This is a genomic window from Bradyrhizobium elkanii USDA 76, from assembly GCF_023278185.1.
GTDB lineage: Bacteria > Pseudomonadota > Alphaproteobacteria > Rhizobiales > Xanthobacteraceae > Bradyrhizobium > Bradyrhizobium elkanii.
Genome location: NZ_CP066356.1, coordinates 1,398,905 through 1,849,209, shown reverse-complemented (window position 1 = coordinate 1,849,209; position 450,305 = coordinate 1,398,905). Strand labels below are relative to the sequence as shown.

At 63.4% G+C, this 450,305-nt stretch carries 450 protein-coding genes, 2 tRNA genes and 10 pseudogenes (2 of these 462 running past the window's edge); 209 read left to right on the top strand and 253 right to left on the bottom strand.

Annotated features, from left to right (window positions below; genetic code table 11):
• Nucleotides 1–41: the start of a hypothetical protein gene (locus JEY66_RS08940; RefSeq protein ID WP_018273514.1), read on the bottom strand. It extends 241 nt beyond the left edge of the window; 41 of the gene's 282 nt are visible here — the first part of the coding sequence; its start codon is at nt 39–41; its stop codon lies off the left edge, out of view.
• Nucleotides 42–357: 316 nt separating this feature from the next.
• On the opposite strand from JEY66_RS08940, the gene JEY66_RS08935 reads away from it, so the two are divergent.
• The gene (locus tag JEY66_RS08935; protein WP_125459416.1) at nt 358–567 is read left to right on the top strand and encodes a hypothetical protein; all 210 of its coding nucleotides are present in this window, start codon (nt 358–360) and stop codon (nt 565–567) included.
• A 966-nt stretch (nt 568–1,533) separates the two neighbouring features.
• Here JEY66_RS08935 and JEY66_RS08930 read toward each other — a convergent pair.
• From JEY66_RS08930 to JEY66_RS08920, 3 genes are all read right to left on the bottom strand, one after another.
• Nucleotides 1,534–1,899, bottom strand: a complete 366-nt coding sequence (locus JEY66_RS08930; protein ID WP_016844178.1) for a nuclear transport factor 2-like protein — start codon at nt 1,897–1,899, stop codon at nt 1,534–1,536.
• A 363-nt stretch (nt 1,900–2,262) separates the two neighbouring features.
• Complete coding sequence (locus JEY66_RS08925) at nt 2,263–2,406, bottom strand: hypothetical protein (RefSeq protein WP_016844177.1); 144 nt, start codon at nt 2,404–2,406, stop codon at nt 2,263–2,265.
• Between the two features lie 598 nt (nt 2,407–3,004).
• A complete protein-coding gene (locus tag JEY66_RS08920) occupies nt 3,005–5,215 on the bottom strand; it encodes an ATP-binding protein (protein WP_016847534.1) in 2,211 nt (736 codons plus the stop codon).
• A 239-nt stretch (nt 5,216–5,454) separates the two neighbouring features.
• On the opposite strand from JEY66_RS08920, the gene JEY66_RS45295 reads away from it, so the two are divergent.
• A complete protein-coding gene (locus tag JEY66_RS45295; protein WP_077231202.1) occupies nt 5,455–6,285 on the top strand; it encodes an FAD-dependent monooxygenase in 831 nt (276 codons plus the stop codon).
• Nucleotides 6,286–6,486: 201 nt separating this feature from the next.
• On the opposite strand, the gene JEY66_RS08910 is transcribed toward JEY66_RS45295, so the two are convergent.
• The gene (locus JEY66_RS08910; RefSeq protein ID WP_075969232.1) at nt 6,487–6,897 is read right to left on the bottom strand and encodes a GFA family protein; all 411 of its coding nucleotides are present in this window, start codon (nt 6,895–6,897) and stop codon (nt 6,487–6,489) included.
• A gap of 308 nt (nt 6,898–7,205) precedes the next feature.
• On the opposite strand from JEY66_RS08910, the gene JEY66_RS08905 reads away from it, so the two are divergent.
• Together JEY66_RS08905 and JEY66_RS08900 are read left to right on the top strand one after the other, a co-directional pair.
• Nucleotides 7,206–7,514: a carboxymuconolactone decarboxylase family protein gene (locus tag JEY66_RS08905; protein WP_075969230.1), complete on the top strand. Its 309-nt coding sequence runs from the start codon at nt 7,206–7,208 to the stop codon at nt 7,512–7,514.
• Entirely contained in the window at nt 7,486–7,719 is a 234-nt protein-coding gene (locus JEY66_RS08900) for a hypothetical protein (RefSeq protein WP_016847537.1), read from the top strand. Before JEY66_RS08905 ends, JEY66_RS08900 begins: the two co-directional genes overlap by 29 nt.
• Nucleotides 7,720–7,774: 55 nt before the next feature.
• Here JEY66_RS08900 and JEY66_RS08895 read toward each other — a convergent pair.
• From JEY66_RS08895 to JEY66_RS08885, 3 genes and pseudogenes are all read right to left on the bottom strand, one after another.
• A pseudogene (locus JEY66_RS08895) lies at nt 7,775–8,204 on the bottom strand (MaoC/PaaZ C-terminal domain-containing protein).
• Nucleotides 8,205–8,219: 15 nt separating this feature from the next.
• Complete coding sequence (locus JEY66_RS08890) at nt 8,220–8,927, bottom strand: L,D-transpeptidase (RefSeq protein WP_018273517.1); 708 nt, start codon at nt 8,925–8,927, stop codon at nt 8,220–8,222.
• Between the two features lie 400 nt (nt 8,928–9,327).
• Nucleotides 9,328–10,227 carry a LysR family transcriptional regulator gene (locus JEY66_RS08885; RefSeq protein ID WP_016847540.1) on the bottom strand — a complete coding sequence of 300 codons (900 nt, stop codon included), beginning with the start codon at nt 10,225–10,227 and terminating at the stop codon, nt 9,328–9,330.
• Between the two features lie 9 nt (nt 10,228–10,236).
• Here JEY66_RS08885 and JEY66_RS08880 point away from each other — a divergent pair, with 9 nt between their 5' ends.
• Genes JEY66_RS08880 through JEY66_RS08865 form a run of 4 tightly spaced genes read left to right on the top strand, consistent with a single transcriptional unit; the run spans nt 10,237 to nt 15,509 of the window.
• Nucleotides 10,237–10,899 (top strand): hypothetical protein, encoded by a 663-nt coding sequence (locus JEY66_RS08880; RefSeq protein ID WP_240536849.1) that lies wholly within the window; start codon nt 10,237–10,239, stop codon nt 10,897–10,899.
• Nucleotides 10,900–10,903: 4 nt separating this feature from the next.
• Nucleotides 10,904–12,082, top strand: a complete 1,179-nt coding sequence (locus JEY66_RS08875) for an efflux RND transporter periplasmic adaptor subunit (protein WP_038378782.1) — start codon at nt 10,904–10,906, stop codon at nt 12,080–12,082.
• On the top strand, nt 12,079–15,198 hold the full coding sequence (locus tag JEY66_RS08870; RefSeq protein WP_016847543.1) for an efflux RND transporter permease subunit: 3,120 nt from the start codon (nt 12,079–12,081) through the stop codon (nt 15,196–15,198). The genes JEY66_RS08875 and JEY66_RS08870 overlap by 4 nt, the downstream gene beginning before the upstream one ends.
• On the top strand, nt 15,195–15,509 hold the full coding sequence (locus JEY66_RS08865) for a hypothetical protein (protein WP_016847544.1): 315 nt from the start codon (nt 15,195–15,197) through the stop codon (nt 15,507–15,509). The genes JEY66_RS08870 and JEY66_RS08865 overlap by 4 nt, the downstream gene beginning before the upstream one ends.
• Nucleotides 15,510–15,740: 231 nt before the next feature.
• Here JEY66_RS08865 and JEY66_RS08860 read toward each other — a convergent pair whose 3' ends face one another.
• Together JEY66_RS08860 and JEY66_RS08855 are read right to left on the bottom strand one after the other, a co-directional pair.
• Nucleotides 15,741–15,953 (bottom strand): helix-turn-helix domain-containing protein, encoded by a 213-nt coding sequence (locus tag JEY66_RS08860; protein ID WP_026193317.1) that lies wholly within the window; start codon nt 15,951–15,953, stop codon nt 15,741–15,743.
• A 570-nt stretch (nt 15,954–16,523) separates the two neighbouring features.
• Entirely contained in the window at nt 16,524–17,906 is a 1,383-nt protein-coding gene (locus JEY66_RS08855; RefSeq protein ID WP_016847546.1) for a serine hydrolase domain-containing protein, read from the bottom strand.
• A gap of 550 nt (nt 17,907–18,456) precedes the next feature.
• Between JEY66_RS08855 and tnpA the strand changes: the two genes are divergently transcribed.
• The 3 genes from tnpA to tnpC all read left to right on the top strand — a co-directional run bounded on the left by tnpA (nt 18,457) and on the right by tnpC (nt 21,299).
• A complete protein-coding gene (gene tnpA, locus JEY66_RS08850; protein ID WP_018273519.1) occupies nt 18,457–19,344 on the top strand; it encodes an IS66 family insertion sequence element accessory protein TnpA in 888 nt (295 codons plus the stop codon).
• Nucleotides 19,341–19,694: an IS66 family insertion sequence element accessory protein TnpB gene (gene tnpB / locus JEY66_RS08845; RefSeq protein WP_026193319.1), complete on the top strand. Its 354-nt coding sequence runs from the start codon at nt 19,341–19,343 to the stop codon at nt 19,692–19,694. The genes tnpA and tnpB overlap by 4 nt, the downstream gene beginning before the upstream one ends.
• Nucleotides 19,695–19,763: 69 nt before the next feature.
• Nucleotides 19,764–21,299: an IS66 family transposase gene (gene tnpC / locus JEY66_RS08840; protein WP_018273521.1), complete on the top strand. Its 1,536-nt coding sequence runs from the start codon at nt 19,764–19,766 to the stop codon at nt 21,297–21,299.
• A gap of 411 nt (nt 21,300–21,710) precedes the next feature.
• Here the strand turns inward: tnpC and JEY66_RS08835 are convergent.
• The 4 genes and pseudogenes from JEY66_RS08835 to JEY66_RS08820 form a co-directional block, all read right to left on the bottom strand.
• Nucleotides 21,711–22,697: pseudogene (locus tag JEY66_RS08835) on the bottom strand (IS110 family transposase).
• Between the two features lie 503 nt (nt 22,698–23,200).
• Entirely contained in the window at nt 23,201–23,512 is a 312-nt protein-coding gene (locus JEY66_RS08830) for a DUF736 domain-containing protein (protein WP_026193320.1), read from the bottom strand.
• A 715-nt stretch (nt 23,513–24,227) separates the two neighbouring features.
• Nucleotides 24,228–26,240, bottom strand: a complete 2,013-nt coding sequence (locus JEY66_RS08825; protein ID WP_051110211.1) for a ParB/RepB/Spo0J family partition protein — start codon at nt 26,238–26,240, stop codon at nt 24,228–24,230.
• A gap of 1,120 nt (nt 26,241–27,360) precedes the next feature.
• Entirely contained in the window at nt 27,361–27,684 is a 324-nt protein-coding gene (locus JEY66_RS08820) for a DUF736 domain-containing protein (RefSeq protein ID WP_018273524.1), read from the bottom strand.
• 899 nt (nt 27,685–28,583) lie between these two features.
• Here JEY66_RS08820 and JEY66_RS08815 point away from each other — a divergent pair.
• A complete protein-coding gene (locus JEY66_RS08815) occupies nt 28,584–30,251 on the top strand; it encodes a recombinase family protein (RefSeq protein ID WP_051110213.1) in 1,668 nt (555 codons plus the stop codon).
• A gap of 98 nt (nt 30,252–30,349) precedes the next feature.
• Nucleotides 30,350–32,197: a site-specific integrase gene (locus tag JEY66_RS08810; protein ID WP_240536847.1), complete on the top strand. Its 1,848-nt coding sequence runs from the start codon at nt 30,350–30,352 to the stop codon at nt 32,195–32,197.
• A 654-nt stretch (nt 32,198–32,851) separates the two neighbouring features.
• Here JEY66_RS08810 and JEY66_RS45080 read toward each other — a convergent pair.
• Genes JEY66_RS45080 through JEY66_RS45070 form a run of 3 tightly spaced genes read right to left on the bottom strand, consistent with a single transcriptional unit; the run spans nt 32,852 to nt 33,639 of the window.
• Nucleotides 32,852–33,055, bottom strand: coding sequence for a hypothetical protein (locus tag JEY66_RS45080; protein WP_253576680.1), 204 nt, complete (start codon nt 33,053–33,055; stop codon nt 32,852–32,854).
• 58 nt (nt 33,056–33,113) lie between these two features.
• Nucleotides 33,114–33,290, bottom strand: coding sequence for a polyphosphate kinase 2 family protein (locus JEY66_RS45075; RefSeq protein WP_253576683.1), 177 nt, complete (start codon nt 33,288–33,290; stop codon nt 33,114–33,116).
• 7 nt (nt 33,291–33,297) lie between these two features.
• Entirely contained in the window at nt 33,298–33,639 is a 342-nt protein-coding gene (locus JEY66_RS45070) for a polyphosphate kinase 2 family protein (RefSeq protein ID WP_245287112.1), read from the bottom strand.
• A gap of 328 nt (nt 33,640–33,967) precedes the next feature.
• On the opposite strand from JEY66_RS45070, the gene JEY66_RS08795 reads away from it, so the two are divergent.
• The 3 genes from JEY66_RS08795 (at nt 33,968) to JEY66_RS08785 (ending at nt 36,802) form a co-directional block, all read left to right on the top strand.
• Complete coding sequence (locus tag JEY66_RS08795; RefSeq protein WP_016844143.1) at nt 33,968–34,831, top strand: transglutaminase family protein; 864 nt, start codon at nt 33,968–33,970, stop codon at nt 34,829–34,831.
• 936 nt (nt 34,832–35,767) lie between these two features.
• A complete protein-coding gene (locus JEY66_RS08790; protein ID WP_016844145.1) occupies nt 35,768–36,142 on the top strand; it encodes a hypothetical protein in 375 nt (124 codons plus the stop codon).
• A 495-nt stretch (nt 36,143–36,637) separates the two neighbouring features.
• Complete coding sequence (locus JEY66_RS08785) at nt 36,638–36,802, top strand: DUF3309 family protein (protein WP_016844147.1); 165 nt, start codon at nt 36,638–36,640, stop codon at nt 36,800–36,802.
• 609 nt (nt 36,803–37,411) lie between these two features.
• Here the strand turns inward: JEY66_RS08785 and groL are convergent.
• The 3 genes from groL to JEY66_RS08770 form a co-directional block, all read right to left on the bottom strand.
• Nucleotides 37,412–39,052: a chaperonin GroEL gene (gene groL, locus JEY66_RS08780; RefSeq protein ID WP_018273526.1), complete on the bottom strand. Its 1,641-nt coding sequence runs from the start codon at nt 39,050–39,052 to the stop codon at nt 37,412–37,414.
• 143 nt (nt 39,053–39,195) lie between these two features.
• Entirely contained in the window at nt 39,196–39,513 is a 318-nt protein-coding gene (locus tag JEY66_RS08775; RefSeq protein ID WP_016844160.1) for a co-chaperone GroES, read from the bottom strand.
• Nucleotides 39,514–39,857: 344 nt separating this feature from the next.
• Nucleotides 39,858–40,127, bottom strand: coding sequence for a hypothetical protein (locus JEY66_RS08770; protein ID WP_016844161.1), 270 nt, complete (start codon nt 40,125–40,127; stop codon nt 39,858–39,860).
• Between the two features lie 187 nt (nt 40,128–40,314).
• On the opposite strand from JEY66_RS08770, the pseudogene JEY66_RS08765 reads away from it, so the two are divergent.
• A pseudogene (locus tag JEY66_RS08765) lies at nt 40,315–40,652 on the top strand (IS701 family transposase); the annotation flags it as partial.
• A gap of 28 nt (nt 40,653–40,680) precedes the next feature.
• Here JEY66_RS08765 and JEY66_RS08760 read toward each other — a convergent pair.
• On the bottom strand, nt 40,681–40,956 hold the full coding sequence (locus tag JEY66_RS08760; protein ID WP_018648614.1) for a hypothetical protein: 276 nt from the start codon (nt 40,954–40,956) through the stop codon (nt 40,681–40,683).
• Nucleotides 40,957–41,165: 209 nt separating this feature from the next.
• Here JEY66_RS08760 and JEY66_RS08755 point away from each other — a divergent pair, with 209 nt between their 5' ends.
• Both JEY66_RS08755 and JEY66_RS08750 read left to right on the top strand, forming a co-directional pair.
• Nucleotides 41,166–41,414 (top strand): hypothetical protein, encoded by a 249-nt coding sequence (locus JEY66_RS08755; RefSeq protein WP_018273528.1) that lies wholly within the window; start codon nt 41,166–41,168, stop codon nt 41,412–41,414.
• 256 nt (nt 41,415–41,670) lie between these two features.
• Nucleotides 41,671–43,035, top strand: a complete 1,365-nt coding sequence (locus JEY66_RS08750; RefSeq protein WP_018273529.1) for an alpha,alpha-trehalose-phosphate synthase (UDP-forming) — start codon at nt 41,671–41,673, stop codon at nt 43,033–43,035.
• A gap of 101 nt (nt 43,036–43,136) precedes the next feature.
• Here JEY66_RS08750 and JEY66_RS08745 read toward each other — a convergent pair whose 3' ends face one another.
• Nucleotides 43,137–43,484 carry a hypothetical protein gene (locus JEY66_RS08745; RefSeq protein ID WP_210291010.1) on the bottom strand — a complete coding sequence of 116 codons (348 nt, stop codon included), beginning with the start codon at nt 43,482–43,484 and terminating at the stop codon, nt 43,137–43,139.
• Between the two features lie 206 nt (nt 43,485–43,690).
• Between JEY66_RS08745 and JEY66_RS08740 the strand changes: the two genes are divergently transcribed.
• The 3 genes and pseudogenes from JEY66_RS08740 to JEY66_RS08730 all read left to right on the top strand — a co-directional run bounded on the left by JEY66_RS08740 (nt 43,691) and on the right by JEY66_RS08730 (nt 45,943).
• Nucleotides 43,691–44,026, top strand: a complete 336-nt coding sequence (locus JEY66_RS08740) for a DUF1003 domain-containing protein (RefSeq protein WP_016844166.1) — start codon at nt 43,691–43,693, stop codon at nt 44,024–44,026.
• Nucleotides 44,027–44,084: 58 nt separating this feature from the next.
• Nucleotides 44,085–44,339 (top strand): annotated as a pseudogene (locus JEY66_RS08735) (transposase); the annotation flags it as partial.
• Between the two features lie 236 nt (nt 44,340–44,575).
• Complete coding sequence (locus tag JEY66_RS08730; RefSeq protein ID WP_018273530.1) at nt 44,576–45,943, top strand: IS110 family RNA-guided transposase; 1,368 nt, start codon at nt 44,576–44,578, stop codon at nt 45,941–45,943.
• Here the strand turns inward: JEY66_RS08730 and JEY66_RS08725 are convergent.
• The 3 genes and pseudogenes from JEY66_RS08725 to JEY66_RS08715 all read right to left on the bottom strand — a co-directional run bounded on the left by JEY66_RS08725 (nt 45,940) and on the right by JEY66_RS08715 (nt 47,525).
• Nucleotides 45,940–46,239, bottom strand: a complete 300-nt coding sequence (locus tag JEY66_RS08725) for a hypothetical protein (RefSeq protein ID WP_016844170.1) — start codon at nt 46,237–46,239, stop codon at nt 45,940–45,942. The genes JEY66_RS08730 and JEY66_RS08725 overlap by 4 nt on opposite strands.
• Before the next feature lie 255 nt (nt 46,240–46,494).
• A pseudogene (locus JEY66_RS08720) lies at nt 46,495–46,897 on the bottom strand (transposase); the annotation flags it as partial.
• A 451-nt stretch (nt 46,898–47,348) separates the two neighbouring features.
• Nucleotides 47,349–47,525, bottom strand: a complete 177-nt coding sequence (locus JEY66_RS08715; protein ID WP_168388417.1) for a hypothetical protein — start codon at nt 47,523–47,525, stop codon at nt 47,349–47,351.
• A 333-nt stretch (nt 47,526–47,858) separates the two neighbouring features.
• Between JEY66_RS08715 and JEY66_RS08710 the strand changes: the two genes are divergently transcribed.
• Entirely contained in the window at nt 47,859–48,050 is a 192-nt protein-coding gene (locus JEY66_RS08710; protein WP_016844172.1) for a CsbD family protein, read from the top strand.
• A 1,146-nt stretch (nt 48,051–49,196) separates the two neighbouring features.
• Here JEY66_RS08710 and istB read toward each other — a convergent pair.
• A complete protein-coding gene (gene istB, locus JEY66_RS08705; protein WP_018273532.1) occupies nt 49,197–50,036 on the bottom strand; it encodes an IS21-like element helper ATPase IstB in 840 nt (279 codons plus the stop codon).
• 38 nt (nt 50,037–50,074) lie between these two features.
• Here istB and JEY66_RS08700 point away from each other — a divergent pair, with 38 nt between their 5' ends.
• From JEY66_RS08700 to JEY66_RS08685, 4 genes are all read left to right on the top strand, one after another.
• Nucleotides 50,075–50,470, top strand: a complete 396-nt coding sequence (locus JEY66_RS08700) for an ATP-dependent DNA ligase (RefSeq protein ID WP_240536845.1) — start codon at nt 50,075–50,077, stop codon at nt 50,468–50,470.
• Nucleotides 50,471–52,278: 1,808 nt separating this feature from the next.
• Complete coding sequence (locus JEY66_RS08695; RefSeq protein ID WP_016845161.1) at nt 52,279–52,791, top strand: hypothetical protein; 513 nt, start codon at nt 52,279–52,281, stop codon at nt 52,789–52,791.
• 102 nt (nt 52,792–52,893) lie between these two features.
• Complete coding sequence (locus JEY66_RS08690) at nt 52,894–53,097, top strand: hypothetical protein (RefSeq protein ID WP_125459137.1); 204 nt, start codon at nt 52,894–52,896, stop codon at nt 53,095–53,097.
• Nucleotides 53,098–53,252: 155 nt separating this feature from the next.
• Nucleotides 53,253–53,567, top strand: a complete 315-nt coding sequence (locus JEY66_RS08685) for a hypothetical protein (RefSeq protein WP_026193321.1) — start codon at nt 53,253–53,255, stop codon at nt 53,565–53,567.
• A 222-nt stretch (nt 53,568–53,789) separates the two neighbouring features.
• On the opposite strand, the gene JEY66_RS08680 is transcribed toward JEY66_RS08685, so the two are convergent.
• On the bottom strand, nt 53,790–54,080 hold the full coding sequence (locus JEY66_RS08680) for a DUF1488 family protein (protein ID WP_240536844.1): 291 nt from the start codon (nt 54,078–54,080) through the stop codon (nt 53,790–53,792).
• A gap of 856 nt (nt 54,081–54,936) precedes the next feature.
• On the opposite strand from JEY66_RS08680, the gene JEY66_RS08675 reads away from it, so the two are divergent.
• Both JEY66_RS08675 and JEY66_RS08670 read left to right on the top strand, forming a co-directional pair.
• Nucleotides 54,937–55,320, top strand: a complete 384-nt coding sequence (locus JEY66_RS08675) for a response regulator (protein ID WP_016845156.1) — start codon at nt 54,937–54,939, stop codon at nt 55,318–55,320.
• A 98-nt stretch (nt 55,321–55,418) separates the two neighbouring features.
• Nucleotides 55,419–56,195, top strand: coding sequence for a sensor histidine kinase (locus JEY66_RS08670; protein ID WP_016845155.1), 777 nt, complete (start codon nt 55,419–55,421; stop codon nt 56,193–56,195).
• A gap of 51 nt (nt 56,196–56,246) precedes the next feature.
• On the opposite strand, the gene JEY66_RS08665 is transcribed toward JEY66_RS08670, so the two are convergent.
• Nucleotides 56,247–56,447 carry a hypothetical protein gene (locus JEY66_RS08665; protein ID WP_014493230.1) on the bottom strand — a complete coding sequence of 67 codons (201 nt, stop codon included), beginning with the start codon at nt 56,445–56,447 and terminating at the stop codon, nt 56,247–56,249.
• Between the two features lie 432 nt (nt 56,448–56,879).
• On the opposite strand from JEY66_RS08665, the gene JEY66_RS08660 reads away from it, so the two are divergent.
• From JEY66_RS08660 to JEY66_RS08630, 7 genes are all read left to right on the top strand, one after another.
• Complete coding sequence (locus tag JEY66_RS08660; protein WP_016845153.1) at nt 56,880–57,956, top strand: fatty acid desaturase; 1,077 nt, start codon at nt 56,880–56,882, stop codon at nt 57,954–57,956.
• Nucleotides 57,957–58,006: 50 nt separating this feature from the next.
• Entirely contained in the window at nt 58,007–58,513 is a 507-nt protein-coding gene (locus tag JEY66_RS08655) for a hypothetical protein (protein ID WP_016845152.1), read from the top strand.
• A gap of 150 nt (nt 58,514–58,663) precedes the next feature.
• Nucleotides 58,664–59,017, top strand: a complete 354-nt coding sequence (locus JEY66_RS08650; protein WP_016845151.1) for a CsbD family protein — start codon at nt 58,664–58,666, stop codon at nt 59,015–59,017.
• A 48-nt stretch (nt 59,018–59,065) separates the two neighbouring features.
• Complete coding sequence (locus JEY66_RS08645) at nt 59,066–59,314, top strand: hypothetical protein (protein WP_018273534.1); 249 nt, start codon at nt 59,066–59,068, stop codon at nt 59,312–59,314.
• A 106-nt stretch (nt 59,315–59,420) separates the two neighbouring features.
• On the top strand, nt 59,421–60,188 hold the full coding sequence (locus JEY66_RS08640) for a DUF1236 domain-containing protein (RefSeq protein ID WP_240536843.1): 768 nt from the start codon (nt 59,421–59,423) through the stop codon (nt 60,186–60,188).
• 227 nt (nt 60,189–60,415) lie between these two features.
• Nucleotides 60,416–61,300: a transglutaminase family protein gene (locus JEY66_RS08635; protein ID WP_016845148.1), complete on the top strand. Its 885-nt coding sequence runs from the start codon at nt 60,416–60,418 to the stop codon at nt 61,298–61,300.
• A 135-nt stretch (nt 61,301–61,435) separates the two neighbouring features.
• Entirely contained in the window at nt 61,436–62,245 is an 810-nt protein-coding gene (locus JEY66_RS08630; RefSeq protein WP_016845147.1) for a transglutaminase-like domain-containing protein, read from the top strand.
• 218 nt (nt 62,246–62,463) lie between these two features.
• Here the strand turns inward: JEY66_RS08630 and JEY66_RS08625 are convergent, their stop codons facing one another.
• A complete protein-coding gene (locus tag JEY66_RS08625; RefSeq protein ID WP_240536842.1) occupies nt 62,464–62,667 on the bottom strand; it encodes a hypothetical protein in 204 nt (67 codons plus the stop codon).
• Nucleotides 62,668–63,081: 414 nt separating this feature from the next.
• Here JEY66_RS08625 and JEY66_RS08620 point away from each other — a divergent pair, with 414 nt between their 5' ends.
• The 6 genes from JEY66_RS08620 to JEY66_RS08595 all read left to right on the top strand — a co-directional run bounded on the left by JEY66_RS08620 (nt 63,082) and on the right by JEY66_RS08595 (nt 66,874).
• Complete coding sequence (locus JEY66_RS08620) at nt 63,082–63,483, top strand: hypothetical protein (RefSeq protein WP_174771008.1); 402 nt, start codon at nt 63,082–63,084, stop codon at nt 63,481–63,483.
• A gap of 27 nt (nt 63,484–63,510) precedes the next feature.
• Nucleotides 63,511–63,882: a hypothetical protein gene (locus JEY66_RS08615; RefSeq protein ID WP_026193324.1), complete on the top strand. Its 372-nt coding sequence runs from the start codon at nt 63,511–63,513 to the stop codon at nt 63,880–63,882.
• A 122-nt stretch (nt 63,883–64,004) separates the two neighbouring features.
• On the top strand, nt 64,005–64,361 hold the full coding sequence (locus tag JEY66_RS08610) for a response regulator (protein WP_016845143.1): 357 nt from the start codon (nt 64,005–64,007) through the stop codon (nt 64,359–64,361).
• Between the two features lie 86 nt (nt 64,362–64,447).
• Nucleotides 64,448–64,846, top strand: a complete 399-nt coding sequence (locus JEY66_RS08605) for a low affinity iron permease family protein (RefSeq protein ID WP_016845142.1) — start codon at nt 64,448–64,450, stop codon at nt 64,844–64,846.
• Nucleotides 64,847–64,960: 114 nt separating this feature from the next.
• Nucleotides 64,961–65,752 carry an alpha/beta fold hydrolase gene (locus JEY66_RS08600; protein WP_016845141.1) on the top strand — a complete coding sequence of 264 codons (792 nt, stop codon included), beginning with the start codon at nt 64,961–64,963 and terminating at the stop codon, nt 65,750–65,752.
• Between the two features lie 30 nt (nt 65,753–65,782).
• Nucleotides 65,783–66,874 carry a PAS domain-containing sensor histidine kinase gene (locus JEY66_RS08595; RefSeq protein ID WP_050999346.1) on the top strand — a complete coding sequence of 364 codons (1,092 nt, stop codon included), beginning with the start codon at nt 65,783–65,785 and terminating at the stop codon, nt 66,872–66,874.
• Nucleotides 66,875–66,942: 68 nt separating this feature from the next.
• Here JEY66_RS08595 and JEY66_RS08590 read toward each other — a convergent pair whose 3' ends face one another.
• Both JEY66_RS08590 and JEY66_RS08585 read right to left on the bottom strand, forming a co-directional pair.
• Nucleotides 66,943–68,121 (bottom strand): AI-2E family transporter, encoded by a 1,179-nt coding sequence (locus tag JEY66_RS08590; protein WP_018273536.1) that lies wholly within the window; start codon nt 68,119–68,121, stop codon nt 66,943–66,945.
• A gap of 93 nt (nt 68,122–68,214) precedes the next feature.
• A complete protein-coding gene (locus JEY66_RS08585) occupies nt 68,215–69,219 on the bottom strand; it encodes an alpha/beta fold hydrolase (protein WP_026193326.1) in 1,005 nt (334 codons plus the stop codon).
• A 172-nt stretch (nt 69,220–69,391) separates the two neighbouring features.
• Between JEY66_RS08585 and JEY66_RS08580 the strand changes: the two genes are divergently transcribed.
• From JEY66_RS08580 to JEY66_RS08560, 5 genes are all read left to right on the top strand, one after another.
• Entirely contained in the window at nt 69,392–69,556 is a 165-nt protein-coding gene (locus JEY66_RS08580) for a hypothetical protein (protein ID WP_168388416.1), read from the top strand.
• Nucleotides 69,557–70,054: 498 nt separating this feature from the next.
• Nucleotides 70,055–70,438: a hypothetical protein gene (locus JEY66_RS08575; protein WP_240536841.1), complete on the top strand. Its 384-nt coding sequence runs from the start codon at nt 70,055–70,057 to the stop codon at nt 70,436–70,438.
• Nucleotides 70,439–70,616: 178 nt separating this feature from the next.
• On the top strand, nt 70,617–71,294 hold the full coding sequence (locus JEY66_RS08570; protein ID WP_016845135.1) for a Crp/Fnr family transcriptional regulator: 678 nt from the start codon (nt 70,617–70,619) through the stop codon (nt 71,292–71,294).
• Between the two features lie 998 nt (nt 71,295–72,292).
• A complete protein-coding gene (locus JEY66_RS08565; RefSeq protein WP_077230989.1) occupies nt 72,293–73,273 on the top strand; it encodes a sensor histidine kinase in 981 nt (326 codons plus the stop codon).
• Between the two features lie 331 nt (nt 73,274–73,604).
• Nucleotides 73,605–73,898 carry a hypothetical protein gene (locus tag JEY66_RS08560; protein ID WP_240536840.1) on the top strand — a complete coding sequence of 98 codons (294 nt, stop codon included), beginning with the start codon at nt 73,605–73,607 and terminating at the stop codon, nt 73,896–73,898.
• Nucleotides 73,899–73,958: 60 nt separating this feature from the next.
• Here the strand turns inward: JEY66_RS08560 and JEY66_RS08555 are convergent, their stop codons facing one another.
• The 5 genes from JEY66_RS08555 to JEY66_RS08535 form a co-directional block, all read right to left on the bottom strand.
• Entirely contained in the window at nt 73,959–75,257 is a 1,299-nt protein-coding gene (locus JEY66_RS08555; RefSeq protein WP_026193328.1) for a glycoside hydrolase family 130 protein, read from the bottom strand.
• A 31-nt stretch (nt 75,258–75,288) separates the two neighbouring features.
• Nucleotides 75,289–77,574 (bottom strand): glycosyltransferase family 4 protein, encoded by a 2,286-nt coding sequence (locus JEY66_RS08550; RefSeq protein WP_016845129.1) that lies wholly within the window; start codon nt 77,572–77,574, stop codon nt 75,289–75,291.
• Nucleotides 77,571–78,509: a class I mannose-6-phosphate isomerase gene (locus JEY66_RS08545; RefSeq protein ID WP_016845128.1), complete on the bottom strand. Its 939-nt coding sequence runs from the start codon at nt 78,507–78,509 to the stop codon at nt 77,571–77,573. The genes JEY66_RS08550 and JEY66_RS08545 overlap by 4 nt, the downstream gene beginning before the upstream one ends.
• Nucleotides 78,510–78,705: 196 nt before the next feature.
• On the bottom strand, nt 78,706–79,140 hold the full coding sequence (locus JEY66_RS08540) for a hypothetical protein (RefSeq protein WP_016845127.1): 435 nt from the start codon (nt 79,138–79,140) through the stop codon (nt 78,706–78,708).
• A 238-nt stretch (nt 79,141–79,378) separates the two neighbouring features.
• On the bottom strand, nt 79,379–79,558 hold the full coding sequence (locus tag JEY66_RS08535) for a hypothetical protein (RefSeq protein ID WP_016845126.1): 180 nt from the start codon (nt 79,556–79,558) through the stop codon (nt 79,379–79,381).
• Nucleotides 79,559–80,376: 818 nt separating this feature from the next.
• Between JEY66_RS08535 and JEY66_RS08530 the strand changes: the two genes are divergently transcribed.
• Nucleotides 80,377–80,604 (top strand): transcriptional regulator, encoded by a 228-nt coding sequence (locus JEY66_RS08530; protein ID WP_157183484.1) that lies wholly within the window; start codon nt 80,377–80,379, stop codon nt 80,602–80,604.
• A 1,167-nt stretch (nt 80,605–81,771) separates the two neighbouring features.
• Here JEY66_RS08530 and JEY66_RS08525 read toward each other — a convergent pair.
• Nucleotides 81,772–82,290: a histidine kinase dimerization/phosphoacceptor domain -containing protein gene (locus tag JEY66_RS08525; RefSeq protein ID WP_240536838.1), complete on the bottom strand. Its 519-nt coding sequence runs from the start codon at nt 82,288–82,290 to the stop codon at nt 81,772–81,774.
• 144 nt (nt 82,291–82,434) lie between these two features.
• Here JEY66_RS08525 and JEY66_RS08520 point away from each other — a divergent pair, with 144 nt between their 5' ends.
• The 6 genes from JEY66_RS08520 to JEY66_RS08495 all read left to right on the top strand — a co-directional run bounded on the left by JEY66_RS08520 (nt 82,435) and on the right by JEY66_RS08495 (nt 85,533).
• On the top strand, nt 82,435–82,800 hold the full coding sequence (locus JEY66_RS08520; protein ID WP_026193329.1) for a response regulator: 366 nt from the start codon (nt 82,435–82,437) through the stop codon (nt 82,798–82,800).
• A 230-nt stretch (nt 82,801–83,030) separates the two neighbouring features.
• Nucleotides 83,031–83,321, top strand: coding sequence for a hypothetical protein (locus JEY66_RS08515; RefSeq protein WP_018273541.1), 291 nt, complete (start codon nt 83,031–83,033; stop codon nt 83,319–83,321).
• 108 nt (nt 83,322–83,429) lie between these two features.
• Nucleotides 83,430–84,065: a sensor histidine kinase gene (locus JEY66_RS08510; RefSeq protein WP_075968377.1), complete on the top strand. Its 636-nt coding sequence runs from the start codon at nt 83,430–83,432 to the stop codon at nt 84,063–84,065.
• Nucleotides 84,049–84,237: an ATP-binding protein gene (locus JEY66_RS08505; protein ID WP_026193330.1), complete on the top strand. Its 189-nt coding sequence runs from the start codon at nt 84,049–84,051 to the stop codon at nt 84,235–84,237. Before JEY66_RS08510 ends, JEY66_RS08505 begins: the two co-directional genes overlap by 17 nt.
• 74 nt (nt 84,238–84,311) lie before the next feature.
• The gene (locus tag JEY66_RS08500) at nt 84,312–84,683 is read left to right on the top strand and encodes a response regulator (RefSeq protein WP_016845117.1); all 372 of its coding nucleotides are present in this window, start codon (nt 84,312–84,314) and stop codon (nt 84,681–84,683) included.
• Nucleotides 84,684–85,335: 652 nt separating this feature from the next.
• Complete coding sequence (locus JEY66_RS08495; protein WP_016845116.1) at nt 85,336–85,533, top strand: hypothetical protein; 198 nt, start codon at nt 85,336–85,338, stop codon at nt 85,531–85,533.
• Nucleotides 85,534–85,746: 213 nt separating this feature from the next.
• Here the strand turns inward: JEY66_RS08495 and JEY66_RS08490 are convergent, their stop codons facing one another.
• Nucleotides 85,747–86,457, bottom strand: a complete 711-nt coding sequence (locus JEY66_RS08490; RefSeq protein WP_240536837.1) for a hypothetical protein — start codon at nt 86,455–86,457, stop codon at nt 85,747–85,749.
• 752 nt (nt 86,458–87,209) lie between these two features.
• Here JEY66_RS08490 and JEY66_RS08485 point away from each other — a divergent pair.
• Nucleotides 87,210–88,454 carry a ParB/RepB/Spo0J family partition protein gene (locus JEY66_RS08485; protein WP_018273542.1) on the top strand — a complete coding sequence of 415 codons (1,245 nt, stop codon included), beginning with the start codon at nt 87,210–87,212 and terminating at the stop codon, nt 88,452–88,454.
• A complete protein-coding gene (locus JEY66_RS08480; protein ID WP_016845114.1) occupies nt 88,451–89,200 on the top strand; it encodes a helix-turn-helix domain-containing protein in 750 nt (249 codons plus the stop codon). Before JEY66_RS08485 ends, JEY66_RS08480 begins: the two co-directional genes overlap by 4 nt.
• Before the next feature lie 170 nt (nt 89,201–89,370).
• On the opposite strand, the gene JEY66_RS08475 is transcribed toward JEY66_RS08480, so the two are convergent.
• The 5 genes from JEY66_RS08475 to JEY66_RS08455 all read right to left on the bottom strand — a co-directional run bounded on the left by JEY66_RS08475 (nt 89,371) and on the right by JEY66_RS08455 (nt 93,303).
• Nucleotides 89,371–91,641, bottom strand: a complete 2,271-nt coding sequence (locus tag JEY66_RS08475; RefSeq protein WP_016845113.1) for an AAA family ATPase — start codon at nt 91,639–91,641, stop codon at nt 89,371–89,373.
• Between the two features lie 2 nt (nt 91,642–91,643).
• The gene (locus JEY66_RS08470) at nt 91,644–91,796 is read right to left on the bottom strand and encodes a hypothetical protein (RefSeq protein ID WP_018273543.1); all 153 of its coding nucleotides are present in this window, start codon (nt 91,794–91,796) and stop codon (nt 91,644–91,646) included.
• Entirely contained in the window at nt 91,793–92,236 is a 444-nt protein-coding gene (locus tag JEY66_RS08465; protein ID WP_051110130.1) for a hypothetical protein, read from the bottom strand. Before JEY66_RS08465 ends, JEY66_RS08470 begins: the two co-directional genes overlap by 4 nt.
• Nucleotides 92,237–92,413: 177 nt before the next feature.
• Complete coding sequence (locus tag JEY66_RS08460) at nt 92,414–92,989, bottom strand: hypothetical protein (protein WP_016845111.1); 576 nt, start codon at nt 92,987–92,989, stop codon at nt 92,414–92,416.
• Nucleotides 92,990–92,991: 2 nt separating this feature from the next.
• On the bottom strand, nt 92,992–93,303 hold the full coding sequence (locus JEY66_RS08455) for a hypothetical protein (RefSeq protein WP_016845110.1): 312 nt from the start codon (nt 93,301–93,303) through the stop codon (nt 92,992–92,994).
• 191 nt (nt 93,304–93,494) lie between these two features.
• Here JEY66_RS08455 and JEY66_RS08450 point away from each other — a divergent pair, with 191 nt between their 5' ends.
• The 3 genes from JEY66_RS08450 (at nt 93,495) to JEY66_RS08440 (ending at nt 97,010) form a co-directional block, all read left to right on the top strand.
• Entirely contained in the window at nt 93,495–93,761 is a 267-nt protein-coding gene (locus JEY66_RS08450; RefSeq protein ID WP_016845109.1) for a helix-turn-helix transcriptional regulator, read from the top strand.
• Between the two features lie 88 nt (nt 93,762–93,849).
• Nucleotides 93,850–95,592 (top strand): SIR2 family protein, encoded by a 1,743-nt coding sequence (locus JEY66_RS08445; RefSeq protein WP_018273545.1) that lies wholly within the window; start codon nt 93,850–93,852, stop codon nt 95,590–95,592.
• A complete protein-coding gene (locus JEY66_RS08440) occupies nt 95,589–97,010 on the top strand; it encodes an argonaute/piwi family protein (protein ID WP_018273546.1) in 1,422 nt (473 codons plus the stop codon). Before JEY66_RS08445 ends, JEY66_RS08440 begins: the two co-directional genes overlap by 4 nt.
• A gap of 81 nt (nt 97,011–97,091) precedes the next feature.
• Here JEY66_RS08440 and JEY66_RS08435 read toward each other — a convergent pair whose 3' ends face one another.
• The 5 genes from JEY66_RS08435 to mnmA all read right to left on the bottom strand — a co-directional run bounded on the left by JEY66_RS08435 (nt 97,092) and on the right by mnmA (nt 101,963).
• Nucleotides 97,092–98,690, bottom strand: a complete 1,599-nt coding sequence (locus JEY66_RS08435) for a trypsin-like peptidase domain-containing protein (RefSeq protein WP_016845106.1) — start codon at nt 98,688–98,690, stop codon at nt 97,092–97,094.
• An 800-nt stretch (nt 98,691–99,490) separates the two neighbouring features.
• Nucleotides 99,491–99,567 (bottom strand) — tRNA-Met (locus JEY66_RS08430).
• Between the two features lie 116 nt (nt 99,568–99,683).
• Complete coding sequence (locus tag JEY66_RS08425) at nt 99,684–100,049, bottom strand: hypothetical protein (RefSeq protein WP_026193332.1); 366 nt, start codon at nt 100,047–100,049, stop codon at nt 99,684–99,686.
• A 53-nt stretch (nt 100,050–100,102) separates the two neighbouring features.
• Entirely contained in the window at nt 100,103–100,741 is a 639-nt protein-coding gene (locus JEY66_RS08420; RefSeq protein WP_016845103.1) for a class I SAM-dependent methyltransferase, read from the bottom strand.
• Between the two features lie 25 nt (nt 100,742–100,766).
• Nucleotides 100,767–101,963, bottom strand: coding sequence for a tRNA 2-thiouridine(34) synthase MnmA (mnmA, locus tag JEY66_RS08415; protein ID WP_018273547.1), 1,197 nt, complete (start codon nt 101,961–101,963; stop codon nt 100,767–100,769).
• Nucleotides 101,964–102,322: 359 nt separating this feature from the next.
• Between mnmA and JEY66_RS08410 the strand changes: the two genes are divergently transcribed.
• From JEY66_RS08410 to JEY66_RS08400, 3 genes are all read left to right on the top strand, one after another.
• Nucleotides 102,323–103,912, top strand: coding sequence for a flagellar hook-length control protein FliK (locus tag JEY66_RS08410; protein ID WP_018273548.1), 1,590 nt, complete (start codon nt 102,323–102,325; stop codon nt 103,910–103,912).
• Between the two features lie 10 nt (nt 103,913–103,922).
• Entirely contained in the window at nt 103,923–104,636 is a 714-nt protein-coding gene (locus JEY66_RS08405) for a flagellar hook assembly protein FlgD (RefSeq protein WP_016844363.1), read from the top strand.
• A gap of 376 nt (nt 104,637–105,012) precedes the next feature.
• The gene (locus JEY66_RS08400) at nt 105,013–105,216 is read left to right on the top strand and encodes a hypothetical protein (RefSeq protein WP_125459363.1); all 204 of its coding nucleotides are present in this window, start codon (nt 105,013–105,015) and stop codon (nt 105,214–105,216) included.
• 103 nt (nt 105,217–105,319) lie between these two features.
• On the opposite strand, the gene JEY66_RS08395 is transcribed toward JEY66_RS08400, so the two are convergent.
• From JEY66_RS08395 to JEY66_RS08385, 3 genes are all read right to left on the bottom strand, one after another.
• A complete protein-coding gene (locus tag JEY66_RS08395; RefSeq protein WP_016844361.1) occupies nt 105,320–105,664 on the bottom strand; it encodes a DUF1236 domain-containing protein in 345 nt (114 codons plus the stop codon).
• A gap of 161 nt (nt 105,665–105,825) precedes the next feature.
• Nucleotides 105,826–105,957 (bottom strand): DUF2934 domain-containing protein, encoded by a 132-nt coding sequence (locus JEY66_RS08390; protein WP_016844360.1) that lies wholly within the window; start codon nt 105,955–105,957, stop codon nt 105,826–105,828.
• Between the two features lies 1 nt (nt 105,958).
• A complete protein-coding gene (locus tag JEY66_RS08385) occupies nt 105,959–106,144 on the bottom strand; it encodes a DUF3606 domain-containing protein (protein ID WP_016844359.1) in 186 nt (61 codons plus the stop codon).
• A gap of 164 nt (nt 106,145–106,308) precedes the next feature.
• Between JEY66_RS08385 and JEY66_RS08380 the strand changes: the two genes are divergently transcribed.
• From JEY66_RS08380 to JEY66_RS08370, 3 genes are all read left to right on the top strand, one after another.
• A complete protein-coding gene (locus JEY66_RS08380) occupies nt 106,309–106,467 on the top strand; it encodes a hypothetical protein (protein ID WP_016844358.1) in 159 nt (52 codons plus the stop codon).
• Nucleotides 106,468–106,689 (top strand): DUF6894 family protein, encoded by a 222-nt coding sequence (locus tag JEY66_RS08375; RefSeq protein WP_018273550.1) that lies wholly within the window; start codon nt 106,468–106,470, stop codon nt 106,687–106,689.
• Nucleotides 106,690–106,885: 196 nt separating this feature from the next.
• A complete protein-coding gene (locus tag JEY66_RS08370; RefSeq protein WP_016844357.1) occupies nt 106,886–107,086 on the top strand; it encodes a hypothetical protein in 201 nt (66 codons plus the stop codon).
• A gap of 155 nt (nt 107,087–107,241) precedes the next feature.
• On the opposite strand, the gene JEY66_RS08365 is transcribed toward JEY66_RS08370, so the two are convergent.
• Nucleotides 107,242–108,219, bottom strand: a complete 978-nt coding sequence (locus JEY66_RS08365) for an AraC family transcriptional regulator (RefSeq protein WP_016844356.1) — start codon at nt 108,217–108,219, stop codon at nt 107,242–107,244.
• Between the two features lie 512 nt (nt 108,220–108,731).
• Between JEY66_RS08365 and JEY66_RS08360 the strand changes: the two genes are divergently transcribed.
• Together JEY66_RS08360 and JEY66_RS08355 are read left to right on the top strand one after the other, a co-directional pair.
• Nucleotides 108,732–108,914 carry a hypothetical protein gene (locus JEY66_RS08360; protein WP_100213813.1) on the top strand — a complete coding sequence of 61 codons (183 nt, stop codon included), beginning with the start codon at nt 108,732–108,734 and terminating at the stop codon, nt 108,912–108,914.
• A gap of 124 nt (nt 108,915–109,038) precedes the next feature.
• Entirely contained in the window at nt 109,039–110,259 is a 1,221-nt protein-coding gene (locus JEY66_RS08355; protein WP_016844355.1) for an OpgC domain-containing protein, read from the top strand.
• 118 nt (nt 110,260–110,377) lie between these two features.
• Here JEY66_RS08355 and JEY66_RS08350 read toward each other — a convergent pair whose 3' ends face one another.
• The 4 genes and pseudogenes from JEY66_RS08350 to mdcA all read right to left on the bottom strand — a co-directional run bounded on the left by JEY66_RS08350 (nt 110,378) and on the right by mdcA (nt 114,119).
• Complete coding sequence (locus tag JEY66_RS08350) at nt 110,378–111,157, bottom strand: alpha/beta fold hydrolase (protein ID WP_016844354.1); 780 nt, start codon at nt 111,155–111,157, stop codon at nt 110,378–110,380.
• A gap of 35 nt (nt 111,158–111,192) precedes the next feature.
• Nucleotides 111,193–111,393 (bottom strand): malonyl-CoA decarboxylase domain-containing protein, encoded by a 201-nt coding sequence (locus tag JEY66_RS45065; protein WP_253576928.1) that lies wholly within the window; start codon nt 111,391–111,393, stop codon nt 111,193–111,195.
• A gap of 161 nt (nt 111,394–111,554) precedes the next feature.
• Nucleotides 111,555–112,319 (bottom strand): annotated as a pseudogene (locus tag JEY66_RS45060) (malonyl-CoA decarboxylase domain-containing protein); the annotation flags it as partial.
• Nucleotides 112,320–112,463: 144 nt separating this feature from the next.
• Nucleotides 112,464–114,119, bottom strand: coding sequence for a malonate decarboxylase subunit alpha (mdcA, locus tag JEY66_RS08340; RefSeq protein WP_016844353.1), 1,656 nt, complete (start codon nt 114,117–114,119; stop codon nt 112,464–112,466).
• Nucleotides 114,120–114,199: 80 nt separating this feature from the next.
• On the opposite strand from mdcA, the gene JEY66_RS08335 reads away from it, so the two are divergent.
• The 7 genes from JEY66_RS08335 to flbD all read left to right on the top strand — a co-directional run bounded on the left by JEY66_RS08335 (nt 114,200) and on the right by flbD (nt 120,832).
• Nucleotides 114,200–115,060 carry a LysR substrate-binding domain-containing protein gene (locus JEY66_RS08335; protein WP_016844352.1) on the top strand — a complete coding sequence of 287 codons (861 nt, stop codon included), beginning with the start codon at nt 114,200–114,202 and terminating at the stop codon, nt 115,058–115,060.
• Between the two features lie 175 nt (nt 115,061–115,235).
• Nucleotides 115,236–115,511 (top strand): CtrA inhibitor SciP, encoded by a 276-nt coding sequence (gene sciP, locus JEY66_RS08330; protein ID WP_002714638.1) that lies wholly within the window; start codon nt 115,236–115,238, stop codon nt 115,509–115,511.
• Between the two features lie 174 nt (nt 115,512–115,685).
• Nucleotides 115,686–117,311, top strand: a complete 1,626-nt coding sequence (gene fliF, locus JEY66_RS08325; RefSeq protein WP_026193334.1) for a flagellar basal-body MS-ring/collar protein FliF — start codon at nt 115,686–115,688, stop codon at nt 117,309–117,311.
• A 1-nt stretch (nt 117,312) separates the two neighbouring features.
• The gene (gene fliG, locus JEY66_RS08320) at nt 117,313–118,398 is read left to right on the top strand and encodes a flagellar motor switch protein FliG (RefSeq protein ID WP_018273552.1); all 1,086 of its coding nucleotides are present in this window, start codon (nt 117,313–117,315) and stop codon (nt 118,396–118,398) included.
• Entirely contained in the window at nt 118,398–119,021 is a 624-nt protein-coding gene (locus tag JEY66_RS08315; RefSeq protein ID WP_018273553.1) for a FliH/SctL family protein, read from the top strand. The genes fliG and JEY66_RS08315 overlap by 1 nt, the downstream gene beginning before the upstream one ends.
• Before the next feature lie 20 nt (nt 119,022–119,041).
• Nucleotides 119,042–119,392, top strand: a complete 351-nt coding sequence (gene fliN, locus JEY66_RS08310) for a flagellar motor switch protein FliN (RefSeq protein WP_016844340.1) — start codon at nt 119,042–119,044, stop codon at nt 119,390–119,392.
• A gap of 54 nt (nt 119,393–119,446) precedes the next feature.
• Complete coding sequence (gene flbD / locus JEY66_RS08305) at nt 119,447–120,832, top strand: sigma-54-dependent transcriptional regulator FlbD (RefSeq protein WP_016844339.1); 1,386 nt, start codon at nt 119,447–119,449, stop codon at nt 120,830–120,832.
• A gap of 39 nt (nt 120,833–120,871) precedes the next feature.
• Here flbD and JEY66_RS08300 read toward each other — a convergent pair whose 3' ends face one another.
• Complete coding sequence (locus tag JEY66_RS08300; RefSeq protein WP_016844338.1) at nt 120,872–121,027, bottom strand: hypothetical protein; 156 nt, start codon at nt 121,025–121,027, stop codon at nt 120,872–120,874.
• Between the two features lie 168 nt (nt 121,028–121,195).
• On the opposite strand from JEY66_RS08300, the gene JEY66_RS08295 reads away from it, so the two are divergent.
• On the top strand, nt 121,196–121,573 hold the full coding sequence (locus JEY66_RS08295; protein WP_016844337.1) for a hypothetical protein: 378 nt from the start codon (nt 121,196–121,198) through the stop codon (nt 121,571–121,573).
• 26 nt (nt 121,574–121,599) lie between these two features.
• Here JEY66_RS08295 and JEY66_RS08290 read toward each other — a convergent pair whose 3' ends face one another.
• From JEY66_RS08290 to JEY66_RS08260, 7 genes are all read right to left on the bottom strand, one after another.
• Nucleotides 121,600–122,190 (bottom strand): flavin reductase family protein, encoded by a 591-nt coding sequence (locus JEY66_RS08290; protein WP_016844336.1) that lies wholly within the window; start codon nt 122,188–122,190, stop codon nt 121,600–121,602.
• Nucleotides 122,191–122,197: 7 nt separating this feature from the next.
• Nucleotides 122,198–123,037 (bottom strand): ATP-binding cassette domain-containing protein, encoded by an 840-nt coding sequence (locus JEY66_RS08285; RefSeq protein ID WP_018273554.1) that lies wholly within the window; start codon nt 123,035–123,037, stop codon nt 122,198–122,200.
• Between the two features lie 8 nt (nt 123,038–123,045).
• Nucleotides 123,046–123,852 (bottom strand): ABC transporter permease subunit, encoded by an 807-nt coding sequence (locus tag JEY66_RS08280; RefSeq protein WP_016844331.1) that lies wholly within the window; start codon nt 123,850–123,852, stop codon nt 123,046–123,048.
• Entirely contained in the window at nt 123,849–125,030 is a 1,182-nt protein-coding gene (ssuD, locus tag JEY66_RS08275; protein WP_016844330.1) for an FMNH2-dependent alkanesulfonate monooxygenase, read from the bottom strand. Before ssuD ends, JEY66_RS08280 begins: the two co-directional genes overlap by 4 nt.
• A complete protein-coding gene (locus tag JEY66_RS08270) occupies nt 125,012–125,965 on the bottom strand; it encodes a sulfonate ABC transporter substrate-binding protein (RefSeq protein WP_018273555.1) in 954 nt (317 codons plus the stop codon). Before JEY66_RS08270 ends, ssuD begins: the two co-directional genes overlap by 19 nt.
• A 40-nt stretch (nt 125,966–126,005) precedes the next feature.
• Nucleotides 126,006–126,956 carry an aliphatic sulfonate ABC transporter substrate-binding protein gene (locus JEY66_RS08265; protein WP_026193336.1) on the bottom strand — a complete coding sequence of 317 codons (951 nt, stop codon included), beginning with the start codon at nt 126,954–126,956 and terminating at the stop codon, nt 126,006–126,008.
• A gap of 217 nt (nt 126,957–127,173) precedes the next feature.
• Nucleotides 127,174–128,379, bottom strand: a complete 1,206-nt coding sequence (locus JEY66_RS08260) for an LLM class flavin-dependent oxidoreductase (RefSeq protein WP_016844327.1) — start codon at nt 128,377–128,379, stop codon at nt 127,174–127,176.
• 218 nt (nt 128,380–128,597) lie between these two features.
• On the opposite strand from JEY66_RS08260, the gene JEY66_RS08255 reads away from it, so the two are divergent.
• The 5 genes from JEY66_RS08255 (at nt 128,598) to JEY66_RS08235 (ending at nt 132,116) form a co-directional block, all read left to right on the top strand.
• Nucleotides 128,598–129,707: an ATP-dependent DNA helicase gene (locus JEY66_RS08255; protein ID WP_016844326.1), complete on the top strand. Its 1,110-nt coding sequence runs from the start codon at nt 128,598–128,600 to the stop codon at nt 129,705–129,707.
• A 379-nt stretch (nt 129,708–130,086) separates the two neighbouring features.
• Nucleotides 130,087–130,803, top strand: a complete 717-nt coding sequence (gene msrA, locus JEY66_RS08250) for a peptide-methionine (S)-S-oxide reductase MsrA (RefSeq protein ID WP_018273556.1) — start codon at nt 130,087–130,089, stop codon at nt 130,801–130,803.
• 21 nt (nt 130,804–130,824) lie between these two features.
• Nucleotides 130,825–131,238: a peptide-methionine (R)-S-oxide reductase MsrB gene (gene msrB, locus JEY66_RS08245; RefSeq protein ID WP_016844324.1), complete on the top strand. Its 414-nt coding sequence runs from the start codon at nt 130,825–130,827 to the stop codon at nt 131,236–131,238.
• 198 nt (nt 131,239–131,436) lie between these two features.
• On the top strand, nt 131,437–131,601 hold the full coding sequence (locus JEY66_RS08240) for a DUF3309 family protein (protein ID WP_016844323.1): 165 nt from the start codon (nt 131,437–131,439) through the stop codon (nt 131,599–131,601).
• Nucleotides 131,602–131,825: 224 nt separating this feature from the next.
• Nucleotides 131,826–132,116: a hypothetical protein gene (locus JEY66_RS08235; protein WP_016844322.1), complete on the top strand. Its 291-nt coding sequence runs from the start codon at nt 131,826–131,828 to the stop codon at nt 132,114–132,116.
• Nucleotides 132,117–132,418: 302 nt separating this feature from the next.
• Here JEY66_RS08235 and JEY66_RS08230 read toward each other — a convergent pair whose 3' ends face one another.
• The 5 genes from JEY66_RS08230 to JEY66_RS08210 form a co-directional block, all read right to left on the bottom strand.
• Entirely contained in the window at nt 132,419–132,979 is a 561-nt protein-coding gene (locus tag JEY66_RS08230) for a DUF4112 domain-containing protein (protein WP_016844321.1), read from the bottom strand.
• Nucleotides 132,980–133,072: 93 nt separating this feature from the next.
• Entirely contained in the window at nt 133,073–133,552 is a 480-nt protein-coding gene (locus tag JEY66_RS08225; RefSeq protein WP_016844320.1) for a Crp/Fnr family transcriptional regulator, read from the bottom strand.
• A 265-nt stretch (nt 133,553–133,817) separates the two neighbouring features.
• A complete protein-coding gene (locus tag JEY66_RS08220) occupies nt 133,818–134,252 on the bottom strand; it encodes a DUF5413 family protein (RefSeq protein WP_016844319.1) in 435 nt (144 codons plus the stop codon).
• 198 nt (nt 134,253–134,450) lie between these two features.
• On the bottom strand, nt 134,451–135,992 hold the full coding sequence (locus JEY66_RS08215) for a hypothetical protein (protein ID WP_018273559.1): 1,542 nt from the start codon (nt 135,990–135,992) through the stop codon (nt 134,451–134,453).
• 35 nt (nt 135,993–136,027) lie between these two features.
• Nucleotides 136,028–137,320: an adenylosuccinate synthase gene (locus JEY66_RS08210; RefSeq protein ID WP_016842678.1), complete on the bottom strand. Its 1,293-nt coding sequence runs from the start codon at nt 137,318–137,320 to the stop codon at nt 136,028–136,030.
• A 347-nt stretch (nt 137,321–137,667) separates the two neighbouring features.
• Between JEY66_RS08210 and ybaK the strand changes: the two genes are divergently transcribed.
• Nucleotides 137,668–138,162, top strand: a complete 495-nt coding sequence (gene ybaK, locus JEY66_RS08205; RefSeq protein ID WP_016842679.1) for a Cys-tRNA(Pro) deacylase — start codon at nt 137,668–137,670, stop codon at nt 138,160–138,162.
• A gap of 9 nt (nt 138,163–138,171) precedes the next feature.
• On the opposite strand, the gene JEY66_RS08200 is transcribed toward ybaK, so the two are convergent.
• The 3 genes from JEY66_RS08200 to JEY66_RS08190 are packed head-to-tail and all read right to left on the bottom strand — an operon-like array spanning nt 138,172 to nt 140,409.
• Nucleotides 138,172–138,390, bottom strand: coding sequence for a hypothetical protein (locus tag JEY66_RS08200; protein ID WP_016842680.1), 219 nt, complete (start codon nt 138,388–138,390; stop codon nt 138,172–138,174).
• Between the two features lie 38 nt (nt 138,391–138,428).
• On the bottom strand, nt 138,429–139,793 hold the full coding sequence (locus JEY66_RS08195; RefSeq protein WP_240536836.1) for a cytochrome P450: 1,365 nt from the start codon (nt 139,791–139,793) through the stop codon (nt 138,429–138,431).
• Nucleotides 139,753–140,409 (bottom strand): acyl-homoserine-lactone synthase, encoded by a 657-nt coding sequence (locus JEY66_RS08190; protein ID WP_050999343.1) that lies wholly within the window; start codon nt 140,407–140,409, stop codon nt 139,753–139,755. The genes JEY66_RS08195 and JEY66_RS08190 overlap by 41 nt, the downstream gene beginning before the upstream one ends.
• A gap of 78 nt (nt 140,410–140,487) precedes the next feature.
• On the opposite strand from JEY66_RS08190, the gene JEY66_RS08185 reads away from it, so the two are divergent.
• From JEY66_RS08185 to JEY66_RS08165, 5 genes are all read left to right on the top strand, one after another.
• On the top strand, nt 140,488–141,261 hold the full coding sequence (locus JEY66_RS08185; RefSeq protein WP_016842683.1) for a helix-turn-helix transcriptional regulator: 774 nt from the start codon (nt 140,488–140,490) through the stop codon (nt 141,259–141,261).
• A 413-nt stretch (nt 141,262–141,674) separates the two neighbouring features.
• Complete coding sequence (locus JEY66_RS08180) at nt 141,675–142,061, top strand: hypothetical protein (protein ID WP_016842684.1); 387 nt, start codon at nt 141,675–141,677, stop codon at nt 142,059–142,061.
• 397 nt (nt 142,062–142,458) lie between these two features.
• Complete coding sequence (locus tag JEY66_RS08175) at nt 142,459–143,388, top strand: DMT family transporter (protein WP_016842685.1); 930 nt, start codon at nt 142,459–142,461, stop codon at nt 143,386–143,388.
• A 433-nt stretch (nt 143,389–143,821) separates the two neighbouring features.
• On the top strand, nt 143,822–144,631 hold the full coding sequence (locus JEY66_RS08170) for an MlaD family protein (protein ID WP_016846244.1): 810 nt from the start codon (nt 143,822–143,824) through the stop codon (nt 144,629–144,631).
• Between the two features lie 208 nt (nt 144,632–144,839).
• Complete coding sequence (locus JEY66_RS08165) at nt 144,840–145,994, top strand: alpha-hydroxy acid oxidase (protein WP_016846245.1); 1,155 nt, start codon at nt 144,840–144,842, stop codon at nt 145,992–145,994.
• A gap of 193 nt (nt 145,995–146,187) precedes the next feature.
• Here JEY66_RS08165 and JEY66_RS08160 read toward each other — a convergent pair whose 3' ends face one another.
• Entirely contained in the window at nt 146,188–146,592 is a 405-nt protein-coding gene (locus tag JEY66_RS08160) for a hypothetical protein (protein ID WP_026193338.1), read from the bottom strand.
• Between the two features lie 74 nt (nt 146,593–146,666).
• Between JEY66_RS08160 and JEY66_RS08155 the strand changes: the two genes are divergently transcribed.
• Nucleotides 146,667–147,287: a TetR/AcrR family transcriptional regulator gene (locus JEY66_RS08155; RefSeq protein WP_018273562.1), complete on the top strand. Its 621-nt coding sequence runs from the start codon at nt 146,667–146,669 to the stop codon at nt 147,285–147,287.
• A 135-nt stretch (nt 147,288–147,422) separates the two neighbouring features.
• Here the strand turns inward: JEY66_RS08155 and JEY66_RS08150 are convergent, their stop codons facing one another.
• The gene (locus JEY66_RS08150; protein WP_016846247.1) at nt 147,423–147,824 is read right to left on the bottom strand and encodes a DUF1330 domain-containing protein; all 402 of its coding nucleotides are present in this window, start codon (nt 147,822–147,824) and stop codon (nt 147,423–147,425) included.
• A gap of 115 nt (nt 147,825–147,939) precedes the next feature.
• On the opposite strand from JEY66_RS08150, the gene JEY66_RS08145 reads away from it, so the two are divergent.
• From JEY66_RS08145 to JEY66_RS08135, 3 genes are all read left to right on the top strand, one after another.
• Nucleotides 147,940–148,785 (top strand): HD domain-containing protein, encoded by an 846-nt coding sequence (locus JEY66_RS08145; protein WP_026193339.1) that lies wholly within the window; start codon nt 147,940–147,942, stop codon nt 148,783–148,785.
• Nucleotides 148,786–148,980: 195 nt separating this feature from the next.
• Nucleotides 148,981–149,805, top strand: a complete 825-nt coding sequence (locus tag JEY66_RS08140) for an IS5 family transposase (RefSeq protein WP_026191947.1) — start codon at nt 148,981–148,983, stop codon at nt 149,803–149,805.
• A gap of 147 nt (nt 149,806–149,952) precedes the next feature.
• Nucleotides 149,953–150,906, top strand: a complete 954-nt coding sequence (locus JEY66_RS08135; RefSeq protein ID WP_018273564.1) for a DMT family transporter — start codon at nt 149,953–149,955, stop codon at nt 150,904–150,906.
• A gap of 121 nt (nt 150,907–151,027) precedes the next feature.
• Here the strand turns inward: JEY66_RS08135 and JEY66_RS08130 are convergent, their stop codons facing one another.
• On the bottom strand, nt 151,028–151,984 hold the full coding sequence (locus JEY66_RS08130; protein WP_018273565.1) for a LysR family transcriptional regulator: 957 nt from the start codon (nt 151,982–151,984) through the stop codon (nt 151,028–151,030).
• 134 nt (nt 151,985–152,118) lie between these two features.
• Between JEY66_RS08130 and JEY66_RS08125 the strand changes: the two genes are divergently transcribed.
• Both JEY66_RS08125 and JEY66_RS08120 read left to right on the top strand, forming a co-directional pair.
• Nucleotides 152,119–152,502: a nuclear transport factor 2 family protein gene (locus JEY66_RS08125; protein ID WP_018273566.1), complete on the top strand. Its 384-nt coding sequence runs from the start codon at nt 152,119–152,121 to the stop codon at nt 152,500–152,502.
• A gap of 259 nt (nt 152,503–152,761) precedes the next feature.
• Nucleotides 152,762–153,739: a Bug family tripartite tricarboxylate transporter substrate binding protein gene (locus tag JEY66_RS08120; protein ID WP_026193342.1), complete on the top strand. Its 978-nt coding sequence runs from the start codon at nt 152,762–152,764 to the stop codon at nt 153,737–153,739.
• 222 nt (nt 153,740–153,961) lie between these two features.
• Here JEY66_RS08120 and JEY66_RS08115 read toward each other — a convergent pair whose 3' ends face one another.
• Nucleotides 153,962–155,647, bottom strand: a complete 1,686-nt coding sequence (locus tag JEY66_RS08115; RefSeq protein WP_018273568.1) for a methyl-accepting chemotaxis protein — start codon at nt 155,645–155,647, stop codon at nt 153,962–153,964.
• A 283-nt stretch (nt 155,648–155,930) separates the two neighbouring features.
• Between JEY66_RS08115 and JEY66_RS08110 the strand changes: the two genes are divergently transcribed.
• From JEY66_RS08110 to JEY66_RS08095, 4 genes are all read left to right on the top strand, one after another.
• The gene (locus JEY66_RS08110) at nt 155,931–156,974 is read left to right on the top strand and encodes a C-terminal binding protein (protein WP_016840582.1); all 1,044 of its coding nucleotides are present in this window, start codon (nt 155,931–155,933) and stop codon (nt 156,972–156,974) included.
• A 153-nt stretch (nt 156,975–157,127) separates the two neighbouring features.
• Nucleotides 157,128–158,474 carry an ABC transporter substrate-binding protein gene (locus JEY66_RS08105; protein ID WP_016840581.1) on the top strand — a complete coding sequence of 449 codons (1,347 nt, stop codon included), beginning with the start codon at nt 157,128–157,130 and terminating at the stop codon, nt 158,472–158,474.
• A 128-nt stretch (nt 158,475–158,602) separates the two neighbouring features.
• A complete protein-coding gene (locus JEY66_RS08100) occupies nt 158,603–159,559 on the top strand; it encodes a carbohydrate ABC transporter permease (protein WP_026193343.1) in 957 nt (318 codons plus the stop codon).
• Between the two features lie 46 nt (nt 159,560–159,605).
• Nucleotides 159,606–160,448, top strand: a complete 843-nt coding sequence (locus JEY66_RS08095) for a carbohydrate ABC transporter permease (protein ID WP_016840579.1) — start codon at nt 159,606–159,608, stop codon at nt 160,446–160,448.
• A 174-nt stretch (nt 160,449–160,622) separates the two neighbouring features.
• Here JEY66_RS08095 and JEY66_RS08090 read toward each other — a convergent pair whose 3' ends face one another.
• From JEY66_RS08090 to JEY66_RS08065, 6 genes are all read right to left on the bottom strand, one after another.
• Nucleotides 160,623–161,444 (bottom strand): energy transducer TonB family protein, encoded by an 822-nt coding sequence (locus JEY66_RS08090; protein WP_018273570.1) that lies wholly within the window; start codon nt 161,442–161,444, stop codon nt 160,623–160,625.
• Nucleotides 161,445–161,447: 3 nt separating this feature from the next.
• Nucleotides 161,448–161,888 (bottom strand): TonB system transport protein ExbD, encoded by a 441-nt coding sequence (exbD, locus tag JEY66_RS08085; protein ID WP_016840574.1) that lies wholly within the window; start codon nt 161,886–161,888, stop codon nt 161,448–161,450.
• Between the two features lie 3 nt (nt 161,889–161,891).
• A complete protein-coding gene (gene exbB, locus JEY66_RS08080; protein ID WP_050994050.1) occupies nt 161,892–162,644 on the bottom strand; it encodes a tonB-system energizer ExbB in 753 nt (250 codons plus the stop codon).
• A gap of 58 nt (nt 162,645–162,702) precedes the next feature.
• Nucleotides 162,703–163,224: a heme utilization cystosolic carrier protein HutX gene (hutX, locus tag JEY66_RS08075; protein WP_016840572.1), complete on the bottom strand. Its 522-nt coding sequence runs from the start codon at nt 163,222–163,224 to the stop codon at nt 162,703–162,705.
• Nucleotides 163,224–163,556 carry a heme-degrading protein HmuQ gene (gene hmuQ, locus JEY66_RS08070; protein ID WP_016840571.1) on the bottom strand — a complete coding sequence of 111 codons (333 nt, stop codon included), beginning with the start codon at nt 163,554–163,556 and terminating at the stop codon, nt 163,224–163,226. Before hmuQ ends, hutX begins: the two co-directional genes overlap by 1 nt.
• A 135-nt stretch (nt 163,557–163,691) precedes the next feature.
• The gene (locus JEY66_RS08065) at nt 163,692–166,037 is read right to left on the bottom strand and encodes a TonB-dependent hemoglobin/transferrin/lactoferrin family receptor (RefSeq protein ID WP_026193346.1); all 2,346 of its coding nucleotides are present in this window, start codon (nt 166,035–166,037) and stop codon (nt 163,692–163,694) included.
• Between the two features lie 252 nt (nt 166,038–166,289).
• Here JEY66_RS08065 and hemP point away from each other — a divergent pair, with 252 nt between their 5' ends.
• The 5 genes from hemP (at nt 166,290) to JEY66_RS08040 (ending at nt 170,931) form a co-directional block, all read left to right on the top strand.
• The gene (hemP, locus tag JEY66_RS08060; protein ID WP_016840569.1) at nt 166,290–166,496 is read left to right on the top strand and encodes a hemin uptake protein HemP; all 207 of its coding nucleotides are present in this window, start codon (nt 166,290–166,292) and stop codon (nt 166,494–166,496) included.
• An 8-nt stretch (nt 166,497–166,504) separates the two neighbouring features.
• Nucleotides 166,505–167,455 carry a heme/hemin ABC transporter substrate-binding protein gene (locus JEY66_RS08055; RefSeq protein ID WP_018273571.1) on the top strand — a complete coding sequence of 317 codons (951 nt, stop codon included), beginning with the start codon at nt 166,505–166,507 and terminating at the stop codon, nt 167,453–167,455.
• Complete coding sequence (locus JEY66_RS08050) at nt 167,452–168,552, top strand: FecCD family ABC transporter permease (protein ID WP_016840932.1); 1,101 nt, start codon at nt 167,452–167,454, stop codon at nt 168,550–168,552. Before JEY66_RS08055 ends, JEY66_RS08050 begins: the two co-directional genes overlap by 4 nt.
• Nucleotides 168,549–169,340: a heme ABC transporter ATP-binding protein gene (locus JEY66_RS08045; RefSeq protein ID WP_018273572.1), complete on the top strand. Its 792-nt coding sequence runs from the start codon at nt 168,549–168,551 to the stop codon at nt 169,338–169,340. The genes JEY66_RS08050 and JEY66_RS08045 overlap by 4 nt, the downstream gene beginning before the upstream one ends.
• A 238-nt stretch (nt 169,341–169,578) precedes the next feature.
• Entirely contained in the window at nt 169,579–170,931 is a 1,353-nt protein-coding gene (locus JEY66_RS08040) for an esterase-like activity of phytase family protein (protein WP_016846664.1), read from the top strand.
• 272 nt (nt 170,932–171,203) lie between these two features.
• On the opposite strand, the gene JEY66_RS08035 is transcribed toward JEY66_RS08040, so the two are convergent.
• From JEY66_RS08035 to JEY66_RS07975, 13 genes and pseudogenes are all read right to left on the bottom strand, one after another.
• Nucleotides 171,204–172,040 carry an enoyl-CoA hydratase-related protein gene (locus JEY66_RS08035; protein WP_016846665.1) on the bottom strand — a complete coding sequence of 279 codons (837 nt, stop codon included), beginning with the start codon at nt 172,038–172,040 and terminating at the stop codon, nt 171,204–171,206.
• Nucleotides 172,041–172,207: 167 nt separating this feature from the next.
• Entirely contained in the window at nt 172,208–173,881 is a 1,674-nt protein-coding gene (locus tag JEY66_RS08030) for a mucoidy inhibitor MuiA family protein (protein WP_026193347.1), read from the bottom strand.
• Between the two features lie 350 nt (nt 173,882–174,231).
• Nucleotides 174,232–175,404, bottom strand: a complete 1,173-nt coding sequence (locus tag JEY66_RS08025; RefSeq protein ID WP_016846668.1) for a thiolase family protein — start codon at nt 175,402–175,404, stop codon at nt 174,232–174,234.
• A gap of 365 nt (nt 175,405–175,769) precedes the next feature.
• A complete protein-coding gene (gene serA, locus JEY66_RS08020) occupies nt 175,770–177,359 on the bottom strand; it encodes a phosphoglycerate dehydrogenase (protein WP_016846669.1) in 1,590 nt (529 codons plus the stop codon).
• A 210-nt stretch (nt 177,360–177,569) separates the two neighbouring features.
• Complete coding sequence (locus JEY66_RS08015) at nt 177,570–178,742, bottom strand: phosphoserine transaminase (protein WP_016846670.1); 1,173 nt, start codon at nt 178,740–178,742, stop codon at nt 177,570–177,572.
• A 78-nt stretch (nt 178,743–178,820) separates the two neighbouring features.
• Complete coding sequence (locus JEY66_RS08010) at nt 178,821–179,033, bottom strand: hypothetical protein (RefSeq protein ID WP_016846671.1); 213 nt, start codon at nt 179,031–179,033, stop codon at nt 178,821–178,823.
• 170 nt (nt 179,034–179,203) lie between these two features.
• On the bottom strand, nt 179,204–179,674 hold the full coding sequence (locus JEY66_RS08005) for a GNAT family N-acetyltransferase (RefSeq protein ID WP_240536835.1): 471 nt from the start codon (nt 179,672–179,674) through the stop codon (nt 179,204–179,206).
• Between the two features lie 21 nt (nt 179,675–179,695).
• Nucleotides 179,696–180,283: pseudogene (locus tag JEY66_RS08000) on the bottom strand (glutathione S-transferase family protein); the annotation flags it as partial.
• An 81-nt stretch (nt 180,284–180,364) separates the two neighbouring features.
• Complete coding sequence (locus JEY66_RS07995; RefSeq protein ID WP_026193348.1) at nt 180,365–181,249, bottom strand: outer membrane protein; 885 nt, start codon at nt 181,247–181,249, stop codon at nt 180,365–180,367.
• A gap of 201 nt (nt 181,250–181,450) precedes the next feature.
• Nucleotides 181,451–182,299, bottom strand: coding sequence for an outer membrane protein (locus JEY66_RS07990; RefSeq protein WP_026193349.1), 849 nt, complete (start codon nt 182,297–182,299; stop codon nt 181,451–181,453).
• Between the two features lie 301 nt (nt 182,300–182,600).
• Complete coding sequence (locus tag JEY66_RS07985) at nt 182,601–183,854, bottom strand: MFS transporter (RefSeq protein WP_018273575.1); 1,254 nt, start codon at nt 183,852–183,854, stop codon at nt 182,601–182,603.
• A gap of 287 nt (nt 183,855–184,141) precedes the next feature.
• Complete coding sequence (gene glmM / locus JEY66_RS07980) at nt 184,142–185,488, bottom strand: phosphoglucosamine mutase (protein WP_016846677.1); 1,347 nt, start codon at nt 185,486–185,488, stop codon at nt 184,142–184,144.
• 216 nt (nt 185,489–185,704) lie between these two features.
• Nucleotides 185,705–185,878, bottom strand: coding sequence for a hypothetical protein (locus tag JEY66_RS07975; protein ID WP_016846678.1), 174 nt, complete (start codon nt 185,876–185,878; stop codon nt 185,705–185,707).
• Between the two features lie 142 nt (nt 185,879–186,020).
• Between JEY66_RS07975 and JEY66_RS07970 the strand changes: the two genes are divergently transcribed.
• Nucleotides 186,021–187,157, top strand: a complete 1,137-nt coding sequence (locus JEY66_RS07970) for an alpha-hydroxy acid oxidase (RefSeq protein WP_016846679.1) — start codon at nt 186,021–186,023, stop codon at nt 187,155–187,157.
• A gap of 167 nt (nt 187,158–187,324) precedes the next feature.
• Here the strand turns inward: JEY66_RS07970 and JEY66_RS07965 are convergent, their stop codons facing one another.
• The 6 genes from JEY66_RS07965 to JEY66_RS07940 form a co-directional block, all read right to left on the bottom strand.
• Entirely contained in the window at nt 187,325–187,933 is a 609-nt protein-coding gene (locus tag JEY66_RS07965; protein WP_016846680.1) for a hypothetical protein, read from the bottom strand.
• A gap of 188 nt (nt 187,934–188,121) precedes the next feature.
• A complete protein-coding gene (locus JEY66_RS07960; protein ID WP_016846681.1) occupies nt 188,122–188,700 on the bottom strand; it encodes a hypothetical protein in 579 nt (192 codons plus the stop codon).
• Nucleotides 188,701–188,814: 114 nt separating this feature from the next.
• Complete coding sequence (locus JEY66_RS07955) at nt 188,815–189,657, bottom strand: shikimate dehydrogenase (protein ID WP_038378765.1); 843 nt, start codon at nt 189,655–189,657, stop codon at nt 188,815–188,817.
• 31 nt (nt 189,658–189,688) lie between these two features.
• Nucleotides 189,689–190,330, bottom strand: coding sequence for a YoaK family protein (locus JEY66_RS07950; protein ID WP_016846684.1), 642 nt, complete (start codon nt 190,328–190,330; stop codon nt 189,689–189,691).
• Nucleotides 190,331–190,529: 199 nt separating this feature from the next.
• Nucleotides 190,530–192,578 carry an elongation factor G gene (locus JEY66_RS07945; protein ID WP_026193350.1) on the bottom strand — a complete coding sequence of 683 codons (2,049 nt, stop codon included), beginning with the start codon at nt 192,576–192,578 and terminating at the stop codon, nt 190,530–190,532.
• A 159-nt stretch (nt 192,579–192,737) separates the two neighbouring features.
• Nucleotides 192,738–193,652, bottom strand: coding sequence for a LysR substrate-binding domain-containing protein (locus JEY66_RS07940; RefSeq protein WP_016846686.1), 915 nt, complete (start codon nt 193,650–193,652; stop codon nt 192,738–192,740).
• A 124-nt stretch (nt 193,653–193,776) separates the two neighbouring features.
• Here JEY66_RS07940 and JEY66_RS07935 point away from each other — a divergent pair, with 124 nt between their 5' ends.
• On the top strand, nt 193,777–194,709 hold the full coding sequence (locus JEY66_RS07935; protein ID WP_016846687.1) for an alpha/beta fold hydrolase: 933 nt from the start codon (nt 193,777–193,779) through the stop codon (nt 194,707–194,709).
• Here JEY66_RS07935 and JEY66_RS07930 read toward each other — a convergent pair.
• The 3 genes from JEY66_RS07930 to JEY66_RS07920 all read right to left on the bottom strand — a co-directional run bounded on the left by JEY66_RS07930 (nt 194,706) and on the right by JEY66_RS07920 (nt 197,414).
• The gene (locus tag JEY66_RS07930) at nt 194,706–195,188 is read right to left on the bottom strand and encodes a DUF992 domain-containing protein (RefSeq protein WP_026193352.1); all 483 of its coding nucleotides are present in this window, start codon (nt 195,186–195,188) and stop codon (nt 194,706–194,708) included. The two genes, JEY66_RS07935 and JEY66_RS07930, sit on opposite strands and share 4 nt — an antisense overlap.
• 259 nt (nt 195,189–195,447) lie before the next feature.
• A complete protein-coding gene (locus tag JEY66_RS07925) occupies nt 195,448–195,969 on the bottom strand; it encodes a DUF992 domain-containing protein (RefSeq protein ID WP_016846689.1) in 522 nt (173 codons plus the stop codon).
• Nucleotides 195,970–196,211: 242 nt separating this feature from the next.
• Nucleotides 196,212–197,414, bottom strand: coding sequence for a pyridoxal phosphate-dependent aminotransferase (locus JEY66_RS07920; protein WP_018273579.1), 1,203 nt, complete (start codon nt 197,412–197,414; stop codon nt 196,212–196,214).
• Nucleotides 197,415–198,039: 625 nt separating this feature from the next.
• Between JEY66_RS07920 and JEY66_RS07915 the strand changes: the two genes are divergently transcribed.
• From JEY66_RS07915 to JEY66_RS07905, 3 genes are all read left to right on the top strand, one after another.
• Complete coding sequence (locus tag JEY66_RS07915; RefSeq protein WP_026193353.1) at nt 198,040–198,693, top strand: glutathione S-transferase family protein; 654 nt, start codon at nt 198,040–198,042, stop codon at nt 198,691–198,693.
• Between the two features lie 179 nt (nt 198,694–198,872).
• Nucleotides 198,873–199,049: a hypothetical protein gene (locus JEY66_RS07910; RefSeq protein WP_016846694.1), complete on the top strand. Its 177-nt coding sequence runs from the start codon at nt 198,873–198,875 to the stop codon at nt 199,047–199,049.
• 60 nt (nt 199,050–199,109) lie between these two features.
• Nucleotides 199,110–199,265, top strand: coding sequence for a hypothetical protein (locus JEY66_RS07905; RefSeq protein WP_016846695.1), 156 nt, complete (start codon nt 199,110–199,112; stop codon nt 199,263–199,265).
• A 17-nt stretch (nt 199,266–199,282) separates the two neighbouring features.
• Here JEY66_RS07905 and JEY66_RS07900 read toward each other — a convergent pair whose 3' ends face one another.
• Nucleotides 199,283–199,636: a DMT family protein gene (locus tag JEY66_RS07900; protein WP_016846696.1), complete on the bottom strand. Its 354-nt coding sequence runs from the start codon at nt 199,634–199,636 to the stop codon at nt 199,283–199,285.
• 212 nt (nt 199,637–199,848) lie between these two features.
• On the opposite strand from JEY66_RS07900, the gene JEY66_RS07895 reads away from it, so the two are divergent.
• The 3 genes from JEY66_RS07895 to JEY66_RS07885 all read left to right on the top strand — a co-directional run bounded on the left by JEY66_RS07895 (nt 199,849) and on the right by JEY66_RS07885 (nt 202,442).
• Nucleotides 199,849–200,664: a PAS domain-containing protein gene (locus JEY66_RS07895; RefSeq protein ID WP_016846697.1), complete on the top strand. Its 816-nt coding sequence runs from the start codon at nt 199,849–199,851 to the stop codon at nt 200,662–200,664.
• Between the two features lie 103 nt (nt 200,665–200,767).
• Complete coding sequence (locus JEY66_RS07890) at nt 200,768–201,229, top strand: GNAT family N-acetyltransferase (RefSeq protein ID WP_026193354.1); 462 nt, start codon at nt 200,768–200,770, stop codon at nt 201,227–201,229.
• Between the two features lie 271 nt (nt 201,230–201,500).
• The gene (locus tag JEY66_RS07885) at nt 201,501–202,442 is read left to right on the top strand and encodes an aldo/keto reductase (RefSeq protein ID WP_018273580.1); all 942 of its coding nucleotides are present in this window, start codon (nt 201,501–201,503) and stop codon (nt 202,440–202,442) included.
• Nucleotides 202,443–202,608: 166 nt separating this feature from the next.
• Here JEY66_RS07885 and JEY66_RS07880 read toward each other — a convergent pair whose 3' ends face one another.
• Nucleotides 202,609–203,838, bottom strand: a complete 1,230-nt coding sequence (locus JEY66_RS07880) for a DUF1501 domain-containing protein (protein ID WP_018273581.1) — start codon at nt 203,836–203,838, stop codon at nt 202,609–202,611.
• A complete protein-coding gene (locus JEY66_RS07875; protein WP_026193355.1) occupies nt 203,835–205,403 on the bottom strand; it encodes a DUF1800 domain-containing protein in 1,569 nt (522 codons plus the stop codon). The genes JEY66_RS07880 and JEY66_RS07875 overlap by 4 nt, the downstream gene beginning before the upstream one ends.
• Before the next feature lie 339 nt (nt 205,404–205,742).
• Here JEY66_RS07875 and JEY66_RS07865 point away from each other — a divergent pair, with 339 nt between their 5' ends.
• On the top strand, nt 205,743–206,417 hold the full coding sequence (locus JEY66_RS07865; RefSeq protein WP_016846703.1) for an HAD family hydrolase: 675 nt from the start codon (nt 205,743–205,745) through the stop codon (nt 206,415–206,417).
• Between the two features lie 155 nt (nt 206,418–206,572).
• On the opposite strand, the gene JEY66_RS07860 is transcribed toward JEY66_RS07865, so the two are convergent.
• Nucleotides 206,573–207,658 carry a SphA family protein gene (locus JEY66_RS07860; RefSeq protein WP_077231148.1) on the bottom strand — a complete coding sequence of 362 codons (1,086 nt, stop codon included), beginning with the start codon at nt 207,656–207,658 and terminating at the stop codon, nt 206,573–206,575.
• Nucleotides 207,659–207,742: 84 nt separating this feature from the next.
• A complete protein-coding gene (locus tag JEY66_RS07855; RefSeq protein ID WP_240536834.1) occupies nt 207,743–209,179 on the bottom strand; it encodes an outer membrane protein in 1,437 nt (478 codons plus the stop codon).
• Between the two features lie 474 nt (nt 209,180–209,653).
• Between JEY66_RS07855 and JEY66_RS07850 the strand changes: the two are divergent.
• Together JEY66_RS07850 and JEY66_RS07845 are read left to right on the top strand one after the other, a co-directional pair.
• Nucleotides 209,654–210,630: pseudogene (locus JEY66_RS07850) on the top strand (formylglycine-generating enzyme family protein).
• 19 nt (nt 210,631–210,649) lie between these two features.
• Nucleotides 210,650–212,290 carry an arylsulfatase gene (locus tag JEY66_RS07845; protein WP_038378763.1) on the top strand — a complete coding sequence of 547 codons (1,641 nt, stop codon included), beginning with the start codon at nt 210,650–210,652 and terminating at the stop codon, nt 212,288–212,290.
• 134 nt (nt 212,291–212,424) lie between these two features.
• Here the strand turns inward: JEY66_RS07845 and JEY66_RS07840 are convergent, their stop codons facing one another.
• Nucleotides 212,425–213,021: a TetR/AcrR family transcriptional regulator gene (locus tag JEY66_RS07840; protein WP_016846707.1), complete on the bottom strand. Its 597-nt coding sequence runs from the start codon at nt 213,019–213,021 to the stop codon at nt 212,425–212,427.
• Between the two features lie 93 nt (nt 213,022–213,114).
• On the opposite strand from JEY66_RS07840, the gene JEY66_RS07835 reads away from it, so the two are divergent.
• Complete coding sequence (locus tag JEY66_RS07835; protein WP_016846708.1) at nt 213,115–213,906, top strand: crotonase/enoyl-CoA hydratase family protein; 792 nt, start codon at nt 213,115–213,117, stop codon at nt 213,904–213,906.
• Nucleotides 213,907–214,014: 108 nt separating this feature from the next.
• Here JEY66_RS07835 and JEY66_RS07830 read toward each other — a convergent pair whose 3' ends face one another.
• Nucleotides 214,015–214,722: a glutathione binding-like protein gene (locus JEY66_RS07830; RefSeq protein WP_016846709.1), complete on the bottom strand. Its 708-nt coding sequence runs from the start codon at nt 214,720–214,722 to the stop codon at nt 214,015–214,017.
• Here JEY66_RS07830 and JEY66_RS07825 point away from each other — a divergent pair.
• From JEY66_RS07825 to JEY66_RS07815, 3 genes are read left to right on the top strand one after another with little or no spacing between them, the layout of a single operon-like run.
• Nucleotides 214,721–214,897 carry a hypothetical protein gene (locus JEY66_RS07825; protein ID WP_016846710.1) on the top strand — a complete coding sequence of 59 codons (177 nt, stop codon included), beginning with the start codon at nt 214,721–214,723 and terminating at the stop codon, nt 214,895–214,897. The genes JEY66_RS07830 and JEY66_RS07825 overlap by 2 nt on opposite strands.
• Nucleotides 214,898–214,945: 48 nt before the next feature.
• Nucleotides 214,946–216,061 carry an MBL fold metallo-hydrolase gene (locus JEY66_RS07820; RefSeq protein WP_018273586.1) on the top strand — a complete coding sequence of 372 codons (1,116 nt, stop codon included), beginning with the start codon at nt 214,946–214,948 and terminating at the stop codon, nt 216,059–216,061.
• Nucleotides 216,058–216,705, top strand: coding sequence for an SCO family protein (locus JEY66_RS07815; RefSeq protein WP_018273587.1), 648 nt, complete (start codon nt 216,058–216,060; stop codon nt 216,703–216,705). Before JEY66_RS07820 ends, JEY66_RS07815 begins: the two co-directional genes overlap by 4 nt.
• 81 nt (nt 216,706–216,786) lie before the next feature.
• Here the strand turns inward: JEY66_RS07815 and JEY66_RS07810 are convergent, their stop codons facing one another.
• A complete protein-coding gene (locus JEY66_RS07810) occupies nt 216,787–217,020 on the bottom strand; it encodes a hypothetical protein (protein ID WP_016840533.1) in 234 nt (77 codons plus the stop codon).
• A gap of 145 nt (nt 217,021–217,165) precedes the next feature.
• Between JEY66_RS07810 and JEY66_RS07805 the strand changes: the two genes are divergently transcribed.
• The 6 genes from JEY66_RS07805 to JEY66_RS07780 all read left to right on the top strand — a co-directional run bounded on the left by JEY66_RS07805 (nt 217,166) and on the right by JEY66_RS07780 (nt 223,327).
• Nucleotides 217,166–218,068, top strand: a complete 903-nt coding sequence (locus JEY66_RS07805) for a LysR substrate-binding domain-containing protein (RefSeq protein WP_018273588.1) — start codon at nt 217,166–217,168, stop codon at nt 218,066–218,068.
• Entirely contained in the window at nt 218,061–219,281 is a 1,221-nt protein-coding gene (locus JEY66_RS07800) for an NAD(P)-binding domain-containing protein (RefSeq protein ID WP_018273589.1), read from the top strand. The genes JEY66_RS07805 and JEY66_RS07800 overlap by 8 nt, the downstream gene beginning before the upstream one ends.
• Before the next feature lie 162 nt (nt 219,282–219,443).
• Entirely contained in the window at nt 219,444–219,680 is a 237-nt protein-coding gene (locus tag JEY66_RS07795; RefSeq protein ID WP_035631522.1) for a hypothetical protein, read from the top strand.
• A complete protein-coding gene (locus JEY66_RS07790; protein WP_018273590.1) occupies nt 219,677–219,883 on the top strand; it encodes a hypothetical protein in 207 nt (68 codons plus the stop codon). The genes JEY66_RS07795 and JEY66_RS07790 overlap by 4 nt, the downstream gene beginning before the upstream one ends.
• A 111-nt stretch (nt 219,884–219,994) precedes the next feature.
• Nucleotides 219,995–222,907, top strand: coding sequence for an excinuclease ABC subunit UvrB (gene uvrB, locus JEY66_RS07785; RefSeq protein WP_018273591.1), 2,913 nt, complete (start codon nt 219,995–219,997; stop codon nt 222,905–222,907).
• 3 nt (nt 222,908–222,910) lie between these two features.
• Nucleotides 222,911–223,327, top strand: coding sequence for a pyridoxamine 5'-phosphate oxidase family protein (locus JEY66_RS07780; protein ID WP_016841382.1), 417 nt, complete (start codon nt 222,911–222,913; stop codon nt 223,325–223,327).
• A gap of 27 nt (nt 223,328–223,354) precedes the next feature.
• Here JEY66_RS07780 and JEY66_RS07775 read toward each other — a convergent pair whose 3' ends face one another.
• Complete coding sequence (locus JEY66_RS07775) at nt 223,355–223,855, bottom strand: GNAT family N-acetyltransferase (RefSeq protein ID WP_016841381.1); 501 nt, start codon at nt 223,853–223,855, stop codon at nt 223,355–223,357.
• Between the two features lie 344 nt (nt 223,856–224,199).
• Between JEY66_RS07775 and JEY66_RS07770 the strand changes: the two genes are divergently transcribed.
• Nucleotides 224,200–225,525, top strand: a complete 1,326-nt coding sequence (locus JEY66_RS07770) for a TAXI family TRAP transporter solute-binding subunit (RefSeq protein WP_026193356.1) — start codon at nt 224,200–224,202, stop codon at nt 225,523–225,525.
• Nucleotides 225,526–225,672: 147 nt separating this feature from the next.
• On the opposite strand, the gene JEY66_RS07765 is transcribed toward JEY66_RS07770, so the two are convergent.
• The 3 genes from JEY66_RS07765 to JEY66_RS07755 form a co-directional block, all read right to left on the bottom strand.
• Nucleotides 225,673–225,864 carry a hypothetical protein gene (locus JEY66_RS07765; RefSeq protein ID WP_172646835.1) on the bottom strand — a complete coding sequence of 64 codons (192 nt, stop codon included), beginning with the start codon at nt 225,862–225,864 and terminating at the stop codon, nt 225,673–225,675.
• Nucleotides 225,865–225,949: 85 nt separating this feature from the next.
• Complete coding sequence (locus JEY66_RS07760) at nt 225,950–226,189, bottom strand: hypothetical protein (protein ID WP_016841378.1); 240 nt, start codon at nt 226,187–226,189, stop codon at nt 225,950–225,952.
• Nucleotides 226,190–226,600: 411 nt separating this feature from the next.
• On the bottom strand, nt 226,601–227,722 hold the full coding sequence (locus JEY66_RS07755) for an alpha/beta fold hydrolase (RefSeq protein ID WP_018273593.1): 1,122 nt from the start codon (nt 227,720–227,722) through the stop codon (nt 226,601–226,603).
• Between the two features lie 306 nt (nt 227,723–228,028).
• Between JEY66_RS07755 and JEY66_RS07750 the strand changes: the two genes are divergently transcribed.
• From JEY66_RS07750 to JEY66_RS07730, 5 genes are all read left to right on the top strand, one after another.
• Nucleotides 228,029–228,499 carry a nuclear transport factor 2 family protein gene (locus tag JEY66_RS07750; RefSeq protein WP_016841375.1) on the top strand — a complete coding sequence of 157 codons (471 nt, stop codon included), beginning with the start codon at nt 228,029–228,031 and terminating at the stop codon, nt 228,497–228,499.
• Nucleotides 228,500–228,559: 60 nt separating this feature from the next.
• Nucleotides 228,560–228,820: a hypothetical protein gene (locus JEY66_RS07745; protein WP_016841374.1), complete on the top strand. Its 261-nt coding sequence runs from the start codon at nt 228,560–228,562 to the stop codon at nt 228,818–228,820.
• A 321-nt stretch (nt 228,821–229,141) separates the two neighbouring features.
• Complete coding sequence (locus tag JEY66_RS07740) at nt 229,142–229,576, top strand: nuclear transport factor 2 family protein (RefSeq protein WP_026193357.1); 435 nt, start codon at nt 229,142–229,144, stop codon at nt 229,574–229,576.
• A gap of 228 nt (nt 229,577–229,804) precedes the next feature.
• A complete protein-coding gene (locus tag JEY66_RS07735; protein ID WP_050994101.1) occupies nt 229,805–230,746 on the top strand; it encodes a hypothetical protein in 942 nt (313 codons plus the stop codon).
• Between the two features lie 155 nt (nt 230,747–230,901).
• Entirely contained in the window at nt 230,902–231,324 is a 423-nt protein-coding gene (locus JEY66_RS07730; protein ID WP_016841371.1) for a hypothetical protein, read from the top strand.
• Between the two features lie 264 nt (nt 231,325–231,588).
• Here JEY66_RS07730 and JEY66_RS07725 read toward each other — a convergent pair whose 3' ends face one another.
• The 3 genes from JEY66_RS07725 to JEY66_RS07715 form a co-directional block, all read right to left on the bottom strand.
• A complete protein-coding gene (locus JEY66_RS07725) occupies nt 231,589–231,732 on the bottom strand; it encodes a hypothetical protein (protein ID WP_016841369.1) in 144 nt (47 codons plus the stop codon).
• A 172-nt stretch (nt 231,733–231,904) separates the two neighbouring features.
• Nucleotides 231,905–232,387: a MaoC family dehydratase gene (locus tag JEY66_RS07720; RefSeq protein ID WP_016841368.1), complete on the bottom strand. Its 483-nt coding sequence runs from the start codon at nt 232,385–232,387 to the stop codon at nt 231,905–231,907.
• Between the two features lie 8 nt (nt 232,388–232,395).
• Entirely contained in the window at nt 232,396–232,854 is a 459-nt protein-coding gene (locus JEY66_RS07715) for a MaoC family dehydratase (protein WP_016841366.1), read from the bottom strand.
• 322 nt (nt 232,855–233,176) lie between these two features.
• On the opposite strand from JEY66_RS07715, the gene JEY66_RS07710 reads away from it, so the two are divergent.
• Together JEY66_RS07710 and JEY66_RS07705 are read left to right on the top strand one after the other, a co-directional pair.
• Complete coding sequence (locus tag JEY66_RS07710) at nt 233,177–233,473, top strand: DUF4282 domain-containing protein (RefSeq protein WP_026193358.1); 297 nt, start codon at nt 233,177–233,179, stop codon at nt 233,471–233,473.
• Nucleotides 233,474–233,622: 149 nt separating this feature from the next.
• Entirely contained in the window at nt 233,623–233,769 is a 147-nt protein-coding gene (locus JEY66_RS07705) for a hypothetical protein (RefSeq protein WP_016841361.1), read from the top strand.
• Nucleotides 233,770–233,941: 172 nt separating this feature from the next.
• On the opposite strand, the gene JEY66_RS07700 is transcribed toward JEY66_RS07705, so the two are convergent.
• Nucleotides 233,942–234,622 (bottom strand): ParA family protein, encoded by a 681-nt coding sequence (locus JEY66_RS07700; protein WP_026193359.1) that lies wholly within the window; start codon nt 234,620–234,622, stop codon nt 233,942–233,944.
• 34 nt (nt 234,623–234,656) lie between these two features.
• Here JEY66_RS07700 and JEY66_RS45055 point away from each other — a divergent pair, with 34 nt between their 5' ends.
• A complete protein-coding gene (locus JEY66_RS45055) occupies nt 234,657–234,791 on the top strand; it encodes a hypothetical protein (RefSeq protein ID WP_256438792.1) in 135 nt (44 codons plus the stop codon).
• A gap of 13 nt (nt 234,792–234,804) precedes the next feature.
• Here the strand turns inward: JEY66_RS45055 and JEY66_RS07695 are convergent, their stop codons facing one another.
• The 11 genes and pseudogenes from JEY66_RS07695 to JEY66_RS07645 form a co-directional block, all read right to left on the bottom strand.
• Entirely contained in the window at nt 234,805–235,131 is a 327-nt protein-coding gene (locus JEY66_RS07695) for a hypothetical protein (RefSeq protein ID WP_018273595.1), read from the bottom strand.
• A 217-nt stretch (nt 235,132–235,348) separates the two neighbouring features.
• The gene (locus JEY66_RS07690; RefSeq protein ID WP_016841356.1) at nt 235,349–235,615 is read right to left on the bottom strand and encodes a hypothetical protein; all 267 of its coding nucleotides are present in this window, start codon (nt 235,613–235,615) and stop codon (nt 235,349–235,351) included.
• Nucleotides 235,616–236,222: 607 nt separating this feature from the next.
• Entirely contained in the window at nt 236,223–236,774 is a 552-nt protein-coding gene (locus JEY66_RS07685; RefSeq protein WP_016841355.1) for a DUF2478 domain-containing protein, read from the bottom strand.
• Nucleotides 236,743–236,853 (bottom strand): annotated as a pseudogene (locus tag JEY66_RS45385) (molybdopterin adenylyltransferase); the annotation flags it as partial. The pseudogene JEY66_RS45385 and the gene JEY66_RS07685, both read right to left, overlap by 32 nt.
• 96 nt (nt 236,854–236,949) lie before the next feature.
• A complete protein-coding gene (locus tag JEY66_RS07675; protein WP_016841354.1) occupies nt 236,950–237,288 on the bottom strand; it encodes a hypothetical protein in 339 nt (112 codons plus the stop codon).
• Between the two features lie 9 nt (nt 237,289–237,297).
• Entirely contained in the window at nt 237,298–238,122 is an 825-nt protein-coding gene (locus tag JEY66_RS07670; protein ID WP_018273596.1) for a peptidylprolyl isomerase, read from the bottom strand.
• A 4-nt stretch (nt 238,123–238,126) separates the two neighbouring features.
• On the bottom strand, nt 238,127–238,852 hold the full coding sequence (gene narI, locus JEY66_RS07665; RefSeq protein ID WP_016841352.1) for a respiratory nitrate reductase subunit gamma: 726 nt from the start codon (nt 238,850–238,852) through the stop codon (nt 238,127–238,129).
• An 11-nt stretch (nt 238,853–238,863) separates the two neighbouring features.
• Complete coding sequence (gene narJ, locus JEY66_RS07660) at nt 238,864–239,574, bottom strand: nitrate reductase molybdenum cofactor assembly chaperone (protein ID WP_016841351.1); 711 nt, start codon at nt 239,572–239,574, stop codon at nt 238,864–238,866.
• The gene (gene narH, locus JEY66_RS07655; protein WP_016841350.1) at nt 239,574–241,094 is read right to left on the bottom strand and encodes a nitrate reductase subunit beta; all 1,521 of its coding nucleotides are present in this window, start codon (nt 241,092–241,094) and stop codon (nt 239,574–239,576) included. The genes narJ and narH overlap by 1 nt, the downstream gene beginning before the upstream one ends.
• The gene (locus tag JEY66_RS07650; RefSeq protein ID WP_018273597.1) at nt 241,091–244,843 is read right to left on the bottom strand and encodes a nitrate reductase subunit alpha; all 3,753 of its coding nucleotides are present in this window, start codon (nt 244,841–244,843) and stop codon (nt 241,091–241,093) included. Before JEY66_RS07650 ends, narH begins: the two co-directional genes overlap by 4 nt.
• An 11-nt stretch (nt 244,844–244,854) precedes the next feature.
• On the bottom strand, nt 244,855–247,599 hold the full coding sequence (locus JEY66_RS07645) for a nitrate/nitrite transporter (RefSeq protein ID WP_016841348.1): 2,745 nt from the start codon (nt 247,597–247,599) through the stop codon (nt 244,855–244,857).
• A 59-nt stretch (nt 247,600–247,658) separates the two neighbouring features.
• Here JEY66_RS07645 and JEY66_RS07635 point away from each other — a divergent pair, with 59 nt between their 5' ends.
• Nucleotides 247,659–247,850, top strand: a complete 192-nt coding sequence (locus JEY66_RS07635; protein WP_018273598.1) for a hypothetical protein — start codon at nt 247,659–247,661, stop codon at nt 247,848–247,850.
• A 34-nt stretch (nt 247,851–247,884) separates the two neighbouring features.
• A complete protein-coding gene (locus JEY66_RS07630) occupies nt 247,885–248,460 on the top strand; it encodes a hemerythrin domain-containing protein (protein WP_038376033.1) in 576 nt (191 codons plus the stop codon).
• Nucleotides 248,461–248,482: 22 nt separating this feature from the next.
• Here the strand turns inward: JEY66_RS07630 and JEY66_RS07625 are convergent, their stop codons facing one another.
• Entirely contained in the window at nt 248,483–249,661 is a 1,179-nt protein-coding gene (locus JEY66_RS07625; RefSeq protein ID WP_018273599.1) for an NnrS family protein, read from the bottom strand.
• A gap of 289 nt (nt 249,662–249,950) precedes the next feature.
• Here JEY66_RS07625 and JEY66_RS07620 point away from each other — a divergent pair, with 289 nt between their 5' ends.
• Nucleotides 249,951–250,196, top strand: a complete 246-nt coding sequence (locus tag JEY66_RS07620; protein ID WP_125459273.1) for a hypothetical protein — start codon at nt 249,951–249,953, stop codon at nt 250,194–250,196.
• A gap of 154 nt (nt 250,197–250,350) precedes the next feature.
• Here JEY66_RS07620 and ccoS (JEY66_RS07615) read toward each other — a convergent pair whose 3' ends face one another.
• The 11 genes from ccoS (JEY66_RS07615) to JEY66_RS07565 all read right to left on the bottom strand — a co-directional run bounded on the left by ccoS (JEY66_RS07615) (nt 250,351) and on the right by JEY66_RS07565 (nt 260,049).
• Nucleotides 250,351–250,518, bottom strand: coding sequence for a cbb3-type cytochrome oxidase assembly protein CcoS (gene ccoS, locus JEY66_RS07615; RefSeq protein ID WP_016845472.1), 168 nt, complete (start codon nt 250,516–250,518; stop codon nt 250,351–250,353).
• Complete coding sequence (locus tag JEY66_RS07610) at nt 250,518–252,704, bottom strand: heavy metal translocating P-type ATPase (RefSeq protein WP_018273601.1); 2,187 nt, start codon at nt 252,702–252,704, stop codon at nt 250,518–250,520. Before JEY66_RS07610 ends, ccoS (JEY66_RS07615) begins: the two co-directional genes overlap by 1 nt.
• Nucleotides 252,705–252,715: 11 nt before the next feature.
• Complete coding sequence (locus tag JEY66_RS07605; RefSeq protein WP_018273602.1) at nt 252,716–253,216, bottom strand: FixH family protein; 501 nt, start codon at nt 253,214–253,216, stop codon at nt 252,716–252,718.
• A 15-nt stretch (nt 253,217–253,231) separates the two neighbouring features.
• Nucleotides 253,232–254,689, bottom strand: coding sequence for a cytochrome c oxidase accessory protein CcoG (ccoG, locus tag JEY66_RS07600; RefSeq protein ID WP_018273603.1), 1,458 nt, complete (start codon nt 254,687–254,689; stop codon nt 253,232–253,234).
• Between the two features lie 96 nt (nt 254,690–254,785).
• Entirely contained in the window at nt 254,786–255,658 is an 873-nt protein-coding gene (gene ccoP, locus JEY66_RS07595) for a cytochrome-c oxidase, cbb3-type subunit III (RefSeq protein WP_018273604.1), read from the bottom strand.
• Between the two features lie 6 nt (nt 255,659–255,664).
• Complete coding sequence (locus JEY66_RS07590) at nt 255,665–255,829, bottom strand: cbb3-type cytochrome c oxidase subunit 3 (RefSeq protein ID WP_018273605.1); 165 nt, start codon at nt 255,827–255,829, stop codon at nt 255,665–255,667.
• Nucleotides 255,830–255,839: 10 nt separating this feature from the next.
• Nucleotides 255,840–256,574, bottom strand: coding sequence for a cytochrome-c oxidase, cbb3-type subunit II (gene ccoO / locus JEY66_RS07585; RefSeq protein WP_018273606.1), 735 nt, complete (start codon nt 256,572–256,574; stop codon nt 255,840–255,842).
• An 8-nt stretch (nt 256,575–256,582) separates the two neighbouring features.
• Nucleotides 256,583–258,235, bottom strand: a complete 1,653-nt coding sequence (gene ccoN, locus JEY66_RS07580) for a cytochrome-c oxidase, cbb3-type subunit I (RefSeq protein ID WP_038378756.1) — start codon at nt 258,233–258,235, stop codon at nt 256,583–256,585.
• Nucleotides 258,232–258,729 carry a hypothetical protein gene (locus JEY66_RS07575; protein WP_125459468.1) on the bottom strand — a complete coding sequence of 166 codons (498 nt, stop codon included), beginning with the start codon at nt 258,727–258,729 and terminating at the stop codon, nt 258,232–258,234. The genes ccoN (JEY66_RS07580) and JEY66_RS07575 overlap by 4 nt, the downstream gene beginning before the upstream one ends.
• A gap of 115 nt (nt 258,730–258,844) precedes the next feature.
• Nucleotides 258,845–259,072 carry a hypothetical protein gene (locus JEY66_RS07570; RefSeq protein ID WP_016844699.1) on the bottom strand — a complete coding sequence of 76 codons (228 nt, stop codon included), beginning with the start codon at nt 259,070–259,072 and terminating at the stop codon, nt 258,845–258,847.
• A 230-nt stretch (nt 259,073–259,302) separates the two neighbouring features.
• Nucleotides 259,303–260,049: a CBS domain-containing protein gene (locus tag JEY66_RS07565; RefSeq protein WP_026193360.1), complete on the bottom strand. Its 747-nt coding sequence runs from the start codon at nt 260,047–260,049 to the stop codon at nt 259,303–259,305.
• 145 nt (nt 260,050–260,194) lie between these two features.
• On the opposite strand from JEY66_RS07565, the gene JEY66_RS07560 reads away from it, so the two are divergent.
• From JEY66_RS07560 to JEY66_RS07535, 5 genes are all read left to right on the top strand, one after another.
• The gene (locus tag JEY66_RS07560) at nt 260,195–260,341 is read left to right on the top strand and encodes a hypothetical protein (protein WP_162136727.1); all 147 of its coding nucleotides are present in this window, start codon (nt 260,195–260,197) and stop codon (nt 260,339–260,341) included.
• A 404-nt stretch (nt 260,342–260,745) separates the two neighbouring features.
• Nucleotides 260,746–261,102 carry a hypothetical protein gene (locus tag JEY66_RS07555; RefSeq protein WP_018273611.1) on the top strand — a complete coding sequence of 119 codons (357 nt, stop codon included), beginning with the start codon at nt 260,746–260,748 and terminating at the stop codon, nt 261,100–261,102.
• 311 nt (nt 261,103–261,413) lie between these two features.
• Nucleotides 261,414–262,844 carry a PAS domain S-box protein gene (locus JEY66_RS07545; protein WP_018273612.1) on the top strand — a complete coding sequence of 477 codons (1,431 nt, stop codon included), beginning with the start codon at nt 261,414–261,416 and terminating at the stop codon, nt 262,842–262,844.
• On the top strand, nt 262,841–263,449 hold the full coding sequence (gene fixJ, locus JEY66_RS07540; protein WP_018273613.1) for a response regulator FixJ: 609 nt from the start codon (nt 262,841–262,843) through the stop codon (nt 263,447–263,449). The genes JEY66_RS07545 and fixJ (JEY66_RS07540) overlap by 4 nt, the downstream gene beginning before the upstream one ends.
• A 101-nt stretch (nt 263,450–263,550) precedes the next feature.
• Complete coding sequence (locus JEY66_RS07535) at nt 263,551–264,516, top strand: helix-turn-helix domain-containing protein (protein ID WP_016839926.1); 966 nt, start codon at nt 263,551–263,553, stop codon at nt 264,514–264,516.
• A 26-nt stretch (nt 264,517–264,542) separates the two neighbouring features.
• Here JEY66_RS07535 and JEY66_RS07530 read toward each other — a convergent pair whose 3' ends face one another.
• The 3 genes from JEY66_RS07530 to JEY66_RS07520 all read right to left on the bottom strand — a co-directional run bounded on the left by JEY66_RS07530 (nt 264,543) and on the right by JEY66_RS07520 (nt 267,073).
• A complete protein-coding gene (locus tag JEY66_RS07530; protein ID WP_240536831.1) occupies nt 264,543–265,838 on the bottom strand; it encodes a methyl-accepting chemotaxis protein in 1,296 nt (431 codons plus the stop codon).
• Nucleotides 265,835–266,536 carry a cache domain-containing protein gene (locus tag JEY66_RS07525; RefSeq protein WP_240536830.1) on the bottom strand — a complete coding sequence of 234 codons (702 nt, stop codon included), beginning with the start codon at nt 266,534–266,536 and terminating at the stop codon, nt 265,835–265,837. The genes JEY66_RS07530 and JEY66_RS07525 overlap by 4 nt, the downstream gene beginning before the upstream one ends.
• 243 nt (nt 266,537–266,779) lie before the next feature.
• Nucleotides 266,780–267,073 (bottom strand): hypothetical protein, encoded by a 294-nt coding sequence (locus JEY66_RS07520; RefSeq protein ID WP_016839927.1) that lies wholly within the window; start codon nt 267,071–267,073, stop codon nt 266,780–266,782.
• Nucleotides 267,074–267,223: 150 nt separating this feature from the next.
• On the opposite strand from JEY66_RS07520, the gene JEY66_RS07515 reads away from it, so the two are divergent.
• Together JEY66_RS07515 and JEY66_RS07510 are read left to right on the top strand one after the other, a co-directional pair.
• Nucleotides 267,224–267,481, top strand: a complete 258-nt coding sequence (locus tag JEY66_RS07515; RefSeq protein WP_016839928.1) for a hypothetical protein — start codon at nt 267,224–267,226, stop codon at nt 267,479–267,481.
• Between the two features lie 156 nt (nt 267,482–267,637).
• A complete protein-coding gene (locus JEY66_RS07510; RefSeq protein ID WP_018273614.1) occupies nt 267,638–267,997 on the top strand; it encodes a hypothetical protein in 360 nt (119 codons plus the stop codon).
• Here JEY66_RS07510 and JEY66_RS07505 read toward each other — a convergent pair.
• Genes JEY66_RS07505 through JEY66_RS07495 form a run of 3 tightly spaced genes read right to left on the bottom strand, consistent with a single transcriptional unit; the run spans nt 267,994 to nt 270,942 of the window.
• Nucleotides 267,994–269,103, bottom strand: coding sequence for an ABC-type transport auxiliary lipoprotein family protein (locus JEY66_RS07505; RefSeq protein ID WP_018273615.1), 1,110 nt, complete (start codon nt 269,101–269,103; stop codon nt 267,994–267,996). The genes JEY66_RS07510 and JEY66_RS07505 overlap by 4 nt on opposite strands.
• 16 nt (nt 269,104–269,119) lie before the next feature.
• Nucleotides 269,120–269,857: an ABC transporter ATP-binding protein gene (locus JEY66_RS07500; RefSeq protein WP_018273616.1), complete on the bottom strand. Its 738-nt coding sequence runs from the start codon at nt 269,855–269,857 to the stop codon at nt 269,120–269,122.
• A gap of 2 nt (nt 269,858–269,859) precedes the next feature.
• Nucleotides 269,860–270,942, bottom strand: coding sequence for an MlaE family ABC transporter permease (locus JEY66_RS07495; RefSeq protein WP_018273617.1), 1,083 nt, complete (start codon nt 270,940–270,942; stop codon nt 269,860–269,862).
• A 211-nt stretch (nt 270,943–271,153) separates the two neighbouring features.
• On the opposite strand from JEY66_RS07495, the gene JEY66_RS07490 reads away from it, so the two are divergent.
• The gene (locus tag JEY66_RS07490; protein ID WP_018268784.1) at nt 271,154–271,564 is read left to right on the top strand and encodes a hypothetical protein; all 411 of its coding nucleotides are present in this window, start codon (nt 271,154–271,156) and stop codon (nt 271,562–271,564) included.
• Here the strand turns inward: JEY66_RS07490 and JEY66_RS07485 are convergent.
• The 3 genes from JEY66_RS07485 to JEY66_RS07475 all read right to left on the bottom strand — a co-directional run bounded on the left by JEY66_RS07485 (nt 271,551) and on the right by JEY66_RS07475 (nt 275,312).
• Nucleotides 271,551–274,304, bottom strand: a complete 2,754-nt coding sequence (locus JEY66_RS07485; RefSeq protein WP_041482606.1) for a bifunctional acetate--CoA ligase family protein/GNAT family N-acetyltransferase — start codon at nt 274,302–274,304, stop codon at nt 271,551–271,553. The two genes, JEY66_RS07490 and JEY66_RS07485, sit on opposite strands and share 14 nt — an antisense overlap.
• Complete coding sequence (locus tag JEY66_RS07480) at nt 274,286–274,762, bottom strand: CBS domain-containing protein (RefSeq protein ID WP_018268786.1); 477 nt, start codon at nt 274,760–274,762, stop codon at nt 274,286–274,288. The genes JEY66_RS07485 and JEY66_RS07480 overlap by 19 nt, the downstream gene beginning before the upstream one ends.
• A gap of 76 nt (nt 274,763–274,838) precedes the next feature.
• The gene (locus JEY66_RS07475; protein WP_026191811.1) at nt 274,839–275,312 is read right to left on the bottom strand and encodes an Hsp20/alpha crystallin family protein; all 474 of its coding nucleotides are present in this window, start codon (nt 275,310–275,312) and stop codon (nt 274,839–274,841) included.
• A 134-nt stretch (nt 275,313–275,446) separates the two neighbouring features.
• Here JEY66_RS07475 and JEY66_RS07470 point away from each other — a divergent pair, with 134 nt between their 5' ends.
• The 3 genes from JEY66_RS07470 (at nt 275,447) to JEY66_RS07460 (ending at nt 278,321) form a co-directional block, all read left to right on the top strand.
• Nucleotides 275,447–276,430, top strand: coding sequence for a zinc-dependent alcohol dehydrogenase family protein (locus tag JEY66_RS07470; RefSeq protein WP_018268788.1), 984 nt, complete (start codon nt 275,447–275,449; stop codon nt 276,428–276,430).
• Nucleotides 276,427–278,007, top strand: a complete 1,581-nt coding sequence (locus JEY66_RS07465; RefSeq protein ID WP_080586132.1) for a bifunctional aminoglycoside phosphotransferase/ATP-binding protein — start codon at nt 276,427–276,429, stop codon at nt 278,005–278,007. The genes JEY66_RS07470 and JEY66_RS07465 overlap by 4 nt, the downstream gene beginning before the upstream one ends.
• Nucleotides 278,008–278,075: 68 nt before the next feature.
• Nucleotides 278,076–278,321 (top strand): hypothetical protein, encoded by a 246-nt coding sequence (locus JEY66_RS07460; RefSeq protein ID WP_018268695.1) that lies wholly within the window; start codon nt 278,076–278,078, stop codon nt 278,319–278,321.
• Between the two features lie 315 nt (nt 278,322–278,636).
• Here the strand turns inward: JEY66_RS07460 and JEY66_RS07455 are convergent.
• The 6 genes and pseudogenes from JEY66_RS07455 to phbB all read right to left on the bottom strand — a co-directional run.
• Nucleotides 278,637–279,403: pseudogene (locus tag JEY66_RS07455) on the bottom strand (P-type ATPase actuator domain-containing protein); the annotation flags it as partial.
• On the bottom strand, nt 279,388–279,744 hold the full coding sequence (locus JEY66_RS07450; RefSeq protein ID WP_018268696.1) for a hypothetical protein: 357 nt from the start codon (nt 279,742–279,744) through the stop codon (nt 279,388–279,390). The pseudogene JEY66_RS07455 and the gene JEY66_RS07450, both read right to left, overlap by 16 nt.
• On the bottom strand, nt 279,713–281,527 hold the full coding sequence (locus JEY66_RS07445) for a PHA/PHB synthase family protein (protein WP_210291288.1): 1,815 nt from the start codon (nt 281,525–281,527) through the stop codon (nt 279,713–279,715). The genes JEY66_RS07450 and JEY66_RS07445 overlap by 32 nt, the downstream gene beginning before the upstream one ends.
• Nucleotides 281,524–281,913 (bottom strand): hypothetical protein, encoded by a 390-nt coding sequence (locus tag JEY66_RS07440; protein WP_018268698.1) that lies wholly within the window; start codon nt 281,911–281,913, stop codon nt 281,524–281,526. The genes JEY66_RS07445 and JEY66_RS07440 overlap by 4 nt, the downstream gene beginning before the upstream one ends.
• Nucleotides 281,910–282,389, bottom strand: a complete 480-nt coding sequence (locus JEY66_RS07435) for a CBS domain-containing protein (protein ID WP_038378749.1) — start codon at nt 282,387–282,389, stop codon at nt 281,910–281,912. Before JEY66_RS07435 ends, JEY66_RS07440 begins: the two co-directional genes overlap by 4 nt.
• Nucleotides 282,390–282,404: 15 nt before the next feature.
• Nucleotides 282,405–283,130: an acetoacetyl-CoA reductase gene (gene phbB, locus JEY66_RS07430; RefSeq protein ID WP_026191788.1), complete on the bottom strand. Its 726-nt coding sequence runs from the start codon at nt 283,128–283,130 to the stop codon at nt 282,405–282,407.
• Nucleotides 283,131–283,292: 162 nt separating this feature from the next.
• On the opposite strand from phbB, the gene JEY66_RS07425 reads away from it, so the two are divergent.
• From JEY66_RS07425 to hemN, 5 genes are all read left to right on the top strand, one after another.
• The gene (locus tag JEY66_RS07425) at nt 283,293–284,129 is read left to right on the top strand and encodes a universal stress protein (protein ID WP_026191789.1); all 837 of its coding nucleotides are present in this window, start codon (nt 283,293–283,295) and stop codon (nt 284,127–284,129) included.
• Nucleotides 284,130–284,176: 47 nt separating this feature from the next.
• Entirely contained in the window at nt 284,177–284,500 is a 324-nt protein-coding gene (locus tag JEY66_RS07420; RefSeq protein WP_018268702.1) for a c-type cytochrome, read from the top strand.
• 62 nt (nt 284,501–284,562) lie between these two features.
• A complete protein-coding gene (locus tag JEY66_RS07415) occupies nt 284,563–285,285 on the top strand; it encodes a CBS domain-containing protein (RefSeq protein WP_018268703.1) in 723 nt (240 codons plus the stop codon).
• A 359-nt stretch (nt 285,286–285,644) separates the two neighbouring features.
• Complete coding sequence (locus tag JEY66_RS07410; RefSeq protein WP_018268704.1) at nt 285,645–286,322, top strand: helix-turn-helix domain-containing protein; 678 nt, start codon at nt 285,645–285,647, stop codon at nt 286,320–286,322.
• A gap of 53 nt (nt 286,323–286,375) precedes the next feature.
• Entirely contained in the window at nt 286,376–287,728 is a 1,353-nt protein-coding gene (gene hemN / locus JEY66_RS07405) for an oxygen-independent coproporphyrinogen III oxidase (protein ID WP_026191790.1), read from the top strand.
• A gap of 29 nt (nt 287,729–287,757) precedes the next feature.
• Here hemN and JEY66_RS07400 read toward each other — a convergent pair whose 3' ends face one another.
• Nucleotides 287,758–288,951 (bottom strand): OpgC domain-containing protein, encoded by a 1,194-nt coding sequence (locus JEY66_RS07400; RefSeq protein ID WP_018268706.1) that lies wholly within the window; start codon nt 288,949–288,951, stop codon nt 287,758–287,760.
• A 175-nt stretch (nt 288,952–289,126) separates the two neighbouring features.
• Here JEY66_RS07400 and JEY66_RS07395 point away from each other — a divergent pair, with 175 nt between their 5' ends.
• A complete protein-coding gene (locus JEY66_RS07395; RefSeq protein ID WP_018268707.1) occupies nt 289,127–289,864 on the top strand; it encodes a CBS domain-containing protein in 738 nt (245 codons plus the stop codon).
• 50 nt (nt 289,865–289,914) lie between these two features.
• Here JEY66_RS07395 and JEY66_RS07390 read toward each other — a convergent pair whose 3' ends face one another.
• Nucleotides 289,915–290,127: a DUF6894 family protein gene (locus tag JEY66_RS07390; protein ID WP_018268708.1), complete on the bottom strand. Its 213-nt coding sequence runs from the start codon at nt 290,125–290,127 to the stop codon at nt 289,915–289,917.
• A 497-nt stretch (nt 290,128–290,624) separates the two neighbouring features.
• On the opposite strand from JEY66_RS07390, the gene mgtA reads away from it, so the two are divergent.
• Nucleotides 290,625–293,228 (top strand): magnesium-translocating P-type ATPase, encoded by a 2,604-nt coding sequence (mgtA, locus tag JEY66_RS07385; protein WP_018268709.1) that lies wholly within the window; start codon nt 290,625–290,627, stop codon nt 293,226–293,228.
• A 40-nt stretch (nt 293,229–293,268) separates the two neighbouring features.
• Nucleotides 293,269–293,571 (top strand): hypothetical protein, encoded by a 303-nt coding sequence (locus tag JEY66_RS07380; protein ID WP_125459367.1) that lies wholly within the window; start codon nt 293,269–293,271, stop codon nt 293,569–293,571.
• A 24-nt stretch (nt 293,572–293,595) separates the two neighbouring features.
• Here JEY66_RS07380 and JEY66_RS07375 read toward each other — a convergent pair whose 3' ends face one another.
• The 4 genes from JEY66_RS07375 to JEY66_RS07360 all read right to left on the bottom strand — a co-directional run bounded on the left by JEY66_RS07375 (nt 293,596) and on the right by JEY66_RS07360 (nt 295,700).
• On the bottom strand, nt 293,596–293,856 hold the full coding sequence (locus tag JEY66_RS07375; RefSeq protein ID WP_016847823.1) for a hypothetical protein: 261 nt from the start codon (nt 293,854–293,856) through the stop codon (nt 293,596–293,598).
• 15 nt (nt 293,857–293,871) lie between these two features.
• Nucleotides 293,872–294,084 (bottom strand): YgaP family membrane protein, encoded by a 213-nt coding sequence (locus tag JEY66_RS07370; protein WP_016847824.1) that lies wholly within the window; start codon nt 294,082–294,084, stop codon nt 293,872–293,874.
• A gap of 245 nt (nt 294,085–294,329) precedes the next feature.
• Complete coding sequence (locus JEY66_RS07365) at nt 294,330–295,151, bottom strand: universal stress protein (RefSeq protein WP_018268712.1); 822 nt, start codon at nt 295,149–295,151, stop codon at nt 294,330–294,332.
• Between the two features lie 177 nt (nt 295,152–295,328).
• Nucleotides 295,329–295,700, bottom strand: a complete 372-nt coding sequence (locus tag JEY66_RS07360) for a carboxymuconolactone decarboxylase family protein (RefSeq protein WP_018268713.1) — start codon at nt 295,698–295,700, stop codon at nt 295,329–295,331.
• Between the two features lie 291 nt (nt 295,701–295,991).
• Between JEY66_RS07360 and JEY66_RS07355 the strand changes: the two genes are divergently transcribed.
• Entirely contained in the window at nt 295,992–296,723 is a 732-nt protein-coding gene (locus JEY66_RS07355) for a CBS domain-containing protein (protein ID WP_016847214.1), read from the top strand.
• Between the two features lie 372 nt (nt 296,724–297,095).
• Complete coding sequence (locus tag JEY66_RS07350) at nt 297,096–297,284, top strand: BON domain-containing protein (protein ID WP_016847216.1); 189 nt, start codon at nt 297,096–297,098, stop codon at nt 297,282–297,284.
• Nucleotides 297,285–297,344: 60 nt separating this feature from the next.
• Here JEY66_RS07350 and JEY66_RS07345 read toward each other — a convergent pair whose 3' ends face one another.
• The 5 genes from JEY66_RS07345 to JEY66_RS07325 all read right to left on the bottom strand — a co-directional run bounded on the left by JEY66_RS07345 (nt 297,345) and on the right by JEY66_RS07325 (nt 301,430).
• The gene (locus tag JEY66_RS07345) at nt 297,345–298,733 is read right to left on the bottom strand and encodes an MBL fold metallo-hydrolase RNA specificity domain-containing protein (protein ID WP_018268714.1); all 1,389 of its coding nucleotides are present in this window, start codon (nt 298,731–298,733) and stop codon (nt 297,345–297,347) included.
• On the bottom strand, nt 298,730–299,737 hold the full coding sequence (locus JEY66_RS07340) for an LOG family protein (RefSeq protein WP_050999339.1): 1,008 nt from the start codon (nt 299,735–299,737) through the stop codon (nt 298,730–298,732). The genes JEY66_RS07345 and JEY66_RS07340 overlap by 4 nt, the downstream gene beginning before the upstream one ends.
• Nucleotides 299,730–300,092, bottom strand: a complete 363-nt coding sequence (locus JEY66_RS07335; RefSeq protein WP_018268716.1) for a hypothetical protein — start codon at nt 300,090–300,092, stop codon at nt 299,730–299,732. The genes JEY66_RS07340 and JEY66_RS07335 overlap by 8 nt, the downstream gene beginning before the upstream one ends.
• Nucleotides 300,093–300,116: 24 nt before the next feature.
• Nucleotides 300,117–300,578, bottom strand: a complete 462-nt coding sequence (locus tag JEY66_RS07330; RefSeq protein ID WP_018268691.1) for a CBS domain-containing protein — start codon at nt 300,576–300,578, stop codon at nt 300,117–300,119.
• A gap of 390 nt (nt 300,579–300,968) precedes the next feature.
• Nucleotides 300,969–301,430 (bottom strand): host attachment protein, encoded by a 462-nt coding sequence (locus tag JEY66_RS07325; protein WP_018268817.1) that lies wholly within the window; start codon nt 301,428–301,430, stop codon nt 300,969–300,971.
• Nucleotides 301,431–301,559: 129 nt separating this feature from the next.
• On the opposite strand from JEY66_RS07325, the gene JEY66_RS07320 reads away from it, so the two are divergent.
• Entirely contained in the window at nt 301,560–302,246 is a 687-nt protein-coding gene (locus JEY66_RS07320; RefSeq protein WP_026191791.1) for a CBS domain-containing protein, read from the top strand.
• A 485-nt stretch (nt 302,247–302,731) separates the two neighbouring features.
• On the opposite strand, the gene JEY66_RS07315 is transcribed toward JEY66_RS07320, so the two are convergent.
• The 3 genes from JEY66_RS07315 to acs form a co-directional block, all read right to left on the bottom strand.
• Nucleotides 302,732–303,181 (bottom strand): c-type cytochrome, encoded by a 450-nt coding sequence (locus JEY66_RS07315; protein ID WP_018268719.1) that lies wholly within the window; start codon nt 303,179–303,181, stop codon nt 302,732–302,734.
• Between the two features lie 239 nt (nt 303,182–303,420).
• Complete coding sequence (locus tag JEY66_RS07310) at nt 303,421–303,984, bottom strand: adenylate kinase (RefSeq protein ID WP_026191792.1); 564 nt, start codon at nt 303,982–303,984, stop codon at nt 303,421–303,423.
• Between the two features lie 12 nt (nt 303,985–303,996).
• Nucleotides 303,997–305,991, bottom strand: a complete 1,995-nt coding sequence (gene acs / locus JEY66_RS07305) for an acetate--CoA ligase (RefSeq protein ID WP_209910372.1) — start codon at nt 305,989–305,991, stop codon at nt 303,997–303,999.
• Nucleotides 305,992–306,401: 410 nt separating this feature from the next.
• Between acs and JEY66_RS07300 the strand changes: the two genes are divergently transcribed.
• Genes JEY66_RS07300 through JEY66_RS07285 form a run of 4 tightly spaced genes read left to right on the top strand, consistent with a single transcriptional unit; the run spans nt 306,402 to nt 310,917 of the window.
• Nucleotides 306,402–306,704: a DUF485 domain-containing protein gene (locus JEY66_RS07300; RefSeq protein ID WP_016846994.1), complete on the top strand. Its 303-nt coding sequence runs from the start codon at nt 306,402–306,404 to the stop codon at nt 306,702–306,704.
• Nucleotides 306,705–306,709: 5 nt separating this feature from the next.
• Nucleotides 306,710–308,392 (top strand): cation acetate symporter, encoded by a 1,683-nt coding sequence (locus tag JEY66_RS07295; protein ID WP_370146005.1) that lies wholly within the window; start codon nt 306,710–306,712, stop codon nt 308,390–308,392.
• Nucleotides 308,393–308,426: 34 nt separating this feature from the next.
• Nucleotides 308,427–310,229: a putative nucleotidyltransferase substrate binding domain-containing protein gene (locus tag JEY66_RS07290; RefSeq protein ID WP_026191793.1), complete on the top strand. Its 1,803-nt coding sequence runs from the start codon at nt 308,427–308,429 to the stop codon at nt 310,227–310,229.
• A gap of 1 nt (nt 310,230) precedes the next feature.
• Nucleotides 310,231–310,917 carry a 3'-5' exonuclease gene (locus JEY66_RS07285; RefSeq protein ID WP_016846991.1) on the top strand — a complete coding sequence of 229 codons (687 nt, stop codon included), beginning with the start codon at nt 310,231–310,233 and terminating at the stop codon, nt 310,915–310,917.
• A gap of 552 nt (nt 310,918–311,469) precedes the next feature.
• Here the strand turns inward: JEY66_RS07285 and JEY66_RS07280 are convergent.
• The 3 genes from JEY66_RS07280 to JEY66_RS07270 form a co-directional block, all read right to left on the bottom strand.
• Nucleotides 311,470–311,546, bottom strand: a tRNA-His gene (locus JEY66_RS07280).
• 190 nt (nt 311,547–311,736) lie between these two features.
• Nucleotides 311,737–312,171 (bottom strand): phasin, encoded by a 435-nt coding sequence (locus JEY66_RS07275; protein ID WP_016846990.1) that lies wholly within the window; start codon nt 312,169–312,171, stop codon nt 311,737–311,739.
• A gap of 272 nt (nt 312,172–312,443) precedes the next feature.
• Nucleotides 312,444–312,842 carry a phasin family protein gene (locus tag JEY66_RS07270; protein WP_016846989.1) on the bottom strand — a complete coding sequence of 133 codons (399 nt, stop codon included), beginning with the start codon at nt 312,840–312,842 and terminating at the stop codon, nt 312,444–312,446.
• Nucleotides 312,843–313,196: 354 nt separating this feature from the next.
• Here JEY66_RS07270 and JEY66_RS07265 point away from each other — a divergent pair, with 354 nt between their 5' ends.
• A complete protein-coding gene (locus JEY66_RS07265) occupies nt 313,197–317,063 on the top strand; it encodes a PAS domain-containing protein (RefSeq protein WP_018268722.1) in 3,867 nt (1,288 codons plus the stop codon).
• Nucleotides 317,064–317,524: 461 nt separating this feature from the next.
• Nucleotides 317,525–318,352 (top strand): metallophosphoesterase family protein, encoded by an 828-nt coding sequence (locus JEY66_RS07260; protein WP_016842322.1) that lies wholly within the window; start codon nt 317,525–317,527, stop codon nt 318,350–318,352.
• Here JEY66_RS07260 and JEY66_RS07255 read toward each other — a convergent pair.
• On the bottom strand, nt 318,291–318,776 hold the full coding sequence (locus tag JEY66_RS07255) for a Crp/Fnr family transcriptional regulator (RefSeq protein WP_016842321.1): 486 nt from the start codon (nt 318,774–318,776) through the stop codon (nt 318,291–318,293). The two genes, JEY66_RS07260 and JEY66_RS07255, sit on opposite strands and share 62 nt — an antisense overlap.
• Before the next feature lie 131 nt (nt 318,777–318,907).
• Nucleotides 318,908–319,702 carry an alpha/beta fold hydrolase gene (locus JEY66_RS07250; RefSeq protein WP_016842320.1) on the bottom strand — a complete coding sequence of 265 codons (795 nt, stop codon included), beginning with the start codon at nt 319,700–319,702 and terminating at the stop codon, nt 318,908–318,910.
• 155 nt (nt 319,703–319,857) lie between these two features.
• On the opposite strand from JEY66_RS07250, the gene JEY66_RS07245 reads away from it, so the two are divergent.
• The 3 genes from JEY66_RS07245 to JEY66_RS07235 all read left to right on the top strand — a co-directional run bounded on the left by JEY66_RS07245 (nt 319,858) and on the right by JEY66_RS07235 (nt 323,585).
• Nucleotides 319,858–320,511 (top strand): GntR family transcriptional regulator, encoded by a 654-nt coding sequence (locus tag JEY66_RS07245; protein WP_075969134.1) that lies wholly within the window; start codon nt 319,858–319,860, stop codon nt 320,509–320,511.
• Nucleotides 320,508–322,037 carry an aldehyde dehydrogenase gene (locus tag JEY66_RS07240; RefSeq protein ID WP_016842317.1) on the top strand — a complete coding sequence of 510 codons (1,530 nt, stop codon included), beginning with the start codon at nt 320,508–320,510 and terminating at the stop codon, nt 322,035–322,037. The genes JEY66_RS07245 and JEY66_RS07240 overlap by 4 nt, the downstream gene beginning before the upstream one ends.
• A gap of 180 nt (nt 322,038–322,217) precedes the next feature.
• Nucleotides 322,218–323,585, top strand: coding sequence for an MFS transporter (locus JEY66_RS07235; protein WP_018268723.1), 1,368 nt, complete (start codon nt 322,218–322,220; stop codon nt 323,583–323,585).
• A 58-nt stretch (nt 323,586–323,643) separates the two neighbouring features.
• Here the strand turns inward: JEY66_RS07235 and JEY66_RS07230 are convergent, their stop codons facing one another.
• The 6 genes from JEY66_RS07230 to JEY66_RS07205 all read right to left on the bottom strand — a co-directional run bounded on the left by JEY66_RS07230 (nt 323,644) and on the right by JEY66_RS07205 (nt 328,666).
• Nucleotides 323,644–324,627 (bottom strand): carbon-nitrogen hydrolase family protein, encoded by a 984-nt coding sequence (locus JEY66_RS07230; RefSeq protein ID WP_018268724.1) that lies wholly within the window; start codon nt 324,625–324,627, stop codon nt 323,644–323,646.
• A gap of 12 nt (nt 324,628–324,639) precedes the next feature.
• Complete coding sequence (locus JEY66_RS07225; protein WP_016842313.1) at nt 324,640–325,167, bottom strand: tautomerase family protein; 528 nt, start codon at nt 325,165–325,167, stop codon at nt 324,640–324,642.
• Between the two features lie 103 nt (nt 325,168–325,270).
• Nucleotides 325,271–326,278: a GlxA family transcriptional regulator gene (locus JEY66_RS07220; RefSeq protein WP_016842312.1), complete on the bottom strand. Its 1,008-nt coding sequence runs from the start codon at nt 326,276–326,278 to the stop codon at nt 325,271–325,273.
• 359 nt (nt 326,279–326,637) lie between these two features.
• Nucleotides 326,638–327,282, bottom strand: coding sequence for a hypothetical protein (locus JEY66_RS07215; protein WP_016842311.1), 645 nt, complete (start codon nt 327,280–327,282; stop codon nt 326,638–326,640).
• Between the two features lies 1 nt (nt 327,283).
• On the bottom strand, nt 327,284–327,934 hold the full coding sequence (locus JEY66_RS07210; protein WP_018268725.1) for a 3-oxoacid CoA-transferase subunit B: 651 nt from the start codon (nt 327,932–327,934) through the stop codon (nt 327,284–327,286).
• A gap of 24 nt (nt 327,935–327,958) precedes the next feature.
• Nucleotides 327,959–328,666: a CoA transferase subunit A gene (locus JEY66_RS07205; RefSeq protein ID WP_016842309.1), complete on the bottom strand. Its 708-nt coding sequence runs from the start codon at nt 328,664–328,666 to the stop codon at nt 327,959–327,961.
• A 244-nt stretch (nt 328,667–328,910) separates the two neighbouring features.
• On the opposite strand from JEY66_RS07205, the gene JEY66_RS07200 reads away from it, so the two are divergent.
• The 4 genes from JEY66_RS07200 to JEY66_RS07185 all read left to right on the top strand — a co-directional run bounded on the left by JEY66_RS07200 (nt 328,911) and on the right by JEY66_RS07185 (nt 334,359).
• Nucleotides 328,911–330,875, top strand: a complete 1,965-nt coding sequence (locus tag JEY66_RS07200) for an AsmA family protein (RefSeq protein WP_026191795.1) — start codon at nt 328,911–328,913, stop codon at nt 330,873–330,875.
• A gap of 160 nt (nt 330,876–331,035) precedes the next feature.
• A complete protein-coding gene (locus JEY66_RS07195; RefSeq protein WP_026191796.1) occupies nt 331,036–332,421 on the top strand; it encodes an ABC transporter substrate-binding protein in 1,386 nt (461 codons plus the stop codon).
• Nucleotides 332,422–332,641: 220 nt separating this feature from the next.
• Nucleotides 332,642–333,511, top strand: coding sequence for a carbohydrate ABC transporter permease (locus JEY66_RS07190; protein ID WP_026191797.1), 870 nt, complete (start codon nt 332,642–332,644; stop codon nt 333,509–333,511).
• Complete coding sequence (locus tag JEY66_RS07185) at nt 333,508–334,359, top strand: carbohydrate ABC transporter permease (RefSeq protein ID WP_016843362.1); 852 nt, start codon at nt 333,508–333,510, stop codon at nt 334,357–334,359. The genes JEY66_RS07190 and JEY66_RS07185 overlap by 4 nt, the downstream gene beginning before the upstream one ends.
• 6 nt (nt 334,360–334,365) lie before the next feature.
• On the opposite strand, the gene JEY66_RS07180 is transcribed toward JEY66_RS07185, so the two are convergent.
• Genes JEY66_RS07180 through JEY66_RS07170 form a run of 3 tightly spaced genes read right to left on the bottom strand, consistent with a single transcriptional unit; the run spans nt 334,366 to nt 337,264 of the window.
• Entirely contained in the window at nt 334,366–335,181 is an 816-nt protein-coding gene (locus JEY66_RS07180) for an ABC transporter permease (protein WP_016843361.1), read from the bottom strand.
• Nucleotides 335,181–336,095: an ABC transporter permease gene (locus JEY66_RS07175; RefSeq protein ID WP_016843360.1), complete on the bottom strand. Its 915-nt coding sequence runs from the start codon at nt 336,093–336,095 to the stop codon at nt 335,181–335,183. Before JEY66_RS07175 ends, JEY66_RS07180 begins: the two co-directional genes overlap by 1 nt.
• Complete coding sequence (locus tag JEY66_RS07170; protein WP_026191798.1) at nt 336,092–337,264, bottom strand: ABC transporter ATP-binding protein; 1,173 nt, start codon at nt 337,262–337,264, stop codon at nt 336,092–336,094. Before JEY66_RS07170 ends, JEY66_RS07175 begins: the two co-directional genes overlap by 4 nt.
• 223 nt (nt 337,265–337,487) lie before the next feature.
• Between JEY66_RS07170 and JEY66_RS07165 the strand changes: the two genes are divergently transcribed.
• From JEY66_RS07165 to JEY66_RS07155, 3 genes are all read left to right on the top strand, one after another.
• A complete protein-coding gene (locus JEY66_RS07165) occupies nt 337,488–338,717 on the top strand; it encodes a tetratricopeptide repeat protein (protein ID WP_016843358.1) in 1,230 nt (409 codons plus the stop codon).
• 1,282 nt (nt 338,718–339,999) lie between these two features.
• Entirely contained in the window at nt 340,000–340,338 is a 339-nt protein-coding gene (locus JEY66_RS07160; protein WP_018268730.1) for a hypothetical protein, read from the top strand.
• Between the two features lie 417 nt (nt 340,339–340,755).
• Nucleotides 340,756–341,172, top strand: a complete 417-nt coding sequence (locus tag JEY66_RS07155; RefSeq protein ID WP_016843356.1) for a PAS domain-containing protein — start codon at nt 340,756–340,758, stop codon at nt 341,170–341,172.
• 635 nt (nt 341,173–341,807) lie between these two features.
• Here JEY66_RS07155 and JEY66_RS07145 read toward each other — a convergent pair.
• On the bottom strand, nt 341,808–342,293 hold the full coding sequence (locus tag JEY66_RS07145) for an Hsp20/alpha crystallin family protein (protein WP_026191799.1): 486 nt from the start codon (nt 342,291–342,293) through the stop codon (nt 341,808–341,810).
• Between the two features lie 88 nt (nt 342,294–342,381).
• Here JEY66_RS07145 and JEY66_RS07140 point away from each other — a divergent pair, with 88 nt between their 5' ends.
• Complete coding sequence (locus tag JEY66_RS07140) at nt 342,382–342,777, top strand: hypothetical protein (protein WP_016843354.1); 396 nt, start codon at nt 342,382–342,384, stop codon at nt 342,775–342,777.
• A gap of 249 nt (nt 342,778–343,026) precedes the next feature.
• Here JEY66_RS07140 and JEY66_RS07135 read toward each other — a convergent pair whose 3' ends face one another.
• The 3 genes from JEY66_RS07135 to JEY66_RS07125 all read right to left on the bottom strand — a co-directional run bounded on the left by JEY66_RS07135 (nt 343,027) and on the right by JEY66_RS07125 (nt 349,415).
• The gene (locus JEY66_RS07135; protein ID WP_018268733.1) at nt 343,027–344,493 is read right to left on the bottom strand and encodes a glycerol-3-phosphate dehydrogenase; all 1,467 of its coding nucleotides are present in this window, start codon (nt 344,491–344,493) and stop codon (nt 343,027–343,029) included.
• A 342-nt stretch (nt 344,494–344,835) separates the two neighbouring features.
• Nucleotides 344,836–346,365 (bottom strand): ABC-F family ATP-binding cassette domain-containing protein, encoded by a 1,530-nt coding sequence (locus tag JEY66_RS07130; protein ID WP_018268734.1) that lies wholly within the window; start codon nt 346,363–346,365, stop codon nt 344,836–344,838.
• 362 nt (nt 346,366–346,727) lie between these two features.
• The gene (locus tag JEY66_RS07125) at nt 346,728–349,415 is read right to left on the bottom strand and encodes a sensor domain-containing protein (protein ID WP_018268735.1); all 2,688 of its coding nucleotides are present in this window, start codon (nt 349,413–349,415) and stop codon (nt 346,728–346,730) included.
• Nucleotides 349,416–349,677: 262 nt separating this feature from the next.
• Between JEY66_RS07125 and JEY66_RS07120 the strand changes: the two genes are divergently transcribed.
• The gene (locus JEY66_RS07120) at nt 349,678–350,793 is read left to right on the top strand and encodes an NAD(P)/FAD-dependent oxidoreductase (protein ID WP_334369657.1); all 1,116 of its coding nucleotides are present in this window, start codon (nt 349,678–349,680) and stop codon (nt 350,791–350,793) included.
• A gap of 94 nt (nt 350,794–350,887) precedes the next feature.
• Here JEY66_RS07120 and JEY66_RS07115 read toward each other — a convergent pair whose 3' ends face one another.
• Nucleotides 350,888–351,073, bottom strand: a complete 186-nt coding sequence (locus JEY66_RS07115) for a YdcH family protein (RefSeq protein WP_016847370.1) — start codon at nt 351,071–351,073, stop codon at nt 350,888–350,890.
• A gap of 240 nt (nt 351,074–351,313) precedes the next feature.
• Between JEY66_RS07115 and JEY66_RS07110 the strand changes: the two genes are divergently transcribed.
• From JEY66_RS07110 to JEY66_RS07100, 3 genes are all read left to right on the top strand, one after another.
• Entirely contained in the window at nt 351,314–351,520 is a 207-nt protein-coding gene (locus JEY66_RS07110; RefSeq protein ID WP_016847372.1) for a YdcH family protein, read from the top strand.
• Between the two features lie 197 nt (nt 351,521–351,717).
• A complete protein-coding gene (locus JEY66_RS07105) occupies nt 351,718–351,927 on the top strand; it encodes a hypothetical protein (RefSeq protein ID WP_018268737.1) in 210 nt (69 codons plus the stop codon).
• A gap of 54 nt (nt 351,928–351,981) precedes the next feature.
• Complete coding sequence (locus tag JEY66_RS07100; protein ID WP_018268738.1) at nt 351,982–352,233, top strand: hypothetical protein; 252 nt, start codon at nt 351,982–351,984, stop codon at nt 352,231–352,233.
• A 14-nt stretch (nt 352,234–352,247) separates the two neighbouring features.
• Here JEY66_RS07100 and JEY66_RS07095 read toward each other — a convergent pair whose 3' ends face one another.
• On the bottom strand, nt 352,248–352,964 hold the full coding sequence (locus JEY66_RS07095; RefSeq protein WP_016847375.1) for a GGDEF domain-containing protein: 717 nt from the start codon (nt 352,962–352,964) through the stop codon (nt 352,248–352,250).
• Between the two features lie 145 nt (nt 352,965–353,109).
• Between JEY66_RS07095 and purE the strand changes: the two genes are divergently transcribed.
• Entirely contained in the window at nt 353,110–353,598 is a 489-nt protein-coding gene (purE, locus tag JEY66_RS07090) for a 5-(carboxyamino)imidazole ribonucleotide mutase (RefSeq protein WP_016847376.1), read from the top strand.
• A complete protein-coding gene (locus JEY66_RS07085) occupies nt 353,595–354,701 on the top strand; it encodes a 5-(carboxyamino)imidazole ribonucleotide synthase (RefSeq protein WP_018268739.1) in 1,107 nt (368 codons plus the stop codon). Before purE ends, JEY66_RS07085 begins: the two co-directional genes overlap by 4 nt.
• A 264-nt stretch (nt 354,702–354,965) precedes the next feature.
• Here JEY66_RS07085 and aqpZ read toward each other — a convergent pair whose 3' ends face one another.
• Nucleotides 354,966–355,688, bottom strand: a complete 723-nt coding sequence (gene aqpZ / locus JEY66_RS07080) for an aquaporin Z (RefSeq protein WP_016840586.1) — start codon at nt 355,686–355,688, stop codon at nt 354,966–354,968.
• Between the two features lie 264 nt (nt 355,689–355,952).
• Here aqpZ and rpsU point away from each other — a divergent pair, with 264 nt between their 5' ends.
• Both rpsU and JEY66_RS07070 read left to right on the top strand, forming a co-directional pair.
• Nucleotides 355,953–356,246 carry a 30S ribosomal protein S21 gene (rpsU, locus tag JEY66_RS07075; protein WP_018268740.1) on the top strand — a complete coding sequence of 98 codons (294 nt, stop codon included), beginning with the start codon at nt 355,953–355,955 and terminating at the stop codon, nt 356,244–356,246.
• Nucleotides 356,247–356,359: 113 nt separating this feature from the next.
• Nucleotides 356,360–357,022 carry a tetratricopeptide repeat protein gene (locus JEY66_RS07070; protein ID WP_016840584.1) on the top strand — a complete coding sequence of 221 codons (663 nt, stop codon included), beginning with the start codon at nt 356,360–356,362 and terminating at the stop codon, nt 357,020–357,022.
• Nucleotides 357,023–357,070: 48 nt separating this feature from the next.
• Here JEY66_RS07070 and JEY66_RS07065 read toward each other — a convergent pair whose 3' ends face one another.
• The 10 genes from JEY66_RS07065 to JEY66_RS07020 form a co-directional block, all read right to left on the bottom strand.
• A complete protein-coding gene (locus JEY66_RS07065) occupies nt 357,071–357,964 on the bottom strand; it encodes a prolipoprotein diacylglyceryl transferase (protein WP_018268741.1) in 894 nt (297 codons plus the stop codon).
• Nucleotides 357,965–358,240: 276 nt separating this feature from the next.
• Nucleotides 358,241–358,525: a cupin domain-containing protein gene (locus tag JEY66_RS07060; RefSeq protein ID WP_026191802.1), complete on the bottom strand. Its 285-nt coding sequence runs from the start codon at nt 358,523–358,525 to the stop codon at nt 358,241–358,243.
• A gap of 36 nt (nt 358,526–358,561) precedes the next feature.
• The gene (locus JEY66_RS07055) at nt 358,562–359,659 is read right to left on the bottom strand and encodes a calcium:cation antiporter (RefSeq protein WP_018268742.1); all 1,098 of its coding nucleotides are present in this window, start codon (nt 359,657–359,659) and stop codon (nt 358,562–358,564) included.
• A gap of 53 nt (nt 359,660–359,712) precedes the next feature.
• Nucleotides 359,713–360,531 (bottom strand): alpha/beta hydrolase, encoded by an 819-nt coding sequence (locus JEY66_RS07050; protein WP_018268743.1) that lies wholly within the window; start codon nt 360,529–360,531, stop codon nt 359,713–359,715.
• Between the two features lie 15 nt (nt 360,532–360,546).
• Complete coding sequence (locus tag JEY66_RS07045; protein ID WP_016841606.1) at nt 360,547–360,717, bottom strand: hypothetical protein; 171 nt, start codon at nt 360,715–360,717, stop codon at nt 360,547–360,549.
• A 10-nt stretch (nt 360,718–360,727) separates the two neighbouring features.
• Nucleotides 360,728–362,125 carry an NAD(P)(+) transhydrogenase (Re/Si-specific) subunit beta gene (locus JEY66_RS07040; RefSeq protein ID WP_018268744.1) on the bottom strand — a complete coding sequence of 466 codons (1,398 nt, stop codon included), beginning with the start codon at nt 362,123–362,125 and terminating at the stop codon, nt 360,728–360,730.
• 43 nt (nt 362,126–362,168) lie between these two features.
• Nucleotides 362,169–362,486: a proton-translocating transhydrogenase family protein gene (locus tag JEY66_RS07035; RefSeq protein WP_016841609.1), complete on the bottom strand. Its 318-nt coding sequence runs from the start codon at nt 362,484–362,486 to the stop codon at nt 362,169–362,171.
• Between the two features lie 11 nt (nt 362,487–362,497).
• Complete coding sequence (locus tag JEY66_RS07030) at nt 362,498–363,622, bottom strand: Re/Si-specific NAD(P)(+) transhydrogenase subunit alpha (RefSeq protein ID WP_018268745.1); 1,125 nt, start codon at nt 363,620–363,622, stop codon at nt 362,498–362,500.
• Nucleotides 363,623–363,766: 144 nt separating this feature from the next.
• Nucleotides 363,767–363,919, bottom strand: a complete 153-nt coding sequence (locus JEY66_RS07025) for an aa3-type cytochrome c oxidase subunit IV (protein ID WP_016841611.1) — start codon at nt 363,917–363,919, stop codon at nt 363,767–363,769.
• 239 nt (nt 363,920–364,158) lie between these two features.
• Complete coding sequence (locus JEY66_RS07020) at nt 364,159–366,075, bottom strand: M3 family oligoendopeptidase (RefSeq protein ID WP_016841612.1); 1,917 nt, start codon at nt 366,073–366,075, stop codon at nt 364,159–364,161.
• Between the two features lie 142 nt (nt 366,076–366,217).
• Between JEY66_RS07020 and JEY66_RS07015 the strand changes: the two genes are divergently transcribed.
• The 3 genes from JEY66_RS07015 to JEY66_RS07005 all read left to right on the top strand — a co-directional run bounded on the left by JEY66_RS07015 (nt 366,218) and on the right by JEY66_RS07005 (nt 372,145).
• A complete protein-coding gene (locus JEY66_RS07015; protein ID WP_016841613.1) occupies nt 366,218–367,708 on the top strand; it encodes a sigma-54-dependent transcriptional regulator in 1,491 nt (496 codons plus the stop codon).
• A 308-nt stretch (nt 367,709–368,016) separates the two neighbouring features.
• Nucleotides 368,017–370,284 carry a L,D-transpeptidase scaffold domain-containing protein gene (locus JEY66_RS07010; RefSeq protein WP_026191803.1) on the top strand — a complete coding sequence of 756 codons (2,268 nt, stop codon included), beginning with the start codon at nt 368,017–368,019 and terminating at the stop codon, nt 370,282–370,284.
• A 265-nt stretch (nt 370,285–370,549) separates the two neighbouring features.
• Complete coding sequence (locus tag JEY66_RS07005; RefSeq protein WP_018268747.1) at nt 370,550–372,145, top strand: peptidoglycan L,D-endopeptidase MepK; 1,596 nt, start codon at nt 370,550–370,552, stop codon at nt 372,143–372,145.
• Between the two features lie 36 nt (nt 372,146–372,181).
• Here the strand turns inward: JEY66_RS07005 and JEY66_RS07000 are convergent, their stop codons facing one another.
• The 3 genes from JEY66_RS07000 to JEY66_RS06990 all read right to left on the bottom strand — a co-directional run bounded on the left by JEY66_RS07000 (nt 372,182) and on the right by JEY66_RS06990 (nt 374,867).
• Nucleotides 372,182–373,945 (bottom strand): adenylate/guanylate cyclase domain-containing protein, encoded by a 1,764-nt coding sequence (locus tag JEY66_RS07000; protein ID WP_016841615.1) that lies wholly within the window; start codon nt 373,943–373,945, stop codon nt 372,182–372,184.
• Between the two features lie 172 nt (nt 373,946–374,117).
• Nucleotides 374,118–374,390 carry a DUF2312 domain-containing protein gene (locus JEY66_RS06995; RefSeq protein WP_016841616.1) on the bottom strand — a complete coding sequence of 91 codons (273 nt, stop codon included), beginning with the start codon at nt 374,388–374,390 and terminating at the stop codon, nt 374,118–374,120.
• A gap of 174 nt (nt 374,391–374,564) precedes the next feature.
• On the bottom strand, nt 374,565–374,867 hold the full coding sequence (locus tag JEY66_RS06990) for a DUF1244 domain-containing protein (RefSeq protein ID WP_026191804.1): 303 nt from the start codon (nt 374,865–374,867) through the stop codon (nt 374,565–374,567).
• A gap of 244 nt (nt 374,868–375,111) precedes the next feature.
• On the opposite strand from JEY66_RS06990, the gene JEY66_RS06985 reads away from it, so the two are divergent.
• Both JEY66_RS06985 and pyk read left to right on the top strand, forming a co-directional pair.
• Nucleotides 375,112–375,672, top strand: a complete 561-nt coding sequence (locus JEY66_RS06985) for a DUF1036 domain-containing protein (RefSeq protein WP_018268748.1) — start codon at nt 375,112–375,114, stop codon at nt 375,670–375,672.
• Nucleotides 375,669–377,105, top strand: coding sequence for a pyruvate kinase (pyk, locus tag JEY66_RS06980; protein WP_026191805.1), 1,437 nt, complete (start codon nt 375,669–375,671; stop codon nt 377,103–377,105). Before JEY66_RS06985 ends, pyk begins: the two co-directional genes overlap by 4 nt.
• Nucleotides 377,106–377,176: 71 nt before the next feature.
• Here pyk and JEY66_RS06975 read toward each other — a convergent pair whose 3' ends face one another.
• Together JEY66_RS06975 and JEY66_RS06970 are read right to left on the bottom strand one after the other, a co-directional pair.
• Complete coding sequence (locus JEY66_RS06975) at nt 377,177–377,605, bottom strand: OsmC family protein (protein WP_016841620.1); 429 nt, start codon at nt 377,603–377,605, stop codon at nt 377,177–377,179.
• Nucleotides 377,606–377,698: 93 nt separating this feature from the next.
• Nucleotides 377,699–378,373: a TetR/AcrR family transcriptional regulator gene (locus JEY66_RS06970; protein WP_026191806.1), complete on the bottom strand. Its 675-nt coding sequence runs from the start codon at nt 378,371–378,373 to the stop codon at nt 377,699–377,701.
• A 392-nt stretch (nt 378,374–378,765) separates the two neighbouring features.
• Here JEY66_RS06970 and JEY66_RS06965 point away from each other — a divergent pair, with 392 nt between their 5' ends.
• Nucleotides 378,766–380,265: a hypothetical protein gene (locus JEY66_RS06965; RefSeq protein ID WP_018268749.1), complete on the top strand. Its 1,500-nt coding sequence runs from the start codon at nt 378,766–378,768 to the stop codon at nt 380,263–380,265.
• Between the two features lie 206 nt (nt 380,266–380,471).
• Here the strand turns inward: JEY66_RS06965 and JEY66_RS06960 are convergent, their stop codons facing one another.
• The 14 genes from JEY66_RS06960 to JEY66_RS06895 all read right to left on the bottom strand — a co-directional run bounded on the left by JEY66_RS06960 (nt 380,472) and on the right by JEY66_RS06895 (nt 396,319).
• Nucleotides 380,472–381,671, bottom strand: coding sequence for an ABC transporter substrate-binding protein (locus tag JEY66_RS06960; RefSeq protein WP_016840832.1), 1,200 nt, complete (start codon nt 381,669–381,671; stop codon nt 380,472–380,474).
• A gap of 120 nt (nt 381,672–381,791) precedes the next feature.
• Nucleotides 381,792–382,205 carry a DUF3052 family protein gene (locus tag JEY66_RS06955; RefSeq protein WP_016840831.1) on the bottom strand — a complete coding sequence of 138 codons (414 nt, stop codon included), beginning with the start codon at nt 382,203–382,205 and terminating at the stop codon, nt 381,792–381,794.
• A 12-nt stretch (nt 382,206–382,217) separates the two neighbouring features.
• Nucleotides 382,218–384,140, bottom strand: coding sequence for an ATP-dependent zinc metalloprotease FtsH (gene ftsH, locus JEY66_RS06950; protein WP_018268750.1), 1,923 nt, complete (start codon nt 384,138–384,140; stop codon nt 382,218–382,220).
• A gap of 259 nt (nt 384,141–384,399) precedes the next feature.
• Nucleotides 384,400–385,434, bottom strand: a complete 1,035-nt coding sequence (gene tilS / locus JEY66_RS06945) for a tRNA lysidine(34) synthetase TilS (protein ID WP_018268751.1) — start codon at nt 385,432–385,434, stop codon at nt 384,400–384,402.
• 52 nt (nt 385,435–385,486) lie between these two features.
• On the bottom strand, nt 385,487–386,509 hold the full coding sequence (gene ybgF / locus JEY66_RS06940) for a tol-pal system protein YbgF (RefSeq protein WP_018268752.1): 1,023 nt from the start codon (nt 386,507–386,509) through the stop codon (nt 385,487–385,489).
• A 250-nt stretch (nt 386,510–386,759) separates the two neighbouring features.
• Nucleotides 386,760–387,242 carry a peptidoglycan-associated lipoprotein Pal gene (gene pal / locus JEY66_RS06935; protein ID WP_016846948.1) on the bottom strand — a complete coding sequence of 161 codons (483 nt, stop codon included), beginning with the start codon at nt 387,240–387,242 and terminating at the stop codon, nt 386,760–386,762.
• A gap of 271 nt (nt 387,243–387,513) precedes the next feature.
• Nucleotides 387,514–388,248: an N-acyl amino acid synthase FeeM domain-containing protein gene (locus tag JEY66_RS06930; protein ID WP_038376456.1), complete on the bottom strand. Its 735-nt coding sequence runs from the start codon at nt 388,246–388,248 to the stop codon at nt 387,514–387,516.
• Nucleotides 388,249–388,423: 175 nt separating this feature from the next.
• On the bottom strand, nt 388,424–390,748 hold the full coding sequence (locus tag JEY66_RS06925) for a putative bifunctional diguanylate cyclase/phosphodiesterase (RefSeq protein WP_026191807.1): 2,325 nt from the start codon (nt 390,746–390,748) through the stop codon (nt 388,424–388,426).
• A gap of 184 nt (nt 390,749–390,932) precedes the next feature.
• Nucleotides 390,933–392,291: a Tol-Pal system beta propeller repeat protein TolB gene (gene tolB, locus JEY66_RS06920; RefSeq protein WP_016846951.1), complete on the bottom strand. Its 1,359-nt coding sequence runs from the start codon at nt 392,289–392,291 to the stop codon at nt 390,933–390,935.
• Between the two features lie 37 nt (nt 392,292–392,328).
• Nucleotides 392,329–393,261 carry a cell envelope integrity TolA family protein gene (locus tag JEY66_RS06915; RefSeq protein WP_016846952.1) on the bottom strand — a complete coding sequence of 311 codons (933 nt, stop codon included), beginning with the start codon at nt 393,259–393,261 and terminating at the stop codon, nt 392,329–392,331.
• A 30-nt stretch (nt 393,262–393,291) separates the two neighbouring features.
• The gene (locus JEY66_RS06910; RefSeq protein WP_016846953.1) at nt 393,292–393,759 is read right to left on the bottom strand and encodes a biopolymer transporter ExbD; all 468 of its coding nucleotides are present in this window, start codon (nt 393,757–393,759) and stop codon (nt 393,292–393,294) included.
• A gap of 34 nt (nt 393,760–393,793) precedes the next feature.
• Nucleotides 393,794–394,507, bottom strand: coding sequence for a protein TolQ (gene tolQ, locus JEY66_RS06905; RefSeq protein ID WP_016846954.1), 714 nt, complete (start codon nt 394,505–394,507; stop codon nt 393,794–393,796).
• A 580-nt stretch (nt 394,508–395,087) separates the two neighbouring features.
• Nucleotides 395,088–395,474 carry a fluoride efflux transporter CrcB gene (gene crcB / locus JEY66_RS06900; RefSeq protein WP_016846955.1) on the bottom strand — a complete coding sequence of 129 codons (387 nt, stop codon included), beginning with the start codon at nt 395,472–395,474 and terminating at the stop codon, nt 395,088–395,090.
• Nucleotides 395,475–395,719: 245 nt separating this feature from the next.
• Nucleotides 395,720–396,319, bottom strand: a complete 600-nt coding sequence (locus tag JEY66_RS06895) for a superoxide dismutase (protein WP_016846956.1) — start codon at nt 396,317–396,319, stop codon at nt 395,720–395,722.
• 139 nt (nt 396,320–396,458) lie between these two features.
• Between JEY66_RS06895 and JEY66_RS06890 the strand changes: the two genes are divergently transcribed.
• The 3 genes from JEY66_RS06890 (at nt 396,459) to JEY66_RS06880 (ending at nt 399,379) form a co-directional block, all read left to right on the top strand.
• Nucleotides 396,459–396,989 (top strand): GNAT family N-acetyltransferase, encoded by a 531-nt coding sequence (locus tag JEY66_RS06890; RefSeq protein WP_016846957.1) that lies wholly within the window; start codon nt 396,459–396,461, stop codon nt 396,987–396,989.
• A 277-nt stretch (nt 396,990–397,266) separates the two neighbouring features.
• Nucleotides 397,267–398,652 carry an MATE family efflux transporter gene (locus JEY66_RS06885; protein ID WP_016846958.1) on the top strand — a complete coding sequence of 462 codons (1,386 nt, stop codon included), beginning with the start codon at nt 397,267–397,269 and terminating at the stop codon, nt 398,650–398,652.
• 283 nt (nt 398,653–398,935) lie between these two features.
• Nucleotides 398,936–399,379 carry a DUF2147 domain-containing protein gene (locus JEY66_RS06880; RefSeq protein ID WP_016846959.1) on the top strand — a complete coding sequence of 148 codons (444 nt, stop codon included), beginning with the start codon at nt 398,936–398,938 and terminating at the stop codon, nt 399,377–399,379.
• Between the two features lie 122 nt (nt 399,380–399,501).
• Here JEY66_RS06880 and JEY66_RS06875 read toward each other — a convergent pair whose 3' ends face one another.
• From JEY66_RS06875 to JEY66_RS06855, 5 genes are all read right to left on the bottom strand, one after another.
• The gene (locus tag JEY66_RS06875) at nt 399,502–400,650 is read right to left on the bottom strand and encodes a DUF3095 domain-containing protein (protein WP_018268754.1); all 1,149 of its coding nucleotides are present in this window, start codon (nt 400,648–400,650) and stop codon (nt 399,502–399,504) included.
• A 215-nt stretch (nt 400,651–400,865) separates the two neighbouring features.
• Nucleotides 400,866–402,071, bottom strand: coding sequence for a zinc metallochaperone GTPase ZigA (zigA, locus tag JEY66_RS06870; protein ID WP_018268755.1), 1,206 nt, complete (start codon nt 402,069–402,071; stop codon nt 400,866–400,868).
• A gap of 295 nt (nt 402,072–402,366) precedes the next feature.
• Nucleotides 402,367–404,229, bottom strand: a complete 1,863-nt coding sequence (gene htpG / locus JEY66_RS06865; RefSeq protein WP_016846962.1) for a molecular chaperone HtpG — start codon at nt 404,227–404,229, stop codon at nt 402,367–402,369.
• Between the two features lie 90 nt (nt 404,230–404,319).
• Nucleotides 404,320–405,126 (bottom strand): MBL fold metallo-hydrolase, encoded by an 807-nt coding sequence (locus JEY66_RS06860; RefSeq protein WP_018268756.1) that lies wholly within the window; start codon nt 405,124–405,126, stop codon nt 404,320–404,322.
• 60 nt (nt 405,127–405,186) lie between these two features.
• Nucleotides 405,187–406,167 carry an AraC family transcriptional regulator gene (locus tag JEY66_RS06855; RefSeq protein WP_026191808.1) on the bottom strand — a complete coding sequence of 327 codons (981 nt, stop codon included), beginning with the start codon at nt 406,165–406,167 and terminating at the stop codon, nt 405,187–405,189.
• 185 nt (nt 406,168–406,352) lie between these two features.
• On the opposite strand from JEY66_RS06855, the gene JEY66_RS06850 reads away from it, so the two are divergent.
• Nucleotides 406,353–406,901 carry a sigma factor-like helix-turn-helix DNA-binding protein gene (locus JEY66_RS06850; protein ID WP_016846965.1) on the top strand — a complete coding sequence of 183 codons (549 nt, stop codon included), beginning with the start codon at nt 406,353–406,355 and terminating at the stop codon, nt 406,899–406,901.
• Here the strand turns inward: JEY66_RS06850 and JEY66_RS06845 are convergent.
• Nucleotides 406,880–407,971, bottom strand: coding sequence for an asparaginase (locus JEY66_RS06845; RefSeq protein WP_016846966.1), 1,092 nt, complete (start codon nt 407,969–407,971; stop codon nt 406,880–406,882). The two genes, JEY66_RS06850 and JEY66_RS06845, sit on opposite strands and share 22 nt — an antisense overlap.
• 239 nt (nt 407,972–408,210) lie before the next feature.
• Here JEY66_RS06845 and JEY66_RS06840 point away from each other — a divergent pair, with 239 nt between their 5' ends.
• The 3 genes from JEY66_RS06840 to JEY66_RS06830 all read left to right on the top strand — a co-directional run bounded on the left by JEY66_RS06840 (nt 408,211) and on the right by JEY66_RS06830 (nt 411,561).
• On the top strand, nt 408,211–409,383 hold the full coding sequence (locus JEY66_RS06840) for an acyl-CoA dehydrogenase family protein (RefSeq protein ID WP_016846967.1): 1,173 nt from the start codon (nt 408,211–408,213) through the stop codon (nt 409,381–409,383).
• An 88-nt stretch (nt 409,384–409,471) separates the two neighbouring features.
• On the top strand, nt 409,472–410,125 hold the full coding sequence (locus tag JEY66_RS06835; RefSeq protein WP_016846968.1) for a TetR/AcrR family transcriptional regulator: 654 nt from the start codon (nt 409,472–409,474) through the stop codon (nt 410,123–410,125).
• 263 nt (nt 410,126–410,388) lie between these two features.
• Nucleotides 410,389–411,561, top strand: a complete 1,173-nt coding sequence (locus JEY66_RS06830) for an OpgC domain-containing protein (RefSeq protein ID WP_018268757.1) — start codon at nt 410,389–410,391, stop codon at nt 411,559–411,561.
• Between the two features lie 61 nt (nt 411,562–411,622).
• Here the strand turns inward: JEY66_RS06830 and JEY66_RS06825 are convergent, their stop codons facing one another.
• The 3 genes from JEY66_RS06825 to JEY66_RS06815 all read right to left on the bottom strand — a co-directional run bounded on the left by JEY66_RS06825 (nt 411,623) and on the right by JEY66_RS06815 (nt 415,516).
• Nucleotides 411,623–412,912, bottom strand: coding sequence for an MFS transporter (locus JEY66_RS06825; protein WP_018268758.1), 1,290 nt, complete (start codon nt 412,910–412,912; stop codon nt 411,623–411,625).
• A gap of 313 nt (nt 412,913–413,225) precedes the next feature.
• Nucleotides 413,226–413,786, bottom strand: coding sequence for a hypothetical protein (locus JEY66_RS06820; RefSeq protein ID WP_016846971.1), 561 nt, complete (start codon nt 413,784–413,786; stop codon nt 413,226–413,228).
• 2 nt (nt 413,787–413,788) lie between these two features.
• Entirely contained in the window at nt 413,789–415,516 is a 1,728-nt protein-coding gene (locus tag JEY66_RS06815) for a TIR domain-containing protein (protein ID WP_245287096.1), read from the bottom strand.
• A 125-nt stretch (nt 415,517–415,641) separates the two neighbouring features.
• Here JEY66_RS06815 and JEY66_RS06810 point away from each other — a divergent pair, with 125 nt between their 5' ends.
• On the top strand, nt 415,642–417,156 hold the full coding sequence (locus JEY66_RS06810) for a helicase HerA domain-containing protein (protein ID WP_018268759.1): 1,515 nt from the start codon (nt 415,642–415,644) through the stop codon (nt 417,154–417,156).
• Complete coding sequence (locus tag JEY66_RS45050; RefSeq protein ID WP_016846974.1) at nt 417,135–417,263, top strand: hypothetical protein; 129 nt, start codon at nt 417,135–417,137, stop codon at nt 417,261–417,263. Before JEY66_RS06810 ends, JEY66_RS45050 begins: the two co-directional genes overlap by 22 nt.
• Before the next feature lie 59 nt (nt 417,264–417,322).
• On the opposite strand, the gene JEY66_RS06805 is transcribed toward JEY66_RS45050, so the two are convergent.
• Nucleotides 417,323–418,183: an Ig-like domain-containing protein gene (locus JEY66_RS06805; protein ID WP_016846975.1), complete on the bottom strand. Its 861-nt coding sequence runs from the start codon at nt 418,181–418,183 to the stop codon at nt 417,323–417,325.
• Between the two features lie 15 nt (nt 418,184–418,198).
• On the opposite strand from JEY66_RS06805, the gene JEY66_RS06800 reads away from it, so the two are divergent.
• Nucleotides 418,199–418,801: a hypothetical protein gene (locus JEY66_RS06800; RefSeq protein ID WP_016846976.1), complete on the top strand. Its 603-nt coding sequence runs from the start codon at nt 418,199–418,201 to the stop codon at nt 418,799–418,801.
• Nucleotides 418,802–419,682: 881 nt separating this feature from the next.
• Here the strand turns inward: JEY66_RS06800 and JEY66_RS06795 are convergent.
• Together JEY66_RS06795 and JEY66_RS06790 are read right to left on the bottom strand one after the other, a co-directional pair.
• Nucleotides 419,683–420,258, bottom strand: a complete 576-nt coding sequence (locus JEY66_RS06795; protein WP_370144067.1) for a cytochrome b — start codon at nt 420,256–420,258, stop codon at nt 419,683–419,685.
• Between the two features lie 46 nt (nt 420,259–420,304).
• Nucleotides 420,305–421,483, bottom strand: coding sequence for an NnrS family protein (locus tag JEY66_RS06790; RefSeq protein WP_018268761.1), 1,179 nt, complete (start codon nt 421,481–421,483; stop codon nt 420,305–420,307).
• Nucleotides 421,484–422,013: 530 nt separating this feature from the next.
• On the opposite strand from JEY66_RS06790, the gene JEY66_RS06785 reads away from it, so the two are divergent.
• Entirely contained in the window at nt 422,014–422,199 is a 186-nt protein-coding gene (locus tag JEY66_RS06785) for a hypothetical protein (RefSeq protein ID WP_016845473.1), read from the top strand.
• On the opposite strand, the gene ccoS (JEY66_RS06780) is transcribed toward JEY66_RS06785, so the two are convergent.
• The 12 genes from ccoS (JEY66_RS06780) to JEY66_RS06725 all read right to left on the bottom strand — a co-directional run bounded on the left by ccoS (JEY66_RS06780) (nt 422,181) and on the right by JEY66_RS06725 (nt 432,042).
• Nucleotides 422,181–422,348 carry a cbb3-type cytochrome oxidase assembly protein CcoS gene (gene ccoS / locus JEY66_RS06780; RefSeq protein WP_026191809.1) on the bottom strand — a complete coding sequence of 56 codons (168 nt, stop codon included), beginning with the start codon at nt 422,346–422,348 and terminating at the stop codon, nt 422,181–422,183. The genes JEY66_RS06785 and ccoS (JEY66_RS06780) overlap by 19 nt on opposite strands.
• A complete protein-coding gene (locus JEY66_RS06775; RefSeq protein WP_018268763.1) occupies nt 422,348–424,534 on the bottom strand; it encodes a heavy metal translocating P-type ATPase in 2,187 nt (728 codons plus the stop codon). The genes ccoS (JEY66_RS06780) and JEY66_RS06775 overlap by 1 nt, the downstream gene beginning before the upstream one ends.
• 11 nt (nt 424,535–424,545) lie before the next feature.
• Nucleotides 424,546–425,046, bottom strand: a complete 501-nt coding sequence (locus tag JEY66_RS06770) for a FixH family protein (protein WP_018268764.1) — start codon at nt 425,044–425,046, stop codon at nt 424,546–424,548.
• A gap of 15 nt (nt 425,047–425,061) precedes the next feature.
• Nucleotides 425,062–426,519: a cytochrome c oxidase accessory protein CcoG gene (gene ccoG, locus JEY66_RS06765; protein WP_018268765.1), complete on the bottom strand. Its 1,458-nt coding sequence runs from the start codon at nt 426,517–426,519 to the stop codon at nt 425,062–425,064.
• 94 nt (nt 426,520–426,613) lie between these two features.
• Nucleotides 426,614–427,486 carry a cytochrome-c oxidase, cbb3-type subunit III gene (gene ccoP / locus JEY66_RS06760; RefSeq protein WP_018268766.1) on the bottom strand — a complete coding sequence of 291 codons (873 nt, stop codon included), beginning with the start codon at nt 427,484–427,486 and terminating at the stop codon, nt 426,614–426,616.
• 6 nt (nt 427,487–427,492) lie between these two features.
• A complete protein-coding gene (locus JEY66_RS06755; RefSeq protein WP_016845468.1) occupies nt 427,493–427,657 on the bottom strand; it encodes a cbb3-type cytochrome c oxidase subunit 3 in 165 nt (54 codons plus the stop codon).
• A gap of 10 nt (nt 427,658–427,667) precedes the next feature.
• A complete protein-coding gene (ccoO, locus tag JEY66_RS06750; RefSeq protein ID WP_018268767.1) occupies nt 427,668–428,402 on the bottom strand; it encodes a cytochrome-c oxidase, cbb3-type subunit II in 735 nt (244 codons plus the stop codon).
• Between the two features lie 8 nt (nt 428,403–428,410).
• On the bottom strand, nt 428,411–430,033 hold the full coding sequence (ccoN, locus tag JEY66_RS06745; RefSeq protein WP_162136674.1) for a cytochrome-c oxidase, cbb3-type subunit I: 1,623 nt from the start codon (nt 430,031–430,033) through the stop codon (nt 428,411–428,413).
• Between the two features lie 26 nt (nt 430,034–430,059).
• A complete protein-coding gene (locus tag JEY66_RS06740) occupies nt 430,060–430,557 on the bottom strand; it encodes a hypothetical protein (protein WP_157183394.1) in 498 nt (165 codons plus the stop codon).
• A 112-nt stretch (nt 430,558–430,669) separates the two neighbouring features.
• On the bottom strand, nt 430,670–430,897 hold the full coding sequence (locus JEY66_RS06735) for a hypothetical protein (RefSeq protein ID WP_018268770.1): 228 nt from the start codon (nt 430,895–430,897) through the stop codon (nt 430,670–430,672).
• Between the two features lie 192 nt (nt 430,898–431,089).
• Nucleotides 431,090–431,299, bottom strand: a complete 210-nt coding sequence (locus tag JEY66_RS06730) for a hypothetical protein (RefSeq protein WP_100213611.1) — start codon at nt 431,297–431,299, stop codon at nt 431,090–431,092.
• Nucleotides 431,296–432,042 (bottom strand): CBS domain-containing protein, encoded by a 747-nt coding sequence (locus tag JEY66_RS06725; protein ID WP_018268771.1) that lies wholly within the window; start codon nt 432,040–432,042, stop codon nt 431,296–431,298. Before JEY66_RS06725 ends, JEY66_RS06730 begins: the two co-directional genes overlap by 4 nt.
• Nucleotides 432,043–432,187: 145 nt before the next feature.
• On the opposite strand from JEY66_RS06725, the gene JEY66_RS06720 reads away from it, so the two are divergent.
• The 4 genes from JEY66_RS06720 to fixJ (JEY66_RS06705) all read left to right on the top strand — a co-directional run bounded on the left by JEY66_RS06720 (nt 432,188) and on the right by fixJ (JEY66_RS06705) (nt 435,453).
• A complete protein-coding gene (locus JEY66_RS06720; protein ID WP_157183395.1) occupies nt 432,188–432,334 on the top strand; it encodes a hypothetical protein in 147 nt (48 codons plus the stop codon).
• 404 nt (nt 432,335–432,738) lie between these two features.
• Complete coding sequence (locus JEY66_RS06715) at nt 432,739–433,095, top strand: hypothetical protein (protein WP_018268774.1); 357 nt, start codon at nt 432,739–432,741, stop codon at nt 433,093–433,095.
• Between the two features lie 322 nt (nt 433,096–433,417).
• On the top strand, nt 433,418–434,848 hold the full coding sequence (locus tag JEY66_RS06710; RefSeq protein ID WP_018268775.1) for a PAS domain S-box protein: 1,431 nt from the start codon (nt 433,418–433,420) through the stop codon (nt 434,846–434,848).
• Entirely contained in the window at nt 434,845–435,453 is a 609-nt protein-coding gene (fixJ, locus tag JEY66_RS06705; RefSeq protein ID WP_026191810.1) for a response regulator FixJ, read from the top strand. Before JEY66_RS06710 ends, fixJ (JEY66_RS06705) begins: the two co-directional genes overlap by 4 nt.
• 2 nt (nt 435,454–435,455) lie before the next feature.
• On the opposite strand, the gene JEY66_RS06700 is transcribed toward fixJ (JEY66_RS06705), so the two are convergent.
• Nucleotides 435,456–435,701: a hypothetical protein gene (locus tag JEY66_RS06700; RefSeq protein ID WP_075969251.1), complete on the bottom strand. Its 246-nt coding sequence runs from the start codon at nt 435,699–435,701 to the stop codon at nt 435,456–435,458.
• Between the two features lie 60 nt (nt 435,702–435,761).
• Between JEY66_RS06700 and JEY66_RS06695 the strand changes: the two genes are divergently transcribed.
• The 3 genes from JEY66_RS06695 (at nt 435,762) to JEY66_RS06685 (ending at nt 440,124) form a co-directional block, all read left to right on the top strand.
• The gene (locus JEY66_RS06695; protein ID WP_018268778.1) at nt 435,762–436,019 is read left to right on the top strand and encodes a hypothetical protein; all 258 of its coding nucleotides are present in this window, start codon (nt 435,762–435,764) and stop codon (nt 436,017–436,019) included.
• Nucleotides 436,020–436,499: 480 nt separating this feature from the next.
• Nucleotides 436,500–438,911 (top strand): phosphoketolase family protein, encoded by a 2,412-nt coding sequence (locus JEY66_RS06690; RefSeq protein WP_041482694.1) that lies wholly within the window; start codon nt 436,500–436,502, stop codon nt 438,909–438,911.
• Nucleotides 438,912–438,939: 28 nt separating this feature from the next.
• The gene (locus JEY66_RS06685; RefSeq protein WP_018268780.1) at nt 438,940–440,124 is read left to right on the top strand and encodes an acetate/propionate family kinase; all 1,185 of its coding nucleotides are present in this window, start codon (nt 438,940–438,942) and stop codon (nt 440,122–440,124) included.
• Here the strand turns inward: JEY66_RS06685 and JEY66_RS06680 are convergent.
• The 3 genes from JEY66_RS06680 to JEY66_RS06670 are packed head-to-tail and all read right to left on the bottom strand — an operon-like array spanning nt 440,121 to nt 443,099.
• Nucleotides 440,121–441,230, bottom strand: coding sequence for an ABC-type transport auxiliary lipoprotein family protein (locus tag JEY66_RS06680; protein WP_018268781.1), 1,110 nt, complete (start codon nt 441,228–441,230; stop codon nt 440,121–440,123). The two genes, JEY66_RS06685 and JEY66_RS06680, sit on opposite strands and share 4 nt — an antisense overlap.
• A gap of 16 nt (nt 441,231–441,246) precedes the next feature.
• The gene (locus JEY66_RS06675; protein ID WP_018268782.1) at nt 441,247–441,984 is read right to left on the bottom strand and encodes an ABC transporter ATP-binding protein; all 738 of its coding nucleotides are present in this window, start codon (nt 441,982–441,984) and stop codon (nt 441,247–441,249) included.
• A gap of 2 nt (nt 441,985–441,986) precedes the next feature.
• Complete coding sequence (locus JEY66_RS06670) at nt 441,987–443,099, bottom strand: MlaE family ABC transporter permease (RefSeq protein ID WP_026193361.1); 1,113 nt, start codon at nt 443,097–443,099, stop codon at nt 441,987–441,989.
• 179 nt (nt 443,100–443,278) lie between these two features.
• On the opposite strand from JEY66_RS06670, the gene JEY66_RS06665 reads away from it, so the two are divergent.
• Entirely contained in the window at nt 443,279–443,689 is a 411-nt protein-coding gene (locus JEY66_RS06665; protein WP_018273619.1) for an adenine nucleotide alpha hydrolase family protein, read from the top strand.
• Here the strand turns inward: JEY66_RS06665 and JEY66_RS06660 are convergent.
• The 3 genes from JEY66_RS06660 to JEY66_RS06650 all read right to left on the bottom strand — a co-directional run bounded on the left by JEY66_RS06660 (nt 443,676) and on the right by JEY66_RS06650 (nt 447,434).
• Nucleotides 443,676–446,432 carry a bifunctional acetate--CoA ligase family protein/GNAT family N-acetyltransferase gene (locus tag JEY66_RS06660; RefSeq protein WP_041482693.1) on the bottom strand — a complete coding sequence of 919 codons (2,757 nt, stop codon included), beginning with the start codon at nt 446,430–446,432 and terminating at the stop codon, nt 443,676–443,678. The two genes, JEY66_RS06665 and JEY66_RS06660, sit on opposite strands and share 14 nt — an antisense overlap.
• Nucleotides 446,414–446,890 carry a CBS domain-containing protein gene (locus JEY66_RS06655; RefSeq protein ID WP_018273621.1) on the bottom strand — a complete coding sequence of 159 codons (477 nt, stop codon included), beginning with the start codon at nt 446,888–446,890 and terminating at the stop codon, nt 446,414–446,416. Before JEY66_RS06655 ends, JEY66_RS06660 begins: the two co-directional genes overlap by 19 nt.
• Nucleotides 446,891–446,960: 70 nt before the next feature.
• Nucleotides 446,961–447,434, bottom strand: coding sequence for an Hsp20/alpha crystallin family protein (locus JEY66_RS06650; protein ID WP_018273622.1), 474 nt, complete (start codon nt 447,432–447,434; stop codon nt 446,961–446,963).
• A 132-nt stretch (nt 447,435–447,566) separates the two neighbouring features.
• On the opposite strand from JEY66_RS06650, the gene JEY66_RS06645 reads away from it, so the two are divergent.
• The 3 genes from JEY66_RS06645 to JEY66_RS06635 form a co-directional block, all read left to right on the top strand.
• Nucleotides 447,567–448,550 (top strand): zinc-dependent alcohol dehydrogenase family protein, encoded by a 984-nt coding sequence (locus tag JEY66_RS06645; protein ID WP_018273623.1) that lies wholly within the window; start codon nt 447,567–447,569, stop codon nt 448,548–448,550.
• Nucleotides 448,550–450,130: a bifunctional aminoglycoside phosphotransferase/ATP-binding protein gene (locus tag JEY66_RS06640; protein ID WP_063607071.1), complete on the top strand. Its 1,581-nt coding sequence runs from the start codon at nt 448,550–448,552 to the stop codon at nt 450,128–450,130. The genes JEY66_RS06645 and JEY66_RS06640 overlap by 1 nt, the downstream gene beginning before the upstream one ends.
• A gap of 68 nt (nt 450,131–450,198) precedes the next feature.
• Nucleotides 450,199–450,305 carry the 5' end (the start) of a hypothetical protein gene (locus tag JEY66_RS06635; protein WP_018273625.1) on the top strand. Its footprint extends 139 nt past the window's final position, so 107 of the gene's 246 nt are visible here — the first part of the coding sequence; it begins with the start codon at nt 450,199–450,201; its stop codon lies beyond the right edge, outside the window.

The following is a 450,305-nucleotide window of genomic DNA, read 5'->3' as shown; positions in this document are numbered from 1 at the left end:
TCAATTCTATTCGCCAATGGTTGGAGCTGTCGATCGAGCAAGGTTATTTGCTCGCAAATCTCCGTAATACCCAGCCTGTCGCGGGCCTCCTCAAAGAATCTGCCTTTTTCGGTCCCGCAGTCATCAACTCGTCAGGATTTTGCACTCCTGGGGCTAGAGCCAACGGCCCGTGTGTATTTTAAGCGGGCGGCGTCGCGCCCTGGTCAGACAAACCACCTAAAGCCGGAGCGGCCGCCATCGAGTTGTGAGAGCGCTGACACCAACGCAGAGCTTGCTGCGCCCGGAAGACCAACCTCGACATTTGGAACATTCCGGGCCTTACCCGCTTGTTCCGAAATCCAGAACGAGATCACCAACGTGACGGACGAACTTGAATATCTAGCGCACCGATTGGTGATTATCGAGCAACCCGGCGGCGGGTTCTTGGTGGAAGCGACGCCGATCGCTGGCGCACAAACGATCAGAACAATGACCTATCAACGTACCCAGGAAGCGATCGCTGCAGCGAAACGGACAATCGACAAGCATCTCGTAGGTAGGGGACCTGCCAATTTGGCTCGCTATTAGTGGCTTTGGCAGCGGAAGTTCCATGCAGCCCCTTGGGGCTGAGTCGGCGGCTCTCCGCCGATTTGAACCCATTTGAACCCAAGACATTAAAACAATAAGTCCTAGCGTCTGCGAGGAGCGCTTTGGACGCGCGGTTTTATAGCCTATTCGGGCTACGTGCATCCGGCATAAATTGCGCTTTCAGCGAGAGACGCCCGGGCTTAAGCTATGTGACAAATGCTGCACTGTCGGGGTGTGCCATGGCCGAAACATTCGTCCGCGTAGGCATGTCCTCTTGGGCCTTTGCCCTTTCGCAATCGTTGCAATTGCTCTGCTCGTGTAAAGCTGACACGGTTTCATTCGCGAGTCGGCCGGAGCGAACCGGCCGAGACAGCGGCCCCAGCGACAGCCTCTTGGCCCCAAAGGTTGCTGCGGCCGTTTGTGACTCTCTAAATTCATAGCAATGAAACACGTTGGCGACCGCCCCTACTCCGAATCCGAAAAAGCCGCGCGCAGGATCATGGAGCACGCGCCTTCGAGCCGATCCAGGATGGCCGGATCTGCATCGAAGAGATCAACTATCCGATGCTCTACCAGGACAAGGCGCCGCCGGCTGAGTATTGGGCTGGCTTGGAGTACCCGAAGGATCGGGGCTGGCTCGGGTATCACGGTCTCGCGGCCCGCGTGCCGGACCTGGACCTCGGGCAGCGCTTGGTGCTGCGGGACGAAACGGGCTGGCAGCTGACCGACGCCGGCCGCGAGATCCTCAGTGTTGCGGAATCGTCGGCCCCCCAGCCGGTCGCGCCGGAGGTCTCAGCTGTATCCGCGCCGCCGCAGCCCGATGCACTGACCGCCCTCCGCCACGCCTGCTCGAAAGCGCGATCCCGGCACAGCGACCGAGCAGACGCGAGGGGCGACGGCGCATCGACAACGGCGGCAGCTGGAGCGGTCGGCTTAGGCAGCCGCGAACGGACAGTCGTCACGGCATCAAACCGTAAACGCCTCATCGTTGGTGACCAGCGGATTGCAGGTCGAGTGCACGATCTTGCCGGCGGTGTTCAAGCGGAGACGCGTCCGGAACAGCCGTCCCCCTGCATCGCGGTACTCGAGGTAGATGCCGCCGTCTTCCGGCACGATCGCCTCGATCTGGAAGGGGCCGGGAGGCTGATCCGCCAACCTCAGCGTCCAATAGGAACGCAATGCCCGCCTGCCCTCGAACCTCCCGCCTTCGCAGCATTCCACGGTGGTGTCTTCGTCGTACAGGCCGAGCAGATCGGACATTCGCCGGTCCCGGCACGCGTCGAGCAAATCGACGACGATGGCCATGGCATCGAAAGTCTCGGGTGCACCCATCACGGCCCTCTTTCTGCAACGCCCCATCGCAGACTAGGCGTTCCGGCCTGAACTGCAGGTGAACCGCGCCGGGTTCCGGAATCGAGTCCTTCTTGCGCCGACCGGGTCCCGCAGCGGCGCCGGAAGAGATCGCAGAGGAGCGCGAAGATGGAGCTGACTGGAGCGCGATTTTCTGAGGAAGCGCATCGGCGAATCCTTGGTCAACCCACCGACGTTCGACCACGAAATCGCGGCGCGGCTCGTGGAGCCCGGTCACGTGGAAACCGAACCGCTTCCATCCGGAGATATCGAGTATCGCATCACCGACGGTGGGCGGGCGCCGGCTACCGCGTGAACACAGATCGGCGAGCCGAGGGGGCCGAGTCAGGGGGCTTCGGTTTTCGGGAGCCGCTCCAATTGCAGACGCAGGGCGGGCGACAATTCCGGCTTTTCCTTGATGCAGCCGCCCGCCGATTCCCGCACAATTGACCCGCTGTGTTGCGGACCGATGTCGACGCCCCCCAGCATCGGAGCAATCTCGTTGCGACCCACCCCCTGAAAGCAACGTCGGCGGACGTCGGCGGTTTCAGCGGCGACCGGGGCAGGTCGAAGGAACGATAATCGTGCTGCCCCATTGAACTGCAGGGACCGTCGCCCGCCGTTGAACTACGGCGCCTGTCGCGGATAGCCAAAGGTCTCACGGCCCGCTATTCAGAACTAGCGCTCGCGAGGATAGCCAAAGGCGGCGGCCTCCTCCAGGCGTAAGAGTCGAACCGTCCTCCGCAGCGCCTGCGATGTTGCCTTCGAGGCCAGCCGCATGGAGTTCCTAAACGATCGACCGATGTGCCCGGTGTGCAAGCACGGGCTCGCGCTGTCGCGTATCTCTTCCGGCGAGCGGGGATTCGAGGACCGTACGTTCGAGTGCTCTACCTGCGGCGGGACGGAAAAGGTTACGATCGAGGTTGACCCCGTGAAGTCAGATGCGGTGGGCTGGCTCGCCCGCGAGCGTCGGCCGCCGCGCTGACTTGACCCGATCGGTGCCGCCACGGCCAATGCTCGATGCCGATGATCATCCTTGTCGTGTCACGGCAGAAAAGCCAACTCGTTCTGCTGCGCGCCCCATCGCTCAGTTTTCGACTTGATCCATCACGTCGCGTACCTTGGCGGCCAGTTCATTGAAGCTGAAGGGCTTGACGATCAATTGCACGCCCTTATCGAGCCGGCCGTGATGAATGATCGAGTTGCGGGCATATCCGGTAGTGAACAGCACCTTCAAGGAGGGGCGGATGGCTCTGGCTTGAGCGGCGACCTGCGCGCCCGTCATACCGCCCGGAAGGACCACGTCTGTAAACAGGAGATCCACTCGGGGTTGCCGGTCTAGGATCCGCAGAGCCGCCGGCCCATCATGGGCCTCCAGCACGCGATAGCCCAGCTCGCGGAGGCTGTCGACAGAGTAGGCTCTGACGTCGGCGTCGTCCTCGACGACGAGAATGGTCTCTTCCTGGGTCGCCTCCGGATTGAGCGTCTCATCAGGTGTGGTGTCATCCGACGAGTCGCCTAACAGGCGAGGCAGGTAAATTTTGACGGTGGTGCCCTGCCCAAGTTCCGAATAAATCTTCACATGACCGCCCGACTGCTTGACGAAGCCATACACTTGGCTCAGCCCAAGTCCCGTGCCTTTGCCGACGGGTTTCGTCGTGAAGAATGGCTCGAACGCTTGCGCCACGGTCTGCCGGTCCATGCCAACGCCGGTGTCGGTGACCGATATGACGACGTACTGGCCCGCCACCACTTCCCTATGTGCCGCGACATAGGCTTCGTCGATGTGGGCGTTACCGGTCTCAAGTGTTAGCCTTCCCCCATTTGGCATGGCATCGCGAGCGTTGACGGCGAGATTGAGGATGGCAGCCTCGAGCTCATTGGGGTCGGCTTCCACGCGCCACAACCCGGCGCCGAGCACGGTCTCCACGGCGATCGTCTCGCCGAGCGTGCGATGGACCATCTCGGAAAGGCCGTTGACCAGAACGTTCACGTCGATCGGCTTGGGATCGAGGGGCTGGCGGCGCGAGAACGCGAGAAGGCGCTGGGTAAGCGAGGCGGCCCGTTGGGCGCCATTCATCGCGTGACGCACGGCGCGCTGCAGATGCGCGGAATCCGAAGGAACATTACGCTGCAACGTGTCGAGATTTCCCATGATCACCTGGAGGAGGTTGTTGAAGTCGTGGGCGACCCCACCCGTCAACTGCCCGACCGCTTCCATCTTTTGGGACTGCCGCAGCGCCTCCTCGTTGCGCTTAAGCTGTTCGGTGCGCTCGATCACCTGCTTTTCCAGCGTGGCATTCAACTCGACGAGCGCCTCCTGGGCGCGCTTGCGTTCTGCGATTTCGCGGTGCGACGCCTGCGAAAGACGGACATTGTCGATTGCCACGGCCGCTTCGGCGGCGAGCCCCGAGAGGCCCCGCTCGGAGCGCTCCGAAAAGACGCCAGGCTTGCCGTGGCCAAAGAACAGGCCTCCGATCACATCCCCCGTCCGCGAAATCACGGGAACGGCGAGATAGCTCCGGACGGGCAGATGGCCTTCGGGCATGCCTCGACGCGGCGCATTCTTGCCATAGCGGGGATCCTTGGTGATATCGTCGGAGCGCACGATGCCCTCGCCGTTGAAGGTCGGCGCGAACACTTCGGTATTTCGCGGCATCGGAAACTTCGAAAATGCCTCCAGCGGCGCTCCCGAAAGCGTGTAGAGCATGTAGCTTTCGCCGGCCTCGTTGGTGAGGTTGTAGAAAAACGCCCCAAACTCGGCACCGCTGAGTTCGACGCCCGCATCCGTTACGATTTGCACCAGGCGCTGGAGATCAGTCTCGAGGGCGAGGGCCGATCCGGCGCGATTGAGCACTTCGAGCGAATGCCGCTCTTCACGGATCATCTCCTCGGCCTCCCGCTGGATCGTGCGGTCGCGCAGGATCTTGACGAAACCGACGATCTTTCCGCCCTCGCGGATCGGGCTCAGTTCGCCCACCGCCCAGAAACGGCTCCCGTCTTTGCGGAGGCGCCAGCCTTCCTGGCCGCCGCCCCTACCGTGCGCGGTCGCATCTTCCATTTCTTTGCGCAACTGCGCCTGGCCAGCGTCCGCGGCAAAGATCCGGTCCAAGGACTTGCCGAGCATTTCGGGTTCGCTCCAGCCAAGGATCCGGCTCGCGCCGGTATTCCAGCTGGTAACGAGTCCGCGTTCATCGGCGCTGATGATGGCCGTATCAGTCGCGCCATTGACGATCTGACGCCACTGGGCCGCGCTGATTTCATCGGGCGCGCTTGCGAGGTCGTCAGCTTCGATCATCGATGCTCCCTGACAAAAGTGCGGATGCCACATCCTGGAAGGAGGCAGGCCGGCGTCAGTAGCTCGACTTTCTTGACGGCCCCCGGCGGCTGAAGAAGTACACTTGGCCAACGCAGGGTCCCAGCGGTGAGTTCCCTTTCGGGCGGGTGCGGTGGGGCACGAAATTTCGTTCAGAACGTCAATACAATGCGGAACAAAGGACCGCATCACGGCCTTCCCTAGCCATCTTTTCGGGTTCCATGACGGAAGGCCGAAGGAATTGTCCGACCTCGGTGATGGACGCCGTCCGCCTGAGCTGGCGCTCGGCTGATGGTCAACCGCCGGGCGTCCGGAGTGCGGATGGCGGACTAGCCGCCAGACATCGCCGTTGGCGCTTTCGTAGAGAACTCTTCCGGTCATGCCGTTCAACCGAGGCCGGCCACCCGGGTTGCTGCACGAGCCTGCTTTGGCAGTTCGCAGGCTACGACGGCGCGCTGGCCGCGGGGGCGACCTTGGTTGTCGTCGCTCCGTTGCCGGGTGGATCCTACCGAGTGGTCGCAACTATGGATAATGCGCCGGAGCACCTGTCGAAGTCAGACGTTCAAGCCGTGATGGACTCGCGGGGACCTGAGGCCAGCAACGCAACAGTGCTTGACGTGCTCTGGAGTTCGCGCTTCCGCTTGCATCATCGTCTCGCAAATTCCTATCGATGCGGCCGGCTAATACTGATGGGCGACGCAGCACATGTTCATAGCCCGGCAGGCGGTCAGGGCATGAACACCAGCCTGGTAGACGCCGTGGTGCTCGGAGAAACTCTGGCGGGCGTCGTCGGGCGCAACAGACCTGAAACAATGCTCGACGTCTATGAGAGCCTGCGCCGCCCGGCGGCAGCGCGGGTGCTTGGCCTTGCAGGCCGGCTGACGGACATGGCCACGACGCACGGTATCTTCAAGCGTGCCGCGCGCAACGTCCTACTGTCCTTCGTGGATCTCGTTCCAATCGTCAAACGACAGATTGAAATGAACCTGTCGGGTCTCAGCCGGGCCAACCTGGCGCATCTTCCGAATTACGAGCACCGCCAAGCCGCTTGAGAGGCATGTTGCGCGCCGCGCACGCGGCCTCAAAGCATCGTGCGATCAAGCACGATCCCTGCTTTTCAGTCCGCAGTCGTTTCTCGCGTTTTGGGTCCTTTCCTGATCTTGGATCGCAGCACACGCAGTGGTGTTGACGACTTCCGCTCCTTATCGGCGAGTGCGCCAAATGACTGGCAATGACGGATCGAAACGCTCCCTTCAGTGGGACGCCTCGCTGAACTTGGTGGTGCTGGAATGGAAAGGATGCCATGGCGCCGCGCGCGAAACCCAGGTTTCGAGAGTTGGGTCGAATTTTGAGGGATCATCGAGGCTACTGACAGCGACGATCAACGATTGCGGTCTAGTAGGCCAGTGAGCGGAAATAGGACTGCCACACTTGTTGCAAAAGCCCCTTCGGATTTCACGGCCGCTTTCAGCGACGGTCTCATAGAAGGCCGGCTCACCCTTGAGATAGCGAAATTTGTCGCTCGCAAACAACATCATCGCCGAAAATGCGGTGCCACTCGATCGCTGGCAGTCCCGGCAGTGGCACATCAACTGAACTATCGGTTCTCCTGAGCATTGGTAACGGATGTTCCCACAGGCGCAGCCGCCGGTCAGCATCTTCATCGCTCCCATTCAATGCAGAGGTGTATACATATCAGCAACTCCAGATGGGTCAAATCGCGGGTCAAGCTCCTTCGTTTTCCCGCCCCGCCGCCTTTCACTGAGGCGACGATTTCCGATGCTTATACCTCCTCGCCCATCGCAAGCATTGCTGCGGTCGCCTATGCGCATGAACGCCGCTGTTGGTTCTGGCGGATTCCGGCACTGGCGCAAGCCATGTGTTTTTGTCTGCCAATAATTGATCAGAAAGCATGCCATGAAAGGATGTCGTCGCTCGTCTCTCGCTTGTCGAACAGCAAAGGAGGCCGTGAATGACACCCCGCATCAATCTTGCCGCCCCAAACGAAGGTATTGAGGCCACGCGCGCCGCCGATAAATGGGCCCAAACAAAGCTCGAGCCGAAACTTATAGGCCTCGTCAAGACGAGAGCCTCGCAAATCAACGGATGCACCTTCTGTCTGCACACGCACAGCGGCGAGGCGTTCAAGCATGGTGAGACCCCTTTCCCGTCTGCCGCTTTCGAGGGAGAGATCAAAGGCCGCATCACGGGCAAAGTACGTAGTGGCGTCGAATACCTCCATTTGCGTGCCGATGGACGCACTGACCTCGACGGCAGTTGAAACTGAAGACGGCCATCGCATCGCAATGCACATTGACGGCGTTGCAACGCCGCGATCGAATGAACCGATGACGGACCTCGTTGCCAATCTGCGTCTCACCACCGCGGCTCCGAACTATGATTGGGTCAACAAGAAGCAGATCTGGGGTCTCGCCACTGTAAACCTGGAGACGGCGAAGATACACGACGAGTCTTTTATGCAGTGACGACCAAAGCTGACCTGCGCGGCTTTCGCATTCGAGGCACTTCTCGCGAACACCATCAGGTCTCCGGTCGGCGGCGAACGATCGTCATGGGCGTGAACTCGTAGACGGCTTGCCCATGCCGATTGTACATCGCCATTACATGACCACGGTGCCTGGGGTTTGGTCTTCGAGGGCGTCAGGTCTTTGACTTCGCCCTTCATGCGTACATCGCCCGGGCGGACCGGAGCCATCCAACGCACCTCATCGCCAAGACCGATGATCGGATGTTGACCGAACGGGCGCGCCTCAACGAGAAGCCGCATCGCAGTTCAGGCTGAATGCCACCCCGATGCTGTAAGACCCTAGAAAATTGTCTCGGCAGCAGTGGCTTCATCCAGATGCATCGGCTGCGGGTCAAACTCCGCCGCAAAGCGTTTGATGTCTGGCGCAGTGATCTGGGCCTCACCGGATGCGAGCGTCCATCTGTTGGCGCTGCGCCGTGCCAAGACGTGTCGGCAAGCCTATGCCGGCAGCACGATCACCTTCGTATTGACGGGCGTTCGCGCATATAGGTCGATCATGTCCTGACTGAGGAGGCCGGTACAGCCGCTCGTAATGCCGTTCCCAATCGTTTCGGGGTCGGTGGTGCTATAAATCGTGTAAAGCGTGTACACCCCATTTTGATAGAGGTAGAGCACGCGGGCACCCAGTGGATTGTCGAGACCTCCCGGCATGCCGCGAGCATATTTGCCCGCCTCCGGCTGGCGCGCGATCATCTCCTTAGGTGGCGTCCAGGTAGGCCATTCGGCTTTGCGCCCGACATAAGCCTCCCCGCTCCACCGGAATCCATCGCGGCCGACATTGGCTCCATAGCGGGTCGCGTTTCCCTCGCCCTCGATGCGGTAAACATAGTACTTGCTGGGATCGACGATAATCGTACCGGGCGCCTCACTACTGTCATAGCGCACTGTCTTGCGAAAATATTTCGGATTGACCTTACCAACATCGACCGCAGGGATCGGGAATTTCTCGTTCGGCACAGGCCCGTAGAGTTTCTCCGCCTCGGCCAAGCTCATGTAGTCGGATGCGCAACCGGCCAGGCCCAGTGCGGCGAGACCAGCAGCGGAGCCGAACAGAAACGCCCGACGGTTGAGAGGCCGCGACCGAAGCCCGGGCAGAGCGCCCTCACCCATCGCACCGGCGTCGGCAATTCCATGGTCCATGATCATGATTTCGGATTTTCCATTGTCCCGTTGCACGGCCGGACCAGACTTTGGCATACGGGATAGGGAGGGAGGAGAAAAAGTTCTTCGTCATTCGAGGTTGAACCTTCTTGACCAACAGATGGCCCTTTGGCTGTCGCCTGGGAGCAGGCAGCTGCGGCCATTTCTATCCATGTCGCGGCCGGCGACTTCGAAGCAAAACGTGGGTTTATGGTGCGCTCGGAAGGCGGTCGCATTTGTTGTGATTTCAATAGCTTGCCGATACGGGCGAAAGAATTAGGCGCATTTCAGGCCCATAAGTGCCTTTCAAGGCGGACGCCAAACCTGCCAAATCGGGCGTGCCTCCCGCCACATGTTCCGCCGCCGCTATCCGCCGGATCGAAAAGACGTCGTCCGCGACAGTGGCTCATAAGGTGGTGGCGGTTTCAATAATTGTGCTACGCAACCATCGGTGGGCGGGCATATCGTCAAAGCGCCGATGCCAGCTCATCACACTGTGCAGAACCGGAGCATCAAAGGGCAGCTCCCTGATCTCGATCGGATAAGCGCGGCGGAACTCCATCGCCAGCTTGCGTCCGAGGATGGCGACGAGGTTCGATTGCACCAGAACCGCCCCTGCGGAGAGATACGGCACGTCGGAGGCGACAAAGCGGGCGCTCTTCCGTGCCTTCAAGAACGTATCCACAAACTCCAAATTCTCCCCGCTCGAGCTGATCCCTAGATGCGGCAGTTCGGCAAGCGACGCCCCCGTCAACCTCTTACGTAGCGCGGGATGGCCGCTCCGGAGCACCGCCACAAAGCGATCCTCGACGAGCTGCTGCGAGGCGAACCGCTCGCCTTCTATGGCCCGCCCCGACAACGCAAGATCGAGCTCGCCGCGGTCCAATCGATCCGTGAGATTCAGGGTCCCGCTGGGCACGATTGACAGTCGCACAGTCGGTGCTTGTGCGCGCACCGCGGCCAGGATCGGACCCACCGCAACCACGGCTGCATAGTTGTTCACCGCAATCGTGAAGCGCCGGTCCGCGGTCGAGGGATCGAAGGTATCACCCTCGACCGCGAGCTGCAGCTCGTTGAGCGCCTTGCGAACGGGAAGCGCGAGCTGCTCGGCTCTGGGGGTCGGGCTCATTCCCGCGGGCGTGCGGACAAAGAGCTTGTCCTTCAACGCATGACGCAGCCGGTTGAGCGCGTGACTGACGGCAGGCTGGCTGATGGCGAGGCTGTCTGCGGCGCGCACAACGCTGCGCTCGCGCAGCACCGCGTCGAACACCAGCAGCAGATTGAGATCGAGGTTGCGGAGTCTCATGGGGCCCCAATGCACAGCGTGAATTGGCGGATTACGTCAATTCATTTGAATAATATTTCTGCCGCGACCAACTTCAAGTCCATGTCAATACGCTCACCACATGGGATCGCCGCGCGAACGGCACGCACCGCCACAAAGGTGATGGTCGCGGTCCTGGCCGGACCGGATGCCCCGCTCGTTGCGACGCCTGCGGAGCTGCCGCGCTGGCGCCGGCTGACGCCGCTCGCCCTGTGGTCCACCGTTACCGTCCGCGATAGCAGTCCCGACGAAATCTTGCGCTGCGTTGCCGCTGAGGTCGCGCGACAAGACGTAGAGGCTCCACAGGTGATCCTGCTTGGAGAAGGCAAGGTCGCCCGCACGGCGCTCGAGTTGGTGCTGCGGGGAACTCTCGACTGTGCCGGCTTGCTCGCGATCGCGGTCCCCTGTGCGCCGCTGCCGTTTCGCATCGTTCCCACCGCTGCCGCCATTCGGCTGGTCGTGCAACGTGAGAATTGCGCGGATGCGCCTGAATTCTTCATCACCACGCTGCAAGCCACCGACATCGACGCGCGGATCATCAGGCTCGATCCGGCCGCGGCAAAAGTGGCGCGAGCCGCGGCGAGCGCTGCCGAGACGTTCGTCCTGGAACTGGTCGCGAATGCCAGCCGCCAAAGCCGTCATCATGGAGTGTGAAGCAATGCCGTCCAGAAAGACTCTTCTCCTCGTCGGCACGGTTCTCCTGATCGGAGCCGGGGGCGGCGCGTATTTCCTGCACAGTCCCGCGCCAAGCCATGCGGCTGAGCCCGCGGCCCCACCGCTCGTTCCAGTGACAGCCGCCCATGTGCACAAGGGCGACGTGCCCATCGTGCTCGAGGGGCTCGGCACCGTGACGCCCATCAACACCGCGACCATCCGCACACAGGTCCAGGGCACGCTCGAGAGCGTGAATTTTGTCGAAGGCAAGGACGTGAAACGCGGCGATGAGCTGGCTAAAATCGATCCCCGCGTCTTCGAAGCGCAGGTCGACCAGGCCGAGGCCGCCCTCGCCCGGGATCAGGCGGGCCTGAAGAACGCGCAGGCCAACTTCGCGCGGACGCAGCCGCTGGCAGCGCGCGGATTCGCCACCCAGCAGCTGCTCGATACGCAGGATTCGCAGGTCGCGCAGGGCAAGGGCACGGTCGAACTCGACAAGGCCGCACTGGAGGCTGCCCAAACGCAGTTGAGCTACACGACGATCACCGCGCCCTTCAACGGGATCACCGGCATCCGTCACATCGATCCCGGCAATATCGTACACCCGACCGATGCGACCGGCCTTGTGATCCTCACGCAAATGCAGCCGATCTCGATCATCTTCACGCTGCCGTCGACCGACATTCCCAACGTGCAGAAAGCGATCGCATCCGGTGAGGCGTCGGTCGACGCCTATGACGCCGCCAACACGCACAAGCTCGACCATGGCAGCCTGATGCTGATCGACAACCAGGTGGATGCATCGACCGGCACAGTGCGGCTGAAGGCGTCTTTTCCCAATGAGAAGAAAAACCTCTGGCCGGGTTCGTTCGTCAACATCCATCTCACCATCGCGATCCGCCATGACGCCGTAACCGTGCCGCTGACGGCTGTTCAGCAGGGGCCAAGCGGCACCTTCGTCTACGTCGTCGATGCGAACCATGTCGTGAACGCGCGCGAAATCAAGGCCGGCCAGTCACGTGAGGACAAAGTGCTGATCGACCAGGGCCTGTCCGGAGACGAGACCGTCGTCACCGCCGGTCAGTACCGGCTGAAGCCCGGGACATCGGTCGAAGTCGTACCCGACAATCGCAAGGACGTGGTCCAGAACGCCACCACCGCAAGCGCAGGTATGCTGCCATGAGCATCTCCCAAGGCTTCATTCGCAAACCCGTCGCCACCGCCTTCCTCGCGATCGGCATCACGCTGATCGGCTTGGTTGCCTTCGTCCGGTTGCCTGTTTCGGCCCTGCCGTCGGTTGACACGCCGACGATCCAGGTCACCGCGCAGTTGCCCGGCGCCGATCCGCAGACCATGGGCTCGTCGGTTGCCACGCCGTTGGAGCGCCAGTTCGGGCAGATCGCGGGCCTGACCGCCATGACCTCGTCGAGCGGCTTCGGCAACACCGCGATCACCCTGCAATTCGCGCTGAACCGCACCACCGACGCGGCCGCGCAGGACGTCCAGGCCGCGATCAATGCGGCCGCCGGGCAATTGCCGAAAACCATGCCGTCGCCGCCGATCTTCCGGAAAGTCAACCCGGCCGACGTCCCCGTGCTCCTGATCGCACTGACCTCGGACACCGAACCGCTCACCAAGGTCGACGACTATGCCGACAGCATCCTGGCGCAAAAACTGTCGCAGGTGCCGGGCGTGTCATTGGTCACGATCGGCGGCATGCAAAAACCCTCGATCCGCGTCCAGGTCAATCCGGCAAAGCTTGCCGCGGCCGGCATCGACCTCGAGCAATTGCGCTCCACGCTCGGCAACATCACCGTCAACCAGCCGAAGGGCGTGCTCTACGGCAACGAACAGGCCTACACGCTTGCGACCAATGACCAGGTGCTCAGCGCGAAGGGCTATGAAGATCTCATCATCGCCTATCGGAACGGCGCGCCGGTGCGGCTGCGTGACATCGGCCATGCCGAAGTCGCGGCAGAGGACGTGACGCTGCACGGCTGGTACAACGACAAGCCGTCGGTGATCCTCGCCATTCAGCGGCAGCCGGGCGCCAACGTGATCAGCACGGTGGACGGCATCAAGAAGCTGCTGCCGCAGCTGGTCGCGGGCCTGCCCTCGGATGTCAAGGTCACGATAGCATCGGACCGGACGCAGACGATCCGCGCCAGTGTTGACGACGTACAGTTCACGCTGCTCTTGACCATCGCACTCGTGGTTGGCGTCATCTTCCTGTTCCTCCGGAATTTCTGGGCCACCATGATTCCCGCGATTTCGGTGCCGATCTCGCTGATCGGCACATTCGGCGTGATGTATCTCTTGAACTACAGTCTCGACAATCTGTCCTTGATGGGTCTTTCGATCGCGGTCGGCTTCGTCGTCGACGATGCCATCGTCATGATCGAGAACATCTCGCGGCATATCGAAGAGGGACTGTCGCCGCTGGAGGCCGCCTTGAAGGGCGCCGGCGAGATTGGATTCACCATCATCTCGATTTCGGTGTCACTGGTTGCGGTGTTCATTCCCCTGCTCTTGATGGGCGGTGTGATCGGACGGATGTTCCAGGAGTTTGCGGTCACCGTGTGCGTTGCGATAGCGGTCTCCGTCATCGTGTCCGTGACGTTGACACCGATGATGTGCGCCTATCTGCTTTCGGATCACGGCGCCGGCACAGGCGTGGTTTCGCGGACGCTGGAGCGTGGATTCGTCGCGATCCAGCGCGGCTACGAAGCCGTCCTGTCCGTTGCGCTGCGGTTCAAGCTCGCGACCCTGACGGTCATGCTTGCGAGCATCGTGGCTACGGGCGCGCTGTTCGCAGGCATACCGAAGGGGTTCTTTCCCCAGCAGGATACCGGCATGATCACCGGCATCACGGAAGCGTCGGCCGACGTCTCACCGACAGAGATGGCGGAGCTGCAGCGAAGCGCGATCGATGTGATCGCAAAGGACCCGTCGGTCGCCAACGCCACGGGTTATATCGGCCCGGGCGGACCTACCGTGACCGAGAATAACGGGCGCCTGTTCGTGCTATTGAAGCCGCGGAACGAGCGCCAGTTCAGTGCCGACGAGGTGATCCGGCAGCTCGATGCCAAGCTCGCCAAGCTCCAGGGGATCGCCGTGTTCATGCAGGCGACGCAGGACATTAATCTTGCCAGCCGCCTGTCCAAGACCCAGTACCAGTTCACGCTCACGGATGTGAACCAGGACGAGCTGAACAGCTGGGCCGGCAAGCTGTTCGAGGCATTAAAGAAGCGGCCGGAACTCGCCGACGTCGCCAGCGACCAGGCCAACGCCGCGCGTCAGCTCAAGCTCAAGATCGACCGCGATGCCGCCTCTCGCCTCGGCATCGATCCAGCGGCGGTGGACAACACTCTGTACGACGCCTTTGGCCAGCGCCATGTCGCCCAGCTCTTCACCACGTTGAACACCTACTACGTGATCCTCGAGGTCGATCCGTCGTTCCAGTCCGGCCCCTATGCGCTGAACCGCATTTACGTCCGCTCGTCGAACGGATCGATGGTACCGCTCAGTCAGTTCACGACCATCGAATATGGCTCGGCGGCGCTGGCGGGGAATCATCAAAACCAGTTTCCGTCGGTCACGCTTAGCTTCAATCTGGCGCCCGGCACGGCTGTGGGAACGGCAGTTGCCGCCGTACAGCAGGAGACGGCCGCGCTGCATATGCCTTCGACCATCGCGACGAGTTTCCAGGGCAACGCTCAGGCTTTCCAGTCTGCGCTCGCCTCGACGCCGGTCCTGATCCTGGCTGCGATCGTCGCGGTCTATCTGATCCTTGGCATGCTCTATGAGAGCACGATCCATCCAATCACGATCCTGTCGACGCTGCCGTCTGCGGGGCTCGGTGCGCTCATGGCGCTCTGGACTTTCGGTTTTGGGCTCGACGTCATCGGGCTGATCGGGATCATTCTCCTGATCGGCCTCGTGCAAAAGAACGGCATCATGCTGATCGATTTCGCGCTCGAGGCCGAACGTCACAGGGGGCTTTCGGCCGAACAGTCCGCGTTGGAGGCCTGCAAGGTCAGATTCCGTCCGATCCTGATGACGACCATGTGCGCGATGCTCGGAGGCGTTCCGCTGATAATCGGCACGGGGACCGGATCGGAATTGAGGCAACCGCTCGGCTTCGCGATCGTCGGCGGCCTGATCGTTTCGCAGCTATTGACGCTGTTCACTACGCCAGTGGTCTACATCTACCTCCAAAACGTCAGCGACTGGTTCGCAGGTCAACGCACGGCGGATCGCTCTCCCCTTCCCGCCACCAAGCCGGAGGTTGCGGGATGAGCGCCAAGACAAGGGATGGCACTCGGAAGGGCGCGCCGTTCGCCCGCACCAGCATCGTTCCGGAGTTCCCGGCCGCGTTTTGGATTTACTGGCTTCTCGCGGCCATGGCTGGCGAGATCGCGGGCCATGCACTCAATCATATCTACCTTCACCGCTCGGGAAGAGTGATCGTCGCGCTGACCGAGATGCACGGCCAAGTGCGCTTCGGACCACCGGTACTTTTCAGCGTGGCAAAGTGTCCCAAATCATCAAAGAGAGCCCAGTTGAGCCCAACTCTGCGGATGGCTTTGCAAACAAATTTGAGCCGATGACCTTCAGGTTATGAGCCTGACGATCCCTGGGCCCCGATATTTGCGCTGCCGAAGAGACGCAGCCGAGGGACCAGCGCCAGCGCAAGAGAGGCTCCCTTCGACAACCCAGCCGTCTCCATTGAGCCCCGACGCGTTCTGAGGCCTATATTGGGCCTGTTGAGAACAAACGCTGCGAGCGTGCCAATCAAGGCCTGAAAGAGGGGCACGGAGCCTCGGTCATCTTTGCCGATTTCAGGATTCCACAAATAGTTTAGTGATGGGCACGGAGAGCGCCCGTGCGATTCTCGCCATGACCAACAAACTGGGATTTCGGCGGCCCCGCTCAATGCCGCCGACGTAAGTTAGATCTATTTGCGCCTCGAATGCGAGCTCCTCTTGCGTCATGCGCCGCGATTGCCGCAGTCGTCGCACATTTCCTCCTACGATGCTGCACCAATCCTGCATTGCAGGATCGGGCACCATGAGGCATATAGTCTCTAGGGAATATAGTCCATATCGCCCCTTTTTTGCGATGTAGACAGCGCGCAACTATCGAGACGTTATGAAGCCTCAAGCGTCCGACCTAGAACCGTTCATTGAAGCCCCCGGTGCGACCTCGCCCCGCGCCGATGTGTACCGGTTTGGGTATCGGTTGGGCGGGGCGGTCGTTTCGGCCGTAGATCTACCGGCAGAGACTGTCGAGAAGCTCTTACTCTCGAAAACTAGGCCGTCGGTGCGCATTACGGCATGCGGCGAGATTGTCCCAGGATGTTCAATTCCGAATGTTCTTGGTGAAGTTGGCCACGTAGCGGAGACCGTCTTTTCGATTGATGATCTCATGAGAGAAACATTGAGTGCGGAAACACTGCGAATGGAAGAGGCAACCCCGGAAGACCTCGCGCTTCTATTCAGCCGGCTCGAACGCGCGATCGCCTTGGTAAGAACTGCCATAGATCGGGCATCTAGTTATTGACCCAACCCGGCCTGCAAGAAGCGTGAGGCCTTAACATCTATCGAGCAACGACAGAACACCGGCTAGACTGCGCGTGAGCTCGGCTGATACCGGTGCTGTACTTCGGACCGGATCGCGTCTTCGGTCACCAGGCGCTTGCCGCCGATGCCGACCTCTTCGACGATGCCGGCCGAGTTACGCATGAGGCGGCAGGCCTCACCGAGATCGCCGAATGCCTGCGCCGACGTAACGATCGCCTCGTCGATACCGGACGGCTTAAGTTCGGTCGCATCCAAGAAAGGAGACAGTTGGCCCGGCGTCGCAACTAACACCTTGTCGTTGCCGGGCACCAGGTCAAATGGCCCCCACAGCGTCCACCACCGGCCGCGCCAGCGGGCAGTTTCAGGTCCCGGGGCGCCGAGATCGTGAATGGCTTTTAGGATGTGGATCACGCTCTCGAACCAAACGTTCGCGAGACCGTCTATGGCGTTTGTGAGGACACTAATCGCTATATCCTGCTCCGGCAGAGCCACCGTGCGCGTCAACGTTCCCTGGAAGCCACCGGCATGGCCGACCCAGCTCCACGGTCCTGGCGGGCCGGAAATCGTGCCTAGGCCGTAGTAGCGCTCAAGTTGCGAATGGGCATCACGCCAATGGCGCCGCGTCATCTCGCGGCGGCTTGCCACCGTCAAAATGCTCGATTGGGCGCCGGGAGAAAGCTGGCCGAGAAACCGCGCGAGGTCGCCGGCGGTTGCCGTGAAGCCCGTCGCCGACGCCATATCGTTCGTCACATTGTCCCCGGGGATGACGAAGCGCCGACCGTAGGGCTGGCGCGTGGAGTGGCCGCGGGCCAATGGACAACAGACGCTCGGATCGAAGTCAGGCGTCGTCTCTGTGAGACCGACTGGGACGACGACCTGATCATAGATCCAGCGGCCATAGGGTTCACCCGTCACCTTCTCGATAACTTTGCCCAGCAACGCGAAACCGTGATTGGAGTATTTGAACGTGACGCCCGGCGCGAGGGGCTGTGGCGCGGAGAGATCGGTGCGAAACTCCGCCTCACTGAGGAAAGGCCGGCGGTCCGAGAACTGACCGCTGTCAGGCCCGTCGCGGGTCAGGCCGGCCGCATGCGAAAGCAGCTGCGAAATGGTGACGTCGGAAACGTCCAGCGTGAGATCTACCAGATACTCACCCAGCCGGTCGTCAAGGCGAATTTTATTGCGCTCGCGCAACAACATAATTCCAGCCGCCGTGAACGTCTTCGAGTGCGAGGCGACGCGGAAGCGATGACGGGGCGTGAGCGGTTCGCGGGTTGCGAGATCGGCCATGCCGCTCGCGTGTTCGAGCAGCACCTGGCCTTTGTGCGCGATCGCCAGCGAGACACCTGGTTGATCGAATAGTTCCCGCTGATAGTCAATCCAGGTGGGGATGTAATCGAGTGCAGAAGAGAGCCAGTCTGACATGGATGCTTGAAACCTATCGGAAGGGAAGTGTTCGGGCCGTTCTGCGACATATTGCAGGCTGGATCGAACGCGCGGTCAAGCGCTCGATTTAAGCTCGCGTCTTATCGTCTGTGTCGTTCGTCCCTCCTCGAGCTCGCGCATCTCCACTCCGAGAAGCCTCGATAGCTGCCATATGGTAGTGGCCGATCGAAGCGGTGCTGAGAACAGTTGGACGTGGATTGGAAACGACCGTCGTGCGGGTGGCTCAGCAGCACGAAGGTCCCTTTCGAGGATTCGCATGCGCTCGTGTCGGCGACATTCCAAGATTCTTCTGCACGACAAATGCAAACGGAGCATGCAGACGAATTTCGCACGGAGATTGAGTCACTTGAATACGCAGTAGCGACACGCGCCGCGCCAATGGCGCTAACTCTTGGATGTGCAGACAACCACTTAGCCGCGCTTAGGCGACAGTGCTTTTATCTTGCACTCTTAATCGGTCGTGTAAGCGTCCGGTGCTCGCACACCTTTCGACCATGCCTTGTCGTTCCATATTGGATTTTCTTGCAGCATGGAGAATCTCGTGGGGCGGAGACAATATGAGAACAGAGCACGCCGAACCTGGTGGTCAGTGCACATCGAGGCGTGGCGTAAGAGTGGCCTCAGCCGACGCAGTTACTGCCGTCAACACAGTCTGGATCAGGGCACTTTTGCGCGCTGGCTGAGCGTCCTCGTCGATGTGGAAGCCCTTAAGGTACAGGCCGAATTGAAGCGTGAGCAGCATCGTTTGCAGCGGCCTCTCAAGCTGTCCAGCGACGCGCGCAGCCGTGCCGTCCAGGCGTTCTGGGCGATGCATGTGGAGGCGATGACGTGGTCCGGAATGAGCGTGCGGGCGTACGCCAAGGCTCATGGACTATCGCGTTTTGCCCTGCAACGTTGGTTCAATCTGATCGAAGCCAACGAGGTGGACATCGACTGGCGAGCGCAGCTTCACCCCAGTGCCCGGGCGCAAATAAGCACTAATGCTAGCAGCGCTGCTAAGGAGTCCGTCGTCGAAAGCGGCTTGACCGAGGCCCCGGGCGTGGGTCCATCGGGCGACGGACGCAGCAACCGACGCCGCTTCAGCGACGAAGAAAAACTCGCGATCGTATGCGAATCCGAGGCTCCAGGTGCCCGCGCCGCCGAGGTCTGCCGGCGCCATGGCATCGTCACCAGCATGCTGTTCCGATGGCGAGTTCAGTTCGGATTTAGCCGACGCGCACGGGCGGAATTGGCTCGGGTCGAGGTTGCAAACGGTGCGTCGGACGGTCCTTCGCTCCTCGTTCTCCATGACTTGTTGCAGCCGCCTGACGGCATGGTCGCGGTCGAATTGGCCGATGGTCGGCGCGTCTACGCGCCCGCTGACGCCGATCCGGACGTCGTCCGTCGACACGTCGCCGAGCGGGAGACGGCTTCATGATGATCGTTCCGGCGGGCGTGAAGGTGCACCTCGCTCTGGGGTACACCGACATGAGAAAGGGCCTCGACGGGCTCGCGACCATCGTCCAGGAAACGCTGAGGAAGGATCCGTTCTCCGGTCATCTGTTTGCCTTCCGAGGCAAGCGGGCGTGCATGCTGAAGATCCTGTTCTGGGACGGCAACGGGCTTTGCCTGTTCACCAAGAAGCTCGATCAAGGCGGCTTTATCTGGCCCAGAATGAGCGATCCGGGCGGCACGGTCACGTTGTCGCCGGCGCAACTGGCGATGCTGATCGAAGGCATCGACTGGCGCGCGCCGGAACGCCGATGGCGACCTGCAATCGCGGGCTGAGAATGCAAAAGCGCCTTGAAGTATAGCGAAGTTGCTTCGTCGAATCAGGATGTCCGAGTAGAATCGGACATGCAGCTTGATCTCAACAATCTGCCGTCGGACCCAGCGCTTCTGCATCGTCTGGTGCGCGACATCGCCTCGCTCATCGAGCATCGAAACAGTGAGATCGAGCGCCTCCGTCTGATCATCAAACAGCTTCAGCGCGCGCAGTACGGGCGTCGCTCCGAGCGTCTCGACACCGACCAGTTCGCGCTCGGACTTGAAGATCTCGACACCGATCTTGCGGTTGCCGAGACCGATCCGGACCCGATCGCACCACTCGCGCCGTCTCCGGATGGACCGCCGAAACGCAAGTCGCTGCCCGATCATCTGCCGCGCGAAGAGGTCGTTCTCGGCGCCGGGAACGAGGCTTGCGCAGGCTGCGGCGGGGCCTTGCATGCCATCGGCGAGAGCGTCAGCGAGATGCTGGACTGGGTGCCGGCTCAGCTGCGTGTCGTGCGTATCCGCCGTCCGAAATTTGCTTGCCGCGCGTGTGGAACCGTCACCCAGGCCCCTGCTCCGGAGCGGCCGATCGCCGGTGGATTGGCCACGCCCGCCCTGCTCGCCCAGGTGCTGGTCAGCAAGTATTGCGACCACACGCCGCTTTATCGCCAGGCACAGATCTTTGCGCGGCACGGCGTCGAACTGGAGCGCTCGACCCTGGCTGGCTGGGTCGGCGGAGCCTGCTGGTGGATTGAGAGTTTGCACGAACGGCTGTGCAAAAACGTGTTCGCCTCCGACCATCTTTTTGCCGACGACACCCCGATCCCGGTGCTGGATCCAGGCCGAGGACGGACCAAAACCGGGCGATTATGGGTCTATGCCCGCGATCAACACGGATGGGGCGGACCGGCGCCGCCGGCAGCAGTTTACTTGTATGCGCCGGATCGAAAGGCCGAGCGTCCGGCCTCGCATCTCGAGCGCTTTAAGGGCGTTCTGCACGTCGATGGCTATGCCGGCTTCGAGCGGCTGACCAGCAATGGCGACATCATTCTTGCCGCCTGCTGGGCCCATACCAGGCGCAAGTTTTACGAAATTGCCGAGGCCGACGGCGCGCCTTTGGCGTTGGAAGCCCTGCGCCGGATCGGCGAAATCTATGCCGTCGAGGCCAGAATCCGCGGTCAATCGCCGGCGCATCGGCTAGCCGCACGGCGCTCATTATCGAGGTCGCACGTCGATAACTTCCGGCTTTGGCTGGAGGCGCAGCTGCCCTTGCTACCCGGCCGCGCCAAGCTTGCTGAGGCGATGCGTTACGCGCTCTCGCGTTGGGATGGCCTGACACGCTTCCTGCATGACGGCCGCGTTGAGCTCGATACGAACCCTGTTGAGCGCGCGATCCGCCCTGTCGCGCTCGGGCGCAAGAACCACCTTTTTGCCGGGAGCGACGGCGGTGGGACGCGCTGGGCTGTGCTCTGTTCGCTGATCGAAACCTGCAAGCTGAACGGCGTCGAACCCTACGAATACCTTCGCGACGTGCTCACGCGAATGGTCGATGGATATCCCGTCAACCGCCTCGACGAGTTGCTGCCGTGGACCTGGAAAGAAGAGAATCCTGTCAAGGGATGAGGTCTGGTGCAAGCTCCGGACGCCTACTCGGTCGTCTGTCGCGCTTCATCTCACCCATTCTGGCTTCCTCTCTCTGCTGTGACAAGACCTTCGCATCGACGCCACGCAGCTTAATTTGAGGCGAGAGTCCGGGTGCGCCGTGCACTCTTGCGCGCTCATCGGCGGCGTAGTTTCGCTGCAGCAAGGCAGCGCGGAAGCCGTCGCGGCGCATCTTTCCATCGGTTGGACGGAGCCACATCACAGGCACTCCCGCGTGGTCCAATCGCACCGTAAGGAGCTTGGCCACAAGCAAGATAACGTGCGTTCCGTCGTCGTGGATCTGCACCAGGTCTCGTCCGCCGTGGCGGAGCTCCATGGTCAAATGTCTGCGTTCAGCGTGTCAACGACCTCCCAAAAATCCACCCGCGGGCGTCATGCGTGAGCCCTCAACAGCTTGCGTTCCTTGGCGGCCGCACGCGCCTGCAGATCGGCCTGCGAGGCGTCAGGATCGCCGCAATAAAACGTGCCGTCGACCCACATCGCATGCATGATCACGGCGAGTTTGCGCGCCACTGCAACGATCGCCTTGCGGTGTGAGGCGTGTTTGGCGAGCGCCAGACCCCAGCTTTTGACCTTGTCTTTCTTCTTGTAGCGGGTCAGCAGCGCGCTCGCCGCCTCGTACAGCGCGCGGCGCACGTCGGCGTCGCCGGCCTTCCTGATGCGGCCCTGCACGTCGATCGAGGTGCCCGACTGCCAGCGCCGCGAGGTCAGGCCAAAAATAGGCGGCGACGTCGCGCGAGCGCCTGAACCGGGAAGGACCGTCAATTGCGGTCATGAAGCTCAGTGCCGCGATCGGACCGACGCCCGGAATCTGCATGAAGCGGCGGCACAGCGCGTGGCCGGCGACCAGCTTCACCGCACGGCTTGCGCAAAACCGCCCCGCCCGACCCGGTTCAGGCGGATGCCGAACGCCTTCAGCGAGTGCCGGACCGCGTTCTCGAGGTCCAAAAACTTGCGCTTCAGATTGCGCCGGTGGGTCAATAGCAGCCGCAGCCGGTAGCAGGCTTCGCTCTTGATATGAGCCTTGCGGAACCAGCCGGTGCGCATGATGTGGGCGATGCCGAGCGCGTCGGTTTTGTCGGTCTTGTTGCGCTGCGCGTTCAGCGCCGCGCGGACGTGCAACGTCTCCAGACAGACCGCCGGCAAGCCCAGTTTGAGCAACTCAGGATGCAGCCAGGGCGACAACGCCCCGGCCTCGTGGCCGAGCCGCCGCAGCCTGGCGAGATACGGTTTGAGCGCCGTTTTGATCGCGTCCGGATCGGTCACGACCGTCGTCTGCAGCGCCACCGCGCCCTTGTCGTCGACCACGCAAATCGCGCTCTCGTCCATCCCGACATCCAGTCCACAGAACCATTCCATCGCACGCCTCCCGCGTAGCTGAGGCGGAGAATTGTGGGGGATATTCGGCGCGCGGACCACGTCAGCAGCCACAAGTTCGGGCGCAGACCGATTACGGGCGGCACTACGCCCTACCCTGCTCCGTCCTCATGCCTGGTTGGCCTGGCTTTGCTCAAATCGCCAAGTCGATTTACGGCGCGCTTGATTCTCAACGCATGAATTTGAGGACTTTCGTTCAAGAAACGAAGGGCAATTCGAGCTCTAGAGGCCACAGCGGACGCGTCATTGCGACTTGTAAAACAGGCGAAATAGCACCTCCGCCAGATCGAAAATCGAAGCAGATGTGCTGCACAATTCCGTTCGCTCAGCCCAAAAAACCGCCCCAAAATCCGTCCGATCGATCGCATTTTGGCCCGCGGCGAAGCCCTCTTCTGAACGTGAGAGTACTGCCCTGCTCTTCCCAAGGTGGGGCGACGCAAAAAACGCCCCGCCTCCGAGGAGGCGGGGCCGATGATCCGTCAGGGTCAGTCGCCGTTGCGGCGCGACCAGATCAGGCTGAAGCCCTCCTCGCCTTCGACCTTGACCAACGAGGCGTAGATCGGAGCCGGGAAGCTTGGATCGTCGAGTTTGACCGAGAGATATTCGCGATCGCTGTCGCGGGCGGTCTTCTTCCAGGCGGCGCCGAACTCGGTGCTACCTGCGAAGATCCGGTAGTCGGGAGCCTTGTCGTTGTCCTTCTCGGATGCGACGAGCTTGGCCTTGATGTTGAGCGTCAGCGTCTTGATCGAGCCGGTGTAGCCGGTGTCGGAAGCGGTGAAAGTGCCGATGGTCGCCATGATGATCTCCGTCTGTTTTGCTCGGGCCGCGTCCATCGCAGCCTCGATGGCGATCCCTGGCCCGGGGAGCGATGGGCCCGCAGCCATAAGGCCCGCAGCGCCAGCGGAGGACGGCGACAAGCCTGCTTTTTTGTGCTTCGCGAGGAATGCCGCCGCTTCGCGGCAGGGGAAAAAAGCAGGCGCAGCCGTTGCGGGAAGGCGATCGAGGCCCTTGCCGTCCCCCGGGCTTGATCAGCCAATCGTGACTGCGATGGACGCGAGCCCATCACCGAACTGACGGAGATGACCATCGCAACCGCCACCTGCGCAGCACCAGAAAACGGTTGGACCGGTCGAGAACAGGCCGATGTCCGCGCATCAATCGCGGTGAAGACGCAGCCGGACCAACACGGGCAACCCAGCCGCATGTTCGCGCAAGGAACCGCCGGCATCGCTAGAATTGGCCGCCCGAATGCACTCTCGACAAGCGCGGTCAAGACGCGATCCGAGCTTCCCGGCTTCGATCTACGTCTCGTTGGTGAAGGTCGAAGGAGGCGCGGTTACGGCCAATCTGGCTGCAGCAATCGGCGCGGATCGGACGGATCGTGCCCCCGAACGGAGCGAGCCTTGCGTGGGAAATCGCCACTTTGCATCTTGGAATCGGCCGCGCACCGTCAGGTGCGCGGCCGCAATTTTGGAGCCCGCCGGGGCCGCCCATGCGGCCCCGGCGAGGGTTTCACTCAGCGGCTTGCGAATGCGGTTCGCGGTCCTGCGCCTCGCTTTGGAGACCCGCTTGCCCCTGCGGCGCGGCCGTCCGCAGCAGCGACGGCAGCCAGTCAGTTGCCGCCAACAGCTGCTCGGCGGCTTGCGCCATGTCGGCCTTCTTCATCGCCGACATGCGCTCGGCAGCCTCCTCACTGAGGCCTTCGCGGACCGCCGCCAGGATGTTCGCCTTGGTGACACGGCCAAGATAACTGCGCACCGTCGGCCGCCAATAGGAGGTCATGTCGAGTGCCACGGCCTCGGCCAGACGGCGGGCCGCCGCCAGCGCCTGCGGCCTCCGGTCAAACGGCAATTTGACCGCATTGACCGTCAGGGAGACGCAATGCGCGAACAGCGCCATGCGGCTGTCGTGGTCGAGCTCGGCCACGAATTCCCACAGTGCGGCGACGTCTTTGGGCATCTGCCGCGCCCAATTGGCATGTCGGTCCGACCAAGCTTTCCCGGCCGGCGTGTCCTCGATCCCGTCCGCATGCGCAGCCAGATCGGTCTTCACCGGCTGGATGCCGGCCACATGCGCGGCCGCGCCGACATAGAAAATCTGGGCGGCGAGTGCATGGGTAATCGCCACAATGGCGACGTCCGGCTGCTCACTCAGATTGAGCCGCAGCCCCAAGGTTCGGTGCGCGGTCAGGTCGCGAACGAGAGCATCGGACAGCTTCTGGTCCCCGTCCTCCTCGTCGCTCGCGCCCTCGTCGTCCTCGCCATCCGGAGCGGCTTCCTCGCCTTCCCGGTCCCCCTCGTCCCCCGCCTCGGCATCGCTTTCCGGGCCGGTTGCGGCCTCGGGCTTCTCGTCCTCCGGGCGGATGAAACCCCGCTCGACCCGCACGGTGCCATCGTGATTGAGGATCACAAACGCGCCGCCGCGCCCGACGTCGTCGGGATCGTAGGCCTGCCGTTTTGCTTCCAGTCGCTCGATCTCGGCCTCCAGTTCGCCGAACCGCGCGTCCACGTCGTCGGGCAGTTCCTCGGCCGTCTGATGCTGCCCGGTCAGCCGGTCGAATTCGGTCTGAACCGCCTGAAGGGCGGCCTGATCCTCGGCCGGAAGCTCAACCGGATGCGCGTAGACGCGGCGCATGCCGTGGGCATGCGGGAAGTCGAGATGGGCTTCCGTCCACCGCCATCCCTCGGCCGCCCGCAAGCTGTCTGCCTCGCGGCCGAGCCTTGCCGTCACCAAGAGATCGAGCAGCGAGACGTCTTCCAGATAACCGCCGCGATCCTCGGTGAAGAGGTCGCGCAGCACCGTGCCGCCCGCCTCCGTGTAGGCCTCGAGCCCAACAAAACGCGCGCGGCGATCCGTGGCGGCGACATGGGTTTCGGTGAGCAGGCGACGGATGGTGCTGGCATCCGGGTCGAAGGGCAGGCGCTCATAGACGGCTTCCTGCCGGGCATGATCGTCCGTGATGGCAAAGGCCATCAGCTGCTCAAGCGTCAGATCGCCCTCGCGATAGAGCTGCACCAATTTGGGCGAAACAGCGCCGAGCCGCAGGCGTTGCCGCACAACATGGGCCGTGACGCCGAAGCGGGCCGCGATCTCCTCCGCGCCAAGCCCGCTCTCGTCCGCGAGCTTCCGGAACGCCTCGAACTGGTCGGCCGGATGCATGCTTTCCCGGGTAACGTTCTCGTCCAGGCTGATTTCGTGGGGGTCGTTCGCGGTATCGACGATGCAGCGGATCGGCTCGCCCTTCTTGATCTCCTTGCGCTGCACCCGCAGCAACTGGGCCAGCCGCCTGCCCTCGCCGATGGTCACGAAATAGAACCCGGTGGCCGTTCCCTCTCCGTCAAACTCGGGCTCGACCACCAGATTTTGCAGGATGCCCTTGGCGGCGATGCTCGCCGCATAAGCCTCGATCGCCGCCTCGCTGTGCGGCGTCCTGCGCGCATTGTTCGGGGACTTCTTGAGCTTGTTGAGCGGAATGAGAACCTCCGTCCCGCTCACGGGAATGATTTCAACTGATTTGGCCAACATGATCATTCTTCCTTTTGCTTCCATGGGTGCATGGCGCACTCCGCGCCTGCGCCCCTGCCCGTCGGCGAGGCCGGGGGTAGCAAGTGCCAGGGCGCCCCGAGCGGAGGGGTATCTCCCGCCCGATGAGGGCCGCTTCGCGAGAAGCGGGTCTGCACAAGCGCGTCCCAATTCGTCCAAGGTCGGCAAATGAGCGAAGCGCGGAAGACCGGGGAGACCGCTCGGGGCGGCGCCGGCATAGCCGGCGCGCTACCCTGGCGCGCGCGCGGGGCGGAGCCCCGTAGCTCTCGACGATGAGAGCGCTGAGCAACCCGGAAGAAGTGAAATCAAGCCAAGAGTGACAAGATCAAAGAGGCAGCCGCCGACTGGGCAGTGATAGCGACGCGGGCATGCAATGCTCGCGGGCACCGAGGCGACTGCAGTCGCGAGACCGGTTAACAAGGCACCCGAACGCGGGACAGTGACAGCGACGCCGGCATGCAATGACGGCGGGGACCGCGGGCGAGTGCCTCCGGCGAGCGACACATTACATAATAGCGATATATTGCGCGCGTGATCCTCATCTGTTTGCGCGAGGGATCGCAGCCGTCACGATGACCTAGTTCGACGAAACTGGACCTCACCGCGCGCTTTTTTCTTCGAGTCATTGATTTGTTGGGAAGCGCTTCTTCTTAACCCGCGCGGGCTGCAAATTTTTCGGCTTCCGCCAACCATCACTGCGAGCGTGCAACATGTAGCGAACAGGACGCGGCCCCCTATTTGGCTCCAAACCTCGAACGACGGCGCGTTACGACCTGATCAGAGCGACTGGCGGATGTGAATCGCCATCGGCAGGACAACCCAAGCTGACTTCCGCCGCGGCCTGGCTGCGGGATTCTTTGCCGCAGCCTCCTTTGCAGGTTGCTTGCGGGCCATCGGCATGAGCATCTCCTTTTGACCGCTTGCAGCCTTGCGCGGGCTCGTGGCCGGCTTGCCACCGATGCTCTGCGCAGCACCCGCGCGCAGAGCGCGTCATCAGGCAGGAACAAGTCATCCGAGCTACCGGCAATGACAGTCGATAGGCGTCTGCCTGGAGCTTAGAGAAAAGGCTCCCGCGCTTCGCGCGGGAGCCCAAAATCCTGGGCTAGTCTCCAGGATTCCAGATCAGGAAGAAGCCGTTGTCATCGCCCAGGCCGACGGCTCGGCCAAGGTTGGCGTAGAGCTTGCGAGACCCAAGTTCAGGTGCTGCGAGTGACAGGCTGACGCAGTCCTTGCCGCTGCTTTCGCCGCGCCGGATCCAGCCGGCTCCGATCTCGACTCCCTGCGCGATGATGCGGAAATCCGGCTGAGCCTCGGTCGACTTGCCGCTGTTGGGGACGATGTCGATGTGGGCGCGGATGGACAAGGTCTTGAGCTCGCCCCTGAAGCCGCCGTTGTCCGTACGGGTGACGAATCCGATTGCAGTCATGGTCTGTCTCCTTCGTTGCCGCTGGGCCGATCCCCTGCGATGGCGAGACCGTCATGGCGGCCGGAGCGCTGCCGAACCTTTGGGGCGAAGCGCAGCGGCGCACCCGAGCTAGTGTCTTTTTTGCAGCGAAGCGGTCGCGAGGAGCCGGCTTGCCGGCGGGGAAAAAAGAAGCGTGCGAGGGTTTCGGACGGCGGGACGGCTGCCATAGGTCGTCAAGCCATAAGCAGGGAATCGTCTCATCGCGAAAGCGAAGCGCAGGCCTTGCAGGAAAGGTAACATCCCCATCCGGGGCGCTCTCGGCAGCGGAGCACCTTCGCCATGGGCGATCCACACCGGCAGACGGGAAGCTCGCCGACGCCGATCTGCACTTCAGACCAAAGACCCAGGACGTGGAAATCGGCGGACTACGCTGAGCACGTCCTGGTGAGGCAAAGACACGTCGAGCAGCAAGCGATGAGGTAACGCGAAGATGATCGGCTTGACCAAACCGTCATCGGCCATACCGAGATGGCGCATGCATCCCCGTCTGGGCGCAAGATACCGCAACCTTGCTTGGCCCGCAGTTGAAAGAGTCAAGGATCGCGCGTCTCATGGTGATCAACAAATACGTAGTCGAACCGGACCTTATGTGGATTCGCTTTGCAACGACGTCCAATCGCATGGCGGACCTCTGAAGACTTCTTCTGCAAGTGTCTAAGGAACACATCGAGAATGGCCGCTGCCACCGACACTTTATCAATAGGCGCGAGCACCGGTGCGCGCACTTCGTTAGGTCGCGCGGCGATCTAGAGGCACGATCGTGCGGGATACCTGTCAGAAATTACCCTTGCAGCCGAGTCCAGCCGAGGCGATCTTGCGGCTTGCACGCGTACTCGCTCGTCTGGCTGCAAGGGAAGATCATGAGAGAGAACAAGCCAATCGAAGAAGCAAAAAGGAGAGCGGCGATCTATGCCCGATTCTCGACAGACCTTCAGAACGAACGATCGATTGAGGATCAGCTTTCGCTCTGTCAGACCTATGCTGGTCGCGATGGATTGAGCGTCATCCGCACCTATGAAGACCGAGCCCGCTCCGGCGGCTCGTTGATGGGGCGCGACGGCTTGCGGCAGCTGCTGGACGATGCAAGAGAGAAGTCCTTTGATGTTGTTGTCGTCGAAGCACTTGATCGTCTCTCCCGCGACATGGAAGATCTCGCGGGCATCCATAAGCGGCTATCTTTTCTCGGTATCGAGATCCGGGCGGTGCACGAAGGCGTGGTCAATACTGTACTGGTCGGTCTTCGCGGCCTGGTCGGACAGCTCTATCGCGAGGATAACGCTCACAAGGTGCGTCGTGGCCAGGCTGGGCGGATCAAGCAAGGCTTGGCTGGAGGTGGCTCGACGTACGGGTACGCGGCGATCGCCGGCAGAAGCGGCGAGCGGGTCGTCGTCGAGGCCGAGGCACAAGTGATCCGGCGCATCTTTCAGGAATACGTCGACGGTCGGACGCCTCGCGAAATCGCGCACGACCTCAACAAGGAGAGAGTATCACCCCCACGTGGGCGCGCGTGGAATGCTTCAACCATCAATGGCAACCTAGAAAGGGGTGCCGGCATTCTGCAGAACGAGCTCTACGTAGGACGCCTCGTCTGGAACAAGGTCAGGATGGTGAAAGATCCCGATTCTGGAAAGCGCCTGTCACGCCCCAATCCGAAAAGTGACTGGCAGATCGCTGAAGTGCCGCATCTTGCAATCATCAGTTCGGAACTGTTCACAGCGGCTCAGAAGCGCAAAGAGGAACGTGGTCGTACCCATCCTAGTCGTCAACGTCGGCCCCGTCGGATGCTATCTGGCCTGATCCGCTGCGGTTCATGTGGCTCCGGCATGGCAACCAATGGACGGGACAAATCGGGGCGCGTCCGCATTCGCTGCTCGGCCGACACGGAGAGCGGAACGTGCCCCGACGCCAAGACCTTCTATTTGGACAGGATCGAGAGTGCAGTTCTCAGTGGCCTGAAGGCCGAGTTGCGCGCGCCGAAAGTCATTTCCGAGTACGTGCGCACATACCTCGAGGAAAGGAAACGTCTCGCATCGGCGTCAGTTGCGAAGAGACAAGGTCTTGAGCAGCAGCTCGGAAAACTGAACAGGGAGATCGACCGACTGGTTGATGCGATCGCAAAGGGACTCGGAGACCCATCCATTCTTGGCCCAAGATCGACGGCCTTGGGTGCCGAACGAAAGCGCATCTCCGAGGAGCTGCAGAATGCACCGCCGGCCGCAAAGGAAGTTGCGCTGCATCCGGCTATTCTGAAGCGGTATGAGGAACAACTCGGCCGTCTTGAGGAAGCGCTAGCGAAGGGTATCAGCGCGGGCGACGGAGAGGCCGCCGAAGCTATCAGGGACCTCGTCGAGACCGTCACCGTTTTCCGCGATCCAGAGCGGCCGGGCGGCGTAACAGTGGAGATCGCAGGCCGGCTAAACGCCCTGCTGGGCGAAAAGGCCTATCCGAACCGCGTCAAAGGAGTGTGGGGAAAGATGGTAGCGGGGGAGGGACGCGCTACCAGGTCTAAAATCGAAGCGAAATCCTGAGCTTTTCCAGCACGTTGGCCGGAATGTGGTAGCGGATTTGATGGTGTTACATCCCACGGGGATGTCTCACCCGGCCCGCCCCCCGGAAAGGCCTGCGCGTGGCTCGTCCTTCCTACCTCGCCCGGCGCGGCGATGGACGCTATTTCCTGCAGATTCGGCTGGGGAAACAGGCCGCTCAGCTCTTTGGGCTCCCCCTCCTTCGTGTCAGCCTCAGGACCGGGAATTTTGATGAGGCTAGGCGGCGGCTGATGGACAATCTCGGATGGGTGCAGGAACTGATCGCGGCTCCCGACCTGGAGGCGTTGGGGACCATCCTCGACGCGCGGCTGCACGCCTATGTCGAGCATGGCGTGCCGGCGAACGAGCGGCTGCTGGCCGAGCGCTGCGCGTTCGAACATGAGGTCAGGCGCTATCTCGGCCGGGCGCAGGACCGCGGCTATGCCTACCCGCAGCGTTTCCCTCGGATGCCGAGCACCTGGGTCGACTTCGTCAACCAGAACAAGGCGGCCGAAAGCGAGATCGCCCGCCTAAACGTTCGGCGTGCCTATGAAAACGGCCGGCATGACGCGGCCGAGGCGGTCAAGGAAGGCTGGACGGCGCCCGCCGCCCCGGCGGTCGCACAACCGTTCGATCCCATCGCGATGATCGATCGCCTCGTGCAGGACGCAGTCGCCCAAAGGCTTCCGTTGCTTCCGGCGCAGAAGGTGGGCTCGATCTCGCCGGTCTCCGAGCCCGCGGTATGTGCCCCCACCGGGGAGGCCGCCGAAGACAATTCCTGCCGGATGTCCGACGTGCTCGCGGAATTTCTCAAACCGCTGGACCGCAAGCGGAAACACACCGCGAAGGGCCGCGGAGAAGCTGAACCCGTCATCCAGTTCGCCATCGATTTCCTGGACAACCCGCGGATGGATGAACTGACCGATGCCAAATGGAAGCAACTCGACGAGGCGCTGCCGGATATCCCCAATCGCGATAACATTCCACGCCGGTTCGCGAAGACGCTTTTCCAGCGCTACAAATATGCGGAAGAGACGAAGTGGTCGCAGCTCGAGCGCGTGACGACCACCACCATCAAGAGCCGGTACTGGGCCGGGCTCTATAAGTTCGTCGACTTCGCCATCGCGGAAAAGCATTACTGCGGACCGCGTCCCAAGTTCGTGTGCATCGATCCCGAAAATTTGGCGCCGCTGCCGCGCGATGCCTTCGACGATGACGAGCTGCTGACGCTGTTGCGCCTGCCGCTCTTCACCGGCTGCAAGAATCGCGTGCACGTCTGGCAGCCCGGCCGGTACTTCGTGCAATCGCACATCTACTGGGGTTTCTTGATCTGCATCCTCACCGGCATGAGGCCCGGCGAGGTCGGCCAGCTCAAATGCGCCGATATCCGAACCGATGGCGAGTTCTACTATTTCGACTTGCGCCCGTTCGATGCTCGCCATGGCCGCGTCGCGGTGAAGGATCTGCGCAATCTGAAGACGAACGCTGCCGGGCGGGTCATTCCGATCCATCCGCTTCTCATCGAGTTGGGGCTGCTGGATCGAATGCAGGATCTGATGGACAAGCAAGAGGAACGGCTCTTCCCGGAATGGGACGCCTATACTCGCAAAGACGGTACGATCCGCTGGTCGCAGCCGCTGAGCAAGGCATGGCAGTACGTGAAGACGAAACTGAAACTCGATCGCGCGGACCTTACCCTCTATTCGACGCGGCACCTCATGGCCGATTGGCTCGACAATGATGCGATCGCACAACGCACGCGCGACCGCATTCTCGGACATGCCAGCGACGTTCGAGGGCGGTATGGCCGCAAAGGCATTCTTGATCCGCAGATCGCGGCGAAGATCGAAGCCCTAGAACCGCAGGTGATCAAGCAGATGAGGGAGATCTTGCTCGCCGCCAAAAACCGAGCCGATGCCGGCGAGCTCACAATGCTGAAGACGTACTGAGTCAGAGTTCGTTGGACTGTTCTGAATGGCGCGCCACTCAGAACAAAACTGCGAACTCGAATGTAATTGAAATTACAGCCATACATTGCTCGACCTGCCGCTTAAGGGTTGAGCCTATCTTCAATAGGACAAGCGCGCCGGCTGGAAGGACATTGGGCCAAGAGAAAGCGAGTGGCCTCAAGTGCCGTCATGCAGCCGAGACCGGCGTGACAGCTTGCCGATAGACGCCGTCCCCCACGTCGCCAGCCGCAAAGAGGCCCGGCTTGAGCGTCGCAAATCGGTGAGGGCTACGCTCGCCTGCGCTGATCGTCGGAGGAACGAGAATACGTTTTACTCCTTCAAACAGGATATTGTGCACTCCAGCGCATTGGCAGCGTACCGCAGCGGCTCTAGGTAAAATGATGATATTGTGACGATCGTCGAGAAGCGGGAGACGAGGCAATGATACGGGATGAGAAGCTCCAAAGGATCATCGAACGCGCTATCCAATCAGCTTTCGTTGATTTTCCGGACGCGGGAAACGGGACGGCGTGGCCGAAAACTTACAAAGAGCCCAACGAATGCAAGACTATCGCAACAGCCGTCCTCGCCGCTCTCGAAAATGCAGGCTACACAATTTCGCTCGATGCAAACTGAGGCATCAAGGTAAGCCACCTAAGCCTCGATCAGGCCGCGCTCATAACAGGCTTTATCGTAAGGAAAAACGACCGCCGGATCGGGCCTGTGGAGACGACGGTGCTTTCCGGGATAGTGCAGCCGCCACAGAACATCGCGAATGATATTAAGTCGCGCATGTTCCTTGTCGCCGGCCCGGACCACGGTCCAGGGCGAGGTGACGGTGTGCGTCCGTTCCAGCATCTTGTCCCGGGCTTCGGAATAGGCCTTCCAAAGCTTCGCGCCTTGGCATCGATGGGGCTCAGCTTCCCTGCTTCAGGGGATCCCTTTGGCGGTCGGCGAGCCGTCGCTTCTGCTCCTGTTTCGAAATATCAAGATAGTACTTGAGCAGGGTAATACCCGAACGCTCAATCATTGCTTCGAAACCCGGCACGGTCTCGAGGAATTCCTCGGTTTCCTTCTTGGTGCAAAAGTTCATGACACGCTCAACTCCAGCATGGTTGTACCAAACTGCGATTGAACAGCACGATCTCTCCTGCCGCGGGCAAGTGCGAAACGCGACGCTGGAAGTACCATGAACACCGCTCCCGATTGCTCGGCGGCCCCAGCGCTACGATGCGGGTATCACGCGGGCTTAGATGTTCGACAATCGACTTGATCGTGCCATCCTTGCCGGCGGCGTCGCGACCTTCGACGATGAGAAGGATTCGCTGGCCGCGCTCAATCACGCTGCGCTGCAGCTTGACGAGCTCGATTTGCAGCCGGACCAGCAGCGCGTGATACCTATGGCGACTCAAATGTTGCGGAAGCGGTGGCCGGTTCTTCATGGTTCGATCCCTCCTAGTCGCCTCACTATCCAGGGTCGTCACGCCGACACGACGCTGTCCATCGTTTGCGGCCCTCCGACCAGCGGCCGCGTCACACTTGTCGGATCCTGTCGCACCGCGAAACTGATGTTGTGCTTGCACTTCGACACCCGTCAACATGACCGTATGAATGAATCGCAACGTTCTTGCTCGGTGCCTCGTCCGCAAATCCGCCCGGGTTTCGGTCGTCTGGATTGACATTTGCATGGGCACGTTCAACTCGGCCATACCCCCCGAGGGGACCACCGGATAAGGGCCTGTCAGACGCTGCCGCGGATTGGAGCTTGCGTTGATTACGCTGAAGGTTCTTCACACGACGACCTATCGATTCAACGAACACGTGCACCTGTTGCCGCACCGCTTGATGCTTCGTCCGCGCGAAAGCCGCGAGCTTCGTTTGATTTCGAGCAACGTCACGGTGACGCCGCATGCGGCCTTGACCTGGGCGCTCGATGTGGTTGGCGATGCAATCGCGACGGCCACGTTTCAGATGACAGCCTCCAACCTGGTGATCGCCAGCGTCGCGGAGCTTCAGCTCGACGCGGTTGCATGGCCGGTGTTCGATATCGCTGTCTCGGCTATGTCTTACCCATTCCGCTATTCTGATGACGATTGGACCGATCTCGGCGCCCTGGCTCTCCCCCAGTTCTCGGACACGGCGGGGGTCCTACGAAGTTGGGCACAAATGTTCGTTCGAGGAAGTCGGACTGATACGCTGTCGCTGCTAAAGGACCTGAGCGTCGGCGTTTCGGAAGCTGTCCGGTACCAGAGCCGTGAGGATGAGGGTACCCAAACGCCGGTAGAAACGTTAAATCGTGGCTGGGGGTCATGCCGCGATTTCGCGGTGCTGTTTACCGAAGCAGGACGCATGCTCGGGTTCGGAGCCAGGATCGTCTCCGGCTATCTTTACAATCCAGAGCAACAGAGCGTCGGATCGAGCAATGCGGGATCAACCCATGCGTGGGCCGAGGTCTTCGTACCGGGCGCCGGCTGGATCACTTTCGACCCGACGAATCGCAGCCTCGGCGGCCTCAATCTGATCCCAGTCGCGGTCGCGCGCGACGTCCGGCAGACGATTCCAGTGTCCGGCAGCTTCGTCGGCAGCATCGGCGCCTTCGCCGGGATGTCCGTAGAAGTTCTTGTCACATCATAGATCGACGCATTGGACCTTCGGCAACCCTTCTGATCAGTCGTTCAGCTTCAAGGCCCTCACGTTTTCTAGAAGGGACTTCAGGCGCCCGCTCATGATGGGCATCGCCTGTTGCGCCTACTCGTCAGTGGGCTTGGGCCAAAGAGTGACATTGCGATCAGTGATCGCCGTCCTAATCTGATGGCAAAATCCCTTTCGTTAAATTTTCTTGAATGAGCAATTTTGACCATAAGCTCGCGCCGCGTTGCGGCACAATACTTCTCACCGCCCTGCTCTAGGCATCCATCGATGATTGAGAGAATGTTTGCGAGGAGCGCAGCTATAGCCAAATGATTCCCGCTAACGGCAACACCCGCTGAAGGATCGCCGCTAGGCAGAATGGAATTGGGCGATTGGCATAACCTGTCGACAGACTTTCAGGGCTGTCGCTGACCCACGTCAATCCACACGAAACAAACAAATCGGCGATAGCTGGAACTCTTGTCGGCTTGCCCTGTTCATTCTTTGTCCGATTCCGGACGCATAAGAATTGGTGGATACTATGAAAAGAATTCTATTAGCGACAGTCTCTGTTCTCGCATTCGCTTCTCCGTCATTCGCGGCGGAGACTGGCAAAACCGTTGGCCAATCGCCCTCCTCGTTCTACCTGGCTCAGGATACTGCGACCATGAAGTGTCAGATCGTCGAGAGCCAGCCTGCTGCCGGCGGCAGCATGAAGGTTGTCGGCGCCGCTCACACGACAAAGGCCTCGGCAGAAGCGGCTTTGAAGGCGGACAAAACTTGCGCCAAGTAATCGGTTAAGTCGCGGCGCGAGTACAAAGGCGGCTCTGCGAGTTCGCTAGAACCACGAATCCTCGGATCCGCCCCCACCAGCGCCTCGAGCGCCCTGGGTCGAGGTTCTTTATCGGCCAGCGGCACGCAATCGACTTGCCGCTTGAGATGCTCCAAATTCGAGAGGATACGACCATGAACCAGCAGACAATGAAATACGCGATTGCGGTCGCACTCTTCGGTGCGGCGACGCTCGCCTCGGTGCTGCCTTCGGGGGCAGCTCCGATCTCGCCGAGCACGACTCTTCTGACACAAGCGGCTTCTTCGTCCGGGGTGACAGAAATCTACTACCGACGCCACTACCGCGGTCGCGGCTACTACGGCGCTCCGGGGGCCGCAATTGGCCTTGGCATCCTGGGTGCCGCGGCTGGAGCCGCCGCTTATGGAGCCTACGGTGGTAGCTATTACGGGCCGGACTACTATGCGCCAGGCTACTACGGCGGCCCGTATCCCTATCGCCGCCAATACTACGCCCCGTATTGAGCGCACGAGCGACGCTGTTTGGGCGTGGCAACCTCTGTCACAGACCATGCCCACTCAACGCGCGCTCGAGCGCACTGGAGCGCGATGGCGCGGCTGCGCCCTTGTGATCCGGTCAACTGCATCGGCCCCTCCTGCGGACTTTTGCAGGAGTCGGCGAATCGGAAGACAGACAAAACTTGCGCCAGGGAGCTAAAGGCGCGAGCGCGGGGCTGGTCTATCGGCTCGACCAGCAATCCCGAAGCGACTCACTCGTCCCGGCAACGCCACGGGCACCGCCGACCACGAGCCAAACAATGCCAAGGCTGCCTCTCTCAAGCTCAAACTGCCTCCTGCTCCGCGTCCGCCGCGCCGGGTGGCATTTCAATCGAGAAGAAGTAGCACAGCACTTGCCCAGTGATGCCGCCGACAGTCGTCGCCGGAAGCTTGAAGATCGCGCACTCAACTCCGACGACCAAGAGACCCAATATCCACAAGGTCCCACCAAAGGGTCGGACAATGTCGATCGGACTTATCCTCATCATCCTCCTCATCATCTTCCTGCTTGGTGGCTTCAGCGGCCGCTTCGGCGGCTACGGCTACGGCTATGGCCACGGTGGGATGGGGGTCATCGGTACCATCCTGGTCATCCTCGTCGTATTGCTAGTTCTGGGTCGGCTCTGACCCTCGCAGGGTCGGCTGTGTCGACCGGGCGCCTCCCAAAATATCCTGTCCCCGGCGTACCGGGTCCCAACGAGCCCCGACCAGCTGAAGCCGACAATGCCCGCCGATGAACGGGTGTTTGTGCCTGCCTCGGTCCTGCTGCAGCGGCTGCACGACGAGGCACCGGCAAGATCGCTTTACCCTGGGCTGGCTGATGGGTCGCCTACACAAGCACTCCTTCGGCCCCTATTATGCTGCTGCTCGCTGTGGTCGCTATTGCACCGGGTGTCTCGATCGTAGCCGGCCTGCTACTCATGATCCCCGCGTCCCAGATGATCGCGGTCTTCGGTCTAATCACGGGGGCGGCCAACCAGGGCGGAGCTATGCACTTCCCAAAATCCAGTAACGGTGGGGTGCGTCCTGACTGGTTTGGTAACAATTCTCACCCGCCACCCGGCTGCAATGCAAAGTGCTGATTTTGAGATATTGCACAAGGCGTCCTCACGGAAATCCGTGAAACGGCGAGAATTCATCACGCTTCTCGGCGGCCGCTTTTTGCTGGTTCCTGCAAAAAAGGCCCAAGCATCTCTGCCGGGCCTTCGTTATTGTTGAGCTCTGAACGAGTAGGACTTAAAAATCCATACCACCCATGCCGCCACCTTGAGGTATGCCGCCACCGCCGGCGTTCTTCTTTGGCAATTCGGCCACCATGGCTTCGGTAGTGATCAGGAGCGCCGCAACAGAAGCCGCATTCTGAATCGCCACACGAACGACCTTGGTCGGGTCGATGATGCCCTTGGTGACCAGGTTGCCGTACTCGCCGGACTGGGAGTCAAAGCCGTAGCCATACTGATCCTTCTCCAGGATCTTGCCGACGATGACGGAGCCGTCCTCGCCAGCGTTGATCGCGATCTGGCGGGCCGGCGCAGACAGCGCCTTGCGCACGATCTCGACGCCGGTCTTCTGGTCATCGTTCTTGGTGCGCAGCCCCTTGAGATGCTCGGAAGCACGCAGCAGGGCGACGCCGCCGCCCGGCAGGATGCCTTCCTCGACGGCCGCGCGGGTCGCATGCATCGCGTCATCAACGCGATCCTTGCGCTCCTTCACCTCGACCTCGGTCGCGCCGCCGACGCGGATCACCGCGACGCCGCCCGCGAGTTTGGCAAGACGCTCCTGCAGCTTTTCACGGTCATAGTCCGAGGAGGTCTCCTCGATCTGCGCCTTGATCTGCGCCACCCGCGCCTCTATGTCGGCCTTCTTACCGGCGCCGCTGACGATGGTGGTGTTCTCCTTGTCGATCATCACCTTCTTGGCGCGACCGAGCATGTTGAGCGTGACGTTCTCGAGCTTGATGCCCAGATCTTCCGAGATCGCCTGGCCGCCGGTCAGGATCGCGATGTCCTGCAGCATGGCCTTGCGGCGATCGCCGAAGCCCGGAGCCTTCACGGCCGCGACCTTCAGACCGCCGCGGAGGCGGTTCACGACCAGGGTCGCGAGCGCTTCGCCCTCGACGTCTTCCGCGATAATCACAAGCGGCTTGCCACTCTGGACGACGGCTTCCAGCAGCGGAAGCAGTTCATTCAACTGAGATAGCTTCTTTTCGTGGATGAGGACGTAGGCGTCTTCCATTTCGGCGCGCATTTTGTCGGCGTTGGTGACGAAGTACGGCGAGATGTAGCCGCGGTCGAATTGCATCCCTTCGACGACCTCGAGTTCGGTCTCGAGCGACTTGGCTTCTTCAACCGTGATGACGCCCTCGTTGCCGACCTTCTTCATGGCGTCGGAGAGGAACTTGCCGATCTCCGCATCGCCGTTGGCCGAGATGGTGCCGACCTGGGCGATCTCCTCGTTCGAGGTGACCTTCTTGGAGTTCTTCACGAGATCGGCGACCACGGCTTCCACCGCGAGGTCGATACCGCGCTTCAGGTCCATCGGGTTCATACCGGCGGCAACCGCCTTCGCGCCTTCACGGACGATCGCAGCCGCGAGCACGGTCGCGGTGGTGGTGCCATCGCCAGCTGCATCTGCCGATTTGGAGGCAACTTCTCGCACCATCTGCGCGCCCATGTTCTCGAACTTGTCCTCAAGCTCGATCTCCTTGGCGACAGTGACGCCGTCTTTGGTGATGCGGGGGGCGCCGAACGACTTGTCGAGCACGACGTTCCGGCCCTTGGGCCCGAGCGTGACCTTAACCGCATTGTTGAGAATTTCAACACCGCGCAACATCCTGTCGCGGGCGTCGACGCCGAACTTAACTTCTTTGGCCGACATAATGATCTCCGTTTTCAACTGGTCAGATCCTAAGGACCGTGCGACTGGACGAGCCCTTAAGTGGCGGGACTTGAATTTGCAGGCCTCGTCCTTCGAGACGCGGGCTGCAGGGACGGCTCAGGATAAGGAAAATTGGCTGGCGTCTATGCGACCTTCTTCTTGGCGGCGGGCAGCTCGGTGAGAACGCCCATAATGTCGCTTTCCTTCATGATCAGTAGTTCCTGACCATCGAGCTTGACCTCGGTGCCTGACCACTTGCCGAACAGGACGCGGTCGCCAACCTTGAGATCGATCGGAATCAGCCTGCCGGATTCATCGCGGCCGCCTGGGCCAACCGCCGTGATCTCGCCCTGCGAAGGTTTTTCCTTGGCAGTGTCCGGAATGATGATGCCACCAGCGGTTTTGTCTTCGGCCTCAATGCGCTTGACCACAACGCGGTCGTGAAGCGGACGGAATTTCATGCTGTCCTCCTGTTTTCTTGTTGTTGTTGCTTTGGACGAAATGGCAGTCGTGGCCAGCGAGTGCTCATCAGCACATAAGCCGCCGCAAGGGGACGTACAAGACCGTCCCGAAACGATATTCTGCTCAGAGCAACACGAAATAGCTGCCAAGACCGCGGCGGCTAAGGATCCGGTGAAGGCCAGCTGTGTGGTGCGAAAGTCGTTGGACGCCGCATCATCAGATTTAAGAAAGCTTCCCATCGCGCAGGGGCATTGCGTTGTTCTCGACGTGCGCCAGAATGCGCCGGACGTCGGTCGCTTCTTGTGCAGCCATTCAGCGGTGCTTGTCGAGATCGAGTGGCGCGTCACTCACGAGGCGCGTCGGCATCAATGCGCTGAGCGTCAGCCAAATCGACCGGGTCGATGGAAATCCTCTCCACCGTTGAAGTGCGCGGCGGCGCCGCCGGCACAGTGATCATAGTGGCAACCCGGCGAAACGCCTCGAACGACAATCCTTCGATCATCTCCTCATCGGTGATGACCTCGTAGGCACCCGGAGGCAGGAGGCGGTCGATGCCCTTGATCCGGAAGGGATGCTTGAAGGTGACCGTTTCGCGTCGGGAGCGCATGGTCATGATCGGCTATCCTTCAGAAACGGCTTTGCATCGGCGCGATAGTGAAGCAATCCGTTTACAGTGCTCTTTGTGCCGAGATTAGCTAACTCTTTACCATGAGATGGCTGCGAAGTCACCAAACACAAGGCAATACACATCGCGGATTTGTTATAGATGCCGGCGGACGAAATGCTTGCTGATGCCAAGTGAAAAAATGCGAGTTGGCGATCGGCAAGCATCGCGACTCGGAGAGAAGAAATGCTATCTCGCAAATCTACCAGCCGAGATAGACTTGCAGCGGTTGGCTACAACCGTCATGGCGCGATGGGACGGTTCTGGCACGGTCTTCATCGTCACGCTCTTATGACGATGGTTGCTTACGCCTTCTTGCAGTACTTCCGCATTGCCAAGACGGGGCGCAAAAATGAAACGACGGCCACCACCTCAGCCCAACCTGCCAGCCGCGCGTCCCGCCATCGTCGCTCTCATTCTTCAGCCATCAGATCCGCGATACGGGTACTGCAGAACACAGGTCAGCGAAGAGCAAGGCGTGAACAAATCTGCCAAAGTCGTGTTAGCGCCCACCCGAAGCACCTTTATGATCATGCAGGAAACGGGCGATCCGCGTCTTCAACACGGTGGCGTCGTGCGATTTGCCCGAGGCCGCGTGCTCGAAGAGCCTGCGCTGGACGTCAGTAGGCAGATCATTCCATTCGCTGACAAGGGCGGCACCCAGACATTCCAGGACTCTGCGCTCCACATCGCGCAAATCGCTGGCTTCATAGGGTAAAGGCCACGCCAACTCCTGCGCTCCGCCTTCCTCGTCCCAACGGTCGAGAGCGGTTGCCATTTCTTCTCCCGACGTTGGCCTTCGACCTTTCTTTTTGACCATTCGATATAGTCGCATATATCGGCATTAAGCGCCATTCGCTCGATCGCGGGGCGATCCGAAGCGCCAATCCTTCCAGTACCGAGAATGCCGCGGCCGGGGAACTCGGTAGTTCGCCCATCGGTTATTGCAACGGTTTGTTCGCGCGGCGTACAGACTCAAGGTTCACCATGGATGTGATCGTTACACCGGCAGAGGGAGGCACGGTTTGGCAGCTGACGGACCTGCTCGGCCGCTCGATGGGGCGCATCACGGCAAGCGCTCCACGTCAGTTCATGATCCACCCGGAGGGCCACGCATCGGAAACTATGGCCGGCATACAGCAAGGGCCGCACGCCTCGCTCGACGCCGCACTGGCTGAGATCGAGAGGCACACCCGGGGCGTCTGCCGTCGAAATCCTGGCGAAGATCAGCTTTAGACAGCGCCCAACAATCCAGATCGTCGGCAGAGTATCCTATATTTACTGCGGGAAGATCTATATGTTTTACAGGTAACGCCCGCCCAGATTGCCTGATGACGGGACCGTCAGTTCCGGTAGAAGGAATTGTGGATTTTCGCGCGAGGACCGATGTGGGCTCCGGCGGATGTCACCGCCGATCATTGCGTTGCCGTGTTCGCCGAGATCTTTTGACGGCTCGGGTCGACGCAACCCTGACAGTGCGGAGGGAACCCGCTTGAGCCGCTTGGTCATCGTCTCCAACCGTGTCGCCTTGCCGGCAGAAGCTGCGCAGCGCAGCGGCGGGCTCGTGACCGGCCTCGTCGACGCTCTGCATCAGGCTGGAGGCTTATGGTTCGGGTGGAGTGGCAAGCTTGGAGAAACAACACCAGAGCCGAACGTTTTTGAGACCGAGAGAGTGACGTACGCTACCGTCGATCTTACCCGCGCGGACCATGACGGCTACTATAGCGGCTTCTCCAACGCGGCACTGTGGCCCTTATTCCACTATCGCCTTGACCTCATGAACTTTACCCGCCGGGACTTGGCCGCCTATCGACGGGTGAACGCCGTGCTCGCCGACGCCCTCGCGCCCCTGCTCAGCCCGAGTGACCTCGTCTGGGTGCATGACTACCATCTGATCCCGATGGCCGAGGAACTTCGCCGCGCCGGCGCCACACAGCGGATCGGGTTTTTCTTGCATACGCCGTTTCCGTCTTTGGGGGTGCTGGCGACCCTTCCTCACTACGGCGACCTGCTGAAATCACTGTGCGCTTACGATCTCGTCGGCTTCCAGACGGTGGAGGATTTGACCGCCTTCCATGACGCCATCCTTCGCCGTGCAGGAGGCACGATTTCGTCCGATGGCCACGTTCACGCTTTCGATCGGGATCTACGCGCCGGCGCCTTCCCGATTGGTATCGATACTGAAGCCATCGCCGAGATGGCCAGTGGCGCTGTGAAATCTCGCACGGCACGCCGGCTGCAGGAGAGCCTGCGCGGGCGCAAGCTCATCATTGGGGTTGACCGGCTCGATTACAGCAAGGGACTCGAGCACCGGTTCAAAGCGTTCGCCGCCTTTCTCGACGGCTATCCCGCGTACCGCAACCACGTCCGCTTCCTGCAGATCGCCACCGCAACGCGCAGCGACGTTCCTGAATACCGTGCGCTGCGACAGAGGCTTGGTGCGCTGGCGGGCGACGTGGCCGGTCGCTACGCGGAACTCGATTGGGCGCCGATCCAGTATTTGAACAGGAGCTTCTCGCAGCGCTCGCTCGCTGGCTTCTTTCGGCTCAGCCGCGTCGCTCTTGTCACTCCGTTGCGCGACGGAATGAACCTGGTTGCCAAGGAGTATGTCGCTGCACAGAACCCCGATGACCCTGGCGTGCTCGTTCTCTCGCCCTTTGCCGGCGCGGCCTACGAACTCGACGCTGCCGTGATCGCCAACCCGTATGACCCCGACGCCGTCGCCGAAGCATTGCAGACAGCGCTGGGGATGCCACTTGGGGAGCGATGCGAGCGTTGGCGGGCCATGATGGTGGTGCTACGCCGCAATAGCATTGCGGCGTGGCGCGAGAGTTTCCTCGGAGCACTCAGCAGCTAACTGTGGATGTCGTTCGGGACGTGGCATCGGTGCAGCAGGTCGCGATAATCTCGTTTGTCAACGAGGCCGCCCCAGTCCGCCGATAAGGTGTTACTTCGAAATCATCTCCGGGGCGGAAATGATCCACGGGTGACGGGACTACCTGCATCCGCTTGATCGTCCCGCCGAACCAGAAAGACCAAAGGCGAATCGCCTGCAGCATTCTCCGTTTTCGCGTCAACGTAGTACACTTCTTCTTCTGGCTTGGCGCGACGCACCCTGATCGGCGACTTCCCATTCCAAAGCGGCCTGTGTCCGATCATCATTCGCTTCAAATCGTCTTGCAGCCAGTGCTCCTTGCCGAGTTCTCTGGCCTGACGAGCAGCTCTGAACGCCAGAATGGGCTGACCGTCGATCTCCAAAACGAAGACGGTCGGCGGCGGCGCCTCGGCTTTCGCTGGTATAGTCATCCGGATCACTCCTTCCTCTGCTGGCCGACGCGGCCTTGCGAACCCGGCGTCGCGGCCAGCGCAGGACGCCTCGTCGCCTTTGTAGCTACTGCCCGCCTGATTCAGATTCACGGATTTTCGGCAACAGAGATCAGGCAACAACCGTCGATGGTAGTACTAGCTTCCTCCCGTGGCCCGTAGACCCTTCTCAACTGTGGATGCAACAAATGACCAATGAGCAAACCCATAAAGTCCACCTCAGTCCAGAAGACCAGGAGCGGCTGCGAGAACTCCGGACTCAAAAGCCAGCCCGCAACTTACCCAAGCTCGCACTGACGCCGGGCGCGATGCTTGCTGACCGGGTCGCTGAAACAGTTGGTTCTTGGTGCTTCATCATCATCCAAAGCGTCCTTCTTGGCATTTGGATCATGCTGAACATGATAGCATTCATCAGACATTGGGACCCTTTTCCCTTCATTTTGCTGAACTTGGTTCTTTCCTTCCAGGCGGCTTACGCAGCGCCCATCATCATGATGAGCCAAAACCGCCAATCTGAGATTTGAGCTGCTGCCGGTTTGATGGACACCGAGATCAGGTGTTTCATGAAGCCGGAGGTGGGCGATGAAGAGACGGAAGTTCAGTCGCGAGTTCAAGGTCGAGGCGGTTAAGCTGGTGCGGGAGCGCGGGGTATCGGTGGCGCAAGCCGGCCGGGACCTGGATGTTCATGAGAATGTTCTGCGCAAGTGGGTGAAGGAGCTTGGCGCCGATCCGGTACAGGCCTTTCCCGGTCATGGGCAGATGAAGCCCGAGCAGCACGAGATCGAGCGGTTGCGCCGTGAGGTCGCCAAGCTGAAGGCCGAGCGGGATATCCTAAAAAACTGTCACGGGCCGTTGCCCGCCTGCGCGCGGTAGAAACAGCCCGTGCTATCCTCGTATCTCGGAGGGTAGCGGCCGTCAGCTTATTGGAGGCACTAGTCCCCGTTAAAAAACGTGGTCCATGGGTGCATGCGAACTTGAGAGTGGTGACGCCGTTCCTGCGGCGATCCCGATTAGGAAGATGACGATTGGCATAGCCCAGACCCTCCTGCCCACAATCGGATGGAGGATTTGCGATGCCCAAGAGGACGACCGGTGACCGCCCGGAATTGAATCCCGTCAATGTTGGCGCAGCCGCCATCGACATTGGATCAAAAATACACATGGCAGCGGTCGACCCGATCTGCACCGACACTCCGGTACGTGCGTTCGGCACATTTACGCAGGACCTGCATGATTTGGCAGACTGGTTCAAAGCCTGCGGCGTGACTAGCGTCGCGATGGAATCCACCGGGGTCTATTGGATCCCAGCCTACGAGATTCTCGAGCAGCGCGGGTTCGAGGTCATTTTGGTCAATGCGCGTTACGCCAAGAACGTGCCTGGGCGCAAGACAGACGTCAGCGATGCCGCATGGCTGCGCCAGCTCCATTCCTATGGTCTGTTGCGCGGGAGCTTCCGCCCTGATGCCGAGATCGCAACCCTGCGGGCTTATCTGCGTCAGCGCGAGCGGCTAGTGGAATACGCAGCCGCTCACATCCAGCACATGCAAAAGGCCCTGATGGAGATGAATCTGCAACTTCATCACGTTGTCTCTGACATCACCGGTGCGACCGGGATGCGGATTATCCGAGCGATTGTCGCGGGCGAACGCAATCCCGACGTGTTGGCGACCTACCGTGATGTACGCTGCCATTCCTCAATTGAGACGATCCGCGCCGCACTGGTGGGCAATGATCGGGATGAACACGTCTTCGCGCTCACCCAGTCGCTGGAACTCTATGACACCTACCAGGCCAAGATGCTCGACTGCGATCGCAAGCTGGAATCCTTGATAACGGCGCTGACGGACAAAGGGGCCAAGCCAGTCGGCAAGCTCCCCAGACCGCGGGTGAAGACCAAGCAGGTCAATACGCCATCGTTCGATGTGAGGGCCGCTCTATACGGCGTCCTCGGCGTCGATCTGACCGAGATCCATGGGCTAGGTCCATCACTTGCATTGAAGCTCATTGGCGAGTGCGGCACCGATTTGAGGGCTTGGCCGACCGCCAAGCACTTCACCTCCTGGCTGTGCCTGGCACCGGGCAACAAAATCTCGGGCGGCAAGGTGCTCTCTTCGCGTACTCGGAGATCATCCAGTCGGGCAGCTGCGCTGTTGCGGCTGGCGGCCACCACCATCGGACGGAGCGATACGGCGCTCGGCGCATTTTATCGTCGGTTGTCCTCTCGTGCGGGTAAAGCGAAGGCCGTGACGGCGACCGCCCGCAAAATTGCGGTCCTGTTCTACAACACCCTCCGGCACGGCATATCCTACAAAGATCCGGGTGCCGACCACTATGAGGAACAATATCGTAGCCGCGTCCTCGCCAATCTGAAGCGGCGCGCCAAATCGCTGGGCTTCGTTTTGCAAGCTGTTCCCTGCGGCCCTGAGGTGGCTGTTTCTTAGGAAGGCCGCAGCTTTCTTCGCGAAGGAAGCGACATGAAGTTCGTCTTCATCGCGAAGCACCGGGCGATCTGGCCGGTGAACTCAAAACGGGATTTGGGAGCAAGGTCAAGGCCGCTGCCATTATAAACGTTCGTGCCCTTCTCTCGTCCATAACGGTACCTACCCTCTGCCGGCCGAGCGAGCTCGAGCCAGGCCTGCGCGACCTGAATCCAACGCTGCCGTTGGAAACCATCGGCGTTGACGGCCTCCTTCATCGCCGCCTCAGCCTGATTTTGAGGATCGATGTCGCCGCCCATGCGGGAGATATCGTACCAGCAGTGCGTAAACGATAGATGGCGATCGCTCCGTAGGAATCCGGGGGACTGTGTTTGGATGGAGGTGACGCCCAGCTCGTGGTCCCTAATCCTTGGGGAGCGCGACACCAGTCATCTCGCCCACACGGGTGATGAGCTGATCCTGGAATCCACGATCGGCTGCCTCGCGCGCCGGCTCCTCCTGCTTGTCATTCGGCCTGCAATATTGGCTCTGACGCAAGTTTGGTGCAGCGCCGACTATTCTGAACGAATTAGTCTGGCTTGAAGCAGATCGATTTTGCCGCGGCCGTACATTTTGACGTCGGACGAGCTTGAGGCGCGTGATCTGACCTTCAGTCTGGCCGTTGGACCATGGTGAAGTGATTGCCGCCCGTACCGCCGCCTCATCCTTCGCGACGCCGCTGGAGAACGAGGCGACGAGACTGGCGCTGGCGCGGGCGCGCTCGATCCATGGGATGAGGCCCGCCTCGGTCTTGCGTCGGATCATCAGGTGGAATTCGGCGATGATCTCGCGTGCCTCGACCAGGGTTGGTACACCAGCTTCGATCGCCGAGACCGTGACGGCCTCCGCTTTCGTGAGCAAGTCTCGGCCGATGGTCATCAGGCGCGCGATGGTTCTCGCCGACGGAATCCTTTCAACTGAGGCGGCCTTACTTGCCCAAGGTTCTCTCAAGAGACGCCAGCCTATCGAGCTGACCGGCTAAACCCCGCAAAGTTCGGGCGATGTTCTTGAGGACGGCGGCGCGATCCTCGGAAGGGCTAGCCTGACGGGACAGTGTAGAATAGTGGTCCGCAGCTTCCTGGCACAGTGCAACGCTGATCATCATTGCCCTTATTCCGGCCATGGCATCCTTGCAGGCATGGCAGATCAAAACTGAGCAAAATTGATCAAGGCACCACAAATGGTTTGGCAACTGCATTCCAGTTCCTCAGATCTGGCCAAATTCAAAACAGGCCACTCCCAGAATCAAATTAGGCCACGGAGATAGGCCAGCCGCCCGGCCCATAGGAACCTTCCAGAAAACGAGAAACAAAGGCCACGCGCGTGAACGAGAGGCTACCGGCTGGTGCCGCCTCTCTGCGCTAGTAGTCTATGTCGGAGCGCGCAGACCGGGTGAATCCAGCCATTTAACCGAGGTCTCGATCCGGCTTGCGATCAGTAAAAGTTCGTTGCGTCGACCGCCATGAGCCATACCCTCAGCCTGCTTGCGCAAGTCAATTGCCTCGTCCTCTAAGCGGTATTGAAATATCGATGATTGCTTGAACATGGGTGCTCCCTGTTCGGTTAGGCGGGAGCGCAACTGGGGTTCTCAGCACAGATAGAAGCCATGCGCCGGACGGTGATGGGTGTTGTTAACACTTGTGGCAGACCAGGTCTGAGCAATTTTGACCATCCGCTTGCGCGGACTCGGCGACCGGCCGGCGCGCCCCATAAGAGTACGAGTCGGTTAGAACGGCCCGCCAGGCGACGAGAATTTAGTGGTGGCTTGCCTTCAATATGCCGAGGCGTCCGACGCCGGCGGCCTTAAGCGGGCCTCCGCAGGAGGAACCACTGCGCAACGCTTTCGTTGTGTGCTCTCCCAACAGCAAAGGACACGATCATGGACCGCGAACATGTGAAGGGCGCTGCCGACAAGGCAAAAGGCGCCATCAAAGAAGGTGCCGGTAAGCTCACTGGCGACAAGGACATGGAAGCCGAAGGCAAGATCGACAAGGCCAAGGGATCTGCCCACAATGCGGCGGGAGATGTGAAGGATGCAGCGCGGGACGCCCCTGACGCCCTCAAGAAATAAGCAGAAGAGAAGACAAAAACTAGCCGCCTCCGGGCGGCCCTCTCTTTTCTGGTGGGGAGACGGCTTCTTGGATCTTTTGATTCCGAAATGGCGCGAGGCTTGGAAAGGCCCGTCCTCGCCCCGAACCTCAATTTTCGTGTGCGCCGGCCGTTCGCTGCTCTTCCTTACTGAGGTTATCAGCCACCAAGCGTGAGGGAGCGTTTGCATCCTGTAGGAACAGCTAGTCAATGCTTGCGTTGGCCGCTACGAGCTCTGCTCAGGAAGATTCGTATGCGGAGAGAGCGTTGGATGGTGATCGGCGCTTGGTCGTCAATTGCTTTGATGGCGAGTATCTGCACGCAGATCCTTTCAAACGCCTCGATTGACCTGCAAGGTGTGCCGATATCCGATCCGTCTCTGCTTATGGTCTCGGAGAACAGCCCGTATATGCGGAATGAGCGCTAGGCCGCTCTAACGCTGCTGGTACGCCCTAAGCGTACGGTGGCACGTTCACTAGCGTACCTATCAGGCGCAGAAGAGCCTGGTGCTCGGGTCCTTTCGGCTCCCTTCGCAAGAAATCGCCGAGTTCAATGTGTGTCAGTCGGCCGCCAGAAGGCGCATTTGGCTGATGAATGATGAAAGCATGGCCATTGGCCGGCTCGCGTCCCAGAAATCAAGCGTCGCCGTTGGTACTACGATATAGCTCACGTCGTTCGTTCATCTGACGCTCCTTGTGGGCTAAAGCTTCAAAATTCATCTGGCCGGTTTCCCCGCTCGCAGATCGAGGCGGCGGAGAAACGCCTGCGTATCAGCTAAGCCCGACTCCTCTGCTTACCTCGCGGGCTTCTCCTGGCGCGAGTCCAACAGTCAGGCCGAGCGCTGCAGCTTGCTCCGGGGCGGTGCCCCCGCGATCGATTAGTTTGGCGGTCCATCCCTCCGGGATGGCATCCAAGACGAGCTGAACGGCCTCTTCTTCCGTACCGGCTGCTAACCAAAACCGGCACTCGCCATCGTCAGTAGTGACCTGCAGAAGATGCGCTTCCATGCATGTGAACAGCCAAAGCCATACTTTGTTGCTATCCCCTACTCGCGCCGCGCGTCCTAGGTATCAAACGCCATCCGGAACTGCCCCCTTTGCGTCATGAAGAACTGCCCCCACCATCTGGGTTATGATCTCGGTTGAAGGTTGTTTCCGCCGGTGACGGGCCGGAGGGAGGCGGAGCCGACCGGAGGGCCGTCACCGGCGGGCGGCGGCTGGATGAGGCCGCTCTTTCGCTTGGCGCGGAGCCGGTAACTATCGCCGCGGATCGTCAGCACGTGGCTGTGATGCAAGAGCCGGTCGAGGATCGCGGTGGCGACCACGGGACCGGCGAACACGGTGCCCCATTCGGCAACACTGCGGTTCGAGGTGATCAGCATGGCGCCAGTTTCATAGCGCCGGCTGACCAGTTGGAAGAAGAGATGTGCCGCGTCGGGTTCCAGCGGCAGATAGCCGAGCTCGTCGACGATCAGCAGCTTTGGCTTCGACAGCGCGAGCAGTTTCTCGTCCAGACGCCGTTCGCCATGTGCCTTGACAAGGCCCGCGACCAGCGTCGTCGCGGTTGTGAACTGCACCGTGTAACCGGCCAGGATCGCCTCTCGCCCGAGCGCGATCGACAGGTGCGTCTTACCGACGCCCGGTGGGCCGAGCAGCAGCACGTTCTCACCGTTGGCGATCCAACGTGACGCGGGCAGGTCGCGGATCTGTTTCGGATCGATCGACGGCTGCGCCTCGAAGTCGAAGCCCGCAAGCTCCTTCACGGCCGGGAAGTGTGCAAGTTTTAGTGCCATCTCGATACGGCGATGATCCTTGCGCGCAATCTCGCGCTCGCACAGCAGGATCAGTGTCTCACGCGCCGACAGGTTCGCGCGCGCCGCCTCGTCGAGCAGGCTGTCGAGCTGATCGCAGATGCCGGAGAGCTGCAGTCGCGCCAGCATGGCATCGAGCGGATCGGTCGTTGCTTCCATTATCTTCTTTGCCGCGCCATCAGAAGCTTCCTCCGACCATGGCTTCGTATTCGGCAAGAGGGCGCAACAACGACGGCGGTGAGGACGGCGCCAGCACCGCCGCCGCGATCTCAGCCCGGCGGACCGCGCCAGGGCCGGACTGGATCCATGAGGTAAAGCACGACGGCCATCGGATGCTGGTCATCCGGGAAAACGAGCGCGTCCGGCTGCTCTCCCGCAACGGCAGCGACTGGACGAAGCGTTATCCCTGGATTGCTGAGGCCGCGCTGAGGAACCGCCAAAAGAGGTTTGTGATCGATGGCGAGGCCGTGATCCTTGGGGTGGACGGCATCAGCGACTTCAACGCGCTGCACAGCGGGCAACACGACCATAAGGTGCAGCCGCGCCTCTTGTCAGTTTATCGACCGACTGCGCGCGAGTGCGTCATGGGATAGACTGTGGCAAAGCCCCGATGCAAGTCGCGCGCAGGCAGGCCCGGAGTCTCGTGCACTGACAACTATTCGGCCTCAACCATGATTGAGTTTCCGAACCATAGTCGTTCACGCGGCCTGCCGTGCGATTTGGGGGACACGACAGCGCTATTGAGGCACCGTTTTCATAAACGAAGATACGCTGACTTCGCCCGGCCTGCGCGCTCCGACATAAATTTCCCGCGAATGGCGAAGGCCGCCTCAGTTGGCATCGGTGATTTTGCCCTTGCCCTCGCGGGGCTTGCATTTCGTGGGGTAGATTTTTTGGCCCGGTTGCACTGGCAGCATCACCGCAGCGAAGCCCCTTCCATTGCATCCCGGACAGGTATGCTCATTGATCTTCGGATCATGTCGAACCTTTCAGGCCGCCGCAGATGGTGGCCTCTTTCAGGGCAAGCCTGCGGCGTCGCCCTTGGCGCGAACCGGACCGGTCGAGCCGGTCTGGCAGAGTCCGTCGAGTGAGCTAAACCGGAAAAGCGCAGCTCGGCGAATTAAGCAGGCTACCTGATCAGATCTGAATGTCGACCGAAGTTATCGGCGGACAAACTGTCAGAGAGGTTCGCGATGAAGGACGCCATCGCTCGCAACTACGATGCGGTCGAAGATGGTGGTGAATTGTTCCTAATTGCAGTCCGCCGCAGCGGCTCTTTTTGCCAGGCGGGACGGTTGGACGCACAGCAAAGCCTATCCGCGCGCTCCGAGGGCAATCTTATTTGCGCCTGGGCTCGTTATTCGAACCTTCGATCCCCATATCCATATCTGTCCTGGTCAACCAACGAGAGGGCTCTGCATGTTCACATCCGAGCAGCATCGCCCAAGGGCAACCGCGCGCGGCGAACTCGTCAAGGGTTCTCAGCTTAGGAAACGCGTAAATTCAAGACCTGAAGGGACGGATTCGTCTTTTTGACGGATGACAAGCGAGGGTTCGCGGAGGCTTGCAACGGCTCCGTTCTCATCCCGGAGCAGGACCATCCCCGCGGCGCAGCCCTCGCGGCTGACGAGGAGTACATTCTGCGTAGGTCGGTGGAGACAGCGGAGCTCCGCGGGCAGATTGCCTGATTTCTGCACAACCACAAGGATGATTCCGGTCGCGGCAAATTGCCTGTGACAGAAGGCACGCCTGCCGATGCGAGATCCAGTGCTCTGGCTGCGCCAGCGTCGTTCTGGCTGTATGTTTTAGCCATCACGGCGGGAGCGTAACACCCTCAGTCACCTAGGAGAGCCCGTGCAGTAGCACCTCGGACAGACCTCGTGACAAGCTGCGGGAAGCGGTGACACCTGCGCGCTTCGCCAACGGCACAATCTGCTTGGCATTTGAAAGCTCACCTCATTGGTAGGTGGCGCTGCCTTAATCCATTCCGCAGGCCAAGAGGCGGTAATACTAATCGCGGGAATGCAGCGAGCCCACAATTGACTTCGCATCGGCCGCTGGGCGCAGCGCGTACGACCTCGCGCTGCGATGCCATCCCTTGTGGGATTGCGGCGACTCAGAGAGTTTCGTCGGAGGCATAACACCGCAGATTTTTCAGACCGCCTCCATTGCCAGTCATTATTGATTAGGCGTTGGACCGGAAACGGAGTAGCGTCTTTGTAGCGGCCAAGCGGATTGCTTGCCCGACAGCTGCCAAAACGGCGACGCACCGAAGTCCTCGCCTCCATCTAAATGGCAGCACATTGCCGTCGGTAGGCAAACACTTTCCAAAATTGCTGTTCCAAACACGGGAGTGCCGACCACGTCGCGCGCGTCAGGCAATCGCAGAAGGAAGCACGACATGAAAATGAGCAATGTAGTTCCTAGTGCCCTGTCTGCGGCAAAGTACACTTATGGCGCGGCGACCATATGGGTCGCTCCTTCTCCCCTCATCAAATCGGCGCATTTCCTTGAAAGGATTGGACTCGCCACGATTGGAGGCTCGTGCGGCATGTACGTGGCCGCAGCGTTGATGCGCCTCGAACACGAACTGTTTGGAAGTGTCTGGTTCATCTTGCTGCTGATGCTCTACGGAGCTTTTAGCTTCTATATCGGCATCGACCTACCTCGCCATCGTGCTCAGGGGCTCCCGGAAGAGCGAAGCCACACCGATGCGGCTGAGATCTTCAGCGCAGCAGGCACATTCATTGCCGCGATCGCAGCGTTTCTATCTGTCAGCATGATTGTCGTTGATCAGGTCGTGTCTCACGGTTCGATCGTTGTGATCGCAGGCTGTTGGGCAATCGGTTCTTCAGTTCAAATTGCTGCCGGTACCATCGCGCGCAACTCCGTGGTCGAAGCTGGTAGGGAGTAACTTCCGATGGCAATTGGACCGACGCCGCTGGCCGATTTTTTTTAGCGCGCGACAGTGAGAGGGCACACCGACAAGACGTAGCAAATAGGGAAAGTCATTAGGATGATGAATCAACGTGTAGTCTATTCTCCAGAAGAGCTTGCCAGCTTCAAAGCAATTTTTGAGGATGCGATAGGGTCATTCTCACCCACTGTGCTCACGACCTCCAACCGTTTGCAGGTTGCGCAGAACATCCTCGCTCGTGCTGCGACCGGTGAGCGCAATCAGAACGAACTGCGGCGTGCGGCATTGGCATCAATTGCTTAGCAAGCCGACGGGTGTGGGTATCAAGCCGCCTTCAACTTGGAGTCCCTGCTCCTCGCCTGCACCTGCGCTAAAAATATTCACATTCGAGTTCCTGGAACCATCCTGTCGCGAGCCCATTGGCTCACTGACACAATCACCTTTGGAGAAATGCTATTATGAAAACCTTCGCAATCACTCTGGTAGCCGCCGCAAGTACGCTTATTGTGACCGCCGCTTCAGCCGCCCCACTTTCCGCCAGTGTATCGATTGCACCGGAGAGCAACATTCAAAACGTTCGCATGGTCTGCAATGAAGATGGTCGCTGCTGGCGCGAACGCGGCGAACGCCATGTTATCATCCGCGACGGGCGCGATGCTTACGGATATGCTCCTCGCGAGCGTTACATCGAGCGGCGCGGCTATGACGACCGTTCCGGCGTCGGCTTCCGCGCTCCCGGCGTGAGCGTCGGAATCGGGACCGACCGCTACTGAGAGACGACGGGATATCTATGAATGGCCGCGGAGTACTCCGCGGCCATTTTCATTGAGGCCATCTTCAAATGGCATAGATCGAACGCTTCACTCGGCGTCTGACGCGCAGTCTCGGTTAAACTTTGCCGCTACCCCTCGTGGCCAGTCGAGAGTATTCAGATGGCCAGGTCGAAGCACATCGGCAGTTTCGCCGATCAGGCGAAGGCCAGAAGCACGATCGGTTCAAAAATTTGCGGGGACCAGGTCGTAAGAGCCTCTGCTGCCGCGGACGTACACCTTGGCAGCGGCGGCGCAGATCAAGTCACGGTTGGAATCGAATGCGCGGAGGAAGCCCGGCTCATCGCAACCGATATCCGGTTGAATTCGCTTCAGCGCATTTTCGTTGATGAAAAACGATGCCTCAATAGCGCTGTCGTGTCCCCAAAATCGTACGGCACGCCGCGTGCGGTCATATGACCGGCTATGGTTCGGAAACTCGATCATGTTGCCGGGGCCGATCAGTTGTCGGAGCACGAGACCTCCGTGCCGGCTGCACGCGATTTGCGTCGCGGCATATTCGATGGCGATAGCCGATCCTGTCTCCGACGCACTCGCGTGCAACCGGTCGATACGCTGACAAGATGTGCTGTAGCCAAAGCTTGGCGCGAAGGGAGGGAGTTTGGAGCGATCCGGTTGCGCCAGCCTCCAAATGGCTATGGTGGAAGCGGATTACAACCCCGCTCGATCCTGTCACAGCAAATAGTTGCGCCTGGCCTCGTTATTCTGCGGATCGGCACTATATCCTAGACATCACCGCCCACCCCTCGGCTGTTATCGGTGACTGAGAGCATTGTGCTCCCGCCGCGACCTAGAGGCGGTTACTATGTCAGATATCTCCAAATTCAGCGTTCGCGAGTGGCTGGTGCCTCCGGTACTGCTGCCGGTCTTTTTTGTGCTGCTGATCGCTGCTGCGATGCTTATTCAGTGGTAGTTTCCCTCGGTGGGCCTGCGCCGTCAGCTCAAGCCAACCGCTCATTCCGGCCAGTCAAGCGAGTCCAATCGTCGTTAGCTTGCAAGCTGAACATCCGGGCGGCAGACGCCCTGGATAGAGCCCGCAAGATGCCGCCGGGAGACGAGCGCGCGGATGCGATGAAAATGGCTAAGATCCTGGAGAACGCCGCTGAAATGCTCGAGCATTTCAGCGGCAGGGTCGGCGTGCCAGCAAAATGACGGTTGAGAGCTATCTTCTTCCCGCGCTCCACCGTTCAGGCCCAATCTCGGATAATTAGTGAAAACAGCACCTGGGCATGGATCGTAGGGGCACCGAGATGCTTGTCTCAGATCAATCGCTTGTTTCAGTCACACCCGTTTTTCCGTGGATGCCCATCCGATGGTGCCCGATCTTTCACGCAGTCCGGCCGTCGTTCTCGTCGTAGAGGACGAGATGATGCTCCGCATGCGCGCGGTCGACATGGTGGAAGACGCCGGTTACACGCCGCTTGAAGCTCTGGATACCGACGAAGCCGTCGCAATCCTGGAATCCAGGTCCGACATCGCGCTCATGTGCACCGACATTCAGCTGCCCGGCAGCATGGACGGACTGGGTCTTGCGCGTACCGTGCACAAGCGTTGGCCGGCGATCAAGATCATCCTGGTGTCGGGGCATTTGAACCCATCGAGCATCGATCTTCCCCCCTGCAGCAGATTTTTTGGCAAATCACTCCAAGCCTGGCAAATCATAGCTGAGCTACGCAGCATGATTGGCCACGCTTGAATCTCGTGGTTTTTGGCGCTGTCTGCCGTCAGACGCTTCAATGCGAACGCTCGGCGGAAATCAAGTGCGGTACCCAGCCCGGGGTGATACAGTTGCAAATGCTCGAAGTTGATCTCCGCACAGACAAGCGCCCGGGCGGCGCAGAATTCCGGCAGGACTTCCTGGCGGCAGAGAATGTCAGCCTGCGGCTACTCCTGGCGCAAGCTGAGATCAATACAAGGAGTCTGCTTGCCAAGGCCGGCATCGACGCCAAAGAGCGCGAGGGATCCGACAAGCTGCAGAAGCTGATCCTCGAAGAGCTGCACCACCGCATCAAGAACACGCTCGCGACCGTCGCCGCAATCGTCTCCCAGAGCCTGCGCAACCTGCAGGGGGTTGAGCACGCGCAGCGCGCCATCGAGGGCCGGCTCTTGGCACTCGGCCGGGCGCACGATCTCCTTCTGCAGGCAAAATGGTCCAGCGCCGATCTTGGCACGGTCGTTCGCAGCGCCATCGAAGCCTTCGACAATCCCGACGAATCGAAATTCTCGATCACGGGACCCGATATCCGGCTGGCGTCCGGTGCCGTCATCGCCGTCGCGATGACGCTCAACGAGCTTTGCACGAATACCACCAAGTTTGGCGCCCTGTCGGTCCCGGAGGGACGCGTCGACATCATCTGGACGGTGGACCAAGCGACACAACGCTTGCACCTCACCTGGACCGAAAAGAATGGCCCGATCGTCCAGCCGCCCGCAAAGCGCAGCTTCGGAACACGGCTGATCGAAACCCTGGGCAAGCAGTTGCGGGGTGACGTGCAACTAACCTATGCGTCGACGGGGTTTTCGTACACGTTCGAAGCGCCGATAGCCGCACTGAGCACCCCGGCCACATAGCTCGTGCGCGACGTATCGCGTGAGTGGACTCCCTTTTCGGGCTTCGGGCCCCTAGGTCTTGAGCGATTTTACTTGTTCATCTGCCGGCAGCCGGCAGACGAGTTCGCAATTGGAGCATTCGAAAGTCCGCAGGTCAGGATTGCCGTGGTCGGATTCGATCCGGGTCAGCGTCATGCGGCCCTGGCACTTCGGACAGCGCGGTCGTGCGATCGGAATAAGCGAGGGCTCGGGGCGCGCGAAGATTTCGGGCATGTGATGCTCCTTCCGGGTCGGGGCCGTTCACCTGTGGTCGTGAAGCGAATCGGACGGCACCAAAATCGCGCACCACCTGACCGGCTGCTGATCAATATTGCTCACATTTTCCGAGAAGTGATTGCAAGATCGGTCAAGGAGTCCGGCCCGCATTCGCCGCATCCCGAAAGCGTACACCCCGTAGCCTCGATCAACCCGCGTCCTTTCTGAAGTGCCGGCTCCCGGACTGAGCAATATTGCTCAGCAAGACATCCGGACGCGGATTAGCATTGGGTTCGATCATCGCATGTCCTGCGGTAGCCCGCGTCGCTTATCGGCGCGGTGCTCGGTGTCATGGGTTACCTCGTGCCGAACCCGGGCTCGTCGTGATCATTCCGGTCGTCGATGATGTCGCGGCCTGGCTTTGGCGGCTCACTCCGAAAGCAGTTAGACATGGTTCAATATCCACCGGAAGCCCGCTCGCTGGCAGCGCTGCTCGCCCGGTATCGCCAACCCGATGACGCGCGCGGCATTTTCGAGCTGGTGATCACGGCAGTACCCTTTTCTGTCATCTGGGCTCTGATGCTCGTCGGCGTTGTCCGCGGCCATGGGATTGGCCTGCTGCTGGCCGTGCCCGCGGCAGGCCTGCTCGTTCGTCTCTTCATGATCCAGCATGACTGCGGCCACGGGTCTTTCTTTCGCAGCCGGCTTGCAAACGATTGGATCGGCCGAGCCATCGGCGTTGTCACTTTAACTCCCTACGATTATTGGCGGCGCAACCATGCGCGGCATCACGCGAGTTCAGGCAATCTCGATCATAGAGGCTCGGGCGACATCGATACATTGACCGTGAGTGAGTTTGCCGCACGGTCTCGATGGCGCCAGATCCTCTATCGCCTGTACCGGCATCCGATCGTCATGTTTGGCGTGGGCCCGACATATCTGTTCATCTTGCGGCATCGATTGCCGATTGGGATGATGCGTAACGGCTGGCAGCCCTGGCTGAGCACAATGGGCACGAACGTCGCCATCGCGGTTCTGGCCGCCGGCATGATCCGACTGGTAGGCCTTGGGCCATTCCTGCTGGTGCATCTGCCGGTCATGATTCTGGCTGCGTCGATCGGCGTCTGGCTGTTCTATGTTCAACACCAGTTCGAGAACACCTCATGGTCACGCGATGAAGACTGGAGCTTTCACGAAGCTGCGCTCTATGGCAGTTCGCACTATCACTTGCCGTGGATCTTGCGCTGGTTCACCGCAAACATCGGCGTCCACCACGTCCATCATCTATGCAGTCGAATTCCCTGCTATCGGCTGCCGGACGTGCTCCGGGATCATCCGGAACTCGCAAATGTGGGCCGAATCACCCTCGTCCAGAGCTTGCGATGTGTGCCGAAGGCCTTGTGGGACGAGAAGGAGCGACGGCTCATTTCGTTCCGAGACGCCAAAATAGGTCTGGTCGCGCGCCATACGCGGACGCAGAGCAATGGTTCCGTTGCGGGTCCTGGAATTCGCCGCTTGAATTCGTGAACTTAACGATGGGTTCGCGCTTGGTTCATTGGAGAGCCCGCTTGAGCCGCATGTTCAAACCCTTTGTGTTTCTGATCGCAGCCATCTACTTCCTGGTGGACGCGGTCTTTTTCACTCTCTTCAAACCTGTCTTTCGCCGGTTGGCGAACTGCTGGGTTTTCGAGCGCGTGCGAGCGTGGATCGAGTCGCTTCGCCCGTATCCGGCTCTGGCACTGTTCCTCGTGCCGGTCATCGTGCTTGAACCGGTCAAGCCTCTTGCGGCCTACCTGACGGCGACCGGGCACATCGGTCGCGGGTTTGCGCTCCTCATCGTCGGCGAGCTTCTCAAACTCCTGCTCATCGAGCGGCTCTTCTGCGTCAACCGCGACAAGCTGATGTCAATTCCTGCTTTCGCCTGGTGCCACGGTAGGCTTTGCCAAGGCCAGGACTGGGTCGCGTCCCTGTCAGCATGGCAACTCGTGCGCGGCTGGAGCTTCAATGCCAAGCTTGCTGTTCAACGACATGTCCTGGAATTCAAGGCTGCGCAGAAGCGAAAGCGGCTTTCCTGGCGATCTTGATCCGTCTCTTCGGGGCGGTCGAGCGGCAGGCATGGACTGCTGGGAGCTCAGATCGCAACCACATTTGCAGGCCGCGCTCTCTGCGCGCAGGAACGTCGCGGGATCCTGCCAGTTAGCTCGCCGAGACTTTCACCCCAAGGAGTATCTGCTATGGAGAGCGATCGCATTGCCGGTTCGGCGAAGGAGTTCGCCGGTAAACTCGAGGGCACCGTCGGCGATATCGCCGGAGATGCAAAGAGCCAGGCAGCGGGCCGTCTCCGCGAGGCGAAAGGCACCGCGCAGAACCTGTACGGCCAAGCCAAGGACGCAGCGCGCGACGTTACGGATGCCGCCGCCGACTACGCCAAGGACGCCTATGAGAACAGCGGCGAGACCTTCCGCGACGGCACACAAGCGATCGCCAGGAAGGTGCAGGATAATCCGCTCGGTTCGATGCTGATCGCCGGCGCGATCGGATTTGTGTTGGCGCAATGGCTGGCGCGCCCGCCGCGGCGCGCGCGATAGCGTTTGGGACGGGTACAGCCGAGCAATTGCTGGATTGGAGATTGAATCATGAGTGACGACATCCCGCTCGCCCCCTTCCCGCACGAAAGCCTGGATCCTGCTTCAGAGCCGAAATCTCCTATCGCGGAAGTCTCCGACGCCGTGAAGGGGACCGCCAATCGGGTTGCGGGCGCGATAGAGGCTGGACGAAAGCCAGGAATGCCGCTGAGCGTCCTGAGCAATATCGCGCGCGAAGCCCCTCTTAGCTCTCTGCTGGTCGCCTTCCTGTTGGGAGTTGCCATCGCCCGCCGCCGATGACGGCTTGCGCAACTCGCGTGATGGCTCAATCGGAGAAAGCGGAACTCTAGGAGGTCGGAGCCGTTGCACCTATGGCCGGCGTCCGTCGGCATAGATTCAATTTGAATTGGAAAATCAGATGAGAAAGTCATTAATGGTTTCTGCGGCCGTTGCGGCCCTATTGGCCACGACCGGGTTTGCGACAGCTCAAGGCGCCAATCAAGGAGCGGCGAAGGACTCTCCGACGGCCGCTTCGCCGAAAGGTGATAATGCGGCGCCGATGAATGCACCGACGGCAAAGGGAGTCGAGAAGGCTACCCCAGGTGCTGGGTCAAAGGAGATGGCGCCCCAACATGCGCAGGGCAAGCCGGATGCGAAAACGACCGGTGACATGAAGGCCGATGGCAAGTCGAAGGCATCGGAGTCAACGACGCCGGCCGCCACGAAGGACGTGAAGAATCCGACCGCCGAAACGACGTCGCCTTCGGGCGGCAAGGCGGCGAGCGAGATGAAAGCCGACAGCAAGACGAAATCGTCTGATTCGGCCGTGACCTCGAAGGACTTGAAGACTCCGACTGCCGAGACCAAGCCCTCGACCTCGGACAACAAGACGACCGGCAACGCCGCAACCGCAGCGACAGCGACGCCTCCCGCCGAGAAGCGCACCCAGATCAGTTCGGCGATGAAGCAAGAGAAGGTCGAGGAAGTTGCAAACGTGAACTTCAACCTCTCGATCGGAACGGCCGTCCCGGCGGGCGTCCGCTACTACCCGATGCCGGCACGTATCGTCGAGATCTATCCGGAATGGCGTGGATACGATTTCATCCTCGTGCACGGAAGGTACATTGTTCTTCGCCCGCGCACCCACGAGATCGTCTACATCATCGAAGGCTAGGCGACCACGCCAGGCGTATGAACAGGCAGTTACGAGGGCGGCTCGAGAGCCGCCCTTGTTGTATGGGTCAACCAGACATGCGAACCTGCCCTGGCATCACTTGCGCCACGCCCTTCCGAAGATCTCGTCAGTTGTCGGCAAATTCAGATACATTTCCCGTCGGAATGCGATCGTCGCCATCAACCGAGCGAATCGTGAGCCCTTAACCCTCGTCGACCGGCGACATCATGGCGATCTTCATCGTCCGGCATAGTACAACGTACCAGTACGAGCGCGAGGTAAGGCTCGGCCGGCATCAGCTAATGGCACGTCCGCGGGACAGCTTCGATCAACGACTGATTGACTTCTCGCTCGATGTGACGCCGAAGCCCTCAGAGGTGAGATGGCTTCATGATGTCTTTGGGAATTGCGTCGCGCACATCGAATTTGACCGCGCGAGCGATTACTTGCGATTCGACTGTGAAATCAAGGTTGACCACACTCCGGAGAACGCCCCGGACTTTAGGATTGAGGACTACGCGAAGGACCATCCATTCACGTATCATGACGAAGAGGCGCCTGACCTGGCACCTTATGTTCAGAGATGGTTCTCCGACCCGGAAGATCATGTTGGCCGGTGGCTGGACACCTTTCTCACGCGGGGGACGAAACGTCCGACGGGCCAGCTCCTGATGACCCTCAATGAAGCAATCTCGGATGGCTTCGCATATGACCGCCGCACGGCGCCAGGAACTCAAATTCCCTCCACCACACTTGAACTGAGGAAAGGCACCTGCAGGGACTTTGCCGTTTTGATGATTGAAGCCGCACGCAGTCTGGGCTTCGCCGCGCGCTTTATCACGGGCTACATCTACGTACCGGATCGCGATGGACCTACCTGGCTGGGTGGGGGAGCCACTCATGCCTGGTGCCAGATTTACGTCCCCGGTTCGGGCTGGGTCGAGTTCGATCCGACCAACGGCATCGTCGGAAACCGGGACTTAATTCGCGTCGCGGTGGCCAGAATCCCGAGCCAGGCCATTCCCCTGTTCGGCACCTATTGGGGAAGTCGCGAGGACGAGCTTGGGATGAATGTGGAGGTCAACGTCAAAACGGCGTCGGCTCTATTGTAGCTGCTGTGATGAAGTGGCTGGAACACAAGTACCACCAGGGCGTTGGGGTTCGCGCCGCGCTGTGTCGCGAGTGTAGGGTGAGCACACACAAGATCGAAGCAGTCGAGCAGCCTTCTCGACTTTGGAGGACGCCGAGTGAAGATCCGGGTCGGCTATGAGATGATCTACGAGTTTCCGCAGCCCACACCCATGATCATGGTCCTGGGCGTTCATTTTACCCGGGCTTCCGACGTTATCGTGCCTGACTATCTGACCACTGATCCTCCGGTGGCGATCAACCCATACCGCGATAGCTTCGGTAACTGGTGCAGCCGTATCGTTGCTCCAGCCGGTCGACTGCGGCTGGCGGCTGATGGCATCATTCGCGACACGGGCTTGCCGGACGCCACCGTGGCCTCGGCTTCCCAACACGCGGTCGAGGACTTGCCGGCAGAGACGATCGTGTATCTTCTCGGCAGTCGCTATTGCGAAACCGACCAGCTATCCGACACCGCGTGGAAACTCTTCGAGAAGCAGCCGCCCGGATGGGCGCGCGTTCAGGCGATCTGCGATTTCGTCCACAATCACATTCAATTCGGCTACGAGCACGCGCGCGCCACCAAGACCTCTCGGGAAGTGTACCACGAGGGCAAGGGCGTTTGTCGCGACTTTGCGCATCTGGCCATTACGTTCTGCCGCTGCATGAACATTCCGGCAAGGTACTGCACCGGCTATTTGGGCGACATCGCCATGCCGCCCCCCTATGCCCCAGGAGACTTCGCCGGATGGTTCGAGGCCTACATTGGCGGACGTTGGTACACGTTCGATCCGCGCAACAACGTGCCACGGATTGGACGCATCCTGATTGCCCAGGGACGTGACGCTGCTGACGTCCCGATTACGCAGACGTTCGGGCCCAACACCCTGGTGAGCTTTAAGGTGTGGACCGACGAGATCACTTCCTAGCAACGCGACTTGCGGATTTCCTGGAACGAATGTCCGCGGCGTTGCTTGGTAACGGGCGACCGGATGCAAGTGCCCCCCACGCATCCGATGAAATGACGGCCCCAGCGCGCCCCCACGCCCTGGGGCCGTTCCTTTAGGAGAGCCCTTCTGGTCTTGCTCTCTGGGCCGGGGCTTCTCGCCCAAATCAGCACTTCACCGCTTCGAAACCGAGATCGCCGTCAGCCAGTCACTTTCGGGGCGCCGTTGGGCTTCTTCGGTATCAGCCATTTCCTCATCTCAGCGGCAAAGCCAAGTTGCTCCGCTTTTCTGATGGCTTCGAATCGCATCGCTCCGGCCGGCAACTGCTTTGCTTGCGCCAGAGCCTCGGATGCCCGGGTAGCCCAATCGTGACGATCCAGATCGTTGCGCGGCAGCGTTGTCATTTCATCGTCCTCACTTTGCACTCCAAAGCCAGCACTGGTCGCCACGTCGCGCGAGGCGTTAGGGGCCCTGGCTTGTGACCCGAGCACGCTCGCCCCCTGCGGAATAAGGGCAGCGGCACTATCGAACTCTCACCGATCGGTGTCCACGGTGATCGCAGCAGTATGGACCCGGCAGCGCTGCCCGCTGGTCAATATTGCTCACGACCGGGAGTTTGGCGGGATCACCGCAGTCCGCTGTCCCGGCAATGCTCTTTGCACGACGCAACTGGACGCCAAACGATGCCAACTATCGTGCAAGTTTATTTGCACCCTGGGCTCGTTGTCCGGACCCTTGATCCCCATATCTAGTTGTGTCTGATCACCCCATCGGGGTTGTTCGGAAAGGGCCGCGACTTTCAACGAAAGGGGCCCGGCATGTTTAGATCTCAGCAATCTCGGGCGAGAGAAGCCAAGCACGGCGAACTGACCAAGCACCCGCCCGATCCGGATGAGAACCGTTCGTACGGTGCAGCCCTTGCGGCCCAAGAAGAACGTGTTTTGCGGTGTCTGGGCGCGGCCATCATCATACGATGGAACGCCCTGCCGACGACGCTGCAACGGCAAATCTTCGACACTGCGGGGTCGGTCGGCAAGTTACTGGCGACATCGGCGCTCCGCAGCCAAATCGCCCGGTTTCTTCACAACCACAAGGATGATGCCGGTCGTGGCAAATTACCGGTGACAGAAGACTCGCCTGCCGATGCAAGATCAAGTGCCCTGGCGCTGTCGCGATGGGACAACGAGGGAGGAGCAGTCCACGACTGCCCGCCGATGTAGATGGACGCTGATAACAGGAGGACTCCCATGTCGCTTACACAGTTTCGGGTCGATGACGGACCACACGTCATGGATGGACTAAGGCTTCTTGCTCAGGATGGAAATGATGGCGTAGAAGCGTTTATTGGGCGGAAGGTGATGGACGTCTGGGCGGACTCCATCGAGCATCGTGGAGGGCGACAAAGCCTGTTTCGCGATCAATACAATGCGCTTGGCAGACTGAACCTTCCCGCACTTCAGCGGATCGTGAGCGCGAAATACCGGAGAGGCGCGGCATTCAACCGACAGCATCCCTTCGTCGAGGTTCTATTCTCCGACATTGCGGACAGCGGCGAGGCGCTGGATCTGAGTGAACTGGTTCGAAAGACGTTGCCACCGGCATTTCACAGGATGGCCTGAGTCTCAGAACTCCGAGAATGCTGCGACGTTGGCAGCGTCGCCGCGGAACCCTATCAAGGCTGGGCCGTTCCAGACTCGCAACGGTTGTCAAGAGTATTGAGGAGCCACCAGTGCGAATACTTATGGTCGAGGACGATCCACTTGTCCGCGAATTGGTGGTCGACGCTCTGCGCGAGGAAGGCTACGAGGTCTTTCACGCCTCCAATGGTGAGCAAGCGCTGGCATTGTGCAAGAGGCAGATCGCGGACGTTCTGGTCACCGACATCAGGCTGCCCGGCGGAGTTGACGGGTGGCAGATCGCCGAACGTTGTCGGGAGCATGATCCCCAGCTGCAGGTGATCTACGCGACCGGCTTCTCGCCCGTCGAGGCCCGTCCGGTGCTTGGCAGTCTCACCTTGCACAAGCCCTACCAACCCGACCGCATCGTCGAAGCGGTCAGACAAATGGGAAAAGAAAGACGGCCTCCTTCCATCAGCTGACGGCGCTCCTTGCGGTCCGTCGATCGCCAATAGCTGACTTGCGGACATCTGCGGTGTGGCTTCCGCTTCGCCAAGGAAATCATTCAATGCGCGCAAATCTGCCCATAGGCTCTACGTCCGCGAATGCTCAACCAAGCGGCAATTGGTTCGCCCGGCTGGCAGTTGCGACCTCGCGCATTTCCGGCCGACCGACGACCTTTCTGCTGGCAGTTGCCGTCGTACTCGTGTGGGCGATCACAGGTCCCTTATTCGGCTTCAGCGATACCTGGCAGCTCGTCATCAACACGGGCACGACAATCGTGACGTTCCTGATGGTCTTTCTGATCCAGTCAACGCAGAACCGCGACACGCTGGCCTTGCAGTTGAAACTCGACGAATTGATCCTGGCGACCAAGGCCGCAAGCAACCGCATTGCGGGCATCGAGGAGGCGTCGGATGAAGAAATCAAGCAAGCGAAAGTCGAGATGCTCGAGCGCGCCGGCTGATCCGGATCGGCTCGCTGGACCGGGCATCTCCACTGCATTCAGGCCTCGCAAACCGGACCGCGGCCCGGCGACGTTAGAGGAACTGCACGATAAAGGGCGATTCAGGGAGTCCTGATGGCAGGCACAATCAAACGAAATAACGTTCGCGTTCGCGGCGCCGGCCACCGGACGATGATCTTCGCACACGGCTTCGGGTGCGACCAGAACATGTGGCGCTTTGTGGCTCCCGCGTTCGAAAAGGATTTCATGACCGTTGTGTTCGACCACGTCGGCGCCGGCGGCTCCGACCTCTCGGCCTACGACAGCGCCAAATATTCGACCCTGTCCGGCTACGCCAAAGACGTGGTCGAAATCGGCACGGAGCTCGGATTGAAGGATTCCGTCTTCGTAGGACATTCCGTCAGCAGCATGATCGGCGTGCTGGCCGCCCGACAAGCCCCCGGGATGTTCGGCAAGCTCGTACTCATCGGCCCGTCACCCCGTTACATCGACGACGATGGATACGTTGGTGGGTTCAGCGCTCAGCAGATCGAGGAATTGCTCAGGTTTCTCGACTCGAACCACATGGGTTGGTCGATGCAGATGGCGCCGATGATCATGGGCAATCCCGACCGACCGGAATTGGGTCAGGAGCTAACCAATAGCTTCTGCAGCACGGATCCCGAAATCGCCAAAGCGTTCGCCCGGGTGACCTTCACCTCCGACAACCGCGAAGACCTCGCGGAGGTCTTCCTTCCGACCCTCGTTCTCCAGTGCAGCGAGGATATTATCGCCCCTCCGGAGGTCGGCGAGTTTGTCGCCCGCAATATTCCCAACAGCCAGATGATCGTCCTGGACGCGACCGGGCATTGCCCAAATCTGAGCGCGCCGGAAGAGGTCATCGCGGCGATGCGACCTTTTGTCTAAGTGCGCGCCTCCGATCCCCAGTTCAAGGACATGATCGACAACGCGCCCTGCGGTTACGTCACCCTGCAGCCGAACGGCCGGATCGAGTACGTCAACCTCACCTTCCTGGAATGGAGCGGACTTACGGCGCCACAGATGATCGGGAAGCGCTTCAGCGATTTCCTGACCATGCCGGGCCGCATCTATTACGAAACCCATATCGCGCCGCTGCTCCGAATGCAGGGATCCTTCGACGAATTCGCCATCGACGTGTTGACCGCCGCCGGTACGCCGCTGCAGATGATCGCCAACGCGAACGAGCGCCGCGATCCGGAAGGAAGGCTGCTGCTCATCCGTCTAGCCCTGATCAAGGCGACGGATCGGCGGCGCTACGAGCACGAGCTTCTGGCCGCCCGAGAATTGGCGATTGGCGCGGAGAAGGCGACGCAAGAACTGCTGCGGCTCGAGCACGAAACCTCCGAGTTGCGCGAACAGTTCATCGCCGTGCTCGGTCACGATCTTCGCAATCCTCTCGCCTCCATTAGCGCCGGCGCGAGAATTCTCGACCGAACCGTCCATAGCGAAAAGGAACACCAGATCATCGCCATGATGCAGACCACGGTCATGCGAATGGCCTCGATGATCGACAACGTCCTCGACTTCGCGCGCGGTCGGCTGGGCGGCGGTATTACCCTGGAACGCGATGCAAGAGCGCCGCTCGAACCTGCCCTTGCCCAGGTGGTCGACGAACTGAGACTGGCCTCACCCGGCCGGGTCATCGAGACCGAATTTGTCATCCACGAGCCGGTGAACTGCGATCGCATCCGCATCGGCCAGCTCCTCTCCAACCTTCTCGGCAACGCGGTGACGCACGGAGCAACCGACAAACCCATCGTCGTTCACGCCGAGACGCGAAAGGGATCGTTTGAACTCTGGGTCGCCAATGCGGGTGAGGCGATTCCGGAAACGGTGATGGAGAAGTTGTTCGAACCGTTCTTCCGCGGCAAAGCTCGTGCGAGCAAGCAGGGGCTTGGATTGGGGCTCTACATCGCCTCTCAGATCGCAAAGGCCCATGGGGGCGCTTTGACCGTTGCATCGAACTCCGCTGGGACCCGCTTCACCTTCTCTATGCCTCTTTCGTAGCCTGCCAGCACTGGCCTTGCCTCGCCGGCGGCACGTCCTCAATCCATCACCGAGACGCGATACTGCGATTATCCTTCGAGGACGTGCCCCAAAGCCTTTAGCGGACGGACGCGATCGCTGACGATCTTCAGGATGGCCAGCATTGGAACGGCCAGGATCGCGCCGGGCACCCCCCACATCCAGAACCAGAACACCAGCGACAGGATGATCAGCACGGGATTCAGGGTGAAGCGTCGCGCAAGCAGCATGGGAGTCAGGGTCTCGCCCTCGGCGAGGTGGATGCAGAAGTAAAGAACCGCCGGCAGCAAGGCCCACCACAAGCTGTCGAAACTCAACATTCCGGCCAGCAGGAAGATAACGGTTCCCAACAACGGCCCCAGAATTGGAACGTAGTTGAGCAGGAAGGCAGCGGCTCCCCACAACAAGGGATCTCCAAGCCCGCAGAGGTACATCGCAGCCGCCGTCGCTATTCCCACCGCACCATTCATGGCCGTGATCGTGAGCAGATAGGCGGATATGTCCGCTTCGATCTGCTGGAAGATGTCCACGGCCTGCCTCTTGTCGGCAAAATTCGGCAGCACCTCGACGATGCGTCGCAGAAAAATGTCGCCTGCGACCAAAAGGAAATAGAGCACCAGAACCGTCGTGAACAGGCCGTCGAGCACGGCTCGCGTTCCGGCAAAGAGCACGCCGGTCAGACCGAGATCGCGGCGAACCGAAACGGTGGGCTCCTTTTTCCCGGGAGAGTCCGCGACGTGCTCCGCCTGCTGGACAACCTTTTGCAGCGCTTCGATCGGGCGCTTCAGGACGACCAGATGAGTTTCCAGGCGCGGTAAGCCGTCCGGCAACTTCTCCGCCCACGACGCGGCGGGTACTGACAAGGCTGCCACAAAGCCGACGAGCGCTCCCACGACCAGCAGGATCGCCAAGAGCGCGCCGACGGTACGGGGTAGGCCGATACGCTCGAGAAGATCCACGGCAGGTTGCAGAATGAGTTGCAACACGAAGGCGAGCACCACGGGCAATATGATCGAGCTTGCCACGTACACGGCCGCCAGGACGGCCAGTGTCAACAGGCTACCGAGAAAGAACGTCTGCGGACTGGACGGCAGCGGCATCTCGACATTGTCGACCGCCTGCGTTGGCAGGGCCTCCGATTCCGACGCGCCGGCGTCCTGCCCTGGCGACGATGGGGACTCCTGCGGCAACATCGAAAGCGAAACCAAGGCGTTTCCTCCATCCTCCACGCAAATCTGTCCTGCCGGAGCCCGGACCCAGCCAGGTAGCCCTGCGCGGTCATGGCGAGCGGTACGCGCCAGCGCATCGCCGCATCCGATGGACTAGTGCAGGGTCTCGGCAGCGGCTTCGTCGATAGCCGCCATTAGATCTCGCGTGGCAGATTGCTGGATCATATGTCCGGCTCCGGCAATGCGGTGCAGCTTGCTCTGCTTGACCTCGTCATGCAGCCTGGCCGATTGCTCATCGATATCGATCAAACGATCATCCTCGCCCGCGAGTATGATCGTCGGCATGTCGAGTTCGCCGTAGGTCTTCGAAGAAGCAAATGCAGCGGGAACCATCAACGTCGATTCCGCGGCACTGGCGCGGAGCTGTGATGGCCGGACGGCCATTTCCTTCGGAAAGCCGGCGAATTTGCCGGGGACAGGTTGCGGGCCAAACACCTTGCGCAACATTGCCGGCCACATCAATCGCCCCAGGATCGGTGAGACGGTGTAGCTGATGATATCGCCAAGCGCGGGTGTGGCGGGTAGAGATGAGGCCACTGCGTCTGCTCGCGCGGTCGGAAAATAGTATCCCGATGCCAGCACCAGTGCTTCGACGAAGGAAGGATGCCTTATCGCCAGCGCAACCGCGACCGACGCCCCCCACGAATGCCCGAGTACGATGGCTCGCTGAACGCCCAGCCCATCAAATGCCTTCCTGAACAGGTCCGCCTGTGCCTCCGGCGTCCAAACCACGTTTCGCGGCCGCAGGCTATGCCCGAATCCCGGTCGGTCGAAGACGATGACCCTGTAATTCTCGGCTGCCAGATCGATCAGGCCGCTCGACTCGAAATCCTGGATCATGCTGCCATTGCCGTGGAAGAGAACCAGCGGCCGGCCATTGCCGCGCTCCACATAGTGCAGCCGAACCCCGTCGACGTCGATGAACCGACCCCGTGGCGGGTTATCACGCTGCGCTTTATCGGCAAGATGCCGGTTCGCGATCGCCGTCGCCGCCACGAGGGTAGCTGCCCCAGCAAAGGCGACGATGGCCGGATATCGCCTGAAGGCGACCAGACAGTCGGACAGGAATGCGGAAGAACGTGTTTGCGAGAAAGCCATGTGCAACACCTCAAGTGGTCTGCACGACGCCTCACGCCAATGAGAAATGTTGCAGGTGATGCTCAACGGGGACGAGCGAGCTTTCGTTCCACGCGGTCAATCGCAGCTTTGGGAACATAGAGACCTCGGTCCCGTTCAACATTGTTACTCTTCCCAAGGAGTGACTGGTCCAATGACTAACAAGAAGAACCCGAATGAGAAGCAGCCTGGCGAGAACCCCGATGGCAAGTACCATTTCAACCCTGGAAATATGGCAGGGAAAACGCCGGGGGATGCGGAGCAGACCGACAAAAATCGCGGCACCCCGCATGATCACAAGGAAGAGCCCGGCGGTTAGAACTTGTCGATGAGGCCGCCAATTGGCGGCCTCGCTTCTCTCGCGGCGGCCGGTGAAGGGCACGGCCGCTGTGATTCTGCTCAGACTCAGACTGATGACCGTTCTAAGCTAACAGAGACATCCATGGACCGGAACGAAAAGCCCGGCCACGAGGGCCGGGCCGATCGGAAGTATGAGTCCAAGTCAGGCAATCAAAGAACAGAGCACGGGTAGACAGCGCTGGCTGTTCAAAAAGGAACAGAATGCGTAGACCGCTGGCACTCGCCGCCCAACTGCGTGGGAATGTAGCTAGGGTCGTACAGGTCTGAGCATCGCAGGGCATCCGATCCAGCCGATTTGTTAAGGCTTCGTCTAGGGTGACGTCGTGCGGCAATGTGTCCATCCAAATTGTCCGAATGGTCTCGCCGCAGGCTGAGTGAGCAATTTGGTACAGCCGTCTATCGATCGACATGCTTGGCTTCCTCGGCTATCTCGATCCTCCAAGTCAAAGGCGACACCATGGACATCTCCCGGGAGACAAAGGCGACCGCGCGCTCCGTTCTGTGGGGTGCTGTGGCTGGGGCGATGGCCCTGGCGATCGTTGGCTTCAGCTGGGGCGGCTGGGTGACCGGTGGGTCCGCAGAGACCCTCGCTGCAAGCCGCGCTGCGACGGCCGTCGTCGCAGCTCTCACACCCATCTGCGTTGAAAAGTTTCGACAGGCTGCTGATGCCTCGGCGAACCTGACCGAAATGAAGAAGACGACCTATGTATCGGACCAGGGCAAGTTCGTTGAAAAGGGAGGTTGGGCCACGATGCCGGGAAGCACCGAGCCAAATTCGGCCGTTGCAAGGGCTTGTGCCGAATCGCTCGGCCGCGAAAAAGCGGTGGAGCAACGCGGATAGCCGGCGAACCTGCGCAGGGCGATCTGCGCAGTTTTTCGGGGTGTCCATACCTGGCCCCCTTGCGGGCCGGAATTCCCTGATGTGATTTCCGTTCCCGATCTCGCGCGCTGCGCCTTCCACGAAGCGGACATTCTGCTAATATTACGGGGCATTACACCTAGGGAATGAGAGCGTCCATTTGGCCAAGCCTGCGAAGGACAAGTTTGATCCCAAGACCTTCCTCGCCAAGGTTGGGGAAGGAAAATCGATCTCGAAGCTTGGCAAGGGTCAGAACGTGTTCGTGCAGGGAGATGTCGCGGACGCGGTTTTCTACATTCAAAAAGGAAAAATCAAGCTCACGGTCGTCTCCGACCAGGGCAAGGAAGCCGTCGTCGGGATGTTGGAGCCGGGACAATTCTTTGGTGAAGGTTGTCTCAACGGCCAGCCATTGCGTATCGCGACGACTACGGCAATGGAAGACAGCATCATCACTAGAATATCGAAACTGGCAATGATTTCAGCGCTCGAAGGCAGGCCCAAGTTCTCCCAATTGTTCATGGCGTATCTGCTCACGCGCAATAGCCGAATCGAAGAAGATCTGATCGACCAACTATTCAACTCCAGCGAAAAACGTCTGGCGCGGCTGTTGCTTCTGCTCGCGAATTTCGGCAAGGAAAGCAGCCCGCAGCCTATTGGGGTCAAGATCAGTCAAGAAACACTTGCCGAAATGATCGGCGCGACCCGATCGCGGGTTAGTTTCTTCATGAATAAATTCCGCAGGCTTGGCTTCATCAGCTACAATGGAAAAATCGAGGTCCATAGCTCGCTCCTGAACGCCGTTCTGATTGAGAAGTCGGAGCTGGGCCGGAAGGACTGACCGGCGCGCGATCGGTCGATTGATCGACTGCAGATGCGTGGCATCGCCATTTGGAGGTCGGGCACGTCGGCCCCCTCGCCGGTCTTTAGCATTCGCCCTCTCGCTGGATCGCTGCGATGCTGATCGCGATCCAGTATGGTTGTCATTTGGTATGATCGCGGCAGCATCGCTGCCGAGCGCGATCGAGATCGAGATCAAGCCGAGGGAAGTCGCTTCAAGGTCGATCAAGCAAGGTGATGCGCTGAATGCATTCAGCATACAGATCACGCATCGAGACGATTCCGCCGAACGAACACGGCGAGGACGGTCGGCCGACGTTTCAATTCGAAGGCACCTCAGACCGGTCTTACCTCGCGTGCCCGGCATCAGGGCGCGTGAGCAGGTGGGGACCAACAAGTGGCGCGTCGAAGAGTGAGCAAAATTGCACAGCGACCGCGAGCTGGATGTGATCGGATGACGCCGGGCGTCGCGGGCCGCCCCCGCGCCGTTCGGGCGGCCCGAGATCTCGACCAGTGCCGAACTCGGGCCGCTCTTGTTTGGCTTGGCGCAGGAGCGCGAGAAGCAGGACGGACCGCTGAAGCGTGATCGATCATGGAAGCGCGCGATCTGTAATGAAATTGGTGGCCGCAGATCCGCGGAACCTGAAAGGTCGATATGACGCTAAAGATCAAAGAGCATACCTGCCCTGGATGCAGCGGAACGGGCTTCGCTCCGACGATGCAGCCGGTGGAACCGGGCCGAAAGATCTACCCAGCGAAATGCCAGTCATGCAAAGGCAAGGGCAGGATCACGGACGCCGACTAAGGCAAGGCTCATTCCTATCCGCTCGCGGCGCGTATGTCGGAGTGCGCAGGCCGGCCGGCGCGGGCCGATCACGGAAATTGATTCCGCCAAGCCTCGTTCTTCCGCTCACATGCGCTGCCTGGCACCACCGCGCCCCTCAGCCGTTATCGGTGTACAAGATGGAAGCAAAGCGGATGTCGTCCGATAAGATATCGATGCCGGTTTGGAATGAAAAGCACTTGCGTGCTGCGACCGACGCCGCCGGCGTGGCCTTGTGGGCCTGGAACGTGGATACGGACGCCATTACGATGGACGAACGCGCCTACGACCTGTGGGACGTTGCGAAGAGCGAAAAACACATCACATTCGAGATCCTGTCCAGGAACATCCATCCTGCCGATCTGGAACGGGTCAGGTCTGCGTTTGCCGCTACTCGCGCAATAGTAGGCGCTTACGAGATTGACTTTCGCATCTTGTTCGACGGCGACATCCGTTGGATCTCCGCGCGCGGGCAAGGCGACGATGCGGACATTGCCGATCGAACCATGTTTGGCATCTTCCTCGATGTTACCCAACGCAAGCAAGCCGAAGAAGCAAACGAGTTGCTGGCCGGTGAGATGAGCCATCGCGTGAAGAACCTTCTGACTATCGCGACCGCGCTTACTCAATTTACATCGCGTTCGGCCGCAACCAAAGAAGACATGGCCCACGAGCTAACAAATCGGCTGATGGCCTTGGGGCGTGCACAGGATCTCATTCGCCCCATACCGGGAAAGAAGAGCGAAGGAGCGCTTCTTGGTGACCTGGTCTCCATCTTGCTCGCGCCTTACGACGAAAGAGAGGCGAGCGTCCGCATTCGCGTTTCGGTGCCCAAGATGAAAGTCGGCGAAATGTCGAGCACAACGCTCGCTCTTGTGCTGCACGAACTGGCAACGAACTCGGCGAAATACGGTTCGCTATCGCTGGCAAGCGGCACCTTGGACGTGTCGTGCAATGCCCATGGCGACGAAGTCGTCGTGACCTGGACCGAGCGGGGCGGCCCGCCTCTTAAGGCTCCCGCAATGCTCAATGGCTTTGGAAGCAAATTGGTGCAGCGGAGCATGGCGGCCCAACTCGGTGGCTCCATCGCATTCGACTGGTCGGAAGAGGGACTGGTCGTTACGCTGATCATGAGCAAAGATCGCCTGGCAAGGTGAGGAACCTTGAGATCTTCGTATAGTAGCGGCCGGCGCAACGCGGAGCCTTGAAGACGGAGATCAGGTCCGCGTTCCAGAGTGGCCGGCCCTTCCGGGAGACTGCATGAGGGGGCCTCGCACAATGCCCATCGGCTCGACGTCTGCGGCCAGCGCCTGCGCCTAACCCGGCAATATGCCCGAAAGGCCTGAGCCCGTGACGCTGCGGACATGCCGCTTCCCTTTGACAACTTCAAGGACGGGCGACTTCATATCGGTGCATCCGAGCAACCTCGTTGGAATCCGCGCGCCCGCTGAAAAGCTCAATTCAAGGTCGACCAAGCAAGAGATGCGCATGAATATGTTCGAGATTACGATCGCACGCATCGAGGTGATTCTGCCGAATGCACGTGGCGAGGACATTCGCCTGACTTTTCAGTTCGAAAGCCGTCAGACCAGTTTTACCTTGCCAATTTTCCTGAAGTCTTGCGAATTCGACGATACCGAGATCGTCAGGGTAGCCCGAAGCCAATTACACGACGTTTTCGCGCAGCTTTGCAGCCAGTGCGAGGATTGGCAGCTGACAGAGGACGAGCGTCGCGAGCTCGCAAGGATAAGCGTGCGGCCTGGCGTCAAGGCGCAGGAGTAGCTCGGGAACAAAAGCAGCTATTGAACTGGATGTATGCTCCTGAGATCAGCTGGCCGCGCCCTAGCATTTCATCGAGTTCATGAGCTCGGAAATCTCGATCGTTGCGAAATTTGAGAATGTGTCGGACACGGCATATGGCAGGATGATCTGGTTATTGTGCCGCATCCCGCCGCACGTATAAACGACGTTAGGGACGTATCCTTCACGCTCGGATGGTTCAGGCCGCAATAGCGGCTCGCGCGAACGCGCCAGCACCTTGGATGGGTCGCGCTTGTCGAGCAGCGCCGCACCGATCGAGTATTTGCGGACCGGGCCGACACCGTGCGTCAGCAGCAGCCAACCCTCATCGAGTTCGATCGGCGACCCGCAATTGCCAATCTGGACGAACTCCCAGGGAAACTGCGGTTTCAAAATGGCTTGACCGCCATCCCACGTGTGGAGGTCGTCTGAATAGATTAGATACAGGTTCTCATTGTCCTGCCTCGCGATCATGGCATACTGGCCGCCGATCTTGCGCGGGAACAGTGCCATGCCCTTGTTCCGAGCCGCAGCCCCTCGCAGGGGCGCCAGTCGAAACGACGTAAAATCACTGGTCTCGATCAGTTCGGAGCGGATGGCTCGACCGCTGTAAGCGGTATAGGTCGCGTAATACGTCTTTCGATCGCCGTCGCTGAATTCGACAAAGCGCGCGTCCTCTATGCCGTTCGATTGGGATTCTGTGACGGGAAAAATGACGCGCTCGGTCAGGTCTTCTTCGGGCTTGAAAACCAGCTCGACACGCTCGCCGTCCGGCCCCGATATGCGATGGCAAATCCTCGGAATCGACGCGAGCCGAGCCGTCGGATCAACAGCCAGACTGCCGTCAGCCGCGATGGTCCCGGTTCGAAACGTCAGTGACGATACATGCCCTTCGCCTATGGCACGGAGACTGAGGATGAAGCGCACACCGCCCTTCGGCGCTCCTGATTGATCGGGGTGCGCCACGATGCTGGGATTGAACAAGGCAGAGGCTTCGAATGAATACTCATTGAGGAAATAGGCGCCGACCAGCTGGCGCTGCGTCTTTGAGAAGACGCCATGCGTCGCGAAAGCATCCTCCATTTCGTCCGCGCGGGCCTCGAACCTCTCCAACAGGTTGCGATGCCGACCCTTGAAATTGTCCAGGACGTCCGCGAGCTGAGCGGCAACCGCTTCCTGATCGAGTGCGAGAACTCGCTCGACGATATGATTTGCGCGCATCTTGTCGGTGGGGTTGAGATCGCGAGGTTCAGTCGCCGGCTTGAATGGCCGCACGATAACTCGCGCGGGATCGGGACGCAGATGAAGCGCCTGCCGGTTCAGGAAGGTAGCTTGTGACACGGTATCCTCAGGTCGCTGGATGAAAGGGAATTCAAGCGCCCACGGCGCGTAAGGCCGTGGGCTTGTTCAGGCTGGTGTTGACGCGCGCGAGCTGACGAATCTCCGCAAGTCCAAGCAAATAGCAGACGACCGACTCGCCTCCACGGTTTTCGTTGGCGCGATCGGGATGCAATCCATCGCGGCAGCTCCCGGTGTGCGGATCGACCAGTGCCACGGACAGATCATTGCTGCCTAGAAACCAGCCGAAGGCGCGCATGGCCATGGTTTTCCACTCGGCATCGCCGTCCGCACGCCACGCCGTCAGGCAGGCAGCGATCGTTGCCGTGGCTTCCACGGGTTGCTGATCGAAGGCGCGGGGATGTTGCCGCTGTTCGCCGAAGCTGCCGGTGCCCACCGGCCGGAAATGACCTGCCACGCTCGTCTGCTGCGTCATCAGCCAGCGCAATGAGCGCAATCCCGCATCGCGGTATTGCGGCGTTTGAGTCGTCATCCCTGTCAGCATCAAGGCTTGCGGCAATCGCGCGTTGTCGTAAGCGAGCCCTTCCTCGAACCACACCCAGTCCGGCGTCTCTACCGACGCCAGACAGGACATCAACCTGTCAGCAAGCGCATGCCGGACTTCCCTCGCGTGGAGATCATCCGGAGCAACAGTGCAATAAGCGTCCAGACCTAGCAGCATGAACGCCCACGCGCGGGGCGAGCTGAAGCTCTCGGCCGTCGACAAAGCCTGGGCGAACAAATCGGTGGCCCACCTGCGCCGCGACGGGCTTGCGTCTCCGCGCGCCGCCTCGCCCAGTGCCCATAGCGTCCGCCCGTGACTGTCTTCCGAGCCTCTGTCCTCGAGCCAGGTTCGGTTGAAGCCCATGAAGTTGCGAAATCGCCTGATGTCGGGATTCCACGCATGCTGCACGAACGCCGCAAAGCGGGTCGTCAGGATTTCCGGCAACGCCTGTTCGCCGGGATTGTTGAGGGCGCAGGCCAAGAGCAACGCCCGGGCATTGTCATCGACGCAATAGCCGTGCGAGCGATCCGGCACCGACTGAACCGCGTGCTGGAACAAGCCGATGTCGTCGCACATCGTCATGAAATGGCCGATCTGCATGTCGGGCGCAGCGGGGCCGCGTGGTTCCGGCGCGCCGGAATCGGGACGCGCAAAGACCTTGAGCCGATGACCCTGCCGCGCGGCCTCGAAGGCGGACATGTAACGCTCGGCCGTGCGTTCCCACGTCATCATCCGGCTCATGGCGTATGCGCGTTGGCCCATCTCTTGCCGGCGCGGGTCGTCGGTGAGCAGTTTGGCAATCTCACCGCCGATCGCCGACGCATCGCCGAATGGTACCAGAACTCCGCATCCGTCAGTAAGCAGCTCGCGTGCGTGCCAGTAGGGCGTCGACACCACCGCCTTCCCGAGCCCAAAACTGTAAGCCAAGGTTCCAGAGGTCATCTGGGCCTCGTTGAGATAGGGCGTGACATAGACGTCGCACATCGAGATGAATTCGAGCAGCGTGGCCTGATCTACGAACCGGTCCAGGAATACCACGTGGTCCTCGACGCCCAGCGCGCGGACCCGCACCATCAGACTTTCACGATAGGCTTCGCCCTGGTCTCGAACCAGATTGGGGTGCGTTGCGCCGAGCACGACATATACCGCATTCGCGCGGTGTTTCAGAATCGAGGGCATTGCGTCGATCATGACTTCGATGCCCTTGTTGGGGGACAGCAGCCCGAACGTCAGAATGACCGACTTGCCGCCAAATCCGAGCCTGACCTTCGCCACATCGGGCCCGGCAAAGGCGACATCGGGAATGCCGTGGGCGATCACCTCGATCTTGTCGTCCGGCACGAGGTAGACGCTGCGCAGTAGCTCGCGAGCCTTGTTGGCCATCACCACCACCTTCGACGACGCATCGACGATGCGCTCCATGACCGCGCGTTGCTTGGCTGACGGGTTGGCCAATACGGTATGAAGCGTCGTTACGACCGGCATGGTCAGGCGCGCCAGCAGCGGGAGGATATGGGCGCCGGCTTCGCCGCCGAAAATGCCGAATTCGTGCTGCAGGCACACGGTATCGAACCGGCCGGCATTCAGGAAATCCGCTGCACGCAGGTAGTCTTCGACATTGTCGTCCTTGATCTGGAAAGCGACCGCCGGCGGATAGTCGTAGGCCTGGCCGCGATCGGTCATCGCCACGATGCAGGTTTCCAGATCAGGGCGTGACGCCGATATCGCTCTCTGCAGGTCCGTCGTGAAGGTTGCGATTCCGCAACGGCGAGGCAGCGAGTTGCCGATAAGGGCGATGCGGCGGAGCGACGTCATGTCTGTGCCTCGATGATCTTGCCCGATTTCCTGGAGCCCGTGCCGGTGGATGCATCGGGAGACTTGGTCGCTCGTCCGGTGCAGTCCTGCAGCAGCGAAACCATGGGATCCGGTCCCGGATAGGCGACCAGGCCGCTCATTCCGTCCGGGCCAATCGCGATGCCGGCGCTGTCGGCCTCAATGAAGATCGCGTCACCGACGGTCGCATTCGTTCGCCCGATGCGCCCCTTCCCCTCGATCACGAGGATCCAGGTTTCCCGATCGGTATCGAGCGCCCACTGCGAATTGGCGTGGAAGTCGACCCGCTCGAGCACGAATTGTGGGCGCGCGACGAGAACTCTTCGTGCGTCGGTGAGACGCCGCGGAGCGGATTGAGCCTGGGATGGCCCGGCATCGGAGGCCGCCACCGCATCGTCTTCGTGCAGCTCGCGGTGCCTGCCAAAGTCGAACAGGCGGAATGTCGTATCGCTGCGTTGCTGAATCTCGGCGAGCACGATACCGGCGCCGATGGCGTGGATTGTGCCGCCGGGGACGCAGATGAAGTCGCCCTTCGCAACAGAGCGCCATTGCACGAGACCGGCGATCGAGCCCTCCCTGATCGCTGCGCGCAACGCCTGCGGCGTGAGGCGCCGCTTCAGTCCCAGCGCAACCTGCGCGCCCGGCGCTGCCGACAGGATGTACCATGCCTCGGCCTTCCCGTTCGGCAAATCGATGGCGTGCGCGAATTCATCGTCGGGATGGACCTGGATCGACAGAGGTTGGCTGGTAAACAGGAGCTTGAACAGCAGGGCGGAGCCTGGTGCAGCTTTATCGACGCGATCAAACCACAATTCCCCGACGGGATCGCCCGAAACGTCGATGCAGCTCCATGGTCGGATGTCTACGACCCCCCATGGTTTGCGCGCAACCTGCACCGAGGCATGTTCGATGGTCATGGATTGTCCTTACCCTTGACGCGCATCTCGAAGCGACTGCTGTTGGTCGGTGCGGTCGGTAAGATCTGGCGTGGCTAAAAAAACGTCGCGCTCGCGACGCGCGCTGTCACCGCGATCCGATCGTGTCCTCCATCAGGTGGCTACTCCGGCATCCGATAACAACCTTTGCGCGTTCATAAAGACGGGCGTGCCTTCATCAATGTTCGTTGCCGTTCGCGTCATTCTTGTGCTTGTGCAGAAATCGGGCGATCTGCCCACGAAGCTCCGCCGTCTCTAGCAACTCGCCGACCGATCCAGCGGTGTCGAAGATCTCCCGCTGCAACGTCGTCGGCAGAGCGTTCCATTGCATGATGACAGCCGCGCCAAGACACCGCAGAACGCGTTCCTCTTCGCTTGCAAGGGCCGCGCCGCGAGATTGGTCCGGGCCTATGACATGAACTGCGTCGTGGTAGTCGTCCGCCAGTCTCTGCTCGTTATCAGCAAGCGAGACGAGGCGGTCCTGCAGTTCCTGAAGTTTGCGGCCTTCATCCAGATCGGTCGAACCCTTGACCCGTTCGCCGTATTTGGCCGCTTCTGCACGATATTGTTTAGACTTGAACATGTCCGGCCTTTCATAGGCGCAGCCATCCATTACGATCAAACTCGATAGTCGACCAGAACAGACACGGCGGCGTTGCCGCAAAATCCGGGCTGCTGTTGCAAAGCGGCAGCGACGCGTCGACAGCGCGCTCCTCGACTAAGGTCGCCGTCTCTTTGTCCAGCTGCCTTTCCGCACAACATTCACGCCGATCAACCCGCAACGTTTTCTTTCTGCCGAGGCGAAAACCATCTGCCCCCGTTTGCTCTGGCGCGGCAGCACAGCCGTTCCCTCAGGCTTCGAGCTTATCGAACTCGTCAGGCAGCAGGATCTGGCCTCGCGGCGTGCAGATCCGCACGTCCATAAAGCCTTCCTGCAAGAGTTCCCGCGCCTTCTTCAAGGCGGCAGCCGCCGTGTCGCGGCTTAGATTGACGCGGCCGGCTCCATTTTGGCCGCCAACCAGGTATTGCATTCGTGTTGCGCTATCCACGAAGGACAACCGCTGCAAATACCAGGCGCACAGGAGACAGCAGGAAGATCACCGGCGACACGATCCAGTCGACTGCCAAACGAGATCGAGACATGCACGCTCCTCTTCCTTTCTTTCGGCGGGAGCGTTCGTTACCCTCAGTCACCGGTGAAAGCCGCAGGATGGGCGGTGATGAGCAACTCTACGCTTACGTCCTGGGAATAGCGAGCGCTAAAACGTCGAGGAACAGCAGCGAGATCGAATTTGCAGGGCTCTCCGCCTCGGAGTGCCGGGCGATGCTTCTTGCACAAGCGACGAGGTCATCGAGTGATGCGAGTCGTTGGCTCGAATTCGAAGTCCGGAGCAGCTTCCACGAACGTCCCGAATGGCGATTGAGGTTCGCTCCACAACCAAGCAACTGTTCTGCGCCTCCCTGATCTATCGAAATAGGGACCCCGCAGCATTGAGGCTGCCTCCGTTGGCGGTCGTCGCCCTCGCCGCACCCGCAGAGTTGAATTGAATCATTTACTCCCCTGAGGCGGCGACGAAACAAAGTCAGACTTCTCAGCCGGCACGTGCTATGAGCAGGGATGAAGAGATTGTTCGTGGCGCTTATCGTTGCAGGGTCGCCACCACAGCCCAGACGCTCGACCCGACGACTGCTGGGACCGAGGCACCAATGGGCGCGACATTGAGATACGCCCGTGAAACCATCGGACGGGTTTGCAGAGCCCTAAGCGGTCGCCTTCCTGCCCTCAACCGAGCGCCTAATGAGGTCAGCTAACCGTTCCAAGACGCATGTCGAGGCCGGAGACCATAAGATGAGTGACGATCGGGAACTTCATCGCGCTGCCAAAGCGAACCGAGAGCGCCTTGCGGTCGCGCATCGCGAGGTGGTCTTGCAAGAAGAGGCAAAAAATGCCGTTGATATTCGCGAAAACATGGCGCGCCTCAAGGAACTGAGATTGGCCAAGGAAGCACGAGAGACTCGAACGCAAATCTCCAAAGCGAACCAGCGCCCGGCGCCTAAGACGGGACGATCCAGATAAAGCTGATCAGTTAGCGGGTCTTCCTGTTCAGGTGCGCCTTTCGCCGCCTTGCGTGAGCAGCCAGCTGCTGGCAGTCGCCCATTCTGTGCGACCCGCGCTTCTGCTTTTCCGCACCCATGACGCGCAGTAGATCGCGCGCGCCACGGTGCCCCCGTGAAAAGCCCGCCAGCGGTTGGTGCCAGGGCTCGAATTAGCTCGCGGACTCCCCTGGGCGCGCGATCGCCAAGAAAGCCTCTTTTGCTTCTGCGCAGCTTTGAATTCAAGGACATATCTTTGAACAGCGTGCTTGGCATTGGAGCTCCAACGACGCATCAGGCTCCGGTCATTAGACCTATGGGGATATGGTCATGTGGACATTCATCGAAACCCTTTATCGCGACTATTGTTTTGCCCGCCTGCAAGAGATGCGGAAGCTCGAATCCTCGCACTGAGGCATGAGCAACGAGAGGAGCTACCCGATCGTGTCGACCCTGTTGTCGGCCTTGGCGATCGGCATCGCGATCTCGGTCATCATGGGGCAACCGCCCCAAGGCCATCCAAAAAAGCCCGTCTGTCGTCTTGTACTGAATCCCTGAGACGCTTCCCTCCGAACGAGAGAGAGAGCAATGCAGCACCAACCAACCAATTTCAGGATCTGGATCGAGTCCTTTACGACGCCCAGCATCGTCGCACCGCCGATCTTCTCGGCTGGCTGAAGCAATTTATCAGGGACCGCCGACAGTCAAGAACGACCAACTGGCGAACCGCAGCTATCGCGGGTGCGCCCGCACCCGGACCCTGAGGCCAGGCTCCAGCCGTTCGTAGGAAGTTTCGCCTTCGAGCTGTTTGCGCCAGCAGCTGAACTATCCGCGACTCCAATCCCTCCGGCGCCGCCCCCTCACTGAGACCCACGCCATTGTCGGACACCGAGAGATCGATACCGCTTGCGCTCGAAAACGCGACCGCGATGTGGCCCGGCCTGTCGCTAGGAAATGCGTATTCAGCGAGTTCGTCACCAGTTCGTTCGTGATCATGCCGATTGCGAGTGCATGGTTGCTGGCGAGGTCGATGTCCTCGCAGACCCCCTGACACGCGATCGGTCCGGAAGGCGCTAAGGACTGAAAGACCTTCTCGACCAAGTCGTTCAGGAAATAGCGCATGTTAGTCCCGCTTCGGCGATAGATGGTCCTAGACCTCCGCCATCACCTGCAGCCGGCGCGCGGTAGCCTCGAGCGCAGCCGCGACCTCCGGACCTCCATGCCGCGCCTCCAGCCTGATCATGCCGCCGAGGATCGTCAGATTGTTCTTGGTCCGGTGAGCCATCTCTTGCAGCAGCAAGGCCTTCGTCTTGTCTGCCATGACGACCCGGCGCAGTTCGGCACGCTGGAATTCGGCGACGGCGGCCGTCCCGGCGGCGGTGATCGCAAAGAGCGCATTCGTCGCGAAATAGTCGATACCCAGGCTGCCGGCATAGCTGACATAGGCGCCGACGGCGACGGCGATGATCGCCGCGAATATTCCGGACCTCCGGTCGAAGATCAGGCCCGAGAGAAACACGCCCGGCAGCAGCAGGTACCCCGGCGAGCCGGTCTGCATCTGCAGCGCCATCTGCAGTATGGCGCAGCCCAGCATGATGCTCGCGGAGATGCCGTACCGGACGGGAGTCGGAAGCCGGTGCTTGAGTACGAGCGGGGAGAGCCTGTTCATGGATTGAAAACTACGTGCCGCGGACAGCTGTTCCTGGCGGGATCCAATTCCACAAGGCCGTGCTCGTCCGCAAGAGCCATTGACGCGGGGAACGACCGAGCGCTGCGCCGTTCGATGCGAGACCCATACGTTTCGTCACCGGCAGTGAGCATACTCCTTGTAGAGGACGACCCTCTGATCCGCGAGTTCGTCGTCGAGGCGCTTCGCGAGGCGGGCTATCACGTGATCCACGCGAGCACCGGCGACGAGGCGCTGGCATGGTGCAACCGCCGCGTCGCGGATGTCCTGGTGACTGACGTCAGGTTGCCCGAGCAAGTCGATGGATGGCAGATCGCGGAACGCTATCGGAAGCAGTCTCCCAATTTGCCGGTCATCTATGCGACTGGCTTCTCACCCGTCCTGCCACGTCCCGTCCCCGGCAGCCGCATTGTTCAGAAACCCTTTCGGCCGGAAGAGATAGTTCGAATAGTAGAGGAGCTCGGCCAGACGAAGGGGACGCCTTCGGCTTAGCTGTCTTACCGGCTGCCGTGCTTTCACCGATTCAGCAGGGGCGATGCGCGCAGATCAAACTTTCCTGCGCAGGAACGAAGGCGTCAGTGCTAAGTTTTCCCAATGCCCCTGCCCAGGGGCGAACCCCGTACTGGCCCCAGCTCACACCCCCTAGCCCCCAGAGCTGGGGCCTTTATCCTCGGTAGATCCTCCGGGGTAGGCAGGCCTGGGCCGGAACGGTTCTGGCGGCGTTGGCGCTGGCCAAGTTCAAGAAATACGACAGCCAGGCCGACGCAAAGCGCAACGTCGTCGCCGCGATCGAGAGCGTCTCAAAGCGGCTCGGCAACACGCCGGCCATCTACCGCAAGTGCTACGTGCACCCGGAAGTCCTGAACGCCTACATGTCCGGGAACCTCGTGAAGATGATTGAAGCCAAGATAGCGCAGAAGTTCAAGCGCCAGTACGCCAAGCTTACCTCCGACGAGATCGTGGTGCTGGCATTTCTCCGCAGGCGTCTCGGTTCTCTGAAGGAAGCCGCCTAGCCTGACGCACCATTTTCTGGACGCCTGTGCCCTCCTCAGTCGTTCCGGGCGCGTCTCAAACGACGGGTGCTCTCGTCGGCAGAAACGGACCCTTCTTTCAAATCCGGGGTGCTGGACGTGGTCCGGTCGCGGCTCGCGATACCGTGCGGGTTCGGTTCGACGCTACGAACGCGAACTAGTGGAGTCGAAGTCGAAGCTTCAGGAGGGTCTGGCCACTCAGCTGGAACCGCACAGCTGCGCGAACAATTCATTGCCGTCCTCGGCCACGATCTTCGAAATCCGCTTGCGGCCATCAGCGCCGGCGCGCGGATCCTGCAGCGGTCGGGAGCGCTGCAGGAACCAAAAGAGCTTCGTATTCTCGACATGATCAACTCGACCGTCACCCGCATGTCCGATCTGATTGACGACATTCTGGATTTCGCGCGCGGACGACTGGGAGGGGGCATCACCTTGCACCGAGACGCCAAGCCGATCGAGCCTGTGCTCGAGCAGGTCGTCGACGAATTACGAACGGCGTCTCCTCAACGCCTGATCCAGACCGACTTCGAGATAAACGAGCCCGTCGACTGCGATCGCGCGCGTATCGGACAGTTGGCCTCCAATTTGATTGGTAATGCCCTTACTCATGGAGCGCCGGACCAGCCGGTGCGGATGGGGGCCAGAACGGAGGGCGGGACATTCAGGCTCTGGGTGGCTAATTGCGGCGAACCCATTCCAGGAAGCCGCCATGCAGAGACTGTTTGAGCCGTTCTTCCGCGGAGAGGTGCGCAACAGCCGAAACGGACTCGGTCTGGGACTGCATATCGCTTCGCAGATTGCGCAAGCGCACGGCGGAAGGATCGACGTGACCTCGACGCCGGAAGAATCCCAGTTCGTGATCTCGATGCCGCTCGTCCGGAACGATCGGGCCAAATGATCGCGCGTTCCCGACGCCCTTTCCTTCGGAACCAATCCTCCCCGCTTTGCTTGGCATGCAAAGGTCATGCTGAAATGTCGAAGGTGAAGCCGGTCATCCTGATCGTCGAAGACGAGTTCCTGCTGCGCATGGATTCCGTCGAGATTTTGGAGGATGCGGGGTTCGACGTCATCCCGGCTGCAAATGCCGACGAAGCCATCGCAATCCTGTCGACCCGGGCCGATATCCACCTTGTCTTCACCGATATCCAGATGCCCGGTTCAATGGACGGGTTGAAGCTTGCCCAGTTCGTGCGGGACCGTTGGCCGCCGATCAAAATAGTTGCGACATCGGGTCATGTCCGGGCCGCGGGCGATGATTTACCAAAGGGCAGCGTTTTTCTGCCTAAACCGTACCGTGGGGCCGAACTCATCGCGACGCTGCGGGACATGACGGGGATCGCCTGAGATCGATCACATTTTTCGCTCCCCTCGCGAAACCAGCGGGCCCATCGAGTTCGACGGCGCTTGAAGATAGGGCCCTGCCGATCAAACCACATCAGGACAGCCTGCGTTCCGGGGACGCACCTTTCGATCCTCGGCCTACCTAGCGAGCAGAGAGAGCCGGATCCTTCACTGCCACAGCGCCCCCTCGGGCGGGACCGAGACCCTGGAGACCATGGCCAAAGCCACGCGCCAGCGCGGTTTCGAGTATTTCGGGTGCGCGGACTGTAAATAAGCGCCGAAACTTTGACCCCCATCGGCTTTCAACGTTGACCCCACGCGTGACGACCATTCCGGTGATGTTTCAAGGAATTGGGCGACGTGGGCCGGGGTCATCCTTCGGCGCCGATCGGGGGTCAAACAACACGCCGAATGACAGGGGGATTCCCGCACTTCCCGACTCGAAGCCAACCGCGATTTGCGCGGGACGTCAGCTCGACGAATAGACGAGCAAAACACTTGCGGGATCGGGCGTTCGAGTCCTTGCCCTCGGTAGTCGCCGGTTCGGAGGAGCGGGAACGTTCAGTGGGCTCACGCCGTCATCGCGACAGCCGCGGCGTCGGAAGCTTGCTGGCGTCGGACTTAGGAACTGCGCGTTCCGCGCTGACTTCGGTCGATGACGCCGGCGACAATGGATGAGCGTCGCCTCAACCGTCACACGGGCGCAGCGTCGGCGGGGCCCAGTGCATTCCGCGATTTCGCCGTTCGCCACGCCCTCAAGGTTCAGCTCCAGATCGTCGATGCCGAACACGCAGGTGATGAAGGCCCAGAAGCTCGCAAGCGTGAAGCCGAGCAGAACGACCACAAGGATTAGCGGCGACACGCGGGTCGGCGTTCACCTGGCGACCCGCGATCGATTGAAGTTTTCTGCGTCCCGTGTCAGGTTGGGATTACCTAGGGGCTACACCGGCAGTCCTCGGTGTGCAGAAAAGCCTGATTTTACGGGGCTTTCTCGAAATTATGGCGGAGAGGGAGGGATTCTCGTCCCCGATACGAATCTATACTGGCCAGCCTCCGCCCGCGGCAGCTACTGGATGTTTCCCAGCGCCCAACCAAGCAGTCGGCCACGAAGACCTCCCCGCTGGCGAACTTCGAGGAACCTGAGAACCTCGGGACAATCATTTGCGATAACCGCCGCTTCCAGCAGACCCTTGGCAGACCCCTCCGAGATGCCCTTCTCATGACGAACGAGGCACTCGAGCACCGACAGGAAGTCGGTGTCGGACTTCGCTAAGCGCAACAAGTCGGGGAGCAGCGCAGGACGCAGCGCATAGATCTCGACGATCTTGTCCAATTCTCCCCGCTCAATCAGCTCGACAATCGACGAGACATTTACCGACGACGTCGAAAGAACCTCGTGGAGCTTAAGCAGCGCCGGACTCGAAACAACCGAGAGGATGATCGAGCGCATATTTCTGCTGTTCGTCTTGTCGTCGACGATCGCCTGTGCCACGGCGTACACGGTACGCTTGGCATCCTCGTCCACGGGCACCTCGACAACATACTGCCCAAATCCTTCCGCCTTTCGCTGCGCTCGGTACTTGCGCTTGGCTTCGGCCGCCTCTGAAACCTTCTTCTTAACGCGAGCGACGCGGGCATATGCTTTTATCGGTTCCAGGCCGAATTCCGCGACCTTCTCGTCAAACTGAGACTCGTTGCAGAAGTCTGCTCCCGAGCCTTCTTCGAGAGTCTCATGGCAGTTTCCAGAGCTCCTTTCACCGCAGGTCTTTGTGGTCATTTGCACGACTAGTCCCGAGACCAGTCTCCCTATGCCTGGCCTGCGAAACGCCAATCGCATCGCGCGCGCAGAATGCCGCGCGTCGAGCGACGTGCCGGAGGCTCGTTTCAATGTTTTCAGGGGTGCGCGAGGCCGTTTGCCGGGATGAAGGCCTGATATCTGGAGAAGCCTTCACCGCCTTCCGTCACTAAGTGACGCCGGATCGGAAACTTCCGGCGAGCCTCTCCATGGCCCGCACGACCGCCCTCGGGAGCGGTGGACACATGTTATATAGGGCGGCCCCTCTAGCACGCCAAACTCTCGAGAGCAGTATAGTTAAGATGAGTTAATGCCGGGGCTCTCCGCGCCGAGTCGGCACGGCCTCTCTAGAGCCCCGAACGGGACACTCATCGCTGCGAACAGCATCGCCTCGCGAAGGCAGCCGCTTCCAAAGCATTCGAGCGGAAGTCGCGAGCTTTCCCACCTCAGCCACAAGGACTAGTCCGAAGACTAGTCCGGCGTTCAACAATCAATTAAGCGGCGCAAGGTGCTAAGTACCGCTTACAAGGCGGCCCTCGCCTCTCCGGCAACGCAGCAACAAAAATAATTTGGGACGGAATTTTTTCGTCGCCACCGATTCTCGCCTGATCTTCTCAGAGAGTGTCCACAAATTTTGCAAGCTTTTGCGCACGCAACGCAATTTGCGCAGGCAACAAAGCAGCTGGCATAATCTACTGCGCAGCGCATCCGAGCTGGGCAGACAGGAGCGAAGAGTGGAACGGCCCAAAATCGGCATTGATGAACTCTTGGAGAGCTCTGAGGATTCCCGCTCGGTCGAGGCATCTCAGCACAAAGCGGCGCCCTGCCGGCCCTACGCCTTTCCTAAACTCAGGCGGTCTCACATCCTCAAAGTCGCGAACAACGATTCGCATTCGCCGAAAGGCCATTCCACCACTCCCGCCTCGGACCTCGCGCAAGATGCCAACGACGCTGGCACATCACTGCACGCGATCGAAGCTCCGAACGCGACGTTGAGGGAAACCCCATCGTTGCCCAATCCCTTCGATGATCCGCTCGTGACTAATGCCGACGTCCGAGTGGATGCTCTTAGGCTCGTGCGTCTGGTCGACATCTCGGTCGGTCATCGGCTCCGTGGCATCATCGACGAATTCATCCCAGTCATGGTTGGCTCCCTGTCCACCAATGACGTCATCCAGCCGGTGGTTGTCCGACCGGATCCCATGAACCCGGGCAAATTCCTGCTCGTTGCTGGCCTACAGAGGCTCAATGCCGCACGTACCAGTGGCGAGGACCAGATTCTTTGCCGCGTCGTCGGACTCACCGATGAGGAAGCAGAACTTTGGGAAATCGAAGAAAACCTCGTTCGAAGCCCGTTCACGCCGGCGCAAGAAGCGCTTGCCATTGATCGCTGTCGGGAGCTCCACGAGCAGTTGCACGGCAAACCGAAGGCCAGAGGAGCGGCCGCAGCCAATCGTGCCATGGGTCGGGCACACGCATCCGCCAGTGTGGCGGATGCGTCGCCCTCCTTTGTCGAGACCACCGCGAGGCGGATCGGCAAGTCTGCGCGGTCCGTTCAGCGGATTGTTCAGCGTGCCTCTCGGAACGGGCGCAACGATCTCGAGCGTGTTGTCGGCACATCGTTGGACCGGGGCAACGAACTTGACACACTGCCCATGTTGCCGCTGGACACGCGCGAGGCCCTCATCAAGGAGGCGGCCGCCGGTCAAGATGTCTCGGCGGTGGACCAATGGGGATCAGGCGACAGTCCCATGTCGTATAGGCAGTCGCGCGGCGGTCTGATCTCGGCCCAGCCCGGCGACCAACCAGTTAAGTGCGATGAAGGCGTCCGGGGACTCGCCGCCCTGCAAGCAGCCTGGCATGAAGCCTCCGTTCCCGCTCGCGAGGCATTTCTTGCCTGGATCGACGAAACCAACGCTGCGGCCACGACCCTGGAATCCCAATCGTTTGAAGCCTTCCAATCCGAGGACGGCAAATGAGCCTTCAGGCGACGATATGGGGATGGAAGCAGCTCAACATCACGTCCACAGAGAAAATCGTTCTCCTCGACCTCTGCGATCGCGCGAACGACGCCAATGTGTGTTGGCCCAAACAAAAAACCATCGCAAATCGGACCCGCCTCACTGAGCGCACGGTCTGCACCGTATTGGCCAAACTTGAAGCGCTTAAACTCATCCACCGTAAATCGAGGAACGTCAATCGCAAGCGTACGTCCGACTGGATCACTCTCCTGATCCGTCCTCTCGAACCGCCGCCGACCGCAGCTCCGCCGGTCGGCCCGCCTCCTGCGGATACTCCTTCCCACCCCACACTGAAGAATGAAGCTGTTTCTGGTGATAACCAGAACGTCGTTCAGGTGCCTACCGGAACGAATTTCAGCGTAATCTACCATGATGAAACACCCAGACAGAACCAGCCCCTACCCAGCTTCATCGAGCCGTTTCCCGAGCCCGGGCGCCTCGACGTAGACGCCATCATCTACGCCGTTCGAACCATCGAAGGGATTGCGGTGGAGCTAGGACCCGCAATTGACTGGTCTGCCCCAGGTATCAACAACTTGGCGCCTGTCGCGACGTGGCTGATGCACTTTGATGAGCGCGAAGTGAAGTCCTGCCTGATCAAGGTTGCCCGACGAGTTGGCAATGGCGCCAGCAAGATTGCTTCTTGGAAGTATTTCGAAGCCGAAGTCCTGAACGCATGCCGAGCTGATCAGGACGATGGCTAAGCTCCAGCGCACGCCCAGCGGGGGGACGCATGACCGTACGCGATCGTGCTGGGAAGTCATGGTCGCGTCCATGCGTTCCCGGCGGTCAGCCGATAAACGACGACGCTCAAGGCAGGGCAGCCGTCAGTCAGTCCAAGATGGGCTTCAGACCGGCTCAAACAACCGCGAACTCAATCGCGACTGAGTTCCGGAAAAGCGATCACAGTGCCGCCCTGCTCGCCCGAAAATGGAGCATCGTCCTCTCCCCGGGCGCCCTCCGCGTCTGCTGCCGCCGAGCGCTCGGCCTCGAGCAGCGCGGCGATTTCGGCGCCGTCGACGCTACCCCGCTCGAACAGCCGGCGCGCCACCGCGATCAACGCCGTCCGGTTGCCCTCGAGCAGGTCATGGCAGGCACGGTCAGCCTCGGCAAGCTCGATGCCGACCGCGGCGCGAATATCGACGTGGCGGAGAAATTCCTCCGCATGGCGCGGGTCGCCGAGGTGCGTCAGGGGCGACGGTCCCGCCAAACCCAGGCCGCCTAACATCGCGCAGCTCAGCCTGGTGGCCTCCGCCAGATCCTGTTGGGCGCCGTGGGACGCCTCACCGAGCAGGACTTCCTCGGCGGCACGGCCGGCGAGCAAGACTTCGATACGTGACCTATAATCGCTCGCCGTGCCTTCGAAGACCTGGCGGGTGGTACGCATCGACATCCCGAGCCGCCGGTCCGTGCGCGTCGTGTTGGCGACGACGCCGTCGGGGCCGAAGCGGAGCACATCGACCACCGCGTGGCCCGCTTCGTGGATCGACGTCCTCCAGCGCAGCTTGCCGGAAACGTCGTGGTCGCCGACGAGAGCAAGACGGAGGTCGTCGAGCCTGAGTTCGCGGTTCTCCCGCCGCGCCACACGGCGTGCGTCCTTCACCGCGCGCTCCGCGTCGGCGCCGGTCATGCCAGCTGCCGACATCACGACGGTGGAGATGTCCACGCCGACCAGATCGCCCTTCAACCGAACCCGGAAGATCTTCTTGAGCTCGTCCTGATCGGGCGGACTGATGCGCACCACGTTCTCGAAGCGGCCCGCCCGCAGCAGCGCGGGATCGCAAGCCTCGACCTCGTTGGTGCAGCCGATCAGGAAGACGCCCTCCCGCCGGCGCACACCATCAACCTCCTCAAGCAGCGCGTTGATGCAATTCCTGACGTAGTCTGAGTGCGAGTGCTTGACGGCGCGACGGTCGACGAAACTATCGCATTCCTCGAGCAGCATCACGCAGGGCGCCTGAGCCCGGGCGGAGGCGAAGTCTCGGCGCATCGCCGCCAGGAAATCGCCTAAGTGCCCCTCTGCCTGCCAGGAATAATACGAGCAGACGATCAGCGGGATGCCTGATTTCGAATCCTCGCCTGACGCGCTACGCGCGAACGCCTCTGCGAACAGCGTCTTGCCGACGCCGGGTGGCCCAGCGAGCATCACGGCGCTCGAGACCGCATCCCAGGGGATCTCGCCGTGTCGCCAGGCGGCGAGATCAGCGATCGCATCGTCAGCCCAGGCGCGCGCACCAGCCATGCCATGGATCTCGGAGAGCGCCAGCCCCCGCGACGGCCGTTCGGCCCTCTTCGAGGCGGCGAGACGGTGCAGCTCGTCGACGCATTCTTCCGGCGTGCGGTCGAACCGAATCGCCGCTGCGAGGTCACCTACACCAACATCGCGCATCGTCTCCGCCGGCACATCGACCGCCGTCCTGATGCCGGTGACGGCGCGGATGGTGCGCGACACCGTCGCGGGATCGAGCATGGGCAACTCGATCCGGTACCGGGCCGCTTCGTTCAGCACTTTCGGAAGGCAGGCGCGGCCGTTGGACGAGAACGCCACGAAGGGCAGCGCGTAGGCGCACATGTCGGCAGCGACGCGCTCCAGCCGCTGTTTGGCAGCGCCTTTGAGCGGCTCCCTCAGCACGATATAGGCGCCGTCGAGACCGTCGCGACGGCCGGGAGCGGTCTTGACCAGGTCGATCATACGCAGCGCGTCGTCGAAAAACATCCCGCGCCACCCGCCTTTAAGCGCGTCGAGCATCGCGCCGTCGGCGATGTCGACGACAACGGGAGCGCCGCCGCAGATCAAGTCCCGCGCAGCGTCCGGCGCGGCGTCGAAAGCGCGGGCGAGCAGCAGAGCCGCGGCAATTCGCGCCGGGCTCGGGGGGCATCCCTCGCGGCTTGCATTCTCCTCGAAGCCAGTGTCGCCATCGACATCCGCCAAGCGCGTCAGACTGGCGAAGCCGCCCGACCGGGCGATAGGCGGCCGATCGTCGCCCACGGCGAGGTTCCACCGGAAGCGCAAGGCATCGCGCCAAGCCTGCCCGTAAGCCCGCCGCTCGATGGGTCCAATGCCGGTGCCGGCGAAGGACTCCGGGCGGTGCGTACCGCCGTTACGGGGCCCAAAGACACTCGACATGCTCGTGGTCTCGTTCATGTCTAGATCTCGATGAGAGGATCGGACCCGAGGCGCTCGTTCGGGTAGCCAAGCGCCGCGGCGAAGTCCTGCTCGTTGTCGCTGGCGACGACGATCAAGGACGCGTTCAAGGCGGAAAAATCGGCATGCAGGTCGCTCGTCGGCTGCACCATCACGACCCACCTCCCGTCAGCCGGGGCGGCGTCTTGGGAACACGGGCGCCGGCACGGCGGCTGCCGAGCCAGATCTCGTGCATCGACCAGGATGCCGAGAGGCGCGTGCGCTCGCGCGTCTCGATCGGCATGCGGGCGAGCGTGTGCGACAGCACCATCGCCGCGGCGGGATCAAACAAGGCGCAGGCCAGCAACACTGTCATGCTGAGATCGACGCGCAGGCCGATGCGCTCGGGGATTCGACGTCCGATGACGATGCCGATGGCGGCGGCAGCGTCGCCGCGGATCACCGCACGCCACTCGGGCATCGTGGCGGAGATGCCGGCGACGAAGCTGGCGACCTCGGAGCGAGCGCGTTCGTCGAAGGATTCAGCCGTTTTTGTGCGCCAGTAGAAGAGCACCGGAGGCAGCGCCTCGCCGTCCGGGAATTCGCCTTCTTTCATCGGGCAAAGCTCCGTCATTCGCGCGGCAGGCCGCGCGTGATGTTGAGATGCGGAATTTGAAAAGGTTAGGCGAGGGAGGGTCCTTGGCGGACCCTGCCCTGCCTCGCCGGGACACGCCCCGTCACGTCACGCCGTGCCGGACCACGCCTAGCCTCGCGGTGTCGAGCCATGCCAAGACTATTCGAGCTGCGACTCCTCGATCAGGAAGCGACCGAAGTCGGGACGGTGGTCGCCGATGCCGAAGGGACCCGCCATGCGGAAGTAGCTCACGACGTCCTCCCGGTTAATAATGGTGGTGATGAACGAGCCGCGTACGGTCGCGCTCCAGCCGTCGAAGCACGGACGCGTGCGCGCCACCCGCGAGTCGTCGACGCGCACGATCTCGCGGTGGCGGAAGCGCGGGTCCTGCCAGAGCTCTTCGACCGTCTTCGGGCCATCGTACTCGAGCATCGCGGGACCCTCGGCGACGAAGGCCGCCTTGGTCGCCTTGCCCTTGCGGACCGTCTTGGCGCCGTTGACGAGCGCACCCTTGATCGCGGACGGCGGCAGACACGGCCGGCCTTCGTGAAGCCACAGCGATCCGTGCCACTCGAGCTCCGCGATCCGGTGATGGTCAGCGTCGGTTTTGTGCTGCTTCCCCGTGAGCTTTTTGAGCGCCTTCGCGGTGGGGTCGAACGGGTCGGCGAGCCTGCTGGAGTGCATCAGCATGGGGCCGACGCCGACCAGACGGAGGGTGATCATCTCCACCGCCATGATCAGATCTCCCCCTCGGTGGGATCGAAGAGCGGTGCCGTCTCGGCGATGCTGCGGACGATGTTGGCATACGAGGCCGGCTTGGCCGCGTAACGACGGGCGCGCAGCATGCTGGTCACCACCTCGTGGCACTCGTGGCACAGCACCGTGAGGTCGCCATCGCGCTCATCTCCGAGGTTGTCGTAGGTGCGATGGTGCGCCTCGAGCTGCTCGGTCGCCGCGCAGAGCACGCAGCGATGGCCGGCGGCCGCGATCGCACGCTGGCGAATCTGCCGCCAAGCGGCGCTACGCAGATGTTTCTCGTAATCCACCATCGGTCATCGTCCCCGGTCAGTTTCCTGAGGGGCGGTGTAGCACAGTTCTTCTGGTTTGGGGACAAATTGTCCCCAAAAACCCGGAAATTCTCGTTAACCTTAACCGTCGGTTAACAGGAAAGGTAAAAATGTAACCATTGATTAGTAGCTCGCCCCGTTCGGAGGCCCGGCCGGAGAACTGATAGATTCCGATGGACGACCACCTGCTCACCCCCTCCCTGCTTCGAGCAGCGCGCGCCCTGCTCGGATGGAGTCAAACCGAACTTGGGCAGAAGGCTGGCGTGTCGCGGAAGGCCATCGCAACGTTCGAGACGGCCAAGCCATCCGATCGAACCGATCCGCGCCGCAAGGCCGTGCTGCAGACGCTGCGGCAATATCTCGAAGTCGAATGCGATATCGAGTTCACCTTCGCGAGTGACAAGACGGGCGAAGGCGTACGTCGCGCGAAGTCGAGGTGACGGGAGCGACCAAAAGATTCCGGTGGGCAGGATGACAGAAGGCCAATCCTAAGCCGTACAAGGCAAGTCCTACAACTAGAATACTCGCATGTCAGCCGATTCGACCTATCCAGCCGTCGCTGCGGATGATTTTGCGCGCCGCTTCTCGCAACGGGGCGGAAATCTGATGTGGTTGCTCGGAGCCGGTGGATCGGCGGCCGCCGGCATCCCGACGGCGTGGGACATGATCTGGGAGTTCAAGCAACAGCTCTACATAAGTCAGCGGCGCGTCTCCCCGAAAATGGTCGCCGACCTTGCCAACCCAGCCGTCCGGCGCGAACTGCAGTCATTCGTCGATGGCATCGGGAATTTGCCGCCGCCCGGCGCTCCCGACGAGTATGCGGCTCTCTTCGAAGCCGTCTATCCGAGCGAGGCGGACCGTCGAACCTACATCGCGTCGAAGGTGAGCGGCGCCAAGCCGTCTTACGGACACGTCGCTCTTGCGACAATGATGCGGGCCGGACGTGCTCGTCTCGTCTGGACGACCAACTTCGATCCGTTGATCGCTGACGGCTGCGCGAAGGTCTACGGCGGAACTGGTCAGTTGACGACGGTGGCGATCGAGACCAGAAGTCTTGGGCGCCAAGTCATCGACGAGGGGCGTTGGCCCGTCGAAGTCAAAATGCACGGCGACTTTCGATCGCGCAGACTGAAGAACACCGGAGACGAACTGCGCGAACAGGATGCGAAACTCAGGTCGCTGTTGATCGACAGTTGCGGCCGGTGGGGCCTGATCGTAGCTGGCTACAGCGGCCGCGACGACTCCATCATGGACACCCTGGAAACGGCTCTCGAGCGCGACACCCCTTTTCCTGCCGGTATCTTCTGGCTCCATCGCGGCGAGGACCCGCCGTTGCCGCGCGTCAAACGGCTCTTGGCGGCCGCCGCCCGCAAAGGCGTCGACGGCGGGCTGGTGCCGATCGAGAATTTCGACGAGGTCTTGCGCGACCTCGTTCGCCTGGCGGAGGATCTGGACACTAAGGCCTTGGACGAACTCGCTTCGGAGCGACGAATCTGGTCGCCCGCACCGCGACCAACCGGCAAGCGCGGTTTTCCAGTGGTCCGGCTCAATGCACTCGAATTGATCGAAACGCCGACCGTTTGTCGCCGCGTCGGATGCGGCATCGGCGGCGTGGCGGAGGTCAGGTCGGCGATCGAAGCCGCAGCCCTGCCGGTGCTCGCGACCCGGTCACGAGCCGGAGTACTCGCTTTCGGCTCCGACGCCAACGTGCGAGCCGTGCTTTCGGCCTACGACATTGAAAGCTTCGACCTGCACGCGATCGAAGTCCGCCGATTGCGCTACGAAAGCCAAGAGCGTGGGCTTCTCCGTGAGGCGTTGACCCGCGCGCTGACCCGAACGCATGCGATGACTGCAGATCGTCGCCGAAGCAGCGATCTCTTGACCCCGGCCTCGATCGACGACGCGAAGTGGGGGCCGCTCAAGAAACTGACCGGCAGCCTCGGTGGAACGGTACCGAAGCATCCCGAACTGAGTTGGCGGGAGGGCCTGGGCATCCGGCTGGATTGGGCGGACGAGCGGCTCTGGCTTCTGCTCGAGCCGCGCACCGTGTTCGAAGGCATCACGCAGGGGAACAGAACCACGGCGACCGATTTTGCCCGCGAGCGCACAGTGAGGCGCTACAATCCGGCGCTCAATGCCCTTCTCTCGTTCTGGTCGACGCTGTTCGCGTGCCCGGAGCGCGATATCTTGGCCCTCGGCATCAGCGCGCGCGTGGATGCGGCCTTCAGGCTCGACGATACGACAGCTTACTCAGGAAGAGGCCGCCCATGACGAGCGAGATATCGCCTCACCTTTTCATCCCGGAAGCCGAGCTCGCATTCCATCCCGAGCGAACATCCGACGTCGACCTGCACCCCCTGCGCGGGCTGTTGCGGTTTGGTCCCTATTCGTCAGGCCTAGTCCCCAACCCCATTCGGATCGCGACGATCGCACCGGCCCGGCAGGGGGCGCGACTCTACGGCTTCATGAAAGAACTCGCGGCCGAGTTCAAGGCGACCGAACGCAAGGACTACCTCCCGGCCTGGCCCGGCTTCCGCAAGGCGTTCAATCTCGATATGCGAGGCGCCGTTAAGGATTGCCACTTCGAGTTGGACGATCGGCTGGAGTTCGAAATGAAGGACTCGGCTAGGCCCCACGTCGTGTTGGCGGATCGGCTGATTCGCGCCATCCAATCTCTCGAGGCGCGTCGGGATGCGTTCGACATTGTCTTCATCTACATCCCGCAAAGCTGGGCCGCGGGCTTCGTGGGGTCCGCCGGCGACGATTTCGACCTCCGCGACCACCTCAAGGCGGCGACCGCCGCGCGACGCATTCCGATCCAATTGGTACGCGAAGACCGCGCGCTCGCCTATCCGGACCGCGCAAGCGTCATGTGGCGCATCGGACTTGCGATTTACGCGAAGGCGGGAGGCGTCCCCTGGAAGCTCGCTGACACGGACCCTGAGGCCGCCTATATCGGTCTCTCCTACGCGGTGCGTCCGACCGAATCGGACCGGCCGCGCTTCGTAACATGCTGCAGTCAGGTCTTCGACGCCGAAGGTGCCGGTCTCGAGTTTGTCGCCTACGACGCCCACGAAATCGACGTTCAGCGAGAAAACCCTTTCATGTCCCGGACCGAGATGTTCCGTGTCATGAGCAGATCGTTGGACCTCTATCGCAGAAGGCACTCGGGCCGCACGCCTCGCAGGGTCACGGTGCACAAGACTACAGAGTTCAAGAAGGAGGAGATCGACGGCTGCATGGAGGCGTTGCATCTCTGCGAGGCGGTCGACTTGGTGCAGGTCGTTGAGGACGTGGGCTGGCGCGGCGTCAGGATCGAACGCGACCGGCAAGGCGGCGCTAAAGGAAAGCCTTTCGGCTATCCAGTTGAACGCGGCACGCTGATCCCGCTCGGGGATCGGGAGTGCCTGCTTTGGATGCACGGCGACGTGAAGGGCGTTGCCGAACGCTCATATTATCAAGGAGGTCGTAGCACGCCGCGCCCGATCCGTCTGGTGCGCCACGCGGGCCATGGTAGTTGGGACGACACGGCGCGTTCGGCTCTCGCTCTCGCGAAGATGGATTGGAACAACGACGCGCTGTACGACATGCTGCCGGTGACGATGGCTTACGCGAAAGTGCTCGCGCGCGTCGTCAAGCGCATGGACGGCCTGGGTTCGACACCGTATCAGTTTCGCTTCTTCATGTAGCGAAATCGCCTAAGTCGTTGTGGGTATCGCCAGGCGCCTGAGTCCGCCCAAGGGCGCCTTGAAGCCATGGTCCGGACATCTCTACGACTTGCTCAGCCAGTCGGTCAGCGCGTTCACGTGCACGGCGAAATCTCTGGCCTCTCCTGGTCCGCCTTTATGATTGACACCGGCGACCGCGCCGTCATCATCGAGCAACGGACCGCCGGACATGCCTTGCGAGAGCTTTTGCGTCACCTCGATCATCGGGACGGCGCTCTTCGTGGGCAACGAGGTTATCGACCCGGATCGGACGTTGATCTTGTCGCCTGGGCCGAAGCTCGGAAATCCAATCGCCGTCGTATTGTCGCCGACCTTGAATGTGCGTTTCGAGATGTCGAACTCGTAGTACTCGGTGACGGGTATTTCGTGTGCGAGCACGGCCAAGTCCCGATGCGCGTCGTTCTTGGCGACCGTCACCTTGAATTTATTCGAAGTCTTGCTGGGGTGATAGACCGCGATCTCTGTCGCCCCCTCCACGCAATGCCAGGCCGTAACGAGACCCACTGACTTCAAGAAGAAAGCCGTGCCCTGCGCGCTGCCTTCCGCTGCGTCATCTGCCCAATGCTCGACTACCCACACCGCGCGCTCCCTGATCTCCAAATTCGTTGGCAGAATTTCGAGTTTCTCGGAAGGGAAGAGCTTGTTGTAGCGCGAGGCCAGACCACGGAAAATCGGGTCCGAAGGTCCCTTGATGTGCCCCACCCAGGATATCCGTCCGCGAAGATGCGACGCGAGCGTCGCTTCGCGACCATACTTGTCTTTGAGAATCTTCTGGGCGACCGCAGCGCCTCGTGTTTCGGTCACGAACAAGGCTGCGCGGGTGTTTCGTACGTATTTTCGGTCGACGTTGACGAACTCGTTGATCTTGAGGCCGGTCACTGTTCGGCGCGAATGCTTGTCGGCGTAGTGGATCTTCTGCGGATTGATCGCGAAGCCGTTGGATCGGAAAGCTCCGCGAAGCCGATCCTTGAGCAAATCGGGCGGGAAATTCCCGGCCGGCGGCGGGGGTCCTTCGAATAGCAAGGTCAGCGGCTGGTAGCTGGAGAAAGTGATATCGTCGGCATACCTGGTGTAGATGCAGCGGCTTTCCTTCGCGATTGTCTGCAATTCCTTGTCCATCCGGAAGCAGATCATGTTGGAAATTACTGGACTGCTAGGCGCGCCTTGGGGCAGGACACCCTCGTTGCAGCAGATCCGCGCCAGGATTTCAGCGACTCGACCGTCGACGCCGAGCGCACCCATTAGGCCGGACACGCGTCCTTCCGTGATGGCCATAAAGAAGCCTTCGATGTCCAAGTTCAACACGAACTTGCTCCGGAGATGAGCCGTAGCGTTCGTTTTGACCGAGCGGCCGTCCACAAAGCCATGAACGGGATTCCGCGGTCTGTATATCGACGCGAGCGAGGACGCGATCTTTGTCTGCAGCATCTTCAATCGGCGGTCCGGTGCGCTTATGACGCGCTTCTTTTGTCCGCCTTTCGAAATCTCGAACTTCTGATACATCCGGCCCCGAAACCACCAAATCTTCTTGAGTTCGGCTGTCGACAGAGCAAGAAACTTCAGCAGCTCGGCTTCGCACGTGAGCTCGTTTGGAACGGTGACCCGGATAGGAGCGCCGAAGAACGATGCAAGGCTGGGCACGAGGTCTCCCTTCCAATCACGCCAGGCATTCAGCGAGCAACGTGGCGCGCACGATCCTTGATTAGACTTTCGCTCTTACGCCGCAGTTACGACAGCGCGCATGCGAGGGGAGACCTCGTAGCATCTTCAATAGCAGCGCATCGCGCTGGCGCCACGTCCTCCTTGGGAAATTCACATGGATATTTGGCCTTAGGTCGCCGACGCTCGCAGATCAACGCTTCCGCCAAATCGGGCTTCGGGATCAGCAGCAGTCTTAGGTGACAGGGAGCATTAGTGACTAATGCCTCCCGCCCAAGGATAGAGAGAGCATGCGGTCGCGACCGCGCCCACGGTAACCATCACCCGGGAACGTTAGCGTGCCACGTCCTCGATTTGTAGGAATCGAAATTCCGACTCTTACCTTCCTGCACGATGACCTGGGCATAAAACGGCATGCAGTGCGCTTCGCTTGGAGCAAGTGCGCCCTCCGCCAACTTCACGAGCTCAGATCCCCGCCCATCTAACCGATGTAGGAGAAGAGAGTGAGCTCCCACGATAGCACGATCAACGCCGTCGATTTGCCCGCCTGAAAAACGGTGCCCATGCCTGTCGCTACCTGCAGCTGCTGCAATGACTAAAGGACGGATGGCGGCGATAAGCCGCCGCCGCTAGGGCGGCACGTTGATCTTGAGCGGCGTTATGTCGTGCGGTGGGTTGGGCCGTGGAATTTGATCAGCGGCCGCCTCGGATGTATCAATGAGACATCCCTCGCGTCGACTTCCATCGGCCAAGTCTGGGAAATCAAGGGGTTATGCTGGATCTGGTAGCGGGGGAGGGACTCGAACCCCCGACCCCAGGATTATGATTCCCGTGCTCTAACCAGCTGAGCTACCCCGCCATGGGCTCGCCATCGGCGGCCGGTGAGCCGCGGGTGCGAACGCGCGGCATATAAAGAGTGGCATGCGCGCCTGTCAAGCAAACCCGGACGTGGCAGCAACTTATTGCAGACAGAGGCTATTTCGGCCTCACCGATTGGTCGCCGCCGGGGCTGCCGGGCGGTGGAATCACCGGCGTGTTGCCGCCTTGCGGGGTCGGCGCGCGCATTTCGGGATCGACCCCGGCCGGCGGGCACAACACCCCGTCGGATTTGGCGAGCTTGTCGCCCAGCGGCTGGCTGCTCTGCCCGGTGGTGGTTCCTTCCGGAACCACGGCACCAGGATGCGAAGGCTGCTGCGGCGCGCAATTTGCGGCGGTGCGCGACGGCGCCGGTGGCGCGGTCTGGGCCGGCGGTGTGGCTGATGTCGGCGGCGCCTGCGCCACGGCCACAGCGGGTGCCATTATCAGCACACAGGATAAAGCGAGTGCTCGATTGATCCTCATGACGAGAAAACCATGACGGCGCGCCGATGTTCCCCGTCAAAATCGCCGCAACCTCACGATTTGCGGAAGCGGATCAGCGAGAAATGCCCCATCGGCGGCATCGGGCGGCGCTCCGCAAGGCTGACCCCGCCATGCTTCGCCGCCCAATTGGTCAGCCGCTCCCACGGAAACTCCGGACGCCAGCCGAGCCGCCGCGCCAGCGGCGCGAAGGCGAGCTCGAAGACGCGGCGCGGGCCGCTCTCGGCGCCGATGTGATTGACTAGGATCAGTTCGCCGCCGGGCTTCAGCACGCGGATGAAATCGTCGAGCGTCGCCTCGGGATCCGGCACCGCGGTGATGACATATTGCGCGACCACCGCGTCGAAGAACGCATCCGGAAATGCGAGATTCTTGGCGTCCATCACCGCCAGCGCCTCGACATTGCTGAGGCCCTGCGCGCGCACGCGCTTGAGCGCCCGCCGCAGCATCGGCTCGGAAATATCGACGCCGCATAGTTTCGTGGTGCGCTTGTATTCCGACAGCGAGAGCCCGGTGCCGACGCCGACATCGAGCACGCGGCCGCCGATCCGATCGGCTTCCGCGATCGTCGACTGACGGCCCTGATCGAACACCTTGCCGAACACCAGATCGTAGATCGGTGCCCAGCGGCCATACGCTTTTTCGACCCCTTCGCGGTCGATGTCCCCAGCCATTCCCCTGCCCCGAAGTTTCTTCTGTCTATCCGCGAACCGCTTCTGCAATCGGCGCCAACGCGTCCTGCGTCGCGGCGCGTATTGCGCGGCTTGCGCTTGCACTCCTGATGAAGCCGCCGCCGAGCACACGCGCCTGCCCGGAGGCTGCGTCGTAGAACACGCAGGCCTGGCCGGGCGACACGCCCTCCTCGCCGGCGACGAGCTCGACCTCATAGCCGCCATCGGCGGCGCGGAGCCACGCCGGCTGCGGCGCGCGCGTCGAACGCACGCGGACATAGATCTCGATGCCCTCGCCGATCACGCGATCCAGCGCGCCGTCGCCGATCCAGTTGACGTCGCGCAGCGCGATGCGATCCATCCGCAGCGCCTCGCGCGGCCCGACCACGACACGGCGCGTCGCCGCATCGAGCTTGACCACATAGAGCGGGCTGCCGGAGGCAATGCCGAGCCCCTTGCGCTGGCCGACGGTGAAATGGACGATGCCCTGGTGCTGGCCGATCACATGACCGTCGAGATCGACGATGTCGCCCGGCGCGATCGCATTCGGCTTCAGCCGTCCGATGATGTCGGTGTAGCGGCCGGTCGGCACGAAACAGATGTCCTGGCTGTCCTGCTTGTCGGCGACCTCGAGATCGAAGCGGCGCGCCAGCTCGCGGGTCTGCGGCTTGGTCATGTCGCCGAGCGGGAAGCGCAGGAAGTCGAGCTGCTCGCGCGTGGTCGCGAACAGGAAATAGCTCTGGTCGCGATCGGCATCCGCGGCGCAAGTGAGCGAGCGCGATCCGTCGGCAAGCCGCCGCGAGACGACATAGTGGCCAGTGGCGAGCGCCTGCGCGCCGAGCTCGCGCGCGGTCGCGAGCAGATCGCGAAACTTGACCGAACGGTTGCACTCGATGCACGGCACCGGCGTCTCGCCGAGCGCGTAGCTGTCGGCGAAATTGTCGATCACCGATTGCTTGAAGCGGCTTTCGTAATCGAGCACGTAATGCGGGATGCCGATCCGTTCGGCGACATTGCGCGCATCATGGATGTCGCGGCCGGCGCAGCAGGCGCCCTTGCGATGGGTTGCAGCGCCGTGGTCGTAGAGCTGCAGCGTGATCCCGACCACGTCATAGCCCTGCGACTTCAACAGCGCAGCCGTCACCGACGAGTCGACGCCGCCGGACATGGCAACGACGATCCGTGTATCTTCAGGGCGGCCTTCGAGATCCAGACTGTTGAGCATCTTTAAGCGGTCATTGATCACTGTCGCGGCGAGCTTACGCGCTCCGCGACGATATTGGAAAAAGCCTTTTGTCCAGAGAGCCTTAGAACACATCCAAGGCCGGTTCGGTCGGTTCGGACGCGTTGGAGGCCACCTTTAATATAGGCCGTATTCCGGTGAGGCAATCCGGCGGAAGCTCTGCCGCGCCGCGCGTGGACGGCAAATCTTGCCGCCGGGCAAAAAGGAGACCCGCCGGGAACCCGCTCCAGCCGGCCCAGATAGCCAGTAACCATATGAAATAACTCATTATTTATTGCCATCCCTGGTTGGCCCACTCCTTGCTGACAAAACGCTGGAAGTCTCATTTACGAGGGTTGGCAGTGGTCAGCGTCACGTCGGAAGCATTGGCAGGCCGGTCTTTTCAGGGTGCGACGCAGCGGTCGTCGCGGCCCGATCCCGCTTCGCAGGCGGGGAACGACGGCTTTGCCGCGCTGGTCGACAGCAACACTGCGTCCGCAAACGACAGCCGCTACGACTCCCAGCCGGCGCCCTCGCGGCGGTCCGACGATCCGCCCTCGACGACCGACGCGCGCCCCCGCGACACCAGCGCGGGCCCCGACAGGACGTCGCGGGATTCCGGCAGTTCGCGGGACGACAACAAGGTCGACAGCGACAGCGACGCGCCGTCCAAGACCAAGTCGAAATCGGACGACTCGAAATCGAGCTCCGATGCCAAATCGACCAGTGACCAGCCGGACGCGACGCAGCCCGCTGCGCAGCAGGATCCCGGTGCGGCAACCGTGAATGCCGTGATTGCTCCCGTTGCCGCGACACCGGCGACTGCCCCGACACCGGCGGCCACCGCGCCGTCCGACCAGCCGGCCGCACCGCTCGCGATCGCGGCAGCGGCCATTGCGGCAAGCTCGGCCATCGCCGGCACCGGCGCGGCGGGCGGCAGCGGCGCGCCTGCCGGCGCCGACACCGCAGCGGCCGCGGCCACCACGGCGAACGCCGACAAGGTCGCCAAGGCGGCCGGCGTCAAGACCGACGCGCAAATCATCACCCCCGGCGATGCGGCAACGGCTTCGGGCGCTGCGACAGCGAGCGGCGATGCGACATTCGCCGCCACGGTTGCCGCCGGAACGCCCGCCACCAAGACGACAATGCAGGCCAAGACACAGGTCACCACGAAGGACGCGACAGCAACGATGCCGGCCGACCAGGACGGCGCCGCGGCGGGCAGCGCCAACACCGCGCAGGCTGCTCCGACCAACATCGTTCCCGCCGCCGTGCAGCCGGCCGCCGTTGCCGGCAAGGCGAAGGCCGCCGCAGACGGTGCGGCCGATGCCATCAAGGCCGACGCGAGCGGCGACGGCAATGCCGCGCCGACGCCGGCGGCCGGCGGCCACGCCGCCGCGCAGGCCCAGCTCACGACCCCCGATCCCAGCGCGCAGGCGGCGAACGCACTGCAGCCGCAACCCGCGACCACCCAGACGACGCCGTCCGCGACCGCACAATTGACCGTGACCAACGCCGCGCAAAGCGCCGCTGTGCCGCTCAGCGGGCTTGCGATGCAGATCGCCGCCTCCGCCAAGAGCGGCAAGAGTCGCTTCGAGATCCGGCTCGACCCCGCCGAGCTCGGCCGCATCGATGTCCGCATCGATGTCGATCGCAACGGCCAGGTCACCTCGCATCTCACCGTCGAACGGCCGGAAACGCTGTCGATGCTGCGCCAGGACGCCAACCAGCTGCAGCGCGCGCTCGACAATGCCGGCCTCTCGACCGGCAATGGCGGATTGCAGTTCAGCCTGCGCGACCAGTCGCAGTCGGGCCAGAACAACAATGGCCAGCCCAATCCGAACGCCCATCGTTTGATCGTCACCGAGGAGGACAGCGTTCCCGCCGCAGCGGCGGGCCGCTCCTACGGCCGTGCAACCGGCGCCCTCGGCGGCGTCGATATCAGAGTGTAAGGAGTTCACCATGGCAGTCGATGCAACCATGCCGACGCCCGTCGTCTCAGCACCGGGCACCAGCAACGGAACGAACTCTGGAAGCAGCAGCGGCAGCGGCCTGACGACCTCCTCGCAGGGCATCGCCGACAATTTCCAGACCTTCCTGACGCTGCTGACCACGCAGTTGCAGAACCAGAACCCGCTCGACCCGCTCGACACCAACCAGTTCACCCAGCAGCTGGTGCAGTTCGCGGGCGTCGAGCAGCAGCTGAAATCCAACGATCAGCTGAAGTCGCTGATCGAGATCGAGAAGAGCGCGCAGTCGACCCAGGCGCTGGTCTATGTCGGCAACACGGTCGCGGTCGACGGCAGCAAGACGCAGTTCGACAAATCCGCGACCTGGAATCTGGTGTCCCCGCAAGCCACCAGCGCCACCATCACGATCACCAGCGCGACCGGCCAGACCGCCTATTCCGGCAATTTCAGCCTGAAGCAGGGCAATGCCAGCTTCGTCTGGGACGGCAAGGGCAATGACGGCACGCAATGGCCGGCCGGCACCTACACGCTGACCGCCACCGGCAAGGATTCCAAGGGCAACCCGATCGCCATTTCGACCGAGGTGCAGGGCGTCGTCGATTCCGTCGACCTGACCGCCTCCCCGCCGCTGCTCTCGATCGGCGGGCAGACCTACACCACCGACAAGATCAAGCGCGTGGTGCGCGGGGCGACAGGCTCGAGCTGAGCACATTGCCACGATCCGTAGCTGCGCGTTGAGCGGGCGACCGCGCACACTACATTGTATCGTCGTCCTGGCGAAAGCCAGGACCCATAACCACCGCATTTGATGATGAACGGGATCGTGGCCCCAGCGTCGCGCAACAATTGAGAGTTGGGGTAATGGGTCCTGGCTTTCGCCAGGACGACACTGAGTGTGTGGCGCGGTTTCTTGTGGGTCACACGATCGCATTCTCGCGACATGATTTTGCCCGAGCTCTGCTGTTCGTTCCGCCTCTGTTGTAGAGGGCGCAGGGAAAGCCGGGTGCCGATCGCGACGGTTCCGTGCTATAGCCACGTCACTTGGCTGCTTGCTGTGGGGCTCGACAATGCCGATCAATCGCTTGCTGAAGACGGGCGAATACACGCCGGAGCAAATCGAGCTCTTCAACAGGGCGTTCAGCCTGGCGCTGCATTCGATGGGTCTGGTCGATCGCAACGATCCGCTTTGCGAGATCGTGGCCCGCAAGGTCATCGAGATCGGCAAGACCGGCGCCCTCGACGCGAAGGGCGTCGCGGAAGCGGCCGTGGCCAGCATCGGTCTCTGACGGCCGACGCGATCGATGGCCGCTGACCGCGTGCCCCGCGGATCAGACATTCCTGCTGAGCGCGGGCCGCCGCCGTTCCTGGCGGCCCGCCATCAGAGCGGCCTCACTCGACTTCCTGCACCACCGTACGGGTGTCCGGATCGACCAGCATCACGCGCTGGCCGGTATAGACATAGCGATATCTGGTGAGCGACGGGCCCCAATCGGCAGGCACCGCTTCAAGCTCGACCTCGCTCGGCACAGGCGAGCCGACGACGATCCTCTCCCGCGTCTCGACGGGACGGATCTTGTGTTCGGTCACATAGCTGTGGATTCGTGTACGGTATTGCGGCTCGATCTGCACGGTGGCGGCATGTCCGGCACCGGTCGTGCCGACAATCGTGCTCTGGGCAAAAGCGCCGGTCGACGCCAATACGGCGGCAACAGAAATCAGAACCAGCTTTTTCATAACGTCCTCCTCACCGCTCCATGCGGCGTTTTCGAGAACCGCGACAGAATGGCAATGTTCCTAACGGAGGATCCCGATCAATCGCGTCGCCGGCACGCCCCTCGCGCGAAGGCGTTCATCCGGGAATGGTCGTCTTGTTCGGCTGGTCCAGTGTTGGCGCGTCAGGACTTTCGCTCTCCGCATTTCAGCTCGACCTCAGCCGCGTGCCAGAATTCCCTGTCCCTGCCGTCGGGCTTTCCGGCCTTCTCCCAGAGCTGCCGCGCGTAGTCCCGGATCTGCTGTTCGGTGGCCATGTCATTCCTCGGGAATTCCGAGCTCCTTGCGAACCGTCACGACGGAGTCACCGACCTTCTCGACGGCTTTACGCAGCTGTTCGCGCGACACGCCGAGGGCATGCGTCCAGCATCTCACCTGACGCAGATCGTGCATGTTGATCTTCGATCGATCGAACTGCTCTTTCCTGGTCAGGCGTTTCGTCACCGGACTTCTCGCGTCAGCCGCTCGGCCCGAGCTTCGGCCGTTGCTGGCGATCCAATCTTCCGGACAGTTCTTTGTTCCTTTTCCGGATGGGTGGGCTGTCACCCCCCGGAGGAACATTATCCGCGAGCGATACTTCAGTCGTGAGGGATGAACAAAGGTGAGCCATGACAAGCATTGCAGACAGGATCGGCGGACGGGTCAAGCAGCTCATCGCCGAGATCATCAGCGACGGCAGGCTTGCCGAGGAAGGCGCGCAGGAGATCAGGAAGGCCGAGACCGCGCCGCCGGCGAAGCCGTTCGGCAATTTGGACAAGCTGACCTAGATGCCCAGATACTTCTTCCATCTCGCCGGTGACATCCCTGCACATGACGTCCTCGGTCACGACTGTGCCGACGACAAGGACGCCAAGGATCACGGCAGCTTCATCGCTCACCGGATCGGGACTGAAAAGCCGGAGATGGTTCGCGACGGCAACTTCATCTCGGTTCGCGATGTGGGCGATCGCGAACTCTTCCGGATCCCCTTGGCTTCGACGAGCGTCTGACGGACGGTCGTTCTCGGCTCGGCTCGCTTCCCGCAGACCGACGCCGCCGGCCGACGCCCGTCGCTCCTTCGCCGGCCCGCCGCTTGGTGCTCTCAAGGACGCGGCCGAGACAGGACACGCCTCGCCGTTCAATAGGAACAAACGTCGACGAGCGTGGTTCGGACCTACACCAGGGTTTGAAACACCAATTGCACAAATGAAACGCCGCAATCGCTTCAAGCAAACCACGACGCTCGCATTCCGCCTCATTCAGCTGGAAGAGGCGGCCCGCGCAAGGGCCTCGCACCTGCCTCCCGGCACCGAGCGGGAACGACTTCTCAAGAAGGCCCGTGAGGCCGAGCGCGCCGTCCAGATCGAACAATGGCTCGCCACTCCGGGAGCAGAGCCGCCGCCGTAGCGCTTCGATTCACATAAGATGGTTCGATTCACATAAGCTAATGCGCACAGCCCCGAGAGGCGCTCGACAGTCGCTGGCCTGAACCCAATTCGCCTCTGCTCCGGAGCGGTGGCCCAGGCAGCATCTCGCGCACATGCCGGTCGGGGCGGCACGGCTCAGTGAGAGCCCTTTCGTGCGAGCCGGACACCGCGTGGCGAATCGCCGAAACGGGTTCGGAACAGACGGTTGAAATACGAAACATCCGAGAAGCCGACCTCGAGCGCGATATCGGAAATTCGCTGACGGCCGGCATCGGGCTCCGTGAGCAATTTGAGCGCCTGCTGGAGCCGCAATTCATTCATGCGCTCGGTGAATGATGGTCCCGATGACGCCATCAGGCGCTGCAGATAGCGCGACGAGATGCCCTGGCGACGTGCAACCGCCTGAACGCTGAGCCCGGGCTCCTGAAAGTGAGTGGCGATGTAGTCGAGCACGGCACGGTGCCGCGCAGCGACGACGGCGCTCGCGCTGCTCTCGCCCAGTGCAGGACAATCGTCGATTGCGAGCGCGACGAGATCGTGGATATGGGTCACGACCGTTTCGCGAAGCTTCGGTGTGCTCAGCGCTTTCGTTCTAAGCACCGATTTCATATATGAGGTGAACAATCGGAATGCTTCTGTCCGCTGCAGAATCGGCCGCATGACCAGGCCTTCGACGTCGGCCACGCGCTGCGCAAGCGCCTCGCGCGGCACGGCCAGACCGAATTGCGACCCGTCGATATAGGTGACGCTGGCGGGCTCGGAATGCAGAATTGCGATCGCATTGCCGGCGCAAAGGTCGGCTTCTTGGCCGCGCTGCGATAGCTGACTTTTGCCCGGAGAGCAGAAGATCACCCCGATGGAGTCATCGCCATCGGCAAGGTTCGCTTGCAGACGCTTGAACCGCATCGACGTACCTTTCAGCGCCAGCATGCGCAAGCCCTGAACCGCTCGCAGCGACGCATCGGCCTGGAAGGAAGACTCCGATAGAGGCTCGATATCGGCGCGCACGATGCAGCGGCCAAAGTGCTCACGCCATAACGGAATACGAATGCGTTCCGGAAGGTCGCGCGTCGAAAATCGATACGATGCAAAATTGGCTGCGTCCGTCGGCATGGGGACCTCCAGCCTTCACAAAACACACCAGAATGAAATGCTGCGGCACACCACAGTCAGTATCTGCATTTTGCGATTCACGCACCGGCCTTCGCCTGACCGGTGCGCATCAGTCCAAGAAGCTACGCTATCGGTCTGCTAGTGTCATTCGCCTATGATTGATGGTGATGTGAACTGGTTCACTTGGTGATTTGAATATTACGTGTATAATGCTCGTGAAAATCGCGGCGAAATTTCCCCTTTAAGAAGACGCGGTCGCGATCGCTCTATTTATAATTGCTGCCATCGGATTCGTTTCGGACATTCCGGGCAGCGTGCAAGCGCAAATCAGTGTCATGCCCCTGTACGCGGTCTCCTGGCTAAGGCGCCATGCGCAGGTCATTCAATAGAACGACTGATCGATTTTGGTTGCGTCGGACTGCCTGCGGCACTCTCGGTTATCGCCGCCGGTTGAAATGGTCGAAATCTGTCACGTGGGAAAGTCAACCTAGTGATCAAGAAGGCGTTCGATCATGTCCACCATATTCGACATGCTTTATCATGAGTACTGTCGTGCCCGCCTCGCCGAAATGCGAAAGCAGCATTTGTTGCCGGCCATCGGCGACGCCGCGCAGGCGGCGCCGTCAGAGGATAGCGATCCACCCGGCCCCCGTGATTGCGGCTGGCCGGCGGAAGCGCCGCCAACCCTCGGGTAGCTGGAGCGCACCATCATACAGGTTGGCCGGAGGCTAGTCCGGCACGCGCACGCCTCGGAGCATCCGAGCCTCTCATCGACCCATGTCCGATGAGGCCGCGCGGGCACGCCGGACAGATCGATAGATGCACGATCGAACCCGCAGCTCGAAGCGATTGCTCGGCGAGACTCCGCCGGAGTTCAGATCGACCGGTCGCGACCCGCGCATCGATGTCTGTCGCGGGATCGCGTTGTGGTGGATCTTTCTCGATCACATCCCAGACAACGTCGGAAGCTGGCTGACCCTGCGCAACTACGGCTTCTGCGATGCCGCCGAAATATTCATGTTCATCTCGGGCGTCACCTGCGCACTGGCCTACGGCAGGGCGCGTCAGCGCGACGGCTGGCGCGGCATGATCGGCCGCTCGCTGCGGCGGGGATGGGATATCTATGCCGCCTTTCTGCTGCTGACGCTCGCCTGCGCGATCCTCGTCTACCTCGCGGGCAGCGATCGTCTCGCCGACGACAGCAATACGCGGGTTCTGTTCGAACGTCCGGGCGCAGCGCTTGCGCACGCCGCGGTCCTGCAATTCCACCCTGTCAATACCGACGTCCTGCCGGTCTTTGTGATCTGCCACGTGTTGTTCGCACCGCTGCTGTGGCTGCTGCTGCGCGCGCCGAACCTGGCGCTTGGCCTGTCGCTGTCGCTTTATGCGCTGGTGCATGTCTTCGGCTGGAACATTCCTGCCTGGCCTGACGGCGTCTGGTTCTTCAACCCGCTGGCCTGGCAGCTTCCGGTCGTGCTGGGCGCATGGTACGTCATCGAGGGAAAGACCATCCAGGGATGGGTGACGTCGCGCCCCGCGCTTGTTCTGTCCGCGCTCTATCTCGCGTTCGGCCTGGTCGTTGCGCTCGGCCACGGCATCAAGCCGCCGCTGCTGCCGCAGGCTCTGACGGATCTGCTGCTTCCAATGGACAAGTCGAATCTGAGTCCGTTGCGGCTGCTGCATTTTCTGGCGCTTGCAATCCTGGCGTCATGGCTCGTCCCCGCGGGCTGGCGAGGACTGTCGAAGCCGATGCTGCGCAGCGCGAGGGGTTGTGGCGAGAATTCGCTGCCGATCTATTGTCTCGGCGTCCTGCTGGCGCTCGCCAGCCAATGCGACCTGTTCGACATCTCGAACCGGCTCTCGATGCAGATCGGGCTCAGTCTTGCCGGTGTCGTTGCGATGGCCGCGGTCGCGGCGCTGCTGAACACGCTCGGCGCCAAGCGCGCCCGGCCGCCGGATGTCGATGCCGCCGGACATGACCTTGTGCCGCGCGCCGGCGATCGCGGCATTCTCGACGGTCATGGCGCGCATATCCTCTAGAGCGCGCCGACCGGCCTGGCGCTAGGCGGCCCCGGCAGCGCCTATACGTCCCCACGGCGATTTCGTCATCGTGCGCGGGAGAAGCGGATGCTCTCCCACGCACGGTCAACGCCGACGCTCAGCTCGGCTGCCGCGCGGCGTCGAGGATCAGCCGCGCGATCGCGTCCGGCTGCGAGATCAGCGCGAGATGGCTGGCCTTCACCTCGATCGTGGTGGCGCCCATCCGCTTGGCCATGAAGCGCTCGAGATCCGGATTGATGGTGCGGTCTTCGGTCGAGACGGCGTAGTAGCTCGGCTTGCTGCGCCAGGCCGCATGGCTGGTCTTGCCGGCCAGCAGTTGCTTGTGGAACGGCTGCTGCACGGCATAGAGCACCTTCGCCTTCGCCTCCGGCAGGTCGCCGGCGAAATCGCGCAGGAACGCTTGTTCGCTGAGCCGGCCCTCATCGCCGTCGAACACGATGCCGGCGCTCGCGGGCGGGGTCGGATAGGTCTTGGCCAGCGCGGTGTAATCCTCATCCGCATCGGGTGCGCGCGCCGCGACATAGACCAGCGCCGAGACATTCGGGTGCACGCCGGCCTCGGTGACGATCATACCGGAGAAGGAATGGCCGACCAGCACGGTCGGACCGTCCTGGCGATCGAGCACCCGCAGCGCGGAGGCAACCGCGTCGGCCAGCGTGGTCAGCGGATTTTGCACCGACGTGACGTTGAGCCCGGCGGCCTGCAGGCGCGGAATGACCTCGGACCAGCACGAGCCGTCGGCGAACAGGCCGTGCACCAGCACGACGTTGCGCGCCGTGACCGGCGGCGTGGTGGCGGCCATGCCGCGCGAGGACACCAGTGAAGCCGCGGCTCCGGCGAGCAAGGCGGTCGAGAAGGCGCGTCTGTTCATCATCATGTCACTGCTCCGTTGCTTGTATGGTGAGTTGAAAATCAGAGAAGCGCGTCCACCTGCGGTGAACGGACAATCTCTCCTACGCGCGCAAAGGCCTCGTGGTTACGCTCGATGCTGTCGTGATCGTAAAGATAGTTGACCATGATGCCGAAGGATTCCGCCATCGCGCGATCGGCCGTGTTGCCGAGCCAGTTGATCCGCTCCAATCGGGCACCGTTGCCGAGATGGAAGCGCGCCACCGGATCGATGCGATTCCCGGACGCCGGCGAGCGCGTGAGATATGCGCGCACAGCCTCATCAGGACCGGACGCCAGGTCTCGCAGGGCGCGGCGTCATGCCACCAGCCTTCGCGGTCCAGCTCGCGCAGCATCGCGACCTCGTTGCCGCCGGATTGCGGCTGCTGGCCGAGCCAGCGCCGGAAGCCCGGGATCGGCGACAGCGTGGAGAAGCGCTTCAGCTGCGGGAATTCCGTTTGCAGCTCCTCGACCACCTGCTTGATCAGGAAATTGCCGAACGACACGCCGCGCAATCCGTCCTGGCAGTTGGAGATCGAATAGAAGATCGCGGTGTCGGCATGCGCGGCCCTGAGGCCTGCGCTGTCTTGATCCGCATCCTGCACCAGCAGCGGCGGCACGGCGGTGGCCAATCCCTGCACCAGCGCGACCTCGACGAAGATCAGCGGCTCGCCGGGCAGCGCGGGATGGAAGAAGGCAAAGCAGCGGCGGTCGGGCGCAAGGCGGCGGCGCAGATCGTCCCAGCCCTTGATCTCGTGCACTGCCTCATAGGCGATCAGCTTCTCGAGCACGGCGGCCGGCGACTGCCAGTCGATGCGGCGAAGCTCGAGGAAGCCGCGGTTGAACCATGAGACGAACAGATGCTTGAGATCTGCATCGAGCAGCTTCAGCTCCGGTTCGGAGCCGAGACGGCCGGCGATCTCGCTGCGCATCGCGATCAGGCTCGCCGTGCCGCCCGGCGCCATGTTCATCCGCCGCAACACCTCCTGGCGCGGCGGATCGGCGGCGTCGGCCAAAGCGGCCGCGGCCGCCGCGGTGCCGTCGGCAAGATAACGCTTCGCCGCATCCTGCAGCGCCGCCGCGTCGGGCTGAAACGCACTCGCCAGATAGCGTTGAAAGCCGTGCCGGCCGTCGGCATCGAGCACGCGCATGGTCTGCTGCAATTGGCGCGCGATCAGGGCGCCCGACGCTTCGCCGCGCTCGGACAACAATGCCGCGGCGAGCTGCCTCGCTTGATCGAGCGAGGCCGGCGGGCTGCCTGGGATGTGCTCGGCGTGGGTCATGGGGGCCTCCTTCTAGCGGCGGAATTTGGCGGGCGGCGCGTAGAGGCCGCCCGATGCGGCGACGAGGTCGTCGATCGATTTCGCGGCGAGCCAGTCGCGCGTCGCCGTCTCGACGTCGAGTCCGAGATCGGACGGCAGCATCACGATGCCGCGGCGGCGCAGGCCGTCGGTCGTCCCGGCGTCCTGCCGCCGGCCGAACTCGGTGTCGCCGGCGATCGCGCGCAAGGCGGCCTCGCGCTCCTGCGGCGAGCGGCAACGCAGCAGGTTGCAGACGCCGCGCTCGGTGATCACGTGGCTGACGTCGTCGCCATGGATCATGACGGGCGGCAGCGCGAAGCCGGCCGAGGCCGCGAGGTCGAACGCGTCAAGGCGCTCGACGAAGCTCGCCGCGCCGTTCGGCTGCCGGGTCTGCACCATCTGCACCACGAGCTTGCGGCCGCGCAGGCGCTCGCCTGCTTCCTCGCCGGCGCGCAGCCAGGCAACGCTGTCGTGGCGCCGGCCGCGCGGATCGGCGCCCATGTTCGGCGCGCCGCCGAAGCCGGTGATGCGGTCCTTGGTGGCGGTCGAGCTGTTGCCCTCGGGGTCGATCTGCAAGGTGCCGCCGACGAACAGATCGCAGGCATATTGTCCGGCGACCTGCGCCAGCGCGCGGTTGGAGCGCAGATTGCCGTCGGCGCCGACCGGAAACACATCGGGACGGCTGGCGACATAGCGTTCCATGCCGAGCTCCGAGCCGAAGCAATAGACGTTGTCGACGAAGCCGGCCTCGATGGCGGGGATCAGCGTCGGATGCGGATTGAGCACGAAATTCCGCGCGACCCTGCCCTTCAGCCCGCGTCTGGCGGCAAAGGTCGGCAGGATCAGCTCGATCGCCGCGGTGGCATAGCCGATGCCGTGATTGAGCCGTGTCACCTGATAAGGTTCGTACACCGCCGCGAGCGCCATCATCGCCATCAGGACGTTCTCGTCCCTGACCTTGGCGGGATCGCGCGTGAACAGCGGATCGATCGCGTACGGCTTCGGACCGGGCACCACGACATCGACCCAGTCGCCGGGGATGTCGACGCGCGGCAGGTGATCGACGATCTCGTTGACCTGCGCCACGACGACGCCACCGCGGAACGCCGCGGCCTCGGCGATGGTCGGCGTGTCCTCGGTGTTCGGGCCGGTGTACAGATTGCCGTCGCGATCGGCCTTGTCGGCCACGATGAGCGCAACCTGCGGCGTCAGGTCCACCAGCATCCGCGCGTAAAGCTCGAGATAGGTATGGATCGCGCCGATCCGCAGCGCCTTGGCGGCGACGAGCTCGGCGAGGCGGCGGCTCTGCGGGCCGGCAAAGGCGAAGTCCAGGCGGTTGGCGATGCCGCGCTCGAACACCGCGAGATGATCGGGAAGCGCGAGCACCGACTGCACCATGTGCAGATCATGCACCCGCGCCGGGTTCACCCCGGCGAGGCACGCGGCCAGGAAGTCCGCCTGCTTCTGGTTGTCGCCCTCGAGCGCCACCCGGTCGCCGGATGCGATGACCGCCTCGAGCAGCTCGATCGCGCGGTCGGGCGGACAGACCTTTCCGTTCGTGCCGCAGACAGCTCGCGCGCGCGCCAGGCGCGCCGTGCGATCGGTTCGTTGGGTCGTCTCCGACATGATGGCCTCTCCTTGCTTGATCATCTGAAGCGAAGGTACGCGGCCGACATTGATAATAGAAACGATATTCTATAATATGATTGATTACGAATATGGATTAATCGATGCTCGACCTCGAACTCTTGCGGGCCTTCGTCGCGGTCGCCGATTGCGGCGGCTTCCACCGCGCCGCCGAGCAATTGCATCTGACCCAGTCGACCATCAGCCAGCAGATCAAGCGGCTCGAGCTCGAGACCCGGCGGCCGCTGTTCCGGCGCACGACGCGCAGTGTCGCATTGACCGACGAAGGCGAGATGCTGCTCGGGGACGCTCGGCGTCTGCTGCAGCTCGAGGAGGCGGCACGGCAGCGGCTGGTGGCGCCGCGGCTGTCCGGCGCGGTCCGTCTCGGCGTTGTCGAGGAAGTCGCCGGCGGCTCATTGCCGTCGGCGCTCGGCCGCTTCGCCGCGCTGCATCGCGGGGTCAAGCTCGAGGTGCAGATCGGCGTCAGCGCCGAACTGATTGAGCAGCTCGATGCGGGCCGGCTCGATCTGGTGTTCGCCAAGCGGCCACTCGGAACGTCGAAAGGCCGCCTGGTGTGGCGCGAGCCGCTGGTGTGGACCGCGGCGGACACGTTCGATCTCGTTCCCGGCGCGCCGCTGCCGCTGGCGCTGTACCGCGAACGATCGGTGTCGCGCGACGCCGCGCTCTCCGCGCTGCGCGACGGCGAGCTCGGCTGGGAGATCGTCTATACCAGCCCGAGCCTGACCGGCGTCCGCGCCGCCGCCGTCGCGGGACTTGCCGTCACCCCGCTGCCGCTCAGCGCCGTCACCACGGGCCTGCGCATTCTCGGAATTGGCGACGGCCTGCCGCCGCTTCCCGATCTGGAATTCGCCATCTACGAGAAAAGACGGCCGGACAAGGCCGCGGAAGCACTCGCCGATGCCTTGCTGACGCTGGCGCGCGGTCCCCTGCGCCCCACGATTTGAGCGCGCCGAACCGCGAATTGCGCTGCGCGCCGGTCTGCCTGCCGGCGGGCAGAGCCCCCTGTTCCCGGCCGTTCCAACGAGATTCGTATTGAACGCTTGGGCTTAGGCAAATTTTAAACCGGGAGGCGTAGCTTACCCCTTGCGAGTTCAGTGGTTGAGAGTTTGTGAGTACGCCATGACAGAACCCCATCGCCCGAGGGTGAAATACGTCATCGGGCCTGACGGCAGCCCGTTAACGATTGCGGATTTGCCGGCCCCCGGTACCAAACGGTGGGTCATCCGCCGCAAGGCCGAAGTCGTTGCTGCGGTTCGCGGCGGCCTGCTCTCCCTTGAGGAGGCCTGCAGCCGCTACACATTGACCGTCGATGAATTCCTTTCCTGGCAGTTCTCGATCGACCAGCACGGTCTGGCCGGGCTGCGCACCACCCGCATCCAGCAATATCGACAGTAATTCGGCGCCGATCCTGTGGCATTTGACGAAAACCGGCCTCGCTTTGCGAAGCCGGTTTTTTTCATGTCCGCGATTTTGCCGCGGTCCTTAACCTTCGTTAACCATATGGAAACCATACCCTAGGCAATATTTGCCCAGTCGGACCCGCGCGGGCCGAATCCCTGGGGGCCGTTGGTGCAAAGTCTGGTTGCTTTCCTGAGAGGTCTTGGTGCGGCCCGCCTCGCGGCCATGGTTGCGGTCACCGCGGCCCTGATCGGCTTCTTCGCCTTCGTCATCATGCGCGTCACGACGCCACAGATGACCACCCTCTTCACCGACCTCTCGACCGAGGATTCCTCTGCCATCATCAAGGAGCTGGAGCGCCAGGCGATCCCGTTCGAGCTGCGCAATGACGGCGCCGCGATCATGGTGCCGAAGGACAAGGTGACGCGGCTCAGGATGAAGCTCGCCGAAGGCGGCATGCCCAAGGGCGGCGGCGTCGGCTACGAGATCTTCGACAAGTCGGATGCCTTGGGCACCACGAGCTTCGTCCAGAACATCAATCATCTGCGGGCGCTGGAGGGCGAGCTCGCCCGCACCATCCGCGCCATCGACCGCGTCCAAGCCGCGCGCGTCCACCTCGTGCTGCCGGAGAAGCCGCTGTTCTCGCGCGAGACGCCGGAGCCCTCCGCCTCGATCGTGCTCAGGGTGCGCGGCGCGCTGGAGCCGCAGCAGATCCGGGCGATCCGCCACGTCGTCGCCTCCGCGGTCAACGGGCTGAAGCCGCAGCGGGTCTCGATCGTCGACGAGGCGGGCCAGCTGCTCGCCGACGGCGCCCAGTCCGATGCCGACGCCGCGGTCGGCGACGAGCGCCGCGCCGCCTTCGAGAAGCGGATGCGCAAGCAGGTCGAGGACATCGTCTCCTCGGTGGTCGGCGCGGGCCGCGCCCGCGTCCAGCTCTCCGCCGACTTCGACTACAACAAGATCACCCAGACCTCGGACAAGTTCGACCCCGAGGGTCGCGTGCTGCGCTCGACCCAGACCCGCGAGGAATCGAGCCTCACCGCCGACAATTCCGGCCAGGTGACCGTCGCCAACGAGCTGCCGGGCAGCCAGAACCAGGACAACGCCGCCCGCGCCCGCGACCAGAGCAAGAAGAGCGAAGAGACCAACAATTACGAGATTTCCCGCACCACCAAGACCGAGGTGACCGAGGCCGGCCGCGTCAACCGCATCTCGGTCGCGGTGCTGGTCGACGGCAGCTACTCCAAGAACGAAAAAGGCGAGCTGGTCTACCAGGACCGCACCAAGGAGCAGCTCGACCGCATCGCCGCCTTGGTCCGCTCCGCGATCGGCTTCGACCAGAAGCGCGGCGACCAGGTCGAGGTCGTCAACCTGCGCTTCGCCGAGCCGCCCGCCGCGCAGCCGATCGCCGAGCCGACCGGCCTGCTCGGCATGCTGCAGTTCACCAAGGATGACGTGATGTACGTCATCGAGCTCGGCGTCATGATGATGCTTGGCCTCGTCGTGCTGTTCATGGTGGTCCGTCCGCTGGTCAAGCGCATCGTGGCGGCCGACGTCATTCCGGCGCTGACCGGCGCGGGCATGCCCGCGCTGGCCGAAGCCCCCGAGAGCACCGGCACGCCCGGCCAGGCGCTGATCCCGAGCGGCAGCGGCGCGGCGCAATTGATCGACGTCGCCCAGATCCAGGGTCAGGTCCACGCCCAGGCCGTGCACCGGGTCGGCGAGCTCGCCGAACGCAATCCGAACGAAACCGTCTCCATCGTCCGTCAATGGCTGAGCGAGCCGGTAGAGAACTGACATGGCCGCCGTACCCCAGACCACCAACGCCAACGACATCGCCACCGTCCTCTCGACGCTGGCAAACCGGCAAAGCGCCCGGCCCAAGGGCAAGCCGCTGCCCGGCCCGAAGCGCGCGGCAATCCTGATGCTCGCGCTCGGCGAGCAGTATGGCGGCAAGATCTGGTCGATGCTCGACGACGAGGAAGTCCGCGAGCTGTCGGTCCACATGTCGACCCTCGGCACCGTCGAGGCCGACGTGGTCGAGGACCTGATGCTGGAATTCGTCTCGCGGATGTCGGCCTCCGGCGCGCTGATGGGCAATTTCGACGCCACCGAGCGGCTGCTGCAGCAATACCTGCCGGCCGAGCGCGTCTCCGGCATCATGGACGAGATCCGCGGCCCCGCCGGCCGCAACATGTGGGAGAAGCTCTCCAACGTGCAGGAAGAGGTGCTCGCCAACTACCTCAAGAACGAATACCCGCAGACCATCGCCGTGGTGCTGTCGAAGCTGAAGCCGGAGCACGCCGCGCGCGTGCTCGCGATCCTGCCAGAGGACATTGCGCTCGACGTGGTCGGCCGCATGCTGCGGATGGAGGCGGTGCAGAAGGAAGTCATCGAGCGCGTCGAGCAGACGCTTCGCACCGAGTTCATGTCGAACCTGTCGCAGACCCGCCGCCGCGACGCCCATGAGGTGATGGCCGAGATCTTCAACAATTTCGACCGCCAGACCGAGACCCGCTTCATCACCTCGCTGGAAGAGGAAAACCGCGAATCCGCCGAGCGCATCAAGGCGCTGATGTTCACCTTCGACGATCTGATCAAGCTCGATACCGCCTCGGCCCAGACGCTGATGCGCAACATCGACAAGGACAAGCTCGGCGTCGCGCTGAAGAGCGCCAACGAGGAGGTGCGCAGCTTCTTCCTCGGCAACATGTCCTCGCGCGCCGGCAAGATGCTGATGGACGACATGGCCGCGATGGGCCCGGTGCGGCTGCGCGATGTCGACGAGGCGCAGGCGCTCTTGGTCAACCTCGCCAAGGACCTCGCCGCCCGCGGCGAGATCACGCTGACCAAGAACCGCGCCGACGACGAGCTGGTGTATTGATGGCCGCGCCCGCAAAATTCCTGTTCGACACGGATTTCTCGGCGCCGGACCGCGCGCGCGAACGCGCGCCGACGCCGGCCGAGGTCGCGCAGAAGGTCGCCGATGCCGAGGCCCGGGCCTATCGCGCCGGCTACGAGGCCGCGCTGCGCGAGGCCAAGGTCGAGAGCGACCGCCGCGCCGCGCAGGCGCTGGAGGAGATCGGCACCGCGATCAAGGGCATCGCGGCGCGCTTCGCCGGCATCGAGACGCGGATGGAGACCGAGGCCGTGGACGTCGCGGTGGCGGTCGCCCGCAAGCTTTGCTCCGAGCTGATCGCGCGCGAGCCGCTCGGCGAGATCACCGCGCTGGTCTCCGACTGCTTCTCGCATCTGGTGGCGACGCCGCATCTCGTGGTGCGCATCAATGACGCGCTCTACGAGGCGGCGCATGACAATATCGAGCGGATGGCGGCGCATTCCGGCTTTCAGGGCCGGCTGGTGATTCTGGCCGAGCCGACGATTGCGACCGGCGACTGCCGGATCGAATGGGCCGATGGCGGCGTCGTGCTGGAACGCGCTGCGATCGAAGGCAAGATCAACGAACTCGTCGGGCGCTATCTGGCGTCCCGCGGCCAGGCCGGCTGAAGGCGATTGAGGGCTGAACCATGAGCGACACCGACACCCAAGTCCCGCTTCCCGATCTCAACTCCGCCGAGGCGCCCGGGATCGACGACATCGGCTACAATGAGGATGAGCATGCCGCGCGCATCGCGGCCGATCTGGAGGCCGTGTTCGACGTGCCGGTGCAGGTCTCGGCCGTGCTCGGGCGCTCCAAGATGGACGTCGGCGACCTCTTGAAGCTCGGACCGGGCACCGTGCTCGAACTCGACCGCCGCGTCGGCGAGGCGATCGACATCTACGTCAACAACCGCCTGGTGGCGCGTGGCGAAGTGGTGCTGGTGGAAGACAAGCTCGGCGTGACCATGACCGAAATCATCAAGGCAGAACGCTCTTAACAACTCAGGCGGTCACGCGCGGGACCTGCGCGACCAGACGAACAGGAGATCATCATGCGGCTTCTCATCGTTGGCACCCTGAAGGGCCAGCTCACGACCGCGACCAAGATCGCGATGGACAACGGCGCCTCCGTGACCCACGCCGAGGCCGCCGAACAGGCGATGAACGTGCTGCGCGGCGGCAAGGGCGCCGACCTCCTGCTGGTCGATGTCGGTCTCGACATCCGCGACCTCGTGATGCGGCTCGAAGCCGAGCACATCCACGTGCCGATCGTCGCCTGCGGCATCTCCAACGACGCCCGCGCCGCGGTCGCCGCGATCCATGCCGGCGCCAAGGAATACATCCCGTTGCCGCCGGATCCCGAGCTGATCGCAGCGGTGCTGGCCGCGGTCGCCAACGACGCGCGCGACCTGATCTGGCGCGACGAGGCGATGGGCCGGGTGATCAAGCTGGCGCAGCAGATCGCAGGCTCGGACGCCTCCGTCATGATCACCGGCGAGTCCGGCACGGGCAAGGAAGTGCTGGCGCGCTACGTCCATTCCCGCTCGGCCCGCGCCAAGCGGCCATTCATCTCGATCAACTGCGCCGCCATCCCCGAGCACCTCTTGGAATCCGAGCTGTTCGGCCATGAGAAGGGCGCCTTCACCGGCGCGGTGGCGCGCCGCATCGGCAAGTTCGAGGAAGCGACCGGCGGCACGCTGCTGCTCGACGAAATCTCCGAGATGGACGTTCGGCTGCAGTCCAAGCTGCTGCGCGCGATCCAGGAGCGCGTGATCGATCGCGTCGGCGGCACCAAGCCGGTCCCGGTCGACATCCGCATCATCGCGACCTCGAACCGCAACCTCTCGGAGGCGGTGCGCGAAGGCACCTTCCGCGAGGACCTGCTGTTCCGCCTCAACGTCGTCAACCTGAAGATTCCGCCGCTGCGCGACCGCCCGGCCGACATCCTCGAACTGGCGCAGCATTTCGCCAGGAAATATGCCGAAGCCAACGGCATGCCGGTTCGTCCGATCTCGGCTGATGCCCGCCGCGTCCTGACCGCGAACCGCTGGCAGGGCAACGTCCGCGAGCTCGAGAACACCATCCATCGCGCGGTCCTGATGGCGCAGGGCGACGAGATCGGTTCTGACGCGATCCTGACCCCCGACGGCGACCGCCTCGACCTCGCCAAGACCGCGCCCGCGGTTGCGCACGCGACGCTTGCCGCCGAGCAGGTCACCCGCGCGCTGGTCGGCCGCACCGTCGCCGATGTCGAGCGCGACCTGATCCTGGAAACGCTGAAGCACTGCCTCGGCAACCGCACCCATGCCGCCAACATCCTCGGCATCTCGATCCGCACGCTGCGCAACAAGCTGAACGAATATGCCGACGGCGGCATCCCGATCACCCCGGCCGGCAATGGCGCGCCCGATTATCAGCGCATGGCGAACGCCGGCTGAGAAACCCAGGCGGCGGCAAGTCCCGCCGCCGGCCTCGTCTCACGAATAGCTGGGCGCGTCGGGCTTGCGGAAGATCCGGATCGGATCGCCCGGCGTGATGTCGCGACCGGTGAACGTCACATAGGCATAGAGCGCGAGATAAGCGACGGCGATCGCACCGACGAGATAGAACAGCCAGGTTCCCACACGCTTCATCGAACCGTCACGTCTCCGAAATCTCGGGCGCTTTTAATGCGCCCGCCGGGAAAGCGCCACGACCAACATGCCGCGCCGGCCTCGGCGCTGTCATCCCTTGAATCTTGCGGCAGGTTGCCTTATTCAATCTCCTATTGCGTTTACATTCTTAGACAACTGGAGAGTGATATGGCCCTTTATGCGCAGACCAGCGGCACCCTGTCCACGACCTCCGCGACTTTAACGCCGATGCAAGGCCTCAGCCTGACGATTCCGGAGGGCGTCGGCACCACCGCGATCATCACCCTTAACGTTCCGAATCCCTACGCCACGGGAAACGATATTCCGGGCGGCGTGTTCGGCGTCACCGTCAATGGCACGGTCTCGCCGGTCGTCGCAAGCTTCACCTATAACGAGACCCCGTCGAGCTTTGGCCGTATCCCGACCACGCTCGTCGTTGGCATTCCGCTGGCCAATGCGGCTCAGACCGTCCAGGCTGTATGGGCTGGCGTCCGCGGCAGCAATGTGATCATCGACAGCCCGGCATCGCTGAGCGCAGTTTTCTAAAGTCCGATCCGGATAAGCACGGCGCGCTAGCGCGGCCCTCGCACATGGACGTGACGCGACGGCAGGCTGACCTCGGCCAGCCGTGCGGCGTCTTCCTCATGGTCGATCGCGACATACTCGCCGTGCCAATACGCCAGCGCGGCGGTACGCTCCGACGCAATCACGTCGAGCACGCGGCCGATGACGATCACGTGCGAATGCCGTTCGATGGTCTCCTCGACCTCGCAATCAACCGCGGCAAGCGCGCCGACCAGCAGCGGGACGCCTGACGCACGCGTCGTCCACTCGGCCCCGGTGAAGCGGTCCGCGCCCTTCAGGCCGCCCTTGCCGGTGAAGCGCTCGGCGATGTCGCGTTGATCCGCCGCCAGGATGTTGACGCCGAACACGCCGTGGCGCGCGATCAGCGGCCATGACGAGGCCGCGCGGTTGATGCTGACGATCAAGGACGGCGGCTCGACCGAGAGCGACGACACCGAGGTCACCGTCATTCCCGAAATATCCTTAGCCCGACCGGCCGTGATCACGCTGACGCCGCCGGTGAGGTGACGCATCGCGCCGCGGAATTCGGCGGCCGCAACCGCGGGCTCGATCGAAACATTGCGGACGACGGAATTCATGGCGACCTCACAGACTGTCTTCGCTGCCTTCGAGCAGATGCTTCAGGATCTCGCCCTCCAGCGCGGCGAGTTCGGCCGACCCGCGCCGGCGCGGCCGCGGCAGGTCGATCGTGACATCCTCGGCGATGCGGCCGTCCTCGATGACCAGCACGCGGTCGGCGAGCGCGACCGCCTCGGCGACGTCGTGCGTCACCAGGATCGCGGTGAAGCCCTGATCGCGCCAGACCCGTTCCAGCAATTGCTGCATCGAGATCCGGGTCAGCGCGTCGAGTGCGCCGAGCGGTTCGTCGAACGCCAGCACGCGGGGCTGGCTGACCAGCGCCCGCGCCAGGGCGACGCGCTGCTTCTGCCCGCCTGACAGCACCGACGGCCACTGGGTGCGCTTGTCGCCGAGGCCAACCTCGACCAGCGCGCGCTCGGCGCGCGCCTGTGCGTCGGCGGAGGCACGCTCGCGCCCCAGCCCGACCTCGACATTGGACAGCACGCGCGCCCAGGGCAGCAGCCGCGGCTCCTGGAACATGACGCGGACGTCCTGGGCCCTCGGCTGTTCGCCGAACGCGATGCTTCCCGCCGTCGGTGCGTCGAGGCCGGCGATCAGGCGCAGCAGCGTGCTCTTGCCGCAGCCGCTGCGGCCGACGATCGCGACGAACTGGCCGGCCGGGATGTGCAGGTCGATGCCGCGCAGCACCTCATTGTCGCCGAACGCCTTGCGCAGGCCGCGGATGGTCAGCGACAGGCCGCGGGCCGCGCCTTCCGGCACGCGCCGCAACTGCCGCGCCTTCACGACGATCTCGGTGCGGTCGACCGGCTCGGCTTCAGCGGTTTCGAAACGAAGCGCTTCTTGCATTCTCATTCTCACTTCTTCTGGAAGGCGGGATGCCACGACAAGGTCAGCCGCTCCAGCGCCCGCGAGGCGCTGTCGGCGAGCTTGCCGAGCAAGGCGTAGATCAGGATCGAGAGCACGACGACGTCGATCAGCATGAACTCGCGCGCCTGCATCGCCATGTAGCCGAGGCCCGACGAGGCCGCGATGGTCTCGGCGACGATCAGGGTCAGCCACATGATGCCGAGCGCGAAGCGCAGCCCGACGAAGATCGAGGGCAGCGCGCCGGGGAAGATCACCCGGCGAAACAGCTCGCCGTCGGTCATGCCGTAGATGCGGCCCATCTCGATCAGCTGCGGGTCGACGGTGCGGATGCCGTGCAGCGTGTTGAGATAGATCGGGAAGAACACGCCGAGCGCGACCAAAAACAGCTTTGCCGACTCGTCGATGCCGAACCACAGGATGACGAGCGGGATCAGCGCCAGATGCGGGATGTTGCGCACCATCTGCAAGGTGGTGTCGGTGAGCTTTGCCGACAGCTGCGACAGCCCGTTGGCGAGGCCGAAGGCAAAGCCGATGCCGCCGCCGATCAAGAAGCCGATCGAGGCGCGCCAGAAGCTGACCCAGATGTTGCGGACCAGTTCGCCTGACAGCAGCAGCTTCCATCCCGCCAGTGCGACGTCGGTCGGCGCCGGCAGCACCCGCGAGGGCACGTAGCCGGTGACGCAGGCAAGCTGCCACACCAGCACGATCGCCAGCGGCACGATCCAGGGGATCAGGCCGTCGACCTTGGGCAATTTTGGTGCGCCGACGCGCGGCAAACTGTCGATCAAGCTCATGATTGCGATGCCTGCTTCTGCGGACGGTAGTCGTTGCCGATGGTCTCACCGAACGGCCCGGTGTTGACCCGGATCGGCGTCACGTTGCCGCCCTGCGCCAGCGACAACAGCGGGAACACCAATTCGGCGAAGCGATAGGCTTCCTCGAGATGCGGGTAACCCGACATGATGAAGGTATCGACGCCGATCTCCTGATACTCCTTGATCCGCGCGGCGACGGTCTCGGGATCGCCGACCAGCGCGGTGCCGGCCCCGCCGCGCACCAGGCCGACGCCGGCCCACAGGTTCGGGCTGATCTCGAGCTGGTCACGCCGGCCGCCATGCAGTTGCGCCATGCGCTGCTGGCCGACCGAATCCATCCGCGCAAAGATCTTCTGCGCGGCGGCCACCGTGTCGTCGGTGACGTACTGGATCAGCTCGTCGGCAGCCTTCCACGCTTCCGCATTGGTCTCGCGCACGATCACATGCAGGCGGATGCCGAACGAGAGCTTGCGGCCGCGCTGCGCCGCCACCGCCTTCACCTTGGCGATCTTCTCGGCGACCTGCGCCGGCGGCTCGCCCCAGGTCAGATATTTGTCGACGGTGTCGACCGCGACGTCGATGCCGGCATCCGAGGAGCCGCCGAAATACAGCGGCGGCCGCGGCGACTGCACCGGATTGAACAGCAGGCGGCCGTCCTCGATCCGGATGTGCTTGCCTTCGACATTGACGGTCTTGCCCGCCAGCAGATCGCTGTAGACGTTGAGGAACTCGCGGGTCACCGCGTAGCGCTCGTCATGATCTAAGAAAATGCCGTCGCCCTTGTTCTCGATCGGATCGCCGCCGGTGACGACGTTGATCAGCAGGCGGCCGTTCGACAGCCGGTCCAGCGTCGCGGTCATGCGTGCGGCGACGCTCGGCGACTGCAGGCCGGGCCTCACCGCCACGAGATAGCGCAGGCGTTCGGTCCAGGGCGCGACGGCCGAGGCCACCACCCAGGAATCCTCGCAGCTCCGCCCGGTCGGCAGCAGCACGCCGTAATAGCCGAGCTGATCCGCGGCCTGCGCGATCTGGCGCAGATAATTGAAGTTCACCTCGCGGCCGCCGATCGACGTGCCGAGGTAGCGGCTGTCGCCGTGGGTCGGCAGGAACCAGAGGATGTTGGCGTTGGTTGGGGTGCTCACGTGCCCGGCCTCCATGCGACGTCGGAAATCTTGATTTGTTTCGGGATCAGGCCGAGCGCGAAGAACGTGTCGGCGACCTGCTGCTGGTCCGCGACCACCGCATCGGTGACCGGCTTGATGCCGTAGGCCTGCCGCTTCAACGCGACCTCGACCACCGGCACCGACAGGCCGATGCTCGGCGCCAGCTGCTCGGCAACGGCATGGATGTCGCCCTTGGCCCAGTCGTCGACCTCGCTCAGCTGCGCCAGCACGAGCTCGACGATTTTCGGATCGGCCTGCAGGAATTTCTTCGAGGCGAAGTAGAACTGATAGTTCGCGACGATGCCGGTGCCGTCGGCGACGGTGCGGGCGCCGGTCGCAGCTTCCGCCGCGGCCTGGAACGGATCCCAGATCACCCAGGCATCGACCGCGCCGCGCTCGAACGCCGCGCGCGCATCGGCCGGCGCCAGGAACACCGGCTCGATCTCGGAATATTTGACGCCGGCCTTCTCGAGCGCCTTCACCAAGAGGTAGTGGACGTTGGAGCCCTTGTTCAGCGCGACCTTCTTGCCCTTCAGGTCGGCGACCGACTTGATCGCGCTGTCCTTCGGCACCAGGATCGCCTCGCCCTTCGGCGCCGGCGGCTCATACGCGACATACTGGATCGGCGCGCCGGCGGCCTGCGCGAAGATCGGCGGCGCCTCGCCGGTGTTGCCGAAATCGATCGCGCCGACATTGAGCGCCTCGAGCAGCGGCGGCCCGGACGGAAACTCGGCCCACACCACCTTGGTGCCGACCGCCTTCAGCTTTTCCTCGAGCGAGCCCTTGCTCTTGAGCAGCACCAGCTTGCCGTATTTCTGGTAACCGATGCGGACCACCTTGTCCTCGCCGTAGGAGGCGCTGACGGTTGCGGCGACGATGCTGAGCGACAGCACCCCGCGGGCGATCCAGCGTCGAAATAAACGCGTCATGGGACTATCCTCTGCATTGAAATGACCAAACGCGCGCCGATCAGGTCTGGGGATTGCGCCAGACGATGTCGCGGATCGCGATCTGCTTCGGGATCAGGCCGAGCTTGAAGAAGCGGTCGGCGACGCCCTGCTGGGTCGCGATGATGTCGTCGGTCACGGGCCCGACCGAGAAGCCCGCCCGCTTCGCCGCGATGGTCTGGATATCGAGCGGCACGCCGGTGATGGCGGCCAGCGATTTGGCGACCTCATCAGGATGCGCCTGCGCCCATGCCGCGCTCGACGTCGTGACATCGACGATCTGCTGCAGGACCGCGCCGCGATTGCGGGCGAAGTCGCGGTTGGCGATGTAGAACGAGTTGGTCTTGGTGATGTCGCGCGTCTTGACCAGAATGCGGCCGTTCTGCTTGGTCTCGGCGATCGCGAAATACGGATCCCAGATCGCCCAGGCATCGATGCCGCCATTGGCGAAAGCGGGACCGGCGTCCGGCGGCGTCAGATAGACCGGCGTGATGTCGTCATAAGTCAGCCCGGCCTTCTCCAGCGTCTGGATCACGACGTTATGGGCGCTCGAACCCTTGGTGAAGCCGACGCGCTTGCCTTTGAGATCGGCGATTGACGCGATCGCCGAATTCTGCGGCACCAGGATGCCGGAGCCGTTGATGATGGGCTGGGCCGCGGCATAGACGACGGCGGCGCCCGCGGCCTGCGCGAAGATCGGCGGGGAATCGCCGACCGCGCCGTAATCGACGCTGCCGACATTCATCGCTTCCATCATCGGCGGGCCCGAGGAGAACTCGACCCATTTCACGCTGATGCCCTGCGGCTTGAAATGATTTTCCAAGGCCTCGCGCTGCCGCGTGATAACGAGCACGCCGTTCTTCTGGTAGCCGATACGAATTTCCTTCGCGTCCGCCTGCGCCTGCGCACCGCGTGACAGCGCAGCGGCGGCGGCTGTGACGAGCGACAGCTGGAGGAACTCACGACGCTTCATTCCAAGACTCTCCTGACGATCAAGCGCGCTGTCGCGCTGCACGATCATGCGATGTCAGGATGATGGGGCGCGCGAATGAAGCTGTCGAGCACCGCACAAAAATAGCGATGCCAGCACTTCGGTGCTGGCATCGCACGTGCCGTTTCTTTTAAGGCGCGGATCGCATGTAGCGAATTATTTTCCTCACGGAAACGCGAGGTCGTTGTACAACAATCGATCAGCCCGCGGCGGCTGCCTTTGAGCCGACATTGACCGCCAGTTTACCATAGCGGTCCGTGAACGCCTGGGTGTCGATCTCCTCGAGCTGGATCGAGCCGTCCAGCACGCCCTTCTTCCAGGCATCGTGCTCGGGATCGTGCTGGAACTCCGGCATCACTTCTTTCGCGAACAGCTCGAGCGACTCGCAGATGTGCTCATGCGTGTTCTTGCCGGCCTGGTTGAGCAGGATCACCTGGTCGATATGCGATGAGCGGAAGCGCCGCAGCTTCTTGCGCAAGGTCTCGGGCGAGCCGATCAGGCCGCCGCGCAGCGCGGCCTCCTGCGCCTCCGGGTTGTCGCGCTTCCACTTGTTGTACTCGTCCCACATGTTGACGGTGCCGGGCGCCGGCCGCTGCCGGTTCTGTGCCTGGCCGTAATAGCGCAGCGCGAACTGGAAGAAGGTCGCGCCGTCGGCGCGCCGGCGCGCTTCCTCGTCGGTCTTCGCGCACATGAAGAACGAGACCAGCGCCATGTTCGGATTGATCTCGTAGTCGGCGAGCTTCTTCAGCCGCTTGGTGATCGCGTTGTAATAGGCGTGCACCCAGGCATGCGCCGCCTCGGCGCTGACGAACTGAAAGCCGAGCGCGCCAAACCCGTTCTGCCCGGCGCGTTCGATGGTCGGCAGTTGCGAGCACGCCATCCAGAGCGGCGGATGCGGCTTCTGCACCGGCTTCGGCACGACATTGCGCAAGGGTATATCGAAATACTTGCCGTGATGCTCGGTGCCGACCTTGCTGAACATCGGGAAGATCGCCTGCACGGCCTCCTCGAACACCTCGCGCTTGGTCTCCATGTCGCGGCCGAACGGCGTCAGCTCGGTGATCGAGGCACTCTCGCCCATGCCGAACTCGCAGCGGCCGTTGCTCAAGAGATCGAGCACCGCGACCCGCTCGGCGACGCGGGCCGGATGATTGGTGGTGAGCTGGAAGATGCCGTGGCCGAGCCGGATGTTCTTGGTGCGCTGGCTCGCGGCGGCGAGGAAGGATTCCGGCGCCGGCGAGTGCGAATATTCCTCGAGGAAGTGGTGCTCCACGACCCAGGCGTAGTCGTAGGCGAGCCGGTCGGCGGTTTCCAGTTGCGTCAGCGCGTTCTGGTAGAGCCTGAGCTCGTCGCCGTCGTTCCAGGGGCGCGGCAATTGCAGCTCGTAAAAGATGCCGAATTTCATGGAGTCACTCCCAAGGTCGCTTCCTCGACCACTTGTCGTGGTCCCGACCGCTTGTTGTTTTGGGGCAGTCTAGTGGCGCCCCGGATCAAGTCTAGCCTCGGGGGCGAAACCCCAATTCCGCGCAGCGGGAGACGGCTTGATCGGAACGCATGAATGTTTAGCTTGTGCTGGCCTGAGTCGCGGCGCTATCGGTCGCGCGCTCACTCTTCCGAAAGCCCATGACCACCTTCACGCCGCATCAGGACACTGCGCTGAAAGCCGTCGCCGACTGGCTGAAGGCCAAGCCCGGCCAGGGCGGCACGCCGCCGGTGTTCCGCCTGTTCGGCTATGCCGGAACCGGCAAGACCACGCTCGCCCGCCACATCGCCGAAGGCGTCGACGGCGAGGTGAAGTTCGCGGCCTTCACCGGCAAGGCGGCGCTCGTCATGCGCAACAAGGGCTGCGACAGCGCCTCGACGATCCATTCCCTGATCTACCGCGCCCGCGAGTCCGGCGTCGAGCAGCCGAGCTTCGAGCTCTGGGACGACGCGCCCGCATCGAAGGCCAAGCTGATCGTGATCGACGAGTGCTCGATGGTCGATGCCGAGCTCGGACGCGATTTGATGTCGTTCGACTGCCCGCTGCTGGTGCTCGGCGATCCCGCGCAATTGCCGCCGATCCAGGGCGGCGGCTTCTTCACCGATGCCGAGCCCGACGCGATGCTGACCGAGGTGCACCGCCAGGCGCAGGACGATCCGATCGTGCGGATGTCGATGGATATCCGCGAGGGCCGCGAGCTCGAGATCGGCCGCCACGGCGAGAGCGAGGTGGTGTCGCGCAAGGAGCTCGATCCGGATCGCGTGATGAGCGCCGACCAGGTGCTGGTCGGCCGCAACAACACCCGTCGCGCCTACAACATGCGGGTGCGGCAACGGCAGAACATCGAGGATCCGCTGCCGGTTGCCGGCGACAAGCTGGTCTGCCTGCGCAACAACCGCAAGAAGGGCCTGTTCAACGGCGGGCTGTGGCGGGTCAAGGCGCGCGCGCAGTCGAAATCCAGGATCATCACCATGCGCGTGATGCCGGACGAGGACTTCGGCTACAAGGTCACCAAGGTCTCGGTGCGCGGCGAATGCTTCGATGGCGGCGTCGAGAGCGTGCCGTGGGAGCAGCGCAAACCCTATGACGAGTTCGACTACGGCTATGTGCTGACCGTGCACAAGTCGCAGGGCTCGCAATGGGACGACGTCGTGCTGTTCGACGAGAGTTTTGCGTTCCAGGACTCGCGCGCGAGGTGGCTGTACACGGGGATCACGCGGGCGGCGAAGCGACTCAGCGTGGTGGTGTGAAAGTCCCGCCGGCGCCGACGTCATCCTGACAGCAGGGGAGTGTGTGACACCAACATTCAGCGTCGTCCTGGCGAAAGCCAGGACCCATTACCCCGGCTGCTTGTTGCTGCAGGACGCTGGGGCCACGATCCCGCCTAAAGTACATTTGGTGATTATGGGTCCTGGCTTTCGCCAGGACGACGGGCGTGGAGAGGCCGCGGGCAAAAATCCATCACCGTCATCCCTGAACCTCGCTGATTTCCCTCACGAAACCGTGTGGCCAGCGCCGTAACAAAGCGTCCCCTCGCCCGTATTTTGAAGCGTCGGAGCCGCCCGTCCTGATTGGCCGATGCCGGCTCCCGCTCTAGACTGGCCCCAATTGCGATCCCACGAGGAACCCATGCCCAAAAGCTCCCTCAGCCGCCTCTCGCTGTGCGCCGCCGCGATCGGCGCGCTGGCCGTCACAGCTTTTGCCGTTGCGCCCTCGCTTGCCGCCGAGGACGCCGTGATCATCCCGCCGCCGGCCGCGAGCGCGCCGGAATCCGGCATCAAGACCGCGGTGCTGGCCGGCGGCTGCTTCTGGGGTGTGCAGGGCGTATTCCAGCACACCGCCGGCATCGTCAGCGCGGTGTCCGGCTACTCCGGCGGCAGCAAGGCGAACGCCGATTACGAGAAAGTCTCGACCGGCACGACCGGCCATGCGGAATCGGTCGAGATCAAGTACGACCCGCAGAAGATCTCCTACGGCAAGATCCTGCAGATCTTCTTCTCCGTCGTGCACGACCCGACCCAGCTGAACCGCCAGGGCCCGGATTCCGGCACGCAATATCGCTCGGCGATCTTCACCACCAGCGACGAGCAGAAGAAGGTGGCGGACGCCTATATCGCCCAGCTCAACGCCGCCAAGGTCTACAAGAAGCCGATCGTCACCAAGGTCGGCGCGCTGGAGGCGTTCTATCCGGCCGAGGCCTACCACCAGGACTATCTGACGCTGCACCCGAACCAGCCCTATATTGCGTATAACGACATCCCGAAGGTCGAGAACCTGAAGAAGATCTTCGCGGAGAACTACATCGAGAAGCCGACGCTGGTGGGCAGCACCAAGGTCACCAACTGAGCATCTCGCAAAGGAGGTTGAATGTCCGATACCAAGACCGACGGCAAGGTCCGCAAGAGTGAGACCGAGTGGCGCAAGGAATTGACGCCGATCCAGTACGCCGTGCTGCGCGAGAAAGCGACCGAGCGGCCCTTCACCGGCGAATACGAGCATGATCCCCGCAAGGGCACCTATGTCTGCGCCGGCTGCGGGCAGACGCTGTTCGAGTCCGACCAGAAGTTCGATTCCGGCTGCGGCTGGCCGAGCTTCTCCAAGCCCGCGATCGAGAGCCATGTCGACGAGGAGCGCGACATGAGCCACGGCATGATCCGCACCGAGGTGCTGTGCTCGAAATGCGACGGCCATCTCGGCCACGTCTTCAACGACGGCCCCGGCCCGACCGGCCTGCGCTACTGCATCAACTCGGCGGCGCTGAAGCTCAACGAGAAGAAGTAACGCCGCCCCACCACGCCGCGCCCCACGCGACCAACAGGCCGGTCGCGTGGGGCTTTGTTTTGGCTCCGGCCCCCCGGCAACATCCTCGTGATTGGCTGACGGCCTTAACGACTCGCAGGCCGGAATGTGCTTTGCTCGGTTTTCGCGGGGCCGTAGGCGTCTCGCCGTGCGGCTGCCGCCCGTTCTGAGGAGGGCGCCATGTCGCTTGGACTGATCCTCATCATCCTTCTGCTGATTATCCTGCTGGGCGGCTACAGCGGCCGAATTCGCGGCTACGGCTATGGCCTCGGCCACTCCGGAATGGGCCTTTTCGGGGTGATTTTGATCGTGGTCGCGATCCTGGCCTGGCTCGACAAGATTTGAGCACCATAAACTATTGAAACAAAAGGACTTATCTGGCCGGACCCCGTGCTATGCGCGGATTCAGCATGTGCCCTGTCGGGGGCGCTTCTGGGGTCGCATTTTTGTCAAAGAGGCCTATATTAGGGGTCGAAATGACGTGTACGGCGCGCCGCCGATAATAGGCCGCCGTCCCCCAAAATCCCTTTCGCAACGCCAACTGACAAGAACACAAGAGGTCGTCGACCATGCGTCCCCTGCGTCCGTTCAACTATAACACATCTGCCGAACTGTTCCCTGCCGCGATCCGCAAGAAGAAGCGGGCGGGTTTCGCCTACCGCCGTTTCGGCACCGCTGCCGAGGCCGTGCAGTTCGCGATGGAGCAGCTGCCGGCGGACTCGCTGAACGGCGCTTATCTCCAGGTCGAGGAAGCCCGTTTCGACCAGAACGGCATCCGCTCGCTCTATGAGAGCGAGGCCTTCCCGCTGCCGCGTCGTCCGCGCCCGGCCGCCAGCCAGACCGACGCCGACGCCGCATAAGCTTTCTGCCGTTCGCTCAACGAAAAGCCCTCGGATCGATCCGGGGGCTTTTGTTTTAGCGAGATGCGTTAAAGCATGATGAGTTGGGCTGAGCTTGCGACCGCAACGATGCTGCGCTCCCTCTCCCGCTTGCGGGGGAGGGCTGGGGTGGGGGCTCTCGCCGCGAGTCGCATCGCGGAGAGAGCCCCCACCCGCCGCGCTCAGGCGCGCAAGAGCGCTGCCGAGCGCGTCGGCCTCCCCCGCAAGCGGGAGAGGCGAAGCGGGTCTGCGGCTCGACTGCTTCAACCAAAAATTATCATACTCTAGAACCGCGGCTGCTTGTCGAGCCAGCGCCGCAGCATCCGCACATTGCGGATATTGGCGCGGAACATCACGTCGAAGGCATCGCCCGCCACCGGCACCATGCCGATCACGCCGTCGACGGCGACGTTGGCGAGCATCCGCGCGGTGATGTGCCAGGGCGCGCCCAGCAAGCGGGCCTCACGCACCAGCCACAGCGAGATCGCGGTGGTGATGATATCGCCCACCACGGGGATCAGGCCGATCAGCCCATCGATGCCGTAGCGCACATTGGTGCCCGGCACGATGAAGGCGACGTCGAGCAGCTTTGCGATCGTCTCCAGCCGCTGCAGCCGCTGCTCGCGGGTCAGATCGCCGAACGGATTGGCGGTGGAGTTGCGGAAGTCGAACCGGAAGCCTTCCGGAAAGGCTCCCTGAAAACCTTGGAACTGCGGATGCAGCGGGCCATCGGCGAGCTCGCGCCCGTCCTGGTCGATGACCTTGCCGCGCGCCTGCGCGCCGCCAAAAGGCGGCCGCGATCGGGCGGCGTTGGGCGTGAAGATGTCGTCCTCGGGCATGGCCATCACATGGTAACGCAGGCAGGCGGTTCAAGTTGCGTCACATTACCACTGTGTCACCTTCAAGCCTGTTACCTCAACGCTCTGCCGTGCTCGCGTTCAGTAGACGCCCTTGTTCATGGTTCTGAGTCGCTGCGCCAGCGTCCGCATGACCTTCAGGGCAAAATGCGGCGTCTGGCTCACGAGGAAGAGAAACTGCTTTTCCGAGACCGGGACGAGCTCGACATCCGTGAGCGCCGTGGCTGTCGCGCTCCTCGGCTCGTTGTCGATCAACGCCATCTCGCCAAAGATCGTGTCGGGCGCGAGGTCCGCCATGGTCTTGTTGCCGACCTGAATGCGCACATAGCCGCTCTTGATCACGAAGAGCTCGTTGGCCTGCTCGCCCTCGCGAAAGATCACGCCGCCGGCCCGGACCAGGCGCGTTTCGATACTGTTGCCCGTCAGAAGGCTGAAGCTTGCATCTGCCACTCGAAATTCCTTTCCCCGAATCCGGACGCAGATCCCGTACGTCCCGGTCGTCTGCAGCGACGGCTGAAATAAATGCGCGAACACGGAATAGAGCAGGCCCGAGATCGGCATCGCCGCTGCCCCGGACGGCCGCGGGTCGCGAGGACGACGCGGGCATGACATTGGGACTACGTTTGCGTGACGATGATATGACAGTTGTATGAAGGTAGCCGGACCTCCGGCGTCTCGCGCGCTGATACGATTACTGCAAGGGGCGATCTATTCCGCGCCGTGCGTTGAGCGCGGCCCTTGTCCGATCGCGACGTGCTCATTTCGCGGTTGGGTCAGAAGTCGCCGAACGCGACTTCTGCTTTTCCCTTGGTACTGAGCACCTGCCCTAATGCTGCGAAGCCGGCTGCGCCGGCGCGTGCAGCTCTTCGGCATATTTGTGCGCCAGCCAGGACGTGATCACGCCCGGGATGAAGCCGACCATTCCGTACAGGATGAACTGGACCGCGCCGCTTTCGGAGCCGTGCGAGGCGTAGGTCAGCGCTGCGCCGACGAACGCCACCGCGCCGACGACCAGCATCCGCACCACCGGCGCGATCCGCCTCACATGCATCAGGATGTCGTCGATCGCACCGAACATCAGCGACGGCACGATGCCGAACAGATAATTGTATTGCAGCGACTTCACGAACACGACGAGCAGCTTGGTCACCTCGCCGCCGCTGGTCTCGGTCCAGTAGCCGGACTGATAGGTGGTCATGAGCAGCAGCAGGAAGCCGCCGATGAACGGCCCGATGGCTGCGAAGATCAGATAGCGTTTCATGGCGTGCCCTTGCCCGACGTCAGCCAAGTGTAACGCGGTCGCGCGACGGTTCTAGGGAAAAATCGAAAGCTGCGGCGATGTTCCGGAGTTCTGCGCGTCGAACGCGCTGCAACAGCCGCTGATCTTGCTGCGATACGGAATCGCCCGGACGAAGCCGGGCGATGACATTGCTGGCAACCGAGGCAAGAGCTAAGGCCGCTACTCACCCCACGCGGCGAATGCCTCGTTGAAGGCCCGCTCGCCGGGGGCGCCCTTTTCGATCGCGATGATGGCGCGGCGCTGGTTGGTGTAGACCAGCGGCACGTCGAACCACGAGCGCTCCTTCAAGAGCTGCAGGTTGCGCGAGCGGTCGGCGTCGACATTGGAGAGGCCGACCAGGAAGAAGCCGTCGGTGACCTTGACCGCGAGCCCGGCCAGCGGCGTGCCGCGCGCCTGCTCGTTCGACTTCATCAGGATGCCCGGCACGTTGCCGACGCCGCCATTGGCGAAGTCCTGCGGCAGGATGAAGGTCAATTCCGCGGTGTGGCTCGCCGGCAGCGATGAATCGGTGTTGCGGCGGAACGACATCGTCATCTTGAACTTGCGATCGGGGATGTCGATGTCGGCGCGCACGGCGATGTCGGGCTTCTGGTTGCCCGATCCCTTGACCTGCTCGGTGCGCCAGACCACCGAACCGACATACTGCTTGCCCTTCGGATCCGACGGATCCTCGTCATACAGCACCACGCGTTGCGCCACCGGGGCGACCGTCTCGCCCGACGAGGGCTGGCCGACGCGGTCGGTGATCTTCTTGCTCGCAGGCGTCGACGCGGCATCCTTCGGCGCCTCGACCGGGGCCGAGGATTTGAGCAGGCTGCTGACAAGGGTCATGGCCTGCTGCCGGAACAGGATGCCGGTGCCGACCAGGATCAGCAGGATGCCGATCACGATCGCGGTCTTGAACGGGAACATCGACCCGACGCGCGGCGGCTTCTTCGGCTCGCGCTCGCCGTTGCCGGCCCGCGACCGCTGCGGCGGCGGACCCTGCGGCGGCTGCGGGGTGTAACGCTCGGCCTCCTCGATCGACTCGTCGTAGGAATACGGCGCCTCGGGATCGCCGCCGCGATTCTCCAGGCTCGGCTCGAGCCGGTCGAATTCCGGCGAGGGCGACGGCACGTTGGCGTAGGTCTTGCGCGCGTTGCGGCTGGCTTGCGCCGCGGCACGGCCGAGATCGTCGGCATCGGCGGTGATGTCGCGGAAGCCGCGCACGCCCGGCGCGGCGGGCGGCACCGGCGGCGCGCCTTCCGGACCGCGGCGGGGCGGGCCCGGCCGGGCCGGCGGCGCCTGGGTCTCGGGACCGGGCGGGTTCTGCGGCCGCGGCGGGGCCGGCGGCGGCGCGTCGGGGCGCAAATTGCGCGGCGGACGGGGGTCGGCCGGAGGCCGCGGGCGCGCGGCAGTGTCGGCGGGGCTGGCCTCGGGCGGCCGGGCATTGGCGCGGCTGCCGCGGGCAGCGGCCGCGCCGCCGGGGCGCGAGGCCTCGCGGGCGCGCTGCGCGGCCTCGGACTCGACCTTGCGAACGGCCTCTTCCAGCGACAGCCGTTCGCGGGTGATCTCGGATTCGGAGAGCGGCGGCTGCACGCCGCGAAGCTGCTGGATCAACGCCGTTCGCGCCCGCGCATACAGCGCACGGCGGGCTTCGCCGGGGGCGTTGGGGTCCAATCCGGCGATGGCGCGGGCGATCAGCGGGTAGTAGTCAGCCATTTCCACACAATTGGAGGGATATAGGTAATATCCCGTTAAGCCTCGAACGGATTCTGTACCAGAATAGTATCTTCACGCTCCGGGCTGGTGGACAGCAGGGCGATCGGACACCCCACCAGTTCCTCGACCCGGCGAACGTACTTGATGGCCTGGGCCGGCAGGTCCGCCCAGGACCGCGCATTGGCCGTCGGCTGCTTCCAGCCCTCGATGATCTCATAGATCGGCTCGACCCGGGCCTGCGCGCCCTCACCCGCCGGCAGATGGTCGATTTCCTTGCCGTCGAGCTTGTAGCCGATGCAGACCTTGATGCTGTCGAACCCGTCGAGAATATCGAGCTTGGTCAGCGCCAGCCCGGCAATTCCGCAGGTGCGGACAGTCTGTCGCACCAGCATGGCATCGAACCAGCCGACCCGGCGCTTGCGCCCGGTATTGACGCCGAATTCCTTGCCGCGACGGCCGATTTCCTCGCCGATCTCGTCGTTCAGCTCGGTCGGGAACGGACCCTGGCCGACCCGGGTGGTGTAGGCCTTGCAGATGCCCAGCACATAGCCGACCGCGCCCGGGCCGAGGCCGGTGCCGGTCGCGGCCTGCGCCGCCACCGTGTTGGACGACGTGACATAGGGATAGGTGCCGTGGTCGACGTCGAGCAGCGCGCCCTGCGCGCCCTCGAACAGGATGCGCTTGCCCTCGCGGCGCTTGAGGTCCAGCAGCCGCCACACCGTCTCGGCATAGGGCAACAGCTTCGGCGCCATCGCCGACAGCTCGCTCAGGATGCTCTTGCCGTCGATCTCCGCGAGGTTGAGGCCGCGGCGCAGCGCATTGTGATGCGCCAGCAGGCGTTCGATCTTGTGCGGCAGGGTGTCGAGGTCGGCGAGGTCCATCAGGCGGATGGCTCTCCGGCCGACCTTGTCCTCATAGGCCGGGCCGATGCCGCGGCGGGTGGTGCCGATCGAGGTGATGGCGTTGGATGATTCGCGCAGGGCGTCGAGCTCGCGATGCAGCGGCAGGATCAGCGTGACGTTCTCGGCGATCCGCAGATTGTCCGGTCCGACCGCAACGCCCTGCCCCTTCAGCTTGGCGACTTCGTCGAGGAAGGCCTGCGGATCGAACACCACGCCATTGCCGATCACCGCGAGCTTGTTCGGGCGCAGCACGCCGGAGGGCAGCAGCGCCAGCTTGTAGGTCTCGCCATTGATCACGAGCGTATGGCCGGCATTGTGGCCGCCCTGGAAGCGCACGACGATGTCGGCCTGTTCCGACAGCCAGTCGACGATCTTGCCCTTCCCTTCGTCACCCCATTGGGCGCCGACGACGACAACATTGGCCATTGCGAAGATGTTCCCTTCAGGTGTTTCAGACCATGATCGCGGCGAAAACGCGTCCGCCCACAGCGACCTGCATTGATATGCCCAGCCCAAATCGCGGCGCCCGGCCGCGCACACGCAAGGCGCCTACCGGATAAAGGAAGCGGCTCGGCTGCGCAAGCAAGAAGGGGCCCGTTTACGCCTTTTAGACGAGCTACAACCCTTTGATATCCCCATTAAATTCCATGCGGCGCCCGGCCGCGCCGGGCTGGCTGGAATTTAATGTTACGGCAATGTGACGCCGGACGTGCTGCGGATTGATCGCAGCTCTTATTACGGCGATCATTCACCTAGATTAACCGGCAGGGTCCATGCCCAATTCGACACAAGCGACGATGGCGCTGCGCAAGCTCGGCATTGCCTTCAAGCTTCACACCTATGTCTACGATTCCAGCGCCGAGAGCATCGGGCTGCAGGCGGCTGAGGCGCTCGGCGTCGACCCGAACCGCATGCTCAAGACGCTGATGGCGGAGGTCGACGGCAAGCCGGTCTGCGCCGTGGTGCCGTCCGACTGCGAGGTCAGCATGAAGAAGCTTGCCGCCGCCCTCGGCGGTAAGTCGGCCAAGATGATGCGCCCGGCCGATGCCGAGCGGCTGACCGGCTATCATGTCGGCGGCATCAGCCCGTTCGGCCAGAAGAAGAAGGTCCCGACCGCGATCGACGAGACCGCCCTCACCCACGTCACGGTCTTCGTCAATGGCGGCCAGCGCGGCCTGCAGATCGAGATCGATCCGAACGACGCCGCGCTCGCCGCCGGCGCCATGATGAAGGCGCTGGTGGCGACGCAGGACCGATCCGAAGACTGATCGCCGCGATCAATGCGAGGATTTGTCCCTCATGAACTCCGCGCCGACGAAGTCGGACAGACCGGATAATTCCTCCGCCGTAATATCGTTGACGTTGAGTCGCAGCTGCATGATCGCGAGGTCGAGCAGATGCGCGGCGAAGCTTGCGCCGGCCGCCCTCACGATGCTGCGCTGCTCGATCAGGACAGCGATGACGTCGCGCAAACTGCGCACTTGCACTTGATCCATGGCCCTTTGCCCGGCGCTGGCCGTTGTTAGCTGAGTTGTCATTGGGATACCGATTGTAGTGTGCTGATGGACGCCGCACCCACGGCTGGGATGTACGGCAGATGCTCGGCTTCCTCGCCGAGATGCGGGATGCGGGGGCGCGTCTCGCGGACTTCGATGTCGATGGTCATCGGCGGCGGAATCAGCGTCACCGAGGCTTTCGGCCACGGCGCCGGATTCGGGCTGACGCCGGTGAAGCGATAGGCCGCGGCGATCTCGAGCGCGAGCAGTTGCAGCTCGAGCATCGCAACCCCCATCCCGGCGCAGGCGCGCGGACCGGCGCCGAACGGGATGTAGGCGTCGGTGTTGTAGCGCCGCGTCATCAGGAAGCGGTCCGGATCCTCGAAATGCCTGGGATCGCGCTGCAGCTGCCAGGGGCAGATCAACAGCGAAGTGCCGACCTTGAGATCGCGCCCGCCGATCGTCACCGGCTGCATCACCTCGCGCGAGAACCACCAGGCGCTGGGGTAGAGCCGGCAGACCTCCTTGACCAGCGTCGCGCTCAGATTGGCGCGCTTCACCGCGTCGAGCCGCAGTTCGCCGTCGTCGCCGAGGCACTCCGCCGCCTCGTCGGCAATCTCGTCCATCAGGGCGGGATCGGCAGCCATCTGGTAGAACATCCACGCCGCAGTCGAACCTGTGGTGTGATGGCCGGCCAGCAGCAATGTCAGGATCTCGTCCTCGAGATCGCGATCGGTCAGGCCGAGCGCCTCGAGATCGCGCAGCGCGCTGCTCGAGCCCGCCTTGCGGCGCAGGCGCTGCACCACCGTCGACATCGCAAGCTTGGCACAGACCCGGTTCTTGCGCCGCCGATACCAGGCCACCGGACCGAACGGCAACGCGCGGAACATCTCTTCCGCCAGATCGTCCTCGATCGCGCCCACCGCCTGAACCAGGGCTTCCTCGTCGCCGGACGACATCACCTGGGAGCCGAAGATCGCGACGCAGATCGTCCGCAGCGCCAGCATTGCGGTGACATGATGCGGATCGAACGATCCGAGCCGCGCCAGGCTGGCGCCGACCGCGCGGATCTCGGCGCACATATGCGGCAGGAATTTCTCGACGCTGCCCTTGGCCATGTGCTTCTGCAGCACCGCCCGCCGCCGCTTGTGCTCCTCGCCGCTCAGCATCAGCGAGCTGCGGCCGAGCACCGGCGAAAGCTTCTTGATCAGCTTGCCCTTTCCGATGTCGGTCTCCGGCGCCTTCAGGATCGGGCGCAGCAGATCCGGATCGTTCACCAGGAAGACCGGCGCAGGACCGAGCCGCAGCGGCACCAGCCCCAGCGCGGACTCGTTGCCGCGCGTCAACAGCAGACGCAGCGGATCACGCTGGAATGCTCGAACGTCCGAGAACATGTGAGGCATCGTGGATCTCCAATTGCCGTCCAAGGTCGAGGAATTTGGTCAGGCCGGGATTGTCGGCGAGACCGAGCGGGATTTCTCCGGCGAGCGCCGTCAGCGGGCGGCCCATGCGATCATTGCCGATCACCTGCGGCGGGCCGTAGCGGCGGGTGCGGATGTCCATGCGGGTGAGAAAACGCTCATAGGAGAGGTCGGCCAGCGCCACCAGCGCCTTCGCTCCGCGCAGCTCCGCGAAACGGAACATCAGCGCATAGGTCACGCGTGCGGTCTGCGACCTCGCGACATCAGGCAGCACGCCGAAACGGCTGATCTCCCAGGCATCGCGACGGCTCGGAAAGCGGCGCACCGCAAGCTGCGGGAAGACCGACGCGGTGAGGTAGGGATAATCGGTGCGGATTGCCCGGAAGCCGCCGACGAGCTCGACGCCGGAGAACAACAGGCAGTGCTCGGTATACCAGCAGTCGAACTGATCGCGTTCGGCATCCCCGACCGTGGTCAGAAGCCAGCCGCAATGGTCGACGAACAGGCGTTTGCGCAGCCGCAACATCGCCCCGACATGCGCCGGATCAAGCTCTTCCCTGGTGATGAGTGCATGATAGCCGTCCAATAAATGCGGCATTATCCCTTCCTCCAAATGCAGAACATCTGGAACGAAAGGGGTTAACTGTGGTACCCCCGGAAACCGGGGGTTTTAGTAATGGGCCTGGTAGACGCGATTTCGACCATCGAGGCGTCGGATACCATCGACGAGCTCAGCTCGTCATTGCATCGCGTTGTCCAGAATTACGGCTTCTCGGGCTTTGCCTTTGTCGATGCCGGCCGGCCCGACCTCGATCTGCCCTACCATATCGGCACATTTCCCGACGCCTGGAAGCGGGCGTATGTGCAGAACGAATTCGTTCATGCCGATCCGGCGCTGGCGCGGTCGCGACGCACCAACACGCCGTTCAGCTGGAGCAGCCTGAAGCTGCCGGAGCGAAGCGGACGCAAGCGACCGCCCGAGGTCAAGACGATGGACGCCGCCCGGGAGTTCGGATTCAAGGACGGCTTCGTCGTGCCGTTCCACTATCGCGACCGGCTCGGCGCCGTGCATTCGAGCTCGACGGTGTTCTTCTGGGAAGACGAGCCGCGCGACTTCGACAAGCTGTTCGTCTGCCATCGCCATGAACTGCATCTGTTGATGATCTACTGGGTGCAGCGGGCGATGGATATCGTCAACCGCGACCAGCGCAACGCGCCGACCATCCTCAAACCCGCGGACGCCGCCGAGACCATCAAGCTCACCGGGCGGGAGAAGGAAGTGATCGCCTGGGCGGCGCGCGGCAAGACCGTGGCCGACACCGCGCAGATCCTCGGCATTTCGCCGGAGACGGTGGAAGGCTTCATCAAGCAGGCGCTGCGCAAGCTCGAGGCTTCCAACAAGACCCACGGGGTGGCCAAGAGCATCGCGCTCGGGATCATCGATTTGTGAGCGGCGCCGCGCAGCCGTGGCGGTGCTCGCGGGGCTGCCGCCATGCCAACCGCATCGCCCTGCCACGACCAGACACCGCGATCTGTGGCGCGGTCACACATCCGGGTTGGGTTCATCCCCCCGGTCGCCCCCTGATTGCATTCGCGCACGGTCTTGATAATAAGGCCAGGGGCCGGATGACGCTGATGTGCGCATCCCAGACCAGGGTGCGCACTCCGGTGCCCGTCCGGCGCGACTGCCCGGCTCGCTTAGAGGCGCGGATCATCCTGCACGTTGCCCGGTACGGCGGGACCCGTTGTCCAGCCGCATGATCCGTAGAAGTCCCATCGCGACGAACCGCTGGTTCATTTGCTACCAATCTTCGCAGCGGAAATGCTGTCCACGGACCGAGCTGGAGATGGTCTGAACGCACCATGAGCACATCGCAGGACGACCAGATCGACCAATTGGTGCAGGCGCGCTGGCGCGCCATCGGGCTGTCGCAGGCGGATCTCGCCGAGATCCTGTGCGCCGGGGCCTCCCTGCAAAAGAACGGCGTGGACGGCACGGTGAAGATCGATACCGGTCGCCTGGCTACCGTCGCCGAGATGCTCGGAATCGCCGCCGACATCCTCAATCGCCGGCCGGCCACGGCAGCGCCGACACAAGCCGGCCAGACGGCGGAATCGCTGCAGTCCCTGCTCGAACTGCGCATGCTGCGGGTGTTTCGCGACGTGCAGGACCCCGACACCAAGCGGATCCTGATCGAGCTCGCCGAGCAGATCGTCAAGCGCCAGACCACGCCGCCGGAGACTGGCTAGGGCGGGATAAGTCTTGGTTGAATCGGCTTGGCGCGATCTCGGTTCACCTCTCCCCGTTGGGGAGAGGTCGGATTGCGAAGCAATCCGGGTGAGGGTTCTTGCTCTCTCGATAGAGCGTAACCCCTCACCCGATTTGCTGCGCAAATCGACCTCTCCCAAGGGAGAGGTGAGCTTCCGATGCCGCCAACCTTGTCTCATCAGGCCTTAGAGGCGCACGCCGGCCCGAGCAAAATGCCGTCGGGTCTCCGAGAAGGCCGTCTTCGCGCATGGTCGGGATGCGTCTGTCCCCATTGATGGAATGACGAAATCCGTGTCTGTGATCCGAGCCGGGGAGATCCATACCGGCCCGGCGGTGCCAGCCGGGCAGGCCGCGGCGTCGTGAACCCGGGCCCTCTTCATGTCTGCCTCCGATTCCACCACATCAACGCCTGCGGCCGGCTCCTGGATCGCCAACCAGCCCTATCTGCTGCTCTGCATCACCGCGACATGCTGGGCCGGCAATGCGATCGTCGGCCGCCTCGCCGCCGGCCACATTCCGCCGGTGACGCTGTCGTTCCTGCGCTGGTCGGCGGCATTCCTGATCATCCTGCCGTTTGCCTGGAAGCACCTCGTCCGCGACTGGCCCGTGATCCGCAACAATCTCGGCATCATGGTGCTGATGTCGATCACCGGCATCAGCGCCTTCAACACGCTGCAATACTGGGCGCTCGAGCACACCCAGGCGCTCAACACGCTGCTGCTGCAATCCGCGGCACCGCTGGTGGTCGCGCTGTGGTCGCTGATCCTGCTCGGCGCACGGCTGACGCTGGCACAATTGTTCGGCGTGCTGCTGTCGCTCGCCGGCGTGCTGGTGATCCTGCTGCACGGCGATCTCACGACGCTGTCGAGGATCGAATTCAACAAGGGCGATCTGATCTTCATCGTCGCACTGGTGATCTTCGCGCTGTATTCGGTGCTGACCCTGAAGCGGCCCAACATCCACGGCCTGTCGGTCGCCGCCTTCACCTTCGGCTGCGGCGCGCTGGTCCTGATCCCGCTCTACATCTGGGAACTCGGCGCGCGTCCGGTGATGCAGCTCACGATCAACAATCTGCTGTCGCTGTTCTATGTCGCGGTGTTCCCCTCGACACTGGCCTATCTGTGCTTCAACCGCGGTGTGCAGCTGATCGGCGCCAACCGCGCCGCGCCGTTCTTCCACATGGTTCCGGTGTTCGGTACCATCATGTCGATCGTGTTCATCGGCGAGCATCCGCAGGCCTTCCATTTCATCGGCTTCGCGCTGGTGCTGGCCGGCGTCTTCGCGGCGTCGCGGAAGCAGAGCGCGTAATTCTCCTCTCCCTCCCCCTTGCGGGTAGGGCAATCGCATATGGCAGTTTGAGGCGATCAGAGTTCCCACAAACTTGTCATGCCCGGGCTTGTCCCGGGCATCCACGTCTTCGTTTCCACGCGAAGAAAAGACGTGGATGGCCGGGACAAGCCCGGCCATGACGGCGCGTAAGAATCTGTTCATTCCAAATGCGATTGCCCTGCCGCACGCGGGGAGAGGGTCAGGGTGAGGGGCTCGCTGCGCGAGGACGGCGAGAGACGAATTCGCGGAGACTCCCCCTCACCCGGATCGCATCTTCGATGCGATCCGACCTCTAAGAGCGAGCTTCGCTCGTCTCGACCCCGCAAGCGGGGCGAGGTAAGGAAAGCCCGCGGTGACTATCGGCGGCAAATCCGCTATCTCCTAGGGTCTGCTTCGCAGACGGGTTTTACGCATGGCGCGCGCCAGCAATCTCTTGATCGGCACCCTGACGCTGGCCCTGATCGCCGGCTCGCTCGGCGGCTGGCTGGGCTATCAGCGCTATGCCGGCATCAAGCGGATGGTGCCGTTCCGCGTCATCTTCGAGGGCTCGGCCTCCGGCCTGCGCCGCGGCGCAAGCGTCAACTTCGCCGGCGTGCGGATCGGCGAGGTGGTCTCGATCAGGCTCGACCGGCACCGCGTGGTGGCGATGACGCGGATCGAAGGCAACGCCCCGATCAGGAAGGACACCCAGGCCGGCCTCGAATTCCAGGGCCTGACCGGGATCGCCTCGATCTCCTTCACCGGCGGCACCGACGATGCTCCGCCGCCGACGCTCGGTGCCGACGGCATTCCCGAGCTGACGGCCGACGCCGAAGGCACGATGGGGATCCAGGAGAAGCTGCGGGTCGCGCTGCGCAATGTCGACCGCGTCATCAGCGAGAACGAGGCCGACATCAAGGACTCGCTGCTCGGGCTCGAGAACTTCACCAACTCGCTGTCCGGCAACGGCGAGCTGATCGCCGGCTTCATCGACGCCGCCGATGACGGGATCAGCGCGGTCGACGCCAAGATGACCGCGGCCGACAAGTTCCTGAAGAGCTTCGGCAGCGACAAATATGGCGGCGAGCTGCTGCCGACCGTGATCTCGCTGCGCGAGCTGATCCAGAGCTTCGACAAGAAATCCGGCGCCATGATCGCCGAGACCCGCAAGACGCTCAGCGACGTCAACCAGTCCGTCAACAAGTTCAACGAGAAATTTGTCGGGCCCGCCGGCAGGCGCTAGATCATGATGCGATTCCATGGAATCGCATCATGATCTCATCTCTTTGTTTGAGCATGATCTTTTCGGAAAACCGGTATCCACTTTTCCGGATCATGCTCTAGTCTGACCTTCCGACCAAGAACCAAGAACAACGGAAACGCTCAACGTGCACGACCGGACCGCAGCCCCCTCTCCGCCCCCAGCAACCGTCAACCGCGCAGCGCCTGCCGTGCCGCGGCATCTGCGGCGCTATCTCACGCTCGACGATTTCGAGCCGCAGGCGCGGCGGCTGCTGCCGAAATTCCTTTACGGCTACATTTCGGGCGGCGCCGAGACCGATATGGCCCGCACCGACAATCGCCGGGCGTTCGAGGAATACGGCTTCGTGCCGCGGGTGCTGCAGGACGTCTCCGGCCGCGACCAGACCACGACGCTGTTCGGCAAGAGCTACGCCTCGCCGTTCGGCATTCCGCCGATGGGCTCCTCTGCCCTGTGCGCCTATCGCGGCGATATCGTGCTGACGCGCGCCGCTTCCGCCGCCAACATCCCGATGATCCTGTCGGCGTCCTCGCTGATCACGCTGGAGGACGTTCGCGCCGCCAATCCTTCGGCCTGGTACCAGGCCTATCTCGCCGGCCTTCCCGAGCGGATCGAGCCGCTGGTCGATCGCGTCGCCGCCGCCGGCTACGACACCTTCGTCGTCACCGCCGACGTGCCGGTGCCGCCCAACCGCGAGAACAACATCCGCAACGGCTTCCAGGTGCCGCTTGAGATCACGCCGCGGGTGTTCTGGGACACCATCACCCATCCCGACTGGCTGCTCAACACCTGGGCGCGCACCGTGTTCAATCACGGCATGCCGCATTTCGAGAACATGGACGCCAAGCAGGGCCCGCCGGTGCTGTCCAAGAACCTGATGCGCAACATCGGCAGCCGCGACCAGCTGGCCTGGAAGCATGTCGAGCTGATCCGCAAGCGCTGGCGCGGCAAGCTCGTGGTCAAGGGGCTGATCGCGCCGGAAGATGCCCGGCTGGCGCGCGAGCATGGCTGCGACGGCGTCATGGTCTCCAACCATGGCGGCCGTCAGCTCGACTACACCGTCTCCGGCTTGCGCACGCTGCCGGAGATCGCGGCGCAGAAGGGCAACATGACCGTGATGGTCGATGGCGGCATCCGCCGCGGCACCGACGTGATCAAGGCGCTGGCGCTCGGCGCGGACTTCGTCTGGGTCGGCCGGCCGTTCCTCTATGCCGCCGTGGTCGCCGGCGAGGCCGGCGTGGCGCGCGCGATCTCGCTCCTGCATGCCGAGATCGACCGCGATCTCGCGCTGCTCGGCATCCGCAGCCTGAAGGAAATCACTCCGGACCTGGTGCGGAAGTTCTGAGACGATTGCATCCGCAACGGGACTACGTCCCCTCTCCCGCTTGCGGGCAGGGCAATCGCATATGGCCGTTTGAGGAAATCGGAGTTCCCACAAACTCGTCATGCCCGGGCTTGTCCCGGCCATGACGGCGCGGACGAATCGGTTCATTCCATATGCGATTGCCCTGCCCGCAAGCGGGAGAGGTAAGAAACCATTACGCGTAGCGCGCCGCGCCCATACACAGCGCGGTGACCGCGAGCAGCCCGGCGGCGATGCGCTGGGCAACCGCAAGGCGCGAGCGCGCGGCTGACGTATCGCCCGTGCTGCTGCACAGCTGCCGGACCGCGCCGCCGCCGACGATGATCTGCACGGCGATCGCGGCCAGCGCTGCGATCGCGCCACCGGCCAAAATCTGCTCCGATAGCCCGAACGAGCCTTCGTGCACCAGGCGCCAGAGCGTGGCGCCGGTCACGATCGCGACCGTCGCGGCGCCGATTTGCGGAAACAGCAGCTTTTCGCCGCCGAGGCCGCCGGTGCGCGCCAGGGTGAAGCTCGAGCCGGCCCAAAACACCGATGACAGGACGTGAAGGGACAGCGCTATGATGAGGGCGGTCTGCATGATGTCGCTCCAAACGGGCATTGAAATTAGATATACATAATGTATAGTCAATCTGACGAAAGCAAGGCAAACCGATGCCGCCGCGCAGCTATGTGAGCCCGGCGCGCAGCGCCGCCGCCGCCGAGACCCGCGAGCGCGTGATCGAGGCCGCCTCGCGCACATTGCGCGACGAGAGCATCGCGCGCTTCTCGCTGGATACGGTGGCGAAGGCGGCCGGCGTGACCCGGCTGACCGTCTACAACCAGTTCGGCTCGCGGCGCGGGCTGCTCGAGGCGGTGTTCGACGAGATCGCGCGCCATGGCGGGCTGCAGCAGCTCGCCGACGCCATGACGATGGCCGATCCGCGCGCCGCGCTCGACCGGATGGTCGAGATCTTCTGCGGATTCTGGAGCCGGGATTCCGCGGTCGGCCGCCTGCACGACGCGATGGCGACCGATCCCGAATTCGCCGAGGCCGTGCGCGAGCGCAACGAGCGCCGCCGCCGCGGCGTCACCGCACTGATCGACCGGATCGCGGGCAAGCGCGCGTCACCGCAGGCCCGCAAGGACGCCGTCGACCTGATCTTCGCGCTGACGAGCTATCCGACCTTCGCCTCGCTGAGTGCGGGGCGGTCGGGAGATGAGGTCTGCCGAGTGGTGCAGGCGGCCTGCCATGCGGCGTTGGCCCCGCTCTCACTCTCAAACCCGTCATCCTGAGGAGCCGCGTAGCGGCGTCTCGAAGGATGAATCGGCCCCAGTCGTGCCGTCGACCCTTCGAGACGCGCTTCGCGCTCCTCAGGGTGACGGTGATAGAATGCGCGGCCCGACGGCGAAGTCGCGCTCTCAACCACCTCACCCCACCTTGAACTTGCTGTAGGCCTCGCGCGTCGCGATGATGACGTGCTCTTCGCAGCCGTTGCGGCGTTGCGGGTCGCAGCGGCCTTCGTAGTCGGCCGAGGTCATCATGTCGATGAAGGCGGCGACGCTCGGGTAGTAGACCAGCGCGAGGTAATCCCAGCGCTGGCCGGCCGGCTCGCCCAGCGCGACAGTCTCGGCGCTGCCGGTCCACAGCAGCGTGCCGCCGCGTGCCTTGATCATCGGGACCGTGAGCGCGCTGTAGCGCAAATAGGCATCCCAGCCCGAGCCGTCGCCGTCGAGCGACCGCGCGCGAAACCGCATCAGATTGACCATCACGACCGGCGCCTCGCGGTCCAGCTCGTTCAGGCCTTTGACGTTCAAGAGATCGACACCCATCACCCGCTCCCGCCCAAGGCACATCGGTCTGGCCGCAACGATTATGTCACATCGCGGGACTAGCCTGAAATACCGCCGGGCCGTAAGCTCAGGCCAGCTCTCGGAGGTCAAGGCCGTGATGACCCTTCCAGAACTAGCGGCCGACGCGCTCGGCAAATTCCTCGGCGAGTACATGCAGCGCCGGTTCGGCTCTTCGCAGACCCAGCTGGTCGAAATGGTGCCCTCGATCGCGCGGATCGCGCTCGAATGCATCGGCAACAGCGACGCGCTCTATCACAATGTCGAGCACACCATGCTGGTGACGCTGGCCGGCCACGACATCCTGCGCGGCCGCGCGCTGCACTCGCACATGAGCGCCGAGGATTATGCCCATGTCATCATCGCCTGCCTCACCCATGACATCGGCTATGTGCGCGGGCTGTTCGAGGCCGACGGTCAGGATGGCTATCTGGTCGATGCCGACGGTCGCAAGATCATCCTGCCGCGCGGCTCATCGGATGCCGCGCTGATGTCCCACCACGTCGACCGCTCCAAGATCTTCGTGATGGAGCGGCTCAAGGGCGTCACCCTGCTCGACAAGGAGCGCATTGTGCGTGCCATCGAAGGCACCCGCTTTCCGCTCAGCGCCCCTGACGACGATGAGGACTTCGGCGAGGAGGCCACCTTGCTGCGGGCCGCCGACCTGATCGGCCAGCTCGGCGATCCCCACTACATCCGCAAGGCCAACGCGCTGTATGTCGAATTCGAGGAGGCCGGACTGAACCGCCAGCTCGGCTACGATTCGCCGGCCGATCTCGTCGACCGCTATCCGCGGTTCTACTGGGACAGCGTCGCGCCGCACGTGCAGAAGGCGATCCGCTACCTCAACATCACCTCCAGCGGACGGCAATGGATCGCCAATCTCTACAGCAACGTGTTCCGCGCCGAGCGCGACATCTCGCTGTCGGGGCCGCAGAAATAGGCGGGGCGCTAAGAACTATCCCCGTCATCCTGAGGTGCGAGCGAAGCGAGCCTCGAAGGATGAATCGGCCACAGTAGGGCCGCGCATCCTTCGAGACGCGCTCCGCGCTCCTCAGAGCCTGCTTTAAAAAGAAAGTTGAGTGATTTCAGCCCGTTGTGATTCCTTCGTGTTTGCGAAGACTCGAGGGAGCACAACATGTGTTGGACCGAAATCACCCGACAACAATATCGACGCGACGGACTTCGTTATGCAAGCGACATGACGGATGCGGAGTGGGAACTGATCGAGCCGTTGATGCCTGCGCAATGCCGGCGCGGCCGTCCGCGCGAGATCAGCCTGCGCGTGATCATGAATGCAATTCTCTACATTGGAGCCAGCGGCTGCCAATGGCGCGCGCTGCCAAAGGACTTCCCACCATGCTCGACGGTTCAGTACTATTTTTACAAATGGCGCGGTTCTGGATTGTGGCGCAGGGTCAATGATGCCCTGGTCCGACGCATGCGCGAACGGCAAGGACGCAACCCCACTCCAACGGCTGGGATCATCGACAGCCAGAGCGTGAAGACCGCGGAAAATGGCGGTCCAAGCGGGTTTGACATGGCCAAGCGGGTCAAGGGGCGCAAGCGTCATATCGTCACCGACACCGAGGGCTCCTTGCTGGCTGTGCAGGTGCATCCCGCCAACCTTCAAGACAATCACGGTGCAGTCCCGCTGTTGCGGCTCATCGGCCGCCTGTTCCCCAACCTGCGCCACATCTTCGCCGATCGCGTCTACCGTGGCCCTAAGCTGCTCGATGCCATCGCTGATTTGGGCCAATGGACGATTGAAATCGTCACCCGCTCGCAGAGCGTTGGAACGTTCAAGGCCGAGCCTCGACGTTGGGTCGTCGAGCGTACCTTTGCCTGGTTCGGCCGCAATCGACGACTTGCCAAAGACTTCGAGGCAACCATCGCCAGCGCGGAGGCTTGGGTTCTCATTGCAAGCATCCGCCTGCTCTCCCGCCGATTGGCCAGAGCATGAGATCTCAATGACTTGTTTTGAGTCAGACTCTCAGGATGACGGAATTAAGCTTTCGTCGCGCTGCGGATGACGACACGGGGCGCATGGCTCCAATCCGCTCTTTCGTCTTGTCGCGGCGGCGGATTCGGGCACAACATCCGCCCAATAATGACCGCTTTGCCCGCACCTGCCACGACGCCACGCCGCTCGCCGCTCAGCTGGCTCAATAATCAGCCCTATCTGCTGCTCAGCCTGACGTCGCTGTTCTGGGCCGCCAACATCGTGCTGGCGCGGCATGTCGGCAGCCATGTGCCGCCGGTCACGCTGACCACGATCCGCTGGTTCGGCGTGTTCCTGATCCTGTTGCCGTTCGCCTGGCCGCACCTGAAGCAGGACTGGCCGAAGCTGCGCAGCGCCCTGCCGCTGATGCTGCTGTTGTCCGCGGTCGGCTTCGCCTTCAACAATGCGATCTCCTACTGGGCGATGCAGTACACCGAGGCGCTGAATGCGCTGCTGATCCAGTCGGCGGGGCCGCTGTTCGTGGCGCTGTGGTCGCTGATCCTGTTCGGCGTGCGGCTGACGCCGGCGCAGCTGGCCGGCATCGCGATCTCGCTGGCCGGTGTGCTGACCATCATCCTGCGCGGTGACTTCTCCGCGCTCGCCAGCATCAGCTTCAACCGGGGCGACATCATGTTCGGCGCCTCGCTGGTGTCGTTCGGACTCTATTCGGCGCTGATCCCGCGGCGGCCGAAAATCCATCAGCTCTCGCTGATCTCATTCACCACCTGCTGCGGTGCGCTGATGCTGCTGCCGGTGGCTATCTGGGAATTCTTAAACGGCGTGACGCTGAAGCTCGACGTCCTGACCTTTGCCACGCTAGGCTACACGCTGATCTTCCCGTCCACGCTCGCCTATCTGTTCTTCAACCGCGGCGTCGCGCTGATCGGCCCGAACCGCGCCGCGCCGTTCTTCCATCTGGTGCCGGTGTTCGGCTCGGCGATGGCGATCCTGCTGCTCGGCGAGACGCTCGCGCCGTTCCATCTGATCGGCTACGCGCTGGTGCTCGCCGGCGTCATCATCGCCTCGCGGCAAGCATCCGCCAAAGGTTCGGCGAAGCGCTAGAGCATGATCCGAAAAAGTGTGTAGCGGTTTTCCGAAAAGATCATGCTCAAGACAAAAAGATAGAGCGGGATGATGATTCGAAGATAAAGTCATCCCGCGCTGGCTGACGCCGAGGAGGTCGCTAACCTACCTTGCGCAAGCCGGCGGACTTGTGCGGCGAATGTGACTTTGCCGCCAGCGTTTCCGTGATGAAGTCGATGAACCGCCGCACCTTGGCCGGCACGTGGTTACGCGAGGCGTAATAGACGTAGAGCGGAAAACGCTCGTCGGGCCAGTCCGGAAACAGCTCGATCAGCGCGCCGCTCCTCAGATGATCGTCGAGGCCGAGATCGATCACCTGCGCGATGCCGAAGCCGGCCAGGCAAGCGCCGAGCTTGGTTCCCGAATCGGTCACGGTCAGCCGCCCGTTGACCGCGACCGGCACGACCTCGCCGCCACGCCGAAACTCCCAGTCGAAGGGACGCCCGGTCGCCGCGTCGATTGCATGGATGCACTGATGGTCGCGGCTTGCCAGCTCCCGCGGATCAAGCGGCCGGCCGTGTCGTTCGAGATAGATCGGCGAGGCCACGGTGAGCACGCGCGTATCGAGTACGCGGCGCGCAATCAGCGCCGACGGCGTCGGCTCGCCGAAACGCACCGCCAGATCAAAACCGTCGCTGACCAGATCCGCGATCCGGTCGCGGGTCTCGATACGCAGCTCCATGCCCGGATTCTGCAGCAGGAACTCGCTCAGCTTCGGCGACAGCACCATGCGGGAGAACAGCGGGTCGACATTGACCCGCAGCCTGCCGCGAACCGCATCGCGCGATTTCGCGGTCTCCGCCGCCGCCTCGCCGATCCCCGCCAGATGCGCGGCAACCCGCTCATACAGCGCGCGTCCTTCCTCGGTGAACTCGACGGCGCGGCTCGTGCGGTGAACCAGCCTGGCATCGAGGCGCGCCTCGAGCTTCGCGATCGCCTTGCTGACCCCGGATTGCGTCATGCCGAGCCGTTCGGCGGCCCGGCCAAAACTGCGCGCATCCGCCAGCGCCGCGAGGACCACCAGGCCGCCAACCAGCCGACCGTCAACTTCGTCCATGCCGATGCCTTTCAGTCATCCAAGAGATGACCGCCCAGTCGTAGCACTCCGCCAAGATATCGGCCACTGTCGGCGCAGATCACGGGTTCGATCCGGTGAGGCCACCGCCACATCATCCGCCAGGAGATTTTGCAATGAGCGACATCCAGGCCATCGCGTCCGCGATCGATGGATATTTCAACCTGATGTACGACGTCGACGATAGCCGGTTCCGCGACGTCTTCGCCGATGCCTGCATCGTGCACGGCATCCGGGACGGCAAGCACACGGTGCGGTCGGCCGCGGAATTCCGCGACTTCATCTGCAGCCGTCCCTCGCCGGCGTCGATGAAATCGCCGCGCGAGGAGGCCATCATCAGCATCGACCAGACCGCGTCCGATCTGGCCATCGCCAAGGTGCGCGTCAGGGCCGGCCAAACCGGCTTCATCGACCATCTGGTGTTTCACCGGATCGACGGCAGGTGGCTCATCACCACCAAGGCGTTTCACGTCGCGCAGGTCTTCCCGGCGGGATCGTAGCATCGCCCCACGATCGGTTTTCTGAATATCGGAAGATGGCACTGATTTGCCCGACGTGTCAAGTTGGCTGGTCGGGCGCCGGCCGCCCCCGGCTCCTTTGCATGGGGTTGTTTTCGATATTTTGGCAGCGCGCCCCTGCGACGGCCCGGGAGTGGCCATGCGGCGAAAGGCTGCTCCCGGCACGGCTTCCGCAGCCATGGCGGCCGGGCTAGCTTCGGCCGCCATGGGCCTGTTCAGGGCCTGCGCGGGGGACGGCGACATGATCATGGGATTGAGACGATACTGCTGCCTGGCGGCCGCAGCCGCCGCCGCGCTTGCGGCGATATCCGGGGCGGCACTTGCCCAGACCTATCCCACCCGCAACATCACGCTGGTGCTGCCGTTCGCCGCCGGCAGCGGCACCGACACGACGACGCGGCTGATCTCCAAGGAGCTCGGCGTTGCGCTCGGCGTCGGCATGGTGATCGACAACCGGGCCGGCGCCAACGGCTCGATCGCGGCGAACTATGTCGCCCGCTCCGCCCCCGACGGCTACACGCTGTTCGTCACCACGAACACGACGCACTCGGCCAATCCGTATCTGCTCAAGACCATGACCTACGATCCGATCAAGGATTTCACGCCGATCGCGCGCACCGGCGACCTGCCCTTCATGCTGGTGATCCATCCGGACATCCCGGCGAACTCGGTCGCCGAGCTGATCGCGCTCGCCAAGAAGGAGCCGGGCAAGTACAGCTACGCCAGCGGCTCGTCGTCGGCGAGCGTCTCCGGCGCGACCTTCGCGCGCCTCGCCGGCATCGACCTGCTGCATGTGCCCTACAAGAGCTCACCGCCGGCACTGACCGACGTCATCGCCGGCCGCATCTCGATGATGTTCATCGACGTGCCGACCGGCCTGCCGCACGTCAACGCCAAGGTGCTGAAGCCGCTCGCCGTCACCACCAAGCGGAAGTCGGCGCTGCTGCCGGACCTGCCGACGATGGACGACACCGTGAAGGGCTTCGATATCACCTCCTGGCAGGGCTATCTCGGCCCCGCCAACATGCCGAAGGACGTCGTGGTCAGGCTGAATGCGGAGATCCGCAAGATCATCGAGCGGCCGGACATCAAGAGCCAGCTCGCCGAGCGCGGCATGGAGGCATTCTCCGGCACGCCCGAGGAGTTCGAGGCATTCCTCAAGGAGCAGCTCGTGCTGTGGGAGAAGCTGATCGCCGACGCCGGGATCGAGAAGCAGTAGGCGAATGTGAACGACGCCGGCTGGATATCCTCATGTTCGTCCGGCGGAGTCTGCCAAGTCCGTCATCCTGAGGAGGCCGCAACGCGGCCGTCTCGAAGGATCGACGGCCCCACTGGTGGCCGTGCATCCTTCGAGACGCGCGCAAGAGCGCGCTCCTCAGGATGACGGGGATGCGGAATCGTTGGTTGGCGTAGCGTCGCTAACCCACCCTACGCGGCTCGCTTACGCCGCGCGCACCTTCTGCAGGAACTCGTCGACCGCGTTGCGCAGCATGCCGGACTGGGTGTCGAGCTCGCGGGCATTCGACAGCACGTCGCCGGCCGCGGTGCCGGTGGCGGCGGCCGCTGACGTGACGCCGCCGATATGGGCGGAAATCTCGCTCGAGCCGGCCGCGACCTGCTGGATGTTGCGCGCGATCTCGCGCGTCGCATCGCCCTGCTGGTCGATCGCGGTCGAGATCGAGGCGGTGATCTCGCTCATCTGCGCGATGGTCGCGGTGATGCCGCCGATCGAGGTCACGGCCTCGCCGGTGGAAGCCTGCATCGCGGCGACCTGCGCCGAGATCTCCTCGGTCGCCTTGGCGGTCTGGTTGGCCAGCGCCTTCACTTCGGAGGCGACCACCGCGAAACCGCGGCCGGATTCGCCGGCGCGCGCCGCCTCGATGGTGGCGTTGAGCGCAAGCAGGTTGGTTTGGGCCGCGATCGAGTGGATCAGCTTGACAACCTCGCCGATCTTCTCGGCGCCGGTGGAGAGCGCCTGCACGGTCGCGTTGGTGCGCTCGGCATCGGCCACCGCCTGGCTCGCGACCTCGCTGGAACGCGCCACCTGGCGGGAGATCTCCGCAACCGAGCTGGAGAGCTCCTCGGCGGCCGCGGCGACGGTGCCGACATTGTTGGAGGCACTGTCGGATGCAGCGCCGACGGTCGCAGCCCGCGCGCTGGCGTCGCTTGCGGTCGCGGTCATCGACTGCGCCGTGGTCTGCATGCCTGCGGCGGCGGAGGCCACCGTGCGGACGATGCCGTTCACGCTGCGCTCGAAATCGTTGGCGATATTCTCCATCGCGCCACGGCGCTCGGCCTCCGCGCGCGCTTTGGTCTCGGCCTCGGCCTGTTCCAGGCCGCGGATGCGAACCGCGTTGTCCTTGAAGACCTGAACCGTCGCCGCCATCGCGCCGACCTCGTCACCGCGGCCGACACCGGGGATGTCACCGTCGAGCTTGCCGTCGGCGATGTCGCGCATGCGGGCGCCGAGCAGGTTGAGCGGACGGGAGATGCTGCGGCCGATCAGCCAGGCGACCGAACCGGAAACGATGCCGATGCCGAGGATCGCGAGGCCGAGCAGCCAGGCAATCGGCCGCATCTTGGCATCGATATCGTCGAGATAGGCGCCGGTGCCGAGATACATATCGAAGCCGGGGACCGCGACGGCGTAGCCGAGCTTGCGGATCGGGGTCTCCTGGCCGGGCTTCACATAATCGTAGAACAGCAGGATCTCGCCCTTGGCCTTCACGCCGTCCATCAGTTCCTGCGAGAGCTTGCGACCATTGGTCACGATGTCCATGCGATTGGTTCCGACCTGCTTCGGATCGGGCGCCAGCACCGTGATGCCGCTGTAGTCGGTGCCGAACAGATAGCCGGCGCCGTTGTCGTAGGTCAGGGTGTTGGCACGCTTGCCGAACTCGGCCAGTGCCGCTTCCCTGGTCAGCTTGCCCGCATCGACATCCTTCTTCAGCCCCGCCGCCATGTTCTTCGCCATCTCGACGATGGCCTTGGCCTGGTCGATGCGCGCAGTCAGCATCTCCCGCTGCATCAGGTGACCGGCGAGGATGCCGGCCGTACACAGGCCAAGGAGGGTCACCCCCACCAGAATGCCGAGCTTGGGGGTGATCTTCAAATTTGACAGCTTCACGGGGGTCTCCAGAAGAGGCGGGGAACGCGACGCGATTGGCGGATTGATTCGGCTCACCGTATTGTGAGACCCTTTACCTGATGGTTACGGAGGTTCCCCGTAGAAGCCCGGAGAATCAGGCCGCGGACCAACCGGCAATTGTGGAGAGAACAGCGCGGCTCGCGTACAAGCATGGGAGGGCGGTGATGCAAGTCGCGCTCCAAGAAGCAAGAAGACCAACAAGCAAAATCAAGAAGCAAACCAGCAAGAAGCAAGAACAGCAGACTCACATCGGGAGCAGACAATGTCGAAATTCAGGGTGGTCACGCCGAAGGGCGCGAGCTTCACGGTCGCCGGCGGCGGCTACGATTATGAGCGCGAGGCGCTCGATCCGATCGGCGCCGAGATCGTCGAGGCGCCAGCCAATGAGGCCGAATTCATCGCGGCGGCACGCACCGCGGACGCGATCTACGCCAAGGGCATGCCGATCACCAAAACGGTGATCGACGCGCTCGAGAACTGCAAGGTGATCACGCTCGGCAGCGTCGGCGTCGACTCGGTCGACGTCAAGGCCGCGACCGCCCGCGGCATCCCGGTCACCAACATTCCCGACACCTTCATCGAGGAGGTCGCCGACCACGCCATGATGCTGCTGCTCGCCGGCTTCCGCCACCTGATCGAGCAGGACAAGATGGTGCGCACCGGCCGCTGGGCCGAGGGCCGTCCGGCGCTCCTGAAGATTCCGCGGCTGATGGGCCAGACGCTCGGCTTCATCTCGTTCGGCCGGGTCGCGCGGGCCGTCGCCAAGCGCGCCGCGCCGTTCGGCCTCAGGATGGTGGCCTACGATCCCTTCATCCAGGAAACCCTGATGTACGACCACGGCGTGATCCCCTCGACGCTGTCGGAAGTGCTGTCGCAATCGGATTTCGTCTCGATGCACGCTCCGGCGCGGCCCGAAGTGCACCACATGCTGACCGAGAAGCATTTTCGCCAGATGAAAAAGTCGGCGATCTTCATCAACACCGGCCGCGGCGCCACGGTCGACGAGGAATCGCTGATCAAGGCGCTGCAGGAGGGCTGGATCGCCCACGCCGCGCTCGACGTGCTGGAAAAGGAGCCTCCGTCGCACAACAATCCGATGCTCGGGATGGACAATGTTACCTTGACCGCCCATGTCGCCTCGGCGTCGGCACGTTTTGACGAGGCGCGCAAGCGCCGGGTGGGCTACGAATTGTCACTAGTGCTGCAAGGCATGTGGCCGGTAAGCTGCGTCAACCCGTCGGTGCTGCAAGACACCGCGTTGCGCCGCTGGCAGCCCGTCAGCATGGATCGCGGTCCGAACAGCTAGGGCGGGACGACGTTCCTCGCGCGAAGGCCCGTCTCGCCATGATACGGGCCTTTCGCGCGGCGGGCGGGCCGAGACCACAAGACCCTTCACCGGCGGCCAAACGCCGGGAAGGAAAAACAACAACGAAACAATAAGAACGGGAGTGCGAACGACATGAAGTACGAGATCACGCGTCGCGATGCGCTGGTGCTGGGGGCTTCCGCGGCGGCGCTGGCGGTCACCGGCGCCTCGGCGCAGGAGGCGTCGAAGGTGAAGGCGGCCGACGTGGCGGCGCCGTCGCTGCCGATCGAAAAGGACGCCACCTTGCGCATGCTGCGGCCGGTGCGCTTTGTCCAGGCCGACGAGGACGTGTTCCGCGCCAATGCCAAGAAATTCACCGACAAGACCGGTGTCGACATCAAGGTCGACTTCGTCGGCTGGGAGGACATCAACCAGCAGACCGCCGTGACCTCGAACTCCGGCGCCGGCCCCGACATCATCATCGGCTTCGGCGACGCGCCGCACATCTATATCGACAAGCTGATCGAGCTGACCGATGTCGCCGACTATCTCGACAAGCGCTATGGCGGATGGCTCACGCTGGCGCGCCGGTACGGCATGCGCTCGAAGTCGAAGAGCTGGGTCGGCCTGCCGTTCGGCGCCTCGGGCGGACCGCTGGTCTACCGCAAGTCGCTGGTCAACGCCGCCGGCTTCGACAAGGTGCCGGAGGACCACGCCGGCTTCCTCGAACTCTGCAAGAAGCTGAAGGCGGCCGGCAAGCCCGCGGGCTTCGCGCTCGGCAACGCGGTCGGCGACGGCAACGGCTTCGCCAACTGGCTGTTGTGGTCGCACAACGCCGCGCTGCTCGATGAGGAAGGCAACATCATCATCAACAGCAAGGAGACGATCGCGGCGCTGAAATATCTGAAGGAGCTCTATCCGACCTTCATCGCCGGCACCCCGTCCTGGAACGACGTTTCCAACAACCGCGCCTACTCGTCGCAGGAGATCGGCCTGACCGCAAACGGCGTCTCGCTGTATTTCTCGCTGAAGAACGATCCCGCGACCAAGGCGATCGCCGACGACACCGCGCATCAGTTCCTGATCAAGGGGCTGGCCCCGACCTCTCCGATGTCCGGCCTGACCTTGAACGCAATGGTGTTCAAGCACAGCAAGTATCCCAACGCGGCGAAGGCGTTCCTGCAGTTCATGCTCGAGCACGAACAATACGAGCCGTGGCTGAACGCCAACTCCGGCTACTGGTCGCAGCCGCTGGCGGCCTATGCCGACGCCGCGGTGTGGTCGAGCGACCCCAAGGTCGCGATCTTCAAGGACACGATGCGGAGCCCGTACTACAACGGCTACAAGGGGCCGATCTCGACCGCGACCGGGGCCGTCAACGCCGACTATGTGCTGGTGCAGATGTGCGCCTCGGTCGCAACCGACGCCGCAACGCCCGAAGCCGCCGCCGCGGAGGCCGAACAGCGCGCCAAGCGGTACTTCCGGCGGCAGGGCCGGTAAGATCGACCTCAAGCCGCTGTCATTCCGGGGCGATGCGTAGCATCGAACCCGGAATCTCGAGATTCCGGGTCTGGTGCTAACGCACCATCCCGGAATGACCCTGGAAGTCGGACCGAGACAGGAACCTGATGTCTGTCACTACCCTCCCCTCACGCGGCGCGGCCTTGCACCAGCCGGGCTGGCTCGCGCGCCTGTTCGACTACAAGCCGTTCCTGATCGTGATGTGCCTTGCGCCGGCGATCGGCCTGCTGCTGGTGTTCCTCACCTATCCGCTGGGCCTCGGCATCTGGCTCGCGTTCACCGACACCACGATCGGCCAGCGCGGCATCTACATCGGACTTGAGAACTTCCAGTACCTGCTCAAGGATCCCTTGTGGTGGAACGCGGTGTTCTATTCGATCTTCTACACCGCGATCGCAACCTTCGGAAAGTTCGCGCTCGGCTTCTGGCTGGCGCTGCTGCTCAACAACCATTTCCCGTTCAAGAGCCTGATCCGCGCCATCGTGCTATTGCCGTGGATCGTGCCGACGGTGCTCTCGGCGCTGGCGTTCTGGTGGATCTACGATCCGCAGTTCTCGATCATCTCCTATCTCCTGGTCGACGTGCTGCACTGGCGCGACAGCAATGTCGACTTCCTCGGCTCGCCCTGGCCGGCGCGGTTCTCGCTGATCGCCGCCAATATCTGGCGCGGCATCCCGTTCGTCGCGATCTCGCTGCTGGCGGGGCTGCAGACCATCTCGCCCTCGCTCTACGAGGCGGCGATGCTCGACGGCGCCACCTCCTGGCAGCGCTTCCGCTACATCACCTTCCCGATGATGATGCCGATCCTGGCGATCGTGATGACGTTCTCGATCATCTTCACCTTCACCGACTTCCAGCTGGTCTACGCCATCACCCGCGGCGGCCCGGTCAACTCGACCCATCTGCTCGCGACACTGGCGTTCCAGCGCGGCATCGCCGGCGGCGAGCTCGGCGAGGGTGCCGCGATCGCCGTCTCGATGATCCCGTTCCTGGTGTTCGCAACATTGTTCAGCTACTTCGGCCTCGCGCGCCGCAAATGGCAGCAGGGAGAAGCCAATGACTGACGTTGCAGCCCAATCCTCCAACGTCGCCAGCGCCACCCCCGATACGATGGCGTGGGACTCCCGCGCCCGGCGCGTGGTGATGATCTATCTGCCGCTCGCCTGCTTCATCCTGATCCTGCTGTTTCCGTTCTACTGGATGGCGGTCACCTCGTTCAAACCGAACGCGGAGCTGCTGAACTACAAGGAGCACAATCCGTTCTGGATCACCTCGCCGACGCTCGCGCATATCAAGCATCTGTTGTTCGACACGGCCTATCCGCGCTGGCTGAAGACCACCATGCTGGTCGCGATCGGCTCGACCTTCCTGTCGCTGTTCGCCTCGACGCTCGCCGCCTACGCGATCGAGCGGCTGCGCTTCCGCGGCAGTCCCTATGTCGGCCTCGGCATCTACCTCGCCTATCTGGTGCCGCCGTCGATCCTGTTCATTCCGCTCGCCACCGTAATCGTGCAGTTCGGGCTGTTCGACTCGCCGCTGGCGCTGATCCTGGTCTATCCGACCTTCCTGGTGCCGTTCTGCACCTGGCTCCTGATCGGCTATTTCAAGTCGATCCCCTACGAGCTCGAGGAATGCGCGCTGGTCGACGGCGCGACGCGGTTGCAGATCCTGTGGCGGATCACGCTGCCGCTCGCGGTGCCCGGCCTGATCTCGGCCGGCATCTTCTCCTTCACGCTGTCCTGGAACGAGTTCATCTACGCGCTCGCCTTCATCCAGAGCGGCGCCAACAAGACGGTGCCGGTCGCGATCCTGACCGAGCTCGTCACCGGCGACGTCTACCAGTGGGGCGCGCTGATGGCAGGCTCGCTGCTCGGCTCGCTGCCGGTCGCGCTGTTCTACTCGCTGTTCGTCGACTACTACGTGTCGTCGCTGACGGGGGCGGTGAAGGAGTAACGGAGCTTCCGGCGTATTGAAGCGAACTCCATCTATCCCCGTCATCCTGAGGAGCGCGACGCGCGTCTCGAAGGATCGACGGCCACCAGCCGGGCCGTGCATCCTTCGAGACGCGGCCAACTGGCCGCTCCTCAGGATGACGGGGATGAAAGTGCGGCTTAATGAGACTTGACGCTACCGCGGCACGAACGCGACCGGCACGGAAAAGCCCATCGAGCCCTGCGTGATCTCGGACGGAAACGCCGGAAACGGCTGGGCCTGGCGCACCATCGCCAGCGCCCGCGCGTCGAAGGTCGGATTACCGGACGAGCCGCCGAGATGGCTCGACAGCACCTGCCCGCCGCGGCCGAGCGTGAACACCAGGCGGACCACGCCGCGCTGGCCGTTACCGCCGGCCGGATAGGAGTGGAAGCGCAACAGATGCGCGCGGACGCGTGCGTTATAGGCCGCGATCGCTGACGCGGCCGCACCGGCGCTGATCGCGGACGCAGCCGGCGCCTGCCGTTCGGCACGGCTCGGCGCGCTGGTGCGCGGTGCCGGCGTTGCCTCGGACGGCTTCTTGGCTTCCCGGCGAGCCACCTTCGGCCTGACCGGTTCGGGCTTCGTCTCCGGAACGACTTTCGCGGGCTCGGGTTGCGGCGGCGACATCTGCTGCTTCTGCTCCGGCGGCGCGACGACGTCGGGCTTCTCCTGCATCGGCGTTGGCGCGATCTCCTGCTGCACGGGCTGCGCGGCGGCAGGCGCCGGCGGCGACGCGTCGGCCTCCTGCATCGCCGGGCCGGGCGGCAGCTCGGTCTCCGAAATCTCCGGCGCCGAGGTGATCGGCGTCAGGTCGACCAGCACCGCCGGCACGGCGACGCCCGGCGGCGGCGCCGAGACCCACGTCATCCCGAGCGCGAGCAGCGCCGCATGCACCGCCAGGATCGCTGCCGCCGACAGGCCCCAGCGCCGCAGCCGGATCTCGCCGCCCGCATCATGAAGCGCGTACGCATTCACGGATCAGCTACGCCCGTCGAGGCCGACCAGCGCGATCTTGAGATAGCCGGCGTTGCGCAGCAGGTTCATCACCTCCATCAGATCGCCATAGCTGACCGCCTTGTCGGCGCGCAGGAAGATGCGCTCGTCCTTCCTGCCCTGCGTGGCGCCATCGAGCGTTGACGTCAGCGTCTCGCGCGCGATCACGTCCTCGCCGACCGCGACGGAGAGGTCGGGCTTCACGGTGACGAACACCGGCTTGTCCGGGCGCGGCTGCGGTTCGGCGGTCGAGGCCGGCAGATCGACGCCGAGATCGACGGTCGCGAGCGGCGCCGCCACCATGAAGATGATGAGCAGCACCAGCATCACGTCGATGAACGGAGTGACGTTGATCTCGTGCGCCTCGACCAGATCGTCATCGCCGCGACGCCTGAACGTGCCGCCGGAGCCGAGCTTGACGCCCATCTGCTACTCCGCAGCGCGTGCCAGCCGGAACAGGCTGCGATCGCCCTCGCGGCTGACCAGCAGCATCACCATGACGGAGGCGTCGCCGAGCAATGCGCGGTAGGACGCGATCGAACGGGTCAGGTGATTGTAGATCACGACCGCCGGAATCGCAGCGACCAGGCCGAGCGCGGTCGCAAGCAGCGCCTCGGCGATGCCGGGCGCGACCACCGCGAGATTGGTGGTGTGGGCCTCGGAGATGCCGATGAAGGCATTCATGATGCCCCACACCGTGCCGAACAGGCCGACGAACGGCGCGGTGGCGCCGATCGTCGCCAGCACGCCGGTGCCGCGCGCGATCTGCCGCGACATCGCCGCCTCGACCCGCTCCAGCCGCAGCGCGATGCGCTCCTTGAAGCCGTCGTCGAACGTCCCGCCGGACAGCGCAGCCTCGCGCGAGGCCGATTGCACGATCTGCGCCACCGCATCGTTGCCGTCGCGGCTCGCCTGCTCGACCTCGGCAAGCAGGGTGTCGCGCTCAAGTAGGCCGATCCGCTGCCGAGCAAGCGCGGTCTTGCGGCGGATCTCGATGGTCTTGGCGAGCCAGACCGTCCAGGTAGCGAGCGAGGCGAAGGCGAGCCCGATCATCACCGTCTTCACGACGATGTCGGCGCTTTCGAACATGCCCCAGGGCGAGAGGTTGCGCGGCAGCAGCGCGGCGTCGGCTGCGGCAAGGCTCGCCCCCGGCAGCATGCCGAACCCGGCCGACGCCGCCATACAGATGCCTTGCCCAAGCCAGCGCTGCGACATGATCGCCTCCCGTCCTTCGTTGGTGTCAGCCCGCCTGCGGCGCGAGGCGGTCCGCCAGCGCATGAAAGCGCACCAGCTGATCGCCGCGCAGCGCGCGCGTCTCGTCGCGGCCGACGAACACCTTGAACATGATGCCGCCGTCGCGATTGATGAAGGCGATGAACGCCGACATCTTGCCCATGAAATGCCGCTCGACGAAGGCGATCGCCGCGCAGCGCTCGTGCCTGAGGTGGCCGTGCAGGCCCTTCGGCTGCATCAGGTTGAAATAGCCGCGACCGACCTCGCCGTTCGGAATGGCGCCGGTGAACTCGAAGATCGCGTCATCGGTATGCACGATCAGCGTCACCTCGCCCCATTCCGCGATGTCCTGCATCGCGGCGGCGAACTCCCCGGCGCCGATCCGCACCATGCGCTCGGGCAGCGCCTCGAGCACCGCGCGCGGCGTCACCTTGCGCTCGCGCGCAACATCCTCAATGACCGCGCCGGGATTGTCGGCCATATAGGCCTTCAATCCCGCAAGCTCCGCGTTCTGCACGACCGCCTCCATCACGCGGCGCTCTTCGCGCGCTCGGTGATCAGCACCTCGAAGCCCTCGAATTTCGGATGCCCGAGATAGAGGCTGCCGCCGGTCTCGTTGCCGGCGCGCGAATGGGCGCGGCGGAACGCATCGGACTTCGTCCAGTCCTCGAACGCCGCCTTGCTGGCCCACACCGTGTGGGTCGCATAGAGCGTGTGGTCCTCGGCCTCGGGGCCCTTCACCAGATGAAATTCGATGAAGCCCGGCAGATCGCCGAGATAGGATTCGCGCGTCTTCCAGACCGTCTCGAACGCCTGCTCCTTGCCCTTGATCACCTGGAACCGGTTCATTGCGATGAACATGAAAACTCTCTCCTGTTTGACGGCGGATGCCTGGATCCTGCCGGTTGATCTCGTTAATAACATGAACGCGCCAAGGCCGCGCTGGGGGCACCAGCGCGGCCGGAGCAACCTGGATGGAATGATCGGCGTCTCGCGTTACGCACCACCTAGGTGAATCCTGAGCCCGGCCTTGTAGACGGTGCCCGGACCTGGGCTCGAGAACAGCACGTCGTTCTGCGTCGTGCCGTCGGTCGAGGAGCCCGGGATCGCATAAGGCCGGTAGTACTGGTTCAAGAGGTTGTCGACCGACGCCGTGAAGGTGATGTCCTTGGTGGCGTTCCAGGTCAGATAGAGGTTGACGAGCTCGTAGCCGGTCGAGGGCAGATAGCCCGCCGGCAGGTCGTTGTTGGCGCCGAACGAGGACCATTGCGCGGCAATGATCAGCGAGCGGTCGAGCAGGCGGACGCCGCCCGTCGTCGTCACCTTGCGCGGCGTGATGGTGGCGAGCCCGACATTGGTCTGGGTGTTCCGGCCGCGCATCAAATGGCCGGCGACGCCGACGAACCAGTCGCCCGCATCATACATGGTCTCGAGCTCGAAGCCTTCGATGCGGGCGTGGGCGATGTTCTGGTACTGATAGAACTGGCTGAACCGCCCGAACGGCGTCAGGGTCGGCGCCGACGCGACGAGGTCGATATAGCCGTCAACGTCATTGCGGAACACGTTGATCTTGCCACGGAACGAGTCGCTCGCCGTGAAGATGCCGTCATATTTCAGATTGATGCCGGCTTCCTTGTTCTTGCCGACCTCCGGCCGCAGCGCCGCATTGGGGAGGAAGCAGAACAGGCCGCTGGTGCCGTCGGGGCAATTGAACAGCGCCGGCCCGCCGCCGGTGGCGTGGCCGCCCGCGATCAGGGTCTCGGTGATCGAAGGCGCGCGATAGCCTTCGGCATAGCTGACATAGGGCGTGAAGCCAGCAACCGGCGTGACGCCGAGCGTGATCTTCGGCGACAGCCGGTCGCCGCTGGTCGTGGTGTTGATCGAATTGAGCTCGTAATGGTCGTAGCGGACAGCGCTGATCAGCTCGAGCCAGGTCGAATAGTTCTGCTTCAGCTGCACGAAGCCGCCGGACACGGTGCGCTGGCCGCTCGGCGTCGTGATGTTGGAATTGCCGCGCGAATCGAAGGTCTCGACATCGTCGCGGAAGGCGTCGAAGCCGTAGGTCACGGCGTTGCGCCAGGCGCCGAAATTGAAGCGCGAGGTGTTGTTGACGTCGACGCCGACGGTGTCGAGCAAATAGCCGCGCTTGTCGCCGACGCAGCCGGAAATGTTGTTGCCGGGATTGGCGAGCGTGCAGACGCCGCCGCCGGTGGTGATGCGGTTGTTATAGGTCTTGACCTGGTCGTTGTCGGTGCGGTTGCCGTAGACCGAGATGTTCCAGTCGAACAGCATGTCGTCGGGCTTGGAATATCGCCAGCTCAAGGTGCCGGTGTAGTTCTTTGCGTCGGAGGCGTAGACCGAGGAGCCCGCGATGGCCGCCAGCGGCGCTGTCGTCGTGGTCGGGCCGCGGTTCGGTTGACCGATATCGTACTGGTAGTCCTGGAAGATGCCGCCGATCTTGAACTCGTGGCCTTCTGCGGGGCGCAACGTCACCTTCATCAGACCGGCCGCGATATCGTTGCCGGTGTTGCCGATCTCGGTGCCCGCGCCGTCCTTGTAATTGCCCTGGGTGCGATAGACGGCGCCGCCGAACACTTCGACATTCGGATCGACGCGTACGCCGCCGAACACCGAGCCCAGGCCGCGGTCCTTGTTGGTGCCGTAGGAGCCCGACATGTCGACACCCCAGCGCTCGCCGGGACGCACCACGTCGTCGATGTCCTTGGTGCGGAACGAAACCACACCGCCGATCGCGCCGGAGCCGTAGATGTTCGCGGTCGGGCCGCGCACCACGTCGACGCCGCCGATCAATTCGGGATCGAGGAAGAACGAGCCGTTGGCGTTGTGGCCGGTGCGCTGATAGTTCTGCCGCGCGCCGTCGACGACAACAGCGACACGGCCGAAATCCTGCAAGCCGCGGATGTTGATGACGGTCGCCGGATCGTCGCCGCGCTCCTGGACCGAGACGCCGGGCACGGCGTAGAAAATATCGGAGAGCCGGTTCGGCTGCAGGCCCTGGATCTTCTCCAGGGTGACGGAGCTGACCGGCGCCAGCGCATCGATCGCGCGCTCCTCGGTCTTGGACGCCACCGCCGTGATGGTGTCGAGCGATTGCACCGGCACCGCGCCGATCTGCGCCCGCGCATTCATCGCCGCCGGCGCCGCCTGAGCTTCGGCCGCCGGCTTCGGCTTCCGCTTGGCCTGCTTCGGCCGCTCGGTCGAAGGACGCGCAGCCGACGGATCGGCGGCCTGTGCGAACCCGCGTTCCGGCAGTGCCGCCGTAAATGAAAACACCGACGCGCCCAAAATCAGGGCGCGCGAAACCCTAGCCCCGTCAGCCATTCTAGCCCCAGCCTGATCATCGCTTGTCTGGTTTGGCTGGCGTGCGCTCTCTGACGAGCGGCTTGCTGGCTACATCGCGATCAAGCCACCCGCCTGCATCGCGTGAGGATTGGTTACGAGCCGGCAACAAAACGGTCAAGAATGCGGCGGCGCTGTTTATATCGATTGTAAAGTGCAGCCGTTGGAATGCGCCTTCGCCCGCTTATACAAGCAAACACCGTTTGAAAATTTTCGCAGGCGCAGCACCACAATATGTCCGCAGCTTCCGGAGACAATATCGGCGCAGCCGGAAAGCAGACCGAGCCTGCATCCGGCGCAGCCAAAACGCTGATCATGCGCGGTAATCGTCTCGACAGCCGCGACCTGTTCGCTGCGGAGCGCGAGATCATCATCATGCACGGCGAAGAACATTACCGGTTGCGGCTGACCTCGCAGAACAAGCTGATCCTCACGAAGTGACGGCCCCGATGACAATTTGTCGCACGCTCGCTCTGCTCGCCTTCTTCTGCCTGCTGCCGATCGAAGCCGTGACGGCCGAGGGCATCACCGTGCATGACGCACGCGACCGCGACGTCGTGATCGACAATCCGTCGCGGATCGTCTCGATCGGCGGCGCGATCACCGAGATCCTCTATGCGCTCGGCTTCGAGGACCGCATCGCCGGCGTCGATGCGACCAGCCTCTACCCGCCGGCCGCGCTGCGCGAGAAGCCCGACGTCGGCTACATGCGCCAGCTATCGCCGGAGGGCGTGCTCGGCCTGCACCCGTCGCTGGTGCTCGCAGTGCAGGGCTCCGGGCCGAAGGAGACCATGGACGTGCTCGAGGCGGCGAAGGTGCCGCTGGTGCTGGTGCCGGAGACGTTCTCGGAGGCCGGGCTGGTCGAGAAGATCAGGTTGGTGGGCCACGCCATGGGCGCCGATCCGCGCGCTGCCTGCCTGACCACGGCGGTGGAGAGTGATCTCGCGCAACTGCGCGCGCTGCGCGCCAGGGTGACCAAGCCGGCGCGCGTGATGTTCGTGATGTCGCTGTTGAATGGCCGGGCGATGGCCGCGGGCCACAAGACCGCCGCGGACGAGATCATCCGGCTTGCCGGCGGCGTCAACGCCATCGACGGTTACGACGGCTACAAGCCGGTCAATGACGAGGCCATCGTGGCGGCGAAACCGGATGTCGTGCTGTCGATCGATCGCGGCAAGGACTCGCTGACGTCGGATGCCGTGTTCGCGCATCCGGCCTTCGCGCTGACGCCGGTCGCGGCCAACAAGGCCTTCATCTCGATGGAAGGCCTTTATCTGCTGGGCTTCGGACCGCGCACCGCGGCCGCGGCACGCGACCTCTCGGTCAAGCTCTATCCGGCGCTGGCGCCGGAGGCCGACAGCTTCAAGGCGGCAGCGCCGACGGCGAATTGCCGGCAATGAGCGTGCTCGCCGATCGCCGCGGACGTGCGAAACAACGGCGCGCCGGCATGTCGCTGCGGCCGGCGGCGACACTCACCCTGCTCTGCCTGCTTGCGGCGCTCGCAGCGACCGCGCTGGTCGCCCTGACGGTCGGGGCCGCCGGCATTCCCATGGCGCGGCTTCCGGCAGCGCTTGGGCTTTTGGCTGATAGTGTCGCCAACCCGCAGCTCGCACGCGACCAGCTCGTGGTGTGGTCGATCCGCATCCCGCGGATCGCAGCGGCGGCGATGGTCGGCGGACTGCTTGCCGTATCAGGCGCGATCATGCAGGGCCTGTTCCGCAATCCCCTCGCCGACCCCGCACTGGTCGGCGTCTCCTCCGGCGGCGCGTTCGCCGCGGCAGCTGCGATCGTGTTCACCGACAGCCATCTCGGCGAAAGCCTGCGCTTCCTGCAGCACCAGCTGCTGCCGATCGCGGCCTTTGCCGGCTCGCTGATCACGACCATCGTGCTTTACGGCATCGCCAGCCGCGGCGGCCGGACATCGATCGCGATCTTCCTGCTGGCCGGGCTCGCGATCGCCGCGATCGCCAATGCCGGCATCGGCCTTCTGGTGTTCGTCGCCGACGACCGCCAGCTGCGCGACATCACCTTCTGGCTGCTTGGCTCGCTCAGCGGCGCGACCTGGAGCAAGCTCACGGCGCTGGCGCCGGTGCTGGCGGTGGCGCTGACTGCCTGCCTCTCGATCGCGCGCGGGCTCGACGTGCTGGTACTCGGCGAAGCCGAGGCGTTTCACAGCGGCGTCGACGTCGAACGGCTGAAGCGGATCTCGATCGTGCTGGTGTCGGCGATGACCGGGGTCGCGGTTTCGGTCTGCGGCGTGGTCGGCTTCGTCGGCATCGTGGTGCCGCATCTGTTGCGGCTGGTGATCGGGCCCGCGCATCGGCTGCTGCTGCCGGCGTCCGCACTGCTCGGTGCCATCCTCCTGGTCGGCGCCGACACCGTGGCGCGCACCATCGTGGCGCCCGCGGAGATGCCGATCGGCATCCTGACGGCGGCGATCGGCGCGCCGTTCTTCCTCGCCATGCTGCTGCGGCAGCGCTCCCTGGTGTCGCTGTGACGGCCCTGCTCGAAGCGCAGTCGGTAACCATGACGGTCGGCGGCACGACGCTGGTCGATGCGGTGTCGCTGCAGATCGGTGCCGGCGAGATGGTCGCGATCGTCGGCCCCAATGGCGCCGGCAAATCGACCCTGCTGCGGATGCTGTCGGGCGACCTGTCTCCGTCGCGCGGGACGATCAGGCTGAGGCAGCGCGACCTGCAAACCTACGGACCACGCGCGCTGGCGCAGCACCGCGCGATGCTGTCGCAGCACGTCAACGTCACCTTCCCGTTCACCGTCGAGGAAATCGTCAGCATGGGCGCCGGCGAGAGCCCGCGTGCCGTGGCGCGGGCGCTGGTCGAGGCGGCGCTCGACGAGGTCGGGCTCGCGCGTTTCCGTTTCAGGCAATTGCCGACGCTGTCGGGCGGCGAGCAGCAGCGGGCGCATTTCGCCCGCGTGCTGGTGCAGCTCGCCTGCGGCGAAGCGCTGCATGGACCCGGACTGTTGCTGCTGGACGAGCCGACCTCGAGCCTCGATCTGCGGCACCAGATCGACCTGGTCGAAACGGCGCGACGGCGCGCCGCGCGCGGCACCGCGGTGATCGCGATCCTGCACGACCTCAACCTCGCGATGCGGTTCGCCGACCGGGTCCTGTTGCTGCACCGCGGCCGGCTGGCCGTCGACGGCGACCCCGCGGCGGCGATGAAAGCCGAGACGCTGCGCGAGATCTTCGAGATCGACGCCGCGATCGCCTACACCGGAGACGGCGTGCCGTTCCTGCTGCCGCAAACGATGCGGCCGATCTAACCGCCTCACGATGGTCCCGTTATTCGTCATGGCCGGGCTCGTCCCGGCCATCCACGTCTTACCTCTCTAACTGCAACAAAGACGTGGATGCCCGGCACAAGGCCGGGCATGACGGAGAGAGGCGACGTAACGCCGCAAGCCTTATCCCGCCGCAACATCCGCGGTTCACAAAACTGTCAGCCGGTTGTAACAGGCGGCTCGGAGAACACCGCATCGTTTATCCTTTGGGAGATCAACCATGCGCCTGTCCCTGCTCTGCTCCGTCGCCTCGATCCTGCTCGCCACATCGGCGTTCGCGCAGAGCGAGGGCGAATTCCCGGCGACACTGGCAGGACATGCCGTGATGCCGGCGGAGAGCTTCATCGACGCCCCCGCCGACACCCCGAACGATCTGAAGACTTCGGGAAAATACACCACCGGCAAGCGCGTCGACGCGATCGGCACCGTAATGGGCAAGTCCTATGAGCGGCCGACCGGCGTGTCGCTGCCGTTCAAGGGTCAGCCGCTGCAGGGCCATTCCGGCATCAAGGTGATGCCCGACGGCTCGTTCTGGGTGATCACCGACAACGGCATGGGCTCGCGCTACAACTCGGCCGACTCGATGCTGTACCTGAACCGGCACAAGATCGACTGGGCGAACGGCAAGATCGAGCGTCAGGAGACCGTGTTCCTGCACGATCCCGACAGGAAGGTGCCGTTCCGCATCGTGCACGAGGACACCGCCAAGCGCTATTTGACCGGTGCCGATTTCGACACCGAGGGCTTCCAGATCATCAACGACATTTTCTGGATCGGCGACGAGTTCGGGCCCTACATCCTCAAGGCCGACAAGACCGGCAAGATCCTCGCCGTGTTCGAGACCGTCGCCGACGGCAAGCCGGTGCGTTCGCCGGATCATTGGGCGGTGCAGTCACCCGGCGCGCCCGGCGCCTCCTATACCAACGTCAACCTGCGCCGCTCCAAGGGCTATGAAGGCTTTGCTTCCTCCAAGGACGGCAAGTTCCTCTACGGCCTGCTCGAAGGCCCGCTGTGGGATGCCGACAAGAAGGATTGGGAGAAGGTCGACGGCAAGGAAGCCTCGCGCATCCTGGAATTCGACGTCGCGGCGGAGAAGTTCACCGGACGCTACTGGCAGTACGTGTTCGAGCAGAACGGCAATGCGATCGGCGACTTCAACATGATCGATCCGGCCCAGGGCCTCGTCATCGAACGCGACAATGGCGAAGGCACCGCCGACAAGGCCTGCCCGCAAGGCCAGCGCGGCGAGAACTGCTTTCCCGACCTCGCCAAGTTCAAGCGCGTCTACAAGATCGAGCTGTCCGACGCCAATGTCGGCAAGCCGGTGCGCAAGATCGCCCATATCGACCTGATGAAGATCCGCGATCCCAACAAGAAGGCGCGCAAGCCGCTCAACGACGGCGTCTACACCTTCCCGTTCTTCACGATCGAGAATGTCGACCGGGTCGACGAGACCCACATCATCGTCGGCAACGACAACAACCTGCCGTTCTCCTCGAGCCGCGACCCGAACAAGGCCGATGACGACGAGTTCGTGCTGCTCGAGGTCGGCGACTTCCTGAAGGCGAAGTGAGACGGCGTTCGCCGCAAACCACCGTGTCGTCGCCCGGCTCCACCGGGCGACCCAGTATTGCAGAGGCGCCCGAGCTCAAGGGACAAGCAAAGGCTTCGCCTTTGTCGCTGTAGGTGCGAGCCTTGCGGCGCAATTGCGCCGCTGGGCGAGCCTCGAAGGATGCACGGCCCACGATGCAGCCGCACGGAGACAGCCGGGCCGCCGCCCTTCGAGACGGCCGCTTTGCGGCCGCCTCAGGGTGACGGCAGCTCAGCACGCGGCTTGCGTGATCCTCACTCCTTCTTCGTCCGGTAATCCCCGAACGTCGTGTCGCGCTGGTCGAGCTGGGCCTTCACACTGCCGCCGTCGCGGCGGAAGCCCGCCATGTAGGCCTTGCTGGCCTCGGTCGTGAAGGCCAGCGCCTGGATCTCGGTGCCGGCGCGGATCGCGGCGCGGGCGCCCATGATTTCCATCGCGCGGTGGACGCTGCGCTTGTTGAGCTGCTGCAGCTCGATCGGCACCTTGGCCGCGCGCTCGGCGAAATCCAGCGTCTTCGCCTCCAGTTCGGCGAGCGGAAACGACCGGGTCGCATAGCCCCAATCGGCGGCCTCGCGGCCGGACATCGCGTCGCCCGTCAGCATCAATTCCATGGCGCGGCGCATGCCGACCAGCCACGGGTGATACTGCATGTCGGGCGGGCTCATCAGCCGCACCGGCGGATAGCCGATCTGGGCGTCGTCGGCGACGTAGACCACGTCGCAGGCGGTCGCGAGCTCGGTGCCGCCGGCGAGGCAGTAGCCGTGCACCTGCGCGATCACGGGCTTTGCGAGATCCCAGATCGAGAACCAGCCCTCGACGACATGGCGCGACCACTGGCCGGGGCCGGATGCCGAATGATAGGGCTGGTCGACGCGGTTGTCGGCGGAGAGATCGTAGCCCGCCGAGAAACAGGGTCCGGCGCCGCGCAGGATCGAGATCGAAATCCCGGGATCGCGGTCGGCCTGCTCCAGCACCTCGAAGATCTCACCGCGCAGGCGGTTGTTCAGCGCGTTGCGCTTCTCGGGGCGGTTCAGCGTGATGCGGCGGACGCGCGGACGCGGATCATCGACGATGATGTGCTGGTAGCTCATGGATCCTCCCGATCTCAGGCTTTGTTGCCTTTGGCAAAGTGATGCCCGAGATCGGGAGAGATGTCATCGGCAGATGACGCAGGTCCTCATAGCGTTTCAAGCGAAGTGGGTTCCGGTTCGCGTGAAGAAAACGCGTCAAGCAACAACGCTGGAGCCCGGCACGGGCTCTAGCCCGCCGGCACCATCACGACGCCCTTGTCCTTGGGCCAGCGCATCCGCCAGGCGAAATTGACGTCACGGACTTCGCCGGCCTTGGCCTCGAACGCCCATTCCAGCACGCCGCGCTTGTCGCGCAGATTGGTCGTCGTCGCCGGCGTCGACGACGGCAGCATCTCGACCACGATATCGTCGTTCTCGCTGACCGGGAGCTGATCCTGGATCGCGACCTTGATCGGGAAGTCGTGGCCGTTGCGTACCGCAGTCTTGAAGGCGCGCTCATCGGTCTTCGCCGTGGTCACGATCAGGCCCGCGGAGCCCTCGTTGCGCTTCACCACCGTGCGTTCGATCTTGACCTTGTCGTCGGCGCCGAAACCGAGCCGCACTGTCTCGTCCTTGGCGGCGGTGGCCATCCGGCTGCGGCCGACAAAGATGCCGTCGCGGTAGATCGAGATTTGCCCCGGCAGCAGCGGCGCGTCGTCGGCCTGCACGAAGCTCGCTTCCAGGAACGCGGTCGGATCGATCACCGGAACGGCGCGAACCGCGAGATCGGGTGTGATCGTCGCCGTCGAGATGCGCAGGCTCTTTGCGCCCTCATTGGCGGCAACGCTGACGCGGCCGGGAATCCTGAAGGTGGCCTGGAAGGCACCGACCTCGGCGGTGGCTTCCAGTTCGTCCATGCGTCCCCCACCAAAGCGGAATTGCTGAACCGCATCGGCGGCCGGCGCGGGTGCCAGCGCCTCACGCGAGCGCATGCTGGCCTCTCCGGAAAGCTTCGCCAGCGGCCGCGGCGGTTGCGGATATTGCACGATCAGCGAGCGGAGATCGGGCGCATTGCCGCCGCGCGCGACCCGCACGGTGGAGACGACGAGCGCCACGTTCGACCAGTCCTCGCCGGTCGACTGGGTGATCTCGGCGCGGCGCACCAATTCGATCGCGGGCTTGCGGTCTTTGGCGCCGGTGTCGAGCCGGGCGTCATAGAGCGGCGTCCAGCGCGCGTTGGGAACCGCATAGGTGACCCGCAAGGTCGCCTTGGTCGCCGCCTGCGAGGCGACGTCGATCCGCACCTCGACCCTGCTCGGCGGCTTGCTGGTGCGATCGGCTGCGAGCTGCGCAAGATCGCGGTCGATCACGCGGATCTTGCGCTCGGCGTCACGGATCGCGCTGTCGGCGGTTGCGACCTCGTCGGCCACCGCCGAGAACGCCGCGCGCCACTCGCTGAGCGGACGCGCCTCGCCCTTTTCGCCGAGGCCCGCGGGCGACGCCTCGGCAAAGCGCTCGGCAAATTTGCGCCGCGCCTCGGCCGCGCTGATCAGTCCCTGCAAATCGGCGCGCTGATCGTCAAGCGCCTCGATGCGCTTGTCGATCTCGGAGAGATTTTGCGGCAGCAGCGGCCCCGGCAGCTTGGTGTCGATCGCGCCGATCGTGAGCTTCGCTCCGCCCTCGCCCTCGACCCGCAGCGAGGACGGATCGAGCCCCATCGGGAAATCCCTGGCGATGAGCGTGTTGTCGCCGGCAGGCAGATCCAGCGTGATGACGCGGGTGACGCTCGCGCCATCGGGATAGACGGTCACGGCATCGACCTGCGAGGCCGCATCGAGATTGGCCGCATGCAGCGGCCCGGCAACCAGCGTACCCGCCAGCACCAGGCTGGTGGTCACAAGATAATTCGCAATCCTACACATGACATCCCTCCGGAAAAACGCCGCATGGCGCGCGAGACGAACGGCGCGCCGGGCTCGACGGCGCGCCGTTTCTCGTGGTGAGACGCAGCGAGGAAGGGACTGGTTCGATTGAGGTTTCCCTGCGGCACGACGATGGCGCCGCGACGGCTGCCGCATGGCGCGGCGGTGTCGGAAGGTCTCCATTACCGTCATTGCGAGCAGCGAAGCGACGACGCAATCCATCCGTCCGCATGTGCGGTGACAATGGATTGCTTCGCTTCGCTCGCAATGACGGCGGGAGAGAGTACGAAAAAAGCACGGCGCCCTTGAGGCGCCGTGCTGCAAATCCTGAGCGGTCAGCCGAGTTGCGCTCAGCTGTAGATCTCGAACAGGCCGGCGCCGCCCTGGCCGCCGCCGATGCACATGGTCACGACGCCCCACTTGGCCTTGCGGCGACGGCCTTCCTGCAGCAGGTGGCCGGTGAGCCGGGCGCCGGTCATGCCGAAGGGATGGCCGATCGCGATCGAGCCGCCATTGACGTTATACTTCTCGGGATCGATGCCGAGCTGGTCGCGCGAATAGAGGCACTGGCTGGCGAACGCCTCGTTGAGCTCCCAGAGATCGATGTCGTCGATCTTCAGGCCATGGCGCTTGAGCAGCTTCGGCACGGCAAAGACCGGGCCGATGCCCATCTCGTCGGGCTCGCAGCCGGCCGAGGCCCAGGCCACGAAGCGGCCGAGCGGGTTGAGGCCGCGCTTCTCGGCGTCCTTGGCTTCCATCAGCACCACGGCGGCGGCGCCGTCGGAGAGCTGGCTGGCATTGCCGGCGGTGACGAACTTGCCCGGGCCCTTGACCGGCTCGAGCTTGGCGAGGCCCTCCAGCGTGGTCTCGGGGCGGTTGCACTCGTCGCGATCGACCACGTAGTCGACGATCGACTCGGCCTTGGTCGCCTTGTCGACCACCTTCATCTTGGTCTTCATCGGGACGATTTCGTCCTTGAACTTGTTGGCCTGCTGCGCGGCCGCCATGCGGCGCTGCGACTCCAGCGAATACTCGTCCTGGTATTCGCGGCTGAGCTTGTAGCGCTCGGCGACGATATCGGCGGTATCGATCATCGCCATGAAGATGTCGGGCGCGGTCTTGAGCAGCTCGGGATCGATCGATTCCTTCGGCGAGCCGCCGCCGGGAATCGAGATGCTCTCGACGCCGCCGGCGACGATGCAATCGGAACCGTCGGAACGGATCGAGTTGGCGGCCATCGCGATGGTCTGCAGGCCCGACGAGCAGAAGCGGTTCACGGAGACGCCGGCGGTCGACTTCGGCAGGCCCGCGAGCAGCGCCGCCTGGCGGCCGATGTTCGGCGCGCCATGCGCGCAATTGCCGAGATAGCAATCCTCGACATATTCCTTGTCGACACCGGCGCGGTCGACCGCGTGCTTGATGGCGTGCGCGGCGAGCGACATCGGCGGGGTGATGTTGAATCCGCCACGGCCGGACTTCGCCAGGCCTGTGCGCGCGTAGGAAACGATTACAGCTTCACGCATTGTTTTCTCCCTCTGAGATGACGGTCATTGTGGCGCGTCGTGGCCCGTTCGTACACATTTTTCGTCGGGCGCAACAGCAATACCGGACGTCCCGGAACGACAAACGCCGCCTCCGCGACCGGAGACGGCGTCATGTTCCGCAGATCGGAATTTGGACGTGCTTGAGCGAGATCAGGTGATAACCAAGAGCTCGCTTTGCCCCCTCTCCCGCTTGCGGGGGAGGGCTGGGGTGGGGGTATTTCCGCAATCAAGAGTCTTCGTGAGGAGAGAGCCCCCACCCGGATCGCATCTATCGATGCGATCCGACCTCCCCCGCAAGCGGGAGAGGTAAAGCGAGTGTGCGGGCAAACCGCCGATCGCAAGAACTAGAACGTCAGCGCCTTGGCCTGCTTCACCTGCGGCAGCGTCTGCACCTTGGCGAGCAGCTCCGGCGGCACCGCGCCGTCGACCTCGACCAGCGCAATGGCGTCGCCGCCTTGCTTGACGCGGCCGAGATGGAAGGTCGCGATATTGATTTTCGCATCACCCAAGAGGCTCGCGAATGCGCCGATGAAACCCGGCTTGTCCTCGTTGGTCACATAGATCATCGACTTGCCGAACTCGGCGTCGACGCGGATGCCCTTGATGTCGACGAGACGCGGCTTGCCGTCGGCGTAGACGGTGCCGGACACCGAACGCTCCTGACGCTCGGTGGTGACGGTGACCGTGATCAGGCTTTCATAGTCGCTCTGCGCAGCGCGGACGACCTCGTCGACCACCATGCCGCGCTCCTTGGCGACGACCGGCGCCGAGACGACGTTGATCTCGCCCAGCATGGGCCGCAGCAGGCCCGATAGCACCGCCGAGGTGATCGCCTTGATCTTCATCTCGGCGACGTGGCCCTCGTAGGTGATCTCTGTCTTGAGGATGCCGCTCTCGGTGAGCTGGCCGGCGAACGAGCCGAGTTTTTCGGCGAGCTCGATGAACGGCTTCAGCTTCGGCGCCTCTTCCGCGGTGATCGAAGGGAAGTTGACCGCGTTGGAGATCGCGCCCGACAGCAGATAGTCCGACATCTGCTCGGCGACCTGCAGCGCGACGTTTTCCTGCGCTTCGGTGGTGGAGGCGCCGAGATGCGGAGTGCAGATCACGTTGGGATGGCCGAACAGCACGTTCGAGGTCGCCGGCTCCTCGACGAACACGTCGAAGGCGGCGCCCGCGACGTGCTTGGAGTTCAGCGCGTCGACCAGCGCCTGCTCGTCGACCAGGCCGCCGCGCGCGCAGTTGATGATGCGCACGCCCTTCTTCATCTTGGCGATCGCGGCCGCATCGATCACGTTGCGGGTCTTCTCGGTCAGCGGCGTGTGCAGCGTGATGAAGTCGGCGCGCTTCAAGAGATCGTCGAGCTCGACCTTCTCGACGCCGATGTCCTTGGCACGCTCCGGCGACAGGAACGGATCGAACGCGATCACCTTCATGCGCAGGCCGAGCGCGCGGTCGGCGACGATCGTGCCGATATTGCCGCAGCCGATCACGCCGAGGGTCTTGGCGGTGATCTCGACGCCCATGAAGCGGTTCTTCTCCCACTTGCCGGCCTGGGTCGAGGCGTCGGCCTGCGGGATCTCTCGCGCCAGCGCCAGCATCAGGGTGATGGCATGCTCGGCGGTCGTGATCGAATTGCCGAACGGCGTGTTCATCACGATGATGCCCTTGGCGGTCGCGGCCGGAATCTCGACATTGTCGACGCCGATGCCGGCGCGGCCGATCACCTTCAGCCTGGTCGCCTTCTCGATGAGCTTGGCGGTCGCCTTGGTGGCCGAGCGGATCGCGAGGCCGTCGTAATTGCCGATGATCTCGGCGAGCTTTTCCTTGTCCTTGCCGAGGTTGGGCTGGAAGTCGACCTCGACGCCGCGATCCTTGAAGATCTGCACGGCGGCGGGAGACAGCGCGTCGGAAATCAGAACTTTGGGTTTTGTCATCTCGATTGTTCCTTTGCCCTGCGGCGGGCGGGTCTCCTGGACCGATGTGGTGAAGTCTCTGATCACTTCTCCCTCTCCCCGCTCTTGCGGGCAGAGGGTTGGGGTGAGGGGCAGCCACGGGCGAGGAACAAGCCGAGAGGGCCCCTCACCCGGATCGCTGCGCGATCCGACCTCTCCCCGGAAGAACGGGGAGAGGTGACAACAGAAAACTTATGCCGCCTTGGGCAACGCTGCCTTGGTCTCGGCGAAGGCCCAGTCGATCCACTGCGTCAGCAGCTCGACATCCTTGGCTTCGACGGTGGCGCCGCACCAGATCCGCAAACCGGCCGGCGCGTCGCGGTAATACGCGAAGTCGAAGCCGGCGTTCTCCTTCTCCACCAGCGCGACCAGCTTCTTGCAGAAGTCGGCCTGTGCGTCGGATGGAAGCGAAGTGATCGCGGGGTCGGTGAACTTCAGGCACACCGAGGTGTTGGAGCGGATCGCGGGATCCTTGGCCAGGAAGTCGATCCACGGCGTCCGCGCCTTCCAGTCGGCGAGCGCCTTGGTGTTGGCGTCGGCGCGGGCGATCAGCGCCTTCAGGCCGCCGATCGACTTCGCCCAGTTCAACGCATCGAGATAGTCCTCGACGCAGAGCATCGACGGCGTGTTGATGGTCTCGCCTTCGAAGATGCCCTGGTTGAGCTTGCCGCCCTTGGTGAGGCGGAAGATCTTCGGCAGCGGCCAGGCCGGCTTGTAGGTCTCGAGCCGTTCCACCGCGCGCGGCGACAGGATCAGCATGCCGTGTGCGGCTTCACCGCCGAGCGCCTTCTGCCAGGAGAAGGTGACGACATCGAGCTTGGCGAAATCGAGCGGCTGCGCGAAGGCGGCCGAGGTCGCGTCGCAAATCGTCAGGCCTTCGCGATCCGCGCTGATCCAGTCGGCGTTCGGCACGCGCACACCCGAGGTGGTGCCGTTCCAGGTGAAGACGATATCCGACTTCGGATCGACCTTGGAGAGATCGGGGATTTCACCATAAGCCGCGTTGAGCTTGGTGACGTCCTTCAGCTTCAATTCCTTGACGATATCGCTGACCCAGCCCTCGCCGAAGGATTCCCAGGCGAGCGTGGTGACGGGCCGCGCGCCGAGCAGCGACCACAACGCCATCTCGACCGCGCCGGTATCCGACGCCGGCACGATGCCGATCTTGTAATCGGCAGGCACCTCAAGCACCTCGCGCGTCAGTTCGATCGCGAGCTTGAGCTTGGCCTTGCCGACTTTCGCGCGATGCGAGCGGCCGAGGGCGGCGTCCTTGAGGTTGTTGGGGTTCCAGCCGGGGCGCTTGGCACAGGGGCCGGAGGAAAAATGCGGCACTTCAGGCCGCGAAGCGGGCTTCGCTGCAATCATAGTCTACCCTTCCAGATAGCTGCCTCTCGGTGGGGAGAGGTTTCCCGCGGTCGGGGATAGTGGAAAGGTACCCAAACGTCAAGAAAGTTCGGACTCGTCTGGAACGATCCGGGCATCACGGCTGATTGATGGGGCATCCTCGACCTGCTGGATCGTCTCCTGATCGAGCAAATCTGCCGCCAGAGTCATGATCTTAACTGCCCTGCGCCGGCTCGATACTTTCAAAATACTCTTCTCGCCGACCTGCACGATATACTCGTTGCCGACCCGCACGATCGAATAATCCGACATTCCAATCCCCAGTTGCCAGCGCCCCGTGGGAGACGTCCGACATAGCGGACTCGTTCCGACCCGTAAAATCACGGAGGCCAGCTTAGTTTATCGCCTGTTAACCGGATCGCAGAGCAACGGCTGCCGCAGGCATTGCCCCGGTAGATGGCACAACCTTCCCGCGCGCGTTTTCAAAATCGAATCGTCATCCCGACATGGCTGCGTGCGAACCCAAGCCGTTCATAGAATCGTTGCGCATCGACCCGCGTCTGATGCGTCAGCAATTCGACGAGCATGCAGCCTCGCGCGCGCGCCTCCGTGACCGCCCATTGCACGAGCTTCTCGCCGATGCCGCGGCTGCGGCAATGCTTTGCAACGCGAACGTCCTCGAGCAGGCCGCGCGAGCCGCCCTGCGAGCTGATGCCCGGCAGAACCGCGAGCTGCAGACAGCCGACGACGACGCCCTCCCCGTCGACGGCGACGACGAGTTGCAGGTTGGGATCGCGCTCGACCCGCGCGAAGGCCTCGTAATAGCTTTGCGGCAACGGGTCTTCGATCCGCTCGCGCGCACTGCCGAGCGGATCGTCCGCAAGCATGCCGACGATGGCGGCGACGTCTTCGCGGCGGGCGCGGCGGATCGTGATGGATGAAGCTTCAGTCATGGCGGCATTTACCTGAGGCCAGCGGACCGGCGGCAGCGCGAGCACGCGCTCGGCGTCGGCGATCCAGCGACGGATCGCGGGATAGCGCGCGAGTTCGAGGCCGCCATCCTCCGCGACACGGGTATAAGCGAGCAGCGAGACGTCGGCGAGCGAGAACGCGTCTCCGACCAGAAATTGCGTGCCCGCCAGATGCCGCTCCAGATGATCGAGCGCGACATAGCCGCGCTTGACGAGGTTCGGATCGATCTCCGAGATGGCCTTGCCGAGATACACGGCCTGAAAGCGGCAGACGGCCACATAAGGCTCGTGGCTGTTCTGCTCCCAGAACATCCAGGCATCCATCTGCGCCGCGCGATAGGGATCGCTCGGGATCAGGTCGCTGCCGCGCGCGAGGTAGCGAATGATGGCGTTGGATTGCGCCAGCGTGCGGCCGTCATCCAGCTCCACCGTCGGCACCTGGCCCCAGCCGTTTCGCTTGAGGAATTCCGCGGTCCGGCTGCCGCCCTTCATGGTGTCGATCTCGACCCATGTGTACGGCAGCGCCAGCCTGTCGCACACCCACTTCACCTTCAGGCAGTTGCCTGAATTGGCGTCGCCGTAGATTTTCATGTGAGATTGCTCCGACCGTGAGGCGACAGAGCAGCAGCCGCTCCCCGGTCTGTCAACCGTCGCCGGCTATGGCAGCGGCGATCAGAACTTGTAGCCGGCGCCGACCCGGAAGCTGTTCATGTCGACGGCGATATTCTTGACCGCCGCGAAGCGCACATATTCCCACTCGCCGCGGAGAAACAACCCGCCGACCACGCAATATTCAAGCCCGAGGCCCGCGGTCCAGCCGATCGCATAGTTGTTCACCCGCTGCTCCGTCTGGGCGGCGCTGCCTGAGCCCAGGTAGTCGTTATGCTGAATTGTAACGGTGTTGTTGCCGACCGTCTGGGTCTCGGCCCAGGCATCGTACTTGTCAAACGACACCGTCGCCGAACGTGACACCGACATGCGTCCCACCGCAACACCGCCGAACATGTAAGGCAGGAAATTGCCTGCCGCCCATCCGGCACGTCCGCGGAAGGTCGTGACATCCTTGACCTGCAAGGCGGCGCTACCCGACAACGTGGTGTTGTAGGTGTAGGTGTGCCCGCTCGGAGGAGTCTCGCCCTTGGGATTCACGATCTGCCGCGTCATCGAGTCGCCCGCCGAACTCTCGAGGCCGTTCAGGTAATTGTAGTTGGCCTCGACGCCGAGCACGACGTCGTCCCATTGCCAGTTGCGGCCGACGAATGCGCCGAATCCGTTGCTCTGCGCATGGTTCTTCGGCAGCAGGGCCCAGCCCGAAACCGGGTCGGCCAGAACGCTCTCGCGCAGCATGAAGGAGGTCATCGCGCTTGGCGCGTGGCTGAAATCGATGTCGCCGGAGGTATAGCCGATCTGGCCGCCGACGTACCATCCTTCCCAGTTCCCGCTCCTGCTCGGTGCATCGACATAGGAGCCGCGCAGGATCGGAAAGTCCGGCAGGTCGGCAGCCTGCGCGCCGGTCACCGTTCCAATCATCATCGCTGCCAGCACCAACCTACGCATTGCAACGCTCCATCCACCGCACCTATGTCGCGTTGATCATCGCCTGTTAACCTTAACCAATCGTTGTCGCCGCCCGTTTTCGAGCACACAAGTTGCAGAAGTGCGCACATGGCGCGGCAAGGTTCGCGACATGACGCGGCAAAGAAAAACGGCGCGGGATGGTCCCGCGCCGTTGCAATCGTTAACCGTGAAGGCTGGAAATTAACCCTTGCGGATCAGCGGGGGCGGCGGCGGGGGCGGCACGTCGCAGCACGGCAAGGCCATGCGTACACCGAGCTTCACGTCCTGCGAGGTGATGTCGCGGAACTGGAAGCTCGAGGGACCGGCCGGCGTGCCGTCGAAGAAGTGACCCTGGCCGTGGCCGGCAGTGCCCATATCGAGGTAGCGATAGGCCAGTTCAACCGTGAAGTTGTTGGTGACCTTGTAGGCGACACCGGCATGCAGCGCCCAGGCGAAGTTGGTCTTGGTGGCGCCATCGGCGATGAAGGAGCTGGTGAGGCCCGACCCGCTCGGGAACGTCGCGACGTCGGAGAAGGCCGAGGTCTTGAGCGTCGCGGCACCGACACCGGCACCGATGAACGGCGTCAAACAGCCCCAGGTGCCGAGATCGGCGTAGACGTTGACGAGGCCGACCCAGCTCTGGATGCCGCCATGATAGGCGTCGCTCAGCGGGCTGGGCCCGGGGAACGTGAAGAAATCGGTGCCGTTGAAGCTTACCTTCGAGCGATACTCACCGGTGATGTCGGCGCGGAACCAGCTGTTGAACTGATAGCCGACGCCGATGCCGTAGAGCACACCGCCGTCGAAGCCGTGGCCAAACTGGTTGAAGGCGGTGCCGGCCGGCAGTGTGTCGTAGGCGTTGACGTGCAGCTTGGCCTGGGTGTTGGTCATGCCGATGTCGCCGCGCAGATACCAGCCGCCGAAATCCTGGACCGGCGGAGGAGCATACGCCATCGGAGGTGGCGGCATGATGGGCATGTCGGCAGCGAACGCCGCCGAGGACAACAGAGATGCCGCACCGGCGGCAATCAGGGTCTTTACGCTACGCATTGGCTTCGTCCTTTTGGGCCAAGTGAGGCGACACGAAAGCCCCACGTCTGAAACTCACGGCCGGACGATGGCAGGAAATGTTTAAGCGGCACTTAACCCTAATTTTTAAGGTTGATTTTCTCTCACCTTTTTCTGCGGCTGTCGCTTATGGGTCCATTAAAATGGCGCAGGAAGCGGCGAAACATCGCGATCTCGCCACAAGTGCTAATGAAGCGTTGACGCATGCGCGCCGTTCGCAGCGCACGCAAGCCGCGTGTATTAGCGAATGCTTAACGCGGGCGTCGCGTCTGCGGCCGAGCGTTCAGCGCACGGCCTTCGGCATCTTCGGCAGGAACACCGCGAGCAGGCCGATCGCCGGCAGGAAGGCGCACAGCTGATAGACGAAGGCGATCGAGGTGTGGTCGGCGAGCTTGCCGAGCACGGCGGCGCCGAGACCGCCGATCCCGAACGCGACGCCGAAGAACACGCCGGAGATCATGCCGAAGCGATGCGGCATCAATTCCTGCGCGAACACGATGATCGCCGACGTCGCCGACGAGATGATCAAGCCGATCACCACCGTCAGCACGGCGCTTGCGAACAGGCCGGCATAGGGCAGCGCCAGCGTGAACGGCAGCGCGCCGAGGATCGAGAACCAGATCACGTATTTGCGGCCGAAGCGGTCGCCGAGCGGCCCGCCGATGAACGCGCCCGCGGCATTGGCGGCAAGGAAGACGAACAGATAGAGCTGTGCCGCCTGCGTCGAGACACCGAACCGGTCGATCAGATAGAAGATGTAATAGCTCGACAGGCTCGAGACATAGAGCTGCTTGGAGAACAGCAGCGCCACCAGCACGATGAGCGCGATCCTCACGCGCCGCTGATCCGGATGGTCGGGATGCCGCGCGCTGGCGGCCGCCTTCCTGCCCGATATCTGCGGCTTGTACCAGACGCCGATGCGCCAGAGGATCACGATGGCAAGGAACGCGATCGAGGAGAACCAGGCGATCGAGGGCTGGCCGAACGGCACCACGATCAGTGCTGCGAGCACCGGTCCCATCGAGGTGCCGAAACTGCCGCCGAGCTGGAACACCGATTGCGCGAAACCGTAACGTCCGCCTGACGCCAGCCGCGCGATGCGCGACGATTCCGGGTGGAACACCGCGGAGCCAAGGCCGACCAGCGAAGCCGCGATCAGGATGACCCCGTAGGTGTGCGCAACGCTGAGCAGCAACAGCCCGAAGAAGGTGAAGCCCATGCCGATCGCAAGCGAGAACGGCTGCGCCTTCTTGTCGGTGAAATGCCCGACCAGCGGCTGCAGCAGCGATGCCGTGAACTGGAACGCCAGCGTGATCATGCCGATCTGCGCGAAGTCGAGCGCGTAATTGTCCTTCAGGATCGGATAGACCGAAGCGATCAGCGACTGCATCGTGTCGTTGAGGAAGTGCGAGAAGCTGATGCCGGCAAGCACGACATAGGCCGGCCCCGCCACGGCCGCTTTCGCAGCCGTCAACTCCGGCACCGGCACCGGCACCGGCTCGCCCAGCGCCTGTTTGCTCACGACGGGTTTGTTCAATGCAGCATTCCCGGACAGATTCGCAAAAATACCTCCGTGTCGTACGACGCGGAGGTGAGCCGGACCAGTTGCGTTAGCCGATGGCAGCGATGCGCTGTGTGGTTCTCAGCAACAACCGTCCCGCCTCCCCGTCATCCTGAGGAGCGGCCGCTTGGCCGCGTCTCGAAGGATGAATCGGCCACCAGCCGGGTCGTACACCCTTCGAGGCTCGCCCAGCGGCGCAATTGCGCCGCAAGGCTCGCACCTCAGGATGACGGGACTGGCAGCTCGATATGGAATCAGCAGTCCTATGCCGCGGCGGCGTGGCCGAGTGCGCTGACGATGTTGTCGACGACCTCTTCCACCAGGATGCGATCGTCGCCCTCGCCCATGACGCGGATCACCGGCTCGGTGCCGGAGGGGCGGATCAACAGACGGCCATGGCCGTTGAGGCGCTTCTCGCCGTCGGTGATCGCGGATTTGACCTCGGCGTCGTCGAGCGGCTTGCCGCTGCGATAGCGCACGTTCTTCAGGATTTGCGGCAATGGATCGAAACGCCGGCAGATCTCCGACACCGGGCGGCGCAGCTTCTGCACCACGGCCAGCACCTGCAGCGCCGCGACGAAACCGTCGCCGGTCGTCGAATAGTCCGACATGATGATATGGCCCGACGGCTCGCCGCCGAGATTGTAGCCGCCGCTCAGCATCTGCTCGAGCACGTAGCGGTCGCCGACCGGCGTGCGGACCATCTGCAGCCCGAGACCCTGCAGGAAGCGCTCCAGCCCGAGATTGGACATCACGGTCGTGACGATGCCGGGCTTGGCGAGGCGCCCCTCTTCCTTCCAGCTCTGCGCGATCACCGCGAGCAGCTGGTCGCCGTCGACGATGTGGCCGCGCTCGTCGACCAGGATGACGCGATCGGCATCGCCGTCGAGCGCGATGCCGATGTCGGCGCGCATCTCGCGCACCTTCCGCGACAGCGCTTCCGGCGAGGTGGAGCCGCATTCCTTGTTGATGTTGAAGCCGTCGGGTTCGACCCCGATCGGCACCACGTCGGCGCCGAGCTCCCACAGCGCTTCCGGCACCACTTTGTAGGCGGCGCCATTGGCGCAATCGACCACGACGCGCAGGCCGTCGAGCGAGAGATCGCGCGGCAGCGTGCGCTTGGCGAATTCGATGTAGCGGTCATGGACGCCGTCGATGCGGCGGGCGCGGCCGAGGCTCGCGCTCTGCGCCAGGCGGCGGTCGAGCGATTCGTCGAGCAGCTGCTCGATCTGCTTCTCGACATCGTCGGACAGCTTGAAGCCCTGCGGGCCGAACAGCTTGATGCCGTTGTCCTCGAACAGATTATGCGACGCCGAGATCATGACGCCGAGGTCGGCGCGCATCGACTTGGTGAGCATCGCGATCGCCGGGGTCGGCATCGGGCCGACCAGCAGCACGTCCATACCGACCGACGTGAAACCCGCGACCATGGCGTATTCGATCATATAACCGGACAGCCGCGTGTCCTTGCCGATCACGACGCGATGGCGATGGTCGCCACGCTGAAACACCAATCCCGCGGCCTGCCCCACCTTGAGCGCGAGCTCCGGCGTGATCAGTCCATTGGCGCGGCCCCGAATTCCATCGGTCCCGAAATATTTGCGGCTCATGTAACCCCCAACACGGACCTCTCGAACCACCCGGCGAGAGAGTCCCGAACGCCTACCAGTCTAGCGTGCATCGGCCTTATAGACTGCCAGGCGCTAAAATGACTTCAAAAAATATGATGAATCATTACCGGGGCCAAACCCCGTGCTTCGACATTAACGCACTGAAAGATATAACATTATTACTCTTTCGGCAACCTGGGGAACGAACGTCGTCCCCTACCCTTTGCCGTTGCGCTTGACGTGCTGGTCGCCCTTGGTGGGGGCCGGCTGGGTGACATTGACCGGGTCGGAACCGGGAAACGTCTCCTCCAGCCCCTCTTCCAGGGCCTCGTCGAGCCGGCGCTTCTCGGCGGTCTCGTCTGCTTTCGGCTTGGAGCCTGATTGGGTCATCGCGCTCTCCCATCCGTCTTCGATTTGGCAGGCCCCCCATCCATGCTAGATGACGACAAGATCGAACACCCGCAAGACTTGCTGCCTAAAACAGGGCTCGCGACATCGAACTTGCGACACAGAAGAAGGGCCGGGACCGTCCATGAAGCACATTACCTGCATCGAAGATCTGCGCCAGCTGCACAAGCGCCGGGTGCCGAAGGCGTTTTTCGATTATGCGGACCGCGGCTCCTACACCGAGGACACGCTGCGCGCGAATTCGGAAGATCTGCAGCAGATCAAGTTCCGCCAGCGCATCCTGGTCGATGTGTCCAAGCGCACCCTGGCGACCACGATCCTCGGCGAGCCCGCGGCAATGCCGCTGATCCTGGCGCCGGTCGGCCTGCTCGGCATGCAGCATGGCGACGGCGAGATCTACGCCTGCCGCGCCGCTCAGGCGGCCGGCATTCCCTTCACCCAGAGCACGATGTCGATCTGCTCGATCGAGGACATCGCGGCCGCCGTCGACAAGCCGTTCTGGTTCCAGCTCTACGTCATGAAGGACCGCGGCTTCATCAAGTCGCTGATCGAGCGCGCAATCGCCGCAAAATGCTCGGCGCTGGTGTTGACCGTCGACCTGCAGGTGATCGGCCAGCGCCACCAGGACATCAAGAACGGCATGACGGTGCCGCCGGAATGGTCGCTGTCGAAGCTGATCGACTTCGCGACCAAGCCCGCCTGGGTGTCAGGCGTGCTGCAAGGCAAGCGCCGGACCTTCGGCAACATTGCCGGCCACGTCAAAGGCACCGAGGATCTGACGAAACTGTCGGAATGGACCGCCTCGCAGTTCGACACCTCGCTGAACTGGAAGGACATCGACTGGATCCGCAGCATCTGGCCGGGCAAGCTGATCCTTAAAGGCATCCTCGACGTCGAGGACGCCGAGCTTGCCGCCAAGACCGGCGCGCAGGCGATCGTGGTCTCCAACCATGGCGGCCGCCAGCTCGACGGCGCACCGTCCTCGATCGAGGTGCTGCCGGAGATCGTCGATGAGGTCGGCTCGAAGCTCGAGATCATGTTCGACGGCGGCATCCGCACCGGCATGGACGTGATGCGGGCGCTGGCGCTCGGCGCAAAGTCCTGCATGATCGGCCGCGCCTATGCCTATGGCCTCGGCGCCGGCGGCCAGGAAGGCGTCGCCAAGGCGATCGATATCCTCGGCAAGGAACTCACCACCACGATGGGGCTGTGCGGCGTCAACACCATCGCCGAGATCGACGATCACGTGCTCGCGGTGTGAGGCAATCGCCATCCGGCCCACAGTCGTCGTCCCGGCGAAAGCCGGACCCATAACCACAGCCGTGCGAGACTAGAACACGGCTGTGGCCACAGCTCTTCTCAACAATCGTCATCGGCGGCTATGGGTCCCGGCTTTCGCCGGGACGACGTGTTGAGAGAGGTTGCGCTTCACATCGGCGGCGTAATCCCGTCGCGGCCGACATTGACGCGGTTGGCTTCCAGCGTGCCGTCGTCCTTCTTCACTGCGCCGAAGATGATGATCTTGGCGCCAGGCTTCAGCTCCGACTTGTCGCCGGCGACGAAGGTGACGACCGGGGTGGCCGGCGGCACCACGACTTTCTTCTCGCCGTCCTTGTACTTCACCGTGATGTTCTGACCGTCGGTGCCCTTCACGGTCTCGGCGACGGTGGCGTTGGTCATGGTCGAGTTGGCGCGCAGGTCCCAGGGGCGGAAGCCTTCGGCGGCGCCGCGCTGGTTCTCCGGGAAGATGTGAACGGCGATCGCCTTCTGCATTCCGTCGGGCTCGGGCATCGCGGTGACGCCGATATAGGAACCGGGCTTGATCTCCGACAGATCGGTCTTGGCGACGCCGAACACCGCGACGTTGTCGGTGGTCCGCACCTTCATGTCGGCGCCGTCGCGCGACTTGATCGACAGCATGGCGCCGTCGACGGCCTCGATGGTGCCGCGAATGCGCACCGCCGGCGGCTGCTGTGCGGATGCAGGCGAGGCAAAGGCAACGAGAAGCAATGCGGCGAACAGCTGCGATTTCGGCATGGTGTCCCTCATGGGTTTGGCTGGCGAATCAGGGAACACCGGGGAGTTGAAGGTATTCCGTGCGGCTACCTCCCGTTCGCGGGAAAGGTGACCGTTCAACAACTACGGACCGGATGAGGGGGCCGTTACTGCGATAACGGACAGGTGATGCGCTCGCGTGTTCCGATGTAGCCCGTTCAGATCGTGCGTCACATCGGCGGCGTGAGGCCGTCGCGGCCGACGCTGACGCGGTCGGTCTCAAGCGAGCCGTCGGGCAGTTTCTTCATGAAGGCGATCACCCTGGCGCCGGCCTTGAGGTCCGCCTTGTCGCCGGGAACATAGGTCACGACAGGCGTGTCGGGTGAGACCTGGACCGTCTTCTCACCGTCCTTGTACTTGACCTGCAATGTATGACCGTCATTGCTGACCACGGACTGCGCGACGGTCGCATTCGTCATGCTGCTGTTCGGCTTCAGATCATAGGGCCGCGAGCCTTCGCCGGTGCCGCGCATGTTCTCCGGGAAGACATGCACTTCGACCGCCTTCGGCACGCCGTCAGGGCCGGGCACCGTGGTGGTGCCGATGAAGGAACCGACCTTGATGTCGGACAGCGCGATCTTGGTGAGGCCGAGCACCACCATATTGCCCGCCATGTGCAGCTTGACGTCCTCGCCGCTTCGCGACTTCACCGCCAGCGTATCGCCATCGACGCTCTCGACGGTTCCACGCACCCGCGTCGGCGTCGGCGGCTGCTGCGCAAGCGCATAAAGCGTGGATGCCGTCACCATCGCGAGCGCGATGCACGGACGAATGAGATGGGAACGGCTGGCAGGCATGGTGATCTCCGGGAGGGAACGCGGGGGACTAACACGAGACACCGTCCGGAGACGCTATTCCAGGCCTCAAGTCTTTGTGAGATCGGCTTCGACCAGCCCACGCAGTTCCGCTGTAACTTGCGGGCGTTGGCCGAACCACAATTCAAAACCGCGCACCGCCTGATGCAGCAGCATGCCGAGCCCGTCAGCGGTCTTCAGGCCACGCGCCTCCGCCGCCGCGAGCAGCGGCGTCACCAGCGGCACATAGACAATATCGGAAACAACCGCATTTTGCGGCAGCAACCCCACATCGACCTCGAGCGCGGGCTGGCCATGCTGGCCGAGCGACGTGGCGTTCACTAGCAGCCCTGCGCGCGGCAGCAGCTCGCTGACCGTGTCCCACGTCGCGGGATGAACGCGCGCGTCGAACTGGTCGGCCAGCGCACGGGCACGGTCGATGGTGCGGTTGACCAGATGCACGCGCGCGATCCCACGCTCGATCAGGCCGAACACCACCGCACGGGCCGCGCCGCCGGCGCCGAGCACCAGCGCATCTTCGGTCTTGTCCCAGCCGGGCGCGCAGGCGTCGAGATTGTTGATGAAGCCTTCGACATCGGTGTTGGTCGAGCGCAACTCGCCATCGGCGAACCACAGCGTGTTGGCGGCGCCGACGGCACGGGCGCGCTCGTCCGGCGCCGACAGCGCCAGCGCGCGCTCCTTGTGCGGAAGGGTGACATTGGCGCCGACGAAGCCGCGCAGCGACAGGCGAAACAGGAAATCCTTGAAATCCTCCGGCGGCACCGCCTCGATCACATAGCCGCCCTCGATGCCGAGCGTGCGCAGCCAGTAATGATGGATCAACGGCGAGCGGGAATGCGCGGCGGGCCAGCCGATCAGGCACGCGGCGCGGGTTTTGCTTGAGGACGTCATGATCGTGACATCGGCCAAGGCGGGCGCGCTGTCAATCCGTCCGCTTCGCGGTTGCGGCAACCAGCGCGCTGAGGGCGAACGCAGCGGCTGCGGCGAACCAGATCGCGGCGAGGTTGATCCAGCCATAGGCCATCGCCCCGGCGAGCGCACCCGCGACCAGCGCCGCCCATAGCAGCAGGTTCGGCAGCCAGGCCCAGCCCGCGCCGCCGGTGAGCGCGGCGGCGATCAGCTGACCGGCCTTCACCAGCGCCCCGGTGACGTAGGTGAGGCCGAGCCCGGCGCCGCCTTCGAGCTGGAATACGGCGTTCTCGAGTCCCATCGCCAGCACGATGGCGGCGACCGCGGCGCTCGGCAGGCCGTAGGCATAGGCCACCGCCGCCGCCGTCAACAGCCACGCCTCGAAGAGCAGGAGCAGGGGCTGGCGATGCGCCAGCGCGCTGAGCACGATGAGGCTGCCGGCTGCGGCGCCGGCGACAAACAGCACGATCAGCGCCAGCGCTTCCAGGGCGTGCTGCCAATGCCCCTCGGCCAGCGTCACGCCAAGCCGCGTCGAGTTGCCGCTCATGAAGGAGACGAACAACCCGCCGAGATGCAGATAGCCGATGCCATCGACATAGCCGGCCAGCGCGCTGAGCGCGCAGGCCAGCGCCAGTTTACGGCGGGATTCAAGCATGACGGTGGGAATCGCTCCCGGTGTTCAGAACGACAATGTTCATGAAAGTAGTCGGCTTGGGAAGAAAGGGAGCGAAGCAGTCTCCCCGTCATTGCGGGGCGATGCGACAGCATCGAATCCCAATGCGCAATTGCGCATTGGGAAATCTCGAGATTCCGGTTTCGCTCGCTGGCGCGAGCGCTCCGGAATGACAATTGGATCAGGCCGCGTCGCGATGCGCGGCGATGATCTGGTCGGCGGCGCGGCCCGTCACCTCGGCCATGCGGTCGAACTGGCGGGTGAAGGTGCCGGCGCCGGCGGTGGCGGAGCGCAGCTCGACGATCAGGTCGCCGATCTCGGATTCCGGCATCGTGGCGCGGACGCAATCCCAGCCGATCCAGCCCTCGCGGGTGTCGAAGCCGAGGATCTGGCCGCGGCGCGCCGACAGGATCGCGTTGATCTTGGCGGTGGCGTCGGTCGGACAGACGATCTCGACCATATGGATCGGCTCCAGCAACACCGGCTGGCACTGCGGCAACCCCTCGCTGACCCCGATCCGCGCCGCGGTGCGGAACGCGAGATCGGACGAGTCGACGCTGTGATAGGAGCCGTCGGTCAGCGTGACATCGACGTCGATCACGGGGAAGCCGAGCGGACCGCGCGCCAGCGCGTCGACGACGCCCTCTTCCACCGCGCCGATATAGTTGCGCGGCACCGCGCCGCCGACCACCTTCTCGTGGAATTCGAAGCCAGAACCACGCGGCTTCGGCTTGATGTCGAGCACGACATCACCGAACTGGCCGTGGCCGCCGGACTGCTTCTTGTGCCGGCCGCGCTGGGTGATCGGCTTGCGGATGGTTTCCTGGTAGCCGATCGCCGGCGGATGCGATTTGACGTTGACGCCGTAACGGTCCTTCAGCCGCTCCTGCGCCACGCGCAGATGCATCTCGCCCTGCCCCCACAGCACGGTGTCGTGGGTGCGCGGGTTCTGGATCATCGTCAGCGAGGGATCTTCCTCGTTGAGCCGCAGCAGCGCCTGGCCCAGCTTGACGTCGTCCTTGCGGTCGGTCGCGGCAATCGAGATCGACAGCACCGCCGCGGCAGGCTCGACCTTGACCAGCGAGGCCGGCGCCGTCTTGCCGCTCGAGACCGTATCGCCGGTCTTGATCGCATCGAGCTTGCCGAGCGCGACAGTGTCGCCGGCCTCGGCCTGCGGCCGCTTGCTGTCATGCGCGCCCGAGACCGCGAGGATGCCGGAGACCCGCCCGCTCTCGCCGCTTGAAGATTGCAGCGTCGCGCCGTCGTCGAGCCGGCCCGCAAGCACGCGCGCCAGCGACAGCTTGCCGCCGTGCTGCAAGTGCACGGTCTTGAACACATAGGCCAGCGCATCCTTCTGATCCTTGATGCCGAGCCGATTGGCGGTCTCGGCAACGCCGGGCGCCTCATGGCGCAGCGCCTTCATCAGGCGAAGTACGCCGTTCTCGCGGCTCGCAGCACCGAGCAGCACCGGGCAGATCAGCCCTTCGCGCAGCTCGCGGGCGAGATCGTCGAACACGGCATCGCGCGGCGGCTGGATGTCCTCCAGCAATTGCTCCATCAGCGCGTCGTCATGATCGGCAAGCTTCTCCAGCATCGAGAAGCGCGCTTCCTTCTCGCGATCGAGATTGCCGCCCTCGAGCGCCATCACCTCCGACGGCTTGTGCTCGCGATAGACGAAGGCGCGCTCCAGCGCGAGATCGACAAAGCCTTCGATCAGATCGCCGTTCCAGATCGGGATCTGGCGCAGCACCAGCGGCACGCGCGAGGCCGGCTGCAGCGTCGCAAGCGTCTCGCGGACGCGCTTGTTGGCGCGGTCGATCTTGTTCAGGAATAGAAAACGGGGAATTCCGAGCTCCTCGAGCTCGCGCAGGATGATCTGCAGCTGCGGCAGCTTCTTCTCATCGGCTTCGCAGACCACGACCGCGGCATCGACCGCCGGCAACGCTGCACGCATATCGTGCGCGAATTCGATCGAGCCGGGACAATCGATAAAGGTGTAGCTGTCCCCCATAAAGGTCGTGGTGGCGGCTGTCAGGCCTACGCCCATCTTGTGCTGACGCGCCTCGGGGCTGGCATCGCCGACGGAGGTTCCGGCATCGACGCTGCCGGCATTCTTAATGGCGCCAGTTCGCGCCAGGATCGCTTCCAGAAGTGTGGTTTTACCGCTTTGGAAAGGGCCCACCAATGCGATGCACCGTGGACCTCGGGGACTTCTGACGTCTTGTCCCATTGCCGCCTCCTCGTTTTGGAGCTCGGCCCATGATTGGGTCGGCGACCGTTTATGCTCTGCCTGCGTTTGACATTTGGCAAGCGGGAAAACGTCGCTGCGGTGCGGCGTCGCGTAAGTTTGCAATCCCGAGCCATCGTCCGGACAATTGCGGCCGCTGCGTCAGTTCCTTCGCGCAAGTCCCGGAGCAATCTCGCCCAAGCGCGTCACAAGGTCGAGCAGACGCTGCACGGCGGGCGAGACATCTTCATCGCGCCACGCAATCGTGAGCGGCGCCGTCACTGCCGGCGCGGCAAGCCGGACATAGGCCACGCCGCGACCGGTCTGCGCGCGTGCCGCGGCCTCCGGGACGAGCGATACACCGACGCCGGCGGCGATCAGGCCAATCGCGGTCTGCAGATGCAGCACCTCCTGCGCGAGCCGCGGCGTGAAGCCGGCGGCCTGGCACGCGGCGACGATCAGTCCGGTGACCGACGGCTCCGGTCGCGCCGGATACAGCACGAAGGCGTCGTCGGACAATTCGGCAAGCGCAATGTCGTCCCGCTCGGCAAGTGGGTGCGCGCGCGGCAACGCCGCGACATAGGGCTCCTCCAGGATCAGGCGCTGGGCAAGACCCGCCTCCGGCACTAGCGCCGGGCGTGCGAAGCCGACATCGATCCGGCGTCGCCGCAGCGCTTCGGCAATCTCGGCCGCCAGCATCTCGTCGAGCACGAGCTCGACGTCGGGACAGGCGTCGCGATAGCTGCCGATGAGATCGGGCAGACCGGCGAACATCGCCGAGCCGACGAATCCGATCGCGAGCCTGCCGGCCTGGCCGCGCCCGACGCGCCGCGTGTCCGCAACCGCGTCCTCGAAATTTGCGAGCAGGGAGCGGGCGCGCGCAAGCAGCAGTTCGCCCGCCTCGGTGAGCCGAACAGGACGGCTATTCCGCTGCAGCAATGTCACGCCGAGTTCGTCCTCGAGCTGACGGATCTGCTGGCTCAGCGGCGGTTGCGCGATGTGCAGCCGCTCGGCCGCGCGGGTGAAGTTCAATTCCTCGCCGAGCGCCACGAAATATCTGAGATGTCGCAGTTCCATGCTGGCGGTATAGCACGGCGGCGGGTGCCGCCAGTCATACGCAATAGCTCTGCAACCGTATCGAACGAGTATTGGACCGGACGCGCGAACGCGGACAGCCTGCGGCAAACCACAGGGAGTCCCCATGACGGCGCTGGAAAAAGCCTTCGCGGAAGCAGCCGCGGCAGGCATCACGCAACAGAAGATCGATATCGGCGGCCTGCGCGTCAACGTCGCGCGCTTCGGCAAGGGCGCGCCGCTGCTGCTGCTTCACGGCTGGCCGGAATTCTGGCTGGTGTGGCGCCCGCTGATGCTACGCCTCGGCGACAGTTTTGAATTGATCGCGCCCGACTTGCGCGGCTGCGGCGACACCGGCAAGCCGACGCCGGGGCCCGATGCGTCCGCCACCGCGGAGCGCCACGCGCTGGATATGTTTGCCGTCATGGACGCGCTCGGTCATGACCGCTTCGGCGTGATCGGCGGCGATCTCGGCGCCTATGTCATGCAGGCGATGTCGCATCGACAGCCGCAGCGGCTGACCGGCACGCTCTATCTCTGCACGCCCTATCCGGGCCTCGGCCACCGCTACGGCCAGCCCGGTCACCTGATCGAGGTCTGGTATCAATACTTCCAGCAGCTGCCATGGGCCGCGCAATTGGTCGGAAGCTCGCGCGAGTCATGCCGGCTCTACTTCCGACATTTCCTCGACCACTGGTCGGGCGACGATCCCGCCGTGTTCGGCGATCTGCTGGAAGCCTATGTCGATAACTTCATGAAGCCGGGCAACATCCAGGGCGGCTTCGACTGGTATCTCTCGTCCGCGCCCAATCGTCGGCGCTGGCTGGAAGGCAAACTGCCGCCACAGCCGCGCATCGACGTGCCCTCGCGCTTTCTCTGGGGCCGCCGCGATCCGTTGATCGCGCCCGAATGGTCGGACAGGCTGGGAGACCATTGGAGCGAACCTTCGATCAGGTTCGTCGACACCGGGCATTACGTTCACGCCGAGGCGCCCGGGATCGTTGCCGAAGAAGCAAGCGGCTTCTTCGGCAAGCTGATCAACCGCAAGGGCGCGCGTTAGCGACCCGGCCGCAACTCCAGGCTCTCGAGGCCGGCGGCGATGTTGATGCCGACCTGGCCCTGCACGCTGAGCGGCTGCAGGGCGATCGTGTTGTCGGAGCCGCCGACCAGCACGTTGCCGCCGACGCCGACGCCGAGCGTCGCGCTGCCCTGCGCGCCGGCATAGTTGCCAGAGAGCGCGCCCGGGCCGAGCCGCTCCACCGGTGCGTAGACGCCCCAGGCCAGCGCCGATTCCTGGGTGATGCCGAGATCGATGCCGACCTTCTGGATGGTCGCGATGTAGCGATCCTCAGGCAGACCATTGGCGCGCAGCACGCAACCGAGATGGGTCACGGAACCGACGATGAAGCCGACGCTCGCGCCGCCGCGACATTCCAGGACGCCGACCTGCACGCGCTGGATCGGCTGTTGGGCGCTGGCGCCGACGACTACGCTCAGCATGGCAATGGCAGCACCGGCGAGGAGAGTGAAGCGACGCATGTTGGGGAGTCTCCGGCTGAAAGGCATGACGCGAGCAGAGAACAGAACGGCGCCGTGTCTGCGGCGCCGTCCGCATCCTATGCCACAACACCGCTTGTCCGGCCAGAATTTGCGGTGCCCGGCCACCGATTGTCAGGAGATGTTGCGGCGCTGCTATGTTCCTTTCGGCCTGCCGATGTGGTCGAGCAACGGACAGCAAACAACGGACAACAAAAAAGAGGCCCGCTTTCGCGGGCCCCTTGATCAGGCACCAACCAACTTAGTGGTGGTGATGATGACGGTGGTGACGGTGATGCCGGCGCGGACCGTTGTAGCGGACCGGCTCGAGATCGATGCCGGCAATGCCGGCCGCGACGTTGAGGCCGGTCTGGCCCTGCACGCTGATCGGCTGCAGCGCATAGGCGTTGTTCGGACCGCCGAACAGGAAGTTACCGCCGGCACCGAGGCCGACCGAGGCGTTGACGCCGACGCCGCCGTAGCTGCCGGCCAGCGCACCGCGCGGAAGCTGGGTGGTCGGCGCGCTCACGGCCCAGGCGAGCTGGGTCGTCGCGGTGACGCCGAGGTCGACGCCGATCCGCTTCACGGTCGCAACATAGGGCTCGGGCCGACGGCCGCCGCTCTGGAACACGCATTCGAGGCGCGCGACAGAGCCGACAACGAAGCCGACATTCTCGCCGCCCTGGCATTGCAGGACCCCGGCTTGAACCTGAGGCGCCGCGTTGGCGGTGGCGAACGGCGCCAGCAACGCAAGCGCTGCAAGGGTGAGGGTCGAAAGTCGCATTGAACTGTCTCCGCAAGGTGAACTGAATTAGCGCGGCGGACAGGAAGGAAGGCTCGTGTCCAAAACAAGGCAGTGCGCAAAGAGGCCGTAAAAACTTCCCGCGTGTGGCATCGATGTTCGCACACACGCGCGTGAGGTGAGCAGGATGTGATTTGACTCGTCGAATTTACCGGCGCGCGATCTCAGCACGCAAAAAAAGCTCCCGCACCAAGTGCGGGAGCGTTTTTCAAGTTCGGATCGAACTACCGCAGATTGCCGCAGAAGCGCTGGATGCGCTTGCAAGCATCCTCGAGATCGGAGGTCTTGGTGGCGTAGGAAATGCGGAACGCGGGTCCGAGCCCGAACGCCGATCCCTGCACCACGGCGACGCCTTCGCTCTCGAGCAGTTCGGTGACGAACGCCTCGTCGTTGTCGATCAGCTTGCCCGACGGCGCCTTCTTGCCGATCGTGCCGGCGCAGGACGGATAGACGTAGAATGCGCCTTCCGGCCGCGGGCACTCGATGCCGCTCGCCTGGTTGAGCATCGACACCACGAGGTCGCGACGCTCCTTGAACACCTTGTTGTTCGCGGCGATGAAGTCCTGCGGACCGTTGAGCGCCTCGACCGAAGCCCACTGCGCGATCGACGACGGGTTCGAGGTCGACTGCGACTGGATCGTCGCCATCGCCTTGATCAACTGCGCCGGGCCGCCGGCATAGCCGATGCGCCAGCCGGTCATGCAGTAGGCCTTCGACACGCCGTTCACGGTCAGCGTGCGATCGTACAGGCTCGGCTCGACCTGCGCCGCCGTGGTGAAGACGAAGTCGTCATAGACGAGGTGCTCGTACATGTCGTCCGTCATCACCCAGACATGCGGATGCCTGACCAGCACGTCGGTGATCGCCTTGAGCTCGCTCTTCGTATAGGCCGAGCCGGTCGGGTTCGACGGCGAGCACAGGATCACCCATTTGGTCTTCGGCGTGATCGCCTTCTCGAGATCTTCCGGACGCAGCTTGAAGCCGGTCGAGGCCGGGCAAACCACCGGCACCGACTCGCCGCCGGCGAGCGCCACCATCTCGGGATAGCTGACCCAGTACGGCGCCGGGATGATCACCTCATCGCCCGGATTGATGGTCGCCATCAGCGCGTTGTAGAGCACCTGCTTGCCGCCGGTACCGACGATGACCTGGTTCGGCTTGTAGGTCAGGCCGTTCTCGCGCGCGAACTTGTTGATGATGGCTTCCTTGAGCTCCGGAATGCCGCCGACATCGGTGTACTTGGTCTTGCCGGCCTCGATCGCGTGGATCGCAGCCAGCTTGATGTTGGCGGGCGTATCGAAGTCAGGCTCGCCGGCGCCGAGGCCGATGACGTTGCGGCCCGCGGCTTTCAGCGCGCGTGCTTTGTCCGTGACCGCGATCGTCGCGGACGGCTTCACACGGTCGAGCGCAGCGGACAGGAAGGCCATTATCATCTCCTGGCAAACGTCGTGAGCCGTTGGGCCACGACTTGATTTGAATGGGATCGTGGCACCCTAGGCCTGTCGCCGCTGCACCGCAAGAAGCTTGGCGGTAAAGCACGAAAACTTTCGCGCATGGCTCGCCGCGCGCGCAATTTTCCGCAAGTTCCGGCGCCGGATGACTCATATCCGGCAAGCCCGGTGACCACAGCTCTGGCCTTGCCGGCAGGGCCTCCGCGGTATGCGCCGGCGCGGATTGCTCCGAGGACAATGCCGCGCGGCACCAGCCGCACAGCGCTGGCGGCGGGCCGTCAACGCCGGCCGGCGCGTCGTGCCGCCAAGGATGGCGCGTTAAGGTTTGCGAATTGCAGCGCGCCGGCCATGGTCGCGACCTTGGTATCAACCTTGCCATCGACCGGCACCGTGCAGAGCGTCGCGCAGGCGTGATCCGAGTTGTTCTGCCGTGTTGATGGAATCGTTCTGCACGCGTGCAGTGCGGTAGACGTTTCGACTTTTTCCACACTGCAGGGCTTGCGACGCACCCCCGTCGGCATCATTGTTTAGCGGCGTTGCGGTGTGACAGGCCGCGCAATTCGAGCGTACCGTCTCCCTGACCCGAGTGAACACCGACGCAATGTACAAGCTCTATTCGATGCAGCGCTCCGGCAACAGCTACAAGGTCCGGCTGGCGCTTGCCGTGCTGAACACGCCGTACGAGGCGGTCGAGATCGACATCCTGCGCGGCGAGAGCCGCACCCCGGAATTCCTGGCCAAGAATCCGAGCGGCCAGGTGCCGTTGCTCGAGGTCGCCGAAGGCCGCCATCTCGCCGAGTCCAATGCCATCCTCTGGTACGTCGCAATCGGCACACCGCTGGCGCCGGAGTCGCGGATCGAGCGCGCCGAGGCGCTGCAGTGGATGTTCTTCGAGCAGCACGCGCTGGAGCCGAACATCGGCGCAGCCTATTTCTGGCTGTCGCTGGTCAAGGGCGGACGCGACCTGCAGACGCACGCGCTGGAGGACTGGATGGAGCGCGGCTATGCGGCGCTGCAGGTGATGGAGAATCACCTCAAGGACCACACCTATTTCGCCGCCGGACAGCTCACCGTCGCCGACATCGCGCTCTACGGCTACACCCACGTCGCCGACCGCTGCGACTTCGACCTGGCGACCTTTCCGTCGATCCGCGCCTGGCTCAAGCGGGTCGAGCAGACCCCCGGATTTGTCTCGATGGACTGGCAGCCCGGTACCAAGGCCGAGCCTGAGCCCCACCTCGCGGCCGGCGTCTGACCGGTTGGGTGTGAATCCAGGGAATAACGGGGAAACTGCCTAAATAACGGGCAAAACCCGCACCGCCGCCGCATTTTAGCCATTTTGGACGGCGCCACCGCCGCAATGTTGCCGGTCACAACCGGCAGATTCGCGCGGTTGTCGCGAGTGATTCGCTCGCGGCCTGAGGGATTTAGACCATGAAACGGTGGTCCGGCACGGCAGGCTTCGATGGCCGCCCTGCCCCGGTGGCATCATCCCGGCTGACGAACGCGATCGCCGCGTCGCTCGCGCTTGGCGCGCTGACGCTGTGCCTGGTCGTCGCCGTGACCGTGCTGTCGAGCAACGTCACCATGGCAACGGCGATCCCGGCGTAATCAAGCAATTTCGGTTGGCACCTGATCCGCGGCAAGGCGCGGGAGAGACAGCGGCGCGACATGATGAAGACCCCCGTCGGACTTGTGACCGTGACGCTGTCGGCGGCGATCCTGCTGGCGGCATCGCTCCTGATCGTGACCGGCACGCAAGGCGAAGACCACGCACGCCCCGCCCATGTCACGACGCCCGCCGCCAAGCCGGCCCCGCCCCACTAGCTCAGGCGCAAAGCGCATTACCCCCATTTGTGGAAGATCAGAAACGCGCCGGCGGCGATGAAGGCAAATCCGAGCGCGTGATTCCAGCCCAGCGGCTCCTTCAGGTACAACACCGAGAAGGCGGCGAACACGACCAGCGTGATCACCTCCTGCATGGTCTTGAGCTGCGCCGCCGAGTAGACCGCGCTGCCCCAGCGATTGGCCGGCACCGCCAGCCAGTATTCGAAGAAGGCGATGCCCCAGCTCACCATGATGACGATGGGGAGCGAATGACCCTTGAACTTGAGATGGCCGTACCAGGCGAAGGTCATGAAGACGTTCGAGGCGAACAGCATCAGGATCGGCAGCAGCGACGGCGAAATGGCGGGCATCGATTGTCCTTTTGCAAGCAAAGCACGCGGTAACCCGCAGGCACGGAACCGGGTTCCGCGCCGATCTGCATATCATTTGATTTGAAAGCAGCGAAAGCTGGTTCGGCCCCCGCAACGCCCGCTTAACGGTCGGGACGGAAATGCCGGCGCGGTTGCGGCCCTGTCGTCAAACTGCGGCTTTATCGTTCGTTTGACAGACAGCGAGGACGCGCATGCGGTTCGACTGGCGTGCAATTTCAGGTCCGGCCCTGACGACGATCACGGCATCCGCCGCGTTCCTGCTCGATCGCCTCGTTGTCGCCGTCCCCAATCCCGCGCCGCTGTTCGTCTGCATCGTGGCGCTTGCGAGTTCGATCAGCGGTATCACTTCCGGGCTGATCTCCGCCGCGATCGCGGTGGCCGCCTCGGCGCTGTTTTTCCTCGATCATCGCGCGCTGCCCGGTTACGACACCGCCGACGTCGCGCGGATGCTGATGCTGGCGGCGACTGCGGCCGGCACCGCTGTGATCACCGGGATGCTGCGGCAGAAATGGATCGACGCCTTTGCCGCGGACCAGCAGCATCACGCCACCGCGGAACGGCTCGCCGCCGCGCTCGATCAGGTCGACATCGGCATCGTGCTGCTCGACGCCGACACCCGCGCCGAATTCATCAACCGCGCCTTCCGCGACTATTTCGCGCTGTCGGATGCGCAGGCCGAGAGCAAGCCGCCCTTCGTCGCGCTGATGTATCACGGCCGCGACACCGGCGCCTTTGAACTGCCGGAGGACGAGCTGAGCGCATTCATCGCCGAGCGCATCGCGATGATGCGCGCCGGCGACTCCACGCCGATCAATCTCAACCTCGCCGACGGCCAGGTGCTGCGCTTCAGTTGCACCGCGCTGCCGGACGGCGGCCGCATGCTGAGCTACACGCCGGTGACCGACCTCGTGCGGCACACCGACGATCCCGCGAAGGCCGATGAATATCGGGCGCAGCGCGCCGGGCGCGAGCGCCGTCTGGCGCGACTGCTGCGCGCCGCCGAGTGAGGCGCGACCGCGTCCGCGATTGATCCTGCGAGGTAGCGACGGTAGAACCTTGCGAGCGGTGCGGAGGCATCGCCCGCAACCGCAGGATCATCCAGGGATGTCCATGGCCGACGACGTCACCATCCGCTTCGTCACGCGCGACGACTACGCCCAGTGGCTTCCTCTGTGGGACGGCTACAATGCCTTCTATGAGCGATCCGGACCGACCGCGCTTGCGCCCGAGATCACCGCGATGACGTGGGAGCGCTTCTTCGATGCCTATGAGCCGGTGCACGCACTGGTCGCCGACGCCGGTGGCAGATTGCTCGGGCTGACGCATTATCTGTTTCACCGCTCGACCACGGCGATCGCGCCGACCTGCTATTTGCAGGATCTGTTCACCAGCGAAGCCGCGCGCGGCAAGGGCGTCGGCCGCGCGTTGATCAACGGCGTCTACACGCAGGCCAGGCTCGTGGGTTCGCCGCGCGTCTACTGGCAGACGCATGAGACCAATCACACCGCAATGCAGCTTTATGACAAGGTCGCGGACAAGCCCGGCTTCGTCATCTATCGCAAGATTGTCTGAGCGGATCTTCGCGGCCTGTGGATTGAACAGAGGTGTCACCGGCACGTTACAAAGCCCGGCTAGGCTTCCGCTCGCGCAGATCAGGCCCCCCGTCTCAGATCTTCGCCGAGCGGTCCCCGTCAGTCGCCGCGTCTGACCGGGACCGCTTTTTTTGCGACATCTCATTTTGCGACATCGCCATGCGTGATTGGCGGTAGAACGGCACCTTGCCGGGCCTTGGCGTGCTTGTCACAATGCGCGGCACCCCTCGCCTATCCCACAGGATTGTCTCATGGAAATTCGTAATCTCGGCGGCTCCGGGCTGCGCGTGTCCGCGGTCGGCCTCGGCTGCAACAATTTCGGCCAGCGCACCGACCTCGAAACCTCGCGCAAGGTGATCCACAAGGCGATCGATCTCGGCATCACCCTGTTCGACACCGCCGACATCTATGCCGGCATGGGCGGCTCGGAGACCGTGCTCGGCACCGTGCTGGGCGACCGCCGCAAGGACATCGTGCTCGCCACCAAATTCTCCAAGCCGATGGCGACCGACGGCACCAAACAGGGCGCCTCGCGGCGCTACATCATGTCGGCGGTCGAAGCGAGCCTCACCCGCCTGAAGACCGACTATATCGATCTCTACCAGCAGCACGACTACGATCCGCTCACACCGATCGATGAGACGCTGCGCGCGCTCGACGATCTCGTGCGCCAGGGCAAGGTGCGCTACATCGGCAACTCCAACTTCCCGGCCTGGCGGATCGCCGAAGCCGAGCACGTCGCGCGCCAGATGAACGTGAACCGCTTCGTGTCCTGCCAGGACGAATACAGCCTCCTGGTGCGCGACATCGAGAAGGACCTGCTGCCGGCGGCGCAAGCATACAATCTCGGCCTGCTGCCCTTCTTCCCGCTCGCCAGCGGCCTGTTGACCGGCAAGTACCAGCGCGGCGCCGCTGCACCCGCCGACACCCGCTTCGCCAAGGCGCCGGCCCTGAAGGATCGCTACGTCACGCCGCGCAACGAGGACATCGTCGAGAAGCTGCAGGCATTTGCGAAGGAGCGCGGCCACTCCATGCTCGAGCTCGCCTTCTCCTGGCTCGCCGCCCGCTCGCAAGTCGCAAGCGTCATCGCCGGCGCCACCCGCCCCGAGCAGATCGAGCAGAACGTCAAGGCGATCAGCTGGAAGCTCTCCGCGGAGGAGATGGCGGAGATCGATGGGATCACGAAGGGGTGACACTTGCGGTCGTGTAACCGCAGCGTCGTCCCGGCGAAAGCCGGGACCCATAACCACAAATGCGCGTGGTTACGCCATGCTGTGGCTCCAGCGCGCCCCAACAATCACCAGCGGTGGTAATGGCTCCCGGCCTTCGCCGGGACGACATCGTGATTGAGGCTCGCCGTCAAGCCACCAGCCCCTTCATCGGCTTTACCGGGGCGCTGTCCGGAAACACGGCATCAGCCAGCACGCGCTCGCCGAGGCCGAACTGGTCGTGCAGCACGCCCTTGATCACTGCGCGCAGGTCGGTGGTCGGGGCGAGGTCGCGGGCCTGGTAGAGATTGGCGGGCTTGAGGCCGGGCCAGTCGGTGATCATGCGGCCGCCATTCACCGCGCCGCCGGCGAGCAGCGCGATGGTGCCGGTGCCGTGGTCGGTGCCTTCGGTGCCGTTGATGCGCGCGGTGCGGCCGAACTCGGTCGCGACCACGATCACGGTGTCGCGCCAGCGCGCGCCGAGCCCGCTCTGGAATTCCGCCAGCGCGCCGTCGAGGCCGCCGAGCAGCTGCGCGAGGCGGCCGACCGGCCCGCCTTCATTGGCATGGGTATCCCAGCCGTCGAAGGCGAGCGCGCCGATCCGCGGGCCGTCATCGGCCGCCATCAATTTCGCGGCGCCGCGCGCCACGAGGCGCATCGCCGCCACGCCGCCCGCCCCTTGCTTCGGCTTCATCTCGTCGCCCTGCGCCTGCTTCTCGAGCTGCAAGCCTTGCGTCAGCGCGCTCGCCAGCGCCGGATCGCGGTGCTGATAGAGATCGAGCAGCCGCATCGCGGTGTCGTCAGCGGCTTGCGGCAGAGCGGTCGGGGCCCAGCCGACGGTCGGCGCCGCGCCGCGCAGCACCAGCGGCGTGGTCGGGCCGACCGCGAGCGCGCTCGTCACCCGCTCGCCTTTCGGCAGCGCCTCCAGCGCGCGGTTGAGCCAGCCGGACTGCACGCGGCCCGGACCGGGGAAGCCGCTCTCCAACACATCCTGGCCATCGAAATGCGACCGATCGCGATAGGAGGTCGCCACTGCATGAACCACCGCAGCCTGCTTGGCGCGATACATCCGCGAAAATTCCGGCATCGCCGGATGCAGGCCGAAGAACGGATCGAGCATCACCGCTGCGTTCGGCCCATCGGGGCGCAGCGCGATCGCGCCATGCAGGCCGGCATAGTCAGGGTCACCGACCGGGGCGACCGTGGCAAGGCCGTCGAGCGCACCGCGCAGGATGATGGTGACGAAGCGCGGATCGCGGCCATCGGCGGCGCGCGCGAATTTCGGCAAATAGGCCCAGGCTGCAAAGGAGGCGCCGCCGAGCAGCAGCGCGCGCCGCGACGTCGCCTGCAGCATCATGCTCTCAGAGCATTCCATCGTCATCTCCTCTGGAACTCGGGCGACATCAACAGCAGCGCCAGCGCCTGCTGCCGCGATTCCGCACGCTCGATGGTGCGCCGTGTCTCGGGCGAGGCTGCATCGGCGGCAATGAGCTCGAGCAGGTCGCGCGGGTCGAACCGGTCGGCGAGTTGGGAGGCGACTTGCGCCGAAATGTCGAGCCTGAGCTTGACGCCTTCAGGTGCCGCCCAGGCCGCGGCGATGTCCGGAAATCCGTTCGGCCCGGCCGGCGACCACAAGGGTTGGCCGAGCACGTTGAGGCCGTTGAGATAGCGGCCCGGATCCTCGGGATTGCGCGCCAGCAGGCGGCCGGATGCGACCAGGAATTCGTAAGGCGAACGCATCTTCGTCAGTGGCGCCTGCCAGGCCTCGTTAGACTGAACCAGCGCGGTGGCCAGCGCCCTGAGATCGCCGTCTGTCTTCGTGAACGTATCCTGCAGCCTCGCCACCAGCGCCGGCGGCGGATCGTCGGCGACGAAGTGGCGCGCGAACTTGGTCGCGATGAATTTTGCGGTCGAGGGATGCTGGGCGATGTCCGACAGTACCGCCTCGCCCTGCGCGACGCCGGCTTGCGCGTAGGTCTTGCCGAGCACCTGCTGCGGTCCGGGCTGGTGCGCATTGGCGTTGAACACGAAGCTGCCGGGCACACCTAACTGGCCACGGCGGCCGGCAAAGGTCCAGCCGGTGATGACGCGCGCCAGCGCCGTCACGTCGTCCTGGGTGTAGCCGCCGCCGACGCCGAGCGTATGCAGCTCCATGATCTCGCGCGCGAGGTTCTCGTTCAGGCCGCGATTGCGGTTGATGCCGGCGCGCGACTCCTGGCCGAGCGATTGCTGGTTGTCGAGAAAGAACAGCATCGCCGGATGCTGCTCGACGGCCTTCAGCATGTCCGGGAAACGGCCGAGCACATGGGGACGGATCGCCTCGCGCTCGAACGAGCCGGCCCACATCCGCGCCAGCGCGCCCTTGTTGGCGGAGATGCAGAAGTGGTTGGACCAGAACACCACGAGCCGCTCGACGAAGCCGCAATCGGCGACCACGCCGCGTTGCAGCCGTGCCAGCGCCTCGGCGCGGAACGTCTTCTGGATGATGTTGAGCGGCTGCGCCGGCGGCTTGGGCGGACCGGCCAGCGGCTGTATCGTCGGAGGCTGCATCGGAGCCGACGGCGTCATCGCCGCATTGGCGTTGTCAGGCGCCTGCATCGCCGAATCCTTCCCGGCGATCTCCTTGGCGGCGGTGGGCAGCGACAGGTTGCGCCGCGGCTGCGGCTTGGCGTCCGGTCCTTGTGGCGGCGTCTCGCTCGCGCCTTGCTTCGCGGCGTTACGCGCCTGCTGGATCTCGAACTGATAGTCGAACACCTGCTTGCCGAGTTCGGGTGTCGAGAGCAGGCCCGGCACTTCGAGCAGCGCGCCGTTCGGACGCGCCAGTTCCGCGAGCACGAAACCGCGCGGATCGGACGCCGCGTTGATGAAGTCGCCGGACGCCCCGCCGCGGGCGCCGAATCCAAACCGGTTGAGGGCAACCAGCGCGGCTTGCGAATCACGGGCCATCAGAATTCCCTCGACCATTCCCCGGGCGATTTCCCTGGCCGCCTATCCCGGCTATATCTGTCGCACGGCATCATAGCGCGGTCCGGGATGAACCCGAGATTAACTCGCGCATTAAATCGCGGTTAGAATGGACCTCACGTCAAACGATCGTTCGGAACCAGCATCTCCGCGCCGGCTTGCCTGCACGGCATGCGGCAGCGAATTTTCCTGCTCGCTCACGGGCGCATGCTGGTGCTCCGATGAGAGTTTTCGCCTGCCGATGCCGACCGACGGCGGCGACTGCCTGTGCCCCGCATGCTTGCGCAAGCTCGCGGAACAGCAAGCAGCGGTGAGTGCCACGTGAACGCACGCTGGACCGTCGACGCCGTCCTGCTCGACATGGACGGCACGCTGCTCGACACCGAGAAGGTCTATTTCGACAGCCTGGTCGCGGCGCTGAATGCATGCGGCTACACCGACGACGTCGTCGCGCTGTGTCACTCCATGGTCGGCCTTCCCGGCCCGGCCTGCGAAGCGATGCTGCGCGATCATTACGGCGCGGCGTTTCCGCTGGAGGCGGTCAACCTCGCCTTCCTCGACCATCGCGATCGGATGATGCGGTTGGGCCTGCCGCTCAAATCAGGCACGCTCGATCTGCTCGACGCCATCGCCGCCGCGCAACGGCCGATGGCGATCGTCACCTCGTCGTCGCGCCGTTCGGCCGAGCGCAACCTCACCCTCGCCGGCATCCGCGCGCGCTTCGACACGCTGCTGACGCTTGACGATGTCGCGCAGGGCAAGCCGGATCCGGAGCTCTACCTCAAGGCGGCCGCGCGGCTCGGCGTGACGCCGGCGTCCTGCATCGCCGTGGAGGATTCCAACCACGGCGTCGCCGCCGCCCATGCCGCCGGCGCGATCACGCTGATGGTGCCGGACATGGCGCCGCCGACCGACGAGACGCGCGCGAAATGCGCAGCCGTGCTGCCGGACCTCAACGCCGTGCTGGCGCTGCTGCAAGAGCGCGGCGCGCTCTGATTGTCATTGCGAGCGTCAGCGAAGCAATCCATCGTCCCGCGTATGCCCGGACATGTTGTCCGCACGATCGCGAGTGTCCATTGGCTGGTTGAGTTGCTACCGCCGCGCCCGATTGAACCTTCAGCACCGCGCCGGCGGCGGCATCACCCGCACTGCTATTTCGTGATTCTGGGCCTCGTGGATGTCGGCGGCGTTGGCGCCGCGGGCTGAAGATTGAACGTCAGCCAGACGTTCCAGCCTGCCGGCCGATTTTCATTGGCGAATTCGCCGTAGCCCTTCAGGTTCAGATATCCCTGCATGTCTCCGACCGGGAAAATGTAGCCGACCTGCGGGCCGACGCCGGCCACGCGCGACCGGAAGCAGCCGACACGATCGCCAGAGCCGCTGTCGCAGCCGAGTTGCTGATAGAGGTAACCGACGAGACCGACCTGCCACTGCTTGGTCAGGAATTGCGACGCACCCCAGTCGAGGTGCATGTCGACGCCGCTTTGATATTGGGTGGAGGGGTTGACGAAGTTGTAGGTGAATCCCAGCACCGTCGAAAATTCATGCCCGGTCTTTGGATCGAAATAGGTGTAGCCGCCGCCCGCGTCGATTGCCCAGTGCCCAATCCCCAGATTCGCTAGGCGGGTCGACTGGTATGCGCCGGCCGGGAGGTCGGCGGTAACGTACGTCATGTAATTGTTGACACCTGCATTCCAGCGCAGCGCGAACTGCGGGATCAGGTCGCCGAATGCAATGAGCGAGCTGTCGATGCTGTCAAACCGGGAGAAGGGGAACGTGGCGCCGCCCGGTCCCGTCAATGTCCCAACGAGCGATCCCGCCAGCGACGTGGAGTTGGAGCCGTAGGTCGCCAGCAGGCTGGCAGAGGCCTGACCGCCCAGCACGGGTGTTGCAAAAGTATAAGTCCCGGCCACAAGGCCAAGATTCACATTCGCATTGACGTTCGCGTTCACGGTGGCCGTCAGATTCGCGGGAAAGCGACCAAGCGTGATTTCGCGCGACCGCGCCACGTCGCCGCCGGCGGAAACAGAGGTGTGATAATAGACCGTGGTCACCGACCAGCCCGGCGCCTGCTGAGGAACAGCCGCGAGGCTGCCAAAAAATCCGGGTATCCAGAAGCTGATGCCATTTTCATCGGCGCGGGCCGCATCAATGGGAAGTCCAAGTACGGCGGCGACTGCCGCCGCGCCCAACCGCAAAAAGAAAGTAGTCCTGGATATCGATTTCCTGCCCTTCATCGCGGATCTCCCACCCCTCCACGGCCCAGAACGGACCGAGATTGCACGACCAGAAATTTTCTGGAAACCACTCGCAGACGGCTTCTATCTCTCCGGGAATAGTAGAGACAGTTGGGCTCGCAACTGCCAATTTGACGCGCCGGTTGGACGAATGACGTTGTAATAGCCGGCTATATTTGCACTCACCGGCTGGTCACCGAGCTTGAAGATTCGACCAAAGCCGCCACCGATCGGTACGGTCCACTGCTGCCCCGGCGCGGCAAGCCAGTCTGCCGTGATAACTGGTGAGCTTGTCAGGTACCACCCGTGCGCCATGTTGTAGTTGACAAACGGCTGAGCGAGAAACGCATTCACATTCGGGCGCAATGGATTGCCGCCAACTGACCACTGATTGTTGACCAGCACACCAATGACCCAATGTCCGGGCGTTACGAGCGCAACGGCGGTTGGACCGAACAACACTCTACCGGTTCCGAGAATTGGATCGGTCGCGGACGGAACCGTAAAGATGGGGCCGACGCCCCAGATCAGAGCGCCAGGATGCGTGGGGGTGAAAAAGAACTGCTGAGTGATGTCGCCAATTCCATTCGTGTTGTTGTTGAAGAACGGATTGGGCTGACTGACTACGGGGATGATAGTGCGCGAGATCACGTTCCAGTCCGCGTTGATGCGCAGCGGTATGACTGGTTGAATGTTAAGCACTTCTTGGGTGCGGTTGAACGGCCCAGCGTTGAAATTCGTATTGCTTTGGAAGGGAACGCTGACGAGATCGGCGATAGGATTCTGCGATTTTTGGGCGAGGTCTTCGTTTTCGGAGCGTTCAGGAGAATGCGCGGCTCTTGTCGGCGCGACCGTATCGGCAATGCCGCGCTCAAATTTGTAGTTTGCACCGAACTTGACCATTTGAAGGTCACGGTTCAATTGGATTGGCGGAACGGTGGGCGAAGTCCAGTTTCCCAGCCCAATGTAATCGTATTCGAGTTTGAGCGTCCAATTCGGTTTGAAGCCGTACTCGACACCCACTCCAGCTAACCAGCCGGAGCTGGTGTTGGACCCCTGCCAGGTAACACCCGGGAAGTTCAGCGTTGCATTGCTGTGCACCCAGCCGCCGCCTAGCTTGGCGTAGAGGAGCCACTTATCCTCCACGAGGCCAAAGCGGCCTGCAATCGTTCCCGTCCAGTTCTGCCTCACGGTGCCGAGCGTAGGTGTCGGGAGCACGGAATGACCAAAAGTCGCCCCATCGAAATCGCCTTCCACACCAACCAAGAAATGGCCAGCTTGAAAATTGTAGCCGGCCTGACCACCACCGATGAATTCGGTGATGCCGCCATACAAGTTGTTAACTGAAATAGGCAGGCTGCCGCTGGTCCACGCTCCACCGAGATTTGGACCGAGATAAAATCCCGACCAATTGTAGGGTGGCGGTAAAGCGGCCGGAGCCTTCACCGGCAAATCCGCGGCACGCGCTGTGAGACTCACGCAAACTGCAAGCAGACCAACGCTTGCAAGGAATGATTTCATGGAGCCTCCCAAAAAGGGGAATGATGCTGCCACTGCGAAAAAAACCTGCGTCCCAAACCCGGTCCAAAGCACCGCATCGCCGGTCCTCGACTCTCGCGAGCCCGCCATCGCTCTGGCGGGGTAGAACCCGGAAACAATAAGCTGACGTCGCCGTTCGTCCATGCGAAATCGGCACACTTGCGTACAGCCGGAGGTTTATTGAACGGTTGTGTCCATGGAGCCACAACCCTGGCACTTTTTGCATAGTCCCATGGACTCTCGACAAGCAAGAGGCGCCTGGCTGGTTTGATCTAGATCAATAGAAGAAGGTTGTGCCGCTGCGAACGTGCCACCGCTTCAGATGTTCGATTGTCATGTAGACCGACGAAGATGTTAAGCCGCGCTCCTCCCCGGCTGAATCGGCGCCTGGAAGCTGCCGAGAGATTCTTGGGGGCGGGGCGCTCGTGACCTTGAAGCTCGTACAGCGAGTAGCCCATGCACGGCGTTGGCGTTGCGGCAGGCGAACCTTTGTCGGATGGGCCCAGTGAGGGGAGTATGGTCTGGATTCCGGGCGGCACGTTCCGCATGGGCTCCGACAGGCAAGAGGCGCCGGTCCATCGCGTCTCGGTGAGCGGCTTCTGGATGGACCGGACGCCGATCACCAATCGCGAATTTCGCAAGTTCGTCAACGCAACAGGCTACGTGACGTCAGCGGAGACGCGGCCAGAAGCCAAGGATTATCCGGGCGCGCTGCCGCACATGCTCAAGGCCGGCTCGCTGATTTTCACACCACCGAAGCGTCCGGTCGATCTGCGCGACTGGTCGCAATGGTGGAATTTCAAGTTTGGCGCCAACTGGCGCCGGCCATACGGCCCCCGCAGTTCGATCAGCGGCCTCGACGATCATCCCGCGGTCCACATTGCCTATCGCGATGCCGAGGCCTACGCGACATGGGCTGGTAAGGACTTGCCGACCGAAGCCGAATGGGAGTTTGCCGCGCGCGGCGGCCTCGACGGCGCCGAGTTCGCCTGGGGCGACGAGTTCATGCCCGGCGGCAGGCCAATGGCGAATACCTGGCAAGGTGTTTTTCCGTACCAGAATCTTAGCGGCGATGGTCACGCGCACCTCGCCGGTGATGGCGTTCCCGCCGAATGGCTACGGTCTTCACGACATGATCGGCAACGTCTGGGAGTGGACCACCGATTGGTGGTCCACCAGGCATGCGCCCGACGCGGCCAAGGCGTGCTGCGTTCCTCGGGATCCACGCGGCGGGCGAGAGCAGCCACGATCCGTCTCTGCCCAAGATCAAGATTGCCCGCAAGGTTCTCAAAGGCGGCTCGCATCTCTGCGCGCCGAACTACTGCCGTCGCTATCGCCCGGCTGCGCGCCATGCGGAAGCGGTGGATACGTCCACGAACCATGTTGGCTTTCGATGCATCATAAGGAAGGGAGCAAGCGATGAGCGACGATAAGGATAACGTCTCACGCGATATGAGCCGTCGAAATGTTTTGCTCGCGACGACGAGCCTGGCGGCAGCATCCGCGTTAGGCGCTGCCGCATCGGTCGAAAAGGCACTGGCCCAGGCGCAGCAGGCACCGAGCGGTCAGCGGCCCAACATCGTCGTCATCATGGGGGACGATATCGGCATTTGGAATATCGGTGCTTACCATCGCGGCATGATGGCCGGCCGGACGCCGAACCTCGACAAGATCGCCGCAGAAGGCATGCTGTTTACCGATTATTACGCCGAAGCGAGTTGCACCGCAGGCCGCGCCAACTTCATCACCGGCGAGCTGCCGATCCGCACCGGCATGACAACGGTCGGTCAGGCCGGCGCCCCCACAGGCTTGCCGGCGGAGGCCGTGACCATTGCCACCGCGCTCAAAGGCATGGGCTATGCCACCGGCCAATTCGGCAAGAACCACCTTGGCGACAAGAACGAGTTTCTGCCGACAGTGCACGGCTTCGACGAGTTCTTCGGCTATTTGTATCACCTCGACGCGATGGAAGATCCGGCTCACCCTGCTTATCCGCAGGAGCTGTTGAACAAGGTCGGCCCGCGCAACATGATCCATTCGTGGGCGACCAATGTGGACGATGCCACCGTGGATCCCCGCTGGGGCAAGGTCGGCAAGCAGAGGATTGAAGACGCCGGAACGCTCTATCCCAAGCGGATGGAAACGGTGGACGATGAAATCCGAGACTTCGCCTTGTCGTTCATTGAAAAGGCCAAAGCCGACAACAAGCCGTTCTTCCTGTGGCTCAATCCAACTCGCATGCACATCGTCACGCACTTGTCGCCGAAGTATCAGGCAATGCGCAATTCCAAGAACGGCTGGTCGATTCATGAAGCCGGCATGGCACAGCTTGACGACGATGTCGGCCTCGTCATGCAAAAACTCAAGGACATGGGCGTGGACGACAACACCATTGTCATCTTCACCACTGATAACGGCACCGAGGTCTTCACTTGGCCGGATGGCGGACAGACGCCTTTCGCGCAGAGCAAAGGTACGGTCTTGGAAGGCGGCTTCCGCGCGCCGGCGATGATCCGCTGGCCGGGCAAGGTGCCGGCGGGCAAGGTCGAGAACGGCATCATCTCCGGGCTGGACTGGTTCCCGACTTTGCTGGCGGCTGCCGGCAATCCGAACATTGCCGAGGAACTGAAGAAGGGCAAGCAGATCGGCGATCGCACCTACAAGTGCCATCTGGATGGCTATAATCAGATGGACATGATCACCGGCAAGGGGCCATCGAACCGACACGAAATCTGGTACTTCGGTGAGAGCGAGCTCGGGGCCGTGCGCATAGACGACTACAAGTATCGTTTCATCGACCAGCCCGATGGCTGGCTGGGTGCAAAAACCAAGGTTGACGTGCCCTACCTGACCAACCTTCGCCTGGATCCGTTCGAGCGGACGGGCTGGCCCGATAGCGGGACCAAATACGGCGCGCAACAATACTTCGACTGGTTCAAATATGAATTCTGGCGCTTCGTGTTCGTTCAGCAGGAGGTCGAGAAGCTGGCCATGACCGCAATCGAGTTTCCGCCGATGCAGAAGGGCGCGAGCTTCAACCTCGATTCCGTGAAGGCGAAAATCGAGGCCGCCAGGACGGCAATGGCAAAGTGAGACTCATGATCGTGTTGGGCGGCGTCCATGCCGCCCAACGCAGTCCTCTCCGGCCTTTCGATATTGCAGATCGGTTTACCGAAATCCGCTTCCGGAAGCGGAGTGGGCCAATAGCGGACGGGCCTCCATGAGCTCTAACCCCGTTTGCGCGCCGGCTTCGCCAGCGCCGTCTCGATCAACGTGAGCGCAGCCTCGCCGGCGGTTTCCATATAGCTCGCGTCGCGGTGCAGCAGCACCACGGCGAATGATCCGTCCAGCAACAGCAGGATCTGCCGCGCCAGCCTGCGCGGATCGGCGATCCCCTCGTCCGCGAAGGCCGTGCGCAGCCAGTCCTCGAACTTCTTCTTGTGCGCGGCGCCGATCCGGATCGCGGGATGCCCGGGCATGTTGGCGAGCTCGGCGGAGGTGCGCAGGAAGCCGCAGCCTTTCCATTTCGGATGCCGCGCCGAGCGCGCAAGGTTCTTGAAGATCGCCTCGACCTTAGCCGCCAGGCCGCCCTCGGCCTCCGCGAACCACTTTCGGAACAGCGCGAGATTGGGCTGATCGCGCGCGGCGAGATAGGCGGCGACGAGATCGTCCTTGCTCTTGAAGTGATAATACAGCGTGCGCTTGGTCAGGCCGGCCTTGGCGGCGACCTCGTCGACGCTGACGCGCCTGATGCCTTCATTGTAGAACAGCGCGCTCGCCGCCTGGACGATGCGCTCGCGGGTGGGCTCGGAGGGTCTGGGCATTCTGCGTATGTATACTAACCAGTGAATATACACAAATTGCAGCTGGCCCTACATTCGGCGCTGACACCAAACAGCCATGCCGGAGAGCGCAACATGCCCGAACCCATCCTGCTCGAGATTACCGACGGGATCGCCCTGATCACATTGAACCGTCCGGAGCAGCTCAACGCGCTGAACTACGCGCTGATCGATCAGTTGATGGCGGCACTCGACCGCATCGAGGGCGACGCTGACGTGCGCGCGGTGATCCTGACCGGCGCCGGCGCGCGCGCCTTCTCGGCCGGCGCCGACATCAAGGAGTTTTCCGAGAGCGTCAAGCAGGGCGCAGCCGTCGCTGTGCGCGATTTCGTCCGCCGGGGACAGGCCATGACCGCACGGCTCGAGGCGTTCAAGAAACCGATCATCGCCGCGGTCAACGGGCTCGCCTTCGGCGGCGGCTGCGAGATCACCGAAGCCGTGCACCTCGCAATCGCCAGCGACCGCGCGCAATTTGCAAAGCCCGAGATCAAGCTCGGCATGCCCCCGACCTTCGGCGGCACGCAGCGGCTGCCGCGGCTGGCGGGACGCAAGCGCGGGCTCGAACTGTTATTGGCGGGCGATCCGTTCCCGCCCGAGCATGCGCGCGAGATCGGGCTGATCAACCAGATCGTGCCGCACGATCAATTGCTGACCGCCGCGCGCGAACTCGCCGGCCGCATCACCAGGCATTCGCCCGGATCCGTCGCCGGCACAATCACCGCGGTGACGCGCGGGCTCAACATGCCCATCGCCGAGGGCCTTTTGGTCGAGAGCGAGCAGTTCGCCGCGCTGGTGCCGAGCCGCGATCTCGCCGAGGGGCTTGCGGCGTGGAAGGAACGGCGGCCGGCGAAATATGTCGGGGCGTAGCGTCAATCGATCAGTTCGTCATGCCCGTTCACGACTTCCCGCGCCCCAAGACGTCATGGCCGGGTCAAGCCCGGCCATGACGTCGGCGAGATGTCGGACAGTCGTGCCCTACCGCACCACTGCCGCGGTCTGCCCAAACAAGAGCTTGCGCTCTTCCTCGGTGCGGATCGCAGGCTGGCCGAAATTCGGATTGACCTCCTTCGCCCTGGCATAGGCGCGCTCGGTCGCCGGACGCTTGCCGATCGTCTCCAGCCAGCGCTTCAGATGCGGGAAATCGTCGATCTCCTGGCCCTGGTTCTTGTAGGGCACGACCCAGGGATAGCTCGCCATGTCGGCGATCGAGTAGTCACCGGCGATGAATTCGCGGTCGGCCAGCCGCTTGTTGAGCACGCCGTAGAGCCGGTTGGTCTCATTGACGTAACGGTCGATCGCGTAAGGCAGCTTCTCGACGGCGTAGTTGCGGAAGTGATGGTTCTGTCCGGCCATCGGCCCGAGCCCGCCCATCTGCCAGAATGTCCACTGGATCGCGTCATAGCGGCCATGGATATCGGCTGGCAGGAATTGTCCGGTCTTCTCGGCGAGATAGAGCAGGATCGCGCCGGACTCGAACAGCGAGAGCGGCTTGCCGCCGCCCTTCGGCGCGTGATCGAGAATTGCGGGGATGCGGTTGTTCGGCGCGATCTGCAAAAAGTCCGGCTTGAACTGATCGCCTTTGCCGATGTTCACCGGAAAAATCTTGTACTCCAATCCGGTCTCCTCAAGGAACATCGTTATCTTGTGACCGTTCGGCGTGGACCAGTAGTGGAGATCGATCATGGGCGTGATCCTGCATTGCCAGGGACTGCCGATGTGCATCGGCGAGAAAGATGCGAATGCATGGAGTTGGGCGCATAACCGCACCCAAGTCAATGCCGTGCGCAATGCACCGCGCGCGAATGTGATCTGCAAACGGCGCAAACGACCGATTGAGCCGCGCCGTAATTGCTCCTAGGCTCGGGGCGTTTGGTATTGAAGATTTTTCAGAACACAGGAGATTGCAATGACACATGATTTGGCAAGGCGTGATTTCCTCAAGGGCTCGGCAGCGATTGCCGGCGCCGCGGCCGCGGGCGCCTTCTCCTGCGTCGAGATCGCCAGCGCCGCACCGATCGAGGTGCCGACCGTCGACAAGCTCTCGATCCGCGTGCTGGTCGATTCCAGCTTCGATTTGTTCTTCAAGCCGAAGCAGGCGGGCGGCGTCACCATCGCGTCGCCGCCGCGCTCCGCCGACTACCAGAAGTCGCTGCACAATGAATGGGGCCTGTCGCTGTGGCTGGAGTCGGAGGCCAAGGGCGCGCAGCGCACGCTGATGCTCGACTACGGCTACACGCCGGAAGTCCTGCTCAACAACATGGCGCTGGTCGGCGTCGACCCGGCGAAGCTCGACGCGCTGATCGTGAGCCACGGCCACTACGACCATTTCGGCGGCCTCAACGGCTTCCTCGACAAATTCCGCGACAAGCTGCCGGCCGACGTGAAGCTCTATGCCGGCGGCGAGGACAATTTCTGCCACCGCGTCAGCGCGACGCCGACCAAGGGCCAGTTCAGCGATTTCGGCACGCTCGACCGCCGCCAGCTCGCGGCGCAGCGCGTCACCACGGTGCTGTGCGAGACCCCGACCGTGATCGCGGGCCATGCCTTCACCACCGGCAAGATCACCCGCCGCAGCATCGAGCGCGTGCTGCCGCAGACCTGGGTCGAGTTCGGCATCAAGGACGGGCTCGGCTGCAACGCCAGCCACTATCTGCCGGCCGAGATGGACGGCAAGATCGTGCCCGACGAACACATCCATGAGCACGCCACCTGCTTCAACGTGCGGGACTTCGGCCTCGTCGTGATCTCGTCCTGCGGCCATGTCGGCATCGTCAATTCGGTGAAGCAGGCGCAGGAGGTCTCCGGCATCCAGAAGGTGCACGCCATCGTCGGCGGCTTCCATCTCGGGCCGGCGCCGAAGGACTACCTCACCGAGGTCGTCGCCGAGATCAGGAAGCTCGACCCCGACGTGCTGATCCCGATGCATTGCTCCGGGCTCAACTTCGTGCAGGAGGCTACCGCCCAGATGGGCGACAAGGTGCTGGTCACGACGACGGGCAGCCGCCTCTCCTTCGGCATATGATCGCGCCGATCCTGCGCGGCATTGCCTTCGCTGGCGCGGGCCTGGCGAGCGCCGGCACCGGCCTGTGGCTGACGCTGGCGCCGGTGCTGGCCGCCGATGCGCCGCCGCAATCGGCGCGCTCGGCCGCCGAGATCATGGACATCCTGATGTGGAACAGGGAGCCGGTCGGCGGCCCGTTCGCGCTGACCGATCAGGCCGGCCATCAGCGAACCGACAAAGAGTTCCGCGGCAGGCTGATGCTGGTTTATTTCGGCTTCACCACCTGCCCCGACGTCTGCCCGACCGATCTGCAGGCGATCGGGCTTGTGCTCGACAAGCTCGGCCGCGACGACGACCAGGTGCAACCGATCTTCATCACCGTCGATCCCGAGCGCGACACCTCTGCGCATCTCGCAGACTACGTGCCGATGTTTCACCCGCGCCTGATCGGGCTGACCGGCAATCTTGATGCGATCCGCAAGGTCGCCGATGCCTACAAGGTCTATTTCGCGCGGGTGCCGCTGAAGGACGGCGCCGACTACACCGTCGATCACACCGCCTACATCTATTTGATGGACCGCGAAGGCAATTATCTCGGCTTCTTTCCGCCGGGGACGTCAGCCGACCGGATGGTCGAGATCATCCGGCCAAGGCTCGAACACTGACGGTGGAGATTGGCAATTCTAGCCGCTCGATCGGTCCACCTCTCCCCAATGGGGAGAGGTCGGTGATCGCCGCGCTCAGGTTCACTGCAGCCGCCCATGCGCGCGCAAAAAGCTCGCGCCGCTCTCCGTCACCATCACCCGCATGCCCTCGACCGAGGGTCGGCGCGCGACATAGCCGCGGTCGACGGCGTCCTCCCAGATCGTCAGCCGCGGGCACGAGGTGCGCCAGACCTCGAGCACCTCGGCATAGTGCCGCGGCTCGCGGGCGACCCACTCGACAAGATCGAGCACCAGGGCATCGGTGGTCTCGCTCATTGAACGTCTCCCGTCGTTGCGCGATCGCACCAGGTGCTGCGATCGGGAGGGACTCATGCAATGTCTCTGCCGGTATTTCTGCGCCGCTTGGCCTCTCGCCGCAAACCGAGTTATCTTGCCCTTGCATCAGTTTTCCTGAGGGTTCATGCGACGGCTGCTCTTTCTCAACGGCATCAAGGCGTTCGAAGCCGCGGCGCGGACCGGCAGCTTCGCGGCGGCGGGCAGCGAGCTCAACGTCTCGGCCGCCGCGATCAGCCGAATGGTGCACCTTTTGGAGGAGCGGCTCGGCGTCGCGCTGTTCGAGCGCAAGGCCAACCGCCTCGTCACCACGCCGGCCGGGCGCGCCTATCAGGGCGGGCTGACGCCGATCTTCGACGCGCTGGCGAGCCTCACCGCGCAGGTCACGGCGTCCGCCAGCGCGCGGGTGCTGACCGTCGGAGTCGGACCGACCTTTGCGCTGAAATGGATGATCCCGCACCTCGCCGAGTTCCGCAAAGCGGAGCCCGACATCGAGGTACGGATCACGACCGGCGGCATGGCCGTGCCGTTCGCCGACGACTGGAGCTGCGGCATCCAGCTCGGCGACGGCCAGTGGCCGGGCCTCGTCGCCGAGCCGCTGTTCGCCGCCGATCTGATGCCGGTGTGCACGGCGCGGCTCGCCAACACCTTGAAGCGCCCCGCCGACCTCAAGGGCCCGAGCCTGATCCGCGTCGCGCATTCGCCCGACGACTGGCCGTCCTGGCTGAAGGCCGCGGGCGTGCCGCGCCTGACCGCGCGCGGGCCGGAATTCCAATTCTACGGCCAGGCGCTGCAGGCAGCCAGCGACGGGCTCGGCATCGCGATGGGCATCCGGCCCTATATCGACGACGATCTCGCCGCCGGCCGGCTGGTGGCGCCGTTTGCGCTCAGCGTGCCCAAGGGCATGCGCTGGTATCTGGTCTATCGCGGCTTCCACGCCGAGCAGCGCGATTTCGCCGCGTTCCGGCGCTGGATCATCCGCGCCGCGGCGGAGCCCGCCGCCCGCCGCAAGGGAACGCGCAGTGCCTGACGAGACCATCGATACGCTGGTGATCGGCGGCGGCCAGGCCGGGCTCACCATGAGCCACCGGCTGAAGCAGCGCGGCATCGCCCATCTGGTGCTGGAGCGAGGCCGCATCGCCGAGCGCTGGCGCAGCGAACGCTGGGACGGCCTCATGTTCCAGTTTCCGAACTGGTCGGTGCGGCTGCCGGAATTTGCGTTTCCGCACAGCGATCCCGACGGCTTCTCGGGCACCGCTGCCATCATCGCCTTCATCGAGGACTACGCCGCGTTCGTCGCGCCGCCGATCCGCTGCGGCGTCGCGGTCACCAGGCTGCGCCGCGATGCCGGCGGCTTCCTCGCCGAATTTGCCGGCGGCAGCATCGCCGCCCGCAACGTCGTCATCGCCACCGGCCCCTATCAACGGCCGCTGCGGCCCGACCTGCTGCGCGATCAACCCGGCCTGTTTCAGGTGGATGCCGCCGGCTACAGGAATCCCGCGCAATTGCCTGACGGCGCGATGCTGGTGGTCGGTGCCGGCGCCTCGGGTGCGCAGATCGCCGAAGAGCTGATGCGCGCCGGCCGCGATGTCTTCCTCTCGGTCGGGCGTCACAACCGCCTGCCGCGCCGCTATCGCGGCCGCGACCTGATCTGGTGGCTGGCCGAGATGGGCATCGACCGGACGCCGGTCGAGCAGCGCGGCCCGTCGCGGCTGCTGCCGGTGATTTCCGGCGCCCATGGCGGCCACACCGTCGATTTCCGCCGTTTCGCCGCCGGCGGCGTGACCTTGCTTGGCCGCGTGACGGCGGCGCGCGACGGCGTGCTCGAGATCGCGCCCGACCTCGCCGCCAACATCGCCAATGGCGACGCCTATTACGCGACCTTCCTCGGGATCGTCGACGACTTCGTCGCGGCGCGCCGCCTCGATCATCCCGAAGATCCCCTGGCGCGCCTCCGTTTGCCCGATCCGCCGTGCCTCACCGCGCCGCTCGATGCGATCGACCTGCGTGCCGCGCGGATCAGGAGCGTGATCTGGGCCACCGGCTACGGCCTCGATCTGAACTGGATCGACATACCGGTGCTGGATGCCGACGGGGCGCCGCGACACCGCCATGGCGTCTCCGACGTGCCGGGCCTCTATTTCCTCGGCCTGCAGTGGCTGTCGAAGATGAAATCCTCGTTCCTGTCAGGCGTCGGCGACGACGCCGCCGTGCTCGCCGACCACATCGCCGGCCGCGGCTAGAGCGTTGTCGTGCGAAGTGGAGGCCGGTTCGCGCGCGCAGAAAACGCGTCAGCCTCCGGGTTCCTTTGCTGCGCGGAAATAAACCCGGCGAGTTGTGAACTGCTTCACATTTAGCGCAGCGCGCCCGTGCTTCCTATGAAAAAGGGCATTTCGAGGTCGCACATGATTTACAGCGGTTTTGAGATCAAGTCGTTCGAAGTGGGGAAGGGGCAATGGCACGCCAGGGTTCAACGGGTCGATCAAAGGCCGGTCGTCATCGATGGCATGCTGTTTCCGATGCTCGACATCGGCTTTGCGTGGTCCGATCCGGATGCGGCGATCGCCGACGCGAAGCGGGCTATCGACCGGTTCCCGCAACGCTATGGCATGACAATGCCGGCGGCCGAAGCGTCGGCGTGACCGGCAACGTCGTGGTTGCCGCCGTCCCGCAATGCGAGCCGGATCCGGTCTGGCCGGCCCAGGCCCGCACCAGTTGCCCGGAATGCGCCGCTCGGCTCTCGCTGCTGCGCGTGATTCCCGGCCGCGCCGCCGAATACTGGACCATGCGCTGCGACGGCTGCGGCGGGATCCATCTCGACATCGTCGACCTGCCCCGCGCCTAACTCCGCGACGGCGCCGCCTGCTGACACCCTGCTGTCAGCAGCCTCGCCCGTACAGCTATCCGGCCGCCGTTTGCCCTTTTCTCGCTGCCGGACTCGTCCCATATTCGGGGCATGGCGAAGACACCGAACACTCCGAAAAAGCCCGGCAAAACCCCCAAATCCAAAGCACATCGGCCCGAGGTCCTCCCGATCGGGCCCGCGCTTGCCGAGTTGCTCAATCCGGCGATCAACCGCGGCGATGCCGGCATGGGCTCGGGCACCGGCCTGCAGCCGCCGCCGGACAATTCCTGGGACCGCCGCGCCGGCGGCGAGGCCGCCGCGCATCGCGCGCGGGCGTCGACGCGCGAGACCAGCGAGGGCGTCGCCAGGCGCGATACTTCGGGCCTCGGCGAGGCCCCGCAGGCCAATTACGGCACCTCGGCCACCATCCCGACGCTCGATCCGGAACTGGCACGGCAGCTCGGCCTGCCGACCGCCGAGGACGACGAGGAGGCCCTGGCGCGGCCGCCGCGCAGCAAGATGGAGGCGCTCGGAGTCAAGGCGACCGCCGACGCGCTGGAGAACCTGATCCGCGACGGCCGTCCGGAATTCCGCAAGGACGACGGCTCGATGCGGGTGTGGACCCCGCACCGCCCGCCGCGCCCGGAGAAATCCGAAGGCGGCGTGCGCTTCGAGATCAAGTCCGACTACCAGCCGAAGGGCGACCAGCCGACCGCGATCGCCGAACTGGTCGAGGGCATCGACCGCAACGACCGCACCCAGGTGCTGCTCGGCGTCACCGGCTCGGGCAAGACCTACACCATGGCCAAGGTGATCGAGGCGACGCAGCGCCCGGCGCTGATCCTGGCGCCGAACAAGACGCTGGCTGCCCAGCTCTATGGCGAGTTCAAGAACTTCTTCCCCGACAACGCCGTCGAGTATTTCGTCAGCTATTACGACTACTACCAGCCGGAAGCCTACGTCCCGCGCACCGACACCTATATCGAGAAGGATTCCTCGATCAACGAGCAGATCGACCGCATGCGCCACTCGGCGACGCGCGCGCTGCTCGAGCGCGACGACGTCATCATCGTCGCCTCGGTGTCCTGCATCTACGGTATCGGCTCGGTCGAGACCTACACCGCGATGACCTTCGCGCTGAAGAAGGGCGAGCGCATCGACCAGCGGCAATTGATCGCCGACCTGGTCGCGCTGCAATACAAGCGCACCCAGGCCGAGTTCACCCGCGGCACCTTCCGCGTCCGCGGCGACGTCATCGACATCTTCCCGGCGCACTATGAGGACCGCGCCTGGCGCGTGAACCTGTTCGGCGACACCATCGAGACCATCGAGGAGTTCGATCCGCTCACCGGCCACAAGCAGGACGAGCTCGAATTCATCAAGATGTACGCCAATTCGCACTATGTGACGCCGCGCCCGACGCTGGTGCAGGCGATCAAGTCGATCAAATCGGAGCTGAAGCAGCGGCTCGACCAGCTCAACGACCAGGGACGCCTGCTGGAGGCGCAGCGCCTCGAGCAGCGCACCACCTTCGATCTCGAGATGATGGAGGCGACCGGAAGCTGCGCCGGCATCGAGAACTATTCGCGTTACCTCACCGGCCGCCGCCCCGGCGAGCCGCCGCCGACGCTGTTCGAATATGTGCCGGACAACGCGCTGATCTTCGCCGACGAGAGCCACGTCACCGTGCCGCAGATCGGCGCCATGTTCCGCGGCGACTTCCGCCGCAAGGCGACGCTCGCCGAATACGGCTTCCGCCTGCCCTCCTGCATGGACAACCGCCCGCTCCGCTTCGAGGAGTGGGACATGATGCGGCCGCAGACGGTGGCGGTGTCGGCGACGCCGAGCGGCTGGGAGCTGAACGAAAGCGGCGGCGTGTTCGTCGAGCAGGTGATCCGTCCGACCGGCCTGATCGATCCTCCCGTGGACATCCGCCCTGCCCGCACCCAGGTCGACGATCTCGTCGGCGAGGTGCGCGCCACCGCGGCGGCCGGCTATCGCTCGCTGATCACGGTGCTCACCAAGCGCATGGCGGAGGACCTCACCGAATATCTGCACGAGCAGGGCATCCGCGTCCGCTACATGCACTCGGATATCGACACGATCGAGCGCATCGAGATCATCCGGGACCTCAGGCTCGGCGCGTTCGACGCGCTGGTCGGCATCAACCTGTTGCGCGAGGGCCTCGACATTCCCGAATGCGCGCTGGTCGCGATCCTCGACGCCGACAAGGAAGGCTTTCTGCGTAGCGAGACCTCGCTGATCCAGACCATCGGCCGCGCCGCGCGCAACGTCGACGGCAAGGTGATCCTCTATGCCGACAGCATGACCGGCTCGATGGAGCGCGCGATGGCCGAGACCACGCGCCGCCGCGAGAAGCAGGTCGAGTACAACGAGGCCAACGGCATCACGCCGGAGAGCGTGAAGAAGTCGATCGGCGACATCCTCAACTCCGTCTATGAGCGCGACCATGTGCTGGTCGAGATCGGCGACGGCGGCATGGCGGACGACGTGATCTCGATCGGGCATAATTTCGAGGCCGTGCTGAGCGACCTCGAAACGCGGATGCGCGAGGCCGCGGCCGACCTGAACTTCGAGGAAGCGGCCCGCCTGCGCGACGAGGTCAAACGGCTGCGCGCCACCGAGATGGCCGTGGTCGACGATCCCACCGCCAAGCAGCGCAACGTGCAGAAACAGGCCGGCGCCTATGCCGGCACCCGAAAATACGGCGATGCCGCCAACCTGCCGGTCAGCGCATTGAAGAACAAGTCGGCGCAGACCTCGCTCAAGGCAAGCCGCGGCGGCAAGTCCGGCTCGCGCGTGCACAAGCCCGACCTCGACGAAATGCACGGCCCGGAATCGCTGCCCTTCCGCCCAAGCGGTGCACTGCCCGCAAAGCCGTTCGGCACCACGAGCCGCATCATCCAGCCGACCGACTCACGGCAGTCGGGGCCGGAGTTCGGGCCGTCGCCGAGGAGCAGCGGCGGCGCGCCAGGGAAACGGGGCGGGTGGAAGAAGAGGTAGATCATGACGCGCGCCGAGCTTCTCGCCTTCCTGCGGATGCATCGGCTCGCTGTGGTCAGCACGGTTCACGACGGCGCGCCCCAGGCGGCGGTCGTCGGCATCGCGGTCAGCGACAATCTTGAGATCATCTTCGACACGCTGACCACCTCGCGCAAATACCAGAACCTCCGCGGCGATCCGCGCGCGGCGCTGGTGATCGGTTGGGACGCCGAGCAGACCGCACAGGTCGAGGGCGCCGCGGACTTCCCGAGCGGCGCGGAGCTCACCGCCTGCAAGCAGGTGTATTTCGCGGCGTGGCCCGACGGGCCGGAGCGCGAGACATGGCCGAACATCGGCTATGTGCGGATACGGCCGAACTGGGCGCGGTTCAGCGATTTTCGCGCGGTGCCGGCGCGGATCGAGGAGATGACGCTGCCATAGACAGCTTCATCTTCAGCCTCTCCTCGATCACACGACATCGAACGCCGAATGGTAGCTCACATCCCCCTCGGGCGCCTTGCCCTTCAACACCAGCCGCTGAAAATACAGGCTCGCCTCACCACCATAGGTCAGCGCGGGATCACTGACGAAGCCGAAGCGGCGGTAGTAGGCGGGATCGCCGAGCAGGACGCAGCCGTCGGCGTTCAGGGCCGCGAGGCGGGCCAATCCCGCGCGGATCAGCGCACCGCCGATACCCTGGCGTTGCATATCCGGTGCGACCGAGACCGGGCCGAGGCCGTGCCAGCGTCCTGATGCGCCATTGATCTGCACCGGCGAGAAGGCGACATGACCGATGATGTGGCCATCATCGGATACGGCCACCAGCGAGATTGTCAACGCGCCGGCTGCGCGCAGCGCCTCGACGATGCGGGCTTCGGTACCGCTGCTGTGCGGCGCCTCCGCGAATGCCGCCGCCGTGATGCGGCTGATCGCGACGGCGTCTTCATCGCGTTCGTCCCTGATCTGCATGCGCGCAGATAAGGCCGATCGGCGGCGAAGCGCAAGCTCAGCCCACACTGACCACCGCGACCGCCAGCAGCGACATCCCGATCATCATCGTTACGAGCTGCAGCGCGACCGTTGGCCGGCAATAGCGTCATGGCAGCGGTCTTTTGGTTCAGGCAATCGGATGATCCGATGCCGCCAATCCAGCTGTGCGCTTCCACCCGAGACGTGATGGGGGTCACGACGGCTCACTCGTCGCGTCCCCGGGGCGCCGTTTGGCCAAAGCTCCCTTGACCTGTATCAATCATCGACACCCCCTGCCCGATAGATTTTAAAATCGCAGTTGTTCCGGGATCGGGGAAGTCGTCATGATTTCGGTCAGAATGCCGCTCTGGCTCCGTGTTATTTCGCTGGCTGGCGTGGTCCTGCTCTGCACGGCAGCCGGGCTCTATGGATATCGTTGGTACAGTCGTCCGGTCACGCTAACGGTGGCGGTCGGCTCGATCGACGGAGAAGCAGCCAGCGCGATGTCGGCGATCGCCAATCAGCTTGTCTCAGACGGCGCTTCGGTGCGGTTGAAGGTCATCGACACCGGAACAGCCGTGGAATCGGGCAAGCAGTTCGCTGCGGGAGCTGTCGATCTCGCTGCCGTTCGCGGCGACGTCGGCGACGTGTCCAAGGCGCAGGCCATTGTCGTGCTGTCGCACATGACCGTACTTCTGATCGCTCCCCCCGGTTCATCCATCGACAGCATCAGCAAGCTCAAGGGTCAGACCGTGGGCGTGCTCGGAGGCGATGCAAACGCCAAAATCGTCGATGTGTTGAATAATGCCTACGACCTTGCCCGCAACAAGACGGTTTTCAGGAACCTCAGCTTGCCCGATGCCCGGAAAGCCGTTCAGTCAAAGCAGGTCAACGCCTTGCTTGTCGTCATCCCCCTGACCGGGAAATACATTGCGCTGGTGAAGGGCTTTTTCCCGCAAGGTACCAAAGCCACCCCGGTGCTGATCCCGATCGACGCGGCCGCGGCCATTGCTGACGGCAATCGCGCCTATGAGAGCTTCGACGTGCCCAAGGGCACCCTGCGCGGATCGCCTCCTGTCCCCGATGACGATGTGACGACACTGCGGACGTCGCTCTATCTTGTCGCGCAAAAGAGCCTCAGCACCGACGTTGCGACGAATCTGACCCAGAGCATCCTGAAGGTGCGGAGGGAACTGCTGCGGGAGAATCCTCTGTTCGCCCAGATCACGTCTCCCAGCACCGACGCGGACGCCTACCTTCCCGTTCATCCTGGAGCTCTGGCCGTGTACAACGGCACGACACAGAGTTTCCTCGATGAGTACAGCAACTACATCTATCTGGGCCCGATGATCCTTGGAGGCATTGCTTCCGTCCTTGCTGCCGCATGGAAGTTCTTGGGCATCGGCCAGCCCCAATTCCGCGAGGGGCCCCTCGACACCCTTTACGGCCTTGCGCGCCGGATCCGCACGGTCAGCTTCGAGAGCGAACTTTCGGCCATCGAGGATGAGATAGACAATATCCTGAAGGGCGAACGCCTCAAGGCCGAGGCGGGCGATGAAAATGCGGTCGACCCCGCGACGCTGAACGTCGTGGCCCACCGCCTGGAAAATCTGGTTCATGACCGCAGAGCGGCGCTGTTGGCAAAACCCCCGATCGTGTCGGTGGCCTAGGAGAGAATCGGATTTTCATCGTCGTCCTGGCGAAAGCCAGGACCCATTATCCCAAATCTCAATTGCTGCGCGACATTGGGGCCGGCATCCCGCACATTACCGAATTGGGTGGTTATGGGTCCTGGCTTTCGCCAGGACGACATCACCCTACCCCGACCGCTTGTTGCTGGTGTTCTGGGTCAGATTGCCGTGCGCGGCCTGCTCGCGGATGTTGTGCTTCTCGTCGTCGCGATGGCCCTTGGTGGTGTCGATGGGAACGCTGGGGGTGCTGCCGGGGCCCTTGTGGCTCTTGTTGTCGTCCGGAACGGGCTGGATGGTCTTTGTCTTAGGTTTCGTCATCATCGTCTCCGTTACGCACGGAGACAACGCAGCCGGTGTGGACGGCGTTCCCGGAACGAGACTTCACGTTCCAGGAGATGTGGCTTCACAGCTTCTCCTGCTGCGACGGCTGTGCCTGTTGCTGCTGGCGCTGCCGCGCCTGCTCCTTGGCGTGATGGCGGCCGTAGAGGCAACCGGCGGCGGCGCCGAGCATGCCGTGATGGCCGGCATAATGACCGGCGACGCCGCCGACGATCGCGCCCTTGATGCAGCCCTTGGCGTCGGCCGGCGACGCCGCGACGAGCGCGCTGACGGCAATAACGGACGCGAGAACAATCGATTTCATGATGCGGCTCCAATGCAATGCTGCCGCATCAACGGCGAAGCGGCACCGCCGGTTCCGGGAAGAAGAAGCGGTTCACCATCGACCCCCCCGCCGGCAAGGCGGCGTCGTTGGATTAGCTGTCATCGAACGCACCGCGACAGCGAGCCGGCGCGATTTCACCGGCCGGCCCCGGAGGAGCTCAAGGCCTCTTGGCCGGCGTCGGCGCCGGCTCACCGTCGCGCGGTGCGCGCTCGCATGATCTATTTGGGGACAACCAGGGCGGCGACGGCAAGCGGCATGGTGTTTCTCATAAGGAACTCCTGATCGCGGATGCGTCGCCCACGCCGAACCAACCGGGCGCGCGGGCGGAGGTTTCATTAACTCGCGGACAGCTGCCGCCGCACGTCTGCGAGGCGCGGCCGGTTCAGCCGATCAGTTCAGTTTCTTGCCGCCGTCGGTCACGCCGTCGAGGAACACGCCGGTTTCGCGGTTGAGAAACTCGACATCCGCCGGGAAGAAGCCGCCGGCCGAGGCGTGGCCGGTCACGGTGCCCGGGCTGATAGTCTTGATGGTCACGCCTGCGATGTTCTGGCCCATCTGGTTCGGCTCGAATTCGGGATTGAGCAGGTCCTTGGTGCCGGTGAGGATCAGCGTCTTCGCCTTGATCGAGCCCAGCGCCTTCGCGGTGTCGCCGCCGAACCCGGCCGTGGTGCCGACATCATGCCGGTCATAGGCCCAGCTCTGGTAGATCCAGTCGTTGGCGTCGAACAGTTTCCACAGCGCGGTCTCCTGCTCGGCCATCCAGGGCAGCACGTCGGGGCCGGACTTGAACTGCGCTGCATACATGTCGGGCGTGCGCGCCGCGAGCAGCGCGACGATATCGCGGAACAGCTTGAGGCCTTTCTCCGGCGGCGCCTCGTAATTCCCGTCCTTCCACGCCGGATCGTTCATGATCGCCTTGCGCGAGGCCTCCATCACCGCGACCGACCAGGCCGGCGTCTTCGCGAGCGGCACCATCGCAACCAGCGCGTCCATGAAGTCCGGATGGCTGACGCCCCATTGCAGCGCCTGCATGCCGCCCATCGAGGGGCCGACCACGGCGACGACATGGTCGATGCCGAGCTTCTCCTTCATCAGCCGGTACTGGGATTCCACCATGTCGCGGATCGCGAATTTCGGGAACTGCATCCGCGGCTGCACCTTCGAATTGCTCGGCGACGTGGTCAGCCCATTGCCGATCGCGTCGGTGCAGACGATGAAGTACTTGTCGGGGTCGAGTGCCTTGCCGGGGCCGATCATGAAATCGAGCCGGTGATGATTGCCCGAGATCGCGGTCACCATCAGGATGGCATTCGACTTCTTCGCGTTCAGCGTGCCGTGGGTGACGTAGGAGATCGAGAAATCCTTGATCGCCTCGCCGCTCTCGAGCTTGAGGTCGCCTTCGTTGTAGAGCTGGTGGGCAGGCTGCTGCGGCGTGTGTGCGAAGGCGGGCGGCATCGCCGGGCATGCCAGCAGCGACAGGATCGCGGCGAAGAAGTGGGTGATGCGCCTCATTGGTCTCTCCCCATCGGGGCGGCTCTGTCCGGCCGCCTTCCGCCGCGAAGCATACGGGCCGGCCGTGCTGCGGCAAGGCCGCGGGCGCGAAGTTTTAGGTGGCGTGGGCGCGGAATAAACCGCGGCCTGCACGACGGCCGCCGTCGACGCAATGTGCGAACCGGCGCGCCGCCTGCATTTTGTGCCAAAATGCACGCGCTGGTTGCCGAACCTAATCGCGTCTCGCGCGTCAAACATGTTGTTTGATTGTGGAATGCTCCGGTTCACAATGCCGGGCCAGAGCGAGTCGGACCGGCGGAGTCGAGCATGGGCGAGGATTTGAACCGGCAGCGCGTCTTGAACTTCCTCGACGTCTACTATGCCGGCGGCATCGAGGGCGCGCTCGATCGGTGCAGCGACGACGTCGCGTTTCTCGCCAACGCCCCGATCGACATTCTTCCGCATATGGGCCAGCACCGCGGCAAGGCGGCGCTGCGCCAGATGTGGACCACGATCCACGAGCGCTATTCCGACATGCGCTACGAGGCGCCGATCGTGGTAACCCAGGGCGACCGGGTCGCCGCGCAGCTGCGCGTGTTCTTCCGCAAGCGCAACAACGCCCGCGTGGTGCAGTTCGACGTCGCGGTGTTCTACACGCTGCGCGACGGCAAGATCACCGAGATCCGCGAGATCATCGACACCTTCGACCTCGTCCAGCAGGTGCTGGAGCGCGACGTCGCAGCGGCGCTGACCGGTCATGACGACGTCGCTCACGCAAATTCGCAACGCCGGCGTTGAACCTCGACGGCCCGGCGCTGACCTATGACTGGGCTTGTTGCGGTCGGGGCTGAAATCATCATGAAAGTCGCATTGCTCGCTGTGCTTGGCCTGGCGCTGGGCGCCCTTGGCGGCGCCGCCTTCGGCATCGGAGCCGGGCTTAGCTGGATCGGATTGGCCAGAACCTCGGGTATCGACAGCGGAACGCTGGTGTTTTTCACCTTCATGCCGCTCGGCGCCGCGATCGGCGGCATCGGCGGCGCGCTGCTGTTCGCGGTGGTGGCGATCCGCGACGCCGAGATCGTGATCGAGCGGCAACCGGTGCGGCGGCGCGACCGCTGAAATGCGCTGACCCGCAGGGTTTTCGAGCGAAGCCTGCCCCGCACGTGATGCCGGGTGGATGCCGGTTCGTGTCAAGAAAACGCGTCAGAACCAGAATCTTGAACCCCGTTCCGATCCTATCGGAACGGGGTTCCAGAGGGCGGCGGTCACATTCCGGTAAAATTCCGCGCAATTGTGCATTGCAAAAAAAGTCATTTGCGTTTTTGCCGTTCCGCACTATTTCAGCCCGCAATAGCGATGTGCAGCAACCTGGCAAGGCGTCGGCGCTGATCCCCTGCCATTCGTTTGCGTTTGAAAATCCAGTTTCAGGACAAGACCAAAATGACAGAGCATAGTCTCTGGCGTTTTTCGCGCGCATTGCATCGCGCGATCAACGAACGCCAGCTTGCAGATATCGAGCCCTTGCTCGACGACGAGGTCGAATGGTCCATCTACGGGCCGATCGACCTGTTTTCCTTCTTCGGCGCGCGCCGCGGCAAGGCCGCGGTGCTCGAGGTGATCAGGCAGATCGGCGAGAACCTCAGGGTTCACCGCTTCGACCGGGAGCAGATCATGCTCGGCGTGGATTCCGCAGCCTCGATGCTGCGCTATTCGCTGACGGCTCTCGACTCCAACAAGCCGATCTCGCTCCGGATCGCGCATTTCGCGCAGTTCAGGGCCGGCAAGCTGACGAGCTTCCGCGTGCTGGTCGACAGTTTCGACCTGGTCGAGCAGACCGTCGGCTACCCGATCCATCTGCCGCGCATCGCGGTCTGACGACTTTTCGGTTTCACGCCTTCGTCATGTGCGGGGCCCCTGCCCCGGCAGCGGCGGCCTGTTTTGCCAGCCCCGAACGGCCGCGCCCCGGGACGCGCCGCGCGAACGCGCAGCGCGTTTGTCCCGGACATGACGATCACGCGTTGATCACTTGCTTTCAGAGCGCCGATGCCACAATTTTGCGCCACGGCAAACGCATGCTGCGGCTCTGGAATTTGCGGGCTGGGAATGACTTTCACATTACGATTTGGCTGGGTAAGGCTGCCGGTGCTGGCGGCCGGCTTCGGCCTGGCGATGGCGCTGTCGGCCGCCGCGCAAACCCCGCCATGGCAGATCGCTCCCGCCGCCCAGGATACCGCAGCCGATAACGCCGAGGCTACTGCCGACCAGGAGCCGCCGGCTGCCAATGCCAATGACGCCGACATCCTGAAGGACATCGACGAGAGCAAGCTCGACTGGAGCCAGCTCGACACCGATTCCACCAGCCTGCCCACACTGGCGCCGAAGCGTGCGGCGAGGCCCGCCAGCGTCGCCGGCAACGATCCATCCTGGTCAACCAACAACAACGCCAACGGCTCGTCGGCGGTGTCGGTTAAGCAGTCGATCTCGCCTTTCCTCGACACCCGCATCGGCGCCGACATGACGGTCGCGAGGCAAGGCACGATGACGACGTCGGAGCAATTGTCGGAGCGGCTCGCCAATGGCGGCAGCCTGCCGCAGTCCGGCGGCACGGCCTGGGCCGCGATCTCGACCGGCGGCGTGGCCTCGATCTGGGACAAGACCTCGGTCGAGGCGCGGGTCGATCCCTCCGCCGACCAGAGCAAGGTCGGCACCTCCCTGAGCAAGTCGGTGCCGCTGTCGCAGCAATATTCGCTGACGCTGCAGAACGGCTACAACCTCATCCAGCAGGGCGTGGTCCCGGTGCCGGGCATCATCAGCCACCCCTCGCGCAGCTACGACACCGATCAGTCGGCGAGCCTGTCCGTTAACGACACCGGCACCAGCATCACGGCAGGCCAGACGCTATCGACCTCCGACGACAGATGGCTGCGCCGGATCGGCGCCGAGCAGAAGTTGTTCGACGGGGTCACCGTCTCCGGCTCGGTCGGCGAGACCTCCCAAGGCGCGACCAACAAGAGCATCAGCGCCGGCTACAAGCGCTCATGGTGAACGGTCTGTTAGCTCTATCGCGCTAAATGATCAGGCATTGCCGCAACTTGGCCCAGATGCGGTCAAATTCGGCGGCACTGATAGGTCCGTAACTTCATCAATTCGTCGTGCGGGGGACAAGCCGCGCTTCGCCATTGCGAACAAGGGGAAAGCCGATGAACGCCACCAACCGTACCGAGGAAGCCGAAGTCGAAACGACGTCCGAGGTCGACACCAACCTCGCCGCCGTCTCGGAAGTCGAAGCCGGCATCCGCGACTTCGTGCGCAACGATATCGCCTATCTGCGCCGGCCGGTGGCGAGCCCGGAGACCGCGCCGACCGACACCAACACCGATGCCACCGTCAGCAACGTCAACTCGCTGATCCAGCGCGTCGCCGGCACCTCGCTCGCCGAGATCGAGAAGCTGATCGGCGAGCTCGAGAGCCTGCGTGACCTGCTGCATGCCGAGGGCCAGCGCGTCCAGCGCGAGATCTCCGGCTATGCCCAGCTCAGCCAGGCCGCGATGAAGTCGACGCGCATGATCGCCGACAACGTCTCGCAGTGGAAGCGCGCTGCCGACGGCCTGCGCAACAGCTGATCCGGATCCGCCTTTTTAGGATTGGCAGCCGCCGCCTCCTGAACAGGGGGCGGCGGCTTCGCTTTGCGGCCGCGATTCAGCGCACGATCATGATCCGGTTCATCGGCATCCTGGTAGCCGCGACCGTCGTGATGGTGCTGATCTGGAATCGTTAAGCGGGGTTGATCAGGAGAAGTGTGACGCAGCCAGCCGACGAGTCACATTGGAAGGCGCAATGGCGTGCACCAGGCGCTCCCTCGAGCGCCGGCAGTTACAGACGGTCAGTCAGCGATCGATGCTCGCGGTAGTCTCGAAGGAATAATTGCCGTCGGCAAAGCCCTTCACGACCATTCCGGTGGCCAGCATCACCACAACCGTTACCGTCGCGAAGATGATGCCGACGAGTTTCAGCGCGCTGCGATCTGCCATGGTATCCCCAGTCATTCTTGCCAGATGTCCGTGCCCTCAAACCATAAGGCAGGGACAAAGGTTCAGAATGCGTTAGCAAAAAATGAGTTCCACGCAACGCACAACTGCGTCGGCGGCAGAAGTCACCTGCTAACCATGGCGTCCGGGCAACATCAGAGGCGTGCGGGCAACATCAGGAACCGGGATTCCGCCGCGGCACGAAGGCGGTGGCGAGGAACGAGAACACCACCTCATTGCGCTGATTGACGCCGATGTTGCGGGCCTGGAGGATGCCCCATTCGGGCCGCTTCTCGGACGTGCGCTTGGTCTCGACCTGGTTGGTGAAGCTGATGGTATCGCCTGCCAGCACCGGGCGGATCCAGCGCAGCTCGCGGAAGCCCGGCGAGGGCCCCCAGACCGCGACCTGTTCGCCGCGCGCGGCGGCTTCCGCGGCGAGCCGCTTGCCGTCGGCGACGAGCAGCTTCATGCAGACGCTGGCGACATGCCAGCCCGATGCGGCGAGCCCGCCGAACAGCGACTTGCGCCCCTCCTCCTCGTCGAGATGGAAGCGCTGCGGATCGAACTGCGCGGCAAAGCGCTTGATGTCCTCAGGCGTGAAGGTGAAGGAGCCGAACTCGCGCCGTGCGCCGATCTCGATATCTTCAAAAAAGCGCATGACCTCTCCTATGCGCTCGCAGCGTCGCGGCGGCTGATCATGATCGGCGCCTCCATCTCGCACAACATCTCGCCGCGCGCGTTGCGGATCGTGCCCTTGAAGGTGACGATGCCGGTCTCGGGACGGCTCTTCGAGACGCGCGCTTCGACGACATCGACATCCAGCGTCAAATCGTCGCCCGGACGCAGCGGCGCCACCCAGCGCATCTCGTTGACCCCGGGCGCGCCCAGCGAGGCGGTGCGGCCGATGAAGCCGTCGAACAGCATCCGCATCATCAGCGAGCCGAGATGCCAGCCCGAGCCCGACAGGCCGCGGAGCATGGATTTCTTCGCCGCCTCCTCGTCGAGATGCATCGGCTGCGGGTCGAATTCGGCGGCAAAGGCGAGGATTTCCTCGCGTGAAACATGGCGCGGGCCGAACGTGCCGAAGCGGCCGGGCTTGAAGTCTTCGAAGGTCAGCGTGGTCATTGGGTGAGGATATGCCGGAGGGAAGCCCGATTGTGGCCGTTATTTGCGGCAATCACAACCGGCCCACTCACATAGCTCGCCCCTGGACCGCCGGCGCCCGGTCCGGGGGCTCGCCTTTGGCGAGACCGATTGGGCTTCTGCGGTATCGATCCCTCTGGTCGCGGAGGCGCTTTGGCGTCGTCCCAAACCATTGGCCCGGCGAATAGCCTCGTCCCAATGGACGCCTGCGGCGCAGGCTTCCACGACGAAGTGATCGCGCCGGCGGTGACGCAGTAGGATGAACGCGACGCGAATCATATTTCGGCTGGCCGGGAGAACCATGATGTTCGATTTCCAGGATCTGTTTCAGTGGGACCGTTTCATCACGCCCACGATCATCAAGACGTTCTACTGGCTGGTGATCGCGGTCATCGTGCTGTTCGGGATCTCCGGCATCCTGTGGAGCCTCACCGCGATGGCGATCAGCCCGTTCGTCGGCTTCATCCAGCTGCTCGCGTCGATCGCCAGCGTCTTCGTCGGCATCGTGTTCTCGCGCATCGCCGCCGAGTTCATCCTGATCGTATTCCGGATCAACGAGCATCTCGGCGCGATCCGCGACCGGGACGGAGCAATGCGCTGAGGCGAACGGCACCCAGCCGAACGCGGCCCGCCCATGCCGTGGTTAATCCGAAGTAGCACCCGCGCGCAAATGCCCGCGAAATTCCGACCGGGATCTTAAATCCGCTCGCGTATCAGCCTCTGCATTGCCAAGACCAACGCGGGGGCGTCGTGAATTCGAGGAATGGCTTTGTTGCCGTGAGGCCGGGTGCCGAGCCGGGCTTTACGACCGAGGATATTTTATGGGCTGTCGGCATCTGGTCGGTGATCCTGACCCTGGTGCCGGTGATCGCATTCTATCTGCTGATGGTGGCGTGAGGTTGTCATTCCGGGGCTCGCGAAGCGAGAACCGCAGGTGCGCGATTGCGCATCGGGGAATATCGAGATTCCGGGTTCGATGCTGCGCATCGCCCCGGAATGACGTTCCATCAATCGACAAAAAACGCGCGAGTGCCGCGCGTTCTTTCCATTTCGAACGTAAGCGGCGTTGTTACGCCGCTTGCTTGTGCATCGTACCGGACGCCGACGCCGTGCCGCGGATCGCCTTGATCGAGCGCTCGATCGCGGCCCACAGCCGATTGATCTCGGCGGCGGCGCGGCCTTCCGCATAATATTCGCGGGCGCCTTCACCCTGGCCGAGCGCCATCAGAAGATCGGCGCGGTTGGTGATCTGGCCGCTCCACACCGGCGCGCGGAATTTCGCCAGCGCCTCGCGCGCGATCGCGACGATGCGGCTTTCGGCGCCGTCACGCTGCGCGGGCGCGCCGTTGATCACCACGGCATAGGGCTTGCGCATCGAGCGGCAGGTCTGGATGGTTTCCTGCACAGCGTTGACGTCGAACACGCCGGGCCGCGCCGGAATGATCACCATCGTGGCGTTCTTGATGGAGTCGTCGACCACGGCCGAGAGGTTCGGCGGCGTGTCGATGAACACCCACTCGATGCCCTCACGCTTGGCCTGGGCAATGATCCCGCTGACCGAGTTCACCGCCGTCTTGATCGCCGGCTCGTTGGTGCCGCGCAGCTTGTGCCAAAGAGTCAGCGAGCCCTGCGGATCGGCGTCGATCAGCAGACAGGGCTTCGTTGCCTTGTGCACTTGCGCAGCGAGGTGAGCAGCCAGGGTACTTTTTCCCGAGCCCCCCTTACGCGAAGCGAAAACAATCACGTTCATACGTTGGCCTCCAGATTGACCCCAGGAGGCGAAAATGAATCAGCGCGCTGATTCGCGAAAGAAAAAATTTCTTGCAATCCGCAAAGTGGCCAAGATTACCGGTGCGCTTTGCTTTTTGAGTCACACCGAACTTATGACGCAACCGCAAATGGAAGCGCTAAGCGTTTGATTTGACTCAGGGCCTAGCGTTTTCCGGCGGCCTTCGCGCGCTCGCGCTCGATCCATTTGCGCTCGATCCAACCGAGCAATTGCGCTGTCGGTTTCTGCAGGAACGGGACGTCCTGCGCGAACAAAAGGAGTCCGAGCGGCAGCATCCAGAGTCCGAGCACCGGCAGGAAGCTGAAGATGCCGCCGATGATCAGGAGGATCGCGAGCGGAATCCGCACATAGCGCGACGACGGCTTGCGCAGCCACGCGACGAAGCGCGCCGGCTTTTCCGGCAGCTTGGCTTCGAACCAGGCGAAGTGCCGATCGATCTCTTGCTTGTAGTATTCGCTCACGCGTCCCACTCACTCCATCCGTTCCACAGGCGGAACAGATTTGGCAAACCACACAAGTCCCACAGATGATGCCGCGTGACAGCGTCACAAGGCGTCAGTCTGTCGCGCATGACAGGCTTGAAATCGCGGCCGGACGATCTATCGCGCATTTTCGCGCGAAGCGCACGATTGCGCGACGACGCGCGTCAAGCTGGTGACTCCTCGCCTGCGCGCGATGCGAATGAGGTCAGTGGGCCGGCTTCTTCGCCTTGTGCGTTTTGGAGACTTTCCGCTTCGCAGGCCGCCGCTCCACGCGCTCGCTCGCCTCGCGCGGCTCGGGACGGAAGAACACGCGGCAGGCCGGCGAGAGTTGCGCCTTGTTCCTGATCATGCAGGCCGTGATGCGATCGACGTCGGGAATCTCGGGGCTACAGAGCCTGAACGCGTCAGGCGTACAGGCCTGCTGCTGATCCGGCGTATAGGCCTCGCTTCGGCCCGGCAGCAGCGCCACCAAGGCGATGCTTGAAATCAACGCAAACGAAAAACTCCTTGAACCGGCGGTCCCCATGCATCCCCCCAAAGGTGTCACTAGGCGTCGCTAAGGCGTCGTGTCAGTCAGTTTGGGTGACAGGGCAGAGAAGTGCAAGCGGACGCGATGACACGCCGGGCGACCTTGCGATGGTCTGATCTTGCGATGTCGCGCCGAGTGATCTTGCGGATGGTACAGTTGGGTGGGCTCGAACCACCGACCTCCTGTTCCACAGACACAGTAAGGGCTCCGCCGGACCTACGCCATCTTCGCCACTTCTACGAAAATTGCAGTATTATCAAATAGTAGGACCGCCGCATCCCGCCTTACCTGCGCTGCTTGGCGCTAGGGTGGTAGCTACGTGGTAGCTACAGAGGCGATCGATGACGACCGCCTCAAATTGCTAGTTGAGGCAATGGATTAAGGGCAGATCGGTCGACCGGAGGGGTAGAGCGAAATTCGAACTGCCGTCAGCCAATTCCCACTAAAAGATCAGCCATTCCGATTTTCCCGGACAGCCTCTGACCTAATCGGCGTCCCGAACCTCAGGAACATGACAAACGTATTCTTGACGCACCTCGCTGCTGGATGCCTAGCGCAGGCCCTCCACCCATCTTTCGATCTCGCCGCTGTCGGCAGATAGCTCCGTTCCGAATTCGCCGGCAAAAACGCGCCATGCAAACAAATTGCTCTGGGGTACACCGATCACGACGGTGACGTTGCACTCCATCGCCTTGGCGATGAGGTCGAGCAGTCCGCCACCGCTGCACTCGGCCTTGCCGAACTTGTTGAGCACCAGCACATCGGGAGCATCGCCCAGGCTGCCTTCGATCCGTGCAGCGACCTCCGCAAGCGCCGACTCGTCGAGCCGGCAGCCCGACGCGCCAGCACCACGATCCTCATAGATCGACGTGCGACGACCGGTGCTTAAATCCTCCAGGAGGACATCGCATCGTCGCTCCGACGCCGCGTCAACCGGGTGCTGCACGACGCCGGCAAGCGACAGTCTGTTGCGACGACACGATGCGACCAGCGCCTCAAATGCCGCCGCAGGGTATTTGTTCTGCGGATAAACGATTGCCGCCAGCGACGGCGTGCGCGGCGGAACGACTTCAGGCGTCCGGACGGAAAGCGAGACCGACATCTTGATTCACCTCAATGGAACGTGCGCCTATCAGATCAAGGCAATAGGGAATGGCCGGGAAGACGGAGCCGAGACAGATGCCGCGAGAGGATCGCGGTCGGAACCTGCTCCAGACTGCCCCTGATTCGCGCAAGGCTGCGGGGACAAGCCGTGCGGCCGATTTCGTGCTGGTCGCTCATGTGCAACTCCCGCTGCCGGCACATGAGCATCCCACGTGCGGTACGACGCCCTGCGCTTCGTCCCGCATCAGCGACCAGTGCAGCATGTGCGTCAGGCAGCGGAAGCCCGGATCACCGGCGCGTTCGACCGTATTCATCAACGCAAGCCAGTCCTCGCTCGATGCAAGGTTGGCAAAACGCCGCACCGCGCCCGCGGCGTACTCACCGAGCGTCTCGTCAAAGCGATCAGCCGCGGCGCCGATGCGCGCCAACAGAACGAGATCACCACAGCCGAGCAGCGCATCGGCCGCCACGGCCTGTTCGCTGAAATTCCTGATGATTTGCCCGAGCTGCATGGTGTTTCCCTATTGCAGAAGCGGTGAGCTGGCGCCCGCCAGTGCAATTCCTGTGATCTCTGCACGGCCGGCCAGCACAGCGACATATTGAGCGAGCGAGCGGTGCTGCACGCTTGTTGCGAGGTAGTCGGCGATGCGCTCGCGGGCGAGTTCAAACGGCAGGACCTGCCCCGGCGCGTGCCGATCGAGCCGAACGATATGGAAGCCATAGCGCGTTTCAACGATGGCGAGCTCACCCTCGTCCATGCGAGCCAGCGCCACCTCGAATTCCTCGATCGTCTGGCCACGCGTCAGCTGGCCCAGGTGACCTCCGTTCTCGGCCGAGGTTCGGCAGTCGGAACGGGTGCGCGCCAGCTGATCAAACAGGGCGGGGTCTTCCAGCACGGACGACAATACCTTCTCCGCAGTCTCGCGGGCCCCACTCCGCGCAGCAGCATCATTCCGCGGAGTCGCGATCAGGATATGAGCGGCCTCGTACAGATCACCCGACCGGAAACGACGCTGGTTCTGTTCATAGTAGCGCAGGCATGAGGCATCGTCCGGCTCGGGCGTGACGACCTCCCGTTCGATCAGCGCACGCATTGCCGCCTCTTCGGGGGTTTCGCTCCGACCTTCGGCGTCCCGCAGCGGCTCCGCGGAAATTTCGAGCCGCCGCGCCTCCTGCAGCAGCAATTCCCGCACGACCAATGCACGTGCGGCTGCCTGCCAGGCCAGGATCGGCTTCTCCGCCGGATGGTTCTGCACCTCGCGCGCGATCGCCTCGCGCGGAATGACGGTGCCATTGACGCTGATGGTCTTCGGCTTGGGAAGGCTGTCGGTGAGCGAGCAATCCATGGTCCTACTCCGCAGGCTGCAGAGGACGATCGGCGGCGCGCGAGGCGCCGTCGCTGCGGCGCACGACCTGATAGCCGCGGCGGCCCAGATACCAGACCGGCGCGCTCCAGATATGGACCAGCCGCGTGAACGGGAAGACGAGGAAGATCGTCATGCCCAATACGAGATGCGCCTTGAAGATCGGGTGCACGTCCAGGATATTTGCGGCAATGCCTGGCTGCAGCGTCAGGATGCCCTGCGCCCATCCCATGAACTTCACCATCTCGTGGCCATCCAGATGCCCGAGCGATACGGGAATTGTGGCCAGGCCCAAAAGCAGCTGGGCGAACAGGATCAGGAGGATTGCGGTGTCGCCGAACGAAGAGTTGGCGCGGATGCGCGGATCGAACAGCCTCCGGTGCGTCAACAGCGAAATCCCGGCCAGACACATCAGCCCCGCCGCGCCGCCTGCGACAATCGCCAGCATCTGCTTGAAGCCATGCGAGACGCCGAGCATGTCGAATATCCAGATCGGGGTCAGCAGGCCGACGAAGTGGCCGAGGAAAATGAAGAGGATTCCGACGTGGAACAGGTTGGAGCCCCAGACAAGCTGTCGTCGCCGCAGCAATTGGCTCGATCCGCTGCGCCAGCTATATTGCTCGCGGTCGAAGCGGACGAGACTGCCGAACAGGAAGACGGTGAGGCAGAGATACGGATACCAGCCGAAGACGATGGCGTTGAGCGTCTGCATGATCTGGCCTCTCATTGCTGCTGTGACGCCGCCGGCCCCACGGCGCGGCGGGCGTGCCGAAGCTTTGCGATCAGGGTCTCGTGGCCGCAGGCGCCGGCCCCCTGCGCGCCGGGCCCGAACCGGACCTCCTCCTCTTCCCAGGCCGCGTCGAGCGCAACCAGATCCGTCGGATCGGTATCGGGTGCCTTCAACAATTCATCCACGATTTCGCGACGCGGCACTTCGACGGCGATCTTGACCAGCGCATCGAAAACGACCCTGTAGCTCGACTTACGCTGTCCGAGTCGCTCGGCGAGTGCCGCAAAAATATGTGCGGTCTGGCCGAGGAGCTCCCGCGCCTCCGCGACCGGCTGCGTCGCCAGGAATTCGAGGAACAGCGGCACGTAATCCGGCAGTTCGTTCGCCGCGATAGCCAACCCCGCGTTCTCGTACATGGCTTTAAGATCGACCATGGCCTGGCCGCGGTCGCGGCTTTCACCGTGGACATGCTCGAACAGATGCAGCGCAAGCGTCTTGCTGCGATCAAACAGCAGGCCGTAACGCTCCTGCAGGTCGTAGAGATCGCCGATGGCGATTTCCTCGATCAGCACCTCGACCGCACCGCGGCACGCCGCCGGCACCAGTCTCTCGGCATCGAGCACAGCCGCAAACTCCGGCGCGGCTTCGATCAGCGCCTCGGTCGGATAGCTCAGGAGGGCCGATAGGACCTTGAACGTCTTCATCACGCGATCTCCATCGGATTCTTTACCTTGCGGGGCGAACCGAACAGATTGGTGTCGGTCTCGCCGACGGAGCAGCCGTTGCCGAAGGTGAAACCGCAGGAGCCGCGGATGTCGAAGGCGTCGGCGCCGAGTTCGCGATGCGCGGTCGGGATCACGAAACGATCCTCGTAGTTGGCGATCGCCATGATCTGGTACATCTCGTCAATTTGCGCCGGCTTCAGGCCAACCCGGCGGGCGATCGCTTCATCAACGACGCCGTCGAGCGTCTTGGCCCGCATATAGGCGCGCATCGCCATCATGCGCTCGAGCGCCAGCGTAACCGGCGCTTCGTCGCCCGCGGTCAGCAGATTGGCGAGATAGCGCATCGGAATCCGCAGCGACCTCACGTCCGGCATGCCGCCATCGAGACCGATCTTGCCGGCGGATGCGGCCGAGGTGATCGGCGACAGCGGCGGCACGTACCAGACCATCGGCAAGGTGCGGTATTCCGGATGCAGCGGGAATGCGACCTTCCATTCCATCGCCATCTTCCAGATCGGCGAGGCCTTTGCCGCCTCGAGCCAGGCATGCGGAATGCCTTGCCGTTCGGCTTCGGCGATCACCTTCGGATCGTTCGGATCGAGGAAGATATCGAGCTGGGCCTGATAGAGATCACGTTCGTCAGGCTTGCTCGCCGCTTCCGCGATACGGTCGGCGTCGTACAGCACAACGCCGAGATAGCGGATACGCCCGACGCAGGTCTCCGAACACACGGTCGGCTGGCCGGCTTCGATGCGTGGATAGCAGAAGATGCACTTCTCCGACTTTCCCGAGGACCAGTTGTAGTAAATCTTCTTGTAGGGGCAGCCGGAGACGCACATGCGCCAGCCGCGGCACTTGTCCTGGTCGATCAGGACGATGCCGTCCTCTTCACGCTTGTAGATCGCTCCCGAAGGACAGGACGCGACGCAAGCGGGATTGAGGCAATGCTCGCACAACCGCGGCAGGTACATCATGAACGTGTTTTCGAACTGGCCGTAGATGTCCTTCTGAACGCCCTCGAAATTGTAATCTTGCGAGCGCTTTTCGAACTCGCCGCCGAGGATCTCTTCCCAGTTCGGACCCCACTGGATCTTCTCCAGCCGCTCGCCGGAGACCAGCGAACGCGGACGGGCGGTCGGCATCGCCTTCATTTCCGGCGCCTGCTGCAGATGCTGGTAGTCGAAGGTGAACGGCTCGTAGTAGTCGTCGATCTCGGGCAAGTCGGGATTGGCGAAGATGTTCGCCAGTATCCGCCACTTGCCGCCGATGCGCGGCTGGATCGAGCCGTTGCGGTTGCGCTTCCAGCCGCCCTTCCAGCGCGCCTGGTTCTCCCAATCCTTGGGATAGCCGATACCGGGCTTGGTCTCGACATTGTTGAACCACGCATATTCCATGCCTTGGCGGCTGGTCCACACGTTCTTGCAGGTGACGCTGCAGGTGTGACACCCGATGCACTTGTCGAGGTTCAGCACCATTGCGATCTGGGCGCGGATCTTCATTGTGCGGCCTCCAACTGGGACGTGCCGGGTTGATCTGCAGCAGGCGTATCGAGCCAATCGACTTTCGACATCTTGCGAACGATGACGAATTCGTCGCGGTTGGCGCCGACCGTGCCGTAGTAATTGAAGCCGTAGGCTTGCTGTACGTAGCCGCCGATCATGTGGGTCGGCTTGAGCACGGTACGGGTAACGGAGTTATGGATGCCGCCGCGCTGGCCGGTCTGCTCGGAACCCGGCACATTCACGATCTTCTCCTGCGCATGATACATCATGCACATGCCTTGCCGGACGCGTTGCGAGACCACCGCGCGGGCGACCAGCGCGCCGTTGGAGTTGTAGGCCTCGATCCAGTCGTTATCGGCGATGCCCGCCGCTTTGGCGTCGAGTTCGCTGATCCACACGATCGGACCGCCACGCGAGAGCGTCAGCATCAGGAGATTGTCGGTGTAGGTGGAGTGGATGCCCCACTTCTGGTGCGGCGTGATGAAGTTCAAGACTACGGAGCCATTGCCGTTCGGCTTGCGGTCGATCACCGGCTTGACCGTCTTGGTGTCGATCGGCGGCCGGTACACGCAGAAGCCCTCGCCGAAAGCACGCATCCACAGATGATCCTGATAGAGCTGCTGACGGCCGGTCAGCGTGCGCCACGGGATCAATTCGTGAACGTTGGTGTAGCCGGCGTTGTAGCAGACCTTCTCGGACTCCAGGCCCGACCAGATCGGCGAGGAGATGATCTTGCGCGGCTGTGCAACCACGTCGCGGTACCGGATCTTCTCATCTTCCTTGGGGACGGCCAGATGGGTGTGATCTCGCCCGGTGAAATTTCCGAGCGACGACCACGCCTTGACCGCGACCTCACCGTTGGTCTCCGGAGCGAGACTCAGGATGACCTCGCAGGCGTCGATCGCGCTGTCGATGCGGGCAAGTCCCTGGGACGCGCCTTCCTCCGTTACGACGCCGTTCAGCTTCTTGAGCAGCTCGACCTCGTGATCGGTGTTCCAGCTCATGCCCTTGCCGCCATTGCCGAGCTTGTTCATCAGCGGTCCGAGCGACGTGAAACGCTTGTGGAGATTGGGGTAGTCGCGCTCGACCACGGTCACCGCCGGCATGGTCTTGCCGGGAATCGGATCGATAGCTCCCGTCTTCCAGTCCTTCACGTCGAAAGGTTGGGCGATCTCGCCGGGGCTGTCATGCATGATCGGCGTGAGGACAACGTCCTTCTCGACGCCCAGCACCTCGGGTGCGACCTTCGAGAAGGCTTCCGCGATCCCCTTGTAGATGTCCCAGTCGCTGCGCGATTCCCAGACCGGATCGATCGCCGCCGACAGCGGATGAATGAAGGGGTGCATGTCGGAGGTATTGAGATCGTTCTTCTCGTACCAGGTCGCGGTCGGCAGCACGATGTCCGAGTACATGCAGGTCGTGGACATCCGGAAGTCGAGCGTGACCAGCAGGTCGAGCTTTCCTTCCGGGGCGTCTTCGCGCCATTTGACCTCGAGAGGCTTCTTCCTGCCGTCCTCGCCGAGATCCTTGCCCAGCACGCCGTGCTTGGTGCCGAGCAGATGTTTCAGGAAGTATTCGTGCCCCTTGCCGGACGCCCCCAGCAGGTTCGAGCGCCAGACGAACATGTTGCGTGGCCAGTTCTTCGGGCCATCGGGATCTTCGCACGACAGCTTCAGAACGCCCGACTGGAGGGATTTAGCGACGTAGTCCTTCGGCTCCAGCCCGGCGGCAGCCGCAAGCTTCGAAACTTCCAACGGGTTGGTCTCGAGCTGCGGTGCAGAAGGCAGCCAACCCATCCGCTCGGCGCGAACGTTGTAGTCGATCAGCGCGCCATCCCACGGACCTTGCGGCGCCGTCGGTGACAGAATTTCCTTCACATCCAGCGTCTCGTAGCGCCACTGATCGGTGTGGGCGTAGAACGCCGAGGTCGAATTCATCTGCCGCGGCGGGCGGCCCCAGTCGAGACCGAAGGCAAGCGGCGTCCAGCCGGACTGCGGCCGCAGCTTCTCCTGGCCGACATAGTGCGACCAGCCCCCGCCGGACTGCCCGATGCAACCGCACATCACCAGCATGTTGATGATGCCACGGTAGTTCATGTCCATGTGATACCAGTGGTTCAGCCCGGCGCCGAGGATGACCAAGGAACGGCCGCCGGTCTTCTCGGCATTGGCGGCGAATTCGCGGGCGACCGCGATGATCTGATCGCGCGGCACGCCGGTGATCCTCTCCGCCCAAGCCGGCGTATAGGGCTGGATGTCGTCGTAAGTGTTGCCGAGGTGCTCGCCTCCGAAGCCGCGATCGACGCCGTAATTGGCGACGAACAGATCATAGACCGACGCCACCAGCACCTCGCCGTCGTTCAGCTGGATCCGCTTGGCGGGGACTTTGCGCGTCAGGACGTCCGGATGGTCGGTTCCCTTGAAATGGTCGTGCTCGCGATTGCCGAAATAGGGAAATGCCACGTCGGCAAGTTCATCCCTGGTGTCGGCGAGCGAAAGCCGGAGCCTGGTGACGCGGCTCCTCGAGTCCCGCTCCTCCAGATTCCATTTGCCTTGCTCGCCCCAGCGGAATCCGACCGAGCCGTTCGGGACCACGATCTCGCCAGTCGCCTCGTCATAGGCCACCGTCTTCCACTCGGGATTGTTGGCCTCGTCGAGCGAAGTGGCGAAATCCGAGGCGCGCACGAACCGCTCAGGCACGAGCCGTCCCTCGGATTTCACCAGCCGTACCAGAAATGGCATATCCGTATACTGGCGCGCGTAGTCGTTGAAATATCTGGCCTGCCGATCGACGTGGAATTCCTTGAGGATTACGTGCCCCATAGCCATCGCCAGCGCCGCGTCGGTGCCTTGCTTGGGTGACACCCAGAGATCGGCGAATTTGGAGGCTTCCGAATAATCCGGACAGATCACGACGCTCTTGGCGCCCTTGTAGCGGACCTCGGTATAGAAATGCGCATCCGGCGTGCGCGTCTGCGGGACGTTCGATCCCCACAGGATCAGGAAGCCCGCATTGTACCAGTCTGCGCTTTCGGGCACGTCGGTCTGCTCGCCCCAGGTCTGCGGCGAGGCCGGCGGCAGGTCGCAATACCAGTCGTAGAACGACATGCAGACGCCGCCGAGCAGCGACAAATAGCGCGCGCCTGCCGCGTAGCTCACCATCGACATCGCCGGAATCGGCGAGAAGCCAAACACCCGGTCCGGACCGTAAGTCTTCGCGGTGTAGGCGTTGGCGGACGCCACGATCTCATTGACCTCGGCCCAGCTGGCGCGAACGAAGCCGCCGAGGCCGCGCTTCTGCACATAGGCCGCTCGCTTCGTCGGATCTTCGACGATCGATTTCCAGGCCGCGACCGGTGTCATCACAGCGCGCGCCTCGCGCCACAGCTTCAACAGCCGCGAGCGCACCAGCGGATATTTCACGCGGTTGCCGGAATAGAGGTACCAGCTGTAGCTGGCGCCGCGCGCACAGCCGCGGGGTTCGTGGTTTGGAAGGTCCGGGCGCGTGCGCGGATAGTCAGTCTGCTGGGTTTCCCAGGTGACGATGCCGCCCTTGACATAGACCTTCCACGAACAGGAGCCGGTGCAGTTCACACCATGCGTCGACCGCACGATCTTGTCGTGCTGCCAGCGCTTCCGGTAGCCGTCCTCCCAGGAGCGGTCCTCGGTCGTCGTCACGCCGTGACCATCGGCAAAATCCGGCTTGGCGCGTGTGAAGAATGTCAGCCTGTCCAGGAAATGGCTCATCCCTCGTCTCCTTATTCCGCGGGCTGGGTGGCGGGCGAGATCCGAGCGCGCCGTTCGATGTCGTGAAGCAGGCCACCCTTGCGGGTATAGACAGCCCAAGTGATGACGATGCAGGTCACATAGAAGATGAAGAATCCCCACAGCGCCGCCTGAACGCCGCCAGTGAGGTCGATCGAGGTGCCGAACGACTTCGGAATAAAGAATGCCCCGAACGCGGCAATCGCGGAGGTGAAGCCGGTTATGGCGGCCGATTCCTTCTCGGCCTGGCGCAACCGGGTCGCGGGATCGGCGGTCGGCATCAGGCGGTTCATCTCCTGCCGCATGATGTTGGGGATCATCTGGAAGGTCGACGCGTTGCCGACGCCGGTCGCGAAGAACAACAGCAGGAACATCGCGAAGAATCCCCAGAACGCGCCGGGTTGATCCTTGATACCGAGGAAATAAAGCACCCCGAGCACGCCAACCATCATCAGCGCGAACACGCCGACGGTCACGCGGCCGCCGCCCCATTTGTCGGCCATCCAGCCCGTGGCTGATCGCGACAGCGCCCCGACCAGCGGGCCAAGGAAGGCGAATTGCAGCGCATCGACGGCGGGAAATTGGGTCTTCGTCAGCAGGGGGAAGCCCGCCGAGTAACCAATGAAGGAGCCGAAGGTGCCGGTGTAGAGCCAGCACATGATCCAGTTGTGCTTACGCTGGAAGATCACCGCCTGGTCCGTAAACGAGGCTTTGGCGGATGCAATGTCGTTCATGCCGAACCAGGCCGCAAAGGCGCTGGCGACGATGAACGGAACCCAGACGAAGCCGGCATTCTGTAGCCAGAGCGGCACTTCGGTGTTCCCGCTCTTGACCGCGGTCGGATCGCCCCCGAACCAACCGAACACGCCCACGGTGATCACGATCGGCACGACGAACTGCACGACGCTGACGCCGAGATTGCCGAGACCCGCATTGAGCGCGAGCGCGTTTCCCTTCTCCGCGCGGGGGAAGAAGAACGATATGTTGGCCATCGAGGAGGCAAAATTGCCGCCGCCGAAACCGCACAACAACGCGAGCCCCAGGAAGACCGGATACGGCGTCGCCGGATTTTGCACGGCATAACCGATACCGACGGCGGGCAGCAGCAGCGACCAGGTGGCAAGCGTGGTCCACAGCCGTCCGCCGAAGATCGGCACCATGAAAGAGTAGAATATCCGCAGCACCGCGCCCGATATGCCGGGCAGCGCCGCAAGCCAGAACAGCTGGTCGGTCGTGAACTGGAAGCCGACCGACGGCAATTTGGCCACCACCACCGACCAGACCTGCCACACCGCAAAGGACAGCAGCAGCGCCGGGATCGAAATCCAAAGATTGCGCCGGGCGATCGCCCGTCCGCCGCCGGCCCAGAACGCGGCATCCTCCGGGCGCCAGTCGGTGAGGACGGCGCCGGACAGCGCGCCGACATGCTGCGGCTGATGAATGTCAAGCATCTCGGGGAGTTCGGGAAGCTTCTTGAGTGCTTCGCCGACCACGCCGCGCTCCATCTGCCTGATGGAGACGTGCATCCAGACCAGCGCGGTCGTGACCAGCACGAACAACAGCATGAAGCAGCTGGTCCAGAGCCCCGTCAGATCGACGAGCGCGCCGAACGCGATCGGCAGCACGAAACCGCCGAGGCCGCCGATCATGCCGACCAAGCCGCCGACGGCGCCGACATTCTGCGGATAGTAGACCGGGATGTGCTTGTAGACCGCAGCCTTTCCGAGCGCCATGAAGAAGCCCAGAACGAACACGGTGACCACGAACGGCACCAGTCCCATCTCGAGATGGAAGCCGACCGTACCGTTGACCGTCTTCACCAAGTAGTCGGTCGGCGGATAAGACAGGAGGAAGGTCGCGGCAGCGCCGACCAGGAGCGTCCAGTACATGACGCGCCGCGCGCCATAGCGATCGGAGAGATGGCCGCCATAAGCACGGAACACGCTGGCGGGGAACGAGAACATTGCGGCCATCATGCCGGCCGTCTTGATGTCGACGCCGTAGACCTTGATCAGGTACTGCGGCAACCAGAGCGACAACGCGACAAAGGCGCCAAACACGAAGAAATAGTACAGCGCAAAGCGCCAGACCTGGACATTCATCAGGGGCGCGAGCTCGAGCCAGGCACTTTTCGGCTGCTGATGCCGCTCGCGACGCGCACGAACGACCGGGTCTTCGTCGGAGAATATCCAGAAGATGATGCCCATCACGGCGATGGCGAGTGCCCAGATCTGGGCCACGGCCTGCCAGCCATAGGCGACCAGCACAAACGGCGCGAGGAATTTTGTCACCGCGGCACCCACATTACCCGCGCCGAAAATCCCGAGCGCGGTTCCCTGCTTGGCTGCCGGATAGAACCGCGAGACATAAGCCACGCCCACTGCAAACGAGCCACCCGCGATGCCGACAAAGAAGGCCGCGAGCAGGAATCCGGGATAAGTATGTGCCCACGTCAGCAGATAGGTTGCGACCGCCGCGGACAGCATCACCGCGGTGTAAACCCGCCGCCCACCATACTGGTCGGTCCAGATGCCCAGCACCAGCCGGATCAACGATCCGCTCAAAATCGGTGTGCCAACCAGCAAACCGAACTCGGTATCATTCAGCCCAAGCTCCTGCTTGATCCGAATCCCGATGATCGAGAAAATCGTCCAGACTGCGAAGCAGATCGTGAAGGAAATCGTCGAAAGCCAAAGTGCCCGGCTTTCGCGTTTGGTACTCGAACCTGCAGCGTCCATGGTGCCCCTCGGAATGGCTGTTGCAGGAACATGGATCGCAGAACTTGAATTGAATTGATTTGCGCCAGATCAAACGCGCCCGGCTAAATCAGCCGCGCGGCGTCTCTGCGAGCGATAGCCGCTGGATCGACGCGGCGGGCGAAATCGCAGCATTGCCGCCTTCCGCTTTTTTGAACGAGGAGGCGCTGCACTTTGTTCGGCTCAGGTTTGATCTGGCGCAAAAAGGCGAAACCGGCTTCGGCCTACTTTAGTTATCTAGGTATCTCCTCTGAGGAAGGCGCTGCAGTGATTATCGATCTTTTGCGCCGAGAGCATCGCAATATTGATTTGCTCCTCACTGTCCTTGAGCGGGAACTTCAGCTCTTTGAGCGCGGCCGTCGCCCCGACTATGAGGTTATTCGAGCGATTATCAGCTATTTCAAAGTCTACCCGGAGGTATACCATCATCCCCAGGAAGACTTGATCTTCTCCAAGCTGACGCTTCGCGATCCGGATGCGGCTGCAACCGTCGGCGATCTCGCACGTGAGCACGCAGATGGAGCCGATCGTTTGCGCCGCTTCGCTGAGGCGATCGATGGTGTCCTCGCGGATCGCGAGCTTCCTCGACAGGAGGTCAGCCGCATCATACGAGATTTCATAGTGAAGGAGCGCCACCATATGATGGTGGAAGAGCGTGATTTCTTCCCGGCGGCGCTCAAGGCTCTATTGCCCCAGGATTGGACGGAGGTCGCTTCGGCCCTAACCGATCACAAGGATCCGTTATTCAGCGAAGCCGCCGAAGAGACCTTCGATGCCTTGAGAGCGCATATTCTGCGACTGGAGCAGGAGGCTGAAGCGGAACGCCACCAAGTCAAGCTTTGATCCATGATCCGTCATCGCCGTCTCAGAGCTTGCGAGCGCTACACAGCAGCGGGGCGTAAGCGAGCGCGAAACCCAGAAACGCTCCTGTCCATGCGATACCCGCGATCATCAGCAGCGGGATCGAATAGGCCGGCTCAACAGAGGCGCATATCCGCGCCAGCGCTGCGACGATGATCGAGGCGTAAACGGCCTGAGTGGCAGTGGATGCTGAAAGCGCCTGCCCCGTATGACCGAGCGACGCCCGCGTCATCACGGCGATCGTCATCGAACCGATCGCACCGCCGGTCCAGGCATGAACCCCTGCGCTGGGTGCGACGAGGTCTAGCGAAGATAGTGCCGCCAGGAAAAAACCGGCAGGCACGAACGCGTAGGCAACGTGGAGGATCAGGACGAGCCGGTCCGATATCGTTCGATGGCCGGCCCAGCGAACGAGTCGGATAACATGGAGCACTCCAGCAATTCCCAGAGCACCTGCGACCGCGCGACCGGAAGGAACCGCCGCCCATGCACCCATAGCGCACGCGCCGACAATTATCGTCGCCGCGTCGAATCGGTTGAAGGGAACAGGCAGCCGACCCGGCTTCTGGCTCGAGAGCCAGTTGCGCGTGAAGCTCGGAACGATCCGCCCTCCGATCACGCAAACCAGCGTAACGACGAGCGCAACACCGGCCCGCGCTGAATAGTCCGCGACGCCATTGAAATGTGCCTCGATATGGAAAGCGATGTTGGTGGCCGCAAGCAGCGACACGATGCCCACCACCTTCAGATTGCCCCACTTTCGTCCAGCGATGATCTCGCGGGCGGCTGCGGCGACGAGCGAGAGCAGAAACGCAGCGTCGATCGCAAGCGCCAATTGCCAGCCGATGATGCCTGAGAATGTCGCGGCCAGTCTTCCGGCAAGCCAGGCGCCGAACAGAGCGGCGAGTGGACCGCCCTGGATCGGGAGACGTCCTGTCCAGTTCGGAACGGCGGTCAGGAGGAAGCCCGCTATCACCGCACCCACATAACCGAACAACATCTCATGCACGTGCCAGTCCCGTGACGCGAACGCGGTTGGAAGGCTGACATCCCCCACGAAGACCGCCATCCACAATGGAACGATCGCGCCGGCGTAGATGGCGCCGAACAGAAAGAACGGCCGAAAACCGTGGGAGAACAGTGCTGGGCCCCGGTAGCTCCTTGACTTCTGCATCGTCGCCATGGACGTCTTCCTTGTTCAGCGGGTCTGGCACGATACTGCGCGATGCAAATCAATCGCGACGCCGCGAATCTTGAATTGATCTGCGTCAAACCTGGCCCGCGATACTCCCTGGCGCTCGCTCCGGCTTTCCTTTGCCGCGGGCACTTCTCAAGAATATGCCGCCCTCCCGCTTCTGGATTGAGCTGGGTCAACAGCCCCCTCGCCGTCGCACCGGAGACGTTGAGCCACGTCAATCGCTCGAACTGCTACACGTGCGACAAGGAACAATATCGACCGGAGGCGATGTTGCGTGCGCCACACATTCACATCATGGCTTGGCCGGCTCACCCTTTTGGGATGGCGCGACATCGCGTCGGCGCCATTCGGTTGCGTGATCGAACTTGCAATGATTGATGGCGAACATCAGCCGCTCGGCATCCCCTGCATCCGCCACACCGAGGGGTGGCTGGACGCCGTAACGATGCAACCTGTTACTGTGTCGGCGACGCACTGGCGCTACTGGCGGCCTGACGTGCTGCCGATGTGCTGCTGCTGACGATGGCGCGGTTTGGTGCCATCAACCGGCTGGTCGCGGTCCTGCTTCTCCGCTCGCGGGTGCCGCAGTCGCGCCGAATGGACTGGACATTGGTCCTAGCGCTCGCCTCAACGGCAATGACCATCGCCGCGGTGGTTTCGTTGGTATACTTTCATTACTTGGACCGGCCTTGACCATTGGCGGGCTCATCGTCGGCGATGGCGCGCCAGGCCGCGCCATCGAGGTCGTCATATTGTCCGCTCTTGAGTGACCAGAGAAAGCCGAGCAGGCCGGCAAAGCCAAGTGCGAGAGCCAGCGGCACCAAAATGACCAGAACCTCCATCAGAGCGCCTCCCTCGCTCGCGCCCTCAGCGCATTGAGCATCACGATCACCGACGAACCCGACATCGCCGCCGCCGCGATCAGGGGCGTGACCAGGCCGGCGATCGCGATCGGTACTGCCAGGACGTTGTAAACGACGGCAAGCCAGAGATTCTGCCGCATCAGCCGCAGCGCCTTGCGGGACACCTTGACCGCGACCATGACCGGCATGAGCCGCTCACCAAGGAAGACAGAATCGGCAACTGCCTGGCTCATGTGCGTGGCCGTAACAGGCGACATCGAGGCGTGCGCCGCGGCCAAAGCCGGCGCGTCGTTCAAGCCGTCGCCGACCATCAGTACCTTGCAGCCCTGGCGCACCAGCTCCTCGATCCGGTCGATCTTGTCGACCGGAGAGACCTCCGCACGCCATTCATGCACGCCCAGCATCCTTGCCGCATGCCGGACCGCTGGCTCGCGATCCCCGGACACGATCTCGACGACGATGCCCATGCGGGTCAACGCTGCGATCACCTCCGCCGCGTCCGGCCGCAGCCGCTGCCGAACCGCGAAGGCATACCTGCTCTCGCCGTGGCTGAACGCGACGACCGAGGCTTCCGGATCCCGGCACAGAATCTCGTTGGCGAGGTCGTCGGCACCGCAGAATGACGGGCGGCCCAGCCGGATCGGACGCCCCTCATGGAAGCCGTGCACGCCCTGGCCCGGTTCCTCCTCAATGTCCGGCAGGGGTGAGGCCGCCCCCGCCTTGCGCGCCACCGCGGCCGCGACCGGATGACGGCTCGAGAGTGCCAGCCGGCCCGCGAGCTTCACGACGTGATCCGGGATGTCCGCAAGGTTGGCGACATCGAGCTCGGGCAGCGTCAAAGTACCCGTTTTGTCGAAGATCACCCGGTCAATCTCGGCGATGCGTTCGATCGCATCGCCGGCGTTGAGCAGCACGCCCGAACTGAACAGCGCCCCGGATGCAACGGTCTGCACGGCCGGAATGGCAAGCCCCAGCGCGCAGGGACAGGTGATGATCAGGACCGCAATCGCCGTCACGATCGAGTCATGAAAACTCGCGCCATAGGCCAGCCAGCCGAGCATCGTGAGCAACGCCGTCGCGTGCACGACCGGGGCATAGAGCCTCGAGGCCCGCTCCGCCAGACGCAGATAGCGCGAGCGCGCCTGCAGCGCGTGATCGAGCAGCCGGGATATTTCGTCGAGCAGCGTGCCGCCCGAGGCTGCCGACGCGCGGACGCGCAACGTGCCGGAACGGATCAGCGTGCCCGCGAACACCGCGCTGCCGGGCGACACCATCGCCGGCAGGGTTTCGCCCGTGATCAGGCTCTGGTCGACCTCGGAGCGGCCCTCGATCACATTGCCGTCGACCGAACAGCGCTCGCCGGGCCGCAGCAGCACGATGTCGCCTGGCCGGATCGCAGCTGCCGGGACCGTTCTGATCTCGGTCGGACTGATGAACTTCGTCGCGGTCTCCGCCTTGAGGGCAGCCAGGTTGCTGGCAAAGGCGCGAGTGCGCCGCCGCATGTTCTGGTCGAGATAGCGACCGGCGAGCAGGAACGCGATCAGCATGATCGCGGCATCGAAATAGGCATGTTCGGCGTGGTTTACGGTCTCGATCACCGAGGTTGCCAGCGCCAGGATGATGCCGATACTGATCGGAACGTCCATGTTAACGCCGCGCGCTCGCAGGGCTGACAACGCCGACGAGAAGAACGGCTGCGCCGAATAGGCCGCGGCCGGCAGCACGATCAGCGCCGACAGCCAGTGGAAGAAATCACGCTGCTCCGGCAGCATGTCGGAGACGTTGCCGGACCATACCGGGACCGACAGCATCATCACGTTCATGGCGGCAAAGGCCGCGACGCCCAGCCGGCGCAACAGGCCTTGTGCCCGTCGGGCCTCCAGGGTTTCGGCATCATCGCGCTCGAACGGATAGGCCTTGTAGCCGAGCTCCGCGAGCCGACTTACGAACAGCGCCGGTTCAAGAGCACCCGCCTTCCATTCGAGCGCAAGACGGCTGTCCGTTAGGTTCACGCGGGCAGAGGTGACGTCAGGTATGGCCGACAGATTGCGTTCGATCTTGGCCATGCAGCCCGCGCAATTGATGCCCTCGACAGCGAGATCGAGATGGATGAGCCCGGTGCCCGCGCTCTTCAGATAGTGAGAGAAGTCGATATCCGCCTGCATAGGATGCACCTTCAGTTCAGCAGGATTCGGTTCTTCGACAGGAACATGCGGCGGCCATCAGCGTCGCCCTCGATGACGAGGTCCCACTGCCCCGCGGCGACGCCCTCGGCGCGGCCGCTATAGCTCCCACCCCCAGCCTCGGCGATCTCGATCGGCCGGTCTGCGCGACGATCGATCGGCCGCTCGAGCCGAGCGAGGAAACTCATTCCCGTCAGCGGCGCTCCGGCGTGGTCGCGCGCCTCGAGTGCAATTGCGGCGCTGCCGTCAGGCCGCCGATCGACATGCGCCTGGACCTGCCAGTCGCGCTCGTTCTGCTGTCTGGCCGCATTGATCTCGCGCTGATAGGCGAGGCTGGCGCTGTAGGCGCTGTCGACCTCGGTGCCCGGAAGAGTCGTGATGGCAAGGCGCATCATGACCATGTTCACGCTGATGACGACGGCGAAGAACGTGATCGTCGTGACCAGGACGAAACGTCCGGTGATGGGTCGCGCGGCTGGACTTGAGGCTGCCATGGTAAAATTCCGTGATTAGGGAAGGACGAAGTGGTCGGTCGCGGAGGCGACCTCTCCGAGACCGATATCGGTGACGCGGAATGTGACCGGCACCGACTTTTCCGCCCTTTCATCGAGCGGCGCCGTCACCAGCACGCGCAGTTCGGTGGTGGTATCGCGCGCAAGAACGATCATCGGCCGATCTGGCGTCACGGAGTCCGCGCCGATGACGTGTAGCTTCGCGTCGGCCGGTCCATCGACATCGATCGCGATCACACGATCAAAGCCGCGCTTGTTGAGGAAGCGGAGCGTGTATCCGTTGCGAATCGCGCCGTCGCTGAGACGCACCGCGATCGGGTTGCGGTCGTGCAGCACGTTGACGTCGAGCAGGGTTCGCGACATCAACGCGTAAAGCATCACGGCGCAGACCACGGTGATCAGGCCGGCGTAGACGACGGTACGGGCGCGAACAGGCTTGAAAATCTCCTGCTTGCCGGCGACGCGCCGCTGAACGTTGATGTCGTTGTCGTAGCCGATCAGACCGGTCTTACGGCTGACCTTGGTCATGACGGCGTCACAGGCATCGATGCATAGGCCGCACTGGATGCAGCCGAGCTGCGCGCCATCGCGAATGTCGATCCCGGTCGGGCATACGGCAACGCACTGGTTGCAATCGATGCAATCGCCGGCCTTCTCGCCGAGCGAGCGAATGTCGAACGCCTTCTTCACCGAGCAACGCGGCTCACCACGATCGTATTTGTAGGTGACGTTGAGCGCCCATTCGTCGGTCAGCGCGGCCTGGATCCGCGGCCACGGGCACATATAGACGCAGACCTGCTCGCGCATGTAGCCGGCCAGCAGATAGGTCGATGCGGTCAGCATCGCGATCCAGACATAAGCGATCGCCGGCGCCTGAAAGGTCGCAAGGTCACGCACCAGGGTCGGCGCATCGGCGAAATAGAGCACCCAGGCGCCACCGGTCCACCAGGCGATCATCAGCCAGATCGCGTGCTTCAACGCACGGCGACCGGCTCGCTTTGCGGTCATTGGGCCAGCGTCGGCTTTGATCTGCGCGCGGCGGTCACCTTCGACCAGCCGCTCGACCGCATAGAACAGATCGGTCCAGACCGTCTGCGGGCAGAGATAGCCGCACCAGATCCGGCCACCGAGCGCATTCATCAGGAACAGGGCGAGCGCCGCCAGTACCAGAAGGCCGGTGAAATAGTAGATTTCCTGCGGCCAGAGCTCGATGAAGAAGAAATAGAAGCGACGATTCGGGAAATCGATCAGGACCGCCTGGTCGGGCGCGCCGAGACCCCGATGCCAGCGTACGAAGGGCAGCAGATAGTAGACGCCGAGGCAGACGGCCATCAGCCGCCACTTGATCGAGCGGAACCGACCGGAGACGCTCTGCGGGTACACCTTCTTGCGAGGCGCGTAGAGCGGCCCGTCTTCGTCGGTCATGAGTTCATCAGGCGGCACGGGCTTGTTCATGGGTTGCTCGAATGAGGCTCTGGTTGAAACCTACATCCCTGCACCATGTCCGGGTTTGACCTTGGTCAATGATCCCGGACGCCCTCGCGGTGGCGGCTACTTGCCGCCGCCCAACGAGTGCACATAGACCGCCAGCGCCTTGACGGTGACCGGATCCAGACGGCCGACCCAGGCCGGCATCACGCCGGCGCGGCCATTGGTGATGGTCTCGACCAGAGCCTCCTCGTCGGAGCCATAGAGCCAGATCTGGTCGGTCAGGTTCGGCGCGCCGAGTTCCGGATTGCCCTTGCCGTTGTCGCCGTGGCAGCTGGTGCAGTTCTCGGTGAAGAGCTTCTTCCCTGCCGTGGCGTCGAACTTCGGCGCGGTGGAAAGGCCGGACAGCGAGCGCACATAGTTGGCGACCGTGACGATCTCGTCCTTCTTGAGGACGCCGTCGCGACCGAACGCCAGCATCTGCCCTTCATGGGTCTTGGCGTGTCCCGAGCGTGCGCCGAACTGGATGGTCTGCATGATCTGGTCGAGCGAGCCGCCCCACAGCCAGTCGTCGTCGTTCAGGTTGGGATAGCCCTTCGCGCCCGCGCCGCCGCTGCCGTGGCATGGTGCGCAATTATCGGCGAACACCGTCTTGCCGCGGGCGCGCGCCAACGCCAGCAGGGCCGGATCCTTCTCGATGTCGGCCAGCGACGCGTTGCCGAGCACCGCCATCTTCTCGCCACGCAGCTTCTCAAGATCGGCAAGGTCGGTCGCGACACTGGCGCGGGTGGAATACTGAAACAGACCGGTGGTGTAGCCCGAGACCAGTGGCCAAGCGGGATAGACGACCCAATAGCCGATCGCCCAGATGATCGTGGCATAGAATGTCAGGACCCACCACCGCGGCAGCGGCGTGTTCAGCTCCTTGATGCCGTCCCACTCATGACCGGTCGTGCTGCGGCCGGAAACGCGGTCGATCTCATTGTGCTCGCTCATGATCGGTCAGTCCTCCCGCAGCGGCATCCGGGCTGCAGCATCGAAGAGAGATTTGTTGCGGGGCCACAGCGCGTAGGCGACGATGGCGATGAAGATTCCAACGAAGATGGGCGTCCAGAGCGTGCCGACCAGGCTGGATGCGAAATTCTCGACTTGAACGATCGCTTTCATGCTGGTGCCCTCAGCGCAGATTGGCTTTTTCGTTGTAGAGCTTGAAGTCGACGAGCGTACCCAGCATCTGCAGATAGGCGATCAGCGCGTCGAGCTCGGTCGGATTGCCGGCCTTGCCGTCGAAGTTGCGGACCGCCGCCTTCGGATAGCGCTTCTGGAACGCGTCGGAGCCGGGGCTGTCGGGGTCGACCTGCGCCTTGAGATCGGCGGCCGCGTTGGCGATCTGCTCGTCGGTATAGGGCACGCCGACCGCACGGTTGGTCCGCAGATGAGCCGTGGCGTCGGACGGGTCGAGCTCCGTCCTGGCGAGCGCCGGGTAACCGGGCATCACCGATTGCGGGACGATCGAGCGCGGATTGATCAGGTGCGTGACGTGCCAATCGTCGGAATATTTGCCGCCGACACGTGCCAGATCCGGCCCGGTACGCTTGGAGCCCCACTGGAACGGATGGTCGTACATGCTCTCGGCGGCGAGCGAGTAGTGGCCGTAGCGTTCGACCTCGTCGCGCAGCGGACGGATCATCTGCGAATGACAGAGATAGCAGCCCTCGCGGACATAGATGTTGCGGCCGGCGAGCTCGAGCGGCGTATAGGGCCGCACACCGTCGACCGCCTCGATCGTGCTCTTCAGGTAGAACAGCGGGGTGATCTCGACCAGTCCGCCGATCGCAATGACGACGAGAATGCCGACGATCAGGATGATCGAGTTCTTCTCAAAGATCTTGTGTCGATTCCAGAGAGACATGTCGTGACCTATTCGGCAAGCTGGAGGGCGCCGGCGCCCTCGGTTTCGCTGGCTCGGCCGGCATTGACCGTCATCCAGAGATTGAAGGCCATGATCAGGGCGCCGACCAGGAACAGCGCGCCGCCGGCCGCGCGGATGATGTAGAAGGGATGCATGGCCTCGACGGACTCGATGAAGGAGTATTCGAGGAAGCCGAGCGAGGTGTAGGCGCGCCACATCAGGCCCTGCAGGATTCCCGACACCCACATTGCGGAGATGTAGAGCACAATGCCGATGGTCGAGATCCAGAAGTGCCAGTTGACGAGCTTCAGGCTGTAGAGCTGGCGATTCCAGAGCCACGGGACGAGGCAGTACAGCGCGCCGAACGAGACGAAGCCGACCCAGCCCAGCGCGCCGGAATGCACATGGCCGATGGTCCAGTCAGTGTAGTGGCTCAGCGAATTGACCACCTTGATCGACATCATCGGGCCTTCAAAGGTCGACATGCCGTAGAAGGCGACCGACACCACCATCATGCGCAGGACGGGATCGGTGCGGAGCTTGTCCCAGGCGCCCGACAGCGTCATCAGGCCGTTAATCATGCCACCCCAGGACGGCATCCAGAGCATGATCGAGAAGGTCATGCCGAGCGTCTGCGCCCAGTCCGGCAGCGCCGTGTAATGCAGATGATGCGGGCCGGCCCAGATGTAAAGGAAGATCAGCGCCCAGAAATGGATGATCGACAGCCGGTAGGAATAGACCGGACGCTCCGCCCGCTTCGGAATGAAATAGTACATGATCGCCAGGAAGCCGGCGGTCAGGAAAAAGCCGACCGCATTGTGGCCGTACCACCACTGGAACATGGCATCCTGTACGCCGCCCCAGGCGATGTAGGACTTCGAGCCGAGGAAGGAGACCGGCAACGCGGGATTGTTGCCGAGATGCAGCACCGCAATGGTAATAATGAACGCCAGGTAGAACCAGTTGGCGACGAAGATGTGCGGCTCCTTGCGCTTCACCAACGTCATCAGGAACACGAGCAGATACGTCACCCAGACGATCGTCAGCCAGAAGTCGGCGTACCATTCCGGCTCGGCGTATTCCTTCGACTGGGTCACGCCGAGCAGGTAGCCGGTGCCGGCGATCAGGATGAAGAAGTTGTAGCCGACCACGACGAACCAGGGCGACAGGTCGCCTGCAAGGCGAGTGCGGCAGGTCTTTTGCACGACATAAAACGACGTCGCGATCAGGACGTTGCCGCCGAACGCGAAGATCACGGCCGACGTATGCAGCGGCCGCAGGCGGCCGAATGTCGTCCAGGGCAGATCGAAATTAAGCGCCGGCCAGGCCAGCTGCATGGCGATCATCAGACCCACAGTGAAACCCGCGATGCCCCAGAACATCGCCATGGCGGACGCGAACTTGATCGGGCCAAGGTTGTAATTGGGGCGCCCGCCTATCTCCGCCGGTGGCAATTCTGCGGGACGGTCAAGGTAGCGATTGCCGATCATGACCACGGAGATCAGGCTGGCGGCACAAGCAAGCGACGCGTGAAAACTGAACGCCGCATCGTGCCCCATCGCCGCGCCCAGAAAGCTAACGAAGGCAAAAACCGCAAGTGCCGACGTCAAGCCGGCTTCACCCATCGTCATCGACTTTGAAACGGAAGATGGATTCGTCATGTGGAAGCTTTCTTTGGATGCGGTGACGTCGTGGAGACCACAATCTCGCCGCCAGCTACTTGATCGGCATCAATTCCTGCGCCATGCTGCGCGCTGCTGGCGCCGCGGCTCAGCGCCGTCAGGGTCAGTTCATTTGGACAGTATCGTGCCGGACTGGCCCGCCTTTCCCGCGCGAGATCCGCGGCGCAGCGAGCCTTCTCACGGCACAGACCGCACACTCGCTGCAGATCACGCAACACATCGCAATAGGAAGAAGCTAGCATCTGCTCGGACAGGCCTGCATGCTCGAGACGCTTGCGGAGCAACTCCGGCGAACCTTGCTCGCGAGCAAGGGCACGAAGGTCCGGCGTCGAGAGATTGAGCTCGTGAGCGATCTCGTCGACCTCCCTGGCGGTCAACAGATCGAACTCGTGTCGACGCGCAAGAAATGCCCGCAAGCGGGCCAGAAGACTCTCGAATTGCGGTGAACTGTTGCCAGCTGATCGGTCGCCCATTTCTCACACATCCCTTCTTTCGGCTCCACCTTTAGCCGAAAGACCCGATTGCCGATTTGATCCTGGTCAAGTGTGCGATGTCGCGGCAATCGATCTCGATCGCCACCCAAGATCGTCAGCCGCCCCACGCCGACGGCACGGTCGGCGGCGTTCGAAGCTCCATGGAATCGGCAAAGATCGTCCAGTCGCGGACACCCTTCTGCCTACAGAAGTCGGCCTCGGCCAGCTGTGCGGCCGCGGAAAGCGAGGCAGCGTCGACCTTGAACACTGCCTGGCAGGCGCGATGTTCGTGGCCGGTGTCGTCGCAAACGGTTTTGATGAAACGAACGTCGAATGATGGCATGGCGCACCCTCGCATGGGCTGATTCTTTATTGTTCACGCTGCCATCAGTGCGAGGCGCCCGTATTGATCTGTCGCAACGGCTTGCTCTGTATTGCAAGGCGAGCAGAGCTTGAACGATCTCGACCGCGCGGACCACGCGCATTTCGCGACGTGCGGCTCACGTGATCAGGAACGACAACCGGACCGGACGAGGTACCATTTGTGGCGAGATTTCCAGTCTGGGCGAACGATCATCCTGCCGCCTCCTCCGCTTTGGCGGCAGCTGCTCGCTCGTCTTCCGCGGATCGGATATAGAAGCCGGAATAGGTATCAACGTAGCACAGATGATCGTGCACTTCCTTGACGCCGGCAGCATTCTCCGCGGCGACGATCGCCGCCCGCCTCGCCCGCTCGTCCATGATGACCCCACGAAGGTGCACCACGCCGTCGCGCACCGAGACCTGCAGCCCGAGCGGACACCAGTTTGCCCCGTCGAGCGCCCGCACGATACGATCGTGGATATGGTTGTCGTCCGCCGTGGGATCCGGGATCTGGTGCGCAATGGACGCAACCGCTCGCAGCAGGTCCGCCCGCGTCACGAGGCCAACGAGGCGCCCGTCGCGCATCACTGGCAGCCGCTTGACGCCCTTCTTCTCCATGAGATCGACCAGATCAGACACGGGCGTTTCTTCCGTCACGGTGACGGGGTCGCACGACATAATCTCTCCGACCTTCCGTCCGCGCTCGTGGACAAAGTCCGCGGCTGCGTAGCCGGAGCCGAGAAGAAACTTAAACCAGCCGTTGCGCCGGCGTTGCGTGCCGATCTCGCTTCGCCGCATAAAGTCGCTCTCGGACAGGATTCCGACCAGTCTTCCAGCCGCGTCGACCACCGGCAGGCCGCTGATATGGTGATCCATCATCAGCTTGGCGGCTTCGACAATAGAGGTCTCGGTTCCAACAGTGACGAGATGTCTCGCCATGATCTGATGTGCGCGCATTGCCGCTTTCCTTTCGACATCTACACCAAGGTCACACATGACCGGCTCATTCGTCTTGATCTCGCTCAATGCCCGCACTTGACCGGAATCAAGGCTCCGCGGCCCATGATCGACGATGTTGCCAGTCAGTCAGGAGAATAAAATCATGTTGCAGAACCTGCTCGCCTCGATCGGAGCGATCGCGATCGCTGTCGTGGCCTTCGTCCGGATGATGTTGCAGGCAAAGCGGCCTTCGCTAAGCCAGCCGGCCAGGTCAAACCCTGTCCGGCCCCATCGCCGCCGCCCGTTCTAGGCTGTCGGCGTCGTCTCGACCGTCTTCCCGGAATTTTGACGTGCGTCAATGCGGCACGACGCGTGCCGCCGGAAGATGTTATTTCGTCAGGATTGTGCAAATGGCAGACCGAAGGGCTTGGCGCCCCATTATCTTCTCTTGTCCAACCACCGGTGATCGCGTCCAAGCTCTGCTTCCCGATGGGGCGTCCGAGTCTCTGGCTGACAATCTGTACTCGATCTCCTGCGCCGGCTGTGACGGCATCCACTTCATCAACTTGCGAACCGACGCAGTCGTCGATCCCAAGCGCAGCTAGGTTGATCGCAAGAACAGGTGCGGGCCGGAAGCTATCGAGTTGACGCATATCAACACGCAAGTGCCGCCCCTATGGGAAGCAAGGCCTCCCCCAACGAAGGATTTTTAACATGACAGGCCAGAGCGAAGTCCGTCCCGCCCCCGACGCCATCCAGAGCTACGCAAAGCGCGCGATGGCCGTCCAGTCGGAATTCTCGGAAAAATTGATCGAGGCGAATCAGCACTGGTTCGAACAGATCCAGATCGAATCGAACGAGGCCTGGGAGCTTTTCCGCAGGTTCAATTCCACCGCCTCGGTGGCCGAGAAGATCACGGCTCTGCAGGACTGGGCCAAGGGCGTCACCGCGCGCAGCGCGAACGACGCGACGTACGCGATCGAGACCGCGCGTTCGCTGGGTACGATCGAGCTGAACCTGTTTGCACGAAAGACCGGCGGTGTCGACGAGGCTACTCAGAAGGCTGCCTGACGTGCCGGCACGCGACGCTCCAGAGCGCCCAGTGGCCGGCGCCGGCGCGACATGGGAGGGGGTCGCGACGGCCCCCTTCGGTTTAGACCTAGAGCTCGCCGTGATCGAGGGCAACGCCATTCACCAGCTCGTCTTTCCTTGTCGCCGCATCCCGGGCGGCTGGGTGAGGGTGGAGACTGCCCAACGCATCATGGTACAACCCACACATTGGCGAGCCTGGGTCAAATAGGTCATCTGCACAGAGCAGCTAGTGGCTTCGAGCGTCTGAACGTTGTAATATTTGGTGAGTTGAGGGCTTTGCCCGGGGGAATATGTCCGACCACATCTGGTACCGCTATGGCACTGCCGCGGCAGCGGCCGCACTCGTGTTCGCGGTGCGCGCGGGGCTCGATAACTATTTCGAAGACCGGACCTTCACGATCATCTTTGTCCCCGCCGTGCTGTTTGCCGCGCTCGCCGGCGGCCGCGGTCCGGCGATCCTCACCACCCTGCTCTGCCTCGTCATCAGCGCCAAATTCCTCGGCAGGAGCCTGGTCACCGAGCCTGCGAATCTGATCGATATCGCCTGTTTTGCTGTCCTCGGTCCGATCCTTGGCTTTATGGGTGACCGGCTACTGAAGGAGAGCGATCAGGCGCGAAATCGTCAGGCCCATCTGCAATCAATCCTCGACACGGTCCCCGATGCGATGATCGTCATCGACGACCACGGCATTATTCGCTCCTTCAGCGCGGCAGCCGAGCGCCTGTTTGGCTGGAAAGCGGACCAAGTCGTCGGAAAGAACGTTTCGAGCCTGATGCCCCAGCCGTATCGCGGCGAGCACGACCGGTATCTCGAGCGTTACCTTACGACCGGCGAGCGGCGCATCATCGGCATTGGCCGCATCGTTGTCGGGGAGCGAAGCGACGGCTCGACGTTTCCGATGGAGCTCGCCGTCGGCGAGGCCAAGGTACGCGGAGAGCGTTTCTTCACCGGCTTTATCCGCGATCTCACTGAACGCCGTGCGCAGGAACGGCGGCTTCAGGAGCTCCAATCCGAGCTGGTCCACGTCTCGCGGTTGACCGCGATGGGGGAGATGGCGTCCTCAATCGCGCATGAGATCAATCAGCCGCTGTCAGCCATCACGAACTATATGCGCGGTGCGAGGGCGCTGCTGGCGTCGGAGGTACCGGATGCGACCCGCATTCGGGACGCGCTCGAGCGGGCCGCGCAGCAAGCGCTCCGGGCCGGCGACATCATCAAGCGCCTGCGCGAATTCGTCGCCAAGGGCGAGACCCAACAGTCCCTGGAGAGCCCGGCCACCCTGCTTGAAGAGGCAGTCGCACTGGCGCTGCTCGGCGCCAAGGAGCAAGGCGTCCGGGTAGCGATCCGCAGCGATCGGGACATGCCCCCGATCATCGTCGACAAGATCCAGATTCAGCAGGTCGTGCTCAACCTGGTTCGCAATGCGATCGAGGCGATGGCCTCGGGCCCGCGCCGCGAATTGACCGTCGGCGTCTCCAAGACTAACGGTGTTGCGACGTTTTCCATTGCCGATACCGGCCCGGGCATCAGCCCCGATATCGCCGACCGTTTGTTTCAGCCCTTTGTCACGACCAAGGAGCAGGGCATGGGCGTTGGCCTCTCGATCTGCCGGACCATCATCGAGTCCCATGGCGGACGCATCGACGTGATGCCAAACGCTGGTGGCGGCACGGTTTTTCAGTTCATCCTCCCGTTCGCGGAGGACGGAGAAGAAGCATGACAGCGCGGCGCACAATTCTCGTGATCGACGATGATCCCGCGATGCGGGACTCACTGGCCTTCCTTCTCGACGTCAACGGCTTTGCCGTAACGACTTATGAGACGGCAACCGACTTTCTGGATCATCTTGCCGGCAGCAGGGTCGACTGCATCGTATCCGATATCCGCATGCCCGGCATGAGCGGCCTCGAACTGGTCCGCAAGCTCAAGGCGGACGCGGTCGCATGTCCCGTCATTCTGATGACTGGCCATGGAGACGTCGCACTCGCGGTCGAGGCGATGAAGGCAGGTGCGGTTGACTTCATCGAAAAGCCGTTCGAGGACGAGGCGCTCCTGCGTGCAATCGGCGAAGCCTTGCAAACACAGTCGACGGCACCGGCCGACGGTACGGCCAAGAGCGAGGCCGAAGCTCGCCTGGTGGATCTCTCGCCGCGCGAACGCGACGTTCTGCGAGGGCTCGTGGCAGGCAAGATCAACAAGGTGATCGCCCACGACCTTGGCATCAGCCCACGCACGGTCGAGGTCTACCGGGCGAACCTGATGGCCAAGACCAATGTGCGCAGCATGTCGGAATTGATGCGGATCGCGATCGCTGCCGGGCTCTAGCCAAGGGCCGCCGCTCCCGGTGGCATAAGTAATTATACGTAATTTCAATTGGAGGGTGACGGTACGAGAGTGTGCGGATTGCTCGAATCGAGTAGCAGCCAATGCTCTTCAACGCACTCTCCGCATCGCCTGCGCTCGACCTGCAGGCCTATGCCGACGTCGATCATTTCCGCGAAAGCGAGCGCTATGTGCAGGCTTCGAGCATTCCGCTCACGGCAGCACCGCCTTCCATTCTGCGGGCCAGTCTGTCGTTGCCCTCAGCTACCCTCTCGCTGGTACGAACGTTCCCACGGATCATCAACGGCTACGAGCTGTCCGATCGACTCGTCTTCGTTGTCCCGATGGACCGGGTCGCGTCCGCGCGCCTCAACGGGCAAGCAGTCCGTCATTCGATCATCGTTCTCAAAGGAAGCGCGAACTGTACGGTGTTCGAACCGGAACCCCGGCTGGTTGCCATCCTTTCCATTCCGCCGGATCATCTTGCTCTGAAATGGGCAGAGTTGAGCGCGGGCTACCTGTTGCTTGGGTTACCAGGGGATTCGCTGGCATTTATTCAAACCCTGATACAATCGACCTTGAGGTTCGCGGCTCATCAATCGAAGCCGATCGACGTCCATCAGTTGCTGGCAATACAGGGAACATTATTCTCCGCGCTCGATGAAGAATTTCATCGAGGGGCATTCGAAGGAGGCAAAGCCAACATTGCGGAACGTTACAAGCGGATTATTGATCACATAGACGATGCAATCATGTCGACCCCCGCCTCCAACAACACGTGCGATGAGCTAGCGAACGAACTCGGAATTTCGGTGCGCACGCTTCATACCGCGGCACAATCGATCTGTGGCGCCGGCATTCATCAATACCGACGGCTGCGTCAACTTTGGCTTGTTCGACAGCATTTGCGCATGGGCTACCCGGGCCTCACAGTCAAGGCGACCGCCCTGGCCCATGGCTTTTGGCACATGGGTGAGTTCTCACGGATGTATCGAGCTGCCTTTGGAGAAGTACCATCCAGGACGCTCATCGAGGCGCAGGGCAAGCCGGCAAGCATACCTTGCAAGTAGAATCGCCCGCCCCCGAGAAGCCGCTCCTAGGCCGCTGCGGCCCGCGCTCGCTCGGCTGAGAGTATCTCGGACAATTCTTGCTCGCTCTCTGCCGTCAGATTCAGACAGATCAACACCGAGCCGCGGTCTATACGCCCCACAACACCGCCAAGCCGGAATGAAAGCCCCTCGATCGTCAGTTCGACTGGCTCGCCTATTGCTGCGTCCGGCAAGGTGCAGTTGATCAAGACCGCGCCCGGCGACAAGTCACGGACCTCGATACGCTTCGTCTCGCTGCGCCATGACAATGCTCCGGACCGTCGAAAGACGACGCGGGAAGACAGTCGGCGATCAACATCCGTCGTCGACGTACGGATAACACGGATGAGTGTCGTGCGCAGTTCGGCCACATTCTCCGCAATGGCCGTCGATCCGTCGTGCATTTCCGATGCTCGTCGACCGGTTTCGACCGCTTCGGCCGATACCGAGGCAATTTGGGAGGCGACCTCGCGAGCCGCGTGTGACGTCTCTTCGACCGTCCTCGAAATATCAGCCGTGACGACATTTTGCTCCTCGACCGCGGCAGAGATTGCGGCTGACACAGATTCAACGCTGCGAATGACGTCACCAATGGTAGTCATGGATGCAACCGAGGCATACGTCGCCTCCTGGATCTCGGCAATCTGCAGCGCGATCTCATTTGTTGCTCGCGCGGTCTGTTCAGCCAGCGACTTCACTTCGGCCGCGACGACCGCGAAACCGCGGCCAGCTGTTCCGGCTCGTGCGGCCTCGATTGTGGCATTCAACGCCAGGAGGTTTGTCTGGCCGGCGATTTCGCTGATCAGGCTCGTCACAGTTCCCACCTTTGACGCAGCTTCCGACAGCTTGGCGATTGTGGCCTGGGCTTGCGTCGATGCCGTGACGGCCTCCAGCGTCAAGGAACGCGACGTCCCCACCTGATCGGCGATCTGCGATATTGACGCGGCCAGCTGCGAGGATGCTTTTGCGACGGTCTGAGCATTTGTAAGGGCCTCTTCGGCAGCCGCAGCGACACTGCTGCTGTTTCTCTCCAGCGTGAGTGCCGTATCTCTCATCATCGAGGCGTTTCTTGCCATCCGGTCCGTACCAGAGGCAACTTCGCCGACGGCAACCTTTGTAGCATTCTCGACATTGGCGGCCATTTGCTGCAACGCTGATGCCCGGGCCTCCTCGGCCGCGCGGCGCCTCTCTTCGTCCTGCCTCGCCTCGTCACGCACCTTTTCAGCGGCCCTGCCCCTGAATTGCTCGATTGAACGCGCCATGTCGCCCAGTTCATCGGGCCGCTCGAGCCCTGGGAGCTTCATGTCGAAATCACCACCCTCAGCCGGTTGAGGGCGCCCGTCATTGTGACGAGAGCCTTGGATATCCGTCGGGCAAGCAGCAGTGTTACCAGCCCGACGCACAATACGATCGCTGCAGCAATCGTAATGATGCTTCGTACCCGCTCCCAGACCTGCGCCTGGAGATCGTCGACATACAGGCCTGTCCCGATGACCCAGTTCCACGGTTGAAAGCCCACAACAAACGATAGCTTCGGCTGCGGCGTGTCCAGACCCGGCTTTGGCCATTGGTAGTCGACAAACCCCTCGCCTCTTCGCTTCACGATCTCGGCAAATTCGACGAACAACTGCTTGCCGGTCGGATCCCTGACGTCACGCAAATCCTTGCCGTCGAGCTCGGGCTTGATCGGATGCATGACCATCGTGGGACTAAGATCGTTGATCCAGAAGTAATCCCCGTTCCCAAATCTCAGCGCGCCGATTCTGGCTGCTGCATTGCGACGCGCGGCGTCTCCATCCGCTCCCCGGCCGACAGCCGCGTCATGCTCCTCCTGCGCAATGCCAAGAGCCAGTTGAGTAAGGTGTCTCAACTCGCTCTGCCGCTGCCCGCGCAAGGCATCTGCCAGATTGCTTGCCTGGATAGCGGCCAGTCCGGTCAGCCCGCAAAAGCTCAGCCCAATAATTGCGTAGATGCGCTGCGCCAGAGAAATCCCGAAATTCATCGCTTTTCACCAAACAGACTTGTCGCAAACGGTTGCCAGATCTGACTTGCGCAGGGCAAGTCAATATGGGCTCGCCCGAACCGGTACGGACTATTGGGCCGCGAGATTTAACTCACGTAGAATCCCCTATCGGAATCCTGCAGCAGAGCTCATTTTTCGCATGGCGACGAGCCGGACGATCGATCGTCAATCCGATGAAATGTTGCGTTCTGGCGGCAGGTGACGCCGCAATGTGGGCCGGCGTCAATCGCCGATCAGCGCTCGCGCATGCTGTCGCGCGGTCGCAAGGCGACCGAGTAGTTGGTCGTGCTGCTGCTGCAGCTTCGTCCTGGCCCTTCCGGCCGGGCACATAGCGACCAAGCCGCTGATCTGGAGCAGTTGCAGTTCGAGCATCAATAGTACTTGACGGACGGACTGGCGAAAGTCCACTCCGGACGCCACCTCTTCGTAATTCGCCCGGTGCGATTCCGGAAAGTGCACGACGTTTCCCATCACCATGACCCAGTCCAAATTCGAGAGCAGGAAGCCCAATGGCAAGCAAAGCTCCCTTTCGAACCCATCAACAGCAACGAGATGCGCCTATTCGGCCTTGATCCGGATCAAACGAAGTGATCTGAGGCGGATCAAGATAGCCCTCATCGCACAATGCTTGCTGGGTGAAGTCGACCGAACGAGAAAGGGGCATCGATGGACGAGATCACGCATTTCATTGCTCTGCCCTACGACCGGACCGATGGCGAACTCGTTCCGGGCCAGCAGGCCAAGTGCGCCAGCCCCGCCGCGGCGATTGAGCACGCCAAGCACTTATGGAAGACGTTCGGCCACGCTGGTGCTGCGGCAGTCGTCCGCACCGGCCATCCGGGCGTGAAAACTACCGTGCTGCGGACATATGGGATGGTGCCAAACGACCTGGAGCAGGAACGGCCTTCTCCTGACTCCCACTAAAAATCAATCTTCGATTTATTGCGCCAGCTCAAATCGTCGCCCGCCATAGCATGCTTGAATAGAATCGTTAGGACGACCTCTCCTCCCTGGGGTTGTATCGATATTCAATGCCCGGCTTTTGCCGGGCATCTTTTTGTCGAACACTGCGCCAGATGCGTGAACCAGCGCATAGCCGAGCTCGCCGCCCCGCTGGCGAGCCACAAGCCCGAGGCCCGCGAAGCCATCGATCTCTTCACATTTCGTGTCGCCGCAGAAGTCGCCGTGATGGCAAATATCCTTGCCGGCCTCGACGGCCTGGTGCTCACCGGCGGCATTGGCGAGCATGCCGCGGACATCCGGCAACGCGTCTGCGATCGCCTCTCCCGGCTCGGCGTCAGCATCGATACGGCAGCAAATGTACAGGGCGAACAACGCATCGCCGCGAAGGGCAGTCCGGTCGACGTACTGGTCATTCCGACCAATGAGGAAGTCAGTATTGCGCGGCACTGCCGCAGCCTGCTGCGCACAGGTCGCTAGTCCGTCGATGCAACCCACATCACGAGCTCCCTTGCGAGAGACCCGAAGGCCCGATCGAATGCGGCTGCCGCCTCGGATGGTGTGAGCGAGTTTATCCCTTCGGATCCCTCAAGAAGCTTGGCGGCCTTTACCCGCCCATTTCGATCGACGATCTTCGCGGACAGGGAGATCGTCGCGCGCGGTTGGGCTCCCTGCACAATTTCGAACCGACGCAGGTCGATCAGCAGGCGCGGCGTACCCTCTACACCGCTGTCGGCCCGCAGTGGCGCATGGTCGACGTCGTAATTCTCGAAGCTCTGCAGCAACCGCGCCTGCACCAGCACCGGGAGACTATCGCCCCACTGCGCACCTTCGAACCCCTGAGTTTCTTCATCCGGCGAGAACAGGAAGCGCTGGGTCTGCAAGCGTGCGATCGCGGTCGGCTCCGCCATGACCAGCTGCTCGGGCAGATTGGCATGGCGCTGCGCTCCGAAGTCGTCCACCGCGTGAAGGTCGTACACCACCTTGCGCGGCGCGGGCGCACCACCGCCGGTCATGCGTTCCAGCCCGGCCACAATTCCATCGAGCTTCGGCGTGTTGCGCGCGAGCCCTTCGGCGAACGTGCTGAGATTGTCGATCGTGCTGTGCAGCGGCGCGGCGTTCTCGGATAGCACGGCATCGACCCGGCGTAGTGCATCGCGGGCGGCCTGCGTCATGCTCCGCCCGGCCCCCTTTTCGGCCACCAGCGGTTCACGCGCCGGCGGCGCCTGGGAATCATCGCCGCCTTCCAGCGCGATCACCGGAACACCGGTCAGCCCCTGGAAGTCGAGGCCGACGCGCGTATCGCTATGCACCGGCGTGCGCTCAGCGACCGCAATCGTGGCGTGAACCTCGCGCGGCCGGTCCGGAACCAGCGCAAGCGCGGTCACTTCGCCGACGCGGATGCCATTGAAGAGGACGCCCGCCCCGACCAGCAGCCCGGGCACCGGATCGGCGAAAACGATCTGATATGTCTGCCGTTTCCCGATCCCCCCGACATTGTTCAGCCAGTAAACGAAGCCGAACACGGCGACGATCGCCGATAACACGAATGCACCAACGATGATGTAGGGCGCGCGGATTTCCATATGCGTCTCTCTCTGCCTAATTGCCGAGGCCCAGCTTCTGCGCCCGGGCACCATGAAAGTAGGCCTGGACCCAGGGATGATCGGACTTGAGCACAGATGACAGCCGCCCGATTGCCGCGATCCTGCCATCGGCGAGCGCGGCGACGCGGTCGCAGATGGCCTGCAGGCTGTTCAGGTCGTGTGTCACCATGAACACGGTGAAGCGCAACGTCCGGTGCAGCGTCCGGATCAGGGCATCGAATTCTCCCGCAGCGATCGGATCGAGACCGGAGGTTGGCTCGTCGAGAAACAGGAGCGAGGGGTCGAGCGCCAGCGCCCGCGCGAGCGCAACCCGCTTGGTCATGCCGCCCGAGAGCTCGGACGGATACTTGTCCCCGTCTTCGCGCTTCAGGCCGACCATCTCGAGCTTCGCGTCCGCAATTTCGTCCAGCAGCCCCGGCGACAGCCGTGCGCGCTCGCGCAGCGGAAACTGGATGTTCTGGCGAGCCGTCAAGGCCGAAAACAGCGCTCCCTGCTGGAACAGCACGCCCCAGCGGCGCTCGTCATCGCTGTCGCCTGCGAAATCGATCTGTCCGCTCCGCTTCGGAAGTAAGCCAACCAATGTCCGCATCAGCACCGACTTTCCGCCGCCGGACGCGCCCACGAGGCCGAGAATTTCGCCGTCGTTCACGTCGAGATCGAGATGATCGAGGATGATCTTCTCGCCGAAACCGACCACGAGGTCGCTAATATGGATCGCTGGCGTGTCGGCCATGGCTACATCCCGATCGAGGCGAAGAAGACCGCGAACAACCCGTCGAGCACGATCACCAGGAAGATCGATTTTACGACCGATGCCGTCGTCTGCTGCCCCAACGACTCCGCGCTGCCCTTGACGCTCAATCCCTCGACGGCCGCGACAAGCCCGATCACGAGCGCCATGAACGGCGCCTTGATGATCCCGACCTCGAAATGAGTGACCGAAACCGCGTCATGGAGGCGTGCAATGAAGATCGCCGGACTCATGCCGCCATAAAGCCACGCGATGAGCCCGCCGCCATAGAGCGCCGCGAGCGAGCCGAGAAAGGCGAGGATCGGCAGCGCCACCACCAGCGCCAGGATTCGTGGCAGGATCAGCACCGCGACAGGATCGAGCCCCATGGTGCTGAGCGCGTCGATCTCCTCGCGCATCTTCATCGCACCGATCTCGGCCGTATAGGCGCTGCCGGATCGTCCGGCCACCATGATGGCCACGATCAGCACGCCAATCTCGCGCAGCACGAGGATGCCAACCATGTCCACGACATAGGATTCCGCGCCAAAGCGGCGGAAATGGAAGATGCCCTGCTGGGCGATGATGGCACCGATCAGGAACGTGATCAGCACCATGATCGGCACCGCCTGCCAGCCCACCCGGCCGAGCTGATAGACGGTCGACGTCAATCGGAACGATCGCGGATGCCTGAAAATGCCAAGCAGCGCTAGACTGAAGGCGCCGAGCATATGTAGGAATGCCGCCGAATCGGATGCCAGCCGCCTGCTGCCGCGGCCGAGTTGATCAAGCTTCTGCAGCACGGGGTTGACCGGTCTGCGTTCGGCGCGGCCGGAACGGTTCAGCCCCCGCACCTCTTCCAGCAAGTCGCCATATGGACCGTCGGCACCGGTGAGGACTGCTCTGGTCACGCCACTGCGGGCGAGTCTTTCGAGCAGCCAGGCCCCGACGGTATCGAGCGCAGTGACACGCCGTACATCGATCGAGCCGATATCGGTACGCGCGGCGTGCGCGCACAGCCGCTCCAGCGCCTCGACATTGGCAACGTTCCAGGCCCCACATGCAGTGAGCACGCGCGGATTGTTCACATTTGCTATCAGGGCCGGGGCATTGAGCAAGATTCTGACTCCAACTTTCGAGTCACCCTAGGATGCTGGAGCCGGCTGTGTTTGACCCAGCGCAATAGACCACATCTTGGCCACCCGGAATGTGCTTGACCCAGATCAACGGCTTGGCAAGCGACGGCCGTATGATTTCACAGATTGCCCGGCAGCCTCGGGCGTGCTCAGGAGATTTCAGATGAATCGCGCCGCCTTCAAACCTTTGCAAAACACTGCGTTGCCGCACTCGTTCAGGCAGGTCCGGCTCGAGCGCGCCCGCGAGCACGATCACCCCGAAGGTACGTCCGCGATCGGCTACGTCATCGTCGCCCCGCTCGACACGGCATCGCGGATCGATGTCGAGACCTGGAGGGCCAATCGCGACGCCTGCCGCGTCGTCCGCCAACGCCCGGGCGAGGACGATCAGCTCGGCCACCTCGTGCATGGACCGTCCGACAGCTGGCGCTTTCACTATGACGTTGCCGGCGCCACCGCCGATGAAGCCGGGTTTCATTTCGGCGGCGAGCACTTTCGGCTCGGCGAATATGTCTCCGTCCATGAGGCGGACGGCATGCATCCCTACCGGGTCGTCGCCGTCACGCCGCTTTGATTGCACCGGGCCGGATCAGGCCGCCAGCCGCTTCGGCATCCGCGACTAGCCGAGACAGGTCGAGCTCCACATCGACGATGCTGTGGTCCTCGGGATCCGGGCAGGTTGCGAAGCCCAGATCACGACACATGCTCAGCATGCTGATGTTCTCGGTCAGCACCTGGCCGGACATGCGCTTCAGCCCTTCCGATCGCGCATAGTGGATCAGCAGGCGCATCAGCGCCCATCCGAGCCCTTTGCCCTTGAGGTCGGATTGCAGGAGGATGGCGTACTCGGCATTCTGATAGAGCGAGTCCGAATGGAGCCGGACGACGCCGATGATTGCACCGGAGTTCGGATCCAGCGCCACAAACGCCATCGCGCGCGCATAATCGAGCTGGGTCAGCCGCGCGATGAACGCATGCGAGAAGTTCTTCGTGAAATGGAAGAACCGCAGCCTGAGGTCCTCGGCAGTTACCCGCTTGAGGAAGCTGTCGATCATCGGCTCGTCCTCCGGCCGCATCGGCCGCACCGTCACGCGCGAGCCGTCCCTCAGGGCAAGTTCGCCTTCCCACTGCGACGGGTACGGCCGCACTGCAAGACGGGTCTGGCCGGCAAACAACCGCGCGGGCTTGCGGATCGCCACCCGCGCGTCGAGCGCCAGCACGCCGGTTTCGTCCGCCAGCAAGGGATTGATATCGAGCTCTGCGACTTCCGGAATATCGGCCGCCATCTGCGCCAGCTTGACGAGGGTGATCGGCACGGCATCTTCCGGAACGGCGGGTACGTCGCGGTAGGCGGCAAGCAGCCGCGAGACCCGCGTGCGTCCTACGAGGTCGCGTGCCAGGTTCATGTCGAGAGGCGGCAGCGCCAGCGCCTTGTCGTCGATCACCTCGACCGCGGTCCCGCCGCGGCCAAACACGATCGCCGGGCCGAAAGTCGGATCGTCGGCAATGCCGAGGATCAGCTCACGTGCCACCCGCCGCTCGATCATCGGCTGGATTGTCACACCTTGCAGGACGGCATCCGGACGCGCGGCACGAGCGCGCGCCAGCACCGTCCTGGCCGCCTGTGCGACGCTTTCGCGAGTACGCAGGCCGAGAATGACACCGCCGATGTCCGACTTGTGCCTGATGTCGCGCGAGAACAGCTTCACCGCCACGGCAAGCCCTTGCGCCAGGAAGGGCGCTGCCCTGTCCACGGCATCGTCGGCATCACGGGCCACGACGGTCGGAACGATCGGAATATCGTAGGCCTCAAACAGCGCGACGATCTCGACCGGATCGAGCCATTCCCGCCCCTCGGATAGCGCCTTCGCGATCACGTGCCGCGCCGCCGCCGTCCGTGGCGCAAACGTCGAGGCGCTGCTGGGCGGCGTTGCGGCCAGCGTGATGGAGGCATCGCGGTATCTCACCAGATACATGAAGGCGCGCACGGCATCATCCTCGGTCGGGAAATGCGGGACGCGCGCCCGCTCGAAGGTCGCCGCGGTGCGAGCGTCGGCACCATCCCACGACGCAAGCACCAGTGCGGCTACCTCGCTGTTCCTGGCTCGGCGGTCGGCAACGCACCGCGTCACCGCTTCGGCGATCCCTTCGGTCGGCGCAACAGCCGTTTCCACGTTCATGACCAGCACGGCGTCGCTGTTCGCGTCCTCCAGCAGCGCGCCGAGTGCGGCCACGTAGCGGGCAGCGTCGGCATCGCCGGAGATATCGACGGGGTTGGCGCGAGACCAGCCTTGCGGCAGAACCCGATCGAGTGCCGCAATCGTCTCCGTCGTCAGGCTTGCAGGAACGCCGCCGAGCTCAACGAGCCGGTCGATCGCGAGGATGCCGAGCCCGCCGCCATTGGTCAGGATCGACAGGCGATTGCCGCGCGGGACGAAACCGCGGCCAAGCAACTCGGCGCAGTCGAACAATTCGCGAAGGTCGTACACGCGCAGCATGCCAGCCCGGCGGAACGCCGCGTCATAGACGGCGTCCGAACCGGCAAGCGCTCCGGTATGGGTGGCTGCGGCCTTGGCTCCCTGCGCCACCCGGCCCGCCTTCACGACAATCAGGGGCTTGAGCCGCGCCGCGGCGCGCGCGGCCGACATGAATTTGCGCGCATCCTTGACGGCCTCGACGTAGAGCAGGATCGCGTTGGTATGATCATCCTGCGCGAAATAGTCGAGCAGATCGGCGACATCGACGTCGAGTTGGTCTCCGATCGACACGATGCCGGAGAAGCCGAGCCGCCGCTCTGCCGCCCATTCGATCATCGCGGCAGCGATGGCCCCCGACTGCGAGATCAGGGCAAGACGCCCTTCGGTGGGCTGATGCGCGGCAAAGCTCGCATTGAGCTTCACGCGCGGCACCATGACGCCGAGGCAGTTCGGCCCGATCAGGCGCATGCCGTGCCGGTGCGCCGCCTGCGCGACCGTCTCGGCTAGCGAGCCGGCACCATGCCCGAGGCCGGCGGACAGGATCACGGCACCGGCGACACCGACCGCGGCAGCGTCCGAGATGATTCCGGGAATCGCGGCTGCAGGCGCCGTGATCGCAACGAGGTCCGGAACGAATGGAAGCGACTTGAGATCCGGGGACGTAATCTCGCCGTCGATCGCAGTGTAGTTCGGATTGACGACGGCGATGCGGCCGGCAAAACCGCATGCCTTGAGGTTCATGAGTACCGCCAAGCCCAGCGAAGACGGACGCGAACTGCCACCGACAAGCGCGACCGATCGAGGCGAAAGAACCCGATCTAGACCAAACGTAGACATCGGACAGTCTCGCAGGGAACGAGCGAAGGCGCTTGCCGCTTCGTGCAACGCGCCAGGGCCCGCATGACATCCTCGCGAGCAATAATCCCGACCAGGTGATGATACTTGTCGATCACGGGCAGGCTCTTGAGCCGATGGGCGATCATCAGCTGCAGAACGCGTTGCAGATTTGTGTCCGGCTCGACCGCGATCACGTCGGACGACATGATCTCGTCGACCGTCGTTCCCATGCGATCGTCGTAACGTGGCAGCATGTGATCTACCGGACAGGCGAACACCTTCAGGGCGTCCAGCTTCGTGACGAACCCGACCACGACATCGTCGCGGAGCACGGGATAGGCGTCAAAGTCGTCTTTCGCGAACAACCGGTACAAGTCGCCGACGGTCATTTCGGGAGCGACGCTTCGTACCGACCTCGTCATGTTGCTCGCAACGGTCTCCTGAAGAAACTCGTACATGGCTGATCCCCTTTGGATGGATGGTTATTTCGGGGACGCGTCGCTGCCTGACGGGCGACGCGCCCCCGCAAGGCGGCTACGCCGCTGTCTTGATGTCGATCTGCCTGCTCTGCTTGGGGGCCGGCTTCTTGACGGTGACCTTGAGCACACCCTTGGCGATCTCGGCGCTGACGTCCTCCGCCTTGACGCCTTCGGGCAACCCAACGGACCGCGAGAATGCGCCGAAGCTGCGCTCGATCAGGTGATAGTCCTTGTCCTTCTCCTCGCGCTCGCTCTTCTTCTCGCCGCGGATCGTGAGCGTGTTGTCGGCAAGGTTGAGCTGAACATCCTTGGTCTCGAGGCCGGGCAGCTCGGCGGAAATCTCGACGGTCTTGTCGGTCTCGCTGACGTCCATACGCGGCATCATCGCCTGCGGCGCGGCGAACGCCGGGAAATTGCGGCCGAAACCGTCAAACAGCCGGTCGATCTCCTGTTGCAGAAATGCGAAGGGATTGTTCTCCCGCCGCGCCAAAGCGCGCTCGGTTCCAACGGGGATCACGTCGTTAGCCATCAGTACCTCCTGCTTGCGTGTTGCTTGCGAAGCAAAGCTAGTCAGGAACAGCTCCCCGGCCGTTGACCAGGATCAAAACCGGGCCAACGTGATATGATCAAAAGAGGAGCACAGACCCAAAGCGAGTTTCCGCCATGCACGCCATGATTCTGCCCGCGCGCGGCGCACGGCTGCAATATACCGAGCGGCCCGACCCGATTCCCGGCCCGGGCGAGGTGTGCGTCAAGATCAATGCGTGTGGCGTTTGCCGTACTGACCTGCATGTCGTCGACGGAGAACTGCCCGACATCGCCTATCCGATCGTTCCCGGCCATGAGGTGGTTGGCCGTATCGACGCGATCGGTGAAAGCGTGGATGGTCTGCATCTCGGTGCACGCGTCGGCGTGCCCTGGCTCGGATCGACCTGCGGGCGTTGTCCCTACTGCCGGGAGGGCAAGGAAAACCTCTGCGACGCCCCCCTGTTCACCGGCTACACCCGGGACGGCGGCTTTGCCACACACCTGGTGGCAGACGCGCGTTACTGCTTTCCGCTCGGCGAAGACGGCGAGGATGCCGAGCTTGCACCCCTGCTGTGCGCCGGCCTGATCGGCTGGCGCTCCCTGGTGATGGCCGGCGACGGCCGCAAGCTTGGTATTTATGGCTTTGGCGCGGCGGGGCATATCGTCGCGCAAGTGGCACGCTGGCAGGGGCGCGATGTGTATGCTTTCACCCGCGCGGGCGACACCGAGGCCCAGCACCTGGCATTATCGCTCGGCGCTTGCTGGGCAGGTGCTTCGGAAGACCGGCCGCCGGCCGAGCTTGATGCCGCGATCATCTATGCCCCGGCCGGGCCGCTTGTCCCGCTTGCGCTGCGCGCGCTGCGCAAGAGCGGACGGGTGGTCTGTGCCGGCATTCACATGTCGGATATCCCGAGCTTTCCCTACGACATCCTCTGGGGTGAGCGACAGATCGTTTCCGTTGCCAACCTGACGCGACAGGATGGCGTCGACTTTCTCAAGACCGCGGCAAGGGCCGGAATCCGGACCCACGTCACCATCTTTCCCCTGGACCAGGCGAATGAAGCACTTGCGCGCTTGCGGGACGGCAAGCTCGTCGGCGCAGCCGTCTTGAAGCCATGATGACGGCCTCATCAACCGGGGCTGCCACAGGCGAGACCGGCCAGGCCGCCGTATTGTCGTTCCTAGCCGGATCTGGCCAGCCGAACGCGCCGGTACAGCGGATCGACACCCATTGTTCGATCGTTTTTCTCGAACCTTCGCGCGTCCTGAAGATCAAGCGAGCAGTCAAGCTGCCTTATCTCGACTTCTCGACCCTGGAGAAGCGGCGGTGCGCTTGCGAGGATGAGATTGCCGTCAACAAACGCCACGCCCCTTCCATCTATCGCGGGGTAGTTCCGATCACGCGCGGACGCGATGGTCTTGCGATCGGAGGGGTCGGACCGGTTGTCGAATGGGCCGTCGAAATGGCTCGGTTCGACGAAAACAAGACACTCGATCATCTCGCGGAGCAGGACGCAATCCCGCCGGAGCTGGGCGAGAAACTGGCCACTATCCTGCTGCAATCCCATCGAGAATTGATAGGGTGCGATGGATCGCATTGGCTTACGTCACTCCCCGGCATCATCGATCGCAATACCGAGCAGTTTCGCACTGATTCAGCTCTTTCCTGCAGGACGATCGATGAACTGCACGAGTTGAGCCATCGATCTCTTGCTCGGCATCTTGAACTCCTGCGCCTCCGCGCCGCCGCGGGGCAAGTCCGGCACTGTCATGGCGACGCGCATCTCGGAAACATCGTTCTGCTCGACGGCGAGCCCGTTCTATTCGATGCGATCGAGTTCGACCCCGATATCGCGACGACCGACGTCCTCTACGACCTCGCATTTCCACTGATGGACCTGCTGTACTTCAGACGCGAGACCGTGGCTAACAGGCTGTTCAATAGCTACATGCAGACATCCTGGGACACGCAATCGAGGGCGTTGTGTTTGCTGCCATTGTTCCTGTCGATGCGCGCAGCGATCCGGGCCAATGTGCTCTTCACCAAGGCACGGCAACACCAGCTTGATCAAGCGATCGCCGCCCAAGCGAGGCGTTATTTCGAGCTTGCTCGCCAGCTGATTGAACCGGAGCCGCCCCGCTTGATTGCAGTTGGCGGTAAGTCCGGTACCGGCAAGAGCGTGCTGGCGCGCGACATGGCGCGTCTGATCGCGCCCCCCCCGGGCGCCCTGGTTCTGCGATCGGATGTCATTCGCAAGCAGCTCTATCACGTCGCGGAGCACGCCACGTTACCGCCGGAGACCTACACTCCCGAAGCATCCGACCGCGTTTATCAAGCCATGCTCGACCGAGCCAAACGCGTCTTGGCTCAGGGGATTTCCGTTGTTCTCGACGCGGCATTCTTGAAGCAAGCGGAGCGCGATGCCGCACGAGCCGCCGCCCGCAATGCCAAGGTGAAATTCCGTGGATTGTTCCTGACCGCCGATCAAGCCATCCGGCTGCGACGCGTCGCCTCACGGCAACACGACGCTTCGGATGCAACGGCTGGCGTCGTTCTGAGCCAGGAGAGCATCGAGACTGGCCATATCGATTGGCAACTCATCGACGCATCAGGCTCACCTGCCGCCACTCTCCAGCGCAGCATGCCCTGCCTGCCAGACGCACCTTTCCATTCAAATCGGCGGAATACCCCCTAAGGAAACATCCGGAATTGGTCGATCGACGGAAACCTGTCAGCATTCTCCCGCCCAGACAGGAGAATGTCATGAAACGCGCATTGAGCCTTCTTCTTGCCGGAAGCGTCATCTCAACGGTAGCACTTGTTCTAGTCTACAACTACTTCTTCCCCAATGCCATTCCGCTTGCCTCGACCGAGCCGCTTCTAGCTTGGCGCTTGGAGGCGGCGTTCGTAGTCACTGCGCTGGCATGGACCGCAGCGTTCGTGGCGGCGGCATCCGGACTGTCATTGCTGTTGATGACTTTCACCAACCGGGATGTCACAATCCGCTAGAACGCGCGCTGCTCGTGCCTGCCATACCTCCAAGGCCGGCTCTTCGGAGCCGGCCCTCGGCGTAGGAACACCGCTACCGACGTGCTCCTCGCAAGGCAGGCACCCAGTCATCACCTTTCAGGCGCACTTCAACGTTTCCGCCGGCTAGGATCTCAGTCGCCGGCGCCAGAGTGGCTTGAGCAGCTCAAGCACCACCAGCATCACCACTCCCGGTCCGAGCGCGATCATCAGATCGTCCGGATGAAGGGGACCGAAACGGAACAAGCTGGACGCCGGAGGCCAGAGCAGTGCGGTCCCGAGAGCGCCTGCGATTGAAAGCAAGATTACCGCCAGCGCCAGGTTCGGCCGGAAGATCGCAGCGCCGCCGAAAAAGCAAAGCCGCACCACCCTCGCTGTCTGCTGTTGAAGGCGTGGCGGCTCCGCTTGCAGCGTGCGCAGAGACGCTCCGATCCTTCCGATCTCGCTTCGCGGTCCGGTGGACGTGACCCGGGCGGCGCCTCGCCCCGCACGACGAGCGAGCCGGAATACACGAACGGCTGATCGTCGCCGCCCGGCCGATGCTCGGCCACGGCGTCCGTCTCGACCACCTGCTTGCGAACGGGTACCGACTCGCCTGTCAGCAGGGACTCGTCGACCTGCAGATCATGATCGTCGAGGAGCACAGCGTCGGCTGGCACGCGATCACCGTCGCCAAGGATGATGAGGTCGCCTCGGACGACGTCCCAGCCGGCGATACGCCGGCGTACTCCATCCCGCATCACGAGGGCCCGCGGACTGGTCAGGTCGCGCAAGGCTTCTAACACGCGTTCGGTTCGTGTCTCCTGCACGATCGTGATCACGATCGACATGGCGCCGAAGCCAAGGAGCAGGAGTGCCTCCTGGAGATCACCAAGCAAGAGGTAGATCAGTCCGCCGCTCAGAAGCAGCGCGAGCATGGGCTCGCGCAGCACGTCCAACGCGATACGTATGGGAGTGCGCCGTTCAGGACTCGGAAGCTCGTTGTGCCCCTCGACCCGAAGCCGGGCCGTCGCTTCGGCTTCACTTACTCCTGCGAGGTCTGTGGCGCTCACGTCTTCCGCAATAGGCTCCAGACGCTTCCACCCAGCAAGAGCGCGGTAACGAGCAGAATGGCCACAAATGTCTGTATGATGTCAAAGTTCAGAGAATCCCGCGCAACGAAGAACGCGGTGATAGATCCCGCGAGGACGAAGAGGATGCGAAGGATGACGCTCATGGCTCTCTCCTGCTGGCACAACGCCGTTTGAAGCTTCCTAGGCAAGGCATGCCCAGCTGGATACTCGATCCTGCTGGTGCGGCGCAGTTTACCGTAGCGGTTCGCACCGTTGAGAAGTTGCGGCAGATCAAGCTGCCCGAGCACCCCTGCCGGCAGCTCAATGCTGCAGGACATACCGGCCTGGCGCATCCTCGAGCGGCGCTTCACCCTCCGGCGCGTGAAGCGCCGACTGCGCCGGCACCCACGCACCGGAACGCGCCGTGAGGAAGCGAACCCACTCCAGCCACCAGGATCCGTCGCGATTCACCGCCTTGCGCAGCCACTCGTCGGGCCCGACATAGGGTTGATCCGCATTTTTCTCCAACAATTGATAGCTGTGCCCCTCCTCGGACGGCGGAGCAACGATGCCGGCGTTATGGCCGCCGCTCGCCAGCACAAAGGCGATATCGGCATCGGCCAACAGGTGAATCTTGTGAACCGACCGCCAGGGCGCGACGTGATCGCGTACGGTGCCGACCACGAACATCGGGACGCGAAGGTCGGAAAGTGCCACCGGCTGCCCGTCCGCCAAATAGCGGCCCTCGGCAAGATCGTTGTTGAGAAACAGCTTGCGCAGATAATCCGAATGCATCCGGTAGGGCATGCGGGTCGCGTCCGCGTTCCATGACATCAGGTCGCTCGGTGCGGCACGCTCGCCCATGAGATAGTCGCGAACCAGGCGCGACCAGATCATGTCGTTCGACCGCAGCAACTGGAACGCTCCGGCCATCTGCGCCGTCTCGAGCACGCCGCGCTGCCGCATCATGTCCTCCAGGAACGCAACTTGGCTCTCATTGATGAAGAGCGTCAGCTCGCCTGCATCGGTGAAATCGACCTGAGCCGCCAAGAGTGTCACCGAGCGCAGGCAGCCGGGCCGCTCCTTCTGCAGACGAGCAGCTGCAATTGCGAGCAGCGTGCCACCGAGGCAATAGCCCGTTGCGTGGATTGCGCGTTCAGGCACGAGTTGATTGATCGCGTCGATCGCAGCGTCGACCCCAAGCTTGCGATAATCATCGAGGCCGAGGTCGCGATCAGCTGGTCCCGGATTCCGCCACGAGATCATGAACACGGTGAAGCCACGCTCGACCAGGAATCGGACGAGCGAATTCTGCGGCGAGAGATCGAGGATGTAATACTTCATGATCCATGCCGGCACGATCAGCACCGGCTCGGGGCAAACGTCGGCTGTTGCGGGCGCGTATTGGATGAGTTCGATCAGCTCATTGCGGTAGACAACCTTGCCCTTGGTCGCAGCAACGTCCTTGCCGACAACAAACGGAGCGGGCCCGAGCGGCTTGGCGATCATCAGGTCCCGGCAATCCTCCAGCCAGTTATGCCAGCCCGACACGAAGTTGCCGCCACCCGAATCCATCGCCTCGCGCAGCACCTCGGGGTTGCTGAACGCAAAGTTGGACGGCGCAACGACGTCGAGGCATTGCCTGACCGTGAAATCCACGACCGCTGCATTTGCTTTCGAGACCCCGTGCAGGCCGCTGGTCGCGGAATGCCACCATTGCTCTGCCAGCAGGAACGCCTGCGCCATGACGTTGAAGGCCGGTAATGTCCAGTCTTGGCCGGCAAATCGGTTGTCACCTGGCTGAGGCTTGACCATATACCAAGGCTGCCAGGCCGCATGCGGCGTCGACACCATGCGCGCGAAGCGCGCAGCATCAGCAACCCCGCTCAGGGCCAACTGAAGCCGTCTACCGGGTGAGGCTGCCAGATGGAGTTGCCAATCGGCGAAGGCGAGCGCAAGGCCGGCCGGTGAAAGTCCGCCGGTCCATCGCGCTATCGCCGCGTGGACGAGTTGGTCGAGCGATTCGGTACCCGTCAATGGCTCGTTCGCGGGCTGCACTGAAGCAGGCGTTCCGTCCCCCGTCACATCGTCGTTAGCAGGAGATGCGGGCTTGTCGAGAACTGCCTGGACTGTCATCGCTCACCTCCGAGGCGGAACCGCTTCCGACCCAGCGCCACGATTTCCGCATCGGTCGGATGATCGCTCGGCCCAACATGCAAGTTGAGGTCGGGCCGCTCCGCCTTGAGATATTGCGTCAGCTCGGCCTTCTCGATACCCGGACCGATGACGAGCAAATCGCTGCAACCGCTTACGGCCTCGCTCACCCTGGCAAGAAATGTCGCATCGGCCTGGACGCGACCGTCGCCGATCGTATTCGCCTTGTGATGCAGATGCTCCGACGCCAAATGTGCATGGACGGCCGTCGCGCTGACGCCTGTCAGGCCGATGCCGAAAACCTTCGCAACAAGGTGATCGATCCAAACGACCGCGTGCGCATGTGACTGCTGGGTCATCTCGTTCATGACGTAGCTCCGGTATTTGCTTTCTCTGATTCTCTCAATCGGCGCGCCAATGCCACAAGCAACTCCCTGCGGCTGACAATGCCGACGACGGTTCCGGCGCCGAGCACCGGAATCTGGGCAACATTGTAGATATCCATCTGCGCGACAACGTCCTCGATCGATGCCTCGACATCGACGGTGATCGGAGAGCCACTCATGAGCGAGGCCACCTGCAGCGTGCGCATACGCTCGCGTTCGGGTGTGTTCTCCGCAATGCCAAGCAGCGACTCCAGCCAGTTTCCGGACGGCGGGCTGATGTCCAGCTCATCGCGGTGAAGAAAATCGCCCTCCGAAACCATGCCGACGAGGTCGCCGGCGTCGTCGATTACCGGCAGGCCGCGCTGATCGGTCTCAAGCAGCAGCTCGACGGCATTGAGCACGGTAGCAGTCGGCTTAATCGTCGCGAATGAACTACGCATCACATCGGTTGCGAGCATTGTCATTCCTCCTCTTCAACACATGTATTGGCCGCCGTTGATCGACAGCGTCGATCCGGTGATGAACCCTGCTTCGTCGGCGGCAAGAAACGCGACGGCACGCGCAATTTCTTCCGGCTGTCCCAGCCGTCCGACAGGGATCTGCGGCAGAATGGAGTTCTGCATGACATCGGCCGGCACCGCGGCCAGCATCTCGGTATTGATGTAGCCCGGACAGATCGCGTTGACCGTGATCCCGAACCGCGCGCTTTCGAGCGCCAGTGCGCGCGTGAAGCCGAGTTCGGCGGCCTTCGCCGCTGCATAGTTGGTCTGGCCGATCTGGCCCTTCTGCCCATTGATGGACGAGATGTTGATGATCCGCCCGAACTTGCGCGCCCGCATGCCCTCGATGAGGGGCCGGCACATGTTGAACAGCGAATCGAGATCGGTCCGGATGACCGCGTTCCATTGCAGCTTGGTCATTCGATGCAGTGTGGCGTCGCGCACGATACCGGCGTTGTTGACCAAGATGTCGATCGGGCCCAGCGCCGCCTCCACCTCGCTGATACCGGCTGCACAGGCCTGGAAGTTCGCGACATCCCACTGGAATACGGGAATTCCGGTCTGATCCTGAAACGACCGCGCGGCCTCCGCATTTCCAGCATAGCAGGCCGCAACCCGGCATCCGATGGCAGCGAGGGCACGCGAGATCGCTGCGCCAATTCCTCTGCTCCCACCCGTAACCAATGCGACGCGCGCCATGCCGGCTCCTCTAAGCTGAGAGCAACATTTGCGCGAAGTACACGCGCGATGAATTGATCTCGCTCAATCAAATTCCGCTAACGCGCATGAGGCAGATCAAATTGGTGCGCCTCGACCCGTGCTCTGATGGCAAGTGCGCTTCCACCCCTTTGGAGAATGGTCATGTTCAAGAACATCCTGGTCCACATTCCGACGGAGCTGTCGCCGCGTCCCGCGGTCGACGGATCGGTCTCGCTCGCGCTCGGCACGGGCGCGCATCTCGACGCAATGGCGATCGGCTACGAGACCGCCAGCGTACCGTTCGTCGTTGAAGGCGGTGCGGCGGTCGCCTCCCTGTTCGAGGCCGAACATGAGCAGGCCCTCGAACGCGCCGAGGTTGCACTGCGCGTCTTCGATATCGAGGCACGGAATGCGGGGATATCCTACGCGACCCGCGCCGTGGGTGCGCTTCCCATCGATGCTCGGGAGATGATCTGCGCGAGCGCGCGACTGCATGACCTGACCGTGGCGGTGCAACCTCTGGGCGAATACAACAGCTACGACAACGTGATCCCGCGGGAGTTATTGTTCCAGGCCGGCGGTCCCGTCCTGTTCATGCCCTACACGTTCCATGGCGCATTTTCGGCGAAGCGAATCGGGATCTGCTGGGACGGCAGCCGGCTTGCCGCCCGCGCCCTGCACGATGCAATGCCGCTGCTGCGCGCAGCCGATGCTCTCGCCGTCATCACCATCGATGGCGTTGATCCGATCCCCGCAGAATGCTCCACCGACCATCTCGTGCGCTATCTTGCAAAGGAGGGGCTTCCGGCCAAGATCGCGTCGTTGCCGGCGTCCAAGTCCGAGGTTCAGTCGATCCTGCTGTCGATCGCGGCGGACGAGAGCCTCGACCTTCTGGTGATGGGCGGATACGGCCACTCCCGCCTGCAGGAAACCCTGCTCGGCGGCGTGACGCGCGACATGCTGCGCGCAATGACCGTTCCGGTCCTGATGTCTCACTAAGCGCGAGCCTAATTGTGAAGCATTCCGCCAGAACATTTCGGAGCCATGTGGCCTGTGGCTTCGTCATCATCGGTACGATCTGCGCCGCGCTGACTCCAGCCGCCGCGGACCAGGAACAAGGCCGTCGCCTTGCACAGCTCTACTGCGCCCGCTGCCATGCAATCGACCGGGTGAGCCCGAGCCCGTTGAGGATAGCACCTCCGTTCCGGACATTGCACGAACGTTATCCGGTCGAGATGCTGCAGGAATCGCTGGCGGAGGGAATCGTCACCGGCCATCCGACCATGCCCCAGTTCAGCTTCGAGCCGGACCAGGTGGGCGACTTCATTCTGTTCTTGAAATCCCTCGAGCGAGGCCAAGCAGACCGTTGAGCCAGGTCAATGCGCGGAACGCATAAAGTCTCATTCTTCAAGCTTCAACACGGAGGTCCGACATGCGCGCGCATCAGATCATGACCAAGCATATCATCGCCGTCAGTCCGCACACCAAGATCCTGGATGCGGCCAACATTATGCTGCGGTGCCACCTCAGCGGTCTGCCGGTGATGGACGAAGACGGCACGCTCAGGGGCATGGTGTCCGAGGGAGATTTCCTGGAACGCAGCGAGATCGGCACAGGACACAAGCGCTCGGCATGGCTGGAACTGTTCACCGGTGTGGGTCGTGCCGCGACCGATTTCGTGCACGAACGCGGTCGCAAGGTCGAGGATGTCATGAGGACCAATCCGATTACGGTCGACGAGCAGACGCCGCTCGACGAGATCGTGCATCTGATGCACAAGCATGGCGTGAAACGGGTGCCAGTTGTGAACGGCAAGACCATGGTCGGAATCGTCACCCGGGCGGATATCCTGCAGGCTGTCGCATCGCTGGCGCGCGATGTTCCCGACCCGACCGCTGACGACAGCCATATCCGTGAACGGATCCTGCGCGAGATCAACGCCACTGGTTGGCGTCCCGCCGGCTTCCAGGTCTGGGTGCGCAACGGCGCCGTGCATCTGCACGGCCTGATTTTTGATGACCGCGCGCGCCAGGCCGCAATCGTGCTCGCCGAGAACACCTCGGGCGTCAAGGAAGTCCACGATCATCTCTGCTTCGTCGACGGTTACTCGGGCTACTACGTGGAATCGCCGGAAGACGTCAAGGCGGCTAGCTGATCGGATCGAGGAGTCCAAACATGGCAATGAGTACGCTGCTTGTCGTCACAGCCGTCTGTCTCATCTTCGCGATCTTTGCGCTCGTGCTCGCCGTGACTGATCGCAGCACGACGCGCTGGCTTCGGGAACGAGACGGGAATGGAGCCAGCACACGCGCTGCCTATCCCGACAGGAAAGGTCCCTAGCCTCTCCTTTTGAGCGGCGCGCCGGGCGACCGACGTCTCGGCGCGGGCCACTTTGTCCGACACCTACGTATAAATACGTAAGTGGCTTCTACTTAGGGGAAATATCCAAATTTCCCGATCCAGAAGATGCGGCCAATCTGCCTCCATCGATCTTCCCATCCATGGAGCGTCGCCATGCAGACCCAGAACACCATCTCTCTCGAAAGCAGCCGTCACCCGACCAGCATCCTCACCCGGCAGGCGCGCGTTGAAGGGCCTTTTGGCATGATCGGGATGCCGATGCGGTTCGCACGCAACAGCGAGATCTACGGCGAGGACGAGGCCTCGGAATACCTTTATCAGGTCGTTTCCGGCGCGGTCCGAACCTACAAGATCCTGGAAGACGGACGTCGCCAGATCGGCGCTTTCTATCTGCCCGGCGATATCTTCGGCTTCGAGGCTGGCGAGACCCACATCTCCTCGGCCGAGGCCGTCTCCGAGACGCGGGTCATTGTGGTGAAGCGCGCCGCGCTCATGGTCCGCGCGACACACGAAAAGGATCTGGCAAGGCAGCTGTGGGATGCAACGGCCCAGGAATTGCGGCGCTTCCAGGAGCATCTGATGCTGCTGATCTGCAGCGCCGAAGATCGCGTCATCGGCTTCCTCCACGACATGGCCCACCGCACCGTCAAGAACGCCGCCATCGAGCTTCCGATGTCGCGGCAGGATATCGCCGACTATCTCGGTCTGACGATCGAAACGGTGTCGCGCACCTTCACCCAGCTTGAGCAGAACGGCGTGATCTCGCTTCCGACCTCGCGTCGGGTAGAACTTCGCAACCGTGCGATGTCGAACCGGATCATGGCGGCGTGAGAGCGCGAGCCAGGCTCCGATGATCGGCGGCGAGTGAGAGGCAAGGAAATCCAATGCGGTCGAGCCTGGCAAATACCTATGGGCAGGACAGGCTACCGCGCTACACCAGCTACCCCACGGCTCCGCATTTTTCTGCGTCGGTCGGCGAGGCTGATTACCGGGCATGGCTCAGGTCGGTTCCAGCTCGGCGGCCGGCCTCGATCTACCTGCATGTGCCGTTTTGCCGGTCGATGTGCTGGTACTGCGGGTGCCACACCTCGATCACCAGGCTCGACGAACCGATAGCCATTTACGCCGCCGGTCTTCGCACCGAAGCGCACCTCGTTGCGGAAACGGTCGGTGTGCGATTGCCCGTCTCCCATATCCATTTCGGTGGCGGCACCCCGACGATCATGACGCCCGAGACCTTTGCCGATCTCGTCAGCGCGTTGCGCTACTCGTTCTTCGTGCAGGCGGACGCCGAGATCGCCGTCGAGATCGATCCCCGCACCCTGACCGAGCCGATGGCGGAAGCATTGGGCTTCAGCGGCGTCAACCGCGCGAGCCTTGGCGTCCAGAGCTTCGATCCTGCCGTGCAGCACGCCATCAATCGGTCACAGAGCCTTGAGCAGACCGCGGAAGCGGTCGAGCGGCTGCGCGGCGCCGGCGTCGGCCGCATCAACTTCGACCTGCTCTACGGCCTCCCCGCTCAGACTGTCGCTTCCTGCCTAGATACCGTCGAAACATGCGTCGCGCTGCGGCCCGACCGGCTTTCCGTCTTCGGATACGCCCATATTCCCTCCTTCAAGAAGCACCAGCGCATGATCGACGAAGCGTCGCTGCCGGATAGCCTCGAACGGCATCGTCAGTCCGAGGCAATCGCGGAAGCGCTGACCGATGCCGGATACATCCGCATCGGCCTCGACCATTTCGCGCTCCCCGGCGACAATCTGGCCATCGCAAAGCGCGAGGGCCGGCTGCGGCGTAACTTCCAGGGTTATACGGACGATTCTGCCGAGACCCTGATAGGCCTCGGCGCCAGCGCAATCGGCCGCATGCCGCAGGGCTTCGTGCAGAACGCAGTTGCGACACGCGACTACCTTGCACGCATCGCCGAGGACCGGCTTGCCACTGTCAGGGGCTACATGCTGACGGCGGAGGATCGCTTCCGTGCCGACATCATCGAGCGCATCATGTGCGACATGGCCGTCGACCTGCCGCAAATATGCCGCCGGCACCGCTGGGACCCGAGTTCGGCCGTCGTAGATCGGTACCGGCTCGACAGCCTGATCGCGGACGGCGCCGTGACGATGCGGGGCGACCGCCTCCTGATCAACGATGACGCGGAATTCCTGGTCCGCAACGTCGCTTCGGCATTCGACGCTCACTTAGGTCGCGCCACGGCTAGGCATAGCCGAGCGGTCTAAGTTGCGACCGTGGCGGGCGGCTCGCCCCTTTAGAGCAGCTTCGGATGTTGCCTGCTGCGCTTGCTGATCCAGGTCACGCATGTCGCAAGCAGAACGAGCAACGCGATCCCTGCAGCGCTTACCGCGAACTGTGCCGTGATGCTGTTGGACACCTCGGTGAGATAAACGCCTGCCAGCAGCGACAGCACGACGGCTGCACAATAAATCTCCAGCGAACGCTCGCCACAGCGAATTGCGCCCTTCAGGTCGCCCCTGGCAAATGCCCGCCAATTCGGCGGCACGAACCTCGCTACGACGATGGCGATCGCCAGGAAATGCAGGAGCCGCAGCGGATCGAGATCCGTCTTGTCGATCGGATAGATCAGGCGCGCAATGTAGCTCGGAATCGCGGCTGCCAGTGGCTCGATCTCCCAGCTCAATGTGATCACGAGACTAACACCGAGGTACGCTATCGCAGTTACGACGACAGGCTGCGAGACGATGCCGCGCCCGAATATTCGGTAGCCCTGCGTCACCCACCACGCCCCAATGACGACCAAGAACTGCCAGGCAAGCGGGTTGAAGTACCACTGATTGACCGGCCACTCCGGCAAGTTCCAGCCGTACAATTGGACCAGTGCATAGATGACCGCGGAGATCAGCAGGGAAATGTTGGGAAACTTCAATACTCCCCAGAGAACAGGCGCAAACGACAGATGAAACAGCACGAAGGTCGGCAGGGCATCGGTATTCACGGGGCGATACATCAGGATGGCGGCATGGGCCAGCGCCGCACCTGGCTTCTGCAGCAGGATCTTCACGTTGGCTTGGTCCGCCAGTTGATCGCTACCCGAGCCATACACGACCACGGCAAGCGCTAGGGTCAGGATGAGGAAGGCCGCATAGATCTCCCAGCTTCGCAGCAACGTATGCGCGAAGACTGAGGCCCATCCGTCGCGACGGCGGACACCGCTATAGCTCAGTGCACAGGTCACGCCGGACACGAACATGAAGACCTCTGTGGCATCGCTGAAGCCGTAATGGCGCAGGGTCAACCAACTGAAGACATTGTTGGGAATATGATCGAGGAAGATGCACCAGAGAGCAAGACCTCGGCACAGATCCAGCCGGAGATCGCGGTCCAGAGACACGCTGTCGTCCTTCCCCGGATGAACCGTCAGGGGCGCGAAGTTTCGGTGAACATTCCCGCCATTCAGGCGGCCGACCGAACAATCAGAAAGCATGGACCGTCACCAACTATCGTCGGCTTGGCAAACTCGCTTGCCTGCCCAGTTGGATATCAGCGCAACTGCACGACCGTCCGGTTGATAAGGATCAACACGCATTGTTCCTTCCAGGAGTTAGCTGGGTTTTGTCAGCTCATGTCGGAGGATCTACGCCGTGCACGTACGGGAGATCATGTCACGGAACGTCATCTCAATCGATACCGGTGCATCGGTGATCGATGCCATCAGGACGATGCTGTCGCATCACATCAGTGGCCTTCCTGTCATCGATCGGGATGGAGCGCTCGTCGGGATCCTGTCGGACGGAGATTTCATCCGGCGCGTGGAAGTCGGAACGGAGAAGCGCCGCGGCCGTTGGCTTGCGATGCTCGCGGGCACGAACCAGGTCGCGCTCGACTTCGCCCGCCAACACGGCCGCAAGGTCAGTCAGATCATGTCGCCCAAGCCGATCACCGTCGAGGAGGACACACCGCTCGAGCAGGTCGTCCAACTCATGGAATCGCACGGCGTCACGCGATTTCCGGTCATGCGCGATAACAAGCTGGTCGGCATGGTCACGCGCACAGACTTCATGACCGCCATCGCAAAGCTTCGCCTCGAATGGTCTTCCGCTTCCGGCAGTGACGATCAGATCCGTGCGTCGGTCGTCGCGGCACTTGCGCATGCGCCTTGGCGACCCGCTGCGCTGAACGTCAGCGTGAATGACGGGATCGTCAGCCTGCGCGGCAGCGTCCAGAGTGACAATGCGCACAAGGCCGCGATCGTTGCTGTGGAAAACGTCGCCGGCGTGAAGCGCGTTGAAGATCAACTTGTAAAGATTACTTACCCGCCGCCGGAGGACGACTATGGCGGCGGCGACTTCGTCTCGCTGGAGGAAGAACCCTCGACAGAAGACGATCAGCCCTTGTAGGGGCGCGCTTATGGCGCCTGGTGTCGCCAGAACGAGCGTCAGCCCAATTTTCAGGCGGGATAGATCGCTTCCCGGTGAATTTCCTTGCCCGATTCGTCGATGACCACAACGTGACGATCGACATCGCCAGAGGGATTCTCGCGACGAATCTTGCTAGCCATTTGCTTGCTGTGCGTGATCGCGGCGGCGGCGCTCGCGAATTCAAGTCCGATCCGATCACGGACCGGGACACCATCCTTCGTGTCGAAGTAGTAGGTTCTCATCAAACCGCCCCCGCCCAAAGAAGCTGCCAGCTTGCCACAGCCGGCAGCTTCAGTGGGCTGCTGAGCGCAGTTGGGGAATCTGCGCAACCGAAGTAAAGCGGACTGCTGCGGCATTGAACTTGACCTGCATCAATCCGGCTTGCGATTTTCTGTCGCGCTCTGAGACGCCATCGATCTCGTTCGATTGCTGATGCAGGCGGGAGCGCCGGAGACCCCTGAAGCCGCCGACGCTCGATGGCCGCCTATTGGCGTGCCCATCGTCGTGACCCGGACCTTATTCCGCGGATGGTCTCCTCCTTCCATCGGCGGTGCCGGCTCATGCCAACCGGCCGCGGCGCTGTCCGGTCCCGGCTCGGCCTCGCGATTCCAACGTCTAATCAATTGGTTATCGACAAAAGGATTTTACCCTAACCGCGAGCGGGCTTGAGCCACATCAACGGCGGATCCATTCGGCCGCACTACAATTTGCCAATTCTTTCCAGCATCGCGAGATCCTCATGCCGCTCAAGCCGTCTGCGTATGGCCCAGCCGTTGAAGCGTTCTGGCGGGAGCCAACCAATTCGCTCTTGCGCAGTCTCGACACCGAACGGTGCGGTCTACGCCAACAGGAGGCCGAAAAGCGGCTCGCCCGGATCGGCCCGAACCTCGCAGAGCCATCAGGCACGCGATCGATCCTGCAGAAGATCGTACATCGTCTGGTCAACCCGCTGATTGCCATCCTGATCGTGGCGGCGGCCGTGTCGGGGTTCAGCGGCGACCTCGCGAGCTTTGTAATCATTACGATAGTGGTGGGCCTGTCGCTGACGCTGGACATCCTGCAGGAACATCGCGCGGAAGTCGCTGCCGATGCCTTGCGGCGCTCGGTTGCGATCCAGGCCGATGTCATTCGCGATGGTGCAACTGTGGCGCTGCCGATCAGCAAACTCGTCCCCGGAGACGTCGTGGAGTTGCGGGCCGGCGACCTCGTGCCGGCCGACGGGGTCGCGCTTATGGCCCGCGATTTCCAGCTGAACGAGGCCCTCATGACGGGTGAACCGTTTCCAGCCACGAAGACGACCGAGCCGTGCGCGACCAGTCTGCCCGCCGAAGCGAGCAATGCCCTGTTCGCCGGCACCAGCGTTGTCGGCGGCAACGGGGTCATGCTCGTTGTCGAGACTGGCCGCCGTACGCGCTTCGGCATGATCAGCGCCGAGCTGCTGGCGAACGATCCCCCAAGCGCCCTTGAGCAAGGTGTCCAGAAGCTTGGCTTGCTCATCCTCAAGCTGACGCTTTTCTTGACGCTGTTCGTGTTGCTCGCCCACCTCGTGGCACATCGTCCGGCTATGGAATCATTCCTGTTTGCTGTCGCGCTGGCCGTCGGCCTGACACCCGAGCTTTTGCCGATGGTGATGACGGTGACATTGGCACGCGGAGCGCAGCGGATGGCGAAGCGACAGGTGATCGTCAAGAGGCTGTCCGCGATCCACGATCTCGGTGCTATGGACACGCTATGTGTAGACAAGACCGGCACGCTGACAGAAGCCAAGATCACGCTCGCGGCCCATTTCGATCCAGCGGGACGCCCCAGCGATCGGGTGCTTGAGCTGGCTCGGTTGAACAGTGCTTTCCAGACCGGCATCCACAGCCCGCTGGATGAGGCGCTACTTGCCGCAGACAACCCGCCGGGCAGCAGCGCCTGGACCCGGCTCGCCGAGATCCCGTTTGACTTCGAGCGGCGCTGCCTCTCGGTCCTTGCGGCGCGGGACAACGACCGATTCCTGATCGTCAAGGGCGCGCCGGAAGCGATCATGGACCGCGCGGTTGCAGTCGAGGTCGACGGGCTGGCCCGGCCGCTGGATGACAGCCACCGCGCCCAGCTCGTTCGCCTGCAGGGCGATCATGCCCGGCAGGGCTTTCGGCTGCTCGGCGTTGCCATCCGAACCATGGCGCCGGATCAGACCAATGTTACGACCGAGGACGAAGCTGTCCTGACGCTGGTCGGCTTCTGCGCCTTCGCGGACCCTCCCAAGCGCGATGCGGCCGACTCGGTCAGGGAGCTGCGGGCACGCGGCGTCGGCATCAAGGTCCTCTCCGGAGATCACGCTGCAGTGGTTGCGCATGTCGCGGATGCCGTCGGCCTACCTTCGGGTCGCATCTTGACCGGTGGCGAGATTGCCGATTTGAGCGATCAGGCGCTCGCCGCGCAAATCGGGGATGTCGACCTGTTCGCCAGGATCGATCCCGAACAGAAACGACGGATCATCCGAGCCCTGCGTCAGCGCGGTCACGTCGTCGGCTTCATGGGCGACGGCGTCAACGACGCTCCGGCGATTCACGCTGCCCATGTCGGAATTTCCGTCGCCGGCGCGACCGAAGTGGCACGAGCGGCAGCGGATATGATCCTGCTGGCCCCGGACCTCTCGGTGCTGGGCGCGGGCGTGATCGAGGGACGACGAACCTTCGCCAACATTCTGAAGTACATCCGGATGGGAACCAGCTCGAATTTCGGCAACATGCTATCGATGGCGCTGGCATCCATAGCCCTGCCGTTCCTGCCGCTGTTGCCGCTGCAGATCCTCCTGAACAACCTGCTCTACGATCTCTCAGAGATCGGCATTCCATTCGACGAGATCGATGAGGAGGATGCTGAGAGACCCCAATCATGGAATATGGCGGATATCCTGCGGTTCACGTTCGTCATGGGCTCGATTTCATCCCTGTTCGACGTCGCGACTTTCACCCTTCTCCTGAAGGTCTTCCACACCGACGCGGCCGCGTTCCAGACCGGCTGGTTCCTGGAATCGATCGCTACGCAAATCCTCGTGATCTTCCTGATCCGCTCGCGGCGGCCGCCATGGCGCGCCAGCCACCCGCATCGCATCCTGGCGTTGGGCTCGCTTGGCGCGCTTGCTTCAGGCATTTTCCTGGCGCTGGGACCGGCCGGTTCCTTGTTCGGTTTCGCGAACCTGCCGCCTGTGCTCCTGGGAACGATAACTTTGATAACGATCGGCTACCTCGGCATGGCCGAGGCTGGAAAGCATCTTGCGCTCCCAGCAGCACAGGTGAGTCAAGTCGCGCTGAGACGACAACATCCCGTCAGCGATGCCGCACTGAATGGATGACCCACAGACGCTACCCGTTAGTGGGACCGCGGGACCAGAGTTGATCCGCATCAAGGCCTTTCTTCCACCGAATGCGATCGTTGTGCTGCAACGATGCATGGCATTGACCACAATGGATCAATCACGGCAACGGAACGGGCAGAAACTTGACGACGCGAGCAATGCTCGCGCCATCGCTACCTCAGTGGCGACGCCAACAGTCGACCAACCGGTCCGACGCCGGCATGTTCGGAGCGGTCCGACCGTCTCATGGTACGGCCGGCTGCTGATCGTTGGCGCATTGCTGGTTGCCGCCGGTTGGGAGATCTTCCGGCTGCTTCTGACCATCATCACTCTCGACTGAAGGTTCGTTGCGCGGATTTCGAGTTCAGCAGGACACGGAGGGCGCGTCCTGCACCAGCTCTGCTGAACCATACGCGTCGGAGTTCGATTTTCGGAAGTACACCGAGCCCTCTCCCGGAACGCTCACGCAATGATGCTTCCGGGCAAGTCGCGCGACCTCGGCGGCAGCGACCTCATTGATCCCAAACAACCGCTCATAGTCGTGATCGGAGATTCTCAAAACGGCGCCGTCGTCGAGACGATCGAGTCGCGCTCGCAACTCGGCAAGAGTGAGGCTTTCATTCATTACCGTTACGAGATCCTAGACCGAGCTGGACTTGTGCCGAGTGTTGATTCCCAGCAACGTGTAGAGCGGGCAGTACGAGAAGAACGCTGTCGCAATCAGAACGAATCCGAGAGTCCCGGCGACCAGCCATCCCGATCCAAGCGAGCCGTCCTTCAAGGTATATGCGATCAGAGCCAGGCCGATGATGATCCGGGCGTACTGATCAATGAGTCCGACGTTGCGTGTCATGGCAATCTGCCTCCTTCGATGCAACTCCATTTTGAACGCACTCCGGCTCCCGGCCCTTGATCGTGATCAATTCACGCGGCGCAGATCGCCAACCAGCACCATTGGCACTTCGCCGCGATTGTCGATTTGTCGGAGCTCAGACGGCAGAGCTGCTCCGACACGCATCGAGCGGCACTCAACGGCCATGGCGACCGCGAGACCAACATCCTCAGATGCCACCGTCACCGCGCCCTGGAACGGCTGGTCTAATGCGACATCAGCAGGCAGATTGGGGCCTGCTGCAGCAAGCCCCGCGTCATGCCGCCGAACATCCATTCACCGAGCCGGCTATGTCCATAGCCTCCGGTGACGATGAGGTCGGCGCCTTCGCTCTTTGCCAGTCTGACAAGGTACCCTGCGTCCGGCTCGGACGTGTGGACGCGAACGTCGAACTGGCAATTGACGCTGTGCCGTTCGAGATAGCTCGCGACATCGCGCAAGCGGCGGGTCGCCGCGTCCTGCTCGTCCGACGTGCAGATTTCGGCGACGGTCACTTTGGAAGCCCGGGTCAGGAAGGGCAACGCGTCCCGGATCGCCAGACGCGCCTCGCGGGTGTCCTTCCACCCGACGACGATGCGATCGGCGGACAAGCCGGTTACGCCTTCCGGCACCGACAGCGTGGGACGACCCATCCGCAGGATGGCCTCGGCCGAATCGAGGTAATGGAAATTGTCGGACTGGGCCTTCCGGCGCTTGAAGACAACCAGATCTGCCGCCCTCGCCTGCTCCGCGAGAAACGCGGTGGGGGATTCCAGAGCCCACCGCCATTCCAATTTGTGACGCTCTCGACCCGTGATCTTCCCGAACCATTCGCCCTTCGCCGCGAGATCGGCCCGCATCCGCTTGATATCATCTTCGGTGGTCTGCTCGATGATCACTCCTTCGGCAACAAAGGGCGGATCGATGGCGGAAGCTGAGACGCCGATCATCGATGCGTGAAACTTGTCCGCAATCCCTTCGGCGACGCGAATCTGCCCCTCGTCCTGCTGCTGAGGGTCGACATAAACCATGACATTGGCCAAAAACATGTGTCTGCTCCACCAACCTGAAATGATCTTCAATTATCGCGCATGGCGGCTCTGCCAACGTTGAGCCAGGTCAAGCTTGCCTCGGTCCCCTCAGCTCGTCGCCCGCTGTCGCCTAGTCTAGATCTCCCTTCTGAATTTGAGAGGACGTATGTCGGCGCCGCGTAAGGTTGATCCGGATCAATCCATCGCCGGCTCGGAAACCACCGCGCGCTCCTGAAACTGATCGTAAGCGCCCAGCGCGTCAGCGGCGTACATCAGGGATGGTCCACCGCCCATGTAGACCGCCAATCCGAGCGTCTCCTCGAGCTCCTTGCGGCTGACCCCCAGTTTGACCAGGGCCTCGGCGTGGAAGCCGATGCAGCCGTCGCAGTGCGCGGCAACGCCCAGCGCGAGCGCGATCAATTCCTTGGTCCGGGCATCGAGCGCGCCGTTTCTGGTGGCCGCCTGCGCCATGGCCGAGAACGCTCGCATGGTTTCAGGAATGCCCTTGCGCAACTGGCCCAGATTGTTGGAGATGTGCTTGCAGATGTCGGCATAGTCCTTTTGCATGCGACCCTCGGTCTTCGCTATTGAAACGGTCCAGGAAAGGGCGGCTCCGCCGATGGGGATGCAACGGCGAACGCCGCCCTTCGTCCAACGCAGCCGACAACACGATCTGGCCTCTGTGAAGGACGTGCGTGTTCGGCCTGCAAGGACCGACACTTTATAGCGCGGCGATCGCGCGTGACATTTGCGCCAGATCAAACCGCGCCCCGTTTGCCGCTTGCGTCAAATCAACGCGTCCCATGCATCAGCAACTAAGCTGAACCGTCACGTTCCAGAACGATGGGAGATATTCGGATGTATGCGCACCAGATTATGGCCCGTAAGGTGCTTTCGACCACGCCGGACAGCGCCATCCTCGACGCGGCAAACATCATGCTTCAGCACCGTGTCAGCGGGCTGCCGGTAGTCGATCCCGACGGGACGCTCGTCGGCATCATTACCGAAGGCGATTTCCTTCATCGCAGCGAGATCGGCACCGGACGGAAGCGCAATTGGTTGATGACCTTCATTCTCGGACCAGGAAAGTGGGCCGAGGACTACGTATTGGAGCATGGACGCAAAGTCTCTGAGATCATGACACGCGAGCCGGTCACCGTGGCCGAGGATGCGCCGTTGACGACGGTCGTCGGATTGATGGAGAAGAACAACGTCAAGCGACTGCCGGTGGTTCGCGACGGCAAGCTTGTCGGCATCATCACCCGCAGCAACCTGCTCCGAACGGTGGCGAGCCTGGCACGCAACGTACCTGCTCCGACCGAGAATGACGACCAGATCCGGCGGCGCATTCTGGACGAGATCGAACGGAATGCCTGGTGTCCGCTTGGACTCAGCGTCATCGTTCAGGACGGCATCGCCCACTTGAGCGGCGTGATTACCGAAAGCAGATTTCGCAACGCCGCGATCGTCGCGGCCGAAAACGTTCCCGGCGTCCGCGAGGTGCATGATCATCTCTGCTGGGGCGATAGCTTCTCGGGCTTCTACCTGAAATCTCCGGACGATCAGGAGCTGGAGAAACAGGTTCACTGAACGACCAAGCGAGGGATATTCGAGCGGCTTCGTGAACGTTGATGGCGCGGACAAATCTCCAAATCGCTCGTCGCTTTGTTGATCCAGAACAACAACACTCCACTGCGATGCGCTCAACTTCAAACTGCCGCACATTCGGAGTTTCCGCAATGGCCAGTGAAACAGCAAAGGCTATTTTGATGATTTTGTTGTTCGGGTCGCTCCTGATCACGATCCACCTGTCGGAAAGCATCGCGACGAAGCGACTAAGAGCATTGGCGCTGCAGGGGCTACGACGCACTCACTCGCGGTAGGATGATATTCCAGCACACGAAATCCCAGATCCAACCGCGGACGACTACCATATCCGTGACCCTATCCTCCGACAGATCGATGGTGACCGTCCGCAACGGCGTTGTCCATCTGCATGGCATCGCCTCCAGCGACCATGCGCGTGAGGCAACCATCGTGGCCGCGGAGAACACCGCCGGCGTCAACAAGGTGTGCGATCACCCCTGCTTCGTGGATACCTATACCGGCCTCTACGTCGAATCTCCCAGGGACGTGAAGGCTGCGAGCTGAAGTACCAGCAGCTCAGAATGATTGTTTGGCCCGCATCGTCCGGCTCGCCTCGCGGGCCATCTAGAGATCAAACACGTCGCCCAGGCGCGGCAGCTCGACCCGCTGTCCCTCCAAGTGCACAGCGAGCGCCTGCATTGCGGGCTCTTCGCCATGGACCAGGAACGTTGCCTCGCATCCCTCGATCGCGCGTCGCCATGCCAGCAGCTCCTGCTGGTCCGCGTGCGCGGAAAATCCGTTGATCGTGTAAATCTTGCTGCGAACCGCAATGTCTTCGCCGAACAGCCGCACGGACTTGGCCCCATCGATGATCTGCCGCGCAATCGTTCCCGCGGCGGCATATCCGACGAATACAATCGCCGATTCCTTGCGCCAGATATTGTGCCTGAGGTGATGGCGAATTCTGCCGCCCGTACACATCCCAGATCCGGCCATGATGACGGCGCCGCCAGTTATCCTGTTGATGGCGACCGAATCGGCGCTCTCACGGACCAGATGCAGGTTTGCCGGACGCAGTGGATCCCGCCCTTCGCGAAACATGGAGACAGCCTCGGAGCTGAGACATTCGAAATGCCGCTTGAATATCTCGGTCGCCGAGATCGCCATCGGTGAGTCCAGGAAGATTTGCATGGCCGGCGGCAGCCTGCTCCGCTCTATCCCCTGACGCAGGACATAGAGGATTTCCTGGGCGCGCTCGAGCGCGAAGGTCGGGATGATGACGTTGCCGCCGCGGGCCAGCGTGCCGCTGATCGCGCCGTAAAGCTCCTCGATGGAGTCTTTCAGCGACCGATGGCGCCTGTCTCCATACGTCGATTCCATGACAACAATGTCAGCGCGAGAGGGAGGGCTCGGCAGCCGCAGCAGCGGGCGACCGCCGTTGCCGAGATCGCCCGAGAATAGGACCGAGCGCGTGCGGCCGTGCTCGGTGGCCTCGATCAGGATGCTCGCAGAGCCCAGGATATGGCCAGCGTCGATGAAAGTCGCTCGGAGTCCTTCTGCGAGTTGCAGCGGTTGCTCATATTCAGCTGTCTTTCCAAACCGGTCGAAGCAATCGAGCGCATCCACAACGTTGTAGAGCGGCGACGGCGCTTCTTCTTTCCCCTGCCTGCGCCCTTGGCGGGCTCTCCGCTGCGCGTCTTCTTCCTGCAAATGCGCGGCATCGACAAGCACGAGGCGGGCCAGCTCACGACTGGCCGCAGTCGTGATCAGTTCACCTCTGAATCCTCGCTTCACGAGCAATGGAATCCTGCCGCAGTGATCCAGGTGGGCATGGGTCAGCAGAACATAGTCGATGGTTGCAGGATCGAACCCGAAGGCTGCGATGTTCTCTTCCACCAGGTCGCGGCTTCCCTGGAAAAGACCGCAATCGATCAGAATGCGTCGGTTCAGGCATTCGACCGAGTGACAAGACCCGGTCACTGCGCGATCGGCGCCATGAAAGGATAACTTCACGATTCGACCTCTTGACCGATCGGCCTGCCCCGTGAGGCGTCATCTCCGATCGGCAGAAGCGGCCGGCCGGCCGTCTCGTACCACCGCAGAATGCCTTGCCAGGCTTCCTCGGCGGACTCTGAAAACCAAAACAGGTCCCTGTCTTCCGGATCGATGACGCCCTCGTCGACCAAGAAATCCGGATCAAACGCACCACGCCAGTACGACTCGCCGACCAGCACGACCGGCACCGGCGCGATCTTTTGGGTTTGCGCCAACGACAGCACTTCGAACAGCTCGTCCATCGTGCCAAAGCCGCCCGGGAATGCCACCAGCGCGCGGGCGCGCATCAGGAGATGCAATTTACGCATCGCAAAATAGTGGAACCTGAAGCAGAGCTCGGGCGTGACATATGGGTTAGGGGCCTGCTCCTTCGACAGGGTGATGTTCAGTCCGATCGATTGGGCCCCGACATCGTGCGCGCCCCTGTTGGCTGCTTCCATGATGCCCGGCCCGCCGCCGGTCATGATCATGAGGCGGCCACCGATGGTTTTTTCGCTTGCGGCACCGACGATCCGTCCGAACTCGCGTGCGATTCTGTAGTACTTGGTCTTCGCCGCAAGGCTCCGTGCCGTCTTGAGACGGCGCTGCAAGCCGCCATCGTCGGGATTCAACGCGAGCGCATCGGCTATCGAGGCGACGGCCCGGCGCGCCGCCTGCGGCTCGCAAATGCGAGTACTGCCAAAGACAACGATCGTATGAGCGATCTGATGCTCCCGGAGCAGGGTCTCCGTCTTGAGGAAATCAAGTTGGAGGCGAATGCCGCGTGTGGCTTCGCTCTGCAGGAAACCTTCGTCCTGATCCGCCTCCTGATAGCTTGGCGATTGCAGGATGCTGCGCAGGGCACCAGGCGCGCGGCCGTCCTCTTCCGCGCCCTTGGGCTGCCCACCGGGGAGTACCACAACCCTGTCGACACGGTGAGCCGGCTTCGGGCTCGGACGAGTCGATGGCAGATCGTCAGTCATGCGCCGGCCTGCCGTCCGCCTCGGAGGATGTGAGCGCCGCGTCGTGCTTCAGGGCCTCACGAACGTCGTCATCCTCCAACGCATCCAGAAGCCAGCGGTGATCGGCCGGCTTCGCGCTACCAATATCTGCTTCAAAATTCACCGGTTGCTCGACGGTCGGCAACTTCATTCGGTCAGTCATGGCGAACCTCGTCAGCACTCGATGGCATTGCCTAGCATCCGCAATCGGCTGCACGGGCGCCTTGAGCAAGGTCAATTCAGCGATTTCTTTGATGGTAAGCCGCCAAACCGAGCCTACTTTCTCGCCGCTATCACGCTCGACCGGAAGCGCGTCCGGATCAATCGCACGCTCCACAATTGCCTGCCGGGGTCTTCCGCGTCAGCTACCCTCGGATCGCGTGAGTATCCGCTCAAGCGCGGTGATCAGCTGCACACGTCCAACGATGCCGACGACACGCGTATCCCGGAGCACCATGACTTGCGATATCTGATGCTTGTCCATTTCGACCACGATCTCGTCCACAGTCGCGCATTCGTCGACGCAAACGGGCTTGCGGCTCATCACAGCGTCGACGCTCAGGGCCCGGGTCCGCTCGCGCACCAGCCGTCCCTCCTCTCTGCTCAACAGCCATTCGAGCCAAAATCCCTCTGGCCAATGCACGCCGAGTTCGCGACGGTGAAGGAAGTCTCCTTCAGAGATAACACCGATCAGCGCCCCTGAGCCATCGAGCACAGGCAAGCCGCGCTGGCCAGTTTCCAGCAATAGACGAACGGCATCGAGCAATGGCGCACCGGGTTTGATCGTCGCGAAAGACGTGAGCATGACATCCAAAGCCAACATGGCAAACTCCCAGAGCTTCGTGTACGCGATGATCTGCCAGCATCGATCAAAAAGTGGACGGCCAGGCTGATCTGGATCAATAAGCCGCGCAGCTTATCTAACCGCTGGTTTTCGCCGCACGATCATTCGGCGAGCTGTCAGCTCATGTGGGAATCGCCGCCGAGGATGGGGCCGCTGCCCTGATTGCCCACCTCGAATGCTACCTGCGGAAGCTCGCGGCCGTTGCGCCCTCTGTCGACTGCATTCATGTCAGCTCGGAATCGAGAGAGGCGGCATGACGCGGACAATTTGACCCAGATCAAGCCATCAGACCAACATCTAGGGCAACCCCGCCTCGGGAGCGCACGGATGCTTTGGCTTGCCTGGCAAGGATGGCGCGATGCGCCACGCCTATCGTGTGGGCGACGCAAGCGCCTCAACAATGTGCCTTTCAATTTCCCCGACGGGAAGCCTTGTCAGATCCTTGGGAATCTCCGCAATGATGTGACGCTTGACATCGGTAGCGAGCGTCGCCCGAAGCTGTGCCAGCGTTCGCGGCGGAGCGGCTATGACAAACGCCGTCGTTCTTCTCCGAACAATCTCCTCCGCAGCCCGCGCAATCCGCCTCGTGAACCGATACTCCTCGAGTTCGTGCCAGTCCGTCGGTTCGACGGCTCCCCGCTGACCGGAGACGATCCCTTTTATGAAGTGTCCTGGACGGTCCGTGCCTTGTAGGTGCGTTGGCGGATTCTGATCTTCGAACACCGCCTCCGCCTTCAGGTTGGGGAACTGATAGTCGCCTTCGTTGCGGAGCAACAGCGCCTTGCGCCCGTCTCCGACAAGCACGAGCGCGTTCTTTGGAATTCCTGCCATCCAAACATCCTCCGCTTCAACAAATCCTGTCTAATGCCCGGAAGCTTTAGATCAATTGATCGGAGTCAAATCACGCATGCGCGCGATCCCACAGAATGAGGTATCTTTCCGCCCACAGAGAGCACGATCATGCAAGCACGCGACGTCATGGTGTCACCCGTCATCACGGAGAACTCCAACGCAACGGTGCGGCAGGTTGCTTCCCTGCTGCTCCAGCACCGCATCAGCGCCGTTCCTGTTGTGGGCAAGGATGGCGAACTCGTCGGAATCGTCACGGAAAGCGACTTAATGCATCGGACTGAAGCCGGCACCGAGCGCCCGTATTCGTGGTGGCTCCGGCTTCTGGTCGGAGACGCGCAAATGGCGTCCGACTACGTCAAGTCCCATGCCGTCAAGATCGCCGACATCATGACCCGCAAGGTCGTGACCGCGGCGCCCGACACGCCTCTGCATGAAATTGCGATGCTGCTCGAGAAACATGGCATCAACCGTGTCCCCATCGTCGATGAGGCCGGCCACCTCCTCGGCATCGTCAGCCGGGCCAACCTGCTCCAGGCCGTCGCGAGCGCCCGGCCGAAGCTGGAGATGTCACCCGCCGATTCCGTCATCAGGAAGAGATTACTCGGCGAGCTTCACGGGCAACCGTGGGCACACACCTTCAATCTGACCGCGACTGTACAGAACGGCATCGTCGACCTGTGGGGATATGCGCCATCCGCCGCCGAGCGCGCAGCGATCCGGATTGCCGCGGAGGCAATTCCCGGTGTCGTTGCTGTGAACGATCACCTGATGGAAACGCCGATCATGGCCTACTGATCCGGGTGCCAGGGGCGCAAGAGTTTGCACATCCCGGATTTCCCCTGCTTGCACCTGCCCAGGCCAGAGCAGGAGCATCCACGCGATGACGGTGATGAATGACGACAGGCGGTCGGACCACTTCCGCGTCAACTTGCGGCAGGGTCTTTTCGGGTTCATCTCGCGCCCGCCCCGCCTATTCGGCTGCGGCGATCGGCAGCACGCCAGGCCGCTCCGCCGCGATGATAGCCTTCCACAATGCAGCGATACTGCTCTGGGTGGTTGGCAGAATCGAGCAATGCCCTGCGGCATCAAAATCACAGAACCGCGCGGCAGCATCATCACACATCTCGGCGAAAGCTTGATTGATGAGGCCGAGGTTCGCTGCCTGAGCTTCCGTGCAGGCAACCAGGCGAGGCGACGATGCTCCAGGTGCCGGCCGCGGACCGCCCATTTATTGCGGCGGATTGCGTTGCCGGGACGGTCCCGTGCGCTTTCGAGGCGTGCTACTTTTGCTGAATTCGGTTCAGATAATCGATAATCGCAAGGATTCGTGTTCGCACCACGACCTCCCGCAAATCCCGGGAAGGATCGAGCGCGTCATAGGCCGGATCGACAATGTGAGGCAAGCTCTTGACGGGGTTGAATCGTTCCCCCCAAATCGGCATTTCATGCGTGCCGTGCGCGGAAATTGTTCTCCGCCCGTCTATGGCTTCGTAAACGGCGGTAATAGGAAAGACCCCGTTGTTGTTCTTGGCCAAGGCCGTCAAATCGGCAGGCGGCACCTTCAGCTGCCCAGCAACAGGTCCTTTGCCCTTTCCATCCACGCCATGGCAGCTTGCGCACGAAGCTTGAAATTCTGCCTTGCCAACATCGGCGTCTTCAGCGTAAGCGGCCGCGGCGAAACCAGCGGTCAGACCGGCAATCATGAAAGACTTCAGACCATAGATAATCATATCATGCCCCAGTTTTTCGGATAAGCGCATTTAGCAGTATCGGGTTGCCCTTAGCTCGACGCGAGTCAATGCGCCGCGCCCTCCCAGTCTAACGGCGCGGTGCCGGTCGGGCCAGACTAAACAGAAACAGACTCGCCCCCTCTACCCCGACGCTGAGCCGGAAGCGGCAAGGTCGCTTCGCTATGGTGGAGGCGTCGGGTTTGAGCTCGGACCTTGGCTAAACACTAACTTTCGCCCTCTCACGCATCGAGCGCTTCCAAGAGCGAGCTTGCTACCTTGTCGATCGATTGCAGACCATTGATGCTCTTCAGAAGTCCTTGCTCACGGTAATAGTCGGCAAGCGGTCTGGTTTGTCCGCGATACTCGGCCAGGCGCACTCTCAGCGCAGCTTCGGTATCATCCGCGCGTGCGTGGCCGTTGGATCTTGCTTCGTTCGCACGGTTGAGGATGCGGCTCAGCAGAGCGGCTTCGTCGACGTCCAATTCCAGCACGCGGTCAATGCGAAGATGGGCTGCTCGCAGAATCTCGTCGAGCGCTGCCGCCTGAGCAATGGTCCGCGGAAAGCCGTCCAAGATAAACCCGGATTTCGCATCAGGCTGCGATATGCGCTCGGCAACGATGGCCACGACGAGATCATCGGGAACAAGTTCGCCGCGCTCCATGGTCGCCTTTACCTTTGTCCCGATTGGCGTTCCTTCGGATACGGCCGCTCGCAACATATCGCCGGTCGACAGTTGAGGAATGTCCAGGCGCTTGGCAAGACGGGCCGCCTGAGTCCCTTTGGGGCGTGCCGTTGGTGCGATACGGTCGCTTTCTTACGCCGGCGCGCCCTTCTTGTTCTGGCGGTTCTGCACGAGGTCGTCGACCACGGCCGGATCGGCCAGGGTCGAGGTGTCGCCGAGGCTCGACGGCTCGTCCTCGGCGATCTTGCGCAGGATGCGGCGCATGATCTTGCCGGAGCGCGTCTTCGGCAGGCCGGGCGCGAACTGGATCAGGTCCGGCGAGGCGATCGGGCCGATGTCCTTGCGGACCCAGGCGACCAACTCCTTGCGCAGCGCTTCGGTCGGCTCGGTGCCCTTCATCAGCGTGACATAGGCGTAGATGCCCTGGCCCTTGATGTCGTGCGGGTAGCCGACCACGGCGGCTTCCGACACCGCCTCGTGCGCGACCAGCGAGCTCTCGACCTCGGCGGTGCCCATGCGGTGGCCGGAGACGTTGATGACGTCGTCGACGCGGCCGGTGATCCAGTAGTAGCCGTCGGCGTCGCGGCGGCAGCCGTCGCCGGTGAAATACTTGTTCTTGTAGGTCGAGAAATAGGTCTGCTCGAACCGCGCATGATCGCCATAGACCGTGCGCATCTGGCCCGGCCATGACCTGGTCAGGCAGAGATTGCCCGAGGTCTCGCCGTCCAGCGTCTTGCCGTCGGCATCGACGATCTCCGGCACCACGCCGAAGAACGGCCGTGTCGCCGAACCGGGCTTCAGCTTGGTCGCGCCGGGCAGCGGCGTGATCAGGATGCCGCCGGTCTCGGTCTGCCACCAGGTGTCGACGATCGGGCAGCGGTCGTCGCCGACCACGCGGTAGTACCACTCCCAGGCTTCCGGATTGATCGGCTCGCCGACCGAGCCGAGCAGGCGCAGCGATTTGCGCGAGGTTTTCTTCACCGGTTCGTCGCCGCCCTGCATCAGCGCGCGGATCGCGGTCGGCGCGGTGTAGAAGATGTTGACCTTGTGCTTGTCGACCACGTTCCAGAAGCGGGAGTTGTCCGGATAGTTCGGCACGCCCTCGAACATCAGCGTGGTCGCGCCGTTACAGAGCGGCCCGTAGAGAATGTAGCTGTGGCCGGTGACCCAGCCGACGTCGGCGGTGCACCAGTAGATGTCGCCGTCGTGATAATCGAACACGTATTGATGCGTCATCGACGCAAACACGAGATAGCCGGCCGAGGTGTGCAGCACGCCCTTCGGCGTGCCGGTCGAGCCCGAGGTGTAGAGGATGAACAGCGGGTCTTCCGCGTGCATGTGCTCGACCGGGCATTCGGATGTCACCATCTCGGCGGCCTCGTGATACCAGAGGTCGCGGGTCGGGTTCATGTCGATCTTGCCGCCGGTGCGCTTCACCACCACGACCCAATCGACGCCGCCGGAATCCTTAGAGTCGATCTTGGCGATGGCGGCATCGACATTGGCCTTCAGCGGCACCTTCCTGCCGCCGCGCAGGCCCTCGTCGGCGGTGATCACCACCTTCGAGTCGCAATCCTCGATGCGTTGCGCGAGGCTGTCCGGCGAGAAACCGCCGAACACCACCGAATGAATCGCGCCGATCCGCGCGCAGGCCAGCATGGCGTAGGCCGCTTCCGGAATCATCGGCAGATAGATCGTGACGCGGTCGCCCCTCTTGACGTTCCGCGTGCGCAGGATGTTGGCCATCTTGCAGACTTCGTCGTGCAGCTGGCGGTAGGTGATGTGCCTGGATTCGGAGGGATCGTCGCCCTCCCAGATGATCGCGGTCTGGTCGCCGCGCTTGTCGAGATGGCGGTCGATGCAGTTCCAGGCGACGTTCAGCACGCCATCCTCGAACCATTTGATCGAGATGTTGCCGGGTGCGAAGGAGACGTTCTCGACCTTGGTGTAGGGCTTGATCCAGTCGATCCGCTTGCCGTGCTCGCCCCAGAAGCCGTTGGGGTCCTTGACCGAGTGCGCGTACATCTCGCGATATTTGGCGTCATCGATATAGGCGCGCTTGGCCCAGTCGGCCGACACGTCATAGATCACTTCCGGCGAACCAGCATTCGCGAACTTTGCATCCATAAGCCACTTCCTCCGAGATCGTTATCTTTGCGACGCAAACCATTCACACCGGGTAAGTCCGCGCTCTCTTCTCGGAGGCTAGGTAGACCGCACTCAGCGCTCGAGCAGCCGGTTTCGCATCTTCTAGCATGCTACTCACCCGCTCCTATATGGCCACGTGGTCGATGCCAGTTTGATCTCTATCAAGAAGTGCCCATTGCTCACGGAGCGCGCAGACATAAACCAGACCACGCAACATTTTTGATCTGCATCAAGGTCTCTCAGTCTCGATCGTACATACGTAACCCGATTGCCAATTTCGGTGAGCTTCGCCCGGCTCACGTCTACACGTGCCCGACATTGATACTCAGGAAATGATCGCCGCCTTACGCGCCCCGATGCTCTTCCACTCATTCTGAAGGGACCAAACATTGACCACCTACGAACAGATCGAGCAAGACCCGAACTATCAGGAACTGGTTCGTCGACGTTCGTCGCTGGGCTGGATGCTGTCCGCGATCATGCTGATCGTATACTTCGGCTTTATCCTGCTCGTCGCCTACGCGCCGCACTTCCTTGGCACCCCTATGGGGACAGGCGTAACCACGATTGGCATTCCGATCGGACTGCTGGTTATTGTTTCGGCATTCCTGCTGACAGGCATCTACGTCAGCAAGGCAAATTCAAAATATGACCCTTTGATCCGCGAGATTGTTGGAGCGCGCCGCCAATGAAGAAGATGCCCCACCTACTGGTGACGCTGTTCGTTTGCCTTCCTTCCATCGCACTTGCAGCCGGGACGATCGATGGCGGCACCAAGCAAGCTGTCAATTGGGCAGCCATTGGCATGTTCATCGGGTTCGTATCCCTGACTCTTGCAATAACCTATTGGGCATCGAAACGGACGGTGTCGGCCGCAGACTTCTACTCGGCAGGCGGCGGCATCTCGGCCGGCCAGAATGGTCTTGCGATCGCCGGCGACTATATGTCGGCAGCATCGTTCCTGGGTATCTCCGGCCTTGTCTACACCTCAGGGTACGACGGCCTGATCTACTCGGTCGGCTGGCTTGTCGGCTGGCCCGTTGTCACATTCCTGATTGCCGAGCAACTCCGCAATCTCGGCAAGTTCACATTCGCCGACGTCGCATCATTCCGGCTCGGCCAGACGCGGATACGCATCCTGGCGGCGTGCGGTTCGCTGGTGACCGTTGCCTTCTATCTGATCGCGCAGATGGTCGGCGCCGGCAAGCTGATCCAGCTGCTTTTTGGCCTGGACTACTGGATCGCCGTCATCCTGGTCGGTGGCCTCATGATGATCTACGTGACCTTTGGCGGCATGAAAGCCACAACCTGGGTACAGATCATCAAGGCCGTGCTGTTGCTGTTCGGCGCGACCTTCATGGCCGGAGCCGTGCTGTACAAATTCGGATTCAGCCCGGAAGCACTGTTCGCCAAGGCAACCGAGGTCCATCCCAAGAAGCTTGCAATCATGGAGCCCGGAAGCCTGATCTCAAATCCGCTATCGGCCATTTCGCTCGGCCTGGCCCTTATGTTCGGCACCGCCGGCCTGCCACACATCCTGATGCGCTTCTTCACGGTGAAAGACGCTCAAGCTGCGCGCAAATCGGTGTTCTATGCGACTGGTTTCATCGGCTATTTCTATATCTTGACCTTCATCATCGGCTTCGGCGCCATCACGCTCGTCTCGACCGATCTGGCGTTCCTCGACGCCGGGATTCTCGAGAAAACCAAAAGCGGTATCGCCGCGATCAAGGGTGGGTCGAACATGGCCGCGATCCATCTGGCCGACGCGGTGGGCGGCAATCTGTTCCTCGGCTTCATTTCGGCCGTCGCCTTCGCCACGATCCTCGCGGTGGTCTCCGGCCTGGCGCTCGCAGGAGCTTCCTCCATCAGCCATGATATCTACGCCATGGTAATCAAGGGCGGACGTGCCAACGAACAGGACGAAGTTCGGGTCTCGAAGATAGCGACGCTGTTCCTGGGCGTCCTCGCAATCGTCCTTGGCATCATCTTCGAGAACCAAAACGTCGCCTTCATGGTTGGCCTTGCCTTTGCCATCGCAGCGTCCTGCAACTTCCCGGTGCTGGTGATGTCGATCTTCTGGAAGAACCTCACGACGAGGGGCGCCTTGATTGGAGGCCTGCTCGGCTTGATCAGCGCTGTCGTCGGCGTCATTCTGTCGCCGGCAGTGTGGGAGGTGACCCTCGGCTTTGCGAAGGGATCGGCCCCCATCAAGCTGGACAACCCGGCTCTGTTCTCGATGGCAATTGCCTTCGCTTCCATCTGGCTGATCTCGGTTCTGGACCGTAGCGCGCGTGCCGGCACCGACCGTGACGGATTCGACGCGCAGTTCGTCCGGAGCCAAACCGGCATCGGAGCCGCAAGCGCCACCAGTCATTGAACTTTCGCTATGTGGAAAATAGGCACAATTGCGAATGCCCAAGGCTTTTGATGCCGCAAATCCACCGTTTGATCGTCTGACGCCGCACGAAATGGAGACGCTGCGTGCGGCGTTGGACATCGTCTACTTTCGACCCGGTGAACCGGTCATCGATCAAGGCAGCCCCTCGCAGGCCCTCTTCGTCGTCATCAAAGGCACGATAGAGGAGAGCGATGGGGCCGGTCTGCTGGCCCTGCTCGGCCCGAAGGACAGCTTCGACAGCCGCGCCCTGGTGCACGGCAAGAGCGGACACGCCTTCCGCGCCCGCGATGAAACGCTATGCTACTCCGTTCCGCGATCTACGGTACTCGACCTGATCCAGAATAATCCGAGGTTTGCCTCGTTTTTCTACCACGATATCGCGCGCAAACTGGACGAGTTCGTCAGGGACCACGACGAACAGAGGCACGGATCGATGATGCGCGCTCGCATTTCCGAGCTCTTTCTGCACCCTGCCGCCTTCGTTGAAGCCGACGACTCCGTGGAAACGGCAGGCCGCAAGATGGAAGAGATCAACAGCAACGCATTATTTGTTCGCGACGGCCAACGGACCGGCATCATCACGGGCATGAACCTGTCGAAAGCCGTTGTGTTACGGCGCCAATCGATTCAAACATCTGTTCGCAATCTGGCCCACTTCGACCTGGTTACCCTGCGGCCCGACGATCTCGTCTCCTCAGCGCTCGTGCTTATGACCAAGCTCAACAAGCGTCGCGTCGTCATTCGCGACGACGAACGTTTCGTCGGCATCCTGGAGGACATCGATGTACTGGGCTACCTCGCCGGTAGCGCTCAGGTCATTGCGGGACGTATTGAGCGCGCGGCGAATCAAGATGACCTGGCGGCTGCCGCTCGCCAGACAGCGGCCCAGGTGCGAACCCTGAGGCGCCAAGGAATCGGCGTCGAGTTGATTGGCGAAATTGTTTCCGATTTGAACCAGCGTCTGTTTTCCAGATTGTTCGACCTTCTGGCGCCGGCCGACATTCGCGCGGATGGGTGCCTCATGGTCATGGGAAGCGAGGGCCGCGGCGAGCAGACCGCCCGCACGGATCAAGACAACGGGCTCATTCTGTCAAGGGCAATCGAACAGGCGGAGCTTGACAAGTTTCGCACTTCATTCTCTGGTGCGCTATTGGACTTTGGCTTTCCTCCCTGCCCCGGACACGTGATGGTGAACAATCCAGCATGGTCCAAACCACTTCCCGATTACATCGCCGACATTCGCAGGTGGCTTGCACTGCCCGACGATAGCGCGCACCTGAACGTCGCCATCCTCTTTGACGCGCGGTGCGTTGCCGGGGACGCGACGTTGCTAACTGAAGTGAAGACCAGGTTGATCGAGATGGTCGGAGGAGAGCAGGCCTTCCTGGCGCATTTCGCGCGAGCGATAGACCTCTTCGCAACGCCGATTGGCCTGTTCAAGAACTTGATCACATCTGCGGGTAACGGCGACGCGATCGACCTGAAGAAAGGCGGTCTATTTCCGATTGTGCATGGCGTTCGCAGCCTCGCTCTCGAGCATGGGTTGATTGAAACCGCAACGGACAAGCGCATCAATCGCCTCCGCGATATGGGCGTGTTGCACGCGGAGTTCGCCCGCGAGCTCCATCAAGCTTTCAACTTCATGCTGATGCTGCGTCTCGACGGGCAGCTGGCGGAGTCAGCCGGCGCCACAGGCACGCTGGTGCGACCATCATCCCTGTCGAGCATGGAGCGTGACCTTCTGCGTGACGCCTTCTATGTCGTCAAGAAATTCCGCGAGTTCATTCGCCATCACTTCAATCTCGGAGTCTTCTGACGTGATTCCGCGCGCGATCAAACGCCTGTTCCATCAAGCGTCGATCGGCGACCAGTCATATCGATTCATGTTCAGACGTGAACCCGCAGACGAAGTCGTCGCGATCGATTGCGAGACCACGGGACTAAACGTACGTACGGACGACATCATCAGCATTGGCGCCATCAAAATCAGAGGCAACCGCATTCTTACAAGTGAGCGGTTCGAGAGGATGGTACGTCCCGACGCAAGCATACCGGCGGATGCGATCAAGATACACCGCCTGCGCCAGGTCGACGTCGAGCATGAAGCCCCGATCCGGAAGTTGCTGCCCGACTTCCTGCATTTCGTCGGCGGGCGACCGCTGGTCGGGTACTACGTCGATTTCGACATCGCGATGCTGGACAAATATATTCTTCCGTTCATTGGAATCGAACTGCCGAATCCCCGCATCGAGATCTCCAGCCTCTACTATGATCGGAAGTACGGTGATGCGCCCCCTCACACCTCGATCGATCTTTCGTTCTCCGCAATTCTCGCGGACCTCGAAATCCCTTCGCTTCCTCAACATGACGCGTTCAATGACGCATTAATGACCGCGATGATGTACGTCGTGCTGCGTGACAAGAAGAAGAGAGGAATGCGAATCCCACGGTCGAACAGTCAGGCCGTCTCCGATCCATTCGGCGGTCAAGCGATCCTCGCATAGGTCTGTTGATGCCACGAAAACGACCGGTTGCTAGCCACGAAGCCGAGAAGAAAACCGGCGGCCTCGCTCGCTTAGCTATCGGCACAGATTGAGATTGCCTCCTTCTTTGGAAACGCCTCTCAACTTTCTCTCAATTGCAGCATGACGTGGCGCTGAGGGACGGCTCGAAGACTAGCGAAGCACCTTCGTAGGTTGAAGTGATGCCGCAGCGGAGGTCGAGCCTTTGACCCCCGTCACTGCGAATGGCTGCTCCTGGAGCCATCTCACGCTCCCCGTCGCCTATGGTATCTACTCGGTAGCTAACGGTTCGGCGAAATTTGAATAATACATTGATTTATATTTCTAATTCTGCCTGCTCCGGCGAATGACTTCCTGTCCAAAAGACAGCGAGACAATTCCGACCGTGCGACGCCTTTTCGCTTTCTGCGCAAAAGTGGCAATATTATCAATGCTTCGTTCCGCCACACATCGCGTCGACCGCACTGGATTGAGCGCTGTGGTGGTAGCTAGCTGGTGGCTCAAGCCGCTGTTAGAATAAGGCGCTGATTTGTTTGGTACAGTTGGGTGGGCTCGAACCACCGACCTCCTGTTCCACAGACAGGCGCTCTAACCAACTGAGCTACAACTGCATCCTGACGCGCGGCCCGCTCAAGCGGGGCGGCGATTTCGGGCGGAAACTAGGTGCAACGCCGCGCTTTGGCAAGGCCGTAACGCGCCGATTTCCGCTGTTATGTCGGGCCGCTTGACGGGCCCTTGGTCAGCAAAAAGGCCCGGACCGCTACGGCCCCGGGCCTTTCGCTGGTCTCAAAACGGCAGCGATCAGGCGGCCGGCTTGTAGAACTTCGAGGCGCTGGCCTTGATCGGCTCGGCGGTCTCGCTGGCGACCTTCTGGCCGAGCTCGGCCAGTTCCTTGGCCTGCGCGGTGTAGGTCTCGAACTGCTTGCGGGCGTGCGACGTCCACAGTTCGACCGCTTCGGTCGGCGACTTCACGCTGAACAGCTCCTGGGCGAAGTCGAGCGAGGAGGTGGTGTTGGCCTTGAAGAACTCGACCAGCTTGGCCGAATACGCGCTGGCGCCCTTGCTCACCGAGGTGAACACGGCCTCGACCGTCGAGTTGTGGGTCTCGGCAGCGTCCTTGAACTTGGCGTAGCTGTCGCGGGCCTGCAGAACGCCCTTCTCGGCGAACGCACGCATCTGCTCGGGAACTTCAAACGGAATGATCGAGGCGGAGAACGGATCGGACGGGTTGGTCATACGTGTAATCCTTCGCAACGGGTGAGTAGATGTGACCATTGCGGACGTCCCGGAGTCCATCAGGCCGGGAGCGCTGAAATGGATCACGCTGCCTTGATTCACGGGAGTGCCCTTCGTCGGGCGCGCCTAATAAACACCCATATCATGTCAATTTTGTGCAACGCAATGTAAGATCGCGTGCAACGCCATATTTTTTGTATGGCGGAATATAAGGTTACCGCGGCCGGCCGAGGCTGAACGCGCCGGGGGCGACCGCGGTCAAAGCGCCTCGATCAGTTCTTCGGCTTGACCGCGTCCATCGCGGCGCGGCTGACGGCCTGGCCCATTTCGCTGGCCTGCTCGGCGAGCGAGCGCATCTGGCCCTGCACATATTCGCTGTGCAGCCGCATGACGTCGCTGAGGTCCTTGGCCTTGAGCAGCGCCTCGGCGTAGTCCAGCGACGACTGCACATTCTTTTCGGCATAGGACAGCGCCTTGGCCGAAAGATCCTTGGCGCCGGCGCGCATCGTGGCGTTGCGCTCCTCGATCTTGCCGGCGGTGTCCTTGGCGTTGGTCACGAATTGCTCGAACGCCTTGCGCGCCTGATCGAAGCTCGCCTCCGCCATCGACCGCATATCCTTGGGAATCTCGAACTTGGGGATCTCGAAATGGTCACGCCCGTTATCGCTCATGGTCGCTCTCCCTCGCTTACTGATCGGCCCGCCGCTTGGCCCTGCGGGCCCAGGGCAAGATAGACGGCAGAATATAGCGTGGCACTGCAATCGCAGGTGTGACGCGGCGCCGCCTGGTTCCGCATCTCGCGGTTCGCAGCAACCTCTCTCTGCCCGACAACGCCGAACGGCTGTGGATCGTTCAGCGAAGTTAACGTTATCCCGGCTTTGGCGGGGGCAGTTTCGCTGCGGACATGGACCTGCCGCCCCCCAGTTGCGATACTAACCTTCTGTTAAGGCTGTCGTCCTGCGGCTGCCGGGCCTTCGGCTGAGCTTAAGGAAGAAAGCCAAACCCATGCGGTCAAATCTTGCGTGATGAGTGACGCGGAATTCCAGATCCAGGCGCTGGGCGATGTCAGGCTGGCGGATCATGCGACGGGCGCCCTGCCGGCATGGCTGTGGGCGGCCGACGGCGCGCGGATTCTCTGGGCCAATCCGGTCGGCGCGCAGGTATTCGGTGCCGCCAACGGCGCCGAACTGGCAAAGCGCAGCTTCGGCCCGGCCGATCCGCATCGTCGTCAGGTCGCGCGGCTCGGCCACAGCCTGAACGCCAATGGCGCGGTCCGGCTGGAGCGGCTGCGCGGCTTCGGCGCGGCGCCGGGCATGCTCGCGACCTGCGGCTGCGCCAGGATCGACCTGCCGGACGGCAGCCACGGCATCCTGATGACAACGCTCAACGCGACCGGCCGCGGCATGCCGCTCGCGGAACGCCTGCTGCGGCTGCTGCAGGGCTTGCCGCGTCCAGCCGCCGCCTTCACCAGCGACGGACTTCTGGTCGCAACCAACGAGGCGGCGCGTGCGCTGCCCGGCCTGCACGATCTCACGGAAGCCGGTCTCGAGGCCGCGCGCGGCGAGGCGCTGGCGCAGGGCCGCGCGGCGGCGAGCGTTGCGATCGGCCGCGTCGTGCTGCAACGGATCGGCCGCGGCGCCGATCGCGCGCTGGTCGCGCTGATCAAGCCGGCGCCGCATCTCGCCGCAAGGCCGGCGGCGCCGATCGCGCCTGAGCCGGTCGTGCCTGAGCCGGTCGCGCCGGCAGCGTCCGAAGCCTCCGTATCCCCAGCAGTGACGCCGCCAGAGCTCGCCACAACCGAGCCGCCGCCAGCACCGATCGCCGTCGACCAACAAGCCGCGCATCACGAAGCCCCTGCGTCGGCAAGCGAAGCGCCGGCCACCTTCACGCTGTTCGATGCGCTCGATCCGACGCCGGAAGAAGCGGCCGCGCCGATCATCAGCGCGACGGAACCGGACTCTGCGGATGCAGCTTCATCTCCCGCGCCAGTCGAAGCGGCGCCCGTCGAGACCGCGGCATTCGATACCACTCCCGACGCAACTGCCGCGGTCGAGGAGCCGCTGTCGGAAGCGCTGATCGAGGCGCCTATCGAAGCGCGGGTCGAAGTGCCTGCAGACCTTGCTCCATCTCTCGCGTCAGCAGAACAGGCGCACGCAGAGACAGCGCCTCTCGACACCACGCCCGACGAAACTCCCGCCGTCGAGGAGCCGCTGTCGGAAGCGCTGATCGACGTGCCCGCCGAGGCGCGGGTCGAACAACCTGAGCCGGAGCCCGCGCCTGATCTAGAAGCGACGGCAAACGCGCCGGAAGCATCAGCGCCGCCGGCCGATCCCGCCCCCTCGCCTTATGCGGTCGCTGAGACGCCTGCGTCTGCCGCCGAACCGGAGCCCGCGACATTGGCGCCGGTGCCACCGCCATCCTGGCTCGACGAGCCGGTGCCGGTGCGGCGGCATCCGCTGCGTTTCATGTGGCAGATGGACCACGAGGCGCGCTTCTCGCTCGGCTCCGATGAATTCATCCGCCTGATCGGCCTGCACACCGCGGCCGGCTTCGGCCGGCTCTGGAGCGATATCGCCGAGAGTTTTGGCCTCGATCCCGAAGGCCGCGTGATGCAGGCGTTCGCCAGCCACGACACCTGGAGCGGCATCACGCTGTACTGGCCGGTCGACGGCGGCGGCCGGCTGCCGGTCGAACTGTCCGGGCTGCCGGTGTTCGATCGTGCCCGGAATTTCGCCGGCTATCGCGGCTTTGGTGTGTGTCGCGACCTCGACGGGCTTGCGCGACTCGCCGCATTGCGCCGCTATGAGTTCTTCAGCGGCACGGTCGCGCCGAAATCGCTGTCGGCCGATGTCGCGCCGGCGCCGCGCAGCGATGCGCCGCCCGGGCCCGCCGCGCCGCCGGACAATCCTCCGCCGCACGCCGAGCCGCCGCCCGACACGACCGCGATAGCACCACCCGAGGAATTGACCGAGCCGACAACAGCAGAGACTTCACACCGAGCCGATCCGGATCACGCCGTGGAAACGCACGAGGAAACGCACGAAGTGCGTCACGACCCGCCACCGAATGTGGTGCCGTTCCGTCCCGCCGGCGACACCCGGCCGCCGTCGCTGACGCCGGTCGAGAACAACGCCTTCAACGAGCTCGCCCGCCAATTGTCGGCGCGGCTCGAGAACGAGGCCGGCCTCGCCGCGACCACGAACGACAGCGTGCCGGCCGAGCCGCTCGCCGAAGCGCCGCCCGCCAGCGAACCGCCGCAGGAAGCAGCGGCGGCATCGCAGCAGACGGTCGCGCAGCTGGAGCCGCCGGCGGAAACACCAAAGGCCAGCTGGCTGGCTGCGGCGGAGCCGGCGCCGCGCGCAGATTCCCGCCGCGACCGCGCGCTGCTCGATCTGTTGCCGGTCGGCGTCCTGATCTACCGCCTCGACCGCCTGCTCTATGCCAACCACGCCTTCCTCGCACGCATGGGCCATGACAGCCTGCACGCGCTGGAGGCCGCCGGCGGCCTCGACGCGCTCTATGTCGAGCCCGGCGTCTCGCAGGCGAGCAGCACGTCGGGCACCGGCACGCCGGTGACGATCTCGGCGAACCAGAGCACCGAGCACGGCGCGCAGTCGGTGTCCGCGGAGGCGCGGCTGCACACCATCACCTGGGACGACGATTCCGCGCTGGCGCTGATCTTCTCGCGCACGCTGGACGAGGATGCCGCGATCGCCGCCGCACTGTCCGAGCCGGAGCCTGCGGCCGAGCCGCTGCTTGCGCCGGCCGAGCCGCAGGCCGGCCAGGCCGACGCCGAGGAGCTCGGCGCGATCCTCGACACCGCGGCCGAAGGCATCATCATGTTCGATGCCGAGGGCAACATCCATTCCTGCAACCGCAGCGCCGAGGCGCTGTTCGGCTATGACGGCGACGAGTTCGTCACCCGCAAGCTCGCCGACCTGTTCGCGCCGGAAAGCCAGCACGGCATCTTCGACTATCTCTCGAGCCTGAAATCGGCCGGCGTCGCCAGCCTGCTCGACCATGGCCGCGAGACGCTCGGCCGCGTCCGCCAGGGCGGCATCATCCCGCTGTCGGTGACGATGGGCCGCACCCGCGCCGACGGGCCGAACTTCTTCGCGGTGTTCCGCGATCTGTCGCAGACCAGGAAGAGCGAGGGCGAATTGCGCGAGGCGCGGCGGCTCGCCGAACGCGCCGCCAACGCCAAGTCCGACATGCTGGCGCGGATCAGTCACGAGCTGCGCACGCCGCTCAACGCCATCATCGGCTTCGCCGAGGTGATGATCGGCGAGCGCTTCGGTGCGCTCGGCAACGAGCGCTATGTCGAATACATGAAGGACATCCGCGCCTCCGGCGAGCGGGTGATCGCGATCGTCAACGATTTGCTCGACCTCTCGCGGATCGAGACCGGCAAGCTCGACCTCGCCTTCGCCAGCCAGAACCTCAACGAGATGGTGGAGAGCTGCGTCGCGGTGATGCAGCCGCAGGCCAACCGCGAACGCATCATCATCCGCACCTCGCTCGCGCACACGCTGCCGCCTGTCGTCGCCGACGCCCGCGCGCTGCGCCAGATCACGCTGAACCTGATCGGCAACTCGATCCATCTCGCCAATGCCGGCGGCCAGGTGATCGTCTCGACCGCGCTGTCGGATTTCGGCGAGGTGATGCTGCGCGTGCGCGACACCGGGCAGAGCCTCAACGACAACGAGGTCGCCGCGGCGCTCGAGCCGTTCCGCGCGCCGACGCCATCAGATCAGGCCGGCTCCGGCGGCGTCAGCCTGTCGCTGACCAAGGCGCTGGTCGAAGCCAATCGCGCCAAATTCCAGATCAGGACCGGCGGCCGCACCGGCACGCTGATCGAGGTGACTTTCGTCCACGCCGCGGCAAGGGCGTGAGCAGCGGCGCGAGATGCAGCGCGTGTGCTGTCTCGCGCTCCCGTAAGGGACGCACCGGCGGAAGGGCTCCCTCTCCCCTTGCGGGGGAGGGTTGGGGAGAGGGGTGCCACACGACGTGCTCTCTCCATTTGCAGAACGGCGCGGCCGAGACTGTGAGACCGACACTCATCGCAAGAATCTCGCCCGGGGCCCCCCTCTCCCCACCCTCTCCCGCAGGGGGAGAGGGAGCCTGACAGGCGCGCTCACCTCACTTGCCTGAGCGGCGCACAACCGCGCAATATTCAAGTCGCTTCGAAATTCGCGCTCCACCGCCGCGCCAGCAGGACCAACGACTCGCCGGACACTGCGAACATCTGTCGCGTCGGATCCGCGCGGCGCGGCATAGATCTTGCTGCGATTCGGCTTGTTTGAATTCATTGCCGTGCGGCCCCGCCCGTTTTCCGGGCATTCGGATTTCACCGATGCGCTGTCTTGTCGTCGCCGACCTGCATTACTCGTTGCCGCAGTTCGACTGGCTGCTGGCGGCGGCACCGCAATTCGATCTCGTGATCTTCGCCGGCGATGCGCTCAATCTCGGCTCGGCGGTCGATTTCCGCGCCCAGATCGTCGTCGTCACGAAATACCTGTCGCGGCTCGCCGATCTCACGCGGGTGATCTTCTGCTCGGGCAATCACGACCTCGACGAGCGCAACCCGGAGGGCGAGAAGATCGCGCGCTGGGTCGCGGGCATCAGGGAGTTCGGCGTCGCCTGCGACGGCGACAATCTGACCATCGGCGACACGCTGTTCACGGTGTGCCCGTGGTGGGACGGCCCGCTGGTCAAGGCGCGGATCGACGCGCAGCTTCGCGCCGCAGCCGCGATGCCGCACAAGCGCTGGGTCTGGGTCCATCACGCCCCGCCGGCGGATTCGCCGACCAGCTGGGGCGGCAAGCGCTTCTTCGGCGACGCCGAGCTGCTCGGCTGGATCGGGCGCCACCATCCGGCGATGGTGATCTCGGGCCATGTGCATCAATCGCCGTTCATCCAGAGCGGCTCGTGGTTCGACCGGATCGGAGCGACCTGGGTGTTCAACACCGGCCTGCAGCCCGGCCGGCCCCCGGTCTACATCGTGCTCGATCTCGCGCAGGACAAGGCGTTCTGGCTCGCCGCCGGCGATGCGCAGATGATCGATCTCAAGGCGCCGCTGTCGCGGCCGGCGGCGCCGCTGCGCGATGCGCCGGACTGGCTCATATCCTTGGATCGGATTGCCGATCCGAGCCTGGCGCGACCTGCATCGGTGGCAGGTTGATCATGCTCTGCAGCACCTCGCCGACCATCGCCAGATGGGTGCCGTGATCGGCATATTGGTGCATCAGGTCGGCGAGATAGGTCGTGGCGACATGAAGCCGTTGTGCCAGCAGCTGCGCGATCAGCAGCGCCACCGCCGGCTGCTGGCGCAGGAACGAGGCCGCATCGTCGAACTCGTACAGGACGCAATCGGAGGCCGTGCGCACCTTGGCGCTGTGCGCCCGGTCGAGCAGCACACTCATCTCGCCGAACACCGCGCCGGGCTCGTCGATGACCGCCACCAGGCTGTCGCCCTTGACGACTTCCACCTTGCCCTCGAGCAGCACGAACAGGTGCCCGGTCTTGCCGCCCTCCTCGATGAAATCCGTGCCGGCCGGCAAGCTGCGCCTGCGACCGCCGGTGCAGTGATCAAGGATCGCTCGCATGTTTCATCTCCGTCTCCGGTCAGACTAGGCAGAGATGCTGTCGCGTCAAACGGCATTAGCTGGGCGTTCTGCCCAAATTGTCGGCACGCCACCGCGTGGCCCGCGGCGCGATCCAGCCCAGTGCTCGTGCCTCAGGCGGGGGCGTTATGCTTGACCGCCAGGAAATCGCCGATCGTATCGAGGAACAGTTTTGGCGCTTGCAGTTGCGGGACATGCGCACACCCCGGAATGACCCTGAGCCTGGCTCTCGGCAGGCCGCCTGCCAATTCGTATGACATCGGCGGCGGCGTTGCCTCGTCATATTCGCCGACCACGACGAGCGTCGGTATAGTCACGCTGCGCAATTCGGCACGAAGATCGAGGCTCGCCAGCGCATCGCAGGCCGCGCAGAACACGTTGAGATCGGTGCGCAGGAATGCGTCGCGGCGATCCTGCATCAGCGCGGGATGCTGTGCCTGGAAATCCGGTGCGAACAGCCGGCGCATTGCAATGTCGGTGATCGCGGCGAGCCCCTTCTCGCGTGAAACCCTGGCCATGTTGCGAAACGCCTCGCGGCCCGGCTCGGAGAATGCCGCACCGCTGTCGGCGAGGATCAGCCGGCTCGCGATCGCCGGGTGGCGGATCGCCATCTGCAGCGCGACGAACCCGCCATACCCATTGCCGAGCACGATGGCCGGCGCGCCATCAGCCGCATCATGCACCGCGTCCGCCATCCGGTCGGCAATTGCGGCAAGGCCCCCCTCGGCCGCGCTCGACCGGCCGAATCCCGGTAGTTCCGGCACAATGGTCCGAAACGACCGGGCAAGCTCCGGCACGATTGCATCGAAGCTCGCGCGATCCGACAGCAGCGAGTGAAACAGCACCAGCGGCGGCCCCTCGCCCGACTGGGCTGCGTTGACTGTGCGGTTGGCCAAAAGCCTGTCCATCGTCGCTCTCTTTCAAATCGCGTCCGAAATTCTCGCATCGGGGCTCCGAAGCGCCCCTGCGGACGATTGATAAATCAAATCACCCGGATTTCAAGGATTTCAGCTTGACGTGATATTTCACAAACTGCATTTTATTGGGCAGGAGACCCAATGAAATGATACTTCTCCGCGAGAATATCTACGAAAACCTGCGATCTGATATTTTATCATGTCAGCTTGCTCCCGGTGATGAAATACGAGAGCAGGATCTGGCGGAGCGTTACGCCGTCAGCCGGCAGCCGGTCCGGGACGCCCTGCTGCGGCTCGAGCGCGAGCACCTCGTGACGGTGCAGCCCCGCCAGGGCTACCGGGTCAATCCGATCTCGCTGTCCGACGCCCGCGATCTGCTGCGCTTCCGCCTTGCGCTCGAACCGGCCTGCGTCGCCGAAGCAATCGAGAGCGCGCCCGACAGCATCCTGAAATCACTCGATGAATTCCGCCGCTTCTCCGGCAGCCATGAGGACTTCATCACCTACAATCGCGGCTTCCACTCGGCGCTGGCGCACGCGTCGGGCAACCGCCGCATGGCGACCACGCTCTGCGACCTGATCGGCCAGGCCGATCGGCTGGTGCGCGTCAGCGTCTCCAATCTCAAGGGCCACGACCCGGCGAAGCTCGTGGCCGAGCATGTCGCATTGATCGACGCCATGCAGCAGCGCGAGGCACGCACCGCGGCCCGCATCATCAAGGCTCACATCGCGGCGACCGAGAAGCGCGTGCTGCCGGCACTCAAGCGCAACGCCGTCATCGTCGAAGAGAGGTCATCATGAACATTCCGTCGAAGCCCGCGACGATCGACGTCGAGATCCACGGCAACTTCATCGACGGACGCGAGGTCGAGGCCGGAGACGGCGAGATGCTCGACGTCCGCAATCCCGCGACCGGCGACGTCATCGCCCGCATTCCGAATTCGACCGCCGCGGATATCGACCGTGCGATGAAGAGCGCTCGCGCTGCATTCGAAGGCAAGGCGTGGGGCGGGATGGACACGAGGGCGCGCGCCCGGCTCGTCAACAGGCTCGCCGACGCGTTCGAGGCCAATCTCGACACGCTGTACCGGCTGGAGACGTTGAACAACGGCCGTCCGGTCAACGAAACCCGCGCGCAGCTGTCGCGCCTGCCGGATTTCTTCCGCTACTTCGCCGGACTGGCGCTGTCGCGCCGCGATTCCGTCATCCCGGTCGAAGGCGCGTATCTGAACTACACCCTGCGCACGCCGATCGGAATCGTCGCGAACTGCACGCCCTTCAATCACCCGCTCATGATCCTGTGCAAGTCGCTTGCCGTCGTGCTGGCGACCGGATGCGTCACCGTGGTCAAGCCGTCGGAATATACGCCGCTGACGACACTGAAGCTCGCCCAGATCTTCAGCGAGGCCGGACTGCCTCCCGGCGTCTTCAACATCGTGCTTGGCCTCGGCCAGAGCGCCGGCAAGATGCTCGCCGAGCATGGCGACATCAACAAGCTTGTGCTGACCGGCGGGACCGAAGCAGGCCGCATCGCGGGCAGCGCCGCGGCGAAGGTGTTCGCGCACCAGACCATGGAGCTCGGCGGCAAGACGCCGGTGATGATATTCGACGATTTCGACGTCGACCGCGCCGTCAACTATGCCGCGTTCGGCGCCTTCATCGGCGCCGGCCAAACCTGCGTTTGCGCGTCGCGCCATATCGTGCAGGCCTCGATCTACGACGAGTTCGTCGAAAAGCTGCAGGCCAAGACCCGCACCATCCGCATTGGCGATCCGTTCGATCCGAACACGCAGCTTGGGCCGGTGATCTCGGCACGCCAGCGCGACCGCGTTCTCAGCTATGCGCGCTACGGTCATGAAGACGGCGCGCGGCTGCTCACCGGCGGCGTGGCCGCAAAGGTCGCGGGCCACGACAACGGCTATTTCGTCGAACCGACCGTGTTTGCCGACGTCAAATCCGACATGCGGATCTTCCAGGAGGAGGTGTTCGGCCCCTTCACCTCGGTGACGCCCTTCAAGGACGAGGCCGACGCGCTCCGGCTCGCCAACGATTCGCCCTTTGGCCTCGCCGCCGCCATTCGCACCCGCGACGTCGCGCGCGCGCATCGCGTGGCCGCCGCGGTCAAGGCCGGGATCGTCTGGATCAACGATCACCACCGGCTCGATCCGGCCTCGCCCTGGGGCGGCGTCGACGATTCCGGCATCGGCCGGGAATGCGGCACCGAGAGCTTCGACGACCATTTCAACACCAAGAGCGTGATGGTCGCGACCCACGAACAGCCGTTCGATTGGTACCGCGACACGGCCAGCCAGCGCCGGTTGAACTAGAGCTTTTCCCGTTCCGATGGAATCGGAACGGGGCTCTAGATTCTTGTTTTGACGCGTTTTCTTCACGCGAACCGGTATCCACTTCGCTCGAAAACGCTCTAGCCGCAGTCGAGCAAAGCGGCAAACCGCCCACAGATGGCGGGCCGCATCACCGAGGAAACAGTCAAGGGGAGAGCGCATATGTCGACATCGGTCAATGCCGGGAGCCGCCTCGATCGGCTACCGATCGGACCATTCCATCGCCGGATCATGATCCTGATCGGGATCGGAATGTTCTTCGACGGTTTCGACATCTATATCGCCGGCACCGTGCTCGGCGTGACGCTGAAAACCGGGTTCTCGACGCTCGCCCAAAACGCCGCGTTCATCTCCGCAACCTTCGTCGGCATGATGCTCGGATCTTTCGGCACCGGCTTCCTCGGCGACCGTTACGGACGGCGTTTCACTTACCAATTCAATCTGCTGCTGTTCGGCATCGCGTCCCTGGCGGCGGCGTTTGCGCCAAACATGGCCTTTCTGATTGCCTGCCGTTTCGTGATGGGCGTCGGTCTCGGCGCCGAAAATGTTGTCGGCTACTCCACGATGACCGAGTTCGTGCCGGCCCGGAGCCGCGGCAAGTGGCTCGGCTTCACCGCCGTCTGCGTCGTGACCGGCCTGCCCATCGCACTGCTGGTCGCATCGGTCGTCGTCCCGCAATTCGGCTGGCGCGCGATGTTCGTGCTGGGCGGCGTCGGCGCCTTGATCGTCTGGTACCTGCGCAAGTCGCTGCCGGAGTCGCCGCGCTGGCTGGAGGCGGTGGGACGCACCGCCGAGGCCGAGGCGCTGATGCAGGCGATCGAGAAGGAAGCTTCCCAGGGTCAGCCCTTGCCGGCGCCCGCGGCTGCAACGCCGGCACCGGTGTCGCCCGATCTCGCCACGCTGTTCGCTGCGCCGCTGCTGTCCCGCATGATCGTCGGCGCGGTATGCCTGATTACCATCAATACGCTGCTCTACGGTTTCGTGACCTGGCTGCCGGTGTTCTTCATCAAGCAGGGCCTGTCCGTCGCGACCTCGTTCGGCTACTCGCTGCTGATGGCGCTTGGCGCACCGATCGGCTCTGCGATCGGCGCCCTGACCGCCGACCGCTGGGGCCGCAAGCCCACGATCATCGGCGCATCGCTGATCTCGATCATCCTCGGCGTCATCTATCCGATGATCTCGGATCCGTTCCTGCTGCCGGCCGTCGGCTTCGCGCTGACCGTGCCGATCTACGTCTTGGTCGCGCTGTTGTTCGGCATCTATATTCCCGAACTGTTCCCGACCGAAGTGCGGCTGCGGGCATCCGGCATAGTCAACACACTCGGTCGAGGTGCCACCATCGTGACACCATTCCTGGTCGTGATGCTGTTCGAAGCGCGCGGCGTCGCCGGCGTGATGGCCCTGATGATCGGACTGCTCGTCGTGCAGATCATCACCGTATGGGCGCTCGGCATCGAGCCGCGGCATCGCAGCCTCGAGGAGCTCAAGGGCGAGGAATCACCATCCGCAATTCCGCAGGAAGCTTCGTGACACGGAGCGACCTTTCTCGCGACAGGCTTTGGCGGCGCGGGTTACCCGCGCCGTCGCGTCACTCCCACATCTCCGGCGTGACACGCCCGGCGAAGCCGCAATCGATGACCCGCTCCTGCGGATTGCGGTCGACGATCAGCCGCAGCAGGTCGGGGCGCGAATAATGGCCGCCGATATCGCACAGCGCCTTGGCGGCGAGCACGGCCTCCCGCGATCCGTCCGCGATCAGGATGGTCTCGCCCTGCGCCGGACCCGCGATGACCTCGCCGCGCGGATCGATGATGACGCTGTCACCGCCGTACTCGATCGTCGAGAGTTCGCGGTAACGTTCCGGCGTGATTTCGTGCGAGCGCATGCCGCCGACCGCGATGACGTAGCAGCCGGCTTGCGAGGCGAACGCGCGCGACAGCAACAACTGCCGCGGCCAGAGCGGCGTCGGCGACGGTGGCGCCACCGCAGGCTCCCGCCCCGGCCACGCCGCGACGTGGATCTGCGTTCCCTGCGCGGCCAGCGCATAGCCGGGCAGCATCGTGTTGTGCTCCCAGCAATTGAGGCCGCTGATCCGGCCATAGGGCCGCTCATGCACGCGCAGGCCCGCCGCATCGCCATCGGCCCACACCGAGCGCTCGTTGAAGGTGGGCTTCAGCTTGCGATGGCGGCCGAGCAGCCGTCCCTCGCGGCCGATGAACAGCAGCGTGCAGTAGACCGTGCCCTTGGTCACGGCATCACGTTCGGCGACGCCGATCACGACATCCAGTCCCGCGGCCTCGGCGGCGGCGCAGAGCCGATCGGTCGTGGGCGAGGGAATCTCGACCGCGTTGTCGAGATATTCGGCCATCGCGCGAAACGTGCTCGGCCCGGTCGGCGCGTGACAGAAGAAGGGATAGCCGGGCAGCCAGGTCTCGCCGAAGGCGGCGATCGTCGCGCCCATGGCGCCGGCCTCGCCGATCAGGCGGCAGGCCTTCTCCAGCGAGGCGTCGCGATCGAATGGCACCGCGGCGGCCTGGACCGCCGCGAGCCTGAAATGCGTGTCGGATGTCATGGCTGTGCCGCGTCAGTCGACGCCCTTGCGGACAGCGTCGAGCGCGCCCGCAAGCAGCTCCAGCGCCTTGACGCGCCGCCGTCGCGCCAGACGCGCCTCGCCGACCTTGCGCTCGTGCTCGCCGGCGATGAAGGCCTGGATGTCCGGCAGCGGACGAATGACGCCACGGCTGCCCCACTGGCCGTCGGGGATCTCGGTCGGAAACACCCATACCTGCGGCGCCACATCGTCGAACGAACCGCCGGCGGCGCGCACCACCGCGTCGGTGACGTCCTTCACCAAGGCCGCGCGCGAGGCTTCGGTGTACTGCCCTTCGGGGACCGTCGGGACGATGCGAAATCGTGGCGATGGCGATGGCTGGCCCGCCACATAAACGGCGGCCGGCCGATGCAGGAACACAACGGTGACGCCTTGCGCAACCTTGTTCGCCGGATCGAACCCCTCGTGGCCGATCAGGATATCGCCGAGCTCCTTGATGAGCCGCGCTTCCGCGTCCGGCTTCAGGGCTCCTTCGGGAATTGTCACGTCGATCATCGGCATTGAGGCGACCTCCTGTTGTTGACAGGACGAGGTCTATGCGCGGCGTGCTCCCTGCAGCAGTGGCAGTATCGCCATTCTCAGGGCAAATTCGGACACGGCCTTCTCAGCTAGCGGGGGCCCTGCGCACGAACCGACGCTGGTATTCGCGGGGCGAAAGCCCGGTTTCGCGCTTGAACAGACGACGGAAGGTCGACAGATCGTTGTAGCCGACGCGCCCGCTGACCGCGTCGAGCTTCAGCCGCGTGGTTTCGATCAGGCGCTTGGCGACATCCACCCGCAGCGCCTGCAGATATTGCAAGGGCGCCTCGCCGACCGCCAGCTTGAAGCGTCGGTTCAGGGTGCGCTCGCTGACCGAAAGGTCGCGGGCCAGCCTGGCAAGGCTGAAGCCCCGTTGCAGCGACTTCTCCATCAGGCTCTGCGCCCGCGCCACCAGCGCGTCGGAGTGCTGCGTGTCGGACGTGCGGCTGACATAGGACGCCTGCGAGATGCGATTGCTGTCGATCAGCATCAGCTTGCCGGTCTCGGCGGCGACATCGGCACCGGCGAACTTCTCGACCAGCCGAAGCGCGAGATTGAGCGAGGTGGTCACCGCGCCCGAGCAGACAATCCGGTTCTGCTCGGTGAGGATCTCGGCAACGCGCAGATCGACCGCCGGATAGCGCATCGCGAATGTCCGTCCCTTCGCCCAATGGGTGGTCGCAACCCTGCCGTCGAGCAGGCCGGCCTCGGCGAGAATGAAGCTGCCGGTGCAATAGGACGCGAGCAGGGTGCCGCGCTCATGCTGCCGCCGCAGCGCCGCGAGCAGCGGCTCGACGGTATCGAGCCGCGCGAAGAAACGTTCGATATCGCCGACGAACGGTCCCGGGATCACCACCGCGTCTGCCGAAGACCGCGCGCCGATCGGTCCATCGACGCCGATGACCTGGCCTGACGCCGTCTGGACCGGCCGGCCATTCAATGATTCGACGCGCCACCGCAGCTGTGAAGGCATGTCGCTGCGACGTCGCGGCCGCCGCGCCGTCACCGAATTGGCGGCGGTGAACACGTCGACAATCCCCGCCACGCCCGAAGCGAGGATACCGTCATAGACCCAGATCCGGATGAGTGGCATGGCCCGTGTCCGATTTTGCACATTATGGCGCAATTCTGCCATTGCATGGACGACCGGACAAGCCGGCGAGGGCGACGGGCGCCGAATGTGCCGCGCTGTGTGGCTGCCCGACGGGCAACTCAGCAAAACCTGTCAACTCGGACAAGCCATGTCGCGAGAATGCGGGCGTATGACTCACAAACCGTGCCGCGCACTCACTGTCGTCCCGGCGAAGGCCGGGGGGACCCATAACCACCGATGCGAATTGTCATGCGCGATTGCAACGACGAGTCCCGCCTGCAACATCCGCCGCGGCGTATGGGTCCCGGCCTTCGCCGGGACGACAGATGTATATGCGGGCCGGTCGCCGTGCGCCCCACTCACATCGCCCGCGCAAATCTGCGAAAGCCCGGCGCGCCGGTCAGCGCTTCGAAGGCGGCGTCGCGCTTCTCTTCGGCGATGGCGAAGCCGGCCCTGGCGTAGCAGCGTTCGGCGGCGTCGTTGCCGATCAGGAACGAGATCGATGCCTGCGTGTAACCGGCCGCCTTGCCGTCGGCGAGTGCGCGGCGGATCAAGTCCTGCACCAGGCCGCCGCTGCGATGGGACGCTTGTCGGGCGACATGCTCGATCAGCCAGTCGCCCTCGCCGCCTTGCACCCAGCAGTTACGGGCATAGCCGCCGCGCGCGACGATGGCATCGGCATCCATGCCGGTTTCTGCTGCGACTTCCTCGATCGCCGCACGTGCCGCGACCACGGTTCCGGATGCCGGCATCGCGCACAGCGCGGCGGCCGGCACGCCATCGACTTCAGCGACCAGGAAATGGGCGACGTGATACCATGACCGCACCCGCGCCACCGCGAGTCGCGTCATGAACGCCAGGCATTCCGCCTCGCCCCGGTCGAGCGCGATGTCGAACCAGCCGCGCGGCAACGGGCCGCGCTGCGCGGCCAGGACGATGCGGGCGATGAAGCCGGCGTCGTCGGATCGTGCGGGACGGATCGAGGATCGTCCCGCGCCGATCATCTCAGGTGTTCTTCAGCGCGACGCGGAATTCGGCCTCGGTCTTGGCCTTGACCTCGTCGAGCGTGACGCCGTCGGCAAGCTCGATCAGCGCCATGCCGTCCTTGCCGTGCTTGTCGATGGTGAACACCGCCAAATCCGTGACGACCATGTCGACCACGCGCTCGCCGGTCAGCGGCAGGTTGCACTGCTTGAGCAGCTTCGGGCCGTCCTTGGCGGAATGCTCCATCACGACCACGACGCGCTTGACGCCGGCGACGAGGTCCATGGCGCCGCCCATGCCCTTCACCATCTTGCCGGGGATCATCCAGTTGGCGAGGTCGCCGTTCTGCGCCACCTGCATAGCGCCGAGGATCGACAGATCGATATGGCCGCCGCGCACCATGCCGAAGGAATCAGCCGACGAGAAATAGCTGGTCGAGGGCAGTTCGCTCACGGTCTGCTTGCCGGCGTTGATCAGGTCCGCGTCGACCTCGTCCTCATAGGGGAACGGGCCCATGCCGAGCATGCCGTTCTCGCTCTGCAGGCTGACGTCGATGCCGTCGGGGATGTAGTTCGAGACCAGCGTCGGGATGCCGATGCCGAGATTGACGTAATAGCCGTCGCGCAATTCCTTGGCGGCGCGGGCGGCCATCTGTTCACGGGTCCAGGCCATGTGGCTCTCCTGAAGAAATGGGTTTTAGGCGGCGGGCCGCGGACGGGTGTTGCGGAACTCGATCCGCTTCTTGCCGGTCCCGACTTCGACGATGCGTTTGACGAAGATGCCGGGGGTGTGGATGTGGTCCGGATCGATCTCGCCGGCCGGCACCAGGTGCTCGACCTCGGCGACGGTGACCTTCGCGGCGGTCGCCATCATCGGGTTAAAGTTGCGCGCGGTCTTGCGGTAGACCAGGTTGCCGGCGGTATCGCCCTTCCAGGCATGGACGATGGCGACGTCGGCGAACAGGCCGCGCTCCATGATGTACTTCTCGCCGTCGAATTCCTTCACTTCCTTGCCCTCGGCGATCAGCGTGCCGACGCCGGTCTTGGTGTAGAAGGCCGGGATTCCGGCGCCGCCGGCGCGGATGCGCTCGGCCAACGTGCCCTGCGGGTTGAACTCGAGCTCGAGCTCGCCGGCGAGGTATTGCTGGGCGAACAGCTTGTTCTCGCCGACATAGGACGAGATCATCTTCTTGATCTGGCGGGTCTCCAGCAGCCGGCTGAGGCCGATGCCGTCGACGCCGGCATTGTTGGAGACGACGGTGAGGCCCTTGACGCCGGACTCGCGGATCGCGTCGGACAGGGTCTCGGCGATGCCGCAGAGGCCGAAGCCGCCCGACATGATCATCATGCCGTCCTTGAGGAGACCATCGAGTGCCGATTTGGCGTCGGGATAAACTTTGTTCATGCAGCGGATACCTGATGGAGGGCGCGGAACGGCTGTGGCAAAGCGGATTATTAGGCGAAATCTTCGCAATGCGTCAATCACGGCCCGGTGGGGCGACGGGCGGCGGCCCGCGGCAGCAACATGGCCTTGAAAGCGACAAGAAAACCCTTCAAGTTGCGTGGGTTGGCAGGGGCCTCCGGCGAGAGCCCGCTGTGTTCGACGACGACCCGACAAAATTCAACCCGACCCGGATATGTCATTGACGATGGCCCAAGGAATTAAGCGCCTGGGGATGCCGATCGCGGCGCTTTTCGGCCTGGCGCTGGTCGGGCTGGTCGGAACGTCGTGGTTCCTCAACCGGGACGCGCTGCAGCGCGCGGTGGAGGCGCAGATCCGCGCCGTGACCGGGCTCGAGCTCGTCGTCAACGGCCCGATCGACGTCTCGGTTTTTCCGGGCAGCTACGTCTCCTTTCATAATGTCGGGCTGAAGGGCGCCGATACCATCGGTCCCGCCCTCCAGGTCGACGTGCTGACCGCCAATCTGCGCCTGCTGCCGCTGTTGCTGCGGCGGTTCGAGATTGCCGACGTCATGATGCTCCGTCCGCATATCCATGTGGTCCGCGACGGCGCCGGCGAGAGCAACTGGACGCCGTTCGTCGAGACCATCGCCAAGGCGATGACGCCCGGCGCCGAGAACCAGGTGTCGTTCTCCGAAATCCGGATCCAGGACGGCGAGCTGAACTACCAGGATGGCACCAACAACATCTCCGAACAGCTCGGCGATATCGACCTGTCGCTGGCCTGGCCCTCGATCTCGCGTTCCTTTGCCGCAACTGGCCAGTTCGACTGGCGCGGCGAACGCGTCGACGGCTCGATCAGCGCCAGCGACTTCGTCGCGCTGTTGTCGGGCGACCGCTCCGGCCTGAAGGCACGGCTCGCCAGCGCGCCGCTGAAGGTTGCTTTCGACGGAACCGTCGCCAACCGCACCAGCCTGATGATGGAAGGCGTCGCCACCATGGACTCACCGTCGCTGCGCAACGCGTTGCGCTGGATGGGCCAGGCCCCGCCCGGCGGCGGTGGCGGCTTCGGCCGCTTCGCGCTGAAGGCTCGCGCCAATGTGGTCGGCGGCTCGGTCGCGCTCACCAATGTCAATGTCGAGCTCGACGGCAACGTCGCCGAGGGCGTGATGACCTACGCCAATAACGGCCGGCAGACGCTGCAGGCGACGCTTGCCGCCGGCAATCTCGATTTCACGCCTTACATCTCGACGTTCCGCCTGCTGGCCAGCGGCCAGCGCGACTGGAACAGGCAGCTGTTCGACCTGTCCTCGCTGTCGTCGACCGATCTCGACATGCGCCTGTCGGCGGCCAAGGTGACGGTCGGCCCGTCCAAGCTCGGCCGCACCGCATTCGGCGCCAATCTGCGCGGCGGCGCGCTGGCGCTCAGCGTCGGCGAGGCGCAGATGTATGGCGGCATCGCCAAGGGCTCGTTCGCGATCGCGCGCTCGGATGCTGTCGCCGACGTCAGGGCGCAATTCCAGTTCACCGATGTCGATTTGCAGGCCTGCGCCAGCGAATTGTTCGGCATCAACAAGCTGTCCGGCCGCGGCAATCTCAACGTCTCTCTGACGGCCTCGGGCTCGAGCCCGTTCGGGCTCGCGTCGTCGCTCGACGGTACCGCGACGCTGAACGGGCATGACGGCGCGATCGCGGGCTTCAATGTCGAGCAGCTGTTGAAGCGGCTGGAGAAGCGGCCGCTGTCCGGCGGCGGCAATTTCCGCTCCGGCTCGACGCCCTACGACAATCTCAGCATCTCGGTGAAATTCGCCGACGGCGTCGCGACCGCCGACGACATTCATGTCGAAAGCCCCACGGCGAAGATCACGCTGACCGGCACGGCCTCGGTGCCGTCGCGCGAATACGATCTCAAGGGCGTCGCCAGCCTGACCTCGGCATCGGCTGGCGGCAACGGTTTCGATCTGCCCTTCGTGATCCAGGGGCCGTGGGACGATCCGCTGATCTTCCCCGATCCGGAAAGCCTGATCCGCCGCTCGCCGGCCTCCGCCCCGCTGCTCGATGCGGTGAAGGATCGCAAGACCCGCGACGCGGTGCGCTCGGTGATCGAGCGCTTCACCGGCGGCGCCGCGCGGCCCGCGGTGGCGCCCGATGCCGCGGCAGGCGCGCCCGGCGGCGCACCGGCGGCGTCGGCCGAGAATGCGAAGTCGAACTGATCGAATCCATTCACTTTGCGCATCAATGCACCGGGACCGATCCACGCGCTCGCCGCAAACCCCTACGCAAGTCGGCGGCGCGACATCTTTATCGGGTCACGGGCATGCGCTAGTGTTTTCTCCAACCGGTTAAAAAGCCGGCCTCATGAGGGAGAACAACGTGAGATCCAAGGTTATCGGTGCGCTATCAATTGCGGTCGCCGCGGTCGGCCTGTTCGCCGCAACTGCACCCGCTCTGGCCCAGGGCAAGACGATCACCGTCTGGTGGGGCAAGGGATTTTACAAATCCGAAGACGACGCGCTGCTCGAGACGATCAAGAAATTCGAAGCCAAGACCGGCATCAAGGTCGAACTGTCGCAATACGCGATCCAGGACATGATTCCGAAGACGGTCGCCGCGCTCGATTCCGGTACCGTGCCCGACGTCGCCTATTCCGACTCCTACGACGTGCAGGCGCAGGGCAAATGGGCCTATGAGGGCAAGCTCGAGGATCTCTCCGACATCCTGCTGCCTATGAAGGACGCGTTCGCGCCGAACACGCTGGAGACGGCGCTGCTCTACAATGACGTCGCCAAGAAGAAGGCCTATTACGGCTTCCCGCTGAAGCAGCAGAGCATGCACGTCCAGATCTGGGGCGACATGCTCGAGAAGGCCGGCTTCAAGGCCGCCGACATCCCGACCAAGTGGGAGGATTACTGGTCGTTCTGGTGCGACAAGGTGCAGCCGGCGGTCCGCAAGGCGACCGGCCAGCGCATCTACGGCGTCGGCCAGCCGATGGGCGTGGAATCCACCGACTCGTTCCAGTCGTTCTACACCTTCATGGACGCCTATCACGTCAAGCTGGTCGACGACGACGGCAAGCTCTTGGTCGACGATCCCAAGGTGCGCGACGGGTTGATTCACGCGCTGAAGGACTACACCGACACCTACATCAAGGCCTGCTCGCCGCCCTCCTCCACGACCTGGAAGGATCCGGACAACAACGTCGCCTTCCACAACAAGACGATCGTGATGACCCACAACTTCACGATCTCGATCGCGGCGAAGTGGTTCGAGGATTCCACCAACCCGGCGCTGACCGACGCGCAGCGCGCCGCCGGCAAGCAGGCCTATGAGCAGGACATCATCACCGCGTCCTTCCCGAAGGCGCCGGACGGATCGACGATCCGCTACCGCTCCGACGTCAAGACCGGGTTGATCTTCGCCAACGCCAGGAACAAGGCGGAAGGCAAGCAGTTCATCGCATTCCTGCTACAGGAAGAGAATGTCCGCCCCTACATCGAGGGCGCGCTCGGCCGCTGGTTCCCGGTGACCAAGGCAAGCCAGGCGAGCCCGTTCTGGCAGGCTGACCGGCATCGCAAGGCGGTCTACAATCAGTTCACCGGCGGCACAGCGCCGTTCGACTTTACCAAGAACTGGAAGTTCACCATCCTGAACAACGAGAACGTCTGGGCCAAGGCCATGAACCGCGTCGTCAGCGAGAAGGTGCCGGTGGACAAGGCCGTCGACGAACTGATCGCCCGCATCAAGCAGGTCGCGGGGTAACATCAACGATGATGGTCGCCGCGAGCGTATGCTTTGTCGTCCCTGCGAAAGCAGGGACCCATACGCCGCGGCGGTCGTCTTGAAAGAAGCCGGTCGACGGCTTTCGTGCAATAACGAAAGCCGGTGGTTATGGGTCCCTGCTCCGTGCGCAACTGCGCACTAGGCAGGGACGACAGGGTAGGCGTAGGCGCAAGCGGTAGCTTGCTCAAAGAGTAACCGAATGGCGATCACACTCTCCGCATCCGATGTCCCCTCGCCGCCGTTGTCGGCGCGGCTGTCGCCGCCGCAGGTCTGGGGCATCGTGCTGCTCGCGCCCTATCTGCTCGTCTTCCTCGCCTTCGTGGTCTATCCGGTCGGCTACGGCCTGTGGCTGGCGCGCCATCCGGCGAGCTATGTCGCGCTCTATCACGACCCGATCTTCGCGCGCGCGGCGATCAACACGCTGATCTTCCTGGTCATCGGCATCAACATCAAGATGCTGATCGCATTGTTCCTGTCCGGCTTCTTCGCCCAGCAGCGGCCGTGGATCAGGTGGCTGTCCGTCATCTTCATCCTGCCCTGGGCGGTACCCTCGATCCCGACCATCCTGTCGGTTCGCTTCATGCTCAACCCGGAATGGGGCGTGGTCAACCAGTTGATCTTCAAGTTCACCGGCGACGACGGCCCGAACTGGCTGAACGATCCCTCGGTCGCGCTGGCGATGGCGATCGGCGTGCACATCTGGAAGTCGCTGCCGTTCTGGACGCTGATCCTGCTGACCGGCCGGCTCGCCATCTCGCACGACCTGTACGAGGCCTCCGACGTCGACGGCGCCAATTGGTGGCAGAAATTCCGCTACATCACCTGGCCGTCGATGCAGACGCTCTACGTCACCTGCACGCTGCTCTCGATGATCTGGACGCTCGGCGACTTCAACAGCGTCTATTTGCTCACCGGCGGCGGCCCCGCCGACCTCACCCACGTGCTGTCGACCCTCGGCATCCGCTATCTGCGCCTCGACCAGCTCTCGCTGGCAATGGCCTCGATCGTCTGCGCGATGCCGTTCGTGCTGCCGCTGGTCTATTTCATGATGAAACGGTTGTCGCGATGAAGCTGCCCACCCTCCGCGAAGTCGGCACCGAAGCCAAGCTGCTGCTGATCGGCATCCCGGTCTTCATCTGGACCATGATCCCGATCTACCACATGTTCGTGTTCGCGATCTCGCCGAAGGAGGACGCGTTCTCCGGCAAGCTGTGGCCGACGCATCCGACGCTGCACAATTTCGAGATCGTGTTCAATCAGCAGCACTACTTCCTGCGCGACTTCTGGATCCAGTTCTGGAATTCGACCGTGATTGCGCTCGCGGTCGGCGCGCTGACGCTGTTCGTGGCCACCGCCGCCGCGTTCTCGATCTCGCGGCTGCGCGTGCCGGGCGGCCGCGCCGTCATGAACATGGCGCTGTTCACCTATTTCATCCCGGCCGCGTTCCTCGCCGTGCCGATGTACCGCACCATGGGCAATTACGGCCTGCTCAACAATCACTGGTCGCTGATTCTCGCGATGGTGACGATCGCCGCGCCCTACGCGATCTGGGTCCTGAAGCAGGCCTCCGACAAGCTGCCGGTCGAGCTGGATGAAGCCGCGACGATGGACGGCGCCACCACGCTGCAGCTGTTCCGCCTGGTCTATGTGCCGCTGATGATGCCCTCGCTGGTCGCGGTCGGCACCTATGCGATCCTGCTCGCGTGGAACGAATATCTCTACGCGTTCCTGCTGCTGTCGAAGGACACCGACATCACGCTGCCGGTCGCGCTCGGCAACTTCCTCGCCGCCGACGATTCGCCATGGGAGCTGTTGATGACCACCGGCTTCATCTACGCGCTGCCGCCGGCCGCAGTCTATTACGCCTTCAAGCGCTACATGGTTGGCGGGCTGACGGCAGGCGCCGTCAAGTCGTGACGGGCTTCATAGCGGCGCGGCGCTCTCGCCGCGCGCGCTCGACAGTTTCGAGGCGAACGAGGCGACCACGATGATCGCGGCGATCAGCGCGATCACCAGCGTGCAGATCGCGTTGATCTCGGGTTTCACGCCGAGCCGGACCTCGGAATAGATCCGGATCGGCAGCGTCGCCGAGCCCGGGCCGGTGGTGAAGCTCGCGATCACGACGTCGTCGAGCGACAGCGTGAACGCCAGCATCCAGCCGGCGACGATCGCCGGCACGATCAGCGGCAGCGTCACCAGGAGGAACGCCCGCACCGGATCGCAGCCGAGGTCCATCGCGGCCTCCTCCAGGCTGCGGTCGAGCGTGGAGAGGCGCGACTGCACCACGACCGTGACGAAGCACATCGTCAGCGTGGTGTGGGCGATCGTCACCGTCCAGAACCCGCGCTCGGCATTGAGCGCCACGAACAGGAGCAGCAGCGACAGGCCGGAGATCACCTCCGGCATCACCAGCGGCGAATACAGCATGCCGGAGAACAGCGCCCGCCCCCGGAACCGCTCGCCGCGCGCCAGCCCGACCGCTGCCAGCGTGCCCAGCAGTGTCGCCAGCGTGGCCGACACCGCGGCGACCGACAGGCTCATCCACGCCGCCTCCAGCATGGCGCGATCGCCAAAGAACTCGCGGTACCAGCGCAGCGACCAGCCGCCCCACACCGTCACCAGCCGCGAGGCGTTGAACGAGTAGATCACGAGGATGACGATCGGCAGGTAGAGGAACGCCAGCCCGAGCGCCAGCGACGTCATGTTGAAGCGGGTGAGCCTGGTGACGGTGCGCGCCATCAGCGGCCCGCCTCCAGCTGACGCCGTTGCAGGCGGTCGTAGAGCACGAGCGGCGGCACCAGCAGCAGCAACAAGGCGACCGCGGCGGCCGATGCGACCGGCCAATCCTTGTTGGTGAAGAACTCGAGCCACAGCGTCTGTCCGATCATCAGCGAGTTGGAGCCCGCGAGCAGGTCGGGGATCACGAACTCGCCGACAACAGGGATGAAGCAGAGCAGCGCGCCGGCGCCGACGCCGGGCAGCGACAGCGGGAACGTCACCAGCCAGAACGCCTGCAGCGGCGAGGCGCCGAGATCGCCCGCGGCCTCCAGCAGCGACGCGTCCATCCTGGAGAGCGTCGCATAGAGCGGCAGGATCATGAACGGCAGATAGGAATACACGATGCCGAGATACATCGCGCTGTCGGTCGACAGCCAGACCACCGGCGCGGACACGATATGCAGCGCCAGCAGCATCTGGTTGAGCAGACCGTCATGCTGCAGGATGTTGATCCAGGCATAGATGCGGATCAGGAACGAGGTCCAGAACGGCACGATGACCAGCATCATCGCCACGCCCTGCCAGCGCTGCGGCAGCCGTGCCATGCCGTAGGCGATGGGATAACCGATCAGGAGCAGGATCAGCGTCGAGCTCACCGCGACGACGAGGCTGCGCAGATAGGACAGGATGTAGAGATTGTCCTGCAGCAGCAGGCGGAAATTGTCGAACGACAATTGCGCGAACGCCGCGGCCAGCGCGGCCCGGCCCGCGGTGAAATCGAACACCGGCGTATAGGGCGGCTGCGCGATCGCGGTCTGCGACAGGCTGATCTTCAGCACGAAGCCGAACGGCACCAGGAAGAACAGCACCATCCACAGATAGGGCGCGATCGCGGCGAGCCGCGCCGGCCGGGCGAAGATGCGGCGCGCACTCATTGCTCGAGCACCAGGCAATCGTCGGCCGTGAACCATGCCACCACGCGCTGGCCGGCCAGATAGGCATCGACATCGAGCCGCGCGGTGTTGGCCATCGACGAGCGCACCACCGCGCCCGTCTCCAGCTTCACCCGGTAGCTCGTCACGCCGCCGAGATAGTTGACGTCGGTGACGACGCCCTCCAGCCGGTTGATCGCCTGCGACGCGCCCCCATCCGTTGCCGGCGCGCGGCGCGACAGCTTCACCTTCTCGGGGCGGATCGCGACGGCAACGACCTGCCTGGTCACCGGCGGCCACAGTTCGCTGACCGCGAGGGTGCCTGCATCAGCCGTCGCGACCGTCAGGCGCCCGTTCTCGCGGGCCGTGACCTCGCCGTTGAACAGATTGATGTCGCCGACGAACTCGGCGATCCAGCGCGAGGCTGGCGCCTCGTAGAGATTGCGCGGGGTTGCGACCTGAACCAGACGGCCGGCATCCATCACGCCGATGCGGCCGGCCATCGTCATCGCCTCCTCCTGATCGTGGGTGACGATGATGAAGGTCATGCCGAGCCGGCGCTGCAGCTCCATCAGCTCTCCTTGCGTGCTCTCGCGCAGCTTCTTGTCGAGCGCCGCGAGCGGCTCGTCGAGCAGCAGCACCTGCGGGCGCCGCGCCAGCGAGCGCGCCAGTGCGACGCGCTGCCGCTGTCCGCCGGAGAGCTGGTCGGGCTTGCGCTTCTCCATCCCCTCGAGCTTGACGAGCGCCACCATCTCGGCCACGCGACCCGCGATGTCGCCGCGCGCCATGCCGGCGCGCTTCAGCCCGAAGGCGATGTTGTCGCGCACCGACAGATGCGGGAACAGCGCGTAGTTCTGGAACATCATGTTGACGGGCCGCTCATGCGGCAGCACCTGCGCGATGTCGCTGCCGCCGAGCAGGATGCGGCCCTCATCCGGCGTCTCGAAGCCCGCGAGCATGCGCAGCAGCGTGGTCTTGCCGCAACCGCTCGGGCCGAGCAGCGCGAAGAATTCGCCGGCGCGGATATCGAGCGAGAGCTTGTCGACCGCGCGAAAATTGCCGAACGACTTGGCGACACCCTCGATCCGCAGCAGCGGCATGTCCGAGACGGCCGGTTCAGGCAACGGCCTTGCCGCCTCCGCACTCGCTTCGCCCGATGTCACGTCCGTCAGCCCCGATTCCCCGTAAGGTCCGATTCTGGCGGCAAGCTAGCGGTGGATCGCCACCGGCTCAACCGCCTCACGGACATCTCCCGCAATATTGTCGGCGTCCGCGCCTCTGCTAGACTTCGCAGCCAAATCCGGGAGGGCAACCGATGATTCACGACCGCTACGGCCTGCCGCTGACGACGACCTCGGACCGCGCCGCCGCCTATTATGTCGACGGCGTCGTCGCATGCTGGCGGCGCTGCACGGCGCCGATGCGGCGTTCGAGGCGGCGATCGCCGAGGACCCCGATTTCGCGTTGGCCCATATCGGCCGTGCCCGCGTGCACCAGCTCAACATGGAAGGCGCCAAGGCCCGCGCCAAGGCGGCCGATGCACGGCAGCTGGCCACGGCCGCAAGCCCGCGCGAGCGCCAGCACATCGAGATCATGGCGTCCGTGATCGAGAGCCAGCCCAAGAAGGCGGTGACAGAAGCCGAACGGCATCTCACAGAATATCCGCGCGATGCGCAGGTGCTGTCGCTGTTGCTCGGCGCCTTCGGCCTCTATGCGTTCTCCGGCCGGCCCGATCATGACGCCGCGCGGCTCGCGATCTGCGAACGGTACGTCAGGGACTATGGCGACGATTGGTGGTTCCTCACCTATCTCGGCTGGTCGAAGACCGAGGCCGGCGATGTCGTGTCCGGCCGTGCCATCACCGAGCGCGGCTATGCGGCGAAGCCGGAGAACGCCGGTGCCGCACACGCCGTCGCGCATGCGCTGTTCGAACAGGGCGACGCGGCGGAAGGCCGCAGCTTCCTCTCCGCCTGGCTGCCGGCGAATGATCGCACCAGCTTCCTGCAGGGCCATCTCGCCTGGCACCTCGCTTTGATCGCGATCGAGGAGGGCGACGCCGACAGCGCGCTCGAGATTTACGAGCAGCACATCAAGCCGGCGGGCCGGCCCTATCCGCCGCTCAATATCTTCACCGACACGGCCTCGCTGCTGTGGCGGCTGACGGTTGCCGGCAAGGCCGGCCTCGAGCAGCACTGGAAGGATGTCGCCGCCTATGGCGACGGCTACTTCCCGAAGGCCGGCGCGCATTTCGCCGACGTGCACCACGCGCTGGTCGCAGCCACGACGAACAACGACGCGCTCGAGGCGCGGCTGGTCGAGATGGCCGCGCGCGACGCCGACGGCAGGCTGGCGCCCGGCCCTGCGGCGATCGGGCTCGGCCGCGGGATCGCGGCGTTCGCCGCCGGCGATCACCACGACGCCGTGCGCATCCTTGCGCCGCTGATGCCCGAGCTGGTGCGGATCGGCGGCAGCCATGCGCAACGCGAATTGTGGGAAGACACCTTCATCGTCGCATGCCTGCGCGCCGGCCAGGGCCGGCAGGCAACGAGCCTGATCTCGGAGCGGCTGCATCGCCGTCCGTCGCGGCGTGACCTCGCCTGGTCGCTGGAGGCGGCCCGGCAATAGAAGCTGTTGCGGTTGGTGACTGTGTCGTCGCCTGTTCCCGGATTTCGCGGCGCCTGTCATCGGGCGCGCATTCGCGCGACTCGTTGGCTCCATCCGGGCTGCGCAGTCGTGCCGGCCGGAAACTCTTCTCCTTCCCCCGAAGGGGAAGTGAAACGGGGTACGCTAGAGCGTTTTCGAGCGAAGTGGACACCGGTTCGCGTGAAGAAAACGCGTCAAAACAAGAATCTACAGCTTCGGTTCTGATTCAATCAGAACCGAAAATGCTCTAATGGACGGCTTAACGGGTATTTTCCATCGGTCGGGCACCTGCTCACCGCGCGTTTCGCGTGGAAACCTTGATCAAGATCAAACGCGCGCCGAGGCCTTCCGCAATTCTACGACCATGACGAAGCTGCCGAAATGGCCCACCTGCGCGACGTGCCATAAGCCCCTGACCTTCCATCCAAAGGGGAGCCGCGGGCCGCATGTCTCGCTTGCATTGCGGGGAGAAGCAGCCCGAGACCGATGGCGCTTCCGACGAAAAGACGGCGCCACGCTGAGTGACGAGGTCTCCATACCCGCGACTGGCCCGAACACGCCACCGCGCGGGCCGGTAGATGGCCCCAGCAGCCAGCCTCCCAAGGCCCCCAAGGTTGCTGGGGCCGCTAGCGGCGCGGCTTGCGTTCCTCATCTATTCCAATTTCACCATACGTTCTCATTGGAAATGGTGATGCTGGCTTGTTTCTTCGCCAGTGGCCTGGTTTGATTTACCAGGTGGCCTGTTTTGATTTTGAGGCCCATAAGAGCGGATGGAGTCGCACAATCGAACCTGCCGCTGCGGAGCTGTTTACAGCCGCACCGAGTCCATCGCTCCGGCTCGAGAGATCAGCAGCTTTGAATGCTTCCTCTGCGGGTCAACGCTGGAAACATGGAACTCAGCTTGGGTGCCAACATACAAGTTTTTGGCCGGTCCGGTGCGACCGGCCGATAAGTGAAGCTGGCGTTCTCCGTAAGTGGTATTTGGTCCGAATACTTTTGTGGCAAGATAGTTCTTGGCTCCGGTTAGCGTGAGGGGATGAGCCATTGGCAGACTTTATGTTGAGGGCGAATATCGCCCACTTCAAAGAACTTCCGGCAATTGAAACGGACGCGGTGAAGATCGCGATGCTGCGCAGGCTTCGGTCCCCCCTGGTTCGCGGCGTACCGTCATTTCACGGTGCAACTTTCTCGCGAAATTGACTCGCTGCTCTCACGAAACCGGAGCACGATGGAACCCGGACGATAGCTAGTAGGGATTACGTCCATGGACCCGTTTATTGCGCGTGCAAACATTGATCATTGTTTGGACCTGCTCAAAGCCAGCGACACTCCGGACAGCACCAAAGCGACCGTTACAAAGGTCCTGATCGAAGAAGAGAGAAAGCTAGGCCACGAGCGGGAGCAGCTTGAGTTCGCCGAAAGCAGAGCGATGGCGTGCCGCGAGCGCGCAGAACGCCAGCGGCGGTTGACGGATTCATTCGAGCCTGGATCGTTGCAGCGCAGACAGGCTGAAAGCCTGCTGATCAGTTTCGAGTGGCTGGCGAAGTTTATCGAAGGTGCCTGTGTCCAGATGCGCCGTAAAGCGGACGGCGGTCTGCTTTAGAACGTTAGACGCCGTCTCAGTTCGCGCCCTCTTTCATGGACTCACCTTAGCTTTTGACGCGCACATGCATTGTGCGTTCTGCTTTCCGCAAAAAACAGGGGCAGATAATCTTCCTAAAGCATGATCCGGAAAAGTGCGAAGCGGTTTTCCGAAAAGATCATGCTCAAACAAAGAGCTAAAGCGCGATGACGATTCAACCTAATCACATCGCGCTTTAGTGCCGCAAGAGCGAGAGCTACCCGGCTTCCGACACGATATAAACCGCCCGAGATCGGCCCCAGACAAATGAAAAGGGGCCGCTCGCATCGCACGGCCCCTCTACCGGAAATCTGAAAATTGCTTCGGAATGAAATCTAGCCCCGGCTTGAAAACCCTAGTTTCTTTCGCAAGCGCAGCAATTCCGTAAAACTACCTACCTTGACCAGCGCCTTCCAACGTGAGTTCGAGGCGGCAAGCACTCCGCTATTACTTGTCGAGCCTGGCCCCGGCCTGCACATTGTAGAAGCTAACAAGATCTACGCCGCCGCCACCATGATCGATGCGAGCAAGGTCGCCGGCGAGAAGATGTTCGATATATTCCCCGACAACCCTAACGACGCGGCGGCCGATGGAGTGGCGAACCTGTTCGAGTCGCTGAATGTTGTTGCTACGACTGGTCAGTCGCACGCCATGAGAATCCAGCGCTACGACGTGCGCGACGCGAATGGCGTCTTTGTGAAACGCTACTGGCAACCCGTCAACAGCCCAGTGCTAGACGATAGCGGCAAGATCGCCTTCTTGCTCCATCAGGTCATCGATGTAACTGAGCGGCACGTCAAGAAATCAGCAGCCTGAACTCTCGGTCTTGGCCTTCGACGGGATTTTTGATCGCCCTCAAATTGGAAACTTAATTCGATGCAATCATTGCATCATGGAATGGCAGCTCATAGCAACGGCTCCATTTGGATGCGACCTGGAGTTAGCGGTGATCGACAGCACCGGGATCCACCTGCTTGTGTTTCCCTGTCGTCGTGTTCAACTGGGCTGGGTGAAGTCGGCGAGTGGCGAGGCAATCAATGTGCATCCGACCCACTGGCGTGCGTGGATCGAACCGTCTCGCCGCCGGTGATCGTCGATTGCCGGTTCGCCTCGCTACAGGTTTCAAGACGCTCTTCGCCGGTGCGGCCCGTTAGCGCGAAGCCGTAACCCCTCACTCAGTTGATGGCTTGGTACACCGGATGCGTTGAGCCACGCATCGGCCGGCCGCCAATAATGCTGATGACGACATTCGGGACAGTCGACAGGTACGGCGACGTCCGGCAGGCTTTCGAAGACGACCATATCTGTACGCAAGCCGGTCGAAATCGTTCTTTGCGTATTGGGACACCGTGTCATTATGCTCGCCGAAGCCAACTTCAACCGCCTTCTGTCCTTACAGAACGTGAGCGCGCTCCGTTCGGTTCGACGATAGAGCGCACCCAGCGTTTGCTTCACGCAGCTGCCTTGACTTCGATCTTCCTCGGCTGCGCCGCTGCAGGTTTGGCCACTGTCACCTTGAGCACGCCATTCTTGAGCGATGCTTTGATGCTATCGGCGTTGACGCCTGGCGGAAGTTGAACAGAGCGATAGAACGAACCATAGCTACGCTCCATGCGGAAATAGTTCTTATCTTTCTCTTCCTTCTCCGCTTTCTTCTCGCCTTTGATAGTCAGCACATCGTCTGCCAAGTTGACCTGAACGTCCTTTTGTTCGAGACCCGGCAACTCGGCGGTAATTTCGATGTCCCGATCAGTCTCTGCGATATCCATGTTCGGAGCGAGACCCGACGACGTCTTGAAGTCCAGCGATGGCAAGCCTCGCGTGAAACTGTCGAAGACCCGGTCAATCTCACGTTGGAGCGAGCCCAGGAAATCTGCGCTTGGACGGGCACCAGCGGGCTTCTGCTGAGTCACTGGAACTGGCAATGGTGCTGCCATTTGTTTCTCCTATTTGTTTGCGACGCCTCTTTCGAGGAAGCTTCAAATGGAACACCGATAGCCCGGCAGCTAACATTGACATCGATCAATGCAGAGAAACCGATCGGCAATTTCTGTCTTCGGTCGCAGCTTGATTGCCGCCCTTCATATTTTGATGCCGGTCAAGGCGACGCCAAAGCGCTGTGGAATTCTTGTCATTTCTAACAGGCGAGGTGTCGTGATGAGGTGCGTTGTTACGCTAAAGGACGGCGGTGCGATGGAACGGGCCATGAGCGCGTTGGCGAAATACAAGTATACGGCCGGAGGCGAGCCCGTTGCGCCGGAAGGACACCCCCGAGAGTGGAAAGAATGGCTGCTGGAAATTGATGCGGCGGAATTTGCTGCAATCAACGACCATGTGGATGATGGAGATGTCGTTGACGTCAGGCCCATCAGCGAACCTGATCGTTTCGCTCCAGCTCCATCACTTGCTGAAGTCTTGTAGAATTATTTGCATCTCGGTTCTGTACGTAATGTGCCGATGGAGATCAAAGCGGGCCCCAAGCCCCTTTCGATGCGACGCAGCGCCGCGCATTCAATATTTGAAACCGAAATCATTCGAGCTTGGATACCCATCACCTAATGGCCCGCCGTTCTCAGCCCGATGCGGGTCAAACTCGCAAGTATCCCCACCCGCTTTGCTCTGGCGAGCAAGGCGACCTCCCCTTTGCAAGGGGAGGTTTGAGAATTGCGCTCAATCGGCCTTCGCCATAAACGCCGCGAGCGCATCGCGATCGGCTTGCGGCATGGTCAGCCCGAGCTTGGAGCGGCGCCACAGCACATCGTCGGGAAAGCGCGCCCATTCCCTGCGCATGAGGTAGCGCACCTCGGCGCCGGTCAGTTCGGGACCGAAGGCCGGGCCGAGATCGGCCGTCTCCCTGGCGTCGCCCAGAACATCCCTGGCGTTCAACCCATAGGCGGCCACCAGCCGCCGCGCCTGCGCCTCGCCGAGGAAGCGCCAGCGGTCGCGGGCGATCTCGACCTCGGTCTCGAAGCGCTGCCAGGCGAATTCACCGCCCGGCAGCGGCACTGTCGCGGTCCAGCGCGGCGTCATCGGATAGAACCGCGTGAACTCCGACACCGCCCGCTCGGCGCGGCGCCGCGCGGTGGTGACGTCGCCGCCGAAGATCGTGAGCAGCGGCGCCTTGCCGCGCCCGACATCGAGCAGCGCTGCGCCATCGCTCTTGTGCCGGCGCGCGGGCGCGACCACGGAATTGGCGCCGCAGACTGTTCGCAACACGTCGACTAGAGCGATCTGCTCGCGAAAATAGCGATTGGCCGCGTCGCAGAGATAGGCCACCTCGCGCACATCCATCGCAACAACCGCCGGATCGCCCTTGAAGGGATGACTGACGCTGCCGATCAGGGTGAAGTCGCGCTCGTAGGGACTGGCGAAGATCAGCCGGCCGTCAGGGTTCTGAAACACATAGACGTTATCGCAGTCGAACAGGCGGCGCACCACGATCTGGCTGATCTGCACGGTCGCGAGCTGAGGTGCGGGCACGCGCAGCACGGTGTCGGCGACCGAGGCGGTCCACGCACCGGTCGCGTTGACCAGCGCCCGCGCCGTGATCACCCGCCGATAGCCTCGGTCGATCACGATTAGCCGCCAGGTTTCACTGCGCTCGGCCCGGGTCACGCGCGCGCCGGTGCGGATATCGGCGCCGCGCGCCGCGGCGTCGACGGCGGTGAGCACGACGAGCCGGGAATCGTCGACGACGCAGTCGGAATATTCGAACGCGGTTCCGAACGGCCGCTTCAGCGCATTGCCGACCGGATGGTGGGTGACATCGAGCGTCGCCGAGCGCGGCAGACCGCTGCGCGAAGCCAGCGGCTCGTAGAGCAGCAGCAACGACCGCAGCTGCCACGGCGGCCGCTCCTCGGCATGAACAGGGATCACGAAGCGCACCGGCCGCACCAGATGCGGCGCGATGCGCAGCAAAACGTCGCGTTCCCTCAGCGCCCTGCGGACGCGGAAGAACTCCCGCCGTTCCAGCCCGGCCAGATCGCCATGGACCAGCCGCGGCGAGGCCTGCGACGCACCGGAGCCGAGATCGCCCTGCTCCAGCAGGATCACGCGCAGGCCGCGACCGGCCGCATCACGCGCAATGCTCGTGCCGTTCAGGCCACCGCCGATGATCGCGACGTCATAGTCCGCCATGCGCAACGCCTATCGCATTTCAATGCGAACGGAATGCGTATTCGCACCCAAATTGCGTCAGGGCGTGGCGCCGAACCACATGATGCCTGGGGGAAGCGGTCTCACGGCACACCCCACCTCTCCCGCTTGCGGGGCGAGCGTCGTTTGCAGGATTTCGGAATATTGGAATAATGCCCCTGAGTTGCCCGACGTGTCAAGTCGCCTGCTCGAACGCCGGCCGCCACCGGCTCCTTTGCATGGGGTTGTTTTCGATATTTTGGCAGCGCTCCTCCTGCGGCGGGCCCCGCAAGCGGGCGAGGCACACCGTTTTCGCGACGGCTATCTATCGGACTCCATCACGTGCTAGTCCGCACCGGCCGCGGCGAAGAAGCCTTCCGGTCCATCGACCTCGATCAGCTTCTTGCCCTCGATCACCCAGAACCGGTTGGCCACGGTCCGTACGAACTGGCGGTCGTGCGACACCAGGAGGCAGCTGGCCTGCCGTTCCATCAATTCGTCCTCCAGCGCCTCCTGCCCCTCGATGTCGAGGTGGTTGGTCGGCTCGTCGAGCAGATAGAAGTTCGGCTGGGTGAGCCGCAGCACCAGCATGCCGAGACGAGCCTTCTGCCCGCCCGACAGCCGCCCGATCGGTCGGCCCTGCATCTCGATCGAGAGCCCGGCGCCGGCGAGCAGGCCGCGCGCCCGCTGATCGCCGACCTCGAAGCGCCGCGTCAGCATGCGCATCGGCGTATCGCTATCGGCGAGATCGGCCAGTGCCTGGTCGCAATAGCCAAGCACCAATGACTCGGTGGCCCGGATCTCGGCCGGTGCCGTTCCGGCATCCTCGATCGCCAGCCGCAGCGCCGCGACGAAGCGCGTCTTGCCGGCGCCATTCGGCCCGAGCAGCGCAATCCGGTCGCCCTTGCAGATGAACTGCTGCCCGGTCCTGAACAACAGCCTGCCGTCGGGCGTGGCGATCCCGGCGTTGTTCAGCCTGATCAGAACCTTGGCATGGGTGTCGCGGTTGGCGAGCCGGATCGCTCCGGCCGAACGTTCCAGATGCGCGGGCTTCGCCGTCTCCTCCAGTCTCTCGGCGCGCCGCTTCAATTGCCTGGTCTTCGACAGCAGAAGGTCGCTGCCGGAATTGATGCCGACGTTGTTGAGCTTCGCGGCCTGCTGCCGGAGCTGCCGCACGGTCTTCATGTCGCGCTGATAGCGCCGCTCGTCCGAGGCATCGAATTCGTCGACCGCGGCGCGCGCCGCGGTATAGGGCAGCGAGAACAGCTGCGACCGCTCCGGGCGCAGGAACAGCGTCCGGTTGGTCGTTGCATCGAGAAAGGCGCGATCGTGGCTTGCGATCACCACCGGCATCTCGCGCGGCAGCGCGTTCAGCCAGGCCTCAAGCCGGCCGATCTTGGCGAGATCGAGATGGTTGGTCGGCTCGTCGAGCAACAGCACATCGGGCTCGGTCACCAGCACGCGGGCGAGCACCGCAAGCCGCAGCCAGCCGCCGCTCAGCTGCTTCAGCGGTCTCGTCCACAGTTCCTCCGGAACTTCGAGCGATTGCAGGGCGACGTCGACCCGCCAGCCCTCGCTGGCCCGCTGCTCGCCGGGAAGCGCCTCAAGCACGGCGGCATGGAACGGCGTATCCAGCAGTTTCGGCGGCGCATCCTGCTCGACATGGCCGATGGTGAGCCCGCGCGCGCGGGTGATGTCGCCTTCGTTGGGCTCCATCGCATCTGCGATACAGCGCAGCAGCGTGGACTTGCCGCGGCCGTTGGCGGCCACCAACCCGATGCGGTCGCCGGCATTGACGACAAAATTCAGTTCGGAAAACAGCGGCGCGTTCAGCGTCACGCCGAGATTGCGGACATTGATGAGGGTCACGATCATTCTCTGGTCTTGCCGGCAATCACGACAGTCCCGGGCATGCCAGCATGCCCTTGGGCATCCAGCCATCGGATGGGCGTGTCGAAGCGCGGCGAGGGATTGATATGCGGGCGCGAACGCTCAAGCGTTCGACGCCGCACGGCCACGAAGGGCAGACCAGGAAGAGATGTTGCGCGAGTTTCCGGTCAGCCCTGCAAACGCATCTGCAGGGCGTTGACGGGGCCACGCTTGAGGTGGGGATCGGTGTATCTCGCCACGACGCGGCCCTCCTTTCTCGGCTGAAATGATGTGGTGGGTCGAGATGTAGCCGGGCGTGCAACGGATGGCAAGCACAGCCGGCCGGGCCGGCGACCATTCAGGCCAAATTACCCGGCTCTGCGCACGGTTTCGGCAAGCCGGTCGCCGCCGACCAGCGCGGCAAATTGACCGATCGGGGCCGGCCGGCCGATCAGATAGCCCTGCACCGCGTCGCAGCCCTCTTCGGCGAGGAAGCCGAGCTGCGCCTCGGTCTCGACGCCCTCGGCGACGATCGACATTTCAAGGCCGTGGCCGAGATCGATCACCGCGCGCACGATCGCGGCCGATTGCGGGTTGCGGCCGAGATTGATGACGAAGGCGCGGTCGATCTTGATCTTGTCGAACGGAAACGCCTGCAGGTAGCTCAGCGAGGAATAGCCGCTGCCGAAATCGTCCATCGAGATGCGCACGCCGAGCGCCTTCAGCCGCCGCAGCAGCGACAGGCCGCGGTCGAAATCCTCGATCAGCACGCCTTCGGTGATTTCGAGCTCGAGCCGGTCGGGCGTGAGCCCGGTCTCGAGCAGGATCGAATGGACGAGGCCGACGAGGTCGCCATGGGTGAATTGCGCCGGCGACAGGTTCACCGCGACCTGCAGCGGGATCGCCCAGGACGCCGCCTCCCGGCAGGCTTCGCGCAGGATCCATTCGCCCATCTCGACGATCAGGCCGCTTTCTTCCGCGAGCGGAATGAAGTCGCCGGGCGGCACGAAGCCGCGCACCGGATGGTGCCAACGCGCCAGCGCCTCGAAGCCGATGATCTGGCTGGCCGCCACGCTGCCGCCCGCGGCGGCCTGCGGCTGGTAGTAGAGCGACAATTCGCCATTCTTGATCGCGACCGACAGCTCCTGGTGCAGCACGCGGCGATCACGGATCTGCTGGTCCATCTCCGGTTCGAAGATCGAGATCGTGCCGCGCGACTTCGCCTTGGCGCGAAACAGCGCCGCGCCGGAATTGGCCAGCAGCGAGGCCGCGTCGGATCCGTTGTCCGGGAACACCGCGATCCCTGTGGTGAGGCCGGTCCGCACCGACTTGCCGTCGATCAGGAAATCCTGTCCGAGCGCCTCGGCGGCCTGCTCGGCCAGCGCGATGCCGGCGACCGGCTGCTTGCCGTCGATGATGAGGCCGAATTCGTCGCCGGACAGCCGCGCCACCACGCCGCCGCGCGCCACGGTCTGCAGGCGCTGCGCGACCTCGATCAGCACCTTGTCGCCCATCGCGTGGCCGTAGACGTCGTTGATCTCCTTCAGCCCGTCGAGATCGACGCAGAGCACGGCGAACTCCTCGTCGGTGCCGTCGCAGGCCTCGATCATCTGGGTCAGCGCCTGCAGGAAGGCGGCGCGGTTCGGCAGATCGGTCAGGCCGTCATGATAGGCCATGTGCGCCATGCGCGACTCGGTCTGGCGCCGGTCGGTGACGTCCTCATGGGTCTTGATCAGATATTGCGGCTCGCCGACATCGTCGAGCACGGTCATGCGGCGGGTCAGGAACAGCCGCAGGCCGTCCTTGGTCGAGATCGGATGCTCCTCGGCGATCATGCTGCGCTTCCTGATCGCGGCCTCGTCGCGGGCGATGATCAGCTTGGCTTCACGCGCATTGAAGATGTCGGACGCGGTCAGGCCGGCGGCGTCCTCGCGGCGGCGATTGAGGATCGTCTCGGCGCTGCGGTTGGCCAGCAGGTAACGGCCGTCGCTGACCCGCTGCACGATCAGCGAGACCGGGATGTTGTCGACCACGAGCTCGAGGAATTTCTTGTTGTTCTCGAGCTCGCGCGACAGCGAGCGGCGATCGGTGACGTCCTCGAACAGCGCGATCAGGAATTCCGGTTCGCCGGCCTCGTTGCGGGCGATCACGCGGTTGGAGGCGAGGATCCGCTTGTCCGAACCGCGTTCGACGAAGAATTCGCTGCGATGATAGCCTTCCGCCGCGTTCAGCGCCGCGTGGTCGGCGGTGTCGATGCTGGCGGCGGTCTCGGGCCGGAAGATCTCGTCGGCGCGCTTGCCCACGATGTGATCGCGCGAGAAGCGCGAGAAGCGCTCGAAGGCGCGGTTGGCGAAGATGTAGCGGCCGTCCTCGATGTTCTTGGCCGCGACGCAGACCGGAACGTTGTCGAGCACCGATTCCAGGAATTGCGTGGTCGAGGCGAGCTTGCGCGACAGCTTGCGCTGGTCGGTGCAATCGAGATGGGTCGCGACCGAGCCGCCGTTCGGCAGCGGAAAATACTTCACGAGCACCGACCTGCCGCCGGGCAGCTCGGTGACCAATCCCTCGGGCGCCGCGGCCCTGGCGAAGAAATCCTCGGCGCTGAGGTCGAGCACGCCGCGGTCGCGGCGCAGCTCGAGCAGCTCGACGCCCGTCATGTTGCGCCGGATGTCGGCGCGCGACAGGCCGTAGATGTCGAGATAGCGGTCGTTGCAGAACACGATGCGCTCCTGCGCATCGGTCATCACCACGCCCTGGTTCAAATGGTTGAGTGCCGACGAGACGAAGGCGTTGCGCCGCAATTGCGCGCGCTTGGCCTTGCGCAGCGCCGAAAGGATCCACAGCCCGACCGCGCCGAAAAAGGACGCCACCACCACGCTGCCGATCAGGAGCTCCCAGACCACGCCGGGATCGAGGCTGCCCAGATAGCTCGACGGCGCGAACGCACCGGTGCCGGCCCGGGCTGCAGCGCACGGCGCGACGGCGGCGATCAGGCAGAGCACGGCCCTTGCCGGAATCGAATTCTTCCCGCCCGCCTGCACCTTCCTGCCAGCCATCGATCACCCGCGGATTTCCGGGGCGAGTGTCCGGCTCCGGCGGTTTGGATCGGGTAAACGCGTACTGATGCAACCGGAAAATGCTGACTTAATTTATGGCAATTGCCCTGACATGATTAATGCTCCACTAACAGGGCATGGCCTCCCAACTATTTGAGATGGCCCAAGCACTTGCCTAATAAGCACTTGCCCAAAGCGACCGGATCGGCTGAACGATGCTGGCGGCAGCGGCCAGGGCGCGGCCGGGCGGAAATTTTCGGACCTGAAGGACGAGATGGACAGGGTTGATTGCGTGATCGTCGGTGCGGGGGTGATCGGCCTCGCGGTGGCGCGGCGGCTGGCACAGGCCGGCCGCGAGGTGATTGTGATCGAGGAGGCCGAGGGGATCGGCACGGTGACCTCGTCGCGAAACAGCGAGGTGATCCACGCCGGCATCTACTACCGCGCCGGCAGCCTGATGGCGCGGATGTGCGTCAGCGGCAAGCGGGCGCTCTACCGCTACTGCGCCGAGCACGGCGTCCCGCACAAGAATTGCGGCAAGCTGATCGTGGCCACAACGCCGGCGGAGACCGAGAAGCTGCAGTCGATCCGCGCGCATGCCAAGGCCAATGGCGTCGACGACATGCAGCTGTTGTCCGGCGAGGCGGCGCGCGCCCTGGAGCCGGCGCTGAATTGCGACGCAGCGCTGCTGTCGCCCTCGACCGGGATCATCGACAGCCATGCCTACATGCTCGCGCTGCGTGGTGACGCCGAGGAGGCGGGGGCGGCGTTCGCCTTCCATACGCCGCTGCTCCACGCCTGGGCCACCGCCGACGGGTTCGAGATCGAGGCCGGCGGCGCGGCGCCGATGACGCTGGCCTGCGATCTCCTGGTCAATGCCGCCGGGCTCGGCGCGACGGCGGTCGCGCGCAACGTCGAGGGCATGCCGATCGAATTGATTCCAACGGCCTATTTGGCCAAGGGCAATTATTTCAGCTGCAGCGCCAGGGCGCCGTTCTCGCACCTGATCTACCCGGTGCCGGAACCCGGCGGGCTCGGCGTGCACCTGACGCTCGACATGGCCGGACAGGCGAGGTTCGGGCCCGACGTCCAATGGATCGATCACATCGATTACGCCGTCGACCCTGATCGGGCCGAGCGGTTCTATCCGGCGATCCGGAAATACTGGCCGGCCCTGCCGGACGGCGCGCTGATGCCGAGCTACTCGGGAATCCGCCCCAAGATCGTGCCGCCGGCGGTGGCGACGCAGGACTTCCTGATCCAGGGGCCCGCCGATCACGGCGTCGCCGGCCTGATCAACCTGTTCGGCATCGAATCGCCCGGACTGACGTCATCGCTCGCGGTCGCCGACCATGTCGGCGAGTTGGCGGAACTCTGAGCAAATACAGTATGGCCTGCCGGGGGATGCGCGCACTTGGGCGTTCATCCCTCGGTGAAAGGCCAGGCTATTTGCTAATTTGCAGGGGGGCGGTCTAGTGGACCGTGTCGTCGGCGGACAGTCTCAACCGCTCGATTTGATCCTTGACCATCAACTTGCGGCGCTTCAGCTCGCAAATATGGAGGTCGTCTACAGAGGGGTGAACGAGCGCTTCGTGCAGTTCGTTCTCGAGTATTTTGTGTTTACGCTCCAGCTCAATGAGATGGGCCTGTATTGCCATTGCGAACACTCCTCGGTGCGTTAAACCTCAGGTTCGATCCGGACCGCCGAGTGTACACGAGTGGACGGCGCTGTCGATGGGGGACGCGAAATGCCGCACGCACTCATTTCGGTTTATCTGTAACCAATCGTGACTATGGAACCGGTCCGGCTTGCGCGGCGCGCGCGCAAGGAGGATATTCCGGCGAGCGGCGACTTCCGCCGCAACAACCTCATCGTGCCTATCAGTTAATATACAACCATGAACGATCAGGATGAGCGCGAACTAATCGCCGAGCTCGCGCGTCTGCAGCAAGAGCACCGCGACCTCGATGCCGCGATCGACGCGCTGCACCAGTCGCCGGCGCCGGATCTCTTGATGTTGCAACGCTTGAAGAAGCGGAAGCTGCAACTGCGCGATCGCATCGCCTTCATCGAAGACCAGATCACGCCCGACATCATTGCCTGACGCGCGCCGCGGCGCGCGGCCTTCGCGGTTGGGCGCTTCCGGTTCAGGCCGGGCGGCGGTTTTCCCCGTCATCCACAGCGCCTCACCGGCTTCACGTTCGCGGCAACGGACGCGAGGCGATTTCCCGGCGCTTGACTCTATCGGAACAAAAAGAGAACATACCGATCCAGCCGCCAGCCATCAGAGGGAGTTTCGCCATGTCCGCACCGCCTTCCCTGCCCGACAACAGCCGCTACGAGAAGGCCTGCGATCAGGCGATCGCGATGTGCGACGGCAACCTGCGCAGCACCATCAAGGCGCTGATCATGGCCAACGAATACCTGGAAGCCGAGCTTGAGGAATTGCAGACCGCGATCACCGCCGGCTGCGTGCCGGCGCAGACCCGGGCGGCGAGCGACGCCGCCTGATCCTTGGCCCGATCCTTGGCCTGATCCTTGGCCTGATCTTCAGGGAGCACAGCGATGGCCGATGTAACCTATTACGTGGCACTGCCCTTCATGCAGGACGATGACGGCACGCCGGTCGCCGGCAATGCCGAGGAATGCCAGAGCTCGGCGGTCGCGCTGCGCCGCGCGGAGACCATGTCGCGGATGCCCGGCAGCATCGGCGCCGTCGCGTTCAGCCGCACCGGCGATCCCGCGATCGGCGAATTCGGCGATGCCAAGCTGTTGCGGGCCTACGGCAATGTGCCGGAGGACCTGAGCGCGCTTTGATCGGCCCGGATCCTCTAGGATTCGTGGCGCCGCTGCGCCTTGCGCACATACATCGCACGGTCGGCCTCATCGAGAACGCGATCGATATCCGAATGCGCGGTGAGGATCGCAACGCCGGCGGAGGCGCCTGCGGTGACCTGGCTGTCGCGGAACATGAAGGTCAACCGATCGATCGCCTCTTCCAGCGCAGCCGCCTTGGCGCGGGCATCGATCTCGCTGAGATTCCACAGCAGCACGGCGAACTCGTCGCCGCCGAGACGGCCGATCACATCGGAAGCGCGCACCTGATCCGATATCGCGGCAACGATCGCCTTCAGCACCTCGTCGCCCGCCGCGTGGCCGAAGGCATCGTTGATCGGCTTGAGGCGATCGACGTCGAGCACGATCAGCGCGCCGGAGGCCTGATAGCGCTTGATGAAGGAAAGCGAACGGGCGAGCTCGCGCTCGAATCCGCGCCGGTTCAGGATGTCGAGCAGGAAGTCGGTCTCGGCGGCGGCCTGCAGCGCCTCGATCCGGGCCTGCGCCCGCGCCAGCTGCGCCCGCAAGCTGCGGATCGTCGATTTGTCGCCGGATGCGACCGCGCCTCGCGTGGAAGCTTCGGTTCCGGCCCGTTTGGTTCCAGCCCGCTTGGCCCCAGTCTTGCCCGGCCCGGATTTGCGCGCGGCGGGCGCGCCTTTGCGTCGTTTCGCGGCCCCGGAGGCGGCCGCCGTCGTCTTCTTCTTCATGCGCATCCTTGTTGAGGCCTGCTTATGAAGGCTTGCCGGGATTCACCAAGACAGGATAGTCCATTCTAACTCCCTTGCCACGCCTTGGATGACGCCCGGGCCGCCCCTATAATCGGCCTATGCTTTTGGATTCCTGCACAGAATTGAAGAGATGACCGCTCCGATCGCCATCATCATGGGAAGTCAGTCCGACTGGGAAACCATGCGCCATGCCGCCGAGACGCTGGCTGCGCTCGGTGTGGCCTGCGAAACGCGTATCGTTTCGGCCCACCGCACCCCGGATCGGCTCTATGCCTTCGCCAAGGGCGCCAAGGCAGCCGGCCACAAGGTGATCATTGCCGGCGCCGGCGGCGCCGCCCATTTGCCGGGCATGACCGCCGCGCTGACGGAGCTTCCGGTGTTCGGGGTTCCCGTCGAGTCGAAGGCGCTGTCGGGCATCGATTCGCTCTATTCGATCGTGCAGATGCCGGCCGGCGTCCCGGTCGGGACGCTGGCAATCGGCAAGGCCGGCGCGATCAATGCCGCGTTGCTCGCGGCGAGCGTGCTCGCGCTCAACGATCCGGCTCTGTCGGGCCGCCTTGCGGCCTGGCGCAAGCAGCAGACCGACGCGATCAGCGAGCATCCGGAGGGCGCGGCGTGACGGCTTCGAACGGAGTGAAGCTGAAGCCGGGCGACACCATTGGAATCCTCGGCGGCGGGCAATTGGGCCGGATGCTGGCGATGGCCGCGGCGCGGCTCGGGCTCCGCTGCCAGGTGTTTTCGCCGGATCCGGACTCCCCGGCGTTCGACGTGGTGCAGAACGCGACCTGCGCGGAATATGCCGACGTCGAGGCGCTCGAACTGTTCGCCAACGACGTCGACGTCGTCACCTATGAGTTCGAGAATGTCCCGGCCGCGACCGCGATGGTGCTCGCCGCGCGGCGCCCGGTGCTGCCGGCCTACAAGATCCTGGAGACCACGCAGGACCGGCTGATCGAGAAGGATTTCGTCAGCAAGCTCGGCATCGGCACCGCCGACTACGTCGACGTCTCCTCGGTCGGCACGCTGCGCACGGCGATCGAGCGCATCGGCCTGCCTGCGGTGATCAAGACCCGCCGCTTCGGCTATGACGGCAAGGGCCAGGCCATCATCCGCGCCGGCGACGACCTTGAACAGGTCTGGCAGGACCTCGGCACCAAGTCGGCGATCCTCGAAGCCTTCGTGCCGTTCGAGCGTGAGATCTCGGTGATCGCGGCCCGCTCCGCGTCCGGCGAAGTCGAATGCTTCGACGTCACCGAGAACGAGCATCGCGACCACATTCTGAAAACTTCCCGCGCGCCGGCCGCAATCCCCGATGAGCTTGCCGCGCAGGCGCGCGCGATCGCCGAAAAGATCGCCTCGGCGCTCGACTATGTCGGCGTGCTCGCGGTGGAGATGTTCGTGGTGCCCGGCAACGGCAGCAAGGCGGCGGTGCTGGTCAACGAGATCGCGCCGCGCGTGCACAATTCCGGCCACTGGACGCTCGACGGCGCCTCGATCTCACAGTTCGAGCAGCACATCCGCGCGATCGCCGGCTGGCCGCTGGGCAAGCCGGTGCGCCACGGCGATGTCGTCATGACCAACCTGATCGGCGACGACATCCTGAGCTACGAGCAGTGGCTCACCGTTCCCGGCGCCACGGTGCATCTGTACGGCAAGGGCACGCCGCGCCCCGGCCGCAAGATGGGACACGTCACCGAAGTGACGCCTGCCCGCAAGCCATAATTCCACTAAGGCGCGATGAGATATTCATCGCGCTTTAGCTCGTCGTTTGAGCACGATTTCTTCGGAAAACCGCTTCCCACTTTTCCGGATCATGCTCCGGCGGCCGCAAGCCGCCTTCGACACATCGATGGAAATGGGATCGTGGCAGCCGCGATCCATGAGAGCATCGGTTCCGGTTCAATCAGAACCGATGCTCTGGATTTTTGTTTACGCGTTTTCTTCACGCGAACCGGCGTCCGCTTCGCTCGAAAACGCTCGCGCCGATCACGCCGTCTTCGCGCCGGCGACGATGCCGGCCGGCTCGTCGCTGAGCCAGCGGTAGATCACACCGCCGAGCGCGCCGCCGATCAGCGGCGCGACCCAGAACAGCCAGAGCTGCCCCAACGCCCAGCCGCCGACGAACAGCGCCGGTCCGGTGCTGCGCGCCGGGTTCACCGACGTATTGGTGACGGGAATGCTGACGAGATGGATCATCACCAGCGCGAGGCCGATGGCGAGCGGCGCGAAGCCGGCAGGCGCCTTGCCATGGGTCGATCCCATGATGATGAACAGGAACATCATGGTCATCACTACCTCGGTGATGAAGCACACCACCATGTTGTACTGGCCGGGCGAGTGCGCGTCATAACCGTTGGAGGCAAAGCCCTTGCTGACATCGAAGCCGGGCGCGCCGCTCGCGATCACATAGAGCAGCCAGGCCGCGATGATGGCGCCCACGACCTGCGCGATGATGTAGGGCAGCACCTGGCCGCCCGGGAAACGCCCACCCGCGGCGAGCCCGACCGTCACCGCCGGGTTGAGGTGGCAACCCGAGATATGGCCGATCGCATAGGCCATGGTCACCACGCTCAGCCCGAAGGCCAGTGACACGCCGACCAGTCCGATCCCGACCTGCGGAAAGCCGGCCGCGATCACCGCGCTGCCGCAACCAGCGAATGTGAGCCAGAACGTACCGATGGCCTCGGCAGCGTATTTTTTCATCTCCATCTCGCATCTCCCCTATTTCCAATGTCCGGGTTATCCAAAACGCCGGGAGCGGCCCTCATCTGGGCGCCAAACCACCCAAATCAGGGCCGCACAATGGCATTTTCGCCCTATTTCGTGGCTTTACTAGGCCCGAAAGTCACTCGACCGGTGGACATCTGCGCGTTTGTCTGATACATGCGCCCGCCTAGGGTTAAGAGGCAGGCCTTTTGCCGCCCCTTCACCTCGCCAGAATTCCGAACCGATCAATTCAAAAGAGGATGCCGCGTGCAGGTTCTCGTCCGCGATAACAATGTCGACCAAGCCCTGAAGGCGCTGAAGAAGAAGATGCAGCGCGAGGGCATTTTCCGCGAGATGAAGCTCCGCGGTCACTACGAAAAGCCCTCCGAGAAGAAGGCCCGCGAAAAGGCCGAAGCCGTGCGCCGCGCACGCAAGCTGGCGCGCAAGAAGCTGCAGCGCGAAGGCCTGCTGCCGATGAAGCCGAAGCCGGTGTTCGGCGCCGGCCCCGGTGGCGACCGCGGCCGTCCGGGCGGTGCAGGCGCTGGTCGCGGCCCTCGCTGAACCGTTTTGCCGATATGGAAGTCTAACAGCGCGGGCCACGGGCCCGCGTTGTCGTTTTGAAGCACGCCGCGTTCCGGGGTACCCATGCAAAACGACCGGCAAGAGCATTTTGCATGACGGCTGATCCGGGATCCCGCCCGCTCTTTCCAGGACCCGCGCAGCGCCGTCGCGCGCCGCATCTCGTCATCATTGCAGTGCTTCTCGGCCTGCCGCTCGGGGGCTGCTCCTTCGACCTCGGTTCATGGGGCTCCTCGGACGACAAGCCGAAGCCGGCTGCCACCGCCGACAAGCCCGCCGCCGACACCATCACGCCGCAAGACGTCAACAGCGCCAAGGATCACACCACGCGCGCTCAGGTGCTGGCACGCTCCGGCAAGCTCGACGAGGCGATGGCGGAGTTCGAACAGGCACTGGTGGCCGACCCTTACAACATCCAGGCGCTCTACGGCCGCGCCCTGATCTATCAGGGCCGCGGACAGCATCAGCAGGCGATCGACGATTTCACCGCGGCCAGCGGGCTGTCGCCGCAGAAGGCCGAGCCCCTGGTCGGCCGTGCGACCAGCTACCTCGCGCTCGACAAGGCCAAGCAGGCCGCCAGCGATCTCGACGAGGCCGTGCAGGCCGATCCAAGCAATGTTGCGGCGTGGAGCGCTCGCGGCCAGGCCTATGAGCGGCTCGGCGACAAGGCCAAGGCGGCGGCGTCCTACAATCGCGCGCTGGCGCTGCGGCCAGGTGACGGCAATGCGCGCAGCGGGCTTGCGCGCACCGGCGGCTAGCGCTCGGCGTGAAGACAACCCGTCAGGAACGATCGAGCGGCGTTGCGGCTACTTCGGCAGGACGGCGTGGAACATCGACTTCATGCCGGAGAACATGTCGTCGGTCACCGATGTGCGCTCGTTCTTCTGCGCCGGCATGATCGCCTCGGCGCGCAGGTCGAGCGGGGCCTGCACCACTGGGACCGGAATGTCGGCCGGCGGCGTCAGCCGGTTGGAATCCTGGCCGCCGGCGGCGTAGGGCGGACGCGGCTGCGAGGATTGATCGACATTGTCAGTGGACGGGCTCGACACCATGATCGGCGGCGGCAACGGCCGGATCGCCGAGGTGGCTGCCGGACGCTGCGCCTCAGGCAGGCGGGCGAGATCGGTGCGCGTGGCATCCTGGGACCGCGCCGCCTCCTGCGGACGCTCCTTGCGCAGCCGCTCGATGGCGGCGCGCGCGAGGTCGTTGGCGTCGCGGCTTTCCTCGGGCGTCACAGCAGTCTCGACCGGCGCGGCTGACGCCGCAGGCGCCGCCGGCTGCGGCGCGGCGGGCGTGACCTTCGCGACGGCCTTCGGCGCCGCCGGATGATGGCGGGTGTCGGCGGGGATGCTGGCGGTATCGGCCGGCGCGTCAGGCTTTGCGTCGGCAGATTTGGGATCGGCCGATTTCTCGGCGGGCTTCTCGGTGACGGTGGCCTTCTCGGACGCCGAGCGCTCGATCAGGGTGCGCTCGGACATGCCCTTGGCCTTCACGCCGGCTTCGGGGAGGCTGCTGACGACGGCGGCGGGCTTGGCGGCGGCCTTCGGATCGGCCTTGGGATCGACTGCGGCGGTCACGGCTGCGGCTGCCGGCGCCTCCGGCTTGGCCACGATGTAGTGATTAACGATGTACGCCCCGATGATGGTCGCTGCCACCGAGGGTAAGATGTCCATCACGAATTTCTTCAGGTAACTCAGCATGACCTGCCACTCCCCACCCCGGTATTACATGCTGGAACTTTGAGGCACATTCAGGGATCAACTGCGTCGGATCGGTGGCAAACCCCCGTTCCGACGTCACCTTTGGTGTCGCTTTGGTTTCAGCCGGAGGCGCCCCCTGCGCAGGCCGCATCCGCCTGCTAGATCATCGCGCAGCCGTTAACGGGTTATGAATTTCCACAGCCGCGCCGGCTCGGATCTGCCATTCGGCGGGTGCAGGGTTCCTTGCAGGGGTCCTTGCAGGGTTGTTGCGCCGCGTCAGGGCTTGAGCTCGACCTCGAGGAACACGATCTCGCTGGCCGTCTCGTTGAGCACGTTGTGCTGGACCCCGGCCTTGCGGAAATAGGATTTGCCGGCTCCGAGCTGCGCCTTCGAGCGCTCGCCGTTCGGCGCCACGATCGTCATCTCGCCCGCCGTGATCGGAACGATGACATAGTCCATCCCATGGGTGTGGTGGCCGGTGGCGCTGCCCGGCGCAAGGCGCCATTCGGTCACGCGGACCTCCGCGGTATCCACCTGCACATCCGATTTGGCGCTGAGCATCGTCATTCTCTCCAAGTTTTTTGAGCGGATCATGCTCTACGGCACGAAAACCATGAACACGAACACGGCGAACACCACCATGTGAACGAGCCCGAACAGGATGTTGGTGCGGCCGGTTCCGAAGGTGAGCATGCTGACCATGAAGGTCAGCAGCAGGATCAGCATATGCTGGTTGCTGAGCCCGAGCACCAGCTGCTTGTCGAGCACAGAGGCGGCAACCGCCACCGCCGGAACCGTGAGCCCGATGGTGGCGATCGAGGAGCCGAGCGCGAGGTTGATGCTCTTCTGCAGGTCGTTCTTGCGCGCTGCCGACACCGCGGCAACGCTCTCCGGCAACAGGATCAGGGCCGCCACCACCAGGCCGGCAAAGGCCGGCGGCGCGCCGATCTTGACGGTGACGACATCGACCACCAGCGAGAATTTCTTCGCCAGCAACACCACCGCCAGCAGCGAGATCAGCAGCAGCGCAACGCTGATCGCCGTCATGCGGTCCGACATCACCTCGCCATGCGCCGCCGCCTCGTTGGCGCCGCTGACGAAATAATCGCGGTGCCGGATGGTCTGGGTGTAGAGGAACACCGCGTAAAGCAGCAGGGTCACGACGCTGATCACGGCAAGCTGGGCCGTGGAGTAGATCGGCCCCGGCGCTGTGAGCGTGAAATTCGGCATATCGAGCGTGATGGTCGCGAGCACGAACAGCACGCTGAGGTAAAGGTTGGCGCCGGTGATCTGGAAATCCTGCTCGCGGTAGCGGATGCCGCCGATGAAGATGCAGAGCCCGACCAGGCCGTTGCAGACGATCATCACCACCGCAAACACCGTGTCGCGGGCCAAGGTCGGCGCCGGCGTGTCGCCCAGCATGATGGTCGAGATCAGCGCCACCTCGATGATCGTCACCGCGAGCGTCAGCAGCAATGTGCCGAACGGCTCGCCGATCCGCTCGGCGATCATCTCGGCATGGTGGACCGCCGCGAACACGGTGCCGAACAGAATGACCAGAAGTACCGCCGCAAACACCCAGCCACCGGCCGACGGCGCGAAGCTGTAGCCGGTGGCCGTGACCGCGGCAAACAACAGCACCGCCAGAACGGGATACAGCCAGGCCGACCGCGGCATCGGTCCGTGTGCGCTCATCGTGGGGTCCCCTCACTTCGGTGCCGCGATTATGCGACAGACAATCGCCGCCGTCAGCCTCTTGCGGCGTCGATAAACCGTCGCGCCGTCGCCATCGCACCGAAATCGTCGAGATTGTCGTGCCCGCCACCGGGCAGTCGCACGAATTGCCTGGGCTCATGGGCGAGGCCGAACAGGCGCTCGCCGAAGCGAATCGGGATCACCGGATCGTCGGCGCCATGCATGATCAGGAGCGGCGCCTTGACCCGCGCGATGAGCCGGTCGGAGTGGAATTGATCGCGCATCAAAAGGCGGACCGGCACATACCAGAAATGCGCGCCGGCGACGTCAGCCGTCGACGTATATGGCGCCTCAAGGATCAGCTTGCCGAGCGGATGTTCGGCGGCGAGCGCAACCGCAACGCCCGTGCCGAGGGAGAATCCCCAGGCCACGATCTGCTCGGCGCGGTAGCGCGCGGTGGCGAAGGCGTAAGCCGCCGCGGCGTCCTGCAGCAGTCCCTGCTCGCTCGGAGACCCGCTCGACCCTGCGTAACCGCGAAAGGACAGCGCCACCAGCCCGGTGCCGTCGGCCGTGATGGCCTTGAAGCGCGCCACGCGCCCGGCAAGGAAATCGCCATTGCCGTGGAAGAACAGCACGACGGGCCGGCCCGGCTTCGCCGGCACGTGCCAGACGATGACCTTCTCGCCGTCGCCGGTGGTCAGGACATGTTCTTTCGCTTCGGGAAGGCCCGCGGCCGCCGGCGCGGTCCGCCCGACCGGCGGGATCGGAAACAGCAGTTCGCGCTGCTTGACATACAGCGCCACGAGGCCGCCGAGATAGATGACGACCGCGGCGATCAGGAGCCATTTCAGGATTGCGAGTGCCAGCGCCATCACCGGTGGCCGCGGCTATTTGCGGCGGGCGAGTTTGCGCAGCTTCTCGACGTCCGCCTTGACGCTATCGGGGACCGGCCGGCACGCGCACGCCGCCGCATGCGCGACGTGCCACTTGATGCGCTGTTCGCGCGTCGCCCGGGGCGGCATGCGATGCGCTCGATGCCACTCCCGGTTCAGCGTCATCGCTACCGCCTTACATCGCCTTGACGATGTTCTCGGTGACCTTCTTGGCGTCGCCGAGCAACATCATGGTGTTGTCGCGGTAGAACAGCGGGTTGTCGATGCCGGCGTAGCCCGAGGCGAGCGAGCGCTTGATGAACATCACGGTGCCGGCCTTCCAGACCTGCAGCACCGGCATGCCGTAGATCGGCGAGGTCTTGTCCTCTTCCGCCGCCGGGTTGGTGACGTCGTTGGCGCCGATCACGAAGGCGATGTCGGCCTGGGCGAACTCCGAGTTGATGTCCTCGAGCTCGAACACCTCGTCGTAGGGCACGTTGGCCTCGGCCAGCAGCACGTTCATGTGGCCGGGCATGCGGCCCGCCACCGGGTGAATGGCGTATTTCACCTCGACGCCTTCCTTCTTCAGGATGTCGGCCATCTCGCGCAGCGCGTGCTGTGCCTGCGCCACCGCCATGCCGTAGCCGGGCACGATGATGACCTTGGAGGCGTTCTTCATGATGAAGGCGGCGTCATCCGCCGAGCCGAGCTTGGCGGGCTTCTGCTCGCCGCTGCCGCCGCCGGCTGCCGCCGTCTCGCCGCCGAAGCCGCCGAGGATCACCGAGATGAACGAGCGGTTCATCGCGTGGCACATGATGTAGGACAGGATCGCGCCGGAGGAGCCGACCAGCGCGCCGGTGATGATCAGTGCCGAATTGCCGAGCGTGAAGCCGATGCCGGCCGCGGCCCAGCCGGAATACGAGTTCAGCATCGAGATCACGACCGGCATGTCGGCACCGCCGATCGGGATGATCATCAGCACGCCGAGCGCCAGCGCGATGATGGTGATCAGCCAGAAGTCGAGCGCGCTGCCGCTCATCACGAGGCCGACGATGAAGAACACCAGCGCCAGCGCCAGCACGATGTTGATGACGTGGCGGAACGGCAGGATGATCGGTGCGCCGCTCATCCGGGCCGACAGCTTCAGGAACGCGATCACCGAGCCGGTGAAGGTCAGCGCGCCGATCGCGACGCCGAGCGACATCTCGACCAGGCTCTGCGGATGGATGTTGCCGGGCGTGCCGATGTCGAACGCCTCGGGCGCATAGAACGCACCGGCGGCGACCAGCACCGCGGCCATGCCGACCAGCGAGTGGAATGCGGCGACGAGTTCGGGCATCGAGGTCATCGGCACCCGGCGCGCGATGACGGCGCCGATGCCGCCGCCGATCGCGACCGCGAGGATGACCAGCACCCAGGCCACGCCGTCGGCCGGCGGATGGCTCGCCAGCGTGGTGCCGACGGCGATCGCCATGCCGATCATGCCGAACATGTTGCCCTGGCGCGACGACGCCGGGCTCGACAGGCCGCGCAGCGACAGGATGAACAGCACCCCCGCCACGAGATACAACAGTGCAGAGAGATTGGCGCTCATCTCAGGTCCCCCAAAATCCTCATCACCCCGAGGTGATTGCCGCTCACTTGGCTTTCTTCTTGTACATCGCGAGCATGCGCTGGGTGACCAGGAAGCCGCCGAAGATGTTCACGCAGGCGAAGATCAGCGCGACGAAGCCGAAGCCGCGGGCCCAGCCCGAACCGCTCGAGACCATGCCGACGCCGACCGCGAGCAGCGCGCCGACCACGATCACCGAGGAGATCGCGTTGGTCACGCTCATCAGCGGCGTATGCAGCGCCGGGGTCACCGACCACACCACGAAATAGCCGACAAACACGGCGAGGACGAAAATCGACAGCCGGAACACGAACGGATCGACGGCCTGCGCGAGATGCTCCATGGCTTCTCTCCTTACTTCGGCTGGAAGTTGGGATGGATGACGGCGCCGTCCTTGGTCAGCGCGGTGGCCTTCACCAGCTCGTCGTCCCAATTGACCGCGAGCGCCTTATTGGCCTTGTCGACCATCGTCTCGATGAACGAGAAAAGGTTGCGCGCGTAGAGCCCCGAGGCCGACGCCGCGACGCGGCCGGCGACGTTGGTGTAGCCGACGATCTTGATGCCGTCGGCCTCGACCACCTCGCCGGGCCTGGCGCCCTCGACATTGCCGCCGCGCTCGACCGCGAGATCGACCAGCACCGAGCCGGGCTTCATCGATTTCACCATCTCGCCGGTGACGAGCTTCGGCGCCGGACGGCCCGGGATCAGCGCGGTCGTGATCACGATGTCCTGCTTCTTGATGTGCTCGGCGGTCAGCGCGGCCTGCTTGGCCTGGTACTCCTTGGACATTTCCTTGGCGTAGCCGCCGGCGGTCTGCGCGTTCTTGAATTCCTCGTCCTCGACGGCGAGGAATTTCGCGCCGAGCGATTCGACCTGTTCCTTGGTGGCCGGACGCACGTCGGTCGCGGTGACGACGGCCCCGAGCCGCCGCGCGGTCGCGATCGCCTGCAGGCCGGCGACGCCGACGCCCATCACGAACACCTTCGCGGCCGGAACGGTGCCGGCGGCGGTCATCATCATCGGGAAGGCGCGGCCAAAGGCCTCGGCGCCCTCGATCACGGCGCGGTAGCCCGCCAGATTGGCCTGCGAGGACAACACGTCCATCACCTGCGCGCGGGTGATGCGCGGCATCAATTCCATCGCGAAGGCAGACACGCCGGCATCGGCCATCGCCTTCAGCGCGGCCTCGTTGCCGTAGGGATCCATGATCGCGATGACCAGCGCGCCGCGCTTGTATTTGGAGAGTTCGGAGGCTTCCGGCCGCTTCACCTTGATGATGATGTCGGCGTCCTTGAGCGCGTCCGCGCTGACGGTGGCGCCAACCGCGGTGAACTCCGAATCGGGAAGGCCCGACTTGATGCCCGCGCCCGGCTCGACCGCGACCTCGGCGCCGAGTGCCTTGAACTTCTTCACGGTATCGGGCGAGGCCGCAACCCGCGGCTCGGACGGATCAATTTCCTTGGCAACGGCAATCTTCATGGGCCCTCCGGCGGCGCGAGCGGCGCACGCGTCTTCAAACTAGCGTTATTTTCGCCAGATTTGGATACCCGGTTTTTACATCCGGATTCGACAGGAATTCCGGCACCGCCGCGGGACGGCGGCGCCGCTAGCCGATCTAAAGGATCAGACCAGGAAATAGGCCATCAGGGCGAGAATAATGGCGACGCTGATGGTGCCCCATTTGACCAGCATGATAAACCCTTCATAGGTCTGCTCATGCGCCACGTAATCGTTGCCGTCGGCGGTCGTGTAGGCCACTTCGCTATGGTCTGCCATCGCTGTCCCCAGTCAGAAATTCGCGTTCCTCCGCGAGCCATTACCGCAAACGGGTAGGCAGGGCAACGGCGCGGTCCCGATCGGGCGATTTGAAGCGCAAATCGTCCCCGATCCGGCCCGGCGACGGCCGCGTCCGGGCCGGATTGATCTCCGAAGCGCGGGCGCCAAGGAAAGATAAGGAAAGATCGTGCCGTCCGGCGCAAAAACGCCGGCTTCAGCCCCGGGACAGCGGATGGGCCTCAGCCCATCGCTTCCAGTTCGTCGATCATGCCGGCGATGACGGACAGGCCGCCGTCCCAGAATTTGGGGTCCTTGGCATCGAGCCCGAACGGCCGCAGCAGCTCGGAGTAGTGCTTGGTGCCGCCGGCGGCGAGCATGTCGAGATAGCGCTCGGCAAAGCCTTCGGACGCGTGCTCGTAGACCGCATAGAGCGAGTTCACGAGGCAATCGCCGAACGCATAGGCATAGACGTAGAACGGCGAGTGGATGAAGTGCGGAATGTACATCCAGAACGTCTCGTAGCCCGGCTTGATCTCGATCGCCGGCCCCAGGCTCTCGCCCTGCACGCTGAGCCAGATCTGGCCGATCCGCTCGGCGGTGAGTTCGCCGTTCTTGCGCTCGGTATGAACCGCGCGCTCGAATGAATAGAACGCGATCTGCCGCACCACGGTATTGATCATGTCCTCGACCTTGCCCGCGAGCAGCGCCTGGCGCTGCTTGGCGTTCCTGGTCTGGGACAATAGCCGCTTGAAGGTCAGCATCTCGCCGAACACGCTTGCAGTTTCGGCCAGCGTCAGCGGCGTCGGCGCCATCAGCGCGCCGTTCTTCGCCGCCAGCACCTGATGGACGCCATGACCAAGCTCATGCGCCAGCGTCATCACGTCGCGCGGCTTGCCCTGATAGTTCATCAGCACATAGGGATGCGCCGACGGCGTGGTCGGATGCGAGAACGCGCCGGGCGCCTTGCCGGGACGGACCGGCGCATCGATCCAGCGATCGTCGAAGAAGCGCTCCGCGATCTCGGCCATCTTGGGCGAGAAGCCGCTATAGGCCGACAGCACCATGTTGCGCGCCTCGGGCCAGGCGATGGTGCCGGTCGCCGCGAACGGCAGCGGGGCGTTGCGGTCCCAGTGCGGCAGCTTCTTCTTTTTGAACCAGCCGGCCTTGAGCGCGTAATAGCGGTGCGACAGCTTCGGATAGGCCGCGCGCACCGAGGCGACCAGCGCATCGACCACCTCGCGCTCGACGCGGTTGTTGAGATGGCGGGAGTCCGCGACATCCTGGAAGCCGCGCCAGCGGTCGGAGATTTCCTTGTCCTTGGCGAGCGTGTTGGTGATCAGCGCGAAGCTGCGCTCATTGTCCTTGAAGGTCTTGGCAAGCGCCTGCGCGGCAGCCTTGCGCTTGTCCCCCGCCTTGTCCTGCAGCAGGTTCAGCGTCGGCTCGATCGCGAGCTCCTTGCCGCCGACCTTGAAACGCAGGCCGGAGATGGTCTGGTCGAACAGCCGGTTCCAGGCCGCGTAGCCGCTTTGCGCCTTTTCGTGGAACAGCTGCTCGACGCGATCCTCGAGCTGGTACGGCTTGTCCTTGCGCAGATCCTCGATCCACGGCCGGTAATGGCCGAGTTCGGGTTCGGCCATCGCGCGCTCGATCACGTCATCGTCGACCCGATTGAGCTCGAGCGAGAAGAACAACAGATGCACCGACGCGGCGGTCAGCCGCTCGGAAATATCGCCGTAGAATTTCGAGATCGCGGGATCGACGCTGTCGCCGGCATGGACGAGGCCGGCGTAAGAGCCGAGACGGCCAGCCAGATCGTCGATCGCCTCATAGCGCCGGATCGCCTCGGCCAGCCACTTTCCGCCACCCTCTTTGGCGGTATTTTCGGCAAGCTTGCCCTTGTAGTCGGTCTCAAACGCGACGCAATCTGCGTCCATTTTCTGCAAGTCGCGTGCGACCTCCGGCGCATCGATACCGGAGTAGAGATCTGCCAGATTCCATTCCGGAAGCTTGCCGGTCTTGCTGGCTGCCTTTTTCGCCGCCGGGCCGCTTGCAGACGATTTGCGTTGGGCCGCCGTCTTGCGCAGCGCGGCTTCCTTGCGGAGAGCGGGCTTGCCGAGGGCAGACTTGTTGGATGCAGTTTTGGAGCGCGAGGTCATCTTGTTCGTAACCTTGGTTCAGTCGGAAAGATGTCGGCGGCGGCGGAATGAATGCGGGTTTGCAACATTTAAGAGTGCGTTAATCGGCATCGGCGACATTGCCCCGATTCGAGACAAATAAACGTAGCGTGCGGGGAAAACCATGGCTGCCACCATTTTGATCGCCGATGACGACGCAGTACAGCGCCGTTTGGTTGAAAACATGGTGCAGAAGTGCGGCTATGAGCCCCTCGTCGTGGACAGTGGCGACGCGGCGATCGCGGCCCTGACCGCATCCGAGACGCAGGCGATTGACGCCGTCGTGCTCGACCTCGTGATGCCGGGCCTCGACGGTCTCGGAGTCCTCGCAAAAATTCGTGAAGCTGGTTTGACCGTCCCGGTCATCGTGCAGACCGCGCATGGCGGCATCGACAATGTCGTGTCGGCGATGCGCGCCGGTGCCCAGGATTTCGTCGTCAAGCCGGTCGGCTTCGAGCGGCTGCAGGTTTCCCTGCGCAACGCCCTCAACGCCTCGGCACTGAAGGGCGAATTGCAGCGGATCCGCCACAGCCGCGAGGGCCGGCTGACCTTCTCCGACATCATCACCCGCAGCGAGGCGATGGCCGGGGTGCTGCGCACCGCGCAAAAGGCCGCGTCCTCGACGATCCCGGTGCTGATCGAGGGCGAATCCGGCGTCGGCAAGGAACTGTTCGCGCGCGCCATTCATGGCAGCGGCGAGCGCAAGGCCAGGCCGTTCGTTGCGGTGAATTGCGGCGCGATCCCGGACAATCTCGTCGAATCGATCCTGTTCGGCCACGAGAAGGGCGCCTTCACCGGCGCCACCGAGCGCCATCAGGGCAAGTTCGTCGAAGCGCATGGTGGCACGCTGTTCCTCGACGAGGTCGGTGAATTGCCGCTGGCCACGCAGGTGAAATTGCTGCGCGCCCTGCAGGAAGGCACCGTCGAGGCGGTCGGCGGCCGCAAGCCGGTCAAGGTCGATGTTCGCATCATCTCGGCGACCAACCGCAAGCTGCTCGATCTCGTGAAAGGCGGCCAGTTCCGCGAGGACCTGTTCTATCGCCTGCACGTGCTACCGCTGACCATTCCGGCGCTGCGACAGCGGCGCGAAGACATCCCGCATCTGTTGCGGCATTTTTTGGCGCGGTTTTGCGCCGAGGAAAACCGCAACATCACCGGCATCAGCGGCGAGGCGATGGCCCACCTTTCGCAGCTCGACTGGCCGGGCAACATCCGCCAACTCGAGAACACGGTGTATCGCGCCGTGGTGATGAGCGACGGCGACCAGCTCGCGCTCGCCGATTTCCCGCAAGGAACGGCGCATCCGGTAGCGGAGGGCAAATCGCTGCAGGGCGAGCCGCTGGTGGTGTCGCCCTCCACGGCTCCGGCCATGATTTCCGGTAATGAAATACCGGTTACTGTGTCCCTGCCCACCGCCGGCGGCCTTGCCATGCTCAATGCCGCAGGCGAGGTGCGCCCCCTGGAAGATCTCGAGAACGAGATCATCCGCTTCGCGATTTCGCATTACCGCGGACAGATGTCGGAGGTCGCGCGCCGTCTCAAGATCGGCCGCTCGACGCTCTATCGCAAGCTCGACGAAGCTGCGGCCGGCGCGCGCGCAAGCGACGCCACTTAGCCCTCAAGGCCGACAGGGCCATACCAGGGAACCTTTTGAACCGTGTCGTGGCGGTGACAGACAAAGGCTGTGCCGCGTGGCAAAAACGCACGGCCCGGAGCGAAATCAGCTGCTTCGAGGTCAGTTTGTCGTGAGTTGCCCCGCATGGCGCTGGCTGCATGAGAGGGGCAAAGGTATCGTCTGCGTTCGTTGTGTGCAGGCGTGCGAGTCGATCGAGAGGCCGGCGCTTTCGCGCAAGCTATGAAACCAAATTCTGAATTGAACTGTTCCGGTTTGACGAGGGGCAGTTTCACCCAGGGGGTGTGACGATGCGTGACTGTTCGAACAACCGTCGAGGATTTGACCGCGTATTGATGGCCGTCGCGGCAACCTTCCTCACGGTGTCCGCGACCTCGGCCCTCGCGCAGGACACGCCGCACTCCAGCGCTTCGGAACTCGCGATCGACGCGGCGATCCCGCGCCCCGAACCGGCCAACGTGCCGCCCCCCACCGCAAGCGATTTCAAGGCCGACACCACCGCAGCGCTGCCCGATGCAGCCAAGCCGGCCGACGTGAAGCCAGCGGATGTACAAGCCACCGAAGCCAAGCCTGCTGAGACAAAGCCGGTCGACGCCAAGCCGGCAGAGCCGAGCGCGACTGCAAAGGCGGTCGAGCCGAAGCCCGCCGATGCGCCGAAGACCGATACCGCGGTCGCGCCGCCGGCGGCAGCGGCCCCCGCCCCTGCAACTGCCACCGCGCCTGCCGCAAGCCCCGCGCCTGCAACGGCCGCAGCGCCGGCAACAGCGCCTGCTCCCGCGACCGCCGCAGCTCCGGCGAGCGAACCGGCGAAGGCCGCGAGCAACGTTGCCGCCGAGGATCAGCCGGTTGCCGACAAGCTGCGCGAACTGCTCGCCGGCAAGTCGCTGCGCACCTTCGACCGCAAGAACGAGCGCGCGGCGGCCGAGAAGTTCTATTCGGCTCGCGACTACGCACCGGTCTTCACCAAGGCCGGCAAGCTGACCGACGCCGGCAAGGGCGTCATTGCCCGCCTGAAGGACGCGGCCGCCGACGGCCTCGATGCATCAGACTATCCGGTGCCGGATTTCGCCGCGGCGACCTCGCCGGACGCGCTGGCCGACGCCGAGCTGAAGCTCGCGGCGAGCATGCTGGACTATGCCCGCCAGGCCCAGAGCGGCCGCATGCACTGGTCGCAGGTGTCGGGGGACATTCTCTATCCGGAGCACCCGATCGATCCGGCTGAAGTGTTCGCCAATGTGACCTCCGCCAAGGACGCCTCCGCCGCGCTCGACGGCTATAACCCGCAGCAGAAGCTCTACAAGGAGCTGAAGAAGAAGCTCGCCGAGCTGCGTGGCCAGGGCGACGGTCCGGTCATCACGATCGCGGACGGCCCGGCGCTGAAATATTTGCCGGCGCGCAAGAAGCAGGCCGCGGTCGAAATGGACGATCCGCGCGTGCCGGACCTGCGCAACAAGCTCGGCATCACCGAGGATGCCGACAGCACCAAGTATGACGCGACGGTGGCGCGTGCCGTGGAGAAATTCCAGAGCAGCGTCGATCTCAAGCCGACCGGCGTTCTCGACGAGCGCACGGTGAAGGCACTGAACAATCCGAAGCGCGACCGGCAGATCGACACCGTGATCGTCAACATGGAGCGCTGGCGCTGGCTGCCGCGCCAGCTCGGCGCCGCCAGTGTCGGCAATGCCTATGTGATCCTCAACATCCCGGACTACACGCTGAAGGTGATGCAGAACGGCGCGCCGGTCTGGACCACCCGCGTCGTCACCGGCAAGCCCGGCCAGCATGCCACGCCGCTTCTGACCGAGACGATGAAGTACATCACGGTCAATCCGACCTGGAACGTGCCGCCATCGATCATCTACAACGAGTATCTGCCGGCCCTGCAGCAGGATCCGACGGTGCTGCAGCGCATGGGCCTCAGGCTCGAGCGCAACCGCGACGGCTCGATCCACATCTCGCAGCCGCCGGGTGAAGCCAACGCGCTCGGCCGCATCCGCTTCAACTTCCCGAACAAGTTCCTGGTCTATCAGCACGACACGCCGGACAAGTACCTGTTCGCGAAGGACGAGCGCGCTTTCAGCCACGGCTGCATGCGCGTGCAGAACCCCGATCAGTACGCCGCCGTCCTGCTCAACATCACCGAGCCGAACCAGCACTACACGCCGGAGCGGATCCGCAGCATGTACGGCTCGAGCGAGGTCGACCTGAAATTCCCGACGCCGATCCCGGTGAACATCACCTACCAGACCGCGTTCGTGGACGATGCCGGCAAGCTGCAATTCCGCAGGGACGTTTACGGCCGCGACGCCACCATGCTGTCGCTGCTCAGGAACAGCCGCGGCAAGGACCTCGAGACGGTGGTGGCGCACGCCCAGCCGAGCTATTCGCGTCCGCCGAGCAGCAGCCTGCCCGCCGGCGTCAATGTCGCCGGCGACAACGGCTTTGGCTCCTCCGGACCAAACTTCTTCGAGCGCCTGTTCGGGGGATTCGGGCAGCCGGAGCCGCAGCCGATCCGTCGTGGGCAGGCCCAGCAGCAGCGCCGGGTGATCACCCGCTAGTCTGCATTTCCGCCCGATTGGGATAAATTTTGAAGCAAAATCAACGATCTCGCTCAAAAGGCGAGATCGTTTACGTTAACCATTTCGGGTCTCGGCTGGGGAGCAGGGCTATCTTTTGCCACAGTCGCCCAGTTAGTTAAGCCTAACTTAGGGGCGGGTCGGTAAACCTCGGTTAACCCTCCCGCTTTAAGAAAGCGTTCACCGTCTTCCGCAGGGGGTCTGCGAAAGATGCCGACCGAACGCTCGTCGACTGGGTGGGCTCATAGTGCTGGCTGTCTTCGCACGCCGCTGCAATCCGCTGTCGTTGCCTAAGGCCGGATACCAAGTCGGCCTGACTGCGCTATTGCTGTTGGCGGGCGCGGGATCGGTGCACGATGCCACCGCGCTGAACCAGACCCGCACCCTCTCCTTCCACCACACCCATTCCGGCGAAGACCTCACCGTCACCTTCAAGCGCGAGGGTCGCTACGACGAAGGCGCGCTGAAGCAGCTCAACCACTTCCTGCGCGACTGGCGCTCCCAGGATGAAACGGTGATGGACCGTCACCTCTTCGACATCCTGTGGGACGTCTATAACGACGTCGGCGGCAAGCAGCCGATCCAGATCATCTCCGCCTATCGCGCCCCTGCCACCAACGCCATGCTCCGCCGCCGCTCCTCGGGCGTCGCGCGCCACAGCCAGCACATGCTGGGGCATGCGATGGACTTCTTCATCCCGGGCGTGCCGCTGGAGCAGATCCGCTACGCCGGCCTCCGCCTGCAGCGCGGCGGCGTCGGTTTCTATCCGACCTCGGGCTCGCCGTTCGTCCATCTCGATACCGGCAGCATTCGCCACTGGCCGCGCATGACCCGCGAGCAGCTGGTCAGGGTGTTTCCCGACGGCCGCACCGTCCATGTCCCGACCGACGGCACGCCGCTCAAGGGCTATGAGCTCGCCAAGGCCGACATCGAGCGCCGCGGCAATGGTGACGATGCCGCGACCATCGGCAAGCCGAGCCTGTTCGCCAAGCTGTTCGGTGGCGGCAAGTCGAGTGACGATGAAGACGAAGGCGCGGCCAGCGTGAACGACAAGCCCGCCGCCAACACCGTGGTGGCCGCCGCCGCGCCCGCCAAATCCGCCGATCCGATTCCGCTGCCGCGCGCCAAGCCGCAGTTCGCCGCCGCCATCCAGCTCGCCGCCGCCGACGCCCAGCTCGTGCCGATGCCGAAGGCGAAGCCCGCGGTGCAAATGGTGCAGGTGGCCGAGAACACCGCGCCGCAATCGCCTGCCGACATCATCAATGCCCGCGGCTTCTGGGGTGACGAGGGTGAGGCGCCGAAGCAGGCGTCGGCGGCGCAGATTGCCGCGCTGAAGGCCCGTGAGGCGGTCGGCGGTACCGATCCGCAGACCACAGCCAGCACGACAACCGAAAACTTCAACAAGGCGCTGGCTTATGCGCCTGCGGCGTCACCGGTCGATCGCGCAAACATCGTCGCAGCGACCGCGCCGATCCCGCGCAACGTGCGCCCGACACGCAATGCCGCGGCTCCTAGCACCGAAATCAACACCGTCGTTGCCAAGGGCGCTCCGAGCCAGGGCGTGATCACCACCTCCGCGCGGATCTCGGCTGCCAAGGGCAACGATATCTGGATGCGCGTGGTGATGCTGGCGCCGAGCGCGAGCAATGCCATGCTGACCACGGTGCTTGGCGACACCGACATGACCATGATGCGGACTCATTTCGTGAAGCCGCAGGCCGCCGTCGTCATGACCTTCTCGGAAGATCCGATGATGGGCATGACCTGCGACCGTTTCTCGGGCTCGGCGACCGCCCTCCTGACGACCCAGTCCTTCGTGCTCCGCACCGCCTCGCTGCGCTGAGCCGCGCTTCTGCCGACAAGATAGCTTTCCGCCCCTTCAGGCCGGCAGCCCTGCCTTGAGCAGGCCGGCCTCGTAACGCGCCCGATCGGGCTCGCACTTGTAGCGCTGGGTGGTCAGGTGCGCGGCAACCGAGAAGGTCGGCTCGCGCTTCAGCACCTCGGCGGCGTGGGCCGAGGCAGCCACCGTGTTGCCCATCTGCGCGAAGGTCGCCGCGAGGAAGGCGTGATGGGTGTGGTCGGGGCGCGTGATGCGCGAGAACGCCTCGACGGCGTCGGCGTATTTCTCGGCGCAATAGCAGGCCCGGCCGAGATGGTTCCAGAACCGCTCCGGATGGAACGGATTGAGGCGCATCGCCCGCTTGATCCAGTCGATGCCCTCCTCGGGCCGCCCGAGCCAGGTCAGGAGCTCGCCCTGCTGCACGACCACGAGGTCGTAATTCGGATTGAGCGCGAGCGCGCGTTCCTGGTGGAAGGTCGCCTTGTCGTGGTCGTCGCGGTTGAGGTTCAGGGCGGCGAGGATCCGGTGCACGTCGCTGTCATTGTCGTCGAGCTTGAGCGCGATCTCGAGCTCGGCGCCGACCTGCGCCATGGTCGCGTCGCGGTCGGTGCACCAGTTGTAGACCCAGGTCTGGCCGAGCACGCAGGCCCGCCAGGCGTGGGCATGGGCATAGTTCGGGTCAAGCACGATGGCCCGCTCAAGCAGGCGCTGCGCCTCCGCGTTGTCGTCCCGTGCCGAGCGATGATGCAGCACCTTGGCGGCGAGCACGCACTCGTAGGCCGCCATGTTGTCGGTCGGCTTGCGCTTGACGCGATCATGCGCGGCAGCCTCGACGCGCCCCGGCAAGGTCGCCACGATCGCGCGCGTCATCTCGTCCTGGATGGCGAAGATGTCGGCCAGCTCGCGGTCGTAGCGTTCGGCCCAGACGTGCCGGTCGGCCACGGCGTCGATCAGTTGCACCGTGACGCGGATCCGGCCGCCCGCCTTCCGCACGCTGCCTTCCAGCACATAGTCGACGGCGAATTCCTTCGCGACGTCCTGCACCTTCACGGCCTTGCCCTTGTACACGAAGCTCGAGTTGCGCGAGATCACCAGCAGATCGTGGAAGCGCGACAGCTCGGTGATGATGTCCTCGGTGAGCCCGTCGGCGAAGAATTCCTGCTCGGGATCGCCGCTCATGTTGACGAGCGGCAGCACGGCGATGGAGGGCTTCTTGGCGACGACAGGGGCGGCCACCGCACCCGGGTGCTCCGGAACGGGCCTGGCACCGGATTCGAGATGGACGCGGAAGACCCGGATCGGGCGCGCGATGTTCTTGACGGTCTGGTCGCCGAGATCCTCGAAGCTCAGATCTTCCAGGCGATCGCCGACCTGATCGCGGACCGCGCCGGAAATGCAGATGCCGCCGGGCTCGGCCAGCGTCTCCAGGCGGGACGCGACGTTGACGCCGTCGCCGAAGATGTCGGCACCGTCAACGATCACGTCGCCAAGATTGATGCCGATGCGAAACTGCATCCAGCGCGCCGGCGCGACGTCGGCGTTGCGCTTCGCCATCCGGCTCTGAACCTCGGCCGCGCACAGCACCGCATCGACGACGCTATGAAATTCGACCAGCAGGCCGTCGCCGGTGGTCTTGATGATGCGGCCGCGATTCTTGGCGATGGCCGGATCGATCAGCTCGATGCGATGGGTTTTGAGGCGCGCAAGGGTGCCCGTCTCGTCAGCCTCCATCAGGCGGCTATAGCCGACCATGTCGGCGGCGAGGACCGCAGCGAGCCGGCGCTCTGGTCCTGGCACGTCCATCTGAACGATCTGCCCGGTTACCTCGCCGCCAGTGTAGCAAATCCCGGGATTTCACCCAAGCCTCGACAGGAGGCCCGCCAGCAGCTTTGACCTGAACCTTGGCGAGAGCGTTGGCGAGAGCCTTTGGGGGGCGCCTTGGCGAACGCCCGGTAAGGGGTGGCCACCGGCCGCCTCAGAGCATCCCCAGCGCCTGCATGTAGGTCTCCAGGATGGTCTCCTGCTCCTGGCGCTCGTTCGGGTCCTGCTTGCGCAAACGGATGATGGCGCGCAGCGCCTTGACGTCGAAGCCGTTGCCCTTGCTCTCGGCATAGACGTCGCGAATGTCGTCCGAGATCGTCTTCTTCTCTTCTTCCAGCCGCTCGATGCGCTCGATGATGGACTTGAGCTGGTCCTTGGCAAATCGCGTTGCGGGCTCTTCCTTGACGGCGGCAGACGTGGTGGCCATCGCGCACTCCTGAACAGGTATTGAAATGTTACGCGAATACGCGCCTCGCGCACCGCTTGCTGCGGGCGACCCTCGATTTTGGCGCGCGTTCCGTCAAGGAAACATCGCGCTCATCCACAGCGCGCCCACAGGAGATGCGGACGGCCGCGGAACTGACGTCACACAGGCTGAGGTTCAATGCCCGCTTTGGGCCTTCTTCATCGCCGCGAGCTGCTCCGGCGTCGCGCTGCCCTGATGCTTCGCCTTCCATTCCTCATACGGCATGCCGTAGACCGCCTCACGGCTCTCGTCCTTGCTCACGGCAAGGCCCTTGGCGTCGGCCTCTTCCTTCATCCAGTTGGACAGGCAGTTGCGGCAGAAGCCGGCGAGGTTCATCAGATCGATGTTTTGCACATCGGTGCGGTTGCGCAGGTGACTGACGAGACGCCGGAAGACCGCGGCCTCGAGTTCCGTTCTGGTTTTGTCGTCAATGCTCATGATCGTGATCCCGTGTGTCGCGCTCACCATATTGATATCAGGTGGGAATTGTCACAGATTTTGCCATATCGGCGCGCAAAACGGACCGGTCCGGCCTCCCCGGCCAAGGTCCGACAGCGTCGCAGACGGGCGCCCGCCCGTTGACAGTGCCGGCCGGGCACGCGAAATCGTCCATGATTTGATATAGCTTCGCTGCATGAGCCCAACAGATTCCCTCGCCTCAGCTCCCCGCAATATCCGCCTGATGTTGGCCGGCCTCCTGTCGGTGCTGGCGCTTGTCGCGGCCTGCCTGTGGACGAGTCCGGCGGCCGCCGATTTCCGGCTCTGCAACAACACCTCGAGCCGCGTCGGCATCGCGCTCGGCTACAAGGACGCCGAGGGCTGGACCACCGAGGGCTGGTGGAACGTGTCGTCGCGCACCTGCGAGACCTTGCTGCGCGGCAACCTTGTGGCGCGCTACTACTACATCTACGCTCTCGACTATGATCGCGGCGGCGAATGGTCCGGCCAGGCCTTCATGTGCTCGCGCGACAAGGAATTCACCATCAAGGGCACCGAAAATTGCCTGGCGCGCGGGTTTGACCGCACCGGCTTCTTCGAGGTCGACACCGGCGAGCAGCGTGCATGGACCGTCCAGCTGACCGAAGCCAACGAACAACAGCCGCAGAAAGTACCGGGAATGCCGGGCGGCGTGGGTCCAGGAAGTCCCGGGGCGATGCCGGGCCTGCCCAACCCGCCGCCGGGCGCAGCGCCTCCGGGCGCGTCTGGTCTGCCGCCAGCCGCACCACCCGGAAGCAAACAATGAGACGACTGCGTCGAATCAAGATCCTCGCAACACTCGGCCCGGCCTCCTCAGACAGCGCGATGATCCGCAAGCTGTTCGAGGCGGGCGCCGACGTCTTCCGCATCAACATGAGCCATACCCCGCATGACAAGATGCGGGAGCTGGTCAAGACCATCCGCAATGTCGAATCGAGCTACGGCCGGCCGATCGGCATCCTGGTCGACCTGCAAGGACCGAAGCTGCGGGTTGGCGCGTTCGCGGAAGGCGCGACCCAGCTCAAGAACGGCCAGAGCTTCATTCTGGATTCCGACAAGACGCCGGGCGACAACAGCCGCGTCCAGCTTCCGCATCCGGAGATCCTTGCCGCGCTCCGCCCGGGCCATGCGCTGTTGCTCGACGACGGCAAGGTGCGGCTGATCGCCGAGGAAACCTCGCCCGAGCGCGCGGTCACGCGCGTCGTGATCGGCGGCAAGATGTCGGACCGCAAGGGCGTCAGCCTGCCCGATACCGATCTGCCGGTGTCGGCGATGACCGCAAAGGACCGCGCCGACCTGGAAGCCGCGCTGCCGGAGGGGATCGACTGGGTCGCGCTGTCCTTCGTGCAGCGCGCCGAGGACGTGATCGAGGCCAAGAAGATGATCCGCGGCCGCGCCGCCGTGATGGCCAAGATCGAGAAGCCGCAGGCGATCGACCGTCTCGCCGACATCATCGAAGCATCGGACGCGCTGATGGTGGCCCGCGGCGATCTCGGCGTCGAACTGCCGCTGGAGCGGGTGCCGAGCCTGCAGAAGCAGATGATCCGGATGGCGCGCCGCGCCGGCAGGCCGGTGGTGGTCGCGACCCAGATGCTGGAATCGATGATCCAGGCGCCGGTGCCGACGCGCGCCGAAGTCTCCGACGTCGCCACCGCCGTCTACGAAGGCGCCGACGCCATCATGCTGTCGGCGGAATCCGCCGCCGGCAAATTCCCGGTGGAGGCGGTCTCGACCATGAACCGCATCGGCGAGGAAGTGGAGCGCGACCCGACCTATCGCAACGTGATCAACGCGCAGCGCGTCGATCCTGAAGCGACGGTGGGTGACGCCATTGCCGACGCCGCGCGGCAGATCGCCGAGACGCTCGACCTGTCGGCGATCATCTGCTGGACGTCGTCAGGCTCGACCGCGATCCGAGTGGCGCGCGAGCGCCCGAAGGTGCCGGTGGTTGCGATCACGCCGAACCTCGTCACCGGCCGAAAGCTGTCGGTGGTGTGGGGCGTGCACTGCGTGGTCGCCGAGGACGCGCACGATCTCGACGACATGGTCGACCGCGCCGGCTCGATTGCGTTCCGCGACGGTTTTGCCAAGGCCGGCCAGCGCGTCATCATCGTTGCCGGCGTGCCGCTGCGCGCGCCCGGCACCACCAACATGCTGCGCATCGCCTCGGTCGGCCCGAGGGGCGACGCGCAGCTCTAGATTCCTGTTTGACGCGTCTTCTTCACGCGTGCCCACTTCGCTCGAAAACGCGCGAACCCATCGCGCGGCGATCAGCCCTGCAACGACGCGTCGAGCGTGATCTTGGTGTTGAGCAGCTTCGACACCGGACATCCGGCCTTCGCCTTGCCGGCCAGTTCCTGGAACGTCGCGTTGTCGGCGCCCGGGATCTTCGCCGACAGCGTCAAGTGCACCGCGGTGATGGCAAAGCCGTCGGCGACCTTCTCCAGGGTCACATCGGCCTTGGTCTCCATATGCTCCGCCGTGAGCTTGGCTTCGCCCAGGATCAGCGACAGCGCCATCGTGAAGCAGGCGGCATGCGCCGCGCCGATCAGCTCCTCCGGGTTCGAACCCGGTTTGCCCTCGAAGCGGCTGGCGAAGCCGTAGGGGTAATCCGAGAGCGCGCCGCTCTTGGTCGAGATCGCGCCCTTGCCGTCCTTGATGCCGCCCTGCCATTTGGCCGAGCCATGGGTCGTCGTCATGGGTTGCTCCGTGAGGTGGTTGAGCCCAGCCCCGAAACCTACAACGCCATTGCGACAGAAGTGTTCTTCGCGCGCCTTGACCTCACCTTGGCCTCAGGCGCCGACCAGCGCCTTGGCCGGAGTCGTTGCCTGCACCACGAGGCCACGCGCGCGTGCGTCCATCACACCGACCGCGCGCAGCGCGAGCAGCGTCACGGTCTGCACCGCGTCACGCAGCTTGATCGGATCGTCGAGATTGGCCGGCGCCAGCGGGCCGACCAGCGCCTCGTGCAGCGCGCCGAGCAAGGCGGTGGCGGCCAGCGCCGTATCCTGCGCCGGCAGATGGCCGGCGCGCACGGCGGCATCGATGCGCATGGCCAGCTCGCCGGAAATATCGCGGCGGCTGGCAAGGCGCGAGGCGGTGACGTCGACGTCGACCGGCTCGGCTAAAATGCCCCAGGCGAGCTTGCGTTGCGACAGCACGTGAACCGCAATCGTCGTCACCGCGGCGGCGAGCGCCGATGACGGCCCTGGCGCGGCATCGGCGGCGCGCCGGATCGCCGTGAGCTCGTCGCGCGAGACTTCCGTGATCAGTTCCGAGATCAACTCGGCCTTCGACGGAAAATAGCGGTAGACCGTTCCGGCGGCGACATTGGCCCGCACCGCGACGGGTGCGATCTGGACCGCCGCCATGCCGCCCGCCGCCGCCGCGTCCCGCGCAGCCGACAGGATGGCGCTGCGCCGCGCGGCCAGCCGTTTCACGACCTGATGAGTTCGCCGGTAAACCATGGCGTTCCGTCCCCCCGCCGTGCGCCCCGGCCGGCGCCCACCGGCAGAACACACGAGTCTTCAACGTTTTGAACGATTGATCCCGCAATCGTCTGAAGAAGTGAACAACTATTCAGACTGAATGACAAGCTGGAATTGTAAGGATTTTTTGCAACCTCTGGTACCACCTCTGATTGAGCCGGCGGCGCTCCGGCCGCCTCCCGAACCGGATCAGGACCGCGATGGTAAATCGCCGGCTAAGGTGATCGCTCGAAATCGAGACATCCGATCTTGCGCATGCGCGCGATATCGCTGCGGCATTTACCCGAATTTATCGGAAGCCGTGGTCGAGTGCGCGCTGGCGTCACGCGTGGCGTTGGCTCTGGATGCCCCGGCAACAAGCAAGAAAGCGCATGTCACTCTCCATCACCAGCAGCGTGAGCAGCCGTAGCGCGGCGCGAGGACTGGTGCCGCTGTGCGCCGCCGTGGGCGCCTATCTGTTTTATCTCTCGGCCGGCGAAATCCTGCTGCGCGATTCCGACACGATGTGGCAGATCAGGGTCGGACAATGGATTCTCGAACACGGCGCGATGCCGACATCGGACGTGTTCTCGTTCACCCGTTTCGGCGAGCCCTGGATCTCGAGCTCGTGGCTGTCGCAGGTGATGTACGCGCTCGTCTACGGCGGCGATTGGGCCGGACCGGTGATCCTGTCGTCGATGGCGATCGGCGCGACGGTCGCGATCTTCCTGCATCTGTTGAGCCCGTATTTCGATCCGGCCCGCGCGCTCCTGATCGCGGCGCTGGCGCTGCTGTTGTCGACGATCCATTTTCTGGCGCGGCCGCATGTGCTGGCGCTGCCGGTGCTGCTGGCGTTCATCGGCGGCCTGCTCGCGGCCGCGGATCGCCGCACCTCACCGTCATGGTGGCTGCTGCCGCTGATGACGCTGTGGGCCAATCTGCACGGCGGCTTCGTTCTCGGCCTGGCGCTGATCGGACCGATCGGACTGGAGGCCGTGTGGAATGCGGGGCCCGGCCGCCGCCGTCAGCTTGTCGTGCGATGGGGCCTGTTCGGCCTCGCGGCACTGGCCGCGAGCTGCGTGACGCCCTATGGCTGGAATAGCCTGCTGGGCGCGACCAAGATCCTCAGCCTCGGCAAGTTGCTGACGCTGATCGGGGAATGGAAGCCGGCGGATTTCAGCAAGCCCAGCTTCTTCGAAGCCACGCTGCTCGGCCTGATCGGCCTGATCTGCTATCGCAGGCTGACGCTGTCGGTGCCGCGGATCCTGCTGCTGCTCGGGCTGATCTGGATGGCGCTGAGCCATGTCCGCAACATCGAGGTGTTCGCGTTCATCGCACCGCTGGTGCTCGCCAAGCCGATCGCCGAGCAATGGGCAACCACAGGCGCCGCCGCCGCCCGCTTCGGAGAAACGCGCGCATTCCCCGTCGTCACGATGCTGGCTGTGATCGCGATGGTGATCGGCGCGTGGGTGACGACGGCGATGTTCGTCGCGCAGCATCAGTTCAAATTCCTGCCGATGTTCTCGCCCGTTGCCGCGGTCGATGTGCTGCAGCAGCACAAGGCGCAGCGCGTGTTCAGCACGGCGCCGTTCGGCGGCTACATGGTGAGCCGCGACATGAAGGTGTTCATCGACGGCCGCGCCGAGCTCTATGGCGAGCAATTCGTGCTCGACTATTACGATGCGCTCGATGCCCGCGACGTCGGCCAGCTGCTGGGCCTGCTCGACAAATACCGGATCGATGCCACGCTGCTGAGCTCGGACTCGCCGGCCGGCAACGCACTGGATCATCTGAAGGGCTGGAAGCGGCTGTACAAGGACGACATCGCCGTGATCCATGTGCGCTCGGACGAGACCAAGGCCGGCGCGGCGGCGGGTCAGAGCACGAACTAACCGACGCTGCATAAGCCCAAAATCGCATCGTCGTCCCGTCATCCTGAGGTGCGAGCCTTGCGGCGCAATTGCGCCGCTGGGCGAGCCTCGAAGGATGAATCGGCCACCAGTCGGGCCGTCGATCCTTCGAGACGCCGCTGCGCGGCTCCTCAGGATGACGGGTTTGATCCCCGGCGCTCACAGTTCAACCGCGATCAGCCCCGTCCTCAATTCCCGGTCTGGAGCTCGCCGAAGCGATCCCAGGTCTTGCCGTTGAAGCGCATCAGTTGCATCTGATCGACCGGCACGTGGTCGGCCGGTGAGGTGTTGACCTTGATGCCCGGCAGCAGCATCGGCAATTCCAGGCCCTTGATCGCGAATGCCTGACGCAGGATGTTCTCGGTCGAGAGATCGTCGCCGCAGGCTTTCAGCACCGCCTCCAGCGCCATCGCGCTGTTGTAGGCGTTGACGTAATTGGTGTCGTGCTGGTCGCCTTCGGGCACGTATCTGGTCATGAACTCGCGCCAGCCCTTCATGCCCGGATCGTCGCTCCAGGCCGGATCGTCCGGGTCCTTCACATAGGCCGTGGAGATGATGCCGGTGCCGGCTTCGAGGCCGGCCGGCTGCATCACGGTCGAGATCCACACCGCGGTGTTGGACAGGAAGGTCATCGGCCGCCAGCCGATCTCAAAGGCCTTGCGGATCGACTGCGCCGCGAATTTCGGCGTCGCCGCGATCACCAAGACGTCGGCATTGGTGGCCTTCAGCTTGACGATCTGGGAGTCGATCGTCGGGTCCGTGATCTCATAGGTCGCAACGGTAACCAGAGACTCATACTTCTCGCCGAGGACGTCCTTGAGGCCCGCGAGATAGTCGCGGCCGTAGTCGTCGTTCTGCGAGATGACGGCGAACCTAGCATTCGGATTCTTCGCCAGCGCATAACGCGCATACAGCCGTGCCTCGTAGCGGAACGGCGCCTGCACGCCCATCGTCGCCTGCGGGAATTGCGCGATGTCGCCGAATTTCGAGGCGCCGGAGGCCAGGAACAGCTGCGGGATGTTCTTGCCCTGCAGGTACTTTGCGATCGCGGTGTTGTGCGCGGTGCCGATCGAGGAGAAGATCAGCGCGACCTCGTCGCTCTCGACGAGGCGGCGCGTCTGCTCCACCGTCTTCGGCGGCGCGTAGGAATCGTCCAGCGAGATGAAGTTGATCTTGCGGCCATTGATGCCGCCGCGCTCGTTCAGCATCCTGAAATAGCCGGCTTCGCCCTTGCCGAGTGCGCCGAACGCCGACACCGGCCCGCTATAGGGCATGGTCTGGCCGATCCTGATTTCGGTTGATGTGACGCCGCGCATCTCGGCGGCGCTGGAGGACGTGGGCAGCAGCAGGAACGAAATGGCGCCAAGCGCGCCGAATGCCTTGCGCATCGGCCTCCCCTCCCCTTTTCTTGCCGCGCCCTCAGACAACGCGGCCGTGCCGTTTGACGGCTTGTCGCGAGGATGCCACGGCGCCGCAGCGGGAGCCAAGGATATTCGAAAGGCGCGATCTCAGCGCTTGCCGCGGTCCTTGACCGGGATCACGAATTTCAGTCCCGACCAGACGTCATCGACCGCACAGACCTTGACGTCGACGAGGCCGTTCGCGAGCCCGGTTTCGCGGACCTGTCTCTCCGTAAGGTCGGTCGCGACGACCGAACTTGCCTTCGGCCACGACACCCAGATCATGCCGTCAGGGGCGATCGCCTGACGGTAACACCGCAGCTTGGCCGCAAGCCCCTCGGCCTTGGCGGTGAACAGGTGCACGGCATCGAGCGGTGCCCGTGCGATCTTCGCCACCAGCACATCGGCGGGCAGTTCGCCGACAACATCGTCGTAGGGAACGGACAGTCCGTCGACAAAAATACAAAAGCCCGGCTTGAGGCCGAGCTTTTGCACAACTGGTTTGCCGGACCTGCCGGCCATGGCGGGCGAGGCTTATGCCTGCGGCTGCGGCTCCATGCCGGTGTCCGGATCGGGACGCGGGCGCGGCTTGCCGGCCGGCGGCACGGCAGAGGCGCGCGGCGTCGACGGCTCCAGCACCGACTCGCGGTTGGGCTTCTTGCCCTTCAAGAGGTCGATGATCTCGTCGCCGGTCAGCGTCTCGAACTCGAGCAGGCCCTTGGCGAGCGCCTCGAGGTCCTCGCGCTTCTCGGTGAGGATCTTGGTCGCCTCGTTGTAGCCTTCCTCGACCAGACGCCTGATCTCGGAGTCGATCTTCTGGACGGTCGCCTCGGACGCGTTCTGCGTGCGCGAGACCGACATGCCGAGGAACACCTCGTCCTGGTTCTCGCCATAGGAGACGGTGCCGAGCTCTTCCGAGAGGCCCCAGCGCGTCACCATCATGCGGGCAAGGCGGGTCGCCTGCTCGATGTCGGAGGCCGCGCCCGAGGTCACCTTCTCGCGGCCGAAGATCAGCTCTTCGGCGACGCGGCCACCCATCATGATGGCAAGGCGCGAGGTCATCTGCTCGAGCGACATCGACAGCTTGTCGCGCTCCGGCAGCTGCATCACCATGCCCAGCGCACGGCCGCGCGGAATGATGGTCGCCTTGTGGATCGGATCGGTCGCGACGACGTTGAGGCCGACGATGGCGTGGCCGCCCTCGTGATAGGCCGTCAGCAACTTCTCTTCCTCGGTCATCACGAGCGACTTGCGCTCGGCGCCCATCATCACCTTGTCCTTGGCCTCTTCGAACTCGGCCTGCGTCACCATCCGCTTGTTGCGGCGGGCGGCGGTCAGCGCAGCCTCGTTGACGAGGTTCATCAGGTCGGCGCCCGAGAAGCCCGGGGTGCCGCGCGCGATGGTCTTGAGGTTGATATCCGGCGCCAGCGGCACCTTGCGGACGTGGACCTTGAGGATCTGCTCGCGGCCGACGACGTCCGGGTTCGGCACCACGACCTGGCGGTCGAAGCGGCCGGGACGCAGCAGCGCGGGATCAAGCACGTCGGGACGGTTGGTCGCCGCGATCAGGATCACGCCCTCATTGGCCTCGAAGCCGTCCATCTCGACCAGCAGCTGGTTCAGCGTCTGCTCGCGCTCGTCGTTGCCGCCGCCGAGGCCGGCGCCGCGATGACGGCCGACCGCGTCGATTTCGTCGATGAAGATGATGCAGGGCGCGTTCTTCTTGGCCTGCTCGAACATGTCGCGGACGCGGCTCGCGCCGACGCCGACGAACATCTCGACGAAGTCAGAACCGGAGATGGTGAAGAACGGCACGTTGGCTTCGCCCGCGACCGCGCGCGCGATCAGCGTCTTGCCGGTGCCGGGAGGGCCGACCAGCAGCACGCCGCGCGGAATCCGGCCGCCGAGCCGCTGGAATTTGCCGGGGTCGCGGAGGAATTCGACGATCTCCTGCAGATCCTGCTTGGCCTCGTCGACACCCGCGACGTCCTCGAAGGTGACGCGGCCATGCGCCTCGGTCAGCATCTTGGCGCGCGACTTGCCAAAGCCCATCGCCTTGCCGGCGCCGCCCTGCATCTGCCGCGACAGGAAGATCCACACGCCGATCAGCGCGATGAACGGCAACCAGGAGACGAGCAGCGAAACGAACCACGGCACGTTGTCGCCGGGCGCCTTCGCGGTGATCTGCACCTTGGCGTCGTAGAGGCGCTTCACCAGCGACGGATCGCTCGGCGCGTAGGTCTGGAAGCTCGTGCCGTTGTTGAACGTGCCGTGAATCTCAGGCCCCTGGATCACGACGTCGCGGACATGGCCCTGATCGACCTCAGTGAGAAGCTGCGAGAACGAGATGTCCGAGGACGACGAGCGCTGGCCGGGATTCTGGAAAAGCGTGAACAACGCCAGCAACAGCAGGACAATGATGACCCAGAGGGCGAAATTCCGCAGATTGGCGTTCATGGTCTTCCTTCGTGGTCGCGCGGATCGCGGCCTCTCTCTAATCCTTGGGCAGGCTCTGTGGGAATCCCCAGGGAATCCATCCCGTCGATGCCTTACAATCTAGGTGCCGCTGGGGTCGATGCCAAGGGAACCACGCACGACTATTTACCGCATCCTAGCGCGATTCCCGGTCAAAAAATGGCGCTGAATCCGGTGTTTTTCCGGGGTGGTTAAGCCTCCTTGCCGGATTATGACAGCGATTGAAACAATCGAACCCGGCTCAGCGGGAGCGCGCCCGGCGGGGTGGCGCCGGGCCGATCCTGATACGGCCAGCGGCGACGCTGATGACCGCTCCGGCAAGGGTCTGTTTCAGCTTGGATTCGCGTTGTCCCAAAGTCCCGACCAAGGCCTCGTCCATCGCGGCGAGCAGGGTTTCGACCTTGCCGAGTTCGGCCGGCCCCTCATGTCCGACGCGGTCGATGGCGCGCTTGAGCAGACGGACGCGGATCTCCTCGGGCATCACCGCGAACAGCGCAGCGTCGAAGCCCGCGCCGGAATTATCCTCGCTTTTCAACGCAAGATAGTGCTCGGCGCCGTCGACCAGCAGTTCCAGGGCGGCGTTGGCGCGCGCGATCCTTGCGGCAAGCCGCGCCAGGTTCCGCGTGTCGCCGCCCTCCGCCGCCAGCATCGGCATCAGCGCACGGAGCCGCGGACGCGTGAAGGATCGATCGCGGTTGGTCGGATCGTCGGCAAAGCCGATGCGCGCCTTCTTCAGCGTCGCGATCAGCTGCGCCTTGGAGACGTCGAGCAACGGCCGTGTCAGCAAGACGCCGTCGCGCTCGGTCTCGCGCGCCATTGCCGAGAGGCCCGCAACGCCGCTGCCGCGCAGCATCCGCATCAACAGCGTCTCGGCCTGATCGTCACGGGTGTGCGCGGTCAAGATATGCGTGGCGCCATGCTTGCGTGCGGCCTGCGCGAGCAGGCGATAGCGGGCCGCGCGCGCGGCCGCCGGCACGCCCGTTCCAGGCTTTGGTCCGGTCCAGCGCAACGTGTGATGCGGCAGGTCGAGACTTCGCGCCAGCCGCTTGACGTCGCGCGCCTCGCGAGCCGCTTCAGGACGCAGGCCGTGATCGACGGTGACCGCCACCAGCCGCGGGCCCTGCGCGAGCGCGCGGCGCCAGCGTGCGGCCAGCCACATCAGCGCGACTGAATCGGGACCGCCGGACACCGCGAGCAGGATCGCCGGCGCGCCCGCAAGGCCTGCGAACAGGCGCTTGGCGTCCCTTGCCGGGATGGCGGATTGATCGTCGGGCATCGCAAAACCAGCTGCTGGCGGAGAGGCCGGAAGCGGCCTTCCCGCATCTGGTTTAGCACTTCACGCGCTTCTGCTCGCGGTCAACCGCAGCCTTGACCCCGCCGGACGCGCGCGGGTACTTCCGCGAGATCTCGCCGAACGCAGCGCATGCGGCTTCCTTTTCCTTCAGCGCCGCCAACGACTGGCCGAGCCGCAGCAACGCGTCGGGCGCCTTCGCGGACTTGTCGAACTTGGTGGTCACGCCGAGGAAGGTTTCCGCAGCGTCGCGATATTGCTGGCGCTGGAAATAGCTTTCGCCGAGCCAGTATTGCGAGTCCGCGACCAGCGGATCGCTCGGATATTTCACCGCAAAGTTCTTCATCGTCTCTTCGGCGAGCGCATAGTCCTTGCGCTGCATGTAGCCGATGCCGAGGTCGAACTCATCCTTCGGCGTAGCCGACGGCGGCAATGTGGTCAGGGCCGCACTCGCGCCGGGGGCACGCTGCGGGCTGGTGTTGCCGAGATCGAGCGGCTCGCCCGCCCCGCGGCCGCCGGGGGCACCGACCGCCGCATTGCTCTGCACCGGCATCTGGCCGCCGCCACCGAGCACGCGCGGGGCGCCAGGGGCGTTCGGGTTCTGGGTCGGATCGAAGGCATCGCCGCGACCGCGGCGGCCGGAAGCGGTCGCCGGCGCCGGCTCCTGCGCGATCGGCGCGATCTGCTGCTGGTCATAGCCGCCCTGCGGCTGCCGGCCATATCCTTGCTGCGGCTGGGGTTGGGCGTAGCCCGGCTGCGCTTGCGGGTAGGTCTGCGGTTGCTGCGCCGGCGGCACCGCCGCAACACCGGGCTGCACCGCTGGGGCCTGTCCGCCAGGGCCGGGCGGCTGGCCGCCAAGCTGGCGCAAGCGCTCCTCGAGCTGACGGTTGCGGTATTGCAGTTCCTCGTTCTGGCCGGTCAGCTGCCGCAGCTGGTTCTCGAGCCGCTCGATCCGCATTTCGGCATCGGAATCGTCGGATTGGGCAAACACTGGCGCGGAAACGGCGAACAGCGCCGCGATCGCCGCGGCGGAAGAAAGAAAATGAATCCTGGATGACATTTTGCCCTGACGACGAGATCGACGTGAAAAGCGAGCGACATTGAAAGACGGAGTACGCCAGAATTGTGACTGGCAGTTCAAATCCGGGTCAGCGTCGCGGGATACCGGTTTAGTACGGACGCTGGAACAAGCAAGCGGCCAATTGCGCGCAACTTTGTTCATCTTGATGACGGCAGGCCGGGCTTTCACGCGGCCAAAACAAAACCGGCGCCCGAAGGCGCCGGCTTGAAAGCAGTTATCTCGGATCGCGTCAGGAGCTGGCGTTCAGCACGGTGACGGCGCGACGATTCTGCGACCAGCAGGAGATGTCGTTACAGACCGCGACCGGACGCTCCTTGCCGTAGGAAATGGTGCGCATGCGGCTCGGATCGATGCCGCGCGAGGCGAGATAGGCGCGGACCGACTGGGCACGGCGGGCACCGAGCGCGATGTTGTATTCGCGGGTGCCGCGCTCGTCGGCATGACCTTCGATGGTGAACGAGTAACGGTTATAGGTCTGCAGCCACTGCGCCTGCTTGTCGAGGGTCGCCGTCGCCTGCGGGCTCAGATCGGTCTGATCGCTCTCAAAGAACACGCGGTCGCCGACATTGACCACGAAATCCTGCTGACTGCCCGGGGTCGCGGCGCCCCCAATCGCGCCATTGGCGTCCAACGGGTTCTTGTTGGCGCAGGCACCCATCGACAGCGCCACCGCCAGAACCGCAACCAGCTTCATACCCTGGAGATAATTCATTCCCGGAGCCTCCACGCTCGCGCTCTTCGTACTACCCAATCGGTCTACAGGGCGATGGTTAAGCGAACGTTCCGTCAACCTTGACGAGACCTTGCTGAACCCCATCAAATGCCAGGCAATGGCGAAAAGCGCCCCCGATGGTTAATGGGTGGCAAATGTGGCGCGATGGTGAAGGGAAGGCAAGGTTCGCGGGAACCGGCCGCTTTTGCAGGACAATTTGGCCTGCGCGCAACAGTCGATCGACGCTGACTCGATAAGAATGCCGATTCCCTCAGGGATTCGGCACGATCGACGCGCGCTCGAACGGCTGCACGACGCCATCGGGCTGCAACTGGCCTTCGCGGTCGAACAGCATTCGCCGCTCGAAGGCGCTCGAGCGCAGGAACGGATAGCGGGCCAGCACGCGTTCCCGCACCGTCGGCAGATGCGACGCCATCAAGCCGACCGGCTTCACCAGCCCGGGATAGAGCCGCGGCTCCGACCAGGTCTCGTGCAGGAACACGCGGCGGTAGAACGCCATGTGCTCGGGCCGAACCGGCGCCAGGCCGTAATCGGCATTGAAATGCACGCCCGCGGTCGAGCCGAGGCGCACCGTGACGTAGGGCAGTTCCGGAGTGTTCCGGGCCTTGTCGGGATCAGCGACGAAGCGCGTCGAGTCGATGAAGACCAGACCCTGATCAAGCTTCGGCAGCAGCACGTCGCCGAACACCTCGAGCGTCGGCGAGGTGCGCCATTCCGGCGTCACCACGGTGATGCGGATCGAGCTGCAGAGTTCGCCTTGCAGATAGACACCGAACACCCAGGCATTCGGCGCATCATCGAACCGGTCGACGACCCGCTCGTCCGCCGAGGGCCGGATCGCGCCTTCGCGCAGATAGGCGCGATAGCGAAGCCGGTAGATCTCGTCTTTCTGTTCCGGGGTCTGAGCGAGGCGGTAGTCGACTTGATCCAGAGGGTCCGCAAGCCTTCCTGTCGCGGGCTTGATGGCTTCGGCCGCGGACCTCATTTGGTACTCCTTGAACAACTCAACAACTTCAACGCGCGAGCCAAAAGATTAACAGCTTCTTAATTTCCGTCAAAGCAATCGAGGCAATACAGTTAATCTCTCGCCGCAAGGGGCACACTACGAATGGTGCAGCCGAAGGCCCTCACAACTATCGATTGAGGGTATTGCGCCGGGCTTAAGCGATCGAGCGCGAGGGAACCACGTGCAGTTGCTCGTCGGTCCGCCGGCCGTGCGAGGCATTGAGCAGCTGGCGGATGCGGACGGAGGGAACCGGCCGGCTGAACAGGTATCCCTGTGCTTCGGTCACCGCGCCATCGGCACTGATCAGTTCGAGCTGTTCATTGGTCTCGATACCCTCGACCACGACCGACATGCCGAGATCCGCCGACAGCCGCGCCACCCCGCGCAGCAGCGTCAGCGGACGGTCGCTGTCGATGCCCTCGAGGAAGGAGCGGTCGATCTTGACCTTCTGCAGCGGGAAATTGTGCAGGTAGCTGAGCGACGAGTAGCCGGTGCCGAAATCGTCCAGCGAGATCCGCACGCCGAGCGAGCGCAGCTGGGACAGCACATCGTGGGTCAGCTCGGTGTTGTGCAGCAGCGAGGATTCGGTGATCTCGATCTCGAGACGGTGCGCCGGCAGGCCGGAGACCTCGAGCGCGTAGCGAACCTCGCTCAAGACGTCGCGCTGGTGGAACTGCTGCGGCGAGAAGTTGACCGCGACGCTGACCGCCTCGGGCCACTTCATGCATTCCATGCAGGCCTTGCGCAGGATCCAGCGGCCAAGATCGACGATCAGGCCCATGTCCTCGGCGACCGGAATGATGTCGACCGGAGAGACCGTGCCGCGCGCCGGATGGTTCCAGCGCAACAGCGCCTCGCAGGTGCTCACCTTGCCGGACTTCAGGTTGATCAGCGGCTGGTAGAACAGCTCGAATTCCTCGTTGGCGAGCGCCTTGCGCAGGTCGAGCTCGAGGATGCGGCGGGCCTCGACGGTTTGCGCCATCTCGTCGCGGAAGAAGCAGAAGGTGCCGCGGCCGTCGGCCTTGGCGCGGTAGAGCGCCATGTCGGCGTTCTTCAGCAGCGTGTCGGCGCCGACGCCGGGCGCGGTCATCGCGATGCCGACGCTGGCGCCGATCTCGACCAGGTGGTTGTCGATCTTGTAGCGCTCGCTGAGGCGGTCGACGATGCGCCGCGCCAGCGCGGCGGCGTCCTCATGCGAGTGGATGTTCTGCTGGAACACCACGAACTCGTCGCCGCCGAACCGCGCCACGAAATCCTCCGGCCGCAGCATCTCACGCAGCCGCTCGGCGACCGCGCAGAGCAGCTGGTCGCCGCAGGGATGACCGAGCGTATCGTTGACCTGCTTGAACTGGTCGAGGTCGACGAACAGCAATGCGGAACGATGATCGCCGTGCTGCATGGCGAGCAGCCGGCCGATCTCGTCGCGGAAATTGACGCGGTTGGGCAGCGCGGTCAGCTCGTCGTAGCGCGCGAGGTGGCTGATCCGGGCCTCGGCGTCCTTGCGCTCGGTGATGTCCTCGACCAGCACCACCGTGCCGCCGCCGGCCATCGGCTGGAAGGTCCAGTCCAGCGAGCGGTTCTTGGTGGGATCGGGGTCGCTGGTGACGATATCGCCGCGCTGCGAGCTCTCGATCTCGTAGAGAATCTGCTGCGCGGCCGCGGCCGAGATCGAGCCGGACAGGACGCAGGCGTTGCAGATGTCGGTGGCACTGGCGCCGCGCTGCACGTAATCGTCCGACAGCTGCATCATCTCGATGAAGCGGTGGTTCATCACCGCAACGCGGCCGTCGGCGCTGAACATGCACAGGCCGTGCGGCATGTTGTTCAGCGCGGTATCGAACTGGCCCGCCAGCGCGGCCTCGCGCTCCTTGGCGATCCAGGCGTTGACGTAGATGCGCTGCAGGCTGGAGGTCAGGTGCCGGATGGCGCTGAAGAACACCAGGCTGAGCAGCGCGAGGGCGATGTGATAGGGGCCGCCGACATACATCAGCGTCAGGATCAAGGGACCGATCGACATCAACAGATGCAGGTGGAAGATCTGCGGCCGGCCGAAGGTCCGCCCTACCCCCGCCGAGGTGTAGGCGACCACCGTGGTCACGCAGAGCATGTGCGCGGCGGCATCCCTGGTCGTGAGCAGCACGGTAACGCCCCAGATGCCGAGCGAAATGCCGTAGGCGATGGTGCCGATCCGGTAGCGCTTCTCCCAGGTCACGGACTCTTCGACGGTGAGCCGGGAATTGCGCTGCTGGTAGCGGTACATCTGCAGCGCGCGCGCCAGCCCGACCACGATGAACAGCGGCACGCACAGCCAGCACAACAGATTGCTCGTGACAGCCGCAATCACGGCGCCCGCAATGGCGGGGCCGAAGGCGCCGAAGATCATGGGCGCGGGGTTCATGAACAGGGAATCGACCAGCGCCGCCGAAATCGTCGGCGACATCGACCGGTCCGGTTCACCCGTCTGACTTGCAAACTGCATTGTGAGAGCGCGCGTCCTTTTCAGCTCGCACTCTTACTGATCGCAGGTGAAGTCTTTCTGAGCGAACATCGTTAGCAAGTCCTTGCCGCGCCCAGACGACGGCCGGAATTCACCATGAAATTCAGTGCGCTAGGTGAGAAGCTGCGATCGCCGCCGGGGTTCCCGGAGCAGCTCTGCGCCCAGCTCACGACAACAGCGGCGACCAGGCTGGGTCGGAGGCAAAGCCCGGGGTCGGCACCCGCAGCTCGTTGCGCCCGGAGACGTCGATGGTGAACAGCGACGGGCCGCTGTTGCCGCCGGGATCGCGGAAGAACATCAAGACGCGCCCGTTCGGGGCAAAGGTCGGGCCTTCGTTATGGAAGCCCGAGGTCAGGATGCGCTCGCCCGAGCCGTCGGGTTTCATGATGCCGATCGCGAACTGCCCGCCGCCCTGCTTGGTGAAGGCGATGTAGTCGCCGCGCGGCGACCATACCGGCGTCGAATAGGTGCCGTCGCCGAACGAGATGCGCTGTGCGGCGCCGCCGGTAGCCGGCATCACGTAGATCTGCGGCTTGCCCCCGCGATCGGATTCGAAGCAAAGCCGCGTGCCGTCGGGCGCGTAGGATGGCGAAGTGTCGATCGCCGGCGTGTCGGTCAGCCGCGTCATCGACTTCGAGCGCAGATCCATCACGAACAGGTTGGAGTTGCCGCCCTGCTGCAGGCTCATGATGACGCGCTGGCCGTCGGGCGAGAAGCGCGGCGAGAACGACATGCCCGGGAAGTTGCCGACGATCTCGCGCTGGCCGGTCTCGATGTTGAGCAGATAGACGCGCGGATCGCCCTGCCCGAATTCCATATAGGTGATTTCCTGGGTCGACGGCGAGAAGCGCGGCGTCAGCACGAGGTCCGAACCGCGGGTCAGGTAGCGCACATTGGCGCCGTCCTGGTCCATCAGCGCAAGGCGCTTGACGCGGCGATCCGCCGAGCCGCTCTCGTCGACGAACACGACGCGGGTATCGAAATAGCCCTTCTCGCCGGTCATCCGCTCGTAGATCTGATCGGAGATGATGTGCGCGATCCGCCGCCAGTATTCGGCCGAGGTGTCGTACTGCTGGCCGGCGAGCTGCTGGCCGGTGTTGACGTCCCAGAGCCGGAATTCCGCCTTCACGCGCCCGTTGCCCTGGCGTGTCATGCGGCCGGTCACCAGCGCCTGCGCGTTGATGCTCTTCCAGTTGTTGAAGTTCGGCGCCGCGTCGATGTTGATCTGCTTCTCGAGATAGGCGGCCTGATCGATCGGCGCGAACAATCCGCTGCGCTTCAGGTTGTTGGTGATCACCTGCGTGACGCCGACGCCGACTTCAGCATCGCCAGGCGTGCCGGCGGCGAAGTTCGGGATCGCGATCGGCACCGGCGCGAACTCGCCCTCGGTGATGGTGATCCGCTTCTGGGCGGATGCGGGGCCAGTGAGGCCACCCAGCATCGCGCCGGCGGACGCCATTCCAGCCAGGATCTGCCGGCGGCTCGGACGGAACAGCGTTTCAGGCAATCGGGTCTTGTCAATCATCGCTCGAACTCATGCTCGTAAACGGTAGCGTGCAATTTCAGCTCTGCCTCTCGGTGAAGGCCGGCTCAAAGAACTGCCACTCCTCAAAGAATGCTGGAGGCAATCGATAGGGCTGGCACTCGATGATCGCGCGCAAGCCGCTCTCCTGATACACCCGAAGATAAGGCGTCTTCGCGTTTCCTACCACGACCGGCATGCCTTCCAGCGTGCCGTCGCGCTTCAAATGGATGGAGAACACGGCTTCTGCCATCTGTGCCTCTATTCCACCGTAAGGCTTCTTCCAGCAGCGTTCGACCTGCTGCCGGAACATCGCGCCCCAGGTCGCGGAATTGTCGGCCGCCTTGCCCTTCGCCGTGCCGAGCGCAGCGTTTGCGTTCAGCGTATCGCCGGTCGCCGCGGCGCGCGTCGGGTCACGCTTGTCGAGCAGGGCTGCGATCTTGCTCTGGTCGAACACGCGATCCTTCGGCTTCTGCTCCGGCGGCGGCTTGGCGGCCTGTGCAACCGGCTTCGGCGGCGGCTTCTTCTCTTCCTTCTTGATCGCTTCGGCGATCGGGTCGGGTTTCACCGGATCGGGCTTCTTCTCGACCGGCTTCGGCTCTTCCTTCGGCTTGTTCTCGACCTTCTTCGGCGGATCCGGCTTCTTGTCTTCCGGCTTCTCCACCTTCGGCGCCGGCTGCGGCGCGGTGTCGGTCACGACAGGGGGCTTTTTCTCCTCGACCTTGCCGACGGTGTCGTCGACCGGCTTGGCTTCGGCGACCTTGTCGACCAGCGGCTTGGGATTTTCCTTCTTGCCGTCCTTCTGACCGGCCATGACATGGGAGAGCTGGTCGGGCGAGATCACGTCGACGGCAACCGACTCCTCTTCGGGCATCACGTACGCCTTGGTCGACCACGACACGAGGCCCCACCCGATCACGAGGACGTGCAGGACAATCGATGCCGCCAGAGTCTTGTCGACCTTGACCTTCAAATCAGGCTTCCCCGTGCCTTGGCATGGTGGTTATCCGCCTTCCGGGATGATGACGATATTCGCCTTGAATCCCGCGGCCCGGACCTCCCCGAGCAGTTTCATCATATCCGTGTAACAGACGTCCTTGTCGCCGCGCAGATAGACCACTTTTTCGGCATCCGACCGGGCGTCACCGATCGCCTTGATCTTGGCCGGAAAGTCGGCGGCCGTGACCGGCGCGTCACCCAGATAGAGCTCGACATTCGAGTTGCAGCCGCCGCCGGTGCGCTTGACCGACAACGTCAGCGGCGGCTGGTTCGACGAGATCGACTTGCCGCCGCTCGCCACCGGCAGGTCGATGTCGATGTTCGACGTCATCAGCGGCGCCGCCACCATGAAGATGATCAGCAGCACCAGCATCACGTCGACCATCGGCGTGACGTTGATCTCGGCCATGACCGGCTTGCGCCCGCCGCGGCGGCGTCTGCCACCGCCGGACCCTGCCATGCTCATCGCCATGATCGCACACCCGCAAAAGTGACCATCATCTAACTCAACCCCGCTCGTCGATCTGACGGGACAGGATGGCGGAGAACTCGTCGGCGAAGCCCTCCAGGCGCGCGGCCTGCCGGTTCACCTCCGAAGTGAACTTATTGTAGAAAATAGTCGCCGGAATTGCGGCAATCAGGCCGATTGCGGTGGCAAACAGCGCTTCCGCGATACCGGGCGCCACCACGGCCAAAGAGGTATTTTTGGAGGCCGCGATCGACTGGAAGCTCGACATGATGCCCCAGACGGTGCCGAACAGGCCGACAAAGGGGCCGGCCGAGCCCACGGTGGCGAGCACCAGCAGCCGGCGTTCCAGCCGCTCCACCTCCCGGGCGATCGAGACGTTCATGACCTTCTCGATCCGCGCCTGCAGACCGGCAAAGGACCGCGACTGGCTCTCGAAGGAGCGCTTCCACTCCCGCATCGCCGCGACGAAACAGGCCGCCATCGACTGCGTCGGCTTGGCCGAGAGCGCCCGGTAGAGTTCCTCGATCGACTGGCCGGACCAGAAGGCCTGCTCGAACTTGTCCATGGCCCGCTTGGTACGGGCGTAGAGCAGGATCTTGTCGATTGCGATCGCCCAGACCCACACCGAGCAGGACAGAAGTCCCAACATCACGCATTTGACGACCCAATGGGCCTGCCAGAACAGCGCGATCAGCGACACGTCGCTCGATGCCAGTGGCAGAGTTGACTGAGCCACATCGGCGGGATTCATCGGCAATATCCTCTCAACGCAAGTGTCCCAATTCGGCGGGCCGCCAATCGGCACCCCTTCCACGGCCGCGCGCCCGGCGCGGCAAAACTGCGCGAGAGCCTCTTACATCTGTCGCATGGGGGGCCCGTCCAAAGCCGGGCCCTGCTTCCCCTGCCAACATGTCAAAACGAGGGCTTTTCACGCGTCATTCCGACCCTAACCAAACGCTAATCATGGTTAAGGCGAGGTTACCAAAGGGAAATTTGGAGGCGGGAAATGCCGCCGGCCGGGGAGGTTGGCGGGTTCCACAGATGAACAGTTTCCGCGGTATGGAAGGTGACGAGACCCCTCCCCACGTCGTCCCGGCCTAGTGCGCAATTGCGCACGGGGGCCGGGACCCATGACCACCGCACTCAATCATGAACGGGATTGTGGCCCCAGCGCGCGCAACAATTGAGATTTGGGGTAATGGCTCCCGGCCTTCGCCGGGACGACGGGAAGGATGGTTCTCGATTCTAGTTGCCACACCACGCGGTGTCATCACCCGCGCATGCGCATGCGGGTGATCCAGTATTCCAGAGACGGCGGTGCCGAGGGCATCTCACGTCAAATGCCGCACGATCGCGAGCCCGGCGAACAGGCCGGCGATCGAGAGCGCCACCGAGCCTGCGACATACAGCACCGCAAGGCCGAGCTCGCCGCGCTCATAGAGCAGCGCGGTGTCGAGCGAGAAGGCGGAGAAGGTGGTGTAGCCGCCGAGGATGCCGGTCATCAAAAATAGCCGCCAGGGCTGCGAGGCATCGCCCCTGAAGGCGAGATAGCCGGCGATCAGGCCCATCACGGTCGAGCCCGTGATGTTGATGATGAAGGTGCCGTAGGGAAATGCGGTGCCGATGCAGCGCGCGCAGGTGACGTTGATCAATTGCCGCAGCGTGGCGCCGAGACCGCCGCCGAAGAAGACGAGGAGATAGCTTGCCGCGTTACCCACCAATGCCCCCGCTGGTGTGTGTCGAGTGAGGGCGCATCTTGCCGCACACTCAAATCACCCACCCCTGAAAGGGGAGGGTCGACGCGAATGAAATGAGCGGCGGGGCGGGGTCACAGTCTCTCCATTGAGAGACTGCTCGTGTTGAGAGATGACCCCTCCCCGTTTCGCATTTCGCTTCGCTGCATGCGAAACGACCCTCCCCTTTCAGGGGAGGGTGAAGAAATATGCGACGGTCGAAGCCGCGTTTAGCCGGCCTTGCCGAACAGCTCGTCGACATAGTCCCAGTTGACGAGATTTTCGACGAACGCCTTCAGATAGTCCGGACGGCGGTTGCGGTAGTCGATGTAGTAGGAGTGCTCCCAGACGTCGACGCCGAGGATCGGCACCGCGCCATGAACCAGCGGGTTCTCGCCGTTCGGGGTCTTGGCGACCTCGAGCTTGCCGCCCTTGACCTGCAGCCAGGCCCAGCCGGAGCCGAACTGGCCGGCGCCGGCGGCGGCGAAGTCGGCCTTGAACTTGTCGAAGCCACCGAGGTCTTCATTGATCTTCTTCTCCAGCCGGCCGGGCAGCTTGCTGCCGCCGCCATTCGGCTTCATCCACTTCCAGAAATGGATGTGGTTGTAGTGCTGACCGGCATTGTTGAAGACGGCCGCGTTCTTGCCGAACGAACCCTTCACGATCTCCTCGAGGGACTTGCCTTCGAATTCGGTCCCCTTGATCGCGTTGTTGCCGTTGGTGACGTAGGCCTGGTGATGCTTGTCGTGGTGAAACTCCAGCGTTTCCTTGGACATGTAGGGCGCAAGGGCGTCGTGGGCGTAGGGCAGATCGGGTAGCGTGAAGGTCATGGGGTAATGTCCAACAGAGGGTGGGAGACTACACTTAACGGGTCCCCCTTATAGAAGGTTCCATCGCGGAGAAACACCGCATTTTCGGATCGCCTATGACAGATCGGCACAGCCCGAACCAAGACCAAGGACCCAGACGATGAGCATCGAAATCGACATTCTCAACGGAGATGCATCGTGGAAGCGCGCCGAGCCGCTGCTCCAGGCGGTCTGGAGCCCGGATGCCGCCGAGAAACCAGCCTGGGCGGACATCAAATGGGCCCACGCGGATCTGCGCGTGCTGCTCGATGCGCCCGACGACAGCGGGCTCGCCTGCCATGTCGGTATCTATTTCCGGACCATCACCTGGAATGGCCACAAGGTGCATGTCGGCGGCATCGGCGGAGTCTCGACCCGCGCGGACTGCCGGCGGCGCGGCTATGCGTCGCTCGCGCTCGATGCCGCCGTGCACACCATTCGTGCCAACGACGCGGTGAAATTTGCAATCTTATTCTGCGAGCCGCACAATTTCGCATTCTACCAGGCGCGCGGCTGGCATCCCTTCAGCGGCGAAGTTTATTGCGAACAGCCTTCCGGGCAGATCCGCTTCGAGGCGATGGCGCCGTTCGTCAACGACATCGTCCGCGCGCCGCGCCAGGGCAAGATCGACCTATGCGGCCTGCCGTGGTGACCCCTGCGCGGGTGGCGGTGGCCTGAACGGCCTGCGCATCGTAGCATGTCGGTCATCATTTATTGACGACAGGCTTTCACAAAGTGACCTCGAACCGCAGCTGCGAGCAAACTGCGCCCCCTCTCCCGCTTGCGGGGTCCGGGGCGAGCGAAGCTGCTCTCGAGGTTGGGGTGGGACATTCACCGCGAGTCAAATCGCAGAGAGCCCCCACCCGGATTGCATCTCCGATGCAATCCGACCTCCCCCGCAGGCGGGAGAGGTGAAGGGTGATCGACCCATGACCATTGAAGCCTCGATCGACGACGCCAGCCCCACCGCGGCTGCGCCTGCCGTGCCGGTCAACGACCTCTTGACCGCGCCGATCCTGCCGACGCTGCTTCGCCTTGCGATCCCGAACACCATCGCAATGTTCGGCTCGACGCTGGTCGCGGTGGCCGAGACCTCTTACATCGGCCGGCTCGGCACCGAGCCGCTGGCCGGCATTGCGCTGGTGTTTCCGTTCGCGATGCTGACGCAGATGATGTCGGCCGGCGCGATGGGCGGCGGCGTCTCGTCGGCGATCAGCCGCGCGCTCGGCGCCGGCGACCGCGACCGTGCCGCCGACCTGGCGCTGCATGCGGCGATCATCGGCGGATGCGCCGGACTGTTCTTCACCGTGATGATGCTGGGCTTCGGCCGCAATTTCTATGCGCTGCTCGGCGGACATGGCGGCGTGCTCGAGCAGTCGATGCATTATTCGCAGGTGCTATTTTCCGGCGCGATCTCGATCTGGCTGGTCAACACGCTCGCCTCCGTCGTGCGCGGCACCGGCGACATGCGGATTCCCTCGATGACGCTGATCACCGTCTCGATGATCCAGATCGCGGTCGGCGGCGTGCTTGGTCTCGGGTTGTTCGGCATGCCCGGTCTCGGCATGCGCGGCGTCGCCGCCGGACAGCTCACGGCCTTCACGTGTGGTGCGATCTTCCTCGCCTGGTATCTCGCCTCTGGCCGCAGCCGGTTAAAGCTCGACTTCGCCGCCTTCAGCTTCCAGCGCGCGATGTTCCTCGACATCCTGAAAGTCGGCGCGATCTCCTGCCTGTCGCCGCTGCAGAGCGTGCTGACCATCCTGATCTTCACCAAGATCCTGGCCAGCTTCGGCACCGAGACGCTGGCCGGATACGGCATGGGCTCGCGGCTGGAATTCTTGCTGATCCCGATCGCGTTTGCGGTCGGCGTCGCCTCGGTGCCGATGGTCGGCATGGCGATCGGCGCGGGACTCGTGACGCGCGCCCGCAAGGTGGCGTGGACCGCCGGCACCGTCGCCGGACTTGTCGTTGGCCTCGTCGGACTTGTGGTCGCATTCAAGCCGACCCTGTGGATTGCGCTGTTCACCACCGATCCCGGCGTGACCGCCGCGGCTTCGTCCTATTTCGCGCTGGCCGGCCCGGGCTTCGGCTTCTTCGGCGTCGGCGTCTGCCTCTATTTCTCCTCGCAAGGCGCCGCCAAGGTCGGCGGACCGGTGCTGGCCGGCACCATCCGCCTGCTGCTGGTCGGCATCGGCGGCTGGTGGCTCGCTACCGTGAGCGCCCCGGCGTGGACGCTGTTTGCGCTGGTCGGCGCTGCGATGGTGGCGTTCGGCCTTGCCACCATCATTTCGATCCGGCTGACCCGCTGGGGATAAGATACGACGCAGCGCCCCTTGCAGCGCAGCGTTGCCCGAGCATGACCGCCCCAAAAACAGGCAACAGAATTTTTCGGATCACGCTCGCCTGATTGCGCGAATATGACATTGCAGAAATTTTTCGACTTGTTATGCAGGCCGACCTCTAAAGCGCGATGAGATTGAGTCGAATCGTCATCGCGCTTTGGTTCTTTGTTTGACCATGATCCTTTCGGAAAACCGCTTCGCACTTTGCGCTAACGCGGCCGTACCGGTCCGGATCATGCTCTTGGGGGAGCAAGCCATGGCCTGCCGATTCGGATTCATGATCGCAATCCTTGCGACGGCGCTTGCCGTGCCTGCCACGCATGCGCAAGGCGCGCCTGAGCCTGTCGGCGTCTGGCAGACCCAGGCCGGCGATGCCCGCGTCAAGATCAGCAAATGCGGAGGCGGTATCTGCGGCGTGGTGGTCAGCCTGCGCGACCCGATCGATCCGATGACCGGCAAGCCGCAAGTCGACAACAAGAATCCGAATCCGTCGCTGTCCAGCCGGCCGATCATCGGGCTGCCGCTGTTCTCCGGCATGTATCCTGTTGCCGCGGGCAAATGGTCGGGCCAGATCTACAACGCCGACGACGGCGGCACCTATGCGAGCAGCATCTCGGTGACCGGCGAGAGCACGCTGCGCGTCGAAGGCTGCGTCGGCGCGCTGTGCGGCGGCGAGACCTGGACGCGGGTGAGACGCTGATTTCCGGCCAACCGCAACGAGACTGCGCTCCCTCTCCCCGCCCTTTTGCGGGGAGACGGTTGGGGTGAGGGACCCTATCCGCGATAGCCCGGCAGAAGACCGGGGAGAGGTTGGAAAAATGCCTACGCCGCGCGCGCCTTCAGCACCGTCGCGGCCGAGGCGTAGCCGCCGCGGGCGCCGTCGATGAAGTGGACGTGGTCGGCGCGCATCACCGACGGGGTGAAACAGGTCATCATCGCGGCATCCTGCTCATGCAGGCCATAACGCACGATGCCCTGCGCGGCTGCGGCGGCGAGGCGCTGCTCGATGTCGGCGGCGAGCTCCGGCGTGCAATCCAGGATCATGCGCAAGCCGTCGTCGAACTTGCGGAAGTCTGAGTTCTCGACCACCTGCTGCAGATAGCGTTTTGGCGCGAACTTGCCGACCGGAATGTTGAACCGCATCAACGTATAGGCCCACAGCGTGAACGCGAGCACCGTGGCGCGCCGCAGCGCGAGCGGGCCGCCGCGCCGTGCGCGAGCCTCGTACTCCATTCCCTGCGGCGGCCAGTGCAGTGGCGGGCCGCTTGCGGGCACCGGCCGCCCGGCATCGGGGCTCTTCTCGATGCGGACGACGATATCCTCGATCACCTTGCGGAAGGATGCGGGATCGGCGTTCTTCGCCGGCAGCACCAGCACCGACAGAATGACGCCGCGCGCGGACGGCATCACCTCGAAGCGGCAGGACAGGCCGGACAGATCGGGCTGCGTGCCCTGAGGCGCCGGATCGACCGCGAACGCGCCGCGCTTCATCGCGGCATCGGCGTAAGCAAGGCCGCCGCCGGAGAACATCGCATAGGACAGATTGGCCGACGGCCCGAAGCGCGCGACGCGGACATCGGCGCCCGCGGCGCGGATCGCCGCCATCGGCACCAGCGCCACCCGCAGCACCAGATCGAGGTCGTCGTGCACCCAGCGCGCGGTCGCGGCAAGGGCCTCGCGCGCCTTGTCGAGATCGGCGGGCGCGACCGCAAAACTCGCACCGTCGCCGCCGAACACGAAGGGGAATTCGCGGCCCTCCAGCGCATTGGTGACGGCGGCGACCACCGCGGCGCCGGCCATGTTGACCGCCTTGTAGCGCTGCGCCGCAATCGCCTTGGTCGATTCCACGATATCGGCGACGCCGACCGTCCAGTCGTCGGGCAACGGCGCATACAGCGCGGGGTCCATCAGCTTCGCGAAGCCGCGAAACACCGGAATGCCGCCGTAAAAGATCTCGCTGCCGCCAGTCATCGCAACGCCGCGCCGTTTCCGCCTCTACAAGACTCTCTAGCAGATACGCAGCCGGTTGGGATCGGGTTTTCCTCGGAGCCGCGCCTTCACCGTCACCCTGAGGAGCGCGCAGCGCGTCTCGAAGGATCGACGGCCACCAGCCGGGCCGTGCATCCTTCGAGACGCCTGCTGCGCAGGCTCTCAGGATGACGGAGATAGAGAAGCATAGCTCCGCCTCACGCCGCCTCGCCTGCCCTGCTCCACGGCGGAAACGGATCGCGCAGCCCGGCCCAGGCCTGCGGGTCCATGCCCGGTCTGCCGGTGACGAGGCAGGCATCGAGCCGACGGCGGATGTCGTCCTCGTTCATGCCGGAGCCGATGAAGACCAGCTCCTGCCGGCGATCGCCGTAGAGATCGTTCCAGCTCCGCTGCATCATCAGCCGCCAGTCCGGATGATCCGGCCAGTGCTCGCGCGGGATCGCCGCCCACCACGAACCGAGTCCTTCGGTGCGGACGATCGCGCCGGCCTGGCTTAACTCGCCGCACCAGTCCGGGCGCGTTGCGATCCAGAAGTGGCCCTTGGCGCGGATCACGCCTTGCCAGCTCTCGCGCAGGAAGGCGTGGAAGCGCAGCGGATCGAACGGACGCCGCGCGCGGTAGACGAAGCTCGCGATGCCGTATTCCTCGGTCTCCGGCACATGCCCGGCAAAACCGTAGAGCTCCTTGTGCCAGAGCGGATGCTGCTGCGCCCGCTCATGGGCGAACCGGCCGGTGTCGAGCACGCGGTCGAACGGAACTCTTGCAAAGTTCGCCTCGACGAGGTCGGCCTCGGGATTGAGCGCGCGCACGATGGTGCGGGCGGCCTCACGCTGCGCTGGCGCCGCGGCGTCGATCTTGTTCAGCACCACGACATCGGCAAACTCGATCTGCTCGACCAGCAAATCGACCAGCGTGCGCTTGTCGCCGTCGAGCGCTTCGCCGCGCTGGCTGAGGAAGTCGGTCGAGGCGTAGTCCTTCAACAGATTGGCGGCGTCGACCACCGTGACCATGGTGTCGAGGCGTGCGACGTCGGAGAGGCTCTGGCCAGCTTCATCGCGAAACTCGAAGGTCGCGGCGACCGGCAGCGGCTCGGAAATGCCGGTCGATTCGATCAGCAGATAATCGAAGCGGCCGCTCTCGGCGAGCGCGCGCACCTCCTTCAACAGATCGTCGCGCAAGGTGCAGCAGATGCAGCCATTGCTCATCTCGACCAGTTTCTCGTCAGTCCGGGACAGGTTCGCACCGCCATCGCGAACGAGGTCGGCGTCGATGTTCACCTCGCTCATGTCGTTCACAATCACCGCAATCTTCAGGCCGCGACGGTTGTTCAGGACGTGGTTCAGCAAAGTGGTCTTTCCAGCCCCGAGGAAGCCGGACAAGATGGTGACGGGGAGTTTTTGCATCGAGATCAAACAGTTGCTGGAGGGATGGGCGGCGGCGGGACATGGGGCATTCGTTTGATGTTATGTTATAACATAACATCAATGAGCCATCGCCTGTCAAGGGCCGGGCCGGCGCGGTCAGCTTGCCATTTTCACCAGTCCGTCATGCTGAGGAGGCCGCGCAGCGGCCGTCTCGAAGCACGACGGCCCGACTGTGGCCGTGCATCTTTCGAGACGCGCTCCGCGCTCCTCCAGCGACAAAGGCGAAGCCTTCGCGCGGGGATGACAGAACAGAGAGCTCGCTACGATCTGGCTGCTACTTCCCCAATCCGCGCAGCACGAGCTGGTTCATGCGGCCAGCGAAGGCGGCGGGGTCGTCGGGCAGCTCGCCGTCGAGGATCTGCGCCTGCTCGAACAGCAGCAGCGACAGGTCTTTCGCCTGCGCGGTATCGATCGCGAGCGCCGCGACCAGCGGGTGGCGCAAATTGATCTCGAGCACCGGCTTTGTGATCGCACCGCGGTTCTGCTGGGCGAGCAGCCGCTCCAGCGCGCGGTCGCGCGCATCGCCGCCGGCGACGAGGCACGACGCGCTCGCGGTCAGCCGCTGCGAGGCGCGGACGTCGGAAACGCGCTCGCCGAGCGCATCCTTGATCACGGCGATCGTGGTCGCGGCGTCGGCCGCGGGTTCGTCCTTCTTGTCGTCCTTGTCGTCGGCCAGCGGGATCAGGCCGAAATCGACATCGCCCTGGCTCAGCGACTTCAGCGGCTTGCCTCCGAAATCGAGTGGCGCCGAGGTCCAGAACGCATCGACCGGATCGGTCAAGAGCAGCACCTCGATGCCGCGGGCGCGCGCCGATTCCAGCTTCGGATTCGACTTCAGCCGCTCGACGCTGTCGCCGACCAGATAATAGATCTCGGTCTGGTTCGGCTTGAAGTCGTCGACAACCTGCTTCAGCGAGCGGTTCTCGCCCGACGTCGTGGTGAAGCGCGCCAGCGCCAGGAGCTTGTCGCGCCGCTCGAAGTCCTCCCACAGGCCTTCCTTGATCACCGGGCCGAACGCGTCCCAGATCTTTGCAAAGATCTCCGGCTCCTTCTCGCCGAGCGTCTCCAATTCGCCGATCACGCGGCCGGTGACGGCCTTGCGGATCTGCGCGAGCTGCGGATTGTTCTGCAGCATCTCGCGCGAGATGTTGAGCGGCAGATCCTCGCTGTCGATCACGCCGCGAATGAAGCGCAGGTAAGCCGGCAGCAGCTCGGCATCGTCGGCGATGAAGACGCGGCGGACGTAGAGCTTGACCTTGCCCTTGCGCTCGACCTGGAACAGGTCGAACGGCTTTTGCGACGGCGCGAACAGCAGCACGGCGTAGGACTGCCGGCCCTCGGCGCGGTAATGCAGCGTCATCGCCGGCTCGTCGAACGCGCCGGCGATCTGCTTGTAGGCCTGCGCGTAATCCTCCGGCTTGAGCTCGGATTTCGAGCGCTGCCACAGCGCGCTCGCCGAGTTGATCTGGCGCGGCTCGCCCTCTTCCGGCACCAGCAGGATCGGAAACTGGATGTTGTCGGAATATTCGCGGACGATGCGCTCGATCTCGTAGGCCTCGAGATATTTGGCGGCGTCCTTTTTCAGATGCAGCACGATCTCGGTGCCGCGCGCGACGCGGCTCGCGGCCTCCTCGCTCGCCGGGGCGATCTCGAAGCCGCTGCCGCCTTCCGACGACCACACCCAAACCTCGTCCGAGCCCGCACGGCGGCTGGTGACGACGATCTTCTCGGCGACCATGAAGGCGGCATAGAAGCCGACGCCGAACTGGCCGATCAGATTGGCGCCGTCCTTGGCCTCGGTGAGCTTCGACAGGAACGATCTGGTGCCGGAGCGCGCGATGGTGCCGAGATTGTCGATCAGCTCCTGACGCTCCATGCCGATGCCGGTATCGACCACGGCAAGCGTGTTGGCCGCCTTGTTCGGGACGATCCTGATCTCCGGCGGCGTGCCGTCCGTGATCAGGGACGGATCGGCGATCGCCTCGTAGCGCAGCTTGTCGCAGGCATCCGACGCGTTCGAGATCAACTCGCGCAGGAAGATATCGGTCTCGGAATAGACCGAATGCACCATCAGGTGCAGCAATTCGGCAACCTCGGCCTGGAACGGCTGGGATTCGGCAGCGGTGATTGTGGTCATGCGGAAACTCGGACAAAGGGTAAGTGGCGGGAAAGCCCTGATATAGCGCGATCGCGCCGCGTGGCAAGATTTCGAACGCGGCCGGAACCGTCAGTCCGAGATCGCCGCGATATAGCGCTGCACCGAACGGTCGAACGCCGCCTTGGCATCGAAGGCGATATTCTTGCCCCACCAGGCGCCGTAGATCCGATCATAGGCCAGCGGCTCGACTGCGCGCGCGACGCGGCGGACCGCTGATGCATTGAGCGGGATATAGTTCGGGTAGGAATACATGAAGCTGACCGAGCGGCGGTCCATCGCCACCATCGCGATATCGCCGGTCAGGAGCGCACCGCGCCCGTCGGCGCCGTTGCGCCAATGCAGCATGGTGGCGCCGGCGAAATGCCCGCCGCCACGCACCAGCTGGATGTCGTCGGAGATGCGATGGCTGTCGCCCTGCCACGGCACGATCGACGGATAGGGCCGCGTCACCCATTGCGCGTCGTCGCCGTGCAGATAGACCGGGGCATTGTCGAACGCCGCGCTCCAGTCGGCGACAGCGCCATAATAATGCGGATGCGAGATCGCGATCGCCTTCAGCCCGCCGAACGACCTGACATTCGCGATCGCCTCCGCGGTCGCCAGCGGCACGCAGTCCCACATCACGCAGCCGCCGCGATCCGGCACCAGCAGCGCGCGCTGCCCGATCGCAAAGGACGGCTCGAGCGCGATCCCGACGAGGCCGAGATCGTCGCGCCAGACAAGTCTGTGCCGCTCTGCGAGTTCCGCGCGCGTCAGCCACGCCTGCCCCTTCCAGTTCACATATTGCCGCTCGTCCTCGCAGATCGGGCAAGCCAGCGGTGGCGTCGCGGCTTCAGGAAATTGCGCGCCGCATTGTTCGCAGGTCCACAGAGGCATTGGCAGCGCCCTCATTGGGATGAAGCCGGTTTCCTGATCTACGTCAGCGACAAGCGGTGTTCAATGCCGCCGCCCCAGTTCCATCTGCATCTCCACCGGTGCTACGCCGAACTTCCGGCGGAACGCGCGGTGGAAATATGAGAGGTCGTTGAAGCCGACCGTATAGGCGATGTCGCTGACCTTGCGGCCGGCGCCCTCTTCGTGCAGCAGCAACCGCCGCGCCAGCAGCAAACGCTGATCGAGGACGAACTCCGAGAACGTCGTCCCTTCCGACGCGAACAGGCGCTGCGCCTGGCGGGTGCTGAGCGCATTCGCCTTTGCTACGGCCTCGATCGTGAGCTTGCAATTGTCGAGATTCTTCAGGACATCGGCCTTCATCAGATCGAGCCGCGCCTTCGCCACGCCGTCGCGTGCCGCCAGTTCCTTCGTCTCGGCGCTGTTGCCGAGAACGAGACCGACCAGGTCGGCGAGATGATGCGCCGCCGCCTGCTGGCCGGGCGCGTCGAGATCGCCGGCAAGCTCGGTGCAGAGCGCGGAATAGCGCTCGATCATCGCGCCCAAGGCCGGCTCGCGCCCGAGCACCCGCGCCAGCTGCGTCTCCGCCGAGGGTGCGATCTGGAGCAGCAAGCGCCGCGGAAACCGCGTCGTCGTAAAGCTGCCCGACCGGGTGAGATCGGCGGTGCCGACGATATTCATTTCGGTGAGGCACATCTGGCCGCGCTGAAGCTCGATCGCCTTGCCTGCTTGCGTGACCTGCACCGTGCCGCGCGTCGCAAAGATCAGGACAAGATCGTCGCAGCCGTCATTCAGAAGCGCGCGGGTGCGGGCGAAGCGGGCCGAGCCGCCGCGCGGCGTCGCGATGGCGACCGTATGCAGCAGCGTGAACTCATTGTGGCAGTCGATGTGGTTGTCGTCGGTCGGTCCGACGTCGAGCCGGCAGAAGCCGCGGCAAATCCCTTCGCGCCATGCCTCATAGGCCGGCCCTTTCGCCAGCCCATGATGGAAGATCGAGAACCGGTTGGGCACCTGTGTCTCGGACATGATCCGTGCTCCGAACGCCCGATCGATCAAGGCTGACACGATCGCTCGCTTGCTGCCCGCCGCGCGCATGTCGTGTGCGCACGTCGTTCCTGTCCCTACGCTTGGCGCGACGGTCCACGACTCCGGCGCGGAGCCTGATACCACTGCGCCGATTGCCGGTAAAGCTATTCACGAGATGCAACCCTATGATGCGAAGTGCGAAAGCCGGGAACAAGACGGCGCAGCAGTTTCGCGACGCGGCGCTGCCGTGTCTCGACGATGCCTATGCGTTCGCCCAGGTGTTGATGCGAACCGAGGCGGACGCCGAACTGGCCGTGCAGGAATGCTATCGGCGCGCACTGCGCCGGTTCGACGGCCTACGCGGCCCGGCCATCAGGCCGTGGCTGCTCGCGATCCTCAAAGCCGTCTGCCTGGAGAAACTCGGCCAAGAACTAGCCGGCGAGAATGTAGCGCCAGAACGGCGCGACAGCGCAACAATCCGGCAACTGGTTGCCGACCTGCCCGCGCCGCTCCGCGAAGTCATCGCCCTGCGCGAAATGATCGATCTCTCCTACAAGGAGATCGCCGAAGTCACCGGCATTCCCGTCACTACCGTGATGTCGCGCATCGCGGAAGCGCGCGCCATGCTGCTCGCGGCGCGGCGCGCGGCGAATAAGACGACGCAGACGCTACCGGAGCCGAGGCTCGCCGGCGGCGCCTCAAAACCGGCGGTCTACCGCGCGAAGGCCTGCTGAACCGCCGACGGCTCGGTGATGCCGTTCGCGATCAGGAGCTCGAGCAACACGCGCGCCTTCTGCGGGTTGAGATCGAGCGAGACCGCAAAGCCGAGCTTGTCATCCTCGACCTCGACGTTGCGGTTGACGAAACCTGAACCGACCCGGCTCGAACGCACCACCACGACGCCCTGCTTCGCCGCGGCGGCCAGCGCATCGATCGCGCCCTTCGATGAATTGCCGTCGCCGACGCCGGCCAGCACGATGCCCTTGGCGCCGCGCTTGACCGCATCCTCGACCTCAGCGGCGTCCATGTTGGCGTGCGAATAGATGATGTCGACCCGCGGCAAGGGCGGCGCATCCGGCAATTTCAGCTTGGCGCCTCTGGCTGGAGCGGCCGGCTGCAGAAAGCGCAGCGAGCCGGTGTCGACATAGCCGACCGGCCCGGCATCGGGCGAACGGAAAGTCTCGACGCTGGTGGTGTTGGTCTTCTGCACCCAGCGCGCGGCATGGATGGTGTCGTTGAGCACCACGAGCACACCGCGGCCGCGGGATTCCGGGGCAGAGGCGACCCGCATCGCCTCGTAAAGATTGGCCGGGCCATCAGCGCCGATCGCGGTCGAGGGCCGCATCGATCCAACCAGCACGATCGGCACGTCGGTGTCGAGCACGTTCTGCAGGAAGAACGCGGTCTCCTCCATCGTGTCGGTGCCATGGGTGATCACGACACCGTCGACCTCCTTGTTGTCGACGGCCGCGCGGATGCGCTTGACGAGGTCGAACCACACGTTGTCGTTCATGTCCTGCGAGCCGATCGACGAGATCTGCTCGGCCGAGATCTGGGAAAGCTTGTCGATGCCTGGGATCGCCGCGATCAGGTTGGCCGCACTGACCTTGCCTGAATCATAGGCGTTGCCGGCGCGGGCGCTGGCCTGGCCCGCGATGGTGCCGCCGGTGCCGAGCACGAGCACGCGGGCCAGCGTGGTGCCGGTGGCCTGTTGTGCGGATACCGGCGAGGCAATCCCGATCGTAAGGGCTGCGGCGAGAAAGAGCCGTGCGGAATAGTTGGGTCGAAACGAACGTGGTGTCATTTTTTGCCCCGAGCGACAGGTTGCAAATCCACAACTCTTGGTTTTGTCCCTCAACAAGTGGACAAAGTTGCGGCGATAGAGGCAGCGGGCGAAAGCTCGGCCAGAATCTTCAGCAAGCTTCAAGTGACTTGCGCAGCGCGATCTTGCCGGTCTTGCCCTTGGGAACTTCCGCAAAACCTTGACATCTGCCGGGAGGCGTCGCAACATTTTTCGAAGATTATTCGACTTTTGGCCGCGCCATGCATTTTGAGCTTCCCGACGATCTCCGCGTTCTGCAAGGCCGGGTGCGCGAATTCGTGCGCAGCGAGCTGCAGCCGCACGATGCCGCGATCGAGGCGACCGGCGAGGTGCCGGACAGCGCCATGGCCGGCCTGCGCAGGATGGGATTGTTCGGCACCAACACGCCGAAGCAATTCGGCGGCCTCGGCCTCTCGATGCTGGGCAGCTGCATCGCGATCGAGGAGCTCGCGAAGGCCCACACCGCCTTCTACTATCTGAGCGGGGTCAACGTTCACATCGGCTCGAAGGCGATCGAGTTCTACGCCCAGCCGGCGGTTCGCGACCGATGGCTGCCGGAGCTCGCCAGCGGACGGCTGATCGGCGCGTTCGCGCTGACCGAGCCGAATGCCGGATCCGATGCCGCCCGGATCCAGACCCGGGCGCGGCGGGACGGCGATCATTACGTGCTCGACGGCCGCAAGACCTACATCACCAATGCGCCCACAGCCGGCGTTTTCACGGTGTTCGCCACGCTCGATCCGTCAGCCGGCGCCAAGGGCATCGCGGCCTTTGTAGTCGACGCAAAGACGCCGGGCCTTGCCATCGGCCGCCTGGTCGAGATGGCCGCCGGACGCGGCTCGCAGCACGCCGAAGTGATCTTCGAGGATTGCCGTGTTCCGCGCGAGAATCTGCTGGGACAGGAGGGCGAAGGATTCGCCATCGCGATGCGGTGCCTGGATGCCGGGCGCACCCATTGGGGCGCCTATTGCGTCGGCGCGGCGAGCCAGTTGCTGGACTACGCGCTCGACCATGTCTCGGAGCGCGAGGCGTTCGGACGCAAGCTGCGCGATCATCAGGGCCTCGAGTGGCAGATCGCCGACATGGCGAGTTCGCTGCATGCCGCGCGGCTTGTCGCCTATGAGGCAGCCTGGCGTTACGACCAGGGCGATGCCGCCGCCCGCACCGCCGCGGCGGCGCTCTCCAAATATACCGGCGCCGACATGGTGCAGTGCGTTGCCGACACCACCATGCAGCTGTTCGGCGGTGCCGGTTATTCCAGGGACCTGCCGATCGAACGCATCTGGCGGGAAACGCGGGTGGTCCGCATTCTGGACGGCACCTCCGAGATCATGCGCCAGATCATTGCCCGCGATGCATTCCGTCGCCATGAACGGCGGAACACGCCGGTGTGATGGCAATCCTACGCTGTATCTCGTTGCAATAGCGCTTGTGTTCCGGTCCCGCTGCCTTACTGTTTTTCCCGGACGCGAGGAGACGAAAGTGGCTTCGGGGACGACACTCAAGCTCAAGCAGCAACGCAGCCGCGACCGGCGCGAGCAGATCCTCACGGCAGCCACCAAGCTGTTCGGCGAAAAAGGCATCGACGGCACCTCGCTCACCGAGGTCGCCGCCGCGGCGAAAGTGCCGCTCTCCAGCATCTATGATTATTTCGAGGACAAGCGCGCGCTGGTGCTCGATGTGCCCGAGGGCAATTTCGAGGCGCTATATCAGAAGACCGAGCCGCTGCTGGTCAAGGGTGGCGACCCCGTCGAGCAGCTCCGCATCATCTTCCTCACCAACTTCCAGTACATCAAGGACAACCCGAGTTGGGGCCGGGTGTTCTTCCTCGAGATCTGGCCGAGCGTGCTTGCCGCCGAGCCGCGGATCAAAAAGGCGGTCGACAGATACGCGCTGCGCTATGTGCAGCTGATCAGGCAGGCGAGCCGCGCCGGCACCTATCGCCGCAATCTCGATCCCTACACCGCGATGTCGCTGATGATGGGCGGGATGTGCCATCTCACCGCGGTCTGGCTGCTTTACGGCCGCAAATACGATCTGGTGAAGAAGGGCAAGGCGCTGTTCACCACGCTGCATAACGGGTTCGTGCAGCGTTATCCGCGCCGGCGTACGGCCGGTTCTCGTAGGCTCTCGTAGGATGGGTAGAGCGAAGCGAAATCCATCATTCGTCAGGCTGGCATGGAGTGATGGGTTTCGCGTCGCTCTGCTCATCCTACGCACCATTCGCCGGCGAGCGGTTCGTGGCGCGAACGATTTGATCCAAATTCATCGATGTTTGGCCGGCTGTCGAAGTAATCCCTTTCCGGAAAACCAATACACAACCGTCGAAATCCTGCTCTAGTATGACGTCGTGGGCGACCCGCGACCGGACACGCGGGCACTGGGATGGGAGCGAACCGATGGACGTCAAGGCTGTCCTGCCGCCGCGTGGCCGCGACTATCGCCTGGATCTGCTGCGCGGTTTCGCCAACTGGGCGATCTATCTCGATCACATTCCGAACAACGCGGTGAACTGGATCACGCAGAAGAATTTCGGCTTCAGCGACGCGGCCGATCTGTTCGTGTTCATCTCCGGCTACACCGCCTCCTTCGTCTATGCGCGCATGATGCTCGAGCGCGGCACCGTGATCGGCGCCACCCGCCTGATCAAGCGCGCCTGGCAGATCTATGTCGCGCATGTCCTGCTGTTCGTGATCTACATCGCCGAAATCGGCTATCTCTCCCAGCGCTATCACGACCCCAACCTGCAGAATGAATTCAACGTCGCGGGCTTCATGCACAATCCGGCCGAGACGCTTTATCAGGGCCTGATCCTGGCGTTCAAGCCGGTCAACATGGACGTGCTGCCGCTCTATATCGCGCTGATGCTGTGCTATCCGCTGGTGCTGTGGGCGATGCTGCGCAAGCTCAATCTGACGCTGCTGGCCTCGTTCCTGCTCTATCTCGCGGCGCGGCAATTCGGCTGGAACCTGCCGGCCTATCCGTCCGGCTCATGGTATTTCAATCCGTTCTGCTGGCAGTTCCTGTTCGTGTTCGGCGGCTGGTTCGCGCTCGGCGGCGCCAGCGAATCGATCACGTTCATCCGCTCGCGCGCCTTCCTTTGGGTCGGCGGCGCCTATCTGCTGTTCGCGCTGGTCATGACCTTGGCGGGCCGCTTCCCGGAACTCGGACAGGCAATGCCGGCCTGGCTCTATGACGCGTTCAATCCGAACGACAAGACCAACCTCGCGCCCTATCGCGTCCTGCACTTCATCGTGTTGGCCTTCTTCGTCACGCGCTTCCTGCCGCGCGAATGGCCCGGATATGAATGGCCGGTGTTCCAGCCGATACTGAAATGCGGCCAGCAGTCGCTCGAAGTGTTCTGCACCGGCGTTTTCCTCGCGGTCATCGCGCATGTGGTGCTGGTCGAAGTCTCCGGCAGCATCTGGATGCAGATCGCGGTCAGCATTGTCGGCATCGTGCTGATGACCGCACTCGCCTACTACCGCTCCTGGTCGAAGAAGGTCGAGAAGGCGCCCGCGAAGGTACCTGCGGCCGCGCAGGCGCCGGTGACCGCGAAGCCGGCGGAGTAAGGCCCCGCTTGATGCGCGACGGCGCGCGGCCGAAGCCGCGCGCAACGCGCAAAGTAGCCTGCTATTTCGCCAGCGGCTTGCCGGCCGTCTCCGGCGCCAGGGCGATCAGCGGCAGGCCGACCACATAGATCAGCGACAGCATCGAAATCGCCAGCGGGAAGCTGCCGGTGCGGGCGGCGAGCGCGCCGATCAGGGTCGGGCCGGCGGCGCCGAGCACGCGGCCCATGCTGAAGGCGAAGCCGGAGCCCGAGCCGCGCAGCGCTGACGGAAACATCTCCGGCAGCCAGATCGTGAACAGGCCGAACACGCCGTTGGTGAAGAAGCCGAGCACCGGCAGCAGCACCATGAACAGCGTCAGGCTGTCGAGCCATTCGATCGCGACTTCATAGCAGACCACGACGGAGATCAGCCCGCCGATAAAGAACAACACCGCGGTGCGACGCCGGCTGCCGAGCCAGGTGGTGAGCCATGGCACCAGCAGGCAGCCGATCAGCGTGCCGACATTGGTGATCAGCCCGGCCACCGCGCCCATCTCCTGCGCGTGCGCCGGCGTCGCGCCCGCGGCGACCAGCTTGGTCGAGATCACGGTCGGGGCCCAGAAGTTCGACGACCACAGGCCGAAGATGATGCAGGCCATCATCAGCGCCGCGGCCCAGGTGGTGCGCGCCTGATCGCCGGCAAACAAGGCCGCGACCGACGGCTGCTCGCGCGCGGCGCTGCGCTCGGGTTCAGGAATGTTGCTGCGCAGATACGCGATCAGCAGCGCCGGCAGAATGCCGAGCAGGAACATGCCGCGCCAGCCGAGCGTGCTGCCGATCGCAAGCGTCACGGCGGCGGCGAGGAACAGCCCGGTCGGCGTTGCCGTGTGCAGCCATCCGGCGAGCCGCACCCGCGTATTCTCCGGCACGGATTCCTGCAGCAGCGGCGTGCCCGCGGCCCATTCGCCGCCGATGCCGAAGCCGGCAACAAAGCGAAACAATGCGAACATCACGATACCGGTCGCAAGCCCGCACAGCGCCGTGAACAGCGAGTAGACCAGCACCGTCCAGCACATGATCCGGACCCGTCCGTAACGGTCCGCAGCCCAGCCCCAGATCATCGAGCAGGCCCAGCCCAGCATGAAGATCGAGAACAACAGCCCGCCATAGATGCCGATATTGGCCTTGCTCGGCTCGATGCCGCTGGCCGGCAGCAATTCGCTCAACGCGCCGACCAGGATGTAGGCATACATCGAGGAATCGAAGCCATCGAGCATCCAGCCGAACCAGGTCGCCCAAAACACTTTTCGCGGCGACACTGCGCCAGGCGCCGCGACCGACGGCGCAAGTGTATCGACGGTGCTCTCAGTCATGTTTCCTCGCACGTTTCTTTTGTGCGCGGACTATGCCGAGGTTTGCGCGACGGGACATCTCCGGCAAACGGGACGGAGGTATCCGGCACAAGAATAGCGACGCCGATCACATCGGCGTCACCGCGAGAGCGCGAACGCGTGTTGCGCTAGGACGAACGCACAGCGGCTGGGCCGTTGCAACCGGCGGACGCACCGGCGTCTTGCGTAGCCTCGCCGCCCAGAGATAGAGAATTCCCGGCGTGGTTCACGACGGTATTTGCCAAAGCGCACGCCACACCGGGCGCGGGTATTTCGGCATGTGTCCGGGAACGTCTCACTTTTGATAGATCTTGAGCGTCTCAATCATCTGCTTGAGCTCGGCAACATACTCATCGGCGTAATCCTTGTGGACCGACAAGGTGACGAGAATGCCGAGCTCGGATGTATTCGTGGCGAGATAGTAGGTGTCGAAGTTTGCCAGTTCGGAGCCGGAATGCAGCGCCTCGACCCATTGGTGCGAACCGATCACGTTGCGCTTTACAAACCGGATGTCGGACAGCTTGCCCGTGCCTTCGTCGCCGATCCGTTGCCGCTGCTTCAGATGGTCTTCGTAGGCCAGCAGATTGTCCTGCTCGTTGCGTTCCTTCATGGCGATGATCGCGATTGCCGCACGGGGAGGCTTGCCGGGCGGGGAGCAGACGAACTCAGTGTCGTCTTGTTCGCACCACCAGCCGTGTGCCAGCTCCATGTCGAACGCCGCGGCCCGGAAGACGTCTCGCTGCGGCGCGACCAGGATACGCGACGCTGAATATCCGGCGCCACCGAGCACTGTCGCGCTCACCACAAACGATGCCAGCATTGCGGTGACAAGGCGCGCGCTGCCGGGGATATCCATCGTCAGCTTCCCTGCTGCTCGATCCAGCGCTTGAGATCGGCGGCACGCTGCTTGAGGCCGGCCCCCGCCTTGGAGCCGGCGACCGCGTCGATGGTGTTGAGGGCCGCCTGTTTGGCATCTGCGGCAGCGGCGGCATTTCCGCGCTTGCGCTCAACCAGGACAAGGTATGCCTGCGCGATCGCCACCTCGTACGCGACAGATGCGTCCGCGGGCTTGCCGTCACCGGATGAGCCGGCACCGACCGCAAGCTTGAACTGCTCGGCCGCGGGATCGAGCCGGTCCAGCGCGGCATATTGCTGACCCGCCAGCCGGAACAGGCGTACCCGCCATCCGACGATCTGATAATCCTCGGTACGACCATCGGACTTGCGAGCGTCGAGCAAGCGCTTCAACGCGTCGGCACCTGCGTCGTAGCTGTCCGCCGCCTCCTGGTGGCGATTTGCGGCGACGTGCAGATCGCCCGTCTGGCCCAGCGCCTCGGCCTCGAACCGGATGAACTGGGCGCGCCCATCATGCTCCTTGCCGAGCCGCCTGCTGTCATCGAGCAGATCGGCAAAAACGCGTCCGGCGCCATCCATGTCCTTTTGCCGCACCAGATATTCGGCATAGGCCTGCTGGGCCTGCAGGAGCGCCAGCGCTGAGTCGACGCGTGCGCGGCCCCGATGACTGAGCGCCGCGCGCTCGATGGCGTCGCCGAATTCCTTCCGCGCCTCCTTGTCTTCGTGAAGCGCTTCACGGTGGGCGCCGCGCTCGAGCCGACAGGTCACGATCCCGTTGATCGGAGGATCGCTCGCTGTCCCTTGATCCGCCTTGTCGAGCAGATCGCAACCGCGGCCGATGATGAGCCGGCGTGTCCGCAAGGTGTCGGCATCGTCGGCTCTCAGATTGGCCGCCTCGCCAATCATGCTGGAAGCCGCAAACATGCTGTCATCGTTGGCGCGGATGGCCTTGTACTGATTGATCAAGGCCAGCACGCTAAGACCACCAACGGCGACAAGCGTTCCCAGGGTTGCGCCCGCGACCGCGCCCAACTGCGTCTGCTGCCGCTTCTCCTCTTCCTGCCGGAGCCGGGGCATCTCCTCGGGCGGTATATTGAGCAGGGGCGCGACGATCTTCAGCTTTTCCGCGCTCAGGCGGACCACCCGCGAGAAGCTCAGGAACCACAATGGTCCCGCGCCTCTCAGATCGACGATCTCGATGTTCGGGAAGGTTTCCTTCAAGCCTCCGGGCAGCGGGCCGTCGAAGTCGCCTGCGCCCCTGGCCACGATGACATTGCCGGCGCCAGGACCAGCGGCGAAGTCCCTGATCTCGCGCTCGATCCAGTCTTCGGCGCCGCCCGGCCGCCGCATCGCATCGGGCGTCGCCACCACGATCAGGTATCGCGAGGAGAGCAGCGCCGGCTTGATGCTTTGCTGGTAGAAGTCGCTGGTGCCGCGCTCATAGGCCGTGTCGAGATAGACGCGCAGCTTCTTCGCATAGGCGCCGCGCAGCACTGCGGGAAGGCGAAAGCCGACAAGCGTGCGCCTGAGCCACCGTGCAACGGCAATCCCGTCGGACCGGCGGTAGGAAATGAATGCGTCGTAGTTGAACTCAGACATCGAGTTCGACGGGCTGATTGAATGAGAGCAGGTCCGAACCGGGCCGGATCGCGCAGCTGAAGGAACTTGTTCGAAAAAATCTACATCGGACACGCAAGCTAAACACGTTGTAGTGGCTGGATCAATCTCCATCTCGTCTGGCGAGCATCAGCATTGTCCGCCTTCCGGCCGAGCCTGGGGATGATGGTGCGGTTCGCTCGACGCGGCGCGATCAGCTTGTTAAGCCGCCTCTCCGCAAGGACAATTTGAGTCGGGACATGACCGTAGCGATCGAGATGGGACAAACGACGGCCGGCGCTTCGGCGGCCATCGACCTCGAGGAGCTATTGGCGACACGCCTCCTGGTGCAGGGCAATTCGGGTTCCGGCAAATCCCATCTGCTGCGCCGACTATTGGAACAGAGCGCCCCCTGGGTGCAGCAGACCATTATCGATCCCGAAGGTGATTTCGTCACCCTGGCCGAGCGATTCGGCCACCTCGTTATCGACGCCGAGGACCACACCGAGCGCAGCCTGCAGGTCGCCGGCGAGCGCGTGCGCATCCATCGCGTCTCCACGGTGCTCAATCTCGAGGGGCTCGACGCGGAGAACCAGATGCGGCGCGCCGCGGCCTTCCTCGGCGGGCTGTTCGACGTCGCCCGCGATCACTGGTATCCGATGCTGGTGGTGGTGGACGAGGCGCAGCTGTTCGCGCCGGCGGTCGCGGGCGAGGTGTCCGACGAGGCGCGCAAGCTCTCGCTCGGCGCGATGACCAATTTGATGTGCCGCGGCCGCAAGCGCGGGCTTGCCGGGATCATCGCAACCCAGCGGCTGGCGAAGCTCGCCAAGAATGTCGCGGCCGAAGCGTCGAACTTCCTGATGGGCCGCACCTTTCTCGATATCGACATGGCGCGCGCCGCCGACCTGCTCGGCATGGAACGCCGGCAGGCGGAAGCCTTCCGCGACCTCGAGCGCGGGCAATTCATGGCGCTGGGACCTGCGCTGTCCCGCCGTCCGCTGGGCTTGCGCATCGGTCCGACCGACACCCAGCCGCGCAACGCGGCGCCGCGGCTGATGCCGCTGCCTGAAGCGGCACTGGAGGACGCACGCGCGATCATCCTGGCCGCTCCGCCGCCGGAAACGGTGCGGCCGCAGCGCCGGGCGCCGTCGCCGGACCTGCTCAGCCAGTTGATGGCCGCCAAACAGCCGGCACTGGAGCCAGATCCCGAAGCTGCGGAGCCACCGCCGAGCGCCGAGCAATTGGCCGAGCGGCGTGAGCGGCTGGACCGTATCCTGCGCGCCATCCTCGCCGAGCCCGACGCCGGCTTCCGCGCCATCGGCGTGCTCTATCAGGAGTTCGTGGTCCGCTGCCGGATCGAGGGTCTCGGTGCCGTTGTGCCGGAGCTGACCGATTTCCGCCGGATGCTGACGCGCGCCCGCGCCGGGCTCGGCACCGAGATGGCGGAGGACGACGCCTGGCAAGATGTCTCGCTGCGTGCGGCCCTGCTGCCCGAGGACATGCAGGGCGTCTTCATGATGATTGCCCGCGCCGCGAAGGAGGGCTGGCCTTGCCCGAGCGATGCCGCGATCGCTCGCGCCTACGGCACGCATTCGCTGCGCCGCGCCCGGCATCTTCTCACCTACATCGAGGAACAGGGCCTGATCGTCTGCCAGCTCGACGGTGCCGGCCGGCGGATCGTGACCCTGGTCGAGCTCGCCTGGGCCACGGCCGCGGCCGACCCGAATGTAGACGACCTGGCGACAGAGGTGACTTGCAGCAGCTCGTCGCCGTGATCAGGCGCTGGGCAACCAGGCGTTCGGTGTTGCGCGGCATCGCCGAAGCGTTGCAAGACAAGAAAATGGCCCGCCAGGAGGCGGGCCTTTTCATCTTTGCCTGTTGAGCGATTTTGGTTGCGAAGGGCCCGCGACAGGCCCTCCACAGCCGCCCTATCTCAAGCGCTTACGCATGCTGCGGCTGCGCAAGCTGACTGACCTGCATTGCCGGCGGATCGACAACCGAGGTACCGCCATGGCCGTCGCTCGAGGCCGTGAATGTGGAAGCCATGTAGTTGCCCAGCAGCGCAATGGTGGCGGTGACCGTGCCGTCCGTCACCGTGAGCGTTCCGTGCGTGCTGTCACCGCTGAAGGTCGGCGTCTGAACGGTCGCGAAATTGATATTCGCGAAATCGATCGTGTCCGAACCGGTCATCCCGGCGACAGTTCCGGTGAAGCTCGCGGAATTGTCGAGCTTCAGCGTCCCGGTGCTGCCCAGGAACGTCACGGCGGCGTTCGAAGCCCCCGTCAATTCCAGGGTGGCGCCCGCTGCGATGGTGGCGCTGCTCGGGCTCTCTCCCGTTACGTTGAAAGGCTGCCAGGCACCCCACGCACTGCCATCATAGGCCCGGATCGAGAGCTGGTCGGTGCCGGAGCCGGCCTGATAGGTCGTCAGGGCAAGTTGTGCCGGAGTGACGTCGATCTCCGTATTAGCAGACTGGTTCACTCCGTTGACGTTCCAGCGCCCGTTCGTGTTGGAATCCCACAACGCATATTTCGTTATGGTATCGCCGTCCGCGTCCGTCGCGCTGACCAGGCTCGAAGCCGCGAAGACCTGCCCCGAGACCGTCGTTACGTTCGAGACCGAGACCGTTGGCGCCTGGTTGGTTGCAGTGGCCGTGAAGCTCTTCCAGGAACTCCACATGCTGCCGTCATTGGCCTTAACCCAGAGCGTATCCGATGGCGAGCCACCGGGGCCGAACACGTAGCTCACCTGTGACAGGTTCGCCGCGCTCACATCGATCTCAGTGTTGGCGGCCTGGGCCACACCGTTCACAACCCAATGGCCGTTTCCTCCGGTGTCCCAGAAGGCGTACTGGGTGATCGTATCGTTGCCGACACCATCACGAATTATCAGGTGTGGGATTCGACGGCGGATGCGAGCAGCGGGCACTGGGTGGTCGGGGGAGTCGCCCAAGGCACCAATGCCGCCATCGATGTCACGGCAGCTCAGCTTTCGAGCACAAGCTTTCAAAGCGGCTCGGGCTCGGACGATCTCTGGGTGAGGGCTTACGACGGCTTTGCCTGGGGGGCGTGGAAGGAATTTCACGTCACCGCGCCGGTTGACAGCGCTCCCGTCGTGACGGCGTCCGACTTCCACGCCACGGCCAATCAGAGCGTGGCCGCATTGAGCCTGTTTTCAGTCACGGATGCCGACGGCGACAGCATGGCACAGTACCAATTCTGGGATTCGACGCCGTCGGCAAGCAGCGGCCACTGGAGCATTGGCGGTACTGCGCAGCCCACCGGCACCGCCATCAACGTCAGCGCGGCTCAAATTGCCAGCACGACGTTCCAGGGCGGCACCGTCCCTGACGACCTCTGGGTTCGCGCCAGCGATGGCATCAGCTGGAGTGCGTGGCACGAATTCCATTTCATCGTCTAGGGAGCGGCCCCGCGTTGCGGAAGCGACGCGATCTGCGCCCAATCAGTCGACGACACGAGGCCCGATTGTCCTCCAAAACAAAAAATGGCCCGCGAATGCGGGCCATTTTATCGGAACCGGTTGGTCCGGACTTTGGTTGCGGGGAGGCGCAACACCCGATTATTGCGATTGATTGAACAGGAGCTTCCTAAGCTTGCTGCATAACTGATTCGGACCGGGCCGCTGATTAAGAGGCCTATTGCAATCCCAATCATTTCAATGACTTGGCCTCTAAAGAGCGGATGGAGCAAAGAAGGAAGATCAATCACTTACGAACGGATTTCGAAATGAAATCGATCAACTTTACCGCTATTACTTTCGCGCTCACCACCTCGCGTCTTCTCACTATCAGCACCGGCGAGGAGGCGACATCAATCATTGCGTACGTCGAAATCTGAACCAATCGGGGGACTTTCAGGCGATACCAGCTTACCGCGATTTCTTCCCGGCAGCCTTCAAGGCTCTATTGCCCCAAGATTGGGCGGAGGTCGCTTCTGCCCTAACCGATCACAAAGATCAACTATTTAGCGACGCCGCCGAAGAGACCTTCGATGCCTTAAGAGCGCATATTCTGCGACTGGAGCAAGAGGCTGAAGCGGAACGGCACCGAGTCAAGCCTTGATCCGTCCTGCAACCGGGCACGCACGGCTACTTCGCCTATTGACGGTAAGAACGATCAAGAAGGTTGAACACGTCGAAACTTCAGTTTCGATTTGAGCGCGCCCTGAGTGCAGCCGGCACTACTACCGCCAAGTCGTGCAGTACACCTTGTTCCTTGCGGGGAACAATCGCCCGGTCGCTCCGACAGCTCGAAACGCCTTCGAGCCGGTCTCCCTCTGAAATCAATGCGCGTTCCGACTGCGAAAGTGCAGAAGCATCCGCTTCAACGTATTGTCTCCAAAAACCCAATGATGCAGCAGTGCCGCCATCATGTGAAACAGCGCCAGGATAACGAGCAGGTTGCCGAGAACTTCGTGAACTTCCTTTAGTTTCCGTGCGAGCGCTCGGTCGGCACTCCACGGTGACGGGATCTCCAGAAATCCAAACAGCGAGAGCGAATGTCCTCGCGCGAAGAGAAATGCGATCCCAACAAGCGGTACAGCCGCCAACAAGACGTAAAGGACGTAGTGCATAGTCCGCGCTGCCGGATCCGTCCATTCGATCAGCCATTTGCCGAATTCGGTAGGACTGGACTTCGGTGGCGGATTTGCAACGCGCCACGGTATCCGCACCGCGACCAGCAACAGTACGATAAGACCGGTCCAAACATGCGCGATCAGTCCGGTCGCCCGCGTTGATCCCTCGGACAATTCCTCTCCGAACGTTCCCAAGGCCCATGCGAGTGCGACGAAGAGAACGCTCAGCCAGTGCAGTGTCTTTGCAACTGGACCGTAGTCCCTTCCAACCGCATTCTTCATCACTGCCTCCTCCGCGCCCATAGTGAGCTTTCGACAGCCGGTGGACTCAGAACCTGCGTGCACGACACAGGGCCGGAGCATAGGCCAGCGCGAATCCCAGAAATGCACCCGTCCATGCGACACCCGCGATCACCAATAACGGAATCGAATAGGTCGGATCGACGGCCGCGCATATCCTCGCAAGCGCTGCGATGATGATCGAGGCGTAGACGGCCTGAGTGGCAGTGGATGCCGAGAGCTCCTGCCCCGTATGGCCGAGCGACGCTCGCGTCATCACTGCGATCGTCATCGAACCGATCGCACCACCGGTCCAGGCATGGATGCCGGCGCTGGGGGCGACGAGGTCTAGCGAAGATAGCGCCGCCAGGAAAAACCCGACAGGCACGAACGCGTAGGCAACGTGGAGGATCAGGACGAGCCGGTCCGATATCGTTCGATGGCCCGCCCAGCGAGCAAGGCGGATGATGTGGAGCCCCCCAGCAAATCCCAAGGCACCCGCGACCGCGCGACCGGAGGGAACCACCGCCCATGCACCCATGGCGCACGCACCGGCAACTATCGTCGCCGCGTCGAACCGACCGAAGGGAACAGGCAGCCGACCCGGCCTCTGACGCGAGAGCCAGTTGCGCGTGAAGCTCGGAACGATCCGCCCCCCGATCACACAGACCAGCGTAACGACGAGCGCAATACCCGCCCGCGCTGAATAGTCCGCGACACCGCTGAAATGTGCCTCCACATGGAAAGCGATGTTGGTCGTCGCAAGCAGCGACACGATGCCCACCAGTTTCAGATTGCCCCACTTTCGACCAGCGATGATCTCGCGCGCGGCAACGGCTGCGAGCGAGAGCAAGAACGCTGCGTCGATCGCAAGCGCGATTTGCCAGCCGATGATGCCTGAGAATGTCGCTGTCAGTCTTCCGGCAAGCCAGATGGCGAACAGAGCGACGAGCGGGCCGCCCTGAATTGGGAGGCGTCCTGTCCAGTTCGGAACGGCGGTGAGCAGGAAGCCTGCTATCACCGCACCCACGTAACCGAACAGCATCTCATGCACGTGCCAGTCCCGTGGCGCGAACGCGGTTGGAAGGCTGACATCCCCAACGAACACCGCCATCCACAATGGAACGATTGCGCCGGCGTAGATGGCGCCGAACAGAAAGAACGGCCGAAAGCCGTAGGAGAACAGTGCTGGGCCCCGATAACCCGTTAACCTCTGCATCGTCGCCATGGACGTCTTCCTTGTTCAGCGGCTGTCAGCGAAATCTGGCACGATACTGCGCGATGAGAGTTAATCGCGTCGCCGCGGGTCTTGAGTTGATCTGCGTCAACCCGGCCGGTAGCGCTCCGTGGCGTTTGCTCCGGATTTCCTTTGCCGTGGGCACCTCAAGAATGCAGCTCTCCCGCTTGGTGGATTGTGCTGCGTCAACGGCCCCCTCGCCGTCCGCACCGCAGACTTTGAGCCACGTCAATCGCGTGAACTGCTACACGTGCGACAAAGCTGAACATCGACCGGAGGCGATCTTGCGTGCGCCACACATTCACATCATGGTTTCGCCGGCTCCCCCTTTTGGGATGGCGCGACATCGCGTCGGCGCCATTCGGTTGCGTGATCGAACTTGCAATGATTGATGGCGAACGTCAGCCGCGCGGCGTCCCCTGCATCCGCCACACCGAGGGGTGGCTGGACGCCGCGACGATGCAACCCGTTACCGTGTCGGCAACACACTGGCGCTACTGGCGGCCTGACGTGCTGCCGATATGCTGCTGCTGACAATGGCGCGGTTTGGTGACATCAACCGGCTGGTCTCGGTCCTGCTCCTGCGGTCGCGGGTGCCGCAATCGCGGCGGACGGACTGGACACTGATGCTGGCGCTTGCCTGTACGGCGCTGACCATCGCATCGGCGATCTCACTGCTTTATTTTCACTACTTGGATCGGCCCTGATCGCTGGCCGGCTCGTCGTCGGCGATGGCGCGCCAGGCCGCGCCATCGAGGTCCTCATATTGTCCGCTCTTGAGTGACCAGAGAAAGCCGAGCAGGCCGGCAAAGCCAAGTGCGAGAGCCAGCGGCACCAATATGACTAGAACCTCCATCAGACCGTCTCCCTCGCACGCGCCCTCAGCGCATTGAGCATCACGATCACCGACGAACCCGACATCGCCGCCGCCGCGATCAGCGGCGTGACCAGGCCGGCGATCGCGATCGGCACCGCCAACACATTGTAGACGACGGCAAGCCAGAGATTCTGCCGCATCAGCCGCAACGCCTTGCGGGACACCTTAACCGCGACCACGACCGGCGTGAGCCGCTCACCCAGGAAGACAGCATCGGCGACTGCCTGGCTCATGTGGGTGGCGGTAACGGGCGACATCGAGGCGTGCGCCGCGGCCAAAGCCGGCGCGTCATTCAAGCCGTCGCCGACCATCAGTACCTTGCAGCCCTGGCGCGCCAGCTCCTCGATCCGCTCGATCTTGTCGACCGGAGAGACCTCCGCACGCCATTCATGCACGCCCAGCATCCTTGCCGCATGCCGGACCGCTGGCTCGCGATCCCCGGACACGATCTCGACGGCGATGCCCATGCGGGTCAATGCTGCGATCACCTCCGCCGCGTCCGGCCGCAGCCGCTGGCGAACCGCGAACGCATACCTGCTCTCGCCGTGACTGAATGCGACGACGGACGCCTCCGGATCGCGGCGCAGAATCTCGTTGGCGAGGTCGTCGGCACCGCAAAATGACGGGCGGCCCAGCCGGATCGGACGCCCATCACGAAAGCCGTGTACGCCCTGGCCAGGCTCTTCCTGAATGTCCGGAAGCGACGAAGCCGCGCCCGCCTTGCGCGCGACCGCCGCGGCGACCGGATGACGGCTTGAGAGGGCCAGCCGGCCCGCAAGCTTCACGACATCGTCCGGGACGTCCCCGAGATTGGCGACATCGAGCTCAGGCAGCGTCAGCGTGCCGGTCTTGTCGAAGATCACCCGGTCGATCTCGGCGATCCGTTCGATCGCATCGCCGGCGTTGAGCAGCACGCCCGAGCTGAACAGCGCCCCGGATGCAACGGTCTGCACGGCCGGAATGGCAAGCCCCAGCGCGCAGGGACAGGTGATGATCAGGACCGCAATCGCCGTCACGATCGAGTCATGAAAACTCGCGCCATAGGCCAGCCAGCCGAGCATCGTGAGCAACGCGGTCGCGTGCACGACCGGGGCATAGAGCCTCGAGGCCCGCTCCGCCAGACGCAGATAGCGCGAGCGCGCCTGCAGCGCGTGATCGAGCAGCCGGGATATTTCGTCGAGCAACGTGCCGCCCGAAGCCGCGGACGCGCGGATGCGCAATGTGCCTGAACGGACCAGAGTGCCGGCGAACACCGCAGTGCCGGGCGTGGCTATCGCCGGTAAGGTTTCGCCCGTGATCAGGCTCTGATCGACCTCCGAGCGGCCCTCGATCACATTGCCATCGACCGCGCAGCGCTCTCCGGGCCGCAGCAGAACGATGTCGCCGGCGCGGATCGCGGCTGCCGGGACTGTTTTGATCTCGGTCGGACCGACGAACTTCGTCGCCGTCTCCGCCTTGAGGGCAGCCAGGTTGCCGGCAAAGGCGCGAGTGCGCCGCCGCATGTTCTGGTCGAGATAACGACCGGCAAGCAGAAACGCGATCAGCATGATCGCGGCATCGAAATAGGCATGTTCGGCGTGGTTTACGGTCTCGATCACCGAGGTCGCCAGCGCGAGCACGATGCCGATGCTGATCGGCACGTCCATGTTGACGCCGCGCGCCCGCAGCGCTGACAACGCCGACGAGAAGAAGGGCTGCGCCGAGTAAGCGGCCGCCGGCAGCACGATCAGCGCCGACAGCCAGTGGAAGAAGTCGCGCTGCTCCGGCAGCATGTCGGAGACGTTGCCGGACCATACCGGGACCGACAGCATCATGACGTTCATCGCCGCAAAGGCGGCGACACCCAATCGGCGCAACAGGGCTTGCGCACGCCGGGCTTCCTGGGTTTCGGCATCATTCCGCTCGAAGGGATAGGCCTTGTAGCCGAGCTCCGCGAGACGGCTTACGAACAGCGCCGGGTCAAGAGCACCCGCCTTCCATTCCAGTGCAAGGCGACTGTTCGTCAGGTTCACGCGGGCCGAGGTGACGTCCGGTATGGTTGACAAATTGCGCTCGATCTTGGCCATGCAGCCCGCACAATTGATGCCTTCGACTGCGAGATCGAGATGGATGAGCCCGACGCCCGTGGTCTTCAGATAGTGAGAGAAGTCGATATCCGCCTGCATAGGATCCACCTTCAGTTCAGCAGGATTCGATTCTTCGACAGGAACATGCGGCCGCCGTCAGCGTCGCCCTCTATGACGAGGTCCCACTGCCCCGCGGCGACGCCCTCGGCGCGGCCGCTATAGCTCCCACCCTCGGCCTCGGTGATCTCGATCGCCCGGTCTGCGCGATGATCGATCGGCCGCTCGAGCCGAGCGAGGAAACTCAGTCCCGTCAGCGGCGCTCCGGCGTGGTCACGCGCCTCCAGCGCGATTGCAGCGCTGCCGTCAGGCCGCCGGTCGATATGCGCCCGGACCCGCCAGTCGCGCTCGTTCTGCTGTCTGGCCGCGTCGATCTCGCGCTGATAGGCGAGGCTGGCGCTGTATGCGCTGTCGACCTCGGTGCCCGGAAGAGTCGTAATGGCAAGGCGCATCATGACCATGTTCACGCTGATGACGACGGCAAAGAACGCGACCGTCGTGACCAGGACGAAACGTCCGGTGATAGGTCGCGCGGCTTGACTTGAGACTGCCATGATGAAATTCCGTGCTTAGGGAAGGACGAAGTGGTCGGTCGCGGAGGCGACCTCTCCGAGACCGATATCAGTGACGCGGAATGTGACCGGCACCGACTTTTCCGCTTTTTCATCGAACGGCGTCGTCACCAGCACGCGCAGTTCGGTGGTGGTGTCACGCGCAAGAACGATCATCGGCCGATCTGGCGTCACGGAGTCCGAACCGATGACGTGTAGCTTCGCTTCGGCGGGTCCATCGACATCGATCGCGATCACACGATCAAAACCGCGCTTGTTGAGGAAGCGCAGTGTGTATCCATTGCGGATCGCGCCGTCGCTGAGACGCACCGCGATCGGATTGCGGTCGTGCAGCACGTTGACGTCGAGCAGGGTTCGCGACATCAACGCGTAAAGCATCACGGCGCAGACTACGGTGATCAGGCTGGCGTAGACGACGGTACGGGCGCGAACGGGCTTGAAAATCTCCTGCTTGCCGGCGACGCGCCGCTGAACGTTGATATCGTTATCGTATCCGATCAAACCGGCCTTGCGGCTGACCTTGGTCATGACGGCGTCACAGGCATCGATGCACAGGCCGCACTGGATGCAGCCAAGCTGCGCACCATCGCGAATGTCGATCCCGGTCGGGCATACGGCAACGCACTGGTTGCAATCGATGCAATCGCCGGCCTTCTCGCCGAGCGAGCGAATGTCGAACGCCTTCTTCACGGAGCAACGCGGCTCACCACGATCGTATTTGTAAGTGACGTTGAGCGCCCATTCGTCGGTCAGCGCGGCCTGGATCCGCGGCCAAGGGCACATATAGACGCAGACCTGCTCGCGCACATAGCCGGCCAGCAGATAGGTCGATGCGGTCAGCATCGCGATCCAGACATAAGCGATCGCCGGCGCCTGAAAGGTCGCAAGGTCACGCACCAGGGTCGGCGCATCGGCGAAATAGAGCACCCAGGCGCCACCGGTCCACCAAGCGATCATCAGCCAGATCGCGTGCTTCAACGCACGGCGACCGGCGCGGTTTACGGTCATCGGGCCCGCATCGGCCTTCATCTGGGCGCGGCGGTCACCTTCTACCAGCCGCTCGACCGCATAGAAAAGATCCGTCCAGACCGTCTGCGGGCAGAGATAGCCGCACCAGATCCGGCCACCGAGCGCATTCATCAGGAACAGGGCGAACGCCGCGAGCACCAGAAGGCCAGTGAAGTAGTAGATTTCCTGCGGCCACAGCTCGATGAAGAAGAAATAGAAGCGTCGGTTTGGGAAGTCGATCAGGACCGCCTGGTCGGGCGCGCCGAGACCCCGATGCCAGCGTACGAAGGGCAGCAGATAGTAGACGCCGAGGCAGACGGCCATCAGCCGCCACTTGATCGAGCGGAACCGGCCGGATACGCTCTGCGGGTACACCTTCTTGCGAGGCGCGTAGAGCGGCCCGTCTTCGTCGGTCATGAGTTCAGCAGGCGGCACGGGCTTGTTCATGGGTTGCTCGAATGAGGCTGGTTGAAACCTACATCCCTGCACCAGGTCCGGGTTTGACCTCGGTCAATGATCCCGGACGGCCTCGCGGCGGCAGCTATTTGCCGCCGCCTAATGAGTGCACATAGACCGCCAGCGCCTTGACGGTGACCGGATCCAGACGGCCGACCCAGGCCGGCATCACGCCGGCGCGGCCGTTGGTGATCGTCTCGACCAGCGCCCCCTCGTCGGAGCCATAGAGCCAGATCTGGTCGGTCAGGTTCGGCGCGCCGAGCTCCGGGTTGCCCTTGCCGTTGTCGCCGTGGCAGCTGGTGCAGTTTTCGGTGAATAGCTTCTTGCCGGCGGCGGCATCGAACTTCGGCGCGGTGGAAAGGCCGGAAAGCGAGCGCACATAGTTGGCGACGGTCACGATCTCGTCCTTCTTGAGGACGCCGTCGCGGCCGAATGCGAGCATCTGGCCTTCATGGGTCTTTGCGTGTCCGGAGCGCGCGCCGAACTGGATCGTCTGCATGATCTGGTCAAGCGAGCCGCCCCACAGCCAGTCGTCGTCGTTCAGGTTCGGATAGCCCTTTGCACCCGCGCCGCCGCTGCCGTGGCAGGGCGCGCAATTGTCGGCGAACACGGTCTTGCCGCGGGCGCGCGCCAGCGCCAGCAGAGCAGGATCCTTCTCGATGTCGGCCAGCGACGCATTGCCGAGCACCGCCATCTTCTCGCCACGCAGCTTCTCGAGATCGGCCAGGTCGGTCGCGACACTGGCGCGGGTGGAATACTGGAACAGACCGGTGGTGTAGCCCGAGACCAGCGGCCAGGCCGGATAGACGACCCAGTAACCGATCGCCCAGACGATCGTTGCATAGAAAGTCAGGACCCACCACCGCGGCAGCGGCGTGTTCAGTTCCTTGATGCCGTCCCAGTCATGACCGGTCGTGCTGCGGCCGGAAACGCGGTCGATCTCATTATGCTCGCTCATGATCGGTCAGTCCTCCCGCAGCGGCATCCGGGCTGCGGCGTCGAAGAGAGATTTGTTGCGGGGCCACAGTGCGTAGGCGACGATGGCGATGAAGATTCCAACGAAGATCGGCGTCCAGAGCGTGCCGACCAGGCTTGATGCGAAATTCTCGACGTGAATGATCGCTTTCATGCTCGTGCCCTCAGCGCAGATTGGCTTTTTCGTTGTAGAGCTTGAAGTCGACGAGCGTGCCGAGCATCTGAAGATAGGCGATCAGGGCGTCGAGCTCGGTCGGATTGCCGGCCTTGCCGTCGAAGTTGCGGACCAGGGCCTTCGGATAGCGCTTCTGAAACGGATCGGAGCCGGGGCTGTCGGGATCGACCTGCGCTTTGAGATCGGCGACCGCGTTGGCGATTTGCTCGTCGGTATAGGGTACGCCGACCGCGCGATTCGTCCGCAGATGAGCCGCGACGTCGGACGGATCGAGTTCCGTCTTCGCGAGCGACGGGTACCCGGGCATCACCGACTGCGGAACGATCGAGCGCGGATTGATCAGGTGAGTGACGTGCCAATCATCGGAGTACTTGCCGCCGACCCGCGCAAGATCCGGTCCGGTGCGCTTGGAGCCCCACTGGAATGGATGGTCGTACATGCTCTCGGCCGCCAGCGAATAGTGGCCATAGCGCTCGACCTCGTCACGCAACGGGCGGATCATCTGCGAGTGGCAGAGATAGCAGCCCTCGCGGACATAGATGTTGCGGCCGGCGAGCTCGAGCGGCGTATAGGGCCGCACGCCGTCGACCGCCTCGATCGTGCTCTTCAGATAGAACAGCGGCGTGATCTCGACCAGCCCGCCGATCGCAATGACGACGAGAATGCCGGCGATCAGGATGATAGAGTTCTTCTCAAAGATCTTGTGTCGATTCCAGATGGACATTGCGTGACCTATTCGGCAGGCTGGAGAGCGCCGGCGCCCTCGATTTCGCTGGCCTGGCCAGCATTGACCGTCATCCAGAGATTGAAGGCCATGATCAGGGCGCCGACCAGGAACAGCGCGCCGCCCGCTGCGCGAATGATGTAGAAGGGGTGCATGGCCTCGACGGATTCGATGAAGGAGTATTCGAGGAAGCCGAGCGAGGTGTAGGCACGCCACATCAGGCCTTGCAGGATTCCCGACACCCACATCGCGGAAATGTAGAGCACGATGCCGATGGTTGAGATCCAGAAGTGCCAGTTGACCAGCTTCAGGCTGTAGAGCTGGCGATTCCACAGCCAGGGGATCAGGCAGTAGAGCGCGCCGAAGGAGACGAATCCGACCCAGCCCAACGCGCCGGAATGCACATGGCCGATGGTCCAGTCGGTATAGTGGCTCAACGAGTTGACCACCTTGATCGACATCATCGGGCCTTCGAAGGTCGACATGCCGTAGAAGGCGACCGACACCACCATCATGCGCAGCACGGGATCGGTGCGCAGCTTGTCCCACGCTCCCGACAGCGTCATCAGGCCGTTGATCATGCCGCCCCAGGACGGCATCCAGAGCATGATCGAGAACGTCATGCCGAGCGTCTGCGCCCAGTCCGGCAGCGCCGTGTAGTGCAGATGATGCGGGCCGGCCCAAATGTAGAGGAAGATCAACGCCCAGAAATGGATGATCGAAAGCCGGTATGAATAGACCGGACGCTCCGCCCGCTTCGGAATGAAGTAGTACATGATCGCCAGGAAGCCGGCGGTCAGGAAGAACCCGACCGCATTGTGGCCGTACCACCACTGGAACATCGCATCCTGCACACCGCCCCAGGCGATGTAGGACTTCGAGCCGAGGAAGGAAACCGGCAGCGCGGGATTGTTGCCGAGATGCAGCACCGCGATCGTGATGATGAACGCCAGGTAGAACCAGTTGGCGACGAAGATATGCGGCTCCTTGCGCCTCACCAGCGTCATCAGGAACACGAGCAGATACGTCACCCAGACGATCGTCAGCCAGAAGTCGGCGTACCATTCCGGCTCGGCGTATTCCTTCGACTGGGTCACGCCGAGCAGGTAGCCGGTGCCGGCGACCAGGATGAAGAAGTTGTAGCCGACCACGACGAACCAGGGCGACAGGTCGCCTGCAAGGCGAGTGCGGCAGGTCTTTTGCACGACATAAAACGACGTTGCGATCAGGACGTTGCCGCCGAACGCGAAGATCACGGCCGACGTATGCAGCGGCCGCAGGCGGCCGAATGTCGTCCAGGGCAGATCGAAATTAAGCGCCGGCCAGGCCAGCTGCATGGCGATGATCAGACCCACAGTGAAACCCGCGATGCCCCAGAACATCGCCATGGCGGACGCGAACTTGATCGGGCCAAGGTTGTAGTTGGGGCGCCCGCCGATCTCCGCCGGTGGCAATTCTGCAGGACGGTCAAGGTAGCGATTGCCGATCATGACCACGGAGATCAGGCTGGCGGCACAAGCAAGCGACGCGTGAAAACTGAACGCCGCATCGTGCCCCATCGCCGCGCCCAGAAAGCTAACGAAGGCAAAAACCGCAAGTGAAGACGTCAAGCCGGCTTCGCCCATCGTCATCGACTTTGAAACGGAAGATGGACTTGTCATGTGGAAGCTTTCTTTGGATGCGGTGGCGTCATGGAGACTACAATCTCGCCGCCAGCTACTTGATCGGCATCAATTCCTGCGCCATGCCGAGCGCCGCTGGCGCCGCGGCTCAGCGCCGTCAGGGTTAGTTCATTCGGACAGTATCGTGCCGGACTGGCCCGCCTTTCCCGCGCGAGATCCGCGGCGCAGCGAGCCTTCTCACGGCATAGACCGCACACTCGCTGCAGATCACGCAACACATCGCAATGGGACGACGCGAGCGTCTGCTCGGACAACCCTGCATGCTCGAGACGCTTGCTGAGCAACTCCGGCGAACCTTGCTCGCGGGCAAGCGCACGAAGGTCCGACGTCGGCAGATTCAGCTCGTGCGCGATCTCGTCGATCTCCCTAGCGGTCAACAGATCGAATTCGTGTCGACGCGCAAGAAACGCTCGCAAGCGCGCGAGAAGATTCTTGAACTGCGGCGAGCTATTGCCAGCTGATCGGTCGATCATTTCTCACCCCCTTTTGGCTCTCCATCTCTAGCCGAAGGACCCGATTGTCGATTTGATACCGATCAAGCACGCGATAGCGCGGCAATCGATCGCGACGGCCGCCCAAGGGGCGCTAGCCGCCCCAGGCCGACGGCAAAGCCGGCGGCGTTCGAAGCTCCATGGAATCGGCAAAGATCGTCCAGTCGCGGACACCCTTCTGCCTACAGAAGTCGGCCTCGGCCAGCTGTGCGGCCGCGGAAAGCGAGGCAGCGTCGACCTTGAACACTGCCTGGCAGGCGCGATGCTCGTGGCCGGTGTCGTCGCAAACGGTTTTGATGAAGCGAACATCGAATGATGGCATGGCACCCTCGCATGGGCTGATTCCCGTTGCTGACGCTGCCATCAGTGCGAGGCGCCCGTATTGATCTGTCGCAACGGCTTGCTCTGTATTGCAAGGCGAGCAGAGCTTGAACGATCTCGACCGCGCGGACCACGCGCATTTCGCGACGTGCGGCTCACGTGACCAGGAACGACAACCGGACCGGACGAGGTACTATTTGTGGCGAGATTTCCAGTCTGCGGATGAGGGCTGGACCGCCGGTATTGACGTCGTCTTGCCGTTGACGGTCCATCCAGCGGCAGCAATCGCGAAACCAACGATCGCACAGATCACAAGCAACGTTGCGGCGAATCCCACGACATCGGCGCTGACCACTGCGGTCGCGATCAACGGCGTCAGTATGATTGCTGGGCGAACGATCATTCTGCGGCCTCGTCCGCTTTGGCGGCAGCTGCTCGCTCGTCTTCCGCGGATTGGATATAGAAGCCGGAATAGGTATCGACGTAGCACAGATGATCGTGCACTTCCTTGACGCCAACAGCATTCTCCGCGGCGACGATCGCCGCCCGCCTCGCCCGTTCGTCCATGATGACCCCACGAAGGTGCACCACGCCGTCGCGCACCGAGACCTGCAGCCCGAGCGGACACCAGTTTGCACCGTCGAGCACCCGCACGATGCGATCGTGGATATGGTTGTCGTCCGCCGTGGGATCCGGGATCTGGTGCGCGATGGACGCGACAGTACGCAGCAGGTCCGCCCGCGTCACGAGGCCAACGAGGCGCCCGTCGCGCATCACCGGCAGCCGCTTGATGCCCTTCTTCTCCATGAGATCGACCAGGTCAGGCAAAGGCGTTTCTTCCGTCACGGTGACGGGGTCGCACGACATGATCTCTCCGACCTTCCGCCCGCGCTCGTGGACAAAGTCCGCGGCTGCGTAGCCGGGGCCGAGAAGAAACTTGAACCAGCCGCTACGACGGCGCTGCGTATCGATCTCGCTTCGTCGCAGAAAGTCGCTCTCCGACAGGATCCCGACCAATCTTCCAGCCGCATCGACCACCGGCAGGCCGCTGATATGGTGATCCATCATCAGCTTGGCGGCTTCGATAATGGATGTTTCGGTTCCAACAGTGACGAGATGTCTCGCCATGATCTGATGTGCGCGCATTGCCGCTCTCCCTTCGACACTTGCAGCAAGCTCACACATGACCGGCCCATTCGTCTTGATCTCCCTCAATGGCTGCACTTGACGGGAATCAAGGCGCCACAGCCGGTGATCGAAGATGTTGCCAGTCGGTCAGGAGAACCGAATCATGTTGCAGAACCTGCTCGCCTCGATTGGCGCGCTCGCGATCGCTGTCGTGGCCTTCGTCCGGATGATGTTGCAGGCAAAGCGGCCTTCGCTAAGCCAGCCGGCCAAGTCAAGCCCTGTCCGGCCCCGTCGCCGCCGCCCGTTCTAGGCTGTCGGCGCCGTCTCGACCGTTCTTCCGGAATTTTGACGTGCGTCAATGCGGCACGACGCGTGCGGCTGGAAGATGTTGTTCCGTCAGGATTGTGCAAATGGCAGACCGAAGGGCTTGGCGCCCGATTATCTTCTCGTGTCCAACCACCGGTGATCGCGTCCAAGCTCTGCTTCCCGGTGAGGCGTCCGAGTCTCTGGCTGACAATCTGTACTCGATCTCCTGCGCCGCCTGTGACGGCATCCACTTCATCAACCTGCGAACCGACGCAGTCGTCGATCCCAAGCGGAGCTAGATTGATCGCCAGGATCGGTGCAGGCTGGAAGCCATCGAGTTGACGCATGTCAACACACAAGCGCCGCCCATATGGGAAGCAAGGCCTCCCCCTACGAAGGATTTTGAACATGACAGAGCGAAACGAAGTCCGTCCCGTCTCCGACGCCATCCAGGGCTACGCAAAGCGCGCGATGACCGTCCAGTCGGAATTCGCGGAGAAGCTGATTGAAGCGAACCGGCACTGGTTCGAGCAGATCCAGGTCGAATCAAACGAGGCCTGGGAGCTCTTCCGCAGGTTCAATTCCACAGCCTCGGTCGCCGAGAAGATCACGGCGTTGCAGGATTGGGCCAAGGGCGTCACGGCGCGTAGCGCGAGCGACGCGACGTACGCGATCGAAACCGCGCGTTCGCTGGGTACGATCGAGCTGAATCTGTTTGCACGAAAGACCGGCAGTGTCGACGAGGCTACTCAGAAGGCCGCCTGACGTGCCAGGACGGGACGCTCCACAGCGCCCAGGGGCCGGCGTCAGCGAAACATGGGAGGGGGTCACGACGGCCCCCTTCGGTCGAGACCTAGAGCTCGCCGTGATCGAGGGCAACGCCATTCACCAGCTCGTCTTTCCTTGTCGCCGCATCCCGGGCGGCTGGGTGAGGGCGGAGACCGCCCAACGCATCGTGGTACAACCCACACATTGGCGAGCCTGGGTCAAATAGGTCATCTGCCCACTGTCTTGGACAGGGCAGCCGGTAGCACCAGCCGTCCGGACGTTGTAACATCAAGCAGACTGAGGGCTTTGCCGGGGGAATATGTCCGACCGCATCTGGTACCGCTATGGCACTGCCGCGGCAGCGGCCGCGCTCGTATTCGCGGTGCGCGCGGGGCTCGATAACTATTTCGAAGACCGGACGTTCACGATCATCTTTGTCCCCGCCGTGCTGTTTGCCGCGTTCGCCGGCGGTCGCGGTCCGGCGATCCTCACCACCCTGCTCTGCCTCGTCATCAGCGCCAAATTCCTCGGCAGGAGCCTGGTCACTGAACCTGCGAATCTGATCGATATCGCCTGTTTTGCTGTCCTCGGTCCGATCCTTGGCTTTATGGGTGACCGGCTACTGAAGGAGAGCGATCAAGCGCGAAATCGCCAGGCCCATCTGCAATCAATCCTCGACACGGTCCCTGATGCGATGATCGTCATCGACGACCACGGCATTATTCGCTCCTTCAGCGCGGCAGCCGAGCGCCTGTTTGGCTGGAAAGCGGACCAAGTCGTCGGAAAGAACGTTTCGAGCCTGATGCCCCAGCCGTATCGCGGCGAGCACGACCGGTATCTCGAGCGATACCTTACGACCGGCGAACGGCGCATCATCGGCATCGGCCGCATCGTGGTCGGAGAACGAAGTGACGGCTCGACGTTTCCGATGGAACTCGCCGTCGGCGAGGCTAAGGTACGTGGAGAACGCTTCTTCACCGGCTTTATCCGCGATCTCACCGAACGTCGAGCGCAAGAACGGCGGCTGCAGGAGCTGCAGTCCGAGCTGGTTCATGTGTCGCGATTGACCGCCATGGGTGAGATGGCGTCCTCAATCGCGCATGAGATCAACCAGCCGCTGTCAGCCATCACGAACTACATGCGCGGTGCGAAGGCGCTGCTGGCGTCGGAGATACCGGATGCTACCCGCATTCGGGATGCGCTCGAGCGGGCCGCGCAGCAAGCCCTACGGGCCGGCGACATCATCAAGCGCCTGCGCGAATTTGTCGCCAAGGGCGAGACCCAACAGTCCCTGGAGAGCCCGGCAACCCTGCTCGAAGAGGCTGTCGCACTAGCGCTGCTCGGCGCCAAGGAGCAGGGCGTCCGGGTGACGATCCGCAGCGACCGCGACATGCCCTCGATCATCGTCGATAAAATCCAGATTCAGCAGGTCGTGCTCAACCTGGTTCGCAACGCGATCGAGGCGATGGCCTCGGGCCCGCGCCGCGAATTGACCGTCGGCGTCACCAAGACTAACGGTGTTGCGACGTTCACTATCGCCGATACCGGCCCGGGCATCAGCCCCGATATCGCCGACCGCTTATTTCAGCCCTTTATCACGACCAAGGAGCATGGCATGGGCGTCGGCCTCTCGATCTGCCGGACCATCATCGAATCCCATGGCGGACGCATCGATGTGATGCCAAACGCTGGTGGCGGCACGGTTTTTCAGTTCATCCTCCCGTTCGCGGAGGACGGAGAAGAAGCATGACAACGCGGCGTACAATTCTCGTGATCGACGATGATCCAGCTATGCGGGACTCACTGGCCTTTCTTCTTGACGTCAACGGCTTTGCCGTAACCTCTTATGAGACGGCAACCGATTTTCTCGATCATCTCGCCGGCAGCACAGTCGACTGCATTGTATCTGATATCCGTATGCCCGGCATGAGCGGCCTCGAATTGGTCCGCAAACTCAAGGTCGACGCGGTCGCATGCCCGGTCATTCTGATGACTGGCCATGGAGACGTCGCACTCGCGGTCGAGGCGATGAAGGCAGGTGCGGTTGACTTCATTGAAAAGCCGTTCGAGGACGAGGCGCTGTTGCGCGCAATCGGCGAAGCCCTGCGGACACAGTCCGCGGCCCCGGCCGACGGCACGGTCAAGCGCGAGGCTGAAGCTCGCCTCGTGGATCTCTCGCCGCGCGAACGTGACGTTCTGCGGGGGCTCGTGGCGGGCAAGATCAACAAGGTGATTGCGCACGACCTTGGCATCAGCCCACGCACGGTCGAGGTCTACCGTGCCAACCTGATGGCCAAGACCAATGTGCGCAGCATGTCGGAATTGATGCGGATCGCGATCGCTGCCGGGCTCTAGCCTCAAGCTGCGAGCAACAGTTGGCGGACGGAATGGCGAATGTCCGCTCCTGACGCCACCTGTTCCTGTTCGCAGTTCGCGCGACGCGGTGCCGGAAAGTGCACGAGGTTTCCCATTGCCCTGGCCAGCCCATATTCGAGAGGAGGAAGCTCAATGGCAAGCAAGCTCCCTTTCGACCCCACCAACAGCAACGAAATGCGCCATTCCGCCTTGATCCGGATCAAGCGAAATGGGCCGAGGGAGATCAAGATAGCCCCTCCGAACCATCATTTTCTGGGTGAAGTCGACCGAACGAGAAAGGGCCATCGATGGACGAGATCGCGCACTTCATTGCCCTGCCGTACGATCGGACCGATGGCGAACTCGTTCCAGGCCAGCAAGCCAAATGCGCCAGCCCCGCCGCGGCGATTGAGCACGCCAAGCATTTATGGAAGACGTTCGGCCACGCGGGTGCCGCGGCAGTCGTCCGTACTGGCCATCCGGGGACGAAAATGACCGTGCTGAGGACATATGGCATGGTGCCAAGTGACCTGGAGCAGGAACGGTCTCGTCCTGACTCCTGGTAAAGACTAATCTACTATTTATTGCGCTAGCTCAAATCGTCGCCCGGCATCGCATGCTTGAATGGAGCTGTTAGGACGAGTGACCTATTCTCCCTGGGGTTGTCTCGATATTCAATGCCCGGCTCTGCCGGGCATTCTTTTTGTCTCGCCGCATGATGCTGAGAAATTGGCAGAACCCCGGCAGGCGCGCGGCGCTACTGCGGGTCAGCGTGAGGCCTCCAGAGATGGCCCTGAGATAACCGCCGCCGGAACTCGTGGGAGCGCGAGCAAACCTTGCCTCGAAGGAGCCGGTTCCGCTTTCGAACGATTGAACCTTCCGTTCCTTGGACGCCAGGATTGGATGGACGTTGGCAGCAACGTTGCGGTTTCGGCTCGAATTGGCGTGCATCTTTGAGCTGGCTCAAGCCATTCCCGTCACATTCGCCCTCTAACGTGGAACCGATAGCGGCGTCCGAGGTCATCTTTGAATCCCGGGAGAACGACATGCAATCTGCGACCACTCCAAACGAGCAAGCGCGGGCGGACGATCTTGTGCTGCTCGACCGCTATTGGCGAGCCGCCAATTATCTCTCCGTTGGACAGATCTACCTGCTCGCGAATCCGCTTCTGAGAGAGCCGCTGAAGCTGGAGCACATCAAGCCGCGCCTGCTTGGACATTGGGGCACCACGCCCGGGCTCAACTTCATCTATGCTCACCTCAATCGTGCAATCCGCACTTCCCACCTCAACGTCATCTATATCTGCGGTCCCGGCCATGGCGGCCCCGGCATGGTCGCGAACACCTATCTCGAAGGAACCTACACGGAGCTCTATCCGGAGGTGACGCGCGATTTGGACGGCTTGCGCAAGCTGTTCCGTCAATTCTCCTTCCCCGGCGGCATTCCAAGCCACGCCGCGCCGGAAACACCCGGCTCGATCCACGAAGGCGGTGAACTCGGCTATGCGTTGGTTCACGCATATGGCGCAGTGTTCGACAACCCCGATTTGATCGCCGTTTGCGTCGTCGGCGACGGCGAGGCAGAGACCGGCCCGCTCGCGGCCTCCTGGCATTCCAACAAGTTCTTGAACCCGAAGCATGACGGCGCAGTGCTGCCAATCCTGCACCTCAATGGCTACAAGATTGCCAATCCCACCGTGCTGGGGCGGATGGATGACGAGGACGTCCGTAGCCTCTTCACTGGCTACGGCTACGAGCCGCTGTTCGTCGAAGGCGACGATCCGCATGCGATGCATCGCTCGATGGCCAGCACGCTCGACACTGCGCTCGGCAGCATCCGCGCAATCCAGCAAGCCGCGCGGCAGCAGCCCGGCGACCTTAAGCGGCCGCGATGGCCGATGATCGTGCTGCGCAGCCCGAAGGGCTGGACCGGACCAAAGGAGGTCGATGGGTTGAAGGTCGAAGGATTCTGGCGTGCACATCAGGTGCCGATCGCCAACCCGCGCGGCAACCCCGAGCATCTGAAGCTGCTCGAGCATTGGATGAGGAGCTACGAGCCTGAAAGCCTGTTCGATGCAAACGGGCGGCTGGTAGCTGAATTGCAAGCCCTTGCGCCCGCAGGCGCCCGTCGGATGGGTGCCAACCCGCACGCCAATGGCGGCCTCCTGAAGCGGGAGCTGAAGCTGCCGGATTTCCGTGCGTATGCGGTCGAGGTCACCGCTCCGGGCGAGGTCGTCGCCGAAGCCACGCGGGAACTCGGCAAGTTCTTGCGCGAGGTCGTGGAGTTGAATGCGGAAGCCCGCAATTTCCGCATCATGGGTCCGGACGAAACCGCGTCGAACCGGCTCGACGCGGTATTCGAGGCCACCGACCGGGTCTGGATGGAAGGCATCGAGCCTTACGACGTCCACCTCGCCCATGACGGCCGCGTGATGGAAGTCCTGAGCGAGCATCTCTGCCATGGCTGGCTCGAAGGCTATCTGCTCACGGGCCGGCACGGCTTCTTCTCCTGCTATGAAGCCTTCATCCACATCGTGGATTCAATGTTCAACCAGCACGCCAAATGGCTGAAGGTCTCGCGCGCGCTGCCTTGGCGACGACCGATCGCGTCGCTGAACTATCTCCTCACCTCGCATGTCTGGCGTCAGGACCACAACGGATTCAGTCATCAGGATCCCGGCTTCGTCGATCTCGTCACCAACAAGAAGGCCGACATTGTCCGCGTCTACTTTCCGCCCGATGCCAACACCCTGCTCTGGGTCGGCGATCACTGCTTGCGCACCTATGACCGCATCAATGTGATCGTGGCGGGCAAGCAACCTGCCCCGCAATGGCTTTCGATGCGTGCGGCAATCACCCATTGCGAAGCCGGCATCGGGATATGGGATTGGGCCGGCACCGAGCCCCCCAATGCTGAGCCCGACGTGGTGATGGCCTGCGCCGGCGACGTTCCGACGCTGGAGACGCTCGCCGCCGTCGACCTGCTCCGCAAGGCGCTGCCGGAACTAAGGATCCGCGTCGTCAACGTGGTTGACTTGATGACGCTGCAGCCGATGGAGCAGCATCCGCACGGCCTGTCCGACCGCGACTTCGACAGCCTGTTCACCCGCGACAAGCCTGTCGTCTTCGCCTATCACGGCTATCCCTATCTGATCCATCGCTTGACCTACCGCCGCACCAATCACGACGGAATGCACGTGCGGGGCTTCGCGGAGGAAGGCACCACCACGACCCCGTTCGACATGGTAGTGTTGAACGGCCTCGACCGCTTCCATCTCGCCATCGAGGCAATCGAGCGCATGCCGGGGCTCGGCATCGCGGCAGCCCACGTCAAGCGGCGATTCCGTGACGCCCTGACCGAGCACACCCGCTACGTGCGCGAGCATGGCGAGGACATGCCGCAGATCCGTGACTGGGTCTGGCCCTACGGTACGACAGACCACAAATGCGTTGACTGAGGCAGCGAACACGCGAGAAAGACGGTCCATGTCCGACAGCGTCCTGGTGCTCAACGCCGGCTCGTCCAGCATCAAGTTCGGCCTGTTCGACATCGCACCGGCCGAGCCAAAGCTGCAATGCAGGGGCTTGCTCGATGAGCAGGAGAAGGTCCCGCGCATCGTGATGAGCGATGCCTCGGGCAGGCAGCTGTTCGAGAGGCGTCGCCCGAGCGGCACGTCGGAGGACAACGGCCTGTTCAGCGACGTATTTGCCTGGATCGAGGACTATCTCGCCGGCGGCAAGCTCGCCGCCGTCGGGCATCGTATCGTCCATGGCGGGCGTGCGTTCTATCGACCGGTCGTCATCACAGGGCAGGCTATCGCCGCGCTGGAGGCCTTGACGCCGCTTGCGCCGCTGCACCAGCCGCGCTGCCTGGCGCCGGTCCGCGCCGTGCAATCGCTGCGGCCGCAGCTGACGCAGATCGCCTGCTTCGACACGGCCTTCCATCACGGCCTGGCGCCGCCGGCCAGCCGCTTTGCCATCCCGCGGCACTTTGAGGAGCGCGGCATCCGTCGCTACGGCTTCCACGGCCTCTCCTTCGAATACGTCGCGAGCCAACTCGCCGCGATCGCGCCGCAATGGGCGGACAAGCGCGTCGTCGTGGCGCATCTCGGCAACGGCGCGAGCCTCTGTGCCCTGCAGAAGGGCAACAGCGTCGACACCACCATGGGATTGACCCCGCTCGACGGTCTCGTCATGGGGACCCGCTGTGGAACGATAGATCCCGGCGTACTGCTTTATCTCTTGCAGGAAGAAAGGATGTCGGTCGATGACGTACAACATTTGCTGTACGAAGGTTCGGGCCTGCTCGGCGTCTCAGGGCTGTCAGCCGACATGCGCGCCCTACTGGCGAGCCAAAAGCCCGAGGCCCGCGAAGCCATCGATCTCTTCACATTTCGTGTCGCCGCAGAAGTCGCCGTGATGGCAAATATCCTTGCCGGCCTCGACGGCCTGGTGCTCACCGGCGGCATTGGCGAGCATGCCGCGGACATCCGGCAACGCGTCTGCGATCGCCTCTCCCGGCTCGGCGTCAGCATCGATACGGCAGCAAATGTACAGGGCGAACAACGCATCGCCGCGAAGGGCAGTCCGGTCGACGTACTGGTCATTCCGACCAATGAGGAAGTCAGTATTGCGCGGCACTGCCGCAGCCTGCTGCGCACAGGTCGCTAGTCCGTCGATGCAACCCACATCACGAGCTCCCTTGCGAGAGACCCGAAGGCCCGATCGAATGCGGCTGCCGCCTCGGATGGTGTGAGCGAGTTTATCCCTTCGGATCCCTCAAGAAGCTTGGCGGCCTTTACCCGCCCATTTCGATCGACGATCTTCGCGGACAGGGAGATCGTCGCGCGCGGTTGGGCTCCCTGCACAATTTCGAACCGACGCAGGTCGATCAGCAGGCGCGGCGTACCCTCTACACCGCTGTCGGCCCGCAGTGGCGCATGGTCGACGTCGTAATTCTCGAAGCTCTGCAGCAACCGCGCCTGCACCAGCACCGGGAGACTATCGCCCCACTGCGCACCTTCGAACCCCTGAGTTTCTTCATCCGGCGAAAACAGGAAGCGCTGGGTCTGCAAGCGTGCGATCGCGGTCGGCTCCGCCATGACCAGTTGCTCGGGCAGATTGGCATGGCGCTGCGCTCCGAAGTCGTCCACCGCGTGAAGGTCGTACACTACCTTGCGCGGCGCGGGCGCACCACCGGCGGTCATGCGTTCCAGCCCGGCCACGATACCGTCGAGCTTCGGCGTGTTGCGCGCGAGCCCTTCGGCGAACGTGCTGAGATTGTCGATCGTGCTGTGCAGCGGCGCGGCGTTCTCGGACAGGACGGCATCGACCCGGCGTAGTGCATCGCGGGCGGCCTGCGTCATGCTCCGCCCGGCCCCCTTTTCGGCCACCAGCGGTTCGCGCGCCGGCGGCGCCTGGGGATCATCGCCGCCTTCGAGCGCGATCACCGGAACACCAGTCAGTCCCTGGAAATCGAGGCCGACGCGCGTATCGCTATGCACCGGCGTACGCTCGGCGACTGCGATCGTGGCGTGAACCTCGCGCGGACGGTCCGGATCCAGCTCAAGCGCGGTCACTTCGCCGACGCGGATGCCATTGAAGAGGACGCCCGCCCCGACCAGCAGTCCGGGCACCGGATCGGCGAAAACCAGCTGATATGTCTGCCGTTTCCCAATCCCCCCGACATTGTTCAGCCAGTAGACGAAGCCGAACACGGCGACGATCGCCGATAACACGAATGCACCAACGACGATATAGGGCGCGCGGATTTCCATATGCGTCTCTCTCTGCCTAATTGCCGAGGCCCAGCTTCTGCGCCCGGGCGCCATGAAAGTAGGCCTGGACCCAGGGATGATCGGACTTGAGCACCGATGACAGCCGGCCGATTGCGGCGATCCGGCCGTCGGCAAGCGCGGCGACGCGGTCGCAAATGGCCTGCAGACTGTTCAGGTCGTGCGTCACCATGAACACGGTAAAGCGCAACGTCCGGTGCAGCGTCCGGATCAGGGCGTCGAATTCGCCCGCAGCGATCGGATCGAGACCGGAGGTTGGCTCATCGAGAAACAGGAGCGAGGGGTCAAGCGCCAGTGCCCGCGCCAGCGCCACACGCTTGGTCATGCCGCCCGAAAGCTCGGACGGAAACTTGTCGCCGTCTTCGCGCGTCAAGCCAACCATCTCGAGCTTCGCATCCGCGACTTCGTCCAGCAGCCTTGGTGAAAGCCGCGCCTGCTCGCGCAACGGAAACTGAATGTTCTGCCGAGCCGTCAAGGCCGAGAACAGCGCTCCCTGCTGGAACAGGACACCCCAGTGGCGTTCGTTATCGCTGGCGCCCGCGAAATCGATCTCCCCGCTCCGCTTCGGCAGCAGGCCGACCAATGTCCGCATCAGTACCGACTTTCCGCCCCCGGACGCGCCCACGAGGCCGAGAATTTCGCCGTCGTTCACGTCGAGGTCGAGGTGATCGAGGACGATCTTCTTGCCGAAGCCGACCACCAGGTTGCTAATATGGATGGCTGGAGTGTCGGTCATGGCTACATCCCGATCGACGCGAAGAAAATCGCAAACAGGCCGTCGAGCACGATCACCAGGAAGATCGATTTCACGACGGACGCCGTCGTCTGCTGTCCGAGCGACTCCGCACTGCCCTTCACGCTCAATCCCTCCACGGCCGCGACCAGCCCGATCACGAGCGCCATGAATGGTGCCTTGATGATGCCGACCTCGAAATGAGCGACTGAAACCGCGTCGTAAAGGCGTGCGATGAAGATCGCCGGGCTCATGTCGCCATAGAGCCAGGCGATGAGGCCGCCGCCATAGAGCGCAGCGAGCGAGCCGAGAAAGGCAAGGATCGGCAGCGCGACCACCAGCGCCAGGATTCGCGGCAGGATCAGGACTGCGACAGGATCGAGCCCCATGGTGCTGAGCGCGTCGATCTCCTCGCGCATCTTCATTGCGCCGATCTCGGCCGTATAGGCGCTGCCGGATCGTCCGGCCACCATGATGGCAACGATCAGCACGCCAATCTCGCGCAACACGAGGATGCCAACCATGTCCACGACATAGGATTCCGCGCCAAAGCGGCGGAAATGGAAGATGCCTTGCTGAGCAATGATGGCGCCGATCAGGAACGTGATCAGCACCATGATCGGCACCGCCTGCCAGCCCACCCGGCCGAGCTGATAGACGGTCGACGTCAATCGGAACGATCGCGGATGCTTGAAGATGCCAAGCAGCGCTGCGCTGAAGGCGCCGAGCATATGCAGGAATGCCGCCGAATCGGTCGCCAGCCGCCTGCTGCCGCGGCCGAGCTGATCAAGCCTCTGCAGCACGGGGTTGACCGATCTCCGTTCGGCGGGGCCGGAACGGTTCAGCCCCCGCACCTCTTCCAGCAGGTCGCCGTACGGACCGTCGGCACCGGTGAGCACTGCCCTGGTTGCACCGCCACGGGCCAGCCTTTCAAGCAGCCAGGCCCCGACGGTGTCGAGCGCGGTGACACGCCGTACATCGATCGAGCCAATATCGGTGCGCGCGGCGTGCGCGCACAGCCGCTCCAGCGCCTCGACATTGGCAACGTTCCAGGCCCCACATGCGGCAAGCATGCGCGGATCATCCGCATTCGCTATCAGGGCTGGGGCATTGAGCAAGATTGTGACTCCAATTTGCAACTCACCTTAGGGGCGCTGGAGACGCCTGTGTTTGACGCAGCGCAACCGGCCTCACCGTGCCCCGGAATGCGCTTGACCCAGATCAACGGCTTGGCAAGCGGTGGCCTTATGATTTGACAGATTGCCCGGCAGCCTCGGGCGTGCTCAGGAGATTTCAGATGAATCGCGCCGCCTTCAAACCTTTGCAAAACACCGCGTTGCCGCACTCGTTCAGGCAGGTCCGGCTCGAGCGCGCCCGCGAGCACGATCACCCCGAGGGTGCGTCCGCGATCGGCTATGTCATCGTCGCCCCGCTCGACACGACATCGCGGATCGATGTCGAGACCTGGAGAGCCCATCGCGACGCGTGCCGCGTCATCCGCCAACGGCCGGGCGAAGACGATCAGCTCGGCCACCTCGTGCATGGACCGGCCGACAGCTGGCGCTTTCACTATGACGTTGCCGGCGCCACCGCCGATGAAGCCGGGTTTCATTTCGGCAGTGAGCCCTTTCGGGTCGGCGAATATGTCTCCGTCCATGAGGTGGACGGCATGCATCCTTACCGGGTCGTCGCCGTCACGCCGCTCTGATTGCACTTTGCCGGATCAGGATGTCGACGCCCAAGGCATCCACCACCGGAAGGGAGAGATCGAGAACGACATTGACGATCCTGTGGTCGGTCGGCTCTGTGGCCGCCGTGAATCCGATCTCATGGCACATGCTCAACATGGTGCTGTTCTCGGCCAGCACTTCGCCAGACAGCCGCTTCAGCCCTTCCGACTTCGCATAACGGATCAGGAGCTGCATCAGCGCCCATCCAAGCCCTTTGCCCTTGAGATCAGACTGCAACAGGATAGCGTACTCGGCATTCTCATAGAGCGAGTCGGAATGAAGCTGGACCGCTCCAACCATGGCACCCGTAGCTGGATCCAGCGCCGCAAAGGCCATCGCACGCGCGTAGTCGAGTTGGGTCAACCGCGCAATGAACGCGTGCGAGAAATTCTTCATCGCCTGAAAGAAGCGAAGCCTGAGATCCTCGGCGGTCACTCGCTTGAAGAAGCTCTCCACCATGGGCTCATCTTCCGGCCGCAGCGGCCGCACCACGACGCGCGAGCCATCCCTTAGAGCAAGCTCGCCCTCCCACTGCGACGGGTAGGGCCGCACTGCAAGTCGTGTCTGACCGGCGAACAGCCGCGCCGGCTTGCGGACCGCCACCCGCGCGTCGAGCGCCATCACGCCGGTTTCGTCAGCCAGCAGCGGATTGATATCGAGCTCCGCGACTTCGGGAATATCGGCCGCCATCTGCGCCAGCTTGACGAGGGTGCGCGGAACGACATCTTCCGGAACGGCGGGTACGTCGCGGTAGGCGGCAAGCAACCGCGAGACCCGCGTGCGCCCGACGAGGTCGCGCGCCAGGTTCATGTCGAGGGGTGGCAGCGCCAACGCCTTGTCGTCGATCACCTCAACCGCGGTGCCGCCGCGGCCAAACACGATCACCGGGCCGAAGGTCGGATCGTCGGCAATGCCAAGGATCAGCTCACGTGCCGCCCGCCGCTCGATCATCGGCTGGATCGTCACGCCCTGCAGGGCGGCATCCGGACGCGCGGCACGAGCGCGCGCCAGCACCGTCCTGGCGGCCTGTGCGACGCTTTCGCGAGTCCGCAGGCCGAGAATGACACCGCCGATGTCCGACTTGTGCCTGATGTCGCGCGAGAACAGCTTCACCGCCACGGCAAGCCCTTGCGCCAGGAAGGGCGCTGCCTTGTCCACGGCATCGTCGGCATCACGGGCCACGACGGTCGGAACGATCGGAATATCATAAGCCTCGAACAGCGCGACGATCTCGATCGGGTCGAGCCATTCCCGCCTCTCGGACAGCGCCTTCGCGATCACGTGCCTCGCCGCCGCCGTCCGCGGCGCAAACGTCGAGGCGCTGCTGGGCGGCGTTGCGGCCAGCGCGATGGAAGCATCGCGGTATCTCACCAGATACATGAAGGCGCGCACTGCATCGTCCTCGGTCGGGAAATGCGGGACGCGCGCCCGCTCGAAGGTCGCCGCCGTGCGGGCGTCGGCACCATCCCACGACGCAAGCACCAGTGCGGCTACCTCGCTGTTCCTGGCTCGGCGGCCGTCAACGCACCGCGTGACCGCTTCGGCAATCCGTTCGGTCGGCGCAACAGCCGTTTCCACGTTCATGACCAGCACGGCGTCGCTGTTGGCGTCCTCGAGCAGCGGGCCGAGCGCGGCCACGTAGCGGGCAGCGTCGGCATCGCCGGAGATATCGATGGGGTTGGCACGAGACCAGCCTTGCGGCAGGACCCGATCGAGCGCCGCAATCGTCTCCGTCGTCAGGCCTGCAGGAACGCCACCGAGCTCAACGAGCCGGTCGATCGCGAGGATGCCGAGCCCGCCGCCATTGGTCAGGATCGACAGGCGGTTGCCGCGCGGAACGAAGCCGCGGCCAAGCAACTCGGCGCAGTCGAACAGTTCCCGAAGGTCGTACACGCGCAGCATGCCGGCCCGGCGGAACGCCGCGTCATAGACGGCGTCCGAACCGGCGAGCGCTCCCGTATGGGTGGCTGCGGCCTTGGCGCCTTGCGCCACCCGGCCCGCTTTCACGACAATCAGGGGCTTGAGCCGTGCCGCGGCGCGCGCGGCCGACATGAACTTGCGCGCATCCCTGACGGCCTCGACGTAGAGCAGGATCGCGTTGGTATGATCGTCCTGCGCGAAATAATCGAGCAGATCGGCGACATCGACGTCGAGCTGATCTCCGATCGACACGATGCCGGAGAAGCCGAGCCGCCGCCGCTCTGCCGCCCATTCGATCATCGCGGCAGCGACGGCCCCGGACTGCGAGATCAGGGCAAGACAGCCTTCGGCGGGCTGATGCGCGGCAAAACTCGCATTGAGCTTCGCGCGCGGCACCATGACGCCGAGACAGTTCGGCCCGATCAGGCGCATGCCGTGCCGGCGCGCCGTCTGCGCGACCGTCTCGGCTAGCGAGCCGGCACCATGTCCGAGGCCGGCGGACAGGATGACCGCACCGGCGGCACCGACCGCGGCAGCGTCCGATATGATTCCGGGAATCGCGGCCGCAGGCGCCGTGATCGCAACGAGGTCGGGAACGAATGGAAGTGATTTGATATCCCGGGACGTAATCTCGCCATCGATCGCAGTGTATTTCGGATTGACTACGGCGATGCGGCCGGCAAAACCGCATGTCTTGAGGTTCATGAGTACCGCCAGACCGAGCGAAGACGGACGCGAACTGCCGCCGACAAGCGCGACCGATCGAGGCGAGAGAACCCGATCTAAACCAAACGTAGACATCGGACAGTCTCGCAGGGAACCAGCGGAGGCGCCTGCCGTTTCGTGCAGCGCGCCAGGGCCCGCATGACATCCTCGCGAGCAATAATCCCGACCAGGTGGTGATACTTGTCGATCACCGGTAGGCTCTTGAGCCGATGCGCGACCATTAGCTGAAGGACGCGCTGCAGATTTGTATCCGGCTCGACCGCGATCACATCGGACGACATGATCTCATCGACCGTCGTTCCCATGCGATCGTCGTAACGTGGCAGCATGTGATCTACCGGACAGGCGAACACCTTCAGGGCGTCCAGCTTCGTGACGAATCCGACCACAATATCGTCGCGGAGCACGGGATAGGCGTCATAGTCGTCTTTCGCGAACAACCGGTACAAGTCGCCGACGGTCATTTCGGGAGCGACGCTTCGTACCGATCTCGTCATGTTGCTCGCAACGGTCTCCTGAAGAAACTCGTACATGGCTGATCCCCTTTGATGGTTGCTTCGGGGACGCGTCGCTGCCTAACGGGCGACGCGCCTCGCAAGGCAGCTACGCCGCCGTCTTGATGTCGATCTGCCTGCTCTGCTTGGGAGCCGGCTTCTTGACGGTGACCTTGAGCACGCCCTTGGCGATCTCGGCACTGACGTCTTCCGCCTTGACGCCCTCGGGCAATGCAACGGACCGCGAGAACGCGCCGAAGCTGCGCTCGATCAGGTGATAGTCCTTGTCCTTCTCCTCGCGCTCGCTCTTCTTCTTGCCGCGGATCGTGAGCGTGTCGTCGGCGAGATTGAGCTGAATGTCCTTGGCCTCGAGGCCTGGCAGTTCGGCTGAGATCTCGACGGTCTTGTCGGTCTCGCTGACGTCCATGCGCGGCATCATCGCCTGCGGCGCGGCGAACGCCGGAAAATTGCGGCCGAAGCCGTCGAACAGCCGGTCGATCTCCTGCTGCAGAAATACGAAGGGATTGTTTTCGCGCCGCGCCAAGGCGCGCTCGCTTCCAACGGGAATCACGTTGTTAGCCATCAGTACCTCCTATTTGAATGTCGCTCGTGAAACAAAGCTAGTCAGGAACAGCCCCCCGGCCGTTGACCAGGATCAAAACCCAACCAATGTCATGTGATCAAAGGAGAGGCACAGACCGAAGCGAGTTCCGCCATGCACGCCATGATCCTGCCCGCGCGCGACGCGCGGCTGCAATATACGGAGCGGCCCGACCCACTTCCGGGACCAGGCGAGGTCCGCGTCAAGGTCGGCGCCTGTGGCGTTTGCCGCACCGACCTGCACGTCGTCGATGGAGAACTGCCCGGCATCGCCTATCCGATCGTTCCCGGCCATGAGGTGGTTGGCCGTATCGACGCGATCGGTGAAAGCGTGGATGGCCTGCATCTCGGTGCACGCGTCGGCGTTCCCTGGCTCGGATCCACCTGCGGGCATTGTTCCTACTGCCGGGAGGGCAAGGAAAACCTCTGCGACGCCCCCCTGTTCACCGGCTACACGCGGGACGGCGGCTTTGCCACGCACCTGGTGGCTGACGCGCGTTACTGCTTTCCGCTCGGCAGAGACGGCGAGGATGCGGAGCTGGCGCCCCTGCTGTGCGCCGGCCTGATCGGCTGGCGCTCCCTGGTGATGGCTGGCGACGGCCGCAAGCTCGGCATCTACGGTTTTGGCGCGGCGGGACATATCGTCGCGCAAGTGGCGCGCTGGCAAGGGCGGGATGTGTACGCTTTCACCCGCGCCGGCGACACCGAGGCCCAGCGCCTGGCATTGTCGCTCGGCGCATGCTGGACCGGTGCTTCGGAAGATCGGCCCCCGGCAGAACTTGATGCCGCGATCATCTATGCGCCGACCGGGCCCCTCGTCCCGCTTGCACTGCGCACGCTGCGCAAGGGCGGACGCGTGGTCTGTGCCGGCATTCACATGTCGGATATCCCGAGCTTTCCCTACGACATCCTTTGGGGTGAACGGCAGATCGTTTCCGTTGCCAACCTGACGCGACAAGATGGCGTCGATTTTCTCAAGACAGCGGCAAGGGCTGGAATCCGGACGCACGTCACCGTCTTTCCCCTGGACCAGGCGAACGAAGCACTTGCGCGCTTGCGGGACGGCAAGCTCGTCGGCGCAGCCGTCTTGAAGCCATGATGACGCCGGCATCATCAACTGCGACTGCCACAGGCGAGACCGGCCAGGCCGCCGTATTGTCGTTTCTGGCCGGATCTGGCGAGCCGAACACCCCGGTCAAGCGGATCGACACCCATTGTTCGATCGTCTTTCTCGAAGCTTCGCGCGTCCTGAAGATCAAGCGAGCGGTCAAGCTGCCCTATCTCGACTTCTCGACGTTGGAGAAGCGGCGGCGCGCTTGCGAGGATGAGATTGCCGTCAACAAGCGCCACGCCCCCGCGATCTATCGCGGGGTGGTTCCGATCACGCACGGGCGCGATGGACTTGCGGTCGGCGGGACCGGACCAGTCGTCGAATGGGCCGTCGAAATGGCCCGCTTCGACGAAAACAAGACACTCGATCATCTCGCCGAGCGGGATGCAATCCGGCCGGAGCTGGGCGAGAGACTGGCCGCCATCCTGCTCAAATCCCATCGAGAACTGATTGGGAGCGATGGATCGCACTGGCTTACGTCACTCCCCGTCATCATCGATCGCAACACCGAGCAGTTTCGCGCCGAGTCAACTCTTTCCTGCAGGAAGATCGATGAACTGCACGAGTTGAGCCATCGATCGCTCGCTCGGAATCTTGAGCTCCTGCGCCTCCGCGCCGCAGCTGGGCAAATCCGGCATTGTCACGGCGATGCACATCTCGGCAACATCGTCCTGCTCGACGGCGAGCCTGTTCTGTTCGATGCGATCGAGTTCGACCCCGATATCGCGACGACCGACGTCCTCTACGACCTCGCATTTCCACTGACGGATCTGCTGTACTTCGGACGCGAGACCGTCGCCAACAGGCTATTCAATAGCTACATGCAGAATGCCTGGGACACGCAATCGGGTGCGTTGTCTTTGCTGCCATTGTTTCTATCAATGCGAGCGGCGATCCGGGCTAACGTGCTCTTCACCAAGGCACGGCAACATCAACTCGATCAAGAGATCGCCGCCCAAGCGGGCCGCTATTTCGAGCTTGCACGTCGGCTGATTGAGCCGGAGCCACCCCGCCTAGTTGCAGTTGGCGGGAAGTCGGGTACCGGCAAGAGCGTGCTGGCGCGCGACATGGCGCGTCTGATCGCGCCGCCCCCGGGCGCCCTGGTTCTGCGATCGGATGTCATTCGCAAGCAACTCTCCCACGTCGCCGAACATGCCACGTTAGCGCCGGAGACCTACACTCCCGAAGCATCGGACCGCGTTTATCAAGCCATGCTCGACCGAGCCAAACGCGCCATGGCTCAGGGGATTTCCGTTGTTCTCGACGCGGCATTCTTGAAGCAGGCGGAGCGCGATGCCGCACGAGCCGCCGCCCGCAATGCCAAGGTGAAATTCAGTGGATTGTTCCTGACCGCCGAACAAGCCATTCGGCTGCGACGCGTCGCCTCACGGCAACACGACGCTTCGGATGCAACGGCTGGCGTCGTTCTGAGCCAGGAGAGCATCGATACTGGCCATATCGATTGGCAACTCATCGACGCATCAGGCTCACCTGCCGCCACTCTCCAGCGCAGCATGCCCTGCCTGCCAGACGCACCTTTCCATTCAAATCGGCGGAATATCACCTAAGGAAACATCCGGAATTGGTCGATCGACGGAAACCTGTCAGCATTCTCCCGCCCAGACAGGAGAATGTCATGAAACGCGCATTGAGCCTTCTTCTTGCCGGAAGCGTCATCTCAACGGTAGCGCTTGTTTTATTTTACAATTACTTCTTCCCCAATGCCATTCCGCTTGCCTCGAC

Bases quoted from the DNA above. Each gene is read 5' to 3' on its own strand.
- JEY66_RS08930 (WP_016844178.1), bottom strand. From the start codon at position 1,899: ATGGGTGCACCCGAGACTTTCGATGCCATGGCCATCGTCGTCGATTTG.
- JEY66_RS08925 (WP_016844177.1), bottom strand. From the start codon at position 2,406: ATGCTGGGGGGCGTCGACATCGGTCCGCAACACAGCGGGTCAATTGTG.
- JEY66_RS08920 (WP_016847534.1), bottom strand. From the start codon at position 5,215: ATGATCGAAGCTGACGACCTCGCAAGCGCGCCCGATGAAATCAGCGCG.
- JEY66_RS45295 (WP_077231202.1), top strand. From the start codon at position 5,455: ATGACGGAAGGCCGAAGGAATTGTCCGACCTCGGTGATGGACGCCGTC.
- JEY66_RS08910 (WP_075969232.1), bottom strand. From the start codon at position 6,897: ATGAAGATGCTGACCGGCGGCTGCGCCTGTGGGAACATCCGTTACCAA.
- JEY66_RS08905 (WP_075969230.1), top strand. From the start codon at position 7,206: ATGACACCCCGCATCAATCTTGCCGCCCCAAACGAAGGTATTGAGGCC.
- JEY66_RS08900 (WP_016847537.1), top strand. From the start codon at position 7,486: ATGGACGCACTGACCTCGACGGCAGTTGAAACTGAAGACGGCCATCGC.
- JEY66_RS08890 (WP_018273517.1), bottom strand. From the start codon at position 8,927: ATGATCATGGACCATGGAATTGCCGACGCCGGTGCGATGGGTGAGGGC.
- JEY66_RS08885 (WP_016847540.1), bottom strand. From the start codon at position 10,227: ATGAGACTCCGCAACCTCGATCTCAATCTGCTGCTGGTGTTCGACGCG.
- JEY66_RS08880 (WP_240536849.1), top strand. From the start codon at position 10,237: ATGCACAGCGTGAATTGGCGGATTACGTCAATTCATTTGAATAATATT.
- JEY66_RS08875 (WP_038378782.1), top strand. From the start codon at position 10,904: ATGCCGTCCAGAAAGACTCTTCTCCTCGTCGGCACGGTTCTCCTGATC.
- JEY66_RS08870 (WP_016847543.1), top strand. From the start codon at position 12,079: ATGAGCATCTCCCAAGGCTTCATTCGCAAACCCGTCGCCACCGCCTTC.
- JEY66_RS08865 (WP_016847544.1), top strand. From the start codon at position 15,195: ATGAGCGCCAAGACAAGGGATGGCACTCGGAAGGGCGCGCCGTTCGCC.
- JEY66_RS08860 (WP_026193317.1), bottom strand. From the start codon at position 15,953: ATGCAGGATTGGTGCAGCATCGTAGGAGGAAATGTGCGACGACTGCGG.
- JEY66_RS08855 (WP_016847546.1), bottom strand. From the start codon at position 17,906: ATGTCAGACTGGCTCTCTTCTGCACTCGATTACATCCCCACCTGGATT.
- tnpA (WP_018273519.1), top strand. From the start codon at position 18,457: ATGGAGAATCTCGTGGGGCGGAGACAATATGAGAACAGAGCACGCCGA.
- tnpB (WP_026193319.1), top strand. From the start codon at position 19,341: ATGATGATCGTTCCGGCGGGCGTGAAGGTGCACCTCGCTCTGGGGTAC.
- tnpC (WP_018273521.1), top strand. From the start codon at position 19,764: ATGCAGCTTGATCTCAACAATCTGCCGTCGGACCCAGCGCTTCTGCAT.
- JEY66_RS08830 (WP_026193320.1), bottom strand. From the start codon at position 23,512: ATGGCGACCATCGGCACTTTCACCGCTTCCGACACCGGCTACACCGGC.
- JEY66_RS08825 (WP_051110211.1), bottom strand. From the start codon at position 26,240: ATGTTGGCCAAATCAGTTGAAATCATTCCCGTGAGCGGGACGGAGGTT.
- JEY66_RS08820 (WP_018273524.1), bottom strand. From the start codon at position 27,684: ATGACTGCAATCGGATTCGTCACCCGTACGGACAACGGCGGCTTCAGG.
- JEY66_RS08815 (WP_051110213.1), top strand. From the start codon at position 28,584: ATGAGAGAGAACAAGCCAATCGAAGAAGCAAAAAGGAGAGCGGCGATC.
- JEY66_RS45080 (WP_253576680.1), bottom strand. From the start codon at position 33,055: ATGCTGGAACGGACGCACACCGTCACCTCGCCCTGGACCGTGGTCCGG.
- JEY66_RS45075 (WP_253576683.1), bottom strand. From the start codon at position 33,290: ATGAACTTTTGCACCAAGAAGGAAACCGAGGAATTCCTCGAGACCGTG.
- JEY66_RS45070 (WP_245287112.1), bottom strand. From the start codon at position 33,639: ATGAAGAACCGGCCACCGCTTCCGCAACATTTGAGTCGCCATAGGTAT.
- JEY66_RS08790 (WP_016844145.1), top strand. From the start codon at position 35,768: ATGCTCCAAATTCGAGAGGATACGACCATGAACCAGCAGACAATGAAA.
- JEY66_RS08785 (WP_016844147.1), top strand. From the start codon at position 36,638: ATGTCGATCGGACTTATCCTCATCATCCTCCTCATCATCTTCCTGCTT.
- groL (WP_018273526.1), bottom strand. From the start codon at position 39,052: ATGTCGGCCAAAGAAGTTAAGTTCGGCGTCGACGCCCGCGACAGGATG.
- JEY66_RS08775 (WP_016844160.1), bottom strand. From the start codon at position 39,513: ATGAAATTCCGTCCGCTTCACGACCGCGTTGTGGTCAAGCGCATTGAG.
- JEY66_RS08770 (WP_016844161.1), bottom strand. From the start codon at position 40,127: ATGACCATGCGCTCCCGACGCGAAACGGTCACCTTCAAGCATCCCTTC.
- JEY66_RS08760 (WP_018648614.1), bottom strand. From the start codon at position 40,956: ATGGCAACCGCTCTCGACCGTTGGGACGAGGAAGGCGGAGCGCAGGAG.
- JEY66_RS08755 (WP_018273528.1), top strand. From the start codon at position 41,166: ATGGATGTGATCGTTACACCGGCAGAGGGAGGCACGGTTTGGCAGCTG.
- JEY66_RS08745 (WP_210291010.1), bottom strand. From the start codon at position 43,484: ATGACTATACCAGCGAAAGCCGAGGCGCCGCCGCCGACCGTCTTCGTT.
- JEY66_RS08740 (WP_016844166.1), top strand. From the start codon at position 43,691: ATGACCAATGAGCAAACCCATAAAGTCCACCTCAGTCCAGAAGACCAG.
- JEY66_RS08730 (WP_018273530.1), top strand. From the start codon at position 44,576: ATGCCCAAGAGGACGACCGGTGACCGCCCGGAATTGAATCCCGTCAAT.
- JEY66_RS08725 (WP_016844170.1), bottom strand. From the start codon at position 46,239: ATGGGCGGCGACATCGATCCTCAAAATCAGGCTGAGGCGGCGATGAAG.
- JEY66_RS08715 (WP_168388417.1), bottom strand. From the start codon at position 47,525: ATGTTCAAGCAATCATCGATATTTCAATACCGCTTAGAGGACGAGGCA.
- JEY66_RS08710 (WP_016844172.1), top strand. From the start codon at position 47,859: ATGGACCGCGAACATGTGAAGGGCGCTGCCGACAAGGCAAAAGGCGCC.
- istB (WP_018273532.1), bottom strand. From the start codon at position 50,036: ATGGAAGCAACGACCGATCCGCTCGATGCCATGCTGGCGCGACTGCAG.
- JEY66_RS08700 (WP_240536845.1), top strand. From the start codon at position 50,075: ATGGCTTCGTATTCGGCAAGAGGGCGCAACAACGACGGCGGTGAGGAC.
- JEY66_RS08695 (WP_016845161.1), top strand. From the start codon at position 52,279: ATGAAAATGAGCAATGTAGTTCCTAGTGCCCTGTCTGCGGCAAAGTAC.
- JEY66_RS08690 (WP_125459137.1), top strand. From the start codon at position 52,894: ATGATGAATCAACGTGTAGTCTATTCTCCAGAAGAGCTTGCCAGCTTC.
- JEY66_RS08685 (WP_026193321.1), top strand. From the start codon at position 53,253: ATGAAAACCTTCGCAATCACTCTGGTAGCCGCCGCAAGTACGCTTATT.
- JEY66_RS08675 (WP_016845156.1), top strand. From the start codon at position 54,937: ATGGTGCCCGATCTTTCACGCAGTCCGGCCGTCGTTCTCGTCGTAGAG.
- JEY66_RS08670 (WP_016845155.1), top strand. From the start codon at position 55,419: ATGCTCGAAGTTGATCTCCGCACAGACAAGCGCCCGGGCGGCGCAGAA.
- JEY66_RS08665 (WP_014493230.1), bottom strand. From the start codon at position 56,447: ATGCCCGAAATCTTCGCGCGCCCCGAGCCCTCGCTTATTCCGATCGCA.
- JEY66_RS08660 (WP_016845153.1), top strand. From the start codon at position 56,880: ATGGTTCAATATCCACCGGAAGCCCGCTCGCTGGCAGCGCTGCTCGCC.
- JEY66_RS08655 (WP_016845152.1), top strand. From the start codon at position 58,007: ATGTTCAAACCCTTTGTGTTTCTGATCGCAGCCATCTACTTCCTGGTG.
- JEY66_RS08650 (WP_016845151.1), top strand. From the start codon at position 58,664: ATGGAGAGCGATCGCATTGCCGGTTCGGCGAAGGAGTTCGCCGGTAAA.
- JEY66_RS08645 (WP_018273534.1), top strand. From the start codon at position 59,066: ATGAGTGACGACATCCCGCTCGCCCCCTTCCCGCACGAAAGCCTGGAT.
- JEY66_RS08635 (WP_016845148.1), top strand. From the start codon at position 60,416: ATGGCGATCTTCATCGTCCGGCATAGTACAACGTACCAGTACGAGCGC.
- JEY66_RS08625 (WP_240536842.1), bottom strand. From the start codon at position 62,667: ATGACAACGCTGCCGCGCAACGATCTGGATCGTCACGATTGGGCTACC.
- JEY66_RS08620 (WP_174771008.1), top strand. From the start codon at position 63,082: ATGTTTAGATCTCAGCAATCTCGGGCGAGAGAAGCCAAGCACGGCGAA.
- JEY66_RS08615 (WP_026193324.1), top strand. From the start codon at position 63,511: ATGTCGCTTACACAGTTTCGGGTCGATGACGGACCACACGTCATGGAT.
- JEY66_RS08610 (WP_016845143.1), top strand. From the start codon at position 64,005: ATGGTCGAGGACGATCCACTTGTCCGCGAATTGGTGGTCGACGCTCTG.
- JEY66_RS08605 (WP_016845142.1), top strand. From the start codon at position 64,448: ATGCGCGCAAATCTGCCCATAGGCTCTACGTCCGCGAATGCTCAACCA.
- JEY66_RS08600 (WP_016845141.1), top strand. From the start codon at position 64,961: ATGGCAGGCACAATCAAACGAAATAACGTTCGCGTTCGCGGCGCCGGC.
- JEY66_RS08595 (WP_050999346.1), top strand. From the start codon at position 65,783: ATGATCGACAACGCGCCCTGCGGTTACGTCACCCTGCAGCCGAACGGC.
- JEY66_RS08585 (WP_026193326.1), bottom strand. From the start codon at position 69,219: ATGGCTTTCTCGCAAACACGTTCTTCCGCATTCCTGTCCGACTGTCTG.
- JEY66_RS08580 (WP_168388416.1), top strand. From the start codon at position 69,392: ATGACTAACAAGAAGAACCCGAATGAGAAGCAGCCTGGCGAGAACCCC.
- JEY66_RS08575 (WP_240536841.1), top strand. From the start codon at position 70,055: ATGGACATCTCCCGGGAGACAAAGGCGACCGCGCGCTCCGTTCTGTGG.
- JEY66_RS08565 (WP_077230989.1), top strand. From the start codon at position 72,293: ATGCCGGTTTGGAATGAAAAGCACTTGCGTGCTGCGACCGACGCCGCC.
- JEY66_RS08560 (WP_240536840.1), top strand. From the start codon at position 73,605: ATGAATATGTTCGAGATTACGATCGCACGCATCGAGGTGATTCTGCCG.
- JEY66_RS08550 (WP_016845129.1), bottom strand. From the start codon at position 77,574: ATGACGTCGCTCCGCCGCATCGCCCTTATCGGCAACTCGCTGCCTCGC.
- JEY66_RS08545 (WP_016845128.1), bottom strand. From the start codon at position 78,509: ATGACCATCGAACATGCCTCGGTGCAGGTTGCGCGCAAACCATGGGGG.
- JEY66_RS08540 (WP_016845127.1), bottom strand. From the start codon at position 79,140: ATGGATGGCTGCGCCTATGAAAGGCCGGACATGTTCAAGTCTAAACAA.
- JEY66_RS08535 (WP_016845126.1), bottom strand. From the start codon at position 79,558: ATGCAATACCTGGTTGGCGGCCAAAATGGAGCCGGCCGCGTCAATCTA.
- JEY66_RS08530 (WP_157183484.1), top strand. From the start codon at position 80,377: ATGAGTGACGATCGGGAACTTCATCGCGCTGCCAAAGCGAACCGAGAG.
- JEY66_RS08525 (WP_240536838.1), bottom strand. From the start codon at position 82,290: ATGAACAGGCTCTCCCCGCTCGTACTCAAGCACCGGCTTCCGACTCCC.
- JEY66_RS08505 (WP_026193330.1), top strand. From the start codon at position 84,049: ATGCAGAGACTGTTTGAGCCGTTCTTCCGCGGAGAGGTGCGCAACAGC.
- JEY66_RS08500 (WP_016845117.1), top strand. From the start codon at position 84,312: ATGTCGAAGGTGAAGCCGGTCATCCTGATCGTCGAAGACGAGTTCCTG.
- JEY66_RS08495 (WP_016845116.1), top strand. From the start codon at position 85,336: ATGACGCCGGCGACAATGGATGAGCGTCGCCTCAACCGTCACACGGGC.
- JEY66_RS08490 (WP_240536837.1), bottom strand. From the start codon at position 86,457: ATGACCACAAAGACCTGCGGTGAAAGGAGCTCTGGAAACTGCCATGAG.
- JEY66_RS08480 (WP_016845114.1), top strand. From the start codon at position 88,451: ATGAGCCTTCAGGCGACGATATGGGGATGGAAGCAGCTCAACATCACG.
- JEY66_RS08475 (WP_016845113.1), bottom strand. From the start codon at position 91,641: ATGAACGAGACCACGAGCATGTCGAGTGTCTTTGGGCCCCGTAACGGC.
- JEY66_RS08465 (WP_051110130.1), bottom strand. From the start codon at position 92,236: ATGAAAGAAGGCGAATTCCCGGACGGCGAGGCGCTGCCTCCGGTGCTC.
- JEY66_RS08460 (WP_016845111.1), bottom strand. From the start codon at position 92,989: ATGGCGGTGGAGATGATCACCCTCCGTCTGGTCGGCGTCGGCCCCATG.
- JEY66_RS08455 (WP_016845110.1), bottom strand. From the start codon at position 93,303: ATGGTGGATTACGAGAAACATCTGCGTAGCGCCGCTTGGCGGCAGATT.
- JEY66_RS08450 (WP_016845109.1), top strand. From the start codon at position 93,495: ATGGACGACCACCTGCTCACCCCCTCCCTGCTTCGAGCAGCGCGCGCC.
- JEY66_RS08445 (WP_018273545.1), top strand. From the start codon at position 93,850: ATGTCAGCCGATTCGACCTATCCAGCCGTCGCTGCGGATGATTTTGCG.
- JEY66_RS08440 (WP_018273546.1), top strand. From the start codon at position 95,589: ATGACGAGCGAGATATCGCCTCACCTTTTCATCCCGGAAGCCGAGCTC.
- JEY66_RS08425 (WP_026193332.1), bottom strand. From the start codon at position 100,049: ATGAGGATCAATCGAGCACTCGCTTTATCCTGTGTGCTGATAATGGCA.
- JEY66_RS08420 (WP_016845103.1), bottom strand. From the start codon at position 100,741: ATGGCTGGGGACATCGACCGCGAAGGGGTCGAAAAAGCGTATGGCCGC.
- mnmA (WP_018273547.1), bottom strand. From the start codon at position 101,963: ATGCTCAACAGTCTGGATCTCGAAGGCCGCCCTGAAGATACACGGATC.
- JEY66_RS08405 (WP_016844363.1), top strand. From the start codon at position 103,923: ATGGCAGTCGATGCAACCATGCCGACGCCCGTCGTCTCAGCACCGGGC.
- JEY66_RS08395 (WP_016844361.1), bottom strand. From the start codon at position 105,664: ATGAAAAAGCTGGTTCTGATTTCTGTTGCCGCCGTATTGGCGTCGACC.
- JEY66_RS08390 (WP_016844360.1), bottom strand. From the start codon at position 105,957: ATGGCCACCGAACAGCAGATCCGGGACTACGCGCGGCAGCTCTGGGAG.
- JEY66_RS08380 (WP_016844358.1), top strand. From the start codon at position 106,309: ATGACAAGCATTGCAGACAGGATCGGCGGACGGGTCAAGCAGCTCATC.
- JEY66_RS08375 (WP_018273550.1), top strand. From the start codon at position 106,468: ATGCCCAGATACTTCTTCCATCTCGCCGGTGACATCCCTGCACATGAC.
- JEY66_RS08370 (WP_016844357.1), top strand. From the start codon at position 106,886: ATGAAACGCCGCAATCGCTTCAAGCAAACCACGACGCTCGCATTCCGC.
- JEY66_RS08365 (WP_016844356.1), bottom strand. From the start codon at position 108,219: ATGCCGACGGACGCAGCCAATTTTGCATCGTATCGATTTTCGACGCGC.
- JEY66_RS08360 (WP_100213813.1), top strand. From the start codon at position 108,732: ATGTCCACCATATTCGACATGCTTTATCATGAGTACTGTCGTGCCCGC.
- JEY66_RS08355 (WP_016844355.1), top strand. From the start codon at position 109,039: ATGCACGATCGAACCCGCAGCTCGAAGCGATTGCTCGGCGAGACTCCG.
- JEY66_RS08350 (WP_016844354.1), bottom strand. From the start codon at position 111,157: ATGATGATGAACAGACGCGCCTTCTCGACCGCCTTGCTCGCCGGAGCC.
- mdcA (WP_016844353.1), bottom strand. From the start codon at position 114,119: ATGATCAAGCAAGGAGAGGCCATCATGTCGGAGACGACCCAACGAACC.
- JEY66_RS08335 (WP_016844352.1), top strand. From the start codon at position 114,200: ATGCTCGACCTCGAACTCTTGCGGGCCTTCGTCGCGGTCGCCGATTGC.
- sciP (WP_002714638.1), top strand. From the start codon at position 115,236: ATGACAGAACCCCATCGCCCGAGGGTGAAATACGTCATCGGGCCTGAC.
- fliG (WP_018273552.1), top strand. From the start codon at position 117,313: ATGGCCGCCGTACCCCAGACCACCAACGCCAACGACATCGCCACCGTC.
- JEY66_RS08315 (WP_018273553.1), top strand. From the start codon at position 118,398: ATGGCCGCGCCCGCAAAATTCCTGTTCGACACGGATTTCTCGGCGCCG.
- fliN (WP_016844340.1), top strand. From the start codon at position 119,042: ATGAGCGACACCGACACCCAAGTCCCGCTTCCCGATCTCAACTCCGCC.
- flbD (WP_016844339.1), top strand. From the start codon at position 119,447: ATGCGGCTTCTCATCGTTGGCACCCTGAAGGGCCAGCTCACGACCGCG.
- JEY66_RS08300 (WP_016844338.1), bottom strand. From the start codon at position 121,027: ATGAAGCGTGTGGGAACCTGGCTGTTCTATCTCGTCGGTGCGATCGCC.
- JEY66_RS08295 (WP_016844337.1), top strand. From the start codon at position 121,196: ATGGCCCTTTATGCGCAGACCAGCGGCACCCTGTCCACGACCTCCGCG.
- JEY66_RS08290 (WP_016844336.1), bottom strand. From the start codon at position 122,190: ATGAATTCCGTCGTCCGCAATGTTTCGATCGAGCCCGCGGTTGCGGCC.
- JEY66_RS08285 (WP_018273554.1), bottom strand. From the start codon at position 123,037: ATGCAAGAAGCGCTTCGTTTCGAAACCGCTGAAGCCGAGCCGGTCGAC.
- JEY66_RS08280 (WP_016844331.1), bottom strand. From the start codon at position 123,852: ATGAGCTTGATCGACAGTTTGCCGCGCGTCGGCGCACCAAAATTGCCC.
- ssuD (WP_016844330.1), bottom strand. From the start codon at position 125,030: ATGGAGGCCGGGCACGTGAGCACCCCAACCAACGCCAACATCCTCTGG.
- JEY66_RS08270 (WP_018273555.1), bottom strand. From the start codon at position 125,965: ATGACGCGTTTATTTCGACGCTGGATCGCCCGCGGGGTGCTGTCGCTC.
- JEY66_RS08265 (WP_026193336.1), bottom strand. From the start codon at position 126,956: ATGAAGCGTCGTGAGTTCCTCCAGCTGTCGCTCGTCACAGCCGCCGCC.
- JEY66_RS08260 (WP_016844327.1), bottom strand. From the start codon at position 128,379: ATGAAATTCGGCATCTTTTACGAGCTGCAATTGCCGCGCCCCTGGAAC.
- JEY66_RS08255 (WP_016844326.1), top strand. From the start codon at position 128,598: ATGACCACCTTCACGCCGCATCAGGACACTGCGCTGAAAGCCGTCGCC.
- msrA (WP_018273556.1), top strand. From the start codon at position 130,087: ATGCCCAAAAGCTCCCTCAGCCGCCTCTCGCTGTGCGCCGCCGCGATC.
- msrB (WP_016844324.1), top strand. From the start codon at position 130,825: ATGTCCGATACCAAGACCGACGGCAAGGTCCGCAAGAGTGAGACCGAG.
- JEY66_RS08240 (WP_016844323.1), top strand. From the start codon at position 131,437: ATGTCGCTTGGACTGATCCTCATCATCCTTCTGCTGATTATCCTGCTG.
- JEY66_RS08235 (WP_016844322.1), top strand. From the start codon at position 131,826: ATGCGTCCCCTGCGTCCGTTCAACTATAACACATCTGCCGAACTGTTC.
- JEY66_RS08230 (WP_016844321.1), bottom strand. From the start codon at position 132,979: ATGGCCATGCCCGAGGACGACATCTTCACGCCCAACGCCGCCCGATCG.
- JEY66_RS08225 (WP_016844320.1), bottom strand. From the start codon at position 133,552: ATGCCGATCTCGGGCCTGCTCTATTCCGTGTTCGCGCATTTATTTCAG.
- JEY66_RS08220 (WP_016844319.1), bottom strand. From the start codon at position 134,252: ATGAAACGCTATCTGATCTTCGCAGCCATCGGGCCGTTCATCGGCGGC.
- JEY66_RS08215 (WP_018273559.1), bottom strand. From the start codon at position 135,992: ATGGCTGACTACTACCCGCTGATCGCCCGCGCCATCGCCGGATTGGAC.
- JEY66_RS08210 (WP_016842678.1), bottom strand. From the start codon at position 137,320: ATGGCCAATGTTGTCGTCGTCGGCGCCCAATGGGGTGACGAAGGGAAG.
- ybaK (WP_016842679.1), top strand. From the start codon at position 137,668: ATGCCCAATTCGACACAAGCGACGATGGCGCTGCGCAAGCTCGGCATT.
- JEY66_RS08200 (WP_016842680.1), bottom strand. From the start codon at position 138,390: ATGGATCAAGTGCAAGTGCGCAGTTTGCGCGACGTCATCGCTGTCCTG.
- JEY66_RS08195 (WP_240536836.1), bottom strand. From the start codon at position 139,793: ATGCCTCACATGTTCTCGGACGTTCGAGCATTCCAGCGTGATCCGCTG.
- JEY66_RS08190 (WP_050999343.1), bottom strand. From the start codon at position 140,409: ATGCCGCATTTATTGGACGGCTATCATGCACTCATCACCAGGGAAGAG.
- JEY66_RS08185 (WP_016842683.1), top strand. From the start codon at position 140,488: ATGGGCCTGGTAGACGCGATTTCGACCATCGAGGCGTCGGATACCATC.
- JEY66_RS08180 (WP_016842684.1), top strand. From the start codon at position 141,675: ATGAGCACATCGCAGGACGACCAGATCGACCAATTGGTGCAGGCGCGC.
- JEY66_RS08175 (WP_016842685.1), top strand. From the start codon at position 142,459: ATGTCTGCCTCCGATTCCACCACATCAACGCCTGCGGCCGGCTCCTGG.
- JEY66_RS08170 (WP_016846244.1), top strand. From the start codon at position 143,822: ATGGCGCGCGCCAGCAATCTCTTGATCGGCACCCTGACGCTGGCCCTG.
- JEY66_RS08160 (WP_026193338.1), bottom strand. From the start codon at position 146,592: ATGCAGACCGCCCTCATCATAGCGCTGTCCCTTCACGTCCTGTCATCG.
- JEY66_RS08155 (WP_018273562.1), top strand. From the start codon at position 146,667: ATGCCGCCGCGCAGCTATGTGAGCCCGGCGCGCAGCGCCGCCGCCGCC.
- JEY66_RS08150 (WP_016846247.1), bottom strand. From the start codon at position 147,824: ATGGGTGTCGATCTCTTGAACGTCAAAGGCCTGAACGAGCTGGACCGC.
- JEY66_RS08140 (WP_026191947.1), top strand. From the start codon at position 148,981: ATGTGTTGGACCGAAATCACCCGACAACAATATCGACGCGACGGACTT.
- JEY66_RS08135 (WP_018273564.1), top strand. From the start codon at position 149,953: ATGACCGCTTTGCCCGCACCTGCCACGACGCCACGCCGCTCGCCGCTC.
- JEY66_RS08130 (WP_018273565.1), bottom strand. From the start codon at position 151,984: ATGGACGAAGTTGACGGTCGGCTGGTTGGCGGCCTGGTGGTCCTCGCG.
- JEY66_RS08125 (WP_018273566.1), top strand. From the start codon at position 152,119: ATGAGCGACATCCAGGCCATCGCGTCCGCGATCGATGGATATTTCAAC.
- JEY66_RS08120 (WP_026193342.1), top strand. From the start codon at position 152,762: ATGATCATGGGATTGAGACGATACTGCTGCCTGGCGGCCGCAGCCGCC.
- JEY66_RS08110 (WP_016840582.1), top strand. From the start codon at position 155,931: ATGTCGAAATTCAGGGTGGTCACGCCGAAGGGCGCGAGCTTCACGGTC.
- JEY66_RS08105 (WP_016840581.1), top strand. From the start codon at position 157,128: ATGAAGTACGAGATCACGCGTCGCGATGCGCTGGTGCTGGGGGCTTCC.
- JEY66_RS08100 (WP_026193343.1), top strand. From the start codon at position 158,603: ATGTCTGTCACTACCCTCCCCTCACGCGGCGCGGCCTTGCACCAGCCG.
- JEY66_RS08095 (WP_016840579.1), top strand. From the start codon at position 159,606: ATGGCGTGGGACTCCCGCGCCCGGCGCGTGGTGATGATCTATCTGCCG.
- exbD (WP_016840574.1), bottom strand. From the start codon at position 161,888: ATGGGCGTCAAGCTCGGCTCCGGCGGCACGTTCAGGCGTCGCGGCGAT.
- exbB (WP_050994050.1), bottom strand. From the start codon at position 162,644: ATGGCGGCGTCGGCCGGGTTCGGCATGCTGCCGGGGGCGAGCCTTGCC.
- hutX (WP_016840572.1), bottom strand. From the start codon at position 163,224: ATGGAGGCGGTCGTGCAGAACGCGGAGCTTGCGGGATTGAAGGCCTAT.
- hmuQ (WP_016840571.1), bottom strand. From the start codon at position 163,556: ATGTTCATCGCAATGAACCGGTTCCAGGTGATCAAGGGCAAGGAGCAG.
- JEY66_RS08065 (WP_026193346.1), bottom strand. From the start codon at position 166,037: ATGGCTGACGGGGCTAGGGTTTCGCGCGCCCTGATTTTGGGCGCGTCG.
- hemP (WP_016840569.1), top strand. From the start codon at position 166,290: ATGTCCGCAGCTTCCGGAGACAATATCGGCGCAGCCGGAAAGCAGACC.
- JEY66_RS08055 (WP_018273571.1), top strand. From the start codon at position 166,505: ATGACAATTTGTCGCACGCTCGCTCTGCTCGCCTTCTTCTGCCTGCTG.
- JEY66_RS08050 (WP_016840932.1), top strand. From the start codon at position 167,452: ATGAGCGTGCTCGCCGATCGCCGCGGACGTGCGAAACAACGGCGCGCC.
- JEY66_RS08040 (WP_016846664.1), top strand. From the start codon at position 169,579: ATGCGCCTGTCCCTGCTCTGCTCCGTCGCCTCGATCCTGCTCGCCACA.
- JEY66_RS08035 (WP_016846665.1), bottom strand. From the start codon at position 172,040: ATGAGCTACCAGCACATCATCGTCGATGATCCGCGTCCGCGCGTCCGC.
- JEY66_RS08030 (WP_026193347.1), bottom strand. From the start codon at position 173,881: ATGTGTAGGATTGCGAATTATCTTGTGACCACCAGCCTGGTGCTGGCG.
- JEY66_RS08025 (WP_016846668.1), bottom strand. From the start codon at position 175,404: ATGCGTGAAGCTGTAATCGTTTCCTACGCGCGCACAGGCCTGGCGAAG.
- serA (WP_016846669.1), bottom strand. From the start codon at position 177,359: ATGACAAAACCCAAAGTTCTGATTTCCGACGCGCTGTCTCCCGCCGCC.
- JEY66_RS08015 (WP_016846670.1), bottom strand. From the start codon at position 178,742: ATGATTGCAGCGAAGCCCGCTTCGCGGCCTGAAGTGCCGCATTTTTCC.
- JEY66_RS08010 (WP_016846671.1), bottom strand. From the start codon at position 179,033: ATGTCGGATTATTCGATCGTGCGGGTCGGCAACGAGTATATCGTGCAG.
- JEY66_RS08005 (WP_240536835.1), bottom strand. From the start codon at position 179,674: ATGACTGAAGCTTCATCCATCACGATCCGCCGCGCCCGCCGCGAAGAC.
- JEY66_RS07995 (WP_026193348.1), bottom strand. From the start codon at position 181,249: ATGCGTAGGTTGGTGCTGGCAGCGATGATGATTGGAACGGTGACCGGC.
- JEY66_RS07990 (WP_026193349.1), bottom strand. From the start codon at position 182,299: ATGCGTAGCGTAAAGACCCTGATTGCCGCCGGTGCGGCATCTCTGTTG.
- glmM (WP_016846677.1), bottom strand. From the start codon at position 185,488: ATGAGCCGCAAATATTTCGGGACCGATGGAATTCGGGGCCGCGCCAAT.
- JEY66_RS07975 (WP_016846678.1), bottom strand. From the start codon at position 185,878: ATGACCCAATCAGGCTCCAAGCCGAAAGCAGACGAGACCGCCGAGAAG.
- JEY66_RS07970 (WP_016846679.1), top strand. From the start codon at position 186,021: ATGAAGCACATTACCTGCATCGAAGATCTGCGCCAGCTGCACAAGCGC.
- JEY66_RS07965 (WP_016846680.1), bottom strand. From the start codon at position 187,933: ATGCCGAAATCGCAGCTGTTCGCCGCATTGCTTCTCGTTGCCTTTGCC.
- JEY66_RS07960 (WP_016846681.1), bottom strand. From the start codon at position 188,700: ATGGTGACGGCATCCACGCTTTATGCGCTTGCGCAGCAGCCGCCGACG.
- JEY66_RS07955 (WP_038378765.1), bottom strand. From the start codon at position 189,657: ATGACGTCCTCAAGCAAAACCCGCGCCGCGTGCCTGATCGGCTGGCCC.
- JEY66_RS07950 (WP_016846684.1), bottom strand. From the start codon at position 190,330: ATGCTTGAATCCCGCCGTAAACTGGCGCTGGCCTGCGCGCTCAGCGCG.
- JEY66_RS07945 (WP_026193350.1), bottom strand. From the start codon at position 192,578: ATGGGACAAGACGTCAGAAGTCCCCGAGGTCCACGGTGCATCGCATTG.
- JEY66_RS07940 (WP_016846686.1), bottom strand. From the start codon at position 193,652: ATGGAACTGCGACATCTCAGATATTTCGTGGCGCTCGGCGAGGAATTG.
- JEY66_RS07935 (WP_016846687.1), top strand. From the start codon at position 193,777: ATGACGGCGCTGGAAAAAGCCTTCGCGGAAGCAGCCGCGGCAGGCATC.
- JEY66_RS07930 (WP_026193352.1), bottom strand. From the start codon at position 195,188: ATGCGTCGCTTCACTCTCCTCGCCGGTGCTGCCATTGCCATGCTGAGC.
- JEY66_RS07925 (WP_016846689.1), bottom strand. From the start codon at position 195,969: ATGCGACTTTCGACCCTCACCCTTGCAGCGCTTGCGTTGCTGGCGCCG.
- JEY66_RS07920 (WP_018273579.1), bottom strand. From the start codon at position 197,414: ATGGCCTTCCTGTCCGCTGCGCTCGACCGTGTGAAGCCGTCCGCGACG.
- JEY66_RS07915 (WP_026193353.1), top strand. From the start codon at position 198,040: ATGTACAAGCTCTATTCGATGCAGCGCTCCGGCAACAGCTACAAGGTC.
- JEY66_RS07910 (WP_016846694.1), top strand. From the start codon at position 198,873: ATGAAACGGTGGTCCGGCACGGCAGGCTTCGATGGCCGCCCTGCCCCG.
- JEY66_RS07905 (WP_016846695.1), top strand. From the start codon at position 199,110: ATGATGAAGACCCCCGTCGGACTTGTGACCGTGACGCTGTCGGCGGCG.
- JEY66_RS07900 (WP_016846696.1), bottom strand. From the start codon at position 199,636: ATGCCCGCCATTTCGCCGTCGCTGCTGCCGATCCTGATGCTGTTCGCC.
- JEY66_RS07895 (WP_016846697.1), top strand. From the start codon at position 199,849: ATGCGGTTCGACTGGCGTGCAATTTCAGGTCCGGCCCTGACGACGATC.
- JEY66_RS07890 (WP_026193354.1), top strand. From the start codon at position 200,768: ATGGCCGACGACGTCACCATCCGCTTCGTCACGCGCGACGACTACGCC.
- JEY66_RS07885 (WP_018273580.1), top strand. From the start codon at position 201,501: ATGGAAATTCGTAATCTCGGCGGCTCCGGGCTGCGCGTGTCCGCGGTC.
- JEY66_RS07880 (WP_018273581.1), bottom strand. From the start codon at position 203,838: ATGACGATGGAATGCTCTGAGAGCATGATGCTGCAGGCGACGTCGCGG.
- JEY66_RS07875 (WP_026193355.1), bottom strand. From the start codon at position 205,403: ATGGCCCGTGATTCGCAAGCCGCGCTGGTTGCCCTCAACCGGTTTGGA.
- JEY66_RS07860 (WP_077231148.1), bottom strand. From the start codon at position 207,658: ATGAAGGGCAGGAAATCGATATCCAGGACTACTTTCTTTTTGCGGTTG.
- JEY66_RS07855 (WP_240536834.1), bottom strand. From the start codon at position 209,179: ATGAAATCATTCCTTGCAAGCGTTGGTCTGCTTGCAGTTTGCGTGAGT.
- JEY66_RS07845 (WP_038378763.1), top strand. From the start codon at position 210,650: ATGAGCCGTCGAAATGTTTTGCTCGCGACGACGAGCCTGGCGGCAGCA.
- JEY66_RS07840 (WP_016846707.1), bottom strand. From the start codon at position 213,021: ATGCCCAGACCCTCCGAGCCCACCCGCGAGCGCATCGTCCAGGCGGCG.
- JEY66_RS07835 (WP_016846708.1), top strand. From the start codon at position 213,115: ATGCCCGAACCCATCCTGCTCGAGATTACCGACGGGATCGCCCTGATC.
- JEY66_RS07825 (WP_016846710.1), top strand. From the start codon at position 214,721: ATGGGCGTGATCCTGCATTGCCAGGGACTGCCGATGTGCATCGGCGAG.
- JEY66_RS07830 (WP_016846709.1), bottom strand. From the start codon at position 214,722: ATGATCGATCTCCACTACTGGTCCACGCCGAACGGTCACAAGATAACG.
- JEY66_RS07820 (WP_018273586.1), top strand. From the start codon at position 214,946: ATGACACATGATTTGGCAAGGCGTGATTTCCTCAAGGGCTCGGCAGCG.
- JEY66_RS07815 (WP_018273587.1), top strand. From the start codon at position 216,058: ATGATCGCGCCGATCCTGCGCGGCATTGCCTTCGCTGGCGCGGGCCTG.
- JEY66_RS07810 (WP_016840533.1), bottom strand. From the start codon at position 217,020: ATGAGCGAGACCACCGATGCCCTGGTGCTCGATCTTGTCGAGTGGGTC.
- JEY66_RS07805 (WP_018273588.1), top strand. From the start codon at position 217,166: ATGCGACGGCTGCTCTTTCTCAACGGCATCAAGGCGTTCGAAGCCGCG.
- JEY66_RS07795 (WP_035631522.1), top strand. From the start codon at position 219,444: ATGATTTACAGCGGTTTTGAGATCAAGTCGTTCGAAGTGGGGAAGGGG.
- uvrB (WP_018273591.1), top strand. From the start codon at position 219,995: ATGGCGAAGACACCGAACACTCCGAAAAAGCCCGGCAAAACCCCCAAA.
- JEY66_RS07780 (WP_016841382.1), top strand. From the start codon at position 222,911: ATGACGCGCGCCGAGCTTCTCGCCTTCCTGCGGATGCATCGGCTCGCT.
- JEY66_RS07775 (WP_016841381.1), bottom strand. From the start codon at position 223,855: ATGCAGATCAGGGACGAACGCGATGAAGACGCCGTCGCGATCAGCCGC.
- JEY66_RS07770 (WP_026193356.1), top strand. From the start codon at position 224,200: ATGATTTCGGTCAGAATGCCGCTCTGGCTCCGTGTTATTTCGCTGGCT.
- JEY66_RS07765 (WP_172646835.1), bottom strand. From the start codon at position 225,864: ATGACGAAACCTAAGACAAAGACCATCCAGCCCGTTCCGGACGACAAC.
- JEY66_RS07760 (WP_016841378.1), bottom strand. From the start codon at position 226,189: ATGAAATCGATTGTTCTCGCGTCCGTTATTGCCGTCAGCGCGCTCGTC.
- JEY66_RS07755 (WP_018273593.1), bottom strand. From the start codon at position 227,722: ATGAGGCGCATCACCCACTTCTTCGCCGCGATCCTGTCGCTGCTGGCA.
- JEY66_RS07750 (WP_016841375.1), top strand. From the start codon at position 228,029: ATGGGCGAGGATTTGAACCGGCAGCGCGTCTTGAACTTCCTCGACGTC.
- JEY66_RS07745 (WP_016841374.1), top strand. From the start codon at position 228,560: ATGAAAGTCGCATTGCTCGCTGTGCTTGGCCTGGCGCTGGGCGCCCTT.
- JEY66_RS07740 (WP_026193357.1), top strand. From the start codon at position 229,142: ATGACAGAGCATAGTCTCTGGCGTTTTTCGCGCGCATTGCATCGCGCG.
- JEY66_RS07735 (WP_050994101.1), top strand. From the start codon at position 229,805: ATGACTTTCACATTACGATTTGGCTGGGTAAGGCTGCCGGTGCTGGCG.
- JEY66_RS07730 (WP_016841371.1), top strand. From the start codon at position 230,902: ATGAACGCCACCAACCGTACCGAGGAAGCCGAAGTCGAAACGACGTCC.
- JEY66_RS07725 (WP_016841369.1), bottom strand. From the start codon at position 231,732: ATGGCAGATCGCAGCGCGCTGAAACTCGTCGGCATCATCTTCGCGACG.
- JEY66_RS07720 (WP_016841368.1), bottom strand. From the start codon at position 232,387: ATGCGCTTTTTTGAAGATATCGAGATCGGCGCACGGCGCGAGTTCGGC.
- JEY66_RS07715 (WP_016841366.1), bottom strand. From the start codon at position 232,854: ATGACCACGCTGACCTTCGAAGACTTCAAGCCCGGCCGCTTCGGCACG.
- JEY66_RS07710 (WP_026193358.1), top strand. From the start codon at position 233,177: ATGTTCGATTTCCAGGATCTGTTTCAGTGGGACCGTTTCATCACGCCC.
- JEY66_RS07700 (WP_026193359.1), bottom strand. From the start codon at position 234,622: ATGAACGTGATTGTTTTCGCTTCGCGTAAGGGGGGCTCGGGAAAAAGT.
- JEY66_RS45055 (WP_256438792.1), top strand. From the start codon at position 234,657: ATGAATCAGCGCGCTGATTCGCGAAAGAAAAAATTTCTTGCAATCCGC.
- JEY66_RS07685 (WP_016841355.1), bottom strand. From the start codon at position 236,774: ATGTCGGTCTCGCTTTCCGTCCGGACGCCTGAAGTCGTTCCGCCGCGC.
- JEY66_RS07675 (WP_016841354.1), bottom strand. From the start codon at position 237,288: ATGCAGCTCGGGCAAATCATCAGGAATTTCAGCGAACAGGCCGTGGCG.
- JEY66_RS07670 (WP_018273596.1), bottom strand. From the start codon at position 238,122: ATGGATTGCTCGCTCACCGACAGCCTTCCCAAGCCGAAGACCATCAGC.
- narI (WP_016841352.1), bottom strand. From the start codon at position 238,852: ATGCAGACGCTCAACGCCATCGTCTTCGGCTGGTATCCGTATCTCTGC.
- narJ (WP_016841351.1), bottom strand. From the start codon at position 239,574: ATGAAGACGTTCAAGGTCCTATCGGCCCTCCTGAGCTATCCGACCGAG.
- narH (WP_016841350.1), bottom strand. From the start codon at position 241,094: ATGAAGATCCGCGCCCAGATCGCAATGGTGCTGAACCTCGACAAGTGC.
- JEY66_RS07650 (WP_018273597.1), bottom strand. From the start codon at position 244,843: ATGAGCCATTTCCTGGACAGGCTGACATTCTTCACACGCGCCAAGCCG.
- JEY66_RS07645 (WP_016841348.1), bottom strand. From the start codon at position 247,599: ATGGACGCTGCAGGTTCGAGTACCAAACGCGAAAGCCGGGCACTTTGG.
- JEY66_RS07625 (WP_018273599.1), bottom strand. From the start codon at position 249,661: ATGGCGACGATGCAGAAGTCAAGGAGCTACCGGGGCCCAGCACTGTTC.
- ccoS (WP_016845472.1), bottom strand. From the start codon at position 250,518: ATGGAGGTTCTGGTCATTTTGGTGCCGCTGGCTCTCGCACTTGGCTTT.
- JEY66_RS07610 (WP_018273601.1), bottom strand. From the start codon at position 252,704: ATGCAGGCGGATATCGACTTCTCTCACTATCTGAAGAGCGCGGGCACC.
- JEY66_RS07605 (WP_018273602.1), bottom strand. From the start codon at position 253,216: ATGGCAGCCTCAAGTCCAGCCGCGCGACCCATCACCGGACGTTTCGTC.
- ccoG (WP_018273603.1), bottom strand. From the start codon at position 254,689: ATGAACAAGCCCGTGCCGCCTGATGAACTCATGACCGACGAAGACGGG.
- ccoP (WP_018273604.1), bottom strand. From the start codon at position 255,658: ATGAGCGAGCACAATGAGATCGACCGCGTTTCCGGCCGCAGCACGACC.
- JEY66_RS07590 (WP_018273605.1), bottom strand. From the start codon at position 255,829: ATGAAAGCGATCGTTCAAGTCGAGAATTTCGCATCCAGCCTGGTCGGC.
- ccoO (WP_018273606.1), bottom strand. From the start codon at position 256,574: ATGTCTCTCTGGAATCGACACAAGATCTTTGAGAAGAACTCGATCATC.
- ccoN (WP_038378756.1), bottom strand. From the start codon at position 258,235: ATGACGAATCCATCTTCCGTTTCAAAGTCGATGACGATGGGTGAAGCC.
- JEY66_RS07575 (WP_125459468.1), bottom strand. From the start codon at position 258,729: ATGGGCGACCGATCAGCTGGCAACAGTTCACCGCAATTCGAGAGTCTT.
- JEY66_RS07570 (WP_016844699.1), bottom strand. From the start codon at position 259,072: ATGCCATCATTCGACGTTCGTTTCATCAAAACCGTTTGCGACGACACC.
- JEY66_RS07565 (WP_026193360.1), bottom strand. From the start codon at position 260,049: ATGCGCGCACATCAGATCATGGCGAGACATCTCGTCACTGTTGGAACC.
- JEY66_RS07560 (WP_162136727.1), top strand. From the start codon at position 260,195: ATGTTGCAGAACCTGCTCGCCTCGATCGGAGCGATCGCGATCGCTGTC.
- JEY66_RS07555 (WP_018273611.1), top strand. From the start codon at position 260,746: ATGACAGGCCAGAGCGAAGTCCGTCCCGCCCCCGACGCCATCCAGAGC.
- JEY66_RS07545 (WP_018273612.1), top strand. From the start codon at position 261,414: ATGTCCGACCACATCTGGTACCGCTATGGCACTGCCGCGGCAGCGGCC.
- fixJ (WP_018273613.1), top strand. From the start codon at position 262,841: ATGACAGCGCGGCGCACAATTCTCGTGATCGACGATGATCCCGCGATG.
- JEY66_RS07535 (WP_016839926.1), top strand. From the start codon at position 263,551: ATGCTCTTCAACGCACTCTCCGCATCGCCTGCGCTCGACCTGCAGGCC.
- JEY66_RS07530 (WP_240536831.1), bottom strand. From the start codon at position 265,838: ATGAAGCTCCCAGGGCTCGAGCGGCCCGATGAACTGGGCGACATGGCG.
- JEY66_RS07525 (WP_240536830.1), bottom strand. From the start codon at position 266,536: ATGAATTTCGGGATTTCTCTGGCGCAGCGCATCTACGCAATTATTGGG.
- JEY66_RS07515 (WP_016839928.1), top strand. From the start codon at position 267,224: ATGGACGAGATCACGCATTTCATTGCTCTGCCCTACGACCGGACCGAT.
- JEY66_RS07505 (WP_018273615.1), bottom strand. From the start codon at position 269,103: ATGGAAATCCGCGCGCCCTACATCATCGTTGGTGCATTCGTGTTATCG.
- JEY66_RS07500 (WP_018273616.1), bottom strand. From the start codon at position 269,857: ATGGCCGACACGCCAGCGATCCATATTAGCGACCTCGTGGTCGGTTTC.
- JEY66_RS07490 (WP_018268784.1), top strand. From the start codon at position 271,154: ATGAATCGCGCCGCCTTCAAACCTTTGCAAAACACTGCGTTGCCGCAC.
- JEY66_RS07485 (WP_041482606.1), bottom strand. From the start codon at position 274,304: ATGTCTACGTTTGGTCTAGATCGGGTTCTTTCGCCTCGATCGGTCGCG.
- JEY66_RS07480 (WP_018268786.1), bottom strand. From the start codon at position 274,762: ATGTACGAGTTTCTTCAGGAGACCGTTGCGAGCAACATGACGAGGTCG.
- JEY66_RS07475 (WP_026191811.1), bottom strand. From the start codon at position 275,312: ATGGCTAACGACGTGATCCCCGTTGGAACCGAGCGCGCTTTGGCGCGG.
- JEY66_RS07470 (WP_018268788.1), top strand. From the start codon at position 275,447: ATGCACGCCATGATTCTGCCCGCGCGCGGCGCACGGCTGCAATATACC.
- JEY66_RS07465 (WP_080586132.1), top strand. From the start codon at position 276,427: ATGATGACGGCCTCATCAACCGGGGCTGCCACAGGCGAGACCGGCCAG.
- JEY66_RS07460 (WP_018268695.1), top strand. From the start codon at position 278,076: ATGAAACGCGCATTGAGCCTTCTTCTTGCCGGAAGCGTCATCTCAACG.
- JEY66_RS07450 (WP_018268696.1), bottom strand. From the start codon at position 279,744: ATGCGCCAGGCCGGTATGTCCTGCAGCATTGAGCTGCCGGCAGGGGTG.
- JEY66_RS07445 (WP_210291288.1), bottom strand. From the start codon at position 281,527: ATGACAGTCCAGGCAGTTCTCGACAAGCCCGCATCTCCTGCTAACGAC.
- JEY66_RS07440 (WP_018268698.1), bottom strand. From the start codon at position 281,913: ATGAACGAGATGACCCAGCAGTCACATGCGCACGCGGTCGTTTGGATC.
- JEY66_RS07435 (WP_038378749.1), bottom strand. From the start codon at position 282,389: ATGCTCGCAACCGATGTGATGCGTAGTTCATTCGCGACGATTAAGCCG.
- phbB (WP_026191788.1), bottom strand. From the start codon at position 283,130: ATGGCGCGCGTCGCATTGGTTACGGGTGGGAGCAGAGGAATTGGCGCA.
- JEY66_RS07425 (WP_026191789.1), top strand. From the start codon at position 283,293: ATGTTCAAGAACATCCTGGTCCACATTCCGACGGAGCTGTCGCCGCGT.
- JEY66_RS07415 (WP_018268703.1), top strand. From the start codon at position 284,563: ATGCGCGCGCATCAGATCATGACCAAGCATATCATCGCCGTCAGTCCG.
- JEY66_RS07410 (WP_018268704.1), top strand. From the start codon at position 285,645: ATGCAGACCCAGAACACCATCTCTCTCGAAAGCAGCCGTCACCCGACC.
- hemN (WP_026191790.1), top strand. From the start codon at position 286,376: ATGCGGTCGAGCCTGGCAAATACCTATGGGCAGGACAGGCTACCGCGC.
- JEY66_RS07400 (WP_018268706.1), bottom strand. From the start codon at position 288,951: ATGCTTTCTGATTGTTCGGTCGGCCGCCTGAATGGCGGGAATGTTCAC.
- JEY66_RS07395 (WP_018268707.1), top strand. From the start codon at position 289,127: ATGTCACGGAACGTCATCTCAATCGATACCGGTGCATCGGTGATCGAT.
- JEY66_RS07390 (WP_018268708.1), bottom strand. From the start codon at position 290,127: ATGAGAACCTACTACTTCGACACGAAGGATGGTGTCCCGGTCCGTGAT.
- mgtA (WP_018268709.1), top strand. From the start codon at position 290,625: ATGCCGCTCAAGCCGTCTGCGTATGGCCCAGCCGTTGAAGCGTTCTGG.
- JEY66_RS07375 (WP_016847823.1), bottom strand. From the start codon at position 293,856: ATGAATGAAAGCCTCACTCTTGCCGAGTTGCGAGCGCGACTCGATCGT.
- JEY66_RS07370 (WP_016847824.1), bottom strand. From the start codon at position 294,084: ATGACACGCAACGTCGGACTCATTGATCAGTACGCCCGGATCATCATC.
- JEY66_RS07365 (WP_018268712.1), bottom strand. From the start codon at position 295,151: ATGTTTTTGGCCAATGTCATGGTTTATGTCGACCCTCAGCAGCAGGAC.
- JEY66_RS07360 (WP_018268713.1), bottom strand. From the start codon at position 295,700: ATGCAAAAGGACTATGCCGACATCTGCAAGCACATCTCCAACAATCTG.
- JEY66_RS07355 (WP_016847214.1), top strand. From the start codon at position 295,992: ATGTATGCGCACCAGATTATGGCCCGTAAGGTGCTTTCGACCACGCCG.
- JEY66_RS07350 (WP_016847216.1), top strand. From the start codon at position 297,096: ATGGTGACCGTCCGCAACGGCGTTGTCCATCTGCATGGCATCGCCTCC.
- JEY66_RS07340 (WP_050999339.1), bottom strand. From the start codon at position 299,737: ATGACTGACGATCTGCCATCGACTCGTCCGAGCCCGAAGCCGGCTCAC.
- JEY66_RS07330 (WP_018268691.1), bottom strand. From the start codon at position 300,578: ATGTTGGCTTTGGATGTCATGCTCACGTCTTTCGCGACGATCAAACCC.
- JEY66_RS07325 (WP_018268817.1), bottom strand. From the start codon at position 301,430: ATGGCAGGAATTCCAAAGAACGCGCTCGTGCTTGTCGGAGACGGGCGC.
- JEY66_RS07320 (WP_026191791.1), top strand. From the start codon at position 301,560: ATGCAAGCACGCGACGTCATGGTGTCACCCGTCATCACGGAGAACTCC.
- JEY66_RS07315 (WP_018268719.1), bottom strand. From the start codon at position 303,181: ATGATTATCTATGGTCTGAAGTCTTTCATGATTGCCGGTCTGACCGCT.
- acs (WP_209910372.1), bottom strand. From the start codon at position 305,991: ATGGATGCAAAGTTCGCGAATGCTGGTTCGCCGGAAGTGATCTATGAC.
- JEY66_RS07295 (WP_370146005.1), top strand. From the start codon at position 306,710: ATGCCCCACCTACTGGTGACGCTGTTCGTTTGCCTTCCTTCCATCGCA.
- JEY66_RS07290 (WP_026191793.1), top strand. From the start codon at position 308,427: ATGCCCAAGGCTTTTGATGCCGCAAATCCACCGTTTGATCGTCTGACG.
- JEY66_RS07275 (WP_016846990.1), bottom strand. From the start codon at position 312,171: ATGACCAACCCGTCCGATCCGTTCTCCGCCTCGATCATTCCGTTTGAA.
- JEY66_RS07270 (WP_016846989.1), bottom strand. From the start codon at position 312,842: ATGAGCGATAACGGGCGTGACCATTTCGAGATCCCCAAGTTCGAGATT.
- JEY66_RS07265 (WP_018268722.1), top strand. From the start codon at position 313,197: ATGAGTGACGCGGAATTCCAGATCCAGGCGCTGGGCGATGTCAGGCTG.
- JEY66_RS07260 (WP_016842322.1), top strand. From the start codon at position 317,525: ATGCGCTGTCTTGTCGTCGCCGACCTGCATTACTCGTTGCCGCAGTTC.
- JEY66_RS07255 (WP_016842321.1), bottom strand. From the start codon at position 318,776: ATGCGAGCGATCCTTGATCACTGCACCGGCGGTCGCAGGCGCAGCTTG.
- JEY66_RS07250 (WP_016842320.1), bottom strand. From the start codon at position 319,702: ATGGACAGGCTTTTGGCCAACCGCACAGTCAACGCAGCCCAGTCGGGC.
- JEY66_RS07245 (WP_075969134.1), top strand. From the start codon at position 319,858: ATGATACTTCTCCGCGAGAATATCTACGAAAACCTGCGATCTGATATT.
- JEY66_RS07240 (WP_016842317.1), top strand. From the start codon at position 320,508: ATGAACATTCCGTCGAAGCCCGCGACGATCGACGTCGAGATCCACGGC.
- JEY66_RS07235 (WP_018268723.1), top strand. From the start codon at position 322,218: ATGTCGACATCGGTCAATGCCGGGAGCCGCCTCGATCGGCTACCGATC.
- JEY66_RS07230 (WP_018268724.1), bottom strand. From the start codon at position 324,627: ATGACATCCGACACGCATTTCAGGCTCGCGGCGGTCCAGGCCGCCGCG.
- JEY66_RS07225 (WP_016842313.1), bottom strand. From the start codon at position 325,167: ATGCCGATGATCGACGTGACAATTCCCGAAGGAGCCCTGAAGCCGGAC.
- JEY66_RS07220 (WP_016842312.1), bottom strand. From the start codon at position 326,278: ATGCCACTCATCCGGATCTGGGTCTATGACGGTATCCTCGCTTCGGGC.
- JEY66_RS07215 (WP_016842311.1), bottom strand. From the start codon at position 327,282: ATGATCGGCGCGGGACGATCCTCGATCCGTCCCGCACGATCCGACGAC.
- JEY66_RS07210 (WP_018268725.1), bottom strand. From the start codon at position 327,934: ATGGCCTGGACCCGTGAACAGATGGCCGCCCGCGCCGCCAAGGAATTG.
- JEY66_RS07205 (WP_016842309.1), bottom strand. From the start codon at position 328,666: ATGAACAAAGTTTATCCCGACGCCAAATCGGCACTCGATGGTCTCCTC.
- JEY66_RS07200 (WP_026191795.1), top strand. From the start codon at position 328,911: ATGGCCCAAGGAATTAAGCGCCTGGGGATGCCGATCGCGGCGCTTTTC.
- JEY66_RS07190 (WP_026191797.1), top strand. From the start codon at position 332,642: ATGGCGATCACACTCTCCGCATCCGATGTCCCCTCGCCGCCGTTGTCG.
- JEY66_RS07185 (WP_016843362.1), top strand. From the start codon at position 333,508: ATGAAGCTGCCCACCCTCCGCGAAGTCGGCACCGAAGCCAAGCTGCTG.
- JEY66_RS07180 (WP_016843361.1), bottom strand. From the start codon at position 335,181: ATGGCGCGCACCGTCACCAGGCTCACCCGCTTCAACATGACGTCGCTG.
- JEY66_RS07175 (WP_016843360.1), bottom strand. From the start codon at position 336,095: ATGAGTGCGCGCCGCATCTTCGCCCGGCCGGCGCGGCTCGCCGCGATC.
- JEY66_RS07165 (WP_016843358.1), top strand. From the start codon at position 337,488: ATGCTGGCGGCGCTGCACGGCGCCGATGCGGCGTTCGAGGCGGCGATC.
- JEY66_RS07160 (WP_018268730.1), top strand. From the start codon at position 340,000: ATGGACCCGTTTATTGCGCGTGCAAACATTGATCATTGTTTGGACCTG.
- JEY66_RS07145 (WP_026191799.1), bottom strand. From the start codon at position 342,293: ATGGCAGCACCATTGCCAGTTCCAGTGACTCAGCAGAAGCCCGCTGGT.
- JEY66_RS07140 (WP_016843354.1), top strand. From the start codon at position 342,382: ATGCAGAGAAACCGATCGGCAATTTCTGTCTTCGGTCGCAGCTTGATT.
- JEY66_RS07135 (WP_018268733.1), bottom strand. From the start codon at position 344,493: ATGGCGGACTATGACGTCGCGATCATCGGCGGTGGCCTGAACGGCACG.
- JEY66_RS07130 (WP_018268734.1), bottom strand. From the start codon at position 346,365: ATGATCGTGACCCTCATCAATGTCCGCAATCTCGGCGTGACGCTGAAC.
- JEY66_RS07125 (WP_018268735.1), bottom strand. From the start codon at position 349,415: ATGGCTGGCAGGAAGGTGCAGGCGGGCGGGAAGAATTCGATTCCGGCA.
- JEY66_RS07115 (WP_016847370.1), bottom strand. From the start codon at position 351,073: ATGGCAATACAGGCCCATCTCATTGAGCTGGAGCGTAAACACAAAATA.
- JEY66_RS07110 (WP_016847372.1), top strand. From the start codon at position 351,314: ATGAACGATCAGGATGAGCGCGAACTAATCGCCGAGCTCGCGCGTCTG.
- JEY66_RS07105 (WP_018268737.1), top strand. From the start codon at position 351,718: ATGTCCGCACCGCCTTCCCTGCCCGACAACAGCCGCTACGAGAAGGCC.
- JEY66_RS07100 (WP_018268738.1), top strand. From the start codon at position 351,982: ATGGCCGATGTAACCTATTACGTGGCACTGCCCTTCATGCAGGACGAT.
- JEY66_RS07095 (WP_016847375.1), bottom strand. From the start codon at position 352,964: ATGCGCATGAAGAAGAAGACGACGGCGGCCGCCTCCGGGGCCGCGAAA.
- purE (WP_016847376.1), top strand. From the start codon at position 353,110: ATGACCGCTCCGATCGCCATCATCATGGGAAGTCAGTCCGACTGGGAA.
- aqpZ (WP_016840586.1), bottom strand. From the start codon at position 355,688: ATGGAGATGAAAAAATACGCTGCCGAGGCCATCGGTACGTTCTGGCTC.
- JEY66_RS07070 (WP_016840584.1), top strand. From the start codon at position 356,360: ATGACGGCTGATCCGGGATCCCGCCCGCTCTTTCCAGGACCCGCGCAG.
- JEY66_RS07065 (WP_018268741.1), bottom strand. From the start codon at position 357,964: ATGCTGAGTTACCTGAAGAAATTCGTGATGGACATCTTACCCTCGGTG.
- JEY66_RS07060 (WP_026191802.1), bottom strand. From the start codon at position 358,525: ATGCTCAGCGCCAAATCGGATGTGCAGGTGGATACCGCGGAGGTCCGC.
- JEY66_RS07055 (WP_018268742.1), bottom strand. From the start codon at position 359,659: ATGAGCGCACACGGACCGATGCCGCGGTCGGCCTGGCTGTATCCCGTT.
- JEY66_RS07050 (WP_018268743.1), bottom strand. From the start codon at position 360,531: ATGGCGCTGGCACTCGCAATCCTGAAATGGCTCCTGATCGCCGCGGTC.
- JEY66_RS07045 (WP_016841606.1), bottom strand. From the start codon at position 360,717: ATGACGCTGAACCGGGAGTGGCATCGAGCGCATCGCATGCCGCCCCGG.
- JEY66_RS07040 (WP_018268744.1), bottom strand. From the start codon at position 362,125: ATGAGCGCCAATCTCTCTGCACTGTTGTATCTCGTGGCGGGGGTGCTG.
- JEY66_RS07035 (WP_016841609.1), bottom strand. From the start codon at position 362,486: ATGGAGCATCTCGCGCAGGCCGTCGATCCGTTCGTGTTCCGGCTGTCG.
- JEY66_RS07030 (WP_018268745.1), bottom strand. From the start codon at position 363,622: ATGAAGATTGCCGTTGCCAAGGAAATTGATCCGTCCGAGCCGCGGGTT.
- JEY66_RS07025 (WP_016841611.1), bottom strand. From the start codon at position 363,919: ATGGCAGACCATAGCGAAGTGGCCTACACGACCGCCGACGGCAACGAT.
- JEY66_RS07020 (WP_016841612.1), bottom strand. From the start codon at position 366,075: ATGACCTCGCGCTCCAAAACTGCATCCAACAAGTCTGCCCTCGGCAAG.
- JEY66_RS07015 (WP_016841613.1), top strand. From the start codon at position 366,218: ATGGCTGCCACCATTTTGATCGCCGATGACGACGCAGTACAGCGCCGT.
- JEY66_RS07010 (WP_026191803.1), top strand. From the start codon at position 368,017: ATGCGTGACTGTTCGAACAACCGTCGAGGATTTGACCGCGTATTGATG.
- JEY66_RS07000 (WP_016841615.1), bottom strand. From the start codon at position 373,945: ATGGACGTGCCAGGACCAGAGCGCCGGCTCGCTGCGGTCCTCGCCGCC.
- JEY66_RS06995 (WP_016841616.1), bottom strand. From the start codon at position 374,390: ATGGCCACCACGTCTGCCGCCGTCAAGGAAGAGCCCGCAACGCGATTT.
- JEY66_RS06990 (WP_026191804.1), bottom strand. From the start codon at position 374,867: ATGAGCATTGACGACAAAACCAGAACGGAACTCGAGGCCGCGGTCTTC.
- JEY66_RS06985 (WP_018268748.1), top strand. From the start codon at position 375,112: ATGTTGGCCGGCCTCCTGTCGGTGCTGGCGCTTGTCGCGGCCTGCCTG.
- pyk (WP_026191805.1), top strand. From the start codon at position 375,669: ATGAGACGACTGCGTCGAATCAAGATCCTCGCAACACTCGGCCCGGCC.
- JEY66_RS06975 (WP_016841620.1), bottom strand. From the start codon at position 377,605: ATGACGACGACCCATGGCTCGGCCAAATGGCAGGGCGGCATCAAGGAC.
- JEY66_RS06970 (WP_026191806.1), bottom strand. From the start codon at position 378,373: ATGGTTTACCGGCGAACTCATCAGGTCGTGAAACGGCTGGCCGCGCGG.
- JEY66_RS06965 (WP_018268749.1), top strand. From the start codon at position 378,766: ATGTCACTCTCCATCACCAGCAGCGTGAGCAGCCGTAGCGCGGCGCGA.
- JEY66_RS06960 (WP_016840832.1), bottom strand. From the start codon at position 381,671: ATGCGCAAGGCATTCGGCGCGCTTGGCGCCATTTCGTTCCTGCTGCTG.
- JEY66_RS06955 (WP_016840831.1), bottom strand. From the start codon at position 382,205: ATGGCCGGCAGGTCCGGCAAACCAGTTGTGCAAAAGCTCGGCCTCAAG.
- ftsH (WP_018268750.1), bottom strand. From the start codon at position 384,140: ATGAACGCCAATCTGCGGAATTTCGCCCTCTGGGTCATCATTGTCCTG.
- tilS (WP_018268751.1), bottom strand. From the start codon at position 385,434: ATGCCCGACGATCAATCCGCCATCCCGGCAAGGGACGCCAAGCGCCTG.
- ybgF (WP_018268752.1), bottom strand. From the start codon at position 386,509: ATGTCATCCAGGATTCATTTTCTTTCTTCCGCCGCGGCGATCGCGGCG.
- pal (WP_016846948.1), bottom strand. From the start codon at position 387,242: ATGAATTATCTCCAGGGTATGAAGCTGGTTGCGGTTCTGGCGGTGGCG.
- JEY66_RS06930 (WP_038376456.1), bottom strand. From the start codon at position 388,248: ATGAGGTCCGCGGCCGAAGCCATCAAGCCCGCGACAGGAAGGCTTGCG.
- JEY66_RS06925 (WP_026191807.1), bottom strand. From the start codon at position 390,748: ATGCAGTTTGCAAGTCAGACGGGTGAACCGGACCGGTCGATGTCGCCG.
- tolB (WP_016846951.1), bottom strand. From the start codon at position 392,291: ATGATTGACAAGACCCGATTGCCTGAAACGCTGTTCCGTCCGAGCCGC.
- JEY66_RS06910 (WP_016846953.1), bottom strand. From the start codon at position 393,759: ATGGCGATGAGCATGGCAGGGTCCGGCGGTGGCAGACGCCGCCGCGGC.
- tolQ (WP_016846954.1), bottom strand. From the start codon at position 394,507: ATGAATCCCGCCGATGTGGCTCAGTCAACTCTGCCACTGGCATCGAGC.
- JEY66_RS06895 (WP_016846956.1), bottom strand. From the start codon at position 396,319: ATGACCTTCACGCTACCCGATCTGCCCTACGCCCACGACGCCCTTGCG.
- JEY66_RS06890 (WP_016846957.1), top strand. From the start codon at position 396,459: ATGAGCATCGAAATCGACATTCTCAACGGAGATGCATCGTGGAAGCGC.
- JEY66_RS06885 (WP_016846958.1), top strand. From the start codon at position 397,267: ATGACCATTGAAGCCTCGATCGACGACGCCAGCCCCACCGCGGCTGCG.
- JEY66_RS06880 (WP_016846959.1), top strand. From the start codon at position 398,936: ATGGCCTGCCGATTCGGATTCATGATCGCAATCCTTGCGACGGCGCTT.
- JEY66_RS06875 (WP_018268754.1), bottom strand. From the start codon at position 400,650: ATGACTGGCGGCAGCGAGATCTTTTACGGCGGCATTCCGGTGTTTCGC.
- zigA (WP_018268755.1), bottom strand. From the start codon at position 402,071: ATGCAAAAACTCCCCGTCACCATCTTGTCCGGCTTCCTCGGGGCTGGA.
- htpG (WP_016846962.1), bottom strand. From the start codon at position 404,229: ATGACCACAATCACCGCTGCCGAATCCCAGCCGTTCCAGGCCGAGGTT.
- JEY66_RS06860 (WP_018268756.1), bottom strand. From the start codon at position 405,126: ATGCCTCTGTGGACCTGCGAACAATGCGGCGCGCAATTTCCTGAAGCC.
- JEY66_RS06855 (WP_026191808.1), bottom strand. From the start codon at position 406,167: ATGTCCGAGACACAGGTGCCCAACCGGTTCTCGATCTTCCATCATGGG.
- JEY66_RS06850 (WP_016846965.1), top strand. From the start codon at position 406,353: ATGATGCGAAGTGCGAAAGCCGGGAACAAGACGGCGCAGCAGTTTCGC.
- JEY66_RS06845 (WP_016846966.1), bottom strand. From the start codon at position 407,971: ATGACACCACGTTCGTTTCGACCCAACTATTCCGCACGGCTCTTTCTC.
- JEY66_RS06840 (WP_016846967.1), top strand. From the start codon at position 408,211: ATGCATTTTGAGCTTCCCGACGATCTCCGCGTTCTGCAAGGCCGGGTG.
- JEY66_RS06830 (WP_018268757.1), top strand. From the start codon at position 410,389: ATGGACGTCAAGGCTGTCCTGCCGCCGCGTGGCCGCGACTATCGCCTG.
- JEY66_RS06825 (WP_018268758.1), bottom strand. From the start codon at position 412,912: ATGACTGAGAGCACCGTCGATACACTTGCGCCGTCGGTCGCGGCGCCT.
- JEY66_RS06820 (WP_016846971.1), bottom strand. From the start codon at position 413,786: ATGGATATCCCCGGCAGCGCGCGCCTTGTCACCGCAATGCTGGCATCG.
- JEY66_RS06815 (WP_245287096.1), bottom strand. From the start codon at position 415,516: ATGGAGATTGATCCAGCCACTACAACGTGTTTAGCTTGCGTGTCCGAT.
- JEY66_RS06810 (WP_018268759.1), top strand. From the start codon at position 415,642: ATGACCGTAGCGATCGAGATGGGACAAACGACGGCCGGCGCTTCGGCG.
- JEY66_RS06800 (WP_016846976.1), top strand. From the start codon at position 418,199: ATGGCCGTTTCCTCCGGTGTCCCAGAAGGCGTACTGGGTGATCGTATC.
- JEY66_RS06795 (WP_370144067.1), bottom strand. From the start codon at position 420,258: ATGAAGAATGCGGTTGGAAGGGACTACGGTCCAGTTGCAAAGACACTG.
- JEY66_RS06790 (WP_018268761.1), bottom strand. From the start codon at position 421,483: ATGGCGACGATGCAGAGGTTAACGGGTTATCGGGGCCCAGCACTGTTC.
- JEY66_RS06785 (WP_016845473.1), top strand. From the start codon at position 422,014: ATGCTGCTGCTGACAATGGCGCGGTTTGGTGACATCAACCGGCTGGTC.
- ccoS (WP_026191809.1), bottom strand. From the start codon at position 422,348: ATGGAGGTTCTAGTCATATTGGTGCCGCTGGCTCTCGCACTTGGCTTT.
- JEY66_RS06775 (WP_018268763.1), bottom strand. From the start codon at position 424,534: ATGCAGGCGGATATCGACTTCTCTCACTATCTGAAGACCACGGGCGTC.
- JEY66_RS06770 (WP_018268764.1), bottom strand. From the start codon at position 425,046: ATGGCAGTCTCAAGTCAAGCCGCGCGACCTATCACCGGACGTTTCGTC.
- ccoG (WP_018268765.1), bottom strand. From the start codon at position 426,519: ATGAACAAGCCCGTGCCGCCTGCTGAACTCATGACCGACGAAGACGGG.
- ccoP (WP_018268766.1), bottom strand. From the start codon at position 427,486: ATGAGCGAGCATAATGAGATCGACCGCGTTTCCGGCCGCAGCACGACC.
- JEY66_RS06755 (WP_016845468.1), bottom strand. From the start codon at position 427,657: ATGAAAGCGATCATTCACGTCGAGAATTTCGCATCAAGCCTGGTCGGC.
- ccoO (WP_018268767.1), bottom strand. From the start codon at position 428,402: ATGTCCATCTGGAATCGACACAAGATCTTTGAGAAGAACTCTATCATC.
- ccoN (WP_162136674.1), bottom strand. From the start codon at position 430,033: ATGACGATGGGCGAAGCCGGCTTGACGTCTTCACTTGCGGTTTTTGCC.
- JEY66_RS06740 (WP_157183394.1), bottom strand. From the start codon at position 430,557: ATGATCGACCGATCAGCTGGCAATAGCTCGCCGCAGTTCAAGAATCTT.
- JEY66_RS06735 (WP_018268770.1), bottom strand. From the start codon at position 430,897: ATGCCATCATTCGATGTTCGCTTCATCAAAACCGTTTGCGACGACACC.
- JEY66_RS06730 (WP_100213611.1), bottom strand. From the start codon at position 431,299: ATGATCGTTCGCCCAGCAATCATACTGACGCCGTTGATCGCGACCGCA.
- JEY66_RS06725 (WP_018268771.1), bottom strand. From the start codon at position 432,042: ATGCGCGCACATCAGATCATGGCGAGACATCTCGTCACTGTTGGAACC.
- JEY66_RS06720 (WP_157183395.1), top strand. From the start codon at position 432,188: ATGTTGCAGAACCTGCTCGCCTCGATTGGCGCGCTCGCGATCGCTGTC.
- JEY66_RS06715 (WP_018268774.1), top strand. From the start codon at position 432,739: ATGACAGAGCGAAACGAAGTCCGTCCCGTCTCCGACGCCATCCAGGGC.
- JEY66_RS06710 (WP_018268775.1), top strand. From the start codon at position 433,418: ATGTCCGACCGCATCTGGTACCGCTATGGCACTGCCGCGGCAGCGGCC.
- fixJ (WP_026191810.1), top strand. From the start codon at position 434,845: ATGACAACGCGGCGTACAATTCTCGTGATCGACGATGATCCAGCTATG.
- JEY66_RS06695 (WP_018268778.1), top strand. From the start codon at position 435,762: ATGGACGAGATCGCGCACTTCATTGCCCTGCCGTACGATCGGACCGAT.
- JEY66_RS06690 (WP_041482694.1), top strand. From the start codon at position 436,500: ATGCAATCTGCGACCACTCCAAACGAGCAAGCGCGGGCGGACGATCTT.
- JEY66_RS06685 (WP_018268780.1), top strand. From the start codon at position 438,940: ATGTCCGACAGCGTCCTGGTGCTCAACGCCGGCTCGTCCAGCATCAAG.
- JEY66_RS06680 (WP_018268781.1), bottom strand. From the start codon at position 441,230: ATGGAAATCCGCGCGCCCTATATCGTCGTTGGTGCATTCGTGTTATCG.
- JEY66_RS06675 (WP_018268782.1), bottom strand. From the start codon at position 441,984: ATGACCGACACTCCAGCCATCCATATTAGCAACCTGGTGGTCGGCTTC.
- JEY66_RS06665 (WP_018273619.1), top strand. From the start codon at position 443,279: ATGAATCGCGCCGCCTTCAAACCTTTGCAAAACACCGCGTTGCCGCAC.
- JEY66_RS06660 (WP_041482693.1), bottom strand. From the start codon at position 446,432: ATGTCTACGTTTGGTTTAGATCGGGTTCTCTCGCCTCGATCGGTCGCG.
- JEY66_RS06655 (WP_018273621.1), bottom strand. From the start codon at position 446,890: ATGTACGAGTTTCTTCAGGAGACCGTTGCGAGCAACATGACGAGATCG.
- JEY66_RS06650 (WP_018273622.1), bottom strand. From the start codon at position 447,434: ATGGCTAACAACGTGATTCCCGTTGGAAGCGAGCGCGCCTTGGCGCGG.
- JEY66_RS06645 (WP_018273623.1), top strand. From the start codon at position 447,567: ATGCACGCCATGATCCTGCCCGCGCGCGACGCGCGGCTGCAATATACG.
- JEY66_RS06640 (WP_063607071.1), top strand. From the start codon at position 448,550: ATGACGCCGGCATCATCAACTGCGACTGCCACAGGCGAGACCGGCCAG.